The sequence below is a fragment of the Pseudomonas sp. H3_E07 genome (assembly GCF_054668895.1).
Genome location: NZ_CP162795.1, coordinates 5,448,629 through 5,910,001, shown reverse-complemented (window position 1 = coordinate 5,910,001; position 461,373 = coordinate 5,448,629). Strand labels below are relative to the sequence as shown.

Genomic DNA, 461,373 nt, shown 5'->3' with positions numbered 1-461,373 from the left:
ATGACGCACTGGCCCGCATCGCCAAATACACCAAAGAAGGCAAGGCTATCTCCATCGCCCTGCTGGGTAACGCGGCGGAAATCCTGCCTGAACTGGTCAAGCGCGGCGTACGCCCGGACATGGTCACCGACCAGACCAGCGCCCACGACCCACTAAACGGTTACCTCCCGGCCGGATGGACTTGGGAAGAGTATCGCGCTCGCGCCAAAACCGAGCCTACCGCTGTAGTGAAAGCCGCCAAGCAATCGATGGCCGTACACGTCAAAGCGATGCTTGAATTCCAGAAAATGGGCATTCCAACTTTCGACTACGGCAACAACATCCGTCAGATGGCTCAGGAAGAAGGCGTGGAAAACGCATTCGACTTCCCGGGCTTCGTACCGGCCTACATCCGTCCGCTGTTCTGCCGTGGCATCGGCCCGTTCCGCTGGGCTGCGCTGTCGGGTAACGCTGAAGACATCTACAAAACTGACGCCAAGGTCAAAGAGCTGATCCCGGACGACGCGCACCTGCATAACTGGCTGGACATGGCGCGCGAGCGCATCAGCTTCCAGGGCATGCCGGCACGAATCTGTTGGGTAGGGCTGGGTCTGCGCGCCAAGCTGGGCCTGGCATTCAACGAAATGGTGCGTAGCGGTGAGTTGTCGGCGCCGATCGTCATCGGTCGCGACCATTTGGACTCCGGTTCCGTGGCCAGCCCAAACCGCGAAACCGAATCAATGCAGGACGGTTCCGACGCCGTGTCCGACTGGCCACTGCTCAACGCACTGCTGAACACCGCGAGCGGCGCGACCTGGGTTTCCCTGCACCACGGCGGCGGCGTCGGCATGGGCTTCTCTCAGCACTCGGGCATGGTGATTGTCTGCGACGGTACCGACGAAGCGGCTGAGCGCATTGCACGCGTGCTGCACAACGACCCGGCGACCGGCGTGATGCGTCACGCCGACGCGGGTTACCAGATCGCAATAGATTGTGCCAAAGAACAAGGCTTGAACCTGCCAATGATCACCTCTGTTAAAGGAGCAAAAGCATGAACACACTCAACATCATCCCTGGCCAACTGAGCCTTGCCCAACTGCGCGACGTCTACCAGCATCCGATCAACATCTCCCTCGATGACAGTGCTTCGGCCCAGATTGAAGCCAGCGTTGCTTGCGTGGAACAAATCCTCGCCGAGAACCGCACCGCCTATGGGATCAATACCGGTTTCGGCCTGCTGGCCTCGACCCGCATCGCTACCGAAGACCTGGAGAACCTCCAGCGCTCACTGGTTCTGTCCCACGCTGCCGGTGTTGGCGAACCGATCAGTGACGCGCTGGTCAGGCTGGTCATGGTGCTCAAGGTCAATAGCTTGAGCCGTGGTTTCTCCGGCATCCGCCGCACCGTCATCGAAGCACTGATCGCTTTGATCAACGCCGAGGTTTATCCGCACATTCCGTTGAAAGGTTCGGTCGGTGCATCCGGCGACCTCGCACCCTTGGCCCACATGTCGCTGGTGCTGTTGGGTGAAGGCAAGGCTCGTTACAAGGGCGAATGGCTGGAAGCAACCGAGGCGCTGAAAGTCGCCGGCCTGACGCCACTGACACTGGCTGCCAAGGAAGGGCTGGCGTTGCTCAACGGCACGCAGGTATCCACCGCTTATGCACTGCGTGGTTTGTTCGAGGGCGAAGATCTGTTCGCTGGCGCACTGGCGATCGGTGCTCTGACTGTTGAAGCGGTTCTGGGGTCGCGCTCGCCGTTCGACGCACGCATCCACGCCGCGCGTGGCCAGAAAGGCCAGATCGACAGTGCTACCGCCTACCGAGACTTGCTCGGCGAGCGCAGTGAAGTCTCCGACTCCCACCAGAACTGCGGCAAGGTTCAGGATCCGTACTCCCTGCGTTGCCAGCCGCAAGTCATGGGCGCTTGCCTGACCCAGTTCCGTCAAGCTGCGGAGGTATTGGTCGTCGAAGCTAATGCCGTCTCCGATAACCCATTGGTCTTCGCTGTCGAAGGCGATGTGATCTCCGGTGGCAACTTCCACGCCGAGCCTGTGGCCATGGCTGCTGACAACATGGCATTGGCGATAGCGGAAATCGGCTCGCTAAGCGAACGGCGTATTTCCCTGATGATGGACAAGCACATGTCGCAATTGCCGCCATTCCTGGTGGCCAACGGCGGTGTGAACTCCGGCTTCATGATTTCCCAAGTTACCGCAGCGGCGCTGGCCAGTGAGAACAAGGCACTTGCGCATCCACATTCGGTGGATAGCCTGCCAACTTCCGCGAATCAGGAGGATCACGTGTCAATGGCTCCTGCAGCGGGCAAGCGTTTATGGGAAATGGCTGAAAACACTCGCGGCGTCCTCGCTGTTGAGTGGCTCGCTGCGTGTCAGGGCCTTGACTTGCGCGAAGGCTTGAAGACCTCGACGAAGCTGGAGCTTGCCCGCACCAGCCTGCGCAGCAAAGTGGCTTACTACGACAAAGATCGCTTCTTTGCGCCGGATATCAACGCAGCAAGCGAGCTGTTGGCTTCCCGGTGCTTGAACGAACTGGTGTTGCCAAAGTTGCTGCCTAGCTTGTAATCGGGGGGAAGGGGCGTTTGGCTCCTGTGTGAGCAAGCTGAATTGCTCGAGTCATCCCGCACGAGAGCTACAGTGTTTATGCAGTTTTTTTGCTCTACAGCTATCGGCGACAGGCAGTTGTCGTAGCTGTGGAGCTTTTTCACTTTTGTAGTGCAGGAAACTCACTGGTGAAATTCTGCGTCAAGAGGTTGTCCGGAAAGTAGAAGCAGCAATGGCATTTCGATCCCGGTTTATGATGGAACAGTTCATCAGATGCCTTCAGGCATCAACTGTCTCTATGCGCCCCGTTTACCGGCAGGCGACTGCCGAGTCGATAGCGTGAGGAGGGGTGAACCAAGCGCACGTAAGTCACAATTTTGCTTTGGCTCCAAGTGCGGCGGATAAGTGCTAAGCAAGGTTCGTTGGCGTCGATCTGCATATGTTTGCTTTCGTCAATGCTTGGGTGACAGGCTTCGACGATATGCTCCATTTCATCGGGTTTGACGACGCGCAACAGGTATTTGGCGGGTTGCAAGTGCTCCCCGAAGTCTTGCTTCAGAAATTCTGGCACCAGCTCGGGATTGACGTAACGATCCTCGAGTTGCACGGGCACGCCTTCTTCGCTGTGAACACAGACTAGATGAAAAACTGAAGAACCGGTGGTCAGGCCCAATGCGGAGGCCACCGGCATTGAGGCCGATTCGCGCCCCAAGTGCAGCACACGGCAGGTGTAACTGTGACCTCTGGCGAGGATTTCGTCGGCAATGTTCGTGATACGCAGCAAGTTTGATTGCGGTTTGCTTTCGGCTACGAACGTGCCAACGCCTGAAATCCTGACCAGATGACCTTCTTCGGTCAGTTCGCGTAAGGCCCGGTTGACGGTCATGCGCGAAATGCCCAGTTCTTGCACCAGTTGGTTTTCTGAAGAAATCAGGTCACCAGGTTTCCAAACGCCCGCGCGAAGTTGGTCTTGCACATAATCCTTTGCACGCCGGTAGAGCGCTTGTGGTGCATTTTTGATCATTAGTCAGTCCGTGTTTCAAGTGCGGCAAGGACGCTTGCCAGTGCTTGGAGGAAAAGGTCGTTATCCTCACAGCTTCCGACAGAGACGCGCAAGTACTCAGTGTATCCAACTTCGCGCCACGGTTTTATGATAACCCCTTCACGCAGCAGTGCTTGGTTGATTACTTCGGCCGGATAAGGCGTGCTAAAAAACAGGAAGTTGGCCAAGGACGGTGCGGTCGTAATGCCTTGCTCGTGCAGCGCTACTTCCAGCCGCTGGCGTTCGCTGGCGACATGGGATAGGCAGGCGTTTAGATGACCATCATCTGCCAGTGCCGCAATCGCTGCAGCTTGTGCCACGCTGTTGACGTTGAACGGGGTGCGCAGGCGGTTAATCAGATCTGCCAGCAGTGGATCGCTGACGATACCGTAGCCGATGCGCAAACCTGCCAGGGAATAAGCCTTGGAGAAAGTCCGCAGCAGGATAAACGGTTTGCCGCTGGCCTGAATCAAACCGAGGCAATCTGGGTACTCGGCCTCCCACTGCGCGTATTCGTAATAGGCCTCATCAAACACCAGCAGACACTTCGAGGGCAATGCGTCGAGCAGTTGCTGCAACTCGTCGGCGCTTAAGGTGCAGCCGACCGGATTTGACGGGCATGAAAACATCAGCACATGGGTGTGGGGGGTGAGTGCAGCGATCATTGCCGCTACATCGAAGGTGCCTCTGTCGGTCATGGGAACACCTACCACCCGGGCACCGGCTGCCATTGGGTATATGAAGTGCAACCCGAAAGATGGCACCACGGTAACTACTTCGTCATCGTGGTCTAAAAACACGCGGCTGATGACGCTCAGCAAATCTTCCGAGCCGTTGCCGAACACCAATTGATTCTCGGGTACGTCGAGCTTTTTCGAGAGTGCAGAGCGTAATGCCTGGCAGCCAGCATCGGGGTATAGCGCAATTTCGCTGCAAGCTCGAGCCGTTGCGGCGCTAACGGCGGGTGCTGTGCCCATCGGGTTTTCGTTGCTGCCTAGTTTGGCGACGCGAGTCAGGCCGAAACGCTTGCGCACAGCATCCGAGGCGAGGCCGGCGTTGTAACTGGCCAATTCGCGCACTTCTGCGCGGGCAAGCAGGTTCAAGTCATTGGCATTCATACAGGGTTAACCTCATTAGTGTCTTGCTGGTAGGCATTACGATCTAGGCAGTTCTGCAAGAGTTGCTGCAGACGCGGCTATTCGGCGTTATGGCTGATCTCGTACGGCTGGTCGTTGAATGGGGCTGAGCGGTATCAGTACATTCATGAGTAACATCCTTGGGGAGCAGGATGATCACGCAGCAGACATCTGTATGTGCCTGTATATACCGGTAAGGCAAGATGCAGGCCAATATGTCTGAGCTGCTTTTGATTCCGCAGTTCAGGCTTGTTTCTAGCGAAGTTGACCAGGCTGATGATCGCTACTTTTTAGCCTTATGTAACCGCTGGTTGCGCTTGGAGTGTTACCCATGATGCCTGGTGGGAAAAAACGAAACCTTTAGTGTCGGGGCACCTAAAGCGTTCTAATCGCGAGAGGAGGGTAAGTCGCTCTACCTTAGGCTTATGGCGCATTTTTTGATCGAGCGGCATGATAAATGCTTAATCTTGTATATACATGATTGGTGTTTCAGGCTAAAACACATGTTTCACCCCTCCTGAACCTATTAAGCAACGAGTCGACATGATCTCAAGCCGCTGTTCGCTCCTGATCTATGTGTCCGGTGTCCGCGAGGGGGAACACGTGCTCAAGCGTATGCATGACTCAATGGCCTACCGTAAAAACCGCTGAAGTCGAATCGATGATTCACAACCGGTGCTCGTTGATGGGCGCCTCCTTGAATTACCCAAGAGAGAACTGCCATGACCGTTAGTAATCTGCCCTTTTCCAAAGTCCGCCACAGCCAGGGCCTGGTTTTTTTGTCTGGCGAATTGCCTTTTGGTGAGGACGGTAGCTTTCCTGAAGGTATCGAAGCGCAAACACGTTTGACCTTGATGCGTATTACCCAGACGCTGGAAGCCGAATCGCTGTCGCTGGACGATGTTGTCAGCGTTACCGTGTACCTGACCGACCGGAGTAATTTCGCCGAATTCAATCGGGCTTATGCATCATTCTTCACGGCCAACCTGCCAGTGCGCGCGACCGTCTGCGCCGGCCTTGTGGTCGATGCATTGGTCGAGATCAGTGTCATCGCGCAACAGCGTGCTTGATTCGGAGGCAGCGTGAACGAAAAACAAGTGGTGGTACTGGGTGCCGGCATTGTCGGCGTATGCACGGCGTTGCATTTGCAACGCCGTGGCTGCGCGGTGACGCTGGTGGACAAAGGTTTGCCGGGGCGTGAAACGTCGTTCGGCAACGCAGGCATCATTCAGCGTGAGGCCATTGAGCCTTATGCGTTCCCGAGGGATCTTGCCAGCCTGATAAACGTGGCAGCCAAGCGTGACATTGGCGTCAATTACCATTTGCGCGCGATGCCTGAATACGTGCCTGCCTTGGTCAGGTATTGGGCCAACTCCGCGCCTAGGCATTACCAGGCCATTGCAGATGCCTTTCGCACGCTGATTGAGCACTCGATCAGCGAGCATTCGGAGTTGATTGATCAAAGCGGTTCGCAAAACCTGATCGTGCGCAAAGGGTGGATCCAGGCTTTTCGTAGCCCACAGCAATTCGATGAGGCGGTGGAGCGCGCGGTACGCGTGAGTGCACACGGCGTGTTGTCTGAGCATCTGGACGGTGTCGCGCTCAGAACGGCGGAACCAGCGTTGAGCGATGCATTGGTGGGGGGCATTCATTGGCTGCAACCCTGGACGTGCATTGAGCCGGGTGAGTTGGTGCAGCGTTATGCCGATCTGTTCGTTCGTGAAGGTGGGGATATTTTGCGTGGCGATGCGCGATCGTTGCGTCAGTCGGGAGCCGGTTGGAGCGTAGACACCGATTCTGGATCAGTCGGCGCGTCGCAGGTGGTCGTGGCGTTGGGCCCTTGGGCTCACGAACTGCTTGGCGAGTTGGGCTACCGCATTCCGTTGTTCGTTAAGCGTGGTTACCACGCTCACTTTGCCGATGGCGCGACATTGAGCCGCCCGGTGCTGGATACCGAACAAGGCTACATGCTGGCGCCGATGAAGCGCGGTATTCGCCTGTCAACGGGGGCGGAATTCGCCAGCTTGAGTGCACCTCCAACACCGGTGCAACTGGGCAAGGCCGAGCGGGCCGCACGGCAGGTATTAGCCTTAGGCCCCCAGGTGGAGCGCACGCCTTGGAGCGGCGCCAGACCCTGCACTGTAGACATGAAGCCGGTGATCGGCGCGGCGCCCTTGCATAAAGGGCTCTGGTTCAATTTCGGCCACGCCCATCAAGGATTTACGCTAGGCCCGGTCAGCGGTCGACTGCTCGCAGAAGTGATGATGGGCGAGGCGCCTGTGGTCGATCCGGCACCCTTTGCTCCCGGACGTTTCTGAGCTGAGCAGCAGTGCATGAACTTTCTCGCCCATCTCCGTCGGACTGGTTGTCGGAGACGGCGTTAGCTTCGACGACTAACACTTCGGCGGTTTGACGGAACTGGGTCAGACACGCTCCCATGACTTGCGGCTGGCAACGCAGGGAGTACGGATCCTGAACCTTGCCGCAGTTCTGGTGCGAATCAGAAACTTCACTGCGTTCGCCCAGCAAGTCACGGTAAGCGCTAGCGGTGTCGATCTGGCTTTTTTGTCCACGAGCGGCATGGATGCGAGCGTCGAACGGCGAGCGCGAGCCCAAGACTGCTTCAACTGTCAAACCACCAATGACCAGTGCGCCAGCGAACAGATCTTCGCCCTCGAACAAACCACGCAATGCGTATGCGGTAGACACCTGTGTGCCATTGAATTTGCCGCCATCGCCTGCCTTCCGGTGATTCTGGTTGCGGTGCTTGTCGTATTGAACTTGCGGAGCGCGGCACAGGCCAATTTCCTGGATAGCAGCGGTCGTGAAATTCGCCAGATCGATAACGGTATGAAGCAGTTCTTTGAAAGCATCCGCCAAAACGTCGAATACCTGGCCAAGGATCCTCGAATCGCCACCGTCAAGGGATTGAAAAACTATACCGCGGCCAATGCTGAGCAAACGCCTGTGACCGAAGCGGATCAGCGACTCCAGGCTATTTTCGATAGATTTGCCGAGACCCATCCGACCACTGCGTCTATTTCCCTGGGGCTCAAAGACGGCGGCTTTGCCGGTTGGCCCGACGACCCGAAAATGGCCAGCTACGACCCCCGAGTACGTCCTTGGTACAAGACCGCCGTGGCGGCCGCGCCAGGCTCAACCGTGCGCACGAGCGCTTACTATTGGGCACCGGATGACATGGTGCTGGTCAGCACGGTTCGCGCTTTCGCCGACCCCAGCGGCAACCCTGTGGGTGTCGTCGGCGTGGACGTCTCGCTCAAGCAACTGACTGAACTGGTTAAAACCATCAAGCTGGGCGACAGCGGGTACCTGATGATGGTCGAAGCCAACGGCAACGTTCTGGTCGATCCGGCGAATGCCAAAAATAGTTTCAAGCCCCTAGCCGATCTGGGCCCCGGCTATACCGAGCTGGCAAAGAGTGGCGATGGCGTGACCCAGGTTGAGATCGATGGCGTGCCCTACATGGTCAATGTGGTCAGTTCTGAAAGCCTGGGCTGGCGCTTCATCGGGCTGATCAAACGCGACGAAGTCATGGCTCAGGCCACCAATCTGACAGGGTTGACTGACTTTAGTGTAATTCCAGGTTAATACCCTTTTGAAAGGTCTCCGTAGCTTAGCTCTATTTCGCCGGCGCTCTCCCAATCCGCTAGTTCTGGGTGCGCTCCATCGTAATAGAGGTAGTTATTTTGCCACCCCAAGTCCCCATACCAAGCGTTAACCCGTGTGACCAATTCGTCGAGAACTTCAATTAAGACGTCGTCGACCATTTTTTGGGCGTTTCGCTCATATGGGTACCGCGCGGCAGTGAAGATGTGCCGGTATGTCTCGATTACGCCCTCATACTGATCAATGCGAAGCTGCTGCCGAATTTGAGCAGGTACCGAATGAAACAAGGTCAACAGGTCATGCTTGTCAGGATTTTTGCGGTCACTTGGAACCTTGTTAAGGTTTTGCAAATGACCATGTGCGGTCTTGAGGGCCGCATTGTCCAATTCGTAGGTTTCGTTAATCTGGCCAAGGTTTCCACTGGGCTTGGAGCAAAAGCTTTTCAGGATGATTTCTATACCGATGGCAGCGTTTATCTGCGCCACATCGACCATGTCAAAGCCTCTTTGCATATGTTGAGCGGCCTTCAAGTAGCGATAGGCTGTTTCGACCATCCAGGCCGTTGAATGCTGCTGCGTCATTGTTGCTCCTTCGAAAGTCTGTCTGTGCAGGCCTGATATTTCCTTGAATTCAGACGCGTGCTTAATCAAGTTGCCCTTACCTGTATAAAGCTGCCCCAAAGGCATTCGATGAATTAGCGTGCAAACGGAACGTCACGTGGGTTTCTCGCTTGCGCTTCCTTCAGTCATTCCGAGATTTGGGCGATGCCCCAGAATTTTGGTTTGTCCGAATTTTGTATGCGATGAAGGCCGTCACTCCGTAAATACACCAGTAAACGGGCGCTGCCGCTAAGCTGGATAGAAAACATAAAGCAGCGCAGACGATGAGCATGATGATGTAGAGGTTAAAAAGCGGTCGATCGTCTCTTTTTCGGATGTGATTGAGACCCATGCAGACCCCTATCATGTAGAGAGTAGTAGCGAAACTCTAAATCCTGAAGGTGACCGAAATTGCCCTATCACCTCTGCCATGATCCTGTTGAAAGAAGATCGGGCCAAGCAGCCAGAAAATGCAGATCGACAGTGCAACTGTCCCCAGTAGCCCCCATCCGAAATAGGTTTTCGCAAAACTGTATTGTCCTTTGCAAAGGCGGCTTTGCAGAAAAGGATAGGTCAGGAGCGCGAGTAAGATTGGCACGAGAAAGGACATCGAAACGTTCCGTCGTTGTATGGAGTGATGTTTTGATTGATTGAAACCTGTACCAGCTTTACTACCTGCAACAACTGATGATCCGAGGAAAACTATCAATTTCAATAGTATCACATAGCCATCAAGCCATCGCCGCCAGCAGCTCGAAAAGTGGTGGGAGGGTAGGTTAGCGGCGCTCATTCTGCTGACGAGGGAGTACAATTAAGCTAATAAATCGACCCATCGGCAAACACTCCGGAGTACCGATCCAAAATGAAGCAGGCGCTTTTACGCCTCCCCAAAAACTACCTTGGTCGTGACTTTGTAGTCGGTGATATCCACTTCAAAACCACCGAGCTCCACAAGGGGCTTCGTGCGCTCGGCTTTGACAGTGCGATTGATCGGGTCATCGCTGTCGGTGATCTGATCGACCGTGGGCCCGGGATGCTGGATGGCCTAAAGCTGCTCGGCGAACCTTGGTTCTTTTGTGTCCAAGGCAATCACGAGCAGATGCTGATAAACGCTTACCGTGAAAACCCACAAGCACGTTACAGCTCCCACGGCGCGGGATGGTGGGCAACGATCGCCGATGAGTCGAAAGGAATGGTGATCGAGAAGCTGGAACAGCTTCCCACCGCCATAGAAATTCAGTCCGCACGTGGCCTGGTCGGTGTCGTTCACGCCGACGTGCCGGCAGGGATTTCTTGGCAAGAGTTCGTTGGGAGCCTAGACAATACTCAGATCGAAGAGATCGCGCTGTGGGGCAGGGAACGGATCATCAAGCATTATCGTGACGGCGTTCCAGGCATCTGGAGAGTTTGCTCGGGACATACGTGGATTCCGAAACCGCTGAGATTGGGGAATTTTCTCGCGCTTGACTGCACGGGAGGAGGGGACGGCCCTTTGGCAATCTACTGTGTCCAAGAAGACGCTATCTATGTTGATGGGCGTCCTGTGTCGCTTGATAGCGCGGAGAGCATTTCAGAGCAGCTGCAAGAGCTCGAGAATGTCATCAGTCAGCTCAAGACAGAAGTGAATGGCAACAGATTGATTGAGTCGCAGAGCCTTAGCCGAAAGGCTGAAGCGTTGGCCAAGCATGCAAACTCATCGTGGATCATCATGAGAGATGAGGACGCTGAATCTGAGAAGCTCATTAACGCGTTGCACGGGCTTAGCTTACTTACTGGCGAGCGCAGAGGTGCCAAGCTTGATGAGCTGAAGGCAAGGTACAGTGGAACGCAGGCGGAGCAGCTGCTTCAGCGGCTTTTCGGCGCCTGATTTACTGCTCTAGACTTCACAAAATGGTTCTTCAAGACGCTTTCGCCACACAAACCGAAAATATATTTTCCCCGCCCCCTTGAAAGTAAAATTTCAAACCGGAGGCCTTATATTTGAAAACAAACAAAAAGCGACGTTCTCCAAAAATCCCCCTTTTTTTCGGCCTGCCTTGAGCTGTGGGGCAATCGACCCGATTGCCTTGATGTTGCTCTATGGGTTTGCGCTCCTTGTGCTTTTCATCTTTTGGCTTCTGATTTCCGGTTTCTCTGCGTTGGAATGCTTGATGGAGGGCGGCGAAGCCAGTGTTGTGTATGCTGATCGCACCTTTGCGACGTCAGTCGCGGCTACTTTTTGATTCCAAAAGACATCAATTTTTGTCGAAAAAAACCGGCCATGTGCCATCTCCAATGTGTAAGTGATGATCCCGCTTTTCAAAGCGACTTAGTTCGCCGACGTCTCAAAGACTTTAGCCCAGTCGCGACTCGCTAGTTCCGAGCAAACATTGGGCGCACCCCCGAAGCATCGTTGGCAAACCTTCAGCATTTCTACCTCAGTACGGTATTGAATGGGATCACCGTATTCGTCGACCAAAACGCCTTTGGCACCAATCAGCAATGCGTGCCCCGCGACTACGTCATGGGCTGACACCGGATATAGAGACAGTCCGCAAACTCCATCCCCAGCAGCGACCTTAGCCAGTCTGTACGCAATCGATGGCATGGGGTAAAAACCTGCCGGCGCACAGAGCTCGCGATTGGTCTGCGATTTGTTGCCAGCAGCAGCGCTCACCATCACCATGCACTCCTTCGAAAGCACCTGTTTCGAAAGGTCGACATAGATCGGGGCTCCATTCCTAACCAAGTGATCCATACCTGCGGCCCAGCTGATGCTATCTGCCTTCCCATCCGGAGTTAATGGCGCATGCACCACACCCAAGACAGGTTGAAGGTCATGAAGTAGTCCTACCGAGACAGCCGAGCCCGACAGTCCCTTCAGAAAATCACTTGTACCGTCATTCGGGTCAACTACCCAGCAGAAGGAGTTGCCGGAAAGTACGTGGCCGGTCTCTTCACCCCACCAATCGCATTGCAAAATTTTTAGCAACTTCTCACGGAGAAATACCTCAATTTCGACGTCGATTTCAGCTTTATCACCGTAACCCCTACGGCCTTCCGGACGTACACATTCCTCTGCCAATAACAAACCCGCCCGCTCCACAACTTCGATCACCTGGGGAAGAATCTGCTGCAGTTGTTTATTGATCATGGCGACCTGACGAGCTAACGGGCGGAGGAGTGAAGGGTGATGCCTTGTCCCTAAACAAATAGACAAAGCTCCTACCATCTTACAGGAGCTGCGAACCAAGCCATCGACTGAGACGATCACCTTGAACGTTTTCCAGTTTGTTGATGGCACCTTTGAGCATTCCGACCATGGCATCTAAATCATGATCGTCCGGAAACCATTCTGACAGCTCGACGTTGCAAAACTCTGAACGGCCTAGCCCCCACTTGAGAACCATATCTCCGGTCGCGCGGAAGTGATCGGCCATATAGATCTGGTGATCGGTCTTCCACCCCCTCCGCTCTAGTTCATCGGTGGCGTTCAAGATGCCCGTGTCACCAAAGCAAAATGCCGTGTCGGGGTAGTGGATACCAGCAAGCGACACCTTCGCCTCACCGACCTCGCTGTTCCAATATGCTAGGTAGTGCCATCCACCCGAAGTGATGTGAGGCCTCGGGAAATTTATGGCTGCCTTGCCGGTGATGAAGTGCTCGTAGGTAACCCTACTAAGGTCAAGATCGAAATTACGCATTACTCGACCTCTTGGATTTTCCAAAGTAGGCCACGACCGCAGCCGTGTCTGCCGTCTGATTAGATGGCAATGAAAAGCGTCTATTCAGCGAAACAAAATTCAACTTGCTGGGAGTTCGTCACTGAGCGATGACTTTGGGGCTTTCGAGAGCGAGGTCGCGCTGGCAACTCGTCACACGACGAAATCGCCAGATTTTTGAGAACTCCCTCATGGCCTAGGCTCGCCAATTCCTCTTGGGTGCGACGCAGCAAAGCGTCAACGGACTCTCCCGACTCAGCGCACAGAGTAATGGCGACCAGGGTCATAGGACTTACTCTGAGCGGGCCGCTCAAAGCCATTATCATCTCCAGCGTGGGGCTTGACTGGGCGCGCTCTAGTTTCGAAACGTATGTTCGACTGCTGACTTCCGCAAGATTTTTCTGGGTCAATCCTTTGCCCGCGCGCATCGCTTTTAGCACGGCAGCAAAAGCAATTTTGAGCGTCATAAACACGTTCCTGATTAGCCAGTCCCTTTTAGCGTGGTTACGCTGTATGAGCCATTTTAGCCATGTGAAGCCAATCACGGTATGGGGATTGGAGTGGCTTCACTCACCAGACTAGGTTGGGATTTTCGCGCCGCCTCTCTAGCGTCTCGCAGTCTTTGCTCAGCGTACATCGCTGAGTCATCCTCAGGCAGCGGGTAGCCGGCCGCTGATAGCGCCTTTGCTCGCTCTTCGATCAGCACCCGCTCAGGATCCCGAGCGGATTGGTAAGTCCTCTCTTTTACCCAATGAGTTTCATCCATTTGCGACTCCTCAGAGGTTGAGTTGAAAACAGAGCAAGTTTTATCAAAGATAGGCTAAGAGAAGTATCAAATTCTTCGGGGCCGTGACACCAAAAATCAGCTGGGAGTGTGGTGGCAAGCGGAGCGCGCAGGCCGAGAGGCCGAGGCGCGAGAATGGAAGCCCTACGGGCCAAGACGCCGCCCTGGCGGGGGGCTTGGTTTACGACAGCCGTCCCCGGCAGGGGCGCGCACCAAAACTAATGTCAATCAATCGCCGATCCACTGCTGCATTCGGATCGTAAGACATAGCGCTCCCAACGAGGCTTGATTGCAGTACCGGTACATACCAACATCAGGGCTTCAGCTTCCTAGTTTGGAGGACTTATGAGTCGTGATGACAAAGACACGGTGTACTGCAATGTTCAAATGCCGATGGCCAAGGGGAGGGAGCTTTCTCGGTTAGTAGGGGAGCTTAGAAAGTCAGGTGCTCATCCCGAGCTAGACTCAGTCTTTGAAGAAATACAGCACGAGCTGAGCTCGTCAATCGAGTTCGTGGAAGAGCAACTCTCCGGCGCAGGCGGATTTGGCCGGCGGTCACACTGAAATAGCTCAGCCACGAAGCCCGCGACCTTAAAAAGAGGTCAGGTGTCCGCATTAAGGAGGAGAACCTAATGTCTAGCGGTGCTGTTGATCAGAATCTGCGTGAGCGAGAGAAGATCAGGAGGAAAGCTTTGTGGGCGCTATCTGATCTTCTGCCAGGCGATCCCAAGGCCACTCCAGTCGTGTCTATGCTCGACGAAATCGCACGCCAGGATGAAGCCGACAGATTGCTGAGAGATGTAGCGAAAGTAGAGGATCTTCGCGACCTTGTCGTTACCGAACCTAGCTCGAGCGGCGTTCAAATTGTTCGTGAAGGGAGCATTCCGGAACCGTGGCGAGAGCGATTCCTCCAAGCGAGCATCGGATCGACTCGGGTTGAAACAGGCCCTTTCCTTGATGATTTTGAAAAATTTATTAATCTTTGGAAGCAGGAAAATCAGTGCTTAGAAGCGTACCGATTAGCTATCGGCAAAAAAATCTAGGAAAGCATCTCAAGTTTCTCGAAACGCATCCGTTTGTATTCACAAGAGCAAATATATAAGGCGTTTCCATGAAGCTTCATGCGACCTCAAAAGCATCTTCTGATTTTCGTCTTTGTAGAGAGTTCGAATGCTGGCGCGGACTAGATTTTGACGAGAAATACACATGCGCAATCGAAGTGCTACCGTCGGCGCGGATCATGATCGAGCTAGACATCGTGAAGCTCAGTGTCACTCCTGACGTCGCACAAGAGATTTCATCATGCCTGAGAGAAGCACTGGCTACTGGTGGTGAGGCAGGTGATCAAGCCGTAGGCGAAAATCGTCCGACTGGATTGTTCAAGGTTCGCAGATTGATTGGAATACGCGGCCATCAATACTCGGCTTCTAGCGAGATTGCGTTTGAAGATGCGAGCGAAGACGTCTGTGAGGAGTCACCCTCAGGCACCACGTCAATCGTGGTCTGCACAATTGAGGGCGGGGGTTATGAGTTGGTATTTCCTTTTATGTGTTACTCGTTCACTGAAGATGATGCGTTTTGGCTGAGCGAGGTCTTGCTTAGCGCCTGCCAAAAAATCACGAAGCCTTAAATCGAAAGATTTCCGCACAGAATGACTGCAATGACAACGTCACGAGGTTGAACAGCCAGGAACAAACTTCATCCATGCTGCCCGTACGCAATCAAGGCAGGTAGTATGCGCCCGGCGCAGCGGTTAAGAAAATGCTCAGCAGTTGTTATGGAGCCTCCATTTCATGGAAGTCGGCGCGAGCTACATAGAGGTGTTCGACTGCCACGTACGCCAGAGGGTCAGCTCGTGAGGTAAATACGAGCCTCGCTGGCGTCTGTTCGGTGGCGCAGGCGAGGATGAAAAGCAGGTCAGCCTACTCTCGATGAGGCTCCAAACTGGCTGGCCACCCGGTATCCCTATTTCTGAACCAGATCTTTGTACTTTTCTCGAGAGGCGAGAATCTGGTCTCTGAGCTCTTCAGGATCAATCCTCATCCCACCGCGAGGTGTTGTCTTGAGAGTTTTCAAACCGTTGGCTGCCTTGATGAAGGCTCGCTCCTCTGCCTGAATCCATTCAGGACGTTTGTCTTTCCAAAATGACCATGCCATTCGCTGAGCCTCGTTCCTGAGCGGATGAGACCAGTATGTGGCAGCAGAAAGAAATGTCCAAGCTAGGTGGTGACCTTGGTCATTATGTAAGCGGAGCGCGCAGACCTGGAAGGTCGAAGGCATGAGGATGGAAGCCCGCAGGGCCAAGACCCATCGATAGACGGGGCTTGGTTTACGACAGCCATCCCCCAGAGGGGCATGCCCCAAAAATAGGATCTAACGGTTATCGAACCGCGCGCTGATCGTTCTTACGAGAAGCTACACCCATGGCGTAAAGGTCATAAGTCTTTCGCAACAACAATTCGTCATCAGACGATACATGCGCATGAATGAAGACTGTCGACAAGAAACGCTTCCGTTCGCCATTGCCAATCTCAGACCAAACCCTCGGTTGCCCTTGAGCATCTGGGACTGCCAAGCGATCAAGAAGGTACTCTTCAAGGCTATGCAACCGCTGCAAGCCATCGATCAAAATATCGCTGCTCTCAGCCATTGCTCGCCCCGCAACCGAATCACACCACTCATTAGTGAGATAGCTTCCGAGATCCCCTCCAGACCACACAGAAACGATGAACCGAGCCTTTTGCCCCAGATTCCAGACTACTGGGCGATGCCAAGACGGAACTGGAATGCCCATTACGAAGGCCGCAGCCCAAGGGTACTTCTCTTGAGCCGCAGATGGCTCTACCAAGTGTTTTTCCCAGCGAGAAACGAGGATATCAATCGGATATTGGTTGGTGCTGGTTGCCAAAATTTGACGTGGCATTCGGAGGCTGGGATCTGAAATTTCGTCATCCGCGTAGCGCTGAAATTTGGAAGTCATGAATGTCCTTGGAGGAGGGGAGTGCTAAAGGTGGACGAACCATTGGTGCGGATGAAATGACGCCGCCACTCATCAACGATTGAGATGATTAGTAAGTCACGCTCTATTGAGATTTCGATTTGCTCACCGTCGACCAGCGCTTGCGCATAGCCCTCAGCGAAGGCTGCAGCTCTGTCAAAGTCGGAAGGGGAGTCACAGGACGCGATGTAGCTGACTAAGCGCTCCCACGCCCTGCGTTGACGATGACCCTGGATGGTCTCGGCAAACGGCACGGCGCCTTTCAGGGAGCATGCAAATACGATCGTTGGTAGGTTCAAAACCGGTTTCTCTAGATGTCATAGATATGAAAAACGGTTCGTTTTGAGAAACCTTGAGCCGTATAAGAATTTTTTTTGTGCCGACACAAACAGGCGTCAGTCGGACGCAAGCGCGTGGACGTGCCAAAGACACTCAGATATCCACCGGGCCAGACCGGAAAGCTGCGGGCCAAGCGGCGAATCTTCTTCGGGCACAAAGCGGCGTAAATCCCTTGGCAAGGCTTAGAACCTAAAAGGGCACCAACCCTGTAGCTGATCAACAAGACTCTTGATCGGTCGAGGGCATCAGGCCGCAGCGATCGGGTGTGGCGGTTCCTGAAGATGCTTGCCGAGCAGAGCGGGGGAGACCTCCATGATGCGTACCAGTATTGGGCAGGCGAGGTAGTCAGGAAGCATCGTATCGAGTAGCTTGCGGCATCGCGCCTCAATCGACAGGCCATTGGGCACGTACGATAGCTCCTCGTGTGATGGACTTACGAGGCTATTCGAATTTCACGTTCGATTGTAAAAGGAATTTATTTATGGCTGTTCCCGCCGAGTTCAACGCCGCACAGTGGTTCTCCGATAACACCGCGGGCGGCTCGCGCCTTACCCCTGAAACTCAGCATTCCATCGCTGACTTCACGACCATGTGGAATTTCTTCGAGGGTAATCTGTGCCGCAATGAGGGGAATATCGCTGCCTTCGAACGCGTTGCAGATCTGTATCGACCGAGCGCTGATCAGCATCAGGGGGTTTGTGGTTGCGTGGCCTTCTGGCGGTCTCGCTATACGAATGAAGAGGGCATACTGCCCAGATTCGACAGATTGGAGTTTCGCTCGAGAGATCGCAGGGGGTTGGTAGAAAGTGTTCTATTGGGGCAGAACGATGAACCGCATGATGTGCTGCTGGCAACGCTCATCATTATCTACAGGCTGCGAAATAACCTCTTCCATGGGCTCAAGTCGCTCGACACACTCAATGATCAAGTTGAGAATCTCAGGACAGCCACGTACTGCTTGTCCATTGTTCTGACGGCAACACCTTCACATCTCGTCAGACCTCAACACGCTTAATCTAGCTTTGGCGGCACGGTACTGCGGTGGCAGTGTGCCGCCTACGCCAAGAACAAATCGTCAGCCTCAAATACAGAGCGAATGAGAGTTATGCAGCTGCAGGATCTGCTTGCTAAAGGATATTTTCCAATTCAGCTACCGGTGGGATTCGGCACGAAGCGACTCGCGGACAGCATTGAGCAGATCAAGGCTGTATGGGACGGAGCGCCGGGGAAACAGGCCGGCGCTTCTCAGTCTGAGAAATTCTCGGTCGCTAGATCCTCCTACAGCAGGCGCACAACCTCGATCCCTAATCCTGTTAGTTTCTATGCCTTGGCTAAGGAGATCTGTGAGTACTGGCCTCAGATCCGGGCGCATTACAATAAAAGCGAAATCTCTCGCAGCATACCCGGCACCGACGGTAGTCTCAGAGCGATCGAGCTGACGAAGTTCAGCGACTTGTATGAGGAGCGCGTATGCCAATCTGCAGGGGCCCGTTACGCGCTGATCACCGACATATCGAGCTATTTCCCAACTGTGTACACGCACACCATCCCGTGGGCACTGCACACCAAGCCGGTTGCCAAGGCGAACAAAACCAAAAAAACTCCTGAATTTTTTGGCAATATCCTTGATGGTCGTTGCATGGGGACACAGGATGGCCAAACCATTGGCTTGCCTATCGGCCCCGACACTTCCCACATCATCGCGGAAATCATCGGGGTGTCGATTGATGAGGCCATCTGCGCCGAATTGGGTGGATGGCCGAAGGGGTTTCGCTACGTTGACGACTTCACTTTCTTCTTCAACAAACGTGAGGAAGCTGAGAGGGCGCTGGCAATCATCATCAAATGCGTCAGCGCTTACGAGCTCCAGATCAACGCCTCCAAGACGAAGATCGTCGAAGTGCGAGAGCTCGTCCAGGAATCCTGGAAATACAGCCTCAAGAAACTGACCGTCTCAGCGAAAAAGCGTCAGCAGAAAGACGATATTCACCACTATTTCGAGATGTTGTTCTCGCTTGAATCAAGGTTCAAGGACGAGAGCCTAGTCAAATATGGCCTAAAGCAGCTGTCCTCATCCATCGTCAAGAAGTCCAACTGGGCGATCGCCGAAGCGTACTTTCTCAAATGTGGGTATGGATTTCCCAACACGTTGCAGGTAATTACCCAAATCCTCGCGACCTACCATCGCTATGGTTATCCATTGAATATGAACGCGCTTGGCGCTTTCAGCCGAAATCTGTTGGAGTCGGCTGCCGCCGCGAATCACCACAGTGAGACTGCCTGGCTCCTTTGGCTGTGCAAGGAGCTCAGCATCCATCTTGACGCCCCTTTGATCCGTCAGGTGCTCCAGATGGAGAGCTCCGTATGTTCGCTTATCGCTCTGGATCTCATTCATTCAGATTTAGTCGACGGTGAGGTAGATCTTGCGGCTTTAACGGGTCTACCGCTCACAGATCAGGCACTCAAAGGGAACAACTGGTTACTGGCTTACGAAGGGGGTCGCCGGCTGTGGCTCGGAAATCCAGATATCGCTTTCATAGAAGCCGACCCCTGCTTCGCAGCACTGCTAAACGCTGACGTTAGCTTTTATGACCAAGAAGCCAGGCTACCGGCTATATTCCAAGTCAAGATCGAAGCAGCGGAGGCTATTGATTTCGACTCGGATGACGAAATCGACCGCGATTTCGAGTTTGACAGTATGGATGAGGAATACTTTGATTCGGCTGTAACGGATTCTGATGTGGAAGGCGAGGAGCAGGGCGCGGCAGCAGCCGGTAAAGGAAATCTAGCTGTAGATCCTGAAGCACCAGATGATTGGTGAGTCTTGCATAGACGGAAGTTATGAACTGGATTCGTGGCTAATGCTGGTCTAGTGCATCCAATGCCTTCCTTGTACATGCTCGCCTATATGGATGCTAATCCACTTTCCTGCTTTCCTCGGTATGGCCGCTCTCAACCGATGCTGGTGCAGGATTTTGGGCCTCTAGCCGAATAGAGGCCAGTGGTGAAGGCACCGCGACCGCCCAGAAAGGGACTGCATAAGCGAAGCAAACCTTTGCCTCCAGTGTCACCGGCTTGCTAGGTCGCTCTGCGCGCTGCATCGCAACATGTAGCCTCTGCCTTATCGCTTTGCGGGCCACGGAATTGATTTCCACACCAGCTAACGTGAGCAGGAGCCGTGTGTACGCCAACCGATGAAAATCGTCAGGGCAGCTTGGGTGGCGGAACATCGGTTCAAAGCAATACTCGATCAGTTGCAGCATCACACCTAGGTTACAGCGCACTTGCAGGAACATCAGACAGACAAAATCGGCTATGACGGGCACAGCAGTATCAAATGTTAGGTTCGGCTCGGCTAGGTAACTTCGCAACCGGTTGATCCCTATATTTGCAAACGTCTCACCCTGATCCATCATGACTATAAGGTCTGCAGCTTGGATCGAGACGAAGCTGCGCCTGGTCATCACCAATTGAACAATTGCACGAGAGTACTCAGCACGCGTCAAACGCTCTGATATCAGTTCATTCGTCAGTAGCATTTGAGGAGATGCGCCCTTGATCTCCAGGAACCCTGCTATAGCTCGGAAGCGGGCGTCTAACGACAGTAGGGCACCACCGTATTCCAAGCAAACAAGCAGGGTTGCATACTCTCCTTCACCCAGAATGTCTTTGAGTGTACGCATCTGTGCCGCCAGTGTGGGTGGGCCATATGCCGGTACCACCTCACAATACTCATCAATAGCGGCACAGATTGAGTCGAGAAAGACACGCTCCCGATGCCAATTTTCCTCTGTCTGCTCCTGCATACCGAGTTGCCCATCGCGTGAGAAGAGCGTCCCTCCGTTGTGAAATCGCGTTGACGACTCGATCTTCGCTTCTAGCGCTTGCTTGGTGGCAGCAGCTACATACAGCCTGGGGATATGCTCCAGTACATCGAGCATTCCAAGCGTCGCAAGCTCTACCAGCATGGGAAGATCTACCACCCAAGAGTGATCGGAGGCAGCGATAACCGGGAACTCATCGTGGGTCTGGCCCACACCCATCGAGACCTCCAGCAATGGCCCCTCATCGGGCCAGCCTCTGACGAGATCGATCACATCCACACCGAGCATCTGCGCGATCAGCCCAAGCGTAGCCATGTGCTGGCTGTAAAGCCCAATTGTGTTAAGGCCCTGTGTTTTTTTTCGTTCGATTTGTTCGATGAAGAAGGAGAAATCCAGCTCACCATCCTCACGCGTGGGGATGGTCATGGCGACTAAACTTTTGCTCGGAACGACCGCGCTTGAGACCTGCCCATATGATAGGTCGAGCAAACGTCGGTGAATGGTCACTATCCGCTTAACCTTGAGCGTCTGCTCTCCTATCAAGCTGCGGATTGTTGTGGTTTCGCCAACTTTGAGACCAATAAGCGCGACAGCCTGCGCGGAGTCCGCAGCGATGAACTCCGCGGTCGGCGAGAAGGGTGGGTCAATGTCAAAATCTATTGAAACGTAACCGCTGCCGCCGTTGCTGTCTTCGAGTTCGACTGAAGTACCAAAAGCGACCTCAACTGGGTTAGTGAGGACAGAGTCCACCGTGCCGGATGCCATGACCATGAGTGAGATGTGAGCGGCCGCAGCCTCAAGATTGCCCAAGTTCACTCGCATGGTGCGGTAAATGCGAGCGATGCCTCGATCATGCATCCCCCGACTGATCTCTGCGTTAGCAAGTTTCAATTGATCCTGAGCGGAGCCTTCTAGAAAGACAGGAAGCGTGGCTATGCACGCGTCCATCTGCCCAGGGTTTATGTTGGCTAGAACCTGGATCAGCAACAACCATGCACTGGCATCAAGGGGGCTCTCAGAAACGATCATCTCTGCGATTTCACGCATCTTGGGCCAATCACCGGCGTTACCGTAAACGTTCAAAGCCACGTTTCGGACATCTGCGGACTGGCGCCATTCCCCTGGAAGCGACTCGAGCAGATCTCGAACCTTCGCGCGCTGATCAGTTAGGGCGTATGCGTGAAGAAGATCAACGTGCAATGGAGTGAACGAGTAGCGAGGAAGTACGCGTTCGAGCATCGCGATAGCATCATCGTGACGCCGTGCATGGAGCATCCACTGCGATGCCATGGACAGCTCCAGCAAATCGCTGCTTTGCGGTGCGAGTTCAGCCACACGATTCTCGAATGCCTGGCGCACTGTTTCGTTATTGATAAAGGCCCGAGCAGCGAAAACCCCATCGGTAATATTGCTGTTCTGGGGAGTGACACCTAGCAGAGAAAGCTCTTGCTGAACTGCATCATTGCGTTGCTGGCGCAGCAACAATTCCCAGTGCATGTGGCGGAGTATCCGCAACACTTTCGCCGACTCCTCCGTGACAGACCGCTGCACCTGTACACCGTAGGCAGACTCGAGCATTGGCTCTCTACCCGCAACCAAGCATGCTTGGCCGAAGATAACCAGTGCGTCATCAGGAAGCTGGTCAAGGCGATCGGAGAAGCGATCAACAGCTTCACCTTCACGATTCAAATCGCATAGGGCCTCAAGTTCCACTCGGGCCGAGGTCTCATGTTCTGGGACGCCGCGCTGTCTTCCCTGCTCGATCATGTCCAACGCCTGAGCCGGCTGCCCCAATAGCAGATACGCATAGGCGAGGTGAAACACGACGTCAGTCTTTGTCCTGGGACTTTGCTCGGGCCATAGAGCATTCTCGCGATCCTCAAACTTGGACATGGCATCCATGATGAGCTCACGTCGATCCAGGGGCTGAGATCGCGTGTTCACGTAGAACGGGTTGTCCGTAGCGAGTCGCAGCGTAAAACGCAGATAGTTTTCGACGATGAAAATGGAACTGTCAGGCTGCTCCAAAGCTTTCTTGATAGCGTTGACGGCACCAAGATCGTCCCCGGAGCCAGCCCTGGAACTGGCCACCATCTGCCAGCCCCCGGATTTATCGCGAAAGGCTTCGGGGATCTCATCTTCAGTTAGCTCTTCTCTATTGAGGACTCTTGCGTTGGTGTAAGCGATCCATACCGAATACGACTCTGGAAAGCGAGCCTGTGCCGCCTGGCCAACCTGGAGGGCAGCCTGCACATCATTTTTGAGCATGTGAGCCCGGATATGACCCGCAGCGATACGGTCATCGTCGGTATAAAGGTTTGCGGCTGCCTCAAGATCTGTCGAGGCGATCTCATCGTCCCCAACATGCCAGAAGCACATCCCACGAAGGAAATACCAACGGGCCTTCTGGTGAATATCAAACGTGTCCAGCTCGTCCTCGAGGAGTTCCAGCTGAGTCAAGGCATCCTTGTATCGGCGATCGTTATGCAGCGTGCTGATGCGGTCGAGCTGGCGCGTAGCAAATGTAGTTTCCGACCCTTGGATTGCGATGGGGAGGTCATCAGTCAGCAGTGTGCTGCCGGCAGCGCGGCCAACGGAGAGGAGGGGAGCGAGATATTCCGCCAGCGGGGTAAGCTCTGACGCGCGCTCATGGCTGACAGGCATCGTACCCATTTGGTAGGCCCGCACACTCTCGCGTATCAGTTTGGCCGTATGAAATTCCTTGGCAAGCTCACCCAGATGGGCTGAAGCGGAAGAGAGATCGATTTCTCCGGCCGTGCCATTGAGCTCAGCACACACAGATAATAACTGCGACCACACTGCGCCGCTGTCCCGGCTAGGTAATGCCTGGGCGATAAATTGCTTTTGGTATCCGGCTTCCTGAGTGCGATCCGAGTCCAGGTCGTGGGGGACGAACTTCAGGTGGAGCGCGAACTGGCGCAGGTCTTCGTCGTTAACCGTGGCCTCATTGTATTGCTCAGCTGCAGCCCTGATGGCGGCGTAAGCAGTCCGGTTCCGAGCGTTACTCAGACCCTCTGAATGCACACGGGTGTACCAGGACTCATGTGAAAGAGACGCCAAGGCCAGCCTGACAACCTCTACCGCGCCTTCCATGGATGACGAGCTAGACACGTGGTAGACGATCAAATTGTCGTCCAGTCCACGCTGGAATGTTGGCTTGATGAAATCGAGCCACGCAAGCCCTACGGCTTCGGTAAAAACGTCATTGGCAGTCGCCTTGAGTGACCGCTTCATCTGCATTCTGATGGTTGCTTTCTGTCCAGTGCTCGCCGACGCAGCATGGACAACGAGGTCGTCAGTATTGTGGTCAAATCCTCGACCTTGGAACAGCAACCCGACGATGGCAAATCCTTCGCGCAGCCCGGCACATGGGAGGCCTAGGCACATAGCGAGTAACCGCACCGCCTGTACGCGTTGCTCAAACGCACCGCCACGCCCGCCAGTTGAAATAGGGCTTGCAACCTTTTTCTGCTGGGGTTTCGGTTTTGGGTTGGGAGCTTTTTCTCCCTTTGCCTTTGGAGGCCTTGCCATACCTGGCTCGCACAACTGATATAGGGCCCTATCTTATCGATCATTAAGCGCCATGCGTAGCGTTAACTTCGCAAGAAAATTACATAGCGTGCGGCCTGGGGCATGGAGTTCGTATCGAGCGCCAGCATCGTCGAGATGTACCATCCAATGACAACCAAAAAACATAAAAAGACAAGCGGAGCGCGCAGGCGTGAGGATGGAAGCCCGGCAGGGCCGAGACTTGGCTCCGCCAGGCTCGGTTCACGACAACCATCCCCGCAGGGGCACGCTTATACCCAACTGGTAACCCGTGCAATCGCTATCTCCCCAGCAAGCCTTTAAGGTTTTCTTGCGCGTAATGGTCACCTCTCCATGATGAAGATTGCTGACTCTTAGATGCACTCCCGTGTAAGGGGGGACGGGGACTCATCCTTCATCTCTTGAAAGCTCAGTGAGTGCTGAGGCTAGCGCCGTCGCCTGCTGAGGCGTGAACCTGAAGCGCGAATCATCGATTTTGATTGAAATTATGCCGTCGGATTCTGTGTCCAGGAGAACTGCGTAGCTGTTGTCATCGTCCAAGACTTCACACTTTGCAATGCCGGGCCGAGTGAAGATAGCGAGCCTAATTTCGTCTAAGTCCCCCTCGGGCGAACCATCCTTGAACGTGAAGAATCTGTTCGGGGGCAGCTTTGTACTCATGGTCTCGATATTCCTCAGAAAATAAGTCGCATGACTATTTAAACGGAGGCGAAATTCAAAACTTGAGTGGCGGGTTTAAAAAGACACCTGCCTGAAAAGTAATTTTGCGCAGCGCTAAAGTTTTGCTCGAAAAAATCCGTTTAAGTTTGTATTTCACGGGAAAGGGCTGAGTGGGCAATGTTGAAAGAGCATGATTCTGCAGAAATTGTTAGATTCAGGGCCGAGCGCGCATTTTTATCTCATGAAAATGAGGGTGAGGGTGAGGAAACTAGGCGGTTCGAGTCATCTGTTGAACTCGCAAATAGCCACGTAAGGCTCGTTCTAGACGGCTCTGAATATGACTTCACTGCTCAGCAATGCGGAGAGCTAGCTGATGGGCTGTTGACCCTGGTCAAAACTCTCTATCAACGGAGCGCAATCCTCACTGGTATCCCTAATCCGCATAAATTAGATTTTGGGAAGCTATTTCACCAACTGATTCTGTCTCGTACTCAGTCCACACAGCAGGATTGGTTGTGCAGCCACGGGTACGACTTGGACGGAATGTTCTTTGGAGCATCTGGATCGTTTCGCTATCCAGACTCGCAAAGCTATTTTCAGCTCTGCCTAAGGGTGAACGACGAGCTATTCGTACCGATTTTGGGCATCGAAGATAGGGTATTCACGTTCAGCGTGGAGGACGCTTCCTGGTTGATAGAGCAGCTGTGCGTGGGAGGATATTTGCTAGCTCGGATTGAGAGTCCGTGAGAGGAGTAGCCTACTTCTGCATGGATAACCGAGCATGGCCCATGCTCACGTTTGAAAACCCATCAACCTCTGGGTGGAGCAGTGCAGTTGCAAATGTCGGCTAAATGGGTGCAGTCAGGTTCAGCCTCCACTCGACACTACTGTGGGCTGTGGGGCAAGCGAGGCGCGCAGGTGTGTCGGACGAACACCCATAGGGCCAATGTCATTCTAACTACGGTTTTCACTAGGCACGTAAATAGGCTAACATGATGGCGATTTGGAATCGCCAGTTACACCTGTGAGCATCCATACCCGTTGCTCAAAGACTAAGTACCGATGTCAAAGGGCCGTGTCACCCATTTGGGCCGTTGCGAATCAGACTTTGCAACCTCACCCCCTTGTGGAGGGCGCTCCGATTGCACTTCGAGAGCGGGCATAATCCACCGCGTAGAAACTGAGAAATCAGATTCAGGCTGCAGTGGTCTCGAACGAACGATTCAGGACGAAGTGTATGGATAAGGAAAGCATCACGGTAGTGAGAGAAAATCCCTCTCTGAAATCGAGCAGACCTGGCTCTTACCTTGGGTACTCACTGCAGTCCACCCGGATGTGCCTACATCTGTGCGAGGCGCCACGGGGCTCGTTCGTTGCGTTAGAAGTTTTAGACGACGTTGACGTTGAATATGCTGACGGCAAGAAAATGGTTGAGCAATCCAAGAGCGGTATTGCTACTAACCCCATTGCCAATTTCTCTAAAGATTTGTGGAAGACTTTTTCTAACTGGATCGATGCTATTGAGGCGGGTGTAATCAACCTTGGAAAAACTCGCTTCCGTCTCTACGTATTGCAAAGGAAAGAGGGTGCGTTCGCGCACAATCTGCATTACGCGCATACCAAGCCCCAGGTCGAGCACGTGGTACGCGAGATTCGTCAATCCTTTCAAGACGAGCAGCCAGCGGGCTGTAAGCCATATATCGAGAAATTTTTAAGCTACGATCCTGACAAGCGTGCGAATTTGGTCATGGCGTTTGAGCTCGAAACAGGGAATGACCAACTGGTTGAAGGAATCAAGGGCTACCTATCTCTAGCCGTGCCAGATGACCTTCTGGAAGATGCCTGTCATGCAGCAATCGGGTGGGTGAAAAACACCTCCGACGTACTGATTGCAGGCGGTCAGCTAGCAGTGCTCGCTCGTTCGCAGTTCAGCGATTGGATGTCGACCTACAATAGCCGTTTCTCGTTTAACCATCTTCTGAAATACACGCTCCCTCCACCGACAGCCCAGGAGATCGAAGAGGGTCGGCCCTACGCCCTTACTCTGATTCGTCAGCTTGAGCTGATTGAAATGGAACAGGACAGCGCCGATGCCATGTCGGACTACCTGCAGTCGACAACCAATAAGGTGAGGTGGGGGGAACGAGGTCTGGTCTACGAGCCGGAGTTCAACGACTTCAAAAAAAGCTTGCTGAAAAAGTGGCAGTTTTTCAGTAAGGAAATTCGTCTGCTATCCAGCCACGCTACCGCTTCGGACGTCGACAAAGGCCAGCTGCTGCACCTCAGATGCATGGTGGACAACGCCAAACTTAACGACGTCGACTCCCCGGGTTTTTTCGTTCGCGGGACTTACCACGATTTTTCAAACCGTAAAGACATTGGATGGCACCCCCAATTCAATGAATTGATCGATGACTGACTTTCGATATGTGCTGGACTGAGCCGCTTCTGTCGAACTCGCAGGCGAAGCAAATACATTGAATATGCATATGCACTTCGCGCCCCCCCCCTAAAGGTCGCCGTTTGCGCAGTGCGACCAACCACAATAAGCCCAACAGGTTGACCAGGATGGAGCCTACAAAACTATACGGCAAGGCGAACAATAGCCTTGATGAGGTGTACTTGGTGCAGAACCCTGCACTCGGTGCGATTCTGATGTGGGAGTTTGTTAAAGGGTTCGTCCGTCAGAGCGCCGGTCGTTTGCCGGAGCTGCCTTTACTCTTCGCTGTGTTACCGATTGTGTTTAACGAAACGCTCAGGACAGTAATGTCAGGGACAAATCCCTCTTCCGGATTGCGACTGTTCGCATCGAAATTCTCCAGGGATCAAGAGGTGCTTCTGACATTGCAACGAAGGATGCTGATGCTGCGACCCACGTCCCTGTCCAGTTTGTCTATCGCACTTGAGTGCGGTTTGCTGACACTCAACGTAACTTCCGCTTCAGTTGACTGCACGACCAAGCGATATCCCTCAAGGACTCCACTGGCTGTCAGGGAGCTTGGGAAGCACGCTGACAAGCTAGGCGGGTGGTGTGGTTCGCTAACTCTTCAGGAAGTCCAGGCTGCACTACGGATAGGTTTTTAATGAAACTCCAGATCATAAAATTGATTTTGTGGCCAAAAAACGGCCTTCAGTATCGAGAGTTGACGTTCACGCCCGGAGCAGTGAACGTGATCAGCGGTTCGTCAAAGGCAGGGAAGTCGGCGGTTATTCCGATCATCGATTACTGCCTAGCCTCGGAAAAATGTGGGATTCCTGTTGGAACTATTCGCAATACCTGCGGGTGGTTTGGTCTGCTCGTGGATACGGACGAAGGACTCAAGCTTTTCGCACGTGCTGAACCGGGCAAGCAACGATCAACGGATGATATGTTCGCCCTGGAAGGTGATCAGATTTTTATACCTGAAAGGATTGAGGGCAAAAACACAAACCGAAGCAGTGTGAAGGACATCCTGAACAGGTTGTCGGGCCTGCCGAATCTTGGTTTTGGAGACGACGTTCGCTACGGATTCAAAACCCGTCCGAGCTTCCGAGATTTGATGGCGTTCACCTTCCAGCCGCAAAACATAGTGGCTAACCCTGACGTCCTTTTCTACAAGGCTGATACCACCGGCCACCGTGAGAAGCTCAAGGACATTTTTCCGTTCATTCTGGGTGCCGTCACCTCTCAAACGCTGGTTGCATCTTGGGAAATGAAAGATCTTGAGCGTCAGCAGAAGCAGCTGCAGTCAGAGCTCAAAACGCTCGCTGATGCATCTGCGCGGTTGCGCTCCGAGGCTCGCAGTTGGTATTACCAAGCTCGAGAGTACGGGCTAGTACCGAACAATGCGGTGCTCTCGGAGGATTGGACTACCGCGATTCAGCAGCTCAGTTCGATCCTGCAGAAAACCTCTCGCGATGCAGCACCCAAGTTCGAGGCGCTTCAGGCTTCGATCACGACCATTGGCGAATTGAGAAAGCGGGAAGACGTCATCGCCGCGAACCTGTTTACCGGTCGTCAAAAGCTTAACGAGCTGACCCGCATTCGGGGGGATGCCAACGCTTACCTCAAGGCGCTTGATACCATGAAAGAGCGGCTGTCGCTCTCGACGTGGCTGAAAGACTTAGTTGTCGAGCAATCGTCCCCCTGTATTCTGGGATCACAAACTTTGTCAGCGTCTAGTGAATTAGACGCATTGTGTAAGGCACTGCATGGCATAGAGACGCTCTCGGAACAAACGCCCGTGGTATCTGCTTCGGTTGAAAGTGAGCTCGTCCGGCTACGCAGCGCGGTGCGCATCGATGCTGAGGAGCTCGAAGCAATTAAAACAGAGATCAAGGCCATTGAAGCCCTCGACACTCAGGCCAAAGGTCAGGCTCTGCGCCAGTCCGACATCGATCGATATCTTGGTCGGCTCCAGGAGGCTGTTCGGAACTATGAAACGGCGCAACAGGACGAGGGCTTGGCAAAACGGCTGAATGAGGTTGAGAACAAGATAGCAGCCCTAGCACCATCGATTTCTGTTGACCAAGTGCGAGATAAAACTCGCAAGATCTTGAACACACTGAGTGATTACTGCGCCCAGATAACGCCGGTTCTCGATGCCGAGTGGAAGGATGCCCGAATCGGTCTATCGATCACTGACCTTGCGATCAAGGTGCGCCATGATGGGCGTGATGATTTTCTATGGGAGATCGGTAGTGGCGCAAACTGGCTCGCATACCATGTCGCGATGTTGCTGGCCTTGCAGAAACTGTTCTTGGCCAAGAAAACCGTTGAGCATCCAGTACCTCACTTTCTGATTTTCGACCAGCCTAGTCAGGTGTACTTTCCAGTAAAGCGCGCCGCCCAGACTGACGAGGAGCATGAGCTTGACGACGAAGACCGAATAGCCGTGCGCAAGGTTTTCAGAGCCTTGGCTACAGCAGTCAACAGCTCGGAAGGTCGCCTACAAATTATCGTTCTCGACCATGCCGATGAAGGTGTTTGGGGCGGGATTCCTAACGTGGTACTCACTGAAGAATGGCGCGATAAGAAGCTCGTACCACCTTGGTTTGAGTTACCTAGCTCCTAAGTTGTAAGTAGCCGCAAGAATGTTGGTTTTCGCATGCATTTGAGAACCTTGATCCCATGAAATTGAGTACCTATCGCATGTCTCTTGATATCGATGATATGTCAGCTAGATCTCTTCAGACCGCTCCTCCTGAGTGTGACTATATCCATCCTTTATGAGATAGAGCATTTCGCTGCTCCTAGGCCGCGGGGACAGGGGAAACGCCTTAGCTCCTTCCCACCGGCTAGCAGCGCATCTCAAATACAGGCGTTTGGTGCTTCAAAGCGGTTAAAGTGAGCAGTGGGCTCCGACCATATAAAGCAGCATTAGGGAAGATAACGAGTTATGGACAAGGCTACTGATATTCTGCTTTACGTTGCACTTAGCGAAGAGTTTAACGTTGTCATCGAGATGCTTGGGCCAGACTTCAAGCCACAAGAGCTGGTCGGACTTGCTCTCACAGGCTTCTTCGGCAAGATCGAGTCGCCTGCTCTTAACAAAAGCTTTGAGGTGGCGGTATTTGCGGCTGGGAAGATGGGCAACACTCGATCAGCCACGCTTACTTCGGCTCTCATCGAGAAGCTGAATCCTTCCAATATTGTGGTTCTGGGCATAGCAGGATCGCTAGCCAATGACATGGAACCGGGTGATGTTTTTATACCGGACTCCGTCAATGAGTACATGGCGAACTCTGCGACCCATGGAGAAGGCCAGACCTGGAGCTTTACTACGTCAGGCAACCAGTTTCAAAGCTCGTTACGACTGCTCAATAGGTTTCAATTATTTGCACATACCAGCGCCGACCATTACAAGCTGTGGCAGCAAGACACTCAGAAAGTCAGGGGTGAGCTCATTTCAAAAGAAATTGAACTCGCCCTTACGAGTAACGAACTGACCCTTCGAGGCACCTGCAAGCTCTTCGCCGGTGATGATCGCAAACTGGCAAGCGGGCCTGCTGTAGGTAAGGGAAAGGGATTTGTGGACTGGATCATCCGCGAACATGATCGAAAAGTAACGGCCTTAGAAATGGAGTCGGCGGGTGTGCATGATGCAGCAATCGTGCGTACTCCGGCCCCACGCACCGTGGCCATACGAGGCATCTCTGACTACGCTGACGCGCGAAAAGAAAAAATTGAAGGGGCCGCTAAAGGTAAATTTCGAGATTTATCTGCTAGAAACGCTATGTCGTTTTTTATTCACACTGTTCGAGCTGGGCTCTTCGGGGCCGAGGCAGAATTAGCGCAGCTCGCGCAGCCATCATCTTCAGATGTTCCACTCAGTTCTCGCGTGAAATCCGTCTTCGTCATTGGTGGTCAAACCGGTGAAACAGCTGATGCTGATGCTGAGCTTCCACGCTTGCATCAAGCCTCGCTGTCGCTTGGCCGCGTTCTCGCTAAAGCAGGAGCACAGCTGATAGTTTGCAGCCCGTTTCCTGATTCGGTCGACTATTACGCAGCGCTTGGCTATTCGGACGCTAAAAGTGGTGGAGTAATCCAGTTCCACAGTCCCACTCATTCAAGGGTTGAGGAAAAGCGGCATCTTTTACGTAAAACCCTGGGGAGGCCCGGCCTCGTAATTCAGGATTGGAATTACCCTGGCCCAGAGAGCAATGAAGAAGACGCATGGTTCCAGCCTTGGTTTCTGGCCCAGATTCAGGCGCTGGAAAAGGCTGATGTAGTTGTTGCTCTAGGAGGAAAAGTCTCGCAAACAGCTAGTACGATTTTGCATCTTGCTGAGGCGAAAGGCATCCCGATCATTCCATTCGCATTCCTTGGAGGTGTAGCGCAACGAGTATACGACCGTCGCGATTGGTCACGCCTTTATCCAGGTTTTGATCCTAGTATTTTGAAGGACGTTGACGGCATTGATCATACGATTAAGATCGCTAATCAACTGCTCGTGGATCGGATGCAGATAGGAGAATCATCAGAGCGCCCGAAGGTGGTTTTCATCAGTTTTGCTCATCAGGACGCCGAGATGGCGAATGTCCTGCGCGCCGCCCTAGTAAGCGTGGGCATTGAGGTCTTGGTTGGTGATGACGAGATCCGTCCAGATCAGATGATCTCCGCGACAATCGAGCAAGCGGTGCTCCGCAGTGATGTTTGTGCTGTCCTTTGGAGCCGCAAGTATGCTCTGAGCCCCTGGTGCTACGATGAGCTGAGTATGGCGATCAACAGGAAAGAGTATGGCAAAATCAAAGTATGGCTTTTCAACCTAGATGACTCTCCGATTATCCCGGCTCCGGCGCGCAGACTGCCTGCTGTCTCCGTTAGGAACGCCCAGGCTATGCAACAATGTGTACGTGAGCTATTGGAGAAATTGCCCGCAGACTGAGGAATCGGCCAGTTCACATATTTGGGCCCGCCATCTTTCTTGTGCCAAAGCGGGCGAATGGGTGGGCCGCATCCATGTAGGCCAAAAATCAGTCTTAAACCACGGATTAAGATTCGTATATGAAGTTGTTCAGCAAGATCAGAGCGCTTCTGATGTTGGGATGGGCGATCGGGTGGATATTGCACCCACGTAGCGCAGACCTTTGCAAGCGATAATCCGCGTAGCAGAATACTGGCCTCAATATGAAAGTTGAGTATGGAGCAGGCATTAGTGATTGCCCAATCTTGGAGGCACTGACCGCACGGTTAGCCCACCAAACGACACGCTGGCATCCACATAGCGCAATGCCGACTTCATGTCCTTCCAGCCCACATAGCTCATCAGTCCTTTGATGTCCCACCCATTGGAAGACGCCCAAGTTGCAAAGCCTCGCCGCATTGAGTGGCTGCTATACAGTTCCGCTGGCAATCCTGCCTCTTTGAAAATGCGGCGTAGCACGGGAATCAGGCTATGCGGCTGCAAAGCTTTCCCTGATAGATTGCCCCAGCGATCAATCCGCTGGAACACAGGGCCTTTCGCTATACCGGCAACTGTTATCCAGTTGATGTAGGCCTCCACGGGGCAAAGCATTGTAAGGGCCGGCGTCTGGAACGTGGTTCCTTCATGCTGGCGATCACCCTTGGTGTAAGGCAGAAAAAAGGTAACTCCTTCACCACTTATGGCTTGGGTATCCTCGACCGTTAGCCTGGCCAACTCATCACCACGAAATCCACGCCAAAACCCAATCAAGATAATCGCCACCGAGCGACGATGACGCACCAGCGATTTGTAATCTCCCCGTTCAATCGCAGCTGCAGCTTCCTCTGCAAGCCATGTGACCGCCTGCTCCAGGTGCTTCAGTAGCAGCGGGGCGGCCTGTTTCACCTTTGCGGGGTGAACGACCCTGATGCCCTTGATCATCTGGCGAACATTAGGCGTCTTGGTTGGATCGGGGAAGCCTTGGGTGATGTGCCATTGCGCAAGGGCCGCCAAACGCTGCTTCAGAGTGTTGATCGAGAGCTTGTCGGCGTACTCCGCCAAGTAGCGAACGACGCCCGCGCCAGTCGTGGGGAGGTACCCGCCCCAAGTCACTTCGAAGTGCTCGATCGCCGCCCGGTAACTCTTTCGTGTGTTCTCCCGGGTACCGGCGCTGAGGTACCGATCTGCCTTTTCCATCGTGCTTTGCCTTCAAAATCGGAGCGTTTCTGCCATCCCGCGCCATATTGGGGTTTTCTGCGCGCGATAAAGATTCAAGAAGCCATAAAGCACTATTATAGCTTTTTAATTCTTTGACTTTACATCCACAAAATTGGTGTTAGTGTGTCACGTAATTACATGACACGTAACACAGTACGAAATCGTAGGAGTTCACATGGCTCGTGGCGGCATTAACAAGGCGGTGGTGCAAAAAGCAAGGCAGTCTCTGCTCGCTAGGAGTACATACCCAAGCATCGATGCCGTGCGTGTGGAACTGGGGAATACCGGGTCGAAGACAACCATTGCCCGGTACCTGAAGGAGATCGAATCCTACGATCCACGCCCACTATCGTCCCGCGAACGCATGGGTGAAGAACTTTCGGCAATGGTTGAAAGCCTTCTGGATCGACTCATGGAGGAGGGCCACGAGTCGATCGAACAGTCCCGATCAGCCTTTGATATTGAGCGTGTAGAGCTCCAGGCGCAGATCGCCAGCCTGCAAACTGAACTGACCGCAGCGCGTAGGCAGCTCGACACTCAGCAATCAGCTATTGAGGCTCAGACCGCAGACCTAAAAACCACGCAGTCCTCGCTTCAGGCAGAACTGACGCGCAATGCCGGGCTTAATCAACGGTGTACCGACCTGGAAGCCTTGGTCAGCGACAGGGATAAACAGATCCATTCCCTAGAGGAGAAGCATGTTCATGCGCGCGGTGCTTTGGAGCACTACCGGCAGTCCGTCAAAGAGCAGCGGGATCAGGATCAACGCCGGCATGAATCCCAACTCCACGAGGCTCAAGTGGAGAAGCGCAAACTCCAGGAAACCTTGGTGCTAAAACAGGATGACCTAACTCGTTTAAATCGTGACAACGAGCGGTTGCTTGGAGAGTCCAGGCAGCAGGTGAAACTGCTGCACGGCCATGAGGCGCACATACAGACACTGACTGGCGAGATCCAGGGGCTGAAGCTGGCGGAGGCGAAATCCGCTGGAGTTACTGAGCAGCTCCAGGAACAGATCGCCACGCTTCGACAGGACGCCACGGCACTGAATGAAGCAGCAGCCAAGAGCGGCGAGCGCGAGCAGGAGGCAAGACTGTTGCTTGTCGCTGCCCAATCGGAGAATGAGCAACTCCGGCGACTGCAGGCTACCGAGGCTGAGGCAGAGGGAAGCGATTCGAACACCACATTTGCGCCTGCATCCGAGAGGCCAAAGACAGCCCCCACAAAACCGTCGAGGAAGTGACCATGAACAGAGCCACGCTCAAACCGATAGGCCCCAATGAAGAATGCTCCGCGCTTCAGTGGGCTCATCAGCGACTCACCTTGATGCTGGCGAACAGCACATTACCGCCAACTTTCATACAGCTCGACACCCGCACTCGATTGGAAACCCGAGCTAAGTCAGGCATCGAAGCGGCTGACTCGAGTAAAGCAAATTAGCAGCAGTGTGCCGAGCACCACCAGCGCATGTTCGAGGGACTTGAAAACCCTACATATTGGGTTATTATCAAGCAATGACCACTACATGCGGTGATTTGCATGGACATGCCAAGTATCGAACAAGAAGCATCCGAGCTATTACGCATGCTCTGGCGCGACCGATATCACCTGTGGGGCGATCAAGATATCACCCCGCTTCAGGCGCGTGATCCGAGGAAGGCGGCGTTAGCGTACGGCTTTGAATATCGGGAGCTTCCGAATCTTGGTGACCCCAAATTCATCCAAGGCGGCTCCGGCCCTAAGATTGCAGGTCTGATTGATCGCCAAGCGAACCGCATTGCCATCTCCCAAGAATTCCCTCCGACGGTAAAACTGTTCACGGGTGCTCATGAGATCGGCCACCTCGCCCTACATAAAGGTGAGGTTATGCATAGGGATCGAGCGTTAGATGGCCGTCCAGTCGGCGGGCCTCGAAACCCTGAAGAAAGGGAGGCTGATTTCTTTGCGGCTTGTTTTTTGATGCCTGCGAAGCTGGTCGCTGACCGTTTCAGGCGTCTATTCCTATGTGGAGACCAGCTTCACTTTAACGATACGGTCGCATATCACCTCGATGCGCATAACATTGAAGGTCTGCTGTATGCCTCGGCAGACTCCTTGGAACGAGAGCTGGCACTGGCGCGGTGCCAACGCTTCAATAATCTCAACGTCGTATCGCTTGCTACGCAGTTTGGAGTATCCGATTCGGCAATGGCGTTACGGCTCAAGGAGCTAGGTTTAGTACGCTGGCCTTAGCTTGGCGCTTGAAACTGGGCGCTAGGTATCGATCGGAGAGAAAGAGAGTGGCGGGCTGATATAGAACTGTACGCTCAAGCACCGCCCGACCATGCGGCAAAAACTTCCCGTCAGATGCTGATCAATCAATATTGCCGACCTACCTCGACCAGCAGCTCCAACGCCCTCATGCGCAAACGGATCGCTGTCTTCGAAACGTTAAAATATTCGCTCAGGGAATTGCACACAGCATGAAACTGGATGACGTTGTCCCTCTGACTGTCCAGATACAGATGGCCGTGACCACGGTTTCGGATGCCAAGATGCTGTAGTAACAACCCAAACGCAGCCTGAAAGTCCTCTTTAGGCATCAAGAGACATGAAGCAAACGTATTTGCTTGCCACTCCAACCGCTCGACTTCCCCTTTAGGGATGGTGATGAGCTGGCTCTGGTCAATGTCCTGCGCTCGGATGGCTTCTCGTGTCATGTAGCGTTTATGACCTAGAAAGTGATGTCCCAACTCATGGGCGAGTGTGAATCGGGCCAAGTGGGATTGGCTATCTGCCCCGAAGATTTTGATCTCAAACGGGTTGAACGTGATACTGCCGAGGGCTGAGCTCGAGTCCTCAATGAAGCTCACGGACAGTCCACTGACATCAGCTTCCCTGGACACTAGCTTAGTAAGATCGACCTCTCCCCGGATGTAGGAAATGGATTTTAAAGCCTGCAGCGCCAAGCGATCTATTCTGTCCCGCGAAATGAACGCGACCCTGGGTGTTTCGATAAGCGTGGGCTGACGAATCAGACTAAGATCGCTCTCTTTAAAAGCACTCTCAAGGTCGAGGCCTTTCCAGATGCCTTCCCAACCATCCGTAAAGCCGGCAGGAGTCACGGCATAGGCGCTATAAACGGTAGGCCGAAAATCCGCTTGGGTTAGGGCGTATTCGATCTCTGCGCGCTTACGGGCTCTAGCGCTCCGCGCCCCGGTTAGCAGGGCACGAGGAAGCTCCCATCGAAACTGAGATTGATCAAAGTAACGCAAGACACCGAAGCCTCGGTTCCGAGCAATGTTGAACGTGCCGGACTGAAACGCACTGGCGGACGCAAAAATACCCTTGGCATTGAAGCCGGCCACCTGACTTATCTTTGAACCAAATTCTTCGATGTCCCCCACGGGCACTTTGCCGCTGTAGTTCTTACATTCGATGAGCACAAGCAACGATGGGGTTTCGAAACCTGGCAGGAATACTTCGACAGAAACGTCAAAAATAATGAAGTCTTCTCGGTCACGCGAGTAGTAGCCCTTCTTCCTGAAAATTTTGCAGCACTCAGGTCGGAACGCATAGAAGCGACCTTCATTGATCTCACGAGACAGGAACTCAAAGACCTGCTCCTCGAATCGGTCGCCCTTGGCATAGGTGCTGAGCGCTTCAATTTCCATATGTGGGGCGGACTCCTCGGTAACGGATGAGAATTTCAGTCGTGCGTGAATAGATAGCGCTCGAGAAAAGGATTACCACCGGGCATGCTGGCTCTCAGCTCGGTACCATGATGGTCTTTTTTCCTACTTTTCTGTCAATGACCAGAAGGTTAACGCCCAGACGACCGCTGACGACATTGATAGTTTGGCCCGCCGACGTCATCTGCGTATCGCTAGATTTGGCTCCGCCTGATTCTCAAGGACACTCGTCAGGAAGCGATTATTTCAAAACCACACCTAGAGGCAATATGGCATCCTTGACTCTATATTGACTGTTGAAGTCGCACCCCCTGAATTATCGGAGTATTAACATGCAACGGACGCCTAACGAGCTCCTCAGCCGACTATTCGAGTACGCAGAGGAAAGCCTCAAGGAGCTTGATCCGTCGCGCTATCAACTATCGAGCTCTGTTAATGACGTGTATCCACCGACAGGCCTTCTAGGTCTTCCTGGGCTGCACTTCGATCTCCAGTTCCCAGGCGACAATGTCTGGCTGCAAATCGAACGGCTCGAAGAGTTACGTGCTCCAGCACCAGTTGATGGAAGCTATAGCTCCGTCATCAAAGCCAGCGACAATCCCACCAAGCCACCAGCGCTCTCTGAGCAGGTGCTCCTCCAGTTAATCCGCGAGCAGCAAGACAAAGATCCGGGTGGAGATATCGCCGCAGTGGAGTCCGAGGTACGCGCGCAAGCTTCGGCTGCTCTTACGGCGTATCTTGTCCTGTGGCACGAATGGGCTGAGCTTGAGAAACCACGTCGCAAGACCATTAGCCTCTATGGCGATATGTTTGCATTGATGCAGCAGATGGAGACGGGAAAATCTGCTCGCGAGCTGGTATGGGGCTTGGGCGTTAGCGCTTGGACGTTAACGATCAACGATGCGCAGCAGGGATTCAATTATCCATTGTTGACCCAAGCCCTCGACATCTCTTTGAACGAGGAGAGCATGGCGGTCGAAGTTCGCCCGCGTGCCACAGAGCCGATGATCGAGTTCGATGCGCTGATCAACGCCAATATACCTGGCGCCAGCGAGTGCGAAAGAGCTATTCGCGATCATCTAGGCAGACATGTCGACTCCCCTTTGAACCCATTCTTGCCATCGACCTTTGCTGACGTGCTCAAGCTCTCGGCCAGAAGCCTCGACAGCAAAGGCAAATATTTGGAGGTGATGGGAGATGGAGCCCAGGGCTTCCCGGAACCAGGTGACACGCTCCAGATAAGCGATGCGTGGGTGGTGTTTGCTCGCCCCAAACCCAGCAACTGGCTGATCAACGATCTTCGCAAGATCAGGGAGAAGCTTAAGGAATGTCTCGAGCTTCCTGCCGGCCCACTTGCGTTGGTGACCCCGGCCTCGAATATTGCAATCGATTACCAGCACGTTAACTTCCGCGGGCTTTCCAGCCGAAGCATGGATGGATCTAGAGCTGAACCCAAGGAACTGTATTTCCCCCTTCCATACAATGACGAGCAGGTAACTATCGTTCAGCGTCTGGAGCACGCACCAGGGGTTGCCGTTCAGGGCCCTCCTGGTACCGGCAAAACCCATACGATCGCCAACATCATTTGCCACTATCTGGCGACTGGCAAACGTGTCCTAGTTACCTCTCGTGGCGAGCAGGCCCTGAAGGTACTCCAGTCGAAAATACCGGCTGAGGTTCGGCCTCTGACAGTTGCGCTGCTGACCAGTGACCGCGAGGGTATCCGGCAATTCCAAGGCTCGATTGAGGCTATCCAACACCAAGTTTCGCAAATCAATCCATCACTTGCTCGGAGTGAGATTGATCGCCTGCACCAGTCCATTGATCTTGCTCATACCGAGCTGGTGAGGCTTGATCGACGCGTCAATGAGATTGCCCTGAATCAGCTTTCCGATATCCAGGTAGGCGATGCCAAGTATCGTGCGGAAGAGCTTGCTGAGCTTCTGATGAAGGGCGGCGACCAGTACGCCTGGTTTGACGACGAACTTTCGTTGTCTCCCGAACACTCGCTGCCTTTTGACGATGAGTTCGGTAGGGGCTTAAGACAGGCCCGTCGCGACCTCGGGCGTGACCTTGTCTACATCAATTCCAGTCTGCCTGAAGTTGAGCAATTACCGGCAGCTGCGGAGATCGGCAAGCTCCACAGCTCACTCTGCCAGCTAAAGTCGCTCGAATATGCTCTAGGTCAGGGGGATCTCATACCCCTGAAATCCGACAGTGAAGCCGTTGTCGCTGCCGCCAAGAATCTAGATTTGGAGCTGGGTCATTGCGAAGAAAAGCTTGTGGCGCTGCACGACGACGGGGACTGCGAAATTCTTTGGTCGCAGGAGCTGCGACTCAAGGCGGCAGGTGGACGGTACGACAGTGAAATCTCAGTCCTAGTAGGCATGCTTCCAGCCGCCCAGGCCTTGATGCAACGGCGCAAGGTCATGCTGGAAAACTTTGTTGAATTCCCAGAGGAAGCCTTGGATTGCGAGAAAACATCTGAGGCCGTGGATAGAGCTACCGAAACAGGAAAGCCTTTTGGTCTGATGAGCTTCGGAGCATCCCAAGCCAAGACACACGTCAGCAATGTCCGGATCAATGGCTCAGCGCCAAAGTCTGCCGAGCAGTGGAAGATCGTCCAGGACTACCTGAAGCTTTACGCGGACGTGAGATCCTTCACTGCGCGTTGGAACCCTCTGGCCGAGACACTGGGGATTCCGCGACTTCAAGCGGGAACGGCACATCTGCGGCAACTGGAGATCACCGTTAGTACAGTTCAGGCTGCGCTCGAGCTCACCTCACTGTACGCCGAAAAAGTACAGCCACTCTGCGAGACGGTCTTCGCAGATGCGCCCGATAACATGCATAGGCTGACAATCGTCGAGATTCGTCGCCTGCGGGATCACCTCACTCAAAACCTTGCTCGATTAGATCTCAGCATGGCGGGCGCCTCACTCGCAATTCTGCAGGCCAAAGTCGCGGGCGACAGCCCAATCTCCTGCCGGCTTCGTACATTCGTTCTGGAGTGCCTAGGCAGCCCGGATCAAGATACGCATCGGGTCGTGTCCCAGTATGTCGACCTGCTGACAGAACTACAGCGGATCAGAGAACTCGGTGGCCTCCTGAATTATGTCAGGGAGGGCGCGCATCGGGTGATGACAGCTGGAGCGGAAAATCTTTCCGGTCGGTTGCTGACCGTTCCTGTTGAAAACGGAGCTGAAGACCTGGCTTTCCCAAGTAGTTGGAAGGAGGCGTGGCAGCATGCGCAAATACGCTCTCACCTGCAAAGCATCGAAGCGCGTCATGAGCTCGTCGAGCTAAATGGCAAGCGAGTAAAACTCGAAGCTGGCCTGGCACGTATGTATCGGGAAGTGGTGAGCCGAGCGGCTTGGCTGTCCACTAAAGCCAATGCCAGCCCGATGGTACTGCAAGCATTAGCCGGCTACTCGACAGCGATACGCAAGATAGGGCAGGGGACAGGGCCGAACGCGGAGCGTTATCGCCGCGATGCTCAACAGTGCATGCAGGATGCTGCCGGCGCCGTGCCATGCTGGATCATGAGTCACGCCAAGATTTCCGAATCCATGCCGGCAGAAATTGGCGCCTTCGACCTGGTGATTGTGGATGAGGCAAGCCAGTCAGACTTATGGGCTTTGCCGGCTATCGTCAGGGCCAAAAAGGTACTGGTAGTAGGGGATGACAAGCAAGTTTCTCCCGATGGCGGCTTCAAATCCGGTAAGAGGATCGGCGAGCTTCGTAACCGGTTCCTGAATGACCAGCCCTATGGCGCCGACATGACGCCTGATAAATCGCTCTACGATTTGGCATCGCGAGTGTTCGCTGGCCACATGGTCATGTTACGTGAGCACTTCCGCTGCGTCCCTCCCATCATTTCCTATTCCAACCAGTTCTACGGCGGTGCGATTCAGCCCCTTCGAATCCCTCGACCATCCGAGCGCCTCGATCCACCTTTAGTGGACATTTATGTCAAAGACGGAGTGAGGAACAAGAAGGGCTGCAACAAGCTTGAGGCAGAAGCCATCGTTGAAGAAATCCAGGCACTGATCAATGACGACAAGTATGCGGGTCGCTCGATTGGAGTGGTGACACTGTTGGGGGGCATGGAACAAGCCAAATTCATCGATTCGCTAGTACGGGAACGATGCCCGGCCGTGGAGCTCCACGCTCGCGAATTTGCGTGTGGTGACGCCAGCACCTTCCAGGGAAGCGAGCGCGACATCATCTTCATTTCTATGGTCGCAGATCCGGAGAACTGCCATCCGCTTTCAGGCATTGCTGCTGAACAGCGGTTCAACGTAGCCGCAAGCCGTGCACGCGATAGGATGTACCTGATTCGATCGGTGACCCTGGATCACCTTTCCCTGAAAGATGTTCGTCGTACACTCCTGGAGTACTTCAGCAAACCACTCACAGAGCAGGAGGTCGATCAGGATGGCCTCATCAAGCTTTGCGAGTCTGGATTTGAGCAGCAGGTCTTCAGCAGACTGGTTGAACGGGGCTACCGCGTCATCCCGCAGGTGAAGAGTGGGGCATTCAGGCTCGACATGGTCGTCGAGGGAGCCAACGATAATCGTCTGGCAATCGAGTGTGATGGAGATGCTTTCCATGGCCCCGATCGCTGGGAGGCAGACATGAATCGCCAACGTATCCTCGAACGTGCAGGCTGGACGTTTTGGCGTTGCTTTGCCTCGTCTTGGAGCATGCATAAAGAGGAAATCTTCGAAGAACTTCTGCAGCGCTTGGTGGAGCTCGGGATCGAACCAACCAATGCCCTGGAGAAGATTCCAGCCGTAGTAGAGCTACGGGAATGGTCAACCGCTGGTAGCACATCCCTGGATGAAGAGGAGGAAGACTTCGGCGGCCAGGCAGGCCTACCGAGTATCGATGAGGAGCAGCAATCCTTAGCGATCTGAAGAGTTAACTGACTGCGCGCAGGATGCTTTTACGCGTGGTTAGTTCCAAGCCAGCTGGTTCGACGTACTAGCTGGCGATGGAGATAGAGCTTCGTGGTCGAGGAAACCAGGGCGGGTAATCGCGGTGCTATCATCGGCATCCGCAGGTATCAACCATGCTGTCGAACCTACCACCTGCATACATAACCAATCCGAGTACGACGGGCACTCTACCCGTGACAGCTTTCAGTGCTTTCCAAGGTAGATTTATGGCTATTGAATTAAGTGAAGAGGAAATGCGAAAGGCACTCTTCGGAGCCAGTGTGGATCCGGTGACGCCTAAGGCAACAACACCAGTAGTTGATACAACATCTACCCCACTGAACGAGCCCCATGAAAGACAGGACACCGTTTCCCCCTTACGATAAGGGATAGGCAAACGGTTATGTTTATGACTAATAGCAACGACAAGAGTGGGGAGCTTTTGGGCCAGGAGCGGCGGCGCCGCTGGAGCCCGGAGCAAAAACTGGCCATGGTTCGCGAGAGTCTTGAGCCAGGGCAAAGCGTTTCGGTGGTCGCTCGACGCAACGGCATCAATGCCAACCAGCTGTTCCTATGGCGCAAGTTATATCAGGACGGCAGTCTGTCGGCGGTCAGTGCCGGTGAAGCCGTTGTGCCCGCCTCGGAGTTGAGCGATGCGCTCAAGCAGATCCGTGAACTGCAACGGATGCTGGGCAAGAAAACGATGGAAGCAGAAATCCTCAAAGAGGCCGTGGAGATCGCCCGGTCGCGAAAATGGATTGCGCACTCACCCTTGTTGCCGGGGGACGACCAGTGAAGCTGGTCAGCGAATGTCTCGGTGTGGCGCGCTCGCAATTAACGGTTCGAATCAAGCAATCGGTATCGCTCAAAGTACGGCGCCGCAGGCCTGTGGACGATGCTGATCTGGTGGTTGAAATCCAGCAACAGATCAGCGAACTGCCCAGCTATGGCTACCGTCGTGTTTGGGGATTGCTGCGTCGTGCCCGTGAAACCCAGTCGCTGCCGGCGATCAATGTGAAACGGGTTTACCGGGTCATGCGCGATCACGACCTGCTGTTGACGCGGCGCATCAAACAGCCCGGCGTGCCGCGTCGGCACGAGGGTCGTATTGCGGTGCAAACCAGTGATACGCGTTGGTGCTCGGACGGCTTTGAGTTCCGCTGTGAGGACGGCGCCAAACTGAGCGTGACCTTCGCCCTGGATTGCTGTGACCGCGAAGCCATCGGCTGGGTCGCGAGTCCGACCGGGTACAGCGGCGATGACATCCGCGACTTGATGCTGGAGAGCGTAGAGAAACGCTTCGGTGATCAACTGCCTGCAACGCCGGTTCAATGGCTAAGCGACAACGGCTCGGCGTACACCGCCGAACAGACACGCCTGTTTGCTCGACAGATCGGTTTGCAGCCGGTGACCACCCCGGCGCGCAGCCCGCAGAGCAACGGCATGGCCGAGAGCTTCGTGAAGACGATCAAACGTGACTACGTTGCGCACATGCCCAAGCCGGATCGAGAAACGGCGCTGCGCAACCTGGCAATTGCCTTCGAGCATTACAACGAGCAGCATCCGCACAGCGCCTTGAACTATCGCTCACCGAGGGAGTTCAGGCGCTTGGCAGCAGCATCAATTTGACGGGGAGTTGGTGTCCGGTTTTGTAGGGGCAAGTCCACCCACCAACACCGAGTCCAGCCACCAGCCCGAAGAAAATTACTGGTTACCATACGTCTAAGCTACGTGTGACTTTGCATGTATCGAAGGTGTATGACGGTGAAGTCGAAGTCTTTGTTCACGACTCGAGCAGCCTGAGCAAGCTGGTAGCCGAGCAGGAGGCAAAGGCAGCAGCGAAGAAGCAAAAATACAAATACTTGGAATTGGTGTCTGTTGAGCCAATTTCGAAGTAGCCTGAAATCATGATAGGTGAGAGTTTTAGCCCATGGCTTAGGAAGCCAAGTGCGCAGATTAGCATGCGATGGTTGCGATAAAGGCCGTCGCACTGAAGACAACACCTAAAGTGGATCGCCTCGATGCTGTTGAAGCTACCTATGTCTACTGGGTAGATGCTGCGAAAAAGTGATGGACTATCCCCGCCGTGTCCGCATGGACAGATTTTCTGCAGCTTGTTGTGGCACTGCACATCTAACCATTCTTGCTATGTGGGCTACAGCGGTATCGCGGCTAGTCCGAGCCTGCAGCCGAGTACCCTAGGATCCAGATATGTCATTCGCAAACGCGCATCAGGCAGCGATGAAGCTGCAAAGCAAGAAGGGGCGCTGCCTACATTTCAGTGATGGCATACAATGCAATGAGATCATCTCAGCCCACTCCATACAGAAGCGAGGGCAACTGGGACTGATTGCTGAAGATGGTCATGTGTATCGACTCAATGCCGACCTGTCGACCCTGAAGGAAACGGGAGGCAAACCACTACCAAAAAAAATTGGGGTGAATCGCGCGTCTACGTTCCCAGGGATGTGCAAGCAGCATGACAACAAACTTTTCTCACCCATTGATGATCGTCCCCTTTCCGTCGATCCCCAACAGGTGGCGTTGTACGCTTACCGCAGTATCTGCCGAGAATATTTTGTCAAAGAGAACGCATCGAAGACCCTCATTGAGATGCTCGAGCACCCAGGACTGACACCTGAACAGCGCCATTTTCTGATCGGTGCGGCCTATGGACAGTCCCTTGGTTTTGAGCGACTCAAGCGCCACAAACTAATATACGATGATTGCCTAGCTGCCAGCGATTTTACCGAGCTGAAATTCATCATCTTTGGCTCGACGTCTCGATGGTCGATACAAGCCTCGGGGCTGATATTTCCTGATTTTGATTTTCAAGGGCACCAACTACAGAACTTGGGGCCCGAAACCAGTGATCTGGATCTTCTGGTCTTCTTTACGGCTCCGACAGAATACGGTTGGGCGTTTGTTCTGGCATGGCATGAATCAAGCAATCTGAGCTGCCAGCGACTCGTTCACTCCTTAGCGAAATCAGGACGCAGTGGAGCAAAAATTGAGGACATGCTGCTCAGATTCTCACTCGCGTGTTGCGAGAACCACGCGATCCGGATCTCCTGGTGGAACTCGCTACCCGCAGTAGCGAAAAATCAGGCCTTAGATTTCATGGCGTTCATGGCGGATCCTACATTGGGGATACGCGCTGACTACCTAATGGCAGGTTGCGAGGGGCTGGCGGATTGGTCATTTGACAACGTTCGAGATGTAAGTTGAACCGTACAAATGGTCAGAAAATACATCAGTCATGGGCCGACGTATCGCTTCTAACCCGATCAGAGCTCGCAGAGGAAGGGGCGACCTTCACGGATAGCCGAGCATCGTCGGCGTTGTCTTCCAGAATCTTCGCAACGAGTCCGGCAGGGGCTTTTGGCTTCTTCTGGGGCTCAGCCTGCGGCGTAGTAACTCCCTCACTTACCTCAAAAGCTGGTGCCTCCGATGGTTTATTCGTGGGCGAGGGCAGGGGGTCGTCACGCGGCAATTCGATGTAGACGATCTTGTCGTAAGCAAGCACGAACGGCTTCGTCGTTTTTACCTTTGATGTTTGCGAACTGTTGGATGGGCTTTATCAAGTGGTCGAGCAGGACTTTCCTTCAGCTTCCGAGCTGTGGCCCAGTCCAATCACCATAGACGTCGAATGGCGATGCCGACTGGGCACAAGTTGGTTGAATGGTTCGCGTCAAGCATGTCCCAGGTGTGCGCCCTCAAAGCCTGTCGGCGGTTGGCCTAGAGCCAGTTCCCCAAAGCTTACAGCTTAACGTATGAAATATGTTTGTTCTCACTAAACCATTTAGGAGGAGCCAATCCTGAGCTGATTCACAACACTGAATTATTCTAGCTGCACGCATAGAAAAGTTGGCATGGTCAGAATTGGACTCTATAAAAAACGGCTTCCATTCGGGGTTTGAAATCAACACAGACGGATCGTCAGTTTTAATAAACCTTCTGACTCGCCTATTACATACCCAAGACTCAGGCGGCCTAGAGCAAAAGTTATAAAAAGCGATTGCATCATCCTCCAACAGCTGTGATGGCGGTGAGTCGCGCACAAGCAGTGACCAAAGCAGGAATTTTTCATATGCTATAGACTTAAGCAATGATGCGCGTGAGCCAACTCCGGATAAAAACCTTATGAATTTAATAAGCTCCGACAGATATTCATCGCACACAACTAGATCTCTCTTCGACCCTAAAAGCTTGAATAGGTTATCAAAATCAACATACCACGCAATCCTACTTGCATCTACAGGATATCTAAATAGTGGAAGGGGAACGAATATTCCCTTTTGGCTTTCTAATTCGGCTCCAATTAAATTTTGCTCTTGATCAAAGCTTCTTATTGCATGCTGAATCTTTTCATAATACAAAGAGCTTTTATCCAGCCCGGTGTCTTTGGGATAGAGATCGATATCTTCTTCTAAATCAGAGCATCTTTTGGATAGCTGCTGCAACAACTTCGGAGCTGATATCCCTAATGCCTTGACCCGAGGGAGTCTCGCTCCCCAATCATACACCGTGTCGCGATTAGCCTGAGCATCCCAACCCTTTGAAGGAAATAATGGGCCTTTCTCTTGTGCATCTAGAGCCGGAGAAAGGCCCAGATGAGTTTTGTAGCGACTAAAATAGTGATTAAATTCTTCTGGGAGAACTCGTCGGACTTCAAATTGGGGTGATTTAGCTAAGATTTCAAATCGCCCTTCAGGTAAATATTTAAAATTTTCCATATGAAGGTAATCTGACAAGTTCGCGAACGCCGGAAGTGATGTTTGAAGATAGTATGCACAAACAAATACAAATAGCTGTTTCTCATGCCTACCCCTTGGTGATGTGGAGCCCGAGATTATTTCCAAATATTTCGCAGCTGCAGCCTCGAGTTTGCCAGGATCCACCGGCGCCTGTTGTGCTCGTACTCTTGCGTGCCTCGGAATGCGAACTGTCCGCCCGAAAAATACTTTGTTGATAGAAAAAAAATGGTTAATAAGTGGGCAGCACCACACCGAGTCATTTTGCTGACACCTGAATGGGCGCCAAGAGTCATTATTAGTGGTACCTTCCCGCGAGTGCAAAAATCTTTTCCCTATTGGCGCAATCCAGCTTTCCGGCGGTGATTCAAAAAAATCTAGAAATATTAATAATTCGCCACTCTCGATATCAAGCAACGATTTACGTTTGACCAAAAAGCACCAGAGAAGAAGCTTCTCGATTACCGATTTATAATCCTTCAGAGCACCGCGTCGGGTATTCGCTATCAGCTTCAAGTAGTCACATACCAACTGATGGCTTTCTACCGCGCCAACTATGCTTGTGGAGCACAAGAAATCAGATATGAGGGAACGTTCCTCAGGATTCTCGCTGGCATGAGCGCACAAAAACGACGTCGCCTGTCCGAATAAAGGGGCAGGGTATAAATACTTCATAACATCAACTCACCATGACGCCGCTGGTCAATCTTAATTTAATGACTAATTTTTAAAGATCAAGCTAGGTTGATCAAATAATCGACCAGTTAATTTTTTGAAATTTACAACTATCGACGCTAAGGCGCGCAAGGGGCTTTTCGGGGGTTTTTCAACAGGTTGGAAGCTCGGGGGCGAAATCGTCCATTCTTCTTTTTGAAACTGATAACGAACAGACGCAAAAATGACCTTTTGTGAATTAAAACAACAGATTAGCAAAGATTCCACCGTCCATTTAATTGCCGTAATCACCACAGCCGGCAACCCCATTTACGGGCATAACTTTCTGTTTTGAATACCATTTCCTGAGCGCTGAATCACCATCCAGTTAATTCGCAGCGTTCACAAAAGTGGTGGCGCGTAACCTCAAGCACAAGTATAGAAAGTTCCACCCTGACACATCATTTAACATAATATACATTATGCGTAATGTCGCATTGCGTATTCAGGGGCAGTGCCCGTGAGATTTCAGCAGGCAAAACCCCTGTCTTGCTCAAACCTGAGCAAAGCCACCATCGACAAACATTTCACTGCCCGTCATGAAGCTGCTCTCATCCGACGCCAGGAACAATGCGGCGGCTGCGACTTCTTCCGGCTTGCCGATACGACCCAACGGAACCTGCGCCGTCATGTCGTCGATGATGGCTTCCTTTTGTCCCGTGCCTGACAGCGCCAGGTCCAGGCCTGGTGTCGAGATCGGGCCTGGTGACAGCACGTTGACGCGAATGCCGCTGCCTTTCAGATCGAGCGCCCAGCTTCTGGCGAAATTACGCAGCGCAGCCTTGGTGGCGCTGTACACGCTGAATGCCGGTGTGCCCATGGTGCCGGTGGTTGAACCGGTCAGGATCACTGAGCTGCCAGCGTGCATCAGTGGCAACGCGTTTTGCACGGTGAACAGCGTGCCTTTGACGTTGATGCCGAATGTCCGGTCAAACGATTCCTCGGTGATCGATCCGATCGGCTGGAAATCCCCCAGGCCCGCGTTGGCGAACAGCACGTCAACGCGGCCCTTGTCGGCTTTGATTTGAGTGAAAATGCGCGCCAGGTCGTCGAGTTTTGAAATGTCACCCTGGATGGCGATGGCTTCATGGCCAATCAGTGCAAGCGCCTTGTCCAGTTCATCCTGCCGACGTCCTACGATCACGACCTCTGCGCCTTCAGTTGCTAAGCGAATGGCGGTTGCCAGGCCGATGCCGCTGTTGCCGCCGGTAACTACTGCAATTTTGCCGATGAGCCTGCTCATGGTGAGCTCCAATGAATAAGGTTGAGGCCCAACTGTAGATCTGCGCTATTCTTTTGAATAGTATGCACCTTTTAGTAAGTACCCCCTCGGAGCCTTCATCATCATGGCTAACAACTCATTCAACTGTGGCCTGGAAGCTGCGCTGGCGGTGATTGGCGGCAAATGGAAACCCCTGGTTCTGTTCAACCTGGCGCAGAATGTTCATCGATATGGCGAATTAAGACGCGCGATTGGCGGCGTGACTGACAAAGTGTTGATCCAGCAACTCAAGGAGTTGGAGCGCGACGAGATCATTGCTCGTGTGGACTTTCACGAGATACCGCCGAAGGTCGAGTACTCCCTCACGCCCTTCGGCCAGTCCTTGGCTACGGCGCTGGGCGGGCTGTGCCAATGGGGTACGCAGCATATGCAAACGGTTGAGCGCATCGCCGAACGACGCACGTCTGCCCTCTCCCGATCCTGAGCCCCTGCCTGATATCCAACTCAACTAAATGACTATTTAGTTGAGTTAAATCAATAAGTTAGAGTCTGAATCGATCGACGGACTGTGACAGCTGGCCTGCCAAGCTAGACAATTCGTCCGTCGTCGACGCCGTCTGGCCGATTACGCGACTGTTGCTCTCTGACATCTGCGCAATCTTCTCCACCTGATGGGCAATTTCATTGCTGGCCAGGCTCTGCTCCCCGATGGTTCGGGATATATCGTTGACCATCTCGGTGGTATTCAAGGTGGCCTGGAGAATCTCACGAATTGAGCGCTCCACATCAGCGGTCACCGCCATGCCCTTATCGACCTGAGCAACGCCCTCCTCCATGCTGGCGACGGCTTCGCGCGTGCTTTGCTGGATACGCCCTACCATGCTGGCAATTTCCTGGGTCGAGGCACTGGTGCGCCCGGCGAGGTTGCGTACTTCATCGGCGACCACGGCGAAACCGCGCCCCTGCTCACCGGCACGGGCGGCCTCGATCGCGGCATTCAGGGCCAGCAAATTGGTCTGGTCGGCGATTCCCTTGATCACCTGGATAATGCTGTAAATCGCCTCGGACTCCTTGTCCAGCGTGCGGATTACCTGGGCGGACTGTTGCGCGGAGCGGGCAATGCCGTCCATGTCGCTGACCACCTGATGAATCACCTGGCCACCGTCCTTGGCCAGTGTTTCAGCCTGGTTGGCCATGGCCAATGCTCGCTCGGCATGCCGAGTGATTTCCTCAATGCTCGCGGTCATTTCACTCGCGGCAGCGGCCATGGCGCTTGCCGCCGCGCTTTGTTGCTGGCTGCTGCCAGCCACTTCATGACAGCCGTGGCTCAGTTGCTCGCTCGTGGTATTGACGCCATGGGCGTTGCTGCGCACCACGTCGATCATGCCGCGCAAATCCCGTTGCATGGTGGCGAGGCTGCGAATCAATGCACTGGCTTCATCTTTGCGCACGGGTTCGACAATCGGTTCGCTCAAGTTGCCATGAGCAATGCTGTCGGCAATCCGGCTGGCCGTTTGCAGCGGTCCCATGATGCTGAGGATGACCCAGCGGCCCTGGGCCAACAGCAATATAAGGCTGGCGATCAACACCACGCCAAGGGTGAAGTTGGCGGCACTGATGCTCTGCCGAGTGCCGACACTGGCCTGCTGGGTGTTGTTTTCGATCAGCTCACTGAGCGTCGCCATCTGATCTTCAAGCTGGCTGAAGGCGGCGTTGAACGTACCCAGTTCGCCCCGAGCGGCGTCGGGGTCATCCAGCGCCAGGGTGACGATGCGCTCGCCGGTACTTATATAGTTGTCCAGGCTGGGTTTGATTTTTTCCAGGTTTGCCTTGAGCGTGTTGTCCAGCGGCAGCTTGAGGTTATCCGCCAACACCTGGCGAAAGTGCTCGGCATGTTCCTTGAGCGAATCGCTGACCTGCGCCTTCGTGCTGGTACTTTTACCCAGGCCCACCAGTATGGCCGACAGCACATCCGCGCGCAGGGCGTCGTGCATCATGTCGGCTTCCATATGGTTGCGCAGCGCCGTCATGCTGAGCTCGCTGTCCTGCACGGCAGTGCCCATCCGAGTATTTCCCAGGTAGCCGGCCAGGCTCATGATCAAGGCCGTAAGCAGTCCGGTCGCTATCAACAGCATCAGGCGTAGTTTGATCGTCATGCTGATATATCCCCGTGCCTGGTCAGTCGGTTGGGAACCCAACCGCAGAAGCCTCGCTGGTCATGTTATCGGCCAACCATACTGCTTATTGAAGCCTAAGTTTGCGGATCTGCGCAGATCCCTTAAGCTGACCGACCTTTGCTCCGCCCGGAACTGCCCCATGTCTCGACGTATCGCCCACCTCGCCTTGCTGCTGGGTTTGATCACCGCAGTCGGCCCCTTCGCCATCGATATTTACCTGCCAGCCTTGCCGACTCTGGGCGCAAGCCTGCATGCCTCACCCGCGCTGGTGCAGATGAGCCTCACTGTGTTTTTCGTCATCGTTGGGGTGTGCCAGCTGTTCTACGGGCCGATCAGTGACGTGTTTGGGCGCAAACCGCCGATTTACGCAGGCCTGGTAATTTTTGCCGTGGCAAGTGTCGGGTGTGCGCTGGCACCGACCATCGAAACACTGATCGCCTTTCGCGCCCTGCAGGCGTTTGGTGCGTGCGCGGGCATGGTGATTCCGCGGGCCATCGTGCGTGACTTGTACACCGGGCATGAAGCGGCGAAGCTCATGGCGTTGCTGATGCTGGTGATGAGCGTCTCGCCGATCCTTGCGCCGCTCGCCGGCAGCCTGGTGATCGCGTTGTGGAGCTGGCGTGAAGTGTTTGCCGTGCTGGCCGTCGTTGCCGTGGCCTGCCTGGTGATGACCATCGTGCAACTGCCCGAGACCCATCCGGCCGAACGTCGATTGGGCAAAACCCTGGGCAATGCGTTCAGCAGCTATGGCGCGTTGTTGCGCGACCCGGTCTTTATCGGTTTGTCGGTAGTGTGTGGTTTTGGCTTGGCGACCTTCTTCGTGTTCATCGGCAGCGCACCGTTCGTGTACATCGAGTATTACGGCCTGACGCCGACCCAGTTCAGCCTGGGTTTTGCCCTGAATGCCGCCTCGTTTTTCGCCATGAGCCAGCTGACCGCGCGCCTCACTGCACGCTTTGGCCTGGCGCCGTTGATCCGCTGGTCGGTGGTGGCCGTGGCGGCGGTCATGGCCTTGCTGGCGGCCACCACGCTATGGGTCGATAGCCTGGCCTTGATGATGACGCTGCTGTTTATCGGCTTCGGCTTTCTCGGCCTGCTGCTGCCGGCAGCCGGTGTGTTGTCGTTGGAGGATCATGGCGCGGTGGCCGGTTCTGCCTCGGCCCTGCTCGGGGCGATCCAGATGATCACGGCAGCCCTGTCCATGACGGTGGTCGGTGTGTTCGCCGATCACACACCCGCGCCGATGCTGATAGGCATTGCGCTATGCGCCATCGCAGCGATGCTCACCACGCTGTGGACCTTGCGCCGCCTGCCCACTCACCTGGCCAGTGCCCCGCCCTCCTCCTGATCGCTGCCCGTCTGCGCAGCAGGTTCGGATCTCGAATCTTGACTGCGCCTATGGGGCAACATCAACGCGTGGAAACACCCTGTATGCATAAGTCTGAAGCCAACCACTCGTCGGGCTTCAATGGCATCCATTACAACTATCGTCCGGCGCAAAACTACTAATCCCATAGCACCTTTGGAAACCTATGGAGATTGAAATGACTGACTACCCTCGCCCACCCTTCGCGCCGCAAGCTCAGAACGTGCCAGGTTCGCAGAAAAAAATGGACCCTTACCCGGATTGCGGCGAGCAAAGCTACAAGGGCTCCGGCCGGCTCGCCAACAAGATCGCGCTGATCACCGGCGCCGACAGTGGCATCGGCCGTGCCGTGGCGATCGCTTTTGCGCGCGAAGGCGCGGATGTGGCCATCGCTTATCTGGATGAACATGAGGACGCCAGGGAAACTGCACGCTGGGTCGAGGAAGCCGGACGCCAGTGCCTGTTGCTGCCCGGTGATATCGCGCAGAAAAGCGTATGCCAGTCGCTGGTCGACAAGACGGTCGAGCAATTCGGCCGTATTGATGTGCTGGTCAACAATGCAGCATTCCAGATGAGCCATGAAACGCTTGAAGAGATCTCAGACGAGGAATGGGTGAAAACCTTCGATATCAACATCACAGCCATGTTTCGTATCTGCAAGGCTGCCGTGCCGCATATGAAGGCGGGCAGTTCGATCATCAATACATCGTCGGTCAACTCGGACATGCCCAAGCCGACGTTGATGCCCTACGCCGCCACCAAGGGTGCAATCGCGAACTTCACGGGTGGTCTGGCGCAGTTGCTCGGCAGCAAGGGCATTCGCGTCAACAGCGTAGCGCCGGGACCGATCTGGACGCCGCTGATTGTGGCGACCATGACCGATGAAGACGTGAAGAGCTTCGGCAGCGAAACCCCGCTGGGCCGTCCGGGCCAACCGGTGGAAGTCGCGCCGATCTATGTGCTGCTGGCCTCGGATGAAGGCAGCTATATCTCTGGGTCGCGTTATGCGGTCACGGGCGGCAAGCCTATCCTCTGACCTTTACACCTAACCCTTGTGGGAGCGGGCTTGCTCGCGAATACGGCGTATCAGTCACCGGACTTTGACTGACAAACCGCCTTCGCGAGCAAGCCCGCTCCCACATTTTGATCTTCATCATGCCGGACGTTACAGATCAAACCGATCCACCGCTCGCCGCCGCTCGTTGTCGTCACGCACGTCATAGCTGGCGGTGGTCTGGATATTGGTGTGATGCGCCAGTTTCTGTGCAATCGACAGGTCATGTTCTTCAATCACCCGAGTAATGAACGAGCGGCGGAAGTCATGGGGCATGATTTTCACGCCTACCTGCTGGCCGCGCTGGCGGGCGATGTAGTAGATCGCATGCTTGGTGATGCGCTCGCGGGTGATATGGCTGCCGCGGCGGATGCGGTTGAACAGGAAACTGTCGTCCTGCTCGCCTTCCTTGAGTTGCTCGCGGCGAAACGCCAGCCACGCCTGCAACTTGGCGAATGCCCAGTCCGGCGCGTACTTGATCAACTCCTTGTTACCCTTGCCGATCACCCGCAGGCTGCGCTCTTCGAAGTTGATCTGCGCCAGGTCGAGGTTGACCGACTCCGACTTGCGCATGCCGGAGCCATACAGAATGCCGATCACCGCGGCATCCCGCAGGCCCTGGGGCCGAGGGTCGGCAGCGCAGACTTCCATCATTTCGCGGATCAGGCTGCGCCGCAGGTTGCGGCCCTGGCTCAGGCGCGTGCCCGGTGCAGCCTTGACGGTGCGCATGCGCAACAGGTGTTCCTGGCTGATCAGGTTCAGCCGCCAGGCTTCGTTCATCACACCGCGTACCGCGTTGACATATAACGATGAGGTATTCGGCGCGTAGCCGTCCTCACGCAAGGCAGCGACCAGGGCGATCACGTGTTCGGGCTGCAGCAGATGCCAGTCGATGTCTTCAAGGTTAATGTCCTCGAAGCCCAGGCGGTCGGCCGCGTCTTGCAACACGTAGCGCATGGTCAGTTGGCTGGAGGGTGCCAGGCGGGTGAGGTAAAGGGTCAGCGGGTTGCAGATAGACTCAGTCAAGGTAGATCAGCCTTTGGATTAAATACCTCGAACAAGCCTTTGATTAATCGAGGTATTTAGTGAATTGGCGAAGGCCGAGTCTAACCCAGGACCGGCCCAGGCACAAAATCACGGGGCCGTGTCGTCATCTTCGGTAGGATCCTGCGGCTGGACCTGGGTCTGGCTCCAGTCGCTGTCCTGCTTCTGCATCAGCGCGAACCAGTGTTGACGCATGAACGTCAAGTAAGCCTCAGGGGCTTTGGCAAAATCCTTTTCATCGCCATAACAACCCGGCAACGGCAACTCGGTGCCCTGCTCCTTGTACTGGCTGACCAGTGCCTGCTGTCCGGCCACGCTGCAATCCTTGGGCAACGGCATGCCGCGCAAGGCGCCAGCCTCTTCGTCCCACCAGGCAGCCCCCACGCGGTCCAGGCCGCGCAGACGGAATTTCTGCGACTTGCCGACATGCATGATCAGCTTGAATTCGTTGGGGCTAACATCGCTGGTGCAGGTTCGCGAATAGCCCACGGTGGCCTGGGTGATGCCGTCGCCGGTGAGGTCGGTGACCTTGGTCGCCGCCCTGTCAAAATGCAGGGCGGCGTCGAATTCGCAATGCTGCACGTCGTCGTAGAGCATCCACACACGCTTGGGGCGGTTGCCGTCGATCAGGTATTGCGCCGCATACACGAACCCCGACTGGGTGCCGTCGTCGTCACGCTCGCTGACCTGCTCGGCGAGCACCAGCAGGTTCTTGCCTTGTTTATCGTCCCAGGTGTAGGCGGCGATCTGCTTGCCGCGCACTTCCACGCCGTCCGGCACTTGATCGATGCTGGTCAGCGCCACGCCGTCATCGGCCTGGACCGCCGTGACACTGGCCACGCTCATCAACAACGCCATCAACGATCCCATCAAAGCAGGCCGCAATTGGCCGCGTAAAAGCTGCACGCTATTCATCCGATCACCCTGGCAAGAGACGGCTTACTTTACCGGCACTTGGGGCGCATTGCAGAGAAGATTCTTCACTAAAATTCGTTGGCTGAGCGTAGACGCTCAAGTTGAACCAAACGTCCTACAAACAGTTCCTATTTCCCCCACTAACTAAAGTCGACAACCCGTTAGTTGCTTAGCTGAACCCTAGCTGTCTACCTGTCAAATAAACGAGTTTTTCATCCGCCTTTCATATCTGTTCCACATTTTTACGCTTAATCTTAAACACAGTACTTCACGGCAAGCCGCGCTATATCGTCTAACCTATTGATTACGCTTCACCTTTGGCGCCGTTTCTTAACCTGCGGCCTGGACGTTCGCCCCAATGATTGCTGCTGTTTCCACGCTCCAAGATGCTCTAACCCCGAGGTCATGAATCTTTGAAACCCTACCCTATTCATTGCGTGTCGATCGTTATCCCGGTCTACAACGAACAAGAGAGCCTGCCTGAATTGCTGCGTCGCACCACTGCGGCCTGCAAGCAGCTGGCCTACGAATACGAAATCATCCTGGTGGATGACGGTAGCCGCGACAATTCGGCCCAACTGCTGGAAGACGCTGCGGCTGAAGACGGCAGCAACGTGGTGGCGGTGATCCTCAACCGCAACTACGGCCAGCATGCGGCGATCATGGCCGGTTTCGAGCAGTGCCGGGGCGACGTGGTGATCACCCTTGACGCCGACCTGCAAAACCCGCCCGAAGAAATCCCGCGCCTGGTGGACCAAGCCGCCCTCGGTTACGACGTGGTTGCGACCGTGCGCAATAATCGCCAGGACTCGGCCTTCCGCCGCTGGCCTTCGCGCTTGATCAACCTGGCCGTGCAGCGCTCCACCGGCGTGGCCATGACCGATTACGGCTGCATGTTGCGCGCCTACCGCCGCACCATTGTCGACGCGATGCTGGCCTGCCGCGAGCGCAGCACCTTTATCCCGATCCTGGCCAACGGCTTTGCCCGCCACACCACCGAGATCCTGGTGCACCACGCCGAGCGTGAACATGGCGAATCCAAATACAGCGCCATGCGCCTGATCAGCCTGATGTTCGACTTGCTGACCTGCATGACCACCACCCCGCTGCGCCTGCTGTCCATCGTCGGCTTCAGCCTGGCGGCGCTCGGCATGCTGTTTGCCCTGGCGTTGATCGTCATGCGCCTGGCCTTTGGTGCCGACTGGGCCGGTGATGGCTTGTTCGTACTGTTCGCCGTGCTGTTCGTGTTCACCGGTGGCCAATTCATCGGCATGGGCCTCTTGGGTGAATACCTGGGCCGCATGTACAGCGATGTGCGCGCCCGTCCGCGCTTCTTTATCGAAAAGGTGCTGCGCAACCAACCGGCAGCACCGGCTCCCGTGGTCGTCGTTGACGGCCTGGTGTCTTCCCATACTTCTACTTCTTCTGCTGATCAGGTCCAATCATGAGTTCAAAAGCTGTTGTATTCGCGTACCACGACATTGGTTGTGCAGGCCTTGAAGCGCTGCTCAACACGGGTTACGAAATTGCTGCTGTGTTCACCCATGCCGACGACCCGAAGGAAAACAACTTCTACGGTTCCGTTGCTCAACTGTGCGCACGCAACGGTATTCCAGTGCACGCTCCGGAAGACGCGAACCACCCGCTGTGGGTCGAGCGCATCGCCAAGCTGAACCCGGACTACATTTTCTCGTTCTACTACCGCAACCTGCTGAGCGAGCCATTGCTGGCCACCGCACGCAACGGCGCATTCAATCTTCACGGCTCGCTGCTGCCCAAATACCGTGGCCGCGCCCCGGCCAACTGGGTGCTGGTCAATGGCGAAAGCGAAACCGGCGTAACCCTGCACCGCATGGTCAAGCGTGCCGATGCCGGCGCGATCCTGGCCCAACAGAAAGTCGTGATCGATCGCACTGATACCGGCCTGACCCTGCACGCCAAACTGCGCGACGCCGCCAGCAACCTGCTGCGTGACGCCCTGCCGCAACTGGCTCAAGGCAAGCTGGCGGAGACCGCCCAGGACGAAAGCCAGGCCACTTACTTCGGTCGCCGCACCGCCGCCGATGGCAAGCTGGAATGGAAAAAACCGGCTGAAGCATTGTTCAACCTGGTTCGCGCCGTGACTCAACCGTATCCGGGCGCTTTCTGCGCGGTCGGCGAGCACAAGCTGATCGTGTGGCAAGCCGAAGTGGTCAAGGGCAACGATGGCCAGGCGCCGGGCCGCGTGATCAGCGTCAACCCGCTGCGCATTGCCTGCGGTGAAGACTCCCTGGTGATCAAGTTCGGCCAACGCAATGACAACGGCCTGTACCTGGCCGGTCCTTCCCTGGCCAACGAATTGGGCCTGGTGGACGGTTCCGTGCTGCGCGGCGCCGAGTCCGGCCGCAAGCCACGGCGTACCCGTGTGCTGATCCTGGGCGTGAATGGCTTTATCGGTAACCACCTGTCCGAGCGTCTGCTGCGTGACGACCGTTACGAAGTCTATGGCCTGGACATCGGCTCCGACGCCATCGAGCGCCTGCGCAGCCACCCGAACTTCCATTACGTGGAAGGCGATATCAGCATCCACACCGAGTGGATCGAGTACCACATCAAGAAGTGCGACGTGGTCCTGCCGTTGGTAGCCATCGCCACGCCGATCGAATACACCCGCAACCCGCTGCGCGTGTTCGAGCTGGACTTCGAGGAAAACCTCAAGCTGGTGCGCTATTGCGTCAAGTACAACAAGCGCGTGATCTTCCCGTCGACCTCCGAAGTCTATGGCATGTGCCAGGACCAGTACTTCGATGAAGACACCTCCAACCTGGTGGTCGGCCCGGTCAACAAGCAACGCTGGATCTACTCGGTCTCCAAACAACTGCTCGACCGCGTGATCTGGGCCTACGGCGCCAAGGGCCTGAACTTCACCCTGTTCCGTCCGTTCAACTGGATGGGCCCGCGTCTCGACCGCCTGGACTCCGCGCGCATCGGCAGCTCCCGTGCGATCACCCAACTGATCCTGAACCTGGTGGAAGGTACGCCGATCCGTCTGTTCGACGGTGGTGAGCAGAAACGTTGCTTCACTGACATCGCCGACGGTATCGAAGCCCTGGCGCGCATCATTGATAACGACAACGACGCGTGCAACGGCCAGATCATCAACATCGGCAACCCGGAAAACGAAGCCAGCATCCGCCAATTGGGCGAAGAGCTGCTGCGCCAGTTCGAAGCGCACCCGCTGCGTGGCAACTTCCCGCCGTTCGCCGGTTTCCGTGACGTGGAAAGCAAGGCGTTCTACGGCACCGGTTACCAGGACGTGGCACACCGCAAGCCAAGCATCGAAAACGCCAAGCGCCTGCTGAACTGGGAGCCGACCGTAGAGATGAGCGAAACCATCGGCAACACGCTGGATTTCTTCCTGCGTGAAGCGATGCTCGAAATCGCGGACAAAAAGTAATGGATGCAGGTCTTCGCATCGACGTCGACACCTACCGCGGCACCCGTGAAGGTGTGCCACGGTTGCTCGAATCCCTGGACGAAGCCTCGGTAAAAGCGACGTTTTTCTTCAGTGTCGGGCCGGACAACATGGGGCGCCACCTGTGGCGCCTCATCCGCCCGCAGTTCCTGTGGAAGATGCTGCGCTCCAACGCCGTCGGGCTGTATGGCCTGGATATCCTGCTGGCTGGTACCGCCTGGCCGGGCAAGCCGATCGGTCGCGACCTGGGGCACCTGATGCGCCAAGCCAAGGCGGCCGGGCATGAGGTCGGCCTGCACGCCTGGGATCACCACGGCTGGCAGGCCAACACCGGGCGCTGGAGCGAAGCGCAGTTGGTCGAGCAAATTCGACGCGGCGTGGAGAGCCTGAGCGACATCCTTGGTGAGCGCATTGACTGTTCAGCGGCCGCCGGTTGGCGCGCCGATGAACGCGTGGTGCAAGCCAAGCAAGGGTTCAACTTTCGCTACAACAGCGATTGCCGCGGCACTAGCCTGTTTCGTCCCACCTTGGCCGATGGCAGTGCGGGCACCCCACAGATTCCGGTGGACCTGCCGACCTTCGACGAAGTCGTCGGGCCGGTAGTGGCTGCCAAGGACTTCAATACGTTCATCCTCGACCGCTTTGCCGAGTCGAAGCTCAACGTCTACACGATCCACGCAGAGGTAGAAGGGATTCTGATGGCCAATGAGTTCCGCCAGTTGCTCGCCCAGGCAGGGCAGCGCGGCATCGATTTCAAACCGTTGGGCGAGTTGTTGCCGGCGGACCTGACCACCCTGCCCCAGCAACAGCTGGTGCGCGGCGCCTTGCCCGGTCGCGAGGGTTGGCTTGGAGTGCAGCAGGCATGATTCGCCGTTGGGCCCTGCCCCTGCTCCTGCTGGCGTTTGGCGTGTTTTACCTGCTGCCACTGGCTACCCATGGTCTGTGGATTCCGGATGAAACCCGTTATGCGCAAATCAGCCAGGAAATGCTGCTGACCGGAAAATGGGCGTCGCCGCACTTCATGGGTATCCGTTACTTCGAGAAACCGGCGGCCGGTTACTGGATGATCGCGCTGGGCCAGGCGATCTTCGGGCAGAACCTGTTCGGCGTGCGGTTTGCGTCGGCGTTGAGCACCGGATTGAGCATCCTGTTGGTGTACCTGGTGTCGCGTCGGTTGTGGAATGACCCGCAGAAGAGCCTGATCAGCACTGTGCTGTACATGAGTTTTGTCAGCGTGGCGGCCCTGGGCGGTTATGCCAACCTCGATCCGCAGTTCACGTTCTGGGTGAACCTGACGGGCGTGGCCTTGTGGTTTTGCTTTGACAGCACGACCCGCAATGGACGACTCGGCGCCTGGGCGCTGTTGGGGTTTGCCTGCGGCATGGGTTTCATGACCAAGGGCTTTCTGGCGTGGCTGCTCCCGGTGTTGATCGCCCTGCCCTATGCGATCTGGCAACAGCGTTTCCGCGAGCTGCTGGGTTATGGCCTGGTGGCGGTGGTGGTGGCGATTGTCATCAGCTTGCCGTGGGCGCTGGCTGTACACCTGCAAGAGCCCGACTACTGGCACTTCTTCTTCTGGCACGAGCATATCCAGCGCTTTGCCGGTGACGACGCCCAGCATGCCGAGCCGTTCTGGTATTACCTGCCGTTGCTGGTGGCGTTCTGCCTGCCATGGGTGGCGTTGTTGCCGTCCACGCTCAAGCAGGCCTGGCAGGACAAACGCAGCGCAAAAGTCGGCTTTGTGTTGCTGTGGCTGCTGATGCCCCTGGCGCTCTTCAGCCTGGCCAAGGGCAAGCTGCCCTCCTACATCATGCCGTGCCTGCTGCCCTTGGCGTTGTTGATGGGCAATACCCTGACCGACAAACTGGCCCAGGGCCGTTACCGCGCAGTGCGTATCAATGGCTGGTTGAACCTGATCATCGGCGTGGTGATGCTGCTGGCGCTGAGCTGGTTCCAACTGAAAAAACCGGTGTATGAACACGGTCAGGAAACACTCAGCCTGGTACTGGTGTTCACATTCCTGTTCGGCTGGATCCTGGTCAACCTGCTGCAGGCCGCACAGCCGCTTCGCTTGTGGGCGATGCCAGTGCTTGGCAGCTGGCTGATGGTCGCCCTGTTGCCAGCCGCGCTGCCGCACTCAGTGGTTTACAACAAGACCCCCGACCCATTCATCATCGATCACCTGCAGGAACTGCAACCGGCCACTGCACTGTTGAGCAATGACCTCGGCGCCGCATCGGCCTTGTCGTGGCGCCTGGCACGGCCGGACGTGACGCTCTACAACACCGTCGGTGAAGTCAAATACGGCCTCGCCTACCCGGATGCCGGGCATCACAAGGTGGATATGCCTCAGGTTCAGCAGTGGATGAGCGATGCGCGTAAAAAAGGCACGGTCGGTGTGGTGATGCGCGTCAAAGGTGACGATGAGCGAGCCGAAATCGCTTTGTTGCCCAGCGACGGCCAGCGCTATGAGCAAGGCAATATAGTGATCCTGATCTTCCCGCAGGTGACGCCGTGATCACCTTGCTGCTGTTAGTGGCCGCGTGCCTGCTGACCTGCATGGGCCAGGTGTCGCAGAAATTCGCCGTGGAAAGCTGGCGTGACCTGCCAGACGGCTGGGCGCTGAAACTGCGTTCGCCGTGGTTGTGGTCGGCGCTGATGTGCCTAGGTCTGGGCCTGTTGGTGTGGCTGCTGGTGTTGCAGCGCCTTGAGGTGGGCATTGCCTACCCCATGCTCAGCCTGAATTTCGTGCTGGTCACACTGGTGGCGCGGTTTGTCTTTGATGAGCCCATCGACGGCCGTCACTGGTTGGGCGTGGCGCTGGTGATCGGCGGTGTCGTGCTGCTGGGGCGTCACGTATGAGCCGGGTTCAAGGGTTTGCCCTGGCCCTGGGCAGTGTCGGCCTGGTCAGCGCCGCCCAATTGGGCATGCGCTGGAGCATGACGCGCTTGCCGCTGCCCAACCAGTGGCTGAGCGTCCAGATTGATCTCGACGCCCTCGGCGTGGTGCTCCTGGCGATTCTGGCCTACGCGCTGTCGATGCTCTGCTGGCTCGGCGCGCTCAAGCACCTGCCACTGGGCCGTGCCTATTCACTGTTGAGCATCAGCTACGCCCTGGTGTACCTGCTGGCGGCCAGCCTGCCGGTGTTCAACGAAGACTTCTCCATTTCAAAAACCCTGGGGGTGGCTTTGGTCATCCTCGGTGTGCTGGTTATCAACTCTCGTCGTGCTAGCGCTACAAGTCCCAGGAATGCCCCATGAAAATCAGTGTATTTGGTAGTGGTTACGTCGGTCTGGTGCAGGCCACTGTGTTGGCCGAAGTCGGTCACGATGTCATCTGCATGGACGTTGACAAGAACAAGGTCGAGTCTTTGCAGAAGGGCCATGTGACGATCTTCGAGCCGGGGCTGGCGGCGATGGTCAAGGAAAACCTGGAAAGCGGGCGGCTGCACTTTACCCATGACGAGAAACTCGCGGTCGAGCATGGCGAAGTGCTGTTTATCGCCGTGGGTACGCCGTCGGACGAAGACGGTTCGGCGGACTTGAAGTACGTGCTGTCGGTGGGCGATGCCGTGGCCCGTCATCGCAAGGAACCGGTGATCCTGGTGGAAAAATCCACCGTGCCCGTCGGTACTGGCGACACCCTGCGTGCGCATATCGAGAAAGCCCTGCACTTGGCCGGTCGGCACCTGGAGTTCGATATCGTCTCCAACCCGGAATTCCTCAAGGAAGGCTCGGCCGTGGCCGACTGCCGCCGCCCGGACCGCATCATCATCGGCTGCGAGCGCGAAGAAGTGCGCGAGGTGATGCGCGACCTGTATGCCCCTTTCAATCGCAACCATGACCGCATCATTTTCATGGACCTGCGCAGCGCCGAGCTGACCAAATACGCCGCCAACTGCATGTTGGCCACCAAGATCAGCTTCATCAACCAGATCGCCGAGCTGGCCGAGCACCTGGGCGCAGACATCGAAGCCGTGCGCCTTGGCATCGGTGCCGACTCGCGCATCGGTTACCACTTCATCTACCCCGGCTGCGGCTATGGGGGGTCGTGCTTCCCCAAGGACATGCGCGCCCTGATCCACAGCGCCAAGCAAGCCAACTGCTCCAGCGACCTGCTGGAAGCCGTGGAAGCCATCAACCAGCGCCAGAAGAGCAAATTATTCGAACGCATCAATGCATTCTTCAAGGGCAACCTGCGCGGCAAGACCTTTGCCCTGTGGGGCCTGGCGTTCAAGCCGAACACCGACGACATGCGTGACGCGCCCAGCCGTGTGCTGATGGAAGCCTTGTGGGCGGCTGGCGCCAACGTGCGCGCTTTCGATCCGGAAGCCATGCAGGAAACCCAGCGCATCTATGGCGACGATCCACGGCTGATGCTGATGGGTACCCCGGAATCCACCCTGGGCGGCGCCGACGCGCTGATCGTCTGCACTGAATGGCAGCAGTTCAAGGCGCCGGACTTCGACCTGATCCACCAGCGCTTGAAAACCCCGGTGATCTTCGACGGCCGCAACCTCTATGACGGCGAGCGCCTGGCGCGCAAAGGCTTCCAGTACTACCCGATCGGCCGTGGCGACTCCTGCCAGTTGCCGATTCCGCAGCAGCAATGGTTGCCGCAGGTCGTGGAAGCCTAAGACGTGAACACTGCCCAACCGTCGCTGTTAAGCCCCGCGATCCGCCGTCAATCCCTCGGCTTGGGATTGCTGGCGTTGCTGCTGTTCATCGCCGGCAACTGGCATCAGGCAATCATCGGCTTCGACTCACGCTTCGTGCTGTTTGCCCAGGAGATGCTGCGTCATGGGCCCGGTTTCTTTCCGACCACCTATGGCCAGCCTTACGCGGATTACCTGGCTACCTCGACGTTGATGACGTGGCTGGTGTCTTTGCCGTTTGGCGAGGTCACCCGCTTTACCGCCTGGCTGCCTACGGCCATTGCCTCGGCGTTGATCGTCACCCTGGTGTACCGCCTGACGGCCCCTTACTCCCAGCGCTGGGGACTGTTGAGCATTGCGATGCTGTTGCTGAGCAGCAGTTTCATCAGCGAAACCCGCGCGGTGTCCCTCGACCAGATGTTGGCCGCAATCGCCCTGGCGGTGTTCTATCTGGGGTACGCCCACGACCACTTCGGTGCAGGTAAGCGCCTGCATTGGCTGTACCTGCTGCTGATTGTCGGCTTTGCAGTGCGTGGGCCGATTGGGCTGGTCGTTCCCACTGGCGTGTTGTGCAGCTATTACCTGATCAACCGCCAATGGCGCCCACTGTTCAGCTTCGGATTGCTTGCGCTGGCGTTGCTGGTGGCCTGTGTCGGCTTGCTGTTGTTGATGGCCAAGCTGAGTGGCGGCGAGCGCTTCATGCAGGATGTGATTCGCATGCAGTTCCTCGGGCGCATGGATGGCAGCGAAGGTTCCAGCGGCGTGCTGTATTACTTCACCAGCTCCCTGGGCAACTATGCCCTGGCGTATCCGATGGCCGTGCTTGTGCTGCTGGCCATGGTGATCAGCGGGCGCCGGGCGCCGGGGCCGGCCTTGCAGTTGGTGTGGTACTGCGCTGCCGCAGGCTTGCTGGTGATGCTGGGCTTGTCGATCCCACAGGCGAAAAAGGCGCGGTATGTACTGCCGATGTTGCCCATGGCGGCGATGATTGCGGCGTATCCGTTCCAAGTGGCGCACGGGCGGTTGTTTGCCTGGTTGCGTGGGTTGATGCTGGGCATCTGGACGTTGTTGCCGACGCTGTTGATCGCCGGATTGCTCTTCGCGCGGCCGCGCTACCCGGAACATTTGAGTCATTTGGGCTGGGTGTACGGCGTGCTTGGGGGGCTGCAGGGAGTGGCGCTGCTGGCGCTGTTCAAGTCGCAACTGCGCCAGGTCGGACCGGCTTTTGCCGCGGTACTGGCGGTATGGGCCACTTATATCCTGGTGGTCGAACCGCTGGAACGCAGTGTCTATGACACACGCACCTTTACCCTGCAGGTGCATGAACAGGTGATGCAGCAGCGTGCTCCCGTGGTGTTGCACGGCCTGGGCAAAGACGCCAAGGCGATCAAATACATGGTCAACCTCGACTGCGACCAAGTACCGTTATTCACTCAGCAAGCGGCCGAGCTGAAGCCCATCCAGGCGCCAGCCTGGCTGGTGATGAGTCAAGCGGATTACGAAGGCTTGCAGGACCTGCGCTTTCGCAGCATCACGCCCACCCTGGTCGGTGAGTTTGACCGCAACCCTTACGTACTGCTGCACTTGGCCAAACCGCCGCAACCTTAAAGACTGCGCCGGCCTTCAATTCATTATTTTTGCACTCAACCTGCATCAATATGCATTGGCGCGGTTCTTCCAAGGTGGGCACACTGCACGGGTTCCTTCCCCCAAATGTTGGAACCTTCAAAGGGCTTTTCCGGGCAACCAGACAAGCCTTTTTTTTGCCCGCTGTTTATGGACCCCCTTCAATGTTCGCTCGCTGGTTCCCCGCTGCTATCAACACCCGCCCCACTGAATGGAGCCGTGCCGCCATCGGCATGGCCTTGGGCACCCTCCTCAGCGTCTGGCTGTGTGCCCAAGTGTTTGGCATGGAGGTGGCGTTGCACCTGCTCGGCCCCCTCGGCGCCTCGGCGGTGTTGTTGTTCGCCGTGTCGTCCGGTGCACTGGCGCAACCCTGGTCGATCATTGGCAGCTACCTGTGCGCGGGCGTGATTGCGTTGCTGGTGGCCCGCGTCCTGGGTCCCTCCCTGGGCGGCGCCTGCCTGGCGGCCGGCATGACGGTGGTGCTGATGTGCTGGCTGCGTTGCCTGCATCCGCCAGCCGGCGGATTGGCGATGACACTGGTGTTGGCGGACCCAGCTTCCGCCGCCCTGGGCTGGTATGAATTGGGCGCCGTGCTGCTCGGTGCCGGCGCCTTGCTGGCCTGCGCGCTGGTTTACAACAACGCGACACGCACGCGCTACCCAAAAGGCGCCGTTGAAACACCCGCGCCTATCTTGGGCAACCCCAAGGCCGCTCGAGACCCAGCGATTACTGCCGACGATCTGAAGCTGGCGCTGTCCGAAATGGAACAATTCTACGATGTAGAGCCCACGGAGCTGGAAGCGTTGATCCACGCCGCAGAAACCCACGCCCGACGCCGCAGCATCGGTGAGGTACTGGCCAGTCGGGTGCCGTGAGGCACTCATCCATTCACTGCATAAATGCAAAAACAACCTGCATGATTGACGGTTGTACTGGGCAAATTTGCACTGGTACGATCGCGAGATGGTTCGTCCGCGAACATCTTGATAAAGAACAATAAAAGCAGGGAGTTATCGATGACTGCTCAGGTTTCATCCGAGGCAAGCCACGCAGAAACACTTCAGGACGAAGTCCTCGCCGAGGTCCGTAACCATATCGGCCACCTCACCCTCAATCGCCCCGCCGGCTTGAACGCCATTACCCTGAACATGGTGCGCAGGCTGGCGTCCCAGCTAAAAGCCTGGGCCGATGACCCGCAGGTGTACGCCGTAGTCCTGCGCGGCGCCGGTGAAAAAGCCTTCTGTGCCGGCGGCGACATCCGTTCGCTTTACGACAGCTTCAAGAATGGCGACACCCTGCACCAGGACTTCTTCGTCGAGGAATACGCACTGGACCTGGCCATCCACCATTACCGCAAACCGGTCCTGGCACTCATGGACGGGTTTGTCCTGGGGGGCGGCATGGGCCTGGTGCAAGGCGCCGACTTGCGCGTCGTTACCGAGCGCAGCCGCCTGGCAATGCCGGAAGTGGCCATCGGTTACTTTCCTGATGTGGGCGGCAGCTACTTCCTGCCGCGTATTCCGGGTGAGCTGGGGATTTACCTGGGGGTTACCGGGGTGCAGATCCGTGCGGCCGATGCGCTCTACTGCGGGCTGGCGGATTGGTATCTTGAGAGCAGCAAGCTTGCCGACCTGGACAATAAGCTTGACCGCCTGCAATGGCACGACTCGCCACTCAAGGACCTGCAAGGTGTGCTCGCCAAACTGGCGGTGCAGCAACTCCCCGACGCACCCCTGGCCGTCTTGCGCCCCGCCATTGACCACTTCTTCGCGTTGCCGGATGTGCCGAGCATTGTTGAACAACTGCAACAAGTCACCGTGGCCGACAGCCACGAATGGGCCCTGACCACCGCCCACCTGATGCAGACCCGCTCACCCCTGGCCATGGCCGTTACCCTTGAAATGCTGCGCCGCGGGCGTCGCCTGCCCCTTGAGCAATGTTTTGCCCTGGAGCTGCACCTGGACCGCCAATGGTTCGAACGCGGCGACCTGATCGAGGGCGTGCGCGCGCTGATCATCGACAAGGACAAGGCCCCGCGCTGGAACCCACCGACTCTGCACGGACTGGCCCTCAGCCATGTAGAAAGCTTCTTTCATAACTTCAAGAAGGTTGCGAACTAAGTCATGCAAGATATTGAATATACTGAAGAACAGGTGATGATCCGCGACATGGCACGTGACTTTGCCCGTGGTGAAATCGCCCCCTATGCCCAAGCCTGGGAAAAAGCTGGCTGGATCGACGATGCCCTGGTCGCCAAGATGGGCGAACTGGGCCTGCTGGGCATGGTGGTGCCGGAAGAATGGGGCGGCACCTATGTCGATTACGTCGCCTACGCCCTCGCCGTGGAAGAGATCTCCGCTGGCGACGGCGCCACCGGTGCGCTGATGAGTATCCATAATTCAGTGGGTTGCGGGCCAATCCTCAATTACGGCACAGAGTCGCAGAAGCAGACTTGGCTGGCTGACCTCGCCAGCGGCCAAGCGATTGGCTGCTTTTGCCTGACCGAGCCCCAGGCCGGTTCCGAAGCCCACAACCTGCGCACCCGTGCAGAACTGCGCGACGGTCACTGGGTGATCACAGGCGCCAAGCAATTCGTCAGCAATGGCAAGCGCGCCAAATTGGCGATCGTGTTTGCCATCACCGACCCTGAACTGGGCAAGAAAGGCATCTCGGCGTTCCTGGTACCCACCGCAACACCCGGCTTCGTGGTGGACCGCACCGAACACAAAATGGGCATTCGCGCTTCTGACACCTGCGCGGTCACCCTCAACCAATGCACAGTGCCCGAAGCCAACCTGCTGGGTGAGCGTGGCAAAGGCCTGGCGATCGCCCTGTCCAACCTGGAAGGCGGACGCATCGGCATTGCCGCCCAGGCGCTGGGAATCGCCCGGGCGGCGTTTGAGGCGGCGTTGGCTTACGCCCGTGATCGCGTGCAGTTCGACAAAGCAATCATCGAGCACCAGAGCGTGGCCAACCTGTTGGCCGACATGCAAACCCAGCTCAATGCCGCCCGCTTGCTGATCCTGCACGCTGCGCGACTGCGCAGTGCCGGCAAACCGTGCCTGTCGGAAGCCTCCCAGGCCAAGCTGTTTGCCTCGGAAATGGCGGAGAAAGTCTGCTCGTCAGCCATGCAGATTCATGGCGGCTATGGGTATTTGGAGGATTATCCGGTGGAGCGTTACTACCGGGATGCGCGGATCACGCAGATTTACGAGGGGACCAGCGAGATTCAGCGGATGGTGATTGCCAGGGAACTCAAGCACTACCAACTGTAAACCCGACTTGTAGGAGCCGGCTTACCGGCTCCTACAGGTTTGTGGCAGGTGGGAGACCGGGTTATCTGTCTTTAAAGTCCGGCGCTCGCTTGGCCACAAACGCCGCCATGCCTTCCTTCTGATCCTGCGTTGCAAATGCTGCGTGGAACACCCGGCGCTCAAACCGCACGCCTTCCGACAGGCTCACTTCAAACGCGCGGTTGACGCTTTCCTTGACCATCATGCTGATCGGCACTGACTTGCCAGCAATCAAAGTGGCGACTTTCAGCGCCTCTTCCAACAGCTCATCCGCCGGCACGATGCGCGCGACAATCCCGCAGCGCTCGGCTTCCACCGCGTCGATAAAACGCCCGGTCAGGCACATTTCCATGGCCTTGGCCTTGCCCACCGCGCGGGTCAGGCGCTGGGTGCCACCCATGCCCGGCAGTACGCCCAGGTTGATTTCCGGCTGACCGAACTTGGCGCCATCGCCTGCCAGGATGAAGTCGCACATCAACGCCAGCTCACAGCCCCCGCCCAAGGCAAAACCGTTCACCGCGGCAATGATCGGCTTACGGCGGTTGGCGACGCGGTCGCTGTCGCTGAACAGGTCGTCAAGATAGATCTGTGGGTAGGTCAGCTCGGCCATTTCCTTGATATCGGCACCGGCGGCGAAGGCCTTCCTGGAACCGGTCAGCACAATGCAGCCGATTTGCGGGTCGGCTTCCAGGCCATCCAGCGCCTGGTTCAATTCACTGACCAGTTGCGCGTTCAGGGCGTTCAAGGCTTGCGGGCGATTGAGGGTAATCAGCCCAACGCGGCCTTGGACTTCGAGCAAAATGGTTTCGTAACTCATGTATCGGCTCCTTAGAGGTTGCGTGAGATGACCATGCGCTGGATATCGCTGGTGCCTTCGTAAATCTGGCAGACCCGCACGTCGCGGTAGATCCGCTCCAGCGGGAAGTCGCTCAGGTAACCGTAACCGCCCAGGGTTTGCAAGGCGGCCGAACAGACTTTCTCGGCCATTTCCGAGGCGAACAGCTTGGCCATCGAGGCTTCCACCAGGGCCGGCTTGCCGCTGTCACGCAGCGCGGCTGCGTAATGCACCATCTGCCGGGCGACCGCAATTTGCGTGGCCATGTCCGCCAGGCGGAAGGCCACGGCCTGATGTTCAATGATCGGCTTGCCGAAGCTTTCACGCTCGCGGGCATAGTCGCGGGCCGCTTCAAAGGCGGCGCGGGCCATGCCCACCGCTTGCGAGGCGATGCCGACGCGGCCGCCCTCAAGGTTGGCCAGGGCAATCTTGTAACCTTCGCCCTCTTCCCCTAGGCGGTTGGCGACCGGCACCTTTACGTCCTCGAACAGGATCTGGCAGGTGTCGGACGCATGCTGCCCGAGCTTGTCTTCGACCCGTGCCACGCTGTAGCCCGGCGAATCGGTCGGCACGATAAACGCGCTGATCCCCCGTTTGCCCGCCGCCGGGTCAGTCACGGCGAACACAATCACCACCCCGGCGTTCTGCCCGGAGGTGATGAACTGTTTGCAGCCATTCAGTACGTAATGGTCACCTTCCAGACGCGCACGGGTTTTCAAACTGCTGGCGTCGGAACCTGCCTGGGGTTCGGTGAGCGCAAAGGCGCCGAGCATAGCGCCGCTGGCCAGGGGCTTGAGGAACTGCTCTTTCTGCTGGTCGTTACCGAACTTCAGGATCGGCACGCAACCGACCGAGTTGTGCACGCTCATAATGGTGGAGCAGGCGCCGTCACCCGCAGCGATTTCTTCCAGGGCCATGGCGTAGGCCAGGTAGCCGGTGTCGCAACCGCCCCACTGTTCCGGCACCAGCATGCCGAAGAAACCCAGCTCGGCCATTTCACCGATGGCTTCCTTGGGAAAGCGGTGCTCGCGGTCCCATTCGGCGGCAAAGGGTTTCAGGCGTTCCTGGGCAAATTGCCGGGCCGCGTCGCTGATTTGCAGTTGTTCTTCATTGGGCAACATGGTCAGTCCTTAGTACAGGCATTCGACGGCCATGGCCGTGGCTTCACCACCGCCGATGCAAATGGCTGCAACGCCACGCTTGAGGCCGTTCTGTCGCAAGGCCGAGAGCAGCGTCACCAGAATCCGCGCACCCGATGCACCGATCGGATGCCCCAGGGCACAGGCGCCGCCGTGGATATTGACCTTGGCGTGGGGGATGTCCAGCTTGCTCATGGTCACCAGGCTGACCACGGCAAAGGCTTCGTTGATCTCGAACAGATCGACTTCACCCACGTTCCAGCCGGTCTTGGTCATCAACTTGCGGATAGCGCCCACCGGCGCCACCGGGAATAATCCCGGTTCATCAGCAAACGCTGCATGCCCATGAATCACGGCCAAGGGCTTGAGGCCGCGCTTCTGGGCCTCGGACTGGCGCATCAGCAGCAAGGCCGCCGCACCATCGGAAATCGAACTGGCGTTGGCCGCCGTCACTGTGCCGCCGTCGCGGAACGCCGGCTTCAGGCTGCTGATCTTGTCCAGCTTGGCCTTGGGGGGCTGTTCGTCATGCAGGATGGTTTTCTGCTCTTTGCCTACGGTGACCTGCACCGGGACTATCTCGGCGGCAAAGTTGCCATGGGAGATCGCCTCTTGCGCACGGGTCAGGGACGCGATGGCAAACGCGTCCTGGGCCTCGCGGGTGAAGCCGTTGTGCAGCGCGCAGTCCTCGGCAAAGGTGCCCATCAGGCGGCCCTTGTCGTAGGCGTCTTCCAAACCGTCAAGGAACATGTGGTCGAGCACCTTGCCGTGCCCCATGCGGTAGCCGCTGCGGGCGCGGTCCAGCAGGTACGGTGCGTTGGACATGCTTTCCATGCCACCGGCGATGACCACATCAACGCTGCCGGCCAGCAGCGAATCATGCGCCAGGATCGCGGCTTCCATGCCCGAGCCGCACATCTTGTTGAGGGTGGTGCAGCGCGTGGCCTTGTCCAGGCCCGCGCCCAACGCCGCCTGGCGTGCGGGTGCCTGGCCGAGGCCAGCGGGCAGTACGCAGCCGAACAGCACTTCATCCACGACATCGGTGGCGATACCGGCACGCTCGACCGCCGCACGAATGGCGGCGGAACCCAGCTGCGGCGCTGTCAGGCCCTTGAGATCACCCTGGAACCCGCCCATGGGCGTGCGCACGGCGCTGACAATAACGATGGGGTCGGTCATGGGAACTCCTCCTTATTTGGCCGCCATGCGCAAAGCACCGTCGAGACGGATCACCTCGCCATTGAGCATGCTGTTCTCGATGATGTGCCGCACCAGCGCGGCGTATTCGGCGGGTTTGCCCAGGCGTGGCGGAAACGGCACGCCCGCAGCCAGGGACTCGCGCACTTGCTCCGTCATGCCGGCCATCATCGGCGTTTCAAAGATACCGGGGGCGATGGTCATGACGCGGATACCAAACCGCGCCAGTTCTCGCGCGGCAGGCAATGTGAGGCTGGCGATGGCGCCCTTGGACGCAGCATACGCCGCCTGGCCGATCTGCCCGTCAAACGCGGCGACGGAGGCGGTATTGATGATCACACCGCGCTCGCCGTCGGCATTCGCCTCGGTTTCGGCAATGGCGGCGGCCGCCAGGCGTAACAGGTTGAAGCTGCCGATCAGGTTGACGTTGATCACCTGGGCGAAGCTGGCCAGCCCGTGAGGGCCGTCCTTGCCGAGGATTTTCTCGCCACGCACCACACCGGCGCAGTTCACCAGCCCATGCAACCCGCCAAACGCCGCAACGGTGGCCTGCACGGCGGCTTCGGCGGCCGCTTCCTGGCTGATGTCCGCCACGGCGCTGCGGGCATTCTCACCCAGCTGCTGGGCCTTGGCCGCCACGGCATCGGCGTTGAGGTCCACCAGCATCACCTTGGCACCTGCCGCTACCAACATTTCAGCAGTGGCCGCGCCGAGGCCCGAGGCACCGCCACTGACCAGGAAGATCTTGTTTTCAATCTGCATTGTTATTCTCTTTAACAGTCCGAATCGTCGAAATAGTCGCCCCAGAGCGCCACTGCGGCAATGGTCAAAGCCCTCAACCTGCCTGACTGGTTTGGCCAGTCATCGACCCCGCCGATCAGCCCGTCAGCTCAATCGATTGGACGGGCGCAGTGCGTGCTTCTAACCTGATGGGCTGCACCGACACAGAAGCCCGCCCCTGAATGATAGTCCGACCCAAACCCAACCTCCTGGGCATCCTGTTTTCCCTCAAGGGGTCAATAGCCAAGCGCATCGCCTTGCGCAGCCTGTTAGTCACCTTGCTGGCCTCGGTGATCGTGCTGGTGGAAACCCTGCATCCGGCGTATTTCTCCAAGGTCAATGCCACGCCATTCACCTTGCTCGGGCTGTCGCTGTCGATTTTCATGAGCTTTCGCAACAACGCCTGCTATGACCGCTGGTGGGAGGGTCGCAAGCAGCTGGGGCAGATGATCATCGATGTGCGCTCGTTGATCCGCGAAACCCAAGTGCTGCGGGATCCGGCCGAACGTGCGGGTTTGCTGCGAAGCGTGTGCGGCTTCGCCCATGGCCTGGTTGCACGGCTGCGGCATGAAGATGAAGCCCAGGCCATTAAGCCGTGGAGCCAGTTCCAGGCCAACCATCCCAACCTGCCCGACAACCTGCTGCAACAGGTCGGCGCACGGTTTAGCGCATTGGCTGAACAAGGCGTGATCAGCGAATGGCGCTACACACAGTTGGAGGCGCGCCTGGTCAGCCTCAGCCAGGTGCAGGCGTCCTGCGAGCGGATCAAGAGCACGCCGCTGCCCTTTCCCTATACCTTGTTGCTGCATCGCACTATTTACCTGTTCTGCATCCTGCTGCCGTTTGCCATGGCCGAGCCGTTGGGTTGGTTGACGCCAGTGTTCACTGCCATCGTCAGCTACACGTTTTTCGGCCTCGATGAAATCGGTGATGACCTGGAGGACCCATTCGGCTTTGACGAAAACGATCTGCCCTGCAATGCCCTCCTGCGCACGCTGGAGCGCGAAGTATTGGCCGCCCTTGGTGAAACCGATCTGCCACCGCCTTTGGAGCCGGTGGAATACGTGTTGACCTGATGCGGGTTTGACACCTGCCGTGGTCTGACCGAAGCTGACGGCTTTGCTGCCCACGCTTTCGGACGCCTGCATGTCAAAGTCACGCCGTTACTCCATCGTCGGCCTGTGCGCCCTGCTGTTGATTGTGCTGATCACTTGGTATTTCTCCCGTGCCACCCCGGTGGCCGTACCGCCCACCATTGCCCATGGTTACTCCAAGGCCCTGAAACAGGCGCGGAATGGCGAACCTGGCGCAGCGCGCGTGTTGTACCAACAACTGGGCCGGCCGGACCTGTCCCCCGAGCGCCGTGCTGCGTTGCATGCAGAACTGCCCAACTACCCCAGCCCGCAAGCCCTGAAGCTGGCGGACAAAGACCTGGCCAGCGAGTCGCCCCTGGTGCGCGAGGCGGCCATTCACAGCATTGTCGGCCTGGTGCCGACCGGCCAGCGCACGTTGTTGCTCGGGCCGGTGCTCGACGACCCCGAACAAGCAGTTCGATTTGCTGCCGCCAATGCCTTGCTGGGCCTGTCACCTGACACGCTGGGTCTGTACTTCGGGCCATTGCAGCAGGTCCTCGATGAGTTCGTGAAAAAGCTCAAGGCCCAGCCCGAAACGGCCGAAGGTTGGATTCAACTGGCGCGCCTGTACATCCACAGCGCTCTGTTGCCGGAAGCGCAAAATGCCCTGGAGCAGGCCATGCGCTTGCAACCGGACAACTTGCAAGCCGTTGTGGCGCAGATAGAGTTACTGGATAAACAAGGTAAGACCGACGAGTCCCGCCAGTTATTGGCACGCCAATTGGCGGCGCACCCTGAGTCGGCCTACCTGCAGCACGCCTTGGGCATGTGGCTGTTGCACCACGGCGAGAGGCCCTATGCCCTGCTCGGTCTGTCTAAAGCCGTAGAGTTGGAACCGGACAATCAGGATTATCGCTACGACCTCGCCACCACCCTGCATGCCCAGCAGGAACTGGAGGCGGCCCAGCGGCAACTGGAAGAAGTCGTCCAGCGTCACCCTGCCAATCGCAAGGCACGGGTGCTGCTGATCAATTACTGGAAGGAAAGCGGCCAGTTGCAGAACGTCCAGGTTCTGCTCGCACAGCTTGAGCAACAGAATCCGGATGATCCCGCGCTGCAACAAGGTCTGTAGGTTCAGGTTAAACACGTGTAAACCCAGGCCCTTGTTGCACAAATTCTACGAAACGTTGAACCGCCAGAAGCCACTACGGTCAAGTGAATATGGCGCACGCCGAGCCGGCGCGCGCCTCTATTTGAACGTGACCGAGGGCACTCCTTGTCTACATCCAACGAGCTGTTGAGTGAAAAAGCCGCTACCGGCATCGAAGGTCTTGACGACATTCTTGCCGGCGGCCTGTCGCGCAGCCACCTGTTCCTGCTGGAAGGCGAACCGGGTACCGGTAAGACTACCGTTGCGCTACATTTTTTGCAGGCCGGCGCGAAAAACAGTGAGACCTCGTTATATATCACCCTGTCCGAGACCGAGCGTGAGTTGCGCCAGGGCGCCATGTCCCATGGTTGGGACCTCGATGACAATATTCATATCTTCGAACTGACCCCGCCGGAGAGTCTGCTCAACGCCGAGCACCAGCAGAGCTTGCTGTATTCCTCCGACCTGGAACTGGGCGAAGCGACGCGACAGATTTTCGAGGTGGTGGAACGGGTCAAGCCAACCCGCGTGGTCGTCGACAGCCTCTCCGAGATCCGTCTGTTGGCGCAAAGCTCCTTGCGCTACCGCCGGCAGATCCTGGCAATCAAACACTACTTCGTGCGTTATGACGCGACTGTCTTGCTGCTCGACGACCTGACCACCGAGTCTCTCGATAAAACCGTGCACAGCGTCGCCCATGGCGTGATCCGCCTGGAGGAACTGACCCCCAACTACGGCGCTGAACGCCGCCGCGTGCGCGTGGTGAAGTACCGTGGCCAGAAATACCGGGGTGGCTTCCATGACTTCACCATCATGCAGGGCGGTTTGCATGTGTTCCCGCGCCTGGTGGCCGCCGAACACCGTGGCGGCTACAACCGCCAGACCCTCACCAGCGGCATCCGCGAGTTGGATGCGTTGCTAGGCGGCGGGATCGAGACCGGCTCCAGCAGCCTGATCCTGGGGCCTGCGGGTACTGGCAAATCGCTTATCTCGATGATCTTCGCCGCTGCCGCCGTGGCGCGGGGCGAGAAGGCCGCGCTGTTTATCTTTGATGAAGAGTTGGGCCTATTGTTCGAGCGCATGAAAAACATGGGCATCGACCTTGCCGCCTTACAGGCCACCGGTAATTTGTTCATTGAACAAGTAGACGCCGCCGAACTGACCCCCGGTGAGTTTTCGCACCGTGTACGTCGTTGCGTGGACGAACGGGGCATCAAGACCGTGGTGATCGACAGCATTAACGGTTACCAGGCGGCAATGCCGGAAGAAAACGCGCTGATCCTGCATATGCACGAGTTGTTGCTGTACCTCAATCGCCGAGGCGCTGCCACCTTCATGACGGTGGCCCAACACGGGCTGGTGGGCGATATGCAGGCACCCGTGGACATTACCTACCTGGCCGACACCGTGATCCTTTTGCGCTATTTCGAAGCCATTGGCGAAGTGCGCCGCGCCATTTCGATCATCAAGAAACGCACCGGCACCCATGAGTCGACGATTCGCGAATACCGCATCGGCAGTCGCGGCATGACGGTCGGTGAGCCGCTGAACAACTTTCAAGGGGTTTTACGCGGTATTCCAACTTACATGGGTGCCGGTTCTCCCCTGCTCAAGGATGAGGGCTAGTGACGGTCCTTTCTCCTCTCTCCGAACGTGCGATCATCCTCGCGCCCTTGGGGCGCGACGGCGCGTTGGCACTGATGATGCTCAACGAGGCCGGCTACAGCGGTATCGTCGCCACCGACTTGAACAGCCTGTGCGAGGCGTTGGCACAAGGCAGCGGCTTGTTGATCATTGCTGCCGAAGCCTTGCGCGGCGTTGACCTGGCACCGTTGCTCGACTACCTGCATCGACAACCGGCCTGGTCGGACCTGCCCATCGTCCTCATGACCCATCACGGCGGCAGCGAGCAGAATGGCTCGAGCCACCTGAGCCGGCTACTGGGCAACGTGACATTCCTGGAACGTCCGTTCCATCCGGTGACGCTGATCAGCCTGGTCAGCACTGCATTGCGCGGCCGGCGAAGACAATACGAAGCGCGCGATCGCCTGATCGACCTGAGCGAAAGCGAGTTGCGCCTGCAACGTACCTTGGAAACCCTCGAACAACAGGTAGAGGAACGTACAGCGCAACTGCGCCACAACGAAGAAGCGTTGCGCCAATCTCAAAAGATGGAAGCGGTCGGGCAGTTGACCGGCGGCATTGCTCACGACTTCAACAACATGCTCACGGGCATCATCGGCAGCCTGGAGTTGCTGCGCAGGCGCGTGTCCCGAGGCAAGCTCGACGACCTCGACAGCCTGATCGACCTGGGTGTCACCTCCGCCAATCGTGCAGCAGGGCTCACCCATCGCTTGCTGGCGTTTTCCCGCCGGCAATCGTTGGACTCAAAACCCGTGGAGATCAACCAACTGGTGGTTTCCATGGGCGAACTGCTGCAACGCAGCATCAATGAAAGCATCAAGCTGGATATGCGCCTGACCGGTGAGTTGTGGACCGCCGAAGCCGACCCCAACCAACTGGAAAGTGCCCTGCTCAACCTGGTGATCAATGCGCGAGACGCCATGCCGGGCGGTGGCCAATTGCTGGTGGAAACCAGCAACCGCCATCTGGACAACGTATTCACTGCCGCCTATGGCACGTTGACGCCGGGCGACTACGTGGAACTGAGCGTCAGCGACACCGGCTGCGGTATCCCCGAGAACGTGATGGGCCGGGTGTTCGATCCGTTCTTTACTACCAAGCCGATTGGCCAGGGCACGGGGTTGGGGTTGTCGATGATCTACGGTTTTGCCCGCCAGTCGCGCGGACACGTCACCCTCCACAGTGAAGTGGGCAAAGGCACCACCGTCAGCCTGTTTTTGCCGCGATTTATCGGCGAAATCACCGCAAACCTGCCGGCTGACCCGACGCTGCCGCCGTTTGCCAATGCCGGCGAAACCGTGCTGATTGTCGAGGACGACCCCGCAGTGCGTGTGCTGGTGAGTGCGGTGCTCAAGGAACTGGGCTATGCCTTCGTTGAGGCCAGTGACGCCGACACGGCGGTGCCGATCATCGAGTCGGACCAGCGTATCGACCTGATGATCAGCGATGTCGGCCTGCCCGGTATGAACGGCCGCCAGTTGGCGGAAATCGGCCGGCAGATCCGTCCGGACCTCAAGGTGCTATTCATTACAGGGTATGCCGAACACGCGGCGGTGCGGGGCGGGTTCCTGGACCCGGGAATGCAGTTGATCACCAAGCCGTTTACCTTTGATTTGCTTACGGTGAAGGTGCGGGAAATGATCCGAGCGTGATTACCCGCTGCCAAAGACAGCAGCAGTGTCCGCTGTGGGCGAAGGCAGACGCTGACCTTTCAGCGTACGACGATTTAACGTGATCAATTCGGAGAGGGTGTTCGCATTGGAACGGAATCGACCAACCGGGCGCCGCTGTTCGACGCGTATGTAAATGGCGTCGGCGGCGCGTTCAACGCGGTTAATCAGATTGCCACAAGGACGTGTCACGCCAACAAGCGTTGTATGTGTTCCTGCAACGTATCCAGGTCAAACGGCTTGGCCAAGATAGGCGCGTTGCGCGTGATGGGGCTGTTGCAGTCGAGGATTTCCTGCGGGTAACCGCTGATGAAAATCACCTTCAATTCCGGTCGCAGCTTGATCGCGGGCTCAGCGATCTGCACGCCGGAAATCCCGCCCGGCAAACGGTAGTCCGTCACCATCAAATCCAAGTGCGGCTTGGTCGCTAGAATTTCAAAGGCCTGCTCCCCATCGATCGCCTTCAACACCCGATAGCCCAGGCCCGCCAGGTATTCACCCAGCACAAACATAATGGATTCGTCGTCCTCGACGATCAGTACGACATCTTGTGCATCTTCACTCATGGGAAGCCTTAGTCCGGTCAGTTGCTGCAATTACGACCATGGGGTCACGCAGAGGTTGCGTCGAGGTGACGATTGAATTCATGCCGAGGCCTGCAACGGCAGGCATACCCGGAACAAGGCGCCCTCGCCTATCTGGCTCTCGACCTCGATGGTGCCACCATGGGCTGCAACGATCTGCTCGGAAATAAACAGCCCAAGGCCCAGGCCCGCCGCCACTTGGTTGGCGGACACACGCTCGAACTGTTGGAAAATACGCTTCTGGTTTTCTGCGCTGATGCCAATCCCATGGTCGCGCACCTCTACCCGGGCTTCGCCATGTTCGCTGTACACGCGCACCTCGACCGGGCTTTTTGCGCCGTAACGCAGCGCGTTGGTCAGTAGGTTGGTCACCACCTGCTCGATGCGGAATTCGTCCCAATGGCCCTCTACCGGGCCGTCGGCAACCAATGCCATGGACGAGTCAGCCGCTGCGACCTGAGGCGCGAAGTTCTCCACCAGGTTGCTGACAAGCTGGGCCAGGTCGAAACGCGCTGGGCGTATCGATAATTTTCCGGTGCGGATGCGCGACACATCGAGCATGTCTTCGATCAGGCGGATCAGGCTCTGGATCTGGCGTTCATCGCGGTCGACCATGGCGTGCATCTTGTCCAGGGTGAACGCGGCGGCGTTGTCCCGGGCCAGGTGCATCTTGCGCAGCTGGGTCTCCAGGATCAGGCCGTTGAGGGGCGTACGCACTTCGTGGGCGACGATTGACATGAAGTCGTCACGCATGCGCACGGCTTGTTCAAGCTCCGCCTGAGTGGCTTGCAGGCGTGTCAGCAACAACTCCTGCTCACGACGGCTGCGCTCCAGGGCCTCGACCTGCAGTTTCATCGCCTTGCTTTGGCGGTACAGGTCGACAAACACATTGACCTTGCTCTTCACCGCATGAATATCCAGCGGCTTGTGCAGGAAATCCACGGCACCGCTTTCATAACCTTTGAACGCGTAATTGAGTTCACGGCCGGCTGCGCTGACAAACACAATCGGGATGTTCTTGGTCTTTTCGGTTCCGCGCATCAGTTCGGCCAGCTCGAAACCGTTCATGCCGGGCATTTGCACATCGAGAATCGCCATGGCGAACTCATGCTCCAGCAACAGGGACAAGGCCTCGTCTGCGCTCAATGCCTTGAATACCTGGCGGTCCTCGCGCTTGATCAGCGCTTCCAGGGCCAGCAGGTTTTCCGGCAGATCGTCGACGATCAGCAGTTTGGCCTGGACAGTACTTAACATGGGGAATATTCCAGGGAAGCCAGCAATGAGCCAATGCGGCTCAGCGTCAGAATGTGGTCGGGTGTGTGCAGCGCCAGGGCTGCGCGAGGCATGACGGCAACGCGTGCTTCAGTGGGGTCTTGCACCACTGTAGTTCCACCGTGTTGCTTCACGTGGGCCAAGCCGCGGGCGCCGTCATGGTTGGCGCCGGTCAACAGAATGGCGAGCAGGCCCTTGCCATAGGCATCGGCGGCGGATTCGAAGAGGTAATCAATGGCTGGCCGTGAGTGGTGCACACGGTCTTCCTGGCTCAAGGACAAACTGCGGTCATGCTCCACCGACAGGTGATAGCCGGGTCCGGCAAAGTACAGGGTGCCCGGCTTGATCACTTCCTTGTCGCGGGCTTCGACCACGGGCATGGCCACGCGGCGGTCGAACACCTCAGCCAATTGACTGCGACGCTCGTCCGGCAAGTGCAATACGGTGATGATCGGCAAGCCGAAATCGGCAGGCAGCTCGGCGAATATCGTCAGCAACGCCTCCACGCCACCGGCGGATGCGCCGATGACGATCGCTTCTATGCCCCGGACCGATGCCGGGCTGGCAGCCGCTTGATTCATAGTTTCCGGTAGATCCGTTCCTGTTTGACCAAGGGTTCGAACTGTTTGCCGTACACGGAGAAATCCAGCGTCTCCTTGCTGCCCAGCACCAGGAAACCGCGATGGCACAGCGACTCATGGAACAATCCAAACGCGCGATCCTGCAACTTTTTATTGAAATAAATCAGTACGTTGCGGCACGAAATTAATTGGGTTTCTGAGAATACACTATCGGTTGCCAGGCTGTGGTCGGCAAACGTGACATTCTCCCGCAGCGTCTTATCGAAGATTGCGTAATCGTAGGCCGCGGTGTAGTAGTCGGCAAATGAACGTTGACCGCCGGCCTGCTGATAGTTGGCGGTGTAGGCGCGTACGTTCTCCAGGGAAAAGATGCCCTGCTTGGCTTTATCCAGCGATGCCGGGTTGATGTCGGTGGCGTAAATGATCGTGCGTTCCAGCAAGCCTTCTTCGCGCAGCAGGATGGCCATCGAGTACACCTCCTCGCCCGTGCTGCAGCCGGCGATCCAGATCTTGATCGACGGGTAGGTCTTGAGCAGCGGCACCACTTCCTGGCGGATCGCAAGGAAGTGCGACGGGTCGCGAAACATTTCGCTTACCGGAATCGTCAGGAACTGCAACAACTGCATGAACGCCGCCGGGTCGTGCAGCACGCGCTCCTGCAAAGCGGAAATGGTCGCACAATCAAACTGGCGCAGCGCGTGAGCCACGCGGCGCTTCACCGACGCCCCGGAGTAATCGCGGAAGTCGTAGCTGTACTTGAGGTAAATCGCCTCAATCAACAGGCGCAGCTCAATATCGCTGCTTTTTTCCAAAAAGTTCGCTCCACTTAAATGCGTTCCATCTTCGGTAGCCATACGCGAATCAGTGAGAACAGACGGTCCAGATCGATCGGCTTGGCCAGGTAGTCATTGGAACCTGCTGCCAGGCAGCGCTCCTGATCGTCCTTCATGGCCTTGGCCGTCACCGCGATGATCGGCAGTTTTTTCCAGCGCGGGTCCTGGCGGATCAAGGCTGTGGCCTCGTAACCATCCATTTCCGGCATCATCACGTCCATCAGCACCAGGTCGATGTCCTCGACTTCATTGAGTTTGTCGATGGCTTCACGGCCGTTACGCCCGATCACCACCACGGCGCCTTTGTGCTCCAGGGCGCTGGTCAGGGCGAAGATGTTGCGCACATCGTCGTCCACCAGCAGGATCTTGCGCCCCTCGAAGACCTTGTCACGGCTGCGCGCGGTCTTGAGCATCTTTTGGCGGTCATGAGACAGCTGGGATTCGACTTTGTGCAGAAAGAGTGTGACCTCATCCAGCAGGCGCTCTGGCGAGCGGGCACCCTTGATGATGATCGAGCGCGAATACTTGCGCAGTTCCGCTTCTTCATCGCGGGTCAGGTTGCGCCCGGTGTAGACGATCACCGGCGGGAATGAGCAGATGTCCTCGGTCGCCATACGCTTGAGCAGCTCGTTACCGAGCATGTCCGGCAGCTTGAGGTCGATGATCATGCAGTCGTAGATATGGGTGCGCAGCAGGTCCAGGGCGGCCTGGGCGTACCCGACGTCAGTGATCTCAATGTCATCGTCGCCGATCAGGCGGGCAATGCTGTCGCGTTGCAGGTCGTCATCCTCCACCAGCAGCACGCGCTTGACCTTCTGGGTGAGCTTGGCTTCCAGGCGCGCGAACACGTCCTTGAGCTCTTCGCGGGTGGTGGGTTTGACGGCATACCCAATGGCGCCCATGTGCATGGCGGCTTCTACGCGGTCTTCCACGGAAATCACGTGCACCGGGATATGGCGGGTGTTGGCGTGTTCCTTGAGACGTTGCAGCACAGTCAACCCGGAATGGTCAGGCAGGCGCATGTCCAGCAGGATCGCGTCGGGAATGTACTCTTCGGCCAGGCTGTAGCCTTCGTCGGCGCCATGCGCCACCAGGCAGTTGTAGCCCAGCTCGTGGGCCAAGTCGAAGAGGATACGCGCGAAGTTTGGCTCATCCTCCACCACCAGGATGCAGCGCGTGGCGAACGGGGCCTTGTCGCGGTCGTCGGCGAAACGCGGGATCTGGCTAACATCGGCTACCGGCAACGCGGACACCTTCACAGGGGTCGGAACCGGAGCGGGCGCCACCACCACTTGGCGGGGCTGCTCGATCGGCGCGGCGTCTTCTTCGCGTTCTACGTACTGCTCCGGCACTACCAGGGTGAAGACACTGCCCTTGCCTGGTTCGCTGCTCACGCTGATATAGCCACCCAGCAGGGTCGCCAGGTCGCGGGAGATCGACAGGCCCAGGCCGGTGCCGCCATAGCGGCGGTTGGTGGTGCCGTCCGCCTGGCGGAAGGCTTCGAAGATGCTTTCCTGCTGGTCCGGCGCAATGCCGATGCCGGAGTCGCGTACCGTGAAGGCAATGCCCTCCCCCGGCGCGCGGGACACTGACAGGCTGACCTCACCCTGTTCAGTGAACTTGATCGCGTTGGACAGCAGGTTCTTGAGGATCTGTTCCAGGCGCTGGCGGTCGGTGAACAGCATGGTCGGCGAACCTTCCTGCACGTCCACCTGGAACCCCAGCTTGCGATCGGCCGCCAACGGTTCAAACATTCCCCGCAGGCCGTCCACCAAGCGTGCCACGCTGGCGTTTTCCGGGAGCACTTCGAGCTTGCCGGCTTCGACCTTGGAAATATCGAGGATGTCATTGATCAGGTTGAGCAGGTCATTGCCGGCGGAATAGATCGACTCGGCGAACTTGACCTGTTCGGCGCTGAGGTTTTCCTGGGGGTTCTCCGCCAGCAATTTGGCCAGGATCAGCGAGCTGTTCAGCGGCGTGCGCAGTTCATGGGACATGTTGGCCAGGAATTCGGACTTGTACTTGCTGGAGCGCTCCAGTTCTTCGGCGCGGTCTTCCAGCTCAAGTTGAGCCTTGTTCAGCTCAACGTTCTTGCGGTCCATGGCGTCGCGTTGTTCGGCCAGGGTTTCGGTCTGCTCGGCGAGTTGCTCGTTGGTCTGCTCCAATTCAGCCTGCTGGGTTTCCAGGTGGGCCTGGGATTCCTTGAGGATGCGGGACTGTTCTTCCAGCTCTTCGTTGGCGGTCTTGAGCTCTTCCTGTTGCACTTGCAGCTCTTCGTTGAGCTGCTGGGTCTCGGCCAGCACTTCCTGCAGGCGCTGGCGATAGCGCGCGGCCTCGATGGAGGTGCCGATATTCCCGGCGATCAGTTCCAGCAGCTCGACGTCACGCTCTTCCAGGGGGCGCAGGAAGCCCAGCTCGACCACGCCGTTGACGCGGTCATCGTCGCTGGTCGGCATCACCAGCACGCTGCGGGTCGAACCTTCGCCCAGGCCGGAGCTGACTTTGAAGTAGTCCACCGGCACGTCGTCCAGGCGAATCAGGCGGTCCAGCTGGGCTGCCTGCCCTACGATGCCTTCGTCGCTATAGATCGACTGTTCCTTTTGCTCCTGCTCTCGGGAGAAGCCATAGGTGGCGATACGCTTGAGGCCACCATGCTCTTCACGTACATACAGCGCCGCGACAGCCGAGCCCATGTACTGGGCAAAGAATTGCAGGATATTGCGGCCGAGCATGTTCAATGTGAGTTGGCCGAGCACTTGTTCGGCCAGTTCAGTCTGGCCATTACGCAGCCAGGCCTGTCGCTCAAGGCGGCGTGCTATCTTCTGTTGTGACGCGAGGTTTGCGCTGTAACTGTCTGATAATGAAACTAAATTCTTCCGACCGATATACGCGAGGAAACCACTTAGGCCCAGCACAAATACCAGATACAGGGTGACGCTGATCACGGTAGTGCGAGTGACTTCTTCATTGCGGGAGATGCGGAACTGCTGCTCCATCGCCACCGCGTCATCGTATTCCTTGCGGATCTCGTCGGTCAGGCGCTTGCCACGGCCGGCTTTGACTGCGCTGCGGTAGTCACCGCTCTCGCGCTGCATATCAATCATCGACTGGGCGTATTTGTTCCACTCGTATTGCAGGGCTTCGAGGCGCTTGAGGCGGTCCACCTGCTGCGGATTGTCCGCCACCAGCTCCTGCAGGTTGCGCAGGTCCGCAATGATGCGCGGCTTGGCGACTTCATAAGGGTCAAGGAAATGCTCGTCGCCGGTGATCAGGAAACCGCGCATGCCGGTCTCCAGGTCGACCGTCAGCTTGGACGACTCATTGAGGTTATTGATGACCCGGTCGGTGTGCTCCACCCACTGGATCACCGACAACAGATAGGTGATCAAGACGACGAAAAACACCGCGCTGAGCACGCCCACACCCAAGGGCAGTGCCACGTTTCGGCTGAGGAGGGTACGAAAGCTCTGTTCATCGACGGACGACGCGGGAGTCATGGGCATGCCTTGGCCAAATACGGAAAAACCGGGAGTTTGCCCCAAAGTCGCAAGCAAGACCATTTTTCTAGAACGGTTTTGTACAGATTCCTACAAAGGAACAGGCTATTCTCTCTGGTCTTTTCTATCGCATTGTTTTTACGGCCAGCGGGAACTTGTCATAAGTGCGCGCTTACTCAAGGAAGAGGCCTATCAAAACGGCCGCGTGTAAACCCTCGCCTTTTTTGGGAATTCCATATTATGTCCACACCCCCTTCCACCATCCTTGTCGTCGAAGACGATGCCATCGTGCGCATGCTCATCGTCGATGTTCTGGAGGAGTTGGAATTCAGTGTCTTGGAGGCTGCCGATGCTAAAGAGGCGCTGGCAGTGGTGCAAAACACCGGGCAGGTAATTGACCTGATGATGACCGACGTGGGCCTGCCGGACATGGACGGAAAGCAACTGGCGGCCAAGGTGCGCGAATTGCGCCCTGCTCTGCCCATCCTGTTTGCCAGCGGATATGCCGAGAACATCGACGTGCCGGACGGCATGCAGGTGATCGCCAAACCGTTCTCGATCGATCAGTTACGCGACAAAGTCAAATCGATGCTGTAGGCGCTTTAATACCGGTTTGTGAGTGCCGTCCCCATGGGCGGCATTTTTACGTCAGGCGTCCATAGATTAACGTGACCTTCGGCCCGTAAAACCGGACACTCAGCGCCTGCCCGCGCCATTCATCCTTATTCTTCAAAATGCACTCAGGAAGGACGTAACAACATGATTGGAAAACCGACGCGCCTGCTGTTGGCGAGCCTCTCGATACTCATGAGCAACGGCGTCTGGGCCGACTTCACCGCCACCCCAGGCGAAGCCCGGGCAATCGCCAAGGAAGCCTATCTATATGGCTATCCGGTCGTTGAGATGTACAAGACGCTCTACACCCAGGCCGTTGACCAAGGCGGCACGCGCTTCAAGACGCCGATTAACCGCATGGGGCATTCCGCTCAGGTGCCGGGGCCTAAAGACACTTCGCAATTCAAGCCCAACCCCGACACGCCCTACTCCTTCGTCTGGATGGATCTGCGCAGGGAGCCGCTGGTGCTCACGTTGCCGCGGATCGAGGACGATCGTTATTACTCAGTGCAGTTGATCGATCTTTACAGCCAGAACATCGCCTACCTGGGCACTCGCAGTACCGGCAACAATGGCGGCCACTACATGGTCGCGGGGCCTGACTGGAAGGGCCAGCAGCCAGTGGACGTAGACCGGGTGATCTACAGCGAAAGCAACCTGGTGTATGCGCTCTACCGCACGCAGTTGTTTGATGAAAAAGACGTGGCCAAAGTCAAGCAGATCCAGAATGGCTACAAGGTGCAGCCGCTGAGCGGCTATGTGAAACAACCGGCGCCGGACAAGGTGGCTAAAATCGAATGGCCCAAGCCCACGGCCGCCATGACAGACAGCCCACAGCTGTTTCGCTACCTGAACTTCATGCTGGCGTACGCCAAGCCTCAGGACAGCGAGAAAGACGTGTTGGCTCGCTTTGCCAAGATAGGCATCGCGCCGGGTGCCCCGTTCAAGCTGAGCCAATTGAACGCGGAACAACGCAAAGCCCTGGAAGAAGGCATAGCCGACGCCAAGGCCGAATTTGCGGCATTCAAAAAAGACAAGATCGATACTCATCAAGTAACCAGCGGCGAACTGCATGGCAGCCGTGACCGCCTGAAAAACAATTACCTGTATCGATACGCCGGGGCCAACCTGCGCCTGTTCGGCAACTCGGCAGACGAAGTGGCCTACATGACCTACTCGGTCGACAGCGAAGGCAAACCGGCCAACGGCGCACGTCACAGCTACACCGTCCACTTTGCCAAAGACCAACTGCCACCGGCGGATGCTTTCTGGTCACTGACCATTTACGACGCCAAAACCGGGCAACTGGTGCCCAACCACAAAAAACGCTACCTGATCAATTCGCGGATGTTGCCTGACCTCAAGCGCGACGCCGACGGTGGGCTGACCCTGGCATTGCAGCACCACGAGCCACCCAAGGCTGAACAGAGCAACTGGTTGCCAGCGCCGCCTGCGCCCTTCTATGCCGTACTGCGCATTTACCTGCCCAAGCCGGAAGTGGGTAACGGCCAGTGGAAGCTACCGCCTCTGACGCCGCTCAAGTAGGGCTGCCTGGCCGGCGGTGGTTGCCCCAACACGCCGGCCAGCGCGGGGCTCAGTGTTTTTTCAACTTGAGGTAGGACTGGTGCAGATCCGACGCCCAGCCATCAATCACGCCTTTCACATCCTCGGCTTTCATCACCTGCGAATCATTAGCCAGCGGCTCGCCGGTGCCTTTGCGCACCACCTGGGCGAGCACCTTGCCGCTGGCACCGTCGAGAAACTGCGCTTCGGTGCCCAGGGTGGTTTCCTGGTCACGGATGCCAGTACCCGTACTGACCGCGGCAGCGACCAGTGCGACCGGTACAAACTCATAAGGTTTGAGCCCCTCGGTCTTGCTGCTGACCGCAGTAATGGCCGCTCGTACTACGATCACACCCGGACCGGGGCCCTCGGCCAGGGGCAGCGACTTGACCAGTTCACGTTTGAGCGCCTGGTTGAAGTAATTGTTGATACCGCGCAAGGTGCTGTCCGGAATTTTTGCCGTTGCCTGGGGCTTGGGGTAAAACTGCGTTGGCTCGATATACACAGCGCTATAGCGGTTTAAATCCAATTGCGGATCGACCCAGCGCATCACTTCAGCGCCAGACGGCGACTTGGCTTCTTTCAGCTGGCTGTAGTCCGAGAGGAAACCGGAGTATTCATCCGGTTGCGTGATTTTGCTGGCACAACCCGCCAGTGCGAGCGAAGTGATGCACAGCGTGCTGATCAATAGCGTTAGTTTCATCGGTGAACTCCCTGGCGGTCGGCGCTGGATTGGTGAGCTCTAGGTATAGCTAATCCTGGGAAAATAACCCTGTGCCGACCGCCAGATGTTCAGGCCCTCTCGCGTGGAATCAGGCTCTGCAGCTGCGACGCGAGGAAATTCGCGTCGAAGCCAAAGGTGTCCGGGTCTTTCAGGCCATTGGTCTTCTTCCACAGCCAATCATTTTTGTCCGCCGGCAACACCAACGAAACGCTGCCGTGGCGCGCGGCGGTCAAGCCCATGACCGACACGGAGATCAACCCACCCACCCCCATCACATCGGGCACGAACTCCACCGGTTTGCCGGTGATCTGCACCGTCAGTTTCTCGGTCTTGAACGTCGACGTATCCACCGGCACGCTGGGGCCGCTGGCAACATAGGCTTCACGGTGTACCTCCAGCAACCCGACCGTCTTTACCGGCTCAAGCCACTGCTCGATCTGGCCGAACAACTCATCGAGCTTTTGCGCCCAACGGGCTGACTGCACGTCAAATTGCTGTTTTTTGTGCGCTTCGCTGTCGGCGTAATGACGAAGCATCTCGCCCAGTTGCTGTACATCGTCCATTGCAGATTTCCTTGGGTGAGCCGGATTGCGAAGCCCGATCATGGCAGATGCGGCCGCTGAACGTACGGCTTAAAACTGATCCGCAACAATGAGGTTTTTCTGAGCCTGTTTTGTTTTGCCCCCGTTTCCTACAGTGCCGCCACTTGGAACCGTGGGAGGACTGAGCATGAGCACAGCATCAATCGGGCAGGCCTATAACTACAAAGTCGTCCGTCAATTCGTTATCGCCACTATCGTCTGGGGCGTGGTGGGCATGGCCATGGGCGTGTGGATCGCCTCGCAACTGGTGTGGCCGGAAATGAACCTGGACTTGCCCTGGACCACCTTCGGCCGCTTGCGGCCCTTGCACACCAGCCTGGTGATTTTCGGTTTTGCCGGCAGCGCGCAGTTTGCTGCCAGCTATTACGCGGTGCAGCGCACCTGCCAGGTGCGATTGTTCTCGGACAGGCTCGCAGCGTTCACCTTCTGGGGCTGGCAGTCGGTGATCGTGATCATGCTGATCAGCTTGCCGCTGGGCTACACCACCACCAAGGAATACGCCGAGATCGAGTTCTCTGGAGCGGTGTGGATGGCGGTGGTGTGGGTGGCCTATGCCATCGTGTTCTTTACCACCGTGGTGCGGCGCAAGACCCGGCATATCTACGTGGGTAACTGGTTTTTCGGCGCATTTATCCTGGTGATCGCCATGTTGCATGTGGTCAACCACTTAGCGATCCCGGTGGATTGGTTCAAGTCGTACCCGGTGTATTCCGGGGCCACCGATGCCATGGTGCAGTGGTGGTACGGGCATAACGCTGTAGGTTTTTTCTTGACCACCGGTTTTTTGGGGATGATGTATTACTTCGTGCCGAAACAAGTCGGACGTCCGGTGTATTCCTATCGCCTGTCCATCGTGCACTTCTGGGCGTTGATCACCCTGTACATCTGGGCCGGCCCCCATCACCTGCACTACACCGCCTTGCCGGATTGGGCGCAGTCGTTGGGCATGGCCATGTCACTGATTTTGCTGGCGCCGAGTTGGGGCGGGATGATCAACGGCATGATGACCTTGTCCGGCGCCTGGCATAAATTGCGCACCGACCCGATCCTGCGCTTCCTGGTGCTGTCCCTGGCGTTCTACGGCATGTCGACGTTCGAGGGGCCGATGATGGCGATCAAGACCGTCAATGCCCTCTCCCACTACACCGATTGGACCATCGGCCACGTACACGCCGGGGCCCTGGGGTGGGTCGCGATGATTACCTTTGGTTCGCTGTACCACATGATCCCCAAAGTGTTCGGGCGCGAGCAGATGCACAGTGTGTCCCTGATCAACCTGCACTTCTGGCTCGCGACCATCGGCACCGTGCTGTACATCGCTTCGATGTGGGTCAACGGGATTACCCAGGGCTTGATGTGGCGAGCGGTCAACGATGACGGCACCCTCACCTACTCCTTTGTCGAAGCCTTGCAGGCCAGCCATCCGGGGTTTGTGGTGCGATTTGCCGGTGGTGTGTTCTTCCTCACCGGGATGGTGCTGATGGCCTACAACACATGGCGTACCGTGCGGGTCGCAGACGTGAACATGGCGCAGCTTGATGCGCGGATCGCCTGAGATGTGGGGCCTGCTGATGGTGGTGTGCCTGTATGGCGCGGTGGAGTACTGCTTGCGCGGTCAGTCGCAGAAGAGCCTGGACGATGCCAGCTTGATGCCCTTTGCCGATGATCCTGAGGTGGCGCGGCGCGTGGAGCTGGCGACCGGCAAGCCCATCAACGCGGTGGCGCCGGAGGACGCCAAGCCGGGCTGGGTTAACCTGGACATGTAAAACTGCACCGGTCATTTCGCGGCCAACTGCGTATGACTAATTGCCGGCCGATGGGTAAGGTGAGGCGACTTTCCGAGTGAGGAACATCGCATGCGCACCATCGGCCTTATCGGCGGCATGAGCTGGGAGTCCAGCGCCGAGTATTACCGCATCATCAACCAGCGCGTGCGCGACCAGCTCGGGCCGCTGCGCTCGGCGCAACTGTTGATGTACAGCGTGGATTTCGGCCCGGTGGAACAGGCTCAGCACGCCGGCCGCTGGGATGACACTGCACTGATCCTCGAAGATGCCGCGCGCCGTCTGCAAGCTGGCGGGGCCGAGTGTGTGGTGCTGTGTACCAACACCATGCATTTGGTCGCGCCGCGCATTGAAGCAGCGGTGTCGATCCCCTTCCTGCACATCGCTGATGCGGCGGGTGCGGCGGCCGTGAAGGCCGGCACGCTGACCGTCGGCCTGCTTGGCACCGCGTTTACCATGGAGCAGGACTTTCTCAAATCACGGCTGACGGCCCAGGGCCTGACCGTGCTGGTGCCCGAGGCGGATGAGCGACAGGCCGTGCACCGGATCATCTATGAAGAGTTGTGTGTCGGCGTGATCAGCGATGCGTCACGCCAGGTTTACCAAGGTGTCATCGAGTCCCTGGCCGCACGCGGCGCCCAGGCGATCATCCTCGGTTGCACGGAAATCAGCCTGTTGATCAAGCCCGAGCACAGCGACCTGCCGCTGCTGGACACCACCGAGCTGCATGCGCAGGCTGCGGTGGCGTTTGCCCTGGATTAAACCGAGGTGCGCAGGCGCGCCATGCTCACGGTGTCGACAAATTGGCCGTCACGCAGGGCGTAATCGCGCAGCACGCCTTCGACCTCAAAGCCGAATTTGCGGTACAGCGCCTGGGCCGCGTCGTTGTCGGCGTACACCGTGAGTTCCACTCGGCGCAGGTTCATCCAGTTGTCGGCCACGTCCAGCGCGGCCGTCAGCAGGCGCGAGCCGACCCCTTTGCCCTGCCACGCCGTCGCCACGCCCATACCGAATGAACCGACGTGGGCTCGGCGTACCCGCAGGTATTGTTCCAAGCCAAGCTGGCCGATCACTTCACCACCGTGCACGGCCACCAGCTGCAGCCGCCGCTCGTTGTCCTGTACCAGCTTGTTACGCCACGCCTCGACCGACTGGAAAGGCATTTGCAGCACCTGACGGCACACGGCCGGTTCGTTATAGAGCGCGGCGACGCCCTCAAGGTGGGCCTCGGTGAAGCGCTGGATCACGATATGAGGTTCAGGCGTGTGCATTGTGTTTCATCCTTTGAAAGACACGTGGCCGAGCAGTTTAGGGGGAAAAGCGCTGCGCTGACGACCCCGGAAACGTCCCACATATCAATCGGCTGCATCCTGCATCTGAACGATAGCGGCCATCCTTTCCTGCAACGATACTTGGGCCGGGCCCTGCTACCGGCCTCTAACCCTGTGACCAGAACAATAAGAAAGCCCCACAGAGGAACGCTCATGAGCCGTCTTGAACCCACAGGTCTGTTGCAGGCCTTCAGCACGCTGGTCCTGGATCTGCAGCGACTGGCCCAGCACCAGGAGATCGAGCATTTCCAGCCACAAGCCCTGGCGCGGATCAGCCAGTTACTGCCTTTCGACTGCGCCTGGTGGGGGCGCTCTGCGGTGATCGATAATCTGCCGGAAGAACACAGCAGCTGCCTGTATCAGCTGCCACCGGGTTACCTGACCGACTGGCAGTCGATCCGCCATCTGGATGTGACCTTCGGCCGCTCCCATGCTACGCCCGGTCAGGCTGTGATCATTGACATGCGCGACCCCGGCAGCGGTGCAGGCTTGAATTGGCTGGGAGAACGCTACGGGATCGGCCAGTTGTTGTGCGTGATCCATATCGCCCCACACACCTGCCTCAGTGATCACTTGACCCTGTACCGCAAGCCCGGGGCCCCGGGGTTTACCGCGCAAGATTGCCTTCTGCTCGATAATCTGATGCTGCATCTGGTGGCGGCCGTGTCAGCGAACCAGATCCGTACGCTGGTGGCCATGCGTGAAACCCTTAGCAACCCGCGAAACCTGGCGCTGGCGGTCTGCGACGCGCGGGGGGTGTTGCAGTGCGCCGAGCGCGGTTTCGTCGATTTGTTGCTCAGTGAATGGCCAGGCTGGAGTGGCCCGACGCTACCCGTGCCGGTGGATGAACGCGGGTATGAAGGCAAGCACATCCATCTCCAGGTCTGGGGGGTGGGCGATCAATTGCTGCTGGCCGCACGGGGCCACCGGGTGCTGCCCCAGCTCAGCCCACGGGAAAACGACGTTGCCCAAGGCTTTGGCGAGGGCAAGACGTACAAGGAAGTCGCCCGCGACCTGGGCTTGTCGCCCAATACGGTGCGCCATCACATCCGCGCTATCTACAGCAAGCTCGGGGTCAAGGACAAAGCGCACATCGCACACTTGATGCACGCCCCGCCCGACTGATCCGCAGCACTTTTCCTACGGGTTCTCACACCGTCGCTTTGACGGTCACGGGCGACTGTTGCCCGTTTTCAGCCGATCGCTGCACGCCGCCATCACACGAGATGCCTTGCCATGACTCACACCCATCTGCGTCATCTACCGCTGCTGCTGGGGGGCACGCTGCTGTGCCTGGACAGTCAAGCAGCCGATCTTAACGCGCGCGATTTTTTCAGCGCACCATCCGGCACCAGCCTTGGCGTGTTGTACCTGCCTGGCACTCGCGCCCAAGACTTCCGTGGCCTGGCCGACAGCACTGGCAAGGCCGACCTCAAGGTCAATGCCATCGCCTACCGCCAGGTCTATTTCACTGACGCGTGCGGCACCCTCTGCACCCCGCAATTTATCCTGCCGTTCGCCGATATCGATGCTCGGCTGCCAGGGGCCAGCCGGCGCACCGATGAAAGCGGGTTCGGTGACCCGCAGTTGGGTGGCACGCTGTTTTTCATCAACGATCCGACGTCACGCACCTACAGCGGCCTGTTAACCCTGATCACGCTGCCGCTGGGCGAATACCACCGCACGCAGCCGGATGTGTCCCCCGGCGCCAATCGCTGGGGCGCAACCTTTGTCTACAACTACACCCGTGGCATCGGTGAGAAGTGGGTACTGGAAGCCAATCTCGAAGCCCAGCTGTACGGCAAGAATGACGACTACCTGGGCAGCGAGCTCAAGCAAGACCCGTTGTACCGCCTGCAAGCCTTCGCCTCCTACGATTTCACGCCCGTCACCTACGGTGCCCTGCGCCTGATCCAGGCCACGGGTGGCGCACTGCGCATCGACAATCGGTCGATCGACGACACCCGCAAGCGCTACACCCAGGTCGGGTTCGAGGTCGGGCATTGGCTCGATAAGCAGAACCAAGTGATGTTCAGCCTCTCGCAAAACGTCGCCACCGCCAACGGTTATGCAGGAACCGACGCGTTGTTGCGCCTGGTCCATGTGTTCTGACTTCTGTTCTGGAGCTTGATCATGCACAACTCGTCCCCTACACCCTGGCAGCGGCTGGCGGCCATCGTGCTGTTTGCCGCGATCACCCCGACCATCTTGATGACTGCGCCTGCCGTGGCGGCGCAGTTGGCCGCCCAATGGCAATTGAGCCCGGCACAGATCGGCGACTTGTTTTCCGTCGAACTGGGCGCAATGAGCCTGGCGACCCTGCCCGCCTTCTGGTGGCTGCGGTGCGTGAACTGGCGAGTGGCAGCCTTGGCCGCAGCCGTGTTGTTCATTGCGGCCAACCTGATGTCGACGCTTGCCGACACCTATACCCAGTTGCTGGTCCTGCGCTTGGTCAGTGCCTTGGCGGGCGGTTCGTTGATGATCATCTGCCTGGCGAGCGCAGCCACCACCGCCAACCCCAGCCGTGTCTACGGGTTATGGGTGGTCGGGCAACTGGTCGTCGGCGCCGTCGGCCTGGCGGTACTACCGGGTTTATTCGAACGTTATGGACTGCAGAGTTGCTACCTGATCCTGGCAGGGTTGATGGCGCTGTTGCTGCCGCTGGCACGCGGCTTTCCTTGTGCCCATGCAGCGCCACAAGCAATCGGGACGGCCGCTGCTGGCACACGACGCAAAGCCCTACTGGGTGTCGGTGCGGTCCTGGCCTTTTACATCAGCCTGGGCGGAGTCTGGACGTTTATCGGCGCGCTGGGCGCCAGTGCCGGGATTTCCCCACAGCACAGCGGCGAGATATTGGCCATTGCGACGGTCATGGGAATCGCCGGCGCCGCGTGCACGTCACTGATCGGCTCCCGTCTGCCGCGTCAGCAGTTACTGCTGGCGGGCTACGCGTTAATGGCGGCAGCGGTGCTGCTCCTGCTGGGCCAACCCACCCTGGTGCGCTTTGCCCTGGCGGCGCTGCTGTTCAAGTTCGCCTGGACCTTCATCTTGCCCCTGATCCTTGCTTGCCTGGCCGACCTCGATCACAGCGGCAAGCTGATGAACGCGTCGAACCTGATGATCGGCGGCGGCTTGGCCATCGGCCCGGCGATAGCGGGTCGGCTCATCGAGGCCAGCGGCGGCTTTGCTGTGCTGTTGATGGGCGGCGCCGTGATCACGCTGCTGTCGTTGGCAATGATCCTTGCCAGCCGTCCCGGACCTGTCGTTGAAATGGAGCCTGTATGAACCGAACCACCGCGTTTTTCTTTGATGAAATGAGCCTTTGGCACAGCGCCAGCTCCCATGCATTGACCTTGCCCGTGGGCGGCTGGGTACAGCCACCTGCCGGCAGCGGGCATGCCGAATCCCCCGAAACCAAGCGGCGCATGAAAAGCCTGCTGGATGTCTCCGGGTTGGGCCATCACCTGCACATGCACAGCGCTGCGCCAGCGAGCGAAGCCGATTTGCTGCGCGTCCACGGCCATGAATACCTGCAGCGTTTCAAGGCGTTGAGCGATGCCGGTGGCGGCGACCTGGGATTACAGGCGCCGATAGGCCCGGGCAGCTACGAAATCGCCCGACTTTCGGCCGGCCTGACGATGGCTGCCGTCGACGCCGTGCTCAAGGGCCTGGCAGATAACGCCTACTCATTGTCACGACCGCCGGGGCATCACTGCCTGGCGGACAGCGCCATGGGGTTCTGCTTCCTGGCCAACATCGCCATCGCGATCGAAGCCGCCAAGGTGCGCAATGGGCTGGGCAAGGTCGCGGTGATCGACTGGGATGTGCACCATGGCAACGGCACACAATCGATCTTCGAGGCGCGCGCGGATGTGCTGACGATTTCGCTGCATCAGGACGGCTGTTATCCCCCCGGTTACAGCGGCGAGCAGGAACGTGGCCGTGGCGCAGGGCTGGGGGCGAACATCAATATCCCCTTGCCACCGGGAAGTGGTCACGACGCCTACCTGCATGCGATGAACCGGATCGTGGTGCCGGCATTGGAGCGTTTCCAGCCGGAGCTGATCATTGTCGCCTGCGGCTATGACGCCAACGCCGTCGACCCGCTCGCGCGCATGTTGCTGCACAGCGAATCCTTCCGCCTGATGACTCGCTGCGTGCGCCAGGCTGCCGAACGCCTGTGCCAGGGGCGTCTGGTGCTGGTGCACGAAGGCGGCTACAGCGAAGCCTACGTACCGTTTTGCGGGTTGGCGACGCTGGAAGAGTTGTCGGGTGTGCGCACCGCGGTGGACGATCCGATGCTCGCACTGGTCGAGCTGCAGCAGCCCAAGGCCGCGTTGCTGGCGTTTCAGAAACAGTGGATCGACCACCTCGCAATCGGGGTCACTCACTAGCCCTTGGACGATGCCAATCGCCACACCCGCGCTATATCCGAGGCCCGCTCACGAAGCAGGCGCGGCGCCTCGCTGCACGCTTGTTCCAGGCTCATCGGCCCCGCAGGCAAGGCAAAAGCAGCCGCTACACCATGGGCATACATCTGTTCATAACCCTCGCCCAGCGTGCCGGCAATCACAATGACCGGCACGTTGTGCTGGCCGGCGATACGGGCCACACCAAAGGGGGTTTTGCCGCGCAGGGTCTGGGCATCGAAACGCCCTTCGCCCGTAATGACGAGGTCGGCACCCCGTACGGCGTCCTCCAGACCTACCAGCTCGGCCACCACTTCCACACCCGCACGGAACTGCGCGCCCAGAAAGGCCTTGGCAGCGAAACCCAAGCCACCGGCCGCACCGCTGCCGGGTTCGTCGCGCACATCCTTGGGCAGCACCCTGGCACAGTGATCGGCGAAGTGACCGAGGGCCGCATCCAACTGTTGGACATGCACGGGGCTGGCGCCTTTTTGCGGGCCAAAAATAGCGGAGGCCCCGTGGGGGCCGCACAGGGGATTGTTCACGTCGGCGGCGATTTCAAAGCGCACCTGTGCCAGGCGTGGGTCGAGGTTTTCAAGGCTGATATGCGCCAGACGTGACAAGGCCAGGCCACCCGGTGGCAGGGTTTGCGCCTCCGCGTCGAACAGCTGCGCGCCCAGGGCCTGCATTGCGCCCGCGCCAGCGTCATTGGTAGCGCTGCCGCCGATGGCCAGGATGATGCGCTCGGCGCCGAGGTCCAAGGCCGCGCGGATCAGTTCGCCGGTGCCGTAGGTGGTGCTGGTGCACGCATCGCGCTGGCCCGGCGGTACCAGTTGCAGGCCGCTGGCTTCGGCCATTTCGATGATGGCGGTGTGGCTGTCGGCCAACCAGCCCCAGCGCGCCTCAACCGTGCCACCCAACGGACCTCTCACCTGCTGACGCCGCAGCTCACCCTTGCAGGCGGCCAGCACCGCGTCCACCGTGCCTTCACCCCCATCCGCCATCGGGCACTGGATCAACTGTGCTTGCGGCCAGACTTCGGACAACCCGGCCGCGATGGCCTGGGCGACGCCTTCGGCACTCAGGCTGTCCTTGAACGAGTCGGGGGCGATGATGATTTTCATGGGCTTTCTCCGGTTTTTATAACGCCCATGCTGCCAGTTGGCAGGGCTACTGACGCCGGTCCGATGCACAAGTACGGCGGCGCTTTGTTGTTCATTCCGACAAAGCCTGGGGCAACAGCTGTACACCCAGGTAGAGAGCAAGCATGCCGTCCAGGGTCAATGGGTCGACGCCACTGAGTTCGGCAATGCGCTCCATACGGTAACGCAGGCTGTTGCGGTGAATACCCAGCGCATCGGCACACGCCTGGCTTTGCCCGTCGTGTTCGCACCAACTGCGCAACGTGGCCAGCAGTTGGCCGTTGCTGTCCTTGGCGAGCACTTTGCGCAGAGGGTTGAGCAGCTCGTCGAGCGCATCGTCGTTGCGATGGCGCCAGAGCATCACCGGCAGGCGATAGCGGTTAAGGGTCAGCAGGCGCGACTGCGGTAGCACATCGCGACCATAGGCCAGCAGATCCCCGACGCGTCGATAGCAGCGACGCAACCCCGCCAGCCCGTCCGCCTGCCCGCCAACGGCCACGCGCAGGACGTTCCAGCCGAGGGCATCGAGCTTTTCCAGCAAGCGCGGGTTGTCGACCTGCACTGCCGCCGGCCGGCACCACAGCAGTGAGAATTGCGCCGAGCTGACACACCAGCTGTCCGGATAACGCGAGGTCAGCCAGGTACTCAGGGCTTCCGCCGATTGACCTGCGCCCAGTTCGAACAAGTATGGCGTGCGCGGCAGTTGCGGCTTGAGCCCCAGTTGCTGGGCCTCGTCCACCAGGCGCGGCGAGTCGCCGGTTTCCGCCAGGAGCAAGGCCAGCAGGTCATCACAGCGCTGGCGCCGCCATTGTTGCTCGGCCTGTTGGTGGCGGTGGCTGACCAGCATTTCGGCAGTCATGCGTACCAGTTCGGCGTAGGTGCGCAGGCCTTCCGGTTCGCCGGTGATGCCGAGAACACCGATCAGGCGCCCATCATGCAACAACGGCAGGTTGATGCCTGGCTGCACGCCCTTGAGGTGCTTGGCGGTCTGGCCGTCGATTTCCACCACGCGGCCATTGGCGAGCACCAGTTGGGCGCCTTCATGGCGGGTGTTGATGCGCTCGGGTTCGCCGCTGCCGAGAATCAGGCCTTGGCTGTCCATGACATTGACGTTGTAGGGCAGGATCGCCATGGTTCGATCGACAATATCCTGCGCCAGGTCATGATCCAGCTCAAACATGGGGCTAATTCCTTAGAAGCGGGGTTGTTCACAGGCACAGCGCAAAGCAGGGTTCGCTGTGCGCAAGCACAAAGACAGCGGCCTGCCAGGTGGCCGAGACTCAGTGGGCGATCAACGTTACCCTCGCATCGCGAAAAATCATAATAAAGAGAGACTGCCATGTCACAGAGCGCCACGACCCCACTGGCCACCGATGACGATAAAAACGCCATCTACAAGCGCATCACCCTGCGCCTGATCCCCTTCATTTTCATCTGCTATCTGTTCAACTACCTTGACCGGGTAAACGTTGGCTTTGCCAAATTGCAGATGCTCGATGCGTTGAAATTCAGCGAAACCGTGTACGGCCTCGGCGCCGGGATCTTCTTCATCGGCTACGTGCTATGCGGCGTACCGAGCAACCTGGCGTTGACCAAATTCGGTCCACGGCGCTGGATTGCGTTGATGATGATCGTCTGGGGCACACTCTCCACCTGCCTGCTGTTCGTCACCACCCCGACGCACTTCTACACCTTGCGTCTGTTTACCGGTGCCGCGGAAGCGGGCTTCTTCCCCGGCGTGGTGCTGTACCTCTCGCAATGGTTCCCGACCTTCCGCCGTGGGCGGATCATGGCGCTGTTCATGTCGGCGATCCCGGTCTCGGGTTTGCTTGGAAGCCCGTTCTCCGGCTGGATCCTCAACCATTTTGCCGCCGGCCAAGGTGGTCTCGCGGGCTGGCAGTGGATGTTCCTGCTGCAAGGCATCCCCACCGTCGTGCTGGGCGCCCTCGCCTACTTCCTGCTCAGCGACAGCTTCGCCAACGCCAAGTGGCTTAAGCCCCACGAACGCGCCGTGCTGGAAGCCGACCAGGCGACTGACTTGGCCAACAAGCCCAAGACAACCACGGACTCCCTGGCCGAAGTGTTCAAGAACCCGGCCATCTGGGCATTCGGCCTGATCTACTTCTGCATCCAGAGCGGCGTGTATGCCATCAACTTCTGGTTGCCGTCGATCATCAAGAACCTGGGGTTCAGCGATAACCTGGTGATCGGCTGGCTGAGTGCGATCCCGTACTTGCTGGCAGCCGTGTTCATGTTGCTGGTGGGTCGCTCCGCCGACTTGCGCAAGGAGCGTCGCTGGCACTTGGTGGTGCCGATGCTGATGGGGGCTATCGGCCTGGTGATCGCGGTGAACTTCGCCACCACCCCGGCTATTGCAATCCTCGGCCTGACCATTGCCACCATGGGCGCCCTCACCGGTCTGCCGATGTTCTGGCCGGTGCCTACCGCCATGCTCAGTGCAGGCGCGGCGGCAGGCGGCCTGGCGTTGATCAACTCCATGGGCCAGATGGCCGGCTTCCTCAGCCCGTATATCGTCGGGTTCGTGAAGGATGCCACCGGGTCCACGGATATGGCGCTGTACCTGCTGGCGGCGGTGATCGTGGCCGGCAGCGTGTTGGCGTTGCGGATGACGCGTACCCTGAAGGCATAAGCCTGTGAGAGCCGGCTTGCCGGCTCTCACGCACGTCAGAGCAGACCGCCGCCGTCGATATCGATCACGGCGCCGGTCATAAAACCATTTTCCATCGCCAGCACATACCCCGCCGCGACCTCCTCCGCCTGCCCCACTCGCCCCACTGGCAGCGCGCCACCGGCCTTGGCGAACATCGCCAAGCGCTGATCTTCGGAGAGCCCCGCATAGGCCGGTGTATCAATCACCCCTGGGCTGATCGCATTGACCCGGCGCGGCGCCAGCTCCTTGGCCAACTGCTTGACCAATGCTTCGGTCGCGGCGTTGATGCCGGTCTTGATGAATTGCCCTGCAACTGATTTACGCCCCAATTGCCCGGACGTCAGGCTGATGCTGCCGTGCTCGTTCAAAAAAGGCAGCGCCTGTTGGATCGCCCGCAGTGAGCCCCAGAGTTTTACATTGAAGTTTTCCTGGGCTTCGATCAGGTCGGTTTCGACCAAGGCTTTGGCCCGCACACTCGGCCCCGAGGTGTAGACCAAGTGATCAAAACGCCCCACCGCTTCGAACAGGCGTTGCAGCGAGGCCGCGTCGGTGACGTCAACGGGTTCGCTGCGCAGGCCGTTTTCGACGCCGGACACCAGGCGCCGCCCGGCCAGCACCACCTGCGCACCTCGTGCGGCGGCGGCCTGGGCCACGGCTGCACCGATTCCGCTGCTGCCGCCGATCACGATGACGGTTTTGCCGTTGAGGGAAGAGGTCATGGGAAAATTCCTGATTGAGAAAGTGAGCGTTTATCTTCCCAGCTTGGCAATCCGCGAAAAATCCCGGTAAAAGGACAAGATCTTTAAAGGATTTTTACAAATGAGTTCGATCCTCGACCTTGAAGTCTTCGTGCGAACCGCGGACACAGGCAGCTTGTCTGCCGCTGCCCGTGGCCTGGGTTTGACCCCGGCGGCGGCAAGCATCGCCCTCAAACGCCTGGAAACCCGCCTGGGTATCCGCTTGCTGGCACGCTCCACGCGCAGCATGCGCCTGACCGAGGAAGGCCGGCGTTACCTCGACAGCGTGCGCGTGGCACTGGCGGCGTTGTCCGAAGGTGAGCAAGCGCTCAAGCAACAAAGCCAGGGGTTGAGTGGGTTGCTTCAATTGGCCGCGCCGTCGGATTTCGGGCGCAATGTGGTGCTGGGCTGGCTGGATGAGTTCAAGGCCGAGCACCCCAATATCCGCCTGCAATTGATGCTGAACGACAGTAACGCCGACCTGTTCCGCGAAACCGTCGACATCGCCCTGCGCTTTGGAGTGCCCCAGGACTCCAGCCTGGTTGCATTGCCGATCGCGCCTGATCACCACCGCGTCGCCTGCGCCAGCCCCGACTACCTGGCCCGTCATGGGACGCCGCGCGAACCGATGGAACTGTCCCGACATAGCGCGCTGCGGTACATGCGCCAGGGCCAAGTGAGCAAGACTTGGCGGTTTCGTCAGGCTGATCAGCTACAGGAGGTTGAAGTGACGGGGGATTTCCTCAGCAATGACGGAGAAATCGTCCGGCGTTGGGCGCTTGGCGGGCACGGTATCGCCTACAAGGCCAGGCTCGACGTGATCGGCGATATCGCCGCCGGCCGACTGGTCGCGCTGTTAGAGGATTGGCAAGGAGAGCCTGCCCCTTTCAACCTGATGTGCCCTCACCGCCTGCAGGTGTCGGAACGGGTGAAGGTGCTGCATCGCTTTTTACAGCAGCGCTGCCAGACACTGCTGAGCACATGAAGAAACCCGCGCAGGGCTTGTCCCAGAGCCTCTGAGTCTGGTATTGCATGGGTACATTTCCCGCCTTGAGGAGTTATCCATGATTTACCGCACATTGGGCCAGTCCGGTTTGAAGGTCAGCGCCTTGACCCTGGGCACCATGATGTTTGGCGAACAGACCAACACCGAGGACTCGCTGCGCATCATCGACAAGGCCTGGGATCAGGGCATCAATTTCATCGACACGGCGGACGTCTACACCGGGGGGCGCTCCGAGGAAATCGTCGGCGAAGCCATTGTGCGTAATCGCCAGGATTGGGTGGTGGCCTCCAAGGTCGGCATCGGCCCGGTGGACGGTTTGCCCAACCGCAGCGGCTTGAGCCGCAAGCGCATTTTCAACGCACTGGAAGCCAGCCTGACCCGCCTGGACACCGATTACCTGGACATCTACTACCTGCACCGTGAAGACCACAACACCCCGCTGGAAGTGACGGTGTCGGCGATTGGCGACCTGATCCGCCAGGGCAAGATCCGCTACTGGGGCCTGTCCAACTATCGCGGTTGGCGCATTGCCGAGGTGATTCGCGTTGCCGAGCGCCTGGGCGTCGACAAGCCGGTCATCAGCCAGCCTTTGTACAACATCGTCAACCGCCAGGCCGAGGTGGAGCAGATCACCGCTGCAGCCGCCTACGGCCTGGGTGTGGTGCCCTATAGCCCGCTGGCTCGCGGTGTGCTTAGCGGTAAATACGCGCCCGACGTTACCCCCGAGGCCGGCAGCCGCGCGGCGCGCCAGGACAAACGCATCCTGGAAACCGAATGGCGTGTCGAATCGCTGCGCATCGCCCAGCAGATCCAGCAGTACACCCAAGGACGTGGCGTGGGGATCGTGGAGTTTGCGATTGCCTGGGTGTTGAACAACTCGGCGGTCAGCTCGGCGATTGTCGGGCCGCGTACGGAGGCGCAGTGGGATGCCTATATTGGCGCGCTTGAGGTGAAGATCAGCGCCGAAGATGAGGCGTTTATCGATTCGTTGGTGACGCCGGGGCATTCGTCGACGCCGGGGTTCAATGATGTGGGGCACTTCGTCTCCGGTCGCTTACCACGCGCATAACCCCTCCACTCTGTAGGAGCGAGCCTGCTCGCGAAGAACCCAAGGACGCCGCAGGCTACCTGATAGCGCTGCGTGATCGTTGACGTTCTTCGCGAGCAAGCTCGCTCCTACAAGAGGCGGCGATAAAATTTCCTGAAAAACGCCCCAAAACAGCGCAACCCTCTCCCGCCAAAAGCTCCATAATCCCCTTATCTTTTGTATCAACGGTTTTCGCGAGGACAGAGTGTCTAAAGGAGTTGTTTTATCGGTCTTGGCCTCGGTGCTGTTTGCCGTGATGTATTACTTCACATCATTGCTCACGCCCTTGAGCGGCCTGGAGATTTTCGGCTGGCGCATGTTGCTGACCGTGCCGTGCATGACGGTGTTCATGATCGTCAGCGGCGAATGGCGGCGGGTGTGGGAGCTGCTGCAGCTGTTGGCGGCCAAGCCACGCTTGATTGCGGGTGTGTTGCTGTCCTCTGCCTTGTTGGGCGTGCAATTGTGGCTATTCATGTGGGCGCCGCTGAATGGGCGCAGCCTGGATGTGTCGGTGGGGTACTTCCTGCTGCCGCTGACCATGGTGCTGACCGGGCGCCTGGTGTGGGGCGAACAACTGTCCTACTTGCAACGGATTGCCGTGTTTTTTGCGGCCCTCGGGGTGCTCAACGAGCTGTATCAGGCCGGTGGGTTTTCCTGGGCAACGCTGGTGGTGATCATCGGCTACCCGGTGTATTTCATCGTGCGCAAGTACCTCAAGACCGACCATCTGGGTGGGCTCTGGCTGGATATGGCGCTGATGCTGCCGGTGGCGTGGTGGTTTGTGCAGAGTGGCGAGCAAGGCTTTGCGGTGATGGATGCCCACCCGAAACTGTATGCGCTGATCCCGATGCTGGGCCTGATCAGCGCCTCGGCGCTGGTGAGCTATATCATCGCCAGCCGGTTGCTGGCGTTCAGCCTGTTCGGGTTGCTTAGCTATGTTGAGCCGGTCCTGCTGTTAGGCGTGGCGCTGATCTTGGGTGAAGGCATCAAGGGTGGCGAGTGGCTCACCTACATCCCGATCTGGTTGGCGGTAATGGTGCTGGTGTTTGAAGGCTTCAAGCACCTGGTGCATCAACGCAAAACCTGATGCGCAGGCAATAAAAAGCCCGGCCGGGGTCACCCTCGGCCGGGCTTTTTGACGCTTAGTCGGCGGTCAATACACCACGACGCACCTGGTCACGTTCGATGGACTCGAACAGCGCCTTGAAGTTGCCCTCGCCAAACCCATCGTCGCCCTTGCGCTGGATGAATTCGAAGAACACCGGGCCCATCAGGGTTTCCGAGAAGATCTGCAGCAGCAGGCGTTTGTCGCCTTCCACGGAAGATCCGTCCAGCAGGATACCGCGTGCCTGCAGTTGATCCACCGGCTCGCCGTGGTCAGGCAGGCGGCCTTCGAGCATTTCGTAATAAGTGTCTGGCGGCGCGGTCATGAAGCGCATGCCGATTTTCTTCAACGCGTCCCAGGTCTTGACCAGGTCGTCGGTGAGGAACGCCACGTGCTGGATGCCTTCGCCGTTGAACTGCATCAGGAACTCTTCGATCTGCCCCGCGCCCTTGGACGACTCTTCGTTCAGCGGGATGCGGATCATGCCGTCCGGCGCACTCATGGCCTTGGAAGTCAGGCCGGTGTACTCGCCCTTGATATCGAAGTAACGCGCTTCACGGAAGTTGAACAATTTCTCGTAGAAGTTGGCCCAGTAGACCATGCGGCCGCGATAGACGTTGTGGGTCAGGTGGTCGATGACTTTGAGACCTGCACCGACCGGATTGCGCTCCACACCTTCGAGGTACACGAAGTCGATGTCGTAGATCGAGCTGCCTTCGCCGAAACGGTCGATCAGGTACAACGGCGCGCCGCCGATGCCCTTGATCGCCGGCAGGTTCAATTCCATCGGCCCGGTGTCAATATGGATCGGCTGGGCGCCGAGTTCCAGGGCGCGGTTGTAGGCCTTTTGCGAGTCCTTCACGCGGAACGCCATGCCGCACACCGACGGGCCGTGTTCGGCCGCAAAGTAGGAGGCGATGCTGTTGGGCTCGTTGTTGAGGATCAGGTTGATCTCGCCCTGGCGGTACAGGTGCACGTTCTTGGAACGGTGGGTCGCGACTTTGGTGAAGCCCATGATCTCGAAGATCGGCTCCAGGGTGCCCGGCGTCGGCGACGCGAATTCGATGAATTCAAAGCCCATCAGGCCCATTGGGTTTTCGTATAGATCTGCCATGGTGGCACCTCATCATTCTTGTAATAGACACAGTATTAATGGCGAGCAAGGATGAGGTTGCAGGGTGGCGCACAGGAAAGGCCTCGCACGCTGCGGGCGAGGAAGTCACCAAAGATGAGGGGGGAGCCGAGTAGCTTCATGGGGTCATCAGTCTCTGACGGCTTAGGCTTGCGTGAGCGCAAGTCCATATTCTTGTATGCGTAAATCGATTCTACACAGCGTAACCGTATTTGTCCGTACTCTTATCAAATCCCCATTGCCCTGGCGCGTGCAAGGGGTTTGTTGTAGAGGTAGATGCCCAGCAGGATCACCGCCCCGCCGATCAGCATGGGCAGGCTCAACGGTTCATCCAGCAGCAAGGCGCCGCAGATCACCGCGGTGAGGGGGTTAAGCGCTATAAATACGCCGGAACGTGTCGCGCCGATACGGCGGATGCCATCGTAATAGCCGACATAGGCCAGCGCCGAGCCAAGCACGCCGAGGTACGCCAGGCTCAGCCCCTGCGCAGTCTGCAGGCGACCCATTGCTTCAAGTGTAAAGCGGCCCATGATCAGCGTTGTGAGGGTGAGCATCAGGGTTCCCAGCAGTATCGACCAGGTGACCGTCTGCAGCGGCCCGAGGCTCTGGTTCAAGCCACGGGAACACAGTGAATAGATGCCCCACCCCACGACACACCCGAAGATGAGTAAATCCCCACGCCAGCTGCTGGTTGCTTCATTCAGCACGTGGGGATTGCGACTGACAATGACCACGGCGGCACCCGTCAGACACAGCAGGATCCCAGCGACGTTGCTGGCACCCAGGCGCTCCTTGAACAGCCAACGCGACGCCAGGCCGATCACCGCCGGGTTAAGCGCCACGATCAATGAGGCTCGCGAAGCGTTGATGGACTGCAATCCGTAGAAGAAACACAGGTTGTAGAAAAAAATCCCGAAGAAACCCAGCATCCCAAGTTGCAGTAACTGTCTGGGGCTTGGGCGGGCCAGTGGGATGCGTGCCAAGCCCAGGAATCCCAGTAAGGCCAGGCTGGCCAGCGCGAACCGCAGGCTGGCCGCCAGCAAAGGGTCAACCGTGCCGCTCAGGTAGCGACCGGCCACGAAGGTACCGCCCCAGATCATGGTGACAGCCGCCAACTTCATATAAGTGATGCGATCTGAGCTCGAATGCACGGGATAGGGCTCTACTGGCTTGAAGGTGCCTGCATTGTTCTGGTAATACAAAGTCATCGTAAAATGAGTGATCACTCATGACCCTGACTCAACTTGAAATCTTCTCGCTCGTGGCCGAGCTGCAAGGCTTTACCAGCGCAGCCCATCGCCTCGGCATCAGCCAGTCGGCAGTGTCCCACGCGATCAAAGGCCTGGAACAGGAACTGGGGGTGGCGTTGTTCAGGCGCCACCAGGCCCAGGTCGAGCTGAGCGATATCGGCGCGCAGTTGCTGGGACGCGCTCGGGCGATGCTAGGCCTGGCAAACACCTTGCAACAGGAGGCCGCGGACGCCCGGGGCATGAAACGCGGGACACTGCGCATCGGCTCATTCGGCCCCACCTCCTCGACTTACTTGCTGCCGAAGATTCTCAACCGGTTCCGCGTGGCGTATCCGGGCATTGAGGTGCACGTGGATGAAGGGCCGGACAGACAAGTCATCCAATGGCTCGATGAACGCCGGGTTGATATTGGCTTTGTGGTGCTGGACCAGGAACGCTTCGACACTTTCCCACTGTTCGAGGACCAGATGGTGGCGCTGCTGCCGTCCGATCATAAGCTGGCTGGCCGCGAACACGTGAGCCTCAAGGACTTGTGCAACGACCCTTTCGCGCTGACCGAGGCCGGGTCAACTGAATTAGTGGTGCGCTTGTTCGACGAGGCGCGGCTGACCCCGAATGTGCGTTATCGCTGCTCGCAACTGCTGAGCACCTTGGAAACCGTCAGCCGGGGTGATGCGGTGAGCGTCGTGGCGCAGGCGTCGTTGCCGGCCGGCCATGATCCTCGCTACGTACAGCGCGTATTATCCCCGCGTGTGCCGCGCCAGGTTGGCCTCGCCGTACTGGACCGGCGCCAGTCTTCCCCGGCGACGCTCGCTTTTATCCGTATTGCCCAAGGTCTGGCGTTGTAGCGACGCATACTGGCCAAATGGTTAGGTACCGCGAGCTTATTTCGGTCGGGCCATCTATCATCGACTGAATCTGATTCCTGCAACAGGCCGTTCACCCCATGCCACTGACCGTCAACGGCCCGCGAAAACGCGCCAGTCGTTACCTGATCACCTCACTGAGTGCGCTGCTGCCGATTGCGCTCGGGGTCGCCATCCTGCACTGGCAAGCCGAACGTACCTTGCAACAAAGCTCGGCCCAGACCGCGCAGGAGGCGGTGCGCCAATTCGACCTGATGCTCGACAACACCGCCCTCGCCGCCCAGGCCTTGCTGCCATTGGCGGGGCAACCCTGTGACAGCGGCGCACAGCTGGCGCTGCGCGAACAGGTCACTCGCAGGCCCTTTGTGCGTGCGACCACCCTGTCCTGGCAAAAAAACATCTATTGCAGCTCATTGTTCGGCAGCAACTACATGTCACCGGTCAACCCGGATGACTATGTGGCCGGCCAGTTATGGCTGATGAATGGCAACCCGGTGACCCCCGACACCGCGCTGCTGGTCTACCGGCTGGTTGACGGTGACAAGGCCGCTTTTGCTTCGATCGACGGCTATCACCTGACCAACGCCCTGCGCCTGATCAACCTATACGCCCATCTGGTACTGCAAGTTGGCCCGAATTGGCTGGGGACTGATGGCAAGGTTCGTGACACGGCGATGCCGGTATTTGCCGTGGCTAACGAGCACTTGGCGTCCGAACGCTATCACTACAGCGTCAACGCAGGCATGCCGGCGGGCGAAGTGTGGCGCTACATGCAGGCCCGTTACCCGGCAATGTTCAGCCTGGTCGTGTTTTTTGGCGTGCTGGCGGGTTTTTTGGCCCACTGGCTGCAAAAGCGCTCCTCGGCACCGACTCAAGAATTGCAACGGGCGCTGGGTGCCAATGAGTTCATTCCGTATTTCCAGCCAGTGGTAAGGGGGGATACCCGCGAGTGGGCGGGATGTGAAGTACTGATGCGCTGGCAACATCCCAAAGAAGGCCTGGTGCGGCCCGACCTGTTTATTCCTCTGGCCGAGCACTCTGGCCTGATAGTCCCCATGACCCGTGCCCTGTTACGCCAGACCGCGGCACAACTGTCGCCCCACGCGTCGCGTTTCAGCCCTGGGTTTCATATCGGCGTCAACATCACCGCACGCCACTGCCAGGATTTGGCCTTGGTGGATGACTGCCGTGAGTTTCTCGCCGCCTTTCCCGTCGGCCAGGTCACCCTGGTGCTGGAGTTGACCGAGCGCGAGCTGATCGTGCCTACCGATATCACCCGCCGCCTGTTCGACGCCCTGCATCAACTGGGGGTGATGATCGCTATTGATGACTTTGGAACCGGCCACTCAAGCCTGGGCTATTTACGTAACTTCAATGTCGACTACTTGAAGATCGACCAGAGTTTTGTCGCCATGATCGGTGCGGATGCATTATCGCTGCATATTCTCGACAGCATCATTGAACTGTCCGGCAAACTCGACTTGGGCATCGTTGCAGAAGGTGTGGAAACGCCTGAACAGTCCGATTACCTGGCCGCCCAAGGCGTGGACTTCCTGCAGGGCTACCTGTTCGGAAAGCCATTGCCGTGCGACGAATTTATTCAATCACTGGTCAGCCATTGAATAGCCATGCACTACCTGCGCTGAAATAATTTTATTTAGCCAAAAGACATGATTTACTCTTAGCACATTAACTACTACAATTTTTTCAGCCTGTGCAGAACTCGCGAGACGGCTTCTTTCTTGAGTCGCCTTAAAGCGCTTGGCTTATAGCTTTGTCTGCAGTTGATATCAGCCAAACACACTATTGGAGTACCTATTTTGTCCAGACTCGCCGAATTTCGCGCAGCCGAAAAAGCCCTTCAAGAGCAGCTTGCCCAGCTGGAGTCCCTGAAAAACGACGCCGGCCTGAAGAAAGAAATCGAATTCGAAGAAAAGCTCCAGGGCCTGATGAAGACCTACGGCAAAAGCCTGCGTGACATCATTTCCATCCTTGATCCAAACCCGGGCAAGTCCAGCGCTGCTGCCGTCAGCGCACCAAAACAGCGCCGCGCCCGCGTGGTCAAGGTTTACCAGAACCCACACACTGGTGAGCTGATCGAAACCAAAGGCGGCAACCACCGTGGCCTCAAGGCCTGGAAAGAACAGTACGGCGCTGCCACTGTAGACTCCTGGCTTCGCGGCTGATCGCACTGCACTAACAAAGAGCCCCGCTTACGCGGGGCTTTTTTATTTCAACGGTTCGAAATCGAACTTAAATAACGTTTCATTATGTTCAGAACCGCCGGACATTACACACTTAAAGTTTGAGGCTATCGCGCACCGAACTGACTTCGTCCTTGCTGGCTTCGTACGCATCCGCCTGCCCTGCGTATGAAAAAACATACGCCTTATCGGCATCAACCGCGCCCACCAATGTTTGCGACAGCACGTGACGCCCGTTTTCGGTTATCACACACGTAGTTTCCAACGCGTCAAGATGACTCAATGTTGTAGGGCGCATCTTGCTGCACACACTTTGATAACCACCTTGGGCAAAATCTTTCTGGATGGACTTGCGCATCTCCAGCAGTACGCCTTGAAGATTAACCTTATGCCCCGCTTCAATCGGCGTACCCGTCAACTCCATCACCATCAAGGTCGCGCCATTTTCATCATTCTTTATCGCACGCTGTCGCGACACCGGCTGGGGTTTGGCAGGTGCGTCACCATCCGGGACAACCTCTTCAACCTGCCAGCCACTGGGCCAATGAATTTCGGGGTCGGCCGCCAGCACGAAGGAACTGCCCAACAGCACACACACAACGCTAAACAGCGGTTTACGAAATGCAATCATTGTGAAAAACACCCAAGGTTCAAGCGCCAAAGTTTGAGCCCCTGCGCCCATGTGTCGCAAGGCTTGCTTGGGCTTTTTCATTTGGCGCCTGGGGCGAGCCTTGCGTATCATGGTCCGGCTGCACGGACGCCAGCCGCAAGCCAAGGAACCGCTCACATTTCAGAGCCGCGTTTGCCCCATTTTTTCTGGAGGGCCCATGAGCCTGCACGAACTGAACACTTTCCCGGGCGTCACTGCCCAGCCGGACACCGCCACCACGAACTTCGTGTTCAACCACACCATGCTGCGGGTCAAGGACATCACCAAGTCGCTGGACTTCTACACCCGCGTCCTCGGTTTCTCCCTGGTTGAAAAGCGTGACTTTCCGGAAGCCGAATTCAGCCTGTACTTCCTGGCCCTGGTGGACAAGTCCCAGATTCCGGCCGACGCCGCCGAGCGTACCCAGTGGATGAAGTCGATCCCAGGTATCCTGGAACTGACCCACAACCATGGCACCGAAAACGACGCCGACTTTGCCTACCACAATGGTAATACCGACCCACGTGGTTTTGGTCACATCTGTATCTCGGTGCCGGATATCGTCGCTGCCTGCGAACGTTTCGAAGCCCTGGGCTGCGACTTCCAGAAACGCCTGACCGATGGCCGCATGAAAAGCCTGGCCTTCATCAAGGACCCGGACGCGTACTGGGTCGAGATTATCCAGCCCGCACCGCTATAACGAAAAAAACCCCATGATCGCTCATGGGGTTTTCATTGCGGCTTCGGATTTACGCCGGAACGGAAGTGCGGATCAGGTGATCGAAAGCACTCAGGGAAGCCTTGGCACCCTCGCCCACCGCAATCACGATCTGCTTGTACGGCACCGTCGTCACGTCGCCGGCGGCGAACACACCTGGCAGTGAAGTCTCACCACGCGCATCGACGATGATTTCGCCACGCGGCGTCAGCTCCACGGTGCCTTTGAGCCAGTCGGTGTTGGGCAGCAAACCGATCTGTACGAAGATACCTTCCAGGTCAATGGTCTTGAACTCGCCGCTGTCGCGATCCTTGTACGCCAGGCCGGTGACTTTCTGGCCATCACCTTTCACTTCGCTGGTCAGCGCGCTGGTGATCACGTCAACGTTGGGCAGGCTGTAGAGCTTGCGTTGCAACACGGCGTCGGCGCGCAACTTGCTGTCGAACTCAAGCAAGGTGACGTGGCTGACGATGCCGGCCAGGTCGATGGCCGCTTCAACGCCGGAGTTACCACCGCCGATCACCGCCACACGCTTGCCCTTGAACAGCGGGCCGTCGCAGTGCGGGCAGAAGCACACGCCTTTGGCCTTGTATTCCTGCTCGCCCGGCACACCCATTTCGCGCCAGCGGGCGCCGGTGGCCAGGATCACGGTCTTGGACTTGAGGGTCGCGCCGCTTTCGAAACGAATTTCGTGCAGGTCACCGGCGTTTTTCGCCGGCACCAGGCTGCTGGCGCGCTGCAGGTTCATGATGTCCACGTCGTACTGGCGTACATGGGCTTCCAGAGCGCTGGCCAGTTTTGGGCCTTCGGTTTCCTGCACCGAGATGAAGTTCTCGATGGACATGGTGTCCAGCACCTGGCCACCAAAACGCTCGGCAGCGACGCCGGTACGAATGCCTTTACGTGCGGCATAGATGGCCGCCGAAGAACCGGCTGGACCACCACCGACGACAAGCACATCAAAGGCGTCTTTAGCACTGATTTTCTCGGCGGCTTTTTCGATCCCGCTGGTGTCGAGCTTGGCGAGAATTTCTTCCAGGCCCATGCGGCCCTGGCCGAAGTTCACACCGTTCAAGTAAACGCTGGGCACCGCCATGATCTGACGTTCGTCGACTTCAGCCTGGAACAGCGCGCCATCGATGGCGACGTGGCGAATGTTCGGGTTGAGCACGGCCATCAGGTTGAGCGCCTGGACCACGTCCGGGCAGTTCTGGCAGGACAGCGAAAAGTAGGTCTCGAAGCTGAACTCGCCTTTAAGGGCGCGGATCTGTTCAATCACTTCGACACTGGCCTTCGACGGGTGGCCACCGACTTGCAGCAGGGCCAGCACCAACGAAGTGAATTCATGGCCCATGGGGATGCCGGCAAAACGCAGGCTGATCTCGGCACCCGGGCGGTTGATGGAGAACGACGGCTTACGCGCATCATCACCATCGGTTTTCAGGGTAATCAGCGTCGTGAGGCTGACAACATCCTGCAAAAGGGCAAGCATTTCCTGGGATTTCGCGCCGTCGTCGAGGGAGGCGACGATCTCGATCGGCTGGGTGACCCGTTCCAGGTATGACTTCAACTGAGCTTTAAGATTGGCGTCCAACATACGGGCGATTTCCTGTTTATTCGGTTTATTGCAGACAAAAAAACGCCCGAGCGAATCTCGCCCGGGCGTTTTGGGGGCGGATGCAGCTTACTTAAGTGCGGAATACCGCCCTTGAGACTTCACAGACTTAGATCTTGCCGACCAGGTCCAGGGACGGAGCCAGAGTAGCCTCGCCTTCTTTCCACTTGGCTGGGCACACTTCGCCCGGGTGGGCAGCGACGTACTGAGCCGCTTTGATTTTGCGCAGCAGCTCGGAAGCGTCACGGCCAACACCGCCGTCGTTCAGCTCAACGATCTTGATCTGACCTTCTGGGTTGATCACGAACGTACCGCGGTCTGCCAGGCCAGCTTCTTCGATCAGTACGTCGAAGTTGCGGGAGATGGTCAGGGTTGGGTCACCGATCATGGTGTACTGGATTTTGCCGATGGCTGGCGAAGTGTTGTGCCAAGCAGCGTGGGCAAAGTGGGTGTCGGTGGAAACGCTGTAGATTTCGACGCCCAGCTTCTGGAATTCGGCGTAGTTGTCAGCCAGGTCTTCCAGTTCGGTTGGGCAAACGAAGGTGAAGTCGGCTGGGTAGAAGAACACAACGGACCACTTGCCTTTCAGATCGGCGTCGGACACATCTACGAAGTTGCCGTTTTTGTAGGCGGTAGCTTTGAACGGTTTTACTTGGCTGTTGATGATAGGCATCGTTGACTCTCCGTCAGGTTTTGTAGAAGGGCTTAAAGTTGATGAAGTGAATCCTACCCACTCTCTGAGCCGATGGCTCATTGGCAAACCTGATGCTGACGATTGGTTTTCCCTATCAGGAAACTGTATTAATAGAAGAAATCTCAAAGTAGCGGTTGCGTCGCCAGGGTCATGCCAAGAAAGGGCGTCGCTTCAACATAGCGCATGGCGGATTTCATGTCGCTCCAGCCGACGTAACTCATCAACGACTTCAAATCCCAGCCGCTGCGATGGGCCCACGTGGCAAACCCACGACGCAATGAGTGGCTGGTGTATTGCTCGGCGGGAATCCCCGCACGCTCCAGCGCCTGGCGCAGCAATGGGATTACGCTGTTGGGGTGCAACCCCTCCTCCCCCAGGTTGCCCCAGCGATCGATGCCGCGAAATACCGGGCCACGCACCAACGCCGAGGCACTGAGCCACTCGTTGTAGGCCTGCACCGGGCACAGGCGTAACAGCGCCGGGGTGTGATAGGTCTTGCCGAGGTTGTCGCGGTCGCTTTTGCTGCGTGGCAGATACACGCTGATGCCCGCGCCGGGCGTGGCGTGAACATGCTCGATCTCGAGACGGCACAGCTCATCACTGCGAAACCCGCGCCAGAAGCCCAGCAGGATCAGTGCGGTGTCGCGCTTGGCGCGCAGTAGCCGAGGCAGGTCGTGGGCCGCGGCCTTTGCCTCGCTCTCAAGGGACGCCACCACCTGCTCCAGGTGCTTGAGCTGCAAAGGTTCGGCCTGTTTCTCCTGCGCCGGGTGCACGGCGCGAATACCCTTGAGCACTTTGCGCACCACCGGCGCCTTGGTCGGATCGGGAAAGCCCTGGCTCGTGTGCCACTGCGCTAAAGCCGAAAGCCGCAACTTCAGCGTGTTGACCGCCAATACCCCGGCATGCGCCACCAGATAACGCGCCACGCTGTCGCTGGTGGCGGGCAGGAACCCTCCCCAACTCACTTCGAAATGTTCGATGGCGGCGCGATAGCTGCGTCGCGTGTTATCGCGGGTGGCGGCATCGAGATAACGGTCCAGATCGCTCATGGGAGGCCTATTCGTACGGCTGGCAGGTGTTTGCGCGGTTTAAACGCATATGACACGGGATAATACGCCAATATCCCATCTGTTAAATCATGAATTCAAACCGTATTTTGTTCATGATATGATACGTATATACATACCATGTACCACAATACGAAATCGACGGAGACCCCATGGCTCGCGGCGGCATTAACAAAGCAGTAGTTCAAACGGCGCGCTTGGCAATCCTCGCCCGCGGCGAAAACCCCAGCATCGACGCCGTACGCATCGAAATGGGCAATACGGGCTCGAAAACCACGATTCATCGCTATCTGAAGGAGCTCGACGAGAGCGAGACCCGTGCCACCATTACCGAGGCGCCTATCGACGACGAGCTTGGCGAGTTAGTGGCGCGCCTGGCGCAACGATTAAAGGAAAAAGCCCAGGAGCCTATCGATCTGGCCATGGCGCAGTTCGAGCAACAGAAAGCCGCCCTGCTCACCCAGGTCGAAGCCCTTGAAGAGGCCCACAGCCAGCTCAAGCAACAATTTGATATCCAGGCCGCCGCCCTTGCAGAGGAAAGCGCCGCGCTGCAAACCGCCAGCACCAGCCTGCAGACCGAACAAACCCGTAACGCCGGGCTGAGCCAGGCGTGCAGTGATTACGAGTTAAGGATCAGCGACAAGGACGAGCAGATTCGCTCACTGGAAGAAAAGCATTTACACGCCCGGGATGCCTTGGAGCATTACCGCCATGCAATCAAGGAGCAGCGTGAGCAGGAACAGCGTCGCCACGAAGGTCAACTGCAACAGGTCCAGGCTGAACTGCGCCAAGCGCAGCAGAGCGCCATGGTGCGCCAGGATGAAATCACCCAGCTGCATCGCGACAATGAGCGACTGTTGATTGAGCATCGAGTGGCATCGAAAGCGTTGACGGCGCTACAGGAACAATCCCGCAAAGATCAGGCCCAGCTGCTCAAGCTGAATGAACAAGTGGGCCTGATTGACAGCGAACGCACCCTGCTGCAGGAGCGCCTGCGCGTTGCCGTGCTGGAGAGCCAGTCACGCCAGGCAGCATTGGCGGAACACCAGCACGCCAACAAAACCTTGGAATTGGACCTGATCAAGGCCCAGGCCAGTCTTGAAGCATTGCGCCTGGCGGCCGCCGTTGCGACGGCGCCAGAGGCAACGCCCGAGGATTGATCAGTCGGCCACAGGCGTGCGCATGGTGACAAACTCTTCCGCCGCCGTGGGGTGTACGCCGATGGTGTCATCGAAATGCTGCTTGGTCGCACCCGCTTTGAGTGCGATCGCCAGGCCCTGGACGATTTCACCCGCGTCTGGACCGACCATGTGGCAACCCAACACTTGATCGGTATCGGCGTCCACCACCAGCTTCATCAGGGTCTTTTCCTGGCACTCGGTCAGGGTCAGCTTCATCGGCCGGAAACGGCTTTCAAAGATCTGCACCTTGTGGCCCTTCTCTTTCGCTTCTTCCTCGGTGAGGCCTACGGTGCCAATGTTCGGCAGGCTAAACACCGCGGTTGGGATCATCGCATAGTCGACCGGGCGATACTGCTCAGGCTTGAACAGCCGGCGCGCCACGGCCATGCCCTCGGCCAGGGCCACCGGCGTCAGTTGCACGCGACCGATCACATCGCCAATGGCCAGGATTGATGCATCGGCGGTCTGGTACTGGTCATCCACCTCAATGAAGCCGCGCTTGTCGAGTTTGACGCCGGTGTTCTCCAGCCCCAGGTTGTCCAGCATCGGACGCCGCCCGGTGGCGTAGAACACACAGTCGGCCTCCAGCACGCGGCCGTCCTTCAACGTCGCCTTGAGGCTACCATCGGCCTGCTTGTCGATACGCTCGATATCGGCATTGAATTGCAGATCCAGGCCACGCTTGGTCAGCTCTTCTTTCAGGTGCGTACGCACCGAACCGTCGAAACCGCGCAGGAACAGATCACCGCGATACAGCAGCGTGGTTTGCGCGCCCAGGCCATGGAAGATTCCTGCGAACTCCACGGCAATGTAACCACCCCCGACGACCAGTACGCGCTTCGGCAATTCCTTGAGGAAGAACGCCTCATTGGAGCCAATGGCATGTTCATGCCCCGGAATCTCCGGAATTTGCGGCCAGCCACCCGTCGCAATCAGAACATGCTTGGCGGTGAAGCGCTCGCCATTGATCTCGACCTGATGCGCATCGACCAGCCGCGCATGCCCTTCGTGCAACGTCACGCCGCTGTTGACCAGCAAGTTGCGGTAGATGCCATTGAGGCGGTTGATCTCGCGGTCCTTGTTGGCGATCAGGGTGGCCCAATCAAAATTCGCCTCACCCAGGGACCAGCCAAACCCACTGGCCTGCTCAAAGTCTTCGGCGAAATGTGCGCCGTACACCAGCAGCTTTTTCGGTACGCAGCCGACGTTGACGCAGGTGCCGCCCAGGTAACGGCTTTCCGCCACAGCCACCTTGGCTCCAAAGCCCGCGGCAAAACGGGCCGCACGAACACCGCCGGAACCGGCGCCAATCACATACAGGTCAAAATCGTAGGCCATTTCACTCTCCTCGGCAGGCAATCAGCATACCGACTTACATGGGGCTGAAAAACGAAAAAGCCACCCTAAGGTGGCTTTTTTAGAACAGGCTGCTTATTGGGTTAATCAGTAAGCCTTGCCAGTCTTGTAGAAGTGTTCGTAGCAGAAGTTGGTCGCCTCGATGTAGCCTTCAGCGCCGCCGCAGTCGAAACGCTGGCCCTTGAACTTGTAGGCAATAACGCAACCGTCTTTGGCTTGCTTGAGCAGGGCGTCGGTGATCTGGATTTCGCCGCCCTTGCCTGGCTCGGTTTCTTCGATCAACTTGAAGATATCCGGGGTCAGGATGTAACGACCAATGATTGCCAGGTTGGAAGGTGCATCTTCCGGTGCTGGTTTTTCAACCATGTCACGTACGCGGATCAGGCCATCGCCAATGTCGTCGCCGGCAATAACACCGTACTTGTTGGTTTCAGTCGGGTTCACTTCCATCACTGCAACGATGGTGCAACGGTATTTCTGGTACAGCTTGACCATCTGGGTCAGCACACCATCGCCTTCCAGGTTCACACACAGGTCATCCGCCAGTACCACGGCGAACGGCTCGTCACCGATCAGCGGGCGACCGGTCAGGATGGCGTGGCCAAGGCCTTTCATCTGGGTCTGACGCGTGTAGGAGAACGAGCACTCGTCCAGCAGTTTGCGGATGCCGACCAGGTATTTTTCCTTGTCGGTGCCCTTGATCTGGTTTTCCAGCTCGTAGCTGATGTCGAAGTGGTCTTCCAGCGCGCGCTTACCACGGCCAGTTACGATGGAGATCTCGTTCAGACCGGCATCCAGGGCCTCTTCGACGCCGTACTGAATCAGTGGCTTGTTCACCACCGGCAGCATCTCTTTGGGCATGGCTTTGGTCGCTGGCAGGAAGCGAGTGCCGTAACCGGCTGCTGGGAACAAGCATTTCTTGATCATATAAGTCCTTACAAAGGGCTGTGCGTACGGAATTCGGCGCAGTCTAATCAGGCCGCAGTCACCTTACAATGGGTCCTGCTGGCGTTGCGATGTCATCATAGAGAAAAAATCTCAGCGTAAGTTCCGCTGATCTTACGAGGCGCATGCTCACCGCCTCGGCGAAAGACGCTTGCCCCTCAATGTATCAAAGGGCTGCACCCTTTTTAGCACGCTTTTGCAACCGGAACACTGACTTGGAATAACGTGCGCTGGATTGCGGTATTTGGCGCTATCATAAGGGCCTTGAACCACACCACGAGATATTTGATAGATGTCAGAACCAAAAGGCGTGAACGGCTACCTGATCACACAGCGAGCGGACGGTTGGCATTTGATCAACTTCCACGGCGACAGCGTCGCCGGCGCATTTCCGAGCGAAAGCCAGGCTATCGCCGTAGCTGAAGTGTTCGTGGATGAAGCGGGGCATGCATCGAGCAAACGGCCGAAAGGCAAGTAAACCTTGCAGGCTGCGCGAAAAAGCCCCGATTAACGGGGCTTTTTCGTGCTCGGAACCGTAACCTCATTGATACCGATCTCGGTAAAACTCTTCCCACCGAATTGAATTATTTTTTATTGATACCTCTATAAGCTGCTCGACTGGCATGCCTTCTGGGGGCCACTGTATGCCAGGGGGCCATGCTGGGGGCCGAACTGGGGGCCAGTCCAATTGTTGGGGCCACTCTGCGGGCCGAGCTGGGCATTCGGTCCTCGGTGGCTCGGGAGCAACTACGGGCGGCTGCCATTTAGTGACGTCAACGACGAACAAGTGCTTTAGAGAGGATGGGTACTTAGATCTATAGTTTGAGGCGCCTAACATCGCGATCATCGAGTTGCGAACAACTCTGCTATCAACGTTATTTTCGTTTGTCGGCGCTTCGTACGTTGCCACTCCACCTACTAATGACACAAGTTCGTACGCTTCTCCGGCGCTATATTTCACTACACGCGTCACTTCACTAGCATTTCCCTCGCAAAATTCCTCTGGGATGTACGACACTTTAACTGTATCCATTTCGCTCATGATAGCGCCTCCCGGCTCATTCCCATCGTCTCAAGCATCCGACCGATACCGCACGTCACGCGCGTAAACGTTCTACTCGCTTCCCTTGAATGCCCGCGCTTTCTACCTGGTTCGTTTGCCCGCATCGTTACGTTGTCCGCTGGTCGTCAGACGTTGCTCACCTGCACCGCTAAGCGTCAGGAATAACGTTCCGACCAGTGAGTGCCATTGTGAATTAACCGGGAATTGACTGAGTACTGTGAGAAATACTAGTTTTTTAGACCCATTCGGAATCTACAAACGCAGCGTAACTCTCAGTCTCTATTTGCCGCTGAGACAAAAACACCGTCCAACACGACTCGCCCGCTCACATCCGTTAAACTTTCGACCGAATCAATGCAAAAATGCCGCGCAAACCCTAGGTTTACTCGGCATTCGTCTTTTTGGGGAAGTCTTTCATGAAACGCGAACACGTCATGGCTCGCCAGGCCGAAGGCCAGATAACGGCCACTCACATCATCCAGAGCCCGGCCGATCTTGGGGAGTGGATCGTATTCTTCAAGAAAAGCGGTGGCCGCAGTTTTTTCCTGGTGGACGATCAGGACGAGGTTGAGTCTTTCCCTCGCCTGGATGATCTGGTGGAGACTATCCGTGGATTAGGCATCAAGTTTGCCGATATTCAAATGTAGGCGTAATGCTTACTTGCAGACCACGACTACACTGCGACCTTTGAAGTTGCCTACGTCTTGGCCCAAGGTCTTTTCACTTTCCTTGAGTGCAGGCGTGCCTTCGGTGCCGACGATACGGTAACCGGTGCCTGCACAGGAGGCGTCGGCCTTTTCATAGCAACTGGCCCAGGAATTGGCCTCGCCGGAACAATCAATAGTCAGCCCTTGTTCGCCGTTTTTCAGGTAGACGTCAGAGGTGGTCGTGCAGCCGCCGAGTGCCATTACCGCAATCAGTGCAAGAATCTTGTTCATATAGGTTCATCGTCGTAGGAATTGGAAAGAGCGCAGACACTGTCGTGGGGCGTTTGGTCGAGATTATAGCGAACTGCCATCTACGTACACACAGCCATGAAAAAAGCCCGGCCCCGCAATCATGGGACCAGGCTTTTTATCGGATTCGAAGTCGCAGGGTGAAACGGGCGTTATCAGCCGGAAATGCAGTCCTCGCCAGCCTTCTTCACGTCACCCGGACGGATCGGCACGTTAGACATGCTCTCGTAGAGCTTGATACTGCTACCACTGGAGCGTTCATCAATTTCGAAAATCGCTGATGGATCGGCCGAAAACTTTTGCGGCACAATCACCTGCACACCACCTTCCTTATGCGGTTCGATCTGCGGTGGCCGACGGGTTGCCGACAGTTTCTGCACCACACATGCGGCGTATTCCTGTGGCTTCTTCCCGGAAATAACCGCCAAGGTCGGAGGGGTCTGCTTGATATCTGCAACCGAAGCACACCCACCAATCGCCAGGGCCAGAACCAACACACTCCACTTCATACTAAAACCTCCGATAAAGATCCTACGACAGCGGGAATGGTAATTTTCTCCCGCCCACGTAGGATTTATCCGTGATAACTCGGTAAATAACTGTTTTAAATTGTCGACGTCGTTGAAGACGGGCCGATAATAAACGTGCTGGGGCTGATAAACTCCATCTTAACCTACGTATCGTTCTGATTTTTCAGAAAAAGCCCTTCTGGAGCCCCTACCCATGAAATTCATCCATCAGCGTGAGCACCTCAACGAGGGCGACATTGTCGTCATCGAATGCTCGCAAACTTGTAATATCCGTCTGATGAGCGATGCGAATTTTCGCAGTTTCAAGAATGGCGGCCGTCACACCTATCACGGCGGCGCCTTCGACAAGTTCCCGGCCAAAATCACCGCCCCGAGCACCGGGTTCTGGAACATCACCCTGGACGTGGTCACGCGCCGCGCAATCAGCGTGACCCGCAAACCCGCGTTGTCCCACAAGATCCGCATTGTGCGGCGCACCAGCTCCAAGCTGAGCTGATCCGCACACTTCACAGGAAATAGCCGTGACCACCACAAAATACGTAATCAAGTACAAGCTCAACGGCGAACGCCGCTTTGAGTTCGCCCAACTGCAGACCAACAGCGTGGAAGAAGCCAAGCAAGCCCTGGAGAAAATTCACGATGCCAGTGATGAAATCACCGACATCAATGTGAGCAAGGCGCTGTAAGCCAATGCCCGGCCCCACCGCCGACCTGTTCGCCGACGACGCCTTGCAGCAACCCGCAGGGCGTGAGCAAATTGGCGAACAGTCCTACGTATTACGGGGCCTAGCCCTACCCTGGATTGAACGCATTCTGCCGGAATTGCGACGGGTGCTGGCTCAGTCACCGTTTCGGCAAATGGTGACACCTGGCGGTTTTACCATGTCGGCGGCATTGAGCAGTTGCGGCGATCTGGGCTGGACCACCGACACGTCCGGTTACCGCTACTCGCCAGTCGACCCGCGCAGCCAACAGCCGTGGCCACAAATGCCAGAGGTGTTGCGTCAATTGGCGGTGCAGGCGGCGGCACAGGCCGGTTTTTTCGACTTTGCTCCCGACGCCTGCCTGATCAACCGCTATGTGCCCGGCGCAAAAATGTCCCTGCACCAGGACAAAAACGAGCGTCGCTATAGCGAACCGGTTGTATCAATATCGCTTGGCCTACCGGCGATCTTCCTGTTTGGCGGACATGAGCGCAGTGACAAACCCCGGAAAGTCTCGCTGTTCCATGGTGATGTGGTGGTCTGGGGTGGCGTGGATCGCCTGCGCTTCCACGGGGTGATGCCGATCAAGGACGGTGTGCATCCGATCATGGGGCCGCAACGCATCAACCTCACGTTTCGCACTGCCGGTTGATTTGACCGCAAGCTTCGGAGTGTCCAGATGCGCACGGCGCGATTAATCTGGCCAACGATCCGTCAAGAGTGCCGACCATGATGACTGAACAAGACCCGCGCTGGGCAGCGATCCTGGCCCGCGATCCCAAGGCCGATGCGCTGTTTGTCTACGGCGTGAAGACCACCGGTGTGTACTGTCGCCCCAGCAGTGCCTCACGTTTGCCGCGCCCGGAAAACATCGAATTTTTCGACACCGCGGCGCAGGCCGAAGCTGCAGGTTATCGCGCCAGCAAACGCGCAGCCGGGGACCAGACGCAGTTGGTTGCGCACCACGCGCAACTGGTAGCCGACGCTTGCCGACGTATCGAACAGGCTGACACCCCGCCCAGCCTGAACGCGCTGGCCATGCAAGCCAACCTCAGTCCCTTCCACTTCCACCGCGTGTTCAAAGCCGTCACGGGATTGACGCCCAAGGGCTACGCCAGCGCCCATCGCTCACGCAAGGTGCGCGATGGGCTCAAAGCCTCGCACTCGGTGACGGAGGCTTTGTATGACGCGGGTTTCAACTCCAACAGCCGCTTTTATGAATCGGCTGACCAGCTTCTCGGTATGAAGCCCAGTGATTACAAGGCTGGCGGTACCAACACTGCGATTCTGTTTGCGGTCGGTCAATGCACGCTGGGGGCGATCCTGGTGGCGCAAAGTGCCCGTGGTGTGTGCGCAATTCTGCTGGGGGACGATCCCGACCAATTGGTACGCGATCTGCAGGACCAGTTTCCCAAGGCCGAACTGGTAGGCGCCGACCAGCGCTTCGAACAGTGTGTGGCACAGGTCGTGGGGTTTATCGAAGCACCTGCGCTCGGCCTGGACCTGCCCCTGGATCTGCGCGGCACGGCCTTTCAGGAACGGGTGTGGCAAGCCTTGCGCGACATTCCACCGGGAAGCACGGCCAGCTACGCGCAAGTCGCCGCACGAATCGGCGCGCCGAAGTCTTTCCGCGCAGTCGCTCAGGCATGCGGCGCGAACAGCCTTGCGGTCGCCATTCCTTGCCACCGCGTGGTACGCAGTAATGGCGATCTGTCGGGATACCGCTGGGGTGTGGAACGCAAGCAGCAGTTGCTCGCTCGGGAGCAGTTGCCGAAGGCCTAGCGAGTGCTTTCTCTTTGGAAACCCACGCAACCCACATTGATAAGCGGATTCATGCGGTGCGGGGTGACGCTCTCAACGGGTGGCACACCACGAAACGTTCCGTTCGTCCAGTGAATAAAACAGAGTGGCCGGGTGTTGTGAGCCCTGTTAAAACAGCCAAAAGCCTCATTAACGCTGGAGAGACATCCCATGAGCACCTGGCCCGACACCCGCATTATCGACCTGCTGGGGATCGAACTGCCCATCATCCAGGCGCCCATGGCCGTGGGCACTACCACCGCCATGGTCATCGAGGCCAGTAAAGCCGGGGCGCTGGGCTCATTACCGGCTGCAGCACTGAGTCTCGCGCAACTGCGCGAAGCGTTGGTCACGGTCCGTGAGGCCAGCCCACGTCCGATCAATGTGAATTTCTTCTGCCACCAACCGCCAGCACCCGACGCCGCGCGTGACCGCCACTGGAAGGACCTGCTGGAACCCTACTACCGCGAACTGGGTGCCGATTTTCAGGCGCCAACACCCGTGTCCAACCGCGAGCCGTTCAACGAAGCGGCTTGCCAGTTCATCGAAGAATTGCGACCCGAGGTCGTCAGTTTTCACTTCGGCCTACCGGAAAAAGCTTTGCTCGACCGGGTAAAAGCCACGGGCGCGAAAGTGCTGTCCTCGGCCACCACCGTGGAAGAAGCGATCTGGCTGGAGCAGCACGGCTGCGATGCAATTATCGCCATGGGCAGTGAAGCGGGCGGGCATCGTGGCTTGTTTCTCAGCGATGATCTCAACACCCAGATCGGCCTGTTCGCCTTGCTGCCACAAGTCGTTGACGCCGTAAGCGTGCCGGTGATTGCCGCCGGGGGTATCGGTGATGCGCGCGGGATTGTGGCGGCCTTTGCCCTGGGTGCTTCGGCGGTGCAAATCGGCACGGCTTACCTGTTTACCCCTGAAGCCAATGTCACCCCTTCGCACCACCACGCATTGCGCCATGCCCAGGCCAGCGAGACCGCACTGACCAACCTGTTCACCGGTCGCCCGGCACGAGGCATCGTCAACCGGGTCATGCGTGAGCTGGGTCCAATCAACCCCGCGGCTCCCGCATTCCCTACCGCCGGTGGTGCACTGATTCCGCTCAAAGCCAAGGACGAAGCAGGCTTCAGCAACCTCTGGTCCGGCCAGGCGCTGCGCCTGGGCAGAGACACCACCACCTACGCGCTGACGCGCGAACTGGCGGAGCAGGCGCTGGCCAAAATCACCCCATAGAACCTGCTCCCGCGGCAACTTTGCACTGTACCGGCAATGGCCAACCGCTATATATTCCCATACATAGCGGTTACACCTTCGACCCATAACGCGCCGTACACCCTCAGAGGAGCTGCTTCATGAAGATTCACGCCTCACGCCTGGCGGTCCTGGTCGCTGCCCTCGCCTTCGGTTCGGCGCATGCCGATGAAGTGCAGGTGGCCGTGGCCGCCAACTTCACCGCACCGATCCAAGCGATTGCCGCCGACTTCGAAAAAGCCACCGGTCACACACTGGTCGCCGCCTACGGTGCCACCGGCCAGTTCTACACCCAAATCAAGAATGGCGCGCCGTTCGAAGTATTCCTGAGCGCTGACGACACTACGCCTCAAAAGCTTGAAGCCGAAGGTGACGCCGTCAAAGGCTCACGCTTTACCTACGCCGTCGGCACCCTGGCGCTGTGGTCGGCCAAGGAAGGTTACGTCGACGCCAAAGGCGACGTGCTGAAGAAAAACGAGTTCAAGCACCTGTCGATTGCCAACCCCAAAGCCGCGCCCTACGGCCTCGCTGCCACCCAAGTGCTGGCCAAGGAAGGTCTGACCGAGAAGGTCAAAGACAAGATCGTCGAAGGCCAGAACATCACCCAGGCCTACCAATTCGTGTCCACCGGCAACGCCGAGCTGGGCTTTGTCGCCTTGTCGCAGATCTATAAAGACGGCAAAGTCAGCAGCGGTTCGGCGTGGATCGTTCCCGCCGCCCTGCACGACCCGATCAAACAAGACGCGGTGATCCTCAACAAGGGCAAGGACAGCGCCGCTGCCAAGGCGTTGGTCGACTACCTGAAGGGGCCTAAAGCCGCTGCTGTCATCCAGTCCTATGGTTACGAGCTGGCCAAGTAAATGCCGTTATCGAGTGCCGATTTTTCCGCCATCTGGTTGACTGTCCAACTGGCCTCCCTGACCACGCTGATCCTGCTGGTCATCGGCACTCCGATCGCCCTGTGGCTGTCGCGCACCCGCTCCTGGTGGCGCGGTCCCATCGGCGCTGTCGTTGCCCTGCCGTTGGTGTTGCCACCGACGGTGATCGGCTTCTACCTGCTGCTGACCATGGGCCCGAATGGCTACGTCGGCCAGTTCACCCAATGGCTGGGCCTGGGCACCCTCACCTTCAGCTTCGCCGGGCTGGTCGTCGGCTCGGTGATCTATTCCATGCCGTTCGTGGTGCAACCCTTGCAGAACGCGTTCTCCGCCATCGGCACACGCCCGCTGGAAGTGGCCGCGACCTTGCGCGCCAATCCGTGGGACACGTTTTTCACGGTGATTTTGCCCTTGGCGCGACCAGGGTTTATCACCGCCTCCATCCTGGGTTTCGCGCACACCGTCGGTGAATTCGGCGTGGTGCTGATGATCGGCGGCAATATTCCGGACAAGACCCGGGTGGTGTCCGTGCAGATCTATGACCATGTTGAAGCCATGGAATATGCCCAGGCTCACTGGTTGGCCGGTTCCATGGTGGTGTTCGCGTTCCTGGTGTTGCTGGCGCTCTATTCCAGCCGTAAAACCAAGATGGGCTGGAGTTGATGTCGATGATCGATGTACGCCTGTACCTCAAGTATTCGGCCTTTGCCCTGGATGTGGATCTGCATTTGCCTGGTCGCGGTGTGACTGCGCTGTACGGGCATTCCGGTTCCGGCAAGACCACCTGCCTGCGTTGCATCGCCGGGCTGGAGCGTGCCGAAGACGGGTTTATCCAGATCAATGATGACGTCTGGCAAGACAGCCGTAACGGGCTGTTCGTGCCTCCCCATAAACGCGCGCTGGGTTACGTCTTTCAGGAAGCCAGCCTGTTTGTGCATCTGTCGGTGCGGGCCAACCTGGAATTCGGCCTCAAACGTATTCCCCGCCAGCAGCGCCGTGTCGATATGGCCCAGGCCACCGAGTTACTCGGCATCGGCCACCTGCTTGATCGGCATCCCCAGCACCTTTCCGGCGGTGAGCGCCAACGCATTGGCATCGCCCGCGCGTTGCTCACCAGCCCCAGCTTGTTATTGATGGACGAACCCTTGGCCGCCCTCGATAGCCAGCGCAAAGGCGAAATCCTGCCGTACCTCGAACGCCTGCACGATGAGCTGGACATCCCGGTGCTGTACGTCAGCCATGCCCAGGATGAGGTGGCACGCCTGGCCGATCACATCGTCTTGCTCAGCGACGGCAAGGCCCTGGCCAGCGGGCCCATCGGCGAAACCCTGGCGCGGCTTGACCTGCCCCTGGCGCGGGGCGACGACGCGGGTGTAGTGATCGACGGCGCGGTCAGTGCCTATGACCCTCACTATCAGTTGCTCACCCTGCAACTGCCCGCCAGCGCCTTGCACATGCGCGTGGCCCATGCGCCGTTGGCGGTGGGCAAAGCGCTGCGTATCAAGGTGCAGGCGCGTGATGTCAGCCTCAGCCTGCAAGCCGAGGAACACAGCAGCATCCTCAACCGCCTGCCGGTAACGGTCACCCAGGAGATCTCCGCGGACAACAGCGCGCACGTGCTGGTGCGCCTGGACGCCTGTGGCACGCCGTTGCTGGCGCGCATCACACGCTTCTCCCGCGACCAGCTGCAACTGCACCCTGGCCAGAGGCTGTGGGCACAGATCAAGGCCGTCGCAGTCTTGGCGTAAGCAACCTTTTGGCACGACCGCACACCGCTGCGGTCCATCAGACATACCGGCCTGATTTTTGCCAAGGAACCTGCCCCATGTCTGACTCTGCACTGCCCCGCGACCTGCATTACGTTGACGACACCCAGCCCGGCATCCGCCGTAAGACAGTGCGGGGCAGGTTCCAATACTTCGACCCCCAGGGCGTGCGCATTACCGATGCCGAGGAGATCAAGCGCCTGAACGCCCTGGCGGTCCCGCCGGCGTACACCGACGTATGGATCTGCGCCGACCCGCGCGGGCATCTGCAAGCCACCGGCCGCGACGCCCGTGGCCGTAAGCAATACCGTTATCACCCACGCTGGCGCGAGGTGCGCGACAGTGACAAGTACTCCCGGTTGCAGGAGTTCGGCAACGCCCTGCCGAAATTGCGCAAGCAGTTGGAGGCAAAAATCGCCGAACCCGGCTTCACCCGTGAAAAAGTCTTGGCCACGGTGGTGATGCTGCTCGACGCCACACTGATCCGCGTCGGCAATACCCAGTATGCGCGGGACAACAAATCCTACGGGCTGACCACCCTGCGCACCCGCCATGTGGATGTGAAAGGCAGCGAAATCCAGTTCCAGTTTCGCGGCAAGAGTGGCGTGGAGCACCAGATCAGCGTCAAGGACCGCCGCTTGGCCACGGTGGTCAAGCGCTGCCTGGAATTGCCAGGGCAGAACCTGTTCCAGTACCTGGACGAGGATGGCGAGCGCCACACCGTCAGCTCCCACGACGTGAATGACTACCTGCACAGCCTCACTGGCGCCGACTTTACCGCCAAGGACTACCGCACCTGGGCCGGCACCGCCATGGCGTTGGCCGTGTTGCGGGAATTGGAGTGGCAGCCCGAGTCCGATGCCAAAAGGCACGTGGTGGCGATGGTCAAGGATGTCGCCAAGCAGCTGGGCAACACCCCGGCGGTGTGCCGCAAGTGTTACATCCACCCTGCGGTGCTGGAGCATTTCAGCCTCGGCGAACTCTCCAAACTGCCCAAGCCGCGGTTGCGCAAAGGGCTCAAGGCTGAAGAAGTGGCCTTGGCGATGTTCCTTGAGCAACTGGCGGCGGACTTGCCGAAAAAAGCCAAGACGGGTTAGGCTTGGCCTCCCTTCTGATCCGCAGGACGACCGCCGACGTGAACAACTAAGCCTTCCAAAATGTATCTGCAACGAGCCGCCTGGCGCGCTTGTTGGCCTGTCCGACATTTTTTTGGAGGTGCTGATGACTGACGTCAACCGGCTGCCCACGCTTGTTTCCCTGCAACACCTGAGTGTCCAGTTCGCCAATGGCGAAACCCTGCTGGATGACCTGTGCCTGTCCATCGATCACACCCCTACCGGTATAGTCGGCCGTAACGGACGGGGCAAAAGCGTCCTCGCCAAGCTGATCGCCGGGCTGCTGTCGCCCTCCTCCGGCACGCTGAGTGGCCCGCCCGGTACTATCTACGTTGCGCAGAATGTCGTGGTTGCGCCGGGGGAAACCGTCGCCGACCTCACCGGCACCGCTGCGATACTGGCCGCCCTTGACCGCATGGCCCGAGGCGCCGCACAGCCCGATGACCTGGAATTGATCGACGACCGCTGGGGCTTGGCCGAACGTTTGCGCAATGCCTTGGATGCTGCGGGGTTATCGCAGCTGGCTTTTGATACCCCAGCCGATCAACTCAGTGGCGGCCAGTTGGCCAGGGTCGCGATCATCGGCGCGCTGCTCGCCGCGCCGCCGTTGCTGGTCCTCGATGAACCCACCAACCACCTCGACAACGATGGCCGCGCCTGGCTGCTGCGTGCACTTGGCGATTGGCGTGGCGGCCTGGTGGTGGTCAGTCATGATCGGTCATTGCTCAACGCCATGGCGCGCATCGTTGAACTGTCGCCCCTTGGTGTCAGCGTGTATGGCGGCAACTATGATGCCTACCGTCGGCAGCGTGATGCGGAACAACAAGCCGCCATCGCCGCGCTGGACCATGCGCGCCTGGAGCGCAGCCGCGAGCGGCGGCGCCTGCAAAAAGACCACGATAACCTGCAACGCAACGCCGCGCGATCACGCAAACATGCGGAAACCGCCAACGTCGACCGTTTCACCAAGGCGCGCTGGAAAGGCGCCGCCACGCAGATCGTCAGCAGCGTGCGCAGTGCGCATTGGCAGCACAAGCACGAATTGGATGCCCAGGTGCGCCAGGCTTATGAACGGGTCGAAGAGGAAACGCCGACGCTGTTGGCATTGCCTGCATCAGCGGTGCCCAACGGACGGCAGGTGCTGTCCTTGATCGACGTACAATTGCCGTGGTTACCGTCAAGCGACCTCACTGTGCATCTCGCAGGTCCGGTGCGCGTCGCCGTGCGTGGGCCCAACGGATGCGGCAAGTCCACGTTACTCAAGGTACTGGCCGGTGAGTGGCAGGCTGTCGCGGGTGAATGCAGTGTGCCTCTGCCCTGCGCCTACATCGACCAACACCTTGCGCTGCTGGACGATCGACGCTCCATCGTCGAACACCTCAACCTGCTCGACACCCCACTGGCCGAAGCCGAGTTGCGCACGCGCCTGGCGTTGCTGCACCTGGATGCCTCGCGCGTCACCCAACCCACCGGGCAACTCAGCGGCGGAGAGCGCTTGAAGGCCGCGATGGCGATTGCCTTATGGGGTGACAAACCGGCGCAACTGCTGTTGCTGGACGAACCGACCAACCATTTGGACCTCGAGTCGGTGATGGCTTTTGAACAGGCGCTGCAAGGTTTCAACGGGGCGATGCTGGTGGTATCCCATGACGCCGCGTTCATCCAATCGATCAAGCCAACCCATTTCCTGGATTGGCACCACACAGGTTGGTCATTGACGCCTGCCTGAGGTCATTGCATGCGCGCGTAAAGCGTCCTACGGTAGTGGCCGGATAATCTCATCGAGGAACCCGGCCCTATGCTGCCTTCGCCCCGCAAACCTTACGTCAATGCTGCACTCGCCCATCGACAGCGCTGGCGTGGTCGGGTCGGGCTGATGCTGGTGGCCAGCCTTTCAGTGCTGGCAGGCATGACCGATGCCATCGGTTTCATGGCGAGCGGCGACTTCGTTTCGTTCATGAGCGGCAATACCACGCGCCTGGCGGTAGCGATCAGCGAGGGGGATCTTGGACTGACCGGGCGCCTGCTGTTGCTGGTCGCAACATTCGTGGTCGGTAATGCGCTGGGTGTGGTGGTCAGCCGGATGAGCCGCCGTCATGCCTTACCTTTGCTGTTGTGCATTGCGACCTTGTTGTGCGGTGCGGCATGGCTGCCTTCCAGCGATACGTTGCCCGCGCTGCTGGCGGCGATCATCGCCATGGGCATGCTCAATGCTGCAGTGGAAGAGGTCAACGGATTGCCGGTCGGGCTGACTTACGTCACCGGAGCGCTCTCACGCTTTGGCCGCGGGCTGGGACGCTGGCTGCTCGGGGAGCGCCGCATGGGTTGGCGCGTGCAGTTGATCCCGTGGGCTGGCATGTTCGTTGGGGCGGTGATTGGCGCGCTGCTGGAACACCAGATGGGCTTGAAAGCGCTGCTGGTCAGCGGCGTGCTGGCAGGGTTGCTGGGGTTGGTGTCGCTGAAGATTCCCCGTCGCTGGCACTTGGGTTACATGCCGCGCTGAAGATAGGAAGAGGTGCTCGCCCGACGTTTAGGCCTCGACGTCCGTGTACTGGTAAAGAGCCATCATGTCGGGCGAGCGGGTGAATCATAAGCGAATGCCCGACGGCTGTCGTGCCAGGCATTTCCTAATTCGACTAAGGCAATGGATTACAGGCAGGTCGCGAGTGCGGCCAAACGGCGCTTGGCCGGCATATTGTCTTCTGCGGCATAGTACTTGATCGTGGAACCGGCACCCGCGCTTTGCACGTCGACGAAGTAATCGCCAGCGGTGGTGTAGACGCTGTAACCGCCCGCCTCGATTGGCTCCTTGAAGCCGCCGGCATCAACGCCGAACACGCCTTCGTCCTGCCAGCCGAATTGCACGCATTCGGCAACGACCAGGGTGGCCTTGTCCGAAGCCAGCGTCTTGTAGGGCGTGCCTGCGCGCGCCTCTTTCATCTTCGAACCTGCGCAACCGGCCAGGGCCGCCAGTACCAGTGCGCCAATTACCACCTTGTGCATGCCATTGCTCCGTTGGAAAAAACGCGACTGTACCATTGCCGCGGGCTGGACTGACGGCCGCATGAACTTTGTTTCACTGTAAAGGGAGAAGGCGCGGTCTATATTGACCACGCTCATTTTTAGTAGTCTCCCTTCGGCCCGCTCTCCCGCGGGCTTTTTTTCGCCTGGGCTCAGAGCAACCAGCGGAACAGGTAAAACAGCGCCATGCTCAGCAGCACGGTGACCAGCACATTGCGCGTCCAGAACATCAGCCCCACGGCGCTGATACCCGCCAGCAGGTAGGGGTTGGCCGGGCTCAGGTTCAGGTGATGGTCCGCCAGGAAAATGATCGGCCCGCAAATCGCCGTGAGCATGCCCGGCACTGCAAACCCGAGAAACTCCCGCGCGCCACGGTTGAGGCGCACCGGCAGGCGCGGTTCGATAAACAGGTAACGGTTGAAAAATACCACCAGGCCCATGGCCACAATCATGATGTAGATCATTGCTGCCCTACTCCCAGTCGCTTGCAGGCATAACCCGCGCTCATGCCCAGCAAGCCGGACACCACCACCGCCGACTCCCAGTGCAGGAAACTCAACCACACCGAAAACAGCAGCGACACGGCCACGCAGACCACCGTGGGTATGTCGCGCACCACCGGCGTGATCAGCGCGATAAACGTGGCGGCGATGGAAAATTCCAGGCCCAGTTGATCAAGGCCGGGAAGGCTTTTGCCGAGCACGATGCCGGCCAGGGTGAACAGGTTCCAGATGATATAGAACGTCAGCCCAACGCCCAGGGCATACCAGCGGTTGAACGTCTCGCGGTCATAGTGACTGACCAGTGCAAAGAATTCGTCGGTCAACAAAAAGCCCAGGCTCATGCGCCAGCGCGTCTTGAGGGGTGACAGGACCGGGCGCAGGTGCATGCCGTAGAGCAAATGCTGAGAGGTCAGCAGCAAGGTCGTCAACACGATGGAAATCAGGCTGGCGCCACTCTTGACCATACCGATGGCGACCAGTTGCGCAGCACCGGCAAACACAATGGCGGACAAACCCTGGGCTTGCAAAGGGCTGAATTGCGCATCGATGGCCATGGAACCGGCCAGCAGCCCCCAGGGCGCACAGGCCAGGGACAGGGGAATGACGGCGATGGCGCCGCGAGCGAAGGCGTAATGAGGTAAGGCAGTGGGCATGGAAACGGCTCATCAACAAACAGTCGACAAGCATGCCAGCGCAACAACGGGCTTGTCTTGAACGATCTTGCTCAGGCCAGCCTCACCGACACCTGCTCCACCGAGTCGCGCGCCTCACGCAGCTCATAGGCATCCTGGTTGAGCCGGTGAATCGTGTTGAGCAAACGCTGGCGCAGCACTTCATCGCCGAGTTTTTCAACGGCGCGCATCAGGTCGAACGCGGCGGTTTCGTTATTGTCCGCGACGGAATCGAGGGTCTTGCGCAGGTTGCGAGTGGCACGGGTCACGCGGATTTATCCTTCTTCAGCAATGGACAGGCACTTTAGGACATTCGTGTTTCATTTTAATTTCAAACACTTGTGGCGGATTTCAAGGCATTTGATCCATGTCAATTGAAACAGGATTTGACTGTATATATGGATATTCGTATATTCGAATAACTCAATATGCAAAGGCCTTGGCCATGTCGGACGCCATCTCCCCCCCCACCCTGTTCAAATGCCTGGCCGATGCCACCCGTGCACGCCTGACGTTATTGATCCTGCGCGAAGGCGAACTTTGCGTGTGCGAACTGATCCATGCCTTGGACGACAGCCAGCCCAAAATCTCCCGCCACCTGGCGCAACTGCGCAGTTGCGGGTTACTGCTGGACCGCCGTCAGGGTCAATGGATCTACTACCGCATCAACCCTGCGCTGCCCGAGTGGGTGACACAGGTGCTGCACATCACCCAGCAAGCCAACCAGCCATGGTTGCACAGCGACGCACAGCGTCTGGATGCAATGGGCGACAGACCACAACGGGCCAGCACCTGCTGCTGAGCCACCGGAGCCTTTATTCATGCTTGTCGCAATTGCCATTTTTATCTTCACCATCGTCCTGGTCATCTGGCAGCCCAAAGGTTTGGGCGTTGGCTGGAGCGCCACCATGGGCGCGATCCTGGCCTTGGCCTGCGGCGTGATCAGCCTGGCGGACATTCCCGTGGTGTGGCACATCATCTGGAATGCCACCGGGACCTTTGTCGCGCTGATCATCATCAGCCTGTTGCTGGACGAGGCCGGCTTCTTTGCCTGGACCGCCCTGCATGTAGCGCGCTGGGGACGAGGGCGCGGCCGACGGTTGTTTGCCTATATGGTGTTGCTCGGCGCACTGGTGTCGGCGCTGTTCGCCAACGACGGTGCGGCGCTGATCCTGACGCCGATCGTGATGTCGATGCTGCTGGCGCTGCGTTTTTCTCCGGCGGCCACGCTGGCGTTCGTCATGGGCGCAGGCTTTATTGCCGATACGGCAAGCCTGCCGCTGGTGGTGTCGAACCTGGTGAACATTGTCTCGGCCGACTACTTCAAGATTGGCTTCAACGAATACGCCGCCGTGATGGTGCCGGTTAACTTCGTCAGCGTCGCGGCCACGCTGGCGGTGCTGTTGTGGTTCTTCCGCCGCGACATTCCGCAGACCTACGACCCCGCCGACCTTGACGACCCTGCCAGTGCGGTCCACGACCGCGCCACCTTCCGCGCCGGCTGGTGGGTGCTGGGCATCCTGCTGGTGGGCTGCTTTGCCCTGGAACCGTTGGGCATTCCGATCAGCGCGATTTCCGCCGTGTGCGCCTTGCTCCTGCTGGTGATCGCCGCCAAGGGCCACAAGATCTCCACGCGCAAAGTACTGAAGGAAGCACCCTGGCAGATCGTGATCTTTTCCCTCGGCATGTACCTGGTGGTCTACGGCTTGCGTAACGCCGGCCTCACCACCTACCTGGCGACCTGGCTCGATACCTTCGCCACTTATGGCGTGTGGGGCGCAGCCATGGGCACCGGTGTGCTGACGGCGCTGCTGTCCTCGGCGATGAACAACTTGCCGACGGTGTTGATCGGCGCGCTGTCCATCGAGTCCAGCCATGCCGTGGGCGTGATCAAGGAGGCCATGATCTACGCCAACGTGATCGGCAGCGACCTGGGCCCGAAAATCACCCCGATTGGCAGCCTCGCCACCTTGCTGTGGCTGCATATCCTGGCGCGCAAGGGCATCACCATCACCTGGGGCTACTACTTCAAGGTCGGGATTGTACTGACCCTGCCAGTGCTGTTGATCACCCTCGCCGCCCTTGCTTTGCGCCTGAGTTTCTAACGGAGTCACCTCGATGAAAGTCCTGTTCATGTGTACCGCCAACAGCTGCCGCAGCATCTTGTCCGAAGCGATGTTCAACCACCTGGCGCCACAAGGTTTCGAGGCGATCAGCTCCGGCAGCTTTCCCAAGGGCCAGGTCCTGCCGCGCAGCCTGAGCACGTTGCAGGCCGCCGGCATCAGCACCGAAGGTTTGTACAGCAAAGGCAACGACGCGTTCGAAGGCAGCCCACCGGACGTGGTGATCACCGTATGTGACAAGGCCGCCGGCGAGGCTTGCCCGGTGTATTTCGGGCCGGCGGTGAAGGCGCACTGGGGGCTGGAAGACCCTTCGGACGTGCAGGGTGACGACGCGAGTGTGCAGGCGGCATTCGACGCCACGTTAAAGATCATTGCCACGCGCTGCCGGGCGTTTTTCATCCTGCCTTTTGCCGAGCTCAGCCCTGCCGAACTCAAGACAGAACTCGCTCGCATTGCACAGTTGCAGTCGGAGGCCCCATGACCACCCTGCCCAACCTGGACCCGTCACTGATCCCGCCAAAACCGGACGGTGTGGCCCAGCCACCGCGCATCCTGCTGCTCTACGGATCGACCCGGGAGCGCTCGTTCAGCCGCCTGCTGGTGGAGGAAGCCGCACGCCTGCTGCAGCACTTCGGTGCGCAAACGCGCATCTTCAACCCCAGCGGTTTGCCACTGCCCGACGATGCACCGCGTGACCACCCAAAAGTCCAAGAGCTGCTGGAACTGATGCAGTGGTCCGAAGGCCAGGTGTGGTGTTCGCCCGAGCGCCACGGTTCGATGTCAGCGGTGTTCAAGGCACAGATCGACTGGGTGCCGCTGGCCCTTGGCGCGGTGCGCCCGACCCAAGGCAAAACCCTGGCGGTGATGCAGGTGTCCGGCGGCTCCCAGTCGTTCAATACGGTTAACCAGTTGCGAGTGCTGGGGCGCTGGATGCGCATGTTCACCATCCCCAATCAATCCTCGGTGCCCAAGGCATTCATGGAGTTCGATGATCAGGACCGCATGAAGCCTTCCGCCCTGTATGACCGCGTGGTGGACGTGATGGAAGAACTGATGAAGTTCACCCTGCTGCTGCGCGAACGTCCGGATCTGGTGGACCGCTATTCGGAGCGCAAGGAAAGCGCCGAAGAACTCTCGCACCGCGTCAATCAACGGTCGATCTGAGCCCGCCTGCCAGCGTATGCTCGTACCTGCCCCCTGACTGAGTTGAATCGATGAGCGCCGTGCGACACGCCTGGCTGGGCAACTATGAAATCAGCAGTACCGCCTGCACCGGCCTGACCTTTGCCCGCCACAGCCATGATGAATGCGTGATCGGCGTGAACCTGCTGGGCGAAGAAAAAGTCTGGCTCGACCGTCGGGAGTTCGACGCAGGGCCCGGCTCCATCACCCTGTACAACCCCGGCCAGATTCAGGGCGGCGGCGCAGCAGAGGGCGCGCCCTGGCACTTTGTGAGCCTGTATGCCACCGCAGATCAACTGGCGGCGGACCTTGGGCTGGCGCACCTGGAGTTTGATCGGTCGTTGTGCTTCCAGCCCGACCTCGCGCAGCGACTGGCGGCGGCGATCAAGGGGGCACTGAGTACCGACACACTGGTTCGCGAACTGAATGAAGAGGCGTTGGTGCTGCTGTTGGGCCAAGTGGTGAACACCAGCGGTGTGCGCCTGCCAGGCAGCGCCAACACCGGCAAGCCGCTGATCAACCGCGCCCAGGAGCTGCTCGCCGCACAATTGCATCAGCCGCTGACCCTCGATCATCTTGGCGTCGAACTGGGGCTGTCCAAATTCCATCTGCTGCGCGCCTTCCAGAAAGAAACCGGGCTGACGCCCCGTGAGTGGGCCATGCAGTTGCGCACCCGTCGCGCCAAAGGTCTCCTGCGCAATGGGGTGCCCGCCAGCGCGGCCGCACATACCCTGGGCTTTGCCGACCAAAGTCACCTTAACCGGCATTTTCGCGCGGCCTACGGCATTACGCCGGGCGTTTATCAACGCGCGGTGACGCGCTGAACAGCGCAATCTGATCCAAGACAGCGCTTCGGCGCGCCCTCACACTGCCCGCCATCGCTTGAAGGAATGTGGGCATGCTGACGATCTTTTTCTACGCACTGGTATTTGGTTTTGTGTTCTGCCTCTCGCCCGGCGCGGTGCTGGCAGAGACCCTGCGCCGTGGCTTGCTGCATGGCTTCACACCGGCCTTGCTGGTGCAGTTTGGGTCACTGGTGGGCGATGCGGTGTGGGCGGTGATCGGCCTGACCGGCATCGCCCTGCTGATCCAGCATGATGCCGTGCGCGTGCCGCTGACAGTGGTGTGTGCGCTGTACCTGGCGTGGCTCGGCATCCGCAGCCTGATCGACGCCTGGAAGCTGCCTGAGTCAGACGCTGCACCCGCCAGCACCCGGCAAAATGCGCTGGCAGTTGGCGCAGCGATCTCACTGGCCAACCCGAAAAACATCGTCTACTGGGGCGCGTTGGGCAGCGCGTTGTCAGGCATCGTTGGCACCACGCCCAGCCACGGGCAGACGCTGATGTTCTTTGCCGGGTTCATGTTGGCGTCGGTGCTGTCGTGCTTTCTGATCGCGGCGCTGGTCAATGTGTTGCGCCAGAACGCATCACCGTTGTGGCAACGTATCAGTTATGGCACCTGTGGCGTGGTATTGATCTATCTGGCCGTTCTCGCCGCACAGGGTATATAAGTTATATATCCACTAACTTTCGAATGCCGATTGTCTGAATGAACTCTGAACACCGGACAATTTAATTATTCATGCGTTGACATTTTGTAAGCGTCTGAGTAGATTGCCCGTGCCCGCAACTGGGGCCTTTTTTAAACCTCACAAAAGAAGCCAATGGACACAGTATCTAGTCGCTGTCCGAGCACCGCCTCTGCGGGCATCGGGCGCCAAACCCAGAATATGACAGGACTCGCCACACCGGTCCGGTAAGCTGCGCTAGAGCTCGATGCTCCACCGTAACTGCCTCGCCGGTCGCCCGTCCGGTCCCGAGGTGTGTTATGACCTTCAAAGCCCTTGTTTTGCCTGATGTACGCGCACTAGCGGCCGCCCTGCGCGCCAAGCTGTGCCGTGAGCCCGTAGGCTTTTCTCCTGCCCGCTCCGCTTTTGCAGCACCTTCCCCTCAAGTACGCCCGGCTTACCCGCTGGCGCACTGGCGTATCTGCCCGGACAGCGGCCAACGGGTGCAGCACTGGGATCACGCCGACCCTCAAGACCCGCAGAGACCCAAGGTTTCCAGCCTGGCACAAGCCAGCTTGATGCTCGGTCTTTATGTGAGCGCTCGCGCCGCCTGACCCGGCTGGAAACAGCAACTTCCTGATCAATTTCCTGGAGTTCTTTATGAACACGTCCAGTAGTAGCCCGCTGCGCGCTAGTTAACTAACGCACTGTTAGCGGGCCCTGTAGAAGTTAGATGAACACCTTATTTAAACCGATCGCGAAGTTAGCGACTCGGCATGCTTTCGCTCGCCTGTCCTCAGGTAAGTACCGGGTATGTTTTGTCGAAAATTGGCGACAGGAGTACAGACAATGAGCGCCGTAAAAAACACGCCTCTGCACAAAAAGAATGGCACTGACGCCGACACCAAACTGTCGATGCGTGCCGCCCGCGAAGCCCACAACGGCCTGTCGGCCACCCTGGCGAACGTGCGTGCCACCCAGGACGGCTTGACCGAACTGGACGCTTGCGGCCGCCTGCAACGCGAAGGCTATAACGAAGTCGCCCACGACAAGCCACCTCACGCCATCGTCCAGTTCCTGCAGGCACTGAACAACCCGTTCATTTATGTGCTATTGACCCTGGGGGGCATCAGTTTCTTCACCGATTGCTGGCTGCCGATGCGGGAAGGCGAAGAGGCTGACCCGACCAAAGTCATCATCATCATGACCATGGTGCTGCTCAGCAGCCTGCTGCGGTTCTGGCAGGAGCACCGCTCGGCCAAATCCGCCGAAGCCTTGAAAGCCATGGTACGCACCACGGCCACCGTGTTGCGTCGTGAGCAAGTGGGCTCGCCACCCACCCTGCGCGAAGTACCGATGCGCGAGTTGGTGGCTGGCGATATCGTGCAGCTGTCGGCCGGCGACATGATTCCGGCGGACATCCGTCTGATCGAATCCCGCGATCTGTTCATCAGCCAGGCCGTGCTGACCGGTGAAGCCTTGCCGGTGGAAAAGTACGACACCCTGGGTAACGTCACGCAAAAATCAGCCGGGCCGGTGACCGCCGACCAGGGCAACCTGCTGGACCTGCCGAACATCTGCTTCATGGGCACCAACGTGGTCAGCGGCCGTGCAAAAGCCGTGGTGGTCGCCACCGGACCACGCACCTACTTTGGCTCCCTGGCCAAGGCGATTGTCGGTTCCCGGGTGCAAACTGCGTTCGACCGTGGGGTGAACAGCGTCAGCTGGTTGCTGATCCGCTTCATGCTGGTGATGGTGCCGATCGTGTTCCTGCTCAATGGCTTCTCCAAGGGCGACTGGGGTGATGCCTTCCTGTTTGCCCTGGCGGTGGCCGTCGGCCTCACCCCGGAAATGCTGCCGATGATCGTCAGTGCCAACCTGGCCAAGGGCGCCACCGCCATGGCCAAGCGCAAGGTGGTGGTCAAACGCCTCAACGCGATCCAGAACTTCGGTTCGATGGACGTACTGTGCACCGACAAGACCGGTACCCTGACCCAGGACAAGATCATCCTCGAACATCACGTCAACGCCTTTGGCCAGCGTGATGATGCCGTACTGTCCCTGGCCTGGCTCAACAGCCATCATCAAAGTGGCATGAAGAACCTGATGGATCAGGCGGTGGTGGAATTTTCGGAGCAGAACCCGAAGTTCAAGGTGCCGTTCGCCTACAGCAAGATCGACGAGTTGCCGTTCGACTTCGTCCGCCGTCGCCTGTCGATCGTGGTCAAGGATGCCGCCGACGACCAACTGCTGGTGTGCAAAGGCGCCGTGGAAGAGATGCTGAGCATTTCCAGCCATGTCATGGAAGCGGGCGCCGCCGTGCCGCTGGACGAGCGTCGCCGTGAAGAACTGCTGGCGATTGCCAACGACTACAACGAAGACGGGTTCCGTGTGCTGGTGGTCGCCACCCGCCACATCCCTAAATCGATGGCGCGCCAGCAGTACACCACCGCCGATGAGCGCAATCTGGTGATCCAGGGCTTCCTCACCTTCCTCGATCCACCGAAAGAAACCGCCGGCCCTGCGATTGCTGCACTGCAACAGATCGGCGTGGCGATCAAGGTGCTGACCGGCGACAACGCCGTGGTCACCAGCAAGATCTGCCGTCAGGTCGGTCTCGAGCCAGGCCAGCCGCTGCTCGGTGCCGAAATCGAAGCCATGGACGACGCGACGCTGCTGCGCCGCGTAGAAGAACGCACCGTGTTCGCCAAGCTGACGCCGCTGCAGAAGTCCCGCGTGCTCAAGGCGCTGCAAGCCAACGGCCACACTGTGGGTTTCCTGGGTGATGGGATCAACGATGCACCGGCTTTGCGCGATGCCGACGTGGGTATCTCGGTCGACACAGCGACCGATATCGCCAAGGAATCGGCCGACATCATCCTGCTGGAAAAGAGCCTGATGGTGCTGGAAGAAGGCGTGCTCAAGGGCCGCGAAACCTTCGGCAATATCATGAAGTACCTGAACATGACCGCCAGCTCCAACTTCGGCAACGTGTTTTCGGTGCTGGTGGCCAGTGCGTTCATTCCGTTCCTGCCGATGCTGTCGATCCACTTGCTGCTGCAAAACTTAATGTACGACATCTCCCAGCTGGCCTTGCCGTGGGACAAGATGGACAAGGAGTACCTGGCCAAGCCGCGCAAGTGGGATGCGAAGAACATCGGTCGGTTCATGATCTGGATCGGGCCGACCTCGTCGATCTTCGACATCACCACCTTTGCGCTGATGTGGTTCGTGTTCGCGGCCAACAGTGTGGAAGTGCAGACCCTGTTCCAGTCCGGCTGGTTCATCGAGGGGCTGCTCTCGCAAACCCTGGTCGTGCACATGCTGCGGACCCGCAAGATCCCGTTCTTCCAGAGCACCGCCGCCTGGCCAGTGTTGATGATGACCTGCGTGGTGATCGTGCTGGGGATCTACCTGCCGTTCTCGCCACTGGGCACCCTGGTGGGCCTGCAACCGCTGCCAATGGCGTATTTCCCATGGCTGGTAGGCACCCTGATCAGCTACTGCTGCGTGGCCCAACTGATGAAGACGATCTACATCCGCCGCTTCAAGCAGTGGTACTGATCTCCCCCGCCGTTTAAACGGTGGCGGTCGCCCGGCCGCCACCGTGCAACACAAGGAATCACCTTATGCGCGTCTTGATCTGTGCAGGTCGTCATTACGCCGACACCAAAATGTCCCGCCAAGTGCTGGACGCTTACCACCGCCTGCGCCCGGTGCAGGTACTGATCCACGGCGGCAATCAATTCCTCGGCAGTGACGTTGAGGACTGGGCCCGGGAATTGGGTATCGACGTGGTGCGCTACCCGCCCAACTGGCAACGCCACGGCAAGCAGGCGGAACGCCAGCGCAACCATTTCATGCTGGCCGACAGCCGCCCAGACGTGGTCATCGCCCTACCCGGCGGTGATGATACCTGCGAGTTGGTCTGCCAGGCCAAAGCCAGCGGCATTTCGGTGCTGAGCGTAGAAAGCTGAATTCATGCGAGGTGCATCATGCACAAAAAACACACTCCAGCCCGCCAGGACGGGTTTGCCAAATACCGAGCGCGTCGCTACCACGGCGCACGCCCCACCCTGTTGTTACTACCACCGGCCAAGCGTCGCGCGTTGCGGCGCAACCTGATCTTTATCGGGCTGACCCTGGGCATCCTGTTGACGATTGCCTTGTTGTCAAAGGCCCACGCGGCCGGCGGTTCTTATGTGGTCGACGACGGCGCGATCAATGCGCCAGGCGAATGCAACGTTGATGCCTGGCACACCGCCAACCGACACGATGGCAGCACTCACACTGAAATGCTGTCGCCTGCCTGCACCTTTGCCGCGCTGCCTTCGGTGCAATGGGGCGCAGCCCTCTCCCGCGCTACCAGCGCAGGCAAGGGTGAAACCCAGGTGAACCCACAGCTCAAGGCACACGTCTGGTCGCGGGAAGACCTGGGACTGGAAATGGCCGTGTCGGCCGGCGCGCACTTTGCACAAGGCCGTCGGCACGGCTTTGAAGGCACCGACTTCAACATCCCGTTGACGTGGCAGCCGTTGGCACCCGTGCGCCTGAATTTGAATGCCGGTTGGTCCCACACCTACAACGACGGAGACCAAAAACACCGACTGACCTGGGGCACCGGCCTTGAGTACCAGGTGGCGCATTCATTGACGCTGGTCGCCGAGCGCTACGGCCAGGATGGCGGCGACCAGGCGTGGCAGGCTGGGCCCAGGTTTCATTTCGGCGAGCGGGTCGACGTGGACCTGGTGGTTGGACGCAGCCTGGTCGGTGACCACACGCAATGGCTTACCACCGGCGCCACGCTGCGGTTCTAGGCCTTGGCTTGTTGCTCCAGGTGCAGTTGCAATTGCGGGTCGATTTGCAACTGCCCGGCCAGCTCATCCAGGTAATTGCGTTCGGCGTCCTGCTGATCGTCCACCATCATCACACTGGCCAGGTACACCTCGGCCGCCACAGCTGGGTCGCCGGCGAGCTCAGAGAAATCCGCAGCATCCAGCGGTTTGGCGACTTCAGCGTCGAGCCACTGCTGCAGTTGCGGGTCCTCGGTATGCCGGCCCAGCTCATTGGAAATCAGTTGCCGCTCATTTTCATCGATACGGCCGTCGGCTTTGGCAGCGGCGATCAAGGCACGCAATACCGCATGGCTGTGGGCCTCGACTGCGGGGCCGTCGAGCTGGTCGACTGTCTGCAAGGCTTGTTGCGGCGCATTGGCTTGTTGGCGCTGCCAGGCTTGATAGGCCTGAAACGCGGCCATTCCCAGCGAGGCCAACGCCGCGTAGTTCATCCCACCGGAACGCCCTTGAGCGGGACGAGTAGCGGTTGTGCCGCCCAACATCCCACCCAGGCCTCCCAACAGATCACCCAGACCGCCACCGGCCGATGCATTGCCAGTGCGGGTGCCTTTCAATAACCCACCGAGCAGCCCACCCAGTCCGCCGGATGATGCACTGCCGCCTTGCCCAGCGCGCAAAAGTTGTTCAAGTAAATCACTGGTGTTCATGGTGTCACCCTCCCAGGGCGCAGTGTTGGCGTCTAACAACCATAGCCCGACACTGCCGGAACACCATGACCGCCGGGCGGGCACGGCCTATCATGGCGTTACCGCGACTTTGAGAGAAAACCCAAGTGAACCGGACTGAGCACATCGCGCTGATGGCGAATTACAACCAGTGGATGAACCGCAAGCTCTATGACGCGGCCCAGACACTGACGGACGCGGAACTGGCGATGGATCGACAGGCGTTTTTCGGCTCGATCCTCGGCACGCTGAACCATCTGGTCCTGGGCGACACCGTCTGGCTCAAGCGTTTTGCGCAGCATCCAGCAGGCTTCACAGCGCTGGCTCCGCTGCACGTTATTGCTACGCCTGCCGATCTCAAACAATTGGCTTTTGCTGATATACGTGAGCTGGCAGCCCATCGCACCTGGCTGGATCAGTTGATTGTCGATTGGAGCCACAGCGTGCAGGAGCCCGACCTGGACCATCGCCTGCATTACCGCAATATGCGCGGCGTGAGCGCCGACAAGGATTTCTTCAGCCTGCTGGTGCACTTTTTCAATCACCAGACCCACCACCGGGGCCAGGCCACGACGTTGCTGACCCAGGCGGGGCTGGATGTGGGCACTACGGACTTGCTGGCGCTGATCGACTGAACTCGGCATAGGCCTGCATCAAGCGCGCAAACTCGTGCGGCTCGGGCAACTGTGCAAAGCTTTCCACGGCCGGGGTGGATGCCCAGGGCAGCTTCTCGCGGGTCCAAGTCTCCATGAAAGGCACGTAACCGCTGGCGTTATCCAGCAACGCGGCGCGGACATTGACGAATTCATCGATGCCATGGGGCCGTGTGAACAGCCAGCTCATGCAATGGGGGCAGAAATGATGGCGATCCACGCCCTGCAGGCCGCCGATCACAGGGCAGCCCTGGGTGACCGTGAAACCGCTGGCGGGAATCAACGCGCTCAGTGAGAACGCACTGGAAGACATCTTCTGGCAGCCCGTGCAATGACAGGCCATGGTGATCACCGGGGCGGCACTCACGGTGAAACGCACACGCTCACAACGGCAGCTGCCCTCATATGGCAGGGTGTCGACGCTCATCATTGCTTCCTTATTATTGATGGGTAGCGTCTCAGGTTAGCCTCAGGTGCCAGACTTGAACAGGCCTGTCGCCCAAACCGAACGCTGCCTGGTTGTTGGGGTCCTAACCCTAGGTGTCGAGGTTTTTACCGCCCCGCCCTCCCCGCGCGCATTGAGGGTCTAGCGATGTGCGTACCCCCGAGAAGGAGACGCTTACATGGTCATTCACTTCAAGGTTGCAGGTCACTTGGCCTGTGGTCACCACGGCACCAACCTCCCTTCCAGCACCGAGCTGAACCGAGTCAAATGTCGTACCTGCCGCAACACTGACGCCTACAAGGATGCCCGCCGCACCCAGCGCAATGCGGCCCGACGCGTTAATCGCAAAGCCAAGACCCACACCAATATCGACTGGCGCAGTGCCTGGACGCAGCGCCTTACCGACTTGCCAGGCTTGCAGCGTTTGCCGCGCGGGTTCAGTGGTCAGCCGTTCGTGTAATCATGGCGCCACGGGGCCACCTGCCATTTGCCCGCAAGGTTTGCAATCGCCTGTTGCAGCGCTACAGCGCCCCGCGAACAGGGCGTACATCCGGCAAAAAACCGGGCCACAAAAAAACCTGCACAAGGCAGGTTCTATGCGGGCTGCAGCGACGTCCTGAGAGGTCGTGAAACCAAATGATGGTGCCCGAACCCGGAATCGAACCGGGACGCCCTTACGAGCGGGGGATTTTAAGTCCCATGCGTCTACCAGTTTCGCCATTCGGGCGGCAGCGCGTGTTGCAGGGTTGGGAATATATAGATCCAGTCGCTTTGACGCAAGGTCGAACGACAGCTTTCTCGCGCTGCGAGGCTGGCGAAAAAGCTCGGTAGATCAGTGATCTAGGTAGCATCCAGAGGAAAACAGCCGGCTCATGGGCGTCACTTGGGCCCTTGCTCGGCGATCCTGATGCCCTCCCCACGGGCATAAACAACAATCCCGACGCACACGTCGGAATTGTTGTGCTGGGAGGCACATCAGTGGTCGGGATGCTCGCTCGCTACCGAATCGGCAGCGTCCACGTCAGACATATCCTCTTCAAGCGGTGCCTCGTCGTCCGGCGGCAGCGGGATATTGTCGTCATCGCGCTTTGGATCGTGCCCTGTTTCATTATCTGTGCCGCGGGTTACTGCTTGCTGTGAAATATTCCCTGGGGCGTTTTCATTGATTTCCATACGGGCTCTCCTTTCTTACGCTCGGGGTATCCGTGCTTATTATTCAGAGACAGTACATTCTTCAGAGTGCCGGGCATTAGACGAATGGTGAACGCTGCGCCTGTGGCCTCGTCACCACCACCGGGTGCCGTTGCGGGTGATCAATCCGGTGTACAACCGGTGGTATGCGCGTTACAAAATCGGCCAGACTGCGATCCCGGCTCTATGCTTGACACCCGAACCCAGTGTTTGAACCCACCTATCGGAGACGCACCATGAATCCCCACGCCACCGCCCTTGTCCTGATCGAATTCCAGAACGATTTCACCACTCCCGGTGGCGTCTTCCATGACGCCGTCAAAGACGTCATGCACGCGACCGACATGCTGGCCAATACCGCAACCACGGTGCAACAGGCGCGCCAACTGGGCGTGAAGATCATTCACCTGCCGATTCAGTTCGCGGAGGGCTATCCGGAGCTGACGACACGCGACTACGGGATTTTAAAGGGCGTTGCCGATGGCAGCGCGTTCCGCACCGGCAGTTGGGGCGCAGACATCACCGATGCGATCAGCCGTGAACCTGGCGATATTCTTGTGGAAGGCAAGCGCGGCCTGGATGGTTTTGCTACCACTGGACTGGACCTGGTGCTGCGCAACAATGGCATCCACAACCTGGTGGTGGCAGGATTCCTGACCAACTGCTGCGTCGAAGGCACGGTTCGATCAGGTTATGAAAAGGGTTATAACGTGGTGACTCTGGCCGACTGTACAGCGACATTCACCGACGAACAGCAAAAAGCGGCGGAAAACTTCACACTGCCGATGTTTTCGAAGGTGTTACGGCATACCGAGTTTCTTGGGGCGTTGAACGCCAAGTAAGCAAAAAGGGCAACTGATCTTTCAGTTGCCCTTTTTGCTTCAACCGTTCACCGTCAGGCCTGGATAAGCCCGCACCGGCACCTTGTGCCTCAGCGGCTGTTGGCGAGCCAATTGTGCCTGGACCTGTGCAACAGCCTCCAACACCCGTTGCGCCCATTGCTCGTCTTGCGGGTCAACCACCACCACACGAAACCCGTGGTCGAAACCTTCAAGCTGAACGCCTTCAGAATCATCGACGTGCAAGTCGATGTCGAAGGCCGGCGGAAATTTCGACGGGGTGCTCGTCAACCCGCGCTCCGTGAGTGCCTGGTTATGGCGCACGCTGTTAACCACGCCGTCGACGTGGATGCCGTACAGCAACAACCAGCGGCGGATGTAGGACGGGGTGCGGCCGGATGAGGTGTAGACCCAGACACTGCAGCCCTGGCGACGTAGCTCGCGGGTCAGGGAACGGGTGCCGCTGCGCAGGGGTTCGCCCAACCAACGGTGCACACACGCCGGCAAGCGGCTGTGTTCGGTCGCACTGTGGTGGAGCTGGCAGGCCAGTGTGTCGTCGATGTCGAACGAAATACGGATTCGCTGACGCTTGAACACACGCTTGATCGTGTCGAGCACTGGGTACCTTCCCATCAACGGCCCCCCTGATGGGCGGGCGCAGGTGTGTCGCTCAGGAAAAATTCTGTTGGATCCGGAGCATTATCTTCCAGGAACGCTGCGTATTTTTTCTTGATCTTGGGCAATTCGTACAAAGCCATCACGCCATGCTTGGCGGAGTTGCGTATCACCGAGGACGGGTTGAAATAGCCCTCGGCGTTGTCCAGCGTCAGCACGAAAGGCGGCAACCCCTCGCGCATCAGCAGGTAGCTGACGATCAGCGACCCGCTGCGGTGATTGCCTTCAATGAACAACTGCGGCTTGCTCAGGACCCGTACGTAGACACCTGCGGCTCGCTTCCATACGGATTCGTTATGGTGCTTGCAATACCAGTTGTACAGATCCTTGATGCCACCTTCGACATTGTTGAAAAAGTGCACTTCGGTCGCCGCCAGGTGCTGCGCGTATTCCTGCCGGCGTACCGGGTCGCTGCCACACAGTACCGTGGCATTGATCTCCAGCATCAGGTTCAGTTGCTGGAGGTCAAACAGGTCGACACCGCGCGCAACATAGTCGTCAATCAGGGCATAACCTTCAAGCACATTCTGCAGCACTTCGTTTGTGAATGGGTCGCGTGGCTCGGTGAAGTCCTGGCTGAGCTGGGCAAAACGCGACTGGACCTCACGCAGTGCGCGTTCAATCGCGGCCAGGTCAAGACGATGTGTTGCAGGCATTGGCAATCCTGAAAAACGCTGCATGGGTCAGCTGAACTTGCCGCTGATGTAGTCCCCGGTCATTTGCTCACGCGGGTTCTCGAAGATCTGCGCGGTCGGGCCCATTTCCACCAGGTAACCGGTACGGGTGCCCTGGGAAATGTCCACCGAGAAAAACGCGGTGGTATCCGCCACACGGATCGCTTGCTGCATGTTGTGGGTGACCAGCGCGATGGTGTAATCCTTTTTCAACTCGACCATCAGCTCTTCGACACGGCGCGTGGCAATCGGGTCCAGTGCCGAACACGGTTCATCCAGCAACAGCACTTCCGGTTCGGTTGCGATGGCACGGGCGATGCACAGGCGTTGTTGCTGGCCGCCGGAGAGCGACAGTCCGCTGACCTTGAGCTTGTCCTTGACCTCATCCCACAGCGCCGCGCCTTGCAAGGCGTGTTTGACGCGGTCGCCCAGGTCGCCTTTGTAGCGGTTCAGGCGCAGGCCGAAGGCCACGTTGTCGAAGATGCTCATCGAGAACGGGTTGGGCTGTTGGAACACCATGCCGATATAACGGCGCACGACCACAGGGTCCACGCCCTTGCCGTAAACGTCTTGGCCAAGGAAATGCACATGGCCTTCGAAACGGAAGCCCTTTACCAGGTCATTCATGCGGTTGAGGCTACGCAGCACGGTGGACTTGCCGCAGCCGGACGGGCCGATGAAGCCGGTAATCTTGTTCTTCTCGATCGGCACATGGCTATCACGCACCGCCATGAAGTTGCCGTAGAAAATCTTGTCCAGCTTGCAGTCCATGACCACAGGCGCCTGGGTGACAAACGGAGCGGCTTTTTGCGCAGTTGATACGTTCAAAATTCAGGTGCTCCCGTTCTTAGTACTTGGGCTTGCCGAAGATACGGCTCACGATATTCACGACCAGCACGATCATTACCAGCACCAACGAGGCCGCCCATGCGAGCTCGAGCTGGTTATCGAAAGGCATGCCGGAGAAGTTGTAAATCAACACGGCAAGGGATGCCGTCGGATTCATGACTGCCAGGCTGCCGTCGTGGTAGATCCAGTAGTTGCTGAACAGCGCGGTGAACAACAGCGGTGCGGTTTCGCCGGCAGCACGTGCAACGGCGAGCATCACACCGGTCAGGATCGCCGGCATGCCGGTGGGCAAGACGATTTTCCAGATCACCTGCGAACGGGTGCAACCCATACCGTAGGCGGCATCCTTCATGATCTTGGGCACCATCTTCATCGACTCTTCAGCCGTCAGCACCACGATAGGCAGCATCAGCACGGCCAGCGCCACGCCACCGGCCGGTGCCGAATAAGTCCCAGTGGTCATCACCACCAGGGCGTAGGCGAAAACACCCGCCAGAATCGACGGCAAGCCAGTGAGCATCTTCGCGGCGAAGCGCGAGGCGTTCGCCAGTTTGCTGTCCGGCCCCAGCTCCGCGAGGAAAATCGCGGCCAGGATGCCGACCGGCACGGCAATGGCGGCAGCGATACCGACCATCACGAACGTACCAGCCATGGCATTGCCGAAGCCGCCGCCGGTCTCGAAGCCGGTGGGCGGCAGCTCGGTGAACACTTCCAGGCTCAGGCGCGCGCCGCCACGGGTGATCAGCATGTAGAGCACGGAAATCAGCGGGACGGCGGCCAGCAGCGCGCCGAACCACACCAGCGTGGTCAGCACCAGGCTGCGCAAGGCACGGCCTTCGAACCGCCGCTGCAGGCTCGGCATGGCGACGATGGGCGTAGAGAGATCAGTCATTATTTGGTACCCCGCTGGGCGTAGACCATGATCATCGAACCGATGATGTTTACCAGCAGCGTGATAAACATCAGGACCAGTGCGGCATACATCAACACTTCAATCTCATTCGGGCCGGCTTCGGGGAAGTTCAGTGCCAACAAGGCCGCCAGCGTGTTGGCCGGTGCAAACAGCGAGAGGGAAATGTTGTTCGCGTTACCTACCAACATGGCCAGGGCCATGGTTTCACCCAAGGCGCGACCGAGGCCGAGCACCAGGGAACCGAAGATGCCGGTGGCGGCGGATGGCACCATCACCTTGAGAATCGCTTCCCAGTGCGTGGTCCCCATGCCGTAGGCAGCTTGCTTGGTTTTCATCGGCACACCGGTGAGGGCGTCCTGGGAAACGGCGGCGATGGTGGGCAGAATCATGATCGCCAGTACCAGCGCCGCCGGCAGCAGGCCCGGCCCGCTGAGGGACGTGCCGAAAAAAGGGATCCATCCCAGTTCGGTGTTCAGCCACGCGGTAAGCGGGCGGATGGCCGGGATGACCACATAAATGCCCCAGAGGCCATAGACCACGCTGGGGATGGCGGCGAGCAATTCAACGATGGTGCGAAACACCGCCGCGAGTTTTGCCGGCAGGAAATCCTGGGTGAGAAAAATCGCCATGCTGACGCCGAAAAAACCTGCGATCAGCAACGCGATAAAGGCGCTGTAAAGCGTGCCCCAAATAGCTGGCAGAATGCCGTATTTACCTTGGTTAACGTCCCAGACACTGCCGAACAGCACATCAAAACCGTGCTTTTCCATGCCGGGAAGTGCCTTGCGCCCTACTTCGAAGACCAGCGCAAAAACCAGCGCCAGCACCAGCACTACGCCTATGCGTGCAAGTGCACGGAAGGTGCGGTCAACCAGGAAATCCTTCGTAGAGGGTGGCTGGCACGCAGAATCCGGGTTAACCGGTACGACAAAAGGTGTGTTCATTGGCTAATTCCGGAACAAGGGGGGAACGCTCCCGGCATGGCTGAAAGCCCATGCCGGGAACCGCCTGGCGGCCTTACTGGATGTTGGCGGAAGCTTTACGAACTTGATCGACAACCGATGGCGGCAGTGGGATGTAGCCCATCGAGTCGGCGATTTTCTGGCCTTCGGTCAGGCTGTACTCAACCATTTCACGCATGGCCTTGGCTTTGGCCGGGTTGCCGTTGTCCTTGCGGAAGATCATCCAGGTGTAGGAAGTGATCGGGTAGGACTTGGCGCCATCCGGATCCGGCAGCCAGGCCACCAGGCTTTCCGGCATTTTCACCGCAGCCAGGGCTTCTGCGCCGCTTTCGGCGTTCGGTACGACGTACTTGCCGGCCTTGTTCTGCAACTGGGCAAAGTCAACCTTGGCCAGTTTGGCGAAGCCGTATTCGATGTAACCAATCGCGCCTGGGGTCTGACGCACAGTGGCGGTCACACCGTCGTTCTTCGGCGATTTGATGAATTTGTCGCTGGCTGGCCAATTGACGGTGTTGCCTTCGCCCAGGTCTTTCTGGAACTCAGGGTTGATCGCGGCCAAGTGCTTGGTGAACACAGCGGTGGTGCCGCTGGAGTCGGCGCGCACGACCACGGTGATCGGCATGTCAGGCAGTTTCACGCCTGGGTTGGCGGCGACGATCTTAGGATCGTTCCACTGGGTGATCTTGCCCAGGAAGATGTTGGAGTACACATCGCGAGGCAATTTGAGCTCTTTAGGATTGCCCGGCAGGTTGAAGGCCAACACGATTTCACCGGCCGTCATCGGCAGCAGTTGCGCGCCTTCGGCCACCTTGGCGATGTCTTCGTCTTTCATGGCCGAGTCGCTGGCGGCGAAGTCGACGGTTTTGTTCAGGAAGTCTTGTACACCCGCACCGCTACCCTTGGATTGGTAGTCAACGGTGACACCCTCGGTTTTCTTGCTGAAATCCTTGAACCAAGTGAGGTAGATCGGTGCCGGGAAACTCGCACCGGAACCGGTCAGGCGGATGCTCTCGGCAGCAAACACCGAGGTGGCACTGAGAGAAACCGCAACGGCGAGTGCAGCAGACTTCATCAGACGTTTCATTAAGGAAAATCCTTGTGATTTCGGGCCCGGCAACTCTGCAACAATCTTGTTACGGTTTTATGAACGTGGAGTGGCAAAACGCCTGTTTGTCCCCCTCTCCCCCCGCAATGACGGGATTTGATGTCATTGGTTAGTAACAAAATGCGACTAAGACTTTGCCATCCCCCCCCACGCGAGTTCCGCCCCATGTCCTCCATAGAAGACGCCTTGATGCAGCGCATCCACCGTGAGCTGCTGGATCACAGTGACGAAGAGCTGGAACTGGAATTGTCCGAAGATGGGCACGACCTCAACGCGCTGTTTGACGAGCACGAGGGTGAAAGCAGTGAAAAAGCCGCGCGCAGGATTTATTTCAGCGAACTGTTCCGCCTGCAGGGCGAACTGGTGAAATTGCAAAGCTGGGTGGTCAAGACCGGCCACAAGGTGGTGATCCTGTTCGAAGGACGCGATGCCGCCGGCAAAGGAGGTGTCATCAAGCGCATCACTCAGCGCCTGAACCCCAGGGTCTGCCGGGTCGCCGCCCTGCCCGCGCCGAATGACCGCGAACAGACCCAATGGTACTTCCAGCGCTACGTTTCACACCTGCCGGCCGCAGGCGAAATCGTGCTGTTCGATCGCAGCTGGTACAACCGTGCCGGCGTCGAGCAAGTCATGGGGTTTTGCAACGCGGACCAGTATGAAGAGTTCTTCCGCACCGTGCCGGAGTTCGAGCGCATGCTTGCCCGCTCCGGTATTCAGTTGATCAAGTACTGGTTTTCGATTTCCGATCAGGAACAACACCTGCGCTTTCTCAGCCGCATTCACGACCCGCTCAAGCAATGGAAGCTCAGCCCCATGGACTTGGAGTCGCGTCGGCGCTGGGAGGCCTACACCAAGGCCAAGGAAATCATGCTCGAACGCACCCACATCGCCGAAGCGCCGTGGTGGGTGGTGCAGGCGGATGACAAGAAGAAGGCTCGCCTCAACTGCATCCACCACTTGCTCGGGCAGATGCCATATGAAGAGGTCGAGTTACCGGTGATCGAACTGCCGCAGCGCGTGCGGCAGGAGGATTACTCCCGCAGCCCGACGCCACCGGAACTCATCGTGCCGCAACGTTACTAACTCAGCTGTTCACACAGGAACGGCACACTGGCGAGCCGTGAAGTCGGATGAAACGCCAGTACCCGTGTTGCCACCAACAGGTAAGCGACTTCCTCGGAGGACATGAACGCCATGCCTCCGAGGATTTCGAACGCCCGCGTACTGATACGGTTGATCGCCTCCTGCACGGCAAACCGCGTGGCTTGCGCGCGCGCCAGGTCAGCGCGCAGGAACCGGTTCTGGTCGATCGCGTCCGCCAGCCCACGTATCGCCATCGTCGCGCCCTGCAGATCGATCAGCAGCATTGCGCGATCATCCTGCGAACCTTTGTTGCACGCCAATGCCTTCGACGCCAGCGCAGACGCCATGCCCAGGTAGGACGCCGAGGCGAGCAGCTGGAACCAGATCGCAAACAAGTGCTCACCGGTGCCCTGCTGCACATCGTCCAGTTGGTGATCCACGGCTTGACTGAAATACATCATCGCCTCTGGCACCAACAGCTTGTTGAAGATCACTTCATGGCTATCGGCTGCCTGCAAATGCGGCACCGACCAGAACTTGTTGCGCTGGATGTTCGGATCACCCGCCAACCCCAGGCCGATACCGATATGCGTCTGGCCTTGCGGGTCGACGTAGTTGACGCCAAAGGTAATCGCGTCAAAGTGATGGGTCATCGTGCACGGCTTCTTGCTGCCGCTCACCAGATAACCCGCGGCGGTCTTTTCAACGGACAGCGTGGACTCAAGGATATTGGCGTGCGCCCGGCCCTCGGCAAAACCCGAGGCAACCAACAGGTTGTCGCGGGCGACCAGGCCTAGCACCCCCTGAATATCGGGAAAGAAACGACTGGCTGCCATCATGCCGGCCACCGTGTGATGGTGCATGGTCATCATCACCGCCAATGAAGGGCAATGGGCGCCGACCCAGGTATGCACCTGGGCCAAGTTGACGGCACTAAGCCCTCCACCGCCAAGTGCCTTGGCGATGGAAAGCCCTGGAGCGCCGACAGTTCGAAACAACGTGGCCAGTTGTTTGGACTCACCGCGTTCAAGTTCAATAAGCGAGGTCTTTTCTAGAACAGCCACCACGTCCGGAATACAGGCTAAAGCCGCATCTCTTTCTTCACTCAGGAACATATTGATCAACCCTTATGATTGTTTAGGCTTCAAGTAATGTCGCGCATAACGGCTGTCCAACTTCGACAGCGGCAATAACATAAAGAAGTCCGCTACATTGAATTCCTTATCCCAGGCCGGCGCACCACAGACCCAACCCCCGCTGCGTAAATAACCTTTGAGTAACGGGGGGACGCGCGGTACATGTCCGGGCTCGAACGTATCAAGGGGGAAAGGCAGGTGGGGCGTTACGCGATAGTCGGCGGGCGCCAGATTCTGCGCGGTAAAGCCGCGATACAACGCTGCCGCATCGTGGCCGCCGTCGGACAGGCTCACGCTTGCGCAGCCCATCAAATGATCACAACCCTCCCGTTCCATGTACTTCGCCAGGCCCGACCACAACATCATGATCACGCTGCCGCTGCGGTACTCGGGGTGAACACAGGCATGCCCGGCTTCGACTGTCCTGGCGCGCAACGACGCCAACCCACTGAGATCGAACTCCCTTTCCGAATAGTAGTGCCCCATGCGCTGTGCAGCGGCCGGGCCCATCAAGCGGTAGGTGCCGACCACGGCTGAAGTACTGGCGTCGCGGACCAGCAAGTGGTCGCAGTAGTCATCAAACTCATCGGTATTCAACGCCTCTGGATTTTCGAGTTCAGACAACTGGAACGTTTCGGTGAATACTCGATAACGCAGGCGTTGCACCTCACGTATTTCTTCTTGCCGAGTGGCGAGACTGACCACTAATGCTGCACGCGGAAGTTGTGCAGTTAACTGTTCTTCACTGGATACCGACAGAGATCGCATTCCTGTTCCTTTGAGTCGCCATACTAATAAGAGGCACGTAATGAACAGGACACTAACATGCGACTTTATTCAGGCAACGTAAGGAAACTCCGAAACAACTTGCGATCTTTTGTGGTGAGCGCGCTCACCACAAAAGGGTGCGTCAACGTTAGAGGGGCGAGCTGCTGACCACCCGCAGCGCCAACCCTTCATACGCATCCAGGGTAATGGTAAATGCCCCCTCCGCCGTCAGGTCGCCCTCCACCCGCTCGTTGATGATGTCCACCACCATTCCGGCAGCAATATCCGGCAAGTGCAGGGTTTCGGTGATCGCCGTGGCACCGAAATTCAACGCAGTGATTTGTGTGCCTTTGCCGGCCGGCAATTCGTGGACCATCACCAGCAGCGCCGAGTTTTCCACCTCTGGCACCAGGATCTGGCGGCTGGCGGCGATGTCATAGGCACGGCGTACCGCGAGGATTTTCTGCAGTTGCGAGGCAAAGGATTCGGGGTCCTGCAACTGGGTGTTCAAGCTGCCATACAGGCTATTCGAACGCGGCATATGGCCCGCCGAAAGCTGCGCATCCGGGTTCAGATCCACCAGGTCATAGGCACCACGGTGAATCCAGCGGGTGTCGCCATCCTGCATCAGGTGTTCGACCTCTTCAGCCGCCAGCGGCAGCGCGCCCACCAAGTCCCACCCCGACAAGGCAAACACCCCAGGCTGCATGGCGTTGTACATCACCAGCAGCAAATGGATCTGACGGATCTGCTGAATATCCGCCGCTGTGATCGCCTCCAGATCACGAATGCCCAGCGCCGCCGTGATGATGCTGGCCGTAGTGCACGACACGCCATTGGTCACGAACTTGAGGTTGTACGGCGCATGCTCGCCGGCCAGGCGCTCGTACATCTGCTCGCGGATGTGCTCGCGCAGGATGTTGCCGGGAAACGTCTGGCCCTGGTACAGAAAGGTGTCATGGGCATGCAGCGTCCAGAAGTGCACCAGTTCCAGGGTCAATTCATCGTGGTTCTGCAGCGCATGGATCAGCGAGCCTGGGTCGATGCCCTGGCGGTGCATTTCACGCAGCATCAGGCGCAGGAACTCGGCATCGCCCATCAGCAGCGCATGCTGGTACGCCGGTCGGGTGATGAAGTCATAGGACAGGTCGGCACCGCCATGGGACATGGACGCAATGTCATCCACGGTGAGGTTCAGCTCCTGAAAGCTAAAGCCGCCGGCCTTGCGGATTGCGCCGCCGAGTAACTGGTTGCCGGTAATCGACAGCGGATGGCTCTCGGACCAGGCCGTACCGTCAAGCTTGCGTTCCACCCCCAGGAAACCATTGGCGTCCAGGCGCAGGATCTTCGCGCCCATCACGTCGATGGCGTGCAGCGCATCACCGATGATCATCTGCTGTGCGGCGAAGGTCGGGTCCAGCCAGTTCAGCGACGGTTGGCCCTCCTTGAAATAATGCAGGTACACCCAGCGGCGCGGCTTGCCATCCACGCCCTGCACCACGTCTGTCGCGCTCCAGTCGGTTTCCTTGACGCCGGGCTCAAAGAAGATCACCCGCTGCAACTGGCCGACGATGTAGTGTTTGTCACGCAACGCGTCGACCTGGGCGGGGCTGAGGTTCTGCGCATCACGGCCTTCGACGACGTCCGGCAGCAACGCCCAGTCTTCTTCGCGAATTTCCACCATGTGGTACAGGCCGGGATAGTCCTCATACGCCATCTCGGCCAGTCGAAAGTCTGCGCCCTTGCCGGTGTGCGAAGGAATCACATCGTCGATGATCACCGCATTGTGCGCCGCGGCCATGCGCGTCAACGCCTGCAACTGGGCCTCGGTGCCCAACTCGGGGTCGATCTCGAAGCTGATGCGGTCGAAGTTGCCATCGATGGTCGGCGTGTGCTGCGTGCCCTTCAGGCCACCAGACTTCTTCAGCGGGCCATTGTGAATACCCTGGATACCGATCTTCGACAAGGCATGCCACAGCGCCTCGTCCCCCAGCGCCTCCAACACCGTGCCGCCCTCGCGGGTAACGATCGACGCCGGGTACGCCGTAAACCACACTGACGACAGGGCCGTGGCATCACGGGGCCGAGTCTGCGCGTATGGCTGCTGCCACAACCGGCCCTGGCCCGAATAGAGCCTGGCGCGCTGGCGTGCCGCGTGCAGCATCGATTGTTCCACCAGCCAGTTCACATGGTTGTTTTCAGCCGCCGTCATAAGTCTGGTACCTGTTGTCGTAAAGCATTGCTCGTGAACATATGAGGGTGGTGTGGGCCATTCGTTGCATTGGAATGAGCCCCCTTCACAGACTGGGCGCAATCAAATGTGGGCGCTGGCTTGCCTGCGAAGGCGTCTACCGGATCTACCTGATCCCTCTGGGCGTCTGCATCGCAGGCAAGCCAGCTCCCACAGCAAAGCGCCCACCGGATACTTAACGGGTATCCCGATACTGCCTCGGCGTAAACCCCGTCGACGCCTTGAACTGGCGGGTAAAGGCGCTGTGGTCGGTATACCCGCACTGCAACGCGACTTCCGTGATCGGCAGGTCGGTGTGCAACAGCCGGTGCGCATGTTCGAGCCGCACTTTCTGGATCATCTGCCGAGGCGTGAGGTGGAACACGCGCTTGCAGTAGCGCTCCAACTGCGCCACTGAAATGCCGGCGATCCGCGTCAATTCACCCAGGGTCACGCGACGGTTGAAGTGCGCGCGGATGTGCGCGTCCACGGCGGCCAGCCGCTGGTACGCCGGGTGACTTTCGCTGGCGGTTTGCAGGTCGACCGAGATACCGGCCAGGCCAATGATCGCGCCCGTGTGGTTGTACAGCGGCCACTTGTGGGTCAGGCACCAGCCGGGTTCGCGGGTGCCGTACAGGTGCAGTTCCAGCTGATCTTCCAGCACAAAACCCTGCTCCAGCACGCGTCGGTCCTGCTCGGTGTAGCCCGGCCCCAATTGCGCGGGGAAGACTTCGGCACTGGTCTTGCCCAACAGCGGTTGCAACTGCTTGAGGCCACAGCGCTGCACCAGGGTGCGGTTGGCGAGCACGTATCGGGCGTGGGTGTCCTTGATGAAAATCGCGGCATTGGGGATCACGTCCAGCATCGGCAATAGCTGCGCGACACTGCCCAATAACTGTTCGATGTCTTGGGGGCTGCTCCCTTGGCAAAGGGTCGCAAACGCGCTCTGCATCATGACGGTTGATCCCCACTGGTTGCCTTCACGGGTAGCAGATTGCCCGATGCTCGCCCCCCTGTCGAGAAAGCAAAACTGTGCTGATTTCGTCATCGATGCCGGCAAAAAACATCAATCGCGCCGCCGTCTGGAAGTTCACTGTATGGCCACTGCATGCCTATCCAATAACTCACAAGAAGGCGACGCTATGTCAGCTCAAGGCAAGTTCAAGAAACAGCTTTCCCTGATGGACCTGACCTTTATCGGGTTGGGTGCCATCTTTGGTTCGGGCTGGTTGTTCGCAGCCAGTCACGTGTCTGCAATTGCGGGTCCTGCGGGCATCATTTCCTGGCTCATCGGCGGGTTCGCGGTGCTGCTGCTGGGCATTGTGTACTGTGAGTTGGGCGCGGCATTACCGCGCGCCGGCGGCGTTGTGCGCTACCCGGTTTACTCACACGGCCCGCTGCTGGGCTATCTGATGGGCTTCATCACCCTGATCGCGTTTTCCAGCCTGGTGGCCATCGAAGTCGTCGCCTCGCGCCAATACGCCGCGGCGTGGTTTCCAGAGCTGACCAAGGCCGGTTCCAGCGACCCGACGACCCTCGGCTGGCTGGTGCAATTCGCCCTGCTGTGCCTGTTCTTCGTGCTCAACTACCGCAGCGTGAAGACCTTCGCCATCGCCAACAATCTGGTAAGCGTATTCAAATTCATCGTGCCGTTGCTGGTGATTGGTGTGCTGTTCACCTTCTTCAAACCGGCGAACTTCCAGGTCCAGGGTTTCGCGCCGTTTGGGCTGTCGGGCATCGAGATGGCGGTGTCGGCCGGCGGGGTGATTTTTGCCTACTTGGGGCTGACGCCGATCATCTCGGTGGCCAGTGAAGTGAAGAACCCACAACGCACGATTCCGATTGCTTTGATCCTTTCCGTGCTGCTGTCGACAGCGATCTACGTGTTGTTGCAAACCGCCTTCCTCGGTGGCGTGCCCACGGAAATGCTCGCCAACGGCTGGGCCGGGATCAGCAAGGAACTGGCGCTGCCTTATCGGGACATTGCCCTGGCGTTGGGCGTCGGTTGGCTGGCCTACCTGGTGGTGGCCGACGCGGTGATCTCCCCCAGCGGCTGCGGCAATATCTACATGAACGCGACTCCCCGTGTGGTGTATGGCTGGGCGCAGACCGGGACGTTCTTCAAGATTTTCACGCGTATCGATGAGAAATCCGGCATTCCCCGCCCGGCGCTATGGCTCACCTTCGCCTTGTCAGTGTTCTGGACCCTGCCGTTTCCGTCCTGGGAAGCGCTGATCAATGTGGTGTCCGCAGCCTTGATCCTCAGCTACGCCGTGGCGCCGGTCACCGTCGCTGCGCTGCGTCGCAATGCGCCACAGATGGCGCGGCCGTTCCGGGTCAAGGGCATGGCGGTGCTGGGTCCGCTGTCGTTCATCATCGCCGCGCTGATTGTGTACTGGTCCGGCTGGAACACGGTTTCCTGGCTGCTCGGCCTGCAGATCCTGATGTTCGTGGTGTACCTGCTGTGTGCTCGCTGGGTGCCAACCGCACACCTCAACATCAAGCAACAAGTGCGCTCGTCTGCCTGGCTGATCGGCTTCTACGCGGTGACCATCCTGCTCTCCAAGCTCGGCAGTTTCGGCGGCATCGGCGTGATCGGCCATCCGCTCGACACAATAGTCGTCGCGGCTTGCGCACTGGGCATTTATTACTGGGGCGCCGCGACGGGCGTACCGGCTCACCTGGTACGGCTGGAACACGAAGCCGATGAAAGCGAAGCGGTTGACGAGCCTCACGCCCCGCTGACGCCCGCGACCTACTGATTCAGGAGCATTTTATGAAGCGACTGCATGTGATCGACTCCCACACCGGCGGCGAACCGACGCGCCTGGTCATGAGCGGTTTCCCGGCGCTGAGCGGCGCCACGATTGCCGATCAATTGCACAGCCTGCGCACCGAGCATGATCAATGGCGCCGCGCCTGCCTGCTGGAGCCGCGTGGCAATGACGTACTGGTCGGCGCGCTGTATTGCGAACCCGTCACGCCGGGCGCGATCTGCGGTGTGATCTTCTTCAACAACGCCGGTTACCTCGGCATGTGCGGCCACGGCACCATCGGCCTGGTCGCGTCGCTGCACCACTTGGGACGCATCCAGCCCGGCGTGCACACCATCGACACACCCGTCGGCCCGGTTGCCGCAACGCTGCACGAAGACGGCGCCGTGACCCTGCGCAATGTGCCCGCCTATCGCCTGCACCAACAGGTGCCGGTGGAGGTGCCCGGCCACGGCGTGGTCTACGGCGATATCGCCTGGGGCGGCAACTGGTTTTTCCTGGTGTCGGACCATGGCCAACGCCTGCAGATGGACAACGTGGATGCGCTCACCGACTACACCTGGGCGATGCTCAAGGCCCTGGAAGATCAAGGCATTCACGGTGCAGACGGCGCACTGATCGACCACATCGAGTTGTTCGCCGATGACGACCGGGCCGACAGCCGCAACTTCGTCATGTGCCCCGGCAAGGCCTACGACCGCTCGCCCTGTGGCACCGGTACCAGCGCCAAACTGGCCTGTCTGGCCGCCGATGGCACACTCAAGCCCGGCGAAACCTGGACCCAAGCCAGCATCACCGGCAGCCAATTCGAAGGCCACTATGAGTGGGACGGCGAGCGCGTACGCCCCTTCATCACTGGCAACGCGTACATGACCGCCGACAGCACCTTGCTGATCGACGAGCGCGACCCTTTTGCCTGGGGCATCTGAGCCCTCCCCTGTTTGTACTGAACGTTCCAAGGAGCTAGAACAATGAGCGACAACATCTTCACCGGCTGCATCCCCGCCCTGATGACCCCGTGCACCGCTGAGCGCAAGCCGGACTTCGACGCCCTGGTCGCCAAGGGCCGCGAGTTGATCGATATCGGCATGAGCGCCGTGGTGTACTGCGGTTCCATGGGCGACTGGCCGTTGCTCACCGAGGCCGAACGTCAGGAAGGCGTGGCACGTCTGGTGGCCGCCGGTGTACCGACCATCGTCGGCACCGGTGCAGTCAACAGCCGCGAAGCCGTGGCCCATGCCGCCCACGCCGCCAAGGTCGGCGCCCATGGCCTGATGGTGATTCCTCGCGTGCTGTCCCGTGGTGCATCCGCCACCGCACAAAAGGCGCACTTCTCGGCGATCCTCAAGGCCGCGCCAGACCTGCCGGCAGTGATCTACAACAGCCCCTACTACGGCTTCGCCACCCGCGCCGACCTGTTCTTCGAACTGCGCCGCGAACACCCGAACCTGATCGGTTTCAAGGAGTTCGGCGGCGGTGCCGACCTGCGCTACGCCGCCGAACACATCACCTCCCAGGACGATAATGTGACCTTGATGGTCGGCGTGGACACCCAGGTGGTACACGGTTTCGTCAACTGCAACGCCACCGGCGCCATCACCGGCATCGGTAACGCCTTGCCACGGGAAGTGCTGCAACTGGTGGCATTGAGCAAAAAGGCCGCCAAGGGCGATGCCAAGGCCCGTCGCCAGGCCCGTGAGCTGGAGGCTGCGCTGGCGGTGCTGTCGTCCTTCGATGAAGGCTGCGACCTGGTGCTGTATTACAAGCATTTGATGGTGCTGAACGGCGACCAGGGCTATGCCCTGCACTTCAACGAGACCGACGTACTCAGCGAGGCGCAACGCCGTTACGCCGAACACCAGTACGCGCTGTTCCGCCAGTGGTACGCCAACTGGTCGGCGGAACAGAACGTCGCCTGATTCCCTTGCGCGCCGCTGCGGTTCTCGCAGCGGCCACCCTCATTTCTACCAGGACGATCCCATGACTCTGACGGGCAAGATGCTGATCGGTCAGCACGCCACTACCGGCAATCGCGAGGCGATCCGGGCGGTTAACCCCGCAACCGATACCCCCATGGAACCGGCCTATCCGGGCGGCGACCGCGAACATGTCGCCCAGGCTTGCGCCTTGGCGTGGGCGGCGTTTGATGGGTACCGCGAAACCTCGCTGGAAGCTCGGGCCGCCTTCCTTGAAGCCATCGCCGCGCACATTGAAGCCCTGGGTGATGAACTGATCGAGCGCGCCGTCGCCGAAACCGGCCTGCCACGTGCGCGTATCCAAGGCGAGCGCGGGCGCACTTGCGGCCAACTTCGCACCTTCGCCCGCACCGTACGCGCCGGGGAATGGCTGGATGTGCGGGTGGATCCTGCACAGCCGCAGCGCCAGCCTCTGCCTCGTCCAGACCTGCGCCAGCGCCATATTGCACTGGGCCCGGTGGCCGTGTTTGGTGCGAGCAACTTCCCCCTGGCCTTTTCCGTAGCGGGGGGCGATACCGCCTCCGCACTCGCCGCCGGTTGCCCGGTGGTGGTCAAGGCCCATGGCGCGCATCCGGGCACCAGTGAACTGGTGGGCCGGGCGGTGGCGCAGGCCATCCAGGCCTGTGGTTTACCCGAGGGTGTGTTTTCGTTGCTTTACGGTTCGGGCCGCGAAGTGGGGATTGCACTGGTCACCGATCCGCGGATCAAGGCGGTTGGCTTTACCGGCTCGCGCAGCGGTGGCGTGGCGTTGACACAGGCGGCGCAGGCACGGCCCGAACCGATTCCGGTGTATGCAGAAATGAGCTCGATCAACCCGGTGTACCTGTTTCCAGCCGCGTTGGCGGCGCGCGGCGAAGGGTTGGCGAAAGGCTTCGTGGGGTCGTTGACCCAGGGTGCCGGGCAGTTCTGCACCAACCCAGGCCTGGTGATTGGCGTACAAGGGCCTGCGCTGGATCGCTTCATCAGCACGGCCAGTGAGCAGCTGCCCACCTGTGCAGCGCAGACCATGCTGACCCCCGATATTTTCAAGGCCTACGATTCAGGCGTGACAGCACTGACTGAACACGCCAGGGTGGCGGCGAAGGGGTTGGCGGCACAAGGCCCCAACCAGGGCCAGGCTCACCTTTTCGTGACCCCGGCGAAGGATTTTTTAGCCAATGAACAGTTGCAGGCTGAAGTGTTCGGCGCAGCCTCATTGATAGTCCTTTGCGCCAGCAACGAAGAGATGCATCAGGTTTCCGAACACCTGGAAGGTCAACTCACCGCCACCCTGCATCTGGATGACGACGATTTGCCAAGCGCCAAAGCCCTGCTGCCGGTGCTTGAGCGCAAGGCCGGCCGCCTGTTGGTCAACGGCTGGCCGACGGGTGTGGAAGTCTGTGATGCCATGGTTCATGGCGGCCCATTCCCCGCCACGTCGGACTCACGTAGCACGTCGGTGGGCACGGCGGCGATCCAGCGGTTTTTGCGACCGGTGTGTTATCAGGACTTCCCCGATGCACTGCTGCCTGACGCGCTCCAGCACGGTAACCCTTTGCTGCTGCGGCGCCTGCTTGATGGCCAGAGGGAGGCGTAGGCCATGTCCGATCCCGATATCGTAGTGGTCGGCGCCGGTATCATCGGCGTCGCCTGCGCCCTGCAACTGGCACGCCAAGGCCAGCAAGTGTGGGTGGTCGACCAACAGGAACCCGGCATGGGCGCGTCGTATGGCAACGCCGGGCACCTGGCGACCGAACAGGTGTTCCCCATCGCCGACCTGTCGATCCTCAAGCGGTTGCCCGGCATGCTGCTGGACCCCATGGGCCCGCTGCGCCTGGATTGGAAATACCTGCCGCACGCCCTGCCCTGGTTCTTGCGCCTGCTGTTGAACCTGCGCCCGGCGAGCTATCAGCGCACCGTGGCGGGTATCCGCACGCTCAATGAAGGCAGCCTGGGGGCGTGGCAGCGCCTGCTGCACAGCATCGGGCATCCGCAGTTGCTGCGTGAGGACGGCTCGCTGCTGGTGTTTGAGCGCGCGGGTTCACGGGACGCCCTTAATGCCTTGCAGCAGCGCATGCAACAGCAGCAGGTGACGGTGGATTTCTGGTCTGGCGACGCCATTCGCCAAGCCGCACCGCAGTTGAGCGACAACCTCCAGGGCGGGCTGTTTTTCCCAGGTACCGGGCACTTTCTAGATCCCTACCACGTGGTCTGCGAACTGGTGCACGCGGCCAAGGCCAGTGGTGTGCAATTTCTTAAACGCCAGGTGCTGGATGGCCGCGTCGACGCGCACGGCGTCTCACTCACCACCGACCAGGGACCGCTGACCGCACGCCAGGTGTTGATCGCCTGTGGCGCCCACTCGGCCAGACTGACCGCCGCCCTGACCGGCAAAAAAGTCCCGCTGGACACCGAGCGCGGCTACCACCTGATGCTGCCCCATGAACACAATCGCCTGCCGTTTGCCGTCACCTCCCTGGAGCGCAAATTCATCATGACGCCCATGACCGACGGGCTGCGCCTGGCTGGCACGGTGGAATTCGCCGGCCTTGATCGCCCGGCGAATATGGCGCGCGCCTGGCAGTTGCACCGGTTGAGCAAGGGGTTGTTTCGCGAGGAGTTGAGTGCAGAAGGTGCAACGCCATGGATGGGGTTTCGGCCGTCGCTGCCGGATTCACTGCCGGTGATTGACCGGGTGTGTGACGGCAAGGTGCTGCTTGCGTTTGGGCATCAGCATTTGGGTTTGACCCAGGCGGCGGTGACGGCCGAGTGGGTTGGGGCGTTGGCGAGGACGGGCCAAGCACCGTCAGTGGCGCCCTATCGCCTGGATCGGTTCTGACATCGCTTGTAGCGAGCAGGCTACTTGACCAACCGTTTCTCCTTCGAGGGGCGATAGCCGAAGTATGAGCTATAGCACTTGCTGAAATGACTCGGCGAGACAAATCCACAGGCCACCAGCACTTCAACCTGTGACAGCTCGGTGTGCTGCAACAGGCGACGCGCTTCGGTCACGCGCAGTTCCATGTAGTAGCGCTGCGGCGTGGTGCCCAGTTGTTCCTTGAACAACCGCTCCAACTGGCGCCGGGACCGGCCCGCGTAGACGGCGAGCTGATCCAGTTCCAGGGGTTCTTCCAGGTTGGCGTCCATCAGTTTCACCACTTCACGCAGGGGCGCGCTGACGCTGACGTTTTCCGTGGGTTTGATGCGCCGGTAGCGGGATTCTTCAAAGGCCAGGATGTCTTCGATGCCTTCGACCAATGCCTTGCCATGCAAACCTTTGATCCAATCCAGCGCCATATGGAAGGCACCGGACGGGCTTGAGGCGGTGAGGCGGTCGCGGTCAATCACGTAGGGTTCGCTGGTGACGTGGGTCGCCTTGGACACTTCAGCCAGCGCCGGGCGATGTTCCGGGTGGATGGCGCAGCGGTAGCCTTGCAACAACCCGGCACGCCCGAGGAACCAGGCACCGTTCCACAGGCCGGCGAGGCTGATGCCCTGCTCGGCGGCGCCGCGCAGCAGATGGATGAAGTCTTCGCTGGCCTTGAGTTCCGTGCGAAAGCCGCCGCAGATCACCAGCAGCTCAAGGTCTTGCAGGGCCGCCACGTCGATACGCGCATCGGGGCGGATCACCAGGCCAAGGTCGCTGATGACTTCGCCATCGTCACAGCCGAAGGTACGCGAGGCAAACAGGTCGGGACGCAGCAGGTTGGCGGTGACAAAGGTGTCGAGGGTCTGGGTGAATGCGGGCAGGGAAAAATGTTCGAGCAACAGGAAGCCAACGCGGGCAACCGACGCGGGCTGTGAGGTTTCGTTGAGGTAGCGCAGGTTCTTGCCTTTCATGCCACCGCTGAATTGACGTCTTTCCATCGAGGGTTGGCCCACTCTTATTGTTGATGCAATGGGCGCCATCTTAGGGGCAAATGCGTTGGCTGTCTCAGGCACTGATCTTGAAAATAACCCAAACGATCAAAGCCCCCGGCTTAACGGGGCCAGAGGTATCTGATACGGTTTTTTCTTTACTATCTGCATCTGTATCGAAACGCCACCTGGGCGGACAATAGCGCCATCCCAACTCCCTTCCCTCTGGAGGCCTTATGACCAAGATGGCACTTTTCCTGTTCGGCTTTTTGGTGTTGACCATCGGCATCGGCCTGCTGGCGACCATCTCGCCGGTCTGACATTCAGCCGGCAAACAGCATCGGGTACAACGACAGCACCAGCAACCCCGCCATCGCCCCATTGAACATCCGCAACCAGCGCGGCTCACGCAACACATTGCGCAAGCCGCTGCCGCACCCGACCCACACACAGACGCTGGGTAGGTTGACGACGGCGAACACCAGGGCGATCACCAGCACATTGGTCACATAACCTTCGGCCGGCGTATAGGTCGTGATTGCCCCCAGCGCCATGATCCAGGCCTTGGGGTTCACCCACTGGAACGCCGCTGCACCGAGGAACGTCATCGGCTTGCCCTGCTCATCAGAACTGTCGGACATGCCGCCCGCCGTCGCAATCTTCCACGCCAGGTACAACAGATAGGCCGCGCCCACGTAGCGCAACACACTGTAGGCCCACGGAAATACCTTGAACACTTCGCCCAGCCCCAGGCCCACCGAAATCACCAGCAGCATGAAACCAATGCTGATCCCCAGGGCATGGGGCATCGATCGGCGAAACCCAAAGTTCACGCCCGACGCAAGTAACATGGTGTTATTGGGCCCCGGTGTGATCGAGGACACGAAGGCAAACAGCACAAAGGCTGATAACAGGCTGGTAGACATGAACATAACGCGGCATCCAAACACAGGGGTATGCCAGCGACAGTAGAGGGTTATGGCCTGCCCTGCCCCGTACAGCCACCTCACGATTGAGGCATACACTTTTTTTTGCCAAAGCTTTCACAAACCTTTCACAGACGGGGGCCTATGGTGAACCCAGCTCCTAACAAACATCCTTTTAGCCCGCGCTCCCCACGCGGGCTTTTCTTTGCCTGGGATTTCTCACGGCAAAAAAAAGAGGCAAGCCATTGCGCATGGCTTGCCTCCGGCTTCGGTTCCTTAGCGCGGACCGCCTCCTGGGCCAGGGCCACCGCCCTGACCATGTCCGCCACCATGCCCGCCGCCACCCCCCGGTGGCATGAATATCCAGCAGCCTGACAGGGTCGACAATAGCGCGACCACGACCGCCGCTTTGGTTAGATAACTCAACTTCATAACCACACTCTCTTACGTGACGAGATTGACTTCTCGCTGGGTAAGACAGCGCCAACTCAAGTGCGTCATGGCTATCGTGTAACCTGATGGTAGGGTTTGTAAGCCCGGCGGTACAAGGTGCCGTCAGTTCTGCGGCCGCTGCCAGGCTGTCCGGCTTTAATGAGAGCACACCTTTCAATTAGCATGAGCGTCCACTCATGGAAAAACTGATTGCCAGAAGGCTCGCCGGGACCCACCAATGAGAGATCTCCCCCCCACTGCCACGCTTCGCGCGTTCGAAGTCGCGACCCGACATGCGACGTTCACTTCAGCCTCAGAAGAGTTGCATGTGACCCAGAGCGCCGTCAGCCATCAACTCAAACACCTTGAGGACCTCTGGGGGTTACAACTCTTCCAGCGCGGCAAATCTTTGCGGTTGACCCCAGCCGGCGCCGCACTGGCGCCCATCGTGCGCGAGTTTTTCGTGAACCTGGAAACCACATTGACGGACCTTAGAGAACAAAAAGGCCGGGTTCGGCTCAAGGTCAGCACCACCTATTCTTTCGCTCTGAAATGGTTGCTGCCCCGGTTGCCAGGCCTGTCGCAGCAGCACCCGGAAATTCTGATCACGCTGGAAACCAGTGACAAAGCGATCAACTTTTCCAGCGCGGATTCAGATGTGGCAATTCGTCTGGGCAACGGTCATTACCCGGCCTTGCATTCGGAGTTCATGCTCAGGGAGCAAATTTTCCCGGTGGCCAGCCCTGACCTGCTTAACCGTTTTGGCGCCCCGCACGAGCCCGCCGAATTGTTGCGTTACCCGCTACTGATGCGTGACGGCGCAGACCTGGTGCCCAAGTGGGAAGCCTGGTTCGAGCACGTCGGCGTGAGCGTTGCGGCACTCAAGGAAAGCGTCAGGTTTGCTGACACCAACATGACCATAGAAGCGGCCTTGCTGGGTCAGGGCATCGCCTTGGCGCGTAGCGGCCACGTGGAGGCCGAAATCAACGATGGCAGCCTCGTGAGGTTGTTCGATGTGCCGTTTGCCTCACCGGTCGCCTATTTCTTTGTCTGCCCCAAAGGGATCGAAACCCAGCCTCACATCGTCAGCTTTCGCAACTGGCTGCTGGCGGAGTCGACTCAGGCCCAACAACACTATCGTTGACAGCATGAGCAATGACTCATGCCACGATGAAGGGACTTCGCTGTTGTCCAACCGCCAGCTTGCTTAACATGACGCATGCCCTTTCCTATCGTAATACTCGTCCTCTTCGCCGCCCTCTTGCACGCCAGCTGGAACGCGCTGTTGCGTGTCGGCGCCGACAGGCTTTGGTCGATGACCGTGATGTGTCTGTCGGTTGCCCTCGTCAGCATTGGCGTTGCGCTGTACCTTCCAGCGCCCGCCGCCGCCAGTTGGCCTTACGCCGCACTCTCGGGTGTCTTGCACGTCGGTTATAACCTGTTCCTGGTGCGCAGCTACAAAGTGGGTGATCTCGGGCAAACCTACCCGATCGCCCGCGGCTCCTCGCCCATTTTGATCACATTGTTCGCCTTGGCATTTGCTGGCGAAACCCTCAGCACCAGCGCCCTGTTCGGCATTGCGCTGGTGTCGGGCGGCATTATTTCACTGGCCTTCAGGCAACGCAGGCTCGCGGTCCCCAGCTTGCCTTACGCCTTGGGCACGGGATTTTTCATCGCAGCCTACAGCGTGACCGACGGCGTAGGCGCACGACTCTCCGGTGCACCGATGGCCTATACCGCGTGGATGTGCGCCCTCTGGGGCGTACTGATGCCACTGGTTTACATGGGCCTGCGCGGTGCCCGCAGCCTGTTTGCCCCGCGCCCGGGGCTCATCCCCGCCTTGATGGGTGGGCTGGTCTCACTGCTGGCCTACGGCATTGTGATCTACGCCATGTCTGAATCGCCGATGGGCTCGGTTTCCGCCTTGCGCGAGACCAGCGTACTGTTTGCGGCATTAATCGGTTATTTCTTCCTGGGCGAGGCACTGACTGTCCGCAAAGTCCTGGCGTGCGCGGTAATTGCCGCCGGCACGATGCTCATCGGCTAGATTCACCTCCCTCACAAAAAGGTTCAAGACATGGCTACCGGCTCTTCAGCTCCCCTGATTCTGATCACCGGCGGAAGCCGGGGTGTAGGCGCGGCAACGGCGCGGCTCGCGGCGGCGCAAGGCTACGACGTCGCCATCAGCTACATCAACAATGAGGCCGCCGCACTCGGCGTGGTGGCTGACGTGCAAGCGCTCGGACGACGCGCCTTGGCCATACGCGCCGACAGTGCCGACCCGGAACAGGTCGCGCATCTGTTCCGAGCCATCGACGAGACGTTCGGCCGCATCGACGTTCTGGTCAACAACGCCGCAATCATCGCGCTTCAATCGCGTTTTGAAGACCTCGACGTTGCGCGCATGCAACGCATCTTCGCGATCAATGCCATCGGCCCGATGCTCTGCGCGCAACAAGCCGTGAAGCGCATGTCGTTTCGACACAGCGGCAACGGCGGCAGCGTGATTAACGTCTCCTCGGGCGCCGCGCGGTTGGGCAGCCCCAACGAGTACGTCGACTATGCAGCGTCGAAGGGAGCACTGGAAACCTTCACCATCGGGCTGTCCAAGGAAGTCGCGCGCGAAGGCATCCGCGTCAATTGCGTTCGCCCAGGGCATATCTACACCGAAATGCACGCCAGCGGCGGAGAACCGGGTCGCGTGGACCGCGTCAAGGACAGCATTCCAATGGGCCGCGGCGGCGAGCCCGAAGAAGTCGCGCGGGCTGTGCTGTGGTTGGCGGGCGCGGAGGCGTCGTTTATTACCGGGACTTTTCTGGATGTAACTGGGGGCAAGTAAGGCATTTACACACGCGTGACCGGGAAGCCACACTGCCTCGCCAAGCAGCCAGCCAGAATAACTGCTGATCAATTTTCCAAGTAAAAAAACGGGAACCCTGATGGGAATTAAAGTCGCGACGCTAAAGGGAATTTGCTTGCTGACGATGGCAGCCACAGGATTCGACGCGCTTGCCGGAACGTCGGAACAGCGCTATCTGTGTAAGGCGCAAGAAACACTATTATTCGGATGCGACTCCGGGCCGAAGATGATCTCGATTTGCGCATCGCAAGGGTTCTCAGCGACAACCGGCTATGTGCAATACCGCTTTGGCACGCCCGGCAAAATCGAATTGACCTACCCCGAAACACCCAGCCCACCGAAGGGTCACTTCTGGCTCAGCTCCACGAGCTACTCAGGTGGCGGCGAGGCACATCTGCGCTTTACCAATCATGGGGTAACCTACGCGGTTTTCGACCGTATGGTGCGCACAAACTTTACCCCCGGAGAACCCAACGACCCCGAGATGAGCGAGGGAATAGTCGTGCGTCCGCAGGGAAAGAAAGCCACACGTCGACTCTGTACCTCTTCCGAAGGCGGGATTCGCCAGCAGGCTTACACAACCCTAGAGCGTGAAGACTTCGACGACAATCTCGTTCCGTAAGCGGGCGCTTGAACTGAAACGGCAGGCAGCATAAATGGATGAATTGATAAAAGGCCTCGACGGGCCCAGGACTGCTCAGCAGGAATTGTTTTACGACCTGGAGGATGCAGCGGCGGTGATTGGCTGGTCGGTGGTTGAGCTGACCACCTTGGCCGCCAGCGGCAAGACGCCGGATGAGGCGGCAGCATTGATGAAAGTCTGCGCGTTGCTGGCGGTGCAGCAGGAGAAAATTGGGGCGTATGCAGCAGAGGTTAAAGACCAGAGGATCGTCAGGGCCGAGGTCGGTTAAATACGCTGATTAACAGCGTCAAAAAAGGAATGTCCGAATGCCATTTTCATTGGAAGAAAGAACAGCGCTGCTTGCCCTCAAGGGCGTAGGCCCCACCGTTGTGACTCGTTTGGAGCAGATGGGGATCGATTCGATGGATGTCCTGGGGAAAGCGGATGTCAGTGACATCCTGGCGCAGGCATCGGCGGCATTAGGGTCGACATGTTGGAAAAACAGTCCGCAGGCGCGAGCGGCGATAACGTCGGCGGTGGAGCTAGCGAAAAAGTCGTGAGAGCACGTTCGGCGTGGCGCAGATAACGGAGAGTGCAGTGCTTATTGTTAACGCGGGACTTGATGAGCGGGTTCCGACGAGCTGAATCGCCCTAGGATTTCTAGACTCATCGCGAGTGTCTGCCTCTGGCCGATTTTTGCCGTTTGTGACGGGCAGCAATCGGCCGATTCTGTTGAAAAAGTCGGCCTCGGTTTCCAGGGCAGAAAAGTACGCGTCGTAGATTGAAATCCTAACTTTCGGCAGTGGCTTCCTAGCTCAGATTTCACGTAGCAGCGCGCAGACAAGGCGTTTTCACGAGTCAATACGCGGGTGGTTCGAGCAAACCGACTTTTTCAACACAATCGGCCAAAAGCAGTCATTCGATGCCTGCAAAGCTATGAGCGACGCAAGAACGGTTTTCCCCTACTAGGCGCACTGTGGACTTCAAAAAGTCGAACTGGTACAGCCCACCTTTCTCTCGTAACCACTCTCCCGGTCCAGCGCGATCGGCTTCAAACAAACGTGGTTCCACCCAAAGAAGGTGGTTCTGATGTCTTCAAAATGCCTTTGTGATTCCGAATATTAAATTCCTCATATGATCGTCAATTTTTTCGTTTGTACTTTCGAATAGTTTGTATGTTTCAGGCTGGGTAATTACTTTGGTATATATTTTTCGTGCAATAACGTCACAATGCCCTGCTGTTTCTATAAGTCCCACTAACTCTCTTGGCTGGATTATGTCTCCATGCACGGTTTTGGATCGAACACCATACGCTTTTTTGGTTTTTGTGAATATTTCTAATCTTTCATGAGGGTCGTTTGTCATTGAAAACGCGATGCGTTCTGAAAGTTGATGCGATAACTCCATAGTGTTAGTGCTAAAAAGCGATTCAAAGAAAGAGCAGTAAGTGGCGATTTTTATTGCAAGGTCGCGCGCGGAACGTGCCATCTGCAGATGGTAGGTGGAGATATTAATTCTGCCTGTGGTCTTTTGCAGAACTGTTCGGGGTAGATCGTCTTGTTCTTTTAAACCTCTGAAATACTTGTCTGAAATATCACATACACGCTCAAGGTCATGCTGACTTATCGTTGTAACACCTTTATCTCCATTCGCGAAAGAGTAATGGAAGTTCAAGGTGTTACTATGCATGCCGTCACTGTCCAAACCAATAGCAAATCCCGTATCACAATTTACACTAGAGTCGCGATACATCCAGAGCGAGAGTAAGAAACCATGTGCACCTCTAAGTAAGTTTATTACTTCTATATGCGCCCCCTCTTCGACAAGTACAGATCCAGTTTTATAAATTACCGGCCTGCCACTGGTCAGGAAATTGTATTCGAGCAGGCCTAGAACAGGTATGTGCTGAGGAGGGATTAGAGATTTTACATATTTTGCATTATTTGTGATGAATGTGTCGTCTGCTACCTTTATAGGTCGAACCAGTGTTTGTGAGATTTGGAGATCTGTTAGTCCGACGATATAAAGAAATTTCACGGTGTGCCCTATTTTGATAGTGAATTAGTGGTTGGCAGGCAGTAATAGGACAGAAACTTTCCTCCGGCAACGGCAGAGGTCAAAGCAAAGCTACTCTCAACGGACGACTACCTAGATGTAGCCTTTTATAACTTGTTTGTGCACTTTTAAAAATCGAGACACAGGATTAAAGCCCGATAACTTTATTCCAGTCGGCTATATACATGTAGATTCGTTGGAATTCACTAGGTAGCAGCATGCGATTATGGGCTATAAAGTTCCTTGATTTTTCCAATTCGTCCATTCTCTGCTTCAACCAGTGTTGGGAAGGCATTAGGGCTTCAAAATAACTCCATTTTTCTAGAATAATTGAAGATAACTGCCCAAAATCAACGAATCCTAGGATGTCTGTTTTTTCTCCTTCTAGCCAAGAATCGGTAAGTGCAGTATTTTGCCTGGATGTGGCGTGCTGGCGTACTTTCGAGGGCAGTTTATCTGCCCAGTCTGGGCCTTCTTTTTCTTCCAGAGTCTCACTAATCAACGAGCGAACTTCGTTTTCAAAGCAATGCAGAATCGCATATAATCTCGCCATTTCTAATGCATTGTTTCTTCTGGATATACCGAAAACAGAAAGGCCTTCGGATAACAGTCTTTGTTCTGCGTCTCCTTGATCGGCACCGACCTGTATGCCAGCCGATTGGAATTGGCTAGCTTCAGACTCAAACATGATTCCCCGGAACATAAAATCACGCAGATCTTTCTTAAGGTCAGTCAAGCAGATGCTCCTTTAGGGATTTAAAGATTGCGTTGAAAACCTCGATGTCTTTTGTCGCGGGCAGGTGGATCTGGATATTATAATGAAGTGAAGGTCGTGCAGACTTGTGTTGCTGTTCATTTTGTTGCATCGGCTGAGAATCCGCAATCTCCACCCGAACGTTTTCCTTTGCACTGCCACCTTGATTTGTAGCGATGGTTAAGTCAGCAAGCCCCAATAACGAATAAAACGTGTTTGCCATCATTTTTGCGGTGTTTGGGGAGGCATTGTGCGAGCTTTTGAATTTCCCCTCGATTAGGGCTCTATCATTTTGCGTTGGGTTGGCTTTGATATTGAATAAATCACCATAAGCATCTCTTAATGCTTCCGCCATCACACTTGCCGATTGTGCATTGTTGCGGTAGTCGTGGTATCTAGTTGTAGGAGAGCCATCGGGAGCTAGAAAACCCAAGGACTTTAATAGAGGAATAACAGCGCGATAGTTTGATGAGGTGTATCCCCAGTCTTTCAAGTGTTGAGAAGTGAACTTATCTGGAGCACCAGCTTCCCGTATGCGGCTGAAAAGATCAGGTAATTGTCCGTACACTTGCACATAAGAGTTAGTTAGCGCCACATCAGACTCCATTCTAAAGCAGTTATTATGATTTTCTCCCTCGATGCTACTATTTGGCCACTGGTCTGTCTATCACCCCAGTGCTACACCGACTCAGGTTCAGGTTGGATCTTGTTCCTCGACGTCACCGTCTGCTTTTGGCCGATTTCTGCCCGTTGCGACCGGCTGGAATTGGCCGTTAATGGACGCTCAGGTTGTTTAGTCTCAAGCACAATCCCACGTCCAATCGAGGAGAGGCATACCGATAGCGCGTCTCAGATTTCCCGACAAAAAGGTAGGGCTACGGAAGCGATCCGAAAAATTGCGGAAGCGATGCCCAAATCGCAGGCAATAAAAAACCCCGTAGACGTTAATCTACGGGGTTTCTAAGAGTGGAGGCCGAGGTCGGAATCGAACCGGCGTAGGCGGATTTGCAATCCGCTGCATAACCATTTTGCTACTCGGCCTCAAACGATCAATGTCCTGACTGCTGACACTCACCGCGTAAAAACTTGAGTGGACGGTAAAGCCCTGCCTCTACTCTAACTCATTGAATACATTGAAGTTTTTAATGCTTCGATGCGTTCGATGGGCGCCATTATGTACGTATTTGCCAATGCGTGCAACCCCTTGATTTCAAAAATATTTCGTATTGGCATCAAGGGGTTGCGTGGCTGCCCTACTCTTTGATGTGCAGGTGTTGGTACTGCGGGTCGGCCTTGATTTGGGCTTCGGTGAAGGGCAGCGGGCTGAGTTTTTTCTGGGAAAAGGCTTGGGTCTGGTCCTTGGCGTGTTTGGACGCTGGGTTGCTCGACTCGGAGAACGCGAGTACGCCTTGGGCATGGGGCCCCTGGTCGTCGAAGGTGACGATTTGCAGGTAGCTGGTGCCGCTGACGACTTCGCGCTTGCCGTCGTCGCGGGGTACGGTTTGCATGGCGTTGTAGATCCCCAGTTCCTGCGGCCCGCCGTGGATCGGGGTTTGGCCGGAGACTTGGAGGTCGCCCCAGGTGCTGTTGGCGGTCAGGCCGAGTTTGGCGACGTCGGCGGTGGACGCCAGCATGGCTTCGCGCAGGGCTTTGGCGACATCCGTGCGGTCGATGGCGAGGCCGCGTGGGGTGGTGAGGGGCTGAGCCGGGTCGAAGGCGACACGCCAGGCGTCGGGGATCTGCTGCAGGTGCTCCACCAGGTTGATGAAGTGCACCAGGCCGATGCCGCTGTCGAGGTTGGCGCGTTGGTCCCAGCTTTTCAGGCGGGCGCACAAGGGCTGCAGGGTGGTGGCGTCGGCATCGAGGTGTGTGGCGCAGAAGGCGAGCAGGTCCGGCATGACTTGGCCGGCCAGGTACACCTCGTTGTCCATCACCATGTTTTGCAGGTCGGTGACGCTGATCGGTTTATCCAGGGACTGCAGGCGCTGCAGGGCAAAACGCGCACGCGGGCCGAGGCCGATGTGGTCCTGGCTGATCACTGGGGAGAACCCGGTGAGCGGCGCCTTGGGGTTGGCCAGCCAGGCCGAGTCGTTGGAGTGCTGCACGAAGTCGGTACGTTGCAGCTGCGGCAACTGATCGGCCGGGAAGATGCCGGCCTGCGCGGCGCGCGGGTCGACGTCCCAGGCGCAGGCGCTGTGGGCGCCGTCGAGCATGATCATCTGCAGGCCGGCGCGTGGGTCGCTGCATTGCACGAGCTTGGCCGCGCTGACGTTGGGCACCACCGACTGGTTCATGTACAGGCTCTGGCCCTGGTCGTCGGCGGCCACGGTGTTGACCCATGGTATGCCTTGCAGGGTGTGCACCGAGGTTTTCAATTGGTCGAGGCTGCCGGCGCGGTTCATCGCGTACCACTGTTGCAGCACGCGGTCGTTGCCGAGGTTGGCGTCACGCAGGCTGAAGGCGTAGCGGTTGTCCCAGTCGAGTTTGCCCGGCCATTGCACCACCGGGCCGAATTGCGAGCTATAGACGGTGTGCGACTGCCCCTTGAGGCTGCCATCAGCTTGTTTGACCTGCACCGTCACCGTGGTTTTATCCATGGCAACGGATTTGCCATCGAGCATATAGCGCGTGGAATCCTTCGGGTCCAGGGTCAGGCGATACAGGGTGAAGTGTTTGGACGTGTCCACGGTGTGGGTCCACGCCACATGCTGGTTGAAGCCGATATTGATCACCGGCAACCCAGGCAGCGCGGCGCCCATGACATCCAGTTGGCCGGGGATGGTCAGGTGCATTTCATAAAAGCGCATGCCGCCCACCCACGGGAAGTGCGGGTTGGCCAGCAGCATGCCGCGTCCATTGAACGAGCGATCACGGCCCACCGCCACGGCGTTACTGCCGCGATCGAAGGCGAAGCGTTGCTGATTGGCGGTGGCCAGTTCAAAGGCCTGGGCGTTGGTCGCTACACCGGTGGTGGTTTGGGGCGGCGTCGCGCCGACCAGGGCTTCAGCGAATTGGCCGACACCACCTTCCACCAATAGCCTACGGGTCAGCTTGACCAAGTCTTCAGGCACCAGTGGCCGCACCCACGCGGCCTGGCACTGCGCCGGAGCGCCCTGCTCTTTCAGGTAGCGGTTGTAGCCGGCCACGTAACCTTCGATGCGCTGCTGGATCTGCGGGCTCTGCGCCTTCCAGAACGTGGCGACCGATTCCGGCGTATTCAACCACGTGAAGAAGACGTCACTGGCCAGGTTGTTTCGCGCTTCGAGGGTCACCTGCTCGGCGCCGAAGAACGTGGCGCGCTCGCCATTTACCGTGACCACTTCATTGGCCAGCAGGCACAGGTTGTCCTGGGCGTAGGCGTAGCCAATGCCGAAGCCCAGGCCACGCTCATCGTTGGCGCGGATATGCGGCACGCCGTAACTGGTGCGACGGATATCCGCCGAGGCTTGCGTCACCTGTTCCCGCGCCGAAGCGGCCAGGCTCAACCCCAGCAACACTCCGACCATACCTACCCTGGACAACCCATTGGAAATAATCACGCAGACTCCACCGTCAGATTTAACCGTCTCACAAGGGGTAATAACCCCACCGTAAGAACGCAAACCAGCGGGGATAATTTAGCGCGAGGGGGCGTTTATTTAAGGCGGCGCGAATGTGACAAAACCGATACCGACAAAATTTCTACATTCGGGACTTCATGATTTTGCTCGCTCGTTCGTCTTATTAACCAAGAGCGCTCATTTTTTCCTGATCAGGCTCTGATAAGGAGTTTTTGCATGTATAACCCGCAAGTGCCCACGGATGGACATTCACCGGCTGCCGAGACCCGTTTTGGCAACGGCGCACAAGCATTCGACAAATCGCCCGAACAGCAAGGCAATCAGCGCATCCGCCACCTGCTCAAGTGTTTTGGCTTGCGCACCAGTCTGATCCGGCTGAAGGTCATCGACGCCCTGCTCACCGCCGCCGACAACCAGCGCACCCTTGGGGTACGCGGTGTGCACAGCCATCTGCTTGAGCTGGGCATCCCATTGTCATTTCTCAGCGTGCGCGAGGTGCTCAAGCGCCTGTGCAGCGAGGGCGTGATCACCCTCAATGCGGATAAAACCTACACGCTCCATGAAGAGGCTGCCAAGGTGCTCGAAGGCCGGGCCTGACCCCCTTTAGAGCTTGACCTTGCGGCGCATGATGCCGTTGATCACCACCACGACCACTGCAACGGCAATGGCGATAGTCTGGAACGTCTTCTCACTGATGACCCCGGTGTTCTGCAAATAGGACAGGCCAAACATCGTCGCCAATACGGCCAGGGCAATCAGAATCGAATATTTCAAACGTTGCTTTTGTGTCATGACGGGTTCCTGAACCTGAAAAATGAAGCGCCGAACCTGCCCTGCCCCCCAGGGTAAACAGGTCCGACAGGCGCTCATGTTACAGGCGATGAAAAACTTTGGCTCGGCCAATCAGCCAGTGTGCACCCAACGCTGGTGCAGCCAGCGCGCCAAGGCATCCAGCGCAAAACCCAACAGCCCGATCAGCAACACCATCGCCATCAGCTCCGAGTAAGCCAGCCGATCACGGGTATCGAGAATGTAATAGCCCAGCCCGGCACTGACCCCAAGCATTTCGCAGGGCACCAGCACGATCCACAAAATGCCGATGGCCAGGCGTACGCCGGTCAGCACGTGCCCGACCACACCGGGAATGATCACCCGGCGCAAGGTTTCCCAGCGCGTCGCACTCAAGCTGCTGCTCAGTTGCAGCCAACGCGGGTCCAACTGGCGCACGCCGGCAGCGGTGTTGAGCATGATCGGCCAGACGGCGGCAAACGCCAGCAGGAAATAGATCGGCTGGTCCCCTACCCCCATCAGCATCACCACGATGGGCATCCATGACAGCGGCGAAATCATGCGCAGGAATTGAAAGGCCGGCGTGGTCGCCGCTTCCAGCTTGCGCGAACTGCCGACCACCAACCCCAGCGGAACACCCACCAGCAACGCCAGGAACAGCCCGACGAAGATGCGCTTGAGGCTCACCGCTATGTGCAGATACAGCTCACCGCGCCCCAGCAATTCCCACAAGCTCGTGAAGGTCGCGGCCACGGAAAAACGCGCAGACAACCCGTCAGTCGCGCCAAACACCTTCACCCCCAGCCACCAGAGCAACAACAACCCCGCCAGGCCACTCAGCCCGAGCAACCAGCCCGGGAGTTCACGGTTGTTCAAACGCCGATCTCCTCATGCCGCTCGTAGCCGTCCGGCAAACCAAAGGTCTTCATGCCGCCCACAGCCTCGATAGCGTTACGCACAAAGCGGTCGTCCACCAAGTCCTTGGCGACGAACGCCGGGTCCAGGTCGGCGAGGAATTTCTTGTCGCCCTCGATCAGCGTGTCCTTCAGGCGACGTACCAGCTCCTCGGTGTAGCTGGGGAATGGGTAAGGTTGGAAATCGATGCGGTGTTCATCCCAATTCCCGTGCTGGATAGCACCGTCGGCCAGGTAAGCTGCGCGGTCGCCGGCGGCCGGCGCCAGCACCTTGCTCAATACCGGCTCGGCATGCGGGGTGTAGCGGTTCGGGCCGTCCTTGGACAGCAGCTTCACCGCCTCTTCGCGGTTGTCGCGGGTCCAGACCTGCGCCTTGACGATGGCGTTCACGACTTTCTGCGACCACTGCGGACGATTGGCCAAGTCGTGTTCGTGCATGAACACCACGCAGCACGCATGGTTGCGCCACACATCGCCGGTAAAGCGCTGCACGCGGCCGACCTTGAGGTTTTCCGCCAGGGCATTGAACGGCTCGGCGACGATATAGCCGTCGATACGCTGGCTGGCCAGGGCCGGTGGCATGTCCGAAGGGGGCAACACAATCAGGTTGACCTCATTGGCCGCAATCACACTGCCCGCTGCCCGCGCCACGGGCGTGAGGCCGTTGTCGCGGAACAGCTGCTGCACCACCACGTTATGGATCGAATACCAGAACGGAATCGCCACCGATTTGCCGCCCAGTTGTTTCACGTCGGTAATGCCCGGCGCCACGGTCAAACCCGAACCACCCACGTGATTCCACGCCACGACCTTGGCCGGAACCTTGCTGCCGTAGCGCGCCCACACGGTCATCGGCGACAGCAGGTGAATCACATTGACCTGGCCCGAGATGAACGCCTCGATCACCTGCGCCCAACTGCGCAGCAGCACCGGGCGCTCGGCCTTGATGCCCTCGGCTTCGAACAGGCCGTTGTTGTGCGCCACCAGCAGCGGCGTGGCGTCGGTGATCGGCAGGTAGCCGATGCGTACCGGCGCGTCCGGCTCACTGGCTGCGCGGGCTTGCAAGCTGCTGAGCAGCGGTAAGGCGCCGGCTGCGCTGAGCACGGCGGAGAGTTTGAGAAAATCGCGGCGCGAGTGAGTCAGGTCATCCAGGCACATGGACAGGCTCCAGCAGATCAAGGGGGTTGGATTGAGGGCGGCTCGCCTGCCGTAAGGTTTTAAGGATGTCGATACGCAGCGCGCCAATGGCCTCCACCTGTTCTTCCCGTGGTTGCGGCAGGTCGATCAGCCACTCGCCTAACGTCCGCGCCGGGCGGTTACCCAGTAACAGGATGCGATCGGACAGCAGCAGCGCTTCGTCAATGTCATGGGTGATCAGCACGGCCGCCGAGCCTTGCTCGCGGTTGACCTTGAGCAACAGATGCTGCATGTCGGCGCGGGTCACTTCATCCAGGGCGCCAAAGGGCTCATCCAGCAACAGCACCTGGGGCTGGCGCGCCAGGCAACGGGCCAATGCAGTGCGTTGGGCCATGCCGCCGGACAGTTGCGCCGGGAACTGCTGGCGCGCGTGTTCCAGGCCGACAGCCGCGATGGCATGGTCGATTCGGCGGCGGCGCTCGTCATGATCCAGATGCGGCTGACGGGCGAAATCCAGGCCGAAGGCGACGTTCTTTTCCAGGTTCAGCCAGGGCAGCAGGCTCGGGTCCTGGAACGCTACCGCTACGCGCGGATGAGGGCCATTCAAGGGCTCGCCCAACACGCGCACACTGCCGCCCTGCGGTGCCTGCAGACCGGCAAGCACCCGCAACAGGCTGGACTTGCCCACACCGCTGGGGCCGAGGATCGACACCACTTCGCCTGGCTGCAAGTGCAGGTCAAAGCCCTGCAACACCGGCCCACTGGCATACCCCAGGCAAATCCCCTGGGCGCTTAATACGGCATGTGTCATAGGTTGGCCTGACGCTGCAGCTCAGTACGCAATTGCACCAGGCTTGGGGTCACGATCGGCACAAACGCCGACTCGCGCCACCGCCGCGCAAAACCACTGCCGTGCGCCGTGAGGTAGGCCTTGCCGCCGCTGGCTTGCAACTCCAATTGCACGGCGCTGGCGGCGGTCTCCGCCAGGGCGATGCGCAGCTTGAACAACGGCACCGGTTCGGCGGCAAAACGTCCGGCGCGCATACCGCTTTTCAAATCGCTGACCAACTGATCCAGGGTCGCGCGCAGGGTTTCCAGCTCTTCGCGAAGCACCGTGCGAGTCGCGCCCAAATGGTTGGCGACTTCCGCCAGGGAACGGCGCGTCAATCCGATGGACATCCCGCACTGCAAGCCCAGAAACGCCGGACGCACCGCTGGCAGGAATTTGCGTGCGTCTTCATGCAGCAACCAGTCGCGGCTCAGCTCCACGCCTTCCAGATCCAGTGCGGCCGTGTTGCTTGACTGCAAGCCGAGCAGATCCAGGTCGCCAGAACGCTGCAAGCCCGCCACCGAGTCAGGGATCGCCAGGATAAACGGCGCGCCACCCTCCGCCAGCTCGACGGCGGCCGCCGCGACAAAACCGCTCCTGCGCAGGTTGGTCACCCAATGCAGGCGGCCGTTGAGGGTCCAGCCATCGTTGAACGGTTCGGCGCTGATCTGCAAGGTCTCGATGCCCGACAAGAACTTCATCGCGTTGGATAGCCCCGTCGCCCCCGCCAGCTTGCCGCTGAGCAAATCCGGCAGCAGCTGTTCACGCAGCCGCGCATTCGGACTGTGGAGCAAATATTCGATAAACGAGCGCTGGCCCCAGCACACGAATGCCGCCGCCAGGGAATGACTGGCAACGTTGGCAATGGCTTCCACCGCCCCCGTCACATCGCCGCCCAGGCCGCCCAGTTGAGTCGGCACGCCGATACGCAATACGTTGGCCTCTGCCAGCCGTGGCAGCACTTCCTGTGGATCGCAACTGCCCACGTCCAAGGCTTGCGCCTGGACATCGAGCCAACGGCTCAAGATTGGGTCAAGCATTCCTGTTTCTCCTTTTGCAGCAGGTGGACCCACTTCAGCTTGCCGGTTTTTCCCAACGGTATTGCGCCAGCTCCGGGTTCAACGGGGTACGCGCAAACACGTTAGCGAAGTTGCACAGGGTGGCCAGGCTCACACCCAGGATAACCTCCAGGGCCTGGCCTTCGGTGTAACCGGCGGCGCGGAACGCTTCGAAGCCTGCGTCACTGACATCGCCACGGGTGGCGATCACTTCACGGGTGAACGCGGCGAGTGTCTCATAGCGGGCGTTGGGCAGTTCGCCGCGCTGGCGCAGGGCGTCGATGACCTCTTCAGGCAGTTTGGCTTTGTTACGCGCCACCGCAGTGTGGCCGGCCACGCAGAAATCGCAGCCGTGGGTGGTGGCGGCAATCAGTTGCACCACTTCGCGATCGGCCAGGCTCAATTCGGCCTTGGCGTTCAAGCCGGAAACGGTAATGTAGGTTTCCAATGCAGCCGGGGCATTGGCCAACACCGCAAGCAGATTAGGAATGAAGCCGGAGCCCTTCAGTGCATTTTCCAGAAAAGGCTTGGCCGCTTCAGGCGCAGTTTCAAGGGTGAGCAAGGGTACACGGGACATGGAGGTGTCTCCTGATGGGTTCGTGTACTAAGTCTGTTGGTTATAAAAAATCGCCTCAATAGTCTAAAGTAGCGATTACTTGCTCTTGAGTCTTTCCCTTAGATGAATTCGTCCAGTGCACTTGTCGATTGGTTATTAGACAGCCTTGAACTCGACACCAGCCTGTTCCATGTGGGTCGCTACTGCGGCGATTGGCATGCGAGCACCCATGGCCTGGCGAGCGCGAGTTTCCACCTGATCGTACAGGGCCGGTGCTGGCTGCATATCGACGGCGACACCACAGCCCATCGGCTGGACAACGGCGATGCGGTGTTCCTGTTGCGCGACTTGGAATATCGCCTCTCCGGCGAACCCACGGCGGCGGGCGCGCAGGAATGTCCCCGCGTGCCAATGGTGCCCCTGGACAGCGCCGCCAGCGATGGCGTCGGCCTGGTGTGTGGTTTTTTTCACTTCCAGTCCGGTTTGTCAGCGATGATCGTCGACACCCTGCCCGCGTGGATCATCTTGCGTGCGGGCGATCCCTCACTGACCGCCGCACGCAACCTGTTCGAACTGATCCTGCAAGAATGCGAGCGCTTGCCTGCGCCCTCTTCCGCGTTGCTTGAACGGCTTTGCCACCTGCTGTTTCTGTACGTCCTGCGCCAACAGGTGCTGGACAACAGCGCACTGGGTGGCCTGGCCGCGCTGGCGCGGCAGCCGGCGTTTGCCGACCTGCTGGAACAGTTGATCGCCCGCCCGGCCGATGCCTGGACCCTGGAAAGCATGGCCGCCTGCACCGGGTTGTCGCGCTCGGCGTTTTTCAAGCGCTTCAATGAACTGTGCGGACAATCGCCGGGGCAGGTGCTGTTGATGATGCGCATGCGCCATGCCTGCCAGTTGTTCAAGCAGAACCAGACGGTGGCGGATGTTGCAGTGGCGGTGGGTTATCAGTCGGTGGCGGCGTTTACCCGGGCGTTTCACAAAGTGACTGGGCAACAGCCTGGCGCTTATCGCAAGGCACAGGCTTAGCGCCGCAACCCGGTGCCGGGCGTGGCGCAGAGTTCGACCAGCCAGTCCACGAACACCCGTACGCGCAGGGACAGTTGACGATGCGGCGGGTAGAGGGCCGAGAGCGCCATTTTCGGTACCGCCAACCGTGGCAACACCTCCACTAACGTCCCCGCGGCCAGTTGGCGCATGGCGTGATAATGCGGCGCCTGGATCAAGCCGAACCCAGCCTCGCAGGCCGCGAAGTAGCCATCGGAACTGTTCACCGCCAGGCCCTTTGGCAGGTTGACGGTCTGCCATTCGCCACCCACCTCGAACTCCAGGCCAAACCGTTTGCCACTGGCGCTGGAGACGTACTCGACCATCTGATGGTTGGCCAGGTCTTCAAAAGACGTGGGAACACCCCTGCGCTGCAGGTAGCAGGGACTTGCCAGGGTCAGTTGATCCATCATTGCCAGAGGCCGCGCCACCAGCGATTCATCCAGGGCCAGGCCACCGCGCAGCACGCAGTCCACACCCTCGCGGATCAGGTCCACGGGGCGGTCATTGAGGCCAATCTCCAACTCGATCTGCGGATACCGCGCGGTGAAGTCCGGCAATGCCGGGATCACGATCAAACGGCCGATGCCCGAGGGCATATCCACGCTCAAAGTCCCACGTGGACTCTGGCGGCTGGTGGAAAACACCGCTTCAGTTTCCTCAAGGTCCGACAGCAATTGCACGCAGCGCTGGTAATACGCGGCCCCATCCAGTGTAGGGCTGACCTGCCGCGTGGTGCGTTGCAACAGCTGTACGCCAAGGTGCGCCTCCAATTGCTTGATCAGCACCGTCACCGAGGCGCGGGGCAGTTGCAGGCTGTCGGCAGCCTTGGCAAAGCCACGCAGTTCGACGATCCGGGTGAACACGCGCATCGCGTTGAAACGGTCCAAACGCCGGCTCCTTGAGCTGATTATTTAGAAATTACGAACAGTGTTAGCGCTTTTAGCCGGTTTATCCCGATTTTGTCCAGCGTGACAATGCAGGCCTTCTCAACAAGGAGTTCCCCCATGCACACTCGCCAACTCGGTAACAACGGTCCCCTCGTCTCCGCCATCGGCCTCGGCTGCATGGGCATGAGCGATTTCTATACCCCCGGCAGCGACACGCGGGAAGCCACTGCAACGCTGCACCGCGCCTTGGAACTGGGCGTCAGCTTTCTCGATACCGCCGATATGTACGGCCCTCACACCAATGAACAATTAATCGGCAAAGCCATCGCCGGCAAGCGTGACCAAGTGTTCCTGGCCAGCAAGTTCGGCATCGTGCGCGACCCGGCACACCCGGCAGCGCGTGGCGTGGATGGCCGGCCGGAGTACATCCGCGAAGCCATCAACGGCACCCTGCAGCGGCTCGGTGTGGAGACGCTGGATTTGTACTACCAACACCGTATCGACCCACAGGTTGCTATCGAAGAAACCGTTGGTGCCATGGCCGAGCTGGTGCAACAGGGCAAAGTGCGCTACCTGGGCTTGAGCGAAGCCTCGGCCGCCACCCTGGAGCGCGCCCACAAGGTGCACCCGATCAGCGCCCTGCAAAGCGAGTATTCGCTGTGGAGCCGCGACCAGGAACACAACGGCTGCCTCGCCGCCTGCCAACGCTTAGGCATTGCGTTTGTGCCCTACAGCCCGCTGGGCCGTGGTTTTCTGACCGGCGCACTGCAAAGCCCGGACGACTTCGGCGCCGATGACTACCGTCGCTTCAGCCCGCGCTTCCAGGGCGAAAACTTCGGCAGAAACCTGCAGTTGGTGAAGCAGGTACAGGCCTTGGCAGCCGACAAAGGTGTGAGCGCCGGGCAACTCGCGCTGGCCTGGGTATTGGCCCAGGGTGACTTCATCATTCCGATTCCCGGCACCAAGCAGCGTAAGTATCTGGAAGAGAATGTGGCAGCCCTCGCGATCAGCCTCAGCCCGGCCGAATTGGCAACGCTGGAGGCGATCTTCCCCGTTGAAGCGACCGCCGGCCTGCGCTACCCGGAAGCGGTGATGGCCATGCTGGATATCTGAACGAAGGAGCGCCCTCAACAGGCGCTCGCTTTTCTTGCACGATCGTACCTCAAGCTCTTTCCACCCAGGCCGATAGCCCTACGAAGCTCTAACAAAGCCGCGTCGATAATAAACGCTTCGTAAGGACGACCCCATGCCCCCACTGCGCTCCATCCAAGCCCGCTATACCCTGTTCCTGGTGCTGTTCGTCCTGGTGTTATTTGTGTTGACCGTCGTGGGCATCGGCCAGTTGGTCGCCCCCACGCTGCGTCACACCGAAGAGCAGGTGGTGCTCAACCGCATCGCCGAGGTGGCTGAACAGATCCAGGGCGAGCTGAACAAGGTTCAGTCCCAGCAACGCAGCATTACCCAGACCGTCCCGTTGCTCGACAGCGATGCCATCGACAAGGTCCTGCCTGGCCTGGTCGACCAGTATGGCGAGCTGAAAGTCTTCGGTGGCGGGATCTGGCCGCTGCCTAACCAGCGCACACCGGGGCGCAACAAACACAGCACCTTCTGGCACCGCGACGCCTCGGGCAAATTGGCGGTGAATACCTTCTGGAACAGCGACCCCGCCCCCAACTACTACGACCAGAGCTGGTACAAAGGCGGCCTGGCCTCGCCACGCGGCCAGTGCGCCTGGGCCGCCGCCTACAAGGACGACGCCAGCCAGGAGCCGCGCACCAACTGCGCCATGGCCATCCAGCGCGACGGCGTGCCCTATGGCGTCGCCACCATCGACGTGACCCTGGGCTTTTTCAATGACCTGGTGGCCAGCAAAGAGAAAGACATCGGCGGGCAAATGCTGATCGTCGAAGGCGACGGCAAGATCATCAGCAACAGCACGCGTATCAGCAGCCCGGTGGTGCTCAAGAACATCAGCGAACTCACCGGCACCTCCGCGTTCGCCGCCCAGGTCAGCAAAGCCCTGGCCCAACGCGACCAGGCGCTGCAACGCAGCGAGTTCGACAACCAGGGCGTGGCCAGCACCTTTTATATGCGCCCGATCGCAGGCACACCGTGGTTCCTTGCCACCGCCCTGCCTACCGCGTTGATTACCGCCCAGCGCGATGACGTTCTCGGCACCCTGGCCCTGTTGCAAATCCCCATGGTGCTGTTGCTGGTGCTGCTCGCCGTGTATGCGATCCGTCAACTGGTGCAGCGCATGAAGTCGCTGAAAACCAATATCGACGCACTGTCCACCGGCGATGCCGACCTTACGCGACGCATCACCATTCGCGCTGAAGACGAACTGGGTGCCATCGGCCACTCGGTAAACCGCTTTATCGTCTACCTGCAGAACATGATTGGCGAAGTCACCCAAGCAACCGGCGCCATGTCGTCGAGCCTTGAACAACTGCAGCGGACCTCGGCGCACACCAACCAGATCCTGGTGCGGCATGCCTCGGAGACCGACCAGACGGTCACGGCCATCACCGAGATGAGCTCCACTGCTGACACCGTCGCGCAAAACGCCGCCGAAACCGCCGCGTTCACCCAGCGTGCCAATGAGCATGCCGACCGTTCCCGCGTCGTCGTGGGTGAAGCGTCCAACAGCGTCAGCGCCTTGATTGGCGAAGTGTCCAGCGCCACCCACAGCGTGGAAAACATGCGCCAGGACGCGGCGCGCATTACCGAAACCCTTGGCGTAATCGGTGCGATCGCCGGCCAGACCAACCTGCTCGCCCTTAACGCCGCCATCGAGGCTGCGCGCGCAGGCGAGCAGGGTCGTGGATTTGCAGTAGTGGCCGACGAGGTCCGCGCGCTCGCCGCACGCACTCAGGCCAGCACCTCGCAGATCAACGAAATGCTCACGCGCCTGACTGCCGGCGTCAGCTCCTCGGTAGCGGCCATGGAAAACACCCAGGCCAGCTGCCAGTCGGCGGCGGATGCCACGGCGCGGGTGAACACCGGCCTGGATGAAATGGCCGGCTCTGTCAGCCACATCAACAACCTCAGCACCCAGATCGCCACGGCGGCCGAGCAGCAAAGCGCGGTAACCGAGGAGATCAACCGAAGCATGGTGCAGATCCGACAAATGGTCGAAGAGCTGGTGCAGAGCGGCCATGCCACCGAAACCAACACGCAAAGCCTGTTGGATGCGAATGGTCGGGTAATCGCGCTGATGGGTCGATTCAAAGTGTGCTGATAAACGGCTGAAACACTCCCGTGCAATGTGCGGGAGTGGGACTATTCTGACAGCTCCTAGTCGCAACACAGGAGGTGTGCCATGCGAGCTGCCGAGCAGGCGGTCCGTTTGGAGCGGATCAGTCAGGAACGCTTTATCAAGGCCCCCATCGATGCTGTCTATGACTATGTGACCCAACCGGATCGCTGGCACGAATGGCATCCCACGTCCCTGAGTGCCGATACCGGCACCACCGGCTCACTGCCTGCCGGTGCGCGCTTCACCGAATTCATCGACTTGTTGGGGGTCCGCGTCCCCATGAGTTACCGCGTGCAGATCGCCCGGCGCCCTGGCGAATTCAAGACGGTGTTCACCTCCCTGGCCGTTGATGGTTCCATCCACTACTTCCTGCTGCCCCATCAGGGCGGCACGCTGTTCAAGCGGGTGCTGACCTACGAGACCGAGCTGCAATTGGCCACCTTGCATGAGCGCATGATCGAGTTGTCGGCCGTCGCCCTCGATCAGCTCAAACACCGGTTGGAAAACCCACCCTTCGTATAATTTGGAAACATTCCCACCGGCCAGGCGCTGGCTTGCCTGCGATGACAGCGTCATGATCGCCGCCATCCCAACGGCCATCTCCTACACGCGAGTTTCTATGAAAACCACATTGCGCCTGGCCCTGCTGTCAGCCCTCTTCACCACTACCCTGGCCCAAGCTGCCGAGCTGATCCCCATCGACGTGCACCGCGACGCCAACTGCGGTTGCTGCAAAAAATGGATCAGCCACCTGCAAAGCAATGGCTTTAAGGTCAATGACCACGTCGAAGCCGACATGAGCGCCGTCAAGCAACGCCTGGGCGTGGCGCCGCGCCTGGGTTCGTGCCACACGGCCGTGATCGACGGCAAGTTCGTCGAAGGCCATGTGCCTGCCGAACAGGTGCTGGCCTTGCGCAAACGTGACGACCTGCTGGGCGTCGCCGCGCCGGGCATGCCCATGGGCTCACCCGGCATGGAAGTCGAAGGCCGCAGCGAGGCCTATCAAGTCATCGGCCTGACCCGCGAGGGCAAAGACGTGGTGGTGGCTGAATACCCGGCGCAATGATCGCGGGCTATCTGGGGTTATTCTTCGCCGCCTTTGGCGCCGCGACACTGCTGCCACTGCAATCGGAAGCCGTGCTGGTGGGCTTGCTGCTCAGCGGGCATTACAGCCTGTGGCTGTTGCTGGGCATTGCCACGCTGGGCAATGTGCTGGGCTCGGTGGTGAACTGGTGGCTGGGGCGCTGGGTTGAGCACTTCAAGACACGACGCTGGTTTCCCGTCAGCGACAAGCAGTTGGACAAGGCTCGCAATCATTACGAGCGCTGGGGGCATTGGACGCTGTTGCTCAGTTGGGTGCCGATCATTGGCGACCCGCTGACCCTGGTGGCCGGGGTGATGCGCGAGCCGTTATGGCGATTCCTATTGCTGGTGACCCTGGCCAAAAGCGTGCGTTATGGCGTGCTGGCTGCCGTGGCGTTGCAATGGGTGTTAATCCCCACTTAATCGTCTCGCAACAGCATCCGAGCACCCTTCTCGGAGCCCTGCCAATGCCCCTGACCCGCGCTTTTTGCATCGCCAGCCTGCTCGCCGCCACCGCCGCCCCGGCATTCGCCGCTACGTACGGTCCCGAGCTGCAAGGCTTTGAATACCCCTACCCGCTTCAGCATTTCGAATTTCAATCCCAAGGCACGTCACTGCAGATGGGTTATATGGATGTGCCCGCCAAAGGGCAGGCCAACGGCCGCAGCGTGGTGCTGATGCATGGCAAGAACTTCTGCGGCGCCACCTGGGAAAGCTCGATCAAGGCCCTCAGCGACGCCGGTTACAGGGTGATCGCGCCGGACCAGATCGGCTTCTGCAGTTCCAGCAAGCCCGACCATTATCAATACAGCTTCCAACAGTTGGCGACCAACACCCATCAACTGCTGGAAAAGCTCGGCATTCAAAAGGCCACCGTCATCGGCCATTCAACCGGTGGGATGCTCGCCACGCGTTACGCGCTGATGTTTCCCGAGCAGACCGAGCAGCTTGGCCTGGTAAACCCCATCGGCCTGGAAGACTGGAAGGCGCTGGGGGTGCCCTCCCTCACCGTCGACCAATGGTATGCGCGTGAGCTGAAAGTCAATGCCGACGGCATTCGAAACTACCAGCTCAACACCTACTACGTCGGGCGCTGGAAGCCCGAGTACGAGCGTTGGGTGGACATGTACGCCGGTCTGAGCAACGGTCCGGGGCATACGCGGGTCGCATGGAACTCAGCGTTGATTTACGACATGATCTTCACCCAGCCGGTGTACTACGAGTTCAAGAACCTGCAGATGCCCACGCTGCTGCTGATCGGCACGTCGGACAACACTGCCATTGGCAAAGACGTCGCGCCGCCGGCGGTCAAGGCCAAGCTTGGTGACTATGCCGTGCTGGGCAAACAAGTGGCCCAATTGATTCCTCATGCAACCCTGGTGGAATTCCCGGGCCTGGGGCATGCACCGCAGATGGAGGAACCGGCCCGGTTTCACACGGCGCTGTTGCAGGGCTTGAACGCGCTTTAATCCAACCTTTAACGAGGCACTCGTGAATGTCGGTACAGATCGCAGTCATTGATGATTGGCAGCATGTGGCCAGTGACGTGGTGAATTGGTCGGTGCTAGAGGCCGTGGGCCAGGTGCATTTCCTGCACGACTACCCGACGGACACCGCCACCATGATCGAGCGTTTGAAGGGTTTCGAGGTGATTTGCGTGATGCGCGAACGCTCGACCTTCGACAAGGCCCTGCTGCAAGGTTTGTCGAAGCTCAAGCTGCTGGTGACCGGCGGCATGCGCAACGCAGCCATTGACCTACCGGCTGCCAGGGCGCTGGGCATCACGGTATGCGGCACCGACAGCTATAAACACGCAGCACCGGAGTTGACCTGGGCGCTGATCATGGCCTCTACGCGCAACCTGCTGGCCGAGGCCAACGCCTTGCGTGCAGGCCACTGGCAGGTTGGCCTGGGTGGCGATCTGTACGGCAAAACCCTGGGGGTTCTCGGCCTGGGCAGCATTGGCCAGAAAGTGGCGAAGTTTGCCCAGGTGTTCGGCATGCGGGTAATTGCCTGGAGCGAAAACCTTACGCCAGAACGTGCGGCGGAATCGGGCGTGACCTGGGTCAGCAAGCAAGCCCTGTTTGAACAGGCAGATATTCTTACCGTGCACCTCGTGCTCAGTGACCGCAGCCGGGGGCTGGTGGATGCCGAGGCGCTGGGGTGGATGAAACCGAGCGCTCGCCTGGTTAACACCGCCCGTGGGCCGATTGTGGATGAGTCGGCGCTGGTGCAGGCCTTGGAAAGCGGTCGCCTGGCAGGAGCGGCGCTGGATGTGTATACCGAGGAACCCTTGCCGGTGGACCACCCGTTCCGTCGCCTGCCAAACGTACTGGCCACGCCCCATGTGGGGTATGTGAGCGAACAGAATTATCGGCAGTTCTACGCGCAGATGATCGAAGACATTCAAGCGTGGGCGAACGGCGCGCCCATTCGCGTGCTGGGCTGACGCACCAATCAGGAGCGTGCGCCCCATGGTGTGATTGCCATAACGCCCCCTGTAGGAGCGAGCGTGCTCGCGGAAAGCCCGAGAGCACCGCGTTCTACCTGATGCGCAGCGGCGCCGCGATGGTTTTCGCGAGCACGCTCGCGCCTGCGGCTTAAAGGCCGAATTCAAAGCAGCATATCGTTACAAGTATTTTGTCCTACAAAATCTTCGTAGAAACCCTACGGGCTCTAGGATATGTCCTAGACTGATGACCGATGGGTCCGTTCCAAAACAAAAACCCCGCAAAAAATCGAAACTTTCCAACTCTGCCGTAGGTCCAGTTTTAAGGTAGGCGAGCACGCGTGATTCACGCGAAATGCCCGTCCATCCAATCTTTTTTGGCTAACCGTGCAACTGGCATACGCCTTGCCAGTTTGTACAGTGCTTGCGCGCCTGGCCGCAGGATGCGGTCATCGGAGCTAGTGGCAGCGGGCCATTAGCCGACCAACATGTGGGAGAGAACTATGATCAGTGCCGCTGTAAATATTCAGGGAGAGCGTGTCAGTCAGCCGGTAGGGGGACCTTCGCTGGTCGACCTGCCCACCACTGTGCGGCCGATCGTGAGTCAGAATCCTAATCGCAAGAAAGTCCTGTTCGTGACCTCCGAATTCGCCGACCTGGTAAAGACCGGCGGCCTGGGCGATGTGTCCGCGGCCCTGCCCCGCGCCATGGCCCACCTGCACGATGTGCGGGTGCTGATTCCGGGCTACCCGCAGGTGATGGAAAGCGATAACCCGATCCATATCATCGGTGAGCTGGGTGGCCACGCCGCGCTGCCACCCTGCAAGATCGGGCGAATGGACCTCAAGGACGGCCTGGTCATCTATGTACTGATCTGCCCCGAGTTGTATGAGCGCGAAGGCACGCCCTACGGCGCCAACAACGGCCGCGACTGGCCGGACAACCACATTCGTTTCGCCCGCCTGGGCCTGGCCGCCGCCGACATGGCCGCTAACCTTGCGCAGATCCACTGGTGCCCGGACCTGGTGCACGCCCATGACTGGCCCGCTGGCCTGGCGCCGGCGTATATGCACTGGCGTGGGTCACGCACGCCGACGCTGTTCACCATTCATAACCTGGCCTACCAAGGCGTGATCAGCCTGGCCTCCACGCCGGAACTGGGCATTCCGCCCCACGCCCTGCAGCAGGAAGGCATGGAGTTCTACGGCAAGATGTCCTACCTCAAGGCCGGCATGGCGTACTCCAGCCACATCACCACGGTGAGCGCCACCTACGCCCGGGAAATCACCACCCCTGAATTCGGCTGCGGCCTGGATGGCTTTCTGGCCAGCAAGACCCAGCAAGGCTTGCTCAGCGGCATTCCCAACGGCATTGAAGACAGCTGGGAAACCTCCACCGACCCGCACCTAACCCACAACTTCAACATAGGCGACTGGGAGGGCAAAGCGGTCAACGCCGCTCAAGTGCGCGAGCTGTTTGGCCTGAGTGAATCCACCGGCCCACTGTTCGCCGTGGTCTCACGCCTGGTGTTCCAGAAAGGCCTGGACCTGACTGAAGCCGTTGCCAGCTTTATTGTCGAGCAAGGTGGGCAGATCGCGATCATCGGTCGCGGCGAGCCGGAAGAAGAGAATGCCATGCGTGAACTGGCGCTGCGCTTTCCCGGCCAGATCGGTGTGCGCATCGGCTTCAACGAAACCGATGCTCGGCGCATGTTCGCCGGTAGTGACTTCCTGCTGATGCCGTCGCGCTATGAGCCGTGCGGCCTGAGCCAAATGTATGCCCAGCGCTTCGGCTCGCTGCCGGTCGCGCGCAATACCGGCGGCTTGGCTGACACCATCGAAAATGGCGTGACCGGTTTTCTGTTCAATGAATCCACGGTCGACAGCTACAAAGAAGCCTTGAGCCGCGCGTTCAAGGTGTTTGCCTACCCTGGCCTGCTCAATGCCATGCGCTGCCGGGCGATGACACAACCGTTCAATTGGAGCCAGGCGGTGGAACCCTACGCCGAACTGTATGAGCAACTGGTGGCTAAAGCACTGGGGAAATCCGCTAAATAACCAACGGGAGGTCTCTATAGATGCCGTTACGGACTCTGGAAACCTGGCCCCACGGCGCAATCATGCTGGACGCGCAACACACGCGTTTTGCCTTGTGGGCGCCAGACGCGTTTTATGTCAGCGTTGAATTGGAAAACGGCAAGTCCGTCGCCATGCTGCCCCAGGCAGAAGGCTGGTTTGAAACTGAAATAGCGTGCCCGGCGGGCACGCGCTACCGCTTCAATATCGACGGGGAAATGGATGTACCCGACCCTGCCTCCAGGGCCCAGGCCTCGGATGTACACGGTTGGAGCGTGGTGGTCGATCCCCTCGCCTATCAATGGCGTCACAGCCAGTGGCAAGGCCGCCCCTGGCACGAGGCCGTCATTTATGAGCTGCACGTCGGCGCGATGGGCGGCTATGCCGGCGTCGAGAAACATCTGCCACGCCTGGCCGAGCTGGGCGTGACTGCCATTGAATTGATGCCGCTGGCGCAATTTCCCGGTGAACGCAACTGGGGTTACGACGGCGTCCTGCCCTACGCGCCCCAAGCCTCCTACGGCACGCCCGACCAACTCAAGCACCTGATCGACAGTGCCCACGAACATGGCCTGGCGGTAATCCTCGACGTCGTTTACAACCACTTCGGCCCCGACGGTAACTACCTTGGCCAATACGCCAAAGGCTTCTTCCAGGAAGACGTGCACACGCCCTGGGGCGCGGGTATCGACTTCGATCGGCGTGAAGTACGGGACTTCTTCCTGGATAACGCCTTGATGTGGCTGCTCGAATATCGCTTCGACGGCCTACGCCTGGACGCCGTACACGCCATCGATAACCCGGACTTTCTCAAACAACTGGCTCACCGCGTTCGTGAGCAAGTCGACACGGGCCGACACGTCTGGCTGATGCTGGAAAACGAACTTAATCAAGCCAGCCTCCTGCAGCACGATTTTGACGCGCAATGGAATGATGACTTTCATAACGTCCTACACGTACTGCTGACCGGCGAAACCGACGCCTATTACAGCGACTTTGCCCAGGCGCCTACCGCCAAACTGGCGCGCTGCCTGGGCGAAGGCTTTATCTACCAGGGCCATACCACTCGCCATGGCCATGAACGCGGCGAACCCAGCGGGCACCTGCCGCCGAGCGCGTTTGTGGCGTTTTTGCAGAATCATGACCAGATCGGCAACCGTGCCCTGGGCGAGCGCCTGCATCAACTGTGCTCGCCCCAGGCGTTAGAGGCGGCGACGGCCCTGCTGCTGCTCTCACCCATGATCCCGCTGATGTTCATGGGCGACGAAGTCAACGCCAGCGAGCCCTTCCTGTTTTTTACCGACCACCATGGCGAACTGGCGGAAGCCGTACGCGAAGGCCGTCGTAACGAGTTCGCCGACTTCGCCGCGTTCCATGACCCGCAGCGACGTGAACGCATCCCTGATCCCAATGCGCTGGCGACTTTCCAGCAGTCGGCCCCGACCTTTGCAGACCATCCACACGCCCAGCTCTACCGCCAACTGCTGAACCTGCGCCACCACCACATCGTGCCGCACGTGCCGGGCAGCCTCGCGCTGGGCGCGCAGGTGCTGGCCGACGGTGCCGTCAGCGCGCGCTGGCGCCTGGGTAATGGCAGTCTGCTGCAGATCGACCTCAACCTGAGTGCCACGCCGCTGGATCATCCGGCCGCGGGGCCTGTCCTTTTCGAAACGCCTGCCAACCTCGGTGCCCACCTGCCGCCGTACAGCGCACGCGTTACCCTATCCCCTGTTGGAGAGCACCCTTGAGCGAAGCGAACCTGGAAATCCTCGCCAGCCGAGCGGGACTGGCCGTCGATTGGATCGACGCAAACGGCCGCCCGCAACGTGTAAAACCCGACGCCCTGCGCGCCGTTCTCAAAGGTCTGGGCCACCCGGCCGACAGCGATGCCGAGGTCGACGCCAGCCTGCTCGAACTGGAACGAGCGCAACAAGACACACACCTGCCGCCGCTGATGACCATCGACAGCGGCGAAGGCCTGGACCTGGCCCGCTACTTTGAACCCGACACCCTGTGTCGAGTCAGCCTCGAAGACGGCGAAACCCTGGATCTGCGCCTCGATGGCGACGCGGTGCTGCCGGGCGTCATCGCACTCGGTTATCACCAGGTGCATATCGCCGAACAGACCTTCACCTTGGCCGTCGCGCCTACCCATTGCTACAGCGTGGCCGAGGCCGTCGACAGCCGCCCGGCCCGCGCCTGGGGCCTCAGCGCGCAACTGTATAGCTTGCGCCGCCTGGGCGATGGCGGGTTTGGCGACACCCTGGCCCTGGAACACCTGGCCCGTTCGGCCGCCGAGCGCGGTGCCGATGCCCTGGCGATCAGCCCAATGCACGCAATGTTCAGCGCCGACACCGAGCGCTACAGCCCGTATTCGCCGTCGAGTCGTTTGTTCCTCAACAGTTTGTACGCCTCGCCGGGCTGCATCCTGGGTGAGCGCGAAGTGCGCAATGCCATCGACGCTTTAGGCCTGACGGATGAGCTGCACGACCTGGAACAACACACCCTCATCGACTGGCCCACGGCCGCCAAGGCCAAGCAACGCCTGCTGCGGGCGCTGTATGAGGACTTCCGCCACGGCCAGCATCCACAACACGCCGACTTCTTGAGTTTCCGCCAGGCCGGTGGTGAAGCGCTGGAAAACCACTGTCGCTTCGAAGCCGTGCAAGCGGCGCGTGCCGCCAAAGGTGAAGACCTCGACTGGCGCCACTGGCCCGAAGACTGGCGCAACCCGCAGAGCCCGGCGCTGGTCGCTTTCGCCGCAGCAAACGCGGATGAGATCGGCTATTTCGCCTTCAGCCAGTGGCTGATCGCCCGCTGCCTGGAACGTGCGCAACAAGCTGCCCGCGGCAGTGGCATGGGCGTCGGCTTGATTGCAGACCTGGCCGTGGGCGCCGACGGCGGTGGCAGCCAGGCCTGGAGTCGCCAGGACGAATTGCTTGCGAATCTGACCGTGGGCGCGCCACCCGATATCCTCAACCGTGCCGGCCAAGGCTGGGGCATCTCCGCGTTCTCCCCAGAAGGCCTTAAGCGCCATGGTTTCCGTGCATTTATCGAAATGCTGCGCGCCAACTTCGCCCATGCCGGTGGCTTGCGCATCGACCATGTGATGGGCCTGCAACGCCTATGGGTGATCCCCATGGGTGCCTCGCCGCGTGAAGGCGCCTACCTGTATTACCCAGTGGACGACCTGCTGCGCCTGCTGGCCTTGGAATCCCACCGCCACCACGCGATCGTGCTCGGAGAAGACTTGGGCACGGTACCGGACGGCCTGCGCGAAAAGCTTATCGCGCGCTCGATCCTGGGTATGCGCGTGTTGTTGTTCGAGCAAAACCACGACGGGCAGTTCAAGCCGATCCTCGACTGGCCGGACAATGCCCTGGCCACCACCAGCACCCATGACCTGCCGACCCTCAACGGTTGGTGGCACAGCCGTGATATCGACTGGAACGTCCAGCTTGGCCTGATCGATGCGCCCACAGTGGAGCAATGGAGCGAACACCGCCTGCGCGAACGCCAGGCGCTGCGCCAGGCCTTGAGCCAGGACCCGCAGAACTTCGTCGAAGAAATCCGCAATGAAACCGACCATATGATCGACGCCAGCGTGCGTTACCTCGGCCATACCCGCGCCCCGCTGGTGCTATTGCCACTGGAGGACGCCCTCGGCGTGGAGGAACAGGCCAACCTCCCCGGCACCACCGACACCCACCCTAATTGGCGCCGCCGCCTGCCGGGCGAGGCGTCAAGCCTGCTCGACAATGCCGGCGCAGCACGCCGCCTCGAACTGCTGGCCGTCGCGCGCAACCAAGCCTACGAGCGTGACCGATGAAAGCACTGCCCCTGCGCGCTACCCAGCGCCTGCAATTCCATAAAGGTTTCACCCTGGACGACGCGGTGCCGCTGGTGCCCTACTTCGCCCGCCTTGGCATCAGCCACCTGTACGCTTCACCGCTGCTCAGCGCCCGCGCCGGTTCCATGCATGGCTACGACGTGGTCGACCCCACCCGCGTGAACCCGGAATTGGGAGGCGAAGCCGCCTTGCGTCGTCTGGTCGCCGCGTTGCGTGAACACGGGATGGGCCTGATCCTCGATATCGTCTCCAACCATATGGCGGTGGGTGGTGCGGATAATCCCTGGTGGCTGGACCTGTTGGAATGGGGGCGCATGAGCCCCTACAGCGAGTTCTTCGATATCCAGTGGCACTCGCCCGACCCGCTGCTCAAAGGCCAGTTACTGATGCCGTTCCTTGGCAGCGATTACGGCGAAGCCTTGCAGAACGGCACCGTGAGCCTGCAGTTTGATGCGACCCACGGCGCGTTCTACGTTGAGCATTACGAACATCGTTTTCCGATATGCCCACGGGATTACGCGACGATCCTGGGTAACGATGAATTACTCAGGCCGTTGTCCGACCGCTTCAGCGCCCTGGCCTACCAGGACGATGCTTACCACGAAGCCGCCTGGCTCAAACAGGCACTGGCCGAACGGGCCACTGAAGAACCCGTACGCCAGGCCATCGAGGCGCAGCTGGCGACGTTCGACTTCGACCGCCTGCATAATCTGCTCGAACAACAGGCCTATCGCCTCGCCAGCTGGCGCACCGCAGCCGACGATATCAACTGGCGACGCTTCTTCGATGTCAACGAGTTGGGCGGCTTGCGCGTAGAGCGCACCGCGGTATTTGAAGCCACCCATGGCAAGATCTTTGAACTGATCAGCGAAGGCCTGGTGGATGGCCTGCGCATCGACCATATCGACGGCCTCGCCGACCCGCGCGGGTATTGCCGCAAACTGCGCCGCCGGGTGGATTCGCTGGCGCCGGACCGGCATTTGCCGATCTTCGTGGAGAAGATCCTCGGCGAAGGCGAAACCCTGCGCACCGATTGGCAAGTGGACGGCACTACCGGTTACGAGTTCATGAACCAGCTGTCCCTGCTGCAACATCACCCGGACGGCTTCGAGCCTTTGGCCCAATTGTGGACCCGTCACAGTGAACGGCCTGCGGCGTTCATCGAAGAAGCGCGGCTGGCGCGCCAGCAAATCCTCAACGGCTCCCTAGGCGGCGACTTTGAAAGCGTGGCACAAGCCCTGCTGCAAGTGGCCCGCGACGATGTGATGACGCGCGACCTGACACTAGGTGCCATCCGCCGTGCCTTGCAGGAACTGATTGTGCATTTCCCGGTGTACCGCACCTACATCAGCGCGCGTGGGCGCAGCGCTGCTGACGACACGCTATTCAAGCAAGCCATGGACGGCGCACGCACAACCCTGGGCGAAGGCGACTGGCCGGTGCTCGACCACCTGGAAAAATGGCTGGGCGGTGAGCCCTGGCGAAATCGCCCGGTGGGCCGTGAACGCAAGATCCTCAAGCATGCTTGTGTGCGCTTCCAGCAATTGACTTCCCCCGCCGCCGCCAAGGCCGTGGAAGACACCGCGTTCTATCGCTCGGCGGTACTGCTGTCGCGCAACGACGTGGGCTTCAGCACGGAACAGTTCAGCGCGCCATTGAGCGACTTTCATGCGGTCAACCAGCAGCGCCTGCAGACTTTTCCCGACAACCTGCTGGCCACTGCCACCCATGACCACAAGCGCGGCGAAGACACTCGCGCACGCCTGGCGGTGTTGAGTGAATGCGCGCCGTGGTACGTCGAACAGGTGGAGCATTGGCGCACCCTCGCCGCGCCGTTGCGTACCGATGCAAGCACGCCGTCGGCCGGCGATGAATTGATCCTGTATCAGGTCCTGCTGGGCAGTTGGCCGCTGGATCAGGGCGCTGACTTTGCTGCCTACCAGCAGCGCCTGTGGCAGTGGCAACAAAAAGCCCTGCGCGAAGCCAAGTTGCAGAGCAGCTGGAGCGCGCCCAACGAGGCTTATGAACAAGGCGTCGAAGCGTTCCTTTCACGGCTGCTGCTAAGCGAGGACGGCCGCGCTCTACGGACCGCCATCGGCAATGCTGCTCAAGCGATCGCCCCTGCCGGTGCGCTGAATGGCCTGGCGCAATCCTTGCTTCGTCTCACCGTGCCAGGTGTACCGGACCTGTACCAGGGCGATGAGTTCTGGGACTTCAGCCTGGTAGACCCGGACAACCGTCGCCCGGTGGATTTCAGTGCACGGCAAGAGGCGCTGGCTACCCCTGCGGATATCGGCGAACTGTTGTTCAACTGGCGTGACGGGCGTATCAAACAGGCGCTGATTGCTCAGGTGTTGGCCGTGCGCATGGCCCATCCCGAGCTGTTCCGCAGCGCCACCTACACACCGCTGGAAGTGGTCGGCAAACACGCCGAGCGGGTGGTCGCCTTTTGTCGCGAACACCAGGGCAAACGCTTGCTGGTGGTGGTGCCACGTTGGCCCCATGACCTGCTTGAAAACGGTGTGCATCCCCAGATCAATGCGCAGGTTTGGGGCGATACACGGGTGAAATTACCGTTCGCCGCGACAACTCAAAACTGGAAGGGACTTTTTCATACAGGCGCAGTCACACCAGACAAGGAGCTGTTGGTTAGCGCTGCCCTGGGGGATTTCCCGGTCAATTTCTTTATCAATCCTGATGATCAAGAAAGCTGAAAATTTTCTGTGAGGAGCATTGTGATGAGTACTGAAGACAAACGCATACGCGAACTGGCGCATCAGATCTGGGAGTCCGAAGGCAAACCCCATGGTGAAGATGCGCGGCACTGGGAGATGGCGCGCAAACTGGCGGAGGCCGAAGCGCTGACGCCGAGCAAGCCCAAGGCAGCCGTCAAACCCAAGGCTGGCGCCCCCAAGCCGCCGGCAAAAGCCAAGCCCGCGGCGGCCGCGGCCAGCAAGCCGGCGCCACCGGCCGCTAAAAAGCCAGTCGCGCCGAAAAAGCCCAAGCCTTGACCCCTCACCTCTTGCCGACGCTGTCGGCAAGAGGTGATTTCAACTACCAGACTCTCAGCTGAAATATCGTCAGCAAGGCCGCGTTCGGCCTGAAAAAAGACCCTTGCAGGAGCAACTCAATGCGCAAACCCGATAAAACCCCTTCGACGCCGGGCAATGAGCCGTCGCGAATTCGTGAAGGTTTGCCCTTCCCCCTTGGCGCCACTTGGGACGGCCTGGGCGTCAACTTTGCCTTGTTCTCGGCCAACGCGACCAAGGTCGAGCTGTGCCTCTTCGATGATTCCGGCGAAGTGGAACTGGAGCGAATCGAACTGCCGGAATACACCGACGAAACCTTCCACGGTTACCTGCCCGACGCCCACCCCGGGCTGATTTACGGCTACCGCGTGTACGGCGCGTATGACCCGGCCAATGGCCATCGTTTCAACCACAATAAATTGCTGATCGACCCCTATGCCAAGCAACTGGTGGGCGAACTGAAGTGGTCCGAAGCACTGTTTGGCTACACCATCGGCCACCCGGACGACGACCTCAGTTTCGACGAACGCGACAGTGCGCCCTTCGTGCCCAAGTGCAAGGTCATCGACCCGGCACACACCTGGGGCAATGACCAACCCGTGCGTGTGCCATGGGATCGCACGATCATCTACGAGACCCACCTGCGCGGCATCAGCATGCGCCACCCTTCCGTGGGCGAATCCGTGCGCGGCACCTGCGCCGGGCTGATGGAAGACGACGTACTCAAGCACATTCGCCAGTTGGGCGTATCGTCGGTCGAATTGCTGCCCGTGCATGCCTTCGTCAATGACCAGCACCTGCTGCAAAAAGGCATGACGAACTATTGGGGTTACAACAGCATCGCGTTTTTCGCCCCTGACCCGCGTTACCTGGCCAGCGGCAAGATCGCCGAGTTCAAGGAAATGGTCGCGCACCTGCATGAGCAGAAGCTGGAAGTGATTCTCGACGTGGTCTACAACCACACCGCCGAAGGCAACGAGCGCGGCCCGACCCTGTCCATGCGCGGTATCGACAACGCGTCGTACTACCGTCTGATGCCCGATGACAAGCGCTTTTATATCAACGATTCCGGCACCGGCAATACCCTGGACCTGAGCCATCCGTGCGTGTTGCAGATGGTCACCGACTCGTTGCGTTACTGGGCCAATGAGATGCACGTCGACGGTTTCCGCTTCGACCTGGCGACTATTCTTGGCCGTTACCGCGATGGTTTCGATGAGCGCCACAGTTTCCTGGTCGCCTGTCGCCAGGACCCGGTATTGCGCCAGCTCAAACTGATCGCCGAGCCCTGGGACTGCGGCCCAGGCGGCTATCAGGTGGGTAACTTCCCACCGGGCTGGGTCGAATGGAACGACCGTTTCCGCGACACCGTGCGCGCGTTCTGGAAAGGCGATGACGGCCAGTTGGCGGATTTTGCCGGGCGCATGACCGCTTCGGGCGAGATGTTCAACCATCGGGGCCGCCGCCCCTACAGCTCGGTGAACTTCATCACCGCCCATGATGGTTTCACCCTGCACGACCTGGTGTCCTACAACGACAAGCACAACGAAGCCAACGACGAAAACAACCAGGACGGCAGCAACAACAACCTGTCCTGGAACCACGGCGTCGAAGGACCGACCGATGACCCGGAAATCAACGAACTGCGCCTGCGCCAGATGCGCAATTTTTTCGCCACCCTGCTGCTGGCCCAAGGTACACCGATGATCGTGGCGGGTGATGAGTTCGCCCGTACCCAGCACGGCAACAACAACGCCTACTGCCAGGACAGCGAGATCGGCTGGGTCAACTGGGACTTGGACGACGACGGCAAGGCCCTGCTCAAGTTTGTGAAACGCCTGATCAAACTGCGCCTGGCCTACCCGATTCTGCGGCGTGGACGCTTCCTGGTGGGCGACTACAACGAAGACATCGGCGTGAAGGACGTCACCTGGCTCGCGCCGGATGGCAATGAAATGACCACCGAACAGTGGGAAGACAGCCACGGCCGTTGCCTGGGGATGCTGATGGATGGCCGTGCGCAGGAAACCGGGATCCGCCGTGCCGGCGCGGATGCCACCTTGCTGCTGGTGGTCAACGCCCATCACGACATGGTCAATTTCCGTCTGCCACCGGTGCCCGAAGGCGAGTTCTGGACCTGCATGCTTGATACCAATTCCCCAGCAGTGCGGGGCCAGGAGCGCTTTGATTTCGATCATGAGTACGCGGTGACCGGCCGTTCGTTGCTCCTGTTTGAATTGCAGCGTGAAGACGAGGTGTGACATGGCTCCGCATGGAATCCTTCAAGGCTACCGGGGCTATGCGGACACGCACGCCCTGGGCGCGGCCCTGAAGGCACTTCAGGAAGAAGGCCTGGACCAACTGCCTTTGCCGGGCAGCGGTCAGACGCTCGAACGGTTCAGTCGCCTGGCGCAGGTGGCAGGCCATGACCTGCGCTTGTGCAAGCTGTTCGAAGGCCACACCGATGCGCTGGCAATCATGGCTGAACTCAATAGCCCGTCACCGCCCTTGGGTAGCACCTGGGGCATGTGGGCAGCCGAGCCCCCCACCGCCAAGGTGCGCGTGTTCAAAGACGGCCATCGCCTTAAGGTACAAGGGCGTAAGGCCTGGTGCTCCGGCGCGGCGGTGGTCAGCCATGGGTTGTTGACGGCCTGGGACGAAGAAGACCGCCAGCAGTTGGTGGCGGTTGCCATGGATCAACCGGGCATCATCGTGTCGGACGAAGGTTGGAACGCCGTGGGCATGGCCGCCACCGGCAGTGTGGACGTCGTGTTTGACGAAGCCTGGGGGATCGCCGTGGGCGGACCGGGGGATTACCTCGCCCGCCCGGGTTTCTGGCAAGGCGGCATTGGCATTGCCGCCTGCTGGTACGGCGCGGCGCAACGCCTGGCGGAAGTCCTGCGTGACCAGTGCAGCAAGCGCCCTGAGCCCCATGCCCTCGCCCACCTTGGCGCGGTCGACAGCGCGCTGAACAGTGCCGCGTGTGTACTGCGCGCCAGCGCGGAACGGGTCGACCACGCCCCAAAGGCCAATGCCAGGATGTGGGCCCAACAGACGCGGGCCTGCATCGAAGACACGGTCGAGCAAGTCATGCGCCACGTCGGCCGGGCCGTCGGAGCCGGGCCTTATTGCAAGGATCCGCACTTCGCCCAGTTGATGGCGGACTTGCCGGTGTATGTGCGCCAGAGTCACGCCGAACGCGACTTGGCCAGCCTCGGCGAATGCGTCGCCGGTGAACCCCCAGGGAGGTGGCAATTATGAAACCCAATCCGATCGTCGGCCAAGGCACGCCGCTGCATCGCTGGCAGGCGTCGTCAAAGCTGGCCGAACTGCAGTGGATCAGTGTTGAGCAGTTGGTGCCCGAAGGCCATCGGGCGGTGATCGTTGCGCCCCACCCAGATGATGAGGTGCTGGGTTGCGGTGGCCTGATGCAGGGTCTGGCCGCGCTGGGCCGAGCGATCCAACTGATTTCGGTCACCGATGGCAGTGCCAGTCATCCGGGCTCGCGGCGTTGGCCGGTTGAGCGTTTGAGTGTCGTGCGCCCCCAGGAATCGGCGCAGGCCCTGCATCGTCTCGGCTTGCCGCTGCACAGTCTGCAATGGCTGCGCGCAGGGTTTACCGACAGCAAGGTGGCAGCGCGGGAAGAAGAACTGACGGCCTTCATTCAGCGTTATCTCAAACCCACCGACGTGGTGTTCACCACCTGGCGCGAAGACGGTCATTGCGACCATGAGGCCGTCGGCCGTGCCAGCGCCAAGGCCTCCCTTGCGGTAGGCGCCACCCTGTATGAACTGCCGGTGTGGACCTGGCATTGGGCAACCCCCGAAGACAGCCAGGTGCCCTGGCACCGCGCCCGCAAAATCCCGTTGAGCTGTGAAGCGGTAGCTCGCAAACGCCACGCCATCCATGCCTTCGCCAGCCAGTTGGAGGGCGATCCGCAGATCGGTCTGGGGCCCGTGTTGGCGCCCTACGTGGTGGAGCGCCTGCTGCAACCTTTTGAAGTGGTATTCGTATGAGTGTGGCTACCCCGTATTTCGACCAACTGTTCGCCGGGAACGACGACCCCTGGGCCTTCCGTCAACGCTGGTACGAGCGCCGCAAACGCGCGTTGACCCTGGCACTGCTCACGCGTGCGCGCTACACCTCGGTGTTCGAGCCCGGTTGCGCCAATGGCGAACTGAGCTTCGAGCTGGCAGCCCGCTGTGACCGCTTGCTGTGTTGCGACACGGCATCGGCGGCCGTTGCGTTGGCGCGCAGTCGTTTGTTGGGCTTTTCGCATGCCCAGGTGCAACAAAGCCGTTTGCCCGAACAGTGGCCCACGGGCCAGTTCGAGCTGATCGTATTGAGCGAGTTGTGTTATTACCTCGACGCCGATGACCTGTGCGCACTTATTGATCGTGCCCGCGCGTCGTTGACCGTCGACGGTCAGCTACTGGCCTGCCATTGGCGCCCCGTCATCGAAGGCTGCCCGCACACTGGCGAACAGGTGCACGCCCTGCTCCACGAGCGTTTGGACATGCCCCGCGTGGCCACTCATCACGAACACGACTTCCTTCTCGACCTGTGGAGCCGCGACGGCACTTCGGTCGCTACCCTTGAGGGCTTGCGATGATCGGCATTCTGATCCCGGTACACAACGAAGAGGCGCTGCTGGGCGACTGCCTGAAAGCGGCTCTGATCGCGGCCAGCCATCCGGGTTTACTGGGTGAAACCGTCTTGGTCCTGGTGGTGCTGGACAGTTGCAGCGACGGCAGCACCGCGATTGCCCAGGCCTACCCGGTGCAATGCCTGGAAGTCCAGGCACGCAATGTGGGTCACGTGCGTGGCGTGGGTGCGCGGCATCTGCTCAATCAGGGCGCCCGCTGGATTTCGTGCACCGACGCCGACAGCCGCGTGGCGCCTGATTGGCTGGTGGCCCAATTGGCGCTGGGCGCCGATGCCGTGTGTGGCACGGTCACTGTGGACACCTGGAGCGAGGATTTTGACCCTGCCGCACAGATTCGTTATCACCAGGGTTACGAGGCGCGGGACGGTCACCGGCATATCCACGGTGCCAACCTGGGGGTGAGCGCCAGTGCCTATGTCCGCGCCGGTGGTTTCGAACCCTTGCCGTGCCATGAGGATGTGCAGTTGGTGCGTAACCTGGAGCTGTGTGGCGCCTCCATCGCCTGGAGCCATTCCCCGCAAGTGATCACCAGTGCGCGCCTGGATGCCCGCGCACAGGGCGGTTTCGGGGATTACTTGAAGAGCCTGATGCTCGCCACTTGAAAAAAGCGACATTACAAAATGTAAAACCGACCAATCCTTGTCTATGCTGATGACGCCTTGCTAGCGTTCCAGGGTTGGAGTGCCATGCAACCACTGCGGCAGAGCCTGTGGTGGAAAAAGAGCGTCGTCCCGTCAACGGGCCACGACCCAGCATCAACCGACAAGGATGTGACACCCCATGAAGCTTGCTTCCTTAAGCGACGGCCGTCGCGGCCCTGAGCAAATCTGGAACAGCGCACCGCAGCTGGCGCAAATTCCTCCTATCTCCCCGTCCTCATTGGTGCCACCCGGCGCACGCGTGGTCATCGTCGCGCCCCATCCCGGCGACGAAGTGCTGGCCTGTGGCGGCCTGCTGCAACTGCTCAGCACGCTGGAACACCCGCTGCAACTGATCTCCATCACGGATGGCAGTGCCAGCCATCCTGGCTCCAACGTCTGGCCGGCCAGCCGCCTCAGTGTGGTGCGCCCTCAGGAAAGTGCTGAAGCCTTGCGGCGCCTCGGTATGCCCTTGCACAGCCTGAAGTGGATTCGAGGCGGTTTCTGCGACAACGCCCTCGCCTCCCGTGAGCCGCAACTGAGCCAGTTCATTGCGCGCTACCTGCAGTCGGGCGATGTGGTGTTCAGTACTTGGCGCAACGACGGCAATGACGACCACGACAGCGTCGGCCGCGCCAGCGCCAAGGCCTGCGCCCTGGTGGGCGCGCAGCTGTATGAACTGCCGATCTGGGCCTGGCACTGGCCCGCTCGCGAAGGCGCGATCATCCCCTGGCAACGCGCACGCAAGGTGCGCCTGGACACCTGGAGCGTGGCGCGCAAGCTTCACGCCGCCCACGCCTATGCCAGCCAGTTGGCCGGTGATCCGGCGATCGGCCTGGCGCCCATGCTGGCCCAGGTGCTGCTGGAGAGAATGCGCGAACCTTATGAGATCGTGCTGTCGTAGCGCGGGGTTTGTATCGCAATGTGTACAGAGCCCACTGGGATACACCGTCTTTAACTCAAGCGGTTTCCTGAAACAGCACAGATACAACGCGGCGTTCAACTGAGCAGCAGGCACACATTCAGCCGCAGGAGGCTCGCCATGCACGCTCAATTGACTCGCCGCTTCACACACCGATCCCTTTTCCTGGCCCTGGCCTTGTCGCAATTCGGTGTGCTGGCCGTGGCCCATGCCGAAATGCCCGACGCGCCCACCCGCGCCGTCACCAGCGCGCAAACGGCCTTCGGTGCCCTCAAGCACATCAAGGCCGGTCTGCTGGATGTGGCCTACGCCGAAGTTGGCCCGGCCACGGGGCCGGCGGTGATCTTGCTGCATGGCTGGCCCTACGATATCGACAGCTACGCCCAGGTCGCCCCGCTGCTGGCGGCCAAGGGTTATCGCGTGTTGATCCCCTACGCCCGGGGCTATGGTGACACCCGTTTCCTCTCGGACAAGACCCTGCGCAACGGCCAACCGGCGGCGCTGGCCAGTGATGTGATCGACTTCATGGACGCGCTGAAGATCAAACAAGCCGTACTCGGCGGCTACGACTGGGGCGCGCGTTCGGCGGACATCGTTTCAGCGCTGTGGCCGGAGCGGGTCAAGGCGCTGGTGTCGGTCAGCGGTTACCTGATCGGCAACCAGGCGGTGGGCAAGAATCCTTTGCCGCCTAAAGCCGAGCTGCAATGGTGGTATCAGTTCTACTTTGCGACCGAGCGCGGTGCCGCCGGTTATCAGAAGAACACCCACGATTTTGCCAAGCTGATCTGGCAACTGGCTTCGCCGCAATGGAAGTTCGATGACGCCACCTTCGACCGCAGCGCCAAGGGCCTGGAGAACCCGGACCATGTCGCGATCACCGTGTTCAACTACCGCTGGCGCCTGGGTCTGGTGCAGGGGGAAACGCAGTACGCGCCCTTGGAGCAGAAACTCGCCCAGGCGCCGTCGATTGGCGTGCCGACCATCACCCTCGAAGGCGATGCCAACGGCGCCCCGCACCCTCAACCTGAAGATTACGCCAAGCGTTTTACCGGCAAGTACGCGTTCCGCCTGATCAACGGCGGTGTGGGCCACAACCTGCCTCAGGAAGCGCCCGAAGCGTTTGCCAAGGCAATCATTGACGCGGATCACCTGTGATGAAGCGCTTGTGTATAGCCGCATTGGCCCTGGCGAGTTCGGCCTGTGCATTGGCCGACAGCGCTCCGTCACCGATCTACGGCGTGACCATTCCCGACGGCTACCGCCAATGGGAATTGGTGGCGCCCGCCCAGGAGGCGGATCCGTTGAACGAGCTGCGCGTGGTGCTGGGCAACAGTGCCGCGCTCAAGGCTTACCGAGAGGGCAAGCTGCCTTTCCCGGATGGCACCGTCCTGGCCAAATTGGCGTGGAAGCATGAACAGTCGCCGGAGTTCAAGACTGCGTCCATCCCCGGCGCGGCGACCACGGTACAGTTCATGGTCAAGGACTCGAAGAAATACGCGTCCACCGGAGGCTGGGGGTTCGGCCGGTTCATCAATGGCAAGCCGGCCGATGAAGCGCAGCACCAGACGTGCTTTGCGTGCCACCAGGCATTGGTGAAGGATCGGGATTATGTCTTTACCAAACTGGCACCCTGAAAGCGCGAGAACGGGTAGGCGATCCACAGCCAGATAAACCAGGCCGGCATCACGCACAGCGCCAGGCGTGTATCCGGCCGCAACGCCAGCAGGCCCAGCACAAACGCGAGAAACGCCAGCGAGAACCAGGCCATCGGCACCCCACCAGGCATCTTGTAGAGGGATTTGGCATGCAGGTCCGGACGTTTTTTGCGGTAGGCAATGTAGGACGCCAGGATCGTCGACCAGGTAAAGATCACCAGGATTGCCGACACGGTTGACACGATGGTGAAGGCGGTCATCACCTCCGGCACGACAAACAGCAACACCAGCCCCAGCAACATCAGCAAGGTGGTAAAGGCCAGGCTGATAAACGGCACGCTGCTCTTGGACAAACGCCGGAAGATCCCCGGTGCATCCCCCAGGTCTGCCAAGCCGAACAACATGCGGCTGGCGGAAAACACGCCACTGTTGGCCGACGATGCCGCCGAGGTCAGCACGACGAAATTGACGATGCCCGCCGCTGCCGGAAACCCCGCCACCAGGAACAACTCCACGAACGGGCTCTTGCTCGGCGAGACGTGCTGCCATGAGGTCACCGCGATGATGCATGCCAGGGCCAGCACGTAGAACAGGATGATGCGCAGCGGGATCGAGTTGATTGCCTTGGGCAGCGTCTTCTCCGGCGCACGGGTTTCGGCGGCGGCGGTGCCGATCAGCTCGGTGCCGGCAAAGGAGAAAATCGCCATCTGGAACCCGGCAAAAAAGCCGAACAGGCCATTGGGAAACGCGGCCTGCGGGTCCAATAAATGGGTGAATGAAGCCGTGACTCCGGTCGGCGAGACAAACGAACTGGCGATCAGGACCCCACTCACGCCGATCAAGGTCAGCACGGCAATGAGCTTGATGATCGCGAACCAGAACTCCACTTCGCCAAACAGCCTGACCGTCAATACATTCAACGCAAACAACGTGAGCAGCATGCCCACTGCCGGCATCCAGGCCGGCACATGGGGGAATCAGTACTGGAAGAAGCCACCGACCACCACCGCGTCCCCGATCACCGCCACGCTCCAGCTCAACCAATACGACCAGCCCAGGAAAAACGCCGCGCGCGGCCCCAGGTAGGCGCCGGCAAAATCGGCGAAGCTCTTGAAGTTGAGGTTCGACAGCAGCAGTTCGCCCATGGCGCGCATGACGAAATACACAAAGAGCCCGATGATCATGTAAATCAGGATGATCGAGGTGCCGGACAGCGCAATGATCTTGCCGGAGCCCATGAACAGACCGGTGCCGATTGCACCGCCCATGGCCATCAACTGGATATGGCGGTTGCTCAGGGTGCGTTGCAACGCAGGCTTCTCATAAAGCCCGGACGTGGTTGTTTTCATCACAAAACCTCTTGTTATGTTTTTGAGTTTTGGCAGAAGAAAATACGACGGATTGTTGTTATCGGGTGTTGCTTTCGAAACCGTGCAGTACGTTGACGGCGTTGATGCCGATTTCATCGACCATGTAGCCGCCTTCCATCACGAACAGGGTTGGCACTCCGACGCTGGCGATGATTTCACCCATACCGAGGAAGTCCTGGCTGTCGAGGAGGAAGTGGCTGATGGGGTCGTCCTTGAAGGTGTCGACCCCCAGGGAGATCACCAGCACGTCGGGGGCAAAGTCGCGCAGTTGCCGGCAGGCATCGATCAGGGCGGTCTGGTAGTGATCCCAGGTGGTGTTTTTGGGCAGCGGGTAATTCAGGTTGAAACCCGCGCCCGCGCCCGCGCCGCGTTCGTTGGCAGCGCCGGAGAAATACGGATAAGACACCGCCGGGTCGCCATGCAGGGAAATGAACAGCACGTCCGGGCGATCGTAGAAAATATTCTGCGTGCCGTTGCCGTGGTGGAAATCCACATCCAGCACCGCCACGCGCTTGGCGCCTTGGGTCACGGCGTGCTGTGCGGCAATCGCTGCGTTGTTGAGGTAGCAATAACCGCCCATGTATTCGCGGGCCGCGTGGTGGCCCGGTGGGCGGCACAGGGCGAACGCACTCTGATGGCCTTCGCCGATCAGCGCCAGGCCGGTCAAGGCGATGTCCGCGCTGGTTTTGACCGCATCCCAGGTGGTGCGGGTAATCGGCGAGCCTGCGTCCATGGCAAAGAAACCGAGCTTGCCGTCGATAAACTCCGGCACCTGCTGGTTGGCCAGGTCACGGACCGGCCATACCAAGGGCAATGCGTCATGGCTGCGACCGATGGCGGTCCATTCGGCCCAAGCGGTTTCCAGGAAGGTCACATAGCGCTCGCTGTGGGCGTTGACGTAACAGGCCCGATCAAAGCGGCGCGGCGTGATGATATCGCCCAGGCCAACCTGCCTGACGCGGTCACGCACGGTGTCGGCGCGGCTCGGTTGTTCGAATGAAGGTTTCAGCACGCCGTCTTTGAGTTCGGTGCCGTGGTGCAAACGGTGGGTTTCGCTAAAAACAGTCAACATGGGTGGGCATCCGCCAGTAAAAGACAGGGTCTATTTTGTTCTGGCTGGCGTGGGCTTTCTTTGCTTTTACTTGCGCCACTGATAGGTTTATCGGGAATTTTTTCCTACCTGGCGCGAACTTATGAAAAATAAAACCAAGCAGGTCACGCTTGATGATACCGATCTCGCCATTCTTGCCCTGCTCCAGCAAGACGCGAGTATTTCCAACGCCCAGTTGAGTGAGCGTCTATCCCTGAGCCTCACGCCCTGCTGGCGGCGACGCAAACGCCTGGAAGAAGAAGGCGTGATCAAAGACTACCAGGCCAACCTCGACCGCAAGATGCTCGGGCTGGACATCATGGCGTTCGTGCATGTGCGTTTTGCGATCCATACCGATCATGCGCCGGATGCGTTTGAAGCCGTGGTGAAGGAACTGCCGCAAGTGTTGTCCTGCCACAAGATCACCGGTGATGCGGATTATCTGTTGCAGGTGCTGGCGGAAGATCTGGACAGCTACAGCGAGTTTGTCGAGAGCGTGTTACGGCGGCAGTTGGGGATTGCGTCGATTCAATCGAGCCTGGCGCTGAGGGAGGTCAAGGCGACGAGTCGAGTGGCGATCCCCTTGCGTGAATAAGCGCTGCGCACGCCGCATTTCCAGGGCGACGGCATGGCGATTTGCCGTCACACGGAGGTGAAAAATTCGTTAACCAATTCTCTCTGAAGCCTTTTTCCCAAAAGATCAACATGTCACACTGATGCGAATAATTATCAACACTTTTATTATTCGCCACGGAAGGCATTCGGGGAGAGTCAGTTTCATGTCTGTGCAACAACACGGCGGCAAAGGTTTTTCACCCAGTCTGATGGCGTTGGCCGTCTGTCTTGCAAGTTCACCTGCGGTGTTTGCCGCTGAGGCGGAAAAAGCCGCCCCACTGGAATTGGGCGCCACCCAGATCAGTAGTGAACAGTTGGGCCAGACCACCGAAGGCACCCAGTCCTACACCACCGGAGCAATGGCGACCGCCACCAAACTCCCGCTGACCATGCGCGAGACGCCCCAAGCCGTCACGGTGATCACCCGCCAGCGCATGGACGACCAGGCCATGACCAGCGTCAACGACGTGGTCAAGAACACGCCAGGCCTGTTCCTCAGCCAGTCCAGCGGCCCCGGTCGACATACGTACAGCTCACGTGGCTTCGACATCGACAACATGATGTTCGACGGCATTCCCAGCTCTTATTCCGGCTACGCCAACAGTGTGCAGCCCAACCTGGCGATGTTCGACCGTGTGGAAGTGATCCGCGGCGCCACGGGCCTGGTCACCGGCGCCGGCAACCCGTCGGCGGCGATCAACTTTGTGCGCAAGCGTCCAACCGCCACGCCGCAGGTGTCGATCACCGGTGCCGCCGGCAGCTGGGACGATTATCGCGGCGAGTTCGACGCCTCCAGCGCCTTGAATGACAGCGGCACCCTGCGCGGCCGCGTGGTGGGTTCCTACCGCGACGCCAACAGCTTTCGCAAAGGAGAAGAAAGCGACCACGGCCTGTTCTACGCCATCGGTGAAGCCGACCTCAGCGAAAACACCACTGCCACCCTGGGTTTTTCGCGCCAGGAAGACCAGACCAACTTCTTCTGGGGCGGCTTGCCCATCGGCACCGACGGCCATCACCTGAACCTGCCCCGCTCCACCAACCCCGGCTCCGATTGGGAAAACAAGAAGCTCACCATCGACACTGTATTCGGTGATATCGAACATCGCTTCGCCAATGACTGGAAGCTCCACATCGCCGGCTCGTCATCACAGTTGGATGGCGTGTTCACCGGCACCTACCAGTCGCGCTACCAGACCACGCTGGCGCGCACCGCCTACCAATCGCACCAGGACGACAAACAGTACGGCCTGGACACGTTCCTCAGTGGCCCGGTCGAAGCCTTCGGCCGCACCCATGAAGTGGTGGTGGGCACCAGCAAACGCGTCTATGACGCCACGTCCAAGGAATACAGCCCCTACGACACCAATTACCCGTTCAATGGGGCAAAACCGGACTTCGTGCGCAACGGCAAAGGCCACAACATCACCACCCAGGACGGCGTTTACCTGACCACCCGCCTGAACCTGGCCGACCCGCTCAAGGTGATCCTGGGTGCCCGCGTGGACTGGTACGACTACGATGACCGCCAGGGCGACGGCGACTACAAAGTCACCCGCAACCTTACGCGCTACGCCGGCGTGATCTACGACCTGAACGACCAATATTCCGTTTATGCGAGTTACACCGACATCTTCACGCCGCAGACAAACCGGGACTTTTCGGACAAGCCGCTTGAGCCTATCGTCGGCGAAAACTACGAAGTCGGTATCAAGGGCGAGTACTTCAACGGCGCACTCAACGCCAGCCTCGCCGTGTTCCAGATCGACCAGAAAAACCGCGCTACCCTGCCCGAGAGCCAAGCGGGCTGCCCGATCATGACCTGCTATGAGGCGTCCGGTATGGTACGCAGCCAAGGTATCGACCTAGAACTGCAAGGCGCACTCACCGAAAACTGGCAAGTCGGCGGCGGGTTTACGTACACCCGTGCGCATTACATCAAGGACACTAACGCGTCCAACAACAACCAGCGTTTCGACACCGACACCCCGGAACGTTTGTTCAAGCTGACCACTTCCTATCGCTTCCAGGGCCCACTGGAAAAACTGCGCCTCGGAGGCAATGTCTACTGGCAGAGCCGCATGTACAACGATGTGGTACTCGCCAACAGCAATACCTATCGCCTGGAACAAGGCAGCTATGCCGTGGCAGACGTGATGGCCGGTTACCAGGTGAACAAGCACCTGGACCTGCAGCTGAACGTGAACAACATCTTCGACCGCACCTACTACTCGGCCATCGGCAACAGCCCGATCTGGGGTCCTAACGACACCTACGGTAACCCGCGCAGCTTTGGCGTCACGGCCAAATACAGCTTCTGACCATCGCCCGATAAGCGGCTACCCGTCCGGGTAGCCGCACCTAAAGTCCCGCCTCCTGATGCCGATATACGGTTGGCATCACTGATTCCAATAAAAACCAAAAAAATATCTGATTCGCTCCACCCTGCCCCTCACTTTGATTCGGCCAGACCACATGGAGTAAGTGTGAATGCCCACTCGCACGCGTTTTTTCGAGCACTACCGCAAAGCCGACCGCATCATGCTGGCGCTGGTCTGGCTGATGTTCCTGTTCTCCCTGGGCCTGGCGTTCTGGCACGACACCTTGATGCAAGCCATCATTGTTGGCGGCAGTACCAGCGTGGTGCTCACACTGCTCTACCGTGCGATAGGCGGCAGCCGCGTGATGCGTTGCGCCCTCGGCGCAGGTTTGATGGTCATGGCGGCGCTGCACATTAACCAGGCGCAGGGCGTGATCGAATCGCACTTCGGGATCTTCGCGTTGCTGGCGGTGCTGACGTTTTATCGCGACTGGCTGCCGATCCTGGTCGCCGCCGCCACCATCGCCGTGCACCATGTGGTATTCCATGCCCTGCAACATCAAGGCGTTCCGGTGTTTGTGATGGAGCATCACGGCGGCTGGACCATGGTGTTCGTGCATGCCTTCTACGTGGTGATGGAGACCGTCGCCCTGCTGTACCTGGCCGTGCACAGCCAGGCCGAAGCGGTCGAGAGCCAGGAAATGCTCGAGAAGATGCTCTCCGTCACCACACAGATCTCGGCGCAAACCGCCCAGGGCGAAGGCAAGGTGCACATGTCCCTGGCCAAGCGTTTCGATCACTTCTTGCAACAGATCACCCACCTGATAGACGGCGTTGCCCGCGACTCCCACGGCCTTGGCCAACTCGGCCAGGAACTGGCCAGCGCCAGCGGCACCCTGGAAAAAGGCGCGCGGCACCAATTGGCGGAAATCACCCAGATGACCGGTTCCATGCAGCGTATGGAAGACGCCATGGGCCACATCGCCGTGCATGTCGAACAGGCGGTGGATCACGCTGGCAAGGCCAGCCAACAGATTTTGCGTGGCCAGGAAAGTGTCGGCCGCGCCCAGCAGGAAATCACCCAGTTGGCCTCACGCCTCAACGGCACCCATGAAACGGTGCAAGGCCTGGCCGTACAGGCCGAGCAGATCGGCACCGTGCTCGATGTGATCAGCAGCATCGCCAACCAGACCAACCTGCTCGCCCTCAACGCAGCCATCGAAGCCGCCCGCGCCGGCGAGCAAGGCCGTGGCTTTGCCGTGGTCGCGGACGAAGTACGCAACCTGGCGCAGCGCACGGCAGTGTCCACCCAGGAAATCAAGACCATCATCGAGAGCCTGCAACACGGCAGCCGCCAGGCCGTGGAAGCCATGCACGACAGCCGCCAAGGCGTGGACCGCTGCGTGGAAGACAGCCAGGTCGCCGTCGATATGCTCCGCGCGGTGGGCAGCGACATCGCACAGATCGACGACCTGAACGGGCGAATCGTGACCACCACCCGCGAGCAGACCGAGGCGAACCTGGAGATTGTCGGGCGGTTGCAGTCGGTGCAGAGCATTGCGCAAAGCACCGCCAACGATGTGGAAACCCTGGCTCGCAGCAGTGAGCAGCTGCCGCCGATTGCGGTGCGGTTGGATGCGTTGGGCAGACGCTTCCATCAGTGAAACCTAAGGGGCATCATGTACCGAAGTTGAACGCGATCGAGATCCGTGGCCGCGTTCCCTTAAAGCGTCGTACCGAGTGCATCAACCAGGATGGAAACATAATCAATGTCCCGCTACTGGCGACACAGGTGCTGCTGAACCCCGCCGTCAGGCAATCCTCGACCCGCATGCGCAAGGCGGGATTGTAGGTCGAGGCGACCATGATGTTTGCCAGTAGCCACAAACCATACCGGCATCAAAGGTTCAGCGATGTAAACCATTGTTAAAGTCTTAATCACAGTTGCGCACAGGCTCCTTGCCTCACCTGGCCCAATTCCTGCCTCCCCCCAATACCCGCAAGTCGCTGCTGACTACGCGGACGACTCTTTTGGGCCCCGCCGCCCAACAGCCTGACCCGATAATCAGTCATCCCCATCGCTATCCCGAGGCCTTCCCCCATGACGAGCCCCTCCACCGAACAGGTCAGCCCCCAGACTCTGCGAAAGGTCATCATCGCCGCCGGCATCGGTAACTTTGTCGAGTGGTTTGACTTCGCCGTCTACGGCTTCCTCGCCACGACCATCGCCCAGCAGTTCTTCCCCAGCGGCGACGCCAGCGCGGCATTGCTCAAAACCTTCGCCGTGTTCGCCGTGGCGTTTGCCTTCCGGCCACTGGGCGGGATTTTCTTCGGCATGCTCGGCGACCGCATCGGCCGCAAGCGTACCCTGGCCATGACGATCCTGCTGATGGCCGGTGCCACTACCCTGATAGGCCTGCTGCCGACCTATGCCGCCATCGGCGTAGCGGCGCCGATCCTCTTGTCGCTGATTCGCTGCGCCCAAGGGTTCTCCGCCGGGGGCGAATACGCCGGGGCCTGTGCCTATCTGATGGAGCACGCGCCCAGTGACAAGCGCGCCTGGTATGGCAGCTTCGTGCCGGTGTCGACGTTTTCCGCTTTCGCCGCCGCCGCGGTGGTGGCGTATGCACTGGAAGCGTCGTTGTCAGCCGAGGCCATGGGCAGTTGGGGCTGGCGCTTGCCGTTCCTGATCGCCGCGCCGCTCGGCCTGGTGGGGCTTTACCTGCGCTGGAAGCTGGACGAGACGCCCGCCTTCCAGGCCGTTAAGGAAGAACACACCGTCGCCCACTCCCCGCTCAAGGAAACCCTGCGCAACCATGGTGCGGCGATCTGCTGCCTGGGCGCTTTTGTGTCACTGACGGCGCTGTCGTTCTATATGTTCACCACGTATTTCGCGACGTATCTGCAGGTGGCAGGAGGCTTGAGTCGGGCGATGGCGTTGCTGGTGTCGCTGATTGCATTGATTTTCGCCGCGGCAATTTGCCCTTTGGCGGGGTTGTACTCCGATCGAGTCGGGCGGCGCGCCACCGTGATGACGGCCTGTGTGTTGTTGATGGTCGTGGTGTATCCGTCGTTCCTGATGGCCAGCTCCGGTTCGTTCGCGGCATCCATTGTCGGCGTGATGTTGCTGGCGGTGGGGGCGGTATTGTGTGGCGTGGTCACGGCAGCCTTGCTGTCGGAGACGTTTCCGACCCGTACGCGCTACACCGCCTCGGCGATCACCTACAACCTGGCCTATACGATCTTCGGCGGCACCGCGCCGTTGATGGCGACCTGGTTGATCAGCACCACGGGCAGCAATCTGTCACCGGCGTTCTACTTGATCGCGGTGGCGTTGCTGGCGTTGGCCGGTGGGTTGGCGTTGCCGGAAACTTCGCGGATTTCCTTGCACGACGTGGGGCCCGAGGACAAAAGCAGCGCGCCCGTGCTTTCGCGTTAAAAGCGCTGCTCGTCAGAGAACCGCACGGCCAGACTCAGGTTCGCCGGATCGTTGATCGCGGCCATGTATTCATCCACGGTGATCTCACCTACGCACGGTCGCGCGCCAGGCATGGGTACGTAACCTTGAGCGATTTTGATGGCCAGGGCCACGGCAGCGCAGCTGGGGATCTCCGGGCCTTTGTCATTCAAGGCTGTCAATTGCACGGTCAATGACAAAGGTCTGCCGTCGGTCCCCAAGCCCTGCACATCGATGTACATCGCGCTTTTACCGTCGCCAAATCGCTCGAACCAGGTGCCCAGGCGGTGCAACCGCGCCGCCCAGGCCACATGATCCCGTACCACTCCCAGCTTCAGTGCCTGAGCCAGCACCCAGTTGGCGACACCCCCCAATTTGAGCCCGGCGCCAGCTTTGAAGCGCAAGGTATGGGCGCCATACCGACCGGCGAAGATGTCCATGTCCGGCACATCCACATTGGCCAGCACTCGCGTGCCCAACACCGGCATTTTGCGCAGCGTCAGGTCCTGCCAACCCAGCACTTCGTGTACCTGGCCATTCCTGAGTTGCTTGATCGGTTTGCCCGCGTAGGCCAGCACACCTTCGATTGTCGACAGGCCTGGCATCTTGGCCGACGAGGAAATGCCATGTTCGATCGAGTCGATGCGCGAGAAGCGAGACCGGTACTGATCGATGAGCGCAGACGACAGCGTCGGCACTGAGCTGCAACCACTGAGAATGGCCACGCCCGCCTGTTTGGCGTGCACGTCCAGCACGCCCACGCCATTGACGAAGGTGCGGCAGTCGGACAGGTCGCAGTAGTTCACCCCGGCTTCGATGCAGCTCAGGGCAACTGCATAGGACTGCCCTTGGTACGGCCCGCCGGTATGAATCACTAACTGGATATGCTTCGACAGTAAAACACCCGCGAATCCGGCCCCCATCGCGTCGCCACACCAGCCTTCGCAGACAGTGCCGGGCTGCGCATTCAACTCGTCGAGTTTGCGCTGCAGCTTGTGTGGATCACGGCCCGAGATCACCAGCTCAATGCCCGGCGCTGCGGCCAAATGTCGGCACACGATGCTGCCGAAATTACCGTAGCCGCCGATCACCATCACCCTGAGTGCCATTCCAGTCGTCCCTGAACCATCGATCATGCGCTGCGCCTGCACCAGGCTGGCAGCTGAGGCGGCCAACGATACTCGATTTCCTAGACCGCCGCAGCCATGCGGCCTCTGGCGCCCCAGGCGAACGTCACGACCATCAACAGCCCCAAGCCCGCCATCGCGGCGCCGGCCAGGGAGATCGCCGGATAGCCCAGCCCTGCGTTGATCACCGCGCCTCCCACTGCGGCGCCAATCGCGTTACCGAAGTTAAAGGCGCCGATATTCACGGCCGAAGCCAGATTCGGCGCGTCTTTGGCCGCTTCCATCACGCGCATCTGCAAAGGCGGCACGACTGCGAAGCTGGCGATCCCCCAGATAAGGATGCTCACCGCTGCGGGTATCGGCCAACGCATCAGGAATGCGAAGGCCAGCAGGACCAGGATCAGGGCGCTCAGCGAAACGATCAGGGTCCGGTCGATCGAGCGGTCTGCCGCCTTGCCGCCCCATATATTGCCCAGCGTCAACCCGACACCGAACAACACCAGCATGGCCGTGATAAAGGGGGTAGACGCATGGGTCTCGTTGCTCAGGATCGGCGCGATATAGGTAAACACGGTGAACATAGCACTGGAACCCACCACGGTCAGGGCCAGTGCCGCCAGTACCGAACCGCGCCCCAGCACCTTGATTTCGGCCAGCACACCGTCGCTTTTCGGCAGCGGCAGGTTTGGCAGCGCGAACCATAGCGCGACCATGGTCACCAGGCCCAGTCCGCCAATGCCCCAGAACGCCGTACGCCAGCCAAGCAGTTCACCAAACCAGGTCGCCAGTGGCACGCCACCAATGGTCGCCAGGGTCAGGCCCATGAACATCGCCGCGACGGCTCCGGCGCGCTTGTCCGGCGCGACCACACTGGCGGCGACGATGGAGCCGACGCCAAAAAACGCGCCATGGTTGAGCGAAGTGATGACGCGGGCGATCAGCAGGTCGTAATAGCCGGTTGCAAGCGCCGACATCACGTTACCCAGGGTGAAAATGGCCATAAGGCCGACCAGCAAGTGACGACGGGGAATCTTGCCGGTGGTCAAGATCATCAGTGGCGCGCCGAGCAATACCCCCAGGGCGTATGCGCTGACCAACAGCCCCGCAGTGGGAATCGAAACGCCAAGGTCATTGGCAATAGTGGGCAACATGCCCATGGGCGCGAACTCAGTGACGCCAATGCCAAAGGCACCGACAGCAAGGGCTACAAGGGGTGGATTGATACGCATGGAAGACTCCTCATTTATGCCGCAAATGCTACGATCTACGCTTTAACGGCACTAGACCGTTTAATTGGCAATCACCTTTGCGCGCGAGGCAAAAATGGATTTCAACGGCAGGTCGGGTGAGATGGCTGTATTCGCGATGGTGGCGCAGGAAGGCAGCCTTTCGGCCGCGGCACGGGCACTGGGACTGACACCTTCAGCCGTCAGCCGGGTCATCGCGCGCACGGAACAGCGCCTGGGCAGCCGCCTACTCATTCGCACGACCCGAGCCATCGCCTTCACCGCCGAAGGCGAGGTTTACCTTCGCGGCGCTCGGCGCATCCTGGCCGACATGGCCGAAGTCGAGGATGCCATCGCCGACCAGGGTGCCCCCAAAGGCAGGTTGCGGGTCAGTGCGGCCCTGGGCCACGGCCGCATGGCCATCGTGCCCCTGGTGGCAGCGTTCAGCGCCCGCTATCCGAACATTGTGGTGGACCTGACCTTGGGCGACGAAATAGTCGACATCCTCGGCGGCCAAGCCGACGTCGCGATACGCTTTGGCGACCTGCCAGACAGCCCGCTGACGGCGCGCCGCATCGGCGACACCGGCCAGGTCGTGGTGGCGTCGCCTGACTACCTTCAGCAACACGGCACGCCTCTGGAGCCGAACGATCTGTTGCGGCACAACTGCCTGCGTTTCAACTTCCGCCGGGCCCAACCCGATTGGCCCTTCGCGCAGAACGGCAAGACGTTTTCGCTGAAGATAAACGGCAATATCGAATGCAGCAGTGGCGAAGCACTTGCTCAACTGGCGCGACTAGGCGCCGGTATCGCGCGCATCGGCACGTTCACGGTTGCAGAGGACCTGCAACGCGGTCACCTGGTGCCGCTGCTGGAGCCCTGGAACCCTGGCGACAGGGAGCCGATCCACGTGGTGTTTGTGGGCGGTGCGAGCATGCCGGCGCGGATCCGCGTGTTTGTGGACTTCTTGCTCGAACATCACCGGCTATAAACGCGCAGGCTTGTGCAGGCGCTCAAGCACCTCATCAGCGGCCTCTCGCCATGCCTGCGTCGCGCCTTTATCTCTGAGCACCTCCAGCCCCGCCGCCGTGAAGGTGCCAGGTGTGGCAATGGCGCGACCCAACGCCTCCAGGCTGGTCGACGGCTGGTGGCGGGCGCTGGCCAGGCAGTCTTGCAGGTTGCCCATCACCAGTTGGACGGCCTGCTCTCTGGACAGGCCTTTGTCGGTAAACCACTGCTGAAGATCGCTCAGGAAGAAATAGAACCAGCCGTTCATGCAGGCCGCGACAGTGGCCAACTCGAACGCCTCCTCCTCGTCCAAAACAACCAATGACCCCAGCGCGCCCAGCAGCGTTGCATGGGGTTCACCGCCGGGCGTGACCACCACCGTGGTCTGGTTGATCTGGGCGGCATAGGACAGCATGGCACGGACCACACGCGCCCGCGGGAAACGGCGCTGCAATTCCACAAGCTTCAATCCAGCCACCAACGACACCAGCGTTTGCTCAGGTCTAAGCTGCACTTCATCAGAAAGCTGTTGAACCACCTCCGGGCGCACACCCAGCACCAATAGATCGGCGCCATCGACGACCTGTTGATTGTCGGCCCTCACCTCGCAGTTCCACTGTTTAGCGAGTTGCTGCGCACGTTCCTGGTTGCGCGGCGACAGCAACACCCGCCCCTCAAACCCGCTGCGACGCAGGCCGATCACGACCTTCTCCGTCAACTCGCCGACGCCCAGGATTCCAATCTTCAACACGCTGTCTACTCCGATCAATTCTGTAGTCGAGGCCATCATAGGCACGATTCCCGTATTCATGCAGGCATGGGTTCACGCTACACTCGCTGCTCTGAAGATCAGCCAGGAAGGCAAGCATGGGCACTCAAGGTAAAGACCGACAAATCGACAACATCGAATTCAATGTCAGCGATATTGCCCGGAGCAAAGCCTTCTACGGCGGTGCGTTCGGCTGGACCTTCGTCGATTACGGCCCCACCTATACCGAGTTCAGCGATGGCCGTCTGACTGGGGGATTCACAACGGGGGAGCCGGTGCGGCCGGGTGGGCCTTTGGTCATCTTGTACGCCGATGATCTCCATGGGACGCAGCAGCGGCTCAAAGCCCTGGATGCGCTCATTACCCGCGAGACATTTACGTTTCCTGGTGGAAGCCGGTTCCACTTCATGGATCCGGATGGGTACGAACTAGCAGTCTGGACTGCGCAAACCTAGGCGCCTGGGATACGAGCGCGACACCCAACAGCAGAGTGAACGGATGCCCATGGCCCTACTCTTCACACTGTAGCCAATGGTCATCTGACAAGCCCTCATCTACATAAACGGGGCTGGAACAGCTTGTCGTGCATGAATGGAGGACACATGCGGATCTACATTACAGGGGCTTCATGCGCCGGCGTGACCACACTGGGACAACACCTCGCCACTCGGCTCGGTCTGCGCCAGGTCGATGTCGATGATTTCTACTGGATGCCCACCGACCCTCCGTTCACGACCAAGCGGCCACCCAGCGAACGCGTGTCACTGATGCAACAGGCACTCGGTGACGACGGTTGGGTGCTGACCGGCTCTTGCATGGTCTGGGGAGACGCGTTGATTGCTGATGCAGACGTGATTGTGTTCGTCGTCACGCCAACGCCCCTACGCCTGGAACGACTGGCTGCCCGCGAAAAGGCGCGCTATGGAGATCGAATCGCACCCGAAGGTGATATGCATCAGATCCACTTGGCCTTTCGGGAATGGGCTTCGCAGTATGACGACCCGAATTTCTCGGGGCGCAACCGGGCGTTGCACGAGGCGTGGCTATCACAACTGACGGCCCCGATCTTACGGGTCGACGGGGCTAACAGTGTTGAAACAATGGTGACGGCGGTCGTTCATACGGTGTCGAACATTGCGCAATAGCTGGAAACACGAACGGCTGAGGCTGTCCAACGACGTCCACTGCCCTTATCCTCACAGCTCCCCGCCCACGCGAACCCGGAGCCGCCATGGACCTCGCCACCCTCGCCCTTTTCCTCCCCGCCTGCTTTGCCCTGAACATGGCGCCCGGCCCGAACAACCTGCTGTCGGTGAGCAATTCCACGCGCTACGGCTACCGCACGTCATGCCTGGCCGGCATCGGTCGCTTGCTCGCCTTTGCCGGGATGATCGCCCTCGCTTCGGCCGGCTTGGCAGTGGTGTTGCAAACGTCGGAGTTGTTGTTCTATGGGATCAAGATACTCGGCGCGGCGTACCTGTTTTATCTGGCGCTTCAGTTGTGGCGCGCCAATCCGGAAGCAGAGGCGCAATCGGCCACGGCCAGGGTGGGACTGTGGGCGTTGGCGCGGCAGGAGTTCTTAGTGGCGGCGGGCAATCCGAAGGCGATTTTGATCTTCACCGCCTTCCTGCCTCAATTCGTGGTCCCCGGCGAGCCAGTCACCCCACAATTCGCGCTGCTCGGCGCGATGTTCCTGGTGCTGGAGTGGATCGCCATCAGCGCCTACGCCTATATGGGCCTGCACATGCGGCGCTGGTTTGCCGAGCCTCGGGGCAAGCGGATCTTCAATCGGTGCTGCGCGGGGTTGCTGTCGGCGGCGGCGACGGTGTTGTTGATGGCGCGCCGGGCTTGAGCAATGCATTGTTTGCAAAGCCCGACCGCTCTTGAGGTCAGCTACCTTCTGGCAATTTGGTTTTAATCAAACACCTTCAAAATTTTACGAGCTCTAGAATGACGCAACCATCTGAGCCGCTCTCCCCAGGAAGTCCGGGCGTTGAAGCAGCAGCGACGCTACCATTTAGACCTCCTTTGCCTCCTGCGCCAGCCCCTTTACAAGCCTCCAAGGAGCTTCCCGATGCTCCAGCACCTGGTACATCCCTTTTTCCGCTTTCACCGGCACGGCCTGGCGTGGCTGACTCAGGAACAGCGTCGGGCTTGCGACACTCCACACTCAGCCCCCCTCCCGCACCACCCGCACCGTTGTCAGTGACGCTTGAACGTTCAAAAGCACCAGTAGCACCTGAGCCTCCAGCAGCGATCACACCACTCTGACTCCCATATACCGGGGTATACGCCGCTACGTTTGTATTAACCGTCGTAATACTGCTAGATCCTCCATCCCCCCCTTTATGTCCTCCAGAATCGTCGGTAGCACCTCCCATGCCCCCCTTACCTCCAGCGCCAACATTAATAGTGATGGCCTGGACATTAAGGTCCTTTGAAGGAGGATAAAAGTTGCAGACTGTAGTTGCACCACTTCCGCCACCACCACCGGAGATTCCATTTATGCCCAAATTAGACACATACGTCTCCACAAAATTACCAGTATTGGAACCACCGCCAGCACCACCACCTCCCCCCCAATCAAAGTGACCCGAATGCTTCTAATATCTCCCCACTTGGGAGCGGTATATTTATACTGACCCGCCTTGTTGTAAACCTCGTCTGCGGGGGCGAGTGTAGAGATGAAGGCACTGATGACGATAGCGGCATAGATAAACGAGGTTTTACCGTTCGATGTGCTCATGACCCGTATCGTCCTTAGTTGTTAGCGCGAAGGTTTACTGAACATTGGGACCAAATACACACGGTGTAACCTGTAAGAACTGACAGTTTCTTATACCGAGTCGGCATAAATAACCACCTCAAAAACGCAATAAAGTCCGCTTCATCTACGCAGGCTAGACCTGCCAACCGGCCAACGCCAAGACTGAGTTGCCCCCCCTTAATAACATCTGGAAACAGCCTCTCGATTGCCGACCAAAGCATCGTCTGCTCGCATGACTGCCCCCCATAACAATCAGCCAGATCAAGGAGAGATTCGATGAAAACCCTGGTAGTAGGCACCAGCAAAGGACTGGGCAAAGCCCTGATCGAAGGTCGCGGCGAGCCTGGGGACACGCTGATCGGCGTGTCCCGCAGCCGCCCCGAGCAGTTGGATTACAAGGACGGCGTGGCCGCCCGGCGGATCACGGTGTGAGCAGAGACGAACGCGTCGTCTAAACTTCACACACCGATTCTTCATGGGAACCGACCATGGCCCGCAAAAATACCCTCTGCCTCTGGTACAACGGCACCGCCCTGGAGGCGGCAACCTTCTACGCCGAGACCTTCCCAGACAGCAAGGTCAACGCCGTGCACCTGGCCCCCGGCGATTACCCGTCGGGTAAACAGGGCGACGTATTGACCGTGGATTTCACGGTGCTGGGCATCCCGTGCATCGGCCTTAACGGCGGCCCGATCTTTCCCCATACCGAGGCGTTTTCATTTCAAATTGCCACCGATGACCAGGCCGAGACCGACCGTTACTGGAACGCCATCGTCGGCAACGGCGGCCAGGAAAGCGCCTGTGGCTGGTGCAAGGACAAGTGGGGCGTGTCGTGGCAGATCTCACCGCGCGTGTTGACGGACGCCGTGACCCACCCGGATCGAGCAACGGCCAAGCGCGCATTCGATGCGATGATGACCATGAAGAAGATCGACATCGCCGCGATTGAAGAGGCGGTGGCCGCGGGCTAAGGCAACGCCTTGAACATGGCCTTGGCCGCCAGGGCGTGGACCTCGCGGGTGGGGTGCCATTCGTCCCAGTAGTAATGCGCATCGGCATTGGCACACACCGGTTTTACTTCCGGGTAGGTGGGCTGACACGGCGCGTCCAGGTCCGTGAACCCATTGGCTTGCGGATTGGCACGTAGCGCGTCGCTGAACGCCAAGTGGTCGAAGTAAGTGACCTTCGCCACGCCGATCTGCGCCAACACGGACGGTAATTTCTGCGCGAGCAATTGCTGGTACTTCTTCGCGTTGTCGACGTGGTTGCCCTGCACCACGGCGGGCACGTGGCTGAGGTCCGTAGTACCCACCACCATGACATGCCTGGCCCCCGCCGCCACCAGTTGCTCGGTGGCACTGCGGATGTTGGCCAGGCTCGATTCGCTCAGGGCTTCAATGCTTTCAGGATGGGAGAAGTCGGCCCATTCGAAAAAATCGTTGGCCGAGATAAAGATGAAATACAGCGCCTTGGGGTCGGCCTTGTGGGACTTGGCGGCTTGCAAATGCTCGGCGACTTGGCCGAGCAAGCCTGTGTCCTGGGTTGGCATCATCCAGGTGTAGTAATTGCCGTGGCCACTTTTGGCGCCGCCCACCGCGTAGTCGGTCAACGGTGTTGTCAATGCCTGGGACAAACCTTCAACGGCGGTCGGGCCATTGCTCCAGCGTCCTTTCCAGTACAGTGGGCCGGGCAGTGCCTGGGCGTCTTTGACCTTTTGCGCGGTAAGCCGGGTGGTGAGCGCTTCGCCCGCGCCATTGTCGGAGTAGCTGTCGCCAAAGGCATACAGATGATCATAGGTCGAGGCGCCAAAGGCGGTCGAGACAGACAGGGTCAGCAAAGCGGCCAAACACGCGCGTCGGATCATCGAGGTTCTCCCGGAGTGTGTGGATAGACTACCGGCTGGTTGAAAGCACGGCCGCATAATTGCGACCCGCACATATCCGGCGACGGCTGCATAAACTCAAACGCGCCCCGTTGACACGCTTCGTAATATTCCATGAAGATGGGGGCCTTATTCAGGGTGTGTCATCCCATGTCTGCAACGTCTTCCGTCAACCCTTTCGCCATTGGCTCTCTTGCCAAGGCACAAGGTTGCGTTGCGCACGCCCTCAAATCGAAGAAACAGTCGCTCATGTGACCGGGGCGCGCTGTCCCGTCAGATGAGCTGACAGGACATTGAGCCCGATTCGCACAATTCCCCTCTGCCCTTCTGACGGTGACTCCAGCGGTCAATCATCAGGAGAAAGTGCATGTCATCGTTTCAAGGTATCTGGGTTCCCGTGGTCACGCCGTTCCATGACGGCGCCATCGACTTCACCGGCCTGCACCGTCTGGTTAGCCACTTGCTGGAGAAACACGTGGCCGGGATCATGGTGTGCACCACCACTGGGGAAGCGGCGGCGCTGAGTCGCCAGGAACAACTGGCGGTGCTCGATGCGGTGTTGCAATGGGTACCGGCGCACCGCGTGGTGATGGGTCTGGCGGGCTATAACCAGATTGAGCTGCTGCAGTTCCAGCGCGAAATCCTGCAACGCCCGGTGGCGGGGCTTTTGGTGCCAGCACCGAGTTACATCCGCCCGTCCCAAGCGGGTTTGGAGGCGTTCTTCCGCACCGTGGCCGATGCCTCCAGCGTGCCAATCATTCTCTACGACATTCCTTACTGCACCGGCGCTACCTTCGAGCAAGCCACCTTGCTGAACATCGTCGCCCATGAACGCATCGTGGCGATCAAGGATTGTGGTGGCAACCTTGGCAACACCCTTGCACTGCTGGCCAGCGGTGATGTGGAGGTGTTGTGTGGTGAAGACGAGCAGATCTTCAACGCCTTGTGTCTGGGTGCGACCGGTGCCATTGCGGCTTCGGCTCACCTGCAGACCGAGCAGTTCGTGGCGCTGTGCCAGTTGGTGCGGGACAATCAGCTGGCAGAGGCGCGAGCGACTTTTTTCGAGTTGCTGCCACTGATCAACACCATGTTCATGGAGCCCAACCCCGCACCGGTAAAAGCCGCGCTGGCCCTGCAAGGCTTGATCGGCAGCGAATTGCGTGCGCCGATGCAAGCCGCCAGTACCGCCGTTGTCGCGCGCTTGCAGCAGGTACTGAACCCGACCCGCTAACGTGCCTGGCGGGTGTACGCAACGGCCCGTACGGGTGGACCTAGTCCAAGCCCTGGCAAAAATCTAACAGCAGAAAACGATCAAATGTGGGAGCTGGCTTGCCTGCGATAGCATCACCGCGATACATCTGAAACACCGAGGTGGCTGCATCGCAGGCAAGCCAGCTCCCACAGGGGTCAGCGTCAGGCTGAGGTGATGTTGGCGCGAGCCGAGTGCAGCTTCTTGTAACTCTCAATCAGGCGTTGGTGCCGGTCCAGCCCTTCCAGCTTCATGCTGGTCGGCGTCAAACCATAGAAGCGCACGTCGCCCTGCACCGAGCCAATCACCGCATCCATCCGCTCATTGCCAAACATGCGACGGAAGTTGGCTTCGTAATCCGCCAGTTCCAGGTCATCGTCCAGCTCCATCTCCAGCACCGCATTCATCGCCTGATAGAACAGGCCACGTTCAGCCGTGTTGTCGTTGTACTGCAGGAACATCTCCACGCACTCCTTGGCCTCTTCATACTGCTGCAAGGCCAGGAAGATCAGCAGCTTCAGCTCCAGGATGGTCAGTTGGCCCCAGGCGGTGTTGTCATCGAACTCAATGCCGATCAGCGTGGTGATATCGGTGTAGTCGTCCAGTTCGCTCTCGATCAGGCGCTCGACCAACGCTTGCAGCTCTTCCTCGTTGAGGCGATGCAGGTTGAGAATGTCTTCGCGGAAAAACAGCGCTTTATTGGTGTTGTCCCAGATCAGATCGTCCACCGGGTAGATTTCCGAGTAATCCGGCACCAGGATGCGGCACGCGGTGGCGCCGAGGTGTTCGTACACCGCCATATAGGACTCTTTACCCATGCCTTCCAGAATGCCGAACAAGGTCGCGGCCTCCTGGGCATTCGAGTCTTCGCCTGCGCCCGTGAAGTCCCACTCGACGAATTCGTAGTCCGACTGGGCGCTGAAGAAGCGCCACGACACCACGCCGCTGGAGTCGATGAAGTGCTCGACGAAGTTGTTCGGCTCGGTCACCGCCTGGCCTTCGAACGTCGGTTGCGGCAAGTCGTTCAGGCCTTCGAAACTGCGACCTTGCAACAGTTCGGTGAGGCTGCGTTCCAGCGCCACTTCCAGGCTCGGATGCGCGCCGAAGGAGGCGAACACGCCACCGGTGCGCGGGTTCATCAGGGTCACGCACATCACCGGGAACTCACCACCCAGGGACGCGTCTTTCACCAGTACCGGGAAGCCTTGGGCTTCGAGGCCCTGGATACCGGCGAGAATGCCTGGGTACTTGGCCAGCACCTCGGTCGGCACGTCCGGCAAGGCGAACTCGCCCTCGATGATTTCACGTTTCACCGCGCGCTCGAAGATCTCCGACAGGCACTGCACCTGGGCTTCGGCCAGGGTGTTGCCAGCGCTCATGCCGTTGCTCAGGTATAGGTTTTCGATCAGGTTGGACGGAAAGTACACCACCTCGCCGTCCGACTGGCGCACGAACGGCAGCGAAACGATGCCGCGCTCTTCGTTGCCGGAGTTGGTGTCGAACAAGTGCGAGCCGCGCAGCTCGCCCTCGCGGTTGTAGACCTTCAGGCAATAGGCGTCGAGGATTTCACTTGGCAGCTCGTCGTTGGGCCCCGGCTGGAACCAGCGCTCATCCGGGTAATGCACGAATGGCGCATTCGCCAGTTCTTCACCCCAGAACTGATCGTTGTAGAAGAAGTTGCAGTTGAGCCGCTCGATGAACTCGCCCAGTGCCGACGCCAAGGCGCCCTCCTTGGTCGCGCCCTTGCCGTTGGTGAAGCACATCGGCGAATGCGCATCGCGGATATGCAGCGACCACACGTTGGGCACGATATTGCGCCACGACGCGATTTCAATCTTCATGCCCAAGCCGGCGAGAATGCCGGACATGTTGGCAATGGTCTGCTCCAGCGGCAGGTCTTTGCCGGCGATGTAGGTGCCGCCCTCGGAGGTTGAGTTGGGCATCAACAAGGCCTGGGCGTCGGCGTCCAGGTTCTCGACTTCTTCGATGACAAACTCAGGCCCGGCCTGCACCACTTTCTTGACCGTGCAACGGTCGATGGAGCGCAGGATGCCTTGGCGGTCCTTGTCGGAGAGGTCCGCGGGCAACTCGACCTGGATCTTGAAGATCTGGTTATAGCGGTTTTCCGGGTCGACAATGTTGTTCTGCGACAGGCGAATATTCTCGGTGGGGATATTGCGCGTCTGGCAGTACAACTTCACGAAGTACGCCGCGCACAACGCCGACGACGCCAGGAAGTAATCGAACGGCCCCGGTGCCGAGCCATCGCCTTTATAGCGGATGGGCTGGTCGGCAATCACCGTGAAGTCGTCGAACTTGGCTTCAAGTCGGAGGTTGTCGAGAAAGTTGACCTTGATTTCCATGGGGGCACACCAGAATAACGGCTAAACAAAAATGGCCGCCATTATGAGGGGTTTCATCGGGAAGTTTCAGGCTTTTGACCAGTGGCTGGCGAATTGACCAATGTGAATTAACCTTTTCGCAGATGGCGCCGATGGACTGAGTGCAACCATGGAGTAGTCGGAATGCGCAATAACCAGCCCGTAACACAGCGTGAGATTTCCCTCGCGCCTTCGCAAAAACTCATTTCCGCCACAGATGTCCGAGGTGTCATCACTTACTGCAACGACGCCTTTGTCGATATCAGCGGCTTTGAACGTGCGGATCTGATTGGGGCACCGCAAAACATCGTCCGTCACCCGGATGTGCCCCCCGCCGTGTTTGCGCACATGTGGGGCGCGCTCAAACAGGGCCTGCCCTGGATGGGTATCGTCAAGAACCGCTCGAAAAACGGCGACCATTATTGGGTCAATGCCTACGTCACGCCCATTTTCGACGGCAGCAAGGTCGTCGGTTTCGAGTCCGTGCGGGTCAAGCCCACGGCCGATGAGATCCGCCGGGCCCAGGCCCTGTACCGACGCATAAGCCAGGGCAAACCGGGTGTTCCTCGCCAGGACGCCTGGCTGCCGGCCGCTATCAATTGTGTCCCATATGTGGCAACTGGGCTTACCGGCAGCCTCGCCGGCATGTTCCTCAGTGCGCCCGTCGCCATCGCTGTGGCCGTTGCCGTCGCAGTACCGGTGGGCGTGCTCTGTTCGCGTTGGCGTCAAGGCAGCACGTTGCGGCTGTTGCACGGCGTGGAGCCGTCGACCTCGGATGCCTTGATCGCGCAGATGTACAGCGACGCACGTGGGCCTCAGGCACGCCTCGAAACGGCGTTCCTCAGCCAGAACGCGCGCCTGAAGACCTGCCTCACCCGCTTGCAGGACAGCGCCGAGCAACTGAGTGCCCTGGCCGGGCAATCCGATCAGTTGGCCTCCGCCAGCTCCAAAGGCCTGGACCGTCAGCGCGTTGAAACCGAACAGGTCTCGGCCGCCGTCAACCAAATGGCCGCCACCACCCAGGAAGTCGCCAGCCACGTGCAACGCACCGCCGACGCCACCCAGCAGGCCAACGTCTTGACGGGCCGCGGTCGTGAAGTGGCAAGGGATACCCGTGAGGCGATCGAGCGTTTGTCTGCGGTGGTCAGCGAAACCGGCGTCACCGTGGCGCAACTGGCCAAGGACAGTAACGAAATCGGCAGCGTGGTGGACGTGATCAAAGGCATTGCCGACCAGACCAACCTGCTGGCCCTCAACGCCGCCATCGAAGCCGCACGGGCCGGCGAGCAAGGCCGTGGTTTTGCCGTGGTGGCTGACGAAGTGCGCCAACTGGCGCAGCGCACGTCGCAGTCCACCACCCAGATCCACGGGTTGATCACCCAACTGCAGGCATCCTCCAACAACGCCGTGCAAAGCATGGAAAACGGTCAACGCCAGGCCCAGGAAGGTGTGGCCTGGGTGCTTGAGGCGGACCAGGCGCTGGTGGGCATCAGCGAAGCCGTGTCGCATATCACCGACATGACCACCCAGATCGCCGCTGCCACCGAGGAACAGAGCGCCGTCGCCGAGGAAATCAGCCGCAACATCACCACCATCGCCGAACTGGCCGACCAGACCTCGCTACAAGCCCATCAATCCACTGACCTGAGCAAGGAACTGACGAACACCGCGTCCACCCAATACGCATTGGTCGAGCGCTTCAACCGCTGAGCCTGCACTGAACGTGTCGTGGCAAGCGCGCTTCCTGGGGTGAGCGCGTTTGCCACAAGAAAATCGCGAACCACACGATAATGGCGATATGCTTGGGCACCACCTCCACCCAGCACGAATCCCGCCCATGTCCATCACGGATAACCTCCTCGCCTTCACCTTCGCCGCCACACTGCTGACGCTCACGCCCGGTCTCGACACCGCTCTGGTGCTCAGGACCGCCACGGTCGAAGGCAAGCGCCAGGCGCTGCAAGCCATGCTGGGGATCAACGCCGGTTGCCTGCTGTGGGGCGCAGCGGTTGCGTTTGGCCTGGGGGCGTTGGTTGCGGTGTCGGAAGTCGCCTTCAACCTGCTCAAGTACTGCGGCGCCGCGTACCTGGCCTGGTTGGGCTTGAACATGTTGCTGCGTCCCCGTCGCTCATTGACCAACGCCGGGGCGGATGCCAAGCCCGCGGGCAACTGGTTGGTCAAGGGCATGCTGGGCAACGTGCTCAACCCCAAGGTGGGGATTTTCTACGTGTCGTTCCTGCCGCAGTTCATCCCCCAGGGCCAACCGTTGATCCTCTGGACATTCGGTCTGGTCAGCATCCATGTGCTGCTCGGCCTGGCCTGGTCACTGGTATTGATCGGTGCTACGCAACCACTGTCCGGTTTCCTGCGCCGTGAAAAAGTCATTCAGTGGATGGACCGCACCACCGGCATGATCTTTGTGTTGTTCGCTGCGCGGCTGGCGTTCAGCAAGCGCTGATTCGGAACCCACCCAGCCGGCGGCTCCAGTGGCAAATACGTGCACGAGTTGCGTCCGCGATTAGCCCAGGCGTATTGAAAGTTCGATGTCATCGGCAAACGCCACGGACAGGTAGCCGTTCTCCGGTGCGCGTACATGGGCCAGGTATTCAGGGCAGTAATCGGTGTTATCCGCCACCACCAGTGCGCCGGGGCGCAGATGGCTTTCCACCAGGCCGAGCACGTCGCCATACAGCGTCTTGGCGCCGTCCAGCAACAGCAGGTCTACGCTGTCCGGCAGGTCGCTGGCCAGGGTGACCAGCGCGTCGCCTTCGCGGATATGAATCAGGTCACTCACGCCGCCTTCGATGAAATGCTCGCGCGCCAGGGCGATCTTCGAAGCTTCGAATTCGCTGCCGATCAGCACACCACCACCGTTGTCACGCAACGCAGCAGCCAGGTGCAATGTGGACAGGCCAAACGAGGTACCAAACTCGACAATCGACCGCGCCTTAATGCTGCGCGCCAGCATGTAGAGCAGTTTGCCGGTGTCGCGCGACACCGGTAGCCACAGGTCCTTGAGCATCGAATACAGCGCCACATATTCGGTCTTGCTGTGCATCAGCCGCTCGCGCTCATCCTTCGACAGCGTGTTCAGCACTGGGCTGGTAGCGGCGCCGGCTTGGGTATACAACCGTTCGATCAGGGGCGCCAAAGGCGCAGTGGACAGGCTCGACATAATTGATTTCCGTAGAGTTGGGACTAAGATGCGACTAATTCGTCGCATTAAAAGTATGCGAGTGATTTATCGCGTCCGCTATTCGCATTAGCCCTGCCTCCGGAACCCTGTATGACCACCCGCCAGACCCCGCGTATTTCCACGCGCAAACAGCCACAACAGGCACGCTCCACCGAGTTGGTGGCGGCAATTCTCGAAGCGGCTATTCAGGTTTTGGCCAAGGAAGGTGCCACCCGTTTCACCACCGCACGGGTCGCGGAGAAGGCTGGCGTGAGTGTGGGTTCGGTTTACCAGTATTTTCCGAACAAGGCGGCAATTCTGTTCAGGTTGCAGAGTGACGAGTGGCAGCAAACCACCCAGATGCTGCGCGGCATCCTGGCGCAACATGCCGAGGCACCGCTGCATCGCCTGCGCACACTGGTGCATGCCTTCATCAGATCAGAATGCGAAGAGGCCCCGATGCGCGTCGCGCTGAATGACGCGGCGCCGCTCTATCGCGATGCTCCGGAAGCCCTGGAAGTGCGCGCAGCGGGGCAGCAGATATTCGAGGCGTTCATGTTGGAGTTATTGCCCGAGGTGACCGAGCCAACCCGCACACTGGCCTGCGATCTGATCCTGACCACGCTCAGTTCGGTCGGCAAGGATTTCTCCGGCAGTCCACGCACACCTGAAGAAATCGCTGTTTACGCCGATGGCATGGCTGATATGTTTCGTGCCTATGTGAGCGCGCTCAACTATTCCTGAAGCGCCGATACCCCAGCAACGGACTGCACATGAACTTCTTCAAGAAACTGTTCGGCTCATCGACAAAAACGGAAGTACCTGCGCCTACGCCCAATGCAGCGGAGTCGCCCGAACCCGACGCCGCCAACCACGCCGCTCGCCTGGCCACCGCCGAATGCCTGGACCGACACTGGCAGTCCGTGGGCACCGTCGAGAAAGACGTGCGCACAGGTGGGCGCGCGGCGCGGGAAGATTTGGTGGCGCGGTTACAGGCGGCAGGGGTTGGGCATGTCAGGGGTGTTTATCGGGAGAGCGTGGTTTAGCAGTGTTTATTGGTGACCGTTTTGAGGGGGAGCTATCGGCCAGAAGCGATCACTCGATCCACCTCAGCCTCCAGCTCTGCTGGAAACCAGGAACGATTGCCGCCCTGCTTCCGACTCTATCCACCCAGCACGCCCGGACTGGAACCCGACTGGTCATTTCAACGGGTCATAGGTGACCAATGTCTTCGGCTCCAGATACGCGCTCATCCCCCACCTGCCCATTTCGCGCCCAAGGCCTGATTGCTTGAATCCACCGAAGGGGGCGCGCGGTTCGTGGGCCAGGGTGTTGATGAGCACGCGTCCCGAATCGATCTGAAGGGCGAGGTTCATACAACGCTCGGGACTTTTTCCCAGCACCAGGGCGCTCAGCCCATAGTCCGTATCGTTGGCAATACTGATCGCATCAGCGTCATCCTCGTAGGGGATGATTGTCAGCACGGGGCCGAAGATTTCCTCACGCGCGATGCGCATCCGGTTGTTGGCCTCAGTGAAAATCGTGGGCTTCACGAACCATCCGGCGTGCAAGCCTTCCGGGCGCCCTTCGCCACCCGACAGTAACCTCGCGCCTTCTTCCTGGCCGATACGGATGTAGCGCTGCACCCGTTCCCACTGTTTCTGGCTCACCATGGGGCCGATGTCGGTGTCGGCGTTGCGCGGATCGCCCGATTGAATCTGTGAGACACCCTCCTTGGCAATCCGCTCGAACTCTGCCAGCCGGCTGCGCGGCACGAGGATGCGAGTGCCCGCGATGCAAGCCTGGCCACTGTTGAGAAATCCGGCCTGCAACACCAGCGGCATGACTGCCTGGAAATCCGCATCGTCAAGCACCACGGTGGGCGACTTGCCGCCGAGTTCCAGCGTCACGCGCTTCATGGTGTCAGCACCGGTTTTGACCAGATGTTGGCCGATAGCGGACGACCCCGTGAACGAGATTTTGGCAACGTCGGGGTGACGGGCGATTTCCTCGCCGACCACATTGCCTCGTCCGTTGACGATATTGAATACACCCGGTGGCAGCCCCGCTTCGTGCAACGCCCTGACCACGACCTGCGTCTGCAACGCGCTCATCTCGCTGGGCTTGATGACGGCGGTGCAGCCTGCCGCCAGCGCGGTGGCCAGCTTGTTGCAGATAAAGCCCGCATTGCTATTCCAGGGTGTGATCAGACCGGTAACGCCCAGGGGCGTCAGAATGACCCTGGCCATGCCGACCTGCTCCTCGAATTCGAACGCTTCCAGTACATTGATTGCTTGCGCGATCACGTCAGCCGCATAAGTCGCCATCGAGCGCCCGCGGGCCATAGGTGCGCCATATTCCACCAGGATGGCTTCCAGCAGTTCTTCCTCCTTTGCCGCCACGGCCCGGTGCATGCGTCGCAGTGCCTCAATGCGCTCCTCCCGGCTGGTAAGCGCCCACGCCGGGAACGCAGCCTTGGCGGCGGCGATGGCACGCTGTGCGTCCAGCGCATCGCCCAGCCGAACCTGACCGATGACTTCCTCGGTGCTCGGGTTATGAAGGTCGAACCATTCCTGACCGTGTGGAATGACGAACTCACCGTTGATGTAGATGTGTTCAATGCGTTGCATGGCAACTCCTCGCTCAAAATGACTCGCCTGAGCCGAGCCTCTGTGAAGGAAGTTTAAGAAGGGACCATTGTTCCGATAAGCTATCCTTTGACTTATGAAGCATCCGCAATTTCAGGACAATCCATGCACAGAACAGGAATGACCGAACTGGAAGTGGTTCTGGCCGTTGCTCGCCGCAGCAGCTTTCGTGGCGCAGCACAAGAGTTGGGCATGTCCACCACCGCCGTGAGCAGTGCGGTGGCCGGCCTGGAAGCGCGCCTGAAGGTGCGCCTGTTCAATCGCTCCACGCGCAGCGTTGCCCTCACCGACATCGGGCAACGCTATGTGGAACGCATCGCCCCGGCGTTGGCACAGATCAAAAGTGCCGGCGAAGAGGCCAGCGTCGGCCCCGACAAGCCCAGCGGCACACTGCGTATCAATGCACCGCATGGCGGGGCCTATCTGCTGCTGGAGCCGCTGTTCAAGCAGTACGCTCAGCGCTATCCCGACGTGCGCATCGACATCGTCAGCGAATCAGGCATGGTCGACATCGTCGCCGGAGGTTTCGACGCGGGGATTCGCCTGGCAGAGTCGGTGCCACAAGACATGATTGCCGTAAAACTGTCAGATGACATTCGAATGCTTGTGGTGGCAACGCCCGAGTATCTCGAACGCCAGGGTGTGCCCGAGCATCCGCAAGACCTGCTCAGCCACCAGAGCATTGGCATGCGCATGGCCCACGGCGGCCTCTACCAATGGGAACTGGAGCGAAACGGTGAAAAGTTGCAGATGAATCTGCCGGTGCGCTTCATTTTCAACGAGATGCTGGCTATCAAACAGGCCGTGGTGTTGGGCCTTGGCATCGGTTTCATTTCCGAGTGGTTCATACAGGAAGAACTGGCCAGCGGCGCCCTGGTGCCAGTGCTGGTACCGTGGTGCCCGTGCTGGTACCGTGGTGCCCGTCGTTCGGCGGTTTGAGGCTTTACTACTCGGGCCATCGCTTCGTACCGCCGCGATTACGCGCATTGATTGATCTGGCGCACGCGCTGCGGCCCACTGTGGTTTGAGCATGTCGCTATGGGCCGTTTTCGGCCAAAAGCAGACATTAACGTCGGAGATAAACGGCGGCTGATAAGTTGGCAAAATCGGCCAATCAGACGTTCATGTCGATCAATCCGCTAGTCCCTCTCATGCTCGGCCAGCCGGCATGAATGTCCCGCAAGTGGGGCAGTCAACGCCATCGCTCGCCATTTGCATAACCCCCTCGCCGCACTCCGGGCAAACCTGCCCCCCATAACCGGGAGCCATTTCTCGCAGCAACTCGGCTTGCGACGAAACGGCAATAGCCCCTAGCGAAAGCATGCTCACAATTAGCGTGCCCTGGCTCACCCCCCTACAAAATACCTGTACAGAAATAGCACTACGCATTTTTACAGCGCTCGCAGGATTCTATCGGCCCAAAGAGGGCCTTGGGCTGTATCGCCGCCAAACAGTAGTCAGCCCGATAGCCGGACCTCTATTCCTGGCGCTTGCCAGAAACCGGAGGTTACTGACCGTTCATCGGGATTGAGTGATGTCATGACGACATCACTCCGATATAGTTGTACAAGAGTTGTACAAGAACAAATTCTTGTACAAGATTACACCAGCTAGGAAATAACGCCGCGACTCGTTGCCGTCGAACAAAAGAATGCCTGCGCAGGATGCGGACCAAGGGCGAATACATACCCTTGCAGGTGTCCCTAAATTGCTCCTCCCACTACGCAGGTACATCATGCCAACGCACACTCCCCGGCTCTCTACACGGACCAGTCTCTATGCCGGCTATGCCAGCCTGCTCGCGTTTATGTTGCTGATCGCCGCTATCTCGCTGTACGCCCTGGCTAACAGCAATAAGGACTTTTTTCTCTACGTTAATGGCGTTGATGCACGTACCCGCCTGGCCAACACACTGAACGACGCCGCCGCCCAGCGTGCGATTGCCCTGCGTAACATCGCCTTAAACAGCAATGTCACCGCGAGAGGACAGCAGCGAGGCGCGATTGCCGCCAACGAACAATTGGTGGCCAGCAGCCTCGCCGCGCTACGCCAGGCAACTGATAACCATGGTGATGTGTCGCCCAAAGCACGTGAACTGTTCTCAACCATCGAGCAGGTCGAGAGCCGCTACGAACCGGTAGCGCACACCATTGCCGAACACCTGTTCAAGGGTGAAAACGATGAGGCCCTGCGCATGGTCAGCGAGCAGTGCACACCATTACTGGCCGAGCTGACACAGGCAATTGGCGAATACCTGCGCTACACCAACCAGAGAGCAGACCTGCAGGTCAGCGAAAATGACGAACACTATCTGTCACAACGCAACCTTCTGCTCGCCATTACTGCGCTGGCCGTCTTACTAGCAGCGGTACTGGGCTACGTCATCAGCCGCAACCTGCTGCGCGCGCTGGGTGCCGAACCGAGTGAACTCAACCAGCTCGCCCAACGGGTTGCCAACGGCGATTTGCGCGCTAGCGAACGCACGATTGAGCCACCACAAGCCAGCATCATGGCCGCCCTGCTGAGCATGCAGGAGAACCTGCGGGACATGACCAAGGGCATAAACCTGTCCTCACAGACCGTGGCCGAATCCAGCCAGGAGCTTAGCCAATCGAGCCTGAGAAACGCCGAAAGCGTGGCCATGGCACAGTGCGAGGTCGAGCAGATCGTCACCGCCGTTCACCAAATGGCCGCCACCGTGCAGGATGTCGCGCGCAACGCCGAATCCGCCGCCAGTGCCGCCAGCGAGGCCGATAGCGCGGCCCTGTACAGCCAGCAGAAGGCCAAAGATGCCGTGAACATGATCAGCGAGCTGGCCGAGACAATCGAACAGTCCAACATGGCCATGGGCCGGCTGAAGAATGAAACCGGCAATATCGGCGGCGTGCTTGAAGTGATCAAGTCGGTGGCCGACCAGACCAACCTGCTGGCCCTCAATGCAGCCATCGAAGCTGCCCGTGCTGGCGAGGCCGGACGCGGCTTCGCGGTGGTAGCCGACGAGGTGCGCAGCCTGGCACAGCGTACCCAGAAGGCCACCTCAGAGATCGAGGGGCTGATCGCCAGTCTGCAGAAAATTGCCGACGAGACCTCGCAGCATATGCAACGCTGCAAGAGCTCCAGTGCGCAGTCGGTGTCCGGCGTTTCCGAGGCCGGTGACGCGGTAAGCACGATCGTAACCATGATCGAGCGGATCAACGGCATGAACCACCAAATCGCCGCTGCCGCCGAGCAGCAGAGTACCGTTGCCGAGCAGATCAGCCGGGGCATCGTGACCGTCAGCGAAAGCGCCGAGCAATCCGCTGCAGCCTTCCGCAGCGCTCAGCAGGAAAGCGAAGGACTGGCACGCACCAGCGTGACATTGCGAGAGAACATCTCGCGCTTTCAGCTCTAGGGTCTGTTGCCGTTTCATCGCAAGCCGCGTTGCTGCGAGAAATGGCCCCCAGTTAGCCGCAGGACGCAGGTAATGGTCCGAGTCCTGCAACAACAGCGGGGGCCATTTTCCTAGTAACCTTATGACCACAATTGTGCAATACCTGCCATTTTTGAGCGTCTGCTTTTGGCCAAAAGCAGACTGTGGACAGGTAGCCGTTGATGTCTCTACGCTGGACAATCTAGTGACAGCACAGCGGTAAAAAAGGAGTAGTCACGTTGGAAGTTGCCATTGATCGAGATAGCGTTCATGCAGGAGATGATCTGGGAAGCCATGCGACGTCGATCACACTCGATCCATCAGCAACGCTGCGCGCCTTAATCGAAGTGATACAAGAAGCCGGCTACTTACCGGGTATCAATGGAGGCAAGGCTACTTGGATTATTTGGTCGTCTGACAAACCAATAGGTGTTTTAGCGCAGCAATGGCCAGCACCTAAATTGACCGTGCCGCCCGAAAGCACCGTTGATCAATATTTCGGAAATGCCGAACCTCGCCTTCTGTTCAGATATTGGTGTCAGGCAGATCCAGATGAGGTCTTTTCGAATATCAAGACCGGAAATGAGCCACCTTCACGATTTTAGGATTGGCGGTGGACATTTCTGTCGATCAATGCGGTTCAGATGACTGCTTTGGGTCGAAAGCAGCCGGTCACGACTGACCGCTTTAGACCCGAAGCGAACACTTCTGTGTGCCATACAGGTAATGAAGGATGTGCGGCGCAGAGCCGATCAGCGATTGTTTTCGCCTAGGAGCACGGTTACGCCTCTGCTTTAATCAGCACGCCACTCTTAACCCGCGCATCCAGAATCGCGGAAAACGCCTTAAAATCGTGCGCGGATTCCGGGGCAACATACATCAAGTTGCCAAAGTGGTCGGCGTAGTCTTGAAGGTAAAGGCCATTGCTCCCGTAATACTGTTGCGCAATCTCATTTCCAGCGTCGTTCAAGTCCTCCTCGGTAAATTTGCCATCGCAATACCTGAAGAGAAACTCGGTGGCGGAGAGTTCGCCGCTGATCACGCGGGCGACGGCTTCAGGCTCTTCCTCGGCGTGAAAGTCGCCAGCCCAGCCTTTAATAAAACACCATCTTAAGAACAGCGCTATGTGTGTGCCGCCATGTTCCGGTGGTTGGCCTGCTGGAAAGTCTCCGCCATGGTGCCAGCTTGCATCATCGTATTTCATGGGCGTCCTTGAGATGTTTTGCGTTGAAAACGGGAGTTTGATTTATCACGATTTCGCAGGGATAAGGTAGGTCTGTTTTAACGTTCAGCCACCCCACGCAGTATCTTGGGTCATTGAACCGTTCGTATCGACGTGATCGCCAGGAAGGTCGTCGGCCCATCGGGACCGGACGGCCCCCGATAGCACCCTTGCGCCTGGAGGTGATGAACCGCTGCGGCGGTCAGTTCCCAGGCCATGCTTTCATCCTGAATGGCAAAGGCCTGGTCGTCGCCAAACAGGTCAAACCCCGTGATGGCTTGAAGCTGCTTGAGTGGCAGCGCGGCCTCGCGCAATGCAGGGTCGACGCTAGGGTTGCTCCAGGCCCATTTCCAGGTGCTGAATTTACCCGAGTAGCTGCCGATGCTTACGACGTCTGCCACGACGGCCAGCCTGTCGTGGCTGTCGAAGAACTGGAGTACCCCCTTGGATTGTTCGAACCACCAGCGGGCCATTTCGCCCAGCCCGTAAACCCGGCTCAACTCCGTCTGTTTCAGTGACAGCTCATCCATCACTTGCGCCAAAAATGCTTCAAATTCATGGTCCGTCATGGACGTCTCCTTGTTGTGCAGGAAAAGCCAGCCGATACCTGACTTCCTCCAGTGTCACGCCGCCCCTTATCAGGTTGCGCTCACTGCCGGCATCCGCGACACAGCCTGCCCTGCGATAAAACCGGATCGCTCTTTCATTAAGGCTCAACACCCAAAGCGTCACCCCCTGAAATCCACACTCCCTCAATGTCTGCAGGCCGGCCTTCCACAAGGCCAGCCCGGCGCCCGTTTGCCAATACCGGGCTAACACGTAGATGGCCATGACCTCGCCGGTGTTTGCCCCAGCGGCATCTTCGTCACGGCTGGCGCCCACAGAGATCCAGCCGACGACTTGCTTATCCACCTGCGCGACCCACACGTGGGACTCATCCGATTCTAACGCGCGCATCCAGAAGGATTCACGCTGAGCCAGGGTGGCTTCCAGCGAACTCAGGTATTGAGCAGGCATCAGGTCACGATACGCGGCTTGCCAACTGCTGATATGCACCTGGGCAATGGTCTTTGCATCAGAGGGTAATGCCTTGCGGATCATTGAAGTATTCCTGCTTCGTACTCTGGACAACAACGGTAGCGAATACAGGTAACGGATTTATTTTTTCATTCAGTACTCCGCCACCTTTCAGGCTTCGAAAAATTCGCTGTCTGGAAGCACACGCAGGCTGATATGTTTCGAGCCTCACGCAAAGGGAGGTGCCATGCAACCGTTAGCCACCAACGCCGCACTGCTGATCATCGACATGCAGCAAGGCATGAACGAACCGAAGCTGGGGCGACGCAACAACGCGGATGCTGAAGTGCAGATGCAGCGCCTGCTAAAGGCGTGGCGGCAATCCAACCGCCCGGTCGTGCACATCCGGCACATGTCCCGCTCGCCCGACTCGGTGTTTTGGCCGGGCCAGCCGGGGTGCGAGTTCCAGCCCGCGCTGCAACCGCTTGCCCTGGAGCATGTGGTGGAGAAGAACGTTCCGGATGCGTTCACCGCGACAGGGTTGGAGCGTTGGCTGCACGTGCGTGGGATCCGGCAATTGGTGATCGCCGGCGTGATCACCAACAACTCGGTCGAGTCCACGGCACGCTCAGGCGGCAACCTGGGCTTTGCGGTGACGGTGGTTTCAGACGCCTGCTACACCTTCGATCAAGTCGATTTATCCGGGCGCCTTTGGCCTGCTGAAGACGTGCATGCGTTGTCGCTGAGCAACCTGGCGATGGACTATGCCGGGGTTGTAGAGACCGACGAAATACTGGCTCATTGCTGAGTGGAGCCGTCATGCATTCGGTGCACCGAATGCGTCAGCATTGGACCCGCTGAAGATAGTCTTCCAGCGTATCGACATGCGCTGAAGAAACCACCGCCCCAACATACCCATCAGGACGCACCAGCACCCACTCGCCAATCGCCAGCCCATAGATGCGTTGAAAGTGCCCCTGGTCGTCGATCAGCTCGCCGCCGGCCCCAACCGTATGAATCTGCACACCAGGCCGCGCCTTGACTAAGCCACCCGCCACGCCGTAGCCCAGCAGTGTCCAGTGGGGTCCCTGAAAAAGGTTGAACAACCGCAATGCCTGCCCAGCGACACCCCGGACCGGCGCGTCCGGCGCTCGGTCGCCGGCGGCAACGCCGTTGCGCACGGGGTGCTGCAACGCCAGCGAGGACGTGGGGTAGCCGATGTCCAGTTGGTGCACTTCCCTGCCCCGCCGCAGCTCGCCGCTCTTCATCTCGCCGAGCAGTTGGGTGGACAAACCGAGCACCGAGGCGGCGACCGGCCGGCGCTCCTGTTCGTAGGTGTCGAGCAAACCATCGGGCGCTCCCTGCACCACCGCAGCCAGCTTCCAGCCGAGGTTGTAGGCGTCCTGCACACTGGTATTGAGGCCCTGGCCACCGGTGGGCGGATGGATATGGGCGGCGTCCCCCACCAGCAGCACCCGGCCCTGGCGGTATTGATCAGCCAAGCGTGCGTTCATGGTGTAGGCCGACGACCAGGTCACGCTGTGTACCTGGAGACCGCCGCGGCCGGTGCGCTGGGCGAGCAGGTGCGTGAGCCCTTCGGCGCTGAAGTCGATGTCGACATCCGCCGGGATCGGCGCCTGGATCTGAAACAGGTCGGTGCCGGCCAGTGGACATATCGCAATCTGGCGCTGCCCATCCCCCTCTCCGAAGCGGTGCCAGGCATCACGTGTGAGGCCGCTGAGTACCACATCCGCCACCAGGGCGTGTACGCCAAGGGTCTTGCCGGGGAAGCCGATATCCAGGGCGTGCCGGACAAAGCTGCGACCGCCATCGGCACCCACCAGCCAACGTGCGCGAACGCTTTCTTCGCCGGCCTTGCCGAGCAGTCGCGCGGTGACGCCCTCGGCATCCTGTTCGAACCCCACCAGCTCACAACCAAACTCAGGCTGGTGGCCCAGTTCAAGCAAACGTTCGCGCATCACCTGTTCGGTCAAAAACTGCGGCACCATCAACGGTTGCTGGTAGGGCTCAGCGGGTGTCGGGGCGTTGGTTTGGGTGAATTCGACGTCGCGGTAGCTGCCATCGTCGCGGTAGCGCCGGTCAGTCGGATAGACTCCACCCACGGCCATCAAACGATCGAGAAGCCCCAGGTCTTCGAAGACTTCCTGAGACCTGGGCTGGATGCCCTTGCCACGGGAGCCGGGGAAAGGCTGCTGGTTCTTTTCGATCAAACGAAAGGTGATGCCCCTTCTCGCCAGGTCGATCGCCAAGGTCAGGCCAGCGGCACCGGCACCGCAAATCAGTACATCGACAGCGAATTGCGTTTTCATACTGGATCACCTATATGTGCAATACGCACATATTAAGAGAGGCCAACACTGTGTCAATAAAAAATGTGCAAAACGCACATATATCTGCCCAACTGCGTGACCTGCATGGCTCATTAGTTGAGATCGTGGGGGTGATGAACCGCCCGCAACGCGACGAGGCGATGGTCCGCGAAGCTGGGATTTCCCTGGACCGCGCCCTGTTTCCATTGCTGGTGCTGGTAGAGCGGCTGGGTCCGATTGGTGTGGTCGAACTGGCCGACCGCGTAGGCCGCGACTACACCACGGTGAGCCGGCAGGTGACCAAGCTGGAAAGCTTGGGCCTGGTGTTGCGCCAGGCAAGCGCAATTGATCGCCGCGTGCGAGAGTCGGTGATTACCGATAAAGGCAAGGCCATGACTGACCGTGTCGATGACGCGCGGGAGAGGATCGGTGTGTCGATCTTCTCCACTTGGGAGGAAGGTGATTTCGACAACCTGGTGCGGTTGATGCGCAAGTTTGCAGAGGACATCAAGGCCGATTCAGTGCGTGCGACGGAGGGCATCGCCTAGGGCCATCTACGTTTCCTGTGGCAAGCGGGGCAAGCCCGCTCGCCACACTGCGTCAATCCAGTGCCAGTTCCACCCCCCCACCGTTCAACCGCACCGGCCACACCCGCAGGCGCTGGTCCGGTGCCTCCAGGCATTGCCCATCTTCCAAGCGGTAATGCTGCTTATAGATCGGCGCCGCCACCACCAGGTCGCCCTTGATACTGCCGATCAAGCCACGTCCGATAACATTGGCACCGGATTCCGGGTCATGGTTGTCAATCGCGTACAAGGTCTGGTCCTGCGCGCCCGGCAGGTAGAACAGCGCCACTTGCGCGCCGTCCAACCACACCACCACGCCGGAATTGCTCACCAGGTCGGACTCGCTGCACACACGTTTCCAGGTGGCCAGGTTGCGTTGGGTATTGAGCTGACTCATCAGGCAATCTCCTCGGTGACGGGAATCAGGTTGAGTTCGGCCGCCATGATCGGCCGACGCTGACCGCGTTCCTGGACGAAGTGGATGTCCGGGTCGGGGCGTTTGTCGTTGACGAAGGTGCGGAAGCGCTTGAGTTTTTCCGGGTCTGCGAGGGCGTTGGCCCACTCGCATTCGTAACGGTCGACGACTTGTTGCATCTGCGCTTCCAGCTCGGCACCCAGGCCCAGGCTGTCGTGCAGGATCACATCCTTGAGGAAATCCAGGCCGCCTTCCAGGCTTTCGCGCCATACCGAGGTGCGTTGCAGCTTGTCGGCGGTGCGGATGTAAAACATCAGGAAACGGTCGATGTATTGGATCAGCGTGGCGTCGTCCAGGTCGGTGGCGAACAGTTCCGCATGACGCGGGCGCATGCCACCGTTGCCGGCGATGTAGAGGTTCCAGCCCTTCTCGGTCGCGATTACGCCGACGTCCTTGCTCTGGGCCTCCGCGCACTCGCGGGTACACCCGGACACCGCGAACTTGAGTTTGTGCGGCGAGCGCAGGCCCTTGTAGCGGTCTTCGATCTGCAGCGCCATTTTCACACTGTCCTGCACGCCGTAGCGGCACCAGGTGCTGCCCACGCAGGACTTCACCGTGCGCGTGGATTTGCCGTAGGCGTGCCCGGTTTCGAACCCGGCGGCGATCAGTTCGCTCCAGATATCCGGCAGTTCGTGCAGTTGCGCCCCAAACAGGTCGATACGCTGGCCGCCGGTGATCTTGGTATAGAGGTCGTATTTCTTCGCCACTTCGCCGATCACAATGAGTTTATCCGCGGTGATCTCGCCGCCCGGAATACGCGGCACCACCGAGTAAGTGCCGTTCTTCTGCATGTTGGCCATGAACGTGTCGTTGGTATCCTGCAACGGCACCAGGGACGCATCCATGATCGGCTGGTTCCAGCACGAGGCCAGGATCGAACCCACCGCCGGTTTGCACACGTCGCAACCGGTATGGCCACGGCCGTGTTTGGCCAGCAGTTCGTCGAAGGTAATGATGCCTTCCACGCGCACCAGGGCGTACAACTCCTGCCGGGTATAGGCGAAATGTTCGCACAGGCTCTTGTCGACGCTGACGCCACGCGCAATCAGCTCATGCTCGAACACTTGCTTGAGCAACCCGGCGCAGCCACCGCAACCGGTGCAGGCTTTTGTCTGGGATTTGAGCAGGCCGAGGTCGCTGCAGCCGCTGTCGATGGCCGAGCAGATCGCGCCTTTGGTGACGTTATGGCAAGAGCACACGGTGGCCGATTCCGGCAACGCGCCAGGGCCCAGGGTCGGCGCGCCGGCGGCGGATGGCAGGATCAGGCTGGCCGGTTCGGATGGCAGTGCGATGCCGTTCTGCATGTATTGCAGCAGGGTGTCGTAGTAGCTGTTGTCGCCCACCAATACGGCGCCGATCACCTGCTTGCCCGAGGCATCCACCACCAGGCGTCGATAGCTGGCGCTGGCTTCGTCGATGAACTGATAGCTGCGGGCGCCGGGGGTGTGGGCATGGGCGTCGCCGATAGAACCCACGTCCACGCCGAGTAACTTGAGTTTGGTCGACATGTCGGCACCCACAAACGGCTCGGCGGTCTGCTTGCAGAGCAGCGCAGCGACGCCTCGGGCCATCTGGTAGCCCGGTGCGACCAGGCCGAACAGGCTGCCGTTCCAAGAGGCACACTCACCAATTGCGTAGATGTTCGGGTCGCAACTCAGGCACTCATCGTTGATCACCACGCCGCCGCGCGGGCCGATGTCCAGGCCCGCCTGCCGCGCCAACGCGTCCTGGGCGCGGATGCCCGCGGAGAACACGATCAGGTCGGTTTCGAGGAACTCGTCATTGGCAAAATTCATGCGGTAACGGTAGTGCTCGCCCGCACTGATGGATTGGGTGGCGCGCGACAAATGCACCCCCACGCCCAACCGCTCGATCTGCGCCTTGAGCGCCAGGCCGCCAAAGTCGTCGAGTTGCACCGGCATCAAGCGCGGCGCGAACTCCACCACATGGGCTTCAAGGCCCAGGCTTTTCAGCGCGTTGGCAGCTTCCAGCCCCAGCAGGCCTCCGCCCACCACCACGCCACGCCGCGCATTGGCGGCGGCCTTGCGGATCGCGTCCAAGTCTTCAAGGGTGCGATACACCAGTCGTGAATCACCTTCGGCGCCGTCGATAGGTGGCACGAACGGATAGGAGCCGGTGGCCAGCACCAGTTTGTCATAGGCGACGCAGCCGTCAGCGGTAATCACCTCGCAGCGGGCGCGGTCAATCTCCAACACCGGCACGCCGAGATGCAGGGTTACACCCGGCGTCTGGTACAACGAGGCGTCGGACAAGGCCAGCGACTCGGCGTCGCGCCCGCTGAAATATTCGGACAGATGCACCCGGTCATAGGCGCGCATCGGCTCCTCGCTGAACACATGCAAACGGTAGTGATCCAGTGCGCCGCGATCGATCAATTGCGCCACACAGTGGTGGCCGACCATGCCATTGCCGACGACGATCAAAGTTTTGAGATTGTTCATATAAAGCACCCGACAAAGCTCATCACGGATTAAAAAAGCAAAAAAAAACGCCTGAAACCTTGCGGTTCCAGGCGTCTTTGCCTGTTCTTATGCGGGTTCGGATCAGGCGACTGCGCCGGATTCTCCGCTATTGCCCCTGGTGTCGATCGTCGTTGACCGAAGTGGGTTGAGGGGGAGCTTGCAGGGTCTGTGCCAAGCCGTCGGATACCCCGCTGCAACGCCGCTGGCGTCGACAACCCACGCTAAAACACCGCCCGCGGCGCCTCCAACTGGTGCGCCCCGCTTCATAAATGTGCACACCCCATCCTCTGCCGAACCGTTTTCTGGGGTGAGCGGACTTGCCCCGCGCCTCGGTCTCAGGAGAGTTGCTGCGCAGCCCGGTGCGGGGCAGGCCCGCTCATCACGACAGGCCGCGTTCCTCAACAAACCGCGCCTTGGACAACCTGGCGCGTGACTTGCTAGGAACACCCCAACCGAGCAGTCAACGCTGACTGCCCTCTCACGACAAAGGCGCCGTGTAATCCCCGTTCTCAACGGAGGGTTGCAAGGCGCCTTTTTTGTTTACGCAGGTTTTAGATGGCCAATCAGAGCATACGCAGTGTGTGTCCCTATTGTGGCGTGGGCTGCGGCATCGTCATGCAGGTAGAAAACAATAAAGTGGTCAAGGTGATCGGCGACACGGCCCACCCCACCAACTTCGGCCGGCTGTGCACCAAGGGCACCACCTGCGGGCAAGCCATCGCCGACTCCGGCCGCATGGAAAACGCATATGTCCGCCAGGCCCGGGAGCATGACCCGGTGCGTATCGGCATAGACAAAGCCATCAGCGAAACCGCGCGCCGCCTGCGCCACATCCTCGACACGCACGGGCCGCAGGCATTGGCGTTCTATGTGTCAGGGCAGATGTCGCTGGAAGCCCAGTACCTGATCAACAAATTGGCCAAGGGCTTCGTACGCACCCACCACATCGAGTCCAACTCTCGGCTGTGCATGGCCAGCGCCGGCAGTGGCTACAAACTCTCCCTCGGCGCCGACGGCCCGCCAGGGTCCTATGAAGATTTCGATCGGGCCGACCTGTTCTTCGTGATCGGCGCAAACATGGCTGACTGTCACCCCATCCTGTTCCTGCGCATGATGGACCGGGTCAAAGCCGGGGCGAAGCTGATCGTGGTCGACCCACGGCGCAATGCCACGGCGGACAAGGCCAACCTGTTCCTGCCGATCAAACCCGGCACCGACCTTGCGCTGCTCAATGGCTTGCTGCACCTGCTGGTGAAAAACGGCCACACCGACCCTGCCTTTATCGCCGCCTTCACCGACGGCTGGGAGGCGATGCCCGCGTTCCTGGAGGACTATTCGCCAGAGCACGTCGCCGTGATCACCGGCCTGGCCGAAGCGGATATCCGCCAAGCCGCCGACTGGATCGGCCAGGCCGCGGAGTGGATGAGCTGCTGGACCATGGGCCTCAACCAGAGCACCCACGGCACCTGGAACACCAACGCCCTGTGCAACCTGCACCTGGCCACCGGCGCCATTTGCCGACCAGGCAGCGGGCCGTTTTCCCTCACCGGTCAACCCAACGCCATGGGCGGGCGCGAAATGGGCTACATGGGCCCTGGGTTACCGGGGCAACGTTCGGTGCTGGTCGAGGCCGACCGCGCCTTTATCGAGGACTTGTGGCAGATCCCCCCTGACAGCCTGCCGCGCCAGGCCGGGGCTGGCACCGTGGCGATGTTCGAACAGATGGCCGCCGGGCAGATCAAGGCCTGCTGGATCATCTGCACCAACCCGGTCGCCAGCGTGCCCAATCGGCAAACCGTCATCAAGGGCCTGCAAACCGCCGAGCTGGTGATCACCCAGGACGCCTTTCTCGACACCGAGACCAACCGTTACGCCGATATCCTGTTGCCCGGCGCGCTATGGGCCGAGGCCGAAGGGGTGATGATCAACTCCGAGCGCAACCTGACATTGATGCAAAAGGCCGTCGACGCCCCCGGCGAAACCTTGCCCGACTGGCAGATCATCGCCAGGGTCGCCAGTGAGATGGGTTTTGCCGAGGCCTTCACTTACGCCTCGGCGTCCGAGGTGTTTGAGGAAATCAAACGCGCCTGGAACCCCAAGACCGGCTACGACATTCGCGGCGCGAGTTACCCGCGCCTGCGGGAGAAGCCGCTGCAATGGCCCTGCGCATCGGACGCTGCAGCGGACCGCAACCCGATCCGCTACGTGGACAAAGGCCCCGTCACCTTCGCCACCGACAACGGCAAAGCCCAGTTCCTCGCCCGACCCCATATGCCGCCGGCGGAACTGCCCGATGAGGCGTTCCCCTTTGTACTCAATACCGGCCGTGTGCAGCACCAATGGCACACCCTGACCAAGACCGGCAAGGTCGCCACCCTGAACAAACTCAACCCCGGCCCCTTCGTCGAATTGCACGCCGAAGACGCCGCCCGCCTGGGCATCAAAGACAAGGACCGGGTTGAAATACGTTCCCGCCGCGGCCACGCGGTGCTGCCCGCCGTGATCACCGACCGCGTGCGGCCAGGCAACTGCTTTGCGCCCTTCCATTGGAACGATGTGTTCGGCGACAACCTGGCGATCAACGCGGTGACCAACGACGCCGTCGACCCGATCTCCTTGCAACCGGAGTTCAAATGCTGCGCCGTCGCCCTGGCCCGCGTTGAGCTGATCGGCCTGCAGTCCCTCGACCGCCCTTCCCCTGTAGCTGAGGACACCGCCATGTCGCGCCTCGACGCCTTCGCCGAAATCGCCGGCATCCGCCACCTGTCAGCGCCGCCACTGAGCGACAGTGAGCGCACCTACCTCGCAGGCTTCCTCAGCGGCCTGCAAGCCAACGCCGCACGCCAGGCCGTCGGCATCCCGACCATGCCCACGAATGCGCCATTGGCGGATGCCTCGCGGCTGTGGCTGAACGGCTTGCTCGGCGCACTGTTCAGCCCTACAGAATCCCTCGCAACCCCCTCCCCGGCCGTCACCTTGTTGTGGGCCTCGCAAACCGGCAACGCCGAGGCCTTGGCCGAACGTTTTGCCAAGCGCCTGCGCGACGCGGGTATCAGCGTGGAACTGAGCGCGATGTCGGACTTCCCGGCGAGCAAACTGGCGAGCACCCACACCCTGGCGTTGATCAGCAGCACCTTTGGCGACGGCGACCCACCGGACAACGGTGAAGGTTTCTGGCACAGCCTCAGCACCGCCGAGACGCGCCTGGAGTCGCTGCGCTTCGCGGTGCTGGCCCTGGGCGATCCGAATTACGACCAGTTCTGCAACCACGGCAAACAACTCGACCAACGCCTGCTGGAACTGGGCGCCACCCGCCTGCTGGAACGCGTCGACTGCGATACCGAATTTGAAGCGCTGGCCGATGCCTGGCTGGTGCGCTTCCAGCAAACCCTCACCCCGGCAAAACCCGTCGCACTCGCCACACCCGCGGGTAAAACCAAGCTGTATGGTTCACGCCTGCTGCTTAACCGCCAGCTCAACCCGCTGAGCGCCCACAAGGAAACCCGCCAGTTCGCCCTGGACCTGGCCGACTCCGGGCTGACTTATGAAGCCGGCGATGCGCTGGGCGTACGGCCACGCAACTGCCCCGAACTGGTCAACGAACTGCTCGACCTCACCCGCTTGAAGGCCAGTACCTGCGTGAACATCGACACGTTCGGCGACGTGCCCCTGCAACAGGCCCTCACTCAGCACTTCGAAATCGCCCGGCCCAGCAGCGACACCCTCGCTTTCATCGCCGAGCGCAGCGCCAACCCTGGCCTCAAGCACTTGCTCAACCCCGAACATAAGGCCGAACTGAATGACTGGCTGTGGGGCCGGCAACTGGCGGATGTGCTACAGGAATACCCCATCGAGTGTTCGGCGGATGAGCTGCTGGGCACGCTCAAACGCCTGCAACCGCGCCTGTATTCAATCGCATCAAGCGCCAAGGCCCACCCCCATGAAGTGCACCTCACCGTGGCTGCCGTGCGGTATGGCAAGCGTAAGGGTGTGTCCTCGACCTTCCTGGCCGACCGTGTCGGCGACGGCGAAGTGCCGCTGTTCGTGCAGCCCTCCAAACACTTCCGCACACCCACTGACGGCGACGTGCCGATGATCATGATTGGCCCCGGTACAGGAATCGCCCCATTCCGTGCGTTCTTGCAGGAGCGTCGCGCGCTGGGTCATCAGGGTCGCAACTGGTTGTTTTTCGGCGAACAGCACGCGGCCAGTGATTTCTACTACCAGGATGAACTGCAAGGCATGCAACGCGACGGCCTGCTCAGCCATTTGAGCCTGGCGTTTTCCCGCGACCAGGCGCAAAAGGTCTACGTGCAGGACCGCATCCGCGAACAGGGTGCCGAGCTGTGGCGCTGGTTGCAGGATGGCGCCAAGCTGTACATCTGCGGCGATGCCAGCCATATGGCGAAAGATGTCGACCAGGCCCTGCGCCACGTCGCGCAAACCCACGGCGGGCTTGGCGTTGAGGGTGCCGTGGATTACTGGCGTCAGCTGAGTGAGCAGAAGCGTTATTTGCGTGATGTGTACTGATTGGATACAGAACAATAAGCACTTTGTATTGTGTACAAAAAACCCTAAAGATTTACCGGCTACGGGCCGAAACAGCAGTGATAGCAAATCGCCGCAAGCCTGCTACAGGCGCGCGACGATTTGGCCGCCCTTCACGCTGATGGTCGTCTCGATGAAAATAAAAAATAAGCTGGTACTCGCCTTTGTCTCGGTTGCTTTCATTCCGGTAAGCCTGGTGGCCGTGATTTCAGTCATGAACGCACGAACCGAAGCGGTGGATCAGTTCATCGACGGCAGCACCCGGGAAATCCGCCAGATCGATGGCAACATCCGCCAATTCTTCGACGGCACGCTGCAGAACGTCGATCAGATGGCCACCGATTCTGTATACACCTCCGTCAACACACTGAAGAACTATCAGCCCGCGGACGCGGCCAGCCAGCCCATGCCCGCCGAAGCGCAAACGGTGGTCGAGCGCTTCGCGCGCTATGGCGCCACACACCCAGCAGCAGCGATCCTGTCCATCGGCCTGGAAGACGGCACCTACGCCAAATGGCCGGATGACCCGCAACTGGCCAAGTACGACCCACGCACCCGGCCCTGGTACAAAGCAGCCATGGCCAGCCCCGGCAAGACCGTGCGCACCCCCGCGTATTACTACGACAAAGACGACGTCGCCCTGGTGGGCACCGCGCGCGCCCTGCTGGAAAACGGCAAGGCCAAGGGCGTATTCGTGGTCAGCGTCTCGCTGAAAAACCTCACCGAACTGGTCAAGAGCATCAAGTTGGGCGAAAGCGGCTACGTGATGCTGGTCGAAGACGGCGTGGTGCTGGTGGACCCGCGCAACGCCGCGCACAATTTCAAGCCGCTCAAGGACCTGGGCGCGGCCTATGCACAGTTGGCCGAGACACCACAGGGCTCCACTGACGTGGTGATCGACGGCGTGCACTACATGGCCAACGTGTGGACGTCCCCCGGTCTAGGCTGGCGTTATATCGGGCTGATCGAACACCGTGAAGTCATGGCCGAAGCCACACGCATGACCTACCTCACCGCCCTTATTGTCGGTGTGCTGGTGCTGATCTTCGGACTGATCGCGGCGGCCTTCTCCAAGGTTATCGTCAAGCCTATCGGGCAGGTCAGCACCGGCTTGCAGTCCATTGCCCAGGGTGAAGGCGACTTGCGCCACGAACTGCAGGTCCAGGGCAAGGATGAAACCGCCGAACTCGCGGGCTGGTTCAACAAGTTTCTCGCGGCGATCCGTCAACTGATCCAACACATCGGCGCGGCCTCGGCCAATTTGCAGAACGCCTCCAAGGTCAACAGTGAGGTGGCGCACAATATGAATGAGGCGGCCGGACGCCAGCGTGAGGCGGTCGAGCTTGTATCCACTGCGTTCAACGAGATGGTCGCCACTGCCAACGAAGTCGCACGGTCCTGCAGCGGCGCGGCGGAATCCGCCGAGAACGGGCACCGTCGCGTGGCCGAGGGCAAGCAGCAGATCGAAGTCACCACCGATAACGTCAACCGCCTGGGGCGCCGCCTGACGGAATCATCCCAGGCCATGGTCGAACTGGAAGCCGGCAGCCGCAGCATCAACCAGATCCTCGGCACCATCCGTGCGATTGCCGAACAGACCAACCTGCTGGCGCTCAACGCGGCTATCGAGGCCGCCCGTGCCGGTGATCAGGGCCGTGGTTTTGCGGTGGTGGCCGACGAAGTGCGCGCCCTGGCCAAACGCACCTCCGACTCCACCGGCGAAATCGAACAACTGCTCGGCACCCTGGAAAACAAGACCCAGGAAGTCACGCAAAAGATGGGCAGTTGCCTGGACCTGTCGCGGGCCAGCGTGTCGTCCATCGAAAGCGCGCGGGACAGCTTTGAAGGCATCCAGACGTCGGTCAACGAAATCCGCGACCAGAACCTGCAAATCTCCGCCGCCGCCGAGGAACAACACAGCGTGGCGGAAGAGATCAATCGGCACATCCAGCAGATCTACGACGAGGCCCGCCTGGTGGAAAGCCTGGCCAACTCGGCGCAGGACGATTCGGGGCGGTTGTCCAACCTCTCGGATGAGTTGAATGGGCTGGTGGGACGGTTCAAGTCGTAGGACCCGTGTGGTTTGGTTATACCAGCGAGCACCCGTAGCACTACGCTCGCTGTGAAACTATCCAGCTCAGAAAGGCCTGAAGTCGGACGGAGAATTTTTCACCATCGGCACTCGGGTTGCGGGCTTCAAACAGGAAGAACGCCACCTGAATCATCATCGTCGGATGCCCCTGGACGAACAGCGCAACGTGCTCTTCGAGTGTCTGCGGCCACGTAGCCGCATCGGGCGAACGGAATACATGGGTCGCCCTGATCAACTTGCGTGACGCTTCACGCTGCCAGCGAAGCCGCTCCAATTCGCTGTCGGCGCCTGCGATGCGTGTGAGGTAGTCGGTCAAAACCTTTTCGAAGTCACCGTTCATGGCCAAGGCAATTTCCACGGAAGGCCGAAACCGCTCAACGTGCAGCGCAAGGTCCTCCCCCCACACGCATCGGCAATGGTGCTTGAGCCAGAATCCCCAGCTGTTCAGGTTTTCGGCCGCCACTACTTCCCCACGGCTGCCAATATCGAAATCGACCTTGGTGACTTGCGAATGCCGGCGCTCCAGGTCGCGCCGGATTGCTTCCAACCGTTCCAGTACCTGTGAAGTCGGCGGCTGGCGCAGCACCAGCGTGAGATCAAGATCGGAAACACCAGGGACGGCATCACCGCGCGCCACACTGCCATAGAGGTAGATGCCCTCCACTCCTAGCTCTTCGTGCGAGAGCGCGGTGCAGGCATCTTCAAGCAATGACTGAAACTCGCTCTGCACGGGCGTTTCTGGGATTGTGAGGATAAAACCTTCGGCGTCGACGCCGTTAAAATGCGTTGCACTCACGAACGAAGCACCTCAATCCCCCCTCCTCCCACGCGAACGTTGATTGGCCCGAGGCGATCGTGCCGCACAATAGCTGCAGGGTTGGCATGGTTGCAGGCTCCCTCACTGAACTGAACGTCGCTTGAAATGCTCATAAAACGCCCACGCTGCCACATTCTTGTCCTTGGACTCCAGCATGATGTCGAAGCGATCGAAAAACTGCAGCGCGTAGTCGTTGGTCCAGCGGTTCCACATTTGCGCGCTGTGGGCGTACAGGTCGCGCTTGGCGACCACCTTCAACAGCGCATCCATTTCCAGTTTGTGCTCGGCGTCGAAACCGAGCGCCTGCAAGACTTCCTGGGGCTGAGAGTAATGCATGGTAGGGCGCACACCGCGCCAGCTTTCAATCACGCGGGCGACCCGTTCCGAGTGCGGGTCGATGTACTCGTTTTCATTGATCCAGCAATGATGGATATCCAGCACCACCGGCGCCAGGTCGGCAACTTGCAGGCAATGGTCGAGGCCATAGGATTTTTCGTCGTTCTCGAAGGTGATGCAGTTGCGCGCCACTTCCGACAGCCGCGCCCACACCGCGCGAGTGCCTTCCACACCCAGGCGACCGGCGATATGCACGTTGCACTTGAGGTCCTGGAAGCGCTGGCCGTAGCCCATCATGCGGATCATGTCGGCGTGGTATTCAAACTCGGCCAGGCTGTTTTCCACCACACCGGGGTTCTCCGAACCGAGCACGCAGTACTGGCCGGGGTGGAACGACAGGCGGATATCCGACGCGCGCGCCAGCTCGCCAATGGCGGCGAAGCCTTCCTCCAATTGACGCTCGATGGCCGGGTCTGTGTACACGGCGGCGACTTTTGGGTGGCTGTAAAACGGCAGCAAATCGCTGCTCAGGCGCAGCATGCGCAAGGTCGGCGGCAGTTCGGCGACATAGGCCAGCAAGCGCAATTGGGCGGCCAGGTTGTGAGTGACCACTTCCACCAGCTTGTCGCGGGCCACTTGCGGCGTGACGCTGTCCATCCAGCGCAACGTGGTGGTGCGCGGATTGAAGGGACCCTCGATCAACTTCAGGGCACTGGCGGACAGCAGGCGCTCGGGATGTCGGTACTGGCACGCAAAGCCGATGCGGGGGTGGGTCATGGAGGCGCCTGGCGAAAGCAAAGAATGGAATGATACGGCGTTAGGCCGGCGCCGCCCTAGAGGGTTCCCACTATTTCGAAACGTTTCACGCTGAACTTTCTCACACACGCTGCGTTCACTTCTTATGCGCTGCCCCGTCCAGGGGCGTTGTACAACAAGGAGCCGCCCCCCTATGACTACCCTTCCCGCCTACCGATACGCACCCGGGCCGCTGCATGCGACCTTGCTCGCCGGCACCGTGCCGTTGTTTCTCGGTGCCTTGCTCAGCGACATTGCTTACACCCAGACCTACCAGATTCAATGGGCCAACTTCTCGGCCTGGCTGATTGCCGGTGCACTGGTATTCGCAGGCTTTGCGTTTTTGTTTGCGCTGGTCAACCTGCTCCGTGCCGAACGCAAGGCCGGGCAACCCACACGATATGTCCTGTTGCTGCTGGCCACCTGGATACTCGGCCTGGTCAATGCCTTCCAACACGCCAAGGACGCCTACGCTTCGATGCCCGGCGGCCTGATCCTGTCGGCCATTGTCTTGCTGCTGACGTTGGCGGCCACCTGGACCGGCCTGCGCTCGGGAGGTGTTAAATGAAAACGTCCAGCACCCTGACCCTATTAAGCGCTGCGCTGCTGCTGACCGCATGTGGTGGTGAAGGCGACAAGACCCAGGCCCGCGGCCCCGATCCCAAGTTGCCGGAACAGCAAAGCAGCCTGCTACCCAGCATGAAGATTGCCGAGCCCGCCCCCTGGGGCGAACAGAAACCCAAGGTGCCGCAAGGCTACAGCGTCACCGCCATCGCCACTGACCTGGCCATCCCGCGCCAGACCCTGGTGCTGCCCAACGGCGACATCCTCGTTGCCGAAGGCCGTGGCGGCAGCGCGGCCAAGCTCAAGCCCAAGGATGTGATCGCCAGCCTGATCAAGGCCGAAGGCAACACCAAGGTCAAGAGCGGCAACCGCCTGACGTTGCTGCGTGACGCCGATGGTGACGGCACCTATGAACTCAAGACCGTGTTCGCCGAAAACCTCAACGCGCCATACGGCCTGGCATTTGCCAACGGCAAGCTCTACGTGGCCAACCAGGATGCACTGGTGAGTTTCGACTACGCCGACGGCCAGACCAAGGCCGCTGGCCCACCCACCAAGGTCACCGACCTGCCGGCGCAGATCAACCACCACTGGACCAAGTCCCTGGCGGTGAGTGCTGACGGCAGCCAGCTCTACGTGGGTATCGGCTCCAACAGCAACATCACCGAACGTGGCATGGAAGTGGAGATCGATCGCGCGATGGTCTGGCAGATCGACGCCGCAACCGGCGCGCACAAGCCTTATGCAACGGGCCTGCGCAACCCGACAGCGCTGACCCTGCAGCCTGACACCGGTCAACTGTGGACCGTTGTGAACGAACGCGACGAACTGGGCCCCGACCTGGTGCCGGACTACCTGACCTCCGTGCGTGAAGGCGCGTTCTACGGCTGGCCGTACAGCTACTGGGGCCAGAATGTCGACCCGCGCGCCCAGCCACAGAACCCGGCCAAGGTTGCCGCCGCGATCAAGCCGGATTACAGCCTGGGCTCCCACGTGGCAGCCCTTGGCGTGGACTTCTCTATCCCCGAAATGGGCGAGCAGTTTGCAGACGGCGTATTCGTCGGTGAACACGGCAGTTGGAACCGCGACAACCCGGTGGGCTACAAAGTGATCTTCGTGCCGTTCAGCAACGGCAAACCGTCCGGCGAGCCGATCGACTTCGCCACCGGCTTTCGCGGCGACGACGGCAAGACCCGTGGGCGCCCGGTCGGCGTGACGGTGGATCCGAAAGGTGCGCTGATCATCGCCGATGACTTGGCCAATACCATTTGGCGGGTGACACGTAACCGCTAAGCAAACCGTTTGACATGGTTGCCTGAAGCGACAATATAATTGCTTCAGGCAACTATTCGAGCATTTCAGCATGTCCACTCCCTTGCTTGTCGAACGCGCCGGCATCGTGCGCAGTTTCAATCGCTTCTACACCCACCAGATCGGCGTACTGCAGGAACACCTGCTGCAAAGCGACTATTCGCTCACCGAAATCCGCGTGATGTACGAATTGTCTACCCGCGGCGATCTCACCAGCGCGGACCTGTGTCAGATGCTCAGCCTCGACGCGGGCTACTTGAGCCGATTGACCAGTGGCTTCGAAAAGAAGGGCCTGATCCAGAAAGTCCGCTCCGCTACCGATGCACGGGCGGTGCAACTGCATCTCACCGACCACGGCCGTGCGGTGCTGAAGCCCCTGGAACAGCAGACCCAGAACGAAGTCATCACCCTGCTCGAGAACTTGCCTGAACCACAACAGCGGCAACTCACCGACGCCATGAAACGCATCCAGGCCCTGCTGCAAGGCACGGCGCCCAACTACCTGCTGCGCGATCCTCAACCCGGCGACATGGGCGTGGTGGTGCAGCAACAAACCGCGTTGTATGCCCGTGAATACGGTTGGAACTGGGAGTTCGAAGCGCTGGTGGCGGAGACTGTCGCCAAATACCTGAGGGCGTTTGATCCCACCTGCGAGCGTTGCTGGATCGCGGAAAAAGACGCTGAAGTGGTGGGTTCGGTGTTCGTGATCCGCCACGACGACACCACGGCCAAGCTGCGCATGCTTTACGTGGATGCCAGCGCGCGGGGCATGGGTATCGGCCAACGGCTGGTGGATGAGTGCGTACGCTTTGCCCGGCAGGTCGGCTACCAGCGCATGCAGCTGTGGACGGTGGACGTCCTCAGCGATGCGCGCAAGCTCTATCAGAAAGCCGGGTTCGAATTGGTCGAGGAAGAAACGATGGACAGCTTCGGCAAATCCCTGGTCAGCCAGACCTGGGCGCGTGCGTTGTGAAAGAGGCCCGCGCCGTTGCGGCGCGGGACATCGGACCTTACAGGTCAGTGATTTCCTTGTGACGCGGCACCAGTGTCTTCATCACACTCCAGGCCACCAAGTAGGCCAGCGCGCAGATGGCGAACATGATCATGTAGCCGGTGTGGATGTCACCGACCGACTTGTAGTAGTCGAACACCCAACCGCCGATCTTGGTCATTACCACGCCGCCCAGGCCGCCGGCCATGCCGCCGATACCGACCACCGAGGCCACGGTTTTCTGCGGGAACATGTCCGACACGGTGGTGAAGATGTTGCATGACCACGCCTGGTGCGCCGAGGCGCCCACGCCGATCAGCAATACCGGCACCCAGAAGCTGATGTAGCCCAACGGCTGTGCCAGCAACACCACCAGCGGGAACAGCGCGATCACCAGCATGGCTTTCATGCGGCCATCGTAGGGTGCATCACCGCGCGCCATGAAGTAGCTGGGGAACCAGCCGCCGCCGATGCTGCCGACCATCGTCATGCTGTACAGCACCGCCAGCGGCATGACGATATCGGCGCCTTTCATGCCGTATTGCGCCGACAGGTAGGTGGGCAGCCAGAACAGGAAAAACCACCACACGCCGTCCGTCATGAACTTGCCGAAGGCAAACGCCCAGGTCTGACGGTAGGTGAGCAACTTGAACCAGGAGACTTTCTTTTCCGGGGCGCCGGCCGGCGCTGGGGTGAAGGGCTGCACGGTCTGATCACTGCGGATATACGCCAGTTCTTCGGGCGACAGGCGTTTCTGCTCCTCCGGCTTCTGGTAAAGCGCGATCCACACCACAACCCACACGAAGCCCAGGCCGCCGATCACGATAAACGCCGCTTCCCACCCCCACAGACCGGCAATCAACGGCACGCAGATCGGCGCCAGGATTGCGCCGACGTTGGCACCGGAGTTGAAGATACCCGTGGCCAGCGAGCGTTCCTTTTTGGGGAAATACTCAGCAGTCGCCTTGATCGCAATCGGGAAGTTGCCCGCTTCGCCAATCGCCAGTACCGCACGGGACAACATGAAACCGGCAATCGACACCGGGATCACCGCCAGGCCAATCGCACCACTGATGGCCGCAATGCCCTCGCCCATGGGCACCGAGAACGCATGCATGATGGCGCCCGTGGACCAGATGGCGATTGCCACCACATAAGCCGCCTTGGTGCCGATCTTGTCGACAAAGCGCCCGGCAAACAGCATGGAGATCGCGTAGACGAACTGGAACACAGCCGCAATGTTCGCGTAGTCAGTGTTGCTCCAGCCAAATTGCGTCGACAACTGAGGCGCCAGCAAGCTGAGCACCTGGCGATCGAGGTAGTTGACGGTGGTCGCGAAAAACAGCATCGCGCAGATGGTCCAGCGATAGTTGCCTACAGCTTGGCCAACGCGGTGCGCGTTGATGGGCTCGTTCAAGTTCATGGCATCACTTTTTATTTTTGTTAGATAGGACATATGTAACGTCATATGTCGTCGTACAACTGTGGCTTTTATATCGGGACGCCTGAACGCTGTCAATCTGAAAGATTGCCGCTTATCCCGGTATTGCGTGGGTATTTGAAATATCAGGAAAAATCAGTTGTAGGATGACAAATCCGAAAAACCAGGCTTGGTGCCTTCCCCGGCACATCATCGAGCACGCCGAAACGCTGCATGCCGATCTTTTCCAATACGCGGATTGATGCCCCATGGTCCGGTCGCACCAGGCCGAACACCTCGCCCAGGCCGAGCGTCTGGAATGCCAGCGCCAAGGCATCACGGCCCAACTCGGTGGCGTAGCCCTGCCCCCAGGCTTGCACCGCAAAACGGTACCCCAGGTTGATACGCCGTTCGGCCAGGTAGTCGAGCGGCGCGATTCCACCAAAGCCTATGATGTGATGCGGCGTTTCAGTGCGTGCAATCGCCCACCAGCCGTAGCCCTGGGTGGCCCATTGTTCAAGCCATTTATCCAGCAAGCGTTGCGCCCCCTCAAGACTGGCGATGGGGCCAGAGGGGTTGAACACATTGGTCTGCGGATCGCCGTAGATCGCGAACAATCGCTGCACGTCGCACGCTTGGGGTGGGCGGTAGATCAGGCGTGACGCGACGGCCGACATACGGATTACTCCCCTGTGAATCTGTAAAGTTCAAGCTTTCTGCAAAAAAACGCAAATAGAGCTGAATTATTTCATGTCCGCTTGTATCTGAACTGACAGAGCGGTGCCATCGCAACGATGGCACCTCCCCTGTTCTGCTTTAGAGTGCTCCGCATGAAATTACGTAAGAAAAGCGTCAAGCCCATCGGATTGAAAGACATCACCATCGTCGACGACACCAAGGTGCGCAAGGCAATCACCGCCGCAGCCTTGGGTAACGCCATGGAATGGTTCGACTTTGGCGTCTACGGTTTTGTCGCCTATGTGCTGGGCAAGGTGTTCTTCCCGGACGCCTCACCCAGCGTACAAATGATCGCCGCACTCGGCACCTTCTCCGTGCCGTTCCTGATCCGCCCACTGGGTGGCCTGTTCTTCGGCGCACTGGGCGATAAGTACGGGCGGCAGAAGGTCCTTGCCGCGACCATCGTGATCATGTCCCTGAGCACCTTCGCCATCGGCCTGATCCCCTCCTACGCCTCTATTGGCATCTGGGCGCCGATTTTGCTGTTGCTGTGCAAAATGGCCCAGGGTTTCTCGGTAGGGGGTGAATACACCGGCGCGTCAATCTTCGTCGCCGAGTATGCCCCGGACCGCAAGCGCGGCTTTCTCGGCAGTTGGCTCGACTTCGGCTCCATCGCCGGTTTCGTGCTGGGCGCGGGCGTGGTGGTGCTGATTTCCAGCATCCTGGGCGAAGCCGACTTCGAGTCGTGGGGCTGGCGCCTGCCGTTCTTCCTTGCCCTGCCGTTGGGCATCATCGGCCTGTACCTGCGTCATGCGCTGGAGGAAACCCCAGCCTTCCAGCAGCACATGGACAAAATGGAGCAAGGTGACCGCGAAGGCCTGACACACGGCCCCAAAGTCTCGTTCAAGGAAGTCGCGACCAAGCACTGGCGTAGCCTGTTGACCTGCATCGGGATTGTTGCGGCGACCAACGTGACCTACTACATGTTGCTCACCTACATGCCGAGCTACCTGTCGCACAACCTGCACTACAAAGAAAACAGCGGCGTACTGATCATCATCGCGATTATGGTCGGCATGCTGTTCGTGCAGCCTTTCATTGGTTTTATCAGCGACAAGATCGGCCGCAAGCCCTTCATCATTGCCGGCAGTATCGGCCTGTTGTTCCTGTCCATCCCGGCGTTCATGCTGATCACCAGCGGCAAGATCGGCCTGATCTTCGCCGGTTTGCTGATCCTCGCCGTGATCCTCAACTTCTTCATCGGCGTGATGGCTTCGACGTTGCCGGCAATGTTCCCCACCCACCTGCGCTATAGTGCGCTGGCCAGTGCGTTCAACGTGTCGGTACTGATCGCCGGCCTCACCCCGACCGCCGTGGCCTGGCTGGTGGAAAGCACCAACGACCTGTACATGCCCGCCTACTACCTGATGGTGTTTGCCGTGGTCGGCCTGATCACCGGCCTGACCATGAAGGAAACCGCCAACAAGCCGCTGCGTGGCGCCGCACCGGCGGCTTCGGACATGGAAGAAGCCAAGGAATTGCTGCAGGAACATCACGACAACATCGAGCAGAAGATCGAAGACATCGATGCCGAGATTGCCGAGTTGGAAGCCAAGCGCAAGAACCTTGTAGAGCAGCATCCGCGCATCAATTAAAACCTGAACATACAGGGTGGCCCTGGCCACCCTGCCATTGGAGTGTCACCCATGGTTCCAAGCGTCACCGCTTCGCAGTCCTTACTCAGCGCAAACGAACGCGCCGCTATCGCCGAAATAGAAGCCACCACCAGCATCCTGCAATTGGTCACCCGCCTGACCGGGATGCGCTTCGCCGGCATCGCCAAATTCACCGACCTGGAATGGGTGGTGTGTTCAGTCCATGACACCATCGACTTGGGCATCCATGTCGACGACGTGCTCGCCCTGGAAACCACCCTGTGCAGCGAGTTCTGCATCAACCCGCAAACCTTGTTCATCCCGCAGATCAGCCAGAACGGCCGCTACGCCGCCCGCCCGGTGGTCAAGCAATTCGCCATCGAGAGTTACGCCGGCGCCCCGATCTTTCTGCCCGATGGCCGCCTTTTTGGCGCGCTGTGTGCGCTCGATTCCAGGGCGATGCTGTTTGAAGACCCCAACCTGCCAGAAACCCTGAGCCTGTTTGCGCGACTGATCGGCTGCATATTCTTTGCTAATTTGACGTCCGATCATTGACCGGCGTACTCACGGCTGAACTGCGAAGGGCGTTCATAGCCCACCTTGAACGCCACGCTGGATCAATGGTGCTAGCACGGGGCTGGCTTCAGGCTCATCGAGCAGCGCCGCCAGGCGCGCGAACGACGCCAGCATGCCATCGGTCGCCGTGGCTGGCAGCACGCGCCAGCGGTCTCAATATTTTCCCGGCGCAGCCGATAGCACGTGATACCCCCTGACTTGCAGCGACGCCCTGCGGGAAACAATGCCGAACTCTCTCGCTCCTATCGTCCGCTCACTGTCCGATCGCACCAGCCTGTCGCTGGCGCGCACCTCACTCTTCAGGTTCATGGCCTTGCTGGCCGTGGTCTTTGCAGCCGCCGCTTACTCGCTGATTTTCCTTGCCCAAGAACTGGACCGCTCCGAGCAGGTTGAAAGCGCGTTCTACACCCGTAGAGCCGTGCAGTCTCTGGAAAAATCCCTGCGGGTGACCGTCAAGGACTACGCCTTCTGGAGTGATGCCTACCGGCACCTGCACGTGAAAGTGGACGACGATTGGGCCTTTGTCCGGGGCAACATCGGCGCGTCGCTGTTCGACGACTTCGGCTTTCAAGGCCTGTTCGTGGTCGACGACGCCAACCGCACGGTGTATACCGTCGTTGACGGCCAATTGCAGACAGTCGAACTCACCCAGTGGCTCGGCGGGCCCATCACTGGAATTATCGAGCAGGCTCGCGCCGGTGCAGACAGCGAGACATCCGCCACGACCTTTATCAACGTGCGCGGCAGCCCTGCTTTGGTGGCCGCCGCCGCCATCACCCCCGGCACCGACCCCACGGTGTTGCCCGACGGCCGACCGGCGTCGGTGCTGATCTTTGTCGACATCCTCGACAGCGCAAAACTGACAGCGATCGGCGATGAATTCGGCGTGGACAAACTGCACATCGCTACCCCCGATGAAATCGGCAAGACCTTGCTCTTGCCCCTCGGCGACAACGGTGCGGCCGGCAGCCTGCACTGGGAGCCGGCTCGCCCCGGTTTGCGCCTGATGGGTGTAGGCCTGCCCTTGTTGGGCCTGGCTGCGTTGCTGGTGTGCTTGATGTCTTGGGTCATTTCGCGCCGCACGACGGCGGCCGCGCTCGCCCTGGACGCCAGCCATTCCTCGCTGCAGAACAGCCAGAATGCCCTGGCCACCAGCGAAGCACGTTTTCGCGATGTGGTGGAAGCCAGTTCCGATTGGGTCTGGGAAATCGACGGCGACTGGCGCTTTACCTACCTGTCGGAACGCTTCGAAGGTGTGACCGGGCTGGTGCGCGATGCCTGGATCGGCGCCACGATAAACGATTTGCTGGAAACCGAAACCGGCCTGCTGTCCCAGTGGCTCAGCGCACCTGGGCGTCGCCCGGATATCAGCGTGCAGTGTCGTTACGTCGATGCACTGGGGCTGGAACGCAGCACCCGGCTGTCCGCACGGCAGATGCCGTGTGGCGGGTTTCGCGGCACCGCCACCGATGTGACGGAAGAAGTCGAAGCCCGTCGACGCATCGAGTTCTTGTCCCAGCATGACGCCCTCACCGGGCTGCCCAATCGCACGCGGCTGCAAGCGTTCCTGGAAGGCAAGTTCAAGGCCATGCCCACCTCGGAGCAGCCCCTGGTCATGCTCAGCCTGGACCTCGATCGATTCAAGCCGGTCAATGACCTGCTTGGACACGCTGCTGGTGATCGGGTGCTCAACGAAGTGTCTTCCCGACTGGCCGACTGCGTACGCCATGGCGATCTGGTCGCCCGTATTGGCGGTGATGAGTTTGTATTGATCCTGACGGATGCAGGTACGCAAGACGAAGTCGAAATCCTGTGCAAGCGCCTGATCGAATCCATAGAGCGCACGATCAGAATCGACGAGCAAGAGGTGTTCGTCAGCGCCAGCATCGGGATCGCCATCGCCCCCAACGATGCCCGCGAGGCCGCGGAACTGCTGCGCTACGCTGACATAGCCCTGTACGAAGCCAAAGCGGCAGGCCGTAATACCTGGCGGTTCTACTCCGGCGACATGAACGCGCGGATCATCGAACGTCGACGCCTGGAGAGCGATCTGCGCTACGGCATCAAGCACGGCGAGCTGCGCTTGTATTTCCAGCCGCGCTATCGCATCGCCGACGGGCAAATGGTAGGCGCCGAAGCCTTGGTGCGCTGGCAGCATCCTGTGCGTGGGCTGATTGCACCTGACACCTTCATCCCGATTGCCGAAGAATCGGGGCTGATCCTGGCGTTGAGCGACTGGGTACTCGAAACCGCCTGCGCGTGCGCTGCCCAATGGCCGGAACATCTGTTTGTCTCGGTGAACCTGTCACCCACCGAGTTCAAGCGGGGCAACCTGGTGGAGCGCACACGCCAGGCACTGGCGGTCTCCGGTATCGACCCGGCGCGAGTGGAACTTGAAATCACCGAAAGCGTCATGCTTGAAGATGCCAGCGGCGCACTGGAGGTCATGCACACGCTCAAGCGCTTGGGCCTACGCATCGCCATGGATGATTTCGGCACCGGCTACTCATCCCTGAGCTATCTGCGGGCGTTCCCATTCGATGGTTTGAAGATCGACCGCAGCTTCCTGACCCGCCTGGAAGAAAGCGACGATGACAAGGCAATCATCCACGCGATTGTCGGTCTGGGCCGAGCCCTGGCCCTGACGGTGACAGCCGAAGGCATCGAAACCGCTGAGCACTTGGCAATGCTCAAGAGCGTGGCGTGTGAAGAGGGCCAAGGCTATTTCCTCAGCCGACCGCTGGACTTCGACGGGTTCAACGGCCTGCTGGACCTGCACGCCAACGTCACGCAGGGTGCTACCTGAAGAAATGACTCGGCGTCTTGCCGAACTGCTTCTTGAACATGCTGGTAAAGGCGCTCGGGCTTTCATAGCCCAGCTCCAGGGCGATATCGATCACCTTCTCCCCCACCGCAATGCGCTCCAACGCCAGCAGCAAGCGCGCCTGCTGGCGCCACTGGCCGAAGGTCATGCCGGTTTCCTTGCGGAACAGGCGCTGGATGGTTTTCTGGTCCAGGCTCAGGCGCTCACTCCAATGCGCCACAGTCGAAGCGTCACCCGGTTCATCTTGCAACGCGAGGCAGATGCGCTGCAGGCGCGGGTCGGCGGGCTGGGGCAAAGACAGTGGCAATGCGGGCAGGATGGCGAGTTCGTCAAGGATCAGGTGCATGATCCGCGCGTCCCGCGAGTCCTCGGCGTACGGCGGTTTCAGGCTCACCGACGCCTTGATCAGCTCGCTCAGCAACGGCGAGATGCTCACGGTCTTCGGCTCGCCGGGCATGTTCGGGAAGCGATCCGGGCGCACAAACACGCTGCGCATTTTCAGGGTGCCCACGCAACGCAGGGAATGCACCTGCCCGGCGGGCATCCAGATCCCGCGATTGGGCGGCACCGTCCATTGGTTGAGCGCCGAGTACACCACCATCACGCCTTCGATGGCATAGAGCAGTTGGTGCTTCTCGTGGCTATGCTCGGGGATCACCCAGTTTTCCGGGTAATCCGTGGCGGAACTGATGACCGCCCAGGCGCCTTCATTGATTTCCTGGAGGAATTCGTTCAGTGGTTTAATCATTTCGCCCTTTTTGCGATAGTTGTCGCCCGAATTACGCGAGACAGGCATTCCTGACGAATCTAGCATGAACGCCGAATCATTTTGTAATGGATGGCCGCCTTAAGAAGTGGCCGCCTCTGATTAGCTGCCTTGTATGGAATGCCTGCATGTCGACCCTCACTGCGTCACCCGCCGCTGCAACCACGACACCCCAAGCCAGCCCCTTGGTCATGCGTATCCTCGGCGCCTGCGCCCTCGCGCATTTGATCAATGACCTGATCCAGGCCGTGCTGCCGTCGATCTACCCGATGCTCAAGGCCAACTACGGCCTGTCGTTTACCCAAGTGGGCCTGATCACCCTGACCTTCCAACTGACCGCCTCGCTGCTGCAGCCATGGATCGGCTACCACACCGACCGCCACCCAAAACCATGGCTGCTGCCGGCGGGTATGGTGTGCACCCTGATCGGCATTCTGATGCTGGCGTTTGTCGGCAGCTTCCCGGCGATTCTGCTCGCTGCCGGCTTGGTCGGCGTTGGCTCGTCGACCTTCCACCCGGAAACCTCCCGCGTCGCGCGCCTGGCCTCCGGCGGGCGCTACGGCCTGGCGCAGTCGACGTTCCAGGTCGGCGGCAACACCGGCAGCGCCTTGGGCCCGTTGCTCGCGGCGGCGATCATCATTCCCTACGGCCAGGGCCATATCGCCTGGTTCGGGCTGTTTGCGGTGTTCGCCATCCTTGTGCTGTACGGCCTGAGTCGCTGGTACCGCCACCACCTCAACCTGTTCAAGCTCAAGCAAGGCGGCAAAGCCACCCACGGCCTGTCCAAAGGCCGCGTGACCTTTGCCCTGGTGGTGCTGGCCGTGCTGGTGTTCTCCAAATACTGGTACATGACCAGCCTGACCAGCTACTTCACGTTCTACCTGATCGAGAAATTCCAGCTGTCGGTTTCCAGCTCCCAGATGTACCTGTTTCTGTTCCTCGGCGCCGTGGCCGTCGGCACCTTTGCGGGCGGCCCGATCGGCGACAAGATCGGCCGCAAGAAAGTCATCTGGTTCTCCATCCTCGGCGCCGCGCCGTTCACCCTGGCCCTGCCCTACGTCGACCTGTTCTGGACGGCGGTGCTGAGTGTGGTGATCGGCTTTATCATCGCGTCGGCCTTCTCGGCCATCGTGGTGTATGCCCAGGAACTGGTGCCCGGCAACGTGGGCATGATCGCCGGGGTCTTCTTCGGCCTGATGTTCGGCTTCAGCGGGATCGGTGCGGCGTTGCTCGGTTTGCTCGCCGATACCCACGGTATCGAGTACGTGTACAAACTGTGCTCGTTCCTGCCGTTGGTGGGCATCCTCACGGTCTTGTTGCCCACGACCAAAGGCGCCTGACCTGCCGATCATCGCCTGGCTGTGTGCCATCACGATGAACGCTCTGAAAAACCTGCGTGTGCGCTTACAATCCCGGTTCTAAACGCACACCAGGCAGACCCGGCAAGAAATGACGCTCGACCCTCCTACGATTTTGGCACTCACCGTTGCCCTGGCAGCCGCTGCCGCCCTGTACCTGGCCGTTGAATGGCGCAGCGTGCGCGAACCTTCGCTGCTGTGCTGGAGCACCGGTTTCGCCACCATCTGCATCGGTTCAACCCTCGCCCTGCTGCGCATCAATGGCTACCTGATGATCGGCATCTGGTTTGCCAACGGCTTGCTGGTGACTGCGCACTTCCTGTTTTTGCTCGGCGTGGCGCGGTTCACCCAAACGCGCCTGTCGCGACTGTGGCTGCTGATGCTGGTGGTCTGGCTGGGCATGCTGATGTTGCCGGCCGACCCTTTATGGTCCAAAGCGATGCTGGCTGTGCAGTCACTGTTAGTGGCATTGCCGACGCTGCGCGCCAGTTTCCTGCTACGGCCCCACGGCAAATCCTTGAGCATCGGCGCGGTGCAGTTGCGGTATGTGCTGCTGATTCATGGTGGGTTTTATGTGGCCAAGGCGCTGTCGGTGCTGATCCCCGGCACCTTGATCGACCTGGCCGCCTTCAAAGGCGAGATCATTCAGATTTCCCTGGTGGAAGGCGCCATGGCGATCATGCTGATTGCACTGTCGATGACCGGCTCCGAACGCTACCGCCGCGAACAACAGATCGCCCGCCTCGCCGCCCGCGACCCGCTGACCGCCCTCTACAACCGCCGCGCCCTCGACCTGCGCGCACCGCGCCTGCTTGCCCAAGTGTCGCCGGCGCAACCGGGAGCGCTGTTGCTGATCGACATCGACAACTTCAAATCGGTCAACGACCTCCACGGCCATACCGCCGGCGACCGCCTGCTGATCGCCTTGAGCGAAATGATCCGCGGCGTGGTGCCCCAGGGCGCGCTGGCGGCACGCCTGGGCGGGGATGAATTCGTGATCCTGCTCAACCCGGCGTCCACCGAACAGATCGTCGAACTGGGCAGCAGCCTGCGCGACCAGTTTCACCAACTCGCCTCGCAGACCTTCAACACCCCGGCGCCAGTGACCCTGAGCATCGGCGCCAACCTGTTCGATCAACCGCCGCCGAGCCTGGCGGCGTTGATTGAGCAAGGGGATACCGCGCTGTATGAAACCAAGCGCGGCGGGCGCGACAGTATTCGTCTGGTGGACCGGACCGGCGCCAGTTCCTACGGTTAGAGCTCGTCAACGAGCGTGCTCGTGACGAACGCAAGCACGCTCACCGCCCCCGTCAGCACACACCGCGCATCGAGGTGCAAACGCTCATTCATCCCGGCCTCCGTTCACCACCAGATAAAGCAACGGCCCCACCGACACAAACACCGCCGTGAGCAAAAAATAGGGCAGCACCGACGCCACCGACCGACCGCGCCGCTGCGTATCCCGGTACATCCATACACATGCCAGCACCGCCATCAGGTACAGGTCGATCACCACTTGCGCGGTGTCCGGCCGTGACAGCAGCTCCCGTCCAAAGGCCAGCAGCGACTGATCAGCCGTGAGCATCGTCGCCAGGGTGTACAGTGAAAACCCGAGCAAACCAGCCAGGGCAACATAAGGTCTTTTCATGGTCGCGTCCTTGAAGTGATAAAGGCCCACGTTAGTGATAGGGTTCGGCCCTTCGCAATGACCTCGGAGGTCATGATTCCGCCATGGACAACCCTGTTACTGCCGGCGAACAACTGCGCCAATTGCGCCGGCACGCCACGTTGAGCCAACTCGACCTGGCCCTGATCACCGGCATTTCCCAGCGCCACCTCAGTTGCATCGAAACCGGACGCGCCAAGCCGAGTCCCGGAACGTTACACAACCTGTTGACCGCGCTGGAGGCACCGCTGGAGCAGTGCAACCGCATATTCCTCGCCGCCGGATACGCCCCACGCTATGCCGCCACCCCACTCGCCTCGCCCGCCATGGCGGCGATTCGTGAAGCGGTCAGCCATGTACTGCACGCCAACAATCCAGCCCCGGCCATTCTGTTGGGCAGCCAGTGGCAAGTGCTGGCGGCGAATGCCAGTACCGGCGTGTTATTTGAGTTGGTGGGTATTCGTCAGGATGCGGCCGAGGGCGTGAACTTGCTGACGACGCTGCTGCAACCTGGCGGCCTGGGCGATCATCTGATCAATGCCGACGAGATCCGCATCCTGGCCTGGCAACGCGCCACCCGAGAAGCGCTGGGCAACCCCGAACTGGCGGCGCTGCTGGCGGGGTTGCCGACACCCGCCAACACCGACCTGCCTGCGCACCTGCCACCGCTGGTGCTGACCCGTGTGCGCTCAAGCCAGGGCGAGCTGAATTTTCTGTCCACCTTCACCACCTTCGGCATGCCCCAGGACATCACCCTCACCTCCCTGCGTATCGAACACCTGATTCCCGCTGACGAGGCCACGTGGCAGGTGATGCGCGGCGCCTATGCGGATTATGCGACGCTGGTTTTGTGAAATATCTGTACGTAGACTGCCGCCATACCCCCATTTGAAGGCGGCGAAAAAACGTGATGCAAGTTACCGAAGTCTCCATTGCCCAATTGCGCGCTGCGCTTGAATCCGGCCAGACCACGGCCGTAGAACTGGTAAAAGCCTACCTGGCACGGATCGATGCCTATGACGGTCCGCAGACCGCCACCGCCTTGAACGCCGTGGTGGTGCGCACCCCCGAAGCGCTGAAGGAAGCCGAGGCGTCCGATGCACGCCGGGCCAAAGGCGAAACCCTGGGGCCATTGGATGGCATTCCTTACACCGCCAAAGACAGCTACCTGGTCAAGGGCCTGACTGCGGCATCCGGCAGCCCGGCGTTTGCCAAGCTGGTCGCCCAGCGTGATGCGTTCACCATCGAGCGCCTGCGCGCCGGCGGTGCCATCTGCCTGGGCAAGACCAATATGCCGCCGATGGCCAATGGCGGGATGCAACGTGGCGTGTATGGCCGCGCAGAAAGCCCGTATAACGCCGATTACCTGACCGCGCCGTTTGCCTCCGGCTCGTCCAACGGCGCTGGCACCGCGACGGCGGCGAGCTTTGCGGCCTTTGGCCTGGCAGAAGAAACCTGGTCAAGCGGGCGCGGCCCGGCGTCCAACAATGGCCTGTGCGCCTACACCCCGTCTCGCGGGGTGATTTCGGTGCGCGGCAACTGGCCGCTCACGCCGACCATGGACGTGGTGGTGCCTTACGCCCGCACCATGGCCGACCTGCTGGAAGTGCTCGACGTGGTGGTCGCCGAAGACCCGGACACCCGTGGCGACCTGTGGCGCCTGCAGCCGTGGGTGCCGATCCCGAGCGTCACCTCGGTACGCCCTGCTTCCTACGCTGAATTGGCGTCGACTGCCGAGTCCCTCGCCGGCAAACGCTTTGGCGTGCCGCGCATGTACATCAACGCCGACCCCGACGCCGGCACCAGCGAAAAACCTGGGATCGGTGGCCCGACCGGGCAGAAAATCAACACCCGCGCCAGCGTGATCGACCTGTGGCAAGACGCACGCCAGGCGCTGACAGCCGCCGGCGCAGAAGTGATCGATGTGGATTTCCCGCTAGTGTCCAACTGCGAAGGCGACCGCCCTGGCGCACCCACCGTGTTCACCCGGGGGCTGGTGTCCAAGGAATTCCTCCACGATGAACTGTGGGAACTGTCGGCCTGGGCCTTCGATGACTTCCTGCGCGCCAACAACGACCCGGCGCTCAACCGCTTGGCCGATGTGGACGGGCCGAAGATCTTCCCCCACGACCCCGGCACCCTGCCCAACCGTGAGGACGACTTGGCCGCCGGCATGGACGAATACGTGCGCATGGCCGAACGCGGCATCACCCCGTGGAACGAGATCAGCACAGTCCCCGATGGCCTGCGCGGGTTGGAACAGACCCGGCGGATCGACCTGGAAGACTGGATGGATAAGCTCGGTCTCGACGCAGTGCTGTTCCCGACCGTCGCCGACGTCGGCCCGGCGGACGCCGACGTGAACGAAGCCTCTGCCGACATCGCCTGGAGCAACGGCGTCTGGGTGGCTAACGGCAACCTCGCCATCCGCCACCTGGGCGTGCCGACCGTTACCGTGCCGATGGGTGTAATGGCGGATATCGGCATGCCGATAGGGCTGACATTCGCCGGGCGCGCCTATGATGATTCGGCGCTGCTGCGGTTTGCCTCGGCGTATGAAGCGACGGGCAGCAAACGCCAGATTCCACCGCGCACACCGCCGTTGGCGCCGATGTAACTGACTCAACGCAATCAAAATGTGGGAGCGGGCTTGCTCGCGAATGCGGTCTTTCAGTGACGGATATACCGACTGACCCACCGCTTTCGCGAGCAAGCCCGCTCCCACATTTTTTCACCGCATTTCAAATTGACTGAGCGGTGCATCAACCTGTAAAGCCATCGACAGTACACGCCAGAACGCGGTCCAACTGTGGGAGCTGGCTTGCCTGCGATGGCGGTCTTTCAGTGACAGATATACCGACTGACCCACCGCTTTCGCGAGCAAGCCCGCTCCCACATTTTTCACCGTATTTCAAATTGACTGAGCGGTGCATCAACCTATAAAGCCATCGACAGTACACGCCAGAACGCGGTCCAACTGTGGGAGCTGGCTTGCCTGCGATGGCGGTCTTTCAGTGACAGATATGCCGACTGATCCACCGCTTTCGCAGGCAAGCCCGCTCCCACATTTTTCACCGCATTTCAAATTGACTGAGCGGTGCATCAATCTATAAAGCCATCGACAGTACACGCCAGAACGCGGTCCAACTGTGGGAGCTGGCTTGCCTGCGATGGCGGTCTTGCAGTGACCGATATGCCGACTGATCCACCGCTTTCGCAGGCAAGCCAGCTCCCACATGTTTGAGGGCATTTCAAATCGATTGGGCGGTGCTTCGACCATGAAGCCACCGGCAGTAAACGCCAGATCCCAACCTGGAACGCAGTTTAAATGTGGGAGCGGGCTTGCTCGCGAATGCGGTCTTTCAGTGCCAGATATGCCGACTGACCCACCGCTTTCGCAGGCAAGCCAGCTCCCACATTTTCACCTGCATTTCACATCAAGCCATCTGAGGCACCGCAACCAGCAGGATTGCCGTGCCATGGGTCAGCGTCGCCGCCAACACCCCGTAGCGCATGCGCACCAGCGCACAGGCCAACCCTTCGATCAGCGTGAACAACAACACCGGCCAGCCCAACTGGGTGACGCTCAGTGCCAGGAACGCATGGCAAGCCGCAAACGCCACGCCGCTGGCCAGTGCGGCGCGTAAGGGCGCGACATGCTGTTCCAGATAACCCTGCAAATAACCGCGAAACAACACTTCTTCCAATGCATTGGCGCCGTAGGCCAGGACGACCATCCCCGGTAGCCATACCCAATAACCCGGGATCGCTGACGCCTCGATACCCTGGTAAAACCGGAGCGGCACACCGATCAGGCACCCGACGGCGATCCCGACCGTAAGGCCTGACGCGCGATGCCCCTTGGACCAGAGGATAAGTGGCGACAAGTCTGGCGCCACGCGCACGAGCAAGGCGATCAACAGCACCGACAAGCCACCCAGCGCTGCCAATACAAAGGTGTTTGCCGTGAATGCCAGTTGCACCGCGCTGCCAAGCGACCACATGCCCAAAGGGGTCATCACATCGCGCATCAGCACAAACGCGACCAACAGAATCAGGATGCGCATGCCCGTCAGCGACTTGGGCGTGAGTGCGAACCACAGGCCAAAGAGCAGCAGGCCCGGCGCCAGATACGTGCCGTAGTTAATCAGTACCGCCATTCCCTGGGTAATCATCGGTCGCTCAACCGTGTGCCACCGCAATCATATCGACCTCCACCGCCGCCGACTTCGGCAACTGCATCACCCCCACCGACGTACGCGTGTGCGCCCCGGCGGCACCCAGAATTTCGTGCAACAAATCCGACGCGCCGTTGGCCACCTCACTCTGCTGATCAAAATCCTCGGCACTGCGCACGTACACGGTGATGCGCGGGATCGCCCTGACCTGGTCCAGCGAACCCAACGCCTGTTTGAGCAACCCCAAGCAACGCAAGGCACTGATACCGGCGGCGATTTGCGCCTGGGCCACGGTCAGGCTTGCTCCAACCTTGCCCGGCAGCACGATCGCATCGCCGACGCGGGGGATCTGGCCACTGATGTAGAGGTGGTTGCCGTCGCGAACCAACGGCGTGTAGTTACCGCCGATTTTGAATTCGTCCAACTGATAGCCAAGGCGTTGCTGGGCGGCCTGGTATTTCTCATCGGGTGTCATGGGCGTGAATCCTCGTTTCGGCGCAGCCACTCATCCACCACGTCGCCCAGGGTCTTGGGCTGGTCGTTGCGAATCCAGGCCATAAAGGGACGATCGAATTTGAACCCCGGACCGCAGTGCTCAAGCATGAAGCGGCGTACGTTTTGCGTGTTTTTGTAGTGTGGGGTCACGGGGGTGCTGCGGGTGATGGCGTCGCTGTGCCAATTGAAGTCCATTTGCGTGACGCTCTGATGCCTCAGGAGCCAGCAGCATAGCGCCAAATGCCACGATGAACGCCTGCCAACCGACGCCCATCGTGTTTTTTTACACGTTAGCTGCCGAAGCCGGCGTCCCGCGTATTGACGAACAACGAATAGATCGAATGGCTGCCGGCCATGAACAGGCGGTTGCCTTCGCGGCCGCCAAAACACAGGTTGGGGCAGCGTTCGGGCAGCGAGATATGCCCGATGGCCTTGCCCTGTGGATTGAACACGCGCACACCATCGAGTTTTTCCAGGTCAGCCTTGGGGTCACCATTGCCGCCCCAACCGCACCACAGGTTGCCGTTCTCGTCACACTTGATGCCGTCCAGCGCTGCGTAGTCGAAACCTTCGATGTGCTTGCGACGGGCACCGAGCGTGCCGTCGTCCTTAACGTCGATGGCCCAGATCAGTCGGTTGGGTTTGGCCCGACCTTCCACGACGTACAAGACTTTTTCATCCGGTGAAAAACTCAGGCCATTGGGTCCGTTGAGGTCGTCGATCACCCGCGTGACCGTGCCGCTTTCGCCGTCGATGCGATAAACGCCATGGGGCTGGGTGGGTGCGATCTTGTGCCCCTCGTAGTTGTTGCTGGTCTGGAACGGCGGGTCAGTGAACCACACCGAGCCATCCCGCTTGCACACGATATCGTTGGGTGAGTTGAAAGGCTTGCCGTCAAAGCTGTCCGCCAGCACTGTAAGGCTGCCATTGTGTTCGGTACGGGTGATTCGCCGGCCCTCGCGGGTGGTCGTCGAACCTTCGCACACCAGCAGGCGGCCCTGGCGATCGCGGCACATGCCGTTGGAGAAATTGGCATTTTCGCGGTACACCGACAGGCTGTCGGTCACTTCGTCCCAGCGCACGATACGGTTATTGGGAATATCGCTGACCAGCAGGTAGCGGCCATCGCCGATCCACACGGGCCCCTCGGCCCAGCGCAAACCGGTTGCCAACCGTTCGACACTGGCGTTGAACAGGCGCAACTCCAGGAAACTGTCATCGAGCACTTTGATCAGTGGGTCCGGATAACGCTGGCTCAACGGCTCGGCAGCATCTGCCAGGCGAGGCAAGTTACCCAGCACCGCCACCGATGCGGAAACAGCCAAGGAACGCTTGAGGAAGACGCGCCGAGTGTGGTCGGTCCGCGTGGGCAGAGGAGGAAGATCCATCGTGTGTCTCCGTTATTTTATTGTTAGACGGGACGCCATTCTTAACCAGTGATGAGACATCGTACAATAACAATACGATCTCAAAACCCATTCCCAGCAAGACCTGCGTAAATAATCAAAAAATCACTTTCCAAAATCAGCTTGGATATTGCAATGTTATACGACGACACAAACAGTTACATGTTGTCCGCCACTTCAACAACAATAAGGAAACATCCATGCCAAACGTCAAAGTACTGATCGGCTTTCTGTGCCTGTTTACGGGTTATGTCGCCGCAGCGCCTGCCCCTGCTGAAAAGGAGGTGGCCCAAGCGGTCGACCAACTGACCCAAGCCATGCTGCACCTGGACCTCAAGCAGCTTCATGCGCTGACGTCCGACAAGCTCACCTACGGCCACTCCAGCGGCAAGGTGCAGAACAAAGACCAATTCATTGCCGACCTGGAAACCCATACCAGCGCGTTCAAGACCCTGGAAATGCAGAACCAGACCATCACCCTGCAAGGCGACACCGCGCTGGTACGCAACCACTTCCATGCGCTGGCGGTGAACAGTGGCGTGGAAGTGCCCACTGATATCGATAACTTCCAGGTGTGGCAGAAGCAAAAAGGCAAATGGCTGTTGATCGGACGCCAGGCCTACAAGTACTGATGCCGATCGGTGAGCCGTTGAGCGCGGCTCACCATTCCACCACCTTGCGCACGCTGAGCAATGCCTCATGCAGGGCTGGCATTGCTACCGAGCCCAAGGCCAGGCGTAGCGCATGCGGGACATGGGCCGAGACGGCAAACGGCTCGGCGGTGGACACGGAAATATTGTCGCGCTGCAACGTCATGGCGACCTGATCGGCCCGGGCGTCTTCCGCCAACGGTAACCATAAGAAATACGACGAGGGATGGCTGGTGTAGGCCAGCCCTTTCAACACCCGCGCAGCCAGGGCCTGGCGGGCCTGGGCGTCCTCGCGCTTTTGCGCCTCCAGTTGTGCCACGGTGCCATCTTCGATCCAGGCCACCGCAATGGCGCTCATCACACCGGGCACGTTCCAGGTCGTGGCCATGATGGCGCGCTCGAGCGTTTTCACCCAATCGCTCGGCGCCGCGACAAACCCCACGCGCAAACCGGTCGCGACACTTTTTGAGAGCCCGCCCACATACACCGTGCGTTCCGGCGCCAGGGTCGCCACGGGTGGCGGTGCGTTTTCGGCCAAGAACGCGTAGGCCGCATCCTCAATGATCATCAGATTGTGCTGACGGGCGATGGAGACCAAGCGCTCGCGCTGGGCCAGATCCATTACCCAGCCGAGGGGGTTGTGCAAGGTCGGCATGCTGTACACGGCACGCACCGGCCGCTTGCGACACAGGTTTTGCAAGGCCTCCAGGTCCGGGCCGGTCGGCGTCACCGGGATCGCGACAATTTCCAGGTGCAGGGTCTCGGCCAGCACCTTGAACCCCGAATAAGTCAATGCATCCACCGCAATCACATCGCCGGGCTTGAGCAACGCCATCATCGTCACCGCCAGGCCATGTTGGGCGCCGCTGGTCAGCAGCACTTGTTCGGGGTCAACGGTGAGCCCTCGACTGAGCAAATGCCGCGCAAACGCCGCGCGCTCATGCAGGCGCCCGGCATGGGGCTGATAGCGCAACAACGCTTCAAGGTCGCCGGACAGCGCGAGTTGGCGCAGCGCCGTACGCAACAAATCTGCCTGACCCGGCAACGCGGGGTAGTTGAAATTGAGATCGAGCATCCCCGCCGTCACCGTCATCTGTCCACTGCCCTGCCCTGGCGGCAACGAGATCTCGCGCACGAAGGTGCCACGCCCGGTTTCGCCGCTGACCAAGCCCATGGCCTCAAGCTCGGTGTACACGCGACTGGCGGTAACCAAGGCCAAGCCATGGTCGGCGGCCAACTGGCGGTGCGTCGGCAGGCGCATGCCAGGCGGCATTTCGCCGCGGCGGATGGCGGCGGCAAAAGTATCGACCAGGGACTTGTAGCGGGCGCGCGGCATTCGGATGTATCCATGACAATTTTTTGATTGTCTTAATGTTCGCCCCTAGGATGACCTGAACGCAACCCCTCCGGCTTCGAGCACGCCATCATGGAACGTACCTCCCCTATCAACACCCTGGACACCCGCACCCAAGGCTGGATCAACGGCTTTATCGGCGTGGTGATTTTCAGCGGTTCACTACCCGCCACGCGCCTGGCCGTGATGGAATTCGACCCGGCATTTCTCACCATGATCCGCGCGGCCATCGCCGCCGCCCTGGGTGTGCTCCTGCTGTGGCTGTTCAAGGAAAAACGCCCTGCGCGCAATCAGTGGGGGCCGCTGGTGGTCGTTGCTCTTGGGGTGGTGATCGGCTTTCCCTTGCTCACCGCCCTGGCGCTGCAATACGTGACGTCAGCCCACTCCATCGTATTCATTGGCCTGCTGCCCCTGGCCACCGCGGTGTTTGGCGTGTTGCGCGGCGGCGAGCGCCCACGTCCGGTGTTCTGGATGTTCTCGATCCTAGGCAGTGTCTGTGTGATGGGGTATGCGTTCGCCCAAGGCTTGAGCGCCGCACCGGCCGGCGACCTGCTGATGCTGCTGGCGGTGCTGGCCTGCGGCCTGGGATACGCCGAAGGCGCCACGCTGTCACGCAGCCTGGGCGGCTGGCAGGTGATTTGCTGGGCGCTGGTAGTGTCGGTCCCCGTGGTGGTGCCCTTGAGTCTGGTCCTCGCCCCCACCCATTTCAGTGGCATCAGCTTGCCGGCTTGGCTGAGCCTGGGTTACGTGTCGCTGTTCAGCATGCTGATCGGCTTTGTGTTCTGGTACCGCGGCCTGGCCCAGGGTGGCATCGCCGCCGTTGGCCAATTGCAATTGCTGCAACCGTTTTTCGGCCTGGCACTCGCGGCGGGCCTGCTGCATGAGCAGGTCAGCCTGGGCATGGTGTTGGTGACCGTCGCGGTGATCGGCTGCGTGGCCGGCGCAAAGAAATTCGCCCATTAACGCTGCGGTGCGACCATCTTGAACTTGATGTTGATGTCGTTGGACACCACGCTGTTACCGGCCCACTCGCCCTCGCCGATCTTGAAATCGCCGCGTTTGAGGACGAACTCACCGTCGAACACACCGATGCCACCGTGCTCCTTGAGCACCACGTCCACCTTCACGGGGTGTGTGGTGCCCTTGATGGTCAGGTTGCCGCTGATCGTGTAGCGGTTGTCCCCCAGGGCCGTGACGCCAGTGGACTCATACACGCCCACCGGATAGGTCGCGGTATCAAACCAGGAAGCACGTTGCAGTTCGTCGTTCGCATCCGGGCTGCCGGCGTCGATGCTGGCGAGCTGGATCTTGAGCACCGCTTGCCCGACCTCCGGCTGTTGCGTGTCGAAGGTCAAGGTGCCTTCAAATTCGCTGAAGGTGCCGTATACCCGCTGCCCCAATTGCGTGTAGGTGAAGCTGATCTGGCTGGCGGTGCGGTTGACGTCCTTGTACTCCACCGCCTGGGCGCTGGAAACATAAGCAAGGATCAGGGCCAGTACGGCGACCGGGGACATTAGACGTTTCATGCAACGCTCCGCAGAGGAAGGGACACCGGTACTGAGCTGACACGCCCTACCAGGGATTTATTCCATTCAGGCGTTTGTCCTGCTAAACAGAGTAGTCGGCCCACACTAATAAGGACGCTGCATGCACGCCCCTTCACTCCAGGATATCACCGCGCCGGAAGGCATCTGCTACGGCTGCGGCGGCAGTAACCCCCATGGCCTGCACATCAAGAGCCGCTGGGACGCGGACGGAATACACCTGGTCGCCGAACACCTGCCCGAGGCCCGCTACAGCGGCTGGCCGGACCTGGTCTACGGCGGCCTGATCGCCATGCTGGTGGACTGCCACTCCAACTGGACTGCGATGGCCTACCACTACCGCGCCGAAGGGCGCGAACCCGGCAGCCTGCCGCGCATCGACTGCGTCACCGGCAACCTGGGGATCAAGTTCATCAAGCCAACGCCCATGGGGGTCACCCTGACCCTGCGCGCGCGGGCCGACGGTGAGGTCGGACGCAAGACCCGCGTGATCTGTGAGGTGTACGCCGGCGACGTGCTGACCGCCCTCGGCGATTCAATCTTCGTGCGTGTCGACACCGGTCAATTGGCCGCTACCGCCCATGGTCGCGAGGACTGATCCTGGGCTACATTGACCGCCACCGCTAATCGAGGATGCACCGATGACTCGTCTCACCGCGAAAGACTTTGCCCCCGAACTGCTGGAGCTTTATGACGGCTACGCCCACGGCAAGATCAATCGCCGCGAATTTCTCGACCGCGCCGCGCTGTTCACCTTTGGCGGCCTGACCGCCTCGGCTCTGCTCGCGGCCCTGAGCCCCAACTATGCGCTGGCCGAGCAAGTGAAATTCACCGACCCGGACATCGTCGCCGACTACATCACCTACCCCTCGCCCAAAGGCAACGGCAGCGTGCGCGGCTACCTCGTGCGCCCGGCCAAAGCCATGGGCAAGCTGCCGGCGGTGGTGGTGGTCCACGAAAACCGCGGCCTCAACCCTTACATCGAAGACGTCGCCCGGCGCCTGGCTAAAGCCGGCTTCATCGCCCTGGCCCCGGATGGCTTGACCTCGGTCGGCGGCTACCCCGGCAACGACGAAAAAGGCGTGGCCCTGCAACAGACCGTCGACCCGACCAAGCTGATGAACGACTTCTTCGCCGCCATCGAATGGCTGATGCACCACGACAGCAGCACTGGCAAGGTCGGGATTACCGGCTTCTGTTATGGCGGTGGCGTGACCAACGCAGCGGCCGTGGCCTACCCGGAATTGGGCGCGGCGGTGTCGTTTTATGGACGCCAGCCGGAAGCCAAGGACGTGCCACGGATCAAGGCGCCGATCATGCTGCATTACGGTGAGCTGGATACGCGGATCAACGAAGGTTGGCCAGCCTATGAACAGGCGCTCAAGGCGGCCGGTACGCCCTATGAGGCGTATATCTACAAGGGCGCCAACCACGGCTTCCATAATGATTCGACGCCACGCTACGACGAGGCGGCGGCGAAGCTGGCGTGGGAAAGAACACTCGGTTGGTTCAATAAATACCTGGTCTAAGCGTTTACGCTTTCACGCATCCACCCCTTGAACGCCAGCATCGCTGGCGTTTCAGTCCGCGACTGCAAACGCGTCAACCAATAGCTGCCAGTGCTGATGCCGACGTCGAACGGCTGGCGAATCACATCGTTCTCCAGTTGCCGCGAAAACATCATCGCCGGCGCCAGTGCCACACCGATGCCTTGCAAGGCGGCTTCCATCATCGCCAGTGAAGAATCAAAGATGATGCTGCGCGGCACCAGGGTATCGGCGGGCAAACCGGCGGCCTGGAACCACAGGCTCCATTCATCGGCGCGGTAGGAGCGCAGCAAGGTGTGTTTCAACACGTCTTCGGGTGCATGCAGTTGCTCGGCCAATTGCGGCACGCAGAGTACGGTGAGGGGCGCTTCCAGCAGCTCGCAGGCTTCGGTGCCGTGCCACGCCCCCGCGCCGAAGCGGATCGCGTAATCCAGGCCTTCGGCAGCCACGTCAACACGGTTGTTGTGGGTGGACAGGCGCAGGTCGATAAAAGGGTAACGCGTCTGGAACGCGGGCAGCCGTGGCAGCAACCAACCCACGGCAAAGGTGCCGACCGCGCCGACCGTGAGCACCTCGCGGTAATGTCCGCCTTCAAATTGGCTCAGGGTCTGGGCGATGCGGTCAAACGAGTCTCGCACCACCGGCAATAGGGTTTCGCCTTCACTGGTGAGCATCAGGCCACGGGGCAAGCGCTTGAACAAAGTAACATTCAGTTGCGCTTCCAGGCTTTTGACTTGATGGCTGACCGCCGCCTGGGTCACACATAATTCAATCGCGGCGCGGGTAAAACTCAAATGCCGGGCCGAGGCTTCGAAGGCACGCAAGGCATTGAGGGGAAGATGGGAGCGCAACATGTGTGACCCTAATTATTCTAATGGCAGGTGCGAGATATGATCGTTTGCCCAAAGCCTGCGAACTGCCTACATTGGCCACGCCTGCGCAGGCTCCTCAATCAAACGACCACTCTCATGGAAGCGATATCATGCCTCAACTCCCCCTGTCAGGCGTGCGTAATTTAGGCGCCGCGGCGTTGTTTCTCGCCGCCGGCCACTGCCTGGCCGCCGACGACCTGCGCGCCGTGGTGGACGCCAGCATCAAGCCGCTGATGCAGCAACAGTCTATTCCCGGCCTTGTCGTCGGTATCGTGAAGGATGGCAAGACGCAATACTTTAACTACGGCGTCGCCAGCAAAGACGCGAGACAGCCCGTCAGTGAAAACACCCTGTTTGAAATCGGCTCGGTGAGCAAAACCTTCACCGCCACCCTCGCCGGCTATGCCGTGGCAAGCGGCAAACTGACCCTCAGCGATCCGGCCAGCCAGTACCTTCCGGCGTTGCGCAACAGCAAGTTCGACCACATCAGCGTGCTGAACCTGGGCACCTACACGCCTGGCGGCCTGCCCCTGCAATTCCCCCGCGAGGCAGACAACAACCAGCACATGATCAGCTACTTCCAGCAATGGAAACCCGACTTTGCCCCTGGCACCCAGCGCCTGTACTCCAACCCGAGCCTGGGCCTGTTCGGCTACCTGGCAGCGCAAAGTCTGAAGCAGCCCTTTGATCAGGTGATGGAGAAAACCCTGCTGCCAAAACTGGGCCTCAAGCACACCTTCGTCAACGTGCCTGATAGCCAGATGAACCTGTACGCCCAGGGCTATGGCAAGGATGGAAAACCCGTGCGCGTCGGCCCCGGCGCCATGGACAGCGAAGCCTATGGCATCAAAACCAGCGCCGCCGATCTGCTGCATTACGTGAGTGTGAACATAAACCCCGCGAGCCTGGAAAAACCCTTGCAGCAAGCGATCGCCACCACTCACACGGGTTATTACAACGTAAACGGCATGACCCAGGGCCTGGGTTGGGAAATGTATCCCTACCCGATCAAGCTGGACGCCTTGTTGGACGGCAATTCGACAAAAATGGCCATGGAGCCGAATCCGGTCAATTGGCTGACCCCACCGCAGGCGCCTCACGCCGACACACTGCTGAACAAAACCGGCTCCACCAGTGGGTTTGGCACGTACGTGGCCTATGTGCCGAGCAAGGCCATGGGCGTGGTGATCCTGGCGAACAAGAACTACCCGATTGCCGAGCGGGTGAAGGTGGCTCATGCGATCTTGAGTGCGATGGACCACTAAGCACTGGCACACATCAAATGTGGGAAACGGGCTTGCCCGCGATGAGGGCGTGTCAGCCGGTAAATTGGGCAAATGACACACAGCTATCGCGGGCAAGCCCGGCTCTCACAGGGTGCTGCAGGGTTCCGGAATCTACATACCGAGCCAGTGCGGCAGCGCCAGCGAAATGACCGGCAAGTACGTGACCATGATCAGGAACACCAACAGAATCATCAGCCACGGCAACGCCGCGCGGATGGTCTGCCCCAGCGTCAATCCGGTCACCGCCGACGTCACGAACAGGTTCAGCCCCACCGGTGGATGCACCAGCCCGATTTCCATGTTGACCACCATCACGATCCCCAGGTGAATCGGGTCAATCCCCAGTTTCATGGCAATCGGGAAGAAGATCGGCGCCAGGATCAGCACGATGGCGGACGGTTCCATAAAGCTGCCGGCAATCAACAACACCACGTTGACCATGATCAAAAAGCCAATCGGCGTCAGGCCTTCGGAGAGCACCCACGCGGTGATTTCCTGGGGGATCTGCTCGGTGGTCAGCACATGGGCAAACAGCATGGCGTTGGCGATGATGAACATCAGCATGATCGCCAGGCGCCCGGACTCCAGCAGCACCTTGGGACAGTCGCGCAGCTGCATGTCCTTGTAGATGAACAGCGCGACAAACGCCGAGTAGACCGCCGCCACCGCCGCCGCTTCGGTCGGGGTAAACATCCCGCTGTAGATGCCGCCGAGGATAATCACCAGCAGCAACAGGCCCCAGAATGCCCGGCGTGCAGAGGTCAGCCATTCACGAAAGGTCGCCCGTGGCTGCGCCGGCAGCTTCTTGATGCGCGCGACGATGTAGATCGCGATCATCAGCATCAGGCCCAGCAGCAACCCGGGAATCACCCCTGCCATGAACAGCTTGCCGACCGAGGTTTCAGTCGCCGCCGAATACACCACCATCACGATCGACGGTGGAATCAGGATGCCCAAGGTGCCCGCGTTGCAGATGATGCCCGCGCCGAACGCCTTCGGGTAACCGGAACGGACCATGCCCGCGACGGCGATCGAGCCCACCGCCGCCACCGTCGCCGGGGACGAACCTGACAATGCCGCAAACAGCATGCACGCCAGCACCGCCGCAATGGCCAGACCACCTCGGATATGGCCGACACAGGCGTTGGCAAAATCAATCAAACGCTGCGCTACGCCGCCGGTGGTCATGAACGCACCGGACAGCAGGAAGAACGGAATCGCCAGGAAGGTATAGGCGTCGGAGGTTTCGAACAGCTTGATCGCCAGGGAACTCACCGAATCCTGGCTGAACATCAGGATCGACACTGCGCCGGACAGTCCCAGGGAAATCGCAATCGGCACGCCGAGAAACATGAACACGAATAACAGCAGAAACAGACAGAGCACGGCCATCAGTGACGCTCCTCATGGCTGCCGGCCAACTTGCTGGCCTCACCGGCCTCGTCGGCCAGCCCCAACCCGACCTGACGGTGGGTAAAGATGCGGTAGAAAATTTCCAGGTAGCGGATGAACACCATGGCGAATCCGATGGGCACGATCACCACGATGTCACCGACGTCGATACCGTACTGGTCGAGGTCTTCAGCACCGATATGCGCGCCCATCACCGCACTCACCCACTTGTAGCTGGCGATCATGAACAACCCGGCGTAGGCCAGGCAGCACAGGCAGGCGAGCATGCCGAGCACGCGTTGCACCGGGCGCTTGGTCAGCTTGACCAGCGCATCCACGCCAAGGTGACCGGCGGTGCGTACGCCATAGGAAATACCGAAGAAAATCAGCCAGCCGAACATGGCCTTGGTCAGCGCCACGCTCCAGGTCATGTCTTGGGCCCAGGTCATGGTGTGGTCGCCCAGGGCGCCGAAGAAGTCACTGCTCCACGCCCATTTGTCGGCCAGGGCAAAGAACAGCGTGTAGATGTTGTTGAGCATGACGTAGACGAATGTCACCAGGGTCATGGCGGCCAGCAGGAAGGCAATAAAGCCCTCCTCCAGGTGCTCCCAGACGCGCCTTAGCGTTTGCATGGCAAAACCTCGCGAAGCGGGAATAGGTATCGGGTTGGAAATCGGATCAAACGGTGGGAACTGGCTTGCCTGCGACAGCAGTGGATCAATCGCCCGTTGTATCAACAGACAGACCGCAATCGCAGGCCCGCGCCCCCACTGAATCTGCGCTACTGGTTGGACGCGTCCGCCGCCTTGATCAGATCAGCCCCAATTTCCCCTTCGAACTTCTGCCACACCGGGCGCATGGCTTCGCGCCATAGCTGGCGTTGCTCCGGGGTCAGTTCGATGATTTCGCTGGTCTTGGCATCGATGATCTTCTGCTTGGCCGACTGGTTCAGCGCTTCAGCCTGCTTGTTCACCTCGACGGTGACCTCGACCATGATCTGCTCCAGAGTGCTGCGGATATCCGGTGGCAAGCCGTTCCAGAACGTGGCGTTGGTGATCACCATGTAGTCGATCAGACCATGGTTGGACTCGGTGAAGTATTTCTGCACCTCGTTGACCTTCTGGCTTTCATAGTTCGACCAAGTGTTCTCGGTGCCATTCACTGTGCCGGTCTGCAGGCCTTGATAGACCTCGGCAAAGCTCATCTTGCGCGGGTTGGCGCGGATGGCCTTGAACTGTTCTTCAAGCACGCTGGAGGCCTGTACGCGGAACTTCAGGCCTCGGGCGTCCTTGGGTTCATGCAGCGCCTTGTTCGACGAGAGCTGCTTGAGGCCGTTGTGCCAATAGGCCAGGCCGAGGATGTTCTTGTCCTGCATCGCTGTCAGCAGTGCCTTGCCCTGGGCCGCCTGGAAACGGTCGACAGCGGCCAGGTCGTTGAACAGGAATGGCAGGTCGTAGATCTGCACTTGCTGGGTGTATTGCTCGAACTTGGCCAGGGACGGTGCCAGCATCTGCACATCGCCCAACAACAGCGCTTCCATTTCCTTGCCATCGCCGAACAACGACGAGTTCGGGTACACCTCGACCTTTACCCTGCCGGGCAGGCGCTCTTGCGCGAGCTTCTTGAACAGCAGCGCGCCCTGCCCCTTGGGGGTGTTTTCGGCGACCACGTGGGCGAACTTGATGACAATCGGGTCCGCCGCCTGGGCCAGGCCCGCGGCGAACAAGGTGGCGGCGCACAGCAGCGCCCGAGAAAGCTTGAGCATGGGAAATCACCTTCTTATTGTTGTGTTGTAGGGCAAGGTGCCTGATGTCACGCGTGTAGTGAATTTCGATTTTTTGATACCTGCGTTCGGCCTGGACGAACGCTAAAGCAGAGCCGCCAACAGCCGTTGCGCCCGCAACAACACCGGCGCATCCACCATCTGCCCATCGATCTGATAGGCGCCTGCCCCATGGGCTCCGGCATCCACCACACGCCGGGCCCAGGCCAAATCTTCGGCGCTTGGCGCCAATGCCTGGTGAATCACCGCCACCTGTTTGGGATGGATACACAGTGCGCCGGCAAACCCCATCTCATAAGCATGCCGGATCGAGCGGCGCAGGCCTTCAGGATCGTCGATGGCCGGGTGCACGCCATCCAGCGGTGCAACCAGGCCCGCAGCGCGGGAATGCACAATCAGCACCAGCCGCGCCTGGTCCAGGGCGAACTGGGCGGCAGGCGAATTACTGCTCAGGTTCAGGTCCAGCGCCAGATCCAGCCCGCCGAATGACAGGCGTTCCACCTGCGGTGCATGGGCGATCTCGGCCACTGCCAACAAACCACGCGCACTCTCGATGATCGGCCAAATGACTTTGCCGGTTGCCGCCACTACGGCGACCTGGGATGCGCTCTCGACCTTTGGCAACAGGACGCCCGCCACAGTCGGATGAGCCTTGCAGAAAGCCACATCCTCAAAATGCTCGGCATGTTCCGGCGCGTTGATACGCACCCACACCTGAGCGGCGGGGTTGGCCGTCAGAAACGCCCCCAGGTTATCCCGCGCCTGACGCTTGAGCGGCTCTTCCACCGCATCCTCAAAATCCACGATCACTGCGTCGGCACCGCTGGCCAAGGCTTTGGAGAATCGCTCCGGTCGGCTACCGGGCACAAACAACGCCGAACGTACCAGTGGCTTGGGCATCTGTTGAATTCCTTATGGTTAGATAACGCCGCGCGCGCGCAGGCCGTCGATGGCATCTGTCGAGTAACCGAGCCCGTCGAGAATGCCCTGGCTGTGCTGGCCCAAGCCTGGAACACCGTCCATGCGCGGAGTGAAGGCGGCATTGCGGGCCGGCGGTAGCAGCGCCGGCAACGGACCGGCCGGGCTGTCGACTGCTCGCCAACTGTCACGCGCCTTGAGTTGCGGGTGATCCCACACGCCTTGCATATCGTTGACGCGGGCGCTGGCGATCTGCGCGCTTTCCAGGCGCTGGATCACCGCCTCGGCATCCAACTGCGCGAAGCTATCGACAATGATCTGACGCAGCACTTCGCGGTTCGCCGAGCGCTTGAAGTTGGCGGAGAAACGCTCGTCGGTCGCCAATGCCGGGGTGAGCAGCACCTTGTCGCAGAACGCCGCCCATTCGCGCTCATTTTGCAGGCCGAGCATCACGGTCCCGCCGTCACCGGTGGGAAACGGTCCGTAGGGATAGATCGTCGAATGCGCCGCCCCGGCACGCGGGGGTTGGGGTGCGCCGTCGAACGCGTAGTACATCGGGTAGCCCATCCATTCCACCAGGCTTTCCAGCATGCTGACGTCGATGCGGCTACCCTTCCCCGTCTTGCCGCGCAGCAGCAGCGCCGAGAGGATGCCGCTGTAGGCATACATGCCTGCCGAGATGTCGGCGATGGAACAACCGGCCTTGGCCATCTGGTCTTCGCCGGGGCCGCCGGTGACGGAAAGAAAGCCGCCCTCGCTCTGGATCAGCAGGTCGTAGGCCTTCTTCTTTTCGTACGGGCCGCCTTCGCCGTAGCCGGAAATATCGCAGACGATCAGGCGCGGGAAGCGCTCGTGCAGCGCCTCGAACGACAGGCCCATGCGCGCGGCTGCGCCCGGTGCCAGGTTCTGCACCAGTACATCGGCGTCGGCCAGCAGTGTGTCGAGAATCGTACCGGCCTCCTCCTGCTTGAGGTCCAGGGTCAGGCTTTCCTTGGAACGGTTGGTCCACACGAAATGCGAGGCCAGGCCACGCACACGTTCATCGTAGCCACGGGCAAAGTCGCCGGCGCCGGGGCGCTCGACCTTGATCACGCGCGCGCCCAGGTCAGCCAATTGACGGGTGCAGAATGGCGCGGCAATCGCGTGTTCCAGGCTGACAACGGTGATGCCGTCCAGCGGTCTTGGGTTAGTCATGACGGTTCCTCAAAGCCAATCGGCCATGGATACGGCGTTGCGCAGGTCCCAGACTTTGTCGATCAGGGCATTGGCCTGGGCCGGTGTGCGGGCGTTGCTGAACTGGGTGAGGCGCTGGAATTTATCCGCCAGTTCCGCACGGCTCAGGGTGTTGCCCGGATCGCCCTTGGGTTCGTCGATAGCGCCGTGCAACGTGCGACCCTCCAGCGTGGTGACGGTGACACGGCCGAGCCAGCGCTGGGGGTAGGCGCCGTCGACTTCAGGGTCGAGGGTCATGCTGACTTTGTCGCGCAACGCCGCGACGGCTGGGTCAGTCAACGCCAGCTCATGGAACTCCGTAAGCCCGGCCTTGCCATGCACGGCGATCAGGCCCAGCACGGTGCCCATGGAGAACTTGGCCTGGTGCACAGAAGCAGGCACGGTCACGCGGCCCAACACATCGATGGCGCCTTGGTGCACGCGGGTTTCCACGCGGGCGATCTGTTCGGCGTGCAGACCTTCGCGCTGCATCAGGTCCAGCAGCGCATCGGCGGCAGGATGGGTATGGCGGCACGACGCATGAAACTTGAACGAGGTTTCCAGCAACGCCCAGCGGCTGCCGAGGTCGGCGGACAGTCTGGCAGGCTCGGCATCAGTGGACATGCCCGCCGCCAGCCCCTGGTCGCCCTCAAGAATATTGCGTGCACCGGTCAACCCGTCCGCCGTCAGGTACGCGGCGAGCAAGCCGTCCGCCGCCGCTTTCGCGGTGTGCAGCTGCTTGGAATCGGCGGCATCACGCAGGAACTCCCATAACCCGGCAGCCTGGGTGCCCGCGCTGCCCAACAGGTTGATGAATTGTTCTTCATTGAAATCCAGCAATTTGCCGACGGCAACGGCGGCGGCCAGCGTGCCGACGGTGGCAGTGGTGTGGAAGATGCGGTAATGGGACCGGCCCATGAATTCGCCGATGCGGATACCGGCTTCATAACCGGCCACCGACGCCAGCAGCAAGTCGCTGCCGGATTTGCCAAGGTCCTGGGCGGCCGCCAGTGCCGCCGGGAACACCACAGTCGCCGGGTGCAGGACGGAACTGTTGTGCAGGTCGTCCTGCTCCACCAGATGGGATGAAGCTGCGTTGACCAGCGCAGCGAAATACGCGCTGCTGCTGCCGCCATTGACGATCACCTGCGCCGGGCCGCTGCCGGGGCCCATCTTCTGCGCATAACGTTCGAACAACGGAATCGGGTGCGCACCCTTGCTCGCCAGCGCCGAGGCCAGCCAGTCCAGGTACAGGTCTTCGGTGCGCGCCAACACCTCTTCAGGCAGTTGCGCGGCGTTCAGTTCGGCCAGGAACCGACACAAGGCTTGGGTATGGCTCATGGTCAGGCCCCTCAGAAACTGCGTGGCAGTTCGAGCAGATGCTCGGCCACGTAGGACAGGATCAGGTTGGTGGAGATCGGTGCCACCTGGTACAGGCGCGTCTCGCGGAACTTGCGCTCCACGTCGTATTCGCAGGCAAAGCCGAAACCGCCGTGGGTCTGCAGGCAGGCGTTGGCTGCTTCCCACGACGCCTTGGCCGCCAGGTACTTGGCCATGTTCGCGCTCGCGCCAGCCTGCTTGCCGCTGTCGTATTCCTCGCAGGCACGCCAGCGCATCAGGTCCGCGGCTTCGATCTCGATATGCGCTTCGGCAATCGGAAACTGCACGCCCTGGTTTTGCCCGATGGGCCGGCCAAACACCACGCGGTCGCGGGCATAGGCGCTGGCCTTTTCGATAAACCAGCGGCCATCACCGATGCATTCAGCGGCGATCAAGGTGCGCTCGGCGTTGAGGCCGTCGAGGATGTATTTGAAGCCCTTGCCCTCTTCGCCGATCAGGCTGTCCAGGGGCAATTCCAGGTTGTCGAAAAACAGCTCGTTGGTTTCATGGTTGACCATATTGGCGATGGGCTGCACGGTCAGGCCGTTGCCGATGGCTTCGCGCAGGTCCACCAGGAAGATCGACATGCCTTCGGATTTTTTCTTCACCTCGGCCAGTGGCGTGGTGCGCGCCAGCAGGATCATCAGGTCGGAATGCTGCACCCGCGAGATCCACACCTTCTGGCCGTTGATCACGTATTTGTCGCCACGTTTGATCGCCGTGGTCTTGATCTTGGTGGTGTCGGTGCCGGTGGAGGGCTCGGTCACCCCCATGGATTGCAGGCGCAATTCGCCGCTGGCGAGCTTGGGCAGGTAGAAACGTTTCTGCGCTTCACTGCCGTGTCGCAACAGGGTGAACATGTTGTACATCTGGCCGTGCACAGTGCCGGAGTTGCCGCCGCAGCGGTTCACCTCTTCAAGGATCACGGACGCTTCAGCCAGGCCCAGGCCGGAGCCGCCGTATGCTTCAGGAATCATCGCCGACAGCCAGCCGGCGTCGGTCAGCGCCTTGACGAAGGCTTCGGGGAAGCCCTTTTCCTCGTCAATCCTGCGCCAGTACGCAGCATCGAATTCCGCGCACAAGGCGCGCACGCCTTCGCGGATCGCATTGAGTTCTTCATTGTCATTGGGGTTCATTACCGGCGCTCCGCCTGTTGTTCTTGGATTATTCGAAATGCACGCTTGCTTGCTGCGCCAGGCCCTCGACGTTGCCGGCCCACAGCTGTGCCACACCGGCTTCGATCACGCGGCCGCCCACTTCAAACGGCTGCGGCGCTATCAAAGGGCGCACGCCGCGATAGGTAAAACGACGCAAGGTTGCACCAGGGTTGGCGCGGCAGAACGCGCGCAGGCTCAGGGTGGCAATCAACGGACCATGCACCACCAGGCCTGAGTAGCCTTCGGTGCCGGTGACGTAGGGGTAGTCGTAGTGAATGCGGTGACCGTTGAAGGTCACGGCGCTGTAGCGAAACAGCAGGGTTGGCGTGGGGTCGACGGTTTCAGACCATCCGCCCTGCTCCAGCGCGTCACCACTGCCGGATTTGGGCGGCGTGGGCTCGCGATAGACGATGTCCTGTTCCTCGCGGATCGCCAGGCGGCCGTCCTGGGAATAGTCGTGGCGCACAGTGACAAACAGCAGCGAGCCGGTGCGACCGGTCTTTTCTTCCACCTGGACGATGGTCGACACGCGCGTCGCCGCCTCGCCTGCACGCAGCGCATGCAGGAACTCGATGCGCCCACCAGCCCACATGCGATGACGGTTATCGGCCGGCGGCAGAAAGCCGCCACGGGCCGGGTGGCCGTCAGTGCCCAGGGCAGTTTCGGGTAGCGGGTCCTGGAAGAAACACCACTGCCACAGCGGCGGAATGTCCGTCCCATCCTCGGGAACGGCCTCGCCGAAGGTGGCGGCGATGCGCTTGAGCAGGTTATGGCTGAGGTGGTCGTGGGCGGTTTCGCTTCGGCCGATCCAATCGGTGGCGCTCATCGGGTGCAGGTCCTCGGGCGGTGAGTGTCTGCCCCGGATCATGCAAGCCTGCAGCCGTTCTGAGAATTTGCATTTCAATAAACCGGCGTTCGGTTATGCTGAACGCCGCCGTCCTGTCCCAGGAGTCACGCATGCACTTCGATCTGGCCGACCTGCGCCTGTTCATCCATATCGCCGAATCCCCCAGCCTGACCCAAGGCGCCAAGCGCGCGTTCCTCTCGCCGGCCGCCGCCAGCGCAAGGATCAAAGCCCTCGAAGGCCAGCTCGACACCCGCCTGTTGTACCGCGACAGCCGTGGCGTGGAGATCACCCCGGCCGGTGAACGCCTGCTGCACCATGCGCGGCTGATCATGCGTCAGGTGGATTACCTCAAAAGCGAATTCACCCAGTACGGCGTGGATTCAGCCGGGCATATCCGCATCTTCGCCAACACCACCGCGGTCACCGAATTCTTGCCCGAAGTACTGGCGGGCTTCCTATCAGAACGCCCGGGCGTGACCGTCGACCTTCAGGAACGCCTGTCCCGAGACATCGTGCGCGGCGTACTCGATGGCACCAGCGACATGGGCATCATCGCCGGGCCTGTGGAAGCCTCGGGGTTGCAGGTGCTGCATTTCAGCACGGATAAACTGGTGTTGATGGTGCCGGTCGGGCACCCGTTGGCGGGGCAAGCGTCAGTGACGCTGGAACAGACCCTCGCTTACCAGCACATCGGCCTGCACGAAGGCAGCACCTTGCTGAGCTTCTTGCGCGAGCATGTCGAGCGGCTGGGCAAGCATTTGTCGCTGCGTATCCAAGTGTCGAGTTTCGAGGCGATCTGTCGAATGGTCGAAGCCGGTGTGGGCATCGGCATCATTCCAGAGTCGGCCGCCGTGCGTCACAGCCGCACCATGCAATTGATCGCAGTGCAATTGGATGAACCCTGGGCGATTCGCGAGCGCAGCATCCTGGTGCGGGAGCTGGAGGCGTTGCCCGGCACCATTCGTGCGTTGATCGCCACGTTGATGCCGCACAGCGCCTAAGCCTAACCGCAAGGGCCGTTAACAGTCTTTGACAGTTTCTCGACAAAGCTGCAAAAGACCGGCGAGCGCTGCGCCCCTAGCATGCGAGCATCCAAATCACCTGTCGAGTGCTCGTCATGCTTCGCACATTGCGCGGTCTTCCGTTGCTCGGTTGCCTGTTGGGCAGTATTGGCTGCCACGGGCAGTCACCGGCCCCTCCGTCAATTGCGAAGGGTGACTACAGCGCGATCATCCGTTACCTGCAAACCCGGATCCCACGGGACATGGCCCAGGACAACATCCCGGGCCTGTCGATAGCACTGGTCAACGGCCAGGAATTGATCTGGGCGCGCGGGTTCGGCATGGCCGACAAAGCCAAGGGCTTGCCTGTCACGCCAAACACGGCATTCCGGGCCGGTGCGATCTCCAAATTGCTCACGGCCAGCGCGGCCCTGCAGTTGGTTGAAGAACAGCGACTGACGCTGGACGCCCCCTTACAGCAGACCCTGCGCGAGTTCTATGTGCGCTCGCGCTTCCACGCCGACCAGCAGGCCGCCGACCGCGACATCACTTTGCGTCGCCTGCTGAGCCATCAGTCCGGCTTGCCCAGTGAACACCTGCGAGACCTGCGCAACAGCTACGCCATGGGGCAGATGCCGATGCGCCTGTCCGGTGTCTGGCTGAGCACACCGCCCGGCACACAAGTGGCCTATTCCAACCTGGGTTATGCGCTGGTGGGCGCGGCGATCGAGCGCAGCAGCGGCAAGGAGTTTGAAGCCCAAATGCAACACAGCCTGCTCAAGCCGCTGGAGATGGATCGCGCGAGCTTTGTCGGGACCGCTGCCCAAGTAGGCTTTCGCGCCCTGGGCTATCAGGAAGGCGTCGCCAGCACCGATGCGCAACTGCGCGACATCGCCGCCGGCGGCTTGTGGGCCAGCCCCAAGGACCTCAGCCATTACGTGCAGATGCTATTTGCCAAGGGCCTCTACAAGGGCAAGCGGGTAATGGCAAGCCGCTCCATCGATGAAATGTTCACCCAGCAAAACACCGGCAATGCCCTGGACTTCGACTGCCAGATCGGCCTGGCGTGGTTTTTGGCGCCCTGTGGTGACGCGCCGGTCGGTCCTGGGGTGCGTACCTACCAGCACAGCGGCGGTGGCGATGATTTCGCCGCACAGCTGAGCCTGCTGCCGGACCATCAATTGGCAGTGATCATCATGGCCAACGACAGCAATGCCGAAGACCTGGTCGCCAGATTGGCCACTGACACCCTGCGCCTGATGCTTGAAGCGCAAACCGGCACGCCTGTGTGCAGCGACGACTGCCAGTCACCCCGCCATGGGCTCAAGCTGCGCCAAGTGCCGACAGCCATCGACCGTCAGCGCCTGGCCGGGTTTTACGCAACCGCCTGGGGCGTCTTCAGGATCAAGGATGATGAGCAGCGGCTGCGCGGCGAACTGGCGGGTTTCAACTTCGAACTGCTGCGTGACGATCAGGGCTGGCTGCGCGCGCAGAAGAAACTCTTCGGCTTCTGGCTCAAGGACCTCGGTGAACTGGGCCACGTACAACTCGACGTGATCACCGTGCAAGGCCGGCAGATGCTCACCGCGCGCAGCCACGGCCAACGCATCCCCATCGGTGAGCGCATCGACCCGCCGCCGCTGCCCATGGCCTGGGCCGACACGGTCGGCACCTATCAGGTGCTCAACAGCTTTGAGCCCGACGCGCCATTAAGCGGCATCAGCGTGCGCCTCGAAGAAGGCTTCCTGGTGATTCGCGGCCAACTGCATGACGAGCCGCTGACCGACTACATCCTGCTGCCCGTCGACAACGCCCACGCCGTACTGGCCGGGACCGGCTATGGCCTGGGCGACACCGTGAGCCGCCAGATCAATGGCCTGAGCGCTTCGGGCTACGCCTTCAAACGTACCCATCCACCCTTGAGTTTCTGACTGACATGAAAACCCTGATGAGCCCCAAAAACCTCTGCCTGTCCATGACTTCCCTGTGTTTACTCGCCGGAGCCAACAGCGCCCTGGCCGAGGACTGGACCTACAGCCTCAACGCCGGTGTGGCCAACCTGCCCCGCTACAGCGGCAGCGATGAGCGCATGACTGCTCCCGTGCTCGGTGGTGCCATCGTCAGCCCTTGGGGGCTTTTTCTCGACACCGACAAAGGCCTGGGCTGGGGTTACGAAGGCAATGCCTTGAGCTTCGAGGCCTACGTCGGTGCCAGTGCTTCGCGCAAGGACAAAAACACGTCCATGCACCTCGGCGCCAAGCGTCTCAAAGGCATGGGCGAGATCAAGTCACGCCCGCAACTGGGTGTGAGTGCCAGCTACAACCTGGGCGGCGTGATTGTTGGCGCCACCCTGGAACATGCGCTCAAGGAAGATGACCACAAGGACAGCGGCAAGGCGTTCACCCACGTGGAACTGAGCCTGGGCACCAACCTGTATGAAGGCCGTTTCGGCTCCCTCGACGCCAGCCTCAACAGCCATTTCGGGGACCGTGACTACTTGCAGACCTGGTACGGCGTGACCACCGGCCAAGCCGCACGCAGCCGCTTCAAAACCTACAAGGCGGGCGCGGGCAATATCAGTAATGGCATGAACCTGGTGTGGAGCCTGCCGATCAGCGAGGACACCCAGTTCTCGACCTTGCTGGATGTGCAGTACCTGGCGGATGAGGCCGGCAAGAGCCCGATCGTGGAGCGTCGGTTGCAGACGTCGGTGATGGGTGTGCTGGAATACAGCTTTTGAGGGGGAAGTCGGCATCAACGCTCAACCCCTGAGGAGTGAAATATCCCCTCACTGAGCAGAGGGGAACCGGAGGCCTGGCACTTGCGACGAATAGTCACTGCTGCATGTGGGAAAACACGCAGTCGCTATCGTCGTTCTTCTGGAGTTTACTGATGGTCTCATCGACTCAATCCGCTACTGTTTCGGCCGCCACGTACCAGTCCCCACCACCGGATGCACAGCAACCCCCTTCACCTCAGTCGGCCCCACAAGCACCTGACTGGTTGGAACTCATAAAAAGTACCCCGCGGTATATAGCCGACGCAGAATTGGCGGGAACCTATGCCGCCGCGCTAACCCGCGCAGCCCAAGACTTGCCCTTACCGGTGACCGGAAGTGAGGCCGTTTACCCTGTGCCTGTCGACTCTACGTTCGGGCAATGGCGAAACCACCTCGACAGCCTAGTGGCGGGTGACGATTTCAAGCAGTGGGCCCACGCCAATCGCGTTGACCTATCCCGCCCCCTTCGCATTTTCCCCCCGAGCGACACCACGCCCGGTTGGATACAGGCCTACGCCAAGCCCTCGGCATCCGGTGAAGCGGGTGCGCGCGCCAGCATCCTCGCGCTGGGGGCACAGTTCAGCGACGGCCAGTCGTTGCCTGCCTCGTGGCCATTGATCATGCAGACGTCCAAAACGTTAGCGGCGGGCAACATCTGCGTCTCTGTCCCTTCGCCCGGTCGGTCCGACCCCGTTACGCATGCCACGCGCCCCGCTGACCTCAAAGACATTGCGGCCTTCTATGGCGAGCAGGTGCCCCATAGCCGTGAAGCGCTCACAGAACGCGCGAATGACGTCAAACACGCTAACACCTTTCCCCTGCCTGATGCGGTGCTCTCACCCGCACAATTTGAACTGCGCTCAGAGACCGCGCTGGAACAGCAGCAGAGGGAATGGGGCGATGTTCGTAACAACACCCGCCTGTGCCAACTGTTGTCCACGGCAATCACGCCACCCCCCGCCTCTGCCAACGCGACCGACAGCCCTCCCTCTTTCATTGATTCGCCACACACCTCAGAACAGGCTGCGCAACACGAAAAAACCTTGATTGCGCAAATGCTCGACAGTGACGCGTTCAAGTTAAACGTGGACCCCACTTCCTGGTACGTTCAGGATGAGCAGTTGGCACCGGAGGCCAGCGTCAGCCTCAGACGATTCATCACCGACAAGGGGTGGATCGTTCCGCAGACCAAAGACGACATCAACAACTTGATCAAGTCCATTCAACGCGGGCCCTTGCCTTCCATCCCCCATGGCAATCTCACCGGCGCCTTGAGCTGGGCGGCGGCACTGACGCTGGATGAAAAAAAGCAGCTCTACAGCCACATACGCTTTAACAACCTCAAGCTACCGGACTTGGGTGCTTCGCACGCCGTGAACAATGAAGGAGGGGCTTTTACCTACCTGACGAAAAATCGCCATTGGACAGACGCCGAGCTGAACGCCCCACGAGAAATCGTAGAAGACATCCTTCGCTCGCCAAAAGCCCGGACGCTGGAAGCTGCCCTACAGCGGAAAATGGGCGTCGCTGGCGATACCGACGGCTCTGACATGACCCTCGCGGCGATCCTGTTGGGGCTGGATGCACCCACGGCCCATGATGTGTCGAAGAGAAATGAATGTGCCGGTTTCGACCTCGCGGCCCCACGTTTCTATGGGCAGCCGCTGAGTCACATCAAGGAAGCGTTGATCCCCCATTTGGCCGAAAGTGGCCGTTGCACGACCAGGATGGCCCCCGTGGCGGCGTTTATGCTGCTATCAAGTGCCGCGCCGGAACTGCTGGTCAAGGACATCCCCGCTGATGTGACTTACGGTTCACCGGCGTGGGCCACCCTGAAAGCCACAGTGGCCTACATAGAAGCAAAGAGCCCTGGCAGCAGTTCCCTCATGAGCTTTGCTGAAGTCGTCAAATACGCGGCAATCGATCCGGTTGCTACAGAAGACCAAGCGCTATTGAATGCGGCCAAATTAGACATGGTCATCGATTGGGCGTTAGTGCATGGCGTCCTCTCGCCATCGCCTACAGGGCGCTATTCAGACGAGCAGTTGGACACCGCGCAGAAAGCGTTCTCCGAGGTCATGAGCGAGCTGCAAACAACCCCCGGGGATATCACCGCGAAGGTTCCACTGCTCAAAGACCAGGCACTGGAAGAACTGGGGAAGCGCTATAAGAATGTGCCCTTTGAACTGGCCGTGCTCACAACGCCCCAGGCGCGGGCGAATAACGCCCTCAACAACGATATATTACATACCAACACGGGCCCTTATTCCCTATTGGACCTTTATCTCTCAGGCCGAGCGCCAGCCCCGCAGGAGGACAACACATGGTATTCATTGAGAGAACAGGCGCTTCCAGGAACAACCACCGGATTACTTCACCACCTCCCGGATATCAAGTCCGTACACCGCCTTGCTGTGGCCAATTATCAGCAACGCAGGGAAAGCGGGCTGGTCACCCTCAGCAAACATCTCATTGCACAACAACCGATCAGCGATAGAAAGCAGCTGGAATATGGAAAACTCGAGATTTTCATTGAAGGCACCGTCATCAAACATCGAGTCATCACCAAGTCCGGCGCCGTCAGTCTCGACCAATCAACGCCGAGTCAAGATCCGAGCAAGCGCGCGTTGATCATCAAGTCAACGCATGAGAACAAAGTAAAATTCTATGAATTTTGCCCGCAACACAACTATCTGAAAGCCCGCGATGATCTGGGCAGCGCATTCGTTCCAGGCCCTCAAGGGCCATGGATCAAGGCGCCCACACCTTATCTGGCAGGAGAGAAATTCTCCAATACAGCCATCACGCCATTTAGCGTCTCGCAGACCGACAGCCATAAGTTACAAGCCATCACGCCGCCGGCAGACGCCAGTGTCCCGGCATCGTATAACAGTGCACGCAGTCAGTTTCTGGGGGAGTTGCTCTCCAAGCACACCCTCGGTGATGTCGAGCTTGAACAACTGGTGAATGCCAGCGGCCACACAACGCGATTTGACGAAGAAGATGAAGAGTTCGAAACGAACAGAGAGTTACTGTTCGCCTCGATGGTTGTCGTGAACCCCATCAGAAACGTGCTCAACGGCGATTGGCTTGCGGTGGCGTCCGACATCGTATTCGATGGTGTCATGTACTTGACCACCGCGGGTCTGGGCAAGGTTGCTGGCGCAGCAGCCAAGCCGGTGAATAGCGCGTTGAAACAAAGCGGTAAAGCTTTCGGACGACGGCTGTTTACACAAACACCGGTTCAGCCTTCCAGTGGGCTCAACGCTAATTTCCATAAGTTCTCGCCAGGAAAAACCGGGCAATATGACTTTTCCGACCTCGCCCGAAAACCTGACATCGCGCAAGGTACTTACAAAAGAGGCCTTACCGAATTCTCCACACCAGCAAGGTTCGATAGAACAACCCGCAAATGGTATGCGGTAGATCCAAAGACCAACAAAACGTATGGAAAGCCCTTGGAGGACTTCAAGCCACAGGTGTCTGCAGCGCCCGGCACAAGCACACCTGCCATGACACCTCAGCAGCGCGCACTGGACATAGGATTGAGCCGCGACAATGTCATTCAAATGGGCGGGCCGATGAGGGATCTGAAACTGATTGGCAATGAAGTTCATACCTTCACGGATACCTATAAAGGCACGACCCGCCTCAATGTCGTCGCACACGGTATCAAACGAAATTGGGTTGAGCGGATCACAGGTGACGGTACGAAGATAATCATGGACAACACGCTTTATGATGCGCCTGGGTTAGCGAAGCTGCTGAGAGCAAAGGGTGTGGACCTTACTTCTGCCGATAACGTACGCCTTCTGGTGTGCTACTCCGCTGAAGGCAGAGGCAAAGCATTTGGGCGCCTCTTTCAACAAGAAATAAACAAACCGGTCAAGGCGTTTGAAGGGACCGTCTCATTGACGCATGGCTCGACATCCGTAACCGCCATACGAAACGGAGTACGAAATGAGGTGTTGCGAAACTATCCCAATGGGACGTCGGCAGTTATTGAGCAAGCCACCGATCTATTGACGGAAGGTTTATTTAATGGAAAAGCCATTCCGCACATCCAAAAAAACCATGGTCAAACCATCAGGATCAATATCGCTCCGCCCGGCCTGCCTCCTATACATGACGACCTGAGAATCACTTATAGGCCGCGCCAATTCACTCGATAACCCTATGACTCAACGTACGCCCACGTCATTCGGAATGAGGCTCCGCCCCATTCCGAGTCCAACACCTGCACCTGGCCGCCATGCCACTGCGACACCCGCTGCACCAGCGCCAGGCCCAGGCCGAAGCCGCCGGTACGGCGATCGCGACTCGCGTCCAGGCGCATGAAGGGTTGGAAAATCTTCGCCCGGCCGTCCTCCGGGACGCCGGGCCCGTCGTCACACACCCGCACTTCGTAGCCGCTGCCGAACTTGACCAGCGAGACTTCCACCCGACGCTCGGCGTAGCGGATGGCGTTGCGCAACAGGTTGATCACCGCACGTGCCATAAAGCGTGGCTCGATCTGGATAAAGTCCACCTCACACGTGCGCAACGACAATTGAATACCCGCCGCCTCGGCCTCCAGGGCCACACTGCCGATCACGCTGTCGAGCCAGCTGAGGGCCTCGATGCTTTCGCGTGTGACCTGGGTGGCGCCACGTTCCAGGCTGGCATAGGTAAGCAGTTCGGAGACCATTTCTTCCAGTTCGCCCAGGTCTGCATACATGTCAGCAATCAATTCGCCACGCTGGCGCGGGTCGGCCTGCTGCTTGAGTTGGTCGAGTTCGAACGAGAGGCGTGCAATGGGCGTGCGCAGTTCGTGGGACACGGCGTTGGTGAGTTCGCGCTGGTTGGCGATCAGGCTTTCGATACGCTCGGCCATCTGGTTGAAGTGCCCCGCCAGCTCACGCACGGTGGAACGGCGCGGCAGCAGGATGCGCGAGCTGAGCTCGTTGTCACCGAAACGTTGCGCCGCCAGACGGATATGCTCCAGATCGCGCCAGTGCGGCCGCACCCAGAAATACAGCACGATCGCCAGGCTCAGCCCCAACAGGCTGTAGGCCCACAAGTACAGCCATTTAGGCTCGTCGGGCAGCTTGATATTGAGCAATTGCGGGCCGCCGTCGAGATTGGCGATGAACTCCATGAAATCGCCACGCACCACCAACTGCCCAGCCGCCAGCAACTGTTGCTCACGCGGGTTCAGCGCCAGGTCATCGCGCTGGACCAGTTTCAGGTGCAGACCGTAATGGGGTTGCAACTCGCCCAGACGCGCTTGGCGGGCATCACCGAGCAAGGGTCGCAACTGCTCGACCAAAGCATAGGCCGGGCCGCGCATGGCCTCGCGGTTATAGGTTTCGTTGGCCTCGGGAAGAAGCTCGTCGAACGTGTAGTTGACCAGCCAGATAGCGCCCGCCAGGCCTAGCGCAAGGATGATGTACAGGCGGATATAGAGCCGCAGCATCTAGGCCTCCCACGCAAACGGGTTGAACAGGTAGCCCTTGCCCCAGATGGTCTTGATGCACACTGGTTCGCGCGGGTTGTCGTTGAGTTTGCTGCGCAGTTTGCTGATGTAGACATCGACACTGCGGTTGAGCCCGTCGAACGCAATGCCGCGCATGCGGTTGAGGATGTCATCGCGGGACAGGATCGTCCCCGAGTTACTGGCCAGCAGCCACAGTAGTTCAAACTCCATGGTGGTGAGGTCGATCTTGTCATCGCCAAGGCTGACCACGCGGCAACTGCGATCGATGGCCAGCCGCCCGAAGGCCAGCGCCCCGCGCACCGCCGGCTCCGGCGCCTGGCGTCGTTGCAGGGCACGCAGGCGCGCCAGCAACACAGGGGGCTTGATCGGCTTGATCACATAATCGTCGGCACCGGACTCCAGGCCAAGGATATGGTCCAGGTCGTCTTCCTTGGCCGTGAGGATCACGATCGGCGTGTCGGACACCGCGCGAATTGCGCGACACACATGCAGGCCACTCTGGCCCGGCAACATCAGGTCAAGTACGACGATCTTCGGCTTGAACGCGAGAAACGCCGCCAAGGCCTCATCGCCCCGATGCTCCACGCGTACCTCAAAGCCATGCTGCGCGAGAAAGTGCGCGATCAGCCCTGCCAGTTTTTCGTCGTCCTCAACGAGCAAGACCTTGCCCAGCCCCAGGTTTTCCATAAGTTCTCAGTCTGCAGACACGGATTGAAGAGCGGGCATTATAGGTGGCAAGCTGGACAACTGAAGCCGCTGGCCAGGATTGGCCACGAAGGTTCATGTTTTTAAGAGTTTTTAACAAATAACCTGCAATCTTTAACGCCAACCACAGGGAGTTGTATGCGCAAGGATTACCTGGCGTTCTTTGTTTCGCTGTTCTTGTCGCGGCTGGCCGACCAGATTCTGCTGTTTATCGTGCCCTTGATCGTGTTCCAGACTACCCAGAGCGTGGCTTGGGCTGGACTTGCATTCTTTGTCGAGTCGCTGCCGCGTTATCTCGCGTTCCCGGTGTGTGGCGCATTGTGCGACAAGTTCGCGCCGGTGCGCATCCTGCATATCAGCCAGGTTTGCCGGGCGCTGGCTTGCGGGGTGGCCGTGGTTTTGTACGGGGTCTTCGACGGCATCCTCTGGATCGTGCTGCTCTCGGCGCTCTGCGGCGTGTTGACGACCCAGGGCATCATGGCGCGGGAAGTGTTGATGCCTCATGTCTTTCCCCACTACAGCTATGCCAAGACGCTTTCCTATTCGCAGATTGCTGACCAGAGCGGGCTGGTGCTCGGGCCTTTGGTGGCCGCGCTGATGCTGGAAGTGTGGGCCTGGCACTGGGTCGTACTCGGGGTGGCCGGGCTGTTTTTATTGGCCGACCTGGCAATGCGGGCGTGGCAACGCTCCAACACGACACAGCTGGAAACGTTCGAGCAGCATCGGGATATCTGGCTGCAGCCACTGAAGATTGCCTTCGGGCATATCCGCAGCCTGCCGGAACTGAAGCGGATCATTACGCTGGCCGTGGGCGTCAACTTGATCATTGGTGTCACGCTGGCCACATCTGCGGCGATGGTGACCGGCCAATTTGCGCAAGACAAGGACACCTATGCCCTGCTGCAGGCAGCCGGCGCCTTGGTGACCATCGGGATTCTGTTTTACCTGGCGCGGGCCGGGCTCCCGCTGAGGGTGCTGGGCGGGTTGTCGTATTCGATGATTGCGGTAGGTGCAGTGATCATGGCGATCAGCCCCGGCATATGGCTATACGCCGTGGGCTTCCTGCTGGTCACCGGTTTCGACAAGATGTTCAACGTCTACCTGCGCAGCACCCGTCAGCGGGTGATTCCCGTGCAGGACTTCGGCAAGACCGTGGGCGTGATCACCTTGCTCAACAACCTGCCGCAACCTTTGGCAGGCTTGGCGATAGCAGTGTTGGCAGCACCGCTGGGTACACAGCAGGTGATCCTGCTGCTCGCCGGAATCACCGCGCTGATCGGCGCGGCCGTGGCCTCAGGCTGGCACGCCACTGTGAAAGCGGAACTCGATGTCGGGTGACTCGATCAGTTCCTGCTCGGCCGCCCTCACCCGCTCGATCACCTGGGCGACGTCCTTGGCGTCGCCGTATTGGTAGGCCAGCTTCAGGTAGCGCTGGAAGTGCCGCGCCTCGCTTTTCAGCAGGCCGAAGTAAAACTTGCCGAGTTCTTCGTCCAAATGCGGCACCAAGGCTTCGAAACGCTCACAACTGCGCGCTTCGATAAAAGCGCCCACCACCAGGGTGTCCACCAGCTTGACAGGTTCATGGGTGCGCACCACTTTGCGCAAACCCGAGGCATACCGGCCAGCATTCAATTGACGCAACTCGACTTTGCGCTTTTTCATCAGGCGCATGACTTGTTCGTGGTGCACCAGCTCTTCACGGGCCAGGCGCGACATCATGTTGATCAGGTCCACATGGCTGTAGTACTTGGCGATCAGGCTCAGGGCGGTGCTGGCGGCTTTGAATTCGCAGTTCTTGTGGTCGATCAGCAGGGTGTCCTGATCGGCCAGCGCGGCCTGGACCCAGGCGTCAGGGGTGCGGCAACCGAGGAATTCGTGGATGTCTGGCAGGTTCATCGGGCTCACGGGCAAAAGGATCACAAAAGGCCGTCGATTATACCGACCCCGCCGCAGACCACCAGCCACCGGCCTTGATGTGCATCAACATGACGTCTGCCGTGCAGCAACTATAGTTGTTCCAGGCCCACCCTTTTTGGAGATCCCGACCATGCAAGCCATCCGCAGCATCCTGGTGGTCATCGAGCCCGAGCATTCGGAAAGCCTGGCCCTCAAGCGTGCCAAGCTGATCGCTGGGGTCACCGGCGCGCACCTGCATTTGCTGGTCTGCGACAAGAAGCACGAGCACTCGGCGCTGCTGGCCCTGCTCAAGTCGGGTTTGCACGAAGACGGCTACAGCGTCAGCACCGAGCAGGCCTGGAATGCCAGCCTGCATGAAACCATTATCGACGTGCAGCAGGCGGAGGGTTGCGGGCTGGTAATCAAGCAACACTTCCCCGACAGTCCCTTGAAAAAGGCGCTGCTGACGCCTGCCGACTGGAAGTTGCTGCGCTATTGCCCGACAGCGGTGCTGCTGGTCAAGACCGCCAAGCCATGGACCGGCGGGGTGATTTTGGCGGCCATCGATGTCGGCAATACCGATGGCGAGCACCGCTCCCTGCACAACGCGATCATTGACCATGGTTTTGATATCGCCAGCTTGGCCAAGGCGCAATTGCATGTGATCAGCGCCCATCCGTCGCCGATGTTGTCGGCGGCGGACCCGACGTTTCAGCTCAAAGAAACCATCGAGGCGCGTTATCGCGAGCAATGCAAGGCGTTCCAGGCAGAGTTTGATGTGGACGACTCACACTTGCACATTGAGGAAGGCCCGGCGGATGTGCTGATCACGTTCGCTGCCCATAAGTGGCAGGCAGCCGTGACAATCATCGGCACGGTGGCGCGCACCGGGATTACCGGGGCGCTGATCGGCAATACGGCGGAGGTGATACTGGATGCCGTGGAAAGCGATGTGCTGGTGCTCAAGCCCGACACGCTGATGGATCAGCTGGGAGAACTGGCTACCAAGGCCTGACGGGGTCTTCCGAACAACTGCGATCAACTTTGTGGGAGCGGGCTTGCTCGCGAATGCGGTGTGTCAGTGAATGAATAATTGACTGATCCACCGCATTCGCGAACAAGCCCGCTCCCACATTGGGTGGCGCGTTATCCGTTGGAAAATACATCTTTGAGAAAGTTTGGCGCGATATAGCGCTGGTAGTGCGCCTCCGACAGGATAAAAAACTCCCGATCAATGGCATCACGCAGGTCCGGCAAGGGCCAGTCGCGAAATTCCGGCAACAGCACCATGCCGTAAGCCTCCAAGTTGGAAATCACCCGCGCACCACGGGCGATCAACTGGTATGCCCAGCAATACTCGGACTGGTGCGGCACGAAGCGAATCTTGCGCTGCTCCAGCTGGTCGCGCAGGGTCTTGGGGTCGAACACCTCCAGCTTGCCGGCCATCACCTGCACCAACAGCTGCTCCAAGCGTAGCCAGACCGCGCGTTTTTCCTCTTCGTTATAGCCATTCCACTGGATCACTTCGTGGTGGAAGCGCTTGCAGCCACGGCACACGAGATCGCCGTAGACCGTGGAGCACAGGCCGACGCAGGGGGTCTTGATGGTTTGGTTGGACATGGGCAACGACACGCAAATCAGCGAAACAATGCGCCATGTTAGCCCTTTGTCTAAGCGTGATCACCCTTCAAACTTGGTGAGGCAACTTACCTTTAGAAATTTTTTGCCGTAGAATCATCCGGCCTTGTAAGGCGCCAATAATCCGCTGGAAGCTGTTTTCAAAGCGTCACGAGCACAGTCGTTCCTTCAGAACGGTGTTGGCGATGGTCCATGACTCGGTAGGTCAGAGCCCTCGCCAACCCTCATCAGCTCCGTTCTGCAGGCGTAAAACTTTGAAAGCAGCTTCTGTGAGGAATGCCGGCAGCGCTGGCTTTGCGGCCCAAAAAGCCCCTGAGCGCATGCGTGCCGTTCATTTCTGGATGAGCGTCCCGTGGGACCACTGATGAGGGTAATAACTGTGCTTGAAGCCTACCGCAAACATATCGAAGAGCGTGCAGCCCTGGGTATTGTTCCCCAGCCGCTTAACGCCGAACAAACCGCAGGCCTGGTCGAGCTGCTGAAAAATCCTCCGGCTGGCGAAGAAGAATTCCTCGTTGACCTGATCACCAACCGCATTCCACCAGGCGTTGACGAAGCTGCCTACGTCAAGGCCGGTTTCCTGTCTGCCCTGGCCAAGGGCGAAGCCACTTCCCCCCTGATCGACAAAAAACGCGCCGTTGAACTGCTTGGCACCATGCAAGGCGGCTACAACATCGTGACCCTGGTTGAGCTGCTGGACGACGCCGCACTGGCTCCGGTCGCCGCCGCCCAACTCAAGCACACCCTGCTGATGTTCGATGCGTTCCACGACGTGGCTGAAAAAGCCAGGAACGGCAACGAACACGCCAAAGCCGTGATCCAGTCCTGGGCCGACGGCGAGTGGTTCCGCAACCGCCCCACCCTGGCCGACAAAATCAGCCTGCGCGTCTTCAAGGTCACCGGCGAAACCAACACCGACGACCTGTCCCCGGCTCCTGATGCCTGGTCCCGTCCTGACATCCCGCTGCACGCCCTGGCCATGCTGAAAATGGCCCGTGAAGGCATCGTGCCGGACGAGCAAGGCAAGACCGGCCCGATGAAGCAGATCGAAGAGATGCGCGGCCAAGGCTTCCCGATCGCCTACGTCGGTGACGTGGTCGGTACCGGTTCCTCGCGTAAATCCGCGACCAACTCCGTACTGTGGTTCTTCGGCGACGACGTGCCTTACGTGCCGAACAAGCGCGCCGGCGGCTTCTGCTTCGGCAGCAAGATCGCTCCAATCTTCTACAACACCATGGAAGATGCTGGCGCACTGCCAATCGAGTTCGACGTTACCAACATGAACATGGGCGACGTGATCGACCTGTACCCGCATGCTGGCAAAGTCTGCAAGCACGGTACCGATGAAGTCATCACCACCTTCGAAATGAAGACCCCGGTGCTGTTGGACGAAGTCCGCGCCGGCGGCCGTATCCCGCTGATCATCGGTCGCGGCCTGACCGACAAGGCCCGTGCCGAGCTGGGCCTGGGCCCAACCGATCTGTTCAAGCTGCCGGAAGCGCCTGTCGACACCGGCAAAGGCTTCACCCTGGCACAGAAAATGGTCGGCAAGGCCTGCGGTCTGCCAGAAGGCAAAGGCGTTCGTCCTGGCACCTACTGCGAACCGAAGATGACCACCGTGGGTTCCCAGGACACCACCGGTCCGATGACCCGTGACGAACTGAAAGACCTGGCGTGCCTGGGCTTCTCGACCGATCTGGTGATGCAGTCGTTCTGCCACACCGCGGCCTATCCAAAGCCGATCGACGTGACCACCCACCACACCCTGCCTGACTTCATCATGACCCGTGGCGGTGTATCCCTGCGTCCAGGCGACGGCATCATCCACAGCTGGCTGAACCGCATGCTGCTGCCGGATACCGTCGGCACCGGTGGTGACTCCCACACCCGTTTCCCGATGGGCATCTCGTTCCCGGCCGGTTCCGGTCTGGTCGCGTTCGCCGCAGCCACTGGCGTCATGCCACTGGACATGCCGGAATCGATCCTGGTGCGTTTCAAAGGCAAAATGAAACCTGGCATCACCCTGCGTGACCTGGTTCATGCCATTCCTTACTACGCGATCCAGTCGGGTCTGCTGACCGTAGAGAAGAAAGGCAAGAAGAACGCCTTCTCCGGCCGCATCCTGGAAATCGAAGGCCTGAACGACCTGACGCTGGAGCAGGCTTTCGAGCTGTCCGACGCCTCGGCTGAACGTTCGGCTGCCGGTTGCACCATCAAGCTGTCGAAAGAGTCGATCACCGAGTACCTGAACTCCAACATCACCCTGCTGCGCTGGATGATCGGTGAAGGCTACGGTGACCCACGTACCCTGGAACGTCGCGCCCAAGCGATGGAAGCCTGGGTCAAGAACCCTGAGCTGATGGAAGCCGATGCCGACGCGGAATACGCTGAAATCATCGAAATCGACTTGGCCGAGATCAACGAGCCGATCCTCTGCGCACCGAACGATCCGGACGATGCCCGTCTGCTGTCGAGCGTTGCCGGCGAGAAGATCGACGAAGTGTTCATCGGTTCGTGCATGACCAACATCGGTCACTTCCGCGCGGCCGGTAAGCTGCTGGAGCAAGTCAAGGGCCAGCTGCCTACCCGTCTGTGGCTGTCGCCTCCGACCAAGATGGACGCTCACCAACTGACCGAAGAAGGCTACTACGGCATCTACGGCAAGGCTGGCGCGCGCATGGAAATGCCGGGCTGCTCGCTGTGCATGGGTAACCAGGCACGTGTAGAACCGAACTCGACCGTTGTGTCGACGTCGACCCGTAACTTCCCGAACCGTCTGGGTGACGGCGCTAACGTCTACCTGGCTTCGGCCGAGCTGGCGGCAGTAGCTTCTACCCTGGGTCGCCTGCCGACCGTCGAAGAGTACATGGGCTACGCAGCGAAACTGGACACCATGGCCAGTGACGTCTACCGCTACCTGAACTTCGATCAGATCGCTGAGTTCCGCAAGATCGCAGCAAGCGCCAACATCCCGGTGATTCAAGCCTAAGGGTGTGTTGACATAAAAAACGCCGCGTATCGCAAGGTACGCGGCGTTTTTTTATGCCTGCAAAACAGCATCGGCAACACCCTAAATCAACTGTGGGAGCGGGCTTGCTCGCGAATGCGGTGTATCAGTCCCGGATGATGTGACTGATACACCGCATTCGCGAGCAAGCCCGCTCCCACATTTTTAACCCTGCGCAGTCGGATAGACCGCATCAGGCTCAAGCAAAAAGCGAATAAACCACTGCAGTGATCGCCACCAGACCAACCGCCGTGACAAACACATTGGACGCCTGCCCACGGTACTTGGCCATGGCCGGCACCTTGCGGATGGCATACATCGGCATCAGGAACAGGATCGAAGCAATGATCGGACCGCCCAGCGCCTCAATCATGCCGAGAATGCTTGGGTTCAATGTCGCCACAATCCAGCACACCACCAGCATGAAGGCGGCGGTCATGCGATCCAGGCGCTTCGCACCCGGACGACGACCCGTCTTCAACACCAGGCCCTTGAGGCCTTCACTGGCACCGATGTAATGCCCCAGGAACGACTTGGTAATCGCCACAAACGCGATCAAGGGGGCTGCGAACTCGATGGTCGGGTTATTGAAGTGGTTGGCCAGGTACGACAGGATCGACAGGTTCTGTGCCTTCGCCTCGGCCAGTTGCGCCGGCGACAGGGTCAGCACGCAGCTGAACACGAAGAACAGCACCATCACCACCATCAACAGATGCGCGCGGGACAGGATCTGCGAGCTGCGCTCATCGGCATGGATGCCGTACTGGCGCTTCTGGTCCACCGCGAAGGCCGAGATGATCGGCGAGTGGTTGAATGAGAACACCATCACCGGGATCGCCAGCCACAAGGTGTTAAGCAGGGCGGACGGCGTCGGGACCTGACTGGCGGTGCTGAGGATGCCGCCATTCCAGTGCGGGATCAGGTAAACCGCCAGGAACAGCAAGGCGACGATAAACGGGTACACCATCAAGCTCATGGCCTTGACGATCACTTGCTCGCCGCAACGCACCACGGCCAGCAGGCCGAGGATCAGCACGAACGACAGGATCGCCCGTGGCGGCGGCATGATGTGCAGTTGATGCTCCATGAAGCTGCCGACCGTGTTGGTCAAAGCGACGCTGTAGATCAGCAGGATTGGGAAGATCGCGAAGAAGTACAGCAACGTGATCAGCGCGCCGGCCTTGATGCCGAAATGTTCTTCGACAACGTCAGTGATGTCCGAGCCTTCACGGCCAGACAGCACGAAACGGGTCAGGCCACGGTGGGCGAAGAAGGTCATCGGGAACGCCAGCAACGCAAGGATTACCAGGGGCCAGAAGCCGCCCAGGCCGGCGTTGATCGGCAGGAACAGGGTACCGGCGCCAATAGCGGTGCCGAACAGGCCAAGCATCCAGGTGGTGTCCTGGCGGCTCCAGCTCGTGAGGGTTGCAGGTGTCGTTGCATAGCGTTCGTCGACGCTATTGGCCTGATCATTCATCCGGTCGGATCTCCGCATTTACATAGCCGGGACGAGTCAGAAAAACCTGACAGGCAGCGCCCCGACCATAGAAGGGCCGTGATTGTCCGGGATTCTCTTGAATAAGCAAAGACTTAGCTGAGGAACGGTGTACCGGTGCAGGCGCTCTAGGGCCGCCATAAGCGAAGGTTGCGGGCATGCCAACACCATTTGGCGCGAGCGGAAAGTGCTCTTCACGGCTGCACCCAAGTCGTCGCGTTTAAACTGAACTTGGCCTATTTAGAGAATCGGCCTACAACCCAATCAGACGCAAATAGCTATCCAACTAAAATAATAAGCAAAGTGCGGCGTTAATTGTTACACAACCCTACATAGTCATTGAGCAACCACCCACGTTGAAACTAATATCACCCGCAGCAGACCCCACAAAAAAACAACGTCGCTTATTGAAAACAACAGGAATTCGACAATGCGAAGATTTAAATGTGTGCTCATCAGTCTGTTACTCTCATGCATGTTCAGCGCGCACGCCAATAGTGCAGAACAGCTGGAACCTGAAGCGGACATTCAAGCGCTGGCCTCTTCTGCGCAATGGTTGACCACCAAAGTCTATGTTGAGGGGGAACCGGACAAAGACGTCAAGGCCAACTACCCCGGCGTCGTTGGCATATCAATGTGGGATCCACTGCGCAATCGCTATGAATTCTTCTACACCGACACCGGCCGTTCAAAGCATGCCGATGGCGGCGGCGGGTATTTCATGGTCACGGGAGACCGCAAGACCCATATCCTGTTCCCTGATCTCGGCCCGAACAGAACAATCGTCAGGCGCCTGGAGAAACTTGATAACCGTGAATTCACTTACTCTCGCGAAGTACCGCGCAACATGATCCCCACGCAACCGCCCGTACGTATCTATGTCGTGCACGCCCCCTATAAAGGTCCAATCAAGACCGCCATGTCGAATTAATCAAACATCGCCAATACAAACAACAATGAGCAAGGTGCCCAACCATGAATAAACGTAACCCTCTCCATTTATTGTTATTACCTGCACTACTGGCCGCCGCGCTATTGCCAGTTTCAGCGACTGCACAAACCGCTGTTGCGCTGAATGAAAAGACTACGCCCATCACTGCCGATAACGCCGTCATGTTGACCGTATTTCTTAAACATGATCAATCCCGCCCCTTGGGCGAGTTAAAAACGCAACTGGCCAGGCAGGCGTTCCACGCGGTATTTCCACCGCCCGGGGTGGAAGTACTGAGTTGGAACATCACCATGGGCATTGGACAGGTCGTCGTGCTCCGTCTCCCGGCCTCGCGCCTGGCAGAGGTCAACCTGGCAATCGAAAACAGCGCGTGGGGGGTGTACACCACGGAATTTTTTCCTACCTACAATTTCATGCCTATTGCACAGGCAGAGCAAGACAAGGCGCGACGCAGCGCCCAACAGTGATCGCCTGACAGCGGTTGCGCCCCAATGCGCAAAAGGGGCGCAACGGAGCGGCCTCTCGGGAATAATACATGCCCGCATAAATCTATTTAAGAATGGCACCCATTCCTGTAGTTTTCATACAGCACCCGCCCTTCTTCCTGTGAGCCCTGCCATGCCTCGCGTTTCACGCAAACAAGCCGAACTCAACCGCGAAATCATCGTCGAGGCCGCCACGCACCTATTTCGCGAACGCGGCTTGCACGGTATCAGCCTGTCGGACGTCATGGCTGCAGCCGGCCTGACCCACGGCGGTTTCTACGGGCACTTCGCCTCCAAGGAAGCCCTCGCCACCGAAGCTTGCCAGCAGGCATTCGAGCAAGCGAACTTGGGCTGGCAGGCAAAAATCGATCGCAGCGTAGATCAGCAGGCGGCCCGTGAGGCCGTGATGGGGCCTTATTTGACCGCCACCCATCGCGATAACCCCGGAGACGGCTGCCCAGTGTCGGCATTCGCCCCGGACATGTGCCATGAGCCCGCCGACACGGCCTTGCAACATACGTTTATCGAAGGCGTCGAAAAGTCGCTGGATATATTCGCGCAGTTGCACGATGAAGACCGCCAGGCCCTGCTCGCAAAGTACGCAATGATGATCGGAGCAGTGACACTGGCACGTGCGACACGTGGCAATGACCTGTCGGATGAATTCCTGATTGCTGCACGAAAGGCCCTGTTACCCGTTGACAGCCCTTCACCCGTCCCAGCATGATCGGCCCATGAACCTTATCCAGCTCGCCCTCACCCGTACCACCACCACGACCGCTTCCGGCGGGTCGCGCGGTGGCTGTGAGTGCTTGAGCTAGACACTTCACAGATTCAACCCAAGGCCCCGCCAGCAATGGACGGGGCCTTTTTATTGCTCCGCCCATGTGGCAATCACAAGGAGCAACACCATGGCTGACGCCCTGCTGATCATCGACATGCAAACCGGTTTATACGACGGTCCGGAAAAACCCTTCGAGCGCGAACGCGTACTCGCCACCCTCAACCAATTGATAGCACGCGCGCGCGATGCCGGCGCCCCGATCTTCGTGGCTCGCCACACCGGCCCGGCCGGCTCACCGATTGAAGCCGGCAGCCCGCTCTGGCAGCTGTGGCATGAACTGGAGGTAGACGAATCCCGCGATCACCTGTTCAACAAGACCCGCCCCAGTTGCTTCCTGGGCACGGACCTGGAACAGCAATTGAGAGCTGCGCGGGTCAACGAGCTGGTGATTGCAGGCATGAAAACCCAGTTCTGCATCGACACCACCTGCCGGGTCGCCGTGGAACTGGGGTTTTCGGTGGTACTGCCAGAAGACGGTCATACCTGCATGGACACGCCGGCGCTGAAGGCCGAGGCGATTATCGAACACCACAATGCCACCCTGGCCGGCACGTTTGTGACGCGTGCAAGCGCCTTCGAGATCAGCTTCTGAGCGCTCAAATACGGCATACTCAGCCCCTCAAACCCTTCAGGAAGAGCCTTCCGATGACCGCCACTGTTCTGGTCCTGGTTGAAACCATCAATGAATACCTGCCCATCATCGAGGGCAACGACTTTCATGTGATTCTGGCACCGACACCCGCCGAACGCGCCGAGGCCATCAAGGCCCACGGCAGCCAGATCAAGGCCGTGCTGACCCGTGGCCCGCTGGGTTTGTACGCCGAGGAAATCGCCGCCCTGCCCCAGCTGGAAATCATCTGCGTGATAGGTGCCGGCTACGAACACGTAGACTTGCAAGCCGCCAGCAATCGCGGGATCGTCGTGACCAATGGCGCAGGGGTGAACGCGCCATCGGTGGCCGATCACGCCATGGCATTACTGCTCTCGCTGGTGCGCGGCATCCCGCAGACCGACGCCGCAGTACGCCGCGGTGAATGGCCCAAGGTGATGCGCCCGTCCCTGGGCGGCAAGCAACTGGGCATCCTCGGCCTGGGTGCGGTGGGCCTGGAAATCGCCAAGCGTGCGTCCCAGGGCTTCGGCATGGAGGTGAGTTATCACAACCGCCAGCCACGCGACGACGTCGACTACACCTACTGCGCCACGGCGGTGGAACTGGCGCGCACCTCGGATTTCCTGATCCTGGCCACGCCCGGTGGCGCCAGCACGCGCCACCTGATCGATCGCCACGCCTTGGATGCGCTTGGCCCGAATGGCTACCTGGTCAACATCGGCCGTGGCAGCGTAGTGGTGACCGCCGACCTGGTCGCCGCCCTTGAACAACGCCGCATCGGTGGCGCAGCACTGGATGTGTTCGACGACGAACCCCAAGTGCCCGATGCTCTCAAGAAGCTCAGCAATACCGTGCTCACTTCGCATGTGGCCGGCTTGTCGCCAGAGGCCGCCCACGACACTGTGCAGCGCGTGGCCGACAACCTGGTGGAATACTTCGCCGGCCGCCCGGTGCTCACGCCGGTCGCCCTGCCCCCGCCCACTAAATGACCGATCAGGCACGCTGATCATCGTCCAACACGCTAACCTATTAAGCCGCCCCGACCTTGTCGCTGGGCGGTGGTGCGCATTAGATTAGGAAATAGTCCGAGGCCTTTAGAATAAGCAGAAGGGATAAGCATGGCGCTGAACGACCAATCGACCCAGATTCGCCCAGGCGAAGAACTTGATGCCAGCCTGATCGATCCCTACCTCAAGGCCTATATCCCGGGCCTGAGCGGCACGCCCACGATCAGCCAGTTTCCGGGCGGTGCGTCGAACCTGACCTACCTGCTGGAATACCCCGGTCAGGAATTCGTGCTGCGACGCCCACCCTTTGGCCACAAAGCCAAGTCCGCCCATGACATGGGCCGTGAATACCGCATTCTCAACCAGCTCAAAGACGGCTTCCCGTATTGCCCCAAAGCCTACGTGCATTGCACCGACGAGTCGGTGATCGGCGCCGAGTTCTACGTGATGGAGCGCGTCAACGGCATCATCCTGCGCTCCGACCTCCCAGCTGAACTGGGCCTGGACGCAACCAAGACCGAGGCACTCTGCAAGAGTTTTATCGACAAGTTCGTCGAGCTGCATCAGGTCGACTACAGCGCCTGCGGGCTGGGCGACCTGGGCAAACCCGAAGGCTATGTGGCGCGCCAGATCCGTGGCTGGAGCGACCGCTACGAAAAGGCCCTGACCCCCGACGCGCCAAGCTGGGAAACCGTACGCACCTGGCTCAATGACAAGATGCCGGCCGACCACCCGACCTCAAGCATCGTGCACAACGACTACCGCTTCGATAACGTGATTCTTGACCCGCACAACCCGATGCAGATCATCGGCGTGCTGGACTGGGAGCTGACCACCCTCGGCGACCCGCTGATGGACCTGGGCAACACCCTCGCCTACTGGATCGAAGCGGCCGACCCAGCGCCGGTGCAACTTATGCGTCGCCAGCCGAGCAACGCGCCCGGCATGCTCACCCGCCGTCAATTCGTCGACTATTACGCCGAGCGCGCGGGCATCCAGATCGACAACTTCGATTTCTATTACACCTACGGCCTGTTCCGCCTGGCCGGCATCGTGCAGCAGATCTACTACCGCTTCTTCCATGGCCAGACCCAGGACAAACGCTTTGCGCAGTTCATTCACATGAACAAGCTGCTGGAGCAGATGAGCCTGAACGTCATCAGCAAATCGTCCCTTTAAGGAACCGCTATGTCCAAGACCCACCTGTTCGACCTCGACGGCAAAATCGCTTTTGTTTCCGGTGCCAGCCGTGGCATCGGCGAGGCCATCGCCAAGTTGCTGGCCCAGCAAGGCGCCCACGTGATCGTGTCCAGCCGCAAGCTGGAAGGCTGCCAGCACGTGGCTGATGCGATCATCGCCGACGGCGGCAAGGCCACTGCGGTGGCCTGCCATATCGGTGAAATGGAGCAGATTACCCAGGTATTCGCCGGCATCCGCGAGCAGTTCGGTCGCCTGGATATCCTGGTCAACAACGCGGCGACCAACCCGCAGTTCTGCAACGTGCTGGACACCGACCTCGGTGCATTCCAGAAGACCGTTGACGTGAATATCCGTGGCTACTTCTTCATGTCCGTGGAAGCCGGCAAGCTGATGCGCGAGAACGGTGGCGGCAGCATCATCAACGTCGCGTCGATCAACGGAATCTCCCCGGGCGTGTTCCAGGGCATCTACTCGGTGACCAAGGCTGCCGTGATCAACATGACGAAGGTGTTCGCCAAGGAATGCGCGGCATTCGGCATTCGCTGCAACGCCCTGCTGCCGGGCCTGACTGACACCAAGTTCGCCTCGGCGCTGGTGAAGAACGATGCGATCCTGAAAATGGCCCTGGCGCAGATCCCGCTCAAGCGCGTGGCCGACCCGAGCGAGATGGCCGGCGCGGTGCTGTTCCTGGCCAGCGATGCATCGAGCTACACCACCGGCGTGTCACTGAATGTGGACGGTGGCTTCCTGTCCTGATCAAGCATTTGGCGGCGGCTGCCGAAAACTCACTGCCAGGCGGTTCCAGCCACTGATGCTGGACACCGCCATGGTCAGGTCCACCAGTTCCTGCTCGCTGAACTCCAACCGCACGGCGGCGAACAGTTCATCCGATACCGTCGAGGTCGGCAACGTCGCGACTGTTTCACTCCAAGCCAACGCGGCCTTTTCCCGTGCCGTGAAGAACGGCGAATCACGCCATACGCACACCGCGAACAAGCGCCGCTCGGTCTCGCCGCGCTGACGTGCCGCCATCGAGTGCATATCTGTACAGAAACCACAGTGGTTGAGCTGCGAGACCCGGATCTTGATCAGCTCCAGCAAGTGCTTTTCGATGGACAAGCCGAAGGTCGTCGCCTCCAGCATGAGCATGCCTTTGAGCGCTTGCGGCGAAGCGGTGTAGTAATCCAGGCGGGGTTCCATGGCGATGGTTCTCTGTCAGTGGGTGCAATCACAATCCAGCCTAGAGCCCACACGACATAAGCCCTATAGCCAATCAGACGGTTTATGCAGAGACCATTTTGCACCTGCGGCATGCGCGCGTACTCTTGGCCCGAGTGAATGCACGGGGTAAGACATGGAATTGCACGTTGTCATTAACGGTCGCAAGGATCTGGCCGAACAGTTGTATCAACAGTTGCGTGAAGCCATCGGCTCCGGGCGCCTGGCCGCCGGTGCGCAGTTGCCGCCCAGCCGCTTGCTCGCCCAACAGCTGGGGGTGTCGCGCAAGACCGTGTCGGACACCTACGCCACCCTGACCTACGAAGGATTACTGATCGGCAAGACCGGCCGTGGCACCTTCGTCAATGCCCGAGCGCCACAAACCGAACGCCAGCAAGGCGCCACCGACCTGGCCTGCGCCGCCAACCTCGCGAAGTGGCAGTCATTGCCCTCCCCGATGCGTCACCCCACCCGTGACAGCACGCTGCGTTACGAATTTATCGGCGGTGCCACCAGCCGCAACCAGTTCCCCCAGGATGAATGGCGTCGCTGTACCCAGGACGCCTTACGGCGCATCGCCCAGAACAGCGGTTTCTACAGCCAGCCCGAAGGCTTGCCGGCGCTGCGCAGCGCCATCGCCGGACACATCGCGTTCTCCCGCGGGGTCAACTGCCGTGACAGCGACATCGTGGTCACGAACGGTGCACAGCAGGCGCTGGACCTGATCGCCCGCGTGGTGCTGGAACCGGGCAGCCTCGTTGCCATGGAAGACCCCGGCTACAGCCCCGCACGCCAGATGTTCATGGCGATGGGGGCCAGCGTCGTCAGCGTGCCGGTGGATGAACAGGGCATTCGCGTCGACCGAATTCCCGACGGCACACGACTGATCTACGTGACGCCCTCCCACCAATTTCCCCTCGGCATGCCGATGAGCCCAGCGCGCCGTGAAGCCTTGCTGGCGCGAGCGTTCGAGCTGGGTGCGATCATTATCGAGGACGACTACGACAGCGAATTTCGCTACGAGGGGCGGCCCACCGACTCCCTGCAAAGCCTGGACACCCGTGGCGTGGTGGCCTACGTCGGCACCTTCTCGAAAACCTTGCTGCCGGAGTTGCGCCTGGGTTACGCGGTGCTGCCGCCGGCCATTTACGGCGCGGTCCTCAAGGCCAAGCAATTGACCGATCAGCACAGCTCGACGCTGCCGCAATGGGCCTTGGCCAAATTCATCAGTGAAGGCTACTTGCTCAAGCATATCCGCCGCTGCCACACGGTTTACGCCGGGCGCCGTGAACGCATCCTGCAACGCCTGGCGGGCGACTTGTCGCCCTGGTTCGAAGCGGTGCCTACCGTGGCCGGGTTCCACATGGCGGCGTTGTGCAAGGTGCCGGTGAACATCCCGTTGCTGATGGAACTGGCACGCCGTGTAGAAGTGGGCGTGTACCCCCTGGACGTGTTCTTCCACGATGCGCCCATACGTCCTGGCCTGATCATCGGTTTCGGCGCCATCGAGACCCTGGACATCGACCCGGCGCTGGATAAGGTACGCGATATCCTGCTGCAGATTGGCTAGTGGATTTTCCTCCGGATTGGTCATTGGTCCCCCAGGCACGGCGGCGTAGGGTGAAGAGGTCTCGAATGACTCGGAAACCTCACCATGAAACGATTGCTCGCTGCCTCGCTGATGCTCGCCTCGCTCGGCGCCTTTGCCCACGAACCGGTTTACAACCAGGAGTCGATCAAGGTGCTTCAAACCCATGCCTTGACCAATGTGCCCGGCAAGAAAACCATTATGCTCACCGTCGATTACGCCCCAGGCCAGGCCACCATGCCCCACAGCCACACCGGCACTGCCGTGGCTTATGTGCTGGAAGGCGCGATCACTTCGCGGGTGAATGATGAGAAAGCGAGAACCTACCAGGTCGGCGAATCGTTCTACGAACCTGCGGGTTCGCGACACTTTGAGTCGAGCAATGCCAGCCAGACAAAACCGGCCAGATTGCTGGTGGTGATGGTGCTGGATGACAACGCTGAAGTGCTGACGCCGCTCCAGCAGTAAGCCTCAAGGTCGCTGGAACTGCCGGCGCAGGTCTTCGATCCGTGGCCGGCACACACAGCCTTCCAAGTGATCATTGACCATGCCCATCGCCTGCATCAACGCATACATCGTGGTCGGGCCCACATACGTCCAACCGCGCTTCTTCAAGGCCTTCGACAAACGCACCGAAGCCGGTGAAGTGGGGTTGCCCGTCCAATAAGCCATGTCCACCACGGTCGGGCGCTCATCTTCACCGGGCTCAAACGCCCACAACCAGCGCGCCAGGGAACCGGTCTCATCCACCAGCTCACAGGCCCTGCGTGCGTTGTTGATGGTGGAAACGATTTTGGCCCGATTGCGCACAATGCCCGGGTCCTGCATAAGCCGCGCAATATCCGCCTCTCCATAGTGCGCCACACGGCGAAAATCAAAACCCTCGAACGCCACGCGGAACTGCTCACGCTTACGCAGGATGGTGATCCACGCCATGCCAGCCTGAAAGCCCTCCAGGCAGATCTTCTCGTACAGCTGAATATCATCCGCCACCGGCACGCCCCACTCCTGGTCGTGATAACGCGGGTATTCCGGCGCGGCCATGCGCCAGGTGCAGTGGGTCTGCCCGGTGTCGTCAGTGGTCAGTCCTGGTGTGTCCATCCATCACCTCACGTGCCGAGCGGTGGATGATAAGCGAAAAAATTTCCACCGCGCCAACCGCTCAAGCCTCGACCTTACCGACCAACTGGTCAGACCGGGACCTGTCAACCGCCAAATAATTGCTTGTGATTTCAAAAATACCGGGCGTAGACTGGCCCCGCACTGGACTTACCGGTAAGACCACAACAATTAAGCCCTGGAACCACCAGGGCACCGAATAGAGATCCCTCCCATGCTCAGATGGTGCTCGCGTTCGATTTTCCTGCAAGTCGTGATTGGCCTGATGCTCGGCATAATCTGCGGCCTGACCCTTCCCGAATTCTCCTCGCAACTCAAACCCCTGGGTGACGGTTTTATCAAGCTGATCAAGATGCTGATCGGCCTGATCGTGTTCTGCGTGGTGGTCAGCGGCATTTCCGGCGCCGGCGACCTGAAGAAAGTCGGGCGCATCGGCCTCAAGTCCGTGATCTACTTTGAAATCCTCACCACCGTCGCTCTGGTGATCGGCCTGGTGATGGCCTTCAGCACCGGTATCGGCACCGGCGCCAATATCCATCTGGAACAACTGTCGTCGGCCGGCTTGAATGAACTGGCAGACAAGGGTCAGCACATCCGTGGCACCAGCCAGTTCCTCATGGACCTGATCCCCAACTCGGTGATCGGCGCCTTTGCCGACAACAACGTGCTGCAAGTGCTGCTGTTCTCGGTGCTGTTCGGCAGTGCGTTGAACCTGGTCGGCGAAGCAGCCTCGGGCATCTCGCGACTGATCAACGAACTGAGCCACATCATCTTTCGCATCATGGGCATGATTGTGCGCCTGGCGCCAATCGGTGTGTTCGGCGCAATCGCCTTCACCACCAGCACCTACGGGCTGGACTCCCTGCAACACCTGGGCAGTTTGGTGGGCCTGTTCTACTTGACGTGCTTTGCCTTCGTCGGGCTGATCCTCGGTCTGGTGATGCGCCTGTCGGGGCTGCGCATGTTGCCGCTGCTCAAGTACCTGCGTGAAGAACTGCTGATTGTGATGGGCACCGCCTCCTCCGACGCCGTGCTGCCACAGATCATGCGTAAACTCGAACACCTGGGCATCGGCAGTTCTACCGTGGGCCTGGTGATTCCGACGGGGTACTCGTTCAACCTCGACGGCTTTTCCATCTACCTGACCCTGGCCATCGTGTTTATCGCCAATGCCACCGGCACACCGCTATCGATGACGGATCTGCTGACCATTCTGCTGGTGTCGTTGATCACCTCCAAAGGCGCCCACGGGATTCCCGGCTCGGCGCTGGTGATCCTGGCGGCGACCCTCACGGCGATCCCTGCGATCCCGGTGGTGGGCCTGGTGCTGGTGCTGGCGGTGGATTGGTTCATGGGCATCGGTCGCGCGTTGACTAACTTGATCGGCAACTGCGTCGCCACCGTCGCCATCGCCCGCTGGGAAAAAGACATCGATATCCAGCGCGCCAACAAGGTGCTGGACGGCCAGCAAGGCTATGCCTTCCAGGCCAAGAAGCCGGTCGTGCCGGCGCATCAGGAGTTTTGATCCATTTCATGAGCGACACAGGCCAAGATGTGGGAGCGGGCTTGCTCGCGAATGCGGTAGTTCAGCCTGCAAATGGGGTGACTGACACACTGCTTTCGCGAGCAAGCCCGCTCCCACATTTTAACCGTCGTCAATTTGACAACCCTGTTCGCAACATCAAGGAGGTAACGGCGTGATCAGCACCTCAACCGTCGTCAATTCAGTCGTAGAAAAACTCCGCGCCGCGCTGGCCCGCGGGCAGTGGCGTCGCGGCGAAATGCTGCCCGGCCAACGCGAACTGGCCGAACAAATGGGTATCAGCCGCCCCAGCCTGCGTGAGGCGGTGATCGTGCTGGAAACGCTCGGCCTGGTGCGCTCCATGCCCGGCAAGGGCGTGGTGGTATTGGAGACCAATATCAGCGAACCGCACGCCAGCGACGCGGTGGCCGACGCCAGCCTGGAAGACATCCTGCAACTGCGCTACACCCTCGAGCCCTTCATTGTCGGCCTGGTGGCCCAGTCCATCAGCAGCAAAGAGGTGGGCCAACTGCGCCTGACCTTGATGGACATGCGCGAGGCCCTCGACGCCGGCGACGCAGAGGCCGGAATGAACGCCTACATCGGTTTTCACGAAGAGCTGTTTGCCCTCACTTCCAACCCGATCTTCCAGAACGTGGTGCAACAGACCAGCAACGCACTCAAGCAAAGCGCCCAGGTGCTGCGCAACTCGCCAGAGCACCTGGCCGAACGCCTGCAGGAAAATGAAGCCGTTGTGCGCGCCATCCGCAACAAGAACAGCGCCCTGGCCAGCGCCGAAATGCGTCGCCACATCCTTCAGGAAGGCCTGCGCATGGGCATTCGCTTGAACATCCCGGACGACCATCTGGGCAGCTGACTTTTTGGAGACAGGCCATGACCGCTCGCGCCTTGCACTACGACCCTATCCTCCCAACCCTGCGTCTGGTCGCCGGTAAAAAGCCTTCGGTGGACGACATCTATCCGCGATTGTTCGACGCCATCCTGGAACAGCGTATCGCCCCGGCCAGCCGCTTTACCGAAGAAGGCCTGGGCGAGATCTTTGGCGTGAGCCGCAGTGTGATTCGCCGCGTCCTGGCAAAGCTTTCCCATCAGCAAGTGATCCTCCTGCGCCCCAACCAGCGCGCCCAGGTGGCAGCGCCGGACACGCAGCAGGCGCGGCAGATTCTGGAAGCGCGGCGACTGACAGAAATCACCGTGGTGCAATTGGCCTGTGCGCAAGCAACACCCCTACAGATCCGCCAGTTGCGCGAGCTGATCGCACGGGAACGCGAGTACATTGAGCGTGATCAGCGTGGACCGGCGATTCGGTTATCCGGGGAATTCCATCTGCAACTGGCGGCCGTGGCGGGCAATGCACCGCTGGCACAGTTTCTCAACAGCCTGGTGCCACTGACCTCGTTGATCATTGCGCAATTTGAAGCCAAAGCCTGCACGTATTGCGCGTGGCAGGAGCATGCGGCGATTGTGGATGCGGTGGAGCGGCGCGACTCAACCACCGCGGTGACGCTGATGACCCAACACCTGGATCACCTGGAAGCCAAATTGCTGAGCCAGGCTGTGCCATAAAGCCCACCCTGACTGACTACGAATACAGCGGTGATCTCCGAAATCGCCGACAGCCCGGAGGGTCATGGCACTGCACAATTGTATTCATCCCTACAGCCTTGAACTCGGATGAATAGCGTTATGCAAGCCCTCACTTTCGCACTGGTCACCGCCCTCTTCATTCCGCAGTTCAATGCCTATGTATGGGCGGGCGACGCGTTAACGGCCGGGACTTACATCATCACCCCGGCAGCCCCCGTCTGGCTGCTTGAACAACCCTACGCCAATAGCCCGATGCTAACCGCCCGCACTTTCGGTGGCAGCGCTTACGGCGACTATCACGTCAAGGCCAGCCTTGAGATCAGTTGCTCCCCGCAAAGCCCGACGGCCAGCGCTGCACTGCAGATCACACCGGCCTCGCTGGGCTTTGACGCGGCGCCATTCGAAGGTCCAGACGCCAGCGCAAATGGGCCATTGCGCATCACCACGGCAACACGCACCGCCATCGATCACCCGGTAAACGGTGTCTGGACCCACGGCGGGGCGTTCCAGATCGGAACGGTATTTGCGCTCAGTACTGCCGTTGCGCCTGACGAATTAGCCTACTGGGCCAGCGATGCCTCACGCGGTCAAACACTAAAACTCTCAATAGCGCCTGCCAACGAAGGCGACAAGCCGCTGACCGCGACCTTCTTATTACCAGCCAATAACAACGGCTTGAAAAGAGTCATCCAGCCTTGCCTGGGTCATGCCAGTTTTTAAGTCAAAAAAAAGCCCCGTATCTCAAGATACGGGGCTTTCTGTCTTGCAGTTAAATCAAACCGCTTGCAACGCCGACTGGCCGCTCAACGCCAGGTCCAGCAACTCACGGTTGGCCACCGCGTACATGGCGTAGTCCGTACCCACAGCGGCACGAATCTCAACCATCATCGCCACCCAACGATCGGCCATGTCCTTGTGCTGCTCAAGCCACAGGGCCACGCGGGCTTCCATGTCTTGCGGCGCATCGGCCATTTGCAGGACGGAGATAGTGATCGCGCGCTGCTGCCAGTCCACGTCGTCGCGGAAGGCCTCGCGGGCCTGGGCTTGCCAGTTGTTGGCCACCGGCAGATCACTGATCTGCTGCAGGTACCATGGCAGGTCCAGGGCGCTGCCGACGGCGAAGTAGGCCTTGGCCACTTCGGCGGCATCATGCCCGGTCACGTCAGCCGCTTCGATGATTGGCAGCAAGGTGTACAGGTGCGTCGTACCGGCAACCATACGCGCCAACAACTCCGGCACACCGGCTTCGGTGTATTTGCCGTAGCGGTTCTGCCAGCCTTCACGGGTCGGGCCTTCCAGCAGTTCGTCGAGCTTGAGGCCCAACGCCGCCAGGTGCGGACCGAAATGCGCGGTGTCGCGGCCAGCGTCCTGCTCGTTGCGACGACTGCGCAGGAACCAGCGCGTAGCGCGGCGGCCCAGGCGCATCAGCTCATCCATCAGCTCCAGTTGCACATCAGCGGAAACCTGGTGGTCCAGGGCTTCGATCTGGCGGAACCAGTGCGGGAGGTGGAAGATGTCACGCACGATCACATAGGCGCCGGCCACGTTCGCCGGGCTCATGCCGGTGGACTCTTTGAGCCGCTGAACGAAGGTGATGCCCATGTGGTTGACCAGGTCGTTGGCGATCTGGGTGCTGACGATCTCACGCTTCAGACGGTGGCGACGCATGGCCTCGGAGAACTTGGCGACCAGGCTCGGAGGGAACGCGGTTTCCATGTCACGGGTCAGGTACTCGTCATCCGGCACCAGGGACTTGAGCAGCGCTTCCTTGAGGTCGATCTTGCTGTACGAGATCAGCACCGACAGTTCCGGACGGGTCAGGCCCTTGCCAGTCGCGGCGCGCTCGGTGAGCTGCTCCTCGGTCGGCAGGTACTCGATGGCACGGTCCAGCTTGCCACGGCCTTCCAAGTCGCTCATCAGGCGTTTGTACTCGGCGGCACGCTCATAGGCACGGCGCGCAGCCAGGGACAGGGCCTGGGTCTGCTTGTAGTTGTTGCCCAACACCAGGTTGCCGACTTCGTCCGTCATGCTCGCCAGCAACTGGTTGCGTTGCTTGTCGGTCATGTCACCCGCCTGCACCACTTCGTTGAGCAGGATCTTGATGTTCACTTCGTGGTCGGAGCAGTCCACGCCACCGGCGTTGTCGATGAAGTCGGTGTTGGAACCGCCGCCATTGAGGCCGAATTCCACACGACCCAGTTGGGTCATGCCGAGGTTACCGCCCTCGCCCACGACCTTGCAGCGCAACTCGTTGCCGTTGACGCGCAGCGCGTCGTTGGCCTTGTCGCCTACATCGGCATGGCTTTCGGTGCTGGCCTTGACGTAGGTCCCGATACCGCCGTTCCACAACAGGTCCACCGGCGCCTTGAGCAAGGCGTTCAGCAGTTCGGTCGGGGTCAGCTTGTCGGCGGAAATGTCGAAGCGTTCTTTCATCTGTGGCGAGATGGCAATGCTCTTCGCGCTGCGCGAGAAGATACCGCCGCCTTCGGACATGATGCTGGTGTCGTAGTCGGTCCAGGCCGAACGCGGCAGCTCGAACATGCGCTGACGCTCGACGAAGCTGGTGGCCGGGTTCGGGTTTGGATCGATGAAGATATGCAGGTGGTTGAACGCCGCGACCAGTTGCAGCTTGTCGGACATCAACAGGCCGTTACCGAATACGTCACCGGCCATGTCACCGACGCCGACCACGGTGATGCTGTCTTCCTGCACATTGATGCCGCGCTCACGGAAGTGACGCTGCACGCCAACCCACGCGCCTTTGGCGGTGATGCCCATTTTCTTGTGGTCGTAACCGGCGGAACCACCGGACGCGAACGCGTCACCCAGCCAGAAGCCGTAGTCGATGGCGATACCGTTGGCGATGTCGGAGAAGGTCGCGGTGCCCTTGTCCGCTGCGACGACCAGGTACGGGTCATCGTCGTCATGGCGCACGACGTTGGCCGGCGGCACCAGGGCGCCATCCTTCAGGTTGTCGGTGATGTCCAACAGGCCCGAAATGAAGATGCGGTAGCAGGCGATGCCCTCGGCCGCGATCTCGTCGCGGCTGCCGCCCAATGGCAGGCGACGCGGCAGGAAGCCGCCCTTCGCACCCACTGGCACGATGACCGAGTTCTTCACTTGCTGGGCTTTTACCAGGCCGAGCACTTCGGTCCGGAAGTCTTCTTCACGGTCGGACCAGCGCAGGCCGCCGCGAGCGACGTTGCCGAAACGCAGATGCACGCCTTCCACGCGTGGCGAGTACACGAAGATTTCAAACTTCGGCACGGGCTTCGGCAGTTCAGGAATGGCGCGTGGGTCGAACTTGAAGCTGAAGTACGACTTGTTCTGGCCGTTGGCGTCGGTCTGGTAGAAGTTGGTGCGCAGCGTGGCCTTGATCAGGTCCAGGTAGCGACGCAGGATGCGGTCTTCGTTGAGCACCTGAACATCGTCCAGGGCGCTGAGAATCGCTTGTTCCAGGCGTTGCTGCTTGTCTTCCAGGTCGTCGGCGGTCAGCTTGCGCGCCAGGTAGAAGCGGGTCTTGAACAACCGGGTCAACTCGCGGGCGATGTCGGTGTGGTTGTTCAGGGTGCTGGCGATGTAACCCAGGTCGAAGCCCAGGCGGATCTGCTTCAGGTAACGGGCATAGGCACGCAGCAGCGCCACATCGCGCCAAGGCAGGCCCGCGGTCAGTACCAGGCGGTTGAACGCATCGTTCTCGGCGTCGCCATGCACGATGTGCACGAACGCATCCTGCAGGGTGTCGTTCAGTTGCTGGATGTCCAGGTTCACGCCTTCGGCGGCGATGAACGCGAAGTCATGGATCCAGAACTCACGGCCATTGGCATGGCGTAGACGGTACGGGAACTCGCCCAGCACGCGCAGGCCGAGGTTTTCCAGGATCGGCAACACGTCGGACAGCGCCAGCGGGGTGTCGGCGTGGTAGAGCTTGCAATGCAGCTCGCGCTGGCCGGAAACCTGGCCCAGCGGCTGGTAGAAGCTCATCACCAGCGGGTTGGCTTCGGTCAGGCTCAGCAGGTGCTGCATGTCGACCACGGCGGAATGCGCGGCGAAGCGCTCGCGGTAGCCGGCCGGGAAGCCTTTCGGGAAGTCAGCCAGCACGTTGGTGCCGTGGGCTTCGCCGAAGCTTTCGACGACAAGGCTGGAGTAGTCGTCCTGCCAGCTGCGGCAGGCCTGCACCACTTCTTTTTCCAGTTGCAGCGGGTCGATGTCCAGCCGGTTCTTCGGGTCAACCCGCAGAATCAGCTGCACACGGGCCAGCACGGATTCGGAGAAGAAGGTCCAGAATTCGCAGTCCGAGGCCTTCAGGCGATCCATCAGCACTTGCTGGATCTTCTGGCGCACTTCGGTGGAATAGATGTCGCGCGGCACGTAGGCCAGGCAGTAGCAGAAACGACCGTACGGGTCCTTGCGCAGGAACACGCGGATCTTGTTGCGTTCCTGGATCTGCACGATGGACATCACAGTGCTGAACAATTCGTCGACCGGGGTCTGGAACAGGTCGTCGCGTGGCAGCACTTCAACGACTTGAGCCAGCTCCTTGCCCAGGTGAGCCTTGGACTGGAAGCCGGAGCGGCGTTCGATTTCCGCGACCTTGCGACGGATGTACGGAATAACCCGCACGCTTTCGCCATACACCGAGGAGGTGTACAGGCCCATGAAGCGGTGTTCCTTGATCACTTTGCCGTCGGCGCTGATCTCACGGATCGACACGTAGTCCGGGTACGCCGGACGGTGTACACGGCTCGGGTGCGCGGCCTTGGCGAACGACAGCACGGTCGGCTCACGCAGGTAGGCCACGGCGTAGTCTTCGATGCGCAGGTCGTCGGCGGTGAGGCCGGCGCGCAGCAGCTTGGTCAGGCCGAGGAAGGAATCGGCGTCATATTCGATATGACCGCCATCCGCCTCGTCACGTACCACGAATTCTTCATAGCCCAGGAAGGTAAAGTGGTTGCCCACCAGCCATTCCAGGAAGTTCTTGATCTCGGCTTTTTCTTCGCCGTCGATGCTGAACTGGCTGGCGTCGATACCGGCCAGCAGGTCCTGGACCTTGGCTTTCATCGGCTCGAAATCGGCCACGGCCACGCGCACTTCGCCCAGCACCTGCTCAAGCTCTTTGCTCAGCACGTTCAGTTCGGCGGCGTTGGCGCAGCGGTCGATTTCCAGGTACATCAGCGATTCTTGCTGGATGCCTTCGCCCTGGGTGCCTTTAGGCAGGATTTCCAGCAACTCGCCCTTGGCGCCACGGCGTACGCTGAGCACGGTGGTCTGCAAGGTGTGGATGCTGTAGCCGCGGCGGTTCAGCTCGGTACGGACCGAGTCCACCAGGAAGGGCAGGTCATGGTGCAGCACTTCAACCGCGGTATGGGTCGACTGCCAGCCATGACGTTCGTAATCGGGGTTGTAGACCCGCACTTGCGGTTGGGTATGGTCAAAGCGCTCAAGCAGGCGCCACGCAGAGAGGGTGCAACCGGCCAGGTCGGAAAGGCGACGCTGGGTCAGTTCGTCCAGGGAAATGATGCCGAAGAATTGTTCAGCAAACAGCGCCACTTGTGGCAGTGCCTGTTCACTGATGTGCTGCGCCAGTGCCGCTTGCAGTTGATGCTGGAAGTCGGCCTTGCTGGCTGCGGTGAAGAACGCCATCTGTGGTACTCCGCTTGGGCTTGTTATTGATGGAAGCGTCGCGTGTTATCCCCTTGCGGGGAGACCGTCAGCGCTGTTCGCAGGTTAACCATAGCGAATTCAGCGTGACAGGTGAGTGAAGCTGGACAAGACAGTCAGGTCACATACAACTTCCATTGGATATGCGCCTTACCAGGCGACGGTACGACGGGCAGGTCAGACTCCCGGCACAGGGCACATCCGTTGCGCAGCTTAACGAGTGTGGGAAGCCAGCTGCTTGCGACGCTGCGACATATTCGGTCATCGGTAAGCAGGCGTAGGGTTGCGACTTGGGCAACCCGCAACATCCGGCAAAAAAACCGGCTATTTCAAGGCGTGCGAGTACCAGAAATGACTGATATTGCCCGTCAGGTCATGCACTGGGTCTGACACAGGATGCAGCACAAAATTCGCCGCAATGGCACAATTGCCCCTATTACGCCCTACCCCCTACCAGGATTCCCCATGCTGCAGCTGAAAACCGACGCCCTGATGGTCACCCCGTGCGATGACGAAGAGGACAACATGGCGATGCTTTGCTGTCACGGCAAGAACGGCGAAATGTTCATGCTGACCCGCTACCCGGATGAAGACGAAGTGGAGCTGACCTGGGACTACGAGCCATCGACCCTGGATGGGCTGAAGATCACGCTGAGTGACACCACGCTACGGGTCGAGCTGGCGGCGGGTGACGCCGATGCACTGGGCGGCAAGGATCACCTTGAGATCACCCACGCCACAGCCGCGTCGGATCTGGCCGAAGTCGAAGAAACCCTGCAAAACATCCTCAAAGGCACTGGCACCTACGTCCGCGCGTGATGCCTCCCACACAAAAATCCTACAAGTTTTGCCAAAAATACCCGTTACGCCGTTAGTCGCCACCCCCCTCGATGCATTAAAGTAAGCCTCCCAAGCCCGGCGTTTTTGCTCGACCGCCGGGCTCATCTCTCCAGGAACCGTCATCGATGGAACATCGTGAAGCGCTGCTTGCGCTGCGAACCTTTCTTTCTACGCAGATTCTCGGCCAGGAAAAACTCATCGATCGCCTGTTGATCGCGTTGCTCGCCGACGGCCATATGCTGGTGGAAGGCGCGCCGGGCCTGGCCAAGACCAAGGCCATCAAAGAGTTGGCGGAAGGCATCGAAGCGCAGTTCCATCGAATCCAGTTCACCCCCGACCTGTTGCCCGCCGACATCACCGGCACCGAGATCTATCGCCCGGAAACCGGCAGTTTCGTGTTCCAGCAAGGGCCGATCTTCCACAACCTGGTGCTGGCGGACGAAATCAACCGCGCGCCGGCCAAGGTGCAGTCGGCCCTGCTGGAGGCCATGGCCGAGCGCCAGGTCAGCGTCGGGCGCAGCACGTATGACTTGTCGCCGCTGTTCCTGGTGATGGCCACGCAAAACCCCATCGAGCAGGAAGGCACCTACCCGTTGCCCGAGGCCCAACTCGACCGCTTCTTGATGCATGTGAAAATCGGCTTCCCGGACGCCGCCGTCGAGCGACGTATCCTGCAACAGGCCCGCGGCGAAGCCCTCAACGGCGAAACCAAGCCTGAGCGCCGTGTCAGCCAGCAGGCGATCTTCGCCGCGCGCAAGGAAATCCTCGGCCTGTACATGGCTGATGCCGTAGAGGAATACCTGGTGCAACTGGTGATGGCCACCCGCACCCCCGCCAAGTTCGACCTGGAAATGGCCGAATGGATTGCCTACGGCGCCAGCCCCCGCGGCTCCATCGCCCTCGACCGTTGTGCCCGCGCCCATGCCTGGCTGGCCGGTCGCGACTTCGTCAGCCCGGAAGATATCCAGGCGGTGCTGTTCGACGTGTTGCGCCATCGCATCATCCTGTCGTTCGAAGCGGAAGCCGCCGGCATTGACCAGGACCGTGTGGTGCAGCGCATTCTCGACGTCGTTGCTGTCGCTTGAAACCCATGAACGCAAGCGATGGGATCCGCGTCACGCTCAGCGAGTTGATCGAGATGCGCCATCGCGTGCGCGAAGTGCAACTGTTTTCCACGCCAAGCCAGCGCAGCCCGCTGATCGGCCTGCATCACTCCAAGCTACGCGGGCGTGGTGTGGACTTCGACCAGGTGCGCGTGTACCAGGCCGGGGACGACGTGCGCACCATCGACTGGCGTGTGACGGCGCGCACCCAAGAGCCGCACACCAAGTTGTTCCATGAAGAACGCGAGCGACCGATCTTCATCATGGTGGAACAAAGCTGCCGGCTGTTTTTCGGCTCCGGGCAGATGTTCAAGTCGGTGCTGGCCGCACAGGCCGCCAGTCTGATTGGCTGGGCCGCACTGGGGCATAACGACCGTGTGGGCGGCCTGGTGTTCGGCGACAACGAGCACTACGAAATCAAGCCGCGCCGCAGCAAGCAAAGCCTGCTGCAATTGCTCAACCGCCTGGTGCGCGTCAACCAGAGCCTGAGCACCGAAAGCCGCCCCGAAGCCGACGCCCTCGGCATGGCCTTGCGCCGTGGCCGCGAAGTGTTGCGCCCCGGTAGCCTGGTGATTGTGATCTGCGATGAACGCGCGCTGACCGAAGGCGCCGAGCAACAACTCAGCCTATTGTCGCGGCATTGCGACCTGCTGCTGTTGCCGATCTCCGACCCACTCGACCACGCCCTGCCCGCTGCTGGGCTGCTGCGCTTCGCGGAGCGCGGTGCTCAACTGGAACTGGATACGCTCAATTTCGATCTGCGCCAGGCCTACAAGGCCCAGGCCGAAGCCCGCATCGCGCGCTGGGAGCTGCTCGCCCAGAAACTGCGTGTGCTGCTGATGCCCCTGAGCACCCAGAGCGAAATGGTCGAGCAACTGCGCGAATACCTCAACCCGCAACGCCCGGTTAGAAAACAATGAGCAGCCTTGACCAACTGCAGCCGTTGATCGCCCCGCCCGCCGTCGGCTTCTGGCCGCCCGCGCCGGGTTGGTGGCTGTTGCTGCTGGTGATTCCGCTGCTCGGCTGGGGCCTGTGGTCACTGCGCCGCTTTTTGCCGGCCCGCCGCCCCATCGCCCGCGCCGAACAGCCGCTGGACCCGCTGCGCATCGCCGCCCTGGCAGAGCTTGCGCTAATGCCCAAGCCTTACGATGGCGCGCCCGCCGGCGCCTGGCTGCAACAGCTCAACGGTCTGCTCAAACGGCTGTGTCGCAACGATTATCCCTATAGCCAGAGCCACACCCTCAACGGCCGCAAATGGCTGGCGTTCCTCGATAACCGCTGCCCCGCCGCCGGCCTCACACGCTGGATGGTATTGGTAGAGGGCGCCTACAAACCCGAATGCAAACTGGACGACAAGGCTATCGCCGGCCTGACCCAAGCCGTCGACACCTGGATTCGCAAACATGTTTGAGTTCGCCTGGCCGTGGATTTTCGCCCTGTTGCCCTTGCCGTGGTTGATGCGCCTGGTGCTGCCGGCCGCCGACAGCGGTGAGCCCGCCTTGAAAGTCAGCTACCTCAGCGACCTCGAAGGCCTGGCCCGTCGTCGCGCCCGCATCAACTTGCCCGGTTGGCGCCAACAAGCACCGTTCGTGGTGCTGTGGTTGCTGCTGCTGACCGCCGCCGCACGCCCGGAATGGCTCGGCGAACCGCTGCCGATCGCCGCCAGTGGCCGCGACCTGCTGGTGGCGGTGGACGTGTCCGGCTCCATGGACTTCCCCGATATGCATTGGCAGGGCGAAGACGTGAGTCGCTTGAGCCTGGTCAAGCACCTGCTCGGCGATTTTCTTGAGGGCCGCGAAGGTGATCGGGTTGGCCTGATCCTGTTCGGCAGCCAAGCCTACCTGCAAGCTCCACTGACCTTTGACCGCCGCACCGTGCGCACCTGGCTGGATGAAGCGCGCATCGGCATTGCCGGCAAGAACACCGCGATTGGCGACGCCATCGGCCTGGCCCTGAAACGCCTGCGCCAGCGCCCGGCGCAGAGCCGCGTGCTGATCCTGGTCACTGACGGCGCCAACAACGCCGGGCAGATCGACCCGCTGACTGCCGCGCGCCTCGCCGCTGAAGAAGGGGTAAAAATCTATCCGATCGGCATCGGCGCCGACCCGGAACAAACCGGCTCCCTGGGCATCCTCGGCGTCAACCCGAGCCTGGACCTCGACGAGCCAGCGCTCAAGGCCATCGCCGACGTCACCAGCGGCCAATACTTCCGCGCCCGTGACGGTGAGCAATTGCAAGCGATCAAGGAGACCCTCGACAAACTGGAACCGGTCGAACAGCAACCGACGCAGGCACGCCCGGCCCTGGCGCTGTACAGCGCACCGCTGGCCCTGGCGCTGGTGCTGAGCATGCTGCTGGTGATTCAAGAACGCTGGCCGAACAACGCCCTGCAACGGTTGTTCAACAAATTGTCGAGCAAGGGGATTTTCCTGCAACAACACCCGGAATGGCGCCAACGCCTCAAACGCCTGCGTTTGCGGAGGCGTCGATGATCGACCTGTGGCCGCACTGGTTCCGCCCCGGCTGGTTGTTGCTGCTGCCGTTGCTCGGCTGGTTGCTGTGGCACCTGTGGCACCGGCAAAAGCGCGCCGGGCGCTGGCAGATGATCTTGCCTGCGGCCTTCCATGCCGTGTTGCTCAGGGGTGGAAACGGCCGCGAGAGCAAATCGCCGTGGGTGCTGCTGGGCATTGCCTGGCTGTTGGCCGTGCTGGCGTTGCTCGGCCCAAGCTGGCAGCGTGTTGAGCAGTCGAGCCAGAAGCCTTCCGATCCGTTGGTGGTGTTGCTGGAACTGACCCCGGAAATGCTCGCCACCGACAGCCCGCCTAACCGCCTGGAGCAGGCACGGCGCAAGCTATATGACGTGTTGCAGGCGCGTACCGACGCACAAACCGCCATCGTCGTCTACGCCGGTAGCGCCCACACCCTGGTGCCGCTGTCGGATGACCTGGCCACCAGCCGCAACCTGCTGGACGCCCTGCGCCCCTCGATCATGCCTGAGGCCGGCCATCGCGCCGACCTGGCCGTCGAGAAAGCCCTCGGCCTGCTCAAGCAAGGTGGCCTCGGCCAGGGACGCCTACTGCTGATTGGTTCTTCGCTGTCCAAACAGGAACGCCAGGGCATTCGCCTGCTGCTGCAAAACGCACAATCGCCCACCCTGTCGATCCTCGGCATCGGCAGCCGTGAAGGCACGCCGGTGACCCAGGAAAGCGGTGAATTTCTCAAGGACGAACAAGGCGCGATCCTGGTGCCGCGCCTCGACAGCCCGACGCTCAAGGCCTTCGCCAGTGAAATGGGTGGGCGCTACCGCGCGGCACGCCTGGACGACAAAGACCTGCGCCAACTCGGCGTGCTCGACCCGCCGCAGACCCTGCGCAACGATGGCCAACTGCTGCGCCTGGACACCTGGGCCGACCAGGGTTACTGGCTGCTCCTGCCCCTGTTGCTACTCGCTGCCTGTGCCGGGCGGCGTGGCTGGTTGTTCTGCCTGCCCCTACTGCTGTTGAGCGCACCACAGCCCAGCTACGCATTCAGCTTGCAGGACCTGTGGCTGCGTCCCGACCAGCAAGGCCAATACCTGCTGAAGAAAAAACGCCCTGCCGAAGCCGCCGAACACTTCGAAGACCCGCAATGGAAAGGCGTGGCGCTTTACGAAGCCGGCAACTACGCCGAGGCTATCAAGCTGTTTGCCGAAGGCAATGACGCCTACTCCCACTACAATCGGGGTAACGCCCTGGCCAGGTCCGGTGAGCTGGAAGCCGCCATCGATGCCTACGAACAGGCCCTCGAAGCCCAGCCCGACCTGCAGCCCGCCCTGAAAAACAAGGCGTTGGTGGAAGCACTGGTGCAGGAACGCGACGAACCGGAACCGACCCAGCCGGCAAAAAACGAAGATGACGAAACCACTCAACCCGGCCAAACTGCGCAACCGGGCGCCAGTGGGCAAAACGCCACGGGGGGCGAGCCGTCGTCCCAGGGCCAGGGCGAATCCGGTACTGACGACACCCAGGCCGGCAGTCCATCGCCAACCCCAGGCAACGAAGTGCCCGGCAGCGAACTGGGCGACGAACAGACCACCACCCCGCCGCTGCGCCCCGACAACGCGAGCCTCGACGGTGAACACCGTCAGGCCCTGGAGCAATGGCTGCAGGAGATCCCGGACAATCCCGGTGAACTGCTGCGCCGCAAATTCTGGTACGAACAGCAACAACATCAGGACAAGACTCGATGAGCCGCCGCACCACCCTACTGCTCCTGCTCGCCCTCTCGGCAGGCCACGCCCAGGCGGCGAACCTGACCGCCAGCGTCGACCGCAGCCGCGTCAACTCCGGGGAAACGGTGGAATTGACGGTGGAGTCCAGCGATGTCACGCAGTTCGGCAAGCCGGACCTGTCGCCGCTGGATGCGCAGTTCGAAGTCAGCGGCACCCGCCAGATCAACCAGCTCACCACCTTGGGCGGCGATAACCACGCCACCACGCGCTGGATCATCACCCTGCTGCCCAAGGAAAACGGCACAGTGGTCATCCCGCCCCTGCAAGTGGGCGATTACAAGACCCAGCCCATCAGCCTGCAAGTGGTCGAAACCGCCAGCCAGAACACCGCCGCCGAGCTGGCGCCGGTGTTTGTCGAGGCCAACCTCGACCAGACCAGTGTCTACGTCCAGGCCCAGGCACTGTTGACCGTACGCGTCTACCACTCGGTGTCGCTGTACGATGACAGCAGCCTCACCCCCCTGCAGATTGCCGATGCGCGCGTGGAGCAGTTGGGCGAGTCCCGCACCTACGAAAAGGTCATCAACAGTATCCGCCATGGCGTGATCGAGACCCGCTACGCGATCTATCCGCAGCACAGCGGCACCCTGGCGATTCCGGCGCAGACCTTCAGCGCCACGCTGGTGGAGTCGCGCCCACCGCAGGAAAACACCCTGCAAGGCACCAAGCCGGGCAAGCTGATTCACGTCAGCTCTGCGGAGTTACCGCTGGTGGTCAAACCCAAGCCCGCGCTGTATCCCGCCGACGCCCCATGGCTACCGGCACGCAGCCTGACCCTGAGCGAAAACTGGAACCCGGCGCCTGAGCATGTGCAGGTCGGCGACTCCCTGACCCGCAGCCTCACGGTCAAGGCCGAAGGCCTGTCCAGCGCACAACTGCCGGCCCTGCCCAGCACCGACGTCAACGGCCTGCGCCGCTACCCGGACCAACCGGTGCTCGGCAACCAGACCAACGACCGTGGCCTGATCGGCAGCCGTGAAGACCGCGAAGCCCTGGTGCCCACCCTCGCAGGCAGCATGGACCTGCCCGCCGTGGACGTAGTGTGGTGGAACACCCACGAAGATCATCTGGAGCGTACCAGCCTGCCCGCGCGCACCCTGCAAGTGGCGATCAACCCGAGCCTGGCCGTCGACACTCCCGCCACGCCCACGGTGATCACCGCGCCGGATGATGAACGCCTGTGGCTGTGGCAACTGAGCACGTTGCTCTTCGCCTGCACCACCCTGCTGGGTTTTGGCCTGTGGTGGCGCGCACGCCGGCAACCGGCCGTGCAACGTGCCGCGCAAACGGGCCCGAGCCCGCGCACCCTGCTCGATGACCTTAAACGCGCCACCCAGGCCAACGACCCGCAAGCCACCCGCCAGGCCCTCGACGCCTGGGCGCGGCAGCAGCCGGAAACGCTCGCGGACATGGCAGCGCGATTTGTGCCATTGTCGGATGCATTGGATGGCTTGAATGGCGCGCTGTACAGCGAGAGTGGGCATTTCTGGCTGGGTGAGGACTTGTGGCGTGCCGTGAAAGCGATTCCGATAGCTGAACGTGAACTGGACCCGGCGGCGGATACCACCAGTTTGCCGCCGTTGTATCCCAAATAGCCTGCTTCCTCCCACACTGGATCTTGGCCTCCCGCGGGCACCGAATGTGTTTTTGCAGGTAAACTCCCTTCCTTTTCATATTCTCCACGGAGTTCGCCTTGCGTCTGTTTCACACCTCCGACTGGCACCTGGGCCAAAACCTCCATGGCCAGGAACGCGACTTCGAACACGCCTGTTTCCTTGAGTGGCTGCTGGGCCAACTGAAAACCCATCTCCCGGATGTGCTGCTGATCGCCGGTGATATCTTCGACACGGTCAACCCGCCCCTCAAGGCCCAGGAGCGGCTGTATGACTTCATCATCAGCGCCCATGAACAGAACCCCAAGCTGACCATCGTGATGATCGCCGGCAACCACGATTCCGGCTCGCGTATCGAGCTGCCCGCGCCGTTGATGCGGCGCCTGCGTACCCATGCGCTGGGCCGCGTGCTGTGGCTGGATGACGGCCAACTCGACGCCGAACGCCTGCTGATCCCGCTGCCGGATGCCAAAGGCAAGATTGCCGCCTGGTGCCTGGCGTTGCCGTTCCTGCGTCCGGCGGAAGTCACCGGTGCGCACTTGGGTGACGACTACCTGCGCGGCATCGGCCAGGTGCATGAATGGCTGATCGCCGCCGCCAACGCCAAGCGCAAAAAAGGCCAGGCGCTGATTGCCATCAGCCACGCGCACATGGCCGGTGGTTCGGTGTCGGAAGACTCCGAGCGCAGCCTGATCATCGGCAATGCCGAGGCGCTGCCGGCCAGCCTGTTCGATAGAAGTGTCGCCTACGTTGCCCTCGGCCATTTGCACAAGCCGCAAAAGGTCAATGGCGAAGAACGCATTCGCTACAGCGGCTCGCCGATTCCGCTGTCGTTTTCCGAAATCGGCTATAAACACCAGATTCTCGACGTGACGTTTCAGGGCCAATGCCTGGTGAGTGTCGAACCGCTGCTGATCCCCCGCTCGGTCGACCTGCAACGCCTGGAAGCCGCGCCCCTGGCCGATATCCTCAAGGCCTTGGCCGAGTTGCCGGATATCGACCTGCTTGCCGAAACCCAGCGCCACCCCTGGCTCGAAGTTCGCGTACGCCTGGATGAACCACAACCCGATCTGCGTCAGCAGATCGAAAGCACCCTGCAAGGCAAGGCCGTGCGCCTGGTGCGCATCGCCGCCGAATACGCCGGTACCGGCAGCCGTGAGGACGAAGGCGACGACCGCCTGATCGATCTCGACCAGCTCACGCCCCAGGAATTGTTCAGCCGCGCCTGGCAGGACAGTTATGGCAGTGACGTGGATGAACAGACCTTGAAGGACTTCGCCGTGCTGCTCCAGGAAGTGCAACAGGAGGGCGAACAGCCATGAAGATCCTCGCCATCCGCCTGAAAAACCTCGCCTCCCTGGCGGGCCCGTTTGAGATCGACTTCACCGCCGAGCCGCTGGCCAGTGCCGGTTTGTTCGCGATTACCGGGCCGACCGGCGCCGGTAAAAGTACCCTGCTCGATGCCTTGTGCCTGGCGCTGTTTGGCGCGGTGCCGCGCCTGGGCGATACCGGCCAGGCGAAGATGCCGGATGCCGACAGCGACATTTCCATTGGTGACCCGCGCACCTTGCTGCGGCGTGGCACCGGTGGCGGTTATGCCGAGGTGGACTTCGTCGGCGTCAGTGGCCGTCGCTACCGCGCACGCTGGGAAGCCAACCGCGCACGGGACAAAGCCAGCGGCAAATTGCAGAACAGCCGCCAAAGCCTGATCGACCTGGACAGCGACCAACTGCTGGCCAGCCAGAAAACCGAATACAAGACCCAACTGGAACTGGCCCTGGGCCTGAACTTCGAACAGTTCACCCGTGCCGTGTTGCTCGCTCAAAGTGAGTTCAGCGCCTTCCTCAAGGCCAACGACAATGAGCGCAGCGAACTGCTGGAAAAACTCACCGACACAGCCCTTTACACCCAGCTCGGTCGGCGCGCGTTCGACAAGGCCAAAGAGGCCAGGGAAGCGCATAAACAGCTACAGGACCAGGCGACCGGTGTGGTGCCGCTGGCCGCCGAAGCCCGTGCCGAACTGGATCAGCAATTCGACGCGGCGCAACAACACCTCAAGACCCAGCAAGCCCAGCTCAAGCAGCTGGAGTTGCAGCACACCTGGCTCAAGGAACTGCGCGAATGGCAAGAGCGCCAACTCGCCGCTACCGAACAGCTACAGCGGGCGCAGGCCGAGTGGGATAACCAGGGCCAGCAACGTGACGACCTGAGCCGCCTGGATCAGTTGGCGCCACAGCGTCACCAGTTTGCGCGCCAGGCAGAGCTGAGCACCCTGCTTGCGCCGCTGGCCGCGCAGATCCAGTTGCATCGCCAACAACAAGGCGAACTGCATACTCGCCAGGAACAGGCCCAACAACAGCAAGCCAGCGCGCAAACCGCATTGGCGCAAGCCCTGAAAAACCAGGCTGATGCCGTGCCTTTGCTGCGCCAGGCGTTCGAAGAACAGAGCACCCTCGCCCACTTGACCAAAGAGTTGGCAAAGCGCATCGAGGACAAACAGCAACACGAAAGCGCCTGCATCGAAGGCCAGCGCCAGCTCACTGGCCTGCTGGAAAAACAGAACCAGGTCGCCGAACGCTTGCAACGCCTGAGCACCGAGCTTGACCGCAGCGCGGCGCTGGCACCGCTGAGCGACGCCTGGACCGCCTACCGCGACCGCTTGCAACAGTTGATGCTGATAGGCAACCGCCTGAATAAAGGCCAAGCCGAACTGCCGCAGTTGGAGCAACGTGCGACCAGCGCCGCCGAACAGTTCACCCAGCAACGCGAAGCCTTGGACCTGCTGTATCAGGAGGCCGGTGCCGAGCCTCACGCCGTGGCCGAACAGATCCAACTACTGGCCAGCCTGCTGCAAGACAATCGCAAACAGCAGCGCGCGTTCGAAGATCTGACACGCCTGTGGGACAACCAGCAGCAGTTGGACCAACAAGCCGCTACCTTGACGCAAAAGCTCACCGATGCCCAACAGCAGCGCGAGCAGTTGAACCAGGCCGGCCTGCAAACCAAGGCAGAGCTGAGCGTTGCCGAACAGACGCTAAACGTGACCAAACAGCTGCTGGAACGCCAGCGCCTGGCCCGCAGCGCCAGCGTCGAAGAGTTGCGCGAGCAGTTGCAGGACGACCAGCCCTGCCCGGTGTGCGGCAGCCACGAACATCCGTACCACCAGCCCGAAGCCCTGTTGCAAAGCCTCGGTCGTCATGACGAAAACGAAGAAGCCGCGGCGCAGAAAGCGGTCGATACACTCAAGGAAAAGCTCACCGAGTTGCGTGGCGAAGTGGGCGGTTTGATCGCCCAGCAGAAGGAATACCTGCAACAGCAGGAACACCTGGCGACGCAACAGCAAGCACTCAAGCCGAGCCTGGATGCACACCCGCTGTACGCGTCGTTGCTCAACCAGGAAACTGCGAAACGCAGCGCCTGGCTCGAACAGCAACTGGGCCAACTGACCCAGAGCATCAGCCAGGACGAACAACGCCAAGGCGCCCTGCTTAATCTGCAACAAAACGCCGGGCGCCTGCAGCAGCAGTTGCAAGCCGCCCAGGACGCGAGCCAGCAAGCCCGTCAACTGTTGGTCGACCAGCAACGCGAGCTGGCCGGTGACCGCGAACGCCTTGACCAGGAACTGAGCGCCTTCGCCAACCTGCTGCCCGCGGACACCCTGGAAGGTCTGCGCGCCGAGCCGGCCGCCACCTTCATGCAGCTGGACCAGCAGGTCAACCAGCGCCTGGAACAGCTGGGCCATCAACGCGATGAGCTGGCTGAGCAACAAGATCGCCAACAGGCGATCGAGAAGGAACAGACTCACCAGCAACATCGCCAGCAACAACTCGACGCCCTGCTCCAGCAGGTCAACGAGCTGGCGAGCCAACAGCAAACGGCCCAGGCAAAACTCAGCGCGTTACTGGGCGAGCACTCCAGCGCCGAACACTGGCAGCAGCAGCTGGAACAGGCCGTGACCCAGTCACGTCAAAGCGAAACCGACGCAAACAAACAGCTGCAAGAGATCCACAATGCACTGATCGAACTGGCCGCCGACCTCAAGGCCCAGCAGGAACGCGAACACGCGTTGCAGGCCGAACACCATGCCCTCGCCACGCGCATCAGCGAATGGCGTGCCCTGCACCCGGAACTCGATGACGCAGGGCTTAGCCATTTGCTGGCCTACGATGACGCCCAGGTCAGCCAATTGCGCCAACAGTTGCAGCTCAGCGAAAAAGCCGTCGAACAGGCCAAGGTGCTGCTGCAAGAACGCGAACAGCGCCTCGCCGACCACCAGGCCCTGCACAATGGCAATCTTGAGGCCCAAGCCTTGGACAGCGCCCTGGCAACGCTCAACCAGCAATTGGCCGAAGGCGAGAAAATCTGCGCCGAACTGCGCGCACGGCAGTCCGAAGACCAGCGCCGCCAGGAGGCCAACCAGGCCTTCGCCGAGCACATCGCCAAAGCCTATGACGAGTGGCAACGCTGGGCACGCCTGAACGCGCTGATCGGCTCGGCCACCGGCGACACCTTCCGCAAGATCGCCCAGGCCTACAACCTCGACCTGTTGGTGCACCACGCCAACGTGCAACTGCGTCAGTTGGTGCGGCGTTACCGCCTCAAGCGTGGCGGCAGCATGCTTGGCCTGTTGGTGATGGACACGGAAATGGGCGATGAATTGCGCTCGGTGCATTCGTTGTCCGGCGGCGAAACCTTCCTGGTGTCCCTGGCGCTGGCCTTGGGCCTGGCGTCGATGGCTTCCAGCACGTTGAAGATCGAGTCACTGTTTATCGATGAGGGCTTCGGCAGCCTCGACCCGGAATCGTTGCAATTGGCGATGGATGCGCTGGATGGCTTGCAGGCTCAAGGCCGTAAGGTTGCGGTGATCTCCCACGTACAGGAAATGCACGAACGCATTCCTGTGCAGATTCAGGTCAAGCGCCAGGGCAATGGCTTGAGCACCCTGGAGGTCAAATGAGCGAGGCGCTGCTGTATTCATTCCGGCGCTGCCCCTATGCCATGCGTGCGCGGCTGGCCTTGCGCTACAGCGGCGTGCCCGTGCGCATCATTGAAGTCAGCCTGAAGGCCAAGCCGGCCGAGATGCTGGCGCTGTCGCCCAAGGGCACGGTGCCGGTGTTGAGTGTGGCGGGCGAGGTGATCGAGGAAAGCCTGGCCATCATGCAATGGGCGCTGGCGCAGCATGATCCGCAGGATTGGTTACTGCAGGGTGATCCGGCGGTGCTGGCGCTTGTTGCCGAGAATGACCAAGGCTTCAAGTATCACCTGGATCGATACAAGTACGCCGAACGCTACCCGGAACTGCCGATGGAACACTATCGGGCCGAGGGCGAAGTATTTTTGCGCAAGCTTGAAGCATTACTGGCGGGCCGCGCCTATTTGCTGGCGGATCATCCAAGCCTGGCGGACATGGCCCTGGCGCCGTTCGTGCGGCAGTTTGCCCATGTGGATCGGGACTGGTTTGCCAGTGCCCCGTACCCCCGCTTGCAGCATTGGCTGGAGCGATTTCTGCAATCGCCGCTGTTTGTCGCGGTGATGGCGAAGGTTTAGCCCTGGGCCAAATCCAACAAGCGCTCGCGGGCAATCTCAGGCTCACTGTCTACCCCCTGCACGGAAGACAGGATGGGCGCGGAATAGAGGGCCAGTATGAGTGCGGCGAGTCGGATTGCCATGCTGTCGATTCCATGAAGAAAAGCGTCAAAAGTTGAGCGTCAAATTTAAACACATGGCAATGTGATATCAATCATTTTTCTTCCACGCCTGCACAAACGCCAAACCACTCGAACGAGCCAGGCTTCGTTCCAGTGGTTTGGCGTCTGCGGGTGTGCAGGTTATTGCTGGGTTTTGTGATCGAGTGCGGCGTAGAAGTTGGCGCTTTGTTGCAGGTATTTCTGGGTGTAGGCACTGGTGCTGGATTTTTTGCCGGTGACTTCCACGCTGGCTGCTGCTGGCAGCGCAACAGTGGCGGAAACAGCGGAAGCGGCGATGATGGAGAAGAGATTCAAATTCATGTCGGTAACCCTTGTGTTCGTTTGGTTGAGTGGCCGGGGAAGGCCTTGGAACCAAACTTACGCCCGAGGGCTAAGCCTTAGAAATGCTTTGAAACAGTAGCCGCTATTAATAGAATTAATACAAAGGCTCAGGCCCCGCATCGCGAGGCCTGTGGCTTATTGACGCACCAGGAACTTGAGGTCACTGGGCGCATCGATCGGCATTTTCTGCACGGTTTTACCCAGCAGGCCGGTCTTGAGGTCGCGTTCGACCACCACGATTTCATTGCTTTTCTGGTTGGCGATCAGCAAAAACCGGCCGCTCGGGTCCAGGCTGAACTCGCGCGGGTGGTCGCCTTCCACGGGACGGCGTTGCAGCTCCTTGAGGTGCGCGGTGGCCGGGTCGATGCTGAACACCAGCAGTTGGTTGGCCGTACCGCGGTTGCTCACGTAGAGGAACTTGCCATCACTGGACGCGTGCAACGCGGCGCCGGCCTTGTCCGACACCGGCTGTCCGGCGGCGAAGTCCACCAGCTGGGTCTGGGTCAATTGGCCGTCCTTGTAATCAAACACCGCCACCTGTGCGCTCATCTCGGTGGTCAACCACGCATGCTTGCCATCTGCACTGAACAGCAGGTGCCGTGGGCCACTGCCGGGCGGCAGTTGCACCGAGGCCGGGCTGGCCGGCGTCAAGGGCAGTTCAGGGTTGGCCTTGGGGTCGTAGTGGTAGGCAAACACCTTGTCTGCGCCCAGGTCCTGGACGAACACGTATTGGCCATCTGGCGACGACACTACCGAGTGCACATGGTTGGACGCCTGCCGCTCTGGGTTCACACGGCTGGACGGATGCCCGCTCAGTTGCACGGGAGCTGATAGCTTGCCCGTCGCATCGACCGGCAGGGCCGCCAGGCTGCCACCCGGGTCTTCGAGTACCGAATAGTTGGCGACAAACACATAGCGCCCGTCAGCGGCGACGCTGGAGTGGGTCGGCTCGTTGCCCAGGCTCTGCACCTGATTGATCAAGGTGAGCTGGTAATTCTGCGGATCGATGCTGTAGCTGCTGACGCGACCGACCGGGTCGTTCTGGCCGGGGCCGTTTTCGTTGACCACGAACAGGTGTTTCTGGTCCTTGGAGACCGTCAGCCACGACGGGTTGGCAGCCTTCGCGGCCAGTACCGGCTTGCCACTGAACTGACCGGTCCGGCTATTGAACTGCAGGCGATAGATCCCTTCGCTGCTGCCCGCGGTGTAGCTACCCACCAGCAACTCGTAAGTCTCGGCCGGCGCGGCCTGCACCGACATCGCACCGACACTGCCCGCCATCAGCAGGGGCCAGAATTTACGCATCATCATCCGCTTGCTCCTCGTTGTTATTGTTGCCGGTGAACGCACTCATGCAGATCAGGCGGTGCTCGCCCGACTCACCGGTAAGGGTCCAGCTTTGCAAGGTGTCATCGAAGGTAGCTGCCTGGACTTGCTCCAGGCTGAAGCACCAGCGTTTTTCCGCGCGGCCGTCCATGGCGATGATCAGCAGTTTCTCTTTATCGAGCACGAAGTCGAAGGCATGCAGCCCATCGATTTCAAGCATGTCGGAAGCTTCAAGGACGGCAGGCAAATTATCAGTCATCACAGTCTTTCATCAGGTTCAAAGGGCTAATCATAGGCGAGTTTGCCGCCAGGGCCTAAACCATAACGGGCTACCACCGGGTCGCGGCGCTGCGCATTACCTTGCTTGGGCATGTCCTATCCCGCGTAAAGGAATACCCATGACAGACCCCAACACCCCACCTGCCGCACACCCGACCCGACAAGCGGTTGAGGCCCAGTTTCGCACCCGCCCGACGTTACGCTCAGTCACCGCGCAGATGCTGACCACCCACTTGAAAGAACACTACCCGCCGCTGGCGCATCCCGTCGGTGAACTGCGACTGGCCGTACCGCGGGACGGCGGTGGCCGCGCCCTATTGCCGCTGCTGGAGGTGACGCTGGGCTACATGGCCGATGGCAGTTTCCCGGACTTGTCTGCGCGCAACAACCTGGATTGCTACCTGGCCGATGCCACCGGCGCCCGCCTCACCTTTCAAGGCAATGGTGCTCGCGATTATGACCTGGCGGTGATCGAAGCTGTCATCCGGGAGCTGCCGACACTACTGTTCATCGGCTTCCAAGACGCGCTGGCAACCTACTGGAGCCAGGACAGCGATGCCGGCGGCAGTCGCTGGCAATGGTTGGCCAAGGTCCTGCAAGGCTCGCTGCTGGATTCGGCGATTGGCCAGGCCGGCGCCGCGATGCCCGCACTGAAAACCCTGGCCACGCTGGCCCGCTACCCCGACCGCGCCACCCGTGCACGCCGGCCAGGGCGTGAGGGCGCGGTACACGCCTATACCCTGGAAACGCATCTGGACCAGGCTCGCAGCCGACTCACCCTGCAAGCCATCGACCTCCTGGTGGTCTGCCAGGCGCAGGTGTTGCTGTGTCGCGTATCGGGAGAAATCGAGGCATACGCCGACCTCGATGCCTTCGGCCAGGCATGGGGTGCAAGCATGCAACAACGTTACGGCGCCGACAGGATCACCTGGCAGCAGTACGAGCCCGACGGCAATATTTTCGAGGTGCAAGCCGCACTGATCATCAACCAGCAATTGGATAACCTGGCCGCGATTGAATTGCCCGGCACATCCAGCGTGCAAGCCCTGGAGGACGTGTTTGCCACGGCCACCGACCCGGCGCTCTTGTTCAGCGCCTCATCCAGCACCCCACGGACCACCTTGGCCTCGATCCAGGCAGGCTTGCCTGGCTGGCTGCAGCGCGCCAGCACCGCCGACCGTCTGGCCTATCATCAGTGCCTGCTGGAGCAAGCCGGTATACGCCGACTGACCCTGGGTGACTCAGACTTCGCTGGCGTAGAAACGCTGCGCAGTTATGCCACCGAGCACTTGAATCACCAACTGTGCCTGGACCGCGCGCAGGCGCTCGGCGGCCGACGTCATTGCGATGACGCTGCGCGGGTAGCCGGGTACAACGCAGATGACCTGGAACTGACCTTCCACGTCCCGGTCGGCACACTGGCCGGTGGCTACGTCGAACCGGTCTGCATAAGCCTGGTCGATCTGGCCCTGCAAAACCTGTCGGGTGCGCCCAAAGGCCGTATGACACTGCGCCATCGCGCGGGTCGTGAACTCGAAGCCTGGTTGACCGACGATTACATCCGCCAATTGGTGCAGCGTGTCGACATCGGCCAAAACTACCCTCGTTACCTACGCCAGGCGCTGATGAGCGATACCGACGTCGCGCGAAAACGCCAACGCCTGTTCGAACAGCAGCGCCCGGTTCATCTGAAAACCCAGGCGCTGGAACACAAGATCAAAGGACAGGCGGGCCTGACCCATCGCGGTGTTCGTTGTGTGAATGCCGTGCTCGACCCTGAGCCATTGGCGCAGCAGGTCGACGATGACGCCATTGTCATCCGCGCCTTGGCCTTCCTGCGCAAGCCCGGCGCCACGGCCGACGTCGTACAGAATATGTTCATCATCGAACCCCGCGATACACAGCGAGGGCCGCACGTGCTGTATCGTCCCGCCTATCGCGACGCACTGCTGGAGTTTGCCAATCGCGACAGCCTGCTGGCAGCCATCGCAGTGCCGGGCGCGCTGCAGGACAGCGTCTTGACTTGGCTGCCGGAGACCGCGAGAGCCATCTATAGCAACGGCGGATTCACACAGCCTCACATTGTCAGAGTCGGCATGGGCTCGGAATTCGCCCCGTTGCCCAGCGTTCCCGAGCCTGCCCAATTGGCTGGCGCTGGTGACGAGAGCAGCGATGAAATCCTCCAGGCGCTGAACAATGGGCGCCTGATGGAGTACCTGTTCGGCAGTGAAACCCGGCAGTTGCTGGACCAGGCCGAACGCGCATCGACGTCCAACAGGGAAAGTCGCTGGGCACTGATAATCGAAGGCATGCAACTGGGGTTCAACACGCTGTTGATGGCCGTACGCGGGCCGCTGGCGGCCGTCGGCTGGCTGATGCAACTGGTACAAAGCCTCACGCAGGACGTGCCGGCCCTGGAGAGCCATGACCCGACGGCAAGGGAGTTGGCTTGGGTTGACCTGCTGCAGAACATCGCCATGCTGCTGTTGCACCATGGCTCGGTGACTGTGGCACCCGACACCGCGGCGCCGGATACACAGGTCATGACGCGCCAGCCTTTCAGACGCAAGCCGGCTGGCTCACCGCTGGCGCGAACGGTCCTGATTGAACACGGCAAGATTGGCGTGCCTTCCGAACCTCCCGGTGGAGGCCGTACGCTGCTGGACTTTGACCAATCGGTGGCCGGTGATGCGGCCGCGAGCAAGCTGTTGAACACGCTGCGCGCGGTCAACATTGCCTGGCCTACGCCGCCGCCGAACCCGATCAGCATCGGCCCTCACCAAGGGTTGTACAGGATCGACGGCCTATGGCATGCCTCGGTCGGCGGCCTGTTGTTCAGGGTCAGCATTACACCGGGGTTTGGCGATGTCTTCATCATTCACCCACAGAAACCCGACCACCCAGGCATCAAGCTGAAGACCGACGGCAAGGGGCATTGGACATTGGACCGTGGCCTGAAACTGCTAGGCGGTGGTCCCAAGCGGATGGCGAGTTTGCGTGAGGAAAACCAACGTAGAAAAGCCGAACTCATCGCGCGCGGGGAAGCACTCAATTCAGAAATCAACGTCTTGATGCCGCCGTTCCTGGCAACAATGGATCAAATGCTGAGCGCCCTCACAGCCTTGAAGAACCAACGCAAAACCGTGCGATTGGTGTGGGATCTTCTGCAAAAAGCCACTTCCCAACAAAAACCGGCGCTTGCGGAACGCCATCAGCGGGAAATCCTGGAACACCAGGCGCGGCGCACCGAGTTTAAGATCTTGTTGCAAAACCTGGAAGATCAGTTTGCCCAGTCACTGTCCCCACGCATGGAAATGGTCAAAGTGGGCAAAGAACTCGAACGGGTCGGGGGCGCCGGTACGCATGTACAGGAGCGGGCCAGAATCCTGGGAACCATTTGGGATCAACAGTTGGCCATCCACACGCTGCTGTTGGACCGGTTGAACGCCATGCGTTTTTCCAGGGCGGGTGAGCCCATGGAGCACATGGCACGCAGGATGTTTATCGATAATCTGTTGGAAGATTTCACGGTCTATGAGGAATACATCAGCAACACCGTTGAATCGGCAAACATCCGCCAGCACATGGCCGAGGTCTCCACGGCCATGGAGCAGACCCTCGAACAGCTGGCGCAAGACTCGGTGGCGGGGCGCGCCATACGCCAGGAAAAGCTGTCTCGGATCCAGTTCCCGCAGAACTTTTTTGCCGACAACCTGAAGCTCAATACGCTGAGTTATCTCACCGCCGCCAGCCTTGATAAGACCCATACGTCGGTGGTGCCCCTGGAACGGTTTTACCTCGATCGCCTCGAACAAACCGACCTGTTTGAAACGCTGCAGTCTCACATCGATGTGCGCAGTGGCGCCGAGTACCCGCTTGCCGATCAGCGGGACGTGTATGAAACCGTCCTCAACGAGTACCGCCGTTATGAGGAGGGCATTCGTGCGCTCAAGATCATCAATCCACGCTGCCTGCGCCCGGAGGCCGAGCGCTTGCTGACAGGCCTTGAATATGCCCAGGCCCTGGCGCAAACCGAATTGGAAGGCGTGGTGAGCAAGCAGGAAGCGCTGGACGTCGAATTACCCTTGTCCAAGACGCTGCGCCCCAAGCCGGCCTCCAAACGGGTATTCAAAACGCGCAAGAAGAAATACCTGGTCGGGGACCTCAAGCAGACCAATGCGCAACAGCTTGAAGAGCAGTTCACCATCGTCGATACGCCGACCGGCGAAACCATTGCCACCTTCAACCGGCATGAAGACGGTTGGGAGGCCACCTCCGACACGCCCGCAGCCTCGGCAGAACCCGCGCCCACGGGTCGATCACTGGCGACAATCAAAGGCTTGGCCGTGGCGTTGGTCAACGAACGCAAAGGCATTGGTCAACTGATAGAAGCCGAGCAGAAAAAACTCGATTCCGCCCTCACCCGCCAACACGTTGACCCCGGCAACTGGAATGAACTGCTCACCGGGCAAGCTGCAAAACTCACCGCATTGGCCGATGAATTGCTACGCGAACACCTTGAGCAAAAACCGGCGGTACAGCGCCTGATCGATGAATACAGGGACGAAGCGCGGGACATGACCCGGCAGGCAGAGCGTTTATGCAGTAATGCGTATAAGCGCCAATGGCCAACACAGGAGAGCCTCAATTATCTATGGGAACACAACCAGATCGACATCAACCTGACCAGCGTGGCCGACCTGCAACGTCCGACCCTCAGCGGCGACTTCTTCACCGAATACGCCGTGTATGACAAGGCAAAAAAACCGCCGGTGGTGTTGTGGTATGCGCACTTTCACTACGCCAGCGCCGACGCCCCGCCCGCGCACTACACGCGGGCGCACCTGAAGTTGGCGGAACAGCGTAAATACACACAGAAGGATTTGCTCAAGGAACACGTGCAGGCCCATTTGCGCCAGCAGCCGGAACCGTCCGCCGTGCCGCTCAGGCGGGTTCTCTACGTACTGATCACCCCGCCGGTGGACCAGATATTCCTGAAGATCGTGCAGGCCCCACGCCCCCGTCAGTGACAACCGAGCGTGAGGGCGAAGACGCCCTCACGCCCTGGTTCAGTGGGCAAACAACGAATTACCCTTTTGCCCCGCCAGTTTCTCGGGCTTGATCAGGAACCGCGCCAGTGCCGGCAGCAGCCACAGTGCGCCGAACATGTTCCACAGCAGCATGAACGTCAGCATCAGGCCCATGTCGGCCTGGAACTTGATGGCCGAGAAGATCCAGGTGCACACGCCGATCGCCAGGCACAGGCCGGTGAACAACACGGCCTTGCCGGTGGATTTGAGCGTCTGATAGTACGCCTCTTGCAACGGCAAACCGGCGCGCAGGAAACTTTCCAGGCGGCTGTAGATGTAGATGCCGTAGTCCACGCCAATGCCCACGCCGAGCGCTACCACCGGCAGGGTCGCGACCTTGACGCCGATGCCCATGAACGCCATCAGCGCGTTGCCCAGCACCGAGGTCAGCACCAGCGGCAGCACGATGCACAGCGTCGCTGCCCAAGAGCGGAAGGTGATCATGCACATCGTCGCCACGCACAGGTACACCAGGATCAGGATCGTCAGCTCGGACTCCTTGATCACTTCGTTAGTGGCCGCTTCGATCCCGGCGTTACCGGCGGCAAGGATGAACTCCAGGCCGTCCTTGTTGTTCTCTTTGGCAAAGTCCTGCACCGCATGCACCGCACGGTCGAGGGTTTCAGCCTTGTGGTCGTTGAGGAACACCAGCACCGGCGCCAGCGAGCAATTGTTGTTGTACAGGCCATCGGCACGGGCGATGGAGTTGTTCAGCACATCCGGGTTGCGCGACAGGGTTTCCCATTTCAGGTTGCCTTCGTTCATGCCCTTGATCATCTGCTTGGACACGGTGACCAACGAGATCGCCGACTGCACGCCCTCGGTGTTCTGCATCTTCCACATCAACTGGTCGATGGGCGCCATGGCTTCATAGCGTGAGCAGCCCTCGGCCTTGGTCTTGACCATCACCACCAGCACGTCGGAACTGGTGGAGTAGTTACTGATGATGAAGTTGTTGTCTTTGTTGTAGCGCGAGTCCGGGCGCAGCTCCGGCGCGCCCTGGTCCAGGTCGCCGATCTTGAGGTTCTGGCTGTACCAGAGGCCGCCACCGAAGGCGATCAGGGCCAGGAAGACCGAGACCGGCGCGACTTTAGGGCTGGCGAACTTCGACAGCAGGCGCCAGAACGGATGTTCGCGATTGGCGTCTTTCTTGCTTTTGGCTATTGCGCGTTTGCTGATACCGACGTAGGAAATTGCTACTGGCAGCAGGATCAGGTTGGTGAACACGATCACCGCCACGCCAATAGAGGCGCCGATGGCCAGCTCACGGATCACGCCAATGTCGATGATCAACAGCGTGATGAAGCCCACCGCATCGGCCAGGATCGCGATCATTCCCGGCAGAAACAATTGGCGAAAGGTGCGGCGTGCGGCGGTCAGCGCGTTGTCCGCCTCGCTCGATTGCAGGGCGATACCGTTGATCTTCTGTACGCCGTGGGAAATACCGATGGCGAAAATCAGGAACGGCACCAGCATCGAGTAGGGATCCAGCCCGAAACCGGCGGCATGCATCAGGCCCAGTTGCCACACCACCGCCACCAGGGTGGTGCTCAAGACCGCAATGGTGCTGCGCAGGCAGTTGGTGAACCACAGCAGCAGGACCAGGGTGATGCCAAAGGCCACGCCGAAGAACAGCACCACCATGATCAGGCCATCGATCAGGTCACCGACTTTCTTGGCAAAACCGACGATGTGGATCTGGACGTTGGGGTTCTGCTCCTGGAATTTGGTGCGGATCTTGTCTTCGAGTTCATGGGAGAACTTGCGGTAGTCGAGGGCCAGCAACTTGCCCTGGTCTTGTGGGTCCGGGTAGGACTCCAGCAGTGGGATGTCAACGATGCTCGATTTGAAATCGTTGGCCACCAGGCGCCCGACCTGCCCGGACTTGAGCACGTTGTTGCGCAGTTGATCGAGGCTTTCCGGCGAGCCGTTGTAGCTCTGCGGAATCACTTCACCGCCGGCAAAGCCTTCTTCGGTCACTTCGGTCCAGCGTACGCTGGGGCTCCACAGCGACTTCAGGCCCGAGCGGTCGACCCCGGAAATGTAGAACACCTCGTCGTTGATCTGACGCAGGGTCTCCATGTATTCCTTGGTGAAGATGTCGCCGTCCTTGGCCTCCACCGAGATACGCACCGTGTTGCCCAGGTTCGCCAGGTCATTGCGGTGTTCCATCATCTTCTCGATGAAGGGATGCTTGAGCGGGATCATCTTTTCGAAACTGGTGGAGGGGCGAATCAACGTCGCCTGCCAGAACAGGAAAATGCTCACCAGCAGGCAGATCACGATCACTGCCGGGCGGTTGTTGAAGATCAGGCGCTCAAGAAAGGTCGCTTTATCGTTGTGATGACTGCTCATTCTTTCCCCGCCTTCTTATTGTTTTGTCGGTTCGGCGCCATCGGCTTTAGCGACGCGAACGCCACCCTGCCCGGCCAGAATCAAGTTGCCATTGCCTGCCGCCGTGACGGACGAAAGGGAAATCCGGTCCGGACGGTTGAATACGCTGAAGGTCAACCCGTCGTCATGGCTGACCACCACGCTGCCACCATTGCCGACGACAACAATCGAGCCGTCCTCCAGCAACGTCGCGCCGGACAAACCAAACTCCAGCGCGCCCCGCGCGGCGTTGAGCTCAACTTGCTCCCAGGTGCTGCCGAAATCCGTCGACCGGTACAGGTTGCCGCGCAAGCCATAGGCCAGCAGGGTTCGCGGTTGCGCCGTGCTGATCACCCCAAACAGCGAGCCCTCGTAGGGGCCTTCGAGTTTTTCCCAGGTCTGGCCGTCGTCGCTGGAGCGGAACATGCTGCCCTGCTCGCCGACGATAAACAGGCCGGCGTCCTTGATGGAGGCGATGGCGTTGAGGTGGTACTGGTCTTCGTTGTCGAGGCGGTCGCTGACGTCTTCCCAGGTCTTGCCGCCGTCGGTGGTTTCGATCAGCGCGCCATAGGCGCCGACGGCCAGGCCGTGATTGGCATCGTTGAACCACACATCAAGCAACGGGGCTTCGCGCTTAAGATCCTGGTACTGCTGGGTCCAGGTGGCACCGCCGTCGGAACTGGAAAGAATTTGCGCATCATGGCCCACCGCCCAGCCTTGCTTGTCGTCGATGAAAAACACCGCCGTGAGCAACTGCCGGGTGGGCACTTTGGCTTGGGTCCAGGTGCTGCCCTGGTCATCGGAATAGAGAATGTGCCCGCGATCACCAACCGCCACGAGGCGCTTGCCCGCATGGACCACATCGATCATCAGGCCTTTGGCGGCCTTGGGGGATTCAATCGCAAAAGAGGTATCGCTGGCGGCCTGGACAACCGTCGGCAACGCGACAGCGCCAAACAGCGAGAGCGCTGCGGCCAGCATCGCAACCCTGCGTGCGGCGCGTGGGCGGCAGACAACCCACCCCATGACAGGCTCACTCATAGACCTTTCTCCCATTTATTATTGTTATCGCTGCCTTCCGGGGCCTTGAAACCTGCAATCTAGAGCGCCTGGAGGAAGCAGGGGCCATCCTAGCGGGCTTTCGAATCGTCTGACAATCGGCGCTACGTTATCTTTTGTTAACTGAGCCGCTTTCGTCAGAGCCTGAATATAACTGCATTCGCCGGGGTGATCGTCGGGGCCTCAATGAATTTTTTTTCCATCTATTGAATTTAGAGAATTTTTATTCCATTAATAAGCCCACTGAAAACAATAATCCAAAGGACCACGGCAATGCGTGAACTCGGAATCGGCTTGATCGGCACAGGCTTCATGGGGCGTGCCCACGCCTTGGCCTTCAATAACGCCCGCGCGGTATTCGAACTGCCGGTACACCTCAAGCTGGCGGCACTGGCCGACGCCGACACCGAACGCGCACAACGCTGCGCCAAGGCGTGGGGATTTGCCCAGGCCCACGGCGACTGGCAAGCCTTGATCAATGATCCCAATGTCGACGTAGTGGCCATCACCACTCCCAACCATTTGCACTACCCCATGGCCATGGCAGCCATCGCGGCGGGCAAGGCGGTGTACTGCGAGAAACCCCTGGCGGTGAGCCTGGAACAAGCCGACGCCATGCGCCGCGCCGCCAGTGCCGCCGGAGTCGTCACGCGGGTGGGCTACAACTACCAGCACAACCCGATGATTACGTTGGCGCGGCAGATGATTGCCGGTGGCGAACTGGGCGAAATCATCAGCTTCCAGGGTGAGTTCAGCGAAGACTTCATGGCCGACCCGGCCTCTCCATGGTCGTGGCGTTGCGAAGTCGAGCATGCCGGCGGCGCCCTGGCGGACCTGGGCAGCCACTTGCTGTCGATGGCGCGCTATCTGCTCGGTGATGTGGTCAGTGTGTGTGCCGATACCCAGACCGTCCACGCCCGGCGACCTGCCATCACCGGCAGCGCGCAGCTCAAACCCATCGCGGTGGATGACCAGGTGCATGCCCTGCTGCGCTTCGCCAACGGCGCGCGCGGCACGGTGAGCAGCAGTTGGCTGAAGCACGGATACAAGAACCACCTGAGTTTCGAGATCAGCGGGACGAAAGGCACACTGGCGTTCGATCAGGAGCGCTTGAATGAATTGCAGGTGTGTCGCGTGGGCCAGGACGGGTTCCAACGCGTGCTCGCAGGACCGGCCCTGCCCGGTTATGCGGCGTTCAGTCCGGCGGCGGGGCATCAGTTGGGGTACAACGAACTAAAGACGCTGGAAGTGCAGGAATTGATCATGGCCATAGCCGGTCAAGGCGCGGATGGCACTGATTTCGAAGCAGCGTGGGAGGTGGAGCGGCTGGCGACGGCGATTCGCGTAGCTGCCCTCGAAGAACGCTGGGTAACAGTGAACGCACTCTAAACCAACCCACCGAACCCTGCGGGAGCTGGCTTGAATGCGATAGCGATGTGACTGATACACCGCTCTCGCAGGCAAGCCAGCGCCCACACTTGAATCACCTAAATCTTCAACTCAGCGCAGCGCCCGACGAAGCACTTTGCCCACGGTGGTCTTGGGCAACTCGGTGGTGCGGAACTCCACATACTTGGGCATTTTGTAACCTGTCAGATACTCGCGGCAATGGGCAAGAATCTGTTCCTGGGTCAGGTTCGGGTCCTTGCGCACCACGATGATCTTGACCTTCTCACCGGTCACGCCATCTTCTACGCCAATCGCCGCCACTTCGGCCACTGCGGGGTGCAGCGCCACCACGTCCTCGATTTCATTGGGGTAAACGTTGAAACCGGAGACCAGGATCATATCCTTCTTGCGGTCCACCAGACGGATGTAACCACGGGCGTCCATCACCCCGATATCACCGGTCGACAACCACCCTTCGGCATCCAGCACTTCGGCAGTGGCCTCGGGGCGCTGCCAATAACCTTGCATCACCTGGGGCCCGCGCACTTGCAGTTCGCCCTGCTCGCCAATCTCAGCCAACTCACCGTCTTCGCGGACAAACCGCACCCAGGTCGAGGGCAACGGCACGCCGATGCTGCCGGTGAATTCCATCTCGCGCATGCGCGCAATGTCAATCGGGCTGATGCTCACCACCGGCGAACACTCGGTGAGGCCATAGCCTTCGATGATCGGCAGCCCAGTGACTTCCTTCCAGCGCTTGGCCACCGCCGTGTGCGTGGCCATGCCGCCGGCGATCACCATGCGCAGGTCGGAAAAGTCCCGTGCGCAGAACGCCTCGTTCTCCAGCAAACCGTTAAACAAGGTGTTGACCCCGGCAATCCCATTGAAGCGCTCCTTGCGCAGGATCATCTGTACACGTTTCACGTCCCGCGGGTTGGCGATCAGGATGTTGCGCCCACCCAGGCACATGAACATCAGGCAATTCACCGTCAGCGAAAAAATGTGGTACAGCGGCAGCAAGGTGACGTTGGTTTCCTGCTTGTCCTGGTCCAGTTGATCCCCCACCCAGGCCTTGGCTTGCAACAGGTTGGCGATGATATTGCGGTGGCTGAGCATCACGCCCTTGGCATCGCCGGTGGTGCCGCCGGTGTATTGCAGAAAGGCCAGCTCGTCGAGGTGCATCTCCACCGGGAAATGGTTGAGCGCCCGCCCCTGTTTCAACACCTGATTAAAGCGCACCGAGCCAGGCAGATTGAACGCCGGCACCTGCTTTTGCACACGGCGAAGGATGAAATTCATCGCCGCGCCCTTGAACGTACCGAGCAAATCGCCGATGGCCGCGATCACCACGCGCTTGACGCTGCTGCCGGTGATGACTTTTTCCAGGGTGTGGGCGAAGTTTTCGAAAATCACCACGGTTTCCGCGCCGCTGTCCTTGAGCAGGTGCTTGAGTTCATGGGAGGTGTACAGCGGGTTGACGTTGACCACCACCGCCCCAGCCAGGATCGTGCCCAGCAGGCAGATCGGGTACTGCAAGCAGTTAGGCATCATCAGCGCCACACGCTCGCCTTTCCTGACGCCCTGCCCCTGCAGCCAAGCGGCAAACGCAACGCCTTGCACCTGCCAGTCGGCGTAGGTCATTTCGGTGCCGATGCTGACGTACGCCACCCGCTCGCGAAACTTCTCCAGGTGTTCCAGGAACACCTCGCGCAACGATGGGTAGTCCTCGATACCGGCGTCAATATCCGCCGGGACGCCGGGCAGGTAAGCGTTCAACCAGATCCGTTCGGTGTGTTCCAGGCTTACAGCGTTCATGGCAGTCTCCTTGTTGTTGTTTTTGATAGAGCTACTTTTCGACGATGGCGGTAATGCCCAGCCCGCCCGCCGCGCAGATGGATATCAGGCCGCGCCCGCCGCCGTTCTCATGGATGATCTTGGCCAGCGCCGCCAACTGCCGGCCCCCCGTGGCCGCAAAGGGATGGCCGCAACCCAGCGAACCACCGTTGACGTTCATCTTCGCGCGGTCGATGGTGCCCAGGGGCGCGTCCAAGCCTAGCCGCTCGCGGCAATAATCGGGGTCCTCCCAGGCCTTCAGCGTGCACAACACCTGGGCAGCAAAGGCTTCGTGGATCTCGAAGAAGTCAAAGTCCTTGAAGCTCAGGCCTTCACGTTCCAGCATGCGCGGTACCGCGTAAGCCGGGGCCATCAGCAGGCCTTCGGTGCCATCGACAAAGTTCACCGCCGCGGTTTCGCCGGTGCGCAGGTAAGCCAGCACCGGCCAGCCGTTGGCGGCCGCCCATTCTTCGCTGGCCAGCAGCACCACCGAGGCGCCATCGGTCAGGGGGGTGGAGTTGCCGGCCGTGAGCGTACCGTTTTGCCGGTCGTAGGCCGGGGACAGGCCGGCGAGCTTCTCCAGGCTGGCATCGGCGCGCAGGTTATTGTCGCGGGCCAGGCCGCGATGGGGGCTGATCAAGTCGTCGAAGAAGCCGCGTTTGTAGGCCGCCTCCAGGCGCTGATGGCTGGTGAGGGTCAACTCGTCCTGGGCCAGGCGCTTGATCTGCCAGCGCTTGGCCATTTCCTCGCAGTGTTCGCCCATGGACAAACCGGTGCGGGGCTCGCCATTGCGTGGCAGCAGCGGTTTGAAAAACATCGCTGGCCGCACCTTTAGCAATGTCTTCAGCTTGTCGCCCATGCCCTTGGCTCGATTGGCCGCGAGCAAGGTGTGGCGCAGGGATTCATTGATGCCGATAGGCGCGTCGGAGGTGGTGTCGGCACCACCAGCGATACCCACCTCGATCTGACCGAGCGCAATCTTGTTCGCCACCAGCAATGCCGCTTCCAGCCCGGTGCCGCAGGCTTGCTGCACATCGTAGGCCGGCGTATCCGGCGACAACGTGGTAGACAGCAGCGACTCTCGCGCCAGATTGAAATCGCGCGAATGTTTGATCACCGCCCCGGCGGCAAACTCACCGAGGCGTTGGCCGTGCAGGTTGTAGCGGTCGACCAAGCCTTGCAGGGCGGCGACCAGCAGGTCCTGGTTGCTGTCGTGGGCGTATACCGTGTTGGAGCGAGCAAAAGGGATGCGGTTGCCGCCGATGATCGCCACGCGTCGGACCGGGGCCGGGTTGAAGCTGTATTCACTCATTCCAGGTTCTCTTTCCAAATGAAAAGGCCACGCATATGGGGTTTGTCACCGGCGAAATTGCGCACTTCGAATTCGCGGCGCGGACCGGTCACCGGGCGGCGCCACAGCGCGACCTGGCCGGGCAGGAAGATCGGTAACTTGAAGTCACAATGGGCCTCGGCCTGGTCCAGGCCGCCGGGCGGTTGCTGGGCAGCGAGCGCGCGGCCCAGCGTCCACATGCCATGGGCGATAGCGCGACGAAAGCCGAACAGTTTGGCGCCGATCACCGAGGTGTGGATCGGGTTGAAATCCCCCGACACCTTGGCAAAACGCCGGCCCAGGTCGGCGGGCAACACCCAGCGCTGGGTACGTAACAAGCCTTCCTCCTGCAACGGCAAAGCGTCCTCCCAGGGCTCGCCGACAGGGTCTTTCGCATCACGGCGCAGGTACAGGCTGTCGCTTTCCCATACCAGCGTGTCGGCACCGTAGGCACGGGTGGCAATACTCAGCGCCTGCCCCTTGGGATGGGCAACCCAACGCTCGCAATACACCTCAATGCGCAACGCCTGGCCTTCGTGCAAACGCTGGTGCTGACGGATGCGATTGGCCAGGTGCACCATGCCACTGGCCGGGAACGGGAAGCTGGGACGGGTCAGCAGCATCAAGTGCAACGGAAACGCCAGCACATGGGGATAGCACAACGGCACGCCCTGCTCGCGGCGAAAGCCACAGGCGCGGCCATAAGCAGCGATGTCGCCGGCAGACAACGTCACCGCCGAGCGCACCAGGCGCTCCTTGGGCAGCACGGGCGCACCGTCAAGCTTGGGTTTGCGCAAGGCACGCACGCCGTCCAGCAGCAAGCGGGTGCGTGAGGGCGGCGGATCGATGATCTGCGTCACGTAGTCCATGGCTCAGGCTCCTAGCAGGCTTTGGCCGCACACCCGTACGACTTGGCCGTTGACCCCGCCGGAAGCAGGATGCGCCAGCCAGGCGATGGTCTCGGCCACGTCGATGGGCTGCCCGCCCTGGGACAGCGAATTCATGCGCCGCCCGGCTTCACGGATCATCAGCGGGATCTTTGCGGTCATCTGGGTTTCGATGAACCCTGGCGCCACCGCATTCACCGTCACCTGCTGCGCCGCCGCACGCGGTGCCAGGCCCTGCACCAGGCCGATTACGCCGGCCTTGGAAGTGGCGTAATTACTTTGCCCGAGGTTGCCGGCGATGCCGGAAATCGACGAGACACAAACGATACGGCCCCCAGGCGTGAGGCCTTGGCTGTCCAACAAGGCATTGCTCAGTTGCAACGGCGCTTCAAGGTTCACCGCCAGCACGCTGCGCCAGGCGGCCTCGGTCATTTTGGCGATGGTCTTGTCACGGGTGATCCCGGCGTTATGCACCACCACATCAAAAGCGCCGTATTGGCTGACATGGGCTTGCAGCAATGCGGCGGCGTCCGTCGCGGTGATGTCCAGGGGCAGCGCAGAACCGCCGACACTGTCCGCCGCCTGTTGCAGCGACGCCTGGGCCTGGGGCACGTCCACGCACACGACATGGGCGCCGTCCCGCGCCAACACCTGGGCAATCGCCAAACCGATGCCACGAGAAGCACCGGTGACAAGGGCGCGACGACCGGCGAAGGGTTTGTCCCAGTTGACCGTGACATGACCGTCCACGGGCTTTTCAAGACGTACCACCTGCCCGGACACATAGGCCGACCGGCGCGACAGGAAGAAACGCAAGCTGCTGTCCAGCGCGTCTTCGGCACCGGGCGCCACGTAGATCAACTGCACGGTGATCGCCCTGCGCAGCTCCTTGGCCAGCGAGCGCACCAAGCCTTCGAGGGCGCGTTGGGCGATAGCCTGGGGCAAATCCTGACACTGTTCCGGCGCGGTGCCGAGCACCACCACGCGCCCGTGGTGGCCAAGGCGCTTGGCGTTGGCGTGAAAGAACACATACAACTCGTCCAACTGTTGCAGATCGGCCACGGCGCTGGCATCAAACACAGCGCCCTGCACCTTCACCGTGGAAGGCGCCTTGAGCGTGGCCGGGGTGCCGACAACGGTATCGGTAGCCGCGAAAATCCGCCGCACCTCGGCGGCCAGGCGCCCTGCTCCGGCGACGATCACCGGATTGGCCATGCCCTGCTGGCCGCTGCGGTGACGTTGCAGTGGCAAGGGTTGCGGTAAACCAACGGCCTGGGCCAAGCGACGGCCCCAAGGGGAATTAACGAAAGTAAGGTAGCTGTCACTCATAGGTAAACCCACTGTCTTGACGTGTAAACCCGATCAATGTGGGAGCTGGCTTGCCTGCGATGGCATCACCTCGGTGTTTCTGATGCACCGAGTCGTCTGCATCGCAGGCAAGCCAGCTCCCACACTGACCGTGTACATTCAGTGCCACTCAATTGACCGAGGCGTTTTCACCTTGGGCGGTTCGGCGCTTTGGCACGGGCTCCAGCGCTTGCTTGCGCTGCTGCAATGCCTCCAGCAACCCGAAGTCCTGCGGGAAGTCGTCCACCTGGATGCCGTGATCGGCGTATTCCACGTAGCGCCCGAGCAAGGTATCTTCGTCGTCGCTGATCAGGTCCAGCGCCCGCGCCCTGACGCGCCAGCCCGTGAAGGCCGTTGCGGAGATAGGCATCGGTTCGATCAGGCCTTGCTTGACAGCAGGTTTGAGTCGCGCGTCGATCAGCTCCACCTGCGGCAACAGACGGAAACCCAGTTCGCCGTAGGCCAGCTTGTCGATTTCCGGACGTGGGATGTAGGAGTTGGCCAGTAAGCGGTCACGGGTTTCGCCTGGTGTCTGCACCACGTCGGCCACCTGGGCCAGCAGACGGTCCGACGGTTTGCGCAGTGGGATCCCGAACGGGAATGTCAGGCCACGCACCACCGCCGCCGCAGGTTTCGACGGGTAGTTGTCGAGCACTTCCGCCAGCGCTTCATGGGCCCGCAGCAACGCATCCTGGGCCGACCAATGCACCAACGGCAGATCCGCCTGGGGACGGCCGTCGTCCTCAAAGCGCTTGAGTACGCAGGACAGGATGTACAACTGCGACAGCATATCCCCCAGGCGCCCAGTGATACTTTCCTTACGCTTGAGGGCACCGCCCAGCACGCCCATGGAAATGTCCGAGATCAGCGCGAGTACCACTGACAGGCGATTGGCCTGGCGGTAGTAGGATGCCAGTGCCGGCTCGGTCTTGGCCGGGGCAGCGATCAACCGCCCGCCTGTAAGGGAATGCACCGCTGCACGTACGCTATTGGCCAACACAAAACTCACATGGCCAAACATGGCACTGTCGAAGGCTTCCAGCGCCTTGCGCCGGTCCGGATTACGCGCAGCTTCCATCTCGCGGAACACATAGGGATGGCAGCGGATCAGGCCCTGGCCAAAGATGATCAGGCAGCGCGTCATGATGTTCGCGCCTTCCACCGTAATGGCAATGGGGCTTTGCTGGTAGGCACGGGCCAGGAAGTTGTTGGGGCCCATGCAGATGCCCTTGCCGGCGACGATATCCATGCCGTCATTGACGATGATCCGCGCACGCTCGGTGACGTGGTACTTGGCAATGGCCGAGATCACCGACGGTTTCTCACCCGCGTCCAGGGACGCCACCGAGACCTTGCGCACCGCATCGCAGGCATACAAGTGCCCGGCCATGCGCGCCAAGGGTGCCTGTACGCCTTCGAACTTGCCGATGGGCAGGCCGAATTGTTTGCGCATCGCGGCATAGGCGGTGGTGCCGCGCACCGCCACCTTGCCCAGGCCGACGTTGGCCGATGGCAGCGAAATCGCCCGGCCGGCCGCCAGGCATTCCATCAGCATGCGCCAGCCGTTGCCGACTTGCTCGCGACCGCCGATCACCCACTCAAGCGGAATGAACACGTCCTTGCCGGTGGTAGGACCGTTTTGGAATACCGCGTTCAGCGGCCAATGACGGCGGCCACTGTTGACGCCGGGATGGGACGTTGGGATCAGTGCGCACGTGATGCCGAGTGAACCGGGAGCGCCGAGCAACCCATCCGGGTCTTCTGCGCGAAACGCCAGGCCCAGCACCGTCGCAATCGGGCCCAGGGTGATGTAGCGCTTGTCCCAGGTCACACGGAAGCCCAGAACTTCCTCGCCCTCGTGGGTGCCTTTGCAGACGATGCCCAGGTCGGGAATTGCCCCTGCATCGGAGCCGGCATACGGGCTGGTCAGGGCAAAGCACGGAATGTCTTCACCCCTCGCCAGACGCGGCAGGTAGTAATTGCGCTGGGCATCGGTGCCGTAATGCAGCAGCAGTTCGGCCGGGCCGAGGGAATTGGGCACCATCACCGAAATCGCCGCCGCCGAGCAACGGGTCGACAGCTTCATCACCACCTGGGAGTGCGCGTAGTGGGAGAAGCCTTTACCGCCGTATTGCTTGGGAATGATCATGCCAAGGAACCCGGCATCCTTGGTGTACTGCCAGCCTTCGGGCGACATGTCCTGCCAGATCTGGGTGGTTTCCCAGTCGTTGGCGATGTCGCACAGGGTTTCCACTTCGTTGTCGAGGAAGGCTTGCTCTTCAGCGCTCAGGCTAGCCGGTGCCGCTTGCAGCAGGCGCTGCCAATTGGGCTTGCCGCTGAACAGCTCGGCGTCCCACCACACGGTGCCGGACTCGATGGCGGCGCGTTCAGTGTCAGACATCGCCGGCATGATCGTACGAAACAGGCCCAGGGCCCTACGGGTCAGCAAGGTGCGGCGCAGGGGTTTGATCGTCATCAGCAACGCGGGCGCCACTACCAGTATCGCCGCGACAGCGGTGCCGAAACCGGCCACCACGTTGAACAGGTAACCCGCTGCCAGCCAGATCAGGCCCGTGACCAACCATAAGGTGGCGACAGCTTGTCGATATGCCAGGGCGATCGCTGCTGCGAAACCCACCAGTAACCAGATAACCATGGAGATACCTCTACTCGATTCAGGGTACGACCTACGTGCGCCAGGTCGGATGACATGCGGCGTAACGCCACACTACAAAATTCGAAAACTATATTCAAATTTTGTTTTGAAATATTTATTTAACGCCTGCACGAAAAAAACGGCGGCTGAATGGGCCGCCGGGTCAACCCGTCATCTAAAGGGATCACCGCCCTGAAAGGTCAGAACGTATAGGTGGCCGACAGGCTCACGACATCGCCGGAGGCATTCACTTTGCCATCCAGACTTGCCGCCCCCAGCCGGTCGACGTTCTGGGTCTTCAACTTCACCGGCTGAACGAACTGGTGGGAGTAAGCTACATCGAGGGTCAGGCCCTCGATTGCCTTAACGTCATACTCTGCACCGAGCGACAGGAAGGTCCGATCACCGTCCGGGATGCGCGGATCACGGGTCGAATTGCGCGTTGGTGTCTGGTCAATGGCCACACCCGCGCGCAAGGTCAGTTCATCGGTCGCACGGAAGTCGCCACCGAGGGAGTACATCCAGGTGTTCCTGTAGTTGTAGGGAATAGAGACGATTGTGATGTCCCCAGACCTGAGCGTCAGGTCCTTGAACGATGACCACTGCGTCCAGACCACACTCGCGCCCAGGGTGAGTCGGTCATTGAATCGGTGTACCCAATCCAGGTCTGCGGTGGCAGGAATGTCCAATTGGGTGCTGGCGTGGGCACCGTCCGGAAACAGCTCAAGCCCCGGATAGGCCACGCCCACTAGCGTACCGCTGCCGCCGAAGGGACTCGGTTGAGTCATGAGATTGTAGGAAAATTGATCGGCATGGATGTTGTACTTGCCAGTCATCTTGTTCTTGATCCTGGCGTGGTAGTTCAAGCCCAGGGAGTCGTTTTCCGTGGGTTTCCAAACCACACCGGAAAACCAGCCAACTGACACATTGTCGACCTTTACTCGCATCAGCGCGCTGCCGACGTCCGACGGAAAAGGAATGCCGCCCAGTTCAGAGTCCGACACCGCCGCCGCTGACAACACGTCGACGTTCTGGCTGACGAACCCCTTGCTGTGCTGGACAATCATCCCTCCGCCAACGGAGAACCGGTCGTTGACCTTGAACGACAAGGCTCCCGTCAAACCCACGGACTTTCGAGTCTGGGTCCCAGGTGGAGCGCATGCCCTGGGGCACGCAGTCGCAACAGACGCCTCTTTGGAGGCGCCTGTCGTTTAACGGGCGATCAGCCCCTTGCGCTCACGCCATCCTCAAGGAACAACGGTGAACGCCGGGGTTGGCTTGACGCTCAAGCTCACCACGGTGCAATTGCCTGCCAGGGGTTGATTGGTCGCCGTCAATACGCCACCGCTGTAGTTGCCAGTGATAGTCGACGCGCCACAATTGGAGCCTGGGTACAGAATCGAGCCCGCAATGGTGTATCCGACGTTGGTCACTGAACCTGCTGTTGGACCGGTAGCCGTCAGGGTCCAAGGCAAGCCCGTGATGTTGGGCAGACTGCAAAGCCCACCACCGGTAATGGCCACATCCGTGATTTTGGCAACGCCAGCGGCGTCGACGTTACCGGTGAAGGTCGCCCCGCAATTGACCGCCGCCTGGTAGGAAGATGGCGATTTCACCGAGATCGTGCCGGGCGCGGAGAAGCTGGTGTTGACAGGAGTGATGCTGTACGCATTGGCCATAGAAGCAACCCCCATGCACACAGCCAGGGCAGACAACGACACCAGAGTTTTCAAGTTCATCATTATTATTCCTCATCGATAAAGGCGAGTTTGAATCGCCTGGAGTAATGGCCATGTTCAAAAAGCCCTGCGTAAACCACAGTTCTCTTGATACAGCCAAATCATCAACGCTCTGTTCGACCTACATTGTTCTTCCCTGAAACCATTGCGGTTCGGGTAGAACAAATCTCTTGCATCTGAACATGAGCTGAAATAGGAATAATCTGAGTGATGAGTAGTACCAAACCACGCAACTAAACGCGCAGCCGATCGACGCTTGAAAAAACGGGAGAGTTGCCAACAACTATTAATTTCTCACGTGGAGATAATTAGGAGACATGAACGGGTTACGCGAGCATCCCGTTAAAAAGAAACATCGAGGATAAACGCACCAAGATGCGCTTGGCGCGTTTATCCCTAATGTTGGGGCATTGAACTAGAACGCGTAGGTAGCCGAAACAGAAACAACATCACCTGAAGATTCGGCTTTGCCATTCAGGCTTGCGCCACCGAGGCGATCGACGTTTTGGGTCTTGAGCTTGACCTCTTGCACAAACTGGTGGGAATAGGCCAAGTCAACACTCAGCCCCTTGATTGCTTTCACGTCGTAGCCGGCCCCCAACGACAGGAATGTACGGTCGCCATCCGGGATTCGCGGGTCGCGAGTCGAATTGCGGGTAGGTGTCTGATCAAGGGCGACACCTGCACGCAAGGTCAGCTCATCGGTAACCCGATAGTCGCCACCGAGGGAGTACATCCAGGTGTTCTTGTAGTTGTAGGGAATGGACACAATAGTGGTGCCGCCGGAGTTAAGCGTCAGGTCCTTGAACGAGGACCACTCCGTCCAGGTCACGCTCGCTCCCAAGGTGAAACGATCGTTGAACTGGTGTACCCAGTCCAGACCCGCCGTGGCAGGAATGTCCAACTGCACGCTGGCGTGGGCGCCGTCCGGTGCCAACTCCAACCCTGGATAAGCGGTGTTCACCAACGTACCGCTACCGCCAAACGGGCTCGGTTGGGTCATCAAGTTGTAGGAAAACTGATCGGCGTAAATATTGTATTTGCCGGTCATCTTGTTCTTGATCTTGGCGTGGTAATTCAAGCCAAGCGTATCTCGTTCTGTGGGCTTCCAGACCACGCCGGTAAACCAGCCCGCCGAAATATTGTCAACTTTGACACGCATCAACGCATGGCCAACATCCGATGGGAAATTGATACCACCCAGCACCGAATCGGACACTGCAGCGGCAGACAGCAAATCGACGTTCTGGCTGACGAACCCCTTGCTGTGCTGAACGATCACCCCGCCTCCGATGGAGAACTGATCATTCACTTTGAAGGACAGCGAGCCGGTCAGCCCCACAGTTTCGATTTTGGTGTCCACTGCAAAGTCGCGCAGTTTCGAGTTCTCATCCCAGGTAGAGCGCATGCCCTGGGGCACAACTTGGCTCAAGCCGAACGCGAAGCGATCCCCGAGGGGCATGACCATGAACCCGGTTGGCAACCAGGCCGTAAACCCGCCCTGCCCACCGTCATTGTTATTGACCGTAGTCGCCGTCCCATCGGGAAAACCATTGGCATCCAATGGCGTATTGGAAATGGGGTTGCCCGCATAATCAGAGGCATCGCCCTTGTACTTGATCTTGATGCGCGCGTAGTCGACCGTAAATTGCGCAACGTTGTGCTCCACAAACGCCATGGCCGCCGGGTTGTTGTACGCTGAGCTCGGGTCGTTCTTAAACAGTGAACCACCGGCAAATGCCCGGCCCCACCCTGGCGCCCCGTAGGTCGGTGTTGAAAAACCGCCGGCCTGTGCGGGTGCCGTCGCCATAGCCCCGCCCATCAACGCCAGCCCCAGCAAAACCTGCACATGTTGTTTCTTATTATTCATGCGGCACTCCTTATTATTATCTCTGAGCCAGCCCTGCCGGTTCGTCTTGCGGCTTGCAATTCATGAACTGGCGCCCTGTCGAGGCGCCAGTTTTTCACCGGGTGATCAACCCTTTGTTCTCAGGCCTTCTTCAAGGCACGATGGTCAGCGCAGGGCTTGGGGTAACACTCAGGCTTACCACGGTGCAGCTGCCGCTCAGGGTCTGGTTGGTAGCGGTCAGCACACCACCGCTGTAGCCCACGGTGATGGTGGAAGGCCCGCAATTGGAGGCGGGATACAGAATCGAAGAGGCAATGGTGTAGCCGACGTTGGTCACTGACCCGGCAGCAGGACCGGTGGCAGTCAACGTCCAAGGCAAGCCGGTAATTTTAGGCAGCGCACACAGGCCGCCACCGGTGACGGCGACGTTGGTGATCTTGGCAACACCGGTCGCATCGACGTTCCCGGTAAAGGTGGCGCCACAGTTAACGGTGGCCTGGAAGGACGACGGTGACTTCACCGAAATGGTGCCTGGCGCGGAGAAGTTTGTGCTGACAGGACTGATGCTGTAGGCATTCGCCATCGAAGCAGCACCCATGCAAACAGTCAAAGCAGTCAACGACACGAGAGTTTTCAAGCTTTTCATTGTTTTTCCTCACATGTTATGGCGAATTCATTTCGCCAGGGGTAATGGCCATGATCGAGAGGTCACGGTGAAACTGCAGAACTTCCCTTTCCAGCCAAATCTCAATTCAATTACCGCAACAACATCCGGCGGTTATTCAACAACTTTAAAGGTCGGCGGCATCTTGATAGATACCGTCTTGATTTTGCAGTCTTCGCCGATGGGCACATTCGTGGCTTCCAACTTGCCGGTGGCGTTGTCCCATGTACCGTCGGCAGTGGATGGCCCGCACTTGCCGCCCAAACCAAAGGCATGGATATCCACGGCGATCTTCGACATGGAACCACTCTTGGTATCTTTTGCGACGAGTACCCAAGGCAAGTTGATGGCTTCAACCCGGCTGCACTTGAGGCCGCCGTCGAATTCGACTTTGTCGACGTTTACCGATGAACCATCAGCCGCCACCTTGCCGGCCACTTTGATGGTGCAATCAGCGCTGATCAGTGCGCCTTTTGAAAAACTGATGGGCCCTTGGGCGGTAAACGCACTGCCGGCGGGTTCGATACGGGCGGCCTGGGCCTGGTGATAGGCGATCAGGCCCAGCGCAGCCAATACGATATGGGTGGTGAAGGTGGCAGGTGATTGCATGGTGTACGTCCTTCCCTTTAATTATTTTTGTTCGGGTCAAACAACTTTCTGGCAACTGATCTGGAAACGGGCGGGCGATAAAGACCTGCGCGGCATCCAGACCCCGAGTACACAAACACTGTAAAGTTGAACTTAGAACGGTTTGGCGCTGTTGCTGTACTTCTCCAGATACTTCAAGCGCTGTGACGGCTGAAGATTGGTCAGGGTAATATCCCCCGCGTAATGATTCAGTACCCGGTGATCCATGCGCCGTCGCCACAAGTAAGGCACATAAGCCCAGACAATCATGCTCGCATAGCCATACGGCAGTTGCGGCGACTCATCAAAGTGACGCAACGACTGATAACTACGTGTGGGGTTGGCATGGTGATCCGAGTGCCGTTGCAACTGGAACAGAAAGATATTGGTAACAATGCGATTACTGTTCCATGAATGCCGTGGCGAGCAACGCTCGTAGCGACCATTGGGCAATTTCTGACGTTTAAGGCCGTAGTGCTCTACATAATTCACCACTTCCAGCAGCGAGAAACCGTAGATGCCTTGGATGATCAGGAAAGGAATCACTGCTGCCCCCAGCCAGGCGATCATTGCGCCCCACAACACCACGCTGTACATCCAGGCGCTGAGCACGCCGTTCTGCCAGTGCCAGGCCGGCAGGCCGAGCTTGCGCAGGCGTTCGCGCTCCAGATTCCAGGCCGAGCGGGCACTGAACCAGACCGAGCGTGGCAGGAAGGCCCAGAAGCTCTCCCCCAGCCGCGAACTGGCTGGGTCTTCTGGGGTTGCAACGCGTACGTGATGGCCACGGTTGTGTTCGGTGTAGAAGTGACCGTAGAACGTCGGAGCCAGGGTGACCTTGGCCAGGAACACTTCCAGCGCATTGGGTTTGTGCCCCAGTTCATGGGCGGTGTTGATCGCGATGCCAGTTGCGGCGCCGGTCGACATGGCCATGCCCAGGTAAGTGAACGCACTCACTTCGCCATGCAGTTGAGTACGCGTGGTGATGTAGCTGGCCGCATGGGACAAACCGCTCGACGGTTCCAGGCTAGCGGCAGCCTGCAACAGCCCACCCTGGATGATCCAGTCGATACCGCCAGCGGCGAGCCAACCGGTGATCACCACCGACGAGATAACAAAGAGCACGCCGGTGTAAACGATCCAGCGGTAGTAACGTTGCGATTCGAGATGGCTGACGGCGGATTCGGGCGGGTTGCTCACGTCTTCACCGAGCAAGCCATCGATCAGCGGGATCAGGCCGAAGATCACCAATACACCGACCCACCAGAGCTGCTGGACACCGGTGGTGATGGCCAAAGCGCCGGACAACAAAGGCGTGGCCAAGGGCATGATGCCCAACCACCACAGGTGACGCTTGCCGTCGGTCCAGATGCTTGGAGCTGCCAGTGTCTGATTCATGGCAGCCTCCGTTGTAGGGAGGCGGAAAACAGGTTCAGGGAGCGTTGGATGCTCCGAGCAATCAACCATGCGATAAAAGACGTTTTTTTCATTTTTATTCGCTCTTAGGCATTTCAAAAATCATTTCAAAAGAAACATTGAAATATTTTTTTAAATAAATAGCGCGGAATCGTTAGGTCGTCAACTAGTTTTTCGAGGCCTTTTTTGTGTGACCGGACAGTCTCTTTTGCAGCCGCTTGGTCAGGTCTCTAGGGTAAGCATTTCGGACGGTACAACCCGCGGTGAGTGCCACGATTATTGGCTTGTCAGGGCGAACGGAGGATGCAGGATAGCTGCGGTTTGCGCTGGCCGCGCACGCTTCGCCAGCTGTTGCACCGCCTCCACCACCCGCGCGGTGGCAGTGATCGGCAACATGTGCCCGCGCCCCTCCACCAACTGCAGCTTCAGCCCTGGGACCTTATCGGCCAGGGCCTGGCCGTGTTTGCGAAAGTCGAGGACCTTGTCCTGCGCGCCGTAGATCAGGCTGATGGGCAGCGTCAATTGCGGGTAGCGCTTGACCATCTCCGGCAGGTCGTCGTTGACCAGGGCGATCTCGCTGGACGCGGCATAGAAGTTATCGGGGCGCATGCCCAGCAGCCCGCCTCCACGGGTGGCAAAATCGTCGGGGGCGCTGTCCGGTGCGAACACGCCTTTGACCACGGCACGGCGCGTCAACAGGCCCATAGGCACCGTGAGGGTGTGAGACACCCAGCGCCGCAGCCAAGCCGGTCGCACCGCCAGTGACCAGAACACCAGCGGCAAAGTGGGTTGTGGATGGGTCAGTGGCGCCACCAACACCAACCCCGACACCGCGTGGGAATGGTCAAGGGCCAGCGCCAGGGAAATCGCCCCGCCCAGGGAATGCCCCAACACTATGGGTTTATCCAGGCCCAGCGTATTGATAAAGGCCGCCACTTGCCGCGCCTGGGCCGGCAGGTCCGCAGCGGTGCCTTTATGACGCGTGGAGTAACCCGATCCAGGACGATCGAGCGTGATAACGCGGAAGTGCTCACGTAACTGCCCGGACAGGGCATACGTCAGGTTGCGACTGCTGCCCATCAGCCCATGAATCATCAGCAGCGGTGGGCCCTTGCCCTCTTCGTAATAATGAAAGCGTTCGCCGTCCACCTCCACAAAACGCCCGCTGCCCGGAACGGCGGCTTCAATGCGCCGAGTCATCCACGCACTAAACCCCCATGAAATGGCGCTCGCGCCTATCAATACAGCCGCAGCGATAACCCATTCAACAGCCATAGCTCGGTCCTCTGCTTCCCTGCTGCTGTCGACCTGACCGGAATTGATCAAAGCCTCAGCTATCGCCCACACCCTGGACCTGAATATCGCGCCTGTCCGTCGGACAAGTCGCACATGAGGAACCTGGGACTAGCGTAGGTGATATTTTCAGGTAGATTATTTAAAATCTTTTTTAAAATAAGTAATTCAATTTTTCTTTGCAATGGTGTTCTATCTAAAAGACACAACAAGAAAAGGAGCACACCCGATGCCCATGAAGGAATGCTTATGAATGCCCAGAGCGACTCAATCGATATCGCCATCATCGGCTCCGGCTTTGCCGGCTTGTGCATGGCGATCAAGCTCAAGAAGGCCGGGTTCACCGACTTCTTTATCGCCGAGCAGGCCGACACCCTCGGCGGCACCTGGCGTGACAACCACTACCCAGGCTGCGCCTGCGATGTGCAGTCCCACGTGTATTCGTTTTCCTTCGCGCCCAACCCGGACTGGACGCGGCAGTTCGCGCCCCAGGCAGAAATCCGTGCGTACTTGGAGCAATGCGCCACGCGCTACGAGCTGGCGCCCTACTTGCGTTTCGGCATGGGCCTTGAGCGGGCGGTATTCGATGAGCAACACCAGCGCTGGCAATTGCGCTTCAGTGATGGCCGCCAGGTCAGCGCGCGGGTGCTGGTGTCGGGCATGGGCGGCCTGTCGCGTCCGGCGCTGCCGGATATCCCGGGACTCGACAGCTTCAAGGGCAAACGCTTCCACTCACAGCAGTGGGACCACGCGTACTCCTTGAAGGGCAAGCGCGTGGCGGTGATCGGCACCGGCGCCAGCGCCATTCAGTTCGTGCCGCAGATTGCGTCCCAAGTGGCTCATCTGGACCTGTTCCAGCGCACGCCACCGTGGATCATGCCCAAGCCGGACCGGGCAATCTCACCTCTCGAACGCTGGCTGTTCAAGCACCTGCCCTTCACCCAACGCCTGGTGCGTAGTGCCTTTTATTGGGCTCTGGAAGGCCGCGTGGTCGGCTTTGCCCTGCACCCACGGCTGATGAAAATGGTGCAGAAAATTGCCCTGCGCCATCTGCATAAACAAGTGGCACGCCCTTCCCTGCGCAAGACCCTGACCCCGGACTACACCATCGGCTGCAAGCGCGTGCTGATTTCCAATGACTACTACCCCGCGCTGTCGAGAAGCAATGTCGAAGTGGTCACCGACAACGTGCTGCGCATCGAAGCAGACGGGGTGATCACTGCCGACGGTATCAAGCACCCAGCCGACTGCCTGATCTTCGGCACCGGCTTCCAGGCCACTGACCCCCTGCCCCGCGACTGCATCATCGGGCGCGACGGCGTGGACCTGATGGATGCCTGGCGAGACGGCGCCCATGCCTACAAGGGCACCACGGTGCCCGGCTATCCCAACCTGTTCCTGATCGTCGGGCCCAACACCGGCCTGGGGCACAACTCGATGATCCTGATGATTGAAGCCCAGGTGACCTACATTCTCGATGCACTTGAGCAAATGCAGCGACATCGCATCGCCAGCGTGGACGTCAAACCCAGCGTGGAGAGCGCTTACAACCAACAGCTGCAAGCCAAACTCAAGCGCACCATCTGGAACACCGGCGGATGCCAAAGCTGGTACCTGGACCCGCGCACGGGCAAGAACACCACCTTGTGGCCGGGCTCGACCTGGCGCTTCAAACGCGTCACCCGCCAGTTTGCGCTCAAGGACTATGTGACCAGTCGGGTGCCGATCCATGCGCCCCACCGTCCTGTGCCTACAGCCCATTCCACTGCCGAAGGGAGCCTGTCATGAAGTCATTCAACGGCCGCGTAGCGGCCATTACCGGCGCGGCATCCGGCATGGGCCGCGCCCTGGCAATGGCCCTGGCACGGGAAGGCTGCCACCTGGCACTGGCGGACAAAAACAGCCAGGGGCTGGAACAGACGTTGGCATTGATCAAGGCCTCCACCCTGGCCCCCGTGCTGATCACCACCCAGGTGCTGGATGTGTCCGATCGCCGGGCCATGGAGGACTGGGCTGCGCGCTGCGTGGCCGAACACGGCCGGGTCAACCTGGTCTTCAACAATGCAGGGGTGGCCTTGTCGAGTACGGTGGAGGGTGTGGACTACGCCGACCTGGAATGGATTGTCGGCATCAACTTCTGGGGAGTGGTCCATGGCACCAAGGCGTTTCTGCCGTACCTGAAAGCCTCAGGAGAAGGCCATGTCGTCAACACCTCCAGCGTGTTCGGCCTGTTTGCCCAACCGGGCATGAGCGGCTACAACGCCACCAAGTTTGCCGTGCGTGGCTTTACCGAATCCCTGCGCCAAGAGCTGGACATGCAACGTTGCGGCGTATCGGCCACCTGCGTGCACCCCGGTGGGATACGCACCGATATCTGCCGCAGCAGCCGTATCGACGCCAACATGACCGGGTTCCTGATCCACAGCGAGCAGCAGGCCCGCGCCGACTTCGAAAAGCTGTTCATCACCGACCCCGACCAGGCCGCCAAGGTGATCCTGCACGGGGTGCGTAAAAACAAACGTCGCGTGCTGATCGGCCGCGACGCCTATTTCCTCGACCTGCTCGCCCGCTGTCTGCCGGCGGCCTATCAAGCCCTGGTGGTGTTCGCCAGCCAGCGCATGGCGCCGAAACCCCGCACACCGGTGCTTGAAACCAACGACGAGCCTCGTCTCTGAACAGGAGCACGCACTATGCTGCCGATCCGCCGTGACATTCATTTCGCCCTGCCCGCCGAGCGCATCAAAAACTGGCATGAACAGGGGCCGTTCATCACGCACTTCTTCAACGCACTGTCGCTGCTATTCCCCCAGGGCGAGCTGTTTTTCATGGACAGCGTGCGCCACTACCGCCAACGCATCGACGATCCAGCGCTGAAGAAAGAGATCCAGGGTTTTATCGGCCAGGAGGCCATGCACAGCCGCGAACACGTGGCCTACAACGATCTGCTGCAAGCGGCCGGCTTACCAGCGCACACGCTGGACCGTCGGTTGAAGTTCATCCTCGACCTGCAGAAAAAACACCTGCCAGCCTCCTTCAACCTGGCCGTGACCATTGCCCTTGAACACTACACTGCGATGCTGGCCGAAATCCTGCTGAGCGACCCGTCTCGCTTCGGCGATTCACTCAAGGGCTACCAACAGATGTGGTACTGGCATGCCCTGGAGGAAACCGAACACAAAGCGGTGGCCTTCGATGTCTGGAACACCGTGATCAAGCCCGGGCCCAAGCGCTATTTATTGCGTACCGGGACCATGCTCACCACCACGGTGTTTTTCTGGCTGGTGGTCTTCGATTTCCACCTGCGCCTGCTGATCGCTGACCGCAAGTCCGGCGGGCACCTGAAAGGCTTCTGGCGCATGCTGAAATTTCTGTATGGGCCCAAGGGAGTTTTCCCACGGATGCTGGTGCCGTGGCTGCATTACTTCAAACCCGGCTTTCACCCCTGGGACCACGACAACCGTGCGCGCCTGGCGGGAATCGACGGGTTGGTCGAGGAGATCGAACAGACCCAGCGCGGGTATTAGACTTGCGCCAAGGCGGCGCGCTCACGCACAAAGTCTTCCAACTGATCTGCCGGCAGTGCCTTGCTGAAATACCAGCCCTGGATAATCAATTCGGCGCCGGTGTTCAGAAAGGCCAACTGCTCGGCGGTTTCCACGCCTTCCACCACCACACCCAGGTTCAGCGCCTCACAGAAGCGCAGCATGCCAGTCATGACTTGGGCGCCTTTGGGGTCGCGCTGGGCCACCACGAAACTGCGGTCGATCTTGATGAAATCCACTGGAAACTGATGCAGGTAGCTCAAGGCCGAAAAACCGGTGCCGAAGTCATCGATATAGACCTTGGCGCCGATGGCCTGCAGCTTCTGGATGGTCTGGCGCGTGACCTGAATATCGCCGACCAGCGCGTCTTCGGTGATCTCCACCGAGACGTGCCCGTGGGCCTGGGCCAGGATTTCTACGAGGCGTTCACCATAGGCGGCGTCGGTCAGCGTCGCGCTGGAAATATTGATAGTCATCGGCAGGACAAAGCCGAGTTTCTGCCACTTCTGGTACTGGCGAACCGCCTGGGACGCAACCCACACATCCACGTCCGGCATCAACTGCGCCTGGGCCAGCCATTGCAGGAACTCCCAAGGCGAATGCACCTTGCCCTGGGCGTCACGGGCACGCATCAGCGCTTCACAGCCGGTGCACAGGCCGGTGCGCGTCGAGACTTGTGGTTGGAATTCGAGGTAGAAATCGTAGTCGCTGATTTGCTGGATGCGGCTCAGTTCATTGGCCTGGCGCGCCAGGGCCTTGTGGGAGGCGAGCACCGGATCCAGCTCACGCAGCCGGCCCTTTTCTTCAAGACCACGGAAGGTCATGTCCAGAGACTTGAGGTAGACCGTGCCGCCTTCGGTGGCCTGGCGATGAATCGCAAGCACATACGGCGCATACACCAACGTGCCCAGGCCCAGCAGCGTCAGTTGCAGCGCCACCGCCGCGAAGTCACCATGAGTGCTCAGGTAGGCATTGAGCAGCACCGGCGCTGTGAGTGGAACGCTGACCACCGCCGGCGAGACCCAGCCCATCTGCACCACCGTCAACGCCACCATGGCATTCAACGCGGGTACCACCAGAAAGGGAATGAACAAGCGCGGGTTTAGGATGATCGGCAAACCGAACAACAGCACCTCACTGACGTTGAACAGTGACAGCGGCAGACTCGCCATCGCCAACAAACGCATGGACTGGCTCTTGGAGAACAGCAGGATCGCCAGCAACAGGCATAAAGCTCCACCCGAACCGCCGATAAACGCGAAGCTGCCCAACAGGCCGCTGTTCAACAGGTAGTTGATCGGCTCGCCCGCCGCCGACGCCGCACCGTTCAGCGCCACCGCCTGGTCCAGCACATCGAACAGCGGCTGCATGGCGTACACACCGTGGATGCCGAAGAACCACAGCAGCGAATTCATCAGGGTCACAAACAGGCCGCTGCCGTAAGGCGACTCCAGGGCATGGAGTACTTGGGGCCCCTGGAATTGCGCCACGTAAGGAATCTGCAGCAGCAAAGACAACACCACCACCAACGCCAGCGCGGTGATGGCGCCCGGTACCACCATATTGATAGTGCCCCGCAGGTTGTGCCCCACCAGGTCTTCATTGACCAACCGAGTCCAGCGGTAACGGTGCAGCCACGCAATCGCCGGCACATTCAACAGCGGCGAAGCAATCGCGATAAACAGGACGAAAGTGGCCGAAGCGCGTGGGTATTCACGCAGGATAAACGTTGCCACCACTACATGGGCCAGACACAGGAACGCCACCGGCAGTTGCGGCAATCGATGCTGGATTGCCAACATGTAACCGATGGACGCAGCGACCAGCAGCGGGATCACAGAGCTGATTTGATTGTGCAAGCCAGCGAAGAACGCCACCACTTGCGCATCGAAACCCAGCATCCGCGCGCATTCGGACAGGATCAGGAAACCGGCAGACACCAGCAGGCAAGGCAGGATCCACAACAAACCTTCGCGGATCGCTCGAAGAGACTCCGTGCTGGCCAAGGCGGCCAGACGTTGGGTGAAGAAAAGCTTGAACAGCGTTTGCGCCATGACCGATCCCTCTGCCCATCGCCCACTGTCCCTGAAAGGCAGGGCCGGAAATACGGGGTTAACGCTACACGTCAAGGCACGCTGAGCGAAAGCCTTTTGCCATTTATCCAGATGTTTTTCCATAATGGATGACAGTCAATTCCTCAGATTTCAAAAGTAATTGAGTTTTGTGACGTGGGCCACTCACTAAATCTGCTTCGGTGCTGATGACCTTCCTGTTATTGTTTTTACTCAATCCTATGCGTGCCTGGACCAACCGCCGGCGATACAAACGCACCCGCCGCCTCGCGGCAGGCCACGGACCAAAGCCCGGCCATTGAATGGAGTAAGCCCTTGTCACCACCCGGCGATAACCACCAGTTGGCACTGGACAGATTCCTCAACGAACACCCCGATGTTGCCGCAGAACTCGAGACCTTGAACCCGCTGGCCGCACAAGCCAAGGGCGAAACCCTGGCACACTACCGCGCCGAACGGCTGCATGAAGCCTTCGAAGCCGAAGCCGAACGTCAGGGCCTGTTTGCTTGGGAGTTGACGCTGAAACTGACCGCCGAGTCCCCCGAAGCCTTTGAAACCCAACGCCTTGACGTCCACAAGGAAGTAGCACAGATGGCGGGGCTGAGCTGGGACGAATACTGCCGGATACATGATGTGGCCGGTTGACGCATTAGCCCCTGAACCATAGGCACCGACGGGCTGCCAAGCCCTCGCACAGCTCGGCAACATCGACGGTTCGCTGCACAGGGTCAATGGCCAATGCTGAACGTAACAACGGCCAGTACTGCCTGGGCAGTTGCCTGGGTCGCGGCAATCGTTGATTGCGTTGAGGCTCTACAGGCCGCCGTCCTTCGGCCATCTCATAGAGCACCCGGGCCGCCCCATACAAGTCGGCGCTAGCCGACGGCAATCCTCCTGCTATCAGCTCCGGTGCCGCATACGCCGGCGTCCAGGCATTCAGCCGGTTGCGGCTCAAAGCCGGCAAGCCCGCCTCTGCCTGGGCTTGCGCGTGACCCAAGCCAAAATCGAACAAGCGTAGCCCCTGCTCCCCAACCATGATATTCGCCGGTTTCACATCGCCATGCAGGACACCCTGCCGGTGGGTGTAGGCCAGTGCTTCCAGCAGTTGCAGGGCCATGGGTTGCAACTCTTGCCATGGCAGTCCTTGAGGACACTCCTGGAGCAGGCGATCCAGGGTCAGTCCAGGCATCACTTCCATAGTGAAGAATGCCACTTGGAGGGCTGTGTCTACCTCGAACGAAAATGCACGCACCACGTGATCATGGCGCAGGCTTCGGGTCAGGGCGAACTCGCTGTAGAGAAGCACATGCGCGTCGGTGGAGGCGGATAGGCTCTCGCCTAACAATTTCAGCGCCACACGGCAGTCTGGCTCGCCGAAAGCTTCATGCAGCAGATCCCGCGCGCGATAGACCACCCCCATGCCCCCGGTGCCGAGGATCCGCTCAAGCTGATAGCGCCCCGCCAGCAAGTTCGGCGGACCTGCCGCTGCGCTCATGGCTGGACTACCACGGCGGTCAGGTCATCCCGTGCCGGCCCCTGCAGCACGCCACGGAACAACCGATCCACCACCTGCCGTGGCGTGCCTGCGCTCATGGCACTCCCCAACTCCTTATGGCTGAGCCCCTGGTACAGACCGTCGCTGCACAACAAAAACACATCACCGGGCTTGGCGCGCAGCTCCAATATCTCAAGGCTCAATGGCTGCCTGGCTCCCACCGCACGGGTCAAGGCTCTTGCGCCAGGATGAGCCTGGGCCAGTTCCGGGCTCAACTGTTGCGTGTCTATCAGTTGCTGCTGCAGAGAGTGGTCCCGCGACAGTTGATACAGCCGCTGCCCTCGCCACAGGTAGCATCGGCTATCCCCTGCCCAGACACAGGCGGCGCGATGGTGCTCCAGTAACAAAACCACCACCGTACTGCCCATGATGCCCGCCACGCCATCGGCAGGTTGTAACTGGCTGTCGAGGCCTCGCAGGCACCGCCCAACGGCCTCGATGCGTTGGTCAAAATCGCCTTGGCCGGGCAGTGCAGCAAGGCTGCGAACCACCCGTTGGCTGGCTACATTCCCGGCATGATGCCCCCCCATACCATCCGCCACCGCCCAACAACCACTTTGCGGGCAATCGAGGAACGCATCCTCGTTGAGTGTGCGGCTCTTGCCTTGCGCCGTGCGCCCGGCACTCCGCCAGGGCTGTGCACCGCTCACAGTTGCTCCGGCAGGCGGAAGGTGCGCCATGTCGCCATCTGAAATGGGCTCGAGTCACGTTGACTGGTGAGCAGGTAATTGGCCCGCAGACCGGCCAGGTCAGCCTTGAGAACCTGCGCATCCCTGCCGCTCGCGGGCTCGCTTTGCATCAGGTCGAAAAACCGGAACAACGACCAGGCGCCACTGTCTTTCTCAATGCCCAATGGCCGCTCGGCACCACGCTCCAGCACCAGGCTGCTGCGACCATTCTCCGCCTCGTTTGGCCAATGGAACGCCACCGGCACGATCGGGCCGTGGCGGTACTCCAACTGCTGATCACCCACCCGTAGCGTCGCCCGGCTGACGGCCTGGTCCAGGCTATAGGGCGCCAGCGTGAACCGTACGGCCAACTCCCCCTGATCCTCGGTGAAAAAACCTTGGCGAATGATCTGCGCCCTGGTCAGTTGTTCCAGTAACGAGCGCGACATCGGCAGGCTGCGCCCTTCTATCCCCCGCAGGCGATAGCGGTTGCCCTCAACGACGACGAACGGCCGCAGGTAACTCTCATAAAAGCGTGCCATGGCACCCCGAGGCTTGAAAAACGCCTGGAAATCGCCCAGGGCAACGTCGCTGCCAGCATGCGCATCGAATGGGTAGCGGCGCTGAATGGCTTTCGCATAGAAGCCATAGACTTCGTTTTGATAGTGCTGATTCACAAACCCGTAGGCGTTATCGAGCAGCTGGCGCCAGCTTTGGTCGGCAATACCTTCGAACCACCCTTTGAGCGGCTGCGGGAAGCGAGCCGCCGTATCACGCAGGTTGCCCAGCAGGGGCTGCTGTCCATCCATGCGTTGCCTGGCCATTTTGAACGCTGCCTGCTCCGGTGAACTGTCCCGGCTCACTACCGACAATTGCAACTGCAGCTCATCCAGCAAGCGCAATGCCTGCGTCAACTCGCCCCCTGGGTTCTGCTGTTCGTCGAGCAATAGGTGCAAGGGCTCGAAGCGGCGTTGCAAGGCACGCCGGGCATTATCCGGTAGCCCCGCGCGGGACAGGCTCCTGGACGTCACCGCGCCCAGCCCGGCGACTGGCTGGACTGCCGTTTCAAGTCGATCGGAGACCGACACTAACCGTGTGTTTTCGCGCACCTGCTGCAACAGCTGCACCAGGGCCGATTGAGCCGATGTAAGGCTTGCGAGATATTCAGCGCCTTGTTGCAGGCTGCCACTTTCGCGCAATCTGATCCGACCTAGGGCGTCGCTCCAGACGTCGGCGTATTCACTGAAATAGCGCTGCTCCAGCACCAGCATCAGCCTGCGCAAATCTGCTGCGCCGAGATCGCCGCCCTCTCCAAGGACCCAATTATCCTGAGCAATGGCATGGACCATCTGAGTGCCCTGCTGTTCGAATAACTGCAGGTATTTCCTGGTGTAAAACCCCGGTATGGGCGGTTCAACCCTGGAAAACGCCGGGCCTTCGGCCAGAGGGTAAGGCTCCAGGTTCCGCGCTTGTTCCCGCAGCGCCCGGTAGACCACCTCCGCCAGTGACTCCCCGCGTAATACCAGGCGCGCCCTGGCGACCAACGCTTCATCCAACGGCGCCAGAAACGGTTGTTCGAGGAGCCGAGCAAAGTGCTCATTCAGGCGCTTGTTCGCCGAGGAGTCGCCCGACCATTGGCCAGACACATACTCTGCCAGCCAGGCGTTATCACGCCGCTCACGCAGATTGAGCATCAGGTAGGCACGCAGGTTATCCAGCAGTTGTTCGCGGTCACCCAGGCTGCCTCGCACGCGTCCTTCGAGCACGGTGGCCACGTATGGCAGAAACCGCTGCTGCAAGGTGTGCTCATAGGCTGCGGCCAGCGGTGCAATACTCAGCGCGCCCTGATACAAGCCGGCCCGATCGATCCACCGAGCTTGCGCCTGTGGCGAAAACACTTGGGTTGCCGCCAGGCGACTGTCCAGCAGCGTCAGCAACGCATGGCTCTCGTCCGCCCCTGGCGGGGTGCCGGTCTGGGTGTGGATCAGTCCCGTCAGTTGCAATAGGCGCTGATGGTTGAACGAGTAACTGTGCGCCCACACCGCCCCCACTGTCCCGATGACCACAGTCGCTGCCAGCGCCATCCATCCGTGGCGCCGATGTATGCGCTGCCGCTCCGGGGTCAGCAGTCCGGCCTGGTCGGCCTCGGCAAATATCACGCGTTTAAACAACCCCTGGACAAAATGCGGACGTACATCGACGGTCTTCGCACAGGTCAGGTAGAAACCTCGCAGGGCATTGATCGGCTGATTGCGGTTGACAGAAAACGCCGCCTCGATAAACAGGCACAGGGCGTCACCGATGCGTGCGACCTGCCGGGGAAAATCAAGCATGTGCCCTCGGCGCTCGACATTTCGCTCTTGATGCAAGCGCGGAATCAGGTCTCCACCCAGGCGCTGCAACAGGTTCTCGAACACGTCTCTCACCTGGGCGAAGTCCGTACCCAGGTCCCCTCCCAGGACCTGCTCTGTGCCATCGCCCTGCTGAGCATCAAAAAACTCGGCAAAACCGGCCAACCGGTCAGACTGGGTCAATACCAGATACACCGGCACATCCACGTGCAGTGTCTGTTGGATGTCCTGCAAGCGCGTACGCACATGGCGGGCATGACGCTCCAGGTCGTGCTCGTTGCTGCTTGAAAGTGTGTCGGCCGACAACGTGACGACTACGCCATTGAGTGGCCGCGACCTGCGCCGCCACTTGAGCAGATCAAGCAGCGTCGACCATCCGGCTGCATCCACTGAAGGGTCCGGCTGGCCCAAGTAACGGCCCGCAGCCTCGACCAGAACGGCGTCTTCGGCAAAATACCAGTCACACCAAGACGTAGCCCCCAGGGGCGCCGCGTCGGGGTGGTCGAATGGGGACGGCAAGCCGCTGGCCGCCAGCAGGCTGGTCTTTCCACTGCCTTGCTCGCCAATCAACAGATACCAAGGCAACTCGTCTCGCCAACGCTCACTGCGCTCACCGTAGCGTCGTGAGGTTTTCAACGCCTGCAGCGCCTCCTTGAAGCGCGCCCGTACCTGTCGTATTTCCTCGTTGATCAATGCCTGCCGCTGATGGCGCTCATGCTCTTCAGGCTGATTCAACCGAGCGGTACGACGCGCGCCCATCCCGACCATCGCCAGCCCCCACAGCAACAGCAACCCGCTGATGGTCAGCAAACGGGACGTCGGGCTTTGCCAGAAACGGTAGTCATCCACCGCCAGCAACGGCCCGAAGAACCACACCAGCAGCGCACAGGACAGCACCAGCAGCAAGCTATATACCCAACTTTTACGTAGCACCGTACCCACGCCTTTGAAGAATGCGTTCATCCATTGCTCCCTGCGTTACGAGGGTGTCCGAGACAGGCCTGACACCGGAAATTGAAGAGGTTGCAGTGCCGCCTCGCGCTCCTGGCTCAGCACCCAGGCAAACCCTGAATACATCACCAGTAAACAGGCCAGCACACCGACAGCGGCCCACATGGCAGAGACGATGCGTATTCGTCCGCGAGGAGCCTTCCCCCTCTCTGGGGAAATGGATAGCGGCACCCGGTCACCCCGCACATGCCTGATCTGGCGGTAAACAGCATCCTGAACCGCTTCGAGTTGCCCCCTTCCCCGCTCCATGACGCGGTATTTGCCTTCGAATCCCAACGCCAGGCACAGGTACATAAGCTCGAGCATGGCAATGTGCTTGACGGGATCGCGGGACAAACGCTCCAGCAACTGGAAAAACTTTTCACCACCGAAGGTTTCGTTGTGAAAGCGGCTCAACAGGCTCCTCTTGGACCAATCGCTGCAACTTCCCCACGGCGTGGTGACTACTGCCTCGTCGATAACACTGCACAGCACATAGCGTGCAGACATCACCTGGCTGGTCTCTGCCCCCAGGTGCAAGGCATGGGCCTCAAATGCGCTGATGGCCGATGAGAGCTGGTCATTGAGCGCCTGCAAGCTTTCCCGAGCGGGGCTGGCCTTGAGCTGGGCAACCTGCGACAGGAGCTCCCAGGCCGCAGCCAACAGCATGTTGGTGCCCATCTTGAAACGCTGCCCCGGCAGGTTGGCGGCGTAGATCATCCGATCTTCCAACTGCTCGAAGCGTGGCGGCGATGGGAAGTCCGTAACGGGTCCCCGTGCCGGTCCGAGCCCATCACGGTCCAGCAATACGGTTTTTTCATCCAGCGGGTATTCACTGTCCATCGTCATGGTATTCAGTTCCTGATAGCCCAGAAGTTGAGTTCCAGCTCGGCGAACTCACCGCTCGCGTGGAAGGCAAAACCACCCGACTGCTCCAACTGCGCGATGTCACGCGGACTGAGTTCGAGCATGAAATAGGTTTTGGCGGCGTGATATGGAATCTGCCGCGGTGCGACCGGCAGCGGCTGTACCTTGATACCGGCCAGGTGCAGGTTCACCAGCTCGCGGATCCGTTCCACGGGACCGATCTTGAGATGCGCTGGCAAACGATGGCGAAGCTCTTCCGAATCACATTGGGCGGTGGCGGCCAAAATGAATGTGGCAGTGCCGAGCAACTTGAGATCGCTGACCGGGCAAACCAGCACCCCGTATTGCCGCTGTTGCAACACCAGCTCGATGGCATGTTGCTCCAGCACCGACGACAACACTGTGCGAAGCCCCTCCATCAGCCCACGAAAGCTCGCCCCCTGATCACCATGCCTGTAGTGCACGGCAAGTTGCGCGCGCTTGTTGTCGTTGGCGAACGTCGACAGCTCACCGAGGATCGACAGCAACTCTCGATACAGCCGCTCCGGTCGCACCTGGGCCTGTACCAGGTAGTGACGCAGGATCAACTCGGCACGATTGATCAGTTGCAGCATTAGAAAGTCGCCGACCTGTGCGCCTGTCGAGGCGCCACTCCCCTGGATTCGCGCTGCAATCGCATCGCCACGCGTCGCCAGCAGGCTGATCACCTCCTTGATGCATGACGACACATAACCGGTGCCCTGGAGATAGATGAACGTCGGCACAAAATCCGCATCCAGGCTTACGCCGTCTTCGCGCGTCGAATCCTGCACCTGGGCGACCTGGAGTTTCACGTAGAACGCATCACTGGGCCCCTCGCCCAGCATCAGGCGCAAGTCCGGGCGTGCGCAGTTGATCTGGCAACGCGAATCGGCGCCAGCGTTGGAATCGCCGATCTCTGTTTCACAGGCGACGTAGCGTGCCAGCACATCGCTTTGCTCCTTCCTGCGCACTTCGACCTGATTCTCCGTCGCCAGCGGCAACGCCAGGTAAACAGCTTGCCTGCCCGCGTTGGCAGGCACCTGCAACACCAAGGGCTCCATCGCGCCGCTCAACTCGAACAAGCTGCCGTCCGGCAATACTCCACTGGCCTGGTTGACAACCACCTTGCCCAGATTGAGGTACTGCAAATCGAGGTCCAGGGTCAGGAACCCCCACGCATCACTGCTCAGCAACCGAGTTCGGTTGAGCTGTCGATGGTAGTAGCGGTCGTTGTGTTGCAAGTGCTGGGGCCGCAACAGCATGCCCTCTTGCCAGATAACGTTATGGACCAGCATCTCAATTCTCCGCCCTGTCAGTCTGAGGGGCTGCCATCCGCAGGCCCGTCTGGTCCAGCACAATGTCGGCACGCGTCAATTGCCCCGGCGCCACCGGCAGCACCAGCCGCCATTGCACATGAGGCAAGTCGCGATAGGCCGCCAGCACGCCGACGTAGCGGCTATGCGGCTCGACACTGAGCTTGAGTGCCTGCTGTTCACCAGGACGCAATTCCAATTCCTCGCCGCTGACCCAATCCTTGGAGAGCGTCTGCTCGGCGCGGTCGTACAGGCTGAAAAAATCGGCGTTTTCAAAGGCCACGGGGTGCCGCAGTTCAAGCAGTTGCACCACCACGGGTGACGGGCGACCGTGAAGGTCGGGGTTGACTTCATCACCTGCGATCAACGTCAGGTCGAGTTTGGTCAGGGTCGAAAAAGGTGAAAGGCTGCTACATCCGGCCAACAGGCACAGTGCTGACACCCGTGACAGGGCAGTAATTCGGTACCTGAACGTCATCCTGGGCACCCTACATTCAGGGTGGAAACCAGGCGTACCTGCTCCCCGTAGGCATTGGAAAAGTCATTGCGCAGCAACTGATCACCCAAGGAGTTTTCGTCAACCAGTCGTCGATAGTGGCGTTGGTAACTCCGCCAATGGGCCGCCTCGGTGAAAAACCTGGGGCGCTTGCCCTCGCGCTCGAAACACGGCAACAACTGCCCAGGCGCAAAGGCTGCCAGTGCACCCCGTACCGCGGCCCGGCAGGCCACGACCATCGCCAGCTGATGAACTTGCAGGTCTCGACAGGCCTCGGCGACGGCTTGCTCGGCAGCGAGTTCACCCGACTCACCAGTGCCCAACAACGACGCCATGGCAGCCTGGCTGTCGGCGCAGACTTTCAACGGGTTGCGAATGTTCAGCACTGGGGAGACCAACGCAACGTTGATCTCGCTGTTGAGCTCATCGCGCGTTCGCAGGCTTTGCTGCAGCCCTTCGATGGCGTGCCTGAGCAGCCCTGCCACCTTGATCGCAAGGGCTTCGCGACCTGGCGTATCAAGCGTGTCCAGTGGCAGGCCCAATGCTTGCGCGAACTGCGGCCAGAACGCTTGCGAGGCAGCAGGCGCGGCGATGACGGGTTCGGGAGGGTTCACTTGCCTGTCGGGTGCGGCCCATGTCGGTACGACCAGATGATCGCGATCCACAGGCCCTTGCATGTGGGATTGGGGAGACACCTGCGTTGACGCATCCAGGGCATCCAATTCTGCCGATGAGTCGACGCACAATTGCTCGCGATCCAGTGCATGAAGAGGGTCAAGCCCGAGGAATGCGTCGTCTGGAATCAAGTCATTCCGAGCAAAGGGCCGCCGTTCATTGGCCACCAGGCGAGCACGAATTTCCAGCTGGCCCAGTTGGTACACTTCCCCCTCGGTGATCAGCCGCGCTTGCCCTTTGTCCAGGCGTTCCATGCTGCCTGACACCGTGATGCCATTGCTGCTGATATCCGTCAGGAAGTAGTGACCTTCTCGATAACTGACCAGGGCATGATGACTGGAGATCAGGCGATGGGCATCGGGGATGATCCAGTCACACCCCACCCCACGGCCGATCACACCGCCAACCCCCTCAAACGTCTTGCGGGCCAACGGTTCACCGTTCACGACACTGCAGACTTCAAACACTAATTGCATGGCAGAACTCTCCTGCTCACTGCCCACGACGGACCGCCTGGGGATCACCCAAGGGGCGGTAGTCGGCATCGTCAAAGACATAATTGGCGTTACAGCCACTCAACAAACACAGCGCAAGCAACAGGGCTTGCCATGGATGAAAAAACATCAGGTATCTCCCATGAAAACCAGGTGCCAGCACGTCCCCACTCAGCACTCCTCACGGACATCGCCAACGGGGATTTTCAGACGCGCCAGGCGATAGAGCAGCGTGCGGCGGGCGACGCCCAGCTCACGCGCAGTTCGGGTGCGATTACCACGGTTCTTGTGCAAGCAATCGATCAGGAACACCCGCTCTACCCGCTCCAAGCGTTGGCGTAACGTCGCATCGACAGAGGTATTGGCAGGTGGTGCAGGCAAGGAAAGATGCACCGGCAGGATCACTCCGTCATCGCAGAGCAGTACTGCGCGCTCCACCAGGCATTTGAGCTCACGGACATTGCCGGGGAAGGCATAGCTCGACAGTTGGTCGAGGGCCGCGCTGGACCACGACACCGGTACACGTCCCAGCGCAATGGAAGCCTGTTGCGCAAATTCCCGCGCCAGCAACAACACATCCCCGTCGCGTTCACGCAAGGGCGGCAGTTCGATGGGAAATTGCGCCAGCCTGTAGTAGAGATCTTCGCGAAAACTGCCTTGGGCTACCATTGCGGCGAGGTCGCGATGCGTCGCAGCGATGATGCGCACATCAACCTTGTGTGCCGCACTGGCGCCCAGCGGGCGAACTTCGCCCTCCTGCAGAACCCGCAGCAACTTGGCCTGCAGAGACAACGGCATGTCGCCGATTTCGTCCAGGAGCAGCGTGCCACCATGCGCCGCGTCAAACAGCCCGACATGGTTGCGTTCAGCCCCCGTGAAGGCCCCTTTGCGATAGCCGAACAGTTCGCTTTCCAGCAACCCTTCCGGAAACGCCGCACAGTTTTGCACCACGAACGCTTTGCTTTTGCGCGGCCCTGCAGCGTGGATAGCCCGCGCCACCACCTCTTTGCCTGTCCCCGTCTCGCCACGCAGCAATACGGTGTAAGGCGTCTGCATGACCTTGCCGATCAGGCGGTACGTTTCATCCATCGCCGAACTGCTGCCGATCAGCCCAAATTCTGCACGGGGGGCCGGTGTACAGTCATTCTGGAGGGCGATACTTCCTGTGGAACACTGACGCTTCAGCAGAAGCAGCTGCATCAAGGCAAAACTGCCCAGTTGGCTCAAGGAGACAGAGTAGTCCTGCAAGTTTTTCCGGCATTGACTGGCGCATACCAACACGCCATTGATGGCCTTACCGCGGTTGAACAACGGCACGCAGGACAGCGCTTTCCAGGGGGATGCCAGCGTTGGCAGAAACCCGCATTCATACACGCTGTCGGTGGGATCTTCCAAGCTAAGGGCCATCTGATGACTGAGTACATGGCGCAGCATCTGCTCATGCTGAAAGTCCTTGGTGCCGACCGGATCGCCGGAGCTAAGCGCTCCGGACAAATGCTGGGCAATCAGCTCAAGCCGGCCAGTGGACTCATCTCGCCAGTACCACTGACTGAGTTCGCATTGGCTCAACTGCGCCACCGCCGTAACACATAGACCGGGCAACGTGGCTTCGTCGCCATCGATACCCAGCCGAATGAACCAGCCAAGCAGCGCGTCGGCGTAAGCCCGCGAATGGGGTTCCTGGTTGGACCGGTCGTCCCTCATTGGCTGAACTCACAGATGGGCATGCCATTCCCCGCCAGGTACGCATGCACATGCGTCAAGGGTTCATCTTGAGCCATCGCCCGCAGCAAGCGGTCCACCACCTGCGGTAACAAATGCAGCTCGATCCACTGGTCAATAAAACGAGCGCCACTGTCTCCGTGGGAGCAATGCTCGGCCATGTGTGCAACCAGGTCTGGCGTATAGCTGAACGCCAGCTTGCGCAGACTTAACCTCTGCCCCAGGCGCTCCAACTTAAGCCTGGTCAAATCATTCAGAATCTCACCCGTCACCGGGTAATACGGCACCACGCGCATTCGGGCCAATAACGCGGGTTTGAAGTGGTCACGCAGCAGAGGACGGATTGCCTCTTGCAGCACGTGCATCTCAGGTCGCTGGCCACCTGCGCACAGCTCACCGATGCACTCGCTGCCCAGGTTGGAAGTCATCAGGATCAGCGTGTTGCGAAAATCGATTTCCCGGCCTTCCCCATCATTGGCCACGCCCTTGTCGAAAATCTGATAGAACAGGTTCAACACTTCCGGGTCGGCTTTCTCGACTTCATCGAGCAGCACCACCGAATATGGGCGTTGGCGTACGGCTTCGGTCAGCACACCGCCCTCGCCGAAACCGACATAACCGGGCGGTGCCCCAATCAAGCGAGACAGCGAGTGTTTTTCCTGAAATTCGGACATGTTGAGGGTGGTAACAAAACGCTCACCGCCATATAACAGATCACCCAGGGCCAACGCAGTCTCGGTCTTGCCGACGCCACTTGGGCCGACCAGCAGGAATACTCCGACCGGCGCATCGACCTTATTGAGCCCGGCGGCAACGGCGCGCAGGTTGCGGTCCAGGGCTTGCACCGCGTGTTCCTGGCCAAGAATGCGCGCGCGCAGCGCATCGGCTAGGCCCAGCACCCGTGCACTGTGTTCGAATGCCAGTTGTTCAACCGGGATACCGGTCCAGCCACTGATGACTTCGGCCACCAGGCGCGGGCACACCTGCTGCGTCGATGTTGGCTGTTCCAGCCAACACTGCTCCAAGTGCTGACGTTCACTTTCCATCGTCTCCATGCGCAGGTTAAGTCCGTGCAACACCTGCTCATCCACGGGAAGCCCTTCCTGCCTGTCACGACTTATTGCCTGATGCTGCCGCACACCTTCTGCCTGTTCCGCGTAGAAGCGTTGCAATGCCTCCGGCGCCGTGTCCCGACGGGTACGCAAGCGAGCGCAGGCGGTGTCCAATACATCCACTGCCTTGTCCGGCAACTGACGCCCGGACAGATAACGCGCGCTCATCTGCGCCGCCGCTACCACCGCGTCGTCCCGTACGTAAACGCCATGGCTGCGCTCATACACCGAAACCAGTCCACGCAGGATCGAAACCGCTTGCTCGACGCTAGGCTCGCCAACCAATACAGACTGGAAGCGCCGCGCCAGTGCGGGGTCTTTTTCGAAGTATTTCTTGTATTCCGACCAGGTGGTGGCGGCGATGGTGCGCAGTTCGCCACGGGCCAGGGCTGGCTTGAGCAGATTAGCGGCGTCGGACGCGCCCGCCTGGGCGCCCACCCCGACCAGCGTATGCGCCTCGTCGATAAACAGGATCACCGGTTTCATCGAGGCGTTGACCTCGTCAATCACGCCCTTGAGGCGCCGTTCGAATTCCCCCTTGATGCTCGCGCCGGCCTGTAGCAGCCCCATGTCCAGGGTTAGCACCCGCACATCCCGGAGAGGTTCCGGCACCTGCGCAGTGACAACGCGCAACGCGAGGCCTTCGACAACGGCCGTCTTGCCGACCCCGGCTTCTCCGACAAGTATTGGGTTGTTCTTGCGCCGGCGCATCAGGATGTCGATCAACTGGCCAATTTCAGCATCCCTGCACAACACCGGATCGATACGTCCTTCACGGGCCTGCCGTGTCAGGTCGTGAGTAAAGCGCTCCAGCAATGAATCAACCGTCGGCGCAGGACCTGGGCAAGGCGCCTGGCCCAGCACGAAACCATGCACCCGTTGCACGTCCAACCGGCTCAATAACACTTGATAGGCACTCCCCGCGTACTGCAGCGGGTGACGCAGCAGTGCCAACAGCAGGGCGCCGTGATCGACCTCAGCCTGGCGCAGTTCCACATGGGCAACCATCAGGGCCTGTTGCAGCCATTGCACAAGCGCCAGGGCAAACACTGGATTGCGCGAAGCACTGGCCTCCCCCTTCGGTTGCAGTGTGGCTTGCAGCTCGCCGGCCTCAATGCCCGCATCCGCCATTGCCCGTACCAGAAGGCCGTCTTGATGCTCCAGCAGCGCCAGCAGCAGGTCCTCCACCAACACTTCCCTGCCCCCGCGTGTCACGCAGCGTTCAGCAGCGCGCACCAAATCCCGGCGAGCCTGGGCGGTCAATGTCTGGATAAGTTGTTGCAGATCCACATTCATCATAATGATTCATCCTTCATGAGCATTGCCCGACACCATGACCACACCATCGGCGCACTCATGTGCCAGCCAACTGGTCCAGCCGAGGCCGCAGACGTTGTGTTCGCCAATGTGCAACGGTCGGATCTCTTCCTTGGCCAGCACCAGGCGCAGGTCATATTCCAATGGATCCCGAGCCGTCAGGCGCACCAGCGAACACAGCAGCGGGTAGTCGGCCCCAGTGGGCAGAAACCCATGGAGTTGCTGCCAACCCAGGCCCTGCAGATGCACCCTGAACTTGCCGCTACGGTCGGCCACCCGGCAGCCCAGCACCTGGTCATGACCGAGCACACTGTTCGCGTTGCCGAGCCGGTTTCGCTGCGGATCGTCGATGACCACCGTGCGCAGTACCCACTGTTCAATGAACAAGCGGTGGTGTTTGAAGTAGTAGCGCAGCACCGTCTCGATCAAGGATGCCGAATGCGACCGGAGGCCAAGCATCCCGAGGTACGGCAGCAGCCGTTCGCAGTTCAATCGCGCGATACTGCGAATCTGCTGTCCGCTCAGGCCGATCAACGCGAACATCTGCTCGGAGAACGTGTCACGCGCGCCTGCCTGGAAACGCGCCCGGTAACGGTACTTACGCCAGACGGGTAGCATCAGTCGTTGCAGACGGTGATGAAACACGTCCAGAAAATCTCGCGTGGTATTGCCACCCACCCCGTCGGCACACGCCTGCTCGCCATAAAACGCCGGCAAGGGCGACCCCGCGCCACACAAGCCCAACAGGTTGAGTCGAAGACGCGCACGCAACTGCTCGTGTTCGATGAAAAACTCCACCCGGTCAATATCGTGACCGGGAAAGCCAAGACCTGGATTGGCGTGAAACTCCAACAGGTCATACAACGCGTCTTCATCCAACAGCGGATGGGCAACGCGCAAGCGTTTGATCACCTGCAAAACTGCCTGGAATAGCGAGTACTCGCGGATGCTCAGGGACAATCGCGTCAAAGCAGGGGCTGCTGCCCCATCCGTGGTGGCCATAGGTACACGTCTCCTTGTGTGCTGATGACTCTTAGTTCGTGGTAGGCGTTGAGGCTGGCGTAAAGCGCGAAGAATTCGTTGAGTACCGACGCGAAGACGAACACTTCGCCATGCCCCAAAAAGCCTTGGGGATCGATGCTCAGATCAATTCGTATCCCCCGAAACGGCAAGCCACGGTGCAATCGGTCAACCGCCGTATGACTGACGGATCGCATTGCGCCCAGCTTCCTCTCGCTGATCTTCTGCGCTTGTCGGTCGTGGTAGCGCGGTAAGTCATAGGTTTGAAGGATCACCTTCAAGGCATTGATGTCGCTCAACGACAGATAGTTGAGCGACAGGTTGCTGATCAACCGCCAGAGAAAATCCTGATCCAGGGGGGCGGGAAACTGGCCGTCGGTGCGCAGATATTCCGAAACGACAACCCCTCTGGCGTCTGTTCGCAAGGCAGGTTGATGTCCCCAAGCTGCAATAGCCGAGGCAGATTGTGATTGGTACACGTCAACTCGATCGACAGTGTTTGTTGCGCTGACTCAGGACCGTTACCAAACGCAAGCCAGGTCTCAAGGCCTGCATGTTGTGTCGATGGCCGTTGACGAATGCTGTAACTCCCTGGGCCATCCGACAGGTCGTTATCGACATCATGTTCGAAGGATTCGAAGGGCACGTAGGTCTTGTATCCACGCCCACCCGGTTGCCACCCTGTGACACTGTCAACGGAAAATACGCTCGCGTTTTCCCGTGAATACTCACCGGGGACGAGCAGGTACTCATCCTGCTTCCCGTCCAGGCGGATGGGCACTGCATCATGCTTGAACAGGTTCACGATGGGGGTGCAGTACAGTTTGACGTTCTCCAGGGTGGGCTGCCGGGACTCACCCCATGGACTGCGCAACTCGAAGCGCAACATCACTCCACTGACCTGCTTGAGCAATTCGCCAGGTAATTCCTGCAGTACCCCCAGGCCCCCCACATCGACAAACAGATACTTGTCAGGGAAGGCAAAATACTCCTGCAGGTGGCGATACCCCGGAAAGGTATTCTGCGGATACGGGATCAACGCCTGTTCCTCGCTGAAACCCACCGGCTGGACCTGGTCGGCACCCAGTCGTAGCGATAACGCCTGACCATCAACCCCATTGACCGGTAGGCCATCGTGGCCCAAAGGCAGCAGCTCGATACCCTCGAGATGACGCAGCAGGCTCAGGTACAGCTCCTGGCTGATGTAGCGATCCCCGGCGAAATGCAGGCGCAACCGGTTGAGGGTCCATTCACTGAAATTCCCTTCGGCGCTCATCTCCAGACGCAGACTCAACATCCCCCGTCCTGCTCGGGAGCCATACTCCAAGGCGCTCAGTCGCAACGGTAGAACCTGCGTGGCATAGCAGGTCCGAAAACGGCATCGCTCGCCATTGACTGCGGCGCTCTCAACCGGCGTTCCCCTCGCTACGCACACGTCAGGACCTGAGTGCTTCAACGGATCAAACTGCAGCATGCTGAACGCAGGCATCGGGCGCATGTAGTTGGGCCAGAGCAAATGCATCAGCGAGTGGGTCAGTTCTGGAAGCTCGTCATCGAGTTTCTGGCGCAAGCGCCCCGTAAGGAACGCAAAGCCTTCCAGCAGACGCTCTACATCCGGATCTTGACCGGCCTCTGCGAGAAACGGAGCGAGCGCAGGATTACGCTCGGAGAACTGCCGCCCGAGTTGTCGCAACGCGCTGAGTTCGCTTTGGTAATAACGATTAAACGACATCCGGCAAGACCTCTACCCGACCGGAGTCGCCTAGCCGAGCGGTGAACACTACGGGGTGCTGGGTGCCCTTAATCACTAGCGTGGCTTCAATGGCGAAGGCCAGGGCCAGCGGGTCATGGTCCCTCGGCAACGTCTTGACCCGCACATCCTTCAAGCGCGGCTCGTAGGCGCGGATGAATCGCTCGATCAACAAGCGTGACTGAGCCAATGACTCATGCAGGCTCTGGTTCATGTCATTGAGGTCGGGCAAGCCGTAATCCGGCAGCGTCTGCACACTGCCCGCACGGATGCTGAGCATTTTTCCCAGGTGACTCGCGACGGATGTCACGGCACTTGCGGGAGTAGCCGGGCGTTCAAGGCGCTGGAAAAGACTCTGGTGATTGGGCATTCCCTGGCCTCTGCTCATTCTTTGTCGAGCTTGCCGACCAAGGACAATGTGAAATCCGCCCCCATGTACTTGAAATGCGGGCGCACACTCAAGTTGACGCGGTACCAACCGGGTTCGCCGTCGACATCGCTGACAACGATGCGGGCCGCACGCAAGGGTCGCCTCCCACGCACTTCGGCACTGGGGTTTTCCTGATCGGCGACGTACTGGCGAATCCACTTGTTGAGTTCAAGCTCCAGGTCGGTGCGCTCCTTCCACGACCCCAATTGCTCACGCTGCAAGACCTTGAGGTAGTGGGCCAGGCGATTCACCACCATCATGTAGGGCAGTTGAGTGCCCAGGCGGTAATTCAGCTCGGCCTCCTTGCCTTCTGGACTGAGACCGAAGTGTTTCGGCTTCTGGACCGAACTGGCGGAAAAAAATGCCGCATTGTCGCTGCCCTTGCGCATCGTCAAGGCAATGAAGCCCTCCTGCGCCAGCTCGTATTCACGCCGATCGGAAACCAGCACTTCAGTCGGAATCTTGGTTTCAATTTCACCCATGCTGTGGAAGTGATGCAGCGGCAAATCCTCCACCGCGCCACCGCTTTGCGGGCCGATGATGTTCGGACACCAGCGAAAGCGCGCGAAACTGTCGGTCAAACGCGTAGCAAAGGCGTAGGCAGTGTTGCCCCACAGGTAGTGCTCATGGCTATTGACCACGTTTTCCTGATAAGCAAAGGTCTTGACCGGGCATTCAAGGGGATCGTAGGGCGTACGAAGCAGGAAACGCGGCACGGTCAAGCCGATATAGCGTGCGTCTTCGCTTTGGCGAAAGCTTTGCCATTTGGCGAATTGAGGGCCTTCGAAATGGTCTTTCAGATCTTTGAGATCCGGTAGGCCGGTGAAACTTTCCAACCCGAAGAACCCAGGCCCGGCAGCTGCGATAAACGGCGCATGGGCCATGCAGGCCACGCTGGATGCGTATTGCATCAGCTTCACGTCGGGTGCGCTGGGGGACAGAAAGTAATTGGCGATAATCGCGCCCACAGGCTGACCACCGAACTGACCGTATTCCGCACTGTAGATATGCTTGTACAGCCCGGACTGGGTCACTTCCGGAGAGTCCTCGAAATCTTCCAGCAGGTCTTGCCGAGAGATGTTCAGCAGTTCGATCTTGATGTTCTCGCGAAAATTGGTGCGATCAACCAACAACTGCAAACCTTTCCAGGAAGCTTCCAAGGCCTGGAAATCCGGGTGGTGCAGAATCTCATCCATCTGAAGACTGAGCTTCGTGTCGATCTCGGCAATCATCCGATCCACCAGCCGCTTCTTGACGGGCTCACCACGGTTCTGCGGCTTGATCAGCTCTTCGATGAACGCCGAGACGCCACGCTTGGCAATGCCATACGCCTCGTCGTCCGCACTCAGCAGAGTCTGTGCAACGATGTTGTCGAGAATGCTGTATTGATCAGCGGTTTGTGCAGGCAGTGAGTGATGTTGTGTTGTCATGCGGTCAGTGTCCTTTTACTGAAAAATGTCAGGCGTCAGGCGTGTCCAGCCCCAGCTCCGCCAATACCCGGGCACGGGAATCGTCATCGGCCAGGGCCTGCTCGATAGCCTTGCGAAAGCTCGGCGTGTTGCCCAACGGGCCTTTGAGCGCCATCAACGCCTCGCGCAACGCCATCAGCTTGTGCAACTCGGGCACCTGCTCTACCAGGTTCGCGGGATTAAAATCCTTCATGGAATTAATGCTCACCTGAATGGCCAGTTCCTCAACGTCTGCATCCTCCTGCAGACGGTTAGGCACGTTCAGCGTCAGGCTCAACGCCTGTTTGGCCAACACGTCATCCAGGGTGTTCTTATCGATCGCAATTGGCTTTCGATCTTCGAGCTTGCGCACATCTTCACGCTGGGTGAAGTCGCCCAGCACCAACAGCTTCAACGGCAGCTCGACTTCTTCCTGCGCCCCGCCTACAGCGGGCTTGAAAGTGATGTTGATACGCTCCTTGGGGGCGACCGAAACGTTTTTGGCCATGGTGTATTTCCTTATTCAGTGGCTCGAAAGCCTATTCAAGTACCGCTTCCAGATCGAAGAGGCACAGCCTGCGATGGGTGTCTTCCTTGCGCTCACGCACTGCGTGGTTTTGTGGCAACAGGTCGCAGCAGCGATACAGAAGCTGGGTGACCTGAAGGGCCAACTCCGGCTCCCAGTGCTCAAGACCTGTGTGTTGCAGTTCGTGGTCCAGGTGTTCGAGCTGGATCTTCGCCAGCTCATGCTTGCCGGCCTGCACACACAGGCGCGCCTGGGCAAGCCGCCAATGAAATCGCGCGCGTTCGCTGCGAGCGGCATACATCCCTTGTTTGAGTTCATGGATCGCGGCTTTGAGCCCGTCCTGTCGCAACCGGGGTGCGACTGCCTGCAAGGCGCTCTCCCAAGGCTCGGCTTCGGTATCAATCACCACGGCGGCTGATTCGGGTGTTTGCAGATGACGGCTGACCTGCAGCGTGATCCAGTCACGGCTGGCGGCGTCGGCAAAAGGGATGCCGTCGTGAAAACAGAAGGACGGCAGGTCCGGCAGACGTTGCAGCAGCAAGGCGAAGGTCACTTCCAACTCGATCATGGCCTGTTCGGCCCGCAAGGCTTCCAGGCATTGCCAGAGCATGTGCAGCCCGTCAAACCAGAACATCGCACCGGCGAGACTGGCTTCGAGTTCAAGTACCAGGTCGGCGTGATGCCCTTGAGCAAAACGCTCCTGATAACGCTTGAGTTTTTCAGGGGCTGGCCCACGCAGGGTGGTAACCCGTTCGCTGTCGGCGTCCGGATATCCGCTCAGGACGAGCCAGTTCAACGTTCGGTTGAGACGCAGGGCGCGTAGATCGGTGGCGTTCTGGCGCAACCACCAGGCACACAACGGACGGGCCTGCTCCTGCAAAGTGCGCAGCAACTTGCCTGCGTCTTTTTCGTTGTCCACCACGGGCTCGGATTTGAGCAATTGACTGGTCGCCTGCTTGACCTGGGCAATGACGCCGCTCAAGCCTGCTGCCGGGGCATCAGCCTGAAGCGCCTGCTCCAGCCGTTGGGCCAATTGCCTGCGAATCGGCAGCAGCAGCGGCGCGTCGTCCCCCAAGTGCCTGCCCCACAGCTCTTCAAGGCTCGTCAGGTGCTCAAGCACGGCGCGGAACAACAGCTGCTGGTTCTGGAGTGGCAGGCCCTGTGCAAACAGAGGCTCAATGCGCAACACCAGCCAGGCGAATGCTGCGCTTCGGGTACGCAGTTTTTCGGGGTAGCTCTCCACCCAATGATGCTCACAGAGATAGCGCAGCAACCCGAGACCCGCCAGCAAGCCTGGATAAGACTCACGTTGGTACAACGCCCAGGTCATCCACACCACCACGCGTAGATCCTTGGATTGCTGGCGCAACAGGCGTTCGCTGGTTTCCAGGATCTTGTGCCAATCAGGCTGGCGGGTGCCATGAATGGATTGCGCCTTGGTCAACTCGGATTCCAGGCATTCATATTCACTTGAAAAGCGCATATCGCCGCCCGCAAAACATGTTTGCGAACAAGGCGACCTTGCAACTTCAAGATAATAATCACACAGCGTGTCCGAATAAGACATTTCGCACCAGGCGCAACTAACCAAGACGGGAGCAGCCCACTAACCGCACTTGAAATACGGATTAGAAGGCATCTGAACCTTGCCCTAACTTCTGCAAAGTTCCCGAACCTTAGCCACGCCCAAATCATTCAGCAAGCGACGGAATGACACTTAATCCTTTTCCTACAACCGTATTAAATGGGCCACTGCGCAGCATTTTGCGCACCCATTCATGCTTATGCGCTCAACTTGACCTTACAACTTCGACATTCAACCATTCTTCCAACTGAGCAACTAAATGCGCACAGCTGCGCAATTAAATACGGTTTACACCCACAAAGTTCATCCCACACAATCCAAAAAACGAACTTATATAACGCCACACCTCAATGTTTATTGGCCCGCGTACTTTCAGGCACGGTTCTTGTACTAGGCACCTTTCCCAACCCGCGTAATTATCGGTTGGAACTACCTCTTCAATCAGACAAGGAAACCCGTCATGCCAACACCCGCGTATCTCTCCGTCACCGGCGTCAAACAAGGTTTGATCACGGCAGGCACGTTTACCCAGGACTCGGTAGGTAACATTTATCAGGAAGGCCATGAGGACCAGATCCTGGTCCAGGCCTTTTCTCACCAGGTGATCATTCCGCGTGACCCTCAATCCGGCCAACCAACGGGCCAGAGGGTGCATAAGCCCATGATGATCAGCAAAGTCTTCGATAAATCCTCACCGTTGCTGTTCAGTGCATTGACCAGCGGCGAAGAGGTCAAGTGCCGGCTGGAATGGTTGCGCACCTCGTCGGCCGGCACCCAGGAGCACTACTTTACGATTGAACTGGAGGGGGCGACCATCGTGGACATCCAGTCACGCATGCCGAACTGCCAGGATCCGGACAACGCTCATTTCACTCACTTGGAAGACGTTTACTTCACCTATCGCAAGATCGTGTGGACCCACGAAGTGTCCGGCACATCAGGGTCAGATGACTGGCGTAGCCCGGTTGCAGGTTAAACCGGCTTGACGCAGGGACGGCGCCAAGGATGGCGCCGTCCCTGCGAAGGGGCTAAACCATCGCCAGTGGATGTTTGCGTTTGGGTGCGCCAAACACGCGATCAATCGCCTCCAGGTCGTGCTCATCCAGTACCAGCTTGGCGGCGGCCGCATTGAGCCGCACGTGCTCAGGGGTGACGGCCTTGGGGATTGCGATCACGCCATCCTGGCGTAACACCCAGGCCAGGGAGACCTGCGCGGGTGTGACCTCATGGCGGTGGGCGATCTGCTTGAGGGTCGGGCTGGACAACAACTCACCACCTTGGGCGATCGGGCAATACGCCATCAAGGGCAAGTGATGCTGTTGCCACCACGGCAGTAGGTCGAATTCGATGCCACGCTCTTCGATGTTGTAGAGCACCTGGTTGGTGGCGCAGGCCGGGGATGCGAGTTCCTGCAGGTCGGCCACATCGAAATTGGACACCCCCCAACGTCCGATTTTGCCGGCTTCGCGCAGGCGTTCGAAGGCTTCGACGGTTTCTTCGAGGGGGTACTGGCCGCGCCAGTGCAACAGATAAAGATCGATGTAGTCCGTGCCCAGGCGTTGGAGACTGGCTTCACAGGCGCGGGGCACGCCCTTGTGACTGGCGTTGTGCGGGTAGACCTTGCTCACCAGAAATACCTGGTCGCGCTTGCCACGAATGGCTTCGCCGACCACTGTTTCGGCGCCACCATCGCCGTACATTTCGGCGGTATCGATCAGGGTCATGCCCTCGTCGATGCCCAATTGCAACGCCGCGACTTCAGCGCGGTGCTGGTCGGGGTTTTCGCCCATGCGCCAGGTTCCCTGGCCGATAACAGGAACGGGAACACCCGCCAGATCGATGGTGCGCATGACAACCTCCTCATGAGTTCGCGGATTAACAGTGTGGCATTGGCCGGACAAAAGGGTTCAATCGAAGTATGGTTAGCCTCTGCCAAGTCGCCAGGAAGAACCTGTAATGCTGTTTGTCGTCATGCTCGGGGGTAAGCACCCCCGGGCGAAAATTGAAGTACACGATGTGGTATTTGTTGTCGCGGACACGCTGGAGGCCACCTACCCGCAATTGCGCGATGGCTGGTTTGGCGGCCCCAAGGGTATGCATATCGATGCGTGGATGGCGGTGGATGGCGTCGACGGTTGGAAAGTCGAGTTCAGCCCCCTGGCGCCTGCTGCCGGCGCGCATCACCTGTACTTCATTAACCTTGGCGGTTATGAAGCCAACAGCTTTGGCGAAGCCCACCACTACCTGTTGGTGGTGGCCCGCAATAAACAGGAGGCTACGAGCAAGGGCAAGCAACAAATGCTGCGCCAGTGGTCCCAGGCCCACACCGACGGCGTACTGGATATCGATGATTGCCTGCCGATCGATCTGGTGGACGGTCGCTATGTTCACTTGGTACAGGGCCCGCACCAGCCGATCCGCCAGCAGAATGACTACATCGTCCTGACCTGACGCTTCTACAGCGGGGCGGACTATCCCCTGGCGGAGCTGTTTGCATTATTTATTGAAGGGATGACGCGGCAGCCGCGAAGCGGTCTGCGCACGTCCAGCCCGGGGGCGGCGTGCAGAGATCGGTGGATTACACGCAGCCTGGCGCCTTTACCAGCTTCCGGATGCCCCGCCACCCCCACTGGAGCCTCCGCCACCGGAAGAACTGCTACTGGAACTGGAGCTGCTGGAACCCGAGCTTGAGCCACCACTCGACCCGGACCCAGACCCGCCGCTGGTCTTGCCAAAAATGAACAGCGCTGCGAACGAGGCTATCGGGAAGGCGTACAACCAACCGTTACGGCCGAGTTCCATCAGCATCCCCGCCGCCACATACACCCCCACCGCGGCCACCAGTCGCGCAATAAACCCTACGCGGCTCTGCTTCCAGGCGTCCTTCATGATCATCAACAGGACCAGGTACAACCCCAACGCCAGCAACGCACCCAGCGGAAACACCAACCAATGAATGAAGTTGACGTCGGCATATCGCTGATCAACCACCACCAACCCAAGGATGTAGGCCAGCAGCGCAACCACGCCGTAAAACACCGAGCGGGCCATCCACAACGCACCAAACGTCGCGCCGCCGATCAGCAGGGTCAATGGCAGCACCAGCAGGAACATCAGCCAGTCGCGGCCCCCACCAAAAATCGCCAGCAGCACGGTGACGGCCGCCATCGCAATCAAGGCGCGGCGCCAGTGAAGCCTACCGGCGCTGATCAGCACACCGCCAATGGCGCCGATGACAAACGCCAGCGCTATCGCAATGAACTGAGGATTCGCCCCTGGCCCGGCGATTTGGGGTAGGTCGCCGCCGTCCACCAGCACCACCAAGTCGTTTACCCCCTGGGAAACACCGCCGGCAAAATCCCCCTGGCGGAAGGCCGGGGTGATGTGTTCTTCGATGATGCGGTGTGCCAGCAGGTCAGTCACCGTACCCTCCAGGCCGTACCCCACCTCAATACGCACCTTACGGTCCTCCTTGGCCACCACCAGCAGGACGCCGTCATTGACGCCCTTGCGTCCCAACTTCCAGGCGCGGAACAGTTGATTGGAGTAATCCTCGATGCTCGCACCGCCGGTGGTGGGCACCAGTAGCACGGCCACCTGCGCGCCCTTGCGCTGCTCAAGGTCGGCCAGTTGGTTTTTCAGACGGGTGGTGGTGCTGGCATCCAGGGTGTCGGTGAGGTCGATCACCCGTTGGTCGAGGGCGACGCCAATCGGTGAAGTGTCCGCCTGGGCGGTGCTCAAAAGGCCTAAGAACACCAGCGCCACCAGACTCAAGACGGATTGCCGCAGAATCGCCATCATGTTTTGTTACCTGAAGTTTCTTCCTGAAGGCGGCGACTTTACCTTATCCGCACTATATCGCGTGACCCCACGCCGTTGACTATTTAAACTCCCTTCACGCATAGCAAAACGCCACAACCGGAAAGCCCATGGATCTACGCCACCGCAACAATGTCAGTGTGATGGGCAACGGCAGTTCGACCCTGGTGTTCTCCCACGGCTTCGGCTGCAACCAGGCGATGTGGAACTACCTGGCCCCGCAATTTTCCGAGCGTTTTCGCGTGGTGATGTACGACTTGGTGGGCGCCGGCCTGTCGGACCTCAGTGCGTTCGACAAGGCCAAATACAGTTCCCTCGACGGTTACGCGCGCGATTTGAACGAGATCATTGACGCCTTCGCCGTGGGCCCAGTGATCTTGGTGAGCCATTCGGTGAGCGCCATGATCAGCACCCTCGCCGACCGCCAGGCCCCCAACCGTATTGCCGCCCACGTCATGATCGGCCCCTCGCCGCGCTACATCGACGCCGACGGTTATGTCGGCGGCTTCAAACGGGGCGATATCCAGGACCTGCTCGACACCCTCGACAGCAACTACCTCGGTTGGTCCAGCGCCATGGCGCCGGTGATCATGGGCGCGCCTGGGCAACCGGCGTTGAGCCAGGAATTGACCGACAGCTTTTGCCGCACCGAACCTGAGATCGCCAAGCAATTTGCACGGGTGACTTTCATGTCGGATAACCGCCAGGACGTGATCGGCCTGGCCACTCCGGTACTGGTCCTGCAATCGAGCGACGACCTGATTGCCCCGGTCGCCGTAGGTGAATACCTGCACAGCGTGTTGCCCAATAGCACCTATTGCCTGGTGGACAACGTCGGCCATTGCCCGCACATGAGCGCGCCGCACGCCTGTGCAACCGCCATGCACAGCTTCCTGGCCCCTTGGGCGGCTGCACGTGCCGACTGATCTGTTCGACAGCGCCGCCTGCGCCCTCGCCGTCACGGCAGAGGACGGCACGATCCTGCAAGTCAATGCGCGGTTCAGCGAGTGGCTGGGGTTCAGCACGACTGAGCTGTGCGGCAAGCGTTTTCAGGATTTGCTGACCATGGGCGGGCAAATCTTCCACCAGACCCATCTGGCGCCGATGCTGCGCATGCGCGGCAGCGTCACCGAAGTGAAACTCGACATGCTGCACCGTGACGGCCACAAAGTGACCGTACTGCTCAACGGTATCAAGCGAGAACAGACCGATGCCGTGGTACACGACCTGGCGCTGTTCGGCACCACTGATCGTGACAAGTACGAGCGCGAGCTGCTCAATGCACGCAAACTGGCCGAGGCCTTGCTTCAGGAAAAGACTGACACCGAACTTGCCCTGCAGCACGCCCAGGCCGAATTGCACGAGGCCTATGCCATTTCCCAGAGTCGCGCACGGTTTGCCGAGCAAATGGTGGCGATTGTCAGCCATGACCTGAAAAACCCGCTGACCGCCATACGTATGGCCTCGGATTTTCTGGCAAGGGGCGAACGCACGACCAAGGAACGCCAACTGCTCGGGCATATCGGCCAGTCGTCCGAGCGTGCCCAACGCATGATCGCCGACCTGCTGGACTTCACCCAGGCACGCGTCGGCCAGGGCATCACCATCAAGGCAGCGCCGCTGGACCTGCATGAGGTGATTCATCGTGCTGTGGATGAACTGCGCGTGGCCTTTCCCAAGGCATCCTTGGTGCACCTCGCCGATGGCAATGGCGACGCCAGTCTGGACGCCGACCGCGTGCAGCAGATCATCGGTAATCTGGTGGCGAACAGCGTGGCGTATGGTGACCCGCAACGACCAATCACCATCACTTCACGCCTGGGAGATAACCGGTGCGAAGTGTCGGTACATAACTACGGCCGAGTGATCCCGAAAGCGTTGCTGGCCGAATTGTTCGAGCCCATGACACGTGGTACCGATCAGGGCAGTGACGTACGCAGCGTCGGCCTTGGCCTGTACATCGTGCGCGAATTGGCCAGGGTGCATGGCGGCGATGTAGCGGTGAGTTCCTGTGTCACGGGCGGCACGACGTTTACCGTCAACTTTCAGCCTACGTAGGCGCTGCCCTGCATCACCGGCTCCACGCTGCCTGTGAGCACCACTGCCCCCTCGCCCGCCCAGTGCACAGTCACCGTGCCGCCGTCGCAGTGCACCTGCACCGTGGCGTCCAGCAAGCCACGGCGGATCCCATTGACCACCGCGCCACAGCAGCACGACCCGGAACCCAGCGGCACGCCACCGCCGCGCTCCCAGATGCGCAGGCGGATATGACCACGGTCGAGCACCTGCACGAAATGCACATTGGTCTTGGCTGGGAACAATGGGTGAATTTCCAGCGCCGGGCCCACGATCGCCACGTCGACAGCCGTGAGGTCTTCCACGAAAAAGGTGCAATGCGGATTGCCCATGCTGCACGCCGCCGGGTTGCCATCGATGGGCAAGGTGAGCGTATCCATGGCCTCGGCCAGCGGCACGGCCGACCAGTCCAGCGACGGCTCACCCATGTTCACCGAAATTTGCCGCCCCGCAGCCCGCGCACAGGTCAGCAAGCCGCGGTCAGTACGCAGCACCACCGAATCCGTGCCCGCCTCATGCATCAGACGGTCAGCCACGCCACGGGTGGCACTGCCGCAGGTGGCCAGCAGCGTACCGTTGGGGTTCCAGAATTTGATGCGCGCGGCGGCGTCATCACAATCGAGCAGCACGGCCAGTTGGTTGAAACCGATACCGGTGTGGCGGTTACCGAGTTGGCGGGCAACTTTCGCGGTAATCGGATCGTGCAGGCCCCGGCGATCGATGATGATGAAATCATCGCCATGGGCGTGCATTTTCACAAACGGCAGAGGCATGGGCTTTCCTGTGGTCGACCGATGGGGAACTGAAGGATACCCTGAACCGCACCCATCTTATCGAGAGCCACCCATGCTAATTGTCTTCAGCGGACTGCCCGGCACCGGCAAGACCACCATCGCCCAGGCGCTGGCAGGCCAGATCGGCGCAGTGTACCTGCGCATCGATGTGATTGAGCAGGCGATCCGTGACGCGGGCGTGTTGGCGAGCGATGTGGGTGCCAGCGGTTATGGGGTAGCGAATGCCTTGGCGTTGAGCAATCTGCGATTGGGGCATGCGGTGGTGGCTGACTGCGTGAACCCGGTCAAGGAAAGCCGGGAGGCGTGGAAAACATCGGCGGCAATGGCAGGTGCGCAGTTGCTGGATATTCGGGTGATTTGTTCTGACCGGCAGGAACATCAACGGCGGGTGGAAGCCCGCACGGGAGATATTCCCGGCCTGGCTCCACCCCCTTGGGAGTCGGTGCTGGCGCATGAGTACGAGGCGTGGGCCGAAGTGCCGATGACGCTCGACACCGCACTCATGACGCCGGATGAGGCGGTAACAAGAGTGCTGGCGACGCTCAAAGCACGCTCCCCATCGCCTTCATCAACACCAGGTCCCGCCCATAGATATCCGGCGCATACACCAACCCGCCCTCGCGATTGACCTCAACCGTCCAATAACTCAACAGCACCGGTACCGGCGTGGCCAACCTGAACTCATGGGTCAGGCCCGTAGCCAGCAGCTCATCGGTACGGGCGCGCTCAGCCGGGCTCACCAGTAAATCCCGAAGCAACAACGGTTGCTCGACCCGCACGCATCCCGAACTGAATGCCCGCGGTCCTTTGGTAAACAGCGGTTGGCTCGGCGTGTCATGCAGGTACACCGAGTACGGGTTGGGAAAACGCATCACGATCTTGCCCAGCGGATTGCGCGGACCGGCTTCCTGACGCAGCAGGATATTGCCGGGTCGGGCCCAGTCCACCTGTTCGGCAGTCAGCGGGTGGCCTTCGGCGTCCAGTACTTGCAGGTTCTGCTGGCGCAGGTATTCGGGGTTGAGGCGGATGGCCGGGAGTTTGTCCTCGCGCATGATGGTGGGTGGGATGGTCCAGGTGGGGTTGAGGGTCAGCCGGGTAATGCGCGATTTGAGCAGCGGCGTCTGACGTTCGGCGCGACCGACTTGCAAGCGGGTTTGCCAGACCGGGATGCCGCTCTGGTACACGCTCAGTTGCGCGGCAGCGACGTTGACCAACACGCCTTCGGGCTCCAAGTCCTGGGCCAGCCAGCGGAAACGTTCGAGGTTGATGCGCAGTTGTTCGCGGCGCACCGCCGGGCTGATGTTCAATTCGGCCACGGTGCCGGCGCCGATCACCCCATCGGCCTGCAACGAATGGCTGAGCTGAAAGGCCTTGACCGCCTTGACCAGTTCATCGCCGTACTGCTTGCCGCTGGGCGCGTTGGCCAGGTAGCCGCCACTGATCAGGCGCCGCGCCAGCTCCGGCACGCGGGGGTCTTCCATGCCCGGACGCAGCAGCGGGCCGCTGGCCACAGGGTCCCAATGCGGTAAGGGTTGCTGGCGCACGGTGGAATAAGCGTTGCGCAGGCTGCGATACAAATCGGCACTGGGCCGTGCCTGGTCGAACGCCTGGGCCATGTCTTGCAGACCTTGGGCCGCAAACGCCAGCACTTCGACGTTGGGGTCGCGGGTGGGTGGTTGAGCGTGCCACAGCGGTTCGAAGCGCGATTGCTGCAGGCGGCCGTAATGAAGATCCTGCAGGGCTTGCAGGTAGTGCTGGCTGCTGGTGATATCGCTGCACAGCACGTTGGCCGTGGCATCTGGCACAGGCAAGCTATAGTGGGTAGGGTCCAGGCCGTCATCGGCGAGCATCAGCAACTGAGATTGCAGGGCTTGCCGACGGTCATCGGCGGACCACAGCGGCATGTTGCCTTGCTGCTGGTAGAAGGCTTGCAGGCGCAGTTGGGCGGCGGCGTCGACCTGCCGAGCCAGGTCCGGGCAGACACTGGGCAGTTGCGCCAACGCCTGTTGCACGGGTGCCAGATCGACCGGCGCCGGCGTGGTCACCGGCAACGGCTCGACCGGCAGCGCGACGGCTGTCGCGACCAATGGTGCAACGAGCAGGCAAATGCTCAAGTAACATGCGTGTTTTTTGAACAATTGACCAGGCTCCAATCCACACCGGGGGACACTTCGTAGATGCTGACTTTCATGCGCCGCCTCGGTTTGATGACCGTGGCGTTGGCTACGCTGAGCAATTTTGCGCTTGCTGCCAATCAGACCTCTCCTAACTTGTATAGCAGCCTGGCGCGCTCGGCTCCAGAACTCAATCCCACCGTACTCAAAAGCGCCCTCAACGCGGTGCAGTGTGCGGTCAATAACGGCGAAGAACGTTCCGAGCGCCTAGCGGTTATTGACTACTCCCAGCCATCGACCGCCCGTCGGCTGTGGATCTTCGATCTGCGCAAGAAGACCCTGGTGCTGCGCGACCTGGTGGCCCATGGAGCCAAATCTGGGGAGAACTTCGCCACACAGTTCTCCAACCTGGAAGGCAGCCACCAGTCCAGCCTTGGGCTGTTCCGCACCCAGGAAAGCTACCTGGGCACCCACGGCTACTCGCTGCGCATGGACGGCCTGGAGCCGGGCTTCAATGACCAGGCCCGCGATCGTGCCATCGTGATTCACGCCGCCGACTATGTGAGCCCCCTGTGGAGCAAGCGCGAAGGCCGTATCGGCCGCAGCCAGGGTTGCCCGGCCGTGCGCCCGCAAGTGGCGCGCCAGGTAGTGGATAAGCTCAAGGATGGGCAGTTCATGTTTTCGTGGTACCCCGACCAGCGCTGGTTGAAGTCTTCGACCTACCTCAATTGCAAACCCCAACAGGTGGCGAGTAGTCGTACAATCCGTGGCGGATAGCCTGTCCCCATAGATAAAAGAGAGCGTCGCATGCTTCTACACAAATCCACCTGGATCGAGATCGGGCAGTTTCTGGAGCGCAACCGCACGGTGGTGATTCCGATCGGTTCCAACGAACAGCATGGCCCCACCGGCCTGCTGGGCACCGACTGGATGTGCCCGGAAATCATCGCCCATGAAGCGCAGAAGAACGCCGACCTCCTGATCGGCCCCACCTTCAACATCGGCATGGCCCAGCATCACCTGGGCTTTCCCGGCACCATTTCCCTGCGCCCTTCCACTTTTATCGCCGCGATTGGCGATTGGGTGCGTTCGCTGGCCGGGCATGGTTTCGAGAAGATCCTGTTTCTGAACGGCCACGGCGGCAATATCGCCACCATTGAAGCCGCATTTTCCGAGCTGTACGCCGAAGCCAGCTTCGCCCGCCGCCCGGCCGGGTTTGCCTTGAAGCTGGTGAACTGGTGGGACCTGGAAGGTGTGAACGACCTGGCGCAACGCCAATTCCCGGTGGGCCATGGCAGCCATGCCACGCCTTCGGAGATTGCAGTGACCCAATGGGCCTACCCGGACGCGATCAAGACGGCGGATTACTCGCCGCAAATTGCCAACACCGGGCCGATCCGTGAAGCCCTGGACTTCCGCGCACGCTTCCCGGACGGACGCATGGGTTCGGATCCGGCGCTGGCGACAGTGGAAAAAGGTGGGGAGCTGGTGGCGTTGGCGGCGCAGGGGTTGGTCAAGACGGTCAACGCCTTCAGCAACGAAGCCAAACCCTAGGCCTGACACACATTCAAAATGTGGGAGCAAGCCCGCTCCCACTGGGGGCGGTGTTACTTACATTCCTGTGCGGCAAGCTCCAATCGCGACGGCTTAATCGTCGACGCCAGCGGCTTGCGCTCATACAGGAACACCTTGCCACCGTCCTGGGTCTTGTAGGCTTCCAGCACATCATCGGCGGCAATCTTGCTGGTCAATACCACTTTGGCGTGGCGCGAGTTCTGCGTCACGGTGGCGGCGATCCCGTGTTTTTCCAGCTTGGGCAGCACACACTGCACATAGGCTTCAGGCGTTTTGCTGGTCTGGAAGGTCATGGTTGGAGCGTTGGGGGCGGAAACACAACCGGCCAACAACAAGGAAGCAAGGGCCAAGGCCGGGGCGAAAAAAGCGCGCATCAAAAATTCCTGACGATAAAAAAATAAAGGTTCACATCAACCGGCACGAACCAACGCTTTGAGCGAGGCATCGAACTGCTTCAAGGCATCCAGTTGCACATCCCGCTGCTGCTCGATCTGCGCGGCAATTTCCGGCGCGGCCTTATCGTGTACCCACACCGATGGCACCTGCTTGTGCACCGAGCCTTCGGCCTTGGCGATGTATTGCAGGTTCGCATCGTAGAACCGCGCAATGAAACGCGCCTCGACCTGGTCGTTACGCTGGGTCAGCAACTGGTTATGGGTATCGAGCATCACCACCACATCGGGGTGAGCCTGCACCAGGGCATCCAGGTTGTCGTAGACCGTCACCGACAAAAAGGTGCCTTGCAGCGAGCTCATCAACCAATCGATGGCCAGCTCCGGGTCGGAGCTGTTGACGAACGCCTGGCGGATACGCCCGTCGAGGGCATCCCTGGCGCCATTCAAGGCCATGTCGTGGTAGCGTTCGAGGTAGCTGAGGTTGTCGCGGGTGTTGTCACTCAGCAATACACCCACCGACTGCGCGTGCTGCAGGGATTCTACGCTACCGTTGACAGGTAGCAAATGGCGCGTGCGCAGATCATCGGCGACTGCCGCGTTGTTGAAGGCAACCGTGCCGAGCATCAAAGTCATCAAAGCCAGCTGAATAAACGTCCTCATCGCGTATTTCCTTGAACAGCATCTCGATGGGGTGATTTTGCGCTTTTCCCGCAAAAACAGAACTTGCGTTCCATGATGGTGACTATTATCTGAACCGATAGTGCTGACATAAAACTTATAAGGACCCCGCCATGAAGCCCCACCAGAAAACCTTCGACCGCATCCGCGAAGCCGTACTACCGGAGTTTCGCGAGCGGGTCGCCGATTACCTGGTCGATTATGAAAACGTGCTGTTGGACGAGGCGGCTGACAACGATCAAGTCAGCGCCAGCGCCCAACAACTGCGCGGTTACCTGCGCGGCCTGAACACAACGCGGGTGCTGGGCATGGCGGATTGGGAGGACCTGGATCGCCGGGTCCTGCAAATCTCTGAGCGCTCTACAGCGCAGGACGATGCTGATTGACCCACGCCTGTACGGAGGGCCGCTGCCACTGGCGCTGCGCGTATTCCACCAATTCGGCAGGTACGCTGTCGCCGTTGAGAATCAGGCGGTTAAGCATCACGGCCAGGTCCACATCGGCGATTGACCAGTCGCCGAACAGATACGCTGGGTTGCCGACCAACAAGTCCTGCGCCGCACTGATCAACTTGGCCGCCGCCGCTTCAGCGACTGGGGACAATGGCGGCATCTTCTGCCCGTAGAACACCACCATCGTCGAACGCTCCTGGCGGATCGGCAGCAAGTCACTGCGCAACCAAGCCTGTATCTGGCGCGCCCGCGCCCGCAGCTTTGGGTCGGCCGGGTACACCGGCGTTCCGGGGTAGGCTTGCTCCAGGTACTCGGTGATCGCCGAGGACTCAGACAAGGCGAAGTCGCCCTCTACCAAGGTCGGCACGCGTTGGGTCAGGGACAGGCGGGCGAAGTCGGCCGCGTGCTGTTGCGCGGCATCCAGGTCCAGGGTGATCGTGTCGAACGCCAGGCCTTTTTCGCGCAGCGTGACGAACACCGACAGGGCGTAGGGGCTGGTGTACATATGGTCAACATACAGGCGCATAACGATTCTCCTTGAGGGGAACACCACGCTACGAGATGTGCCGCAAGAAAGACAATGCGCTGTTTTTATGGGGGCATTCCTTGGCGGAATACTGGCCTAGCCGGCAAACCCACCCTCGTCCAGGAAGGCGCGTTCTTCCTCCGTGGTCTCCCGAGCCAACACCTCATTCCGATGAGGAAAGCGCCCGAACCGCTCGATGATCCGGGCATGCTCCTTGGCCCAATGGTAGGTGCTGGCGTCCAATGCCTGGTTGAGGATCAGCGAGCGCTGCTGGTCCGCCGGGTTTTCCGAATGTTCGAACGGCAGGTAACAGAATGCGCGCAACCCCGGGTCGATCTGTTGATCCAGCCCGGCGTCGACCAGGCGGCGGGCGTACAAGCGTGCCAGCGGGTCGGTGGCGAACATATGGGCGGTGCCGCGAAAGGCGTTGCGCGGGTATTGGTCGAGCAGGATCAGCAGGGCCAGGGCACCTTGCGCAGAGTCCAGCCAGTGTTCGAGTTCACGCCGGGCAGCTTGCAGGTGGGTGGTGTGGAAGGTGTCGCGAAAGCGGGCGTCGAAGGCTTCGTCCTTGGCAAACCAGCGCTTGGGGCCGGCGTGTTTCCAGAACTCGATGACGGATTGTGGGGTGTGTTGGGTCGCACTCACGGGGCTATCTCCTGTAGGAACCGGCTCGCCGGCGCCTACAGTGGACCGTGTTTGCGGATCAGAAGTCCACTGTTGCCGAGCACTTGACTGCGTGCGGCTCGCTGCCGAAACCGGCGATGTTCGCAATACAACGCCTGGACAGGCAGAGGGAGCGAAGACGACATGCCGATCCCCCGCCCCCGGTAGCAGTTAAGAGCTGATCGCATTCAAATTTGAGCAACGAATCGCAGCAACGCGCACACTAATGTTATAGGATAACACCCCACTTCCGCCCTGCCCTGTGACCCCGCCCATGACCGATGCTGTTCCCCTGCGCCAACGCCTGCTCTCCATCGATGCCCTGCGCGGCCTGGTGATCCTGTTCATGCTGCTGGACCACGTGCGCGAAACCTTCCTGCTGCACCGCCAGGTCAGCGACCCGATGACCATCGACAGCACCGAGCCTGCGCTGTTTGTCAGCCGTACCCTCGCCCACCTGTGTGCGCCCGTGTTTGTGTTGCTCACGGGGTTATCGGCCTGGCTGTATGGCCAGAAATACCAGGGCCGACGCGACGTGTCGGCGTTCCTGTTCAAGCGCGGGCTGTTTCTGGTGGTGCTGGAATTCACCTTGGTCAACTTCGCGTGGACCTTCCAGTTGCCGCCCAGCGTGATCTACATGCAAGTGATCTGGGCGATTGGCGTGAGCATGATCGCCCTTGCTGCGCTGGTGTGGTTGCCGCGTCCGCTGTTGATTGCGTTTGCGGTGGTGATTATCGCCGGGCACAACCTGCTGGACGGGCTGCACTTCGAGACCGGTTCGGCACTGCATGTTCCATGGGCGATCCTGCATGAGCGCAGTTGGATCGAGGTGGGCGACTCGCTGCGCCTGCGCATCACTTATCCGGTGCTGCCGTGGATCGGTGTGATAGCCCTGGGTTATTGCCTGGGCCCGTGGTTTGCCAAAAGCATGCAGCCGACGTTGCGCCAACGTTATCTGTTGCTCGGCGGTGTGAGTGCGTGGGTGGGGTTCGTGGTGGTGCGAGCGGCCAATGGGTATGGCGACACACCATGGCAAGCCTATGACAACGGCGTGCAGACCCTGATGAGTTTTTTCAACATCACCAAATACCCGCCTTCGTTGCTGTTTTTGGCCCTGACGCTGGGTATCGGATTGTTGCTGTTGCTGGCGTTTGAAAAAGCTGGGGCCAAGCGTTGGATCAGCATGCTCGCCACTTTCGGGGCGGCGCCGATGTTCTTTTATTTGCTGCACCTGTATGTGCTGAAAATCCTCTACGTCGTGTGCGTGGCGCTGTTTGGCCTGAATCACGGCAACTACTTCGGCTTTGACGGCATGGGCGCCATTTGGCTGGTGGCGCTGCTGCTGCCGCTGGCGCTGTACCCGCCGGTACATTGGTTCGCCGGGCTGAAGGCGCGGCGCCGCGACCTGGCCTGGCTCAAATATCTATAGAATCCGGACAGCTTTTCTGTGGGCGCTGGCTTGCCTGCGATTGCATCACCTCGGTCTATGCAGGCTACCGAGGCGCCCAGGGCCCTTCATGTCGCGACCAGATGCAGATAGAACGCGTGAAACATGAAATACGCACACACCGCCAGCGCCAGGCCCATACAGCGGTTGAACACCGTAAACGCTGACGTCCCGTTGATCCGCCGTCCCAGGAGTGCGCCGAGCAACGCATAGATCCACGGCGCGCCAAACGCGCCAAAGGCCAGCAACCCCGACACCGCCGCAATCGAGACCCCAGTGATATGCGCCGCCGGCAGCATGACGCTGGTGATTGGCAGCACCGCCATGATGCCCTTGGGGTTGAGCAACTGGATCACCAGGCCGTTCCAGAACGTGAGGGTCCTGGTCGGAGCGGTTGAGGCTTCTTCATCGACCACCGTGCGCGCGGTGAACACCTGATAAGCCAGGTACAAGGTGTACACGCCGCCAATCAATGAGATATAGGGCAACGCCGCCTGAGAAATGATCGCTTCGCCGGTGTAGCCGAACAGCATGAACAACACCAGCATCGCGCACCCCACGCCGACGAAAAACCCGGTGGAGCGACGGAACTGCCCCGTGAGCCCGGCGTTAAGGCCCATGAAATTTACGGGGCCGGGGCTGTACATGACGCTGAAGGCGTAGAGGAAGATGTCCATGGGAGACCTGCAGTAGAAAGAGTGCGGCGAGTCTACTGAGGGGCGTTGGGGGGATTCTTGTACGTTTGTGGTTGGCATATGATAAATAGGCCCCCATGACTATGACAGGCAAAGGCAGCGTGAGACTTGTGTAAGGTAGCTGACGCCCATTCATCTAAAAGCAACACTGATAGCCGCCTCAACTTCACTCTTTGACATTGAGAGCAGCCCTCTAAAAAGTGCCGCCCTCCAGCTGTTCCCAGAACTAGTCCCCTCAAGTATCTGCACTTCGGTGCGGAGTGAACTGTTAAAATTTTGATATGTATTACTCATCCGCGCCCTTACAGAGCATTCATCCAAATAACTACGACTAACCCCTTCAAACGCCTTGACATCCAAACACATATCAATGTGAAATCTGACTCTTCTTATCTCAACATCAGTAAACGCACTCTCATTAAAAACAAGATTAAATCCTGCACCACCGACTCTCAAGTCGAGCTCGGTAACAAGTACAACATTGGACAAAATATCCACATCAAAAAATGGATGTAGCAACTTATACGCAACGCCTTTTTTATGCCTACTCCCTCGCGTTGAATTGCAAGACTCGCAGGAGGGAAATAAGTTATAGCTAAACACAGAAAACTCTGGATAAGGTCCTTTAGGTAAGTAATGCTCAACTGTTTTTCCACCCAGCCCCCCGCACATAGGGCAGGTATTAAGACGGTGCGCTGTCAGACCTTCAATCCAAGAGAGCCCAAACTTCCGTGACTTATTATTATAAGCGCTTGAAAAACATCTTGCCTGTTCCTCAGTCAACCCAATCGATCCCATCTGTGGGTCCCCTTGAGTTAAAACATACTGAGCGTACGCGGCCGCCAAAACTTTATTCTTACCCGCCAGCGAGCCGTATCGGCACACCAACTCCCTCAAACTAAAAGCATCATCCCTGCTGACGTAATCGAACGTATTCATTGGTCAGTCGCCTTGCGAATTTTCTAAGCGCGACCTGATCTCAACCAACATAGACGCACTAAAAATATCGCCATAAGACTGAATGACTTGCTCGAAGGAAAGCCCAGACTTAGAGATCGCTTCGCTAATTTTTTCATGATAAGCGGATACCGTACTATCACCAAACACCGCATATGACAGTTCAGACACGCTCGCCCCCAATGTTTTCACATATACATGATGCGCCTTGACCACCCCGTCGATTTTCTTTAACACATGCACGCAATGCGTAGGTGTTTCCCGCACCACATACGCCGAATGCGTCGCGACAATTGCAACAGACCGCGTTTGTTCCAAGATACTGTAAAGCAGCATCATATAATCGCTAACTAGGTTAGGGTGTAAATATGTTTCAGGCTCATCAATAATTAATAAGGTGCCAAAACCCGCATGCGCAATAAAATGCAACGCAAACCTGAACATACTTCGCTGCCCACTGCTCAATTTAATCGGTGTTTGGGCCGCAAAAGAGAAAAAGCTTGGATCCCTAGATTTATCAATACTTCCAAGTGTATCTAATATTCTTTGCTCGCCAGATAGTTTGGATATGTACGCCCACTTCCCCCCGGCCACATCTTTAAAACAACAATAATCTGGACAACTATCAAGCAATGGAATAGCCAAGCGTTCCATTGTTGCGACCCCGCTTAGAGCATTGCTGAGGATGTCCCACTTGGACAAGCTCAAACCTCCCTCATTTACCCTGACAATGGAAGCGAGCAAATAAGATAGATTATCTGCATAATCATCGGTACTAGCCTCAACACCCAAATTGAAAAACTTAAAATCAAACCGGCCCACGTCCGCGGCAACAGGCAGCACTGTCGCCCAATCGGAACTGTAAGCCACGATTCGTTTAAAGTTAAAGCCGTCAACGCCGTAACCTATAATGCATCCCTCATCTTCAATAGCCATTCCTTGGCGGTCTCTGAGCACAGTGGTGGGACCGTTAGAGTGCAACTGATCATGAGAACGGGCCGACGCAATCACGATCCCTCTCAGCAGCTGAGTTTTTCCGACTCCATTTTTACCTATGATGCAATGGACCCGATCTTGAAAATACTCATGATCAACATACCGAAACTTCATGCTCAATGATTCCAGCGACCCGGGCACTTTCACGTCAATATCAAATACTTTCCGGGCGTCTTCGTCCGGTTCAACTGTAAAAGAACTTTCAACACCGTTCAAAAGTGACATAAATGCTTTTGATGATCGCAGTACACCCAGCCGAAAGGGTTCTGAATTCACCACCCCATCGACGAACGAAATTCTTTCCCGGGCTATATATTTAATGGCGGACACATCATTCAGATAGCGAAGCAGCGAAACGTAGTCAGCAAACTCAAGCGAGGCCGCCAATTCTTTATAGGACTTGGGGCTTGCCATAATCGAGACAAAGTTGTCGCACCCATTAGCGAGAGCCTCAGACACGCGCTGAATTGCTCGACCCGTTTTATCAAACGGTATAAGGTACAGTGAAAAATAAATGACGTTTCCGTGGTACATTACCCTGACACCGACATTGTAACTATACCCAAAGTCATTCCAATGCGTACTGCCTGCGGCGATCAACATCTCGCCTTCTTTTACGGGCAACTCAAAAGTCTCACCTACTTTTATATTCCAATTAACCATAATACCCACTCCCTAGGACACGTCAGTACTCGCACGTGAAAAATGCGCTTACTCGATATTTAATATTAAAACCATCAGTGCATCACACCACAACAAAACTCCACAAACGCTCAAAGGATATCATAACGCCATCACTCCAGCTAATCCACTGAACAGCTTGTAGTAATACCGAAAACCGAATACGTGCTTAACGCTCAATCCGTACTTTCAGATTCGGGAGACTTAGTTGCAAAACCTTACGGGCATCTCTTGAGATTCCATAGCCCTTGGAATGCTAGTATTGCTAGTCCTAATTGGTATAGTGTCGGACGAACGTTTTGGACAGCCCCCATGGATGCCATTACCCGAGGTAGCTGCCTCCGCGGCGCAGTTACCTATCAAGTCACTGCTCAGCTCAAGGCCGCCACCCACCGCCACTGCAAAAAATGCCAGAAAGGCCATGGCGTTGCGTTCGCAACGTATGCCAGCGCGCTCCGATCAGAAGTGACTATCCAGGCTGTGCGTGACGCGCTGAAAAGCAATGAGTCCTCACCAGATATTACCCGTCAGTTCTGCTCGGAATGCGGTTCACCGCCGTTCTGGAGCGACGCAAAAGGAAAGTACCCAAAATGGATATCGATTGCGCTGGGCACTCTCGATACCCCCTTCAAAGCACAGAACCAGGCACACAGTTGCATTGAGTCCAAGGCAATCTGGCCTCACGGACAGTTCCTTTGAGTCAGCGCAACGCAAACGTCTCGATACGTAAACTGGAGCAACTTCCGGTGCAGATCCGCGCGCTCGAAGTTCAGGCAGTCGCCGAAGGTTTCAGGTTCCTGACACGATTGATCACAGAGTGGGAAGATGGCACCCATCGATTTGATCAACCGGGTGAATGCTTTCTAGGGATGTTTTGTGAAGGGCAGTTGATCGCAGTCGGCGGTCTGTCTTGTGATCCCTTTGCGGGACCGGGCGTTGGACGGCTTCGCCGGGTCTACGTAGAGCGCAATCACCGTGGGCGGCAGGCTGGAAAGGCCTTGGTGCATCAATTGCTGGAAAACGCTGCCGTGCATTTTTACCAGGTACGTCTGTCCACCGATTCCTCTGAGGCGGCAGCTTTCTACCTTCGCTGTGGTTTTGATCAAGTGGCTGATGACACGGCCACCCACACAAAAACCTTGAGGCACAGCTGAGACGGATGCTGCAGGCTCAATGACAGAGCGCGAAAGTGGGAGTTGTCGAGCTTCAGCGAGGCGACGATAGCGGTGTGTCAGGCGGCATCTCTATCGACAGTGCTGCGGTCATCGCGACCTCACTGGGTTCGACGGCTCCCACATTGGGCTTTGCGGTGTTTGAAGGGACGTTACATCAACGGAATCGAGTAATTTACAAACACCCGATTCTGATCCTGATCCCGCGCCACTTCACTGCGCGATACACCGTTGCGCCAGCCAAACCCGACGTTTTTGAACGTCCCGCTCTGCACCACGTAATCCAACGAGATGTCCCGCTCCCACTCGCTCGCATCGTTGCCGCTGGCGGTGAGGATGTGGTCACCCTTCAAGTACATCACCGAGGCTTTCAACCCCGGTACGCCGAGTGACGCGAAGTCATAGGCGTATTGCGCAAAGGCGGTGCGCTCGCCGGCCTGGATGAAGGTTTGCACAGTACGGTCGGTATAGAGGTACAGGCTGGAACCGCCCTCCCCTTTATTCACCAGGCCACCCTGGTTGAGTTGGGCGAAGTTGCTGTCGTCCGAGACCTGTTGGTAACCGGCGGTGATCGCGTGCGGGCCCAGGGAGTAGATGAACGCCGCGCTCCACGTGTTGTTGTCGATTTCACCCGTGCCGTTCTTGGTGTAGCCGCCGAGCTTGTAGCCTTCGGCACGGCCGGCGACGCTGCTGTTCTTGCCGTCGGAGGTGGTCTTGAAGTAGCGCAGGTCGGTTTTCAACGAGCCGTAGTCGCCCAGGGGCAACACGTGGATCAGCCCGGCGAAGTGCTGTTGGTAATAGTCTTCGAGGTTGGCGTAGTAGTACTGGAGCATCAGGTCCTTGGTCACCTGATAATCGGCACCGGCGTAGTTGAATGTGTTGCTTTCCTGGGTGCCGCCCGCCACCGCCAGACCGCTACGGTCGCTGGAGCCACGGCCGGTGGTGTGTTGCAGTTGGCCGCCGATCAGGGTCAGGTTGTCGATGTCCTTGCTGGTGATTTGCCCACCGTCGAACGACTGCGGCAACAGGCGGCCGTCGTTGCTCACCAGGATCGGCAGGTTCGGGCGCAGGTAACCGTAGCGCAGTTCGCTCTTGGCAAAACGTGCCTTGGCCGTGGCGCCACCTCGGGCCCAGTTATCGGTGGCCTTGCCGTCATCGTTGGGGATCATCGAGCTGCCCACATGGCGACCGGCGCCGCTGTCGAGGGTGATGCCGAGCATGCCGATGGCATCGAGACCAAACCCCACGGTGCCGTCGGTGAAGCCCGACTGGTAGTTGAGGATAAACGCCTGGCCCCACTCTTCAGTCTTCGACGGGGCGGCGGTGCCATCCCGGTTGTCGTTGTTGAAGTAGAAGTTGCGCATGCTCAAGTTGGCTTTGCTGTCGCTCAAGAAATCAGCCGACGCCAAAGGGCTCAGGGCAACGCCCAGGCTGCCGGTCAACACGCTTAACACATTCAAAGTGGCTTTCATCACAACCTCAGTCAATTAACCCATGAGCGTCATAAAACGGATACGGCCCCGGGTAGTCCCCGAATACGCCGTTGTGGCTGATCAAACCCTGTTGCGCCTCCCAGCGATGCAACAGATAGCCCGCCGGCTCCAGGTTGAAATGCGCGGGCGCCGCTTCTTGTAGGTCCAGTACGATTTGGTGGGAGGTGCCGGGGCACACACAACTCAAGCTGCCACCGAAACGGCGCTGCATGGGGCGGTGCAAGTGCCCACAGAGCAGGCGCTCCACTTGCGGATGGCGGGCAACGACCTGCTCCAGCGCGGCCGCATTGATGAAGGGTTCGCGGTCCATATGGCCAATGCCGCTGATGAACGGCGGGTGGTGCAGGATCAGCAAGGTCGGCGCCTCCGGACGCAAGGATAATTGCGCGTCCAGCCACTGCAATTGGCTGTCATGCAGCTGGCCGCCGTGACTGCCCGGGAGGGTGGAGTCGAGACCGATCAGGCGCAGCGGATGCTCGTCCACCACCCAGTCCAATGGACCCTCTGCGGACAACGGCAAATACGCGTGATCACGGAACGCCTCCAGCAACGGCCCGCGGCTGTCGTGGTTGCCGGGGACCAGGTAGTACGGCATGTGCAGTCGGGCGAGTTCGGGGTGCAGCACGGCGTATTCATCGGCGCGGCCGAAGTCCACCAGATCACCGCTGATCACCACAATATCGGGGCGCGGGTCGCTGGCGTTCAGGTGGTCGACGGCGCGACGCAATGCGCCCAAGGTGTCGACGACCCCATAAGTGAGACGCTGGCCGGCTTTAAGGTGCAGGTCGCTGATCTGCGCGACAAGAAACGGTCGATTCACAATAGATTCTCAAGCATTCAGGGTGAACAACATGTGCGGCGCAATCGCCAGGGCAATTGGCGCGCCGACGGCGTACAACTGGTTGTCGCTGCTGTCGACCAACAGCGGTTGCGGGCCGCCCACATCCACCAGCAGGCGGCTTTGCGCGCCTTGGAAGAACTGCGCCAGCAGGTGGCCGTGCAGGTGCCCCTCACCCTCCATCACCCTCAGGTGTTCGGGGCGGCAATAGACTGTGCTGGGCAGCTCGGCGGCGTGCCACGGCAACTCGCCGCCGCAGACTTTCAAGCCATGGGCCGACGGTTCGATGACCGGAAAGGCATTGAGGTTGCCGACGAAGCCGGCGACAAAGGCGTTGGCAGGTTTGTGGTAGATGTCACGCGGGCTGGCCAGTTGCGCCACACGGCCGTGCTCCATGACCAGGATGCGATCGCCCAGGGCCATGGCTTCGCCCTGATCATGGGTGACGAACACCGAGGTGATGCCAAGACCGCGCAACAGGTCATTCAGTTCGCTGCGCAGGCGCTCACGTAATTGCGCGTCGAGGGCCGCCAGCGGTTCGTCCAGCAACAGCACTTTCGGACGTGGCGCCAAGGCGCGGGCAAGTGCTACGCGCTGACGCTGGCCGCCGGAAAGTTCGTGGATGCTGCGCTTGCCGTGGTGTTGCAAGCCCACCAGCTCCAGCAGCTCTTCGCAGCGCTTCTCGCGCTCCACTCCCCCCATGCCACGAATCTTCAAGCCATAAACAATGTTGCCCGCCACGTTCAGGTTGGGAAACAGCGCATAGTTCTGGAACACCATGCCCACATCGCGGCGCTCGATGGGCAGGCGGGTCACGTCCTGATCGCCGAAAAGCACCTGGCCCACATCCGGGCGCTCCAGGCCGGCGATCAGGCGCAACGTGGTGGTTTTGCCACAGCCGGATGGGCCAAGGATCGCCAGGGTTTCGCCGCCCTCGACGGTCAGGTTCAAGTCATGCACGGCCACGGTGCCGTCGGCGAACGCCTTGCGACAGCCTTGCAGGCGGATAGTGATAGCGGTCATCGACGTTCTCCACGGGACAAACGGGCACTGATGGCCTGCAACGCAATCAGCAGCGGCAAGATCATCAGCAAAAAGATCAGGGTGTAGGCACTGGCGATTTCCAGGCGCGCCGAGGCATAGCTGTCGGCCAGGCCCACGGGCAGCGTCTTGGTCATGGGGGTGTGGAGCATCCAGGTCAGGTTGAATTCACCCAGGGACAAGGTCACCACCATCAGCACACCCGCCAGAATCCCCGCCCGGCAGTTGGGCACCACCACGCTGAAAAAGCGTTTGATCGGACCCGCGCCCAGACTGGCCGCCGCCTCCTCCAGCAGCGGCAGTTGCTGGCGTTGCATCACCGCCATCACCGGGCGTACCAGGAACGGCAAGGTGAACAGCACATGGCCAACCAGGATGAACAGCCAACTGCTACGAAAGCTGCCGAACTGGCCGTAGGTGAGCAGCAAGGCCAGCGCACTGGCCAACCCCGGCATCGCCACCGGCAGCACCATCAACTCTTCGAAGGCGCGACTGAAGCGGTTGTTCATCCGCACCAGGGCGTAGGCCGCCGGCACGCCGATCACGCAGACACCTAGCGCGCAGGCCAGCGCCAATTGCAGCGACAACCACACGGTGGGCGAATAGGCCTGCCACACCTGGATCAACCAATCAAAGGTCAAGCCACTGGACAGCCCCACGAAAAAGTTGCGGGTCAAGCCGGCCAGCAAAGACATCAGCACCGGCACCAACATGAAGGCACACACCAGCAGGGTGAACAGCAGTTGCAGCACAAACAGTGATGAGCGTTTCACAGCACAGTTCCCGCGTTTTTCACCAGGCGTCGCGTGAGCAGCAACACCGCCCAGGTCACCACGCCAAGCACCACCGACAGCGCAGCGGCGACGGCAAAGTTGGCGTAGTTGGTGAATACGTTGTAGATCGCCACCGGGGTGACATTCAGTCGCGTGCCCAAGGTAAAGGCCGTGCCGAAGGCCCCCATGGACGTGGCAAAACAGATCGCGCCGCAAGACGCCAACGCGGGCGCCAGGCCCGGCACGATCACGTCGCACACCACGCGCCAATGCCCGGCGCCGAGGGAATGCGCGGCCTCCTCCAGGCTGCGGTCAAGGCTTTCGCACGCGGCCATCACCGTGAGGATCACCCGTGGAATCGAGAAGTACAGGTAGCCCACAAACAGTCCCGCCAACGAATAGGCAAAAATCCAGCGCTCGCCGACCAGTTGCAGGCCCAGTGAGGCCAGCAGGCCTTGTCGGCCAGCCAGCAAAATCACCAGGAAGCCCACCACCACACCGGGAAAGGCCAAAGGAAAGGTGAGCAATGCCACCAACGCCGAGCGCCCGAAAAACTGCTGCCGGGCGAGGAATACCCCGCTGATGCCGCCAATCACCAACGCGACCAGCGTTACCACCACGGCCAGGACCAACGTTTGCCCAAGGCTGCCCAAGTACTGCGCACTGCTGAGCACCTGCCAGTACCCGCTGCCGTTGCTGTCGCGGCTGTCGGCACCGAGCACCACCAAGTGCGCCAGCGGCAACAGCCAGAACGCGAGCAGCACCGCAAAGGCCGGGGCCAGCGCCCAGACCGCATGTCTTGACGATGCTGCCACTTACTTGACCTCGTTCAGGTAACGGGCGGCGAAGGCTTCCTGCACGGCGGCCATTTTTTCGTAGTCCACCACCCCGGCGCGGGCGTAGTCGCTGTCGGGCAGGAACTGTGCAGCTACGTCAGCCGGCATTTTCATCGGGCGCACCGGGCGCAGGTAGGCCTTGGCCCAGAGTGCCTGGCCTTCGTCCGACAGCACGAAATCGAGGACCTTTTGCGCATTGGCGCGGTGCGGCGCGTTAGCCACCAGGCTCATCACATAGGGCACGCTGATACTGCCTTCCTCCGGGATCACGAAGGCGACGTTGGCCTTGTCCTTGTAGCGCGCGCGGTAAGCGTTGAAGTCGTAGTCCACCAGGATCGGCAACTCACCAGACAGCACGCGCGCATAGGCCGTTTGCTTGGGCACGATGGGCGTGTTTTTCGCGAGCTTTTGGAAGTAATCGATGGCCGGCGCAAAGTTGTCCAGGTCGCCGCCCATGGCGCGGTTGATCGCCACTGCCGAGACGTAGCCGACAAAGGCGCTGGACGGGTCGAGGTAACCAACCATGCCTTTGTATTCCGGCTTGAGCAGGTCAGCCCAACTGTGCGGCACCGGCAAACCACCGAGCGCATCGACGTTGACCATAATGCCCAAGGTGCCGGAATGGATCGCGAACCAATGGCCGGCGGGGTCTTTCAAACCTGCAGGAATCTGGTCCCAGGCCTTGGGTTTGTAAGTGTCGACCACTTCAGCTCTTTGCGCCTGCAGGCCGAAGGTCACGCCGTAGTAAACGACGTCCGCCACCGGTGCGGCTTTTTCCGCCACCAACTGTGCCAGAGACTGGCCGGAGTTCTTGTTGTCCAGCGGCACTTGCACACCGGTGCTGGCGGCGATGGCCTGGAGTTGGGTGCCCCAGTCGGCCCAATCCGGCGGGCAGTTGTAGCAGATTGCAGTGTCGGCGGCCTGGGCCAGGCTGGCCGCACCGCAGAGCAGCACGGCTGCCAGGGTTTTACTGAGTGCGCGCATCGTGGGTTTCCTCGTGGGGTTGAGTACTGTCGCCCGGCCGGATATGGCAAGGCAGGCAATGGGACGTCGGGGCATTGCCGGCGATTTGCGCCAGCAGTTGGTCAATTACGGTGCTGGCCAGCAAGGCGATGGGCTGCACCACGCTGCACAGGGTCGGGTGCATCTGAGTGCCGAGGCTGATGCCGTCGAAACCCATCACCGAGAGTTGTTCGGGCACGTTCCAGGCGTTACGGCGCAGTTCGGCGATCAGGCTGATTGCCAGAAAGTCGTTGGAACACACCAGCGCGGTGGGCGCATCAGCACCTTGGAGAACGGGTTGGATGGCGGCGAATTCGGCCTGGGTGTGGGCCGGCATTTCGATCACTGAGCGGGGCTCAAGGCTGTATTCGAGCATGGCATCGCAATAACCGGCGTAGCGCAGGCGGGCACGGTCGGACTGCAACGCGGGGCCGGCGACCATACTGATGCGTCGATGGCCCGCATCCAGCAGATAACGGGTAGCCAATGCCATGCCGGCGCGGTTGTCGACCGATACGGCGCTGTAGTTGGGGTTGCTCGGTTGGTGGTAGGCCAGCACGAACGGGGTCTGTTCGGTGTTAAGGCTGCTGAGCACGCTGTTGCTTTCGGCATCGGTGACCGTCAGCACCAGGCCGTCGACACGCTGGCGCAGCAGCTCTTCGACCACACTGCACTCGCGTTCGCTGCTGTAGTCGGTGGTCGCCAGCAACAGGCTGTAGCCGCGCGCCCGCGCCGCACGTTCCATGGCCTGGAACTGTTCAGCGAATACCGGGTTGAGCAGGTTGGGCACCACCACCCCAATCAACTGGGTGGTTTGCAGGCGCAGTTGGCGGCCCAGCAGATTGGGGCGAAAGCCCAGCTCACGGGCGGCGGCGAACACCTGCTCACGGGTGGTCGGGCGCACCTGGTCAGGGGAAGCAAAGGTACGGGCGGCGGTGGCGCGGGATACCCCAGCCAGCCGTGCTACGTCTTTCAGGTCAGTCATTGTCACTCGCTTGAGATCGATCTCATTGGCGAGGACACTAGCGGGGGAATATGGCAGGACGGTGGTGGGAGGGTTACGGTTTGATGACAGCAAATACCCTGCAGCAGGATGAACAGCGATCCAAATGTGGGCCGGTGTCTATCCATAGACAGTCATACTCCTGGGCTAGTCTGGAAAAATCGGGCACGCAAAATCCGCCCACTAACCTTTCGATTCAATCCAAGTGCGGGCACAATGCGTGTCCTTTTTTGGCAGGCACCGCCGCAGGCTCTCAAAAATGATCAAAACGCCGTACTACCTCATCGATAAACAGAAGCTTCTGGTCAACATGCAGAAGATTGCTTACGTGCGCGAGCAGTCCGGCGCCAAGGCGTTGCTGGCGCTCAAGTGCTTTGCCACCTGGTCGGTGTTCGACCTGATGCAGCAATACATGGACGGCACCACGTCGTCGTCGCTGTATGAGCTCAAGCTCGGTCGCCAGAAGTTCGAAGGCGAGGCGCACGCCTACAGCGTGGCCTGGGCCGACGATGAAATCGAAGAGATGCTGGATAACTGCGACAAGATCATCTTCAACTCCATCAGCCAGCTGCAGCGTTTTGCCGAACGTTCCGAAGGCAAGACCCGTGGCCTGCGCGTGAACCCACAGGTGAGCAGTTCCGACTACCTGCTGGCCGACCCGGCGCGTCCATTCAGCCGCCTGGGCGAATGGGACCCGGTGAAGATCGAAGGTGTGATCGAGCAGATCTCCGGCTTCATGTTCCACAACAACTGCGAGAACGGCGACTTCAGCCTGTTCGACAAGATGCTGGGCGTGATCGAAGAACGCTTCGGCGCGCTGCTGCACAAGGTCGAGTGGGTCAGCCTCGGCGGCGGCATCCACTTCACTGGGGAAGACTACGCGGTGGACGCGTTCTGCGCGCGCCTGAAAGCGTTCTCCGAACAGTACGGCGTGCAGGTGTACCTGGAACCCGGCGAAGCGGCGATCACCAACAGTGCCTCCCTGGAAGTCACCGTGCTCGACACCCTCTACAACGGCAAGAACCTCGCCGTGGTAGACAGCTCCATCGAAGCCCACCTGCTGGACCTGCTGATCTATCGCCTCAATGCCAAGCTGGCACCGAGCGATGGCGAACACACTTACATGGTGTGCGGCAAATCCTGCCTGGCCGGGGACATTTTCGGCGAGTATCAATTTGATCGTCCGCTGGCCATCGGCGATCGGCTGTCGTTCATCGACACCGCAGGCTACACCATGGTCAAGAAAAACTGGTTCAACGGCCTGAAAATGCCGTCCATCGTAGTGAAACAACTCGACGGTACTGTCGAAGTGGTTCGTGAATTTGGTTACGACGACTACCTGTCCAGCCTTTCGTAAGCTGGCGGATAAAGGAGAGATAAAGCAATTGAAAAAGAACGTTCTTATCATTGGTGCAGGAGGTGTCGCCAAGGTGGTGGCCCACAAGTGCGCGCAGCACAACGACGAACTCGGTCGTATTGCTATCGCGTCGCGCAACATCTCCAAATGCCAGGCCATCATCGACAGCGTCAAGGCCAAGGGTAGCCTCAAGGTTCCCGCCGATATCCAAGCCTTCGCGCTGAACGCCCTGGACGTGGAAGCGACCAAGGCCCTGATCCGCGAGACCGAATCGCAGATCGTCATCAACGTCGGTTCCGCGTTCCTCAACATGTCGGTCCTGCGGGCCTGCATCGACACCGGCGTTGCGTACCTCGACACCGCCATCCACGAAGAGCCGGGCAAGGTCTGCGAGACCCCGCCGTGGTACGGCAACTACGAGTGGAACCACCTGGAAGAGTGCAAACAGAAGAACATCACCGCCATCCTTGGCGTGGGCTTCGACCCGGGTGTCGTCAACGCGTATGCCGCGCTGGCGCAGCAACAGCATTTCGACCGCATTGATTCGATCGACATTCTCGACGTCAATGCCGGCTCCCACGGCAAATACTTCGCCACCAATTTCGACCCGGAAATCAACTTCCGCGAGTTCACCGGACAGGTGTGGAGCTGGCAGAACAGCCAGTGGACCAGCAACACCATGTTCGAAGTCAAACGCACCGACGACCTGCCGGTAGTCGGTTCGCAGAACCTTTACCTCACCGGCCACGATGAAGTGCACTCGCTGTCGAAAAACCTCGACGTGCCCAACGTGCGTTTCTGGATGAGTTTCGGCGAACACTACATCAACGTGTTCACCGTACTGAAGAACCTCGGCCTGCTCTCCGAGAAGCCGGTCACCACCGCCGAAGGCCTGGAAGTCGTGCCGCTGAAACTGGTCAAGGCCGTGCTGCCCGACCCGTCTTCGCTCGCACCGGGCTACACCGGCAAAACCTGCATTGGAGACCTGGTCAAGGGCACCAAGAATGGCCAGCCACGCGAGTTGTTCATCTACAACGTGGCGTGCCATGAAGAAGCCTTTGCCGAAACCGACAGCCAGGGCATCTCCTACACCGCAGGCGTACCACCGGTGGCCGCTGCGCTGCTGGTCGCCCGTGGCGAATGGGATGTGAAGCACATGGCCAACGTCGAGGAACTGCCAGCCGAGCCGTTCCTGAAAGCGCTGGACGTGATGGGCTTGCCGACGCGGATCAAAGACGAGCACGGTGATCGTGCCTGGGATGCAATTGCCTGAATAGGCAATCGTTGACCGAACAAAAAATGCGTCCTGAGGGGCGCATTTTTTTTGATGCCAACCCACCCTACTGTAGGAGCGAGCCTGCTCGCGAAGAACGTCAACGAAGACGCGGGCATTCTGGATGCACGCGGTGCCTGTTGGTTTTTCGCGAGCGCCTACAGAGGTTGTCGGTTATTCGAGGTTCCGCGCTGAATTGCTCAGCGCCCGCGAACACTGCAACAACGCCGGCGCCAGTTGCTTCTGCGCATCCGCCCTGCTCCACCGACTGGTCGGCGCCACCACATGCACCGCTGCCACCGGCCGGCCATTGGCACCCAGTACCGGCGCGCCGATGGTCATGTCGCCCAGGAACAGCTCCTGGCCATTTACCGCATAGCCCTGCTCGCGCACTTGCTGCAACGACTCCAGAATCCTGTCGACCTCGGTCAATGTCTGGCTGGTATGCGCAATGCGCTGGCTGTTCTCGATCAACACCAACGCCTCCTCCTGCGGCAACGCGCTCAAATACGCCCGCCCCGACGCCGTGCAGTACATCGGTACCCGCGAGCCAATCGGCATGTGCACCGGCACGAAACCCGAGCTGACGAAGCGTGCGATGTAGGTCATGTCGTAGCCCGCAGGCTCGGTAAGGCACGACGTCTCGCCGGTCAATCGCGTCAGTTCCGATAAAAACGGGTTGGCCACCTCGATCAACGAATGCGCATCCAGATAGCTGAAGCCCAACTCCAACACCCGAGGTGTGAGTTGGTAATGCCGTGTGCGCGAGTGTTTCCGAAGGTAACCCAGGCTTTCGAGCGTAAATACCATGCGCTGGGCCGAACTTTTGGTCATGCCGGCGGCCTCGGCCACCTCCGCAAGGCTCATGCTGCGGCGCTGTGCGCTGAATGCCTTGAGCACCGACAGGCCTTTTTCCAGGGATTGGTTGTGCAGACTGTTGCGATCTTCGGACATGGCGTACTCGTGGTCAGGTCGATCAGGCGTGGCGATATTTCTACCTTAAATTACAAAAATAGACCATCTAATATCGCATATCGATACGACTGCTTCATTTTTTCTATTTTGTGCAGCGATATACGATTTTTATTAATCGAAATGGCACAGAGCTTGCGATTTCATCGGCAGCCGCTTGCGGTACTGACTTTCCGTTTTCCTTCTGGAGTAACCCGATGAACAGTCTTTCGCCCTTGTTTCGCCGCCTTGCCTTCGGCCTCTGCGCCACGTTCTGCGTTACCGCCGTGCACGCAGAAAGTGCGTCCTCTTACAAAGTCGGTGCAACGGCCAGTGGTTCGCCGTTTACCTTCCTCGACATCAAGAGCAACAGCATTCAGGGCGTGATGGTTGATGTCGCTGAAGCCGTAGGCAAGGCCGGCGGTTTCACCAGCCAGATCGAGCAGACCAACTTCGCCGCGCTGATCCCCTCCCTCACCTCTGGCAAGCTCGACTTCATTTCCGCCGGCATGCTCAAGACCGAAGAGCGCACCAAGGTCGTCGACTTCAGCGCCCCGGTTTACGCGTACGGTGAAGGCCTGATCATCAATGCCGACGACAACGCCGCTTACCCTGATCTCATGCCACTCAAGGATCAGGTGGTCGGCGTGCAGGCCGGCACGATCTTCTATGACCAGCTGAACACGCTCGGCATCTTCAAGGAGATCCGCACCTACGATTCCATCGGCGAGATGGTCCGCGACCTCTCCCTGGGCCGCATCAAGGCCGCCGTGGGCGACCAGCCAGTGGTGGCCTACCAGATCCGCCAGAAGCTGTTCAAAGGCGTGAAGCTCGCTCCTGACTACACGCCCAGCAACGTCGGCGAAGTCTGCCTGGTGGTGCGCAAGGGCGATGCACAAACCCTGGAGCGCCTGAACACCGCCATCGCCAGCATCAAGGCTGACGGCACCCTCGACAGCATCCTCAAGAAGTGGGGACTTGATACCCAGGTGCGCCCATGAAGCCGGCTGAGTTCCTGCAAAACGCCCTGGACTTCCTGCCGATCCTGCTGCAAGGCGCCTGGGTGACGATCCAGATCACCGTGCTGTCGTTCCTGCTCAGCAGTGCGCTCGGGTTGGTACTGGCGCTGCTCAAGCTGTCGCCGATTCGTGCACTGTCGTGGACGGCCAGCACCATCATCAACGTGATCCGTGGCCTGCCAATCATTGTGCAGCTGTTCTACATCTACTTCGTACTGCCCGACATGGGCGTACACCTCACCGCGTTCTATGCGGGTGTGATCGGCATGGGCATCGCCTACTCGGCGTACCAGGCCGAGAACTTCCGTACCGGCATCATTGCCGTCGAACAAGGCCAGCGCGAAGCTGCCGAAGCCTTGGGGATGCGCTCGGCGCTGATGATGCGCCGGGTGATCCTGCCACAAGCGTTTCGCATCGCTCTGCCGCCCTACGGCAACACCCTGGTGATGATGCTCAAGGACTCGTCCCTGGTGTCGACCATCACCGTGGCCGAGATGACCCGACAGGGCCAGCTGATCGCCTCGTCGACCTTCCAGAACATGACCGTCTACACCCTGGTCGCCCTGCTCTACCTGCTGATGAGCCTGCCGCTGGTGTATGGCCTGCGCCGCATGGAACAACACCTGGGTCGGAGGAAAAAAGCATGATCAACATTCACCAACTGCACAAACACTACGGCAGCCACCGCGTACTGCACGGTGTCGACCTGAACGTGGCCAAGGGCGAAGTGGTGTGCCTGATCGGCCCCTCGGGCTCGGGCAAATCCACCCTGCTGCGCTGCATCAATGCACTGGAAGCCTACGACGGCGGCGTGATCACCGTGTTCGGCGAAACCGTGCAGCGCGGCAGCAAGACCGTGCACGCCCTGCGCAGCCGCATGGGCATGGTGTTCCAGCGCTTCAACCTGTTCCCCCATCGCACCGTGCTGGAAAACGTGATGGAAGGCCCGGTGTACGTCAAAGGCGAACCGCCCACGCAAGCCCGCGAAGAAGCCCTGGTGTTGCTGGAAAAGGTCGGCCTGAGCGCCAAGGCCGATGCTTACCCGGAGCAACTCTCCGGCGGCCAGCAACAACGCGTGGCCATCGCCCGCGCCTTGGCGATGAAACCCGACGCCATGTTGTTCGACGAACCCACCTCCGCCCTCGACCCGGAACTGGTGGGCGATGTGCTGGCGGTGATGCGCACCTTGGCCGACGAAGGCATGACTATGATTGTGGTCACCCACGAAATGGGCTTTGCCCGCGAAGTCGCCGACCGCGTGTGTTTCCTGCATGGCGGTTACATCGTCGAAAGTGGTGCGGCGGAACAGGTGCTGGGCAATCCGCAGCATCCGCGTACCCAGGATTTCCTGCGGCGGGTGCTGCACCCCACTGGCGATACGCGGAGCCTGTCATGAAGTCATTGTGGTCCGCGACGGCGCCCTCGGTGGTGCCGACACCTGCGTTGAGGGAGTCGATGAAGGTGGATGTGGCGATTGTCGGGGCGGGATACACCGGCTTGTCGACCGCACTGCACTTGGCCGAGTGTGGTGTCAGCGTGTGCGTGCTGGAAGCCAATGAGCCCGGCTGGGGGGCATCTGGACGCAATGGTGGGCAGGTCAATCCCACGCTCAAATACGACCCCGAGCAACTGGTGCAGATGTTCGGGCCGGAGCGCGCCGAACCGTTGATCTCGACCGTGTCGAGTTCAGCAGACCTGGTGTTCAAGCTGATCGAAAAGCACGGCATTGATTGCGCGCCGGTACGCAAGGGCTGGATGCAGGTGTCATACACCGAAAAAGGCGTCGCCGGGCTGCACGCGCGAGCGGATCAGTGGGCGCGGCGCGGTGTGCCGGTGCAGCGTCTGGATGCGTCGACGGTGGCGTCACGCATGGGCAGTGACGCATTTGCCGGCGGCTGGCTGGATGGTCGTGCAGGGGCGATTCAACCGTTGGCGTATGCCCGTGGATTGGTGGGCGCGGCATTGGCGGCGGGTGTACGCATTCATGGGCAGAGCGCGGTGACAGACTTGCGGCGCCAGGGAGCGGGCTGGCAATTGCAGACGGCTTCGGGTGCACGGGTCATGGCCGATCAAGTCGTGCTGGCCACCAACGGCTACAGCGGCAACCTGTGGCCGGGCATGGCGCAGAGCGTCCTTGCGGCAAACAGCTTTATCGTCGCTACCACACCGTTGAGTGGCAGCGTCGCCGAGCGCATCCTGCCGGGCCAGGAAACCGTCTCCACCGCGCAAAGGCTGCTGCTGTACTTTCGCAAGGACAGCCATGGGCGCTTGTTGATGGGCGGCCGCGGACTGTTCAACGACCCCACTTCACCGACAGATTTCGCCCACCTGGAACGCTCGCTGGCGCTGCTGTTTCCGCAGTTGGGGCCACTGCAGTTCGAGTATCGCTGGGCCGGACGTATCGCGATCACGCGGGACTTCATGCCCCACGTTCACCAGCCCGCGCCGGGTTTAACGTTGGCACTGGGCTGCAATGGGCGCGGGATCGCACTGTGTACCAGCCTGGGGCAACAGTTGGCGGGCAAGTTGTGTGACAGCCAGGCGGAGTTCGCCTACCCGGTGACACCGTTGCAACGGCTACCGATGCATGGGTTGCAGCGTTTCTACATCGGGGCGGGGGTGGCGTGGTATAGCCTGTTGGACCGGTTGAACATCGTTTGAATCGCTAAACACTCTAAAGAGCTGTCAACACTCACAGGTTACTGAACCGACGCACCCTGCTAGCCTGAGCCAGTCGAACTCAATCCTCGTCTGGCTCACGCCTTTACCATGTGCGAAAGGAATCGTCCATGAACCCACAAACACACGCCGACAGCCTCCCCGCGCGCTTGGTCGGGTTGGTGTACAGCATCGCTTGCTACGTGGTTTTCCTACTCACCTTTTTATACCTGATGGGGTTCTTGGGCAGCGTCGTGGTGCCCAAGAACATCAACGCGGGGCGACTTATCGACTGGCCTCTGGCAACGTTGATCAACGGTTTGCTGATCATCCTGTTTGGTCTACAGCACAGTGTCATGGCGCGTAAACGCTTCAAGAGCAGGTTGACTGCACTCATTCCGACGGCGGCTGAACGCTCCACCTATGTGTTGTTCAGCAGTCTGGTACTGGGGGTGATGTTCTGGCTGTGGCACCCCATCACCTATCAGGTATGGCATATCGAAACAGCCTGGGCGAGGGCTTTGATAACGGGGCTGTTCTGGGCGGGGTGGGCCATTGTGTTATTGGCGACGCTGTTGATCAGCCACTTCGAACTCTTCGGGCTCAAGCAAGCGATTGACCGCTGGCGCGACACAGCGCAACACGCGCCAGTGTTCAGGACCCCGCTGCTCTATAAGATCATTCGTCACCCGCTGTATCTTGGGTTCCTGATTGCCTTTTGGGCTACGCCGGACATGACGGTCGGTCATTTACAGTTTGCGATGGGGCTGACGGTCTATCTCTTTATCGGCACCTACTTTGAAGAGAAGGATCTGACGGTGTTGTTTGGAGACAGGTATCGCGAGTATCAGGGAGAGGTCAGCATGATTTTTCCGATGCCGAAGAGACGTTCAAAATGAAGCAACGCAGATACTGAACAGGTCCCCGCCACAGGGGGAGAGAGTTCGCTCCCACGCAGAGTGAACTGACCCCACAAAGTTGGACGTTTACCCATCTATGCCTGAGCGGCCTGAGTGCTGCCATCCGACGCGATCTAAAACACCGACCACCCAATCCGCTCACTCAACAACTCCAATGCCTTCATCCCCGCCAGCGAGTTCCCCGCCGCGTTCAACTCCGGTGACCACACGCACACCGTAAACTGCCCCGGCACCACGGCGACAATCCCGCCGCCTACCCCGCTCTTGCCCGGCAACCCCACGCGATAGGCAAAATTTCCCGCTTCATCATAGAGCCCGCTGGTGGCCATGATCGAGTTGACCTGCTTGGTCTGGCGCGCGGTGAGGACCTGCTCGCCGCTGTGGGCGCTCACGCCTTCGTTGGCCAGGAAACTGAAGGCCCGGGCCAAATCCAGGCAGCTCATTTGCAGCGCGCAATAATTGAAATAGCTGTGCAGCACCGCATCGACATCGTTGTGAAAGTTGCCGAACGACTTCATCAGGTAGGCCATGGCCGCGTTGCGCGCGCCGTGTTGGGCTTCGGACTCGGCGACGACGCTGTTGACCAGGATCTGCGGGTTGCCGGACAGACGCCGCACAAAGTCGCGCATCGACAAAATCGGCACGGCGAAGCGCGATTGGTTGATGTCGCAGATCACTAGCGCGCCGGCATTGATGAACGGATTACGCGGGCGGCCGCGTTCGAACTCCAGTTGCACCATGGAGTTGAACGGCTGCCCCGAAGGTTCGTGGCCCAGGCGTTCCCAGATGGTTTCGCCGCCGTGGTCGATGGCCTGCACCAGGCTGAACACTTTGGAGATGCTCTGCACCGAGAACAGCGTATCGGCATCACCGGCGCAGTAGGCCGCACCATCGTTGCCGTAAACGGCGATGCCGAGTTGGTTGGCGGGCACATCGGCAAGTGCGGGGATGTAGTCGGCGACTTTGCCGAGGCCGATCAGGGGGCGCACTTCGTCGAGGATCGACGAGAGCATCGCCTGCATGTCTTGTCCTGTCATCTGTGTTTGAATCACTGGCAAACGGGTCGCGGAGGATACTTCAATGCGCCCGAAAGCCCCACACAATCTCGACCACCCGTTCGGCGATCACCAGGTAGACAAGGATCAACAATAACTGCAGCGCCAGGTGATAACGCAGCTTGGCGAGCCGGCGAATACCGTCGCTGATATTCAGGAGCATCAACAGCGTCGACAGGATGATCAGGCCCCAGCCGGCCACGCTGGAGGCAAACACCCCGATAAACAAGTCACGCTGACCCAGCAACGTATTCGTCCCCGCCGCAAACAGCAGTGCACACACCAGCAAGTTTTTCACGTTGTCGAAGATCTGCGTGCTCAGATCGTTTTCCAACAACGCCATATACCGCTTCCATAACGTGCGCATGGCCAGTACCGGGTAGGGATCGCTCGTCAATCAAAGTAGTCCAAATGCCCGTACACTGCACCGTTGCGCTTACTCCATGAGGACTTTTGCATGAAATTGATGATCGGCCTGGCCGCCCTGCTGTTGGTATCGGCTTGCACCACGACCACGCCCACCACGCCCCCCGCCCAAGACTCCGCCGCGTCAACATGCCTGGCCGGCGGCGGCACGATGAAGCAAGTCGGCAAGTTGCAGACCTGGAAGTGCATCACGCCGTACAGGGACGCGGGCAAGGCGTGCACCGATTCGAGCCAGTGCGAGGGTGAGTGCCAGACCAGCGTGACCACGCAAACAGGCACCACACCGATCAGCGGCACCTGCCAGGTGGATAACAGCCACTTCGGCTGCTCGGCGACGGTGGAGAAAGGCAAGCTGGGGCGGGCGATCTGCGTGGACTGAGCCATATCCCCCTGTAGGAGCGGTTAGAAGTGCGCCACATCCGACACCCGCTCATCCAGCACATCCCGCGCCAGTGCCCAGGCGCTTTCCCTGGATTCCACCACCAGCAGCGGGTAGCCCCAGGCCTTGCCGAACATCGCGGCAAACGGCTTGAGCGCCAAGCGTTGCGCGGCGCTGGGCTCCACCTGAATCATGCCTTTGACGTAGGTGCGCAGCGCCTGTTTGTTTTTCTTCATCCAGATCGACGCGTGCTTGCGCTCCTCGTGGGAGTGCTCGTGGTTGTTTTCATCCACGGATTTCTCGTGCAGCAGCACGAAGGATTGCTGGCGGGCCAGCAGGCTTTCGAAGGTCAGGAAGGCATCTTCCGGCCCGCCCTCGTTGGGTGCATCGAAGACGATTTTCACCACTGGGAATGTTGAACTGTCGAGTCGCATGGCAAAGCCCCTTGAGTAGCCGTTGATGAGAGTGAATCTCATCATAAGGCTCAACCCGCTGGACGGCATTGCACAGAATAGCCAGAATGTTTCGCAATTCAGCCAAAACGTGAAGCCGTCATGCAACGCCACCGCCTTGATCATCGTGATCCCGCCAGAGTCAGGGACGCCGACCTGCTCCCGCGCGCCGTGGTGGCCGTGAACGCCACCAGCACGTCCGAGAGCTGGGAGCATGCCCCGCATTCCCATCGCAAGGGGCAGCTGATGTACACCCTGCGCGGGGTGATTCATTGCCAGATCGAGGCTGGCATCTGGATCGTGCCGCCCCAGTGCGCGCTGTGGATTCCCGGCGGCCTGCCCCATGCGGCGCGCGGTTCCGGCGAAGCGGAGGTGTATTGCCTGTTGATCGACCCGGACGCCGCCGGCGCCCTGCCCGCGCAATGTTGCACGCTGTCGGTGTCCGGCCTGTTGCATGAACTGATCAGCAAGGCCGTAAGCTTCCCGCAACTGTACGACGAGGACGGCGCACAGGGGCGCCTGATCCGCACACTGCTGGACGAGCTGGCCCAGGCGCCCATCGAGGACCTGCACCTGCCGATGCCCCGGGATCCGCGCTTGCGGCGCCTGGCCGACAGCCTGCTGGCCGACCCCGGCGACAAGACCACGCTCGGCCAATGGGCCATGCGCATCGGCATGAGCGAGCGCAGCATGACGCGCCTGTTGCTGGAAGAATTTGGCTTGAGTTTCGGCCGCTGGCGCCGGCAGTTGCATGTGATCCTGTCACTGCAACGCCTGGCCCGGGGCGACAGTGTGCAGCGGGTCGCCCTGGACCTGGGCTACGAGAACGCCAGCGGCTTCATCACCATGTTCCGCAAGGCGGTAGGCCAGCCGCCAGCACGTTACCTGGCAGATCGCGCCGGGGCGCCAACGGCCAACGCCGCGGCAACCATTGCGTTGCACGCGCTCCAGACGCCGGATCAGCGCTGAACCGGAATACGAATATCACCGCCGCGACACTGGGTTTTCACACTTTTGGGGCAGCCGGCAAAGCGCAGTTCCTTGCTCAGGCACACGCGCACTTCGGACAGCACCTTGCCCTTGCAGATCACCGCCATGCTGTGATCGCCCATGGCGGGGTTGCTCTGGCGGAACAACTGTTCGATGTCCCGTGCTTCAAGGTAATTGGGCACATTGAATGGCTGCAGTTGCTGCGGGATCTGCACCGTGGCCAGCGCCGCGTCGGTGGCGTCCAGGTAACGCGTGGGTCCCAGGCCGCTGCACGTACCGTGTTTGGCCCACTCATGCTTGAGCAATGCCTGGGTGGGAAACATCAGCGCGCCCTTGGCGATGTCTTCGGCCGACAGCCGCGATTGCGGGTCACACGACGCCGGCCACCCGCCTCGGGCATACTGCGGCCATAACCCGTGCAATACAAAGCCGTAGCCTTTACCCGTGCATTGCTCGTTGCTCGGGTGCGTCAGGCAGAACGTGGGCGACCACGACAGTGACAACACATAAAAATCAAAATCCCCTGCCGGGCGTTGTTCTCGTGGTGCGGCCATTGCGCTGGTGGCAATGACCAGCCACGCCATCATCCAGAATTTCATCCATCTGTTCCTTGAAAAAACACAACCCTATCGTACCTAGCCAGGATGATGGGGGTTACGCTGTAGCACCTTGTCGAGGATCCGATCGGTCTTCAACGCCTCGATTGCCTGTGAGGGGTGTTCGGCTTCCCCGCGAATATGGGCGTTCATGGCCAGCACATGATGCCACTGGATATGCGCGTGGCAAGGCACCTCCAGCACCTCGTCCACCTCGCCTTCAAGGCGCAGCGGCTGGTCTTCGAATACTGCAAACGTGATGCGCCCCTTACTGCCGATCAGCTCGACCTTGTCTTCGCGGCGGTCGGCGACAAAGTTCCAGCAGCCCATGCCCAGCGCGCCGGACGCGAACGTCCAGCAGGCGGTCACCGCATCCTCGGCGGCGTAGCGCCCGGCCTGTCGCGCGGTAAAGCCCGAGACCTCGACGATATCCCCGGCCAGGTACTGGAACAGATCAAACCCATGGCTGGCCAGGTCGGCAAAATAACCCCCACCGGCAATGAGCGGGTCGGTGCGCCAATTGGCGGCGCTGGCATCGTCGGCGCCCGGTGGCTTGCACAAGGTCCAGGTCAGGTGACGCAATTGGCCAATACGCCCGTCCTGCAGCCACTGGCGCACTTGCTGGAAACGCGGCAGTGAACGGCGGTAATACGAGACAAACAGATGCAGGCCGGCACGCTCGAAGGTGCGCTGCATCAATGCGCTTTGCTCGGCATTCAATGCCATCGGTTTTTCGACACAGCAATGCTTGCCCGCGGCGGCCACCATCAGGCTGTATTCCAGGTGGCTGTCGGGTGGCGTGGCGATGTACACCGCGTCCACTTCGGGATCGTTGATCAGGGCCTGGGCATCGGTGTAGAAGCGGGCAATCCCGTGGCGTGTCGCATAATCGCGCACAGCCTCTTCACGGCGCCCCATCACGGCGACCAGCGCCGAACCTGGCGCTTTGTAGAAAGCGGGTCCACTCTTTAACTCAGTGACACTGCCACAGCCGATCATGCCCCAGCGTACGGTGCTCATCTGCTCTCCTCGTCCGTTTTGATCAATCGGGCAGTATCCACAACCCCACGCGTCAGCGCCATAACCACTTAGCATGACAATTGCATTACACTTTTATGACATTCATCCCACTGCGGGGGCACAGACGATGAAAATAAGGGCCACGGTCATTTGCGAACACGAGGGGCATATCCTCTTCGTACGCAAGGCCAGATCGAAATGGGCGCTGCCGGGCGGCAAGGTCGAACGCAATGAGCGCCCGGTCGGCGCGGCGGAACGCGAACTGGAAGAAGAAACCGGATTGAACGTGGACGGCTTGCTGTACTTGCAGGAACTGAAGGCGCGCGACACCGTTCACCACGTGTTCGAAGCGTCAGTGGTGAACATCGCCGATGCAAAACCCTGCAATGAAATAATCGATTGCCAGTGGCACCCTTATGGCGCCATGGATGAACTGGACACCACCGACGCCACCCGGCACATCGTTAAATCCTTCCTGCGTCGCCTGTAGTTCAGCGCTCTGCCCGCTCACCACAACAATCGCCACAAAGAAGCTCAAGCCCCTGGCTGCAGTAGCAACGCCACCAGCGCGCTCCACCCCGTCTGGTGGGACGCGCCCAGTCCGCGCCCGGTTTCCCCGTGGAAATACTCGTGGAACAACACCAGGTCGCGGCTGGCCGGGTCAGCTTCCAGCTGGGCGTACCCTGCCATCGACGGCCTTGAGCCATTTTCGTCGCGCAGAAACAGACGCGTCAGGCGCTGACTGAGGCTGTTGGCGACGTCCTCCAGGGAGGACAGGTAACCACTGCCGGCCGGGTACTCCACCGAGAAGTTGTCCGCGTAGTAGCGGTGAAACTCTCGCAACGACTCGATCAGCATGTAGTTGACCGGCATCCACAGCGGCCCGCGCCAGTTGGAATTCCCGCCATACAACCGCGAGTCGGATTCGCCGGGTTGGTAGCTCGCACACAGGGTGTTGCCGTTCATCTTCAACGCCAGCGGTTGTTCGGCGAACGCCTTGGACAGGGAGCGCACGCCAAACGCCGACAAGAACTCTTCGTCAGCCAACATGCGCCGCAACAAATCCTTGGTGCGCTCACCACGCAACAATGCCAGCAACAGGCGATTGCCCTGCCCCGGCTCGTTCCAGCGCGAGACCAATTTGGCCAGGTCCGGCCGGTGCTTCATAAACCCCAGCAAACGCTCGCGCAAACCTTCCAGGCCTTCATGCTCGCGCTGCTCCAGCACCAACACGGCAAACAGCGGCATCAGCCCGACGATCGAACGCAGGCGCACCGGCTCGTTCGCGCCGTCGGGCCGATGCAGCACGTCGTAGAAGAACAGGTCCTGCTCGTCCCACAGGCCTTCCGCGCTGTCGTCGACGCGATTGATGGCGCCGGCGATATACAGGAAGTGCTCGAAGAACTTCACGGCAATGTCGACGTACACGCCATTGCGCTTGGCCAGCTCCAGGGCGATGCGCATCAAGTCCAGCGCATAGGCCGCCACCCACGCCGTACCATCGGCCTGGTCCAGCTGGTAACCCGGTGGCAACGCGGCTGAGCGATCGAACAACGCGATATTGTCCAGCCCGAGGAAGCCGCCCTGGAACAGGTTGCGTCCCTCCGCGTCCTTACGGTTGACCCACCAGGAAAAATTCAGCAGCAGCTTGTGGAAAATTCGCTCAAGAAAATCCATATCGCCTACGCCAGTCAGCGCTTTGTCCTGCTGATAGACACGCCAACTGGCCCAGGCATGCACCGGCGGATTGGCGTCGTCGAAGCGCCATTCATAGGCCGGCAACTGGCCGTTGGGGTGCATGAAACGGTCCTTCACCAACAGCAACAGCTGTTGCTTGGCGTATCCCGGATCGATCAGCGCGATGGCCACCGCCTGGAAGCCCTGGTCCCATGAGGCGTACCACGGGTATTCCCAGGTATCAGGCATCGAGAGGATGTCGAAGTTGGACAGGTGCCGCCAATGGGTATTGCGGATATGCAGGCGCTCGGGCGGCGGCGCGGGTTGTGCCGGGTCGCCGTCGAGCCATTGGTTCACATCGAAATAATAGAGCTGCTTTGACCAGAGCAACCCGGCCAAGGCTTGACGCTGCACATTGCGCGCATCCTCATCGGCGATGTTGTGTTGCAAGGCGGCATAGAAGTCATCGGACTCCTGGCGGCGCTGTTCGAACAGCTTGCGGGCGTTGACCTGCGGTGCATCAACGGGGGCGAAACGCAGGTAGAGGGTTTTGTTTTCCAGGCCTGCCAGCTCAAGGATGAAGCGCGCCGCGACTTTTGTGCCGCGGTCACGGCGAATCGCCGATTGCACACCCGCCACCACGTAATCATTGATCCCGTCCTTGAACGGTCCCGGCGCCGGCTGCCCATTCAGCCGCGCAACGTTGGTCTCGTTCTCGCAAAACAACCACTCCACGCCGTCCTGGCCCCAGGCGCCGAGATGCCGATCAGGCAACTCAGGGTGGCGCGCCAGCACCTGTTCCCCGTCCATCGTCAATTGCGGCTTGGGCGCGTCGAAGGTCCAGCTCCAGTCATTGCGCGCCCAGAGTTGAGGCACTACCTGCACGCGCGTCGACTGCTCCGAACGGTTGCGCACAGTCACGCGCATGAAAATGTCGTCGGGCTGATGCTTGGCATATTCGACGCTGACATCGCAGTAACGGTTGTCTTCGAACACGCCGGTATCGAGGATCTCGTATTCGGCATCCGCCAGGCCACGGCGGGCGTTTTCGCTGATCAGGTCGTCATAGGGAAAGGCGGCATGCGGGTATTTGTAGAGCATGCGCATATAGGCATGGCTCGGTACGCCGTCGACGAAAAAATACAGTTCCTTGACGTCCTCACCGTGGTTGCCCTCGGCGTTATTGAGGCCGAACAAGCGCTCCTTGATGATCGCATCGCGCTCGTTCCACAGGGCCAGGCCCAGGCACCAGCGTTGCGCCTTGTCGCTGAATCCCGCCAAACCATCCTCGCCCCAGCGATAGGCACGGCTGCGCGCGTGTTCATGGGGGAAGTAAGTCCAGGCATCGCCATCGGCGCTGTAGTCTTCGCGCACCGTGCCCCATTGGCGTTCGCTTAAATAAGGGCCCCACTCGCGCCAACGTTCGGCATCCTGCTGCGCCAAGCGTTGGCCTTCGAGGGTTCCAAGTATCCGGTTGTCGGGTGTGGCCGTCATCGGGTCCTCCATCGCCTACCCAGTGAGAGGCAGTGTAGAGCCCAATGACGTCCGGGCGCACATGAAGACTTAGAAGATCGCGTAGGTGTAGTTGAAGATCAGGCGGGTTTGGTCCTGGTCGGCGGTGCCGGTGTTTTTACCGTGATAGGTGCCGGTACGGAAAGTCGTACCAAACCCTTTCAGCGGACCGGCCTGCACGACGTAGTCCAGGCGGAAGTCGGCTTCGTTTTCTTTCTGGTCAGGGCCACCGGCCACCTTCGACTTGATGTCCCTGCCGTCCAGGTAAGCCACGGACGCCTTCAGACCCGGCACATAGGCCTTGAAGTCATACGAGTACTGACCAAAGTTGACCTGCTCGCCCGCACGGGAGAACTGGCCGACCACGGCGTCGGTGAACAGGTAGAAGTCGCTGCCGCCGGCGCCTTGTGCGTGCGGGTCGGCCAGGCTGCCCTGGTTCACCCACACGAAGCCGCCGTCATCACCCACGCCTATGTGGCCAAGCATCAGGCTGCTGCCGCCCAACTGGTAGGTGAAGGCCGCACTGTAGGTTTTGTTGTCCACTTCGTTGGCGTGCTTGGCGTAGCCACCGTTGTTGTTGAACTGGTAACCGCTCTCGCCGTTCTTGCCGTCGCTGGAGCTGTCGAAGTAGCGCAGGTCGGTCTTGAACGACTGATCATTGCCCAGCGGCAGCACGTGGACCAGGCCGAAGTAGTTCTGTTTGTAGAAGTCCTGCAGTTGCGCGTAGTAGTACTGCAACGTCAGGTTTTTCGCGATCACGTTGTCGGAAGAACCAAACGGTTTGTAGTCCACCCCACCGAATTTGAAGCTGTCGCTGTCGCGGGTACCGCCTGCCACGCTCAAGCCCGTGGAGTTGCTGGAAGCACGGCCTTCGGCGCGGTTCAGTTCACCGCCGGTGAAGGTGACATTGGGGATGTCATTGGAGGTGAGGATGCCGCCGTCAAAGGTCTGCGGAGCCACGCGACTGTCGTTGGAAACCAGGATCGGCAACACCGGCGCCAAGCCGCCACCGACATGCAATTCGGTCTGGGAAATGCGGAACTTCACGTTGCCCGCCGCGCGACCGAAGGAATCCGCAGGCTCGGTGCCGTTGTTCTTGGTCGGGAAGAAGCTGTTGCCGTTGCCCGAGAGGCCCGCGCCCGCCGTGTGGCCATCACCGCCATCCAGACGCAGCGCGCCGAAAGCCATGACGTCAAAGCCCAAGCCGATGGAGCCTTGGGTGAAACCGGATTTGTAGTCAAAACGCAGCGCGGTTGCGGCTTCGCGCAGGTCGTTGTTGGTCCCCGAGCGGTTATCCGCGCTGTAGTACATGGTCCGCGAACTGATGGCCGCATGACTGTCTTCCAAGAAGCCGCTGTGACCGTTGCCGGTGCCCAGCGAACCGAGCCCGAAATCATCAGCGAACGCCTGTTGTGCAAGAACGGCGGCGGTGATCGACAACGCCAGTGTAGAAATTTTCATTAACGACAGCCCCTAAACATTTTTTTATGTGTCTGGTGTGCATAACGGCGTTTTCATCCTTGCAAACGTGACGATTCTTTCATGCCGACCAGGGCGGAATCCGTGAAGAATTAGTTAGGAAAGCCGCCGTTAAATGAAATTTCTCACGGGCTGTTTTTTGTCATATTCACGTCATCTCATTCATTTGCAGAATGAAGTCCTGAGGAATCTTCGTTTGCAAGGGTGCTTTGCGCTCAACAAAATCCAGGCCAAGGCCACCTCTACCGCTATAGCCATCAGGAATTTTTCTATGCCCAGCACCGCACATGTCAGCCCCGACCAAATCCGTAGGGGCTTTTCCAAGGCCATGTCCGACATGTACCGAGATGAAGTTCCCTTGTATGGCGCCCTGATGGAGCTGGTGGCCGAAACCAATGCCCACGTACTCGACACCCAGCCGCAGCTGGCGCAGCAGCTGCAACGCACCGGCGAAATACAGCGCCTGGACATGGAACGCCACGGCGCGATCCGCCTGGGCACCGCGGCAGAGCTGGCGACCATCAGCCGCCTGTTTGCCGTAATGGGCATGCAACCGGTGGGCTACTACGACCTGACACCGGCCGGCGTACCGGTGCACTCCACCGCGTTTCGCGCCGTGCATGAACAGGCGTTGCAAACCAGCCCGTTTCGGGTATTTACCTCATTGCTGCGCCTGGAACTGATCGAAAATCCCGACCTGCGCGCCTTCGCCGAAACCGCGCTGGCCAAGCGCTCGATCTTCACCCCTGGCGCCCTGACGCTGATCGAACAAGCGGAAAAGGACGGCGGCCTCAACGCCGAGGACGCCGATGAGTTTATCCGCCAGGCCCTGGAAACCTTCCGCTGGCACCACACCGCCACCGTCACCGGCGCGCAGTACCAGCAACTGAGCGACCAGCACCGCCTGATCGCCGACGTGGTCGCCTTCAAAGGCCCGCATATCAACCACCTGACCCCGCGCACCCTGGACATCGACCAGGTCCAGGCCGCCATGCCCGGCAAAGGCATCACCCCCAAGGCTGTGATCGAAGGCCCACCGCGCCGGCATTGCCCGATCCTGCTGCGCCAGACCAGCTTCAAGGCCCTCGACGAACCCATCGCCTTTACCGACGCTCAAGGCAGCCACAGTGCGCGCTTTGGCGAAATCGAACAGCGCGGCGTGGCGCTCACCCCCAAAGGCCGCGCGCTGTACGACCAGTTGCTGAACGCCGCGCGCGACGAATTGGGCGCCTTTCCCAATGAGGGCAACGCTGCACGTTATGTCGAATTGATGGAACGGCATTTCCAGGCGTTCCCGGATAACCACGCACAGATGCGCGAACAGGGCTTGGCCTACTTCCGCTACTTCGCCACCGAACAAGGTTTGGCGGCGCGCGGCACTGCCGCTCAACCGCGCACACTGGAAGCGCTGGTCGAGGCCGGCCACATCGATGTGGAGCCGTTGGTGTATGAGGATTTCCTACCGGTGAGTGCGGCGGGGATTTTTCAGTCGAACCTGGGGGATGCAGCCCAGAGTCACTACGCGGCCAACTCGAATCGGGCCGAGTTTGAAAAGGCGCTAGGACGTCGGACGATTGATGAATTGAAGCTGTATGGCGAGACGCAGCAACGCTCTATCGATGAATGCACAAAGGCACTGCTGGCCTGAAATGAAGTGCCCACCCGACTCACCAGCACAATCCTTGCGCCGCAACAGTCCCCAGAGCCGGGTGGGCGGTCGGCATGATAGGCAGAGAGAAGCATCCTGTCCCCCAGACAATTCTGAACAAATATGTCCGTCCCTGCTGTAGGAGCAAGCTTGCTCCTACAGGGGAGGCGTTTTGGTTTACCCCAGCTTTGCGACAATGTCGTCTTTGATCAACAGCCGCTTCTTCTTCAGCTTCTCCACATCCTCATCGCTGGCGCTTGCCGATTCTGCCTTCAGCACCTCCTTATCAGCGTCATCGTATTGAGTGAGCAGCGAGTCCAGGCGTTTATCGCTCGCCCTGCGTTCGTGAACGACTTCCTTGCTCAACCCCAAGTCCTGATACAGGTCGTGTTTCACTGGCATGGCGTACCTCCGCAAGTTGATCAATGGCTTACGCCCTAGAAGCTAGACCATTGCGAGGGGTCTTGTCATGTCCGGGGTCAATACAGCCCCGTTCGTCGCAGCGCGGGCGTTTGGATCAAACCTTTGCCGCCCCCTGCCCTCCACTCTAGATAGCCAACCGAGGGAGACCGGTTTCATGACTCATGCTGCCACTGATATCGACACCCAATGCATCAACACCCTTCGCACCTTGGCCATGGACGCCGTGCAGAAGGCCAATTCCGGCCATCCGGGCACGCCCATGGGCCTGGCACCGGTGGGGTATACGTTGTGGAGCCGCTTCCTGCGCTATCATCCCCAGCATCCCGACTGGCCCAGCCGTGACCGTTTTGTGTTGTCCGTTGGTCATGCCTCGATGCTGCTGTATTCGCTGCTGCACCTGGCCGGCGTAGTGGAATTGGATGCCAACGGCGAGCGCACCGGCCAACCCGCGGTCAGCCTGGACGATATCAAGCAATTTCGACAAGCCGGCTCCAAGACCCCCGGCCACCCCGAATACCGCATGACCACTGGCGTGGAGACCACCACGGGCCCGCTCGGCCAGGGCTGTGCCAACAGTGTCGGCATGGCCATGGCCGAGCGCTGGCTGGCCAAGCGCTTCAACCGCGAAGAAAAAACCTTGTTCGACTACAACGTCTATACCCTGTGCGGCGACGGCGACATGATGGAAGGCATCAGCGGTGAAGCCGCGTCCTTGGCCGGTCACTTGAAGCTGGAAAAGCTGTGCTGGATCTATGACAACAACACCATCAGCATTGAAGGCCACACTGAACTTGCGTTCAGCGAAGACGTGATCCAGCGCTTCCAGGCGTATGGTTGGCACACCCTGCACGTTACCGATGCCAACGACTTGCAAGCCCTGAGCAATGCCTTGGAAGCCTTTCATTGCAATCGTGGCGCACCCACGCTGATTGTGGTCGACAGCGTGATCGGCTATGGCTCACCGCACAAACACAACACGGCCGCCGCCCATGGCGAGCCCTTGGGCGAAGAGGAAATTCGCCTGACCAAGTCGGCGTATGGCTGGCCCGAGGACTCGAGCTTCCTGGTCCCCGAAGCAGCACGCGCGCAATTGCGTGATGCCCTGCTTGAACGCAGCGAGCCCCTGTATGAAAAATGGACCGAACACCTGTCCTTGCTGGAGCAGTTCGAACCGGAATTGGCCGATGAATTGAGACGTATGCGTGCCGGGGAAATGCCGGAACACTGGCAGAAGCACCTGCCGGACTTCGATACCGACCCCAAGGGCATCGCCAGCCGCGCCGCTGGCGGCGAGGTGCTGAATGCGTTCGCCGAACAGGTCCCCTGGCTGCTGGGCGGTTCGGCGGACTTGTCACCGTCGACCAAGACCAACCTTACCTTTGACGGTGCCGGGCGTTTCAGTGCCGACGACTACAGCGGGCGCAACCTGCACTTCGGCATTCGTGAGCACGCCATGGGCGCGATCGCCAACGGGCTGGCGCTGTCCTACCTGCGGCCATACACCTCGACGTTCCTGGTGTTCAGCGACTACATGAAACCGCCGATCCGCCTGGCGGCGATCATGGAGTTGCCGGTGGTGTTCGTGTTTACCCATGACTCGATTGGCGTGGGTGAAGATGGGCCGACGCACCAGCCGATCGAACACCTTACGCAGTTGCGCGCCACGCCGGGACTGCTGACCCTGCGGCCGGGCGATGCGAATGAAACCCTGGAGCTGTGGAAGGTTGCCCTGGCGCAAACCCATCGGCCGAGTTGCGTGGTGTTGTCGCGTCAGCCGTTACCGACGCTGGACCGTACAAAGTACGCAGCGGCGTCCGGGGCGGCCAAGGGGGCTTACGTGCTGGCCGCTGCCGACCATCCCAAGGTCTTGCTGTTGGCGACCGGCAGCGAAGTCGGCCTGGCCGTAGCGGCCTATGAGCAGCTGAAGACCGAAGGGATTGCCGCGCAAGTGGTGTCCATGCCCAGCTGGGAATTGTTTGAAGACCAGGACCAGGCCTATCGCGACAGTGTGCTGCCGCCGGCGGTGAAGGCGCGGGTCGTGGTGGAACAGGCAGGCCCATTGGGCTGGGACCGTTATGTAGGCCAGACCGGCGCCAAGGTGGTGATGAACAGCTTCGGTGCGTCCGCGCCGTTGGCCAAGTTGCAGGAGAAGTTCGGGTTTACCGTGGAGAATGTGGTGAGGCAGGCCAAGCAGCAAATCCAACAGACCTGACAGCTTTTGTATAGGCGCCGGGCTTGTCGGCAAGCCCCGCGCCTACACAGGTTTAGAGTGCTTTCGCCAGGAAGGCGGCAGTCCGGCTTTTCTTGCTCTTCGCAACTTTTTGCGGCGTACCACTGGCCACCACCGCCCCGCCCAAATCCCCTGCCCCCGGCCCGATATCTATCACCCAATCACTCTGCGCCACCACGCGCATCTCATGCTCCACCACAACCACCGTATGCCCCGCATCCACCAAGTGATTCAACTGGCTGAGCAAGCGGTCCACATCCCGTGGATGCAGGCCTGTAGTCGGCTCATCCAGCACGTACAAGGTCGCGCCCCGCGCATTGCGTTGCAGCTCGGTCGCCAGTTTGATGCGCTGCGCTTCACCGCCCGACAGCTCGGTGGCCGGTTGGCCCAGACGCAGGTAGCCCAGGCCGATATCCCGCAGCACCTGCAACGAGCGCTGCACGCTCGGTTGTTCGGCAAACACTTCGACCGCCTGCTCGACCGTCAGCCCCAACACTTGGGCGATGGTCAAACCTTGCCATTTGACCGCCAAGGTCTCGGGGTTGTAGCGCGCCCCATGACAGGTCGGGCATGGCGCGTACACACTGGGCATGAACAGCAACTCGACACTGACAAACCCTTCCCCTTCGCAGTTCGGGCATCGCCCCTTGGCGACGTTGAACGAGAATTGCCCGGCATCGTAGTGCCGTTTCTTCGCCGCCGGTGTAGCCGCGAACAGCTTGCGCACATTGTCGAACAGCCCGGTATAGGTCGCCAGGTTCGAACGTGGAGTGCGGCCGATGGGTTTCTGGTCTACCTGCACCAGGCGGCGGATGTGCTCCAGACCGGCGTGGATGTGCCCGCCGCTGGTTTGCGGCGCATCGTCTTCCAGGCTTGGTTCTTCGTCATTTTCCACCACGCGCCCTAAACCGGCGCTCACCAGTTCCAGCAGCGCCTGGCTGACCAGGCTGGACTTGCCCGACCCGGAAATCCCGGTGACCGCCGTGAAGCAGCCCAGCGGGAAATCGACATTCAGGTCCTTGAGATTATTACGCGTCACACCTTGCAGTGTCAGCCAACCGAGGGGATCACGGCGCTCTTGCTTGGAGACACGCTTTTCAGCGAACAGATAGGCGCGGGTCTGCGACGCCTGCACCTGTGCCAGCCCCGCAGGCGGGCCGCTGTACAGCACCTGGCCGCCATGTTCGCCGGCCGCCGGGCCAACGTCGATCAGCCAGTCGGCGCGGCGCATGGTTTCCAGGTCATGCTCCACCACAAACAATGAATTGCCCGCCGCTTTCAAACGGTCCAGTGCGGTGAACAGTGCCTCGCCATCCGCTGGATGCAAGCCTGCCGAAGGCTCATCCAGCACATAGATCACGCCGAACAACTGCGAGCCCAATTGCGTGGCCAGGCGCAGACGCTGCAACTCGCCGGACGACAAGGTTGGCGTGCTGCGCTCCAGGGACAGATAACCCAGGCCCAACTCGGTCAAGGTGCTGACCCGCTCCAGCAAGTCTTGGGCAATACGCTGAGCGGCGAGGCGTTTTTCCACCGAGAGTTTCATCGTGTCCTGCCCCGCCGCCACTGGCCGCAGTAACTCGGCCAATTGCGCCAATGACAACTGTGACAACTCACCTATGTCCACCCCGGCAAACTTCACCGACAGCGCAGCCTTGGTCAGGCGTTTGCCCTCGCACAACGGGCAGGCGCTGCCCTGCATGAACTGTGACACGCGCTTCTTCATCAGCGCGCTCTGGGTGTGGGCGAAGGTGTGCAGGATGTAACGCCGGGCGCCCATGAAGGTGCCCTGATAGCTCGGCTCCAGTTTGCGTTTCAGCGCATCGCGGGTCTGCTCCGGGGTAAAGCCGGCATAGACCGGTACGGTGGGAGTTTCTTCGGTGAACAGGATCCAGTCGCGCTGTTTTTTCGGCAGGTCGCGCCAGGGGATATCCACGTCGTAGCCAAGGGTCACCAGAATGTCCCGCTGGTTCTGGCCTTGCCACGCCAACGGCCAGGATGCCACCGCGCGCTGGCGGATGGTCAGCGAGGGGTCCGGCACCATCAGTGCTTCGGTCACTTCATACACACGGCCCAAGCCATGGCATTGCGGGCACGCGCCCTGGGGCAGGTTCGGCGAGAAGTCCTCGGCGTACAGCATCGGCTGTCCCGGCGGATAACTGCCGGCGCGGGAATACAACATGCGGATCAGGCTCGACAACGTCGTCACGCTGCCCACTGATGAGCGCGCGCTCGGCGTACCGCGCTGCTGTTGCAGGGCCACGGCGGGCGGCAGGCCTTCGATGCTGTCCACGTCCGGCACGCCCACCTGGTCGATCAGCCGTCGGGCATACGGCGCCACCGACTCGAAATAACGCCGCTGCGCTTCGGCATACACCGTGGAAAACGCCAGGGACGACTTGCCGGAACCCGACACGCCGGTGAACACCACCAAGGCATCCCGGGGAATATCCACATCAACATTCCGCAGGTTGTGTTCGCGGGCGCCACGCACACGGACGAAACCGGTTTGCTGGGCAGTGATTGCAGGCGTGTTGCGCTGTGAAGTCATGGACAACCTTGTCGGGCGGTGAGCACGCTGCGCACCCGTTGCGTCAGCGCTTCGGGGCTGTAGGGCTTGCTCAGCAGATGAATATCGGCGCTCAGCAGATGATTGCTGGAGAGAATGTCACGGGTGTGGCCGGAGGTGAACAGGACTGCCACCGGCGGGTTTTGCGCACGCGCCCAGTTGGCCAGGTCGGTGCTTTTGACGCGGCCGGGCATGACCACATCGGTGAAAATCAGCTCCGGCTGCAAACCGGCTTGTAGCTTGAGCATGGCCTGGTCACCGTCATCGGCCGTGAGCACGGTGTAGCCGGACTGTTCGAGTAACTCGACGACGGTCAGGCGCACGCCTTCATTGTCCTCGACCACCAGGATGGTTTCCTGGCCGCTACTAAGGGGGAGTTGGTCGATATGCACATCGAGGCTTTCCGGCTCCAGGCTGTGAGGGAAATACATCTGCACCACCGAGCCTTTGCCCTCCTCGCTCCACATCTCCACATGCCCGCCACTCTGGCGCACAAAGCCGAACACCATGCTCAGGCCCAGGCCGGTGCCATGGCCTTCGCGCTTGGTGGTAAAGAAGGGTTCGAACGCACGTTTCAACGTGGACTCGGACATACCCACACCGGTGTCGATGACCGCCAGGCGCACATATTCGCCCGGCTTGATGCCTTTACCCGCGCAATCGTCCGGATTAAGGATGATGTTCTCGCCGGTGATACGAATCACGCCCTCGCCGTTCATGGCGTCCCGGGCATTGATCGCCAGGTTGAGCAGTGCATTTTCCAGTTGGTTGCGGTCGACGTTGATAAACCACGAGTCCTGGGGCAGTTGCACATCGATATGGATGGTTTCCCCCAGCGCCCGTTGCAGCAGCTCGCCGAGGCCTGCGTAGATACGTTGCGGGTTGTAGACCGCCGGTGACAAAGGTTGGCGACGGGCAAACGCAAGCAATTGCGATGACAGCTTGGACCCGCGCTCCACCGCCGCAATGGCCGCGGCGACACGGCGCTGCACCTGGGCGTTGTCCGGTTCGTGGCGGGCCAGCAAATGCAGGTTGCCGGCGATCACTTGCAGCAGGTTGTTGAAGTCGTGGGCCACACCGCCGGTCAGGCCGCCGATGGCTTCGAGTTTCTGTGACTGACGCAGTTGGTCCTCGGCGGCCGAGCGCGCCTGCACTTCAGCGGCGACTCGTTGCTCCAGGTTGTGCGTGAGCTCCTGGCGCACCTGTTCGGATTTCACCAGCTCGGTGGTCTCCACCACAATCGCCAACACCCCCGCCGGTTGCTGGTTGTCGCCGGCGACGGGGCTGTAATACAGGTCCAGCCATACGGTTTCTGGCTTGCCGTTGCGCAACAGCACCAGGTCCTTGTTGTTGAATGACAGCGTGCCGCCTGCCAGGCAAGTGTCCACCACGTGACGGTTGAACTCGGCGACTTCCGGCCACCCCAGTTCTACCGGCGTTCCCAGCAAGTACGGGTGGCGACCACCGGCAAAGACCGAATAGCTGTCGTTGTAGATCATGTACCCCCATTGCCCCCACAGCATCACCATGGGCACGGGTGATGCCAGCATCATCTGCACGGTGCAGGTCAGGCTGGTGGACCATTTGTCGATAGGGCCCAGGTCGGTGGTTGCCCAATCGAAAGCGCGGATTCGCTGGGCCATTTCACCGGCCCAACCTTCACAGCCATGAGGGTTGGATAAAAATTGCATCATTGAACTCTGCGCAAAGAAAAGACAGCTGCGAAATTTGGAGCGCGTCAGAAGCTGATGGTTTCATCTTATATAACTTAGGGAGGAATGCCCGCAGAAACCACAGCCCCTAATGAAAATCCCGGCTGCGCACAGTGATGCCTTCCAGCAACGGCGTCAGGTCGGTGAGGCGCCCGGCGATCAGGTGCCGCACTTCACCCACCGCTTCCCAGCGCCCATCCACTTTCATCAGACGCGAGCCCACCAACGCCTGGCGTTGACGCTCAGCCAGATCGCGCCAAACCACCACATTGAGATTGCCGAATTCATCCTCCAGCGTGACAAAAGTCACCCCACTGGCTGTGCCGGGACGCTGACGACCGGTGACCAGGCCGGCAACGCTGACGTTGCGCCCATGCTCCACCGCCATCAGCTCCTGGGAACTGCGGCAGCGTCGCTTGCGCAGTTCCGCACGCAACAACGCCAACGGATGCGGGCCCAGGGTGGTGCCGATCGTGGCATAGTCGGCGTGCAAATCCTCACCCACCGTGGGCGACGGCAACTCCACCACGGCTTCGTCCGGACTCGGCAGGCCGGCAAACAGCCCGAGTTGCTTGTGTACACCGGCGACCTCCCAGCGCGCCTTGTGCCGGTTGCCCGCCAGGGCGCGCAAAGCACCCGCATCCGCCAGCAGTGCCTGGGCGCGTGCATCCAGCCCGGCACGATCGTCCAGGTCGGCAATATCGCTGAATGCCCGGCGGTGGCGTGCGGCTTCGATGCGCCGCGCGTCCTCTTCGCGAAACCCCGAGATCATGCGCAAGCCCATGCGAATCGCCGGCTGTGCCCCGTCGATCGGCTCCAGGCTGCAATCCCAGTCGCTGGCCTGCACGTCGACTGGCCGGATCTGCAAGCGATGGCGCCGTGCGTCCTGCAGGATCTGGTCCGGGCTGTAGAACCCCATGGGCCAGCTGTTGATCAGCGCACAGGCGAAGGCCGCCGGCTCATGGCACTTGAGCCAGCAACTGGCGTAGGTCAGCAAGGCGAAACTGGCCGCGTGGGATTCGGGGAAGCCATAACTGCCAAACCCCTTGATCTGCTCGAAGATCTGCGCGGCAAAAGCTTCGCTGTAACCGTTTTTCAGCATGCCGGTGCTCAGGCGTTCCTGGTGCGGTTCCAGGCCACCGTGGCGTTTCCAGGCGGCCATGGAGCGGCGCAACTGGTCGGCCTCGCCTGGGCCGTAGTCGGCGGCGACCATGGCGATCTGCATCACCTGCTCCTGGAACAGCGGGATGCCCAGGGTACGTTCCAGCACAACTTTGAGTTCCGGCGAAGGATAAGTGGTTTCCTCCTCCTTGTTCCGCCGCCGCAAGTACGGGTGCACCATGCCACCCTGGATCGGCCCAGGTCGCACGATGGCGACCTCGATCACCAGGTCGTAGAACTTCTGCGGCTTGAGCCTGGGCAACATCGACATCTGCGCCCGCGACTCGATCTGGAATACGCCGATGGTATCGGCCTTGCTGATCATCGCGTAAGTGGCCGGGTCTTCCTTGGGGATGGTTGCCAAGGCCAGGTCCCGGTTGCGATGGCGGCGCAGCAAGTCGAAACAGCGACGGATTGCGCTGAGCATGCCCAGGGCGAGGATATCCACCTTGAGCAAGCCGACGGCATCGAGGTCGTCCTTGTCCCACTGAATGATGGTGCGCTCGGCCATGGCGGCATTTTCCACCGGCACCAGGGTGTCCAGCGGGTATTCGGAAATCACGAAGCCACCCGGGTGCTGGGAAAGGTGCCGGGGAAAGCCGATCAATTGCTGGGTCAGCGTGAGCACGCGGCGCAGGATCGGGCTGTCGGGGTCGAAGCCGCCTTCACGCAGGCGATCCAGCGGGGGCGCTGCGTCACTCCAGCGCCCGCAGCAGTCGGCCAGGGCGTTGATCTGGTCCGGCGGCAGCCCCAGGGCCTTGGCCACATCGCGCACCGCGCCGGACGCGTGGTAACTGCTGACCACCGCCGTCAGCGCCGCTCGGGTACGACCGTAACGCTGGAACACGTACTGCAGCACCTCTTCGCGGCGTTCATGTTCGAAGTCCACGTCGATATCCGGCGGTTCATTGCGCTCCCTTGAAAGGAAGCGTTCGAACAACATGCTGGTCAGGCTCGGGTCGATCTCGGTGATGCCCAGGGCATAACACACCGCCGAGTTCGCCGCCGAGCCGCGCCCCTGGCACAGGATCGACCGGCTGCGGGCGAACTGCACAATGTCGTGCACCGTAAGGAAGTAACTTTCGTAGCCCAGCTCGCTGATCAACTCCAGCTCGCTGTTGATCTGCTGCGCGGTCTTGGCGTCGACCCCTTGCGGCCAACGTTTGGCGATGCCTTCTTCGGTCACGGCGCGTAGCCAGGATTGGGCGTTGTGGCCAGCGGGCACCAGTTCGCGCGGGTAGTGATAACGCAATTGGCTGAGGTCGAAGGTGCAGCGGCGGGCAATGATCTCGGTTTCGTCGAGCAAGGCTTGCGGGTACAGCGCGGCCAGGGCGTCGAGGCTGCGCAGGTGCCGCTCGCCATTGGGGTGCAGGCGCGTGCCGGCTTCGGCCACCGGTACGTGATGGCGAATGGCAGTCATGGTGTCTTGCAGGGCGCGGCGGCCACGCGCATGCATGTGCACATCGCCGCAAGCCACCGCGGGGAGGTGCAGGCTGGCGGCCAGTTGCAGGCGTTGTTCCAAGTGACGCGCATCGTTCTGGCCGCAGTGCAAGTGCACCGCCAGCCACAGTCGCTCACCGAAGGTGCGGCGCAGCCATTGGCTATCGGCCTGGGTGTCGCTGTCTTCGGCCACCCACAGCGCCAGCAGGCCGGGCAGCGGTTGATCGAAGTCCTCGCGCAGCAGGCGATAGCTGCCTTTTTCGGCACGCCGCCGGGCCAGGGTGATCAAGCGGCACAGGTGCTGGTAGCCGCTGAGGTCTTCCACCAGCAGGACCAGTTTCGGGCCGTTGTCGATGCGCACCTCGCTGCCGATGATCAGCGGCAGCTCCACCGCCTTCGCCGCCTGCCAGGCGCGCACAATGCCGGACAAGGTGCATTCGTCGGTGATCGCCAGCGCGCTGTAGCCTTGGCGCTTGGCGCGCTCGAACAACTCCAGCGCACTGGAGGCGCCGCGCTGGAAGCTGAAGTTGGACAGGCAGTGCAGCTCGGCGTAACTCATGCAAACCAACCCTGCAACCATAATCCATCGCCCTGCCCCACGGTGCGAAAGGCCCAGCCTTGCTGACCGGCGCGCGTCAGGATCAGGTAGTAGTCGCGGCGGATATCGGCGCCGTCCCACCAGCCGGACTCGATGCGCTCAGGCCCCATGAGGATCTGCACACCCTGCTCGCCCAGCAAGGTCGGTTCGTTCAGCAGCCAGCCGGGGCGCTGCACGTTGTTCAGGGTTGGGCACAGGGTTTTATCCGCAGCCGCTTGCCAGGCGCATTCAGGTCGGTGGTCAGCGTGGAAGCGCAGGCCCTGCACCGCTTCATCGCCCAAGCGGGCACGCAGGCGTTCGCGCAGTTGCTCCCATGGCAGGGTTTGTTGCGGGCGGTCGTCGAACAGGTCCTGGCGCTGGGGCACGAACACCGGCAGGTCCTGGGCCACCAGGCGAAAGCCGCGGACCGGTGAGGTGACTTGGACTTGCTCCAGGCGGCCACGCGCCAGTTCAAACAGCATCGCCGGTTCACGCTCGGCGCTGAGCAGGCCGACCTTGATCACGCTATCGGGCGCCTGGGCGTGCTCCAAGTGCAGGTCGAAGCGCTGCACGCCACTGTCGCGACCACAGAGGAAGGCGGACAGATCGCCGGTCAAACGCCTTAAAGGAAACAGCAACGCCTGATGGGATTGCACATCGAAATTCAGCTCGATACGCACATCGAACCGGTCCGGCGGCTGATAGAACGCCAGGCCCAGCGGCCGGTGCCCGACCAGTGCATCCAGGTGCTTGAGCAAGCCGGCATCAAAGCGTCGCGCCAGGGTATGCCGAGGCAGCGCCTGCACCTGGGCCAATGTGCGCAGGCCCATGCGCGACAAGGCCGTAGCGGCCTGCGGGTCAAGACCGGCGCGGTCGATGGGCAGCGGCGCCAGGGCCTGCATCAAGCCGTCATCCTGCACCGCCAAACCATCGTAGATATTTGCCAGCACCCGCGCCGCCGCCGGGTTGGGTGCCGCGACGATACGGTGGCGAAAACCCAGTTCGGTCAACTCTCTGCGCAAGCGCGCTTCGAACCGTGGCCATGGTCCGAACAGCCCCAGGCTCGACTCGATCTCAAACAACAAAGCGCGTGGATAATACAGGCTGACCTGAGAACTGAACTGATAGGCCCAGGCGGCGAGGAACTGCTGGTAGCGTTCGATCTCGGCGGGATCATATTCGGCGCTGGCAAAGGTCTTGGCCAGGGCATGTGCAGCTGTCAGGGATTGACCGGGGCGCAAGCCCAAGGCGCGGGCGGCGTCATTGACCGTTTGCAGCACACGCCGCTGTGGCGTGCCGGCCAGCAAGACCAGAGGCTGCTCCGGTTCGGGATGCGCACGCTGCACTCCGTCCAGCGCCAATTGCGGGAAGACAATACACACCCAGCGCATGGCAACCTCAATGCCCCGCCAGCGTAATCGGCGCCGGATGGGCCAGGCCGCCCCGGCACTTGAGCACGCGCACCTGCGCGGGTTTGGCTTCCACGGCCAGGCGCAAGGCGGCGGGAGATGAGTTGACCGCCTCACTTAAGGCGCGCCAGGCAAAGGCCAGGGTCTGCCCGGTTTCCGCCGCCACTTGCAGGCGCCGCAGCGCGCGGTCATCGGCCTTGCGTGGCCAGCACAACACCGCGCCGCAACTGCCGGAACGCAGGCACTGTTCCACCGCCCACAGGGCATCACGCTCTTCGGCCTGGATCACCGAAAGCAAGCGCAGATCCACCCCGGCGTTCTGCCAGGCATGGGGGTACGGTGTATAGGGCGGCGCCACCAGCACAATGCGCTCCCGCGCCTTTGACAAGCGTGCCAGGGTCGGCAGCACCAGTTGCAGTTCGCCCACCCCCTCCTTGGCCATGAGGATTTCACTTAGGGCCGCCTCCGGCCAGCCGCCCGTGGGCAACACCGCATCCAGCGCCGCCAGCCCGGTGGGGTGCACACTGGCTGGCGGCGTGGCAGGCCGGCCTTTCCAGACACGCCCGCCATTGAACAGCGTGTCCAGTGCAACCACGGCGCCCATCAACCTTGCCTCACCAGACCGCAGAACACCCCTTCGATCGCCAGGTCCTGATCGGGCCCGACCACGATGGGTTGATACGCGGGGTTGCGCGGCAGTAAGCGCACGCTGTCGCCATGGCGTTCGAAACGTTTGATGGTCACTTCACCGTCCAGGCGCGCCACCACAATCTGCCCGTTCAAGGCCTCGGCACTGCGGCGCACGCCCACCAGGTCGCCATCGAGAATGCCGTCCTCAATCATCGAATCGCCCTGCACGCGCAGCAGGTAATCCGGGGTTTTCGCGAAGGTCGACGGGTCAAGTTGCAGGCGGCTATGCACCTCGGCATCGGCGCCGATAGGCGAGCCTGCAGCGACACGGCCAAGCACCGGCACATCCAGCCATTGCGGACGCATCGGTTGATTGAGCAAGCGAATACCGCGTGCCTGGTTCGGGTTGACCTCGATAAACCCGGCTTCAGTCAGCGCCAGCACATGCTTGCGCGCCACGCTGCGCGAGGCAAAGCCGAACGCCTCGGCGATCTCGGCGAGGCTGGGGGACTGGCCTTGCTGCGCGATACGGTCGCGGATGAAGGTCAGGATGGCGGTACGGCGGGGCGTTAGAGTTGTCATGGAGTACATTTGTACTCCTGTGGGAAATTTCTGACAATAGCCGCTAGTCGTGTGAGGGACGACAAGGTTTGTCGAAACGTCCTACATGCCTGCCGGATAAGCTCTACTCCCCTCCCGTGAAAAGGTCCGCAAAGTCCCTCGCCTGAGTACACAGTGCGAGGGATTGCGGATGGCGTTGTTTGTTTGGCCCCCGGTTGATGGGGCCGCCTCATGATCGAAGTGACCAGCCAAACCATTGGCTATTTGGTACTGGCCACCCTGGATTCAAAGACGCGAGACGTTGAATCGGTCATCAGCGACTTCAAGCGCTGCCTCAATCACTACGATGCCTGGGCGGAAAGCTTTTTCAGCTTTTCGGCGCTGGATATCGAGCAGGTCTTCAAGGTCGGGGATGAAGTGGCGCTGGTCGCGCCGATCAACCGCTCCCTGCTTCCCAGCACCACCACCGCAACCTGCCAGGCCAACGGCACGTTGACCCTGGTGCACATGTTCCAGAGTTCACGGTTCGTGCCCATTGGCAATACGCCCGTGATGGTGCAACGCATCGATCCAACGGGTGGCCCGCTCGGGGAGCCCCTCCATAAAACCATTGGCCCGAGCGGCATTCTCGAAATCACTGAATGTGATCGCAACCAGCAGTACCGGGTCAGTTTCTACCCCAACGTTTCCACAGCGCATTTCAAGGCGCTGTACGCCTCTTACCAGTCGGTTATCGCGCCGCTGGAAGGTTGGCTGCGCGCTGAATGGACCACCACGTTTGAACCGCTGTGGAAGGGGTATTCCGAAGCCAACTTCCTGGAACGCTATCTCTCGCTGCACCAAGCCTACGCTCGGGGGTTTGGTGAGGCGTTGTATGCGCTCTGGGACACCATCAAGCAGATGTTTCAGTGGCTTTCGGACCCAATGGGTTACGCGGAAAAACTCCTGCATTACCTGTCCCAGGATGAATTTGAAAAGCTGTTGAAGCTCGGCACCGAAAGCATCGCAAAGGGCTTGTTGGTGCTGAGCGATGAGCCGCTGCTGTTCATTTATGTGTCGGCGATGGTCAGCTGGGTGCGGATGTTGCCGCCGCCTTATATGAACGAGTTGCTGGGGGAAATCAGCGCTGAAGTATTGATCAATTTGCTGCTGTGTCTTGCTACCGCAGGAATGGGGATGGCGGTGCGCTTGAGTACGAAGGTGCTGGGCGGCATCAAGTCTCAGCGAGCGCGTAAGTGGTTGGAGCATATGGCTGGGCAGTTCGGGAGGTTCCGTGGGGATGACCACGCGGAGCTGGCTAAGCCGATATTGCTCAGTAGCCGGGCAACGAGGATCAAGACGATTCCGGATGTGCCGTTGAAGGCTGGAGATCAGGTGGTTGCCAACCCGGTGCCGGTGGTTCGGGATAAGGCCCAACGAACGGTGTTGGTGCGGCAGGAGCCTGTCGACGATGTGCCTGCTTCTGCTCGGAACCCGGCTGGGAATGCCGCTGCGTCTTCGGATAAGACCGCTACCAACGGTTGCCCGGTGTCCATGGTCACGGGCGAGGAACTGCTGACCCTCACCGATGGAACGCTGGACGGACTCTTGCCGTTTGAGTGGACCCGCTTGTACCGCACCAGTGCGGTGGAAATGGATTGCGGGTTGGGGTTTGGCTGGAGTCACTCGCTGGCGCATCGGCTGAGTGTTTCCGGCGATTCGGTGGTGTGGACCGATCATGAAAATCGCTCGACTGCCCTGCCCTTGCCGACTGTTTCGCGACCTGCAATTACCAATAGCCTGGCCGAAGCGGCGATCTACCTGGGGGCTGTGCCCGATGAGTTAGTCCTGTCTCAAGGGTCACGTTTCTACCACTTCCACGACGGTGCGCTGACAGCGATCAGCGATGCGTATGACAACCGGCTGCGCATTTCCCGTAATTACCTGGGGCAGATTGAGCGGTTGGATAACGGCGTCGGGCGCTCGTTGTTTTTGCGCTATGCGTCGGGCCGCATTGTGGCGGTGGATTACCAGATTGAGCGGGCTGTGGATGACGGCCCATTTGTCTGGGTGACGGAGCAGAACGTTGTTTCCTACGCCTACGACGCTGGTGGACGACTGGTTTGTGCGACCAACGCTGTAGGCGAAAGCGAGGTTTACCGGTACGACGATCAGCACGTGATTCTTGAGCGCGAACTGGCCGGTGGAGCGAGTTTCTTCTGGGCGTGGGAACGGTCTGGCAAGGCTGCACGGTGCGTACGGCACTGGGCCAGTTTCTCGCAGATGGACACGCGGTACGCCTGGGATGACAACGGGCAGGTCACGGTGTTTAACGCCGATGGCAGCCAGGAAGTCTACGTGCATGACCCGCGGGCGCGGCTGGTGCAGCGCGTGGCCCCTGACGGTGCCCAACACTTTAAATCCTACGATGACAAAGGCCGACTGACGGTTGAGCAGGATCCTCTCGGTGCGATCACGGCGTATCAGTACGACGAAGCCGGGCGTTTGGTGGCGCTGTTTCCTGGGGACGATGAGCCGACGACCTACGAGCATGACAATGGATTCGTACGGGTTGTAAGGCGGGGTCAGGCGGTCTGGAAATATGAGCGTAATAACCAGGGTGACGTGACGCGCAAGACCGATCCTGACGGCAACGCTACTGACTACAGCTACAACAAATATGGGCAGCTGGTTGGTGTTTGGTACCCGGATCACAGCTGTCATCGGCTGGTGTGGAATGAGCGTGGGCAGTTGCTTGAGGAGCAGTTGCCGAACGGTGGCGTTAAGCGCTATCGCTATGACGACCTTGGGCGACAGGTTGCCCGTGAAGATGCACAGGGGGCGCTAACCCAGTATCAGTGGGACAGCGTAGGTCGGTTGATCCGTGTTGTGCTACCGGGCGGTGCCACACGGGAATACAGCTACAACGCTTACGGAAAAATCACCTCCGAACGCGATGAACTGGGCCACCTCACCCGCTACGAATACGCCGACGGCCTGCACCTGATCAGCCGTCGCATCAACGCTGATGGCACCCAGGTCAAATACCGGTACGACAACGTTAGGTTATTGCTGACCGAGATCGAAAACGAGGTGGGCGAAACCTACCGACTCCAATACCACAGCAACGGCCTGATCCAACAGGAAACCGGCTTTGATGGCCAGCGCACGGCTTACGTCTACGAACTCAACGGCAACCTTCAGGAGAAGACCGAACACGGCGATGACGGCAGTCAGCTGGTTACCCGTTACGAGCGTGACCATGCCGGTCGACTCGTAAGAAAAACCCTACCCGACGGCAGCCTTGTCGATTACGCCTACGACCGCCAAGGCAACCTCTTAAGCGTCGAGGACGGCCACTGGGTGTTGGCCTACGAGTACGACAGCCAAAACCGTCTCACCGCCGAACACCAAGGCTGGGGCACCCTGCGCTACGGCTACGACGCCTGCGGCCACCTTCACAAACTACGCCTGCCGGACAATAACCGCCTCACCTTCAACCACGACAAAGGCGGCCACCTCGCGACCGTCGAACTGAACGGTGAAATCCTTACTTCTCATCTATTCAAAGCCGGCCAGGAACACCAACGCCAACAAGGCCAACTGATCAGTCACTACCACTACGACGATCAGCAACGCCTGCACGCCCACGCCGTTACCCAGCAACAACACCCCCTTTACCAGCGCCACTACGACTACGACAAGGCCGGCAACCTCACCCGCCTCCTCGACACCCGCAAAGGCGAGCATCACTACCACTACGACCCACTAAACCGCCTCACCCGCGCCGACCAGGAACGCTTCGGCCATGACCCCGCCAGCAACCTGCTGATGCAAGACCGCCCCGGCCCGGACATCGTGGCGGGTAACCGCCTGATGATCCAAGGCGACCACCACTACGACTACGACGCTTTCGGCAACCTTATCCGCGAACGACGCGGCAAAGGCCATCAACTCGTCACCGAATACCGCTACGACTGCCAGCACCGTCTGATCGGCATTAAAAAACCCAATGGCCAGACCGCCAGCTACCGCTATGACCCGTTTGGGCGGCGCATCAGCAAAACCGTTGACGGCATCACTACAGAGTTTTTCTGGCAGGGCGACACACTGATCGCCGAGCACCACGCGGATCGCCACCGCAGTTACCTCTACGAGCCGAACACCTTTCGCCCGCTGGTCCTACTGGAAGGTTTCGGTCCAAAGGAAACCAAGGCCTACCACTACCAACTCGACCACCTGGGTACGCCGCAGGAACTCACCGCCTCCGATGGCAAAATCGTCTGGTCCGCCCATTACCGTGCTTACGGTGAAATCACCCGTCTCGACATCGGAAAAATCGACAACCCGCTGCGTTTCCAGGGCCAATACTTCGACCAAGAAAGCGGGCTGCACTACAACCGCCATCGCTACTACAATCCGGATATTGGTCGTTACCTCACGCCGGACCCGGTGAAGCTGGCGGGTGGGATCAATGCGTACCAATACGTGCCCAACCCTACGGGCTGGGTTGATCCACTGGGTTTGAACACGTGTCCCGGCGGGGATGGATGCAAACCACACACAAACACAGAAAACTCAAATAAACAGCTGAACGTAGACGACGGCACTCCTTCGCTACCAGCATCAAGTAAAAAACAAGAATATTTATATCGAGGGGACTCAAGGCACCCGGACGAAATTTTTGAAACAGGCTTTGAGAGCAGAGGAAAAAGCACTGACCTATACTTACACTCGCAAAACAATGCGAGTCCACCAAGCAATTTTGTGAGCACATCGATATCAAGGGAGCAAGGGTTGACGTTCGCAACATCCTTTGGGTTTGAGGAAGGCTATCTTTACACCCTAAAGAAAATTCCGGGTCGGGATGTCAACAAAGAACTAGGCATTTTATCCGACTATAAAAAGGAGCGCGAAATTGCCATACCAAACCGGATAGATACCAAGGATATTCTAGGAGCCACACCCGTCCACGATGATGGAACGCATAAAGGCTACTCACTCATTAATCCAAATAGAAAATGACCAATGAAAGAACTCGACATAACCATAATCAAAAACACCCAAAGAGAAACCGCTACACTTGGGATTGACAGAGCGACATCAACACTTTCTATAACATTTACCGACGGCACAAAAAAAACATACTCTGACATAGATATATATACATGCTTTGGATTATTAAGAAGAGAGTTCAGTGAAATAGCTTTTTTGTGTAAAGGTTCAAAGGTGAGTGTCTACCCCTCTGCAATGGCCTCACAGATGTCAAGCGGATTAGTTGCTTATGACGTAACAATGAGTGAGCCCGATGCGGAACTCGTTCGTATATTCGATTACGAAGAAAGCAATCTTACAAACGATATCAATGAGCAGATCGCTTATCGAAATAAGTGGGCCGAGTCTCTGCAAACCCGTTAACAACCGCCGTCTGCCTCACGAGGAATCCAACTAGATCTTACGATAATCCGCCATTTAAACAATCTACTTGCTTGCGCTGGACCGCGAAACAACCCCGATCCAGACGATGGGTGTTTTCAAGTGAACACGTGTTGACCGTTTTTAGGGCTGCTGGGCAGCCCGGCACAGGGCAAGCCTTCTCACGACAAAAATTGACTCACCAGCCGTCCTTCAACATCCGCAATTCCAGATGCTGCAACAACATGATGGTCTTCCCATCCACAATCTCGCCGTTTTGCACCATTGCCAACGCCTCATCAAAGCCCAACTCCAACACCTCGATATCCTCACCCTCCTCCTCAAGGCCGCCACCGCTCCCCACCCGATCCCCTGGTTGATATTCACCCATGAAAAAGTGAATCCGCTCCGTCACCGAACCCGGACTCATGAATGCTGCATAAATCTTCTCCACATGCCCCACGCGATACCCGGTTTCCTCTTCCGCTTCCAGGCGAATACGTTCTTCGGGGCTGGCATTGTCGAGCAAACCGGCCGCCGCTTCGATCAGGTAGCCGTGATAGTCGTTGACGAACGTCGGCATGCGAAACTGGCGGATCAGCAACGTCGTACACCTCGCCGGGTGTGGGCTTGCCAGCTGCCGTCGCGGCGGCGCAGGTCGAAGCTGTATTTATTCAGCAGGTGCCAGTTTTCCGAGAGGGTTTCTTCGGCGGTCATGCGAACGGGGCTGTTGTCCAGGCTCGGTTTTCTCAAGAAAGGGGTTGTGCTTGTTTGATACTGTTCCAAGCGGCGACTGCTTCTGCGCTGCTCGCCTTGCTACACCACTCAAAGCCGATGGAAGTTATGTAGGTTATTCGATCCCGAACCCAAACAGGAAATAACATGAAAACACAAAAAATACTCGCAATAATCGGCAGTCAGAAAAAAGAAGTGACTGTAAAATATGACACATCGAAATCAATCATGATTTTTTCAGAGGCTGATAATTTCAAAACAGTTTACGAAGGAAGAGACATGTATGTCTGCCTCGCAAAAATCAGGGCAGACTTCCCCCACATAACATTTCTATGCAAAGGCGCGAAGTTGAATGTCAAGCCTTCAAGAATGGCATCTCAAATGAGCGCTGGCCTTGTCGCATACGAAATGACGCTAGGCAAGCAAGCCACTAACGAAAACATCGTTCACCTGTTCGATTACGAAGAAGAAAACCTTACTAACAATCCACAAGAACAAATTGAATTCTTTAAAAAGTGGCTAGCATCACTCGGTGCCCAAGATTATGAAAAGTTCAACTGAGTCTTTCTTCATATGATTACTCAACCTAATCTACCGTCCTGTAGTGAGCGAGCTTGCTCGCCTTGGGCCGCCCAGCGGCCCCCATCCAGGCAATGGTTTTTTCAGTTAAATCAGCAGTGTTTGTTTCAGGGCTGCTCCGCAGCCCAACGCAGGGCAAGGCTGCTCACCACAATGAGTGTTCACACCCTAACCAACCAACTCACCACCCTTCTTTGAGCATCCGCAATTCCAGATGCTGCAACAACATGATGGTCTTCCCATCCACAATCTCGCCGTTTTGCACCATTGCCAACGCCTCATCAAAGCCCAACTCCAACACCTCGATATCCTCACCCTCCTCCTCAAGGCCGCCACCGCTCCCCACCCGATCCCCTGGTTGATATTCACCCATGAAAAAGTGAATCCGCTCCGTCACGGACCCCGGACTCATGAATGCTGCATAAATCTTCTCCACATGCCCCACGCGATACCCGGTTTCCTCTTCCGCTTCCAGGCGAATACGTTCTTCGGGGGTGGCATTGTCGAGCAAACCGGCCGCCGCTTCGATCAGGTAGCCGTGATAGTCGTTGACGAACGTCGGCATGCGAAACTGGCGGATCAGCAACACCGTGCGCTGCTCGCGGTTGTACAGCAGGATGGTCGCGCCATTGCCGCGGTCGTACACCTCGCGGGTCTGGGCTTGCCAGCTGCCGTCGCGGCGGCGCAGGTCGAAGCTGTATTTTTTCAGCAGGTACCAGTTTTCCGAGAGGGTTTCTTCGGCGGTCATGCGAACGGGGCTGTTGTCCATGCTCGGGTTTCTCAAGAAAGGGGTTGTGCTTGTTTGATGCTGTTCCAGGCGGCGGCGACTGCTTCTGCGCTGCTCGCCTTGATCCGTGCGAGGTTCCGCGGGTAGTCCACCCCGGGGTTCTCGGTGAAGCGCGTGGCCGTGAATTGCCCGTTGCTGGCGCGCAGGATGTAACCGCTGTCCTGGCATTGCTCAGAGGCGAGGAACACCACCCCCGGCGTCACCCAGTCGGGCTTGAGTTCATCCGGTTCTTCGGTAACGCCCCACATGCGCGTCTTGGCCACCGGCGAGATCGCATTGACCTTGATCCCGGCCTCAGCACCTTCATGACTCAACGCGTTCATGATCCCCAGTTGCGCCATCTTGCCCGCGCTGTAGGCCACCAGTCCAGTCTGCTCATATTGTGTGTACATGGCGCGGTCGGAAGTGGTGAGGATGATGCGCGGCGCGGATGAGCGCAGCAGGTGCGGCCAGGCATGCTTGCACAGCCACAGCGGCGCATAGAGGTTAATGTCCATGGCGCGTTGCAGGAACGCGGCGTCGAGGTCGGCGATGTTCTGGTAACCGACCCAGCCGGCGTTGTGAATCAGAATGTCGAGTTGGCCAAAGGCTTCGATGGCGTACGCGATCAGTTGCTGGCAGCCGGTGTTCGTGGACAGGTCGCCACCGTGACCTATCACGTTCAAGCCCTCGGCCTGCAAGGTGTCTGCCGCGGCCTGGACCACCGAAGCATCGCTGCCAACGCCGGCATTATCGGCGCCGATATCGCTGATCACCACCCGCGCGCCGCCCTGGGCCAAAGCCCGTGCATAGCTGAGCCCCAACCCGCGTGCGCCACCCGTGACGAGTGCGGTTTTGCCTGTGAATTCCATGTGCTTGCTCTCCTGTTCGGGCCGCCCACCCTAACAACCCCGGCACGCGTTGTTCAATGGTGTAACACTTTGCAAGGAATACCCGTTTACGGCTGTCGAAATAATTCCTGCCTGGTTGGGCCATCTGGTAAAACCCCTGATTCATCTTTTTCCTGGAACCTTCATGTCCTCTCGTTTCCTCTCGCGCCTGAGCCTGCGCTGGTTTCCCATGGTGTGCATGGCCTTGTTGATCGTCGGTCTGCCGGTGGGTTGCGCCGTGCTGCAACACAAGGAGCGCGAACTGGTGTTTCGCATCGAGCCGGGCACCGCCAGTTGGTACAGCGGCTTGCCCAAGGCGGTGCAGGAGTTCGAACTCAAGCCGGCCAGTTTCAAATCCGGACAGAATATCCATGGCTGGTGGTACCCGGCGGACAAGAAGGACGCACCTGCCATCCTCTACCTGCACGGCGTACGCTGGAACCTCACCGGGCAACTGTTTCGCATCGAGCAACTGCACGCCCTGGGTTATTCGGTACTGGCCATCGACTATCGCGGCTTCGGCCAGAGCCGCGGCGAATTACCGTCGGAAACCACCGTGTACGAAGACGCACGCATTGCCTGGGAGCGTTTCCAGGTACTGCAACCGGACCCAAGCAAACGCCTGATCTACGGACATTCCCTGGGCGGCGCGGTGGCCATCGACCTGGCTGCCGAACTGGGCAGACAAACACCACTGCCGGTGCGCGGCCTGGTGATCGAGTCCACCTTCACATCGCTGGCGGATGTGGCCACGGCCGTGGCGAATACGTCGTTGCCGGTGCGCTGGTTGCTGTCGCAAAAATTCAATTCCATCGACAAGATTGCCGATATCCGTATGCCGCTGCTGGTGGTACATGGCCTTGACGATCGCTACGTGCCGCCGCGCTTCAGCCAGCAGCTGTTTGAAGCCGCCCAGGAGCCAAAGCGGCTGTTATTGGTGCCCGGTGCCAGCCATAACAACAGCATGAGCCTGGCCGGTCGCAGTTATGGCCAGGCGCTGGACAAACTGATGCAAGCGAAGGCACCACCCCACGTTGTCACGCACTCCACAGGCCGTGATCGCGACTCATAAAACGCTTTCCGGCACTGGGTTCGCGCTTGCGTGTCAAGCGCAAACCCAGCCCATGCGGGGCCAAATCAGAAGTTGATCAAATAATGATCTCTGCATAAATCGCCAACCCTGCCGGGGCTTCGCAAAGTTATCCACAGAGATACCCACGGTTTTCGTGGACAACTCTTTTTATATTTTTACGATTTTTTTGCTCAGTAAACGCTTTCGGGAAATGTCCCCGGCAATAAAATCTCGCGACTCACATCGCGTATATCGTTATACCCACACAGCGCCATCGACACGTCCAGCTCTCGGGCGATAATCTCAAGCGCCTTGGTTACACCTGCCTCGCCCATCGCCCCCAAACCATACAAATGCGGGCGACCGATCATGGTGCCTTTGGCGCCCAATGCCATCGCCTTGAGCACGTCCTGGCCGGAACGAATGCCACCGTCGAGCCAGACCTCAATGCGCTCGCCCACCGCTTCGACAATCGCCGGCAACTGGCTAATGCTCGAAGGCGCGCCATCGAGTTGACGACCGCCGTGGTTGCTCACCACCAGTGCGTCGGCACCGGCATTCGCGGCCAGGTGCGCATCTTCCACATCGAGAATGCCCTTGATGATCAACTTGCCGCCCCAGCACTTCTTGATCCACTCCACATCGTCCCAGCTCAGGCGCGGGTCGAATTGCTGGGCGGTCCAGGACGACAGCGAACTCATGTCCGCCACACCTTTCACGTGCCCGACGATATTGCCGAAGCCACGACGCTGGGTGCCGAGCATGCCCATCACCCAGCGCGGTTTGGTGGCCATGTTGAGGATATTCGGCAGGGTCAACTTCGGCGGTGCGGACAGGCCATTGATCAGATCCTTATGGCGCTGGCCGAGGATCTGCAGGTCGAGGGTCAGCACCAGCGCATCCACGCCGGCAGCCTTGGCGCGCTCGATCAGTTGTTCGATAAAGGCGCGGTCGCGCATCACATACAACTGGAACCAAAACGGCTGGCCGACGTGCTCGGCAATGTCTTCCAGGGAGCAGATGCTCATGGTCGACAAGGTGTAGCGCAGGCCGAACGCGGCGGCGGCGCGGGCGGTGAGAATCTCGCCATCGGCGTGCTGCATGCCGGCCAACCCGGTGGGTGCGAGCGCCACCGGCATGGCCATCTCCTGGCCGATCATCGTGGCGCGGATCGAGCGTTCATCAATGTTGCGCGCCACCCGCTGGCGGAACTTGATAGAGGCAAAATCGCTTTCATTTGCCCGGTAAGTGCTCTCAGTCCAGGAGCCGGAATCGGCGTAGTCGTAGAACATCCGTGGGACACGTTTTTGCGCGAGTTTGCGTAAATCTTCGATGGTTGTGATCAACGGCATCTAGGTCACCTCTCCCTGAACTGAATGCTGAGAGTAACCGCCCATCAGCCGCACAACCAGCCATTGCGTTTAGATCGCAGCGCGACTAATCTCGCACAAACACGCAAAAAGACGCAAAACCATGCACACCACTCATCAAGCCATCGACCTGCCTTCTTTGCGCAAGCAGAAGATTTTGTTGCTGCTGGAACGTGACGGCAAAGTCACCGCCTCGGAGCTGGTGGACCACTTTGCAGTGTCCCAGGACACCATCCGCCGCGACCTCGGCGAACTCGCCGCCGCCGGCCTGCTGCAACGCGTACACGGCGGCGCCCTGCCCCGGCCCAAGGACACCGGCAAAGACTTCTTCACCCGTGTCGGCGAGACTAACGAGGCCAAGCGTCACCTCGCCCGGCTCGCTGCCGACCGCGTGGAAGAGGGGCAAATCGTACTGTTCGACTCCGGGTCTACCACGCTGCAGATTGCCCAGTCGTTGCCACGCTCGATGCGTCTCACTGTGGTTACGACATCCCCCATGATCGCCATCGCCTTGGCCGACCACCCTGACGTAAAGGTGATCCTCACGGGCGGCCAGCTCAACCCGGCGACGCTGTCTACCAGCGGCCATGAAACCGTGCGCATGATCCAGGGCATCAAGGCCGACGTGCTATTCACCGGCGTGTGCGCACTGCATCCGCAAGTGGGCATCAGCTCGTTGCACTTCGATGAGGTGGCGGTCAAGCAAGCCTTGCTCGACAGTGCGTCCCACGTGGTGGCGGTGACCATGGCGGACAAACTCGGCGCCGTGGAGCCCTTTGTGGTGGCGCCGTGCAGCCGCATTCACACACTGATCACCGAATGGCATGTGCCCAGTGTAGAGGCGTATGAGCAGCTAGGGTTGGAAGTGCTGC

Annotated in this window: 402 protein-coding genes, 2 tRNA genes and 12 pseudogenes (3 of these 416 cut by a window edge); 219 read left to right on the top strand and 197 right to left on the bottom strand. The window is 59.7% G+C overall.

The features are described 5' to 3' along the window. A protein-coding gene (gene hutU / locus AB4O08_RS27360) for a urocanate hydratase (RefSeq protein ID WP_137201187.1) crosses the window boundary here: on the top strand, window positions 1-1,034 show its 3' portion. The gene continues 658 nt to the left of window position 1, outside the view; 1,034 of the gene's 1,692 nt are visible here — the last part of the coding sequence; the start codon falls outside the window, past its left edge; it ends in the stop codon at window positions 1,032-1,034. After that, window positions 1,031-2,563 carry a histidine ammonia-lyase gene (gene hutH, locus AB4O08_RS27355; protein ID WP_137201188.1) on the top strand — a complete coding sequence of 511 codons (1,533 nt, stop codon included), beginning with the start codon at window positions 1,031-1,033 and terminating at the stop codon, window positions 2,561-2,563. The genes hutU and hutH overlap by 4 nt, the downstream gene beginning before the upstream one ends. Before the next feature lie 265 nt (window positions 2,564-2,828). Here hutH and hutC read toward each other — a convergent pair whose 3' ends face one another. Next, a complete protein-coding gene (gene hutC / locus AB4O08_RS27350; protein WP_137201189.1) occupies window positions 2,829-3,566 on the bottom strand; it encodes a histidine utilization repressor in 738 nt (245 codons plus the stop codon). Then, on the bottom strand, window positions 3,566-4,702 hold the full coding sequence (gene hisC, locus AB4O08_RS27345; RefSeq protein ID WP_137201190.1) for a histidinol-phosphate transaminase: 1,137 nt from the start codon (window positions 4,700-4,702) through the stop codon (window positions 3,566-3,568). Before hisC ends, hutC begins: the two co-directional genes overlap by 1 nt. A gap of 740 nt (window positions 4,703-5,442) precedes the next feature. Here hisC and AB4O08_RS27340 point away from each other — a divergent pair. Then, window positions 5,443-5,790 (top strand): RidA family protein, encoded by a 348-nt coding sequence (locus AB4O08_RS27340; protein ID WP_460114562.1) that lies wholly within the window; start codon window positions 5,443-5,445, stop codon window positions 5,788-5,790. A 12-nt stretch (window positions 5,791-5,802) separates the two neighbouring features. Next, the gene (locus AB4O08_RS27335) at window positions 5,803-7,038 is read left to right on the top strand and encodes an NAD(P)/FAD-dependent oxidoreductase (protein WP_137201192.1); all 1,236 of its coding nucleotides are present in this window, start codon (window positions 5,803-5,805) and stop codon (window positions 7,036-7,038) included. Between the two features lie 46 nt (window positions 7,039-7,084). Here the strand turns inward: AB4O08_RS27335 and AB4O08_RS27330 are convergent. Then, a pseudogene (locus AB4O08_RS27330) lies at window positions 7,085-7,441 on the bottom strand (aromatic amino acid lyase); the annotation flags it as partial. Here AB4O08_RS27330 and AB4O08_RS27325 point away from each other — a divergent pair. Further along, window positions 7,430-8,302: pseudogene (locus AB4O08_RS27325) on the top strand (cache domain-containing protein); the annotation flags it as partial. The pseudogenes AB4O08_RS27330 and AB4O08_RS27325 overlap by 12 nt on opposite strands. Before the next feature lie 23 nt (window positions 8,303-8,325). Here AB4O08_RS27325 and AB4O08_RS27320 read toward each other — a convergent pair. Then, the gene (locus tag AB4O08_RS27320) at window positions 8,326-8,928 is read right to left on the bottom strand and encodes a hypothetical protein (RefSeq protein ID WP_241669118.1); all 603 of its coding nucleotides are present in this window, start codon (window positions 8,926-8,928) and stop codon (window positions 8,326-8,328) included. Window positions 8,929-9,808: 880 nt separating this feature from the next. Here AB4O08_RS27320 and AB4O08_RS27315 point away from each other — a divergent pair. Continuing rightward, window positions 9,809-10,813 (top strand): metallophosphoesterase, encoded by a 1,005-nt coding sequence (locus AB4O08_RS27315; RefSeq protein ID WP_137211965.1) that lies wholly within the window; start codon window positions 9,809-9,811, stop codon window positions 10,811-10,813. Window positions 10,814-11,254: 441 nt separating this feature from the next. On the opposite strand, the gene AB4O08_RS27310 is transcribed toward AB4O08_RS27315, so the two are convergent. The 3 genes from AB4O08_RS27310 to AB4O08_RS27300 all read right to left on the bottom strand — a co-directional run bounded on the left by AB4O08_RS27310 (window position 11,255) and on the right by AB4O08_RS27300 (window position 13,075). Beyond that, a complete protein-coding gene (locus tag AB4O08_RS27310) occupies window positions 11,255-12,079 on the bottom strand; it encodes an inositol monophosphatase family protein (RefSeq protein ID WP_137201198.1) in 825 nt (274 codons plus the stop codon). Between the two features lie 79 nt (window positions 12,080-12,158). After that, complete coding sequence (locus tag AB4O08_RS27305) at window positions 12,159-12,629, bottom strand: hypothetical protein (RefSeq protein WP_137201199.1); 471 nt, start codon at window positions 12,627-12,629, stop codon at window positions 12,159-12,161. 80 nt (window positions 12,630-12,709) lie between these two features. Beyond that, the gene (locus AB4O08_RS27300) at window positions 12,710-13,075 is read right to left on the bottom strand and encodes a helix-turn-helix domain-containing protein (RefSeq protein ID WP_244641819.1); all 366 of its coding nucleotides are present in this window, start codon (window positions 13,073-13,075) and stop codon (window positions 12,710-12,712) included. Window positions 13,076-13,776: 701 nt separating this feature from the next. Here AB4O08_RS27300 and AB4O08_RS27295 point away from each other — a divergent pair. The 3 genes from AB4O08_RS27295 to AB4O08_RS27285 all read left to right on the top strand — a co-directional run bounded on the left by AB4O08_RS27295 (window position 13,777) and on the right by AB4O08_RS27285 (window position 15,061). Continuing rightward, on the top strand, window positions 13,777-13,995 hold the full coding sequence (locus tag AB4O08_RS27295) for a hypothetical protein (protein ID WP_137201201.1): 219 nt from the start codon (window positions 13,777-13,779) through the stop codon (window positions 13,993-13,995). A gap of 68 nt (window positions 13,996-14,063) precedes the next feature. Continuing rightward, complete coding sequence (locus tag AB4O08_RS27290; protein WP_137201202.1) at window positions 14,064-14,474, top strand: hypothetical protein; 411 nt, start codon at window positions 14,064-14,066, stop codon at window positions 14,472-14,474. A 68-nt stretch (window positions 14,475-14,542) separates the two neighbouring features. After that, complete coding sequence (locus AB4O08_RS27285) at window positions 14,543-15,061, top strand: hypothetical protein (protein WP_137201203.1); 519 nt, start codon at window positions 14,543-14,545, stop codon at window positions 15,059-15,061. Between the two features lie 335 nt (window positions 15,062-15,396). Here the strand turns inward: AB4O08_RS27285 and AB4O08_RS27280 are convergent, their stop codons facing one another. Together AB4O08_RS27280 and AB4O08_RS27275 are read right to left on the bottom strand one after the other, a co-directional pair. Continuing rightward, window positions 15,397-15,588 carry a hypothetical protein gene (locus AB4O08_RS27280; RefSeq protein WP_137201204.1) on the bottom strand — a complete coding sequence of 64 codons (192 nt, stop codon included), beginning with the start codon at window positions 15,586-15,588 and terminating at the stop codon, window positions 15,397-15,399. Between the two features lie 223 nt (window positions 15,589-15,811). Next, the gene (locus AB4O08_RS27275; protein WP_192002799.1) at window positions 15,812-16,411 is read right to left on the bottom strand and encodes a hypothetical protein; all 600 of its coding nucleotides are present in this window, start codon (window positions 16,409-16,411) and stop codon (window positions 15,812-15,814) included. Window positions 16,412-17,249: 838 nt separating this feature from the next. Here AB4O08_RS27275 and AB4O08_RS27270 point away from each other — a divergent pair. Together AB4O08_RS27270 and AB4O08_RS27265 are read left to right on the top strand one after the other, a co-directional pair. Next, complete coding sequence (locus AB4O08_RS27270; protein ID WP_343295643.1) at window positions 17,250-17,783, top strand: hypothetical protein; 534 nt, start codon at window positions 17,250-17,252, stop codon at window positions 17,781-17,783. 90 nt (window positions 17,784-17,873) lie between these two features. Next, entirely contained in the window at window positions 17,874-19,589 is a 1,716-nt protein-coding gene (locus tag AB4O08_RS27265; RefSeq protein ID WP_460114561.1) for an RNA-directed DNA polymerase, read from the top strand. A gap of 94 nt (window positions 19,590-19,683) precedes the next feature. Here AB4O08_RS27265 and AB4O08_RS27260 read toward each other — a convergent pair whose 3' ends face one another. Continuing rightward, window positions 19,684-24,144: a PIN domain-containing protein gene (locus AB4O08_RS27260; RefSeq protein WP_460114560.1), complete on the bottom strand. Its 4,461-nt coding sequence runs from the start codon at window positions 24,142-24,144 to the stop codon at window positions 19,684-19,686. Window positions 24,145-24,549: 405 nt separating this feature from the next. Then, complete coding sequence (locus tag AB4O08_RS27255; RefSeq protein WP_460114559.1) at window positions 24,550-24,822, bottom strand: hypothetical protein; 273 nt, start codon at window positions 24,820-24,822, stop codon at window positions 24,550-24,552. Between the two features lie 1,237 nt (window positions 24,823-26,059). On the opposite strand from AB4O08_RS27255, the gene AB4O08_RS27250 reads away from it, so the two are divergent. From AB4O08_RS27250 to AB4O08_RS27235, 4 genes are all read left to right on the top strand, one after another. Then, window positions 26,060-27,241 carry an ABC-three component system protein gene (locus AB4O08_RS27250; RefSeq protein WP_460114558.1) on the top strand — a complete coding sequence of 394 codons (1,182 nt, stop codon included), beginning with the start codon at window positions 26,060-26,062 and terminating at the stop codon, window positions 27,239-27,241. 149 nt (window positions 27,242-27,390) lie between these two features. After that, on the top strand, window positions 27,391-27,906 hold the full coding sequence (locus tag AB4O08_RS27245; RefSeq protein WP_446730747.1) for a three component ABC system middle component: 516 nt from the start codon (window positions 27,391-27,393) through the stop codon (window positions 27,904-27,906). Then, entirely contained in the window at window positions 27,906-29,876 is a 1,971-nt protein-coding gene (locus tag AB4O08_RS27240; RefSeq protein ID WP_460114556.1) for a DUF3732 domain-containing protein, read from the top strand. The genes AB4O08_RS27245 and AB4O08_RS27240 overlap by 1 nt, the downstream gene beginning before the upstream one ends. A gap of 324 nt (window positions 29,877-30,200) precedes the next feature. Then, window positions 30,201-32,189 carry a TIR domain-containing protein gene (locus AB4O08_RS27235; RefSeq protein ID WP_460114555.1) on the top strand — a complete coding sequence of 663 codons (1,989 nt, stop codon included), beginning with the start codon at window positions 30,201-30,203 and terminating at the stop codon, window positions 32,187-32,189. Between the two features lie 267 nt (window positions 32,190-32,456). Here AB4O08_RS27235 and AB4O08_RS27230 read toward each other — a convergent pair whose 3' ends face one another. After that, window positions 32,457-33,404 (bottom strand): site-specific integrase, encoded by a 948-nt coding sequence (locus AB4O08_RS27230; protein WP_460114554.1) that lies wholly within the window; start codon window positions 33,402-33,404, stop codon window positions 32,457-32,459. 196 nt (window positions 33,405-33,600) lie between these two features. Between AB4O08_RS27230 and AB4O08_RS27225 the strand changes: the two genes are divergently transcribed. Both AB4O08_RS27225 and AB4O08_RS27220 read left to right on the top strand, forming a co-directional pair. Further along, window positions 33,601-34,668, top strand: a complete 1,068-nt coding sequence (locus AB4O08_RS27225) for a DNA-binding protein (RefSeq protein WP_460114553.1) — start codon at window positions 33,601-33,603, stop codon at window positions 34,666-34,668. A gap of 296 nt (window positions 34,669-34,964) precedes the next feature. Next, entirely contained in the window at window positions 34,965-35,657 is a 693-nt protein-coding gene (locus tag AB4O08_RS27220) for an ImmA/IrrE family metallo-endopeptidase (RefSeq protein WP_460114552.1), read from the top strand. Between the two features lie 125 nt (window positions 35,658-35,782). Here AB4O08_RS27220 and AB4O08_RS27215 read toward each other — a convergent pair whose 3' ends face one another. Beyond that, complete coding sequence (locus tag AB4O08_RS27215) at window positions 35,783-37,078, bottom strand: ImmA/IrrE family metallo-endopeptidase (RefSeq protein WP_460114551.1); 1,296 nt, start codon at window positions 37,076-37,078, stop codon at window positions 35,783-35,785. A 314-nt stretch (window positions 37,079-37,392) separates the two neighbouring features. On the opposite strand from AB4O08_RS27215, the gene AB4O08_RS27210 reads away from it, so the two are divergent. The 3 genes from AB4O08_RS27210 (at window position 37,393) to AB4O08_RS27200 (ending at window position 45,264) form a co-directional block, all read left to right on the top strand. Further along, complete coding sequence (locus AB4O08_RS27210) at window positions 37,393-42,015, top strand: AAA domain-containing protein (RefSeq protein WP_460114550.1); 4,623 nt, start codon at window positions 37,393-37,395, stop codon at window positions 42,013-42,015. Between the two features lie 430 nt (window positions 42,016-42,445). Then, window positions 42,446-43,665 (top strand): IS3 family transposase gene (locus AB4O08_RS27205; protein WP_460114549.1). Its coding sequence is split into 2 segments (ribosomal slippage): window positions 42,446-42,791 and window positions 42,791-43,665, totalling 1,221 coding nucleotides; the frame shifts between segments, so codons are not numbered across the junction. Window positions 43,666-44,247: 582 nt separating this feature from the next. Further along, window positions 44,248-45,264 carry a hypothetical protein gene (locus tag AB4O08_RS27200; RefSeq protein ID WP_460114548.1) on the top strand — a complete coding sequence of 339 codons (1,017 nt, stop codon included), beginning with the start codon at window positions 44,248-44,250 and terminating at the stop codon, window positions 45,262-45,264. A gap of 488 nt (window positions 45,265-45,752) precedes the next feature. On the opposite strand, the gene AB4O08_RS27195 is transcribed toward AB4O08_RS27200, so the two are convergent. Continuing rightward, window positions 45,753-47,465 carry a hypothetical protein gene (locus tag AB4O08_RS27195; protein WP_460114547.1) on the bottom strand — a complete coding sequence of 571 codons (1,713 nt, stop codon included), beginning with the start codon at window positions 47,463-47,465 and terminating at the stop codon, window positions 45,753-45,755. A 532-nt stretch (window positions 47,466-47,997) separates the two neighbouring features. After that, window positions 47,998-48,747, bottom strand: coding sequence for an SDR family NAD(P)-dependent oxidoreductase (locus AB4O08_RS27190; protein WP_305437514.1), 750 nt, complete (start codon window positions 48,745-48,747; stop codon window positions 47,998-48,000). Window positions 48,748-48,850: 103 nt separating this feature from the next. On the opposite strand from AB4O08_RS27190, the gene AB4O08_RS27185 reads away from it, so the two are divergent. Next, on the top strand, window positions 48,851-49,210 hold the full coding sequence (locus tag AB4O08_RS27185) for a winged helix-turn-helix transcriptional regulator (protein ID WP_044287208.1): 360 nt from the start codon (window positions 48,851-48,853) through the stop codon (window positions 49,208-49,210). A gap of 58 nt (window positions 49,211-49,268) precedes the next feature. On the opposite strand, the gene AB4O08_RS27180 is transcribed toward AB4O08_RS27185, so the two are convergent. Further along, window positions 49,269-49,973, bottom strand: coding sequence for a methyl-accepting chemotaxis protein (locus AB4O08_RS27180; RefSeq protein ID WP_460114879.1), 705 nt, complete (start codon window positions 49,971-49,973; stop codon window positions 49,269-49,271). A gap of 201 nt (window positions 49,974-50,174) precedes the next feature. After that, window positions 50,175-50,255: pseudogene (locus tag AB4O08_RS27175) on the bottom strand (hypothetical protein); the annotation flags it as partial. A 787-nt stretch (window positions 50,256-51,042) separates the two neighbouring features. On the opposite strand from AB4O08_RS27175, the gene AB4O08_RS27170 reads away from it, so the two are divergent. Further along, window positions 51,043-52,251, top strand: a complete 1,209-nt coding sequence (locus AB4O08_RS27170) for a multidrug effflux MFS transporter (protein ID WP_021493144.1) — start codon at window positions 51,043-51,045, stop codon at window positions 52,249-52,251. Between the two features lie 196 nt (window positions 52,252-52,447). After that, window positions 52,448-53,305 carry an SDR family oxidoreductase gene (locus tag AB4O08_RS27165; RefSeq protein ID WP_031291352.1) on the top strand — a complete coding sequence of 286 codons (858 nt, stop codon included), beginning with the start codon at window positions 52,448-52,450 and terminating at the stop codon, window positions 53,303-53,305. A 129-nt stretch (window positions 53,306-53,434) separates the two neighbouring features. Here the strand turns inward: AB4O08_RS27165 and AB4O08_RS27160 are convergent, their stop codons facing one another. Continuing rightward, window positions 53,435-54,349: a site-specific integrase gene (locus AB4O08_RS27160; protein WP_045792094.1), complete on the bottom strand. Its 915-nt coding sequence runs from the start codon at window positions 54,347-54,349 to the stop codon at window positions 53,435-53,437. Window positions 54,350-54,457: 108 nt separating this feature from the next. Beyond that, window positions 54,458-55,282, bottom strand: coding sequence for a M949_RS01915 family surface polysaccharide biosynthesis protein (locus tag AB4O08_RS27155; RefSeq protein WP_460114546.1), 825 nt, complete (start codon window positions 55,280-55,282; stop codon window positions 54,458-54,460). A gap of 413 nt (window positions 55,283-55,695) precedes the next feature. Here AB4O08_RS27155 and arnC point away from each other — a divergent pair, with 413 nt between their 5' ends. The 11 genes from arnC to AB4O08_RS27100 all read left to right on the top strand — a co-directional run bounded on the left by arnC (window position 55,696) and on the right by AB4O08_RS27100 (window position 68,291). After that, window positions 55,696-56,730, top strand: a complete 1,035-nt coding sequence (arnC, locus tag AB4O08_RS27150; protein ID WP_032882817.1) for an undecaprenyl-phosphate 4-deoxy-4-formamido-L-arabinose transferase — start codon at window positions 55,696-55,698, stop codon at window positions 56,728-56,730. Further along, window positions 56,727-58,718: a bifunctional UDP-4-amino-4-deoxy-L-arabinose formyltransferase/UDP-glucuronic acid oxidase ArnA gene (gene arnA, locus AB4O08_RS27145; protein WP_010210427.1), complete on the top strand. Its 1,992-nt coding sequence runs from the start codon at window positions 56,727-56,729 to the stop codon at window positions 58,716-58,718. Before arnC ends, arnA begins: the two co-directional genes overlap by 4 nt. Beyond that, window positions 58,718-59,602: a 4-deoxy-4-formamido-L-arabinose-phosphoundecaprenol deformylase gene (gene arnD / locus AB4O08_RS27140; protein ID WP_042572391.1), complete on the top strand. Its 885-nt coding sequence runs from the start codon at window positions 58,718-58,720 to the stop codon at window positions 59,600-59,602. The genes arnA and arnD overlap by 1 nt, the downstream gene beginning before the upstream one ends. Continuing rightward, the gene (arnT, locus tag AB4O08_RS27135; RefSeq protein ID WP_460114545.1) at window positions 59,599-61,254 is read left to right on the top strand and encodes a lipid IV(A) 4-amino-4-deoxy-L-arabinosyltransferase; all 1,656 of its coding nucleotides are present in this window, start codon (window positions 59,599-59,601) and stop codon (window positions 61,252-61,254) included. Before arnD ends, arnT begins: the two co-directional genes overlap by 4 nt. Next, on the top strand, window positions 61,251-61,598 hold the full coding sequence (gene arnE, locus AB4O08_RS27130; protein WP_010210422.1) for a 4-amino-4-deoxy-L-arabinose-phosphoundecaprenol flippase subunit ArnE: 348 nt from the start codon (window positions 61,251-61,253) through the stop codon (window positions 61,596-61,598). Before arnT ends, arnE begins: the two co-directional genes overlap by 4 nt. Beyond that, window positions 61,595-61,996 carry a 4-amino-4-deoxy-L-arabinose-phosphoundecaprenol flippase subunit ArnF gene (arnF, locus tag AB4O08_RS27125; protein ID WP_010210419.1) on the top strand — a complete coding sequence of 134 codons (402 nt, stop codon included), beginning with the start codon at window positions 61,595-61,597 and terminating at the stop codon, window positions 61,994-61,996. Before arnE ends, arnF begins: the two co-directional genes overlap by 4 nt. Further along, window positions 61,993-63,372 (top strand): UDP-glucose dehydrogenase family protein, encoded by a 1,380-nt coding sequence (locus AB4O08_RS27120; protein WP_028616173.1) that lies wholly within the window; start codon window positions 61,993-61,995, stop codon window positions 63,370-63,372. The genes arnF and AB4O08_RS27120 overlap by 4 nt, the downstream gene beginning before the upstream one ends. Window positions 63,373-63,375: 3 nt before the next feature. Further along, complete coding sequence (locus AB4O08_RS27115) at window positions 63,376-64,998, top strand: ArnT family glycosyltransferase (RefSeq protein WP_460114544.1); 1,623 nt, start codon at window positions 63,376-63,378, stop codon at window positions 64,996-64,998. Between the two features lie 182 nt (window positions 64,999-65,180). Continuing rightward, the gene (locus tag AB4O08_RS27110) at window positions 65,181-65,891 is read left to right on the top strand and encodes an HPP family protein (protein ID WP_010210415.1); all 711 of its coding nucleotides are present in this window, start codon (window positions 65,181-65,183) and stop codon (window positions 65,889-65,891) included. Between the two features lie 141 nt (window positions 65,892-66,032). Then, a complete protein-coding gene (locus tag AB4O08_RS27105; protein ID WP_010210414.1) occupies window positions 66,033-67,136 on the top strand; it encodes an enoyl-CoA hydratase/isomerase family protein in 1,104 nt (367 codons plus the stop codon). 3 nt (window positions 67,137-67,139) lie between these two features. Beyond that, entirely contained in the window at window positions 67,140-68,291 is a 1,152-nt protein-coding gene (locus tag AB4O08_RS27100; protein ID WP_010210413.1) for an acyl-CoA dehydrogenase family protein, read from the top strand. A 61-nt stretch (window positions 68,292-68,352) separates the two neighbouring features. Here the strand turns inward: AB4O08_RS27100 and AB4O08_RS27095 are convergent, their stop codons facing one another. From AB4O08_RS27095 to AB4O08_RS27080, 4 genes are read right to left on the bottom strand one after another with little or no spacing between them, the layout of a single operon-like run. Continuing rightward, complete coding sequence (locus tag AB4O08_RS27095) at window positions 68,353-69,126, bottom strand: enoyl-CoA hydratase (RefSeq protein WP_010210412.1); 774 nt, start codon at window positions 69,124-69,126, stop codon at window positions 68,353-68,355. 11 nt (window positions 69,127-69,137) lie between these two features. Then, window positions 69,138-70,265: an acyl-CoA dehydrogenase gene (locus AB4O08_RS27090; protein WP_021493134.1), complete on the bottom strand. Its 1,128-nt coding sequence runs from the start codon at window positions 70,263-70,265 to the stop codon at window positions 69,138-69,140. Window positions 70,266-70,274: 9 nt separating this feature from the next. Next, window positions 70,275-71,459 (bottom strand): acetyl-CoA C-acyltransferase, encoded by a 1,185-nt coding sequence (locus AB4O08_RS27085; RefSeq protein ID WP_460114543.1) that lies wholly within the window; start codon window positions 71,457-71,459, stop codon window positions 70,275-70,277. A gap of 12 nt (window positions 71,460-71,471) precedes the next feature. Continuing rightward, the gene (locus AB4O08_RS27080; RefSeq protein ID WP_010210408.1) at window positions 71,472-72,239 is read right to left on the bottom strand and encodes an SDR family NAD(P)-dependent oxidoreductase; all 768 of its coding nucleotides are present in this window, start codon (window positions 72,237-72,239) and stop codon (window positions 71,472-71,474) included. Window positions 72,240-72,439: 200 nt separating this feature from the next. Here AB4O08_RS27080 and AB4O08_RS27075 point away from each other — a divergent pair, with 200 nt between their 5' ends. The 4 genes from AB4O08_RS27075 to AB4O08_RS27060 all read left to right on the top strand — a co-directional run bounded on the left by AB4O08_RS27075 (window position 72,440) and on the right by AB4O08_RS27060 (window position 77,776). Then, window positions 72,440-73,333, top strand: coding sequence for a bestrophin family protein (locus AB4O08_RS27075; protein ID WP_460114542.1), 894 nt, complete (start codon window positions 72,440-72,442; stop codon window positions 73,331-73,333). 70 nt (window positions 73,334-73,403) lie between these two features. Beyond that, window positions 73,404-74,462 carry a tetratricopeptide repeat protein gene (locus tag AB4O08_RS27070; protein ID WP_021493132.1) on the top strand — a complete coding sequence of 353 codons (1,059 nt, stop codon included), beginning with the start codon at window positions 73,404-73,406 and terminating at the stop codon, window positions 74,460-74,462. 144 nt (window positions 74,463-74,606) lie between these two features. Then, complete coding sequence (locus AB4O08_RS27065) at window positions 74,607-76,106, top strand: ATPase domain-containing protein (RefSeq protein ID WP_460114541.1); 1,500 nt, start codon at window positions 74,607-74,609, stop codon at window positions 76,104-76,106. Further along, window positions 76,106-77,776: an ATP-binding protein gene (locus tag AB4O08_RS27060; protein ID WP_460114540.1), complete on the top strand. Its 1,671-nt coding sequence runs from the start codon at window positions 76,106-76,108 to the stop codon at window positions 77,774-77,776. The genes AB4O08_RS27065 and AB4O08_RS27060 overlap by 1 nt, the downstream gene beginning before the upstream one ends. A gap of 206 nt (window positions 77,777-77,982) precedes the next feature. On the opposite strand, the gene AB4O08_RS27055 is transcribed toward AB4O08_RS27060, so the two are convergent. The 5 genes from AB4O08_RS27055 to AB4O08_RS27035 form a co-directional block, all read right to left on the bottom strand. Further along, complete coding sequence (locus tag AB4O08_RS27055; protein WP_003217591.1) at window positions 77,983-78,360, bottom strand: response regulator; 378 nt, start codon at window positions 78,358-78,360, stop codon at window positions 77,983-77,985. 78 nt (window positions 78,361-78,438) lie between these two features. Continuing rightward, complete coding sequence (locus AB4O08_RS27050) at window positions 78,439-79,632, bottom strand: hybrid sensor histidine kinase/response regulator (RefSeq protein ID WP_198832016.1); 1,194 nt, start codon at window positions 79,630-79,632, stop codon at window positions 78,439-78,441. After that, a complete protein-coding gene (locus AB4O08_RS27045) occupies window positions 79,626-80,231 on the bottom strand; it encodes a chemotaxis protein CheB (RefSeq protein WP_010210400.1) in 606 nt (201 codons plus the stop codon). Before AB4O08_RS27045 ends, AB4O08_RS27050 begins: the two co-directional genes overlap by 7 nt. Continuing rightward, complete coding sequence (locus AB4O08_RS27040; RefSeq protein WP_460143647.1) at window positions 80,228-81,085, bottom strand: CheR family methyltransferase; 858 nt, start codon at window positions 81,083-81,085, stop codon at window positions 80,228-80,230. The genes AB4O08_RS27045 and AB4O08_RS27040 overlap by 4 nt, the downstream gene beginning before the upstream one ends. After that, complete coding sequence (locus tag AB4O08_RS27035; RefSeq protein WP_021493129.1) at window positions 81,058-84,561, bottom strand: response regulator; 3,504 nt, start codon at window positions 84,559-84,561, stop codon at window positions 81,058-81,060. Before AB4O08_RS27035 ends, AB4O08_RS27040 begins: the two co-directional genes overlap by 28 nt. A 240-nt stretch (window positions 84,562-84,801) precedes the next feature. Here AB4O08_RS27035 and AB4O08_RS27030 point away from each other — a divergent pair, with 240 nt between their 5' ends. Both AB4O08_RS27030 and AB4O08_RS27025 read left to right on the top strand, forming a co-directional pair. After that, complete coding sequence (locus tag AB4O08_RS27030; RefSeq protein ID WP_010210396.1) at window positions 84,802-85,158, top strand: response regulator; 357 nt, start codon at window positions 84,802-84,804, stop codon at window positions 85,156-85,158. Window positions 85,159-85,320: 162 nt separating this feature from the next. Continuing rightward, window positions 85,321-86,721 carry a DUF1254 domain-containing protein gene (locus tag AB4O08_RS27025; protein WP_069673035.1) on the top strand — a complete coding sequence of 467 codons (1,401 nt, stop codon included), beginning with the start codon at window positions 85,321-85,323 and terminating at the stop codon, window positions 86,719-86,721. Between the two features lie 49 nt (window positions 86,722-86,770). On the opposite strand, the gene AB4O08_RS27020 is transcribed toward AB4O08_RS27025, so the two are convergent. Beyond that, complete coding sequence (locus tag AB4O08_RS27020; RefSeq protein ID WP_198832015.1) at window positions 86,771-87,442, bottom strand: DUF3313 domain-containing protein; 672 nt, start codon at window positions 87,440-87,442, stop codon at window positions 86,771-86,773. An 89-nt stretch (window positions 87,443-87,531) separates the two neighbouring features. Beyond that, the gene (locus AB4O08_RS27015) at window positions 87,532-88,026 is read right to left on the bottom strand and encodes a hypothetical protein (RefSeq protein ID WP_044287215.1); all 495 of its coding nucleotides are present in this window, start codon (window positions 88,024-88,026) and stop codon (window positions 87,532-87,534) included. A gap of 166 nt (window positions 88,027-88,192) precedes the next feature. On the opposite strand from AB4O08_RS27015, the gene ccoN reads away from it, so the two are divergent. From ccoN to AB4O08_RS27000, 3 genes are all read left to right on the top strand, one after another. Next, window positions 88,193-89,620: a cytochrome-c oxidase, cbb3-type subunit I gene (gene ccoN / locus AB4O08_RS27010; RefSeq protein WP_044287216.1), complete on the top strand. Its 1,428-nt coding sequence runs from the start codon at window positions 88,193-88,195 to the stop codon at window positions 89,618-89,620. 1 nt (window position 89,621) lies between these two features. After that, window positions 89,622-89,831 (top strand): cbb3-type cytochrome c oxidase subunit 3, encoded by a 210-nt coding sequence (locus tag AB4O08_RS27005; RefSeq protein ID WP_010210390.1) that lies wholly within the window; start codon window positions 89,622-89,624, stop codon window positions 89,829-89,831. 90 nt (window positions 89,832-89,921) lie between these two features. After that, entirely contained in the window at window positions 89,922-90,611 is a 690-nt protein-coding gene (locus AB4O08_RS27000) for an aspartate/glutamate racemase family protein (protein ID WP_010210388.1), read from the top strand. Here AB4O08_RS27000 and AB4O08_RS26995 read toward each other — a convergent pair. After that, on the bottom strand, window positions 90,608-91,120 hold the full coding sequence (locus AB4O08_RS26995) for a GNAT family N-acetyltransferase (protein WP_010210387.1): 513 nt from the start codon (window positions 91,118-91,120) through the stop codon (window positions 90,608-90,610). The genes AB4O08_RS27000 and AB4O08_RS26995 overlap by 4 nt on opposite strands. A gap of 213 nt (window positions 91,121-91,333) precedes the next feature. On the opposite strand from AB4O08_RS26995, the gene AB4O08_RS26990 reads away from it, so the two are divergent. From AB4O08_RS26990 to AB4O08_RS26975, 4 genes are all read left to right on the top strand, one after another. After that, window positions 91,334-92,305: a helix-turn-helix transcriptional regulator gene (locus tag AB4O08_RS26990; RefSeq protein WP_021493122.1), complete on the top strand. Its 972-nt coding sequence runs from the start codon at window positions 91,334-91,336 to the stop codon at window positions 92,303-92,305. 111 nt (window positions 92,306-92,416) lie between these two features. Beyond that, window positions 92,417-93,292 carry a transporter gene (locus tag AB4O08_RS26985; RefSeq protein ID WP_044287218.1) on the top strand — a complete coding sequence of 292 codons (876 nt, stop codon included), beginning with the start codon at window positions 92,417-92,419 and terminating at the stop codon, window positions 93,290-93,292. Between the two features lie 21 nt (window positions 93,293-93,313). Further along, window positions 93,314-94,465 carry an MFS transporter gene (locus AB4O08_RS26980; protein WP_045792087.1) on the top strand — a complete coding sequence of 384 codons (1,152 nt, stop codon included), beginning with the start codon at window positions 93,314-93,316 and terminating at the stop codon, window positions 94,463-94,465. Next, window positions 94,462-95,574: a class II histone deacetylase gene (locus tag AB4O08_RS26975; protein ID WP_010210383.1), complete on the top strand. Its 1,113-nt coding sequence runs from the start codon at window positions 94,462-94,464 to the stop codon at window positions 95,572-95,574. Before AB4O08_RS26980 ends, AB4O08_RS26975 begins: the two co-directional genes overlap by 4 nt. On the opposite strand, the gene AB4O08_RS26970 is transcribed toward AB4O08_RS26975, so the two are convergent. Both AB4O08_RS26970 and AB4O08_RS26965 read right to left on the bottom strand, forming a co-directional pair. Then, window positions 95,571-96,713, bottom strand: a complete 1,143-nt coding sequence (locus AB4O08_RS26970) for a glycerate kinase (protein ID WP_010210382.1) — start codon at window positions 96,711-96,713, stop codon at window positions 95,571-95,573. The genes AB4O08_RS26975 and AB4O08_RS26970 overlap by 4 nt on opposite strands. A gap of 91 nt (window positions 96,714-96,804) precedes the next feature. Then, the gene (locus AB4O08_RS26965; RefSeq protein ID WP_010210381.1) at window positions 96,805-97,911 is read right to left on the bottom strand and encodes a sugar diacid recognition domain-containing protein; all 1,107 of its coding nucleotides are present in this window, start codon (window positions 97,909-97,911) and stop codon (window positions 96,805-96,807) included. A gap of 159 nt (window positions 97,912-98,070) precedes the next feature. On the opposite strand from AB4O08_RS26965, the gene AB4O08_RS26960 reads away from it, so the two are divergent. Continuing rightward, window positions 98,071-99,381, top strand: a complete 1,311-nt coding sequence (locus AB4O08_RS26960) for an MFS transporter (protein WP_010210380.1) — start codon at window positions 98,071-98,073, stop codon at window positions 99,379-99,381. Window positions 99,382-99,416: 35 nt separating this feature from the next. On the opposite strand, the gene AB4O08_RS26955 is transcribed toward AB4O08_RS26960, so the two are convergent. Then, window positions 99,417-100,121 carry an SDR family oxidoreductase gene (locus AB4O08_RS26955; protein WP_256454664.1) on the bottom strand — a complete coding sequence of 235 codons (705 nt, stop codon included), beginning with the start codon at window positions 100,119-100,121 and terminating at the stop codon, window positions 99,417-99,419. A 100-nt stretch (window positions 100,122-100,221) separates the two neighbouring features. Here AB4O08_RS26955 and AB4O08_RS26950 point away from each other — a divergent pair, with 100 nt between their 5' ends. The 3 genes from AB4O08_RS26950 to rarD all read left to right on the top strand — a co-directional run bounded on the left by AB4O08_RS26950 (window position 100,222) and on the right by rarD (window position 103,319). Then, window positions 100,222-101,124, top strand: a complete 903-nt coding sequence (locus tag AB4O08_RS26950; RefSeq protein ID WP_106119199.1) for a LysR family transcriptional regulator — start codon at window positions 100,222-100,224, stop codon at window positions 101,122-101,124. Between the two features lie 79 nt (window positions 101,125-101,203). Next, window positions 101,204-102,214 carry an aldo/keto reductase gene (locus AB4O08_RS26945; protein WP_010210373.1) on the top strand — a complete coding sequence of 337 codons (1,011 nt, stop codon included), beginning with the start codon at window positions 101,204-101,206 and terminating at the stop codon, window positions 102,212-102,214. A gap of 223 nt (window positions 102,215-102,437) precedes the next feature. Beyond that, window positions 102,438-103,319: an EamA family transporter RarD gene (rarD, locus tag AB4O08_RS26940; protein ID WP_021493117.1), complete on the top strand. Its 882-nt coding sequence runs from the start codon at window positions 102,438-102,440 to the stop codon at window positions 103,317-103,319. 55 nt (window positions 103,320-103,374) lie between these two features. Here rarD and hppD read toward each other — a convergent pair whose 3' ends face one another. Both hppD and AB4O08_RS26930 read right to left on the bottom strand, forming a co-directional pair. Then, the gene (gene hppD, locus AB4O08_RS26935) at window positions 103,375-104,451 is read right to left on the bottom strand and encodes a 4-hydroxyphenylpyruvate dioxygenase (RefSeq protein ID WP_021493116.1); all 1,077 of its coding nucleotides are present in this window, start codon (window positions 104,449-104,451) and stop codon (window positions 103,375-103,377) included. 245 nt (window positions 104,452-104,696) lie between these two features. Beyond that, the gene (locus AB4O08_RS26930; RefSeq protein ID WP_460114539.1) at window positions 104,697-105,620 is read right to left on the bottom strand and encodes a DMT family transporter; all 924 of its coding nucleotides are present in this window, start codon (window positions 105,618-105,620) and stop codon (window positions 104,697-104,699) included. Window positions 105,621-105,697: 77 nt separating this feature from the next. On the opposite strand from AB4O08_RS26930, the gene AB4O08_RS26925 reads away from it, so the two are divergent. The 3 genes from AB4O08_RS26925 (at window position 105,698) to AB4O08_RS26915 (ending at window position 108,771) form a co-directional block, all read left to right on the top strand. Continuing rightward, window positions 105,698-106,567: a LysR family transcriptional regulator gene (locus AB4O08_RS26925; protein WP_137205994.1), complete on the top strand. Its 870-nt coding sequence runs from the start codon at window positions 105,698-105,700 to the stop codon at window positions 106,565-106,567. Between the two features lie 98 nt (window positions 106,568-106,665). Then, window positions 106,666-108,207, top strand: a complete 1,542-nt coding sequence (locus AB4O08_RS26920; RefSeq protein WP_042572382.1) for an EAL domain-containing protein — start codon at window positions 106,666-106,668, stop codon at window positions 108,205-108,207. A gap of 198 nt (window positions 108,208-108,405) precedes the next feature. Then, on the top strand, window positions 108,406-108,771 hold the full coding sequence (locus AB4O08_RS26915; RefSeq protein ID WP_021493114.1) for a histone-like nucleoid-structuring protein, MvaT/MvaU family: 366 nt from the start codon (window positions 108,406-108,408) through the stop codon (window positions 108,769-108,771). A 112-nt stretch (window positions 108,772-108,883) separates the two neighbouring features. Here the strand turns inward: AB4O08_RS26915 and AB4O08_RS26910 are convergent, their stop codons facing one another. Beyond that, the gene (locus AB4O08_RS26910; RefSeq protein ID WP_029529140.1) at window positions 108,884-109,420 is read right to left on the bottom strand and encodes a DUF4946 domain-containing protein; all 537 of its coding nucleotides are present in this window, start codon (window positions 109,418-109,420) and stop codon (window positions 108,884-108,886) included. Window positions 109,421-109,616: 196 nt separating this feature from the next. Here AB4O08_RS26910 and gloA point away from each other — a divergent pair, with 196 nt between their 5' ends. Continuing rightward, window positions 109,617-110,138: a lactoylglutathione lyase gene (gene gloA / locus AB4O08_RS26905; RefSeq protein ID WP_010210364.1), complete on the top strand. Its 522-nt coding sequence runs from the start codon at window positions 109,617-109,619 to the stop codon at window positions 110,136-110,138. 49 nt (window positions 110,139-110,187) lie between these two features. On the opposite strand, the gene ahpF is transcribed toward gloA, so the two are convergent. From ahpF to AB4O08_RS26890, 3 genes are all read right to left on the bottom strand, one after another. Next, window positions 110,188-111,753, bottom strand: a complete 1,566-nt coding sequence (gene ahpF, locus AB4O08_RS26900) for an alkyl hydroperoxide reductase subunit F (RefSeq protein ID WP_069673033.1) — start codon at window positions 111,751-111,753, stop codon at window positions 110,188-110,190. A 127-nt stretch (window positions 111,754-111,880) separates the two neighbouring features. Continuing rightward, window positions 111,881-112,444 carry an alkyl hydroperoxide reductase subunit C gene (gene ahpC / locus AB4O08_RS26895; RefSeq protein WP_010210361.1) on the bottom strand — a complete coding sequence of 188 codons (564 nt, stop codon included), beginning with the start codon at window positions 112,442-112,444 and terminating at the stop codon, window positions 111,881-111,883. Between the two features lie 143 nt (window positions 112,445-112,587). Next, complete coding sequence (locus AB4O08_RS26890; RefSeq protein ID WP_021493111.1) at window positions 112,588-113,514, bottom strand: site-specific integrase; 927 nt, start codon at window positions 113,512-113,514, stop codon at window positions 112,588-112,590. A gap of 170 nt (window positions 113,515-113,684) precedes the next feature. Here AB4O08_RS26890 and AB4O08_RS26885 point away from each other — a divergent pair, with 170 nt between their 5' ends. Continuing rightward, window positions 113,685-114,692, top strand: coding sequence for a DNA-binding protein (locus AB4O08_RS26885; protein WP_044287224.1), 1,008 nt, complete (start codon window positions 113,685-113,687; stop codon window positions 114,690-114,692). On the opposite strand, the gene gorA is transcribed toward AB4O08_RS26885, so the two are convergent. Together gorA and galU are read right to left on the bottom strand one after the other, a co-directional pair. Continuing rightward, window positions 114,693-116,051, bottom strand: a complete 1,359-nt coding sequence (gorA, locus tag AB4O08_RS26880; protein WP_010210355.1) for a glutathione-disulfide reductase — start codon at window positions 116,049-116,051, stop codon at window positions 114,693-114,695. Window positions 116,052-116,156: 105 nt separating this feature from the next. Then, on the bottom strand, window positions 116,157-116,996 hold the full coding sequence (gene galU / locus AB4O08_RS26875) for a UTP--glucose-1-phosphate uridylyltransferase GalU (RefSeq protein WP_003173830.1): 840 nt from the start codon (window positions 116,994-116,996) through the stop codon (window positions 116,157-116,159). A gap of 310 nt (window positions 116,997-117,306) precedes the next feature. Between galU and AB4O08_RS26870 the strand changes: the two genes are divergently transcribed. Together AB4O08_RS26870 and AB4O08_RS26865 are read left to right on the top strand one after the other, a co-directional pair. Next, window positions 117,307-117,492: a hypothetical protein gene (locus tag AB4O08_RS26870; RefSeq protein WP_010210353.1), complete on the top strand. Its 186-nt coding sequence runs from the start codon at window positions 117,307-117,309 to the stop codon at window positions 117,490-117,492. A gap of 1,001 nt (window positions 117,493-118,493) precedes the next feature. Beyond that, window positions 118,494-118,724: a hypothetical protein gene (locus AB4O08_RS26865; RefSeq protein WP_010210351.1), complete on the top strand. Its 231-nt coding sequence runs from the start codon at window positions 118,494-118,496 to the stop codon at window positions 118,722-118,724. A 9-nt stretch (window positions 118,725-118,733) separates the two neighbouring features. Here AB4O08_RS26865 and AB4O08_RS26860 read toward each other — a convergent pair whose 3' ends face one another. Further along, window positions 118,734-119,015, bottom strand: coding sequence for a hypothetical protein (locus AB4O08_RS26860; RefSeq protein ID WP_010210350.1), 282 nt, complete (start codon window positions 119,013-119,015; stop codon window positions 118,734-118,736). 173 nt (window positions 119,016-119,188) lie between these two features. After that, a complete protein-coding gene (locus tag AB4O08_RS26855; RefSeq protein WP_010210349.1) occupies window positions 119,189-119,542 on the bottom strand; it encodes a hypothetical protein in 354 nt (117 codons plus the stop codon). Between the two features lie 214 nt (window positions 119,543-119,756). Between AB4O08_RS26855 and AB4O08_RS26850 the strand changes: the two genes are divergently transcribed. From AB4O08_RS26850 to AB4O08_RS26800, 11 genes are all read left to right on the top strand, one after another. Next, entirely contained in the window at window positions 119,757-120,059 is a 303-nt protein-coding gene (locus AB4O08_RS26850) for a DUF1883 domain-containing protein (RefSeq protein WP_003191319.1), read from the top strand. Between the two features lie 25 nt (window positions 120,060-120,084). Next, window positions 120,085-120,249 carry a hypothetical protein gene (locus tag AB4O08_RS26845; protein ID WP_010210344.1) on the top strand — a complete coding sequence of 55 codons (165 nt, stop codon included), beginning with the start codon at window positions 120,085-120,087 and terminating at the stop codon, window positions 120,247-120,249. A gap of 4 nt (window positions 120,250-120,253) precedes the next feature. Further along, window positions 120,254-120,919, top strand: coding sequence for a DNA oxidative demethylase AlkB (gene alkB / locus AB4O08_RS26840; protein ID WP_010210343.1), 666 nt, complete (start codon window positions 120,254-120,256; stop codon window positions 120,917-120,919). Window positions 120,920-120,996: 77 nt separating this feature from the next. Continuing rightward, window positions 120,997-122,049: a bifunctional DNA-binding transcriptional regulator/O6-methylguanine-DNA methyltransferase Ada gene (ada, locus tag AB4O08_RS26835; RefSeq protein WP_010210342.1), complete on the top strand. Its 1,053-nt coding sequence runs from the start codon at window positions 120,997-120,999 to the stop codon at window positions 122,047-122,049. Window positions 122,050-122,238: 189 nt separating this feature from the next. Then, window positions 122,239-123,300 carry an NAD(P)H-dependent flavin oxidoreductase gene (locus tag AB4O08_RS26830; RefSeq protein ID WP_236267323.1) on the top strand — a complete coding sequence of 354 codons (1,062 nt, stop codon included), beginning with the start codon at window positions 122,239-122,241 and terminating at the stop codon, window positions 123,298-123,300. A 119-nt stretch (window positions 123,301-123,419) separates the two neighbouring features. After that, the gene (gene modA, locus AB4O08_RS26825) at window positions 123,420-124,178 is read left to right on the top strand and encodes a molybdate ABC transporter substrate-binding protein (protein WP_350487819.1); all 759 of its coding nucleotides are present in this window, start codon (window positions 123,420-123,422) and stop codon (window positions 124,176-124,178) included. Further along, window positions 124,179-124,859 carry a molybdate ABC transporter permease subunit gene (modB, locus tag AB4O08_RS26820; protein WP_044287229.1) on the top strand — a complete coding sequence of 227 codons (681 nt, stop codon included), beginning with the start codon at window positions 124,179-124,181 and terminating at the stop codon, window positions 124,857-124,859. A 5-nt stretch (window positions 124,860-124,864) separates the two neighbouring features. Continuing rightward, window positions 124,865-125,944, top strand: a complete 1,080-nt coding sequence (gene modC / locus AB4O08_RS26815) for a molybdenum ABC transporter ATP-binding protein (protein ID WP_460114538.1) — start codon at window positions 124,865-124,867, stop codon at window positions 125,942-125,944. 77 nt (window positions 125,945-126,021) lie between these two features. Beyond that, window positions 126,022-127,059, top strand: a complete 1,038-nt coding sequence (locus AB4O08_RS26810) for a DNA topoisomerase IB (RefSeq protein ID WP_021493104.1) — start codon at window positions 126,022-126,024, stop codon at window positions 127,057-127,059. A gap of 124 nt (window positions 127,060-127,183) precedes the next feature. Then, on the top strand, window positions 127,184-128,806 hold the full coding sequence (locus AB4O08_RS26805; protein ID WP_021493103.1) for an ABC-F family ATP-binding cassette domain-containing protein: 1,623 nt from the start codon (window positions 127,184-127,186) through the stop codon (window positions 128,804-128,806). A 69-nt stretch (window positions 128,807-128,875) separates the two neighbouring features. Continuing rightward, window positions 128,876-129,580 carry a YoaK family protein gene (locus AB4O08_RS26800; protein ID WP_044287230.1) on the top strand — a complete coding sequence of 235 codons (705 nt, stop codon included), beginning with the start codon at window positions 128,876-128,878 and terminating at the stop codon, window positions 129,578-129,580. Between the two features lie 146 nt (window positions 129,581-129,726). Here the strand turns inward: AB4O08_RS26800 and AB4O08_RS26795 are convergent, their stop codons facing one another. From AB4O08_RS26795 to AB4O08_RS26780, 4 genes are all read right to left on the bottom strand, one after another. Further along, window positions 129,727-130,080, bottom strand: a complete 354-nt coding sequence (locus AB4O08_RS26795; protein WP_460114537.1) for a hypothetical protein — start codon at window positions 130,078-130,080, stop codon at window positions 129,727-129,729. A 170-nt stretch (window positions 130,081-130,250) separates the two neighbouring features. Continuing rightward, a complete protein-coding gene (locus tag AB4O08_RS26790) occupies window positions 130,251-130,562 on the bottom strand; it encodes an AzlD domain-containing protein (protein WP_010210330.1) in 312 nt (103 codons plus the stop codon). Further along, complete coding sequence (locus AB4O08_RS26785; protein WP_460114536.1) at window positions 130,559-131,254, bottom strand: AzlC family ABC transporter permease; 696 nt, start codon at window positions 131,252-131,254, stop codon at window positions 130,559-130,561. The genes AB4O08_RS26790 and AB4O08_RS26785 overlap by 4 nt, the downstream gene beginning before the upstream one ends. A gap of 71 nt (window positions 131,255-131,325) precedes the next feature. Then, on the bottom strand, window positions 131,326-131,541 hold the full coding sequence (locus tag AB4O08_RS26780) for a hypothetical protein (RefSeq protein ID WP_010210327.1): 216 nt from the start codon (window positions 131,539-131,541) through the stop codon (window positions 131,326-131,328). Between the two features lie 176 nt (window positions 131,542-131,717). Here AB4O08_RS26780 and AB4O08_RS26775 point away from each other — a divergent pair, with 176 nt between their 5' ends. From AB4O08_RS26775 to AB4O08_RS26730, 10 genes are all read left to right on the top strand, one after another. Then, entirely contained in the window at window positions 131,718-132,074 is a 357-nt protein-coding gene (locus tag AB4O08_RS26775; RefSeq protein ID WP_021493101.1) for a metalloregulator ArsR/SmtB family transcription factor, read from the top strand. Between the two features lie 19 nt (window positions 132,075-132,093). Next, on the top strand, window positions 132,094-133,377 hold the full coding sequence (locus tag AB4O08_RS26770; RefSeq protein ID WP_038453268.1) for an arsenic transporter: 1,284 nt from the start codon (window positions 132,094-132,096) through the stop codon (window positions 133,375-133,377). Window positions 133,378-133,390: 13 nt separating this feature from the next. Continuing rightward, a complete protein-coding gene (locus AB4O08_RS26765) occupies window positions 133,391-133,876 on the top strand; it encodes an arsenate reductase ArsC (protein ID WP_021493099.1) in 486 nt (161 codons plus the stop codon). Beyond that, window positions 133,873-134,559 carry an arsenical resistance protein ArsH gene (gene arsH, locus AB4O08_RS26760; protein WP_044287231.1) on the top strand — a complete coding sequence of 229 codons (687 nt, stop codon included), beginning with the start codon at window positions 133,873-133,875 and terminating at the stop codon, window positions 134,557-134,559. Before AB4O08_RS26765 ends, arsH begins: the two co-directional genes overlap by 4 nt. Window positions 134,560-134,609: 50 nt before the next feature. Next, complete coding sequence (locus tag AB4O08_RS26755) at window positions 134,610-135,401, top strand: AraC family transcriptional regulator (RefSeq protein ID WP_010210322.1); 792 nt, start codon at window positions 134,610-134,612, stop codon at window positions 135,399-135,401. A 74-nt stretch (window positions 135,402-135,475) separates the two neighbouring features. Further along, the gene (locus tag AB4O08_RS26750; protein WP_021493096.1) at window positions 135,476-136,087 is read left to right on the top strand and encodes a LysE family transporter; all 612 of its coding nucleotides are present in this window, start codon (window positions 135,476-135,478) and stop codon (window positions 136,085-136,087) included. 317 nt (window positions 136,088-136,404) lie between these two features. Further along, on the top strand, window positions 136,405-136,698 hold the full coding sequence (locus AB4O08_RS26745) for a hypothetical protein (RefSeq protein WP_080923208.1): 294 nt from the start codon (window positions 136,405-136,407) through the stop codon (window positions 136,696-136,698). 235 nt (window positions 136,699-136,933) lie between these two features. Beyond that, on the top strand, window positions 136,934-139,648 hold the full coding sequence (mgtA, locus tag AB4O08_RS26740; RefSeq protein WP_460114535.1) for a magnesium-translocating P-type ATPase: 2,715 nt from the start codon (window positions 136,934-136,936) through the stop codon (window positions 139,646-139,648). Between the two features lie 65 nt (window positions 139,649-139,713). Then, window positions 139,714-140,061: a DUF2493 domain-containing protein gene (locus AB4O08_RS26735; protein ID WP_010210317.1), complete on the top strand. Its 348-nt coding sequence runs from the start codon at window positions 139,714-139,716 to the stop codon at window positions 140,059-140,061. A gap of 18 nt (window positions 140,062-140,079) precedes the next feature. Next, complete coding sequence (locus AB4O08_RS26730) at window positions 140,080-140,901, top strand: hypothetical protein (RefSeq protein WP_021493092.1); 822 nt, start codon at window positions 140,080-140,082, stop codon at window positions 140,899-140,901. Here AB4O08_RS26730 and AB4O08_RS26725 read toward each other — a convergent pair. Continuing rightward, a complete protein-coding gene (locus tag AB4O08_RS26725; RefSeq protein WP_460114534.1) occupies window positions 140,898-141,587 on the bottom strand; it encodes a tellurite resistance TerB family protein in 690 nt (229 codons plus the stop codon). The genes AB4O08_RS26730 and AB4O08_RS26725 overlap by 4 nt on opposite strands. 125 nt (window positions 141,588-141,712) lie before the next feature. Between AB4O08_RS26725 and AB4O08_RS26720 the strand changes: the two genes are divergently transcribed. Then, window positions 141,713-142,240 (top strand): DinB family protein, encoded by a 528-nt coding sequence (locus AB4O08_RS26720; RefSeq protein ID WP_010210313.1) that lies wholly within the window; start codon window positions 141,713-141,715, stop codon window positions 142,238-142,240. Here AB4O08_RS26720 and AB4O08_RS26715 read toward each other — a convergent pair. Next, window positions 142,212-142,685, bottom strand: a complete 474-nt coding sequence (locus AB4O08_RS26715) for a GFA family protein (RefSeq protein ID WP_460114533.1) — start codon at window positions 142,683-142,685, stop codon at window positions 142,212-142,214. The two genes, AB4O08_RS26720 and AB4O08_RS26715, sit on opposite strands and share 29 nt — an antisense overlap. A gap of 196 nt (window positions 142,686-142,881) precedes the next feature. On the opposite strand from AB4O08_RS26715, the gene AB4O08_RS26710 reads away from it, so the two are divergent. Further along, on the top strand, window positions 142,882-143,163 hold the full coding sequence (locus tag AB4O08_RS26710) for a hypothetical protein (protein ID WP_010210311.1): 282 nt from the start codon (window positions 142,882-142,884) through the stop codon (window positions 143,161-143,163). Between the two features lie 180 nt (window positions 143,164-143,343). Here the strand turns inward: AB4O08_RS26710 and AB4O08_RS26705 are convergent. Together AB4O08_RS26705 and AB4O08_RS26700 are read right to left on the bottom strand one after the other, a co-directional pair. Further along, window positions 143,344-143,430: transfer RNA gene (locus AB4O08_RS26705), tRNA-Leu, on the bottom strand. A gap of 248 nt (window positions 143,431-143,678) precedes the next feature. Further along, window positions 143,679-143,876, bottom strand: a complete 198-nt coding sequence (locus AB4O08_RS26700; RefSeq protein ID WP_021493090.1) for a hypothetical protein — start codon at window positions 143,874-143,876, stop codon at window positions 143,679-143,681. A 254-nt stretch (window positions 143,877-144,130) separates the two neighbouring features. Between AB4O08_RS26700 and AB4O08_RS26695 the strand changes: the two genes are divergently transcribed. After that, window positions 144,131-144,736 carry a cysteine hydrolase family protein gene (locus AB4O08_RS26695; RefSeq protein WP_010210309.1) on the top strand — a complete coding sequence of 202 codons (606 nt, stop codon included), beginning with the start codon at window positions 144,131-144,133 and terminating at the stop codon, window positions 144,734-144,736. 39 nt (window positions 144,737-144,775) lie between these two features. On the opposite strand, the gene AB4O08_RS26690 is transcribed toward AB4O08_RS26695, so the two are convergent. From AB4O08_RS26690 to pstS, 6 genes are all read right to left on the bottom strand, one after another. Continuing rightward, on the bottom strand, window positions 144,776-145,366 hold the full coding sequence (locus AB4O08_RS26690; RefSeq protein WP_021493089.1) for a hypothetical protein: 591 nt from the start codon (window positions 145,364-145,366) through the stop codon (window positions 144,776-144,778). Further along, window positions 145,366-146,064: a hypothetical protein gene (locus AB4O08_RS26685; protein ID WP_010210302.1), complete on the bottom strand. Its 699-nt coding sequence runs from the start codon at window positions 146,062-146,064 to the stop codon at window positions 145,366-145,368. The genes AB4O08_RS26690 and AB4O08_RS26685 overlap by 1 nt, the downstream gene beginning before the upstream one ends. Window positions 146,065-146,091: 27 nt before the next feature. Next, window positions 146,092-146,853 carry a phosphate ABC transporter ATP-binding protein PstB gene (gene pstB, locus AB4O08_RS26680; protein WP_010210300.1) on the bottom strand — a complete coding sequence of 254 codons (762 nt, stop codon included), beginning with the start codon at window positions 146,851-146,853 and terminating at the stop codon, window positions 146,092-146,094. Window positions 146,854-146,929: 76 nt separating this feature from the next. After that, window positions 146,930-147,823, bottom strand: a complete 894-nt coding sequence (pstA, locus tag AB4O08_RS26675) for a phosphate ABC transporter permease PstA (protein ID WP_010210293.1) — start codon at window positions 147,821-147,823, stop codon at window positions 146,930-146,932. Further along, window positions 147,823-148,788 (bottom strand): phosphate ABC transporter permease subunit PstC, encoded by a 966-nt coding sequence (pstC, locus tag AB4O08_RS26670; RefSeq protein ID WP_010210292.1) that lies wholly within the window; start codon window positions 148,786-148,788, stop codon window positions 147,823-147,825. Before pstC ends, pstA begins: the two co-directional genes overlap by 1 nt. Window positions 148,789-148,861: 73 nt before the next feature. After that, on the bottom strand, window positions 148,862-149,890 hold the full coding sequence (gene pstS / locus AB4O08_RS26665; protein ID WP_010210291.1) for a phosphate ABC transporter substrate-binding protein PstS: 1,029 nt from the start codon (window positions 149,888-149,890) through the stop codon (window positions 148,862-148,864). A 186-nt stretch (window positions 149,891-150,076) separates the two neighbouring features. On the opposite strand from pstS, the gene ppk2 reads away from it, so the two are divergent. After that, window positions 150,077-150,994 carry a polyphosphate kinase 2 gene (gene ppk2 / locus AB4O08_RS26660; protein WP_010210290.1) on the top strand — a complete coding sequence of 306 codons (918 nt, stop codon included), beginning with the start codon at window positions 150,077-150,079 and terminating at the stop codon, window positions 150,992-150,994. Here ppk2 and AB4O08_RS26655 read toward each other — a convergent pair. The 4 genes from AB4O08_RS26655 to AB4O08_RS26640 all read right to left on the bottom strand — a co-directional run bounded on the left by AB4O08_RS26655 (window position 150,991) and on the right by AB4O08_RS26640 (window position 156,083). Further along, window positions 150,991-152,058, bottom strand: coding sequence for a hypothetical protein (locus tag AB4O08_RS26655; protein WP_460114532.1), 1,068 nt, complete (start codon window positions 152,056-152,058; stop codon window positions 150,991-150,993). The two genes, ppk2 and AB4O08_RS26655, sit on opposite strands and share 4 nt — an antisense overlap. Before the next feature lie 63 nt (window positions 152,059-152,121). Beyond that, on the bottom strand, window positions 152,122-152,898 hold the full coding sequence (locus AB4O08_RS26650; protein WP_021493085.1) for a GNAT family N-acetyltransferase: 777 nt from the start codon (window positions 152,896-152,898) through the stop codon (window positions 152,122-152,124). A 148-nt stretch (window positions 152,899-153,046) separates the two neighbouring features. Further along, a complete protein-coding gene (treS, locus tag AB4O08_RS26645) occupies window positions 153,047-155,110 on the bottom strand; it encodes a maltose alpha-D-glucosyltransferase (RefSeq protein WP_042572372.1) in 2,064 nt (687 codons plus the stop codon). A gap of 214 nt (window positions 155,111-155,324) precedes the next feature. Further along, on the bottom strand, window positions 155,325-156,083 hold the full coding sequence (locus AB4O08_RS26640; protein WP_010210281.1) for an AraC family transcriptional regulator: 759 nt from the start codon (window positions 156,081-156,083) through the stop codon (window positions 155,325-155,327). A 187-nt stretch (window positions 156,084-156,270) separates the two neighbouring features. On the opposite strand from AB4O08_RS26640, the gene AB4O08_RS26635 reads away from it, so the two are divergent. The 5 genes from AB4O08_RS26635 (at window position 156,271) to AB4O08_RS26615 (ending at window position 162,696) form a co-directional block, all read left to right on the top strand. After that, window positions 156,271-157,890, top strand: a complete 1,620-nt coding sequence (locus AB4O08_RS26635) for an APC family permease (RefSeq protein WP_010210280.1) — start codon at window positions 156,271-156,273, stop codon at window positions 157,888-157,890. 14 nt (window positions 157,891-157,904) lie between these two features. Further along, the gene (locus AB4O08_RS26630) at window positions 157,905-158,831 is read left to right on the top strand and encodes a 4-hydroxyproline epimerase (RefSeq protein WP_460114531.1); all 927 of its coding nucleotides are present in this window, start codon (window positions 157,905-157,907) and stop codon (window positions 158,829-158,831) included. Between the two features lie 42 nt (window positions 158,832-158,873). Further along, complete coding sequence (locus AB4O08_RS26625; RefSeq protein WP_010210276.1) at window positions 158,874-159,821, top strand: dihydrodipicolinate synthase family protein; 948 nt, start codon at window positions 158,874-158,876, stop codon at window positions 159,819-159,821. Window positions 159,822-159,882: 61 nt separating this feature from the next. After that, entirely contained in the window at window positions 159,883-161,454 is a 1,572-nt protein-coding gene (locus AB4O08_RS26620) for an aldehyde dehydrogenase (NADP(+)) (RefSeq protein ID WP_460114530.1), read from the top strand. Window positions 161,455-161,457: 3 nt separating this feature from the next. Continuing rightward, the gene (locus AB4O08_RS26615; RefSeq protein ID WP_460114529.1) at window positions 161,458-162,696 is read left to right on the top strand and encodes an NAD(P)/FAD-dependent oxidoreductase; all 1,239 of its coding nucleotides are present in this window, start codon (window positions 161,458-161,460) and stop codon (window positions 162,694-162,696) included. Between the two features lie 20 nt (window positions 162,697-162,716). Here the strand turns inward: AB4O08_RS26615 and AB4O08_RS26610 are convergent, their stop codons facing one another. Continuing rightward, a complete protein-coding gene (locus tag AB4O08_RS26610; protein WP_074900581.1) occupies window positions 162,717-163,724 on the bottom strand; it encodes a GlxA family transcriptional regulator in 1,008 nt (335 codons plus the stop codon). Window positions 163,725-164,038: 314 nt separating this feature from the next. After that, window positions 164,039-164,647 (bottom strand): LysE family translocator, encoded by a 609-nt coding sequence (locus AB4O08_RS26605; protein ID WP_010210272.1) that lies wholly within the window; start codon window positions 164,645-164,647, stop codon window positions 164,039-164,041. Between the two features lie 664 nt (window positions 164,648-165,311). Here AB4O08_RS26605 and gcvA point away from each other — a divergent pair. From gcvA to AB4O08_RS26575, 6 genes are all read left to right on the top strand, one after another. Continuing rightward, on the top strand, window positions 165,312-166,217 hold the full coding sequence (gcvA, locus tag AB4O08_RS26600) for a transcriptional regulator GcvA (RefSeq protein ID WP_021493078.1): 906 nt from the start codon (window positions 165,312-165,314) through the stop codon (window positions 166,215-166,217). A gap of 75 nt (window positions 166,218-166,292) precedes the next feature. Next, the gene (locus AB4O08_RS26595; RefSeq protein WP_021493077.1) at window positions 166,293-167,120 is read left to right on the top strand and encodes a DMT family transporter; all 828 of its coding nucleotides are present in this window, start codon (window positions 166,293-166,295) and stop codon (window positions 167,118-167,120) included. 30 nt (window positions 167,121-167,150) lie between these two features. After that, window positions 167,151-167,912, top strand: a complete 762-nt coding sequence (locus tag AB4O08_RS26590; RefSeq protein ID WP_010210261.1) for an SDR family oxidoreductase — start codon at window positions 167,151-167,153, stop codon at window positions 167,910-167,912. Between the two features lie 100 nt (window positions 167,913-168,012). Continuing rightward, entirely contained in the window at window positions 168,013-168,555 is a 543-nt protein-coding gene (locus AB4O08_RS26585) for a hypothetical protein (RefSeq protein ID WP_010210259.1), read from the top strand. A gap of 34 nt (window positions 168,556-168,589) precedes the next feature. Beyond that, the gene (locus tag AB4O08_RS26580) at window positions 168,590-168,844 is read left to right on the top strand and encodes a hypothetical protein (protein WP_460114528.1); all 255 of its coding nucleotides are present in this window, start codon (window positions 168,590-168,592) and stop codon (window positions 168,842-168,844) included. A gap of 37 nt (window positions 168,845-168,881) precedes the next feature. Further along, window positions 168,882-169,115 (top strand): hypothetical protein, encoded by a 234-nt coding sequence (locus AB4O08_RS26575; protein WP_021493073.1) that lies wholly within the window; start codon window positions 168,882-168,884, stop codon window positions 169,113-169,115. A gap of 535 nt (window positions 169,116-169,650) precedes the next feature. On the opposite strand, the gene AB4O08_RS26570 is transcribed toward AB4O08_RS26575, so the two are convergent. The 5 genes from AB4O08_RS26570 to pvdQ all read right to left on the bottom strand — a co-directional run bounded on the left by AB4O08_RS26570 (window position 169,651) and on the right by pvdQ (window position 174,903). Then, window positions 169,651-170,592 carry a hypothetical protein gene (locus AB4O08_RS26570; protein WP_460114527.1) on the bottom strand — a complete coding sequence of 314 codons (942 nt, stop codon included), beginning with the start codon at window positions 170,590-170,592 and terminating at the stop codon, window positions 169,651-169,653. Between the two features lie 166 nt (window positions 170,593-170,758). Further along, on the bottom strand, window positions 170,759-171,346 hold the full coding sequence (locus AB4O08_RS26565; RefSeq protein WP_460114526.1) for a Swt1 family HEPN domain-containing protein: 588 nt from the start codon (window positions 171,344-171,346) through the stop codon (window positions 170,759-170,761). After that, window positions 171,339-171,959 carry a DUF5343 domain-containing protein gene (locus AB4O08_RS26560; RefSeq protein WP_460114525.1) on the bottom strand — a complete coding sequence of 207 codons (621 nt, stop codon included), beginning with the start codon at window positions 171,957-171,959 and terminating at the stop codon, window positions 171,339-171,341. Before AB4O08_RS26560 ends, AB4O08_RS26565 begins: the two co-directional genes overlap by 8 nt. A 372-nt stretch (window positions 171,960-172,331) precedes the next feature. Continuing rightward, window positions 172,332-172,405, bottom strand: a tRNA-Cys gene (locus tag AB4O08_RS26555). Window positions 172,406-172,617: 212 nt separating this feature from the next. Then, window positions 172,618-174,903, bottom strand: coding sequence for a bifunctional acylase PvdQ (gene pvdQ, locus AB4O08_RS26550; protein ID WP_198832330.1), 2,286 nt, complete (start codon window positions 174,901-174,903; stop codon window positions 172,618-172,620). Between the two features lie 237 nt (window positions 174,904-175,140). Here pvdQ and AB4O08_RS26545 point away from each other — a divergent pair, with 237 nt between their 5' ends. After that, complete coding sequence (locus tag AB4O08_RS26545; RefSeq protein WP_010210251.1) at window positions 175,141-175,521, top strand: hypothetical protein; 381 nt, start codon at window positions 175,141-175,143, stop codon at window positions 175,519-175,521. 6 nt (window positions 175,522-175,527) lie between these two features. On the opposite strand, the gene AB4O08_RS26540 is transcribed toward AB4O08_RS26545, so the two are convergent. The 6 genes from AB4O08_RS26540 to AB4O08_RS26515 form a co-directional block, all read right to left on the bottom strand. Then, the gene (locus tag AB4O08_RS26540) at window positions 175,528-175,716 is read right to left on the bottom strand and encodes a hypothetical protein (protein WP_010210250.1); all 189 of its coding nucleotides are present in this window, start codon (window positions 175,714-175,716) and stop codon (window positions 175,528-175,530) included. Window positions 175,717-175,827: 111 nt separating this feature from the next. Further along, on the bottom strand, window positions 175,828-176,589 hold the full coding sequence (locus AB4O08_RS26535) for an ABC transporter permease (RefSeq protein WP_010210249.1): 762 nt from the start codon (window positions 176,587-176,589) through the stop codon (window positions 175,828-175,830). Then, window positions 176,586-177,785, bottom strand: coding sequence for an ABC transporter substrate-binding protein (locus tag AB4O08_RS26530; protein WP_010210248.1), 1,200 nt, complete (start codon window positions 177,783-177,785; stop codon window positions 176,586-176,588). The genes AB4O08_RS26535 and AB4O08_RS26530 overlap by 4 nt, the downstream gene beginning before the upstream one ends. After that, window positions 177,772-178,575: an ABC transporter ATP-binding protein gene (locus AB4O08_RS26525; protein ID WP_198580892.1), complete on the bottom strand. Its 804-nt coding sequence runs from the start codon at window positions 178,573-178,575 to the stop codon at window positions 177,772-177,774. Before AB4O08_RS26525 ends, AB4O08_RS26530 begins: the two co-directional genes overlap by 14 nt. Then, window positions 178,572-179,633 carry an acyl-CoA dehydrogenase family protein gene (locus AB4O08_RS26520; RefSeq protein ID WP_460114524.1) on the bottom strand — a complete coding sequence of 354 codons (1,062 nt, stop codon included), beginning with the start codon at window positions 179,631-179,633 and terminating at the stop codon, window positions 178,572-178,574. The genes AB4O08_RS26525 and AB4O08_RS26520 overlap by 4 nt, the downstream gene beginning before the upstream one ends. 34 nt (window positions 179,634-179,667) lie before the next feature. Next, the gene (locus AB4O08_RS26515) at window positions 179,668-180,228 is read right to left on the bottom strand and encodes a carboxymuconolactone decarboxylase family protein (RefSeq protein WP_042572298.1); all 561 of its coding nucleotides are present in this window, start codon (window positions 180,226-180,228) and stop codon (window positions 179,668-179,670) included. Window positions 180,229-180,330: 102 nt separating this feature from the next. Here AB4O08_RS26515 and AB4O08_RS26510 point away from each other — a divergent pair, with 102 nt between their 5' ends. Continuing rightward, window positions 180,331-181,236, top strand: coding sequence for an AraC family transcriptional regulator (locus tag AB4O08_RS26510; RefSeq protein ID WP_021493047.1), 906 nt, complete (start codon window positions 180,331-180,333; stop codon window positions 181,234-181,236). On the opposite strand, the gene AB4O08_RS26505 is transcribed toward AB4O08_RS26510, so the two are convergent. Then, a complete protein-coding gene (locus AB4O08_RS26505; RefSeq protein ID WP_042572296.1) occupies window positions 181,233-182,144 on the bottom strand; it encodes a LysR family transcriptional regulator in 912 nt (303 codons plus the stop codon). The genes AB4O08_RS26510 and AB4O08_RS26505 overlap by 4 nt on opposite strands. A 117-nt stretch (window positions 182,145-182,261) precedes the next feature. Between AB4O08_RS26505 and AB4O08_RS26500 the strand changes: the two genes are divergently transcribed. From AB4O08_RS26500 to AB4O08_RS26405, 20 genes are all read left to right on the top strand, one after another. Further along, on the top strand, window positions 182,262-183,257 hold the full coding sequence (locus AB4O08_RS26500; RefSeq protein WP_021493044.1) for an aldo/keto reductase: 996 nt from the start codon (window positions 182,262-182,264) through the stop codon (window positions 183,255-183,257). A 133-nt stretch (window positions 183,258-183,390) separates the two neighbouring features. Beyond that, complete coding sequence (locus AB4O08_RS26495; protein ID WP_460143646.1) at window positions 183,391-185,385, top strand: methyl-accepting chemotaxis protein; 1,995 nt, start codon at window positions 183,391-183,393, stop codon at window positions 185,383-185,385. 81 nt (window positions 185,386-185,466) lie between these two features. Continuing rightward, complete coding sequence (locus AB4O08_RS26490; RefSeq protein ID WP_010210227.1) at window positions 185,467-185,925, top strand: SRPBCC family protein; 459 nt, start codon at window positions 185,467-185,469, stop codon at window positions 185,923-185,925. Window positions 185,926-186,022: 97 nt separating this feature from the next. Next, entirely contained in the window at window positions 186,023-186,469 is a 447-nt protein-coding gene (locus AB4O08_RS26485; protein WP_044287248.1) for a DUF411 domain-containing protein, read from the top strand. Continuing rightward, window positions 186,466-186,909, top strand: a complete 444-nt coding sequence (locus tag AB4O08_RS26480) for a YqaA family protein (RefSeq protein WP_010210225.1) — start codon at window positions 186,466-186,468, stop codon at window positions 186,907-186,909. The genes AB4O08_RS26485 and AB4O08_RS26480 overlap by 4 nt, the downstream gene beginning before the upstream one ends. Window positions 186,910-186,953: 44 nt before the next feature. Beyond that, complete coding sequence (locus AB4O08_RS26475; protein WP_021493042.1) at window positions 186,954-187,955, top strand: alpha/beta fold hydrolase; 1,002 nt, start codon at window positions 186,954-186,956, stop codon at window positions 187,953-187,955. 26 nt (window positions 187,956-187,981) lie between these two features. Further along, a complete protein-coding gene (locus AB4O08_RS26470; RefSeq protein WP_183703653.1) occupies window positions 187,982-188,935 on the top strand; it encodes a D-2-hydroxyacid dehydrogenase family protein in 954 nt (317 codons plus the stop codon). 503 nt (window positions 188,936-189,438) lie between these two features. After that, window positions 189,439-190,992, top strand: coding sequence for a glycogen synthase GlgA (gene glgA, locus AB4O08_RS26465; protein ID WP_010210217.1), 1,554 nt, complete (start codon window positions 189,439-189,441; stop codon window positions 190,990-190,992). Window positions 190,993-191,012: 20 nt separating this feature from the next. Further along, on the top strand, window positions 191,013-192,758 hold the full coding sequence (gene treZ / locus AB4O08_RS26460) for a malto-oligosyltrehalose trehalohydrolase (RefSeq protein WP_044287251.1): 1,746 nt from the start codon (window positions 191,013-191,015) through the stop codon (window positions 192,756-192,758). Continuing rightward, complete coding sequence (gene malQ, locus AB4O08_RS26455; RefSeq protein ID WP_010210215.1) at window positions 192,755-194,839, top strand: 4-alpha-glucanotransferase; 2,085 nt, start codon at window positions 192,755-192,757, stop codon at window positions 194,837-194,839. Before treZ ends, malQ begins: the two co-directional genes overlap by 4 nt. After that, on the top strand, window positions 194,836-197,574 hold the full coding sequence (locus AB4O08_RS26450) for a malto-oligosyltrehalose synthase (protein ID WP_460114523.1): 2,739 nt from the start codon (window positions 194,836-194,838) through the stop codon (window positions 197,572-197,574). The genes malQ and AB4O08_RS26450 overlap by 4 nt, the downstream gene beginning before the upstream one ends. 24 nt (window positions 197,575-197,598) lie before the next feature. After that, window positions 197,599-197,871 carry a DUF2934 domain-containing protein gene (locus AB4O08_RS26445; protein ID WP_256454648.1) on the top strand — a complete coding sequence of 91 codons (273 nt, stop codon included), beginning with the start codon at window positions 197,599-197,601 and terminating at the stop codon, window positions 197,869-197,871. A 119-nt stretch (window positions 197,872-197,990) separates the two neighbouring features. After that, window positions 197,991-200,150, top strand: a complete 2,160-nt coding sequence (gene glgX / locus AB4O08_RS26440) for a glycogen debranching protein GlgX (RefSeq protein WP_010210210.1) — start codon at window positions 197,991-197,993, stop codon at window positions 200,148-200,150. A 1-nt stretch (window position 200,151) separates the two neighbouring features. After that, on the top strand, window positions 200,152-201,150 hold the full coding sequence (locus tag AB4O08_RS26435) for an acyl-CoA dehydrogenase family protein (RefSeq protein WP_042572292.1): 999 nt from the start codon (window positions 200,152-200,154) through the stop codon (window positions 201,148-201,150). Then, window positions 201,147-201,905, top strand: a complete 759-nt coding sequence (locus tag AB4O08_RS26430) for a PIG-L deacetylase family protein (protein WP_010210207.1) — start codon at window positions 201,147-201,149, stop codon at window positions 201,903-201,905. The genes AB4O08_RS26435 and AB4O08_RS26430 overlap by 4 nt, the downstream gene beginning before the upstream one ends. Next, window positions 201,902-202,501, top strand: a complete 600-nt coding sequence (locus AB4O08_RS26425; RefSeq protein WP_010210204.1) for an SAM-dependent methyltransferase — start codon at window positions 201,902-201,904, stop codon at window positions 202,499-202,501. The genes AB4O08_RS26430 and AB4O08_RS26425 overlap by 4 nt, the downstream gene beginning before the upstream one ends. Next, on the top strand, window positions 202,498-203,157 hold the full coding sequence (locus AB4O08_RS26420) for a glycosyltransferase family 2 protein (RefSeq protein ID WP_042572290.1): 660 nt from the start codon (window positions 202,498-202,500) through the stop codon (window positions 203,155-203,157). Before AB4O08_RS26425 ends, AB4O08_RS26420 begins: the two co-directional genes overlap by 4 nt. A gap of 178 nt (window positions 203,158-203,335) precedes the next feature. Then, window positions 203,336-204,097, top strand: coding sequence for a PIG-L deacetylase family protein (locus AB4O08_RS26415; RefSeq protein WP_010210200.1), 762 nt, complete (start codon window positions 203,336-203,338; stop codon window positions 204,095-204,097). A 138-nt stretch (window positions 204,098-204,235) separates the two neighbouring features. Continuing rightward, entirely contained in the window at window positions 204,236-205,270 is a 1,035-nt protein-coding gene (locus AB4O08_RS26410; RefSeq protein WP_460114522.1) for an alpha/beta fold hydrolase, read from the top strand. After that, window positions 205,270-205,749 (top strand): cytochrome P460 family protein, encoded by a 480-nt coding sequence (locus AB4O08_RS26405; protein WP_010210198.1) that lies wholly within the window; start codon window positions 205,270-205,272, stop codon window positions 205,747-205,749. The genes AB4O08_RS26410 and AB4O08_RS26405 overlap by 1 nt, the downstream gene beginning before the upstream one ends. Here AB4O08_RS26405 and AB4O08_RS26400 read toward each other — a convergent pair. Continuing rightward, window positions 205,722-207,119, bottom strand: a pseudogene (locus tag AB4O08_RS26400) (amino acid permease). The gene AB4O08_RS26405 and the pseudogene AB4O08_RS26400 overlap by 28 nt on opposite strands. 58 nt (window positions 207,120-207,177) lie before the next feature. Further along, the gene (locus tag AB4O08_RS26395; RefSeq protein ID WP_187516820.1) at window positions 207,178-208,212 is read right to left on the bottom strand and encodes a histone deacetylase family protein; all 1,035 of its coding nucleotides are present in this window, start codon (window positions 208,210-208,212) and stop codon (window positions 207,178-207,180) included. A 121-nt stretch (window positions 208,213-208,333) separates the two neighbouring features. Between AB4O08_RS26395 and AB4O08_RS26390 the strand changes: the two genes are divergently transcribed. From AB4O08_RS26390 to AB4O08_RS26380, 3 genes are all read left to right on the top strand, one after another. Continuing rightward, window positions 208,334-208,825: an Lrp/AsnC family transcriptional regulator gene (locus AB4O08_RS26390; RefSeq protein WP_010210191.1), complete on the top strand. Its 492-nt coding sequence runs from the start codon at window positions 208,334-208,336 to the stop codon at window positions 208,823-208,825. A gap of 184 nt (window positions 208,826-209,009) precedes the next feature. Next, window positions 209,010-211,163 carry a TonB-dependent siderophore receptor gene (locus AB4O08_RS26385; protein ID WP_460114521.1) on the top strand — a complete coding sequence of 718 codons (2,154 nt, stop codon included), beginning with the start codon at window positions 209,010-209,012 and terminating at the stop codon, window positions 211,161-211,163. Window positions 211,164-211,332: 169 nt separating this feature from the next. Further along, window positions 211,333-212,826, top strand: coding sequence for a methyl-accepting chemotaxis protein (locus AB4O08_RS26380; RefSeq protein ID WP_044287258.1), 1,494 nt, complete (start codon window positions 211,333-211,335; stop codon window positions 212,824-212,826). A 13-nt stretch (window positions 212,827-212,839) separates the two neighbouring features. Here AB4O08_RS26380 and AB4O08_RS26375 read toward each other — a convergent pair. Next, window positions 212,840-213,028 (bottom strand): annotated as a pseudogene (locus AB4O08_RS26375) (putative 2OG-Fe(II) oxygenase); the annotation flags it as partial. A 235-nt stretch (window positions 213,029-213,263) separates the two neighbouring features. On the opposite strand from AB4O08_RS26375, the gene AB4O08_RS26370 reads away from it, so the two are divergent. Then, a complete protein-coding gene (locus AB4O08_RS26370) occupies window positions 213,264-214,601 on the top strand; it encodes an MFS transporter (RefSeq protein ID WP_021493030.1) in 1,338 nt (445 codons plus the stop codon). Here the strand turns inward: AB4O08_RS26370 and AB4O08_RS26365 are convergent. After that, window positions 214,598-215,728 carry a saccharopine dehydrogenase family protein gene (locus tag AB4O08_RS26365; RefSeq protein WP_460114877.1) on the bottom strand — a complete coding sequence of 377 codons (1,131 nt, stop codon included), beginning with the start codon at window positions 215,726-215,728 and terminating at the stop codon, window positions 214,598-214,600. The two genes, AB4O08_RS26370 and AB4O08_RS26365, sit on opposite strands and share 4 nt — an antisense overlap. An 80-nt stretch (window positions 215,729-215,808) precedes the next feature. Further along, entirely contained in the window at window positions 215,809-216,975 is a 1,167-nt protein-coding gene (locus AB4O08_RS26360) for an MFS transporter (protein ID WP_010210185.1), read from the bottom strand. Window positions 216,976-217,069: 94 nt separating this feature from the next. Here AB4O08_RS26360 and AB4O08_RS26355 point away from each other — a divergent pair, with 94 nt between their 5' ends. Continuing rightward, window positions 217,070-217,963 carry a LysR family transcriptional regulator gene (locus tag AB4O08_RS26355; RefSeq protein WP_031291303.1) on the top strand — a complete coding sequence of 298 codons (894 nt, stop codon included), beginning with the start codon at window positions 217,070-217,072 and terminating at the stop codon, window positions 217,961-217,963. Here the strand turns inward: AB4O08_RS26355 and AB4O08_RS26350 are convergent. Then, window positions 217,958-218,731 carry a pyrroline-5-carboxylate reductase family protein gene (locus AB4O08_RS26350; protein ID WP_031291300.1) on the bottom strand — a complete coding sequence of 258 codons (774 nt, stop codon included), beginning with the start codon at window positions 218,729-218,731 and terminating at the stop codon, window positions 217,958-217,960. The genes AB4O08_RS26355 and AB4O08_RS26350 overlap by 6 nt on opposite strands. 116 nt (window positions 218,732-218,847) lie before the next feature. On the opposite strand from AB4O08_RS26350, the gene AB4O08_RS26345 reads away from it, so the two are divergent. The 3 genes from AB4O08_RS26345 (at window position 218,848) to AB4O08_RS26335 (ending at window position 220,601) form a co-directional block, all read left to right on the top strand. After that, the gene (locus AB4O08_RS26345) at window positions 218,848-219,204 is read left to right on the top strand and encodes a VOC family protein (RefSeq protein WP_010210182.1); all 357 of its coding nucleotides are present in this window, start codon (window positions 218,848-218,850) and stop codon (window positions 219,202-219,204) included. 147 nt (window positions 219,205-219,351) lie between these two features. Continuing rightward, window positions 219,352-219,894, top strand: a complete 543-nt coding sequence (locus tag AB4O08_RS26340; protein ID WP_047541765.1) for an ATP-binding protein — start codon at window positions 219,352-219,354, stop codon at window positions 219,892-219,894. A gap of 86 nt (window positions 219,895-219,980) precedes the next feature. Next, window positions 219,981-220,601: a LysE family translocator gene (locus AB4O08_RS26335; RefSeq protein ID WP_010210180.1), complete on the top strand. Its 621-nt coding sequence runs from the start codon at window positions 219,981-219,983 to the stop codon at window positions 220,599-220,601. Window positions 220,602-221,252: 651 nt separating this feature from the next. On the opposite strand, the gene AB4O08_RS26330 is transcribed toward AB4O08_RS26335, so the two are convergent. Then, window positions 221,253-221,495 carry a hypothetical protein gene (locus AB4O08_RS26330; RefSeq protein WP_205517771.1) on the bottom strand — a complete coding sequence of 81 codons (243 nt, stop codon included), beginning with the start codon at window positions 221,493-221,495 and terminating at the stop codon, window positions 221,253-221,255. A 297-nt stretch (window positions 221,496-221,792) separates the two neighbouring features. On the opposite strand from AB4O08_RS26330, the pseudogene AB4O08_RS26325 reads away from it, so the two are divergent. Both AB4O08_RS26325 and AB4O08_RS26320 read left to right on the top strand, forming a co-directional pair. Next, window positions 221,793-221,927 (top strand): annotated as a pseudogene (locus AB4O08_RS26325) (SDR family NAD(P)-dependent oxidoreductase); the annotation flags it as partial. Window positions 221,928-222,004: 77 nt separating this feature from the next. Continuing rightward, the gene (locus AB4O08_RS26320; RefSeq protein ID WP_460114520.1) at window positions 222,005-222,487 is read left to right on the top strand and encodes a VOC family protein; all 483 of its coding nucleotides are present in this window, start codon (window positions 222,005-222,007) and stop codon (window positions 222,485-222,487) included. On the opposite strand, the gene AB4O08_RS26315 is transcribed toward AB4O08_RS26320, so the two are convergent. Beyond that, window positions 222,484-223,380 carry an SGNH/GDSL hydrolase family protein gene (locus AB4O08_RS26315; RefSeq protein WP_460114519.1) on the bottom strand — a complete coding sequence of 299 codons (897 nt, stop codon included), beginning with the start codon at window positions 223,378-223,380 and terminating at the stop codon, window positions 222,484-222,486. The two genes, AB4O08_RS26320 and AB4O08_RS26315, sit on opposite strands and share 4 nt — an antisense overlap. Window positions 223,381-223,765: 385 nt before the next feature. Between AB4O08_RS26315 and dapA the strand changes: the two genes are divergently transcribed. Further along, window positions 223,766-224,629, top strand: a complete 864-nt coding sequence (gene dapA / locus AB4O08_RS26310; RefSeq protein ID WP_460114518.1) for a 4-hydroxy-tetrahydrodipicolinate synthase — start codon at window positions 223,766-223,768, stop codon at window positions 224,627-224,629. 182 nt (window positions 224,630-224,811) lie between these two features. Here the strand turns inward: dapA and AB4O08_RS26305 are convergent, their stop codons facing one another. After that, on the bottom strand, window positions 224,812-227,010 hold the full coding sequence (locus tag AB4O08_RS26305; RefSeq protein ID WP_010210173.1) for an OsmC domain/YcaO domain-containing protein: 2,199 nt from the start codon (window positions 227,008-227,010) through the stop codon (window positions 224,812-224,814). A gap of 162 nt (window positions 227,011-227,172) precedes the next feature. Here AB4O08_RS26305 and AB4O08_RS26300 point away from each other — a divergent pair. The 3 genes and pseudogenes from AB4O08_RS26300 to AB4O08_RS26290 all read left to right on the top strand — a co-directional run. Further along, a pseudogene (locus tag AB4O08_RS26300) lies at window positions 227,173-227,445 on the top strand (PAS domain-containing protein); the annotation flags it as partial. A gap of 228 nt (window positions 227,446-227,673) precedes the next feature. Continuing rightward, the gene (locus AB4O08_RS26295; RefSeq protein ID WP_412177532.1) at window positions 227,674-228,738 is read left to right on the top strand and encodes a methyl-accepting chemotaxis protein; all 1,065 of its coding nucleotides are present in this window, start codon (window positions 227,674-227,676) and stop codon (window positions 228,736-228,738) included. Between the two features lie 127 nt (window positions 228,739-228,865). Then, window positions 228,866-229,486 carry a LysE family translocator gene (locus tag AB4O08_RS26290; RefSeq protein WP_010210167.1) on the top strand — a complete coding sequence of 207 codons (621 nt, stop codon included), beginning with the start codon at window positions 228,866-228,868 and terminating at the stop codon, window positions 229,484-229,486. Window positions 229,487-229,546: 60 nt separating this feature from the next. On the opposite strand, the gene AB4O08_RS26285 is transcribed toward AB4O08_RS26290, so the two are convergent. Continuing rightward, the gene (locus AB4O08_RS26285) at window positions 229,547-230,203 is read right to left on the bottom strand and encodes an O-methyltransferase (protein ID WP_021493018.1); all 657 of its coding nucleotides are present in this window, start codon (window positions 230,201-230,203) and stop codon (window positions 229,547-229,549) included. 111 nt (window positions 230,204-230,314) lie between these two features. On the opposite strand from AB4O08_RS26285, the gene AB4O08_RS26280 reads away from it, so the two are divergent. Both AB4O08_RS26280 and AB4O08_RS26275 read left to right on the top strand, forming a co-directional pair. Then, the gene (locus AB4O08_RS26280) at window positions 230,315-230,947 is read left to right on the top strand and encodes a TetR family transcriptional regulator (protein WP_021493017.1); all 633 of its coding nucleotides are present in this window, start codon (window positions 230,315-230,317) and stop codon (window positions 230,945-230,947) included. Between the two features lie 29 nt (window positions 230,948-230,976). Beyond that, window positions 230,977-231,249, top strand: coding sequence for a hypothetical protein (locus AB4O08_RS26275; RefSeq protein WP_010210163.1), 273 nt, complete (start codon window positions 230,977-230,979; stop codon window positions 231,247-231,249). 153 nt (window positions 231,250-231,402) lie between these two features. On the opposite strand, the gene AB4O08_RS26270 is transcribed toward AB4O08_RS26275, so the two are convergent. Beyond that, window positions 231,403-232,833 carry an aldehyde dehydrogenase family protein gene (locus tag AB4O08_RS26270; protein ID WP_460114517.1) on the bottom strand — a complete coding sequence of 477 codons (1,431 nt, stop codon included), beginning with the start codon at window positions 232,831-232,833 and terminating at the stop codon, window positions 231,403-231,405. Between the two features lie 123 nt (window positions 232,834-232,956). Here AB4O08_RS26270 and AB4O08_RS26265 point away from each other — a divergent pair, with 123 nt between their 5' ends. From AB4O08_RS26265 to AB4O08_RS26255, 3 genes are all read left to right on the top strand, one after another. Beyond that, window positions 232,957-233,790 carry a LysR family transcriptional regulator gene (locus tag AB4O08_RS26265; protein WP_460114516.1) on the top strand — a complete coding sequence of 278 codons (834 nt, stop codon included), beginning with the start codon at window positions 232,957-232,959 and terminating at the stop codon, window positions 233,788-233,790. 796 nt (window positions 233,791-234,586) lie between these two features. Next, window positions 234,587-236,242: a methyl-accepting chemotaxis protein gene (locus AB4O08_RS26260; RefSeq protein ID WP_031291295.1), complete on the top strand. Its 1,656-nt coding sequence runs from the start codon at window positions 234,587-234,589 to the stop codon at window positions 236,240-236,242. A gap of 257 nt (window positions 236,243-236,499) precedes the next feature. Then, the gene (locus AB4O08_RS26255) at window positions 236,500-236,865 is read left to right on the top strand and encodes a hypothetical protein (protein ID WP_080938486.1); all 366 of its coding nucleotides are present in this window, start codon (window positions 236,500-236,502) and stop codon (window positions 236,863-236,865) included. 176 nt (window positions 236,866-237,041) lie between these two features. Here the strand turns inward: AB4O08_RS26255 and AB4O08_RS26250 are convergent, their stop codons facing one another. The 3 genes from AB4O08_RS26250 to AB4O08_RS26240 all read right to left on the bottom strand — a co-directional run bounded on the left by AB4O08_RS26250 (window position 237,042) and on the right by AB4O08_RS26240 (window position 238,583). Beyond that, window positions 237,042-237,464, bottom strand: coding sequence for a DUF7832 domain-containing protein (locus AB4O08_RS26250; RefSeq protein WP_021493014.1), 423 nt, complete (start codon window positions 237,462-237,464; stop codon window positions 237,042-237,044). 110 nt (window positions 237,465-237,574) lie between these two features. After that, window positions 237,575-238,051: a DUF6882 domain-containing protein gene (locus AB4O08_RS26245; RefSeq protein ID WP_069673000.1), complete on the bottom strand. Its 477-nt coding sequence runs from the start codon at window positions 238,049-238,051 to the stop codon at window positions 237,575-237,577. Continuing rightward, window positions 238,038-238,583, bottom strand: a complete 546-nt coding sequence (locus AB4O08_RS26240; protein WP_460114515.1) for an N-acetyltransferase family protein — start codon at window positions 238,581-238,583, stop codon at window positions 238,038-238,040. The genes AB4O08_RS26245 and AB4O08_RS26240 overlap by 14 nt, the downstream gene beginning before the upstream one ends. Before the next feature lie 163 nt (window positions 238,584-238,746). On the opposite strand from AB4O08_RS26240, the gene AB4O08_RS26235 reads away from it, so the two are divergent. Beyond that, window positions 238,747-239,307: a cysteine hydrolase family protein gene (locus tag AB4O08_RS26235; protein WP_010210149.1), complete on the top strand. Its 561-nt coding sequence runs from the start codon at window positions 238,747-238,749 to the stop codon at window positions 239,305-239,307. Between the two features lie 34 nt (window positions 239,308-239,341). Here AB4O08_RS26235 and AB4O08_RS26230 read toward each other — a convergent pair whose 3' ends face one another. After that, window positions 239,342-240,829, bottom strand: coding sequence for an FAD-dependent oxidoreductase (locus tag AB4O08_RS26230; protein ID WP_431479824.1), 1,488 nt, complete (start codon window positions 240,827-240,829; stop codon window positions 239,342-239,344). Window positions 240,830-240,963: 134 nt separating this feature from the next. On the opposite strand from AB4O08_RS26230, the gene AB4O08_RS26225 reads away from it, so the two are divergent. Continuing rightward, window positions 240,964-241,377, top strand: a complete 414-nt coding sequence (locus AB4O08_RS26225) for a MarR family winged helix-turn-helix transcriptional regulator (RefSeq protein ID WP_021493010.1) — start codon at window positions 240,964-240,966, stop codon at window positions 241,375-241,377. A 52-nt stretch (window positions 241,378-241,429) separates the two neighbouring features. Here the strand turns inward: AB4O08_RS26225 and nirD are convergent, their stop codons facing one another. Together nirD and nirB are read right to left on the bottom strand one after the other, a co-directional pair. Further along, window positions 241,430-241,792 (bottom strand): nitrite reductase small subunit NirD, encoded by a 363-nt coding sequence (gene nirD, locus AB4O08_RS26220; RefSeq protein WP_010210145.1) that lies wholly within the window; start codon window positions 241,790-241,792, stop codon window positions 241,430-241,432. Further along, window positions 241,792-244,332: a nitrite reductase large subunit NirB gene (nirB, locus tag AB4O08_RS26215; protein ID WP_205517773.1), complete on the bottom strand. Its 2,541-nt coding sequence runs from the start codon at window positions 244,330-244,332 to the stop codon at window positions 241,792-241,794. Before nirB ends, nirD begins: the two co-directional genes overlap by 1 nt. A gap of 576 nt (window positions 244,333-244,908) precedes the next feature. Here nirB and AB4O08_RS26210 point away from each other — a divergent pair. Continuing rightward, entirely contained in the window at window positions 244,909-248,883 is a 3,975-nt protein-coding gene (locus tag AB4O08_RS26210) for a molybdopterin-dependent oxidoreductase (RefSeq protein ID WP_460114514.1), read from the top strand. Window positions 248,884-248,985: 102 nt separating this feature from the next. On the opposite strand, the gene AB4O08_RS26205 is transcribed toward AB4O08_RS26210, so the two are convergent. Further along, window positions 248,986-249,117, bottom strand: a complete 132-nt coding sequence (locus tag AB4O08_RS26205; RefSeq protein ID WP_255213007.1) for a hypothetical protein — start codon at window positions 249,115-249,117, stop codon at window positions 248,986-248,988. Between AB4O08_RS26205 and AB4O08_RS26200 the strand changes: the two are divergent. After that, window positions 249,116-250,069: pseudogene (locus AB4O08_RS26200) on the top strand (cache domain-containing protein); the annotation flags it as partial. The gene AB4O08_RS26205 and the pseudogene AB4O08_RS26200 overlap by 2 nt on opposite strands. Window positions 250,070-250,204: 135 nt before the next feature. Then, the gene (locus tag AB4O08_RS26195) at window positions 250,205-250,972 is read left to right on the top strand and encodes a methyl-accepting chemotaxis protein (protein ID WP_371857077.1); all 768 of its coding nucleotides are present in this window, start codon (window positions 250,205-250,207) and stop codon (window positions 250,970-250,972) included. Window positions 250,973-251,012: 40 nt separating this feature from the next. On the opposite strand, the gene AB4O08_RS26190 is transcribed toward AB4O08_RS26195, so the two are convergent. After that, window positions 251,013-251,789 carry a nucleotidyltransferase domain-containing protein gene (locus AB4O08_RS26190; protein ID WP_460114513.1) on the bottom strand — a complete coding sequence of 259 codons (777 nt, stop codon included), beginning with the start codon at window positions 251,787-251,789 and terminating at the stop codon, window positions 251,013-251,015. A 102-nt stretch (window positions 251,790-251,891) separates the two neighbouring features. Beyond that, window positions 251,892-252,923, bottom strand: coding sequence for a UV damage endonuclease UvsE (locus AB4O08_RS26185; RefSeq protein WP_460114511.1), 1,032 nt, complete (start codon window positions 252,921-252,923; stop codon window positions 251,892-251,894). Between the two features lie 172 nt (window positions 252,924-253,095). On the opposite strand from AB4O08_RS26185, the gene AB4O08_RS26180 reads away from it, so the two are divergent. The 3 genes from AB4O08_RS26180 (at window position 253,096) to AB4O08_RS26170 (ending at window position 255,789) form a co-directional block, all read left to right on the top strand. Then, window positions 253,096-253,509 carry a DUF2231 domain-containing protein gene (locus AB4O08_RS26180; protein ID WP_010210135.1) on the top strand — a complete coding sequence of 138 codons (414 nt, stop codon included), beginning with the start codon at window positions 253,096-253,098 and terminating at the stop codon, window positions 253,507-253,509. Next, window positions 253,506-254,798 carry a PQQ-dependent sugar dehydrogenase gene (locus tag AB4O08_RS26175; RefSeq protein ID WP_010210134.1) on the top strand — a complete coding sequence of 431 codons (1,293 nt, stop codon included), beginning with the start codon at window positions 253,506-253,508 and terminating at the stop codon, window positions 254,796-254,798. The genes AB4O08_RS26180 and AB4O08_RS26175 overlap by 4 nt, the downstream gene beginning before the upstream one ends. A gap of 70 nt (window positions 254,799-254,868) precedes the next feature. Next, entirely contained in the window at window positions 254,869-255,789 is a 921-nt protein-coding gene (locus AB4O08_RS26170; RefSeq protein ID WP_010210133.1) for a bifunctional helix-turn-helix transcriptional regulator/GNAT family N-acetyltransferase, read from the top strand. A gap of 37 nt (window positions 255,790-255,826) precedes the next feature. Here AB4O08_RS26170 and AB4O08_RS26165 read toward each other — a convergent pair whose 3' ends face one another. After that, the gene (locus AB4O08_RS26165) at window positions 255,827-257,230 is read right to left on the bottom strand and encodes an MFS transporter (RefSeq protein ID WP_010210132.1); all 1,404 of its coding nucleotides are present in this window, start codon (window positions 257,228-257,230) and stop codon (window positions 255,827-255,829) included. Between the two features lie 143 nt (window positions 257,231-257,373). Then, window positions 257,374-257,904, bottom strand: a complete 531-nt coding sequence (locus AB4O08_RS26160; RefSeq protein WP_010210131.1) for a GNAT family N-acetyltransferase — start codon at window positions 257,902-257,904, stop codon at window positions 257,374-257,376. A gap of 153 nt (window positions 257,905-258,057) precedes the next feature. Here AB4O08_RS26160 and proP point away from each other — a divergent pair, with 153 nt between their 5' ends. Together proP and AB4O08_RS26150 are read left to right on the top strand one after the other, a co-directional pair. Further along, window positions 258,058-259,560 (top strand): glycine betaine/L-proline transporter ProP, encoded by a 1,503-nt coding sequence (gene proP, locus AB4O08_RS26155; RefSeq protein WP_010210130.1) that lies wholly within the window; start codon window positions 258,058-258,060, stop codon window positions 259,558-259,560. Window positions 259,561-259,611: 51 nt separating this feature from the next. Beyond that, complete coding sequence (locus tag AB4O08_RS26150) at window positions 259,612-260,115, top strand: GAF domain-containing protein (protein ID WP_010210129.1); 504 nt, start codon at window positions 259,612-259,614, stop codon at window positions 260,113-260,115. 48 nt (window positions 260,116-260,163) lie between these two features. Here AB4O08_RS26150 and AB4O08_RS26145 read toward each other — a convergent pair. Further along, a pseudogene (locus AB4O08_RS26145) lies at window positions 260,164-260,265 on the bottom strand (AraC family transcriptional regulator N-terminal domain-containing protein); the annotation flags it as partial. A 94-nt stretch (window positions 260,266-260,359) separates the two neighbouring features. Here AB4O08_RS26145 and AB4O08_RS26140 point away from each other — a divergent pair. Continuing rightward, a complete protein-coding gene (locus AB4O08_RS26140) occupies window positions 260,360-262,942 on the top strand; it encodes a bifunctional diguanylate cyclase/phosphodiesterase (RefSeq protein ID WP_460114510.1) in 2,583 nt (860 codons plus the stop codon). On the opposite strand, the gene AB4O08_RS26135 is transcribed toward AB4O08_RS26140, so the two are convergent. Further along, entirely contained in the window at window positions 262,935-263,756 is an 822-nt protein-coding gene (locus tag AB4O08_RS26135) for an AraC family transcriptional regulator (RefSeq protein ID WP_021492999.1), read from the bottom strand. The two genes, AB4O08_RS26140 and AB4O08_RS26135, sit on opposite strands and share 8 nt — an antisense overlap. Before the next feature lie 98 nt (window positions 263,757-263,854). Between AB4O08_RS26135 and AB4O08_RS26130 the strand changes: the two genes are divergently transcribed. Then, complete coding sequence (locus AB4O08_RS26130; protein WP_010210123.1) at window positions 263,855-265,066, top strand: MFS transporter; 1,212 nt, start codon at window positions 263,855-263,857, stop codon at window positions 265,064-265,066. Window positions 265,067-265,175: 109 nt separating this feature from the next. Further along, window positions 265,176-266,342 carry a GGDEF domain-containing protein gene (locus AB4O08_RS26125; protein WP_021492998.1) on the top strand — a complete coding sequence of 389 codons (1,167 nt, stop codon included), beginning with the start codon at window positions 265,176-265,178 and terminating at the stop codon, window positions 266,340-266,342. 84 nt (window positions 266,343-266,426) lie between these two features. On the opposite strand, the gene AB4O08_RS26120 is transcribed toward AB4O08_RS26125, so the two are convergent. Beyond that, complete coding sequence (locus AB4O08_RS26120) at window positions 266,427-266,732, bottom strand: DUF2834 domain-containing protein (protein WP_010210119.1); 306 nt, start codon at window positions 266,730-266,732, stop codon at window positions 266,427-266,429. An 83-nt stretch (window positions 266,733-266,815) separates the two neighbouring features. Between AB4O08_RS26120 and AB4O08_RS26115 the strand changes: the two genes are divergently transcribed. Together AB4O08_RS26115 and AB4O08_RS26110 are read left to right on the top strand one after the other, a co-directional pair. Next, on the top strand, window positions 266,816-267,604 hold the full coding sequence (locus tag AB4O08_RS26115) for a helix-turn-helix domain-containing protein (RefSeq protein WP_045792042.1): 789 nt from the start codon (window positions 266,816-266,818) through the stop codon (window positions 267,602-267,604). A 53-nt stretch (window positions 267,605-267,657) separates the two neighbouring features. Beyond that, window positions 267,658-269,367: an amidase gene (locus tag AB4O08_RS26110; protein WP_460114509.1), complete on the top strand. Its 1,710-nt coding sequence runs from the start codon at window positions 267,658-267,660 to the stop codon at window positions 269,365-269,367. An 820-nt stretch (window positions 269,368-270,187) separates the two neighbouring features. Here the strand turns inward: AB4O08_RS26110 and AB4O08_RS26105 are convergent. The 4 genes from AB4O08_RS26105 to AB4O08_RS26090 all read right to left on the bottom strand — a co-directional run bounded on the left by AB4O08_RS26105 (window position 270,188) and on the right by AB4O08_RS26090 (window position 272,811). Then, entirely contained in the window at window positions 270,188-270,925 is a 738-nt protein-coding gene (locus AB4O08_RS26105; protein ID WP_042572264.1) for a CPBP family intramembrane glutamic endopeptidase, read from the bottom strand. Between the two features lie 7 nt (window positions 270,926-270,932). Then, a complete protein-coding gene (locus AB4O08_RS26100; protein WP_010210112.1) occupies window positions 270,933-271,403 on the bottom strand; it encodes a RidA family protein in 471 nt (156 codons plus the stop codon). Further along, window positions 271,400-271,618: a DUF6434 domain-containing protein gene (locus AB4O08_RS26095; RefSeq protein WP_021491535.1), complete on the bottom strand. Its 219-nt coding sequence runs from the start codon at window positions 271,616-271,618 to the stop codon at window positions 271,400-271,402. Before AB4O08_RS26095 ends, AB4O08_RS26100 begins: the two co-directional genes overlap by 4 nt. Before the next feature lie 95 nt (window positions 271,619-271,713). Next, window positions 271,714-272,811, bottom strand: coding sequence for an SMP-30/gluconolactonase/LRE family protein (locus AB4O08_RS26090; RefSeq protein ID WP_460114508.1), 1,098 nt, complete (start codon window positions 272,809-272,811; stop codon window positions 271,714-271,716). Between the two features lie 218 nt (window positions 272,812-273,029). Between AB4O08_RS26090 and AB4O08_RS26085 the strand changes: the two genes are divergently transcribed. Continuing rightward, entirely contained in the window at window positions 273,030-273,461 is a 432-nt protein-coding gene (locus AB4O08_RS26085) for a nuclear transport factor 2 family protein (protein ID WP_010210109.1), read from the top strand. Window positions 273,462-273,489: 28 nt separating this feature from the next. On the opposite strand, the gene AB4O08_RS26080 is transcribed toward AB4O08_RS26085, so the two are convergent. Then, on the bottom strand, window positions 273,490-274,815 hold the full coding sequence (locus tag AB4O08_RS26080; RefSeq protein ID WP_044287273.1) for an aminotransferase-like domain-containing protein: 1,326 nt from the start codon (window positions 274,813-274,815) through the stop codon (window positions 273,490-273,492). A 90-nt stretch (window positions 274,816-274,905) separates the two neighbouring features. Between AB4O08_RS26080 and AB4O08_RS26075 the strand changes: the two genes are divergently transcribed. After that, window positions 274,906-275,796: a DMT family transporter gene (locus AB4O08_RS26075; RefSeq protein WP_010210107.1), complete on the top strand. Its 891-nt coding sequence runs from the start codon at window positions 274,906-274,908 to the stop codon at window positions 275,794-275,796. On the opposite strand, the gene AB4O08_RS26070 is transcribed toward AB4O08_RS26075, so the two are convergent. Then, on the bottom strand, window positions 275,793-276,347 hold the full coding sequence (locus tag AB4O08_RS26070; RefSeq protein ID WP_010210105.1) for a YceI family protein: 555 nt from the start codon (window positions 276,345-276,347) through the stop codon (window positions 275,793-275,795). The genes AB4O08_RS26075 and AB4O08_RS26070 overlap by 4 nt on opposite strands. A gap of 133 nt (window positions 276,348-276,480) precedes the next feature. Here AB4O08_RS26070 and AB4O08_RS26065 point away from each other — a divergent pair, with 133 nt between their 5' ends. Together AB4O08_RS26065 and yghX are read left to right on the top strand one after the other, a co-directional pair. Continuing rightward, on the top strand, window positions 276,481-276,975 hold the full coding sequence (locus tag AB4O08_RS26065; RefSeq protein WP_305468960.1) for a PaaI family thioesterase: 495 nt from the start codon (window positions 276,481-276,483) through the stop codon (window positions 276,973-276,975). 43 nt (window positions 276,976-277,018) lie between these two features. Then, complete coding sequence (gene yghX, locus AB4O08_RS26060; protein ID WP_010210102.1) at window positions 277,019-277,906, top strand: YghX family hydrolase; 888 nt, start codon at window positions 277,019-277,021, stop codon at window positions 277,904-277,906. Here the strand turns inward: yghX and AB4O08_RS26055 are convergent. After that, window positions 277,903-278,778, bottom strand: coding sequence for a LysR family transcriptional regulator (locus AB4O08_RS26055; RefSeq protein WP_460114507.1), 876 nt, complete (start codon window positions 278,776-278,778; stop codon window positions 277,903-277,905). The two genes, yghX and AB4O08_RS26055, sit on opposite strands and share 4 nt — an antisense overlap. Before the next feature lie 128 nt (window positions 278,779-278,906). Here AB4O08_RS26055 and ampC point away from each other — a divergent pair, with 128 nt between their 5' ends. Next, on the top strand, window positions 278,907-280,061 hold the full coding sequence (gene ampC, locus AB4O08_RS26050) for a class C beta-lactamase (RefSeq protein WP_460114506.1): 1,155 nt from the start codon (window positions 278,907-278,909) through the stop codon (window positions 280,059-280,061). Window positions 280,062-280,193: 132 nt separating this feature from the next. Here ampC and dctM read toward each other — a convergent pair whose 3' ends face one another. From dctM to AB4O08_RS26010, 8 genes are all read right to left on the bottom strand, one after another. Next, the gene (gene dctM / locus AB4O08_RS26045; protein ID WP_460114505.1) at window positions 280,194-281,474 is read right to left on the bottom strand and encodes a C4-dicarboxylate TRAP transporter large permease protein DctM; all 1,281 of its coding nucleotides are present in this window, start codon (window positions 281,472-281,474) and stop codon (window positions 280,194-280,196) included. Further along, window positions 281,474-282,106, bottom strand: a complete 633-nt coding sequence (locus AB4O08_RS26040; RefSeq protein WP_021491541.1) for a TRAP transporter small permease — start codon at window positions 282,104-282,106, stop codon at window positions 281,474-281,476. The genes dctM and AB4O08_RS26040 overlap by 1 nt, the downstream gene beginning before the upstream one ends. Before the next feature lie 149 nt (window positions 282,107-282,255). Beyond that, the gene (locus AB4O08_RS26035; RefSeq protein WP_010210096.1) at window positions 282,256-283,239 is read right to left on the bottom strand and encodes a TRAP transporter substrate-binding protein; all 984 of its coding nucleotides are present in this window, start codon (window positions 283,237-283,239) and stop codon (window positions 282,256-282,258) included. A 102-nt stretch (window positions 283,240-283,341) separates the two neighbouring features. Beyond that, complete coding sequence (locus tag AB4O08_RS26030) at window positions 283,342-284,157, bottom strand: HpcH/HpaI aldolase/citrate lyase family protein (protein WP_042572257.1); 816 nt, start codon at window positions 284,155-284,157, stop codon at window positions 283,342-283,344. Between the two features lie 18 nt (window positions 284,158-284,175). Continuing rightward, window positions 284,176-285,369 (bottom strand): CaiB/BaiF CoA transferase family protein, encoded by a 1,194-nt coding sequence (locus tag AB4O08_RS26025; RefSeq protein ID WP_010210090.1) that lies wholly within the window; start codon window positions 285,367-285,369, stop codon window positions 284,176-284,178. Between the two features lie 9 nt (window positions 285,370-285,378). Continuing rightward, window positions 285,379-286,728, bottom strand: coding sequence for an MmgE/PrpD family protein (locus AB4O08_RS26020; protein ID WP_021491544.1), 1,350 nt, complete (start codon window positions 286,726-286,728; stop codon window positions 285,379-285,381). A gap of 11 nt (window positions 286,729-286,739) precedes the next feature. Beyond that, the gene (locus AB4O08_RS26015; RefSeq protein WP_021491545.1) at window positions 286,740-287,903 is read right to left on the bottom strand and encodes an acyl-CoA dehydrogenase family protein; all 1,164 of its coding nucleotides are present in this window, start codon (window positions 287,901-287,903) and stop codon (window positions 286,740-286,742) included. A gap of 28 nt (window positions 287,904-287,931) precedes the next feature. Next, a complete protein-coding gene (locus tag AB4O08_RS26010; protein WP_460114504.1) occupies window positions 287,932-288,750 on the bottom strand; it encodes an HTD2 family dehydratase in 819 nt (272 codons plus the stop codon). A 131-nt stretch (window positions 288,751-288,881) separates the two neighbouring features. On the opposite strand from AB4O08_RS26010, the gene AB4O08_RS26005 reads away from it, so the two are divergent. The 4 genes from AB4O08_RS26005 to AB4O08_RS25990 all read left to right on the top strand — a co-directional run bounded on the left by AB4O08_RS26005 (window position 288,882) and on the right by AB4O08_RS25990 (window position 296,723). Next, the gene (locus tag AB4O08_RS26005) at window positions 288,882-289,772 is read left to right on the top strand and encodes a LysR family transcriptional regulator (RefSeq protein ID WP_010210085.1); all 891 of its coding nucleotides are present in this window, start codon (window positions 288,882-288,884) and stop codon (window positions 289,770-289,772) included. Window positions 289,773-289,888: 116 nt separating this feature from the next. Continuing rightward, window positions 289,889-291,703: a serine hydrolase domain-containing protein gene (locus AB4O08_RS26000; RefSeq protein WP_021491547.1), complete on the top strand. Its 1,815-nt coding sequence runs from the start codon at window positions 289,889-289,891 to the stop codon at window positions 291,701-291,703. Between the two features lie 17 nt (window positions 291,704-291,720). Continuing rightward, entirely contained in the window at window positions 291,721-292,512 is a 792-nt protein-coding gene (locus tag AB4O08_RS25995) for a MipA/OmpV family protein (protein ID WP_106119267.1), read from the top strand. 443 nt (window positions 292,513-292,955) lie between these two features. Continuing rightward, on the top strand, window positions 292,956-296,723 hold the full coding sequence (locus AB4O08_RS25990) for a hypothetical protein (protein WP_460114503.1): 3,768 nt from the start codon (window positions 292,956-292,958) through the stop codon (window positions 296,721-296,723). Between the two features lie 2 nt (window positions 296,724-296,725). Here AB4O08_RS25990 and AB4O08_RS25985 read toward each other — a convergent pair whose 3' ends face one another. After that, complete coding sequence (locus AB4O08_RS25985) at window positions 296,726-298,006, bottom strand: ATP-binding protein (RefSeq protein WP_010210078.1); 1,281 nt, start codon at window positions 298,004-298,006, stop codon at window positions 296,726-296,728. Then, entirely contained in the window at window positions 298,007-298,714 is a 708-nt protein-coding gene (locus AB4O08_RS25980) for a winged helix-turn-helix domain-containing protein (protein ID WP_305377652.1), read from the bottom strand. It abuts the gene before it with no gap. A 156-nt stretch (window positions 298,715-298,870) separates the two neighbouring features. On the opposite strand from AB4O08_RS25980, the gene AB4O08_RS25975 reads away from it, so the two are divergent. After that, window positions 298,871-300,070 (top strand): MFS transporter, encoded by a 1,200-nt coding sequence (locus AB4O08_RS25975; RefSeq protein ID WP_460114502.1) that lies wholly within the window; start codon window positions 298,871-298,873, stop codon window positions 300,068-300,070. Here the strand turns inward: AB4O08_RS25975 and AB4O08_RS25970 are convergent. Further along, entirely contained in the window at window positions 300,026-300,628 is a 603-nt protein-coding gene (locus AB4O08_RS25970) for a MiaE family protein (RefSeq protein WP_460114501.1), read from the bottom strand. The two genes, AB4O08_RS25975 and AB4O08_RS25970, sit on opposite strands and share 45 nt — an antisense overlap. A 151-nt stretch (window positions 300,629-300,779) precedes the next feature. On the opposite strand from AB4O08_RS25970, the gene AB4O08_RS25965 reads away from it, so the two are divergent. After that, the gene (locus AB4O08_RS25965) at window positions 300,780-301,643 is read left to right on the top strand and encodes a universal stress protein (protein ID WP_460114500.1); all 864 of its coding nucleotides are present in this window, start codon (window positions 300,780-300,782) and stop codon (window positions 301,641-301,643) included. A gap of 131 nt (window positions 301,644-301,774) precedes the next feature. On the opposite strand, the gene AB4O08_RS25960 is transcribed toward AB4O08_RS25965, so the two are convergent. After that, window positions 301,775-302,248 (bottom strand): DUF1289 domain-containing protein, encoded by a 474-nt coding sequence (locus AB4O08_RS25960; RefSeq protein ID WP_460114499.1) that lies wholly within the window; start codon window positions 302,246-302,248, stop codon window positions 301,775-301,777. A 397-nt stretch (window positions 302,249-302,645) separates the two neighbouring features. Here AB4O08_RS25960 and acnB point away from each other — a divergent pair, with 397 nt between their 5' ends. Further along, entirely contained in the window at window positions 302,646-305,255 is a 2,610-nt protein-coding gene (acnB, locus tag AB4O08_RS25955) for a bifunctional aconitate hydratase 2/2-methylisocitrate dehydratase (RefSeq protein WP_010210070.1), read from the top strand. A 217-nt stretch (window positions 305,256-305,472) separates the two neighbouring features. Here acnB and AB4O08_RS25950 read toward each other — a convergent pair whose 3' ends face one another. Beyond that, window positions 305,473-306,750 carry an HAAAP family serine/threonine permease gene (locus tag AB4O08_RS25950; RefSeq protein WP_010210068.1) on the bottom strand — a complete coding sequence of 426 codons (1,278 nt, stop codon included), beginning with the start codon at window positions 306,748-306,750 and terminating at the stop codon, window positions 305,473-305,475. 493 nt (window positions 306,751-307,243) lie between these two features. Between AB4O08_RS25950 and AB4O08_RS25945 the strand changes: the two genes are divergently transcribed. The 7 genes from AB4O08_RS25945 (at window position 307,244) to AB4O08_RS25915 (ending at window position 312,622) form a co-directional block, all read left to right on the top strand. Then, window positions 307,244-307,699: a DUF4822 domain-containing protein gene (locus AB4O08_RS25945; RefSeq protein WP_021491551.1), complete on the top strand. Its 456-nt coding sequence runs from the start codon at window positions 307,244-307,246 to the stop codon at window positions 307,697-307,699. Between the two features lie 44 nt (window positions 307,700-307,743). After that, a complete protein-coding gene (locus AB4O08_RS25940) occupies window positions 307,744-308,187 on the top strand; it encodes a hypothetical protein (RefSeq protein WP_010210064.1) in 444 nt (147 codons plus the stop codon). A 151-nt stretch (window positions 308,188-308,338) separates the two neighbouring features. Beyond that, window positions 308,339-308,932, top strand: a complete 594-nt coding sequence (locus AB4O08_RS25935; RefSeq protein WP_010210063.1) for a TetR/AcrR family transcriptional regulator — start codon at window positions 308,339-308,341, stop codon at window positions 308,930-308,932. A gap of 184 nt (window positions 308,933-309,116) precedes the next feature. Continuing rightward, window positions 309,117-309,641: a cysteine hydrolase family protein gene (locus tag AB4O08_RS25930; protein WP_460114498.1), complete on the top strand. Its 525-nt coding sequence runs from the start codon at window positions 309,117-309,119 to the stop codon at window positions 309,639-309,641. Between the two features lie 53 nt (window positions 309,642-309,694). Then, window positions 309,695-310,648, top strand: coding sequence for a 2-hydroxyacid dehydrogenase (locus AB4O08_RS25925; protein ID WP_021491553.1), 954 nt, complete (start codon window positions 309,695-309,697; stop codon window positions 310,646-310,648). Between the two features lie 129 nt (window positions 310,649-310,777). Next, window positions 310,778-311,845 (top strand): phosphotransferase family protein, encoded by a 1,068-nt coding sequence (locus AB4O08_RS25920; RefSeq protein WP_021491554.1) that lies wholly within the window; start codon window positions 310,778-310,780, stop codon window positions 311,843-311,845. A 9-nt stretch (window positions 311,846-311,854) separates the two neighbouring features. Further along, complete coding sequence (locus tag AB4O08_RS25915; protein WP_010210056.1) at window positions 311,855-312,622, top strand: SDR family oxidoreductase; 768 nt, start codon at window positions 311,855-311,857, stop codon at window positions 312,620-312,622. On the opposite strand, the gene AB4O08_RS25910 is transcribed toward AB4O08_RS25915, so the two are convergent. After that, a complete protein-coding gene (locus tag AB4O08_RS25910; RefSeq protein ID WP_010210054.1) occupies window positions 312,623-313,066 on the bottom strand; it encodes a carboxymuconolactone decarboxylase family protein in 444 nt (147 codons plus the stop codon). Between the two features lie 154 nt (window positions 313,067-313,220). On the opposite strand from AB4O08_RS25910, the gene pdxR reads away from it, so the two are divergent. Beyond that, window positions 313,221-314,654: a MocR-like pyridoxine biosynthesis transcription factor PdxR gene (gene pdxR, locus AB4O08_RS25905; RefSeq protein WP_010210053.1), complete on the top strand. Its 1,434-nt coding sequence runs from the start codon at window positions 313,221-313,223 to the stop codon at window positions 314,652-314,654. 84 nt (window positions 314,655-314,738) lie between these two features. Next, a complete protein-coding gene (locus AB4O08_RS25900; protein WP_010210052.1) occupies window positions 314,739-315,140 on the top strand; it encodes a cupin domain-containing protein in 402 nt (133 codons plus the stop codon). 3 nt (window positions 315,141-315,143) lie between these two features. Here the strand turns inward: AB4O08_RS25900 and AB4O08_RS25895 are convergent, their stop codons facing one another. Then, window positions 315,144-315,773: a DNA-3-methyladenine glycosylase I gene (locus AB4O08_RS25895; RefSeq protein ID WP_010210050.1), complete on the bottom strand. Its 630-nt coding sequence runs from the start codon at window positions 315,771-315,773 to the stop codon at window positions 315,144-315,146. A 217-nt stretch (window positions 315,774-315,990) separates the two neighbouring features. On the opposite strand from AB4O08_RS25895, the gene AB4O08_RS25890 reads away from it, so the two are divergent. From AB4O08_RS25890 to AB4O08_RS25875, 4 genes are all read left to right on the top strand, one after another. After that, on the top strand, window positions 315,991-317,316 hold the full coding sequence (locus AB4O08_RS25890; protein WP_175439684.1) for a C4-dicarboxylate transporter DctA: 1,326 nt from the start codon (window positions 315,991-315,993) through the stop codon (window positions 317,314-317,316). A 172-nt stretch (window positions 317,317-317,488) separates the two neighbouring features. Then, entirely contained in the window at window positions 317,489-318,190 is a 702-nt protein-coding gene (locus tag AB4O08_RS25885) for a FadR/GntR family transcriptional regulator (RefSeq protein WP_010210048.1), read from the top strand. A gap of 17 nt (window positions 318,191-318,207) precedes the next feature. After that, window positions 318,208-318,900, top strand: coding sequence for a GntR family transcriptional regulator (locus AB4O08_RS25880; RefSeq protein ID WP_010210047.1), 693 nt, complete (start codon window positions 318,208-318,210; stop codon window positions 318,898-318,900). A 120-nt stretch (window positions 318,901-319,020) separates the two neighbouring features. Next, window positions 319,021-319,641 carry a hypothetical protein gene (locus AB4O08_RS25875; RefSeq protein ID WP_460114497.1) on the top strand — a complete coding sequence of 207 codons (621 nt, stop codon included), beginning with the start codon at window positions 319,021-319,023 and terminating at the stop codon, window positions 319,639-319,641. Window positions 319,642-319,695: 54 nt separating this feature from the next. Here the strand turns inward: AB4O08_RS25875 and AB4O08_RS25870 are convergent, their stop codons facing one another. Next, window positions 319,696-324,564, bottom strand: coding sequence for an NAD-glutamate dehydrogenase (locus tag AB4O08_RS25870; RefSeq protein WP_460114496.1), 4,869 nt, complete (start codon window positions 324,562-324,564; stop codon window positions 319,696-319,698). Window positions 324,565-325,047: 483 nt separating this feature from the next. On the opposite strand from AB4O08_RS25870, the gene AB4O08_RS25865 reads away from it, so the two are divergent. The 10 genes from AB4O08_RS25865 (at window position 325,048) to AB4O08_RS25820 (ending at window position 337,955) form a co-directional block, all read left to right on the top strand. After that, window positions 325,048-325,401, top strand: a complete 354-nt coding sequence (locus AB4O08_RS25865) for a hypothetical protein (RefSeq protein WP_010210044.1) — start codon at window positions 325,048-325,050, stop codon at window positions 325,399-325,401. Between the two features lie 146 nt (window positions 325,402-325,547). Further along, complete coding sequence (locus AB4O08_RS25860) at window positions 325,548-326,507, top strand: AAA family ATPase (RefSeq protein ID WP_010210043.1); 960 nt, start codon at window positions 325,548-325,550, stop codon at window positions 326,505-326,507. Between the two features lie 5 nt (window positions 326,508-326,512). Beyond that, a complete protein-coding gene (locus tag AB4O08_RS25855) occupies window positions 326,513-327,445 on the top strand; it encodes a DUF58 domain-containing protein (RefSeq protein ID WP_460114495.1) in 933 nt (310 codons plus the stop codon). Next, on the top strand, window positions 327,442-327,936 hold the full coding sequence (locus tag AB4O08_RS25850) for a DUF4381 domain-containing protein (RefSeq protein WP_021491558.1): 495 nt from the start codon (window positions 327,442-327,444) through the stop codon (window positions 327,934-327,936). The genes AB4O08_RS25855 and AB4O08_RS25850 overlap by 4 nt, the downstream gene beginning before the upstream one ends. Then, window positions 327,929-329,017, top strand: a complete 1,089-nt coding sequence (locus AB4O08_RS25845) for a vWA domain-containing protein (protein WP_021491559.1) — start codon at window positions 327,929-327,931, stop codon at window positions 329,015-329,017. The genes AB4O08_RS25850 and AB4O08_RS25845 overlap by 8 nt, the downstream gene beginning before the upstream one ends. Continuing rightward, a complete protein-coding gene (locus tag AB4O08_RS25840; protein WP_045792024.1) occupies window positions 329,014-330,753 on the top strand; it encodes a tetratricopeptide repeat protein in 1,740 nt (579 codons plus the stop codon). Before AB4O08_RS25845 ends, AB4O08_RS25840 begins: the two co-directional genes overlap by 4 nt. Beyond that, the gene (locus tag AB4O08_RS25835) at window positions 330,750-332,390 is read left to right on the top strand and encodes a BatD family protein (RefSeq protein WP_021491560.1); all 1,641 of its coding nucleotides are present in this window, start codon (window positions 330,750-330,752) and stop codon (window positions 332,388-332,390) included. Before AB4O08_RS25840 ends, AB4O08_RS25835 begins: the two co-directional genes overlap by 4 nt. 98 nt (window positions 332,391-332,488) lie before the next feature. Continuing rightward, window positions 332,489-333,730 (top strand): exonuclease SbcCD subunit D C-terminal domain-containing protein, encoded by a 1,242-nt coding sequence (locus AB4O08_RS25830; protein WP_021491561.1) that lies wholly within the window; start codon window positions 332,489-332,491, stop codon window positions 333,728-333,730. Next, window positions 333,727-337,365, top strand: a complete 3,639-nt coding sequence (locus AB4O08_RS25825) for an SbcC/MukB-like Walker B domain-containing protein (protein ID WP_042572241.1) — start codon at window positions 333,727-333,729, stop codon at window positions 337,363-337,365. The genes AB4O08_RS25830 and AB4O08_RS25825 overlap by 4 nt, the downstream gene beginning before the upstream one ends. Further along, window positions 337,362-337,955, top strand: coding sequence for a glutathione S-transferase (locus AB4O08_RS25820; RefSeq protein WP_010210029.1), 594 nt, complete (start codon window positions 337,362-337,364; stop codon window positions 337,953-337,955). The genes AB4O08_RS25825 and AB4O08_RS25820 overlap by 4 nt, the downstream gene beginning before the upstream one ends. Here the strand turns inward: AB4O08_RS25820 and AB4O08_RS25815 are convergent. The 4 genes from AB4O08_RS25815 to AB4O08_RS25800 all read right to left on the bottom strand — a co-directional run bounded on the left by AB4O08_RS25815 (window position 337,952) and on the right by AB4O08_RS25800 (window position 340,022). Next, window positions 337,952-338,077 (bottom strand): hypothetical protein, encoded by a 126-nt coding sequence (locus AB4O08_RS25815; protein ID WP_021491563.1) that lies wholly within the window; start codon window positions 338,075-338,077, stop codon window positions 337,952-337,954. The genes AB4O08_RS25820 and AB4O08_RS25815 overlap by 4 nt on opposite strands. Window positions 338,078-338,236: 159 nt before the next feature. Continuing rightward, a complete protein-coding gene (locus AB4O08_RS25810) occupies window positions 338,237-338,416 on the bottom strand; it encodes a hypothetical protein (protein ID WP_010210027.1) in 180 nt (59 codons plus the stop codon). 156 nt (window positions 338,417-338,572) lie between these two features. Further along, a complete protein-coding gene (locus AB4O08_RS25805; RefSeq protein ID WP_460114494.1) occupies window positions 338,573-339,748 on the bottom strand; it encodes a lactonase family protein in 1,176 nt (391 codons plus the stop codon). Continuing rightward, window positions 339,735-340,022: a DUF5629 family protein gene (locus AB4O08_RS25800; protein WP_010210024.1), complete on the bottom strand. Its 288-nt coding sequence runs from the start codon at window positions 340,020-340,022 to the stop codon at window positions 339,735-339,737. The genes AB4O08_RS25805 and AB4O08_RS25800 overlap by 14 nt, the downstream gene beginning before the upstream one ends. 139 nt (window positions 340,023-340,161) lie before the next feature. On the opposite strand from AB4O08_RS25800, the gene AB4O08_RS25795 reads away from it, so the two are divergent. Continuing rightward, entirely contained in the window at window positions 340,162-345,072 is a 4,911-nt protein-coding gene (locus AB4O08_RS25795) for a dermonecrotic toxin domain-containing protein (protein ID WP_460114493.1), read from the top strand. 39 nt (window positions 345,073-345,111) lie between these two features. On the opposite strand, the gene AB4O08_RS25790 is transcribed toward AB4O08_RS25795, so the two are convergent. Together AB4O08_RS25790 and AB4O08_RS25785 are read right to left on the bottom strand one after the other, a co-directional pair. After that, a complete protein-coding gene (locus AB4O08_RS25790; RefSeq protein ID WP_010210023.1) occupies window positions 345,112-347,487 on the bottom strand; it encodes an efflux RND transporter permease subunit in 2,376 nt (791 codons plus the stop codon). 15 nt (window positions 347,488-347,502) lie between these two features. Beyond that, a complete protein-coding gene (locus AB4O08_RS25785; RefSeq protein ID WP_029529128.1) occupies window positions 347,503-348,531 on the bottom strand; it encodes a WD40/YVTN/BNR-like repeat-containing protein in 1,029 nt (342 codons plus the stop codon). A 306-nt stretch (window positions 348,532-348,837) separates the two neighbouring features. On the opposite strand from AB4O08_RS25785, the gene AB4O08_RS25780 reads away from it, so the two are divergent. Continuing rightward, window positions 348,838-349,953, top strand: a complete 1,116-nt coding sequence (locus tag AB4O08_RS25780; protein WP_460114492.1) for a Gfo/Idh/MocA family protein — start codon at window positions 348,838-348,840, stop codon at window positions 349,951-349,953. Window positions 349,954-350,064: 111 nt separating this feature from the next. On the opposite strand, the gene AB4O08_RS25775 is transcribed toward AB4O08_RS25780, so the two are convergent. The 12 genes and pseudogenes from AB4O08_RS25775 to AB4O08_RS25720 form a co-directional block, all read right to left on the bottom strand. After that, complete coding sequence (locus tag AB4O08_RS25775) at window positions 350,065-351,768, bottom strand: AMP-binding protein (RefSeq protein WP_137206039.1); 1,704 nt, start codon at window positions 351,766-351,768, stop codon at window positions 350,065-350,067. 31 nt (window positions 351,769-351,799) lie between these two features. Then, window positions 351,800-353,098: an acetyl-CoA C-acetyltransferase gene (locus AB4O08_RS25770; protein ID WP_010210014.1), complete on the bottom strand. Its 1,299-nt coding sequence runs from the start codon at window positions 353,096-353,098 to the stop codon at window positions 351,800-351,802. After that, window positions 353,095-353,985 carry a MaoC/PaaZ C-terminal domain-containing protein gene (locus tag AB4O08_RS25765; protein ID WP_460114491.1) on the bottom strand — a complete coding sequence of 297 codons (891 nt, stop codon included), beginning with the start codon at window positions 353,983-353,985 and terminating at the stop codon, window positions 353,095-353,097. Before AB4O08_RS25765 ends, AB4O08_RS25770 begins: the two co-directional genes overlap by 4 nt. Before the next feature lie 3 nt (window positions 353,986-353,988). Next, a complete protein-coding gene (locus AB4O08_RS25760; RefSeq protein ID WP_106119136.1) occupies window positions 353,989-355,332 on the bottom strand; it encodes a 3-oxoacyl-ACP reductase in 1,344 nt (447 codons plus the stop codon). 148 nt (window positions 355,333-355,480) lie between these two features. Then, window positions 355,481-358,006 carry an acyl-CoA dehydrogenase gene (locus AB4O08_RS25755; protein WP_460114490.1) on the bottom strand — a complete coding sequence of 842 codons (2,526 nt, stop codon included), beginning with the start codon at window positions 358,004-358,006 and terminating at the stop codon, window positions 355,481-355,483. A 200-nt stretch (window positions 358,007-358,206) separates the two neighbouring features. Continuing rightward, a pseudogene (locus AB4O08_RS25750) lies at window positions 358,207-359,179 on the bottom strand (outer membrane protein transport protein); the annotation flags it as partial. Window positions 359,180-359,253: 74 nt separating this feature from the next. Next, complete coding sequence (gene praB, locus AB4O08_RS25745; protein ID WP_021491571.1) at window positions 359,254-359,748, bottom strand: alkane oxidation protein activator PraB; 495 nt, start codon at window positions 359,746-359,748, stop codon at window positions 359,254-359,256. Window positions 359,749-360,160: 412 nt separating this feature from the next. Further along, window positions 360,161-361,615 carry an outer membrane protein transport protein gene (locus AB4O08_RS25740; RefSeq protein ID WP_021491572.1) on the bottom strand — a complete coding sequence of 485 codons (1,455 nt, stop codon included), beginning with the start codon at window positions 361,613-361,615 and terminating at the stop codon, window positions 360,161-360,163. 130 nt (window positions 361,616-361,745) lie between these two features. Then, on the bottom strand, window positions 361,746-362,240 hold the full coding sequence (gene praB / locus AB4O08_RS25735; protein ID WP_021491573.1) for an alkane oxidation protein activator PraB: 495 nt from the start codon (window positions 362,238-362,240) through the stop codon (window positions 361,746-361,748). Window positions 362,241-362,372: 132 nt separating this feature from the next. Next, on the bottom strand, window positions 362,373-362,867 hold the full coding sequence (gene praA / locus AB4O08_RS25730) for an alkane oxidation protein activator PraA (protein WP_460114489.1): 495 nt from the start codon (window positions 362,865-362,867) through the stop codon (window positions 362,373-362,375). A 132-nt stretch (window positions 362,868-362,999) separates the two neighbouring features. After that, entirely contained in the window at window positions 363,000-364,280 is a 1,281-nt protein-coding gene (locus AB4O08_RS25725; RefSeq protein ID WP_010209991.1) for an alkane 1-monooxygenase, read from the bottom strand. Between the two features lie 294 nt (window positions 364,281-364,574). Next, entirely contained in the window at window positions 364,575-365,573 is a 999-nt protein-coding gene (locus tag AB4O08_RS25720; RefSeq protein WP_029529126.1) for an alpha/beta fold hydrolase, read from the bottom strand. Window positions 365,574-365,840: 267 nt separating this feature from the next. Between AB4O08_RS25720 and AB4O08_RS25715 the strand changes: the two genes are divergently transcribed. Genes AB4O08_RS25715 through AB4O08_RS25705 form a run of 3 tightly spaced genes read left to right on the top strand, consistent with a single transcriptional unit; the run spans window position 365,841 to window position 369,115 of the window. Beyond that, window positions 365,841-367,379, top strand: a complete 1,539-nt coding sequence (locus AB4O08_RS25715) for a flavin-containing monooxygenase (RefSeq protein WP_010209985.1) — start codon at window positions 365,841-365,843, stop codon at window positions 367,377-367,379. Further along, window positions 367,376-368,266 (top strand): SDR family NAD(P)-dependent oxidoreductase, encoded by an 891-nt coding sequence (locus tag AB4O08_RS25710; protein ID WP_010209983.1) that lies wholly within the window; start codon window positions 367,376-367,378, stop codon window positions 368,264-368,266. Before AB4O08_RS25715 ends, AB4O08_RS25710 begins: the two co-directional genes overlap by 4 nt. Before the next feature lie 15 nt (window positions 368,267-368,281). Beyond that, entirely contained in the window at window positions 368,282-369,115 is an 834-nt protein-coding gene (locus AB4O08_RS25705) for a metal-dependent hydrolase (RefSeq protein WP_010209982.1), read from the top strand. On the opposite strand, the gene AB4O08_RS25700 is transcribed toward AB4O08_RS25705, so the two are convergent. After that, window positions 369,112-371,187, bottom strand: coding sequence for an EAL domain-containing protein (locus AB4O08_RS25700; protein ID WP_460114488.1), 2,076 nt, complete (start codon window positions 371,185-371,187; stop codon window positions 369,112-369,114). The two genes, AB4O08_RS25705 and AB4O08_RS25700, sit on opposite strands and share 4 nt — an antisense overlap. Before the next feature lie 333 nt (window positions 371,188-371,520). Here AB4O08_RS25700 and AB4O08_RS25695 point away from each other — a divergent pair, with 333 nt between their 5' ends. Further along, complete coding sequence (locus AB4O08_RS25695; protein ID WP_010209978.1) at window positions 371,521-371,850, top strand: DUF6388 family protein; 330 nt, start codon at window positions 371,521-371,523, stop codon at window positions 371,848-371,850. A 4-nt stretch (window positions 371,851-371,854) separates the two neighbouring features. On the opposite strand, the gene AB4O08_RS25690 is transcribed toward AB4O08_RS25695, so the two are convergent. The 16 genes and pseudogenes from AB4O08_RS25690 to tssA form a co-directional block, all read right to left on the bottom strand. After that, window positions 371,855-372,700: a serine/threonine-protein kinase gene (locus AB4O08_RS25690; protein ID WP_010209976.1), complete on the bottom strand. Its 846-nt coding sequence runs from the start codon at window positions 372,698-372,700 to the stop codon at window positions 371,855-371,857. Further along, window positions 372,697-373,410, bottom strand: a complete 714-nt coding sequence (locus AB4O08_RS25685) for a PP2C family protein-serine/threonine phosphatase (RefSeq protein WP_460114487.1) — start codon at window positions 373,408-373,410, stop codon at window positions 372,697-372,699. Before AB4O08_RS25685 ends, AB4O08_RS25690 begins: the two co-directional genes overlap by 4 nt. Then, the gene (gene tssM / locus AB4O08_RS25680) at window positions 373,407-376,742 is read right to left on the bottom strand and encodes a type VI secretion system membrane subunit TssM (protein WP_460114486.1); all 3,336 of its coding nucleotides are present in this window, start codon (window positions 376,740-376,742) and stop codon (window positions 373,407-373,409) included. The genes AB4O08_RS25685 and tssM overlap by 4 nt, the downstream gene beginning before the upstream one ends. 15 nt (window positions 376,743-376,757) lie before the next feature. Further along, window positions 376,758-377,618, bottom strand: coding sequence for a type IVB secretion system protein IcmH/DotU (gene icmH / locus AB4O08_RS25675; RefSeq protein ID WP_010209972.1), 861 nt, complete (start codon window positions 377,616-377,618; stop codon window positions 376,758-376,760). Window positions 377,619-377,623: 5 nt separating this feature from the next. Then, entirely contained in the window at window positions 377,624-378,952 is a 1,329-nt protein-coding gene (gene tssK, locus AB4O08_RS25670) for a type VI secretion system baseplate subunit TssK (RefSeq protein WP_010209970.1), read from the bottom strand. Between the two features lies 1 nt (window position 378,953). Beyond that, window positions 378,954-379,448, bottom strand: a complete 495-nt coding sequence (gene tssJ / locus AB4O08_RS25665) for a type VI secretion system lipoprotein TssJ (RefSeq protein WP_021491578.1) — start codon at window positions 379,446-379,448, stop codon at window positions 378,954-378,956. After that, a complete protein-coding gene (tagH, locus tag AB4O08_RS25660) occupies window positions 379,445-380,617 on the bottom strand; it encodes a type VI secretion system-associated FHA domain protein TagH (RefSeq protein ID WP_187517004.1) in 1,173 nt (390 codons plus the stop codon). Before tagH ends, tssJ begins: the two co-directional genes overlap by 4 nt. 16 nt (window positions 380,618-380,633) lie before the next feature. Next, window positions 380,634-380,765, bottom strand: a complete 132-nt coding sequence (locus AB4O08_RS25655; RefSeq protein WP_010209967.1) for a hypothetical protein — start codon at window positions 380,763-380,765, stop codon at window positions 380,634-380,636. 41 nt (window positions 380,766-380,806) lie between these two features. Continuing rightward, window positions 380,807-382,339: a sigma-54 interaction domain-containing protein gene (locus AB4O08_RS25650; RefSeq protein ID WP_460114485.1), complete on the bottom strand. Its 1,533-nt coding sequence runs from the start codon at window positions 382,337-382,339 to the stop codon at window positions 380,807-380,809. Beyond that, window positions 382,336-384,768, bottom strand: coding sequence for an AAA family ATPase (locus AB4O08_RS25645; RefSeq protein WP_460114484.1), 2,433 nt, complete (start codon window positions 384,766-384,768; stop codon window positions 382,336-382,338). The genes AB4O08_RS25650 and AB4O08_RS25645 overlap by 4 nt, the downstream gene beginning before the upstream one ends. Before the next feature lie 6 nt (window positions 384,769-384,774). Further along, window positions 384,775-385,788, bottom strand: a complete 1,014-nt coding sequence (gene tssG / locus AB4O08_RS25640) for a type VI secretion system baseplate subunit TssG (RefSeq protein ID WP_010209963.1) — start codon at window positions 385,786-385,788, stop codon at window positions 384,775-384,777. Beyond that, window positions 385,752-387,538, bottom strand: a pseudogene (tssF, locus tag AB4O08_RS25635) (type VI secretion system baseplate subunit TssF). The gene tssG and the pseudogene tssF overlap by 37 nt, the downstream one beginning before the upstream one ends. After that, window positions 387,528-387,926: a type VI secretion system baseplate subunit TssE gene (tssE, locus tag AB4O08_RS25630; protein ID WP_010209959.1), complete on the bottom strand. Its 399-nt coding sequence runs from the start codon at window positions 387,924-387,926 to the stop codon at window positions 387,528-387,530. The pseudogene tssF and the gene tssE overlap by 11 nt, the downstream one beginning before the upstream one ends. A gap of 14 nt (window positions 387,927-387,940) precedes the next feature. Then, window positions 387,941-389,416, bottom strand: coding sequence for a type VI secretion system contractile sheath large subunit (tssC, locus tag AB4O08_RS25625; RefSeq protein WP_106119125.1), 1,476 nt, complete (start codon window positions 389,414-389,416; stop codon window positions 387,941-387,943). A gap of 28 nt (window positions 389,417-389,444) precedes the next feature. Further along, entirely contained in the window at window positions 389,445-389,942 is a 498-nt protein-coding gene (tssB, locus tag AB4O08_RS25620) for a type VI secretion system contractile sheath small subunit (RefSeq protein WP_021491584.1), read from the bottom strand. A gap of 31 nt (window positions 389,943-389,973) precedes the next feature. After that, on the bottom strand, window positions 389,974-391,527 hold the full coding sequence (gene tssA, locus AB4O08_RS25615; RefSeq protein ID WP_074900670.1) for a type VI secretion system protein TssA: 1,554 nt from the start codon (window positions 391,525-391,527) through the stop codon (window positions 389,974-389,976). Window positions 391,528-392,005: 478 nt separating this feature from the next. Between tssA and AB4O08_RS25610 the strand changes: the two genes are divergently transcribed. Further along, window positions 392,006-392,521 (top strand): Hcp family type VI secretion system effector, encoded by a 516-nt coding sequence (locus tag AB4O08_RS25610; RefSeq protein WP_010209954.1) that lies wholly within the window; start codon window positions 392,006-392,008, stop codon window positions 392,519-392,521. Between the two features lie 52 nt (window positions 392,522-392,573). On the opposite strand, the gene AB4O08_RS25605 is transcribed toward AB4O08_RS25610, so the two are convergent. After that, entirely contained in the window at window positions 392,574-393,395 is an 822-nt protein-coding gene (locus tag AB4O08_RS25605) for an aldo/keto reductase (protein ID WP_010209952.1), read from the bottom strand. Between the two features lie 106 nt (window positions 393,396-393,501). Between AB4O08_RS25605 and AB4O08_RS25600 the strand changes: the two genes are divergently transcribed. After that, a complete protein-coding gene (locus AB4O08_RS25600) occupies window positions 393,502-393,996 on the top strand; it encodes a DUF1543 domain-containing protein (RefSeq protein WP_010209951.1) in 495 nt (164 codons plus the stop codon). Between the two features lie 147 nt (window positions 393,997-394,143). On the opposite strand, the gene AB4O08_RS25595 is transcribed toward AB4O08_RS25600, so the two are convergent. Continuing rightward, window positions 394,144-395,346 carry a TPM domain-containing protein gene (locus tag AB4O08_RS25595; protein WP_047541648.1) on the bottom strand — a complete coding sequence of 401 codons (1,203 nt, stop codon included), beginning with the start codon at window positions 395,344-395,346 and terminating at the stop codon, window positions 394,144-394,146. Between the two features lie 128 nt (window positions 395,347-395,474). Between AB4O08_RS25595 and AB4O08_RS25590 the strand changes: the two genes are divergently transcribed. Then, a complete protein-coding gene (locus AB4O08_RS25590; RefSeq protein ID WP_010209948.1) occupies window positions 395,475-396,290 on the top strand; it encodes an alpha/beta fold hydrolase in 816 nt (271 codons plus the stop codon). Beyond that, window positions 396,280-397,422, top strand: a complete 1,143-nt coding sequence (locus tag AB4O08_RS25585; protein WP_010209947.1) for a PAS domain-containing sensor histidine kinase — start codon at window positions 396,280-396,282, stop codon at window positions 397,420-397,422. The genes AB4O08_RS25590 and AB4O08_RS25585 overlap by 11 nt, the downstream gene beginning before the upstream one ends. Here the strand turns inward: AB4O08_RS25585 and dapF are convergent. Continuing rightward, entirely contained in the window at window positions 397,410-398,213 is an 804-nt protein-coding gene (gene dapF / locus AB4O08_RS25580; protein ID WP_460114483.1) for a diaminopimelate epimerase, read from the bottom strand. The genes AB4O08_RS25585 and dapF overlap by 13 nt on opposite strands. A gap of 73 nt (window positions 398,214-398,286) precedes the next feature. On the opposite strand from dapF, the gene AB4O08_RS25575 reads away from it, so the two are divergent. Beyond that, on the top strand, window positions 398,287-398,862 hold the full coding sequence (locus AB4O08_RS25575; protein WP_154847139.1) for a P-loop nucleotide/nucleoside kinase family protein: 576 nt from the start codon (window positions 398,287-398,289) through the stop codon (window positions 398,860-398,862). On the opposite strand, the gene AB4O08_RS25570 is transcribed toward AB4O08_RS25575, so the two are convergent. Next, window positions 398,777-400,372 carry a L,D-transpeptidase family protein gene (locus AB4O08_RS25570; protein ID WP_460114482.1) on the bottom strand — a complete coding sequence of 532 codons (1,596 nt, stop codon included), beginning with the start codon at window positions 400,370-400,372 and terminating at the stop codon, window positions 398,777-398,779. The two genes, AB4O08_RS25575 and AB4O08_RS25570, sit on opposite strands and share 86 nt — an antisense overlap. A gap of 39 nt (window positions 400,373-400,411) precedes the next feature. Here AB4O08_RS25570 and AB4O08_RS25565 point away from each other — a divergent pair, with 39 nt between their 5' ends. Both AB4O08_RS25565 and AB4O08_RS25560 read left to right on the top strand, forming a co-directional pair. After that, on the top strand, window positions 400,412-401,125 hold the full coding sequence (locus AB4O08_RS25565; RefSeq protein ID WP_016977141.1) for a murein L,D-transpeptidase catalytic domain family protein: 714 nt from the start codon (window positions 400,412-400,414) through the stop codon (window positions 401,123-401,125). Window positions 401,126-401,155: 30 nt separating this feature from the next. Beyond that, window positions 401,156-401,902: a creatininase family protein gene (locus AB4O08_RS25560; RefSeq protein ID WP_010209941.1), complete on the top strand. Its 747-nt coding sequence runs from the start codon at window positions 401,156-401,158 to the stop codon at window positions 401,900-401,902. Window positions 401,903-401,955: 53 nt separating this feature from the next. On the opposite strand, the gene AB4O08_RS25555 is transcribed toward AB4O08_RS25560, so the two are convergent. Beyond that, on the bottom strand, window positions 401,956-402,297 hold the full coding sequence (locus AB4O08_RS25555; RefSeq protein ID WP_010209939.1) for a hypothetical protein: 342 nt from the start codon (window positions 402,295-402,297) through the stop codon (window positions 401,956-401,958). A gap of 36 nt (window positions 402,298-402,333) precedes the next feature. Continuing rightward, complete coding sequence (locus AB4O08_RS25550; protein ID WP_044287299.1) at window positions 402,334-402,978, bottom strand: hypothetical protein; 645 nt, start codon at window positions 402,976-402,978, stop codon at window positions 402,334-402,336. Window positions 402,979-403,109: 131 nt separating this feature from the next. Between AB4O08_RS25550 and AB4O08_RS25545 the strand changes: the two genes are divergently transcribed. Then, window positions 403,110-403,382, top strand: a complete 273-nt coding sequence (locus AB4O08_RS25545; protein ID WP_010209937.1) for a hypothetical protein — start codon at window positions 403,110-403,112, stop codon at window positions 403,380-403,382. Here the strand turns inward: AB4O08_RS25545 and yfcF are convergent. Continuing rightward, window positions 403,357-403,974: a glutathione transferase gene (gene yfcF, locus AB4O08_RS25540; RefSeq protein ID WP_044287300.1), complete on the bottom strand. Its 618-nt coding sequence runs from the start codon at window positions 403,972-403,974 to the stop codon at window positions 403,357-403,359. The two genes, AB4O08_RS25545 and yfcF, sit on opposite strands and share 26 nt — an antisense overlap. Before the next feature lie 96 nt (window positions 403,975-404,070). Continuing rightward, window positions 404,071-404,619 carry a DUF924 family protein gene (locus AB4O08_RS25535; RefSeq protein ID WP_010209933.1) on the bottom strand — a complete coding sequence of 183 codons (549 nt, stop codon included), beginning with the start codon at window positions 404,617-404,619 and terminating at the stop codon, window positions 404,071-404,073. A 292-nt stretch (window positions 404,620-404,911) separates the two neighbouring features. Between AB4O08_RS25535 and AB4O08_RS25530 the strand changes: the two genes are divergently transcribed. Beyond that, window positions 404,912-406,066 carry a DUF1624 domain-containing protein gene (locus AB4O08_RS25530; RefSeq protein ID WP_176332326.1) on the top strand — a complete coding sequence of 385 codons (1,155 nt, stop codon included), beginning with the start codon at window positions 404,912-404,914 and terminating at the stop codon, window positions 406,064-406,066. A gap of 86 nt (window positions 406,067-406,152) precedes the next feature. Here AB4O08_RS25530 and AB4O08_RS25525 read toward each other — a convergent pair whose 3' ends face one another. The 3 genes from AB4O08_RS25525 to AB4O08_RS25515 form a co-directional block, all read right to left on the bottom strand. Continuing rightward, on the bottom strand, window positions 406,153-406,761 hold the full coding sequence (locus tag AB4O08_RS25525; RefSeq protein WP_176332325.1) for a LysE family translocator: 609 nt from the start codon (window positions 406,759-406,761) through the stop codon (window positions 406,153-406,155). Between the two features lie 150 nt (window positions 406,762-406,911). Next, window positions 406,912-407,718, bottom strand: a complete 807-nt coding sequence (locus AB4O08_RS25520; RefSeq protein ID WP_152609443.1) for an HNH endonuclease family protein — start codon at window positions 407,716-407,718, stop codon at window positions 406,912-406,914. A 3-nt stretch (window positions 407,719-407,721) separates the two neighbouring features. Continuing rightward, window positions 407,722-409,395, bottom strand: coding sequence for an AAA family ATPase (locus AB4O08_RS25515; RefSeq protein WP_047541637.1), 1,674 nt, complete (start codon window positions 409,393-409,395; stop codon window positions 407,722-407,724). A 330-nt stretch (window positions 409,396-409,725) separates the two neighbouring features. Here AB4O08_RS25515 and AB4O08_RS25510 point away from each other — a divergent pair, with 330 nt between their 5' ends. Beyond that, window positions 409,726-410,112 (top strand): GFA family protein, encoded by a 387-nt coding sequence (locus tag AB4O08_RS25510; protein ID WP_047541634.1) that lies wholly within the window; start codon window positions 409,726-409,728, stop codon window positions 410,110-410,112. Then, on the top strand, window positions 410,109-410,567 hold the full coding sequence (locus AB4O08_RS25505; RefSeq protein ID WP_045792424.1) for a GNAT family N-acetyltransferase: 459 nt from the start codon (window positions 410,109-410,111) through the stop codon (window positions 410,565-410,567). Before AB4O08_RS25510 ends, AB4O08_RS25505 begins: the two co-directional genes overlap by 4 nt. A gap of 170 nt (window positions 410,568-410,737) precedes the next feature. Here AB4O08_RS25505 and AB4O08_RS25500 read toward each other — a convergent pair whose 3' ends face one another. The 7 genes from AB4O08_RS25500 to AB4O08_RS25470 are packed head-to-tail and all read right to left on the bottom strand — an operon-like array spanning window position 410,738 to window position 417,553. Further along, window positions 410,738-412,057: an OprD family porin gene (locus tag AB4O08_RS25500; protein ID WP_010209925.1), complete on the bottom strand. Its 1,320-nt coding sequence runs from the start codon at window positions 412,055-412,057 to the stop codon at window positions 410,738-410,740. 7 nt (window positions 412,058-412,064) lie between these two features. Continuing rightward, the gene (locus tag AB4O08_RS25495; protein WP_042572216.1) at window positions 412,065-412,898 is read right to left on the bottom strand and encodes a phosphodiesterase; all 834 of its coding nucleotides are present in this window, start codon (window positions 412,896-412,898) and stop codon (window positions 412,065-412,067) included. A 9-nt stretch (window positions 412,899-412,907) separates the two neighbouring features. After that, window positions 412,908-413,939 carry an ABC transporter ATP-binding protein gene (locus AB4O08_RS25490; protein WP_010209921.1) on the bottom strand — a complete coding sequence of 344 codons (1,032 nt, stop codon included), beginning with the start codon at window positions 413,937-413,939 and terminating at the stop codon, window positions 412,908-412,910. Beyond that, entirely contained in the window at window positions 413,936-414,730 is a 795-nt protein-coding gene (locus AB4O08_RS25485; RefSeq protein ID WP_460114481.1) for an ABC transporter permease, read from the bottom strand. The genes AB4O08_RS25490 and AB4O08_RS25485 overlap by 4 nt, the downstream gene beginning before the upstream one ends. Beyond that, window positions 414,727-415,545 (bottom strand): ABC transporter permease, encoded by an 819-nt coding sequence (locus AB4O08_RS25480; protein ID WP_042572215.1) that lies wholly within the window; start codon window positions 415,543-415,545, stop codon window positions 414,727-414,729. Before AB4O08_RS25480 ends, AB4O08_RS25485 begins: the two co-directional genes overlap by 4 nt. Continuing rightward, complete coding sequence (locus AB4O08_RS25475; protein ID WP_047541626.1) at window positions 415,546-416,550, bottom strand: ABC transporter substrate-binding protein; 1,005 nt, start codon at window positions 416,548-416,550, stop codon at window positions 415,546-415,548. It abuts the gene before it with no gap. Then, a complete protein-coding gene (locus AB4O08_RS25470) occupies window positions 416,534-417,553 on the bottom strand; it encodes a LacI family DNA-binding transcriptional regulator (protein ID WP_010209917.1) in 1,020 nt (339 codons plus the stop codon). The genes AB4O08_RS25475 and AB4O08_RS25470 overlap by 17 nt, the downstream gene beginning before the upstream one ends. 277 nt (window positions 417,554-417,830) lie before the next feature. On the opposite strand from AB4O08_RS25470, the gene AB4O08_RS25465 reads away from it, so the two are divergent. Continuing rightward, entirely contained in the window at window positions 417,831-418,928 is a 1,098-nt protein-coding gene (locus AB4O08_RS25465) for a carboxynorspermidine decarboxylase (protein WP_010209915.1), read from the top strand. Window positions 418,929-418,956: 28 nt separating this feature from the next. Next, window positions 418,957-420,201 (top strand): saccharopine dehydrogenase family protein, encoded by a 1,245-nt coding sequence (locus tag AB4O08_RS25460; protein ID WP_010209914.1) that lies wholly within the window; start codon window positions 418,957-418,959, stop codon window positions 420,199-420,201. A gap of 174 nt (window positions 420,202-420,375) precedes the next feature. Here AB4O08_RS25460 and AB4O08_RS25455 read toward each other — a convergent pair whose 3' ends face one another. Then, the gene (locus AB4O08_RS25455; RefSeq protein ID WP_010209913.1) at window positions 420,376-421,155 is read right to left on the bottom strand and encodes an IclR family transcriptional regulator; all 780 of its coding nucleotides are present in this window, start codon (window positions 421,153-421,155) and stop codon (window positions 420,376-420,378) included. Between the two features lie 215 nt (window positions 421,156-421,370). Here AB4O08_RS25455 and AB4O08_RS25450 point away from each other — a divergent pair, with 215 nt between their 5' ends. The 5 genes from AB4O08_RS25450 (at window position 421,371) to mddA (ending at window position 425,728) form a co-directional block, all read left to right on the top strand. Then, window positions 421,371-422,153 carry an ABC transporter substrate-binding protein gene (locus AB4O08_RS25450; protein WP_305375112.1) on the top strand — a complete coding sequence of 261 codons (783 nt, stop codon included), beginning with the start codon at window positions 421,371-421,373 and terminating at the stop codon, window positions 422,151-422,153. Next, window positions 422,150-422,818: an amino acid ABC transporter permease gene (locus AB4O08_RS25445; RefSeq protein ID WP_021491600.1), complete on the top strand. Its 669-nt coding sequence runs from the start codon at window positions 422,150-422,152 to the stop codon at window positions 422,816-422,818. Before AB4O08_RS25450 ends, AB4O08_RS25445 begins: the two co-directional genes overlap by 4 nt. Beyond that, the gene (locus AB4O08_RS25440) at window positions 422,815-423,567 is read left to right on the top strand and encodes an amino acid ABC transporter ATP-binding protein (protein WP_010209910.1); all 753 of its coding nucleotides are present in this window, start codon (window positions 422,815-422,817) and stop codon (window positions 423,565-423,567) included. Before AB4O08_RS25445 ends, AB4O08_RS25440 begins: the two co-directional genes overlap by 4 nt. Beyond that, on the top strand, window positions 423,564-424,832 hold the full coding sequence (locus AB4O08_RS25435) for an NAD(P)/FAD-dependent oxidoreductase (protein ID WP_044287304.1): 1,269 nt from the start codon (window positions 423,564-423,566) through the stop codon (window positions 424,830-424,832). The genes AB4O08_RS25440 and AB4O08_RS25435 overlap by 4 nt, the downstream gene beginning before the upstream one ends. Before the next feature lie 128 nt (window positions 424,833-424,960). After that, window positions 424,961-425,728 carry a methanethiol S-methyltransferase gene (gene mddA, locus AB4O08_RS25430; protein ID WP_010209907.1) on the top strand — a complete coding sequence of 256 codons (768 nt, stop codon included), beginning with the start codon at window positions 424,961-424,963 and terminating at the stop codon, window positions 425,726-425,728. A 134-nt stretch (window positions 425,729-425,862) separates the two neighbouring features. On the opposite strand, the gene glsB is transcribed toward mddA, so the two are convergent. Both glsB and AB4O08_RS25420 read right to left on the bottom strand, forming a co-directional pair. Continuing rightward, on the bottom strand, window positions 425,863-426,771 hold the full coding sequence (glsB, locus tag AB4O08_RS25425; protein ID WP_010209905.1) for a glutaminase B: 909 nt from the start codon (window positions 426,769-426,771) through the stop codon (window positions 425,863-425,865). Between the two features lie 55 nt (window positions 426,772-426,826). Then, a complete protein-coding gene (locus AB4O08_RS25420; RefSeq protein ID WP_029529123.1) occupies window positions 426,827-427,171 on the bottom strand; it encodes a hypothetical protein in 345 nt (114 codons plus the stop codon). Window positions 427,172-427,261: 90 nt separating this feature from the next. On the opposite strand from AB4O08_RS25420, the gene AB4O08_RS25415 reads away from it, so the two are divergent. Beyond that, window positions 427,262-427,609 (top strand): hypothetical protein, encoded by a 348-nt coding sequence (locus AB4O08_RS25415; protein ID WP_010209902.1) that lies wholly within the window; start codon window positions 427,262-427,264, stop codon window positions 427,607-427,609. A 23-nt stretch (window positions 427,610-427,632) separates the two neighbouring features. Here the strand turns inward: AB4O08_RS25415 and AB4O08_RS25410 are convergent, their stop codons facing one another. Continuing rightward, window positions 427,633-428,043 (bottom strand): hypothetical protein, encoded by a 411-nt coding sequence (locus AB4O08_RS25410; RefSeq protein ID WP_010209901.1) that lies wholly within the window; start codon window positions 428,041-428,043, stop codon window positions 427,633-427,635. Between the two features lie 120 nt (window positions 428,044-428,163). Between AB4O08_RS25410 and AB4O08_RS25405 the strand changes: the two genes are divergently transcribed. Continuing rightward, window positions 428,164-429,030, top strand: coding sequence for an AraC family transcriptional regulator (locus tag AB4O08_RS25405; RefSeq protein ID WP_069673385.1), 867 nt, complete (start codon window positions 428,164-428,166; stop codon window positions 429,028-429,030). Here AB4O08_RS25405 and AB4O08_RS25400 read toward each other — a convergent pair. Then, window positions 429,021-429,650, bottom strand: a complete 630-nt coding sequence (locus AB4O08_RS25400) for a ribonuclease T2 family protein (RefSeq protein ID WP_183703538.1) — start codon at window positions 429,648-429,650, stop codon at window positions 429,021-429,023. The genes AB4O08_RS25405 and AB4O08_RS25400 overlap by 10 nt on opposite strands. A 36-nt stretch (window positions 429,651-429,686) precedes the next feature. Beyond that, on the bottom strand, window positions 429,687-430,667 hold the full coding sequence (locus tag AB4O08_RS25395; RefSeq protein WP_021491604.1) for a Gfo/Idh/MocA family protein: 981 nt from the start codon (window positions 430,665-430,667) through the stop codon (window positions 429,687-429,689). 127 nt (window positions 430,668-430,794) lie between these two features. Between AB4O08_RS25395 and AB4O08_RS25390 the strand changes: the two genes are divergently transcribed. Beyond that, window positions 430,795-431,157, top strand: coding sequence for an NUDIX hydrolase (locus tag AB4O08_RS25390; protein WP_010209895.1), 363 nt, complete (start codon window positions 430,795-430,797; stop codon window positions 431,155-431,157). 44 nt (window positions 431,158-431,201) lie between these two features. Here AB4O08_RS25390 and AB4O08_RS25385 read toward each other — a convergent pair whose 3' ends face one another. Together AB4O08_RS25385 and AB4O08_RS25380 are read right to left on the bottom strand one after the other, a co-directional pair. Then, on the bottom strand, window positions 431,202-433,838 hold the full coding sequence (locus tag AB4O08_RS25385) for an MGH1-like glycoside hydrolase domain-containing protein (protein WP_010209892.1): 2,637 nt from the start codon (window positions 433,836-433,838) through the stop codon (window positions 431,202-431,204). Window positions 433,839-433,907: 69 nt separating this feature from the next. Continuing rightward, window positions 433,908-435,317: an OprD family outer membrane porin gene (locus tag AB4O08_RS25380; protein ID WP_042572211.1), complete on the bottom strand. Its 1,410-nt coding sequence runs from the start codon at window positions 435,315-435,317 to the stop codon at window positions 433,908-433,910. A gap of 289 nt (window positions 435,318-435,606) precedes the next feature. Between AB4O08_RS25380 and hglS the strand changes: the two genes are divergently transcribed. Next, a complete protein-coding gene (gene hglS, locus AB4O08_RS25375) occupies window positions 435,607-436,983 on the top strand; it encodes a 2-oxoadipate dioxygenase/decarboxylase HglS (RefSeq protein ID WP_042572210.1) in 1,377 nt (458 codons plus the stop codon). A 177-nt stretch (window positions 436,984-437,160) separates the two neighbouring features. Here the strand turns inward: hglS and AB4O08_RS25370 are convergent, their stop codons facing one another. Continuing rightward, window positions 437,161-437,385, bottom strand: coding sequence for a DUF465 domain-containing protein (locus AB4O08_RS25370; RefSeq protein WP_010209888.1), 225 nt, complete (start codon window positions 437,383-437,385; stop codon window positions 437,161-437,163). A gap of 175 nt (window positions 437,386-437,560) precedes the next feature. Between AB4O08_RS25370 and tkt the strand changes: the two genes are divergently transcribed. Beyond that, window positions 437,561-439,618, top strand: coding sequence for a transketolase (gene tkt, locus AB4O08_RS25365; RefSeq protein ID WP_460114480.1), 2,058 nt, complete (start codon window positions 437,561-437,563; stop codon window positions 439,616-439,618). Window positions 439,619-439,670: 52 nt separating this feature from the next. On the opposite strand, the gene uvrA is transcribed toward tkt, so the two are convergent. From uvrA to lexA, 6 genes are all read right to left on the bottom strand, one after another. Continuing rightward, window positions 439,671-442,187 carry an excinuclease ABC subunit UvrA gene (uvrA, locus tag AB4O08_RS25360; protein ID WP_460114479.1) on the bottom strand — a complete coding sequence of 839 codons (2,517 nt, stop codon included), beginning with the start codon at window positions 442,185-442,187 and terminating at the stop codon, window positions 439,671-439,673. Beyond that, window positions 442,184-443,896, bottom strand: coding sequence for an ATP-binding protein (locus tag AB4O08_RS25355; RefSeq protein ID WP_010209882.1), 1,713 nt, complete (start codon window positions 443,894-443,896; stop codon window positions 442,184-442,186). The genes uvrA and AB4O08_RS25355 overlap by 4 nt, the downstream gene beginning before the upstream one ends. Before the next feature lie 109 nt (window positions 443,897-444,005). Beyond that, window positions 444,006-447,098, bottom strand: a complete 3,093-nt coding sequence (locus AB4O08_RS25350; protein WP_460114478.1) for an error-prone DNA polymerase — start codon at window positions 447,096-447,098, stop codon at window positions 444,006-444,008. Beyond that, window positions 447,074-448,486 carry a Y-family DNA polymerase gene (locus AB4O08_RS25345; protein WP_010209875.1) on the bottom strand — a complete coding sequence of 471 codons (1,413 nt, stop codon included), beginning with the start codon at window positions 448,484-448,486 and terminating at the stop codon, window positions 447,074-447,076. The genes AB4O08_RS25350 and AB4O08_RS25345 overlap by 25 nt, the downstream gene beginning before the upstream one ends. Before the next feature lie 7 nt (window positions 448,487-448,493). Continuing rightward, on the bottom strand, window positions 448,494-449,108 hold the full coding sequence (imuA, locus tag AB4O08_RS25340; RefSeq protein WP_010209873.1) for a translesion DNA synthesis-associated protein ImuA: 615 nt from the start codon (window positions 449,106-449,108) through the stop codon (window positions 448,494-448,496). Continuing rightward, the gene (lexA, locus tag AB4O08_RS25335) at window positions 449,108-449,725 is read right to left on the bottom strand and encodes a transcriptional repressor LexA (protein ID WP_021492567.1); all 618 of its coding nucleotides are present in this window, start codon (window positions 449,723-449,725) and stop codon (window positions 449,108-449,110) included. Before lexA ends, imuA begins: the two co-directional genes overlap by 1 nt. Window positions 449,726-449,926: 201 nt before the next feature. Between lexA and AB4O08_RS25330 the strand changes: the two genes are divergently transcribed. Further along, the gene (locus AB4O08_RS25330) at window positions 449,927-454,699 is read left to right on the top strand and encodes an RHS repeat-associated core domain-containing protein (RefSeq protein WP_460143645.1); all 4,773 of its coding nucleotides are present in this window, start codon (window positions 449,927-449,929) and stop codon (window positions 454,697-454,699) included. A gap of 3 nt (window positions 454,700-454,702) precedes the next feature. After that, window positions 454,703-455,092: a hypothetical protein gene (locus AB4O08_RS25325; protein ID WP_044287314.1), complete on the top strand. Its 390-nt coding sequence runs from the start codon at window positions 454,703-454,705 to the stop codon at window positions 455,090-455,092. A 196-nt stretch (window positions 455,093-455,288) separates the two neighbouring features. Here the strand turns inward: AB4O08_RS25325 and AB4O08_RS25320 are convergent. Continuing rightward, window positions 455,289-455,827 (bottom strand): annotated as a pseudogene (locus AB4O08_RS25320) (GDP-mannose pyrophosphatase). A 144-nt stretch (window positions 455,828-455,971) separates the two neighbouring features. Here AB4O08_RS25320 and AB4O08_RS25315 point away from each other — a divergent pair. Further along, entirely contained in the window at window positions 455,972-456,385 is a 414-nt protein-coding gene (locus AB4O08_RS25315) for a hypothetical protein (RefSeq protein WP_460114475.1), read from the top strand. Window positions 456,386-456,584: 199 nt separating this feature from the next. On the opposite strand, the gene AB4O08_RS25310 is transcribed toward AB4O08_RS25315, so the two are convergent. Both AB4O08_RS25310 and AB4O08_RS25305 read right to left on the bottom strand, forming a co-directional pair. Further along, window positions 456,585-457,172, bottom strand: a complete 588-nt coding sequence (locus AB4O08_RS25310) for an NUDIX domain-containing protein (RefSeq protein WP_460114474.1) — start codon at window positions 457,170-457,172, stop codon at window positions 456,585-456,587. Between the two features lie 11 nt (window positions 457,173-457,183). Continuing rightward, window positions 457,184-458,041 (bottom strand): SDR family NAD(P)-dependent oxidoreductase, encoded by an 858-nt coding sequence (locus AB4O08_RS25305; RefSeq protein WP_010209863.1) that lies wholly within the window; start codon window positions 458,039-458,041, stop codon window positions 457,184-457,186. 163 nt (window positions 458,042-458,204) lie between these two features. Between AB4O08_RS25305 and AB4O08_RS25300 the strand changes: the two genes are divergently transcribed. Then, window positions 458,205-459,131 (top strand): alpha/beta hydrolase, encoded by a 927-nt coding sequence (locus AB4O08_RS25300; protein WP_010209861.1) that lies wholly within the window; start codon window positions 458,205-458,207, stop codon window positions 459,129-459,131. A 191-nt stretch (window positions 459,132-459,322) separates the two neighbouring features. Here the strand turns inward: AB4O08_RS25300 and AB4O08_RS25295 are convergent, their stop codons facing one another. Then, entirely contained in the window at window positions 459,323-460,483 is a 1,161-nt protein-coding gene (locus AB4O08_RS25295) for an alpha-hydroxy acid oxidase (protein ID WP_021492283.1), read from the bottom strand. Between the two features lie 121 nt (window positions 460,484-460,604). On the opposite strand from AB4O08_RS25295, the gene AB4O08_RS25290 reads away from it, so the two are divergent. Then, window positions 460,605-461,373, top strand: partial view of a DeoR/GlpR family DNA-binding transcription regulator gene (locus AB4O08_RS25290; protein WP_021492284.1) — the 5' portion only. Its footprint extends 17 nt past the window's final position; 769 of the gene's 786 nt are visible here — the first part of the coding sequence; the start codon lies at window positions 460,605-460,607; the stop codon falls past the right edge of the window. Then, window positions 461,355-461,373 carry the 3' end of a DUF72 domain-containing protein gene (locus tag AB4O08_RS25285; protein WP_045791987.1) on the bottom strand. The gene runs 719 nt beyond the window's last position, so 19 of the gene's 738 nt are visible here — the last part of the coding sequence; its start codon lies off the right edge, out of view; its stop codon occupies window positions 461,355-461,357. The genes AB4O08_RS25290 and AB4O08_RS25285 overlap by 36 nt on opposite strands.

Coding starts and splice junctions, on each gene's coding strand:
- hutH (WP_137201188.1), top strand. CDS start 1,031: ATGAACACACTCAACATCATCCCTGGCCAACTGAGCCTTGCCCAACTG.
- hutC (WP_137201189.1), bottom strand. CDS start 3,566: ATGATCAAAAATGCACCACAAGCGCTCTACCGGCGTGCAAAGGATTAT.
- hisC (WP_137201190.1), bottom strand. CDS start 4,702: ATGAATGCCAATGACTTGAACCTGCTTGCCCGCGCAGAAGTGCGCGAA.
- AB4O08_RS27340 (WP_460114562.1), top strand. CDS start 5,443: ATGACCGTTAGTAATCTGCCCTTTTCCAAAGTCCGCCACAGCCAGGGC.
- AB4O08_RS27320 (WP_241669118.1), bottom strand. CDS start 8,928: ATGACGCAGCAGCATTCAACGGCCTGGATGGTCGAAACAGCCTATCGC.
- AB4O08_RS27315 (WP_137211965.1), top strand. CDS start 9,809: ATGAAGCAGGCGCTTTTACGCCTCCCCAAAAACTACCTTGGTCGTGAC.
- AB4O08_RS27310 (WP_137201198.1), bottom strand. CDS start 12,079: ATGATCAATAAACAACTGCAGCAGATTCTTCCCCAGGTGATCGAAGTT.
- AB4O08_RS27305 (WP_137201199.1), bottom strand. CDS start 12,629: ATGCGTAATTTCGATCTTGACCTTAGTAGGGTTACCTACGAGCACTTC.
- AB4O08_RS27300 (WP_244641819.1), bottom strand. CDS start 13,075: ATGCGCGCGGGCAAAGGATTGACCCAGAAAAATCTTGCGGAAGTCAGC.
- AB4O08_RS27295 (WP_137201201.1), top strand. CDS start 13,777: ATGAGTCGTGATGACAAAGACACGGTGTACTGCAATGTTCAAATGCCG.
- AB4O08_RS27290 (WP_137201202.1), top strand. CDS start 14,064: ATGTCTAGCGGTGCTGTTGATCAGAATCTGCGTGAGCGAGAGAAGATC.
- AB4O08_RS27285 (WP_137201203.1), top strand. CDS start 14,543: ATGAAGCTTCATGCGACCTCAAAAGCATCTTCTGATTTTCGTCTTTGT.
- AB4O08_RS27280 (WP_137201204.1), bottom strand. CDS start 15,588: ATGGCATGGTCATTTTGGAAAGACAAACGTCCTGAATGGATTCAGGCA.
- AB4O08_RS27275 (WP_192002799.1), bottom strand. CDS start 16,411: ATGACTTCCAAATTTCAGCGCTACGCGGATGACGAAATTTCAGATCCC.
- AB4O08_RS27270 (WP_343295643.1), top strand. CDS start 17,250: ATGGCTGTTCCCGCCGAGTTCAACGCCGCACAGTGGTTCTCCGATAAC.
- AB4O08_RS27265 (WP_460114561.1), top strand. CDS start 17,874: ATGCAGCTGCAGGATCTGCTTGCTAAAGGATATTTTCCAATTCAGCTA.
- AB4O08_RS27260 (WP_460114560.1), bottom strand. CDS start 24,144: ATGGCAAGGCCTCCAAAGGCAAAGGGAGAAAAAGCTCCCAACCCAAAA.
- AB4O08_RS27255 (WP_460114559.1), bottom strand. CDS start 24,822: ATGAGTACAAAGCTGCCCCCGAACAGATTCTTCACGTTCAAGGATGGT.
- AB4O08_RS27250 (WP_460114558.1), top strand. CDS start 26,060: ATGGATAAGGAAAGCATCACGGTAGTGAGAGAAAATCCCTCTCTGAAA.
- AB4O08_RS27245 (WP_446730747.1), top strand. CDS start 27,391: ATGGAGCCTACAAAACTATACGGCAAGGCGAACAATAGCCTTGATGAG.
- AB4O08_RS27240 (WP_460114556.1), top strand. CDS start 27,906: ATGAAACTCCAGATCATAAAATTGATTTTGTGGCCAAAAAACGGCCTT.
- AB4O08_RS27235 (WP_460114555.1), top strand. CDS start 30,201: ATGGACAAGGCTACTGATATTCTGCTTTACGTTGCACTTAGCGAAGAG.
- AB4O08_RS27230 (WP_460114554.1), bottom strand. CDS start 33,404: ATGGAAAAGGCAGATCGGTACCTCAGCGCCGGTACCCGGGAGAACACA.
- AB4O08_RS27225 (WP_460114553.1), top strand. CDS start 33,601: ATGGCTCGTGGCGGCATTAACAAGGCGGTGGTGCAAAAAGCAAGGCAG.
- AB4O08_RS27220 (WP_460114552.1), top strand. CDS start 34,965: ATGGACATGCCAAGTATCGAACAAGAAGCATCCGAGCTATTACGCATG.
- AB4O08_RS27215 (WP_460114551.1), bottom strand. CDS start 37,078: ATGGAAATTGAAGCGCTCAGCACCTATGCCAAGGGCGACCGATTCGAG.
- AB4O08_RS27200 (WP_460114548.1), top strand. CDS start 44,248: ATGTCATTCGCAAACGCGCATCAGGCAGCGATGAAGCTGCAAAGCAAG.
- AB4O08_RS27195 (WP_460114547.1), bottom strand. CDS start 47,465: ATGAAGTATTTATACCCTGCCCCTTTATTCGGACAGGCGACGTCGTTT.
- AB4O08_RS27190 (WP_305437514.1), bottom strand. CDS start 48,747: ATGAGCAGGCTCATCGGCAAAATTGCAGTAGTTACCGGCGGCAACAGC.
- AB4O08_RS27185 (WP_044287208.1), top strand. CDS start 48,851: ATGGCTAACAACTCATTCAACTGTGGCCTGGAAGCTGCGCTGGCGGTG.
- AB4O08_RS27180 (WP_460114879.1), bottom strand. CDS start 49,973: ATGACCGCGAGCATTGAGGAAATCACTCGGCATGCCGAGCGAGCATTG.
- AB4O08_RS27170 (WP_021493144.1), top strand. CDS start 51,043: ATGTCTCGACGTATCGCCCACCTCGCCTTGCTGCTGGGTTTGATCACC.
- AB4O08_RS27165 (WP_031291352.1), top strand. CDS start 52,448: ATGACTGACTACCCTCGCCCACCCTTCGCGCCGCAAGCTCAGAACGTG.
- AB4O08_RS27155 (WP_460114546.1), bottom strand. CDS start 55,282: ATGAATAGCGTGCAGCTTTTACGCGGCCAATTGCGGCCTGCTTTGATG.
- arnA (WP_010210427.1), top strand. CDS start 56,727: ATGAGTTCAAAAGCTGTTGTATTCGCGTACCACGACATTGGTTGTGCA.
- arnD (WP_042572391.1), top strand. CDS start 58,718: ATGGATGCAGGTCTTCGCATCGACGTCGACACCTACCGCGGCACCCGT.
- arnT (WP_460114545.1), top strand. CDS start 59,599: ATGATTCGCCGTTGGGCCCTGCCCCTGCTCCTGCTGGCGTTTGGCGTG.
- arnF (WP_010210419.1), top strand. CDS start 61,595: ATGAGCCGGGTTCAAGGGTTTGCCCTGGCCCTGGGCAGTGTCGGCCTG.
- AB4O08_RS27120 (WP_028616173.1), top strand. CDS start 61,993: ATGAAAATCAGTGTATTTGGTAGTGGTTACGTCGGTCTGGTGCAGGCC.
- AB4O08_RS27110 (WP_010210415.1), top strand. CDS start 65,181: ATGTTCGCTCGCTGGTTCCCCGCTGCTATCAACACCCGCCCCACTGAA.
- AB4O08_RS27105 (WP_010210414.1), top strand. CDS start 66,033: ATGACTGCTCAGGTTTCATCCGAGGCAAGCCACGCAGAAACACTTCAG.
- AB4O08_RS27100 (WP_010210413.1), top strand. CDS start 67,140: ATGCAAGATATTGAATATACTGAAGAACAGGTGATGATCCGCGACATG.
- AB4O08_RS27095 (WP_010210412.1), bottom strand. CDS start 69,126: ATGAGTTACGAAACCATTTTGCTCGAAGTCCAAGGCCGCGTTGGGCTG.
- AB4O08_RS27090 (WP_021493134.1), bottom strand. CDS start 70,265: ATGTTGCCCAATGAAGAACAACTGCAAATCAGCGACGCGGCCCGGCAA.
- AB4O08_RS27085 (WP_460114543.1), bottom strand. CDS start 71,459: ATGACCGACCCCATCGTTATTGTCAGCGCCGTGCGCACGCCCATGGGC.
- AB4O08_RS27080 (WP_010210408.1), bottom strand. CDS start 72,239: ATGCAGATTGAAAACAAGATCTTCCTGGTCAGTGGCGGTGCCTCGGGC.
- AB4O08_RS27075 (WP_460114542.1), top strand. CDS start 72,440: ATGATAGTCCGACCCAAACCCAACCTCCTGGGCATCCTGTTTTCCCTC.
- AB4O08_RS27070 (WP_021493132.1), top strand. CDS start 73,404: ATGTCAAAGTCACGCCGTTACTCCATCGTCGGCCTGTGCGCCCTGCTG.
- AB4O08_RS27055 (WP_003217591.1), bottom strand. CDS start 78,360: ATGAGTGAAGATGCACAAGATGTCGTACTGATCGTCGAGGACGACGAA.
- AB4O08_RS27050 (WP_198832016.1), bottom strand. CDS start 79,632: ATGTTAAGTACTGTCCAGGCCAAACTGCTGATCGTCGACGATCTGCCG.
- AB4O08_RS27045 (WP_010210400.1), bottom strand. CDS start 80,231: ATGAATCAAGCGGCTGCCAGCCCGGCATCGGTCCGGGGCATAGAAGCG.
- AB4O08_RS27040 (WP_460143647.1), bottom strand. CDS start 81,085: ATGGCTACCGAAGATGGAACGCATTTAAGTGGAGCGAACTTTTTGGAA.
- AB4O08_RS27035 (WP_021493129.1), bottom strand. CDS start 84,561: ATGACTCCCGCGTCGTCCGTCGATGAACAGAGCTTTCGTACCCTCCTC.
- AB4O08_RS27030 (WP_010210396.1), top strand. CDS start 84,802: ATGTCCACACCCCCTTCCACCATCCTTGTCGTCGAAGACGATGCCATC.
- AB4O08_RS27025 (WP_069673035.1), top strand. CDS start 85,321: ATGATTGGAAAACCGACGCGCCTGCTGTTGGCGAGCCTCTCGATACTC.
- AB4O08_RS27020 (WP_198832015.1), bottom strand. CDS start 87,442: ATGAAACTAACGCTATTGATCAGCACGCTGTGCATCACTTCGCTCGCA.
- AB4O08_RS27015 (WP_044287215.1), bottom strand. CDS start 88,026: ATGGACGATGTACAGCAACTGGGCGAGATGCTTCGTCATTACGCCGAC.
- ccoN (WP_044287216.1), top strand. CDS start 88,193: ATGAGCACAGCATCAATCGGGCAGGCCTATAACTACAAAGTCGTCCGT.
- AB4O08_RS27005 (WP_010210390.1), top strand. CDS start 89,622: ATGTGGGGCCTGCTGATGGTGGTGTGCCTGTATGGCGCGGTGGAGTAC.
- AB4O08_RS27000 (WP_010210388.1), top strand. CDS start 89,922: ATGCGCACCATCGGCCTTATCGGCGGCATGAGCTGGGAGTCCAGCGCC.
- AB4O08_RS26995 (WP_010210387.1), bottom strand. CDS start 91,120: ATGCACACGCCTGAACCTCATATCGTGATCCAGCGCTTCACCGAGGCC.
- AB4O08_RS26990 (WP_021493122.1), top strand. CDS start 91,334: ATGAGCCGTCTTGAACCCACAGGTCTGTTGCAGGCCTTCAGCACGCTG.
- AB4O08_RS26985 (WP_044287218.1), top strand. CDS start 92,417: ATGACTCACACCCATCTGCGTCATCTACCGCTGCTGCTGGGGGGCACG.
- AB4O08_RS26980 (WP_045792087.1), top strand. CDS start 93,314: ATGCACAACTCGTCCCCTACACCCTGGCAGCGGCTGGCGGCCATCGTG.
- AB4O08_RS26975 (WP_010210383.1), top strand. CDS start 94,462: ATGAACCGAACCACCGCGTTTTTCTTTGATGAAATGAGCCTTTGGCAC.
- AB4O08_RS26970 (WP_010210382.1), bottom strand. CDS start 96,713: ATGAAAATCATCATCGCCCCCGACTCGTTCAAGGACAGCCTGAGTGCC.
- AB4O08_RS26965 (WP_010210381.1), bottom strand. CDS start 97,911: ATGTTTGAGCTGGATCATGACCTGGCGCAGGATATTGTCGATCGAACC.
- AB4O08_RS26960 (WP_010210380.1), top strand. CDS start 98,071: ATGTCACAGAGCGCCACGACCCCACTGGCCACCGATGACGATAAAAAC.
- AB4O08_RS26955 (WP_256454664.1), bottom strand. CDS start 100,121: ATGACCTCTTCCCTCAACGGCAAAACCGTCATCGTGATCGGCGGCAGC.
- AB4O08_RS26950 (WP_106119199.1), top strand. CDS start 100,222: ATGAGTTCGATCCTCGACCTTGAAGTCTTCGTGCGAACCGCGGACACA.
- AB4O08_RS26945 (WP_010210373.1), top strand. CDS start 101,204: ATGATTTACCGCACATTGGGCCAGTCCGGTTTGAAGGTCAGCGCCTTG.
- hppD (WP_021493116.1), bottom strand. CDS start 104,451: ATGGCAGATCTATACGAAAACCCAATGGGCCTGATGGGCTTTGAATTC.
- AB4O08_RS26925 (WP_137205994.1), top strand. CDS start 105,698: ATGACCCTGACTCAACTTGAAATCTTCTCGCTCGTGGCCGAGCTGCAA.
- AB4O08_RS26920 (WP_042572382.1), top strand. CDS start 106,666: ATGCCACTGACCGTCAACGGCCCGCGAAAACGCGCCAGTCGTTACCTG.
- AB4O08_RS26910 (WP_029529140.1), bottom strand. CDS start 109,420: ATGATTGCATTTCGTAAACCGCTGTTTAGCGTTGTGTGTGTGCTGTTG.
- gloA (WP_010210364.1), top strand. CDS start 109,617: ATGAGCCTGCACGAACTGAACACTTTCCCGGGCGTCACTGCCCAGCCG.
- ahpF (WP_069673033.1), bottom strand. CDS start 111,753: ATGTTGGACGCCAATCTTAAAGCTCAGTTGAAGTCATACCTGGAACGG.
- ahpC (WP_010210361.1), bottom strand. CDS start 112,444: ATGCCTATCATCAACAGCCAAGTAAAACCGTTCAAAGCTACCGCCTAC.
- AB4O08_RS26890 (WP_021493111.1), bottom strand. CDS start 113,514: ATGAGCGATCTGGACCGTTATCTCGATGCCGCCACCCGCGATAACACG.
- AB4O08_RS26885 (WP_044287224.1), top strand. CDS start 113,685: ATGGCTCGCGGCGGCATTAACAAAGCAGTAGTTCAAACGGCGCGCTTG.
- gorA (WP_010210355.1), bottom strand. CDS start 116,051: ATGGCCTACGATTTTGACCTGTATGTGATTGGCGCCGGTTCCGGCGGT.
- galU (WP_003173830.1), bottom strand. CDS start 116,996: ATGATCAAGAAATGCTTGTTCCCAGCAGCCGGTTACGGCACTCGCTTC.
- AB4O08_RS26870 (WP_010210353.1), top strand. CDS start 117,307: ATGTCAGAACCAAAAGGCGTGAACGGCTACCTGATCACACAGCGAGCG.
- AB4O08_RS26865 (WP_010210351.1), top strand. CDS start 118,494: ATGAAACGCGAACACGTCATGGCTCGCCAGGCCGAAGGCCAGATAACG.
- AB4O08_RS26860 (WP_010210350.1), bottom strand. CDS start 119,015: ATGAACAAGATTCTTGCACTGATTGCGGTAATGGCACTCGGCGGCTGC.
- AB4O08_RS26855 (WP_010210349.1), bottom strand. CDS start 119,542: ATGAAGTGGAGTGTGTTGGTTCTGGCCCTGGCGATTGGTGGGTGTGCT.
- AB4O08_RS26850 (WP_003191319.1), top strand. CDS start 119,757: ATGAAATTCATCCATCAGCGTGAGCACCTCAACGAGGGCGACATTGTC.
- alkB (WP_010210343.1), top strand. CDS start 120,254: ATGCCCGGCCCCACCGCCGACCTGTTCGCCGACGACGCCTTGCAGCAA.
- ada (WP_010210342.1), top strand. CDS start 120,997: ATGATGACTGAACAAGACCCGCGCTGGGCAGCGATCCTGGCCCGCGAT.
- AB4O08_RS26830 (WP_236267323.1), top strand. CDS start 122,239: ATGAGCACCTGGCCCGACACCCGCATTATCGACCTGCTGGGGATCGAA.
- modA (WP_350487819.1), top strand. CDS start 123,420: ATGAAGATTCACGCCTCACGCCTGGCGGTCCTGGTCGCTGCCCTCGCC.
- modB (WP_044287229.1), top strand. CDS start 124,179: ATGCCGTTATCGAGTGCCGATTTTTCCGCCATCTGGTTGACTGTCCAA.
- modC (WP_460114538.1), top strand. CDS start 124,865: ATGATCGATGTACGCCTGTACCTCAAGTATTCGGCCTTTGCCCTGGAT.
- AB4O08_RS26810 (WP_021493104.1), top strand. CDS start 126,022: ATGTCTGACTCTGCACTGCCCCGCGACCTGCATTACGTTGACGACACC.
- AB4O08_RS26805 (WP_021493103.1), top strand. CDS start 127,184: ATGACTGACGTCAACCGGCTGCCCACGCTTGTTTCCCTGCAACACCTG.
- AB4O08_RS26800 (WP_044287230.1), top strand. CDS start 128,876: ATGCTGCCTTCGCCCCGCAAACCTTACGTCAATGCTGCACTCGCCCAT.
- AB4O08_RS26795 (WP_460114537.1), bottom strand. CDS start 130,080: ATGCACAAGGTGGTAATTGGCGCACTGGTACTGGCGGCCCTGGCCGGT.
- AB4O08_RS26790 (WP_010210330.1), bottom strand. CDS start 130,562: ATGATCTACATCATGATTGTGGCCATGGGCCTGGTGGTATTTTTCAAC.
- AB4O08_RS26785 (WP_460114536.1), bottom strand. CDS start 131,254: ATGCCCACTGCCTTACCTCATTACGCCTTCGCTCGCGGCGCCATCGCC.
- AB4O08_RS26775 (WP_021493101.1), top strand. CDS start 131,718: ATGTCGGACGCCATCTCCCCCCCCACCCTGTTCAAATGCCTGGCCGAT.
- AB4O08_RS26770 (WP_038453268.1), top strand. CDS start 132,094: ATGCTTGTCGCAATTGCCATTTTTATCTTCACCATCGTCCTGGTCATC.
- AB4O08_RS26765 (WP_021493099.1), top strand. CDS start 133,391: ATGAAAGTCCTGTTCATGTGTACCGCCAACAGCTGCCGCAGCATCTTG.
- arsH (WP_044287231.1), top strand. CDS start 133,873: ATGACCACCCTGCCCAACCTGGACCCGTCACTGATCCCGCCAAAACCG.
- AB4O08_RS26755 (WP_010210322.1), top strand. CDS start 134,610: ATGAGCGCCGTGCGACACGCCTGGCTGGGCAACTATGAAATCAGCAGT.
- AB4O08_RS26750 (WP_021493096.1), top strand. CDS start 135,476: ATGCTGACGATCTTTTTCTACGCACTGGTATTTGGTTTTGTGTTCTGC.
- AB4O08_RS26745 (WP_080923208.1), top strand. CDS start 136,405: ATGACCTTCAAAGCCCTTGTTTTGCCTGATGTACGCGCACTAGCGGCC.
- mgtA (WP_460114535.1), top strand. CDS start 136,934: ATGAGCGCCGTAAAAAACACGCCTCTGCACAAAAAGAATGGCACTGAC.
- AB4O08_RS26735 (WP_010210317.1), top strand. CDS start 139,714: ATGCGCGTCTTGATCTGTGCAGGTCGTCATTACGCCGACACCAAAATG.
- AB4O08_RS26730 (WP_021493092.1), top strand. CDS start 140,080: ATGCACAAAAAACACACTCCAGCCCGCCAGGACGGGTTTGCCAAATAC.
- AB4O08_RS26725 (WP_460114534.1), bottom strand. CDS start 141,587: ATGAACACCAGTGATTTACTTGAACAACTTTTGCGCGCTGGGCAAGGC.
- AB4O08_RS26715 (WP_460114533.1), bottom strand. CDS start 142,685: ATGAGCGTCGACACCCTGCCATATGAGGGCAGCTGCCGTTGTGAGCGT.
- AB4O08_RS26710 (WP_010210311.1), top strand. CDS start 142,882: ATGGTCATTCACTTCAAGGTTGCAGGTCACTTGGCCTGTGGTCACCAC.
- AB4O08_RS26700 (WP_021493090.1), bottom strand. CDS start 143,876: ATGGAAATCAATGAAAACGCCCCAGGGAATATTTCACAGCAAGCAGTA.
- AB4O08_RS26695 (WP_010210309.1), top strand. CDS start 144,131: ATGAATCCCCACGCCACCGCCCTTGTCCTGATCGAATTCCAGAACGAT.
- AB4O08_RS26690 (WP_021493089.1), bottom strand. CDS start 145,366: ATGGGAAGGTACCCAGTGCTCGACACGATCAAGCGTGTGTTCAAGCGT.
- AB4O08_RS26685 (WP_010210302.1), bottom strand. CDS start 146,064: ATGCCTGCAACACATCGTCTTGACCTGGCCGCGATTGAACGCGCACTG.
- pstB (WP_010210300.1), bottom strand. CDS start 146,853: ATGGACTGCAAGCTGGACAAGATTTTCTACGGCAACTTCATGGCGGTG.
- pstA (WP_010210293.1), bottom strand. CDS start 147,823: ATGACTGATCTCTCTACGCCCATCGTCGCCATGCCGAGCCTGCAGCGG.
- pstC (WP_010210292.1), bottom strand. CDS start 148,788: ATGAACACACCTTTTGTCGTACCGGTTAACCCGGATTCTGCGTGCCAG.
- pstS (WP_010210291.1), bottom strand. CDS start 149,890: ATGAAACGTCTGATGAAGTCTGCTGCACTCGCCGTTGCGGTTTCTCTC.
- ppk2 (WP_010210290.1), top strand. CDS start 150,077: ATGTCCTCCATAGAAGACGCCTTGATGCAGCGCATCCACCGTGAGCTG.
- AB4O08_RS26650 (WP_021493085.1), bottom strand. CDS start 152,898: ATGCGATCTCTGTCGGTATCCAGTGAAGAACAGTTAACTGCACAACTT.
- treS (WP_042572372.1), bottom strand. CDS start 155,110: ATGACGGCGGCTGAAAACAACCATGTGAACTGGCTGGTGGAACAATCG.
- AB4O08_RS26640 (WP_010210281.1), bottom strand. CDS start 156,083: ATGATGCAGAGCGCGTTTGCGACCCTTTGCCAAGGGAGCAGCCCCCAA.
- AB4O08_RS26635 (WP_010210280.1), top strand. CDS start 156,271: ATGTCAGCTCAAGGCAAGTTCAAGAAACAGCTTTCCCTGATGGACCTG.
- AB4O08_RS26630 (WP_460114531.1), top strand. CDS start 157,905: ATGAAGCGACTGCATGTGATCGACTCCCACACCGGCGGCGAACCGACG.
- AB4O08_RS26625 (WP_010210276.1), top strand. CDS start 158,874: ATGAGCGACAACATCTTCACCGGCTGCATCCCCGCCCTGATGACCCCG.
- AB4O08_RS26620 (WP_460114530.1), top strand. CDS start 159,883: ATGACTCTGACGGGCAAGATGCTGATCGGTCAGCACGCCACTACCGGC.
- AB4O08_RS26615 (WP_460114529.1), top strand. CDS start 161,458: ATGTCCGATCCCGATATCGTAGTGGTCGGCGCCGGTATCATCGGCGTC.
- AB4O08_RS26610 (WP_074900581.1), bottom strand. CDS start 163,724: ATGGAAAGACGTCAATTCAGCGGTGGCATGAAAGGCAAGAACCTGCGC.
- AB4O08_RS26605 (WP_010210272.1), bottom strand. CDS start 164,647: ATGTTCATGTCTACCAGCCTGTTATCAGCCTTTGTGCTGTTTGCCTTC.
- gcvA (WP_021493078.1), top strand. CDS start 165,312: ATGAGAGATCTCCCCCCCACTGCCACGCTTCGCGCGTTCGAAGTCGCG.
- AB4O08_RS26595 (WP_021493077.1), top strand. CDS start 166,293: ATGCCCTTTCCTATCGTAATACTCGTCCTCTTCGCCGCCCTCTTGCAC.
- AB4O08_RS26590 (WP_010210261.1), top strand. CDS start 167,151: ATGGCTACCGGCTCTTCAGCTCCCCTGATTCTGATCACCGGCGGAAGC.
- AB4O08_RS26585 (WP_010210259.1), top strand. CDS start 168,013: ATGGGAATTAAAGTCGCGACGCTAAAGGGAATTTGCTTGCTGACGATG.
- AB4O08_RS26580 (WP_460114528.1), top strand. CDS start 168,590: ATGGATGAATTGATAAAAGGCCTCGACGGGCCCAGGACTGCTCAGCAG.
- AB4O08_RS26575 (WP_021493073.1), top strand. CDS start 168,882: ATGCCATTTTCATTGGAAGAAAGAACAGCGCTGCTTGCCCTCAAGGGC.
- AB4O08_RS26545 (WP_010210251.1), top strand. CDS start 175,141: ATGTATAACCCGCAAGTGCCCACGGATGGACATTCACCGGCTGCCGAG.
- AB4O08_RS26540 (WP_010210250.1), bottom strand. CDS start 175,716: ATGACACAAAAGCAACGTTTGAAATATTCGATTCTGATTGCCCTGGCC.
- AB4O08_RS26530 (WP_010210248.1), bottom strand. CDS start 177,785: ATGTGCCTGGATGACCTGACTCACTCGCGCCGCGATTTTCTCAAACTC.
- AB4O08_RS26525 (WP_198580892.1), bottom strand. CDS start 178,575: ATGACACATGCCGTATTAAGCGCCCAGGGGATTTGCCTGGGGTATGCC.
- AB4O08_RS26520 (WP_460114524.1), bottom strand. CDS start 179,633: ATGCTTGACCCAATCTTGAGCCGTTGGCTCGATGTCCAGGCGCAAGCC.
- AB4O08_RS26515 (WP_042572298.1), bottom strand. CDS start 180,228: ATGTCCCGTGTACCCTTGCTCACCCTTGAAACTGCGCCTGAAGCGGCC.
- AB4O08_RS26510 (WP_021493047.1), top strand. CDS start 180,331: ATGAATTCGTCCAGTGCACTTGTCGATTGGTTATTAGACAGCCTTGAA.
- AB4O08_RS26500 (WP_021493044.1), top strand. CDS start 182,262: ATGCACACTCGCCAACTCGGTAACAACGGTCCCCTCGTCTCCGCCATC.
- AB4O08_RS26495 (WP_460143646.1), top strand. CDS start 183,391: ATGCCCCCACTGCGCTCCATCCAAGCCCGCTATACCCTGTTCCTGGTG.
- AB4O08_RS26490 (WP_010210227.1), top strand. CDS start 185,467: ATGCGAGCTGCCGAGCAGGCGGTCCGTTTGGAGCGGATCAGTCAGGAA.
- AB4O08_RS26485 (WP_044287248.1), top strand. CDS start 186,023: ATGAAAACCACATTGCGCCTGGCCCTGCTGTCAGCCCTCTTCACCACT.
- AB4O08_RS26480 (WP_010210225.1), top strand. CDS start 186,466: ATGATCGCGGGCTATCTGGGGTTATTCTTCGCCGCCTTTGGCGCCGCG.
- AB4O08_RS26475 (WP_021493042.1), top strand. CDS start 186,954: ATGCCCCTGACCCGCGCTTTTTGCATCGCCAGCCTGCTCGCCGCCACC.
- AB4O08_RS26470 (WP_183703653.1), top strand. CDS start 187,982: ATGTCGGTACAGATCGCAGTCATTGATGATTGGCAGCATGTGGCCAGT.
- glgA (WP_010210217.1), top strand. CDS start 189,439: ATGATCAGTGCCGCTGTAAATATTCAGGGAGAGCGTGTCAGTCAGCCG.
- treZ (WP_044287251.1), top strand. CDS start 191,013: ATGCCGTTACGGACTCTGGAAACCTGGCCCCACGGCGCAATCATGCTG.
- AB4O08_RS26450 (WP_460114523.1), top strand. CDS start 194,836: ATGAAAGCACTGCCCCTGCGCGCTACCCAGCGCCTGCAATTCCATAAA.
- AB4O08_RS26445 (WP_256454648.1), top strand. CDS start 197,599: ATGAGTACTGAAGACAAACGCATACGCGAACTGGCGCATCAGATCTGG.
- glgX (WP_010210210.1), top strand. CDS start 197,991: ATGCGCAAACCCGATAAAACCCCTTCGACGCCGGGCAATGAGCCGTCG.
- AB4O08_RS26435 (WP_042572292.1), top strand. CDS start 200,152: ATGGCTCCGCATGGAATCCTTCAAGGCTACCGGGGCTATGCGGACACG.
- AB4O08_RS26430 (WP_010210207.1), top strand. CDS start 201,147: ATGAAACCCAATCCGATCGTCGGCCAAGGCACGCCGCTGCATCGCTGG.
- AB4O08_RS26425 (WP_010210204.1), top strand. CDS start 201,902: ATGAGTGTGGCTACCCCGTATTTCGACCAACTGTTCGCCGGGAACGAC.
- AB4O08_RS26420 (WP_042572290.1), top strand. CDS start 202,498: ATGATCGGCATTCTGATCCCGGTACACAACGAAGAGGCGCTGCTGGGC.
- AB4O08_RS26415 (WP_010210200.1), top strand. CDS start 203,336: ATGAAGCTTGCTTCCTTAAGCGACGGCCGTCGCGGCCCTGAGCAAATC.
- AB4O08_RS26410 (WP_460114522.1), top strand. CDS start 204,236: ATGCACGCTCAATTGACTCGCCGCTTCACACACCGATCCCTTTTCCTG.
- AB4O08_RS26405 (WP_010210198.1), top strand. CDS start 205,270: ATGAAGCGCTTGTGTATAGCCGCATTGGCCCTGGCGAGTTCGGCCTGT.
- AB4O08_RS26395 (WP_187516820.1), bottom strand. CDS start 208,212: ATGTTGACTGTTTTTAGCGAAACCCACCGTTTGCACCACGGCACCGAA.
- AB4O08_RS26390 (WP_010210191.1), top strand. CDS start 208,334: ATGAAAAATAAAACCAAGCAGGTCACGCTTGATGATACCGATCTCGCC.
- AB4O08_RS26385 (WP_460114521.1), top strand. CDS start 209,010: ATGTCTGTGCAACAACACGGCGGCAAAGGTTTTTCACCCAGTCTGATG.
- AB4O08_RS26380 (WP_044287258.1), top strand. CDS start 211,333: ATGCCCACTCGCACGCGTTTTTTCGAGCACTACCGCAAAGCCGACCGC.
- AB4O08_RS26370 (WP_021493030.1), top strand. CDS start 213,264: ATGACGAGCCCCTCCACCGAACAGGTCAGCCCCCAGACTCTGCGAAAG.
- AB4O08_RS26365 (WP_460114877.1), bottom strand. CDS start 215,728: ATGGCACTCAGGGTGATGGTGATCGGCGGCTACGGTAATTTCGGCAGC.
- AB4O08_RS26360 (WP_010210185.1), bottom strand. CDS start 216,975: ATGCGTATCAATCCACCCCTTGTAGCCCTTGCTGTCGGTGCCTTTGGC.
- AB4O08_RS26355 (WP_031291303.1), top strand. CDS start 217,070: ATGGATTTCAACGGCAGGTCGGGTGAGATGGCTGTATTCGCGATGGTG.
- AB4O08_RS26345 (WP_010210182.1), top strand. CDS start 218,848: ATGGGCACTCAAGGTAAAGACCGACAAATCGACAACATCGAATTCAAT.
- AB4O08_RS26340 (WP_047541765.1), top strand. CDS start 219,352: ATGCGGATCTACATTACAGGGGCTTCATGCGCCGGCGTGACCACACTG.
- AB4O08_RS26335 (WP_010210180.1), top strand. CDS start 219,981: ATGGACCTCGCCACCCTCGCCCTTTTCCTCCCCGCCTGCTTTGCCCTG.
- AB4O08_RS26330 (WP_205517771.1), bottom strand. CDS start 221,495: ATGAGCACATCGAACGGTAAAACCTCGTTTATCTATGCCGCTATCGTC.
- AB4O08_RS26320 (WP_460114520.1), top strand. CDS start 222,005: ATGGCCCGCAAAAATACCCTCTGCCTCTGGTACAACGGCACCGCCCTG.
- AB4O08_RS26315 (WP_460114519.1), bottom strand. CDS start 223,380: ATGATCCGACGCGCGTGTTTGGCCGCTTTGCTGACCCTGTCTGTCTCG.
- dapA (WP_460114518.1), top strand. CDS start 223,766: ATGTCATCGTTTCAAGGTATCTGGGTTCCCGTGGTCACGCCGTTCCAT.
- AB4O08_RS26305 (WP_010210173.1), bottom strand. CDS start 227,010: ATGGAAATCAAGGTCAACTTTCTCGACAACCTCCGACTTGAAGCCAAG.
- AB4O08_RS26295 (WP_412177532.1), top strand. CDS start 227,674: ATGTTCCTCAGTGCGCCCGTCGCCATCGCTGTGGCCGTTGCCGTCGCA.
- AB4O08_RS26290 (WP_010210167.1), top strand. CDS start 228,866: ATGTCCATCACGGATAACCTCCTCGCCTTCACCTTCGCCGCCACACTG.
- AB4O08_RS26285 (WP_021493018.1), bottom strand. CDS start 230,203: ATGTCGAGCCTGTCCACTGCGCCTTTGGCGCCCCTGATCGAACGGTTG.
- AB4O08_RS26280 (WP_021493017.1), top strand. CDS start 230,315: ATGACCACCCGCCAGACCCCGCGTATTTCCACGCGCAAACAGCCACAA.
- AB4O08_RS26275 (WP_010210163.1), top strand. CDS start 230,977: ATGAACTTCTTCAAGAAACTGTTCGGCTCATCGACAAAAACGGAAGTA.
- AB4O08_RS26270 (WP_460114517.1), bottom strand. CDS start 232,833: ATGCAACGCATTGAACACATCTACATCAACGGTGAGTTCGTCATTCCA.
- AB4O08_RS26265 (WP_460114516.1), top strand. CDS start 232,957: ATGCACAGAACAGGAATGACCGAACTGGAAGTGGTTCTGGCCGTTGCT.
- AB4O08_RS26260 (WP_031291295.1), top strand. CDS start 234,587: ATGCCAACGCACACTCCCCGGCTCTCTACACGGACCAGTCTCTATGCC.
- AB4O08_RS26250 (WP_021493014.1), bottom strand. CDS start 237,464: ATGAAATACGATGATGCAAGCTGGCACCATGGCGGAGACTTTCCAGCA.
- AB4O08_RS26245 (WP_069673000.1), bottom strand. CDS start 238,051: ATGACGGACCATGAATTTGAAGCATTTTTGGCGCAAGTGATGGATGAG.
- AB4O08_RS26240 (WP_460114515.1), bottom strand. CDS start 238,583: ATGATCCGCAAGGCATTACCCTCTGATGCAAAGACCATTGCCCAGGTG.
- AB4O08_RS26235 (WP_010210149.1), top strand. CDS start 238,747: ATGCAACCGTTAGCCACCAACGCCGCACTGCTGATCATCGACATGCAG.
- AB4O08_RS26230 (WP_431479824.1), bottom strand. CDS start 240,829: ATGAAAACGCAATTCGCTGTCGATGTACTGATTTGCGGTGCCGGTGCC.
- AB4O08_RS26225 (WP_021493010.1), top strand. CDS start 240,964: ATGAACCGCCCGCAACGCGACGAGGCGATGGTCCGCGAAGCTGGGATT.
- nirD (WP_010210145.1), bottom strand. CDS start 241,792: ATGAGTCAGCTCAATACCCAACGCAACCTGGCCACCTGGAAACGTGTG.
- nirB (WP_205517773.1), bottom strand. CDS start 244,332: ATGAACAATCTCAAAACTTTGATCGTCGTCGGCAATGGCATGGTCGGC.
- AB4O08_RS26210 (WP_460114514.1), top strand. CDS start 244,909: ATGGCCAATCAGAGCATACGCAGTGTGTGTCCCTATTGTGGCGTGGGC.
- AB4O08_RS26205 (WP_255213007.1), bottom strand. CDS start 249,117: ATGACTGAAATCACGGCCACCAGGCTTACCGGAATGAAAGCAACCGAG.
- AB4O08_RS26195 (WP_371857077.1), top strand. CDS start 250,205: ATGAATGAGGCGGCCGGACGCCAGCGTGAGGCGGTCGAGCTTGTATCC.
- AB4O08_RS26185 (WP_460114511.1), bottom strand. CDS start 252,923: ATGACCCACCCCCGCATCGGCTTTGCGTGCCAGTACCGACATCCCGAG.
- AB4O08_RS26180 (WP_010210135.1), top strand. CDS start 253,096: ATGACTACCCTTCCCGCCTACCGATACGCACCCGGGCCGCTGCATGCG.
- AB4O08_RS26175 (WP_010210134.1), top strand. CDS start 253,506: ATGAAAACGTCCAGCACCCTGACCCTATTAAGCGCTGCGCTGCTGCTG.
- AB4O08_RS26170 (WP_010210133.1), top strand. CDS start 254,869: ATGTCCACTCCCTTGCTTGTCGAACGCGCCGGCATCGTGCGCAGTTTC.
- AB4O08_RS26165 (WP_010210132.1), bottom strand. CDS start 257,230: ATGAACTTGAACGAGCCCATCAACGCGCACCGCGTTGGCCAAGCTGTA.
- AB4O08_RS26160 (WP_010210131.1), bottom strand. CDS start 257,904: ATGTCGGCCGTCGCGTCACGCCTGATCTACCGCCCACCCCAAGCGTGC.
- proP (WP_010210130.1), top strand. CDS start 258,058: ATGAAATTACGTAAGAAAAGCGTCAAGCCCATCGGATTGAAAGACATC.
- AB4O08_RS26150 (WP_010210129.1), top strand. CDS start 259,612: ATGGTTCCAAGCGTCACCGCTTCGCAGTCCTTACTCAGCGCAAACGAA.
- AB4O08_RS26140 (WP_460114510.1), top strand. CDS start 260,360: ATGCCGAACTCTCTCGCTCCTATCGTCCGCTCACTGTCCGATCGCACC.
- AB4O08_RS26135 (WP_021492999.1), bottom strand. CDS start 263,756: ATGCCTGTCTCGCGTAATTCGGGCGACAACTATCGCAAAAAGGGCGAA.
- AB4O08_RS26130 (WP_010210123.1), top strand. CDS start 263,855: ATGTCGACCCTCACTGCGTCACCCGCCGCTGCAACCACGACACCCCAA.
- AB4O08_RS26125 (WP_021492998.1), top strand. CDS start 265,176: ATGACGCTCGACCCTCCTACGATTTTGGCACTCACCGTTGCCCTGGCA.
- AB4O08_RS26120 (WP_010210119.1), bottom strand. CDS start 266,732: ATGAAAAGACCTTATGTTGCCCTGGCTGGTTTGCTCGGGTTTTCACTG.
- AB4O08_RS26115 (WP_045792042.1), top strand. CDS start 266,816: ATGGACAACCCTGTTACTGCCGGCGAACAACTGCGCCAATTGCGCCGG.
- AB4O08_RS26105 (WP_042572264.1), bottom strand. CDS start 270,925: ATGATTACCCAGGGAATGGCGGTACTGATTAACTACGGCACGTATCTG.
- AB4O08_RS26100 (WP_010210112.1), bottom strand. CDS start 271,403: ATGACACCCGATGAGAAATACCAGGCCGCCCAGCAACGCCTTGGCTAT.
- AB4O08_RS26095 (WP_021491535.1), bottom strand. CDS start 271,618: ATGGACTTCAATTGGCACAGCGACGCCATCACCCGCAGCACCCCCGTG.
- AB4O08_RS26090 (WP_460114508.1), bottom strand. CDS start 272,811: ATGGATCTTCCTCCTCTGCCCACGCGGACCGACCACACTCGGCGCGTC.
- AB4O08_RS26085 (WP_010210109.1), top strand. CDS start 273,030: ATGCCAAACGTCAAAGTACTGATCGGCTTTCTGTGCCTGTTTACGGGT.
- AB4O08_RS26080 (WP_044287273.1), bottom strand. CDS start 274,815: ATGCCGCGCGCCCGCTACAAGTCCCTGGTCGATACTTTTGCCGCCGCC.
- AB4O08_RS26075 (WP_010210107.1), top strand. CDS start 274,906: ATGGAACGTACCTCCCCTATCAACACCCTGGACACCCGCACCCAAGGC.
- AB4O08_RS26070 (WP_010210105.1), bottom strand. CDS start 276,347: ATGTCCCCGGTCGCCGTACTGGCCCTGATCCTTGCTTATGTTTCCAGC.
- AB4O08_RS26065 (WP_305468960.1), top strand. CDS start 276,481: ATGCACGCCCCTTCACTCCAGGATATCACCGCGCCGGAAGGCATCTGC.
- yghX (WP_010210102.1), top strand. CDS start 277,019: ATGACTCGTCTCACCGCGAAAGACTTTGCCCCCGAACTGCTGGAGCTT.
- AB4O08_RS26055 (WP_460114507.1), bottom strand. CDS start 278,778: ATGTTGCGCTCCCATCTTCCCCTCAATGCCTTGCGTGCCTTCGAAGCC.
- ampC (WP_460114506.1), top strand. CDS start 278,907: ATGCCTCAACTCCCCCTGTCAGGCGTGCGTAATTTAGGCGCCGCGGCG.
- dctM (WP_460114505.1), bottom strand. CDS start 281,474: ATGGCCGTGCTCTGTCTGTTTCTGCTGTTATTCGTGTTCATGTTTCTC.
- AB4O08_RS26040 (WP_021491541.1), bottom strand. CDS start 282,106: ATGCAAACGCTAAGGCGCGTCTGGGAGCACCTGGAGGAGGGCTTTATT.
- AB4O08_RS26035 (WP_010210096.1), bottom strand. CDS start 283,239: ATGCTCAAGCTTTCTCGGGCGCTGCTGTGCGCCGCCACCTTGTTCGCC.
- AB4O08_RS26030 (WP_042572257.1), bottom strand. CDS start 284,157: ATGCCCAAGCCACTGGTACGTTCGGCGTTGTTTGTGCCCGGTAGCCGA.
- AB4O08_RS26025 (WP_010210090.1), bottom strand. CDS start 285,369: ATGACTAACCCAAGACCGCTGGACGGCATCACCGTTGTCAGCCTGGAA.
- AB4O08_RS26020 (WP_021491544.1), bottom strand. CDS start 286,728: ATGAGCCATACCCAAGCCTTGTGTCGGTTCCTGGCCGAACTGAACGCC.
- AB4O08_RS26015 (WP_021491545.1), bottom strand. CDS start 287,903: ATGAACCCCAATGACAATGAAGAACTCAATGCGATCCGCGAAGGCGTG.
- AB4O08_RS26010 (WP_460114504.1), bottom strand. CDS start 288,750: ATGAGCGCCACCGATTGGATCGGCCGAAGCGAAACCGCCCACGACCAC.
- AB4O08_RS26005 (WP_010210085.1), top strand. CDS start 288,882: ATGCACTTCGATCTGGCCGACCTGCGCCTGTTCATCCATATCGCCGAA.
- AB4O08_RS26000 (WP_021491547.1), top strand. CDS start 289,889: ATGCTTCGCACATTGCGCGGTCTTCCGTTGCTCGGTTGCCTGTTGGGC.
- AB4O08_RS25995 (WP_106119267.1), top strand. CDS start 291,721: ATGAGCCCCAAAAACCTCTGCCTGTCCATGACTTCCCTGTGTTTACTC.
- AB4O08_RS25985 (WP_010210078.1), bottom strand. CDS start 298,006: ATGCTGCGGCTCTATATCCGCCTGTACATCATCCTTGCGCTAGGCCTG.
- AB4O08_RS25980 (WP_305377652.1), bottom strand. CDS start 298,714: ATGGAAAACCTGGGGCTGGGCAAGGTCTTGCTCGTTGAGGACGACGAA.
- AB4O08_RS25975 (WP_460114502.1), top strand. CDS start 298,871: ATGCGCAAGGATTACCTGGCGTTCTTTGTTTCGCTGTTCTTGTCGCGG.
- AB4O08_RS25970 (WP_460114501.1), bottom strand. CDS start 300,628: ATGAACCTGCCAGACATCCACGAATTCCTCGGTTGCCGCACCCCTGAC.
- AB4O08_RS25965 (WP_460114500.1), top strand. CDS start 300,780: ATGCAAGCCATCCGCAGCATCCTGGTGGTCATCGAGCCCGAGCATTCG.
- AB4O08_RS25960 (WP_460114499.1), bottom strand. CDS start 302,248: ATGTCCAACCAAACCATCAAGACCCCCTGCGTCGGCCTGTGCTCCACG.
- AB4O08_RS25950 (WP_010210068.1), bottom strand. CDS start 306,750: ATGAATGATCAGGCCAATAGCGTCGACGAACGCTATGCAACGACACCT.
- AB4O08_RS25945 (WP_021491551.1), top strand. CDS start 307,244: ATGTTCAGCGCGCACGCCAATAGTGCAGAACAGCTGGAACCTGAAGCG.
- AB4O08_RS25940 (WP_010210064.1), top strand. CDS start 307,744: ATGAATAAACGTAACCCTCTCCATTTATTGTTATTACCTGCACTACTG.
- AB4O08_RS25935 (WP_010210063.1), top strand. CDS start 308,339: ATGCCTCGCGTTTCACGCAAACAAGCCGAACTCAACCGCGAAATCATC.
- AB4O08_RS25930 (WP_460114498.1), top strand. CDS start 309,117: ATGGCTGACGCCCTGCTGATCATCGACATGCAAACCGGTTTATACGAC.
- AB4O08_RS25925 (WP_021491553.1), top strand. CDS start 309,695: ATGACCGCCACTGTTCTGGTCCTGGTTGAAACCATCAATGAATACCTG.
- AB4O08_RS25920 (WP_021491554.1), top strand. CDS start 310,778: ATGGCGCTGAACGACCAATCGACCCAGATTCGCCCAGGCGAAGAACTT.
- AB4O08_RS25915 (WP_010210056.1), top strand. CDS start 311,855: ATGTCCAAGACCCACCTGTTCGACCTCGACGGCAAAATCGCTTTTGTT.
- AB4O08_RS25910 (WP_010210054.1), bottom strand. CDS start 313,066: ATGGAACCCCGCCTGGATTACTACACCGCTTCGCCGCAAGCGCTCAAA.
- pdxR (WP_010210053.1), top strand. CDS start 313,221: ATGGAATTGCACGTTGTCATTAACGGTCGCAAGGATCTGGCCGAACAG.
- AB4O08_RS25900 (WP_010210052.1), top strand. CDS start 314,739: ATGAAACGATTGCTCGCTGCCTCGCTGATGCTCGCCTCGCTCGGCGCC.
- AB4O08_RS25895 (WP_010210050.1), bottom strand. CDS start 315,773: ATGGACACACCAGGACTGACCACTGACGACACCGGGCAGACCCACTGC.
- AB4O08_RS25880 (WP_010210047.1), top strand. CDS start 318,208: ATGACCGCTCGCGCCTTGCACTACGACCCTATCCTCCCAACCCTGCGT.
- AB4O08_RS25875 (WP_460114497.1), top strand. CDS start 319,021: ATGCAAGCCCTCACTTTCGCACTGGTCACCGCCCTCTTCATTCCGCAG.
- AB4O08_RS25870 (WP_460114496.1), bottom strand. CDS start 324,564: ATGGCGTTCTTCACCGCAGCCAGCAAGGCCGACTTCCAGCATCAACTG.
- AB4O08_RS25865 (WP_010210044.1), top strand. CDS start 325,048: ATGCTGCAGCTGAAAACCGACGCCCTGATGGTCACCCCGTGCGATGAC.
- AB4O08_RS25860 (WP_010210043.1), top strand. CDS start 325,548: ATGGAACATCGTGAAGCGCTGCTTGCGCTGCGAACCTTTCTTTCTACG.
- AB4O08_RS25855 (WP_460114495.1), top strand. CDS start 326,513: ATGAACGCAAGCGATGGGATCCGCGTCACGCTCAGCGAGTTGATCGAG.
- AB4O08_RS25850 (WP_021491558.1), top strand. CDS start 327,442: ATGAGCAGCCTTGACCAACTGCAGCCGTTGATCGCCCCGCCCGCCGTC.
- AB4O08_RS25845 (WP_021491559.1), top strand. CDS start 327,929: ATGTTTGAGTTCGCCTGGCCGTGGATTTTCGCCCTGTTGCCCTTGCCG.
- AB4O08_RS25840 (WP_045792024.1), top strand. CDS start 329,014: ATGATCGACCTGTGGCCGCACTGGTTCCGCCCCGGCTGGTTGTTGCTG.
- AB4O08_RS25835 (WP_021491560.1), top strand. CDS start 330,750: ATGAGCCGCCGCACCACCCTACTGCTCCTGCTCGCCCTCTCGGCAGGC.
- AB4O08_RS25825 (WP_042572241.1), top strand. CDS start 333,727: ATGAAGATCCTCGCCATCCGCCTGAAAAACCTCGCCTCCCTGGCGGGC.
- AB4O08_RS25820 (WP_010210029.1), top strand. CDS start 337,362: ATGAGCGAGGCGCTGCTGTATTCATTCCGGCGCTGCCCCTATGCCATG.
- AB4O08_RS25815 (WP_021491563.1), bottom strand. CDS start 338,077: ATGGCAATCCGACTCGCCGCACTCATACTGGCCCTCTATTCCGCGCCC.
- AB4O08_RS25810 (WP_010210027.1), bottom strand. CDS start 338,416: ATGAATTTGAATCTCTTCTCCATCATCGCCGCTTCCGCTGTTTCCGCC.
- AB4O08_RS25805 (WP_460114494.1), bottom strand. CDS start 339,748: ATGATGATGCGTAAATTCTGGCCCCTGCTGATGGCGGGCAGTGTCGGT.
- AB4O08_RS25800 (WP_010210024.1), bottom strand. CDS start 340,022: ATGACTGATAATTTGCCTGCCGTCCTTGAAGCTTCCGACATGCTTGAA.
- AB4O08_RS25795 (WP_460114493.1), top strand. CDS start 340,162: ATGACAGACCCCAACACCCCACCTGCCGCACACCCGACCCGACAAGCG.
- AB4O08_RS25790 (WP_010210023.1), bottom strand. CDS start 347,487: ATGAGCAGTCATCACAACGATAAAGCGACCTTTCTTGAGCGCCTGATC.
- AB4O08_RS25785 (WP_029529128.1), bottom strand. CDS start 348,531: ATGGGGTGGGTTGTCTGCCGCCCACGCGCCGCACGCAGGGTTGCGATG.
- AB4O08_RS25780 (WP_460114492.1), top strand. CDS start 348,838: ATGCGTGAACTCGGAATCGGCTTGATCGGCACAGGCTTCATGGGGCGT.
- AB4O08_RS25775 (WP_137206039.1), bottom strand. CDS start 351,768: ATGAACGCTGTAAGCCTGGAACACACCGAACGGATCTGGTTGAACGCT.
- AB4O08_RS25770 (WP_010210014.1), bottom strand. CDS start 353,098: ATGAGTGAATACAGCTTCAACCCGGCCCCGGTCCGACGCGTGGCGATC.
- AB4O08_RS25765 (WP_460114491.1), bottom strand. CDS start 353,985: ATGGACTACGTGACGCAGATCATCGATCCGCCGCCCTCACGCACCCGC.
- AB4O08_RS25760 (WP_106119136.1), bottom strand. CDS start 355,332: ATGAGTGACAGCTACCTTACTTTCGTTAATTCCCCTTGGGGCCGTCGC.
- AB4O08_RS25755 (WP_460114490.1), bottom strand. CDS start 358,006: ATGGTTATCTGGTTACTGGTGGGTTTCGCAGCAGCGATCGCCCTGGCA.
- praB (WP_021491571.1), bottom strand. CDS start 359,748: ATGATGAACTTGAAAACTCTGGTGTCGTTGTCTGCCCTGGCTGTGTGC.
- AB4O08_RS25740 (WP_021491572.1), bottom strand. CDS start 361,615: ATGAATAATAAGAAACAACATGTGCAGGTTTTGCTGGGGCTGGCGTTG.
- praB (WP_021491573.1), bottom strand. CDS start 362,240: ATGAAAAGCTTGAAAACTCTCGTGTCGTTGACTGCTTTGACTGTTTGC.
- praA (WP_460114489.1), bottom strand. CDS start 362,867: ATGCAATCACCTGCCACCTTCACCACCCATATCGTATTGGCTGCGCTG.
- AB4O08_RS25725 (WP_010209991.1), bottom strand. CDS start 364,280: ATGAATCAGACACTGGCAGCTCCAAGCATCTGGACCGACGGCAAGCGT.
- AB4O08_RS25720 (WP_029529126.1), bottom strand. CDS start 365,573: ATGGCTGTTGAATGGGTTATCGCTGCGGCTGTATTGATAGGCGCGAGC.
- AB4O08_RS25715 (WP_010209985.1), top strand. CDS start 365,841: ATGAATGCCCAGAGCGACTCAATCGATATCGCCATCATCGGCTCCGGC.
- AB4O08_RS25710 (WP_010209983.1), top strand. CDS start 367,376: ATGAAGTCATTCAACGGCCGCGTAGCGGCCATTACCGGCGCGGCATCC.
- AB4O08_RS25705 (WP_010209982.1), top strand. CDS start 368,282: ATGCTGCCGATCCGCCGTGACATTCATTTCGCCCTGCCCGCCGAGCGC.
- AB4O08_RS25700 (WP_460114488.1), bottom strand. CDS start 371,187: ATGGCGCAAACGCTGTTCAAGCTTTTCTTCACCCAACGTCTGGCCGCC.
- AB4O08_RS25690 (WP_010209976.1), bottom strand. CDS start 372,700: ATGAGCGCAGCGGCAGGTCCGCCGAACTTGCTGGCGGGGCGCTATCAG.
- tssM (WP_460114486.1), bottom strand. CDS start 376,742: ATGAACGCATTCTTCAAAGGCGTGGGTACGGTGCTACGTAAAAGTTGG.
- icmH (WP_010209972.1), bottom strand. CDS start 377,618: ATGACGATGGACAGTGAATACCCGCTGGATGAAAAAACCGTATTGCTG.
- tssK (WP_010209970.1), bottom strand. CDS start 378,952: ATGCTGGTCCATAACGTTATCTGGCAAGAGGGCATGCTGTTGCGGCCC.
- tssJ (WP_021491578.1), bottom strand. CDS start 379,448: ATGACGTTCAGGTACCGAATTACTGCCCTGTCACGGGTGTCAGCACTG.
- tagH (WP_187517004.1), bottom strand. CDS start 380,617: ATGCAATTAGTGTTTGAAGTCTGCAGTGTCGTGAACGGTGAACCGTTG.
- AB4O08_RS25655 (WP_010209967.1), bottom strand. CDS start 380,765: ATGTTTTTTCATCCATGGCAAGCCCTGTTGCTTGCGCTGTGTTTGTTG.
- AB4O08_RS25650 (WP_460114485.1), bottom strand. CDS start 382,339: ATGAGGGACGACCGGTCCAACCAGGAACCCCATTCGCGGGCTTACGCC.
- AB4O08_RS25645 (WP_460114484.1), bottom strand. CDS start 384,768: ATGATGAATGTGGATCTGCAACAACTTATCCAGACATTGACCGCCCAG.
- tssG (WP_010209963.1), bottom strand. CDS start 385,788: ATGGCCACCACGGATGGGGCAGCAGCCCCTGCTTTGACGCGATTGTCC.
- tssE (WP_010209959.1), bottom strand. CDS start 387,926: ATGCCCAATCACCAGAGTCTTTTCCAGCGCCTTGAACGCCCGGCTACT.
- tssC (WP_106119125.1), bottom strand. CDS start 389,416: ATGACAACACAACATCACTCACTGCCTGCACAAACCGCTGATCAATAC.
- tssB (WP_021491584.1), bottom strand. CDS start 389,942: ATGGCCAAAAACGTTTCGGTCGCCCCCAAGGAGCGTATCAACATCACT.
- tssA (WP_074900670.1), bottom strand. CDS start 391,527: ATGTCTTATTCGGACACGCTGTGTGATTATTATCTTGAAGTTGCAAGG.
- AB4O08_RS25610 (WP_010209954.1), top strand. CDS start 392,006: ATGCCAACACCCGCGTATCTCTCCGTCACCGGCGTCAAACAAGGTTTG.
- AB4O08_RS25605 (WP_010209952.1), bottom strand. CDS start 393,395: ATGCGCACCATCGATCTGGCGGGTGTTCCCGTTCCTGTTATCGGCCAG.
- AB4O08_RS25600 (WP_010209951.1), top strand. CDS start 393,502: ATGCTGTTTGTCGTCATGCTCGGGGGTAAGCACCCCCGGGCGAAAATT.
- AB4O08_RS25595 (WP_047541648.1), bottom strand. CDS start 395,346: ATGATGGCGATTCTGCGGCAATCCGTCTTGAGTCTGGTGGCGCTGGTG.
- AB4O08_RS25590 (WP_010209948.1), top strand. CDS start 395,475: ATGGATCTACGCCACCGCAACAATGTCAGTGTGATGGGCAACGGCAGT.
- dapF (WP_460114483.1), bottom strand. CDS start 398,213: ATGCCTCTGCCGTTTGTGAAAATGCACGCCCATGGCGATGATTTCATC.
- AB4O08_RS25575 (WP_154847139.1), top strand. CDS start 398,287: ATGCTAATTGTCTTCAGCGGACTGCCCGGCACCGGCAAGACCACCATC.
- AB4O08_RS25565 (WP_016977141.1), top strand. CDS start 400,412: ATGCTGACTTTCATGCGCCGCCTCGGTTTGATGACCGTGGCGTTGGCT.
- AB4O08_RS25560 (WP_010209941.1), top strand. CDS start 401,156: ATGCTTCTACACAAATCCACCTGGATCGAGATCGGGCAGTTTCTGGAG.
- AB4O08_RS25555 (WP_010209939.1), bottom strand. CDS start 402,297: ATGCGCGCTTTTTTCGCCCCGGCCTTGGCCCTTGCTTCCTTGTTGTTG.
- AB4O08_RS25550 (WP_044287299.1), bottom strand. CDS start 402,978: ATGAGGACGTTTATTCAGCTGGCTTTGATGACTTTGATGCTCGGCACG.
- AB4O08_RS25545 (WP_010209937.1), top strand. CDS start 403,110: ATGAAGCCCCACCAGAAAACCTTCGACCGCATCCGCGAAGCCGTACTA.
- yfcF (WP_044287300.1), bottom strand. CDS start 403,974: ATGCGCCTGTATGTTGACCATATGTACACCAGCCCCTACGCCCTGTCG.
- AB4O08_RS25530 (WP_176332326.1), top strand. CDS start 404,912: ATGACCGATGCTGTTCCCCTGCGCCAACGCCTGCTCTCCATCGATGCC.
- AB4O08_RS25525 (WP_176332325.1), bottom strand. CDS start 406,761: ATGGACATCTTCCTCTACGCCTTCAGCGTCATGTACAGCCCCGGCCCC.
- AB4O08_RS25520 (WP_152609443.1), bottom strand. CDS start 407,718: ATGAATACGTTCGATTACGTCAGCAGGGATGATGCTTTTAGTTTGAGG.
- AB4O08_RS25515 (WP_047541637.1), bottom strand. CDS start 409,395: ATGGTTAATTGGAATATAAAAGTAGGTGAGACTTTTGAGTTGCCCGTA.
- AB4O08_RS25510 (WP_047541634.1), top strand. CDS start 409,726: ATGGATGCCATTACCCGAGGTAGCTGCCTCCGCGGCGCAGTTACCTAT.
- AB4O08_RS25500 (WP_010209925.1), bottom strand. CDS start 412,057: ATGAAAGCCACTTTGAATGTGTTAAGCGTGTTGACCGGCAGCCTGGGC.
- AB4O08_RS25490 (WP_010209921.1), bottom strand. CDS start 413,939: ATGACCGCTATCACTATCCGCCTGCAAGGCTGTCGCAAGGCGTTCGCC.
- AB4O08_RS25475 (WP_047541626.1), bottom strand. CDS start 416,550: ATGCGCGCACTCAGTAAAACCCTGGCAGCCGTGCTGCTCTGCGGTGCG.
- AB4O08_RS25470 (WP_010209917.1), bottom strand. CDS start 417,553: ATGACTGACCTGAAAGACGTAGCACGGCTGGCTGGGGTATCCCGCGCC.
- AB4O08_RS25465 (WP_010209915.1), top strand. CDS start 417,831: ATGATCAAAACGCCGTACTACCTCATCGATAAACAGAAGCTTCTGGTC.
- AB4O08_RS25455 (WP_010209913.1), bottom strand. CDS start 421,155: ATGTCCGAAGATCGCAACAGTCTGCACAACCAATCCCTGGAAAAAGGC.
- AB4O08_RS25450 (WP_305375112.1), top strand. CDS start 421,371: ATGAACAGTCTTTCGCCCTTGTTTCGCCGCCTTGCCTTCGGCCTCTGC.
- AB4O08_RS25445 (WP_021491600.1), top strand. CDS start 422,150: ATGAAGCCGGCTGAGTTCCTGCAAAACGCCCTGGACTTCCTGCCGATC.
- AB4O08_RS25440 (WP_010209910.1), top strand. CDS start 422,815: ATGATCAACATTCACCAACTGCACAAACACTACGGCAGCCACCGCGTA.
- AB4O08_RS25435 (WP_044287304.1), top strand. CDS start 423,564: ATGAAGTCATTGTGGTCCGCGACGGCGCCCTCGGTGGTGCCGACACCT.
- mddA (WP_010209907.1), top strand. CDS start 424,961: ATGAACCCACAAACACACGCCGACAGCCTCCCCGCGCGCTTGGTCGGG.
- glsB (WP_010209905.1), bottom strand. CDS start 426,771: ATGCAGGCGATGCTCTCGTCGATCCTCGACGAAGTGCGCCCCCTGATC.
- AB4O08_RS25420 (WP_029529123.1), bottom strand. CDS start 427,171: ATGCGCACGTTATGGAAGCGGTATATGGCGTTGTTGGAAAACGATCTG.
- AB4O08_RS25415 (WP_010209902.1), top strand. CDS start 427,262: ATGAAATTGATGATCGGCCTGGCCGCCCTGCTGTTGGTATCGGCTTGC.
- AB4O08_RS25410 (WP_010209901.1), bottom strand. CDS start 428,043: ATGCGACTCGACAGTTCAACATTCCCAGTGGTGAAAATCGTCTTCGAT.
- AB4O08_RS25405 (WP_069673385.1), top strand. CDS start 428,164: ATGCAACGCCACCGCCTTGATCATCGTGATCCCGCCAGAGTCAGGGAC.
- AB4O08_RS25400 (WP_183703538.1), bottom strand. CDS start 429,650: ATGAAATTCTGGATGATGGCGTGGCTGGTCATTGCCACCAGCGCAATG.
- AB4O08_RS25395 (WP_021491604.1), bottom strand. CDS start 430,667: ATGAGCACCGTACGCTGGGGCATGATCGGCTGTGGCAGTGTCACTGAG.
- AB4O08_RS25390 (WP_010209895.1), top strand. CDS start 430,795: ATGAAAATAAGGGCCACGGTCATTTGCGAACACGAGGGGCATATCCTC.
- AB4O08_RS25385 (WP_010209892.1), bottom strand. CDS start 433,838: ATGACGGCCACACCCGACAACCGGATACTTGGAACCCTCGAAGGCCAA.
- AB4O08_RS25380 (WP_042572211.1), bottom strand. CDS start 435,317: ATGAAAATTTCTACACTGGCGTTGTCGATCACCGCCGCCGTTCTTGCA.
- hglS (WP_042572210.1), top strand. CDS start 435,607: ATGCCCAGCACCGCACATGTCAGCCCCGACCAAATCCGTAGGGGCTTT.
- AB4O08_RS25370 (WP_010209888.1), bottom strand. CDS start 437,385: ATGCCAGTGAAACACGACCTGTATCAGGACTTGGGGTTGAGCAAGGAA.
- tkt (WP_460114480.1), top strand. CDS start 437,561: ATGACTCATGCTGCCACTGATATCGACACCCAATGCATCAACACCCTT.
- uvrA (WP_460114479.1), bottom strand. CDS start 442,187: ATGACTTCACAGCGCAACACGCCTGCAATCACTGCCCAGCAAACCGGT.
- AB4O08_RS25355 (WP_010209882.1), bottom strand. CDS start 443,896: ATGCAATTTTTATCCAACCCTCATGGCTGTGAAGGTTGGGCCGGTGAA.
- AB4O08_RS25350 (WP_460114478.1), bottom strand. CDS start 447,098: ATGGTTGCAGGGTTGGTTTGCATGAGTTACGCCGAGCTGCACTGCCTG.
- AB4O08_RS25345 (WP_010209875.1), bottom strand. CDS start 448,486: ATGCGCTGGGTGTGTATTGTCTTCCCGCAATTGGCGCTGGACGGAGTG.
- imuA (WP_010209873.1), bottom strand. CDS start 449,108: ATGGGCGCCGTGGTTGCACTGGACACGCTGTTCAATGGCGGGCGTGTC.
- lexA (WP_021492567.1), bottom strand. CDS start 449,725: ATGTACTCCATGACAACTCTAACGCCCCGCCGTACCGCCATCCTGACC.
- AB4O08_RS25330 (WP_460143645.1), top strand. CDS start 449,927: ATGATCGAAGTGACCAGCCAAACCATTGGCTATTTGGTACTGGCCACC.
- AB4O08_RS25325 (WP_044287314.1), top strand. CDS start 454,703: ATGAAAGAACTCGACATAACCATAATCAAAAACACCCAAAGAGAAACC.
- AB4O08_RS25315 (WP_460114475.1), top strand. CDS start 455,972: ATGAAAACACAAAAAATACTCGCAATAATCGGCAGTCAGAAAAAAGAA.
- AB4O08_RS25310 (WP_460114474.1), bottom strand. CDS start 457,172: ATGGACAACAGCCCCGTTCGCATGACCGCCGAAGAAACCCTCTCGGAA.
- AB4O08_RS25305 (WP_010209863.1), bottom strand. CDS start 458,041: ATGGAATTCACAGGCAAAACCGCACTCGTCACGGGTGGCGCACGCGGG.
- AB4O08_RS25300 (WP_010209861.1), top strand. CDS start 458,205: ATGTCCTCTCGTTTCCTCTCGCGCCTGAGCCTGCGCTGGTTTCCCATG.
- AB4O08_RS25295 (WP_021492283.1), bottom strand. CDS start 460,483: ATGCCGTTGATCACAACCATCGAAGATTTACGCAAACTCGCGCAAAAA.